Annotated in this window: 375 protein-coding genes, 3 tRNA genes and 18 pseudogenes (2 of these 396 cut by a window edge); 173 read left to right on the top strand and 223 right to left on the bottom strand. The window is 71.2% G+C overall.

Annotated features, from left to right (window positions below; genetic code table 11):
• Positions 1–61: the 5' portion of a peptide ABC transporter substrate-binding protein gene (locus K7C20_RS31270; protein WP_030078479.1), read on the bottom strand. The gene continues 1,739 nt to the left of window position 1, outside the view; the window shows 61 of its 1,800 coding nt (coding positions 1–61); the start codon lies at positions 59–61; its stop codon lies off the left edge, out of view.
• A gap of 305 nt (positions 62–366) precedes the next feature.
• Between K7C20_RS31270 and K7C20_RS31265 the strand changes: the two genes are divergently transcribed.
• Complete coding sequence (locus tag K7C20_RS31265; RefSeq protein WP_053210459.1) at positions 367–1,545, top strand: ROK family transcriptional regulator; 1,179 nt, start codon at positions 367–369, stop codon at positions 1,543–1,545.
• Positions 1,546–1,606: 61 nt separating this feature from the next.
• Complete coding sequence (locus K7C20_RS31260) at positions 1,607–3,130, top strand: M81 family metallopeptidase (protein ID WP_030078486.1); 1,524 nt, start codon at positions 1,607–1,609, stop codon at positions 3,128–3,130.
• Between the two features lie 212 nt (positions 3,131–3,342).
• Here the strand turns inward: K7C20_RS31260 and K7C20_RS31255 are convergent, their stop codons facing one another.
• A complete protein-coding gene (locus tag K7C20_RS31255) occupies positions 3,343–4,008 on the bottom strand; it encodes a nitroreductase (protein WP_030078487.1) in 666 nt (221 codons plus the stop codon).
• 115 nt (positions 4,009–4,123) lie between these two features.
• On the opposite strand from K7C20_RS31255, the pseudogene K7C20_RS38560 reads away from it, so the two are divergent.
• Positions 4,124–4,385, top strand: a pseudogene (locus tag K7C20_RS38560) (transposase); the annotation flags it as partial.
• A gap of 106 nt (positions 4,386–4,491) precedes the next feature.
• On the opposite strand, the gene K7C20_RS31245 reads toward K7C20_RS38560, so the two are convergent.
• From K7C20_RS31245 to K7C20_RS31230, 4 genes are all read right to left on the bottom strand, one after another.
• Positions 4,492–5,766 (bottom strand): MFS transporter, encoded by a 1,275-nt coding sequence (locus tag K7C20_RS31245; protein WP_245171882.1) that lies wholly within the window; start codon positions 5,764–5,766, stop codon positions 4,492–4,494.
• Positions 5,767–5,967: 201 nt separating this feature from the next.
• On the bottom strand, positions 5,968–7,131 hold the full coding sequence (locus tag K7C20_RS31240; protein WP_048829050.1) for an amidohydrolase family protein: 1,164 nt from the start codon (positions 7,129–7,131) through the stop codon (positions 5,968–5,970).
• On the bottom strand, positions 7,131–8,528 hold the full coding sequence (locus K7C20_RS31235) for a type I glutamate--ammonia ligase (protein ID WP_053209697.1): 1,398 nt from the start codon (positions 8,526–8,528) through the stop codon (positions 7,131–7,133). Before K7C20_RS31235 ends, K7C20_RS31240 begins: the two co-directional genes overlap by 1 nt.
• Before the next feature lie 81 nt (positions 8,529–8,609).
• Complete coding sequence (locus tag K7C20_RS31230; protein ID WP_053209702.1) at positions 8,610–10,673, bottom strand: SpoIIE family protein phosphatase; 2,064 nt, start codon at positions 10,671–10,673, stop codon at positions 8,610–8,612.
• Between the two features lie 206 nt (positions 10,674–10,879).
• Here K7C20_RS31230 and K7C20_RS31225 point away from each other — a divergent pair, with 206 nt between their 5' ends.
• The 6 genes from K7C20_RS31225 to K7C20_RS39525 all read left to right on the top strand — a co-directional run bounded on the left by K7C20_RS31225 (position 10,880) and on the right by K7C20_RS39525 (position 15,702).
• Positions 10,880–11,749: a TetR/AcrR family transcriptional regulator gene (locus tag K7C20_RS31225; RefSeq protein ID WP_053209696.1), complete on the top strand. Its 870-nt coding sequence runs from the start codon at positions 10,880–10,882 to the stop codon at positions 11,747–11,749.
• Positions 11,750–11,831: 82 nt separating this feature from the next.
• Entirely contained in the window at positions 11,832–12,719 is an 888-nt protein-coding gene (locus tag K7C20_RS31220) for a beta-keto acid cleavage family enzyme (protein WP_030078833.1), read from the top strand.
• A gap of 61 nt (positions 12,720–12,780) precedes the next feature.
• Positions 12,781–13,752, top strand: coding sequence for a 3-hydroxyacyl-CoA dehydrogenase NAD-binding domain-containing protein (locus tag K7C20_RS31215; protein ID WP_030078835.1), 972 nt, complete (start codon positions 12,781–12,783; stop codon positions 13,750–13,752).
• On the top strand, positions 13,749–14,219 hold the full coding sequence (locus K7C20_RS31210; RefSeq protein WP_030078837.1) for a thioesterase family protein: 471 nt from the start codon (positions 13,749–13,751) through the stop codon (positions 14,217–14,219). The genes K7C20_RS31215 and K7C20_RS31210 overlap by 4 nt, the downstream gene beginning before the upstream one ends.
• Before the next feature lie 156 nt (positions 14,220–14,375).
• Positions 14,376–14,708: a DUF427 domain-containing protein gene (locus tag K7C20_RS31205; protein WP_030078839.1), complete on the top strand. Its 333-nt coding sequence runs from the start codon at positions 14,376–14,378 to the stop codon at positions 14,706–14,708.
• A gap of 196 nt (positions 14,709–14,904) precedes the next feature.
• A complete protein-coding gene (locus K7C20_RS39525; RefSeq protein ID WP_053209695.1) occupies positions 14,905–15,702 on the top strand; it encodes a DUF309 domain-containing protein in 798 nt (265 codons plus the stop codon).
• A gap of 81 nt (positions 15,703–15,783) precedes the next feature.
• Here the strand turns inward: K7C20_RS39525 and K7C20_RS31195 are convergent, their stop codons facing one another.
• The 6 genes from K7C20_RS31195 to K7C20_RS31170 form a co-directional block, all read right to left on the bottom strand.
• Positions 15,784–16,956, bottom strand: a complete 1,173-nt coding sequence (locus tag K7C20_RS31195) for a D-alanyl-D-alanine carboxypeptidase family protein (protein WP_048829103.1) — start codon at positions 16,954–16,956, stop codon at positions 15,784–15,786.
• A gap of 210 nt (positions 16,957–17,166) precedes the next feature.
• On the bottom strand, positions 17,167–18,402 hold the full coding sequence (locus K7C20_RS31190; protein ID WP_030078843.1) for a cytochrome P450 family protein: 1,236 nt from the start codon (positions 18,400–18,402) through the stop codon (positions 17,167–17,169).
• Between the two features lie 158 nt (positions 18,403–18,560).
• Positions 18,561–19,781 (bottom strand): MAB_1171c family putative transporter, encoded by a 1,221-nt coding sequence (locus tag K7C20_RS31185; RefSeq protein WP_030078846.1) that lies wholly within the window; start codon positions 19,779–19,781, stop codon positions 18,561–18,563.
• Positions 19,774–20,460, bottom strand: a complete 687-nt coding sequence (locus tag K7C20_RS31180; RefSeq protein ID WP_030078848.1) for a hypothetical protein — start codon at positions 20,458–20,460, stop codon at positions 19,774–19,776. Before K7C20_RS31180 ends, K7C20_RS31185 begins: the two co-directional genes overlap by 8 nt.
• A 4-nt stretch (positions 20,461–20,464) precedes the next feature.
• The gene (locus tag K7C20_RS31175; protein WP_030078850.1) at positions 20,465–20,950 is read right to left on the bottom strand and encodes a helix-turn-helix domain-containing protein; all 486 of its coding nucleotides are present in this window, start codon (positions 20,948–20,950) and stop codon (positions 20,465–20,467) included.
• Positions 20,951–21,196: 246 nt separating this feature from the next.
• On the bottom strand, positions 21,197–21,943 hold the full coding sequence (locus K7C20_RS31170) for an AraC family transcriptional regulator (protein WP_030078852.1): 747 nt from the start codon (positions 21,941–21,943) through the stop codon (positions 21,197–21,199).
• 53 nt (positions 21,944–21,996) lie between these two features.
• Here K7C20_RS31170 and K7C20_RS31165 point away from each other — a divergent pair, with 53 nt between their 5' ends.
• Complete coding sequence (locus K7C20_RS31165) at positions 21,997–23,259, top strand: MFS transporter (protein WP_245171542.1); 1,263 nt, start codon at positions 21,997–21,999, stop codon at positions 23,257–23,259.
• Positions 23,260–23,368: 109 nt separating this feature from the next.
• Positions 23,369–23,494: a hypothetical protein gene (locus K7C20_RS39090; RefSeq protein WP_280922016.1), complete on the top strand. Its 126-nt coding sequence runs from the start codon at positions 23,369–23,371 to the stop codon at positions 23,492–23,494.
• Positions 23,495–23,582: 88 nt separating this feature from the next.
• Here the strand turns inward: K7C20_RS39090 and K7C20_RS38555 are convergent.
• The 6 genes and pseudogenes from K7C20_RS38555 to K7C20_RS31140 all read right to left on the bottom strand — a co-directional run.
• Positions 23,583–24,794, bottom strand: a pseudogene (locus tag K7C20_RS38555) (DUF2075 domain-containing protein); the annotation flags it as partial.
• 1,338 nt (positions 24,795–26,132) lie between these two features.
• A pseudogene (locus K7C20_RS39085) lies at positions 26,133–28,271 on the bottom strand (SAV_2336 N-terminal domain-related protein); the annotation flags it as partial.
• A gap of 49 nt (positions 28,272–28,320) precedes the next feature.
• Complete coding sequence (locus K7C20_RS31155; RefSeq protein ID WP_053209694.1) at positions 28,321–29,250, bottom strand: AAA family ATPase; 930 nt, start codon at positions 29,248–29,250, stop codon at positions 28,321–28,323.
• The gene (locus K7C20_RS31150) at positions 29,247–31,319 is read right to left on the bottom strand and encodes a vWA-MoxR associated conflict system protein (RefSeq protein WP_030078860.1); all 2,073 of its coding nucleotides are present in this window, start codon (positions 31,317–31,319) and stop codon (positions 29,247–29,249) included. Before K7C20_RS31150 ends, K7C20_RS31155 begins: the two co-directional genes overlap by 4 nt.
• The gene (locus K7C20_RS31145) at positions 31,316–32,278 is read right to left on the bottom strand and encodes a glycosyltransferase family protein (protein WP_030078862.1); all 963 of its coding nucleotides are present in this window, start codon (positions 32,276–32,278) and stop codon (positions 31,316–31,318) included. The genes K7C20_RS31150 and K7C20_RS31145 overlap by 4 nt, the downstream gene beginning before the upstream one ends.
• A 446-nt stretch (positions 32,279–32,724) precedes the next feature.
• Positions 32,725–32,798 (bottom strand) — tRNA-Pro (locus tag K7C20_RS31140).
• Positions 32,799–32,962: 164 nt separating this feature from the next.
• Between K7C20_RS31140 and K7C20_RS31135 the strand changes: the two genes are divergently transcribed.
• The 3 genes from K7C20_RS31135 (at position 32,963) to K7C20_RS31125 (ending at position 35,067) form a co-directional block, all read left to right on the top strand.
• Positions 32,963–33,256 (top strand): YiaA/YiaB family inner membrane protein, encoded by a 294-nt coding sequence (locus K7C20_RS31135; protein WP_030078864.1) that lies wholly within the window; start codon positions 32,963–32,965, stop codon positions 33,254–33,256.
• An 83-nt stretch (positions 33,257–33,339) separates the two neighbouring features.
• On the top strand, positions 33,340–34,107 hold the full coding sequence (locus tag K7C20_RS31130) for a transketolase (protein WP_078953404.1): 768 nt from the start codon (positions 33,340–33,342) through the stop codon (positions 34,105–34,107).
• Between the two features lie 51 nt (positions 34,108–34,158).
• Complete coding sequence (locus K7C20_RS31125) at positions 34,159–35,067, top strand: transketolase family protein (protein ID WP_030078869.1); 909 nt, start codon at positions 34,159–34,161, stop codon at positions 35,065–35,067.
• Positions 35,068–35,107: 40 nt separating this feature from the next.
• Here K7C20_RS31125 and K7C20_RS31120 read toward each other — a convergent pair whose 3' ends face one another.
• Complete coding sequence (locus K7C20_RS31120; protein ID WP_053209693.1) at positions 35,108–36,031, bottom strand: alpha/beta fold hydrolase; 924 nt, start codon at positions 36,029–36,031, stop codon at positions 35,108–35,110.
• A gap of 184 nt (positions 36,032–36,215) precedes the next feature.
• Here K7C20_RS31120 and K7C20_RS31115 point away from each other — a divergent pair, with 184 nt between their 5' ends.
• Together K7C20_RS31115 and K7C20_RS31110 are read left to right on the top strand one after the other, a co-directional pair.
• Positions 36,216–39,440 (top strand): amidohydrolase family protein, encoded by a 3,225-nt coding sequence (locus tag K7C20_RS31115; protein WP_078953403.1) that lies wholly within the window; start codon positions 36,216–36,218, stop codon positions 39,438–39,440.
• 300 nt (positions 39,441–39,740) lie between these two features.
• Positions 39,741–41,066, top strand: a complete 1,326-nt coding sequence (locus K7C20_RS31110) for an acyl-CoA dehydrogenase family protein (protein WP_048829104.1) — start codon at positions 39,741–39,743, stop codon at positions 41,064–41,066.
• A gap of 427 nt (positions 41,067–41,493) precedes the next feature.
• Here the strand turns inward: K7C20_RS31110 and K7C20_RS31105 are convergent, their stop codons facing one another.
• The 7 genes and pseudogenes from K7C20_RS31105 to K7C20_RS31075 form a co-directional block, all read right to left on the bottom strand.
• Positions 41,494–42,096, bottom strand: coding sequence for a GAF domain-containing protein (locus K7C20_RS31105; protein WP_245171539.1), 603 nt, complete (start codon positions 42,094–42,096; stop codon positions 41,494–41,496).
• Entirely contained in the window at positions 42,093–42,713 is a 621-nt protein-coding gene (locus K7C20_RS31100) for a GTP-binding protein (RefSeq protein WP_030078881.1), read from the bottom strand. Before K7C20_RS31100 ends, K7C20_RS31105 begins: the two co-directional genes overlap by 4 nt.
• The gene (locus tag K7C20_RS31095) at positions 42,691–43,089 is read right to left on the bottom strand and encodes a DUF742 domain-containing protein (protein ID WP_030078883.1); all 399 of its coding nucleotides are present in this window, start codon (positions 43,087–43,089) and stop codon (positions 42,691–42,693) included. The genes K7C20_RS31100 and K7C20_RS31095 overlap by 23 nt, the downstream gene beginning before the upstream one ends.
• Before the next feature lie 2 nt (positions 43,090–43,091).
• Positions 43,092–43,541: a roadblock/LC7 domain-containing protein gene (locus K7C20_RS31090; RefSeq protein ID WP_030078884.1), complete on the bottom strand. Its 450-nt coding sequence runs from the start codon at positions 43,539–43,541 to the stop codon at positions 43,092–43,094.
• The gene (locus tag K7C20_RS31085) at positions 43,531–45,627 is read right to left on the bottom strand and encodes a sensor histidine kinase (protein WP_053209692.1); all 2,097 of its coding nucleotides are present in this window, start codon (positions 45,625–45,627) and stop codon (positions 43,531–43,533) included. The genes K7C20_RS31090 and K7C20_RS31085 overlap by 11 nt, the downstream gene beginning before the upstream one ends.
• 312 nt (positions 45,628–45,939) lie before the next feature.
• Positions 45,940–46,278: a hypothetical protein gene (locus K7C20_RS31080; protein ID WP_048829105.1), complete on the bottom strand. Its 339-nt coding sequence runs from the start codon at positions 46,276–46,278 to the stop codon at positions 45,940–45,942.
• Positions 46,279–46,616: 338 nt separating this feature from the next.
• Positions 46,617–47,306 (bottom strand): annotated as a pseudogene (locus tag K7C20_RS31075) (DJ-1/PfpI family protein).
• A 211-nt stretch (positions 47,307–47,517) separates the two neighbouring features.
• On the opposite strand from K7C20_RS31075, the gene K7C20_RS31070 reads away from it, so the two are divergent.
• Positions 47,518–48,456 carry a GlxA family transcriptional regulator gene (locus K7C20_RS31070; RefSeq protein WP_030078893.1) on the top strand — a complete coding sequence of 313 codons (939 nt, stop codon included), beginning with the start codon at positions 47,518–47,520 and terminating at the stop codon, positions 48,454–48,456.
• Positions 48,457–48,526: 70 nt separating this feature from the next.
• On the opposite strand, the gene K7C20_RS31065 is transcribed toward K7C20_RS31070, so the two are convergent.
• Positions 48,527–49,702: an MBL fold metallo-hydrolase gene (locus tag K7C20_RS31065; protein ID WP_048829106.1), complete on the bottom strand. Its 1,176-nt coding sequence runs from the start codon at positions 49,700–49,702 to the stop codon at positions 48,527–48,529.
• A gap of 378 nt (positions 49,703–50,080) precedes the next feature.
• On the bottom strand, positions 50,081–51,487 hold the full coding sequence (locus K7C20_RS31060) for an NAD(P)/FAD-dependent oxidoreductase (RefSeq protein WP_053209691.1): 1,407 nt from the start codon (positions 51,485–51,487) through the stop codon (positions 50,081–50,083).
• 426 nt (positions 51,488–51,913) lie between these two features.
• Here K7C20_RS31060 and K7C20_RS31055 point away from each other — a divergent pair, with 426 nt between their 5' ends.
• Positions 51,914–52,927: a carbohydrate kinase family protein gene (locus K7C20_RS31055; RefSeq protein ID WP_053209690.1), complete on the top strand. Its 1,014-nt coding sequence runs from the start codon at positions 51,914–51,916 to the stop codon at positions 52,925–52,927.
• 30 nt (positions 52,928–52,957) lie between these two features.
• On the opposite strand, the gene K7C20_RS31050 is transcribed toward K7C20_RS31055, so the two are convergent.
• From K7C20_RS31050 to K7C20_RS31040, 3 genes are read right to left on the bottom strand one after another with little or no spacing between them, the layout of a single operon-like run.
• Positions 52,958–53,863, bottom strand: coding sequence for an SAM-dependent methyltransferase (locus K7C20_RS31050; protein ID WP_209443982.1), 906 nt, complete (start codon positions 53,861–53,863; stop codon positions 52,958–52,960).
• Entirely contained in the window at positions 53,860–54,138 is a 279-nt protein-coding gene (locus K7C20_RS31045; RefSeq protein WP_030078909.1) for a DUF397 domain-containing protein, read from the bottom strand. Before K7C20_RS31045 ends, K7C20_RS31050 begins: the two co-directional genes overlap by 4 nt.
• 3 nt (positions 54,139–54,141) lie before the next feature.
• Entirely contained in the window at positions 54,142–55,008 is an 867-nt protein-coding gene (locus tag K7C20_RS31040) for a helix-turn-helix domain-containing protein (RefSeq protein WP_030078911.1), read from the bottom strand.
• Between the two features lie 136 nt (positions 55,009–55,144).
• Here K7C20_RS31040 and K7C20_RS31035 point away from each other — a divergent pair, with 136 nt between their 5' ends.
• On the top strand, positions 55,145–55,606 hold the full coding sequence (locus tag K7C20_RS31035) for an ATP-binding protein (protein WP_245171537.1): 462 nt from the start codon (positions 55,145–55,147) through the stop codon (positions 55,604–55,606).
• A 70-nt stretch (positions 55,607–55,676) separates the two neighbouring features.
• On the opposite strand, the gene K7C20_RS31030 is transcribed toward K7C20_RS31035, so the two are convergent.
• Positions 55,677–56,477, bottom strand: coding sequence for an SGNH/GDSL hydrolase family protein (locus K7C20_RS31030; protein WP_030078915.1), 801 nt, complete (start codon positions 56,475–56,477; stop codon positions 55,677–55,679).
• A gap of 254 nt (positions 56,478–56,731) precedes the next feature.
• Between K7C20_RS31030 and K7C20_RS31025 the strand changes: the two genes are divergently transcribed.
• Both K7C20_RS31025 and K7C20_RS31020 read left to right on the top strand, forming a co-directional pair.
• Positions 56,732–57,541: a tyrosine-protein phosphatase gene (locus tag K7C20_RS31025; RefSeq protein ID WP_030078916.1), complete on the top strand. Its 810-nt coding sequence runs from the start codon at positions 56,732–56,734 to the stop codon at positions 57,539–57,541.
• Positions 57,542–57,922: 381 nt separating this feature from the next.
• Positions 57,923–58,378 carry a hypothetical protein gene (locus K7C20_RS31020; protein ID WP_150127308.1) on the top strand — a complete coding sequence of 152 codons (456 nt, stop codon included), beginning with the start codon at positions 57,923–57,925 and terminating at the stop codon, positions 58,376–58,378.
• Positions 58,379–58,499: 121 nt separating this feature from the next.
• Here the strand turns inward: K7C20_RS31020 and K7C20_RS31015 are convergent, their stop codons facing one another.
• From K7C20_RS31015 to K7C20_RS30940, 16 genes are all read right to left on the bottom strand, one after another.
• A complete protein-coding gene (locus tag K7C20_RS31015) occupies positions 58,500–59,882 on the bottom strand; it encodes an aspartate aminotransferase family protein (RefSeq protein ID WP_030078920.1) in 1,383 nt (460 codons plus the stop codon).
• Positions 59,879–61,759, bottom strand: a complete 1,881-nt coding sequence (dxs, locus tag K7C20_RS31010; protein WP_030078922.1) for a 1-deoxy-D-xylulose-5-phosphate synthase — start codon at positions 61,757–61,759, stop codon at positions 59,879–59,881. Before dxs ends, K7C20_RS31015 begins: the two co-directional genes overlap by 4 nt.
• Positions 61,760–61,894: 135 nt before the next feature.
• Positions 61,895–62,920, bottom strand: coding sequence for an adenosyl-hopene transferase HpnH (gene hpnH, locus K7C20_RS31005; RefSeq protein WP_030078924.1), 1,026 nt, complete (start codon positions 62,918–62,920; stop codon positions 61,895–61,897).
• 5 nt (positions 62,921–62,925) lie between these two features.
• A complete protein-coding gene (locus K7C20_RS31000; RefSeq protein ID WP_030078926.1) occupies positions 62,926–63,594 on the bottom strand; it encodes a phosphorylase family protein in 669 nt (222 codons plus the stop codon).
• Positions 63,594–65,612 (bottom strand): squalene--hopene cyclase, encoded by a 2,019-nt coding sequence (gene shc, locus K7C20_RS30995; RefSeq protein WP_030078927.1) that lies wholly within the window; start codon positions 65,610–65,612, stop codon positions 63,594–63,596. The genes K7C20_RS31000 and shc overlap by 1 nt, the downstream gene beginning before the upstream one ends.
• Positions 65,613–65,719: 107 nt before the next feature.
• Complete coding sequence (locus tag K7C20_RS30990; protein ID WP_030078929.1) at positions 65,720–66,784, bottom strand: polyprenyl synthetase family protein; 1,065 nt, start codon at positions 66,782–66,784, stop codon at positions 65,720–65,722.
• Between the two features lie 53 nt (positions 66,785–66,837).
• Positions 66,838–68,295 carry a hydroxysqualene dehydroxylase HpnE gene (hpnE, locus tag K7C20_RS30985; protein ID WP_078953402.1) on the bottom strand — a complete coding sequence of 486 codons (1,458 nt, stop codon included), beginning with the start codon at positions 68,293–68,295 and terminating at the stop codon, positions 66,838–66,840.
• Positions 68,296–68,395: 100 nt separating this feature from the next.
• Positions 68,396–69,349, bottom strand: coding sequence for a presqualene diphosphate synthase HpnD (gene hpnD, locus K7C20_RS30980; RefSeq protein ID WP_048829108.1), 954 nt, complete (start codon positions 69,347–69,349; stop codon positions 68,396–68,398).
• A complete protein-coding gene (gene hpnC, locus K7C20_RS30975; protein WP_053209689.1) occupies positions 69,346–70,212 on the bottom strand; it encodes a squalene synthase HpnC in 867 nt (288 codons plus the stop codon). The genes hpnD and hpnC overlap by 4 nt, the downstream gene beginning before the upstream one ends.
• Positions 70,213–70,661: 449 nt before the next feature.
• The gene (locus K7C20_RS30970) at positions 70,662–71,465 is read right to left on the bottom strand and encodes an ABC transporter ATP-binding protein (RefSeq protein WP_222892691.1); all 804 of its coding nucleotides are present in this window, start codon (positions 71,463–71,465) and stop codon (positions 70,662–70,664) included.
• Positions 71,458–72,387, bottom strand: coding sequence for an ABC transporter permease (locus K7C20_RS30965; protein ID WP_030078943.1), 930 nt, complete (start codon positions 72,385–72,387; stop codon positions 71,458–71,460). Before K7C20_RS30965 ends, K7C20_RS30970 begins: the two co-directional genes overlap by 8 nt.
• Before the next feature lie 78 nt (positions 72,388–72,465).
• The gene (locus K7C20_RS30960) at positions 72,466–73,338 is read right to left on the bottom strand and encodes a glycosyltransferase family 2 protein (protein ID WP_030078944.1); all 873 of its coding nucleotides are present in this window, start codon (positions 73,336–73,338) and stop codon (positions 72,466–72,468) included.
• A 23-nt stretch (positions 73,339–73,361) separates the two neighbouring features.
• Entirely contained in the window at positions 73,362–74,141 is a 780-nt protein-coding gene (locus tag K7C20_RS30955) for a CDP-alcohol phosphatidyltransferase family protein (protein WP_078889347.1), read from the bottom strand.
• A complete protein-coding gene (locus K7C20_RS30950; RefSeq protein ID WP_030078947.1) occupies positions 74,119–75,180 on the bottom strand; it encodes an iron-containing alcohol dehydrogenase family protein in 1,062 nt (353 codons plus the stop codon). The genes K7C20_RS30955 and K7C20_RS30950 overlap by 23 nt, the downstream gene beginning before the upstream one ends.
• Positions 75,168–75,905 carry a phosphocholine cytidylyltransferase family protein gene (locus tag K7C20_RS30945; protein WP_030078949.1) on the bottom strand — a complete coding sequence of 246 codons (738 nt, stop codon included), beginning with the start codon at positions 75,903–75,905 and terminating at the stop codon, positions 75,168–75,170. The genes K7C20_RS30950 and K7C20_RS30945 overlap by 13 nt, the downstream gene beginning before the upstream one ends.
• Entirely contained in the window at positions 75,902–77,707 is a 1,806-nt protein-coding gene (locus K7C20_RS30940) for a DUF5941 domain-containing protein (protein ID WP_030078951.1), read from the bottom strand. The genes K7C20_RS30945 and K7C20_RS30940 overlap by 4 nt, the downstream gene beginning before the upstream one ends.
• A 547-nt stretch (positions 77,708–78,254) precedes the next feature.
• Between K7C20_RS30940 and idi the strand changes: the two genes are divergently transcribed.
• The gene (gene idi / locus K7C20_RS30935; RefSeq protein WP_030078955.1) at positions 78,255–78,866 is read left to right on the top strand and encodes an isopentenyl-diphosphate Delta-isomerase; all 612 of its coding nucleotides are present in this window, start codon (positions 78,255–78,257) and stop codon (positions 78,864–78,866) included.
• Here the strand turns inward: idi and K7C20_RS30930 are convergent.
• The 3 genes from K7C20_RS30930 to K7C20_RS30920 all read right to left on the bottom strand — a co-directional run bounded on the left by K7C20_RS30930 (position 78,841) and on the right by K7C20_RS30920 (position 81,468).
• Positions 78,841–79,332, bottom strand: a complete 492-nt coding sequence (locus K7C20_RS30930; protein ID WP_030078957.1) for an ATP-binding protein — start codon at positions 79,330–79,332, stop codon at positions 78,841–78,843. The two genes, idi and K7C20_RS30930, sit on opposite strands and share 26 nt — an antisense overlap.
• A gap of 251 nt (positions 79,333–79,583) precedes the next feature.
• Positions 79,584–79,657, bottom strand: a tRNA-Met gene (locus K7C20_RS30925).
• Positions 79,658–79,809: 152 nt separating this feature from the next.
• Complete coding sequence (locus tag K7C20_RS30920) at positions 79,810–81,468, bottom strand: ABC-F family ATP-binding cassette domain-containing protein (protein ID WP_030078959.1); 1,659 nt, start codon at positions 81,466–81,468, stop codon at positions 79,810–79,812.
• A 55-nt stretch (positions 81,469–81,523) separates the two neighbouring features.
• Between K7C20_RS30920 and K7C20_RS30915 the strand changes: the two genes are divergently transcribed.
• Complete coding sequence (locus tag K7C20_RS30915) at positions 81,524–82,294, top strand: enoyl-CoA hydratase/isomerase family protein (protein WP_053210321.1); 771 nt, start codon at positions 81,524–81,526, stop codon at positions 82,292–82,294.
• Positions 82,295–82,330: 36 nt separating this feature from the next.
• On the opposite strand, the gene K7C20_RS30910 is transcribed toward K7C20_RS30915, so the two are convergent.
• On the bottom strand, positions 82,331–82,975 hold the full coding sequence (locus K7C20_RS30910) for a DJ-1/PfpI family protein (RefSeq protein ID WP_030078963.1): 645 nt from the start codon (positions 82,973–82,975) through the stop codon (positions 82,331–82,333).
• A 100-nt stretch (positions 82,976–83,075) separates the two neighbouring features.
• Entirely contained in the window at positions 83,076–84,047 is a 972-nt protein-coding gene (locus tag K7C20_RS30905) for a GlxA family transcriptional regulator (protein ID WP_053210324.1), read from the bottom strand.
• A gap of 141 nt (positions 84,048–84,188) precedes the next feature.
• On the opposite strand from K7C20_RS30905, the gene K7C20_RS30900 reads away from it, so the two are divergent.
• The 3 genes from K7C20_RS30900 (at position 84,189) to K7C20_RS30890 (ending at position 89,499) form a co-directional block, all read left to right on the top strand.
• A complete protein-coding gene (locus tag K7C20_RS30900) occupies positions 84,189–85,058 on the top strand; it encodes an SCO6745 family protein (protein WP_030078967.1) in 870 nt (289 codons plus the stop codon).
• Between the two features lie 203 nt (positions 85,059–85,261).
• Positions 85,262–87,730, top strand: a complete 2,469-nt coding sequence (locus tag K7C20_RS30895) for a Tex family protein (protein ID WP_053210320.1) — start codon at positions 85,262–85,264, stop codon at positions 87,728–87,730.
• Positions 87,731–88,284: 554 nt separating this feature from the next.
• Positions 88,285–89,499 (top strand): Cmx/CmrA family chloramphenicol efflux MFS transporter, encoded by a 1,215-nt coding sequence (locus K7C20_RS30890; protein WP_053210319.1) that lies wholly within the window; start codon positions 88,285–88,287, stop codon positions 89,497–89,499.
• Here K7C20_RS30890 and K7C20_RS30885 read toward each other — a convergent pair.
• Both K7C20_RS30885 and K7C20_RS30880 read right to left on the bottom strand, forming a co-directional pair.
• On the bottom strand, positions 89,481–91,490 hold the full coding sequence (locus tag K7C20_RS30885; protein ID WP_053210318.1) for an FUSC family protein: 2,010 nt from the start codon (positions 91,488–91,490) through the stop codon (positions 89,481–89,483). The genes K7C20_RS30890 and K7C20_RS30885 overlap by 19 nt on opposite strands.
• 232 nt (positions 91,491–91,722) lie before the next feature.
• Complete coding sequence (locus tag K7C20_RS30880; RefSeq protein ID WP_048829109.1) at positions 91,723–92,286, bottom strand: TrmH family RNA methyltransferase; 564 nt, start codon at positions 92,284–92,286, stop codon at positions 91,723–91,725.
• Positions 92,287–92,569: 283 nt separating this feature from the next.
• Here K7C20_RS30880 and K7C20_RS30875 point away from each other — a divergent pair, with 283 nt between their 5' ends.
• Positions 92,570–93,610: an NAD(P)/FAD-dependent oxidoreductase gene (locus tag K7C20_RS30875; protein ID WP_048829110.1), complete on the top strand. Its 1,041-nt coding sequence runs from the start codon at positions 92,570–92,572 to the stop codon at positions 93,608–93,610.
• A gap of 203 nt (positions 93,611–93,813) precedes the next feature.
• Complete coding sequence (locus tag K7C20_RS30870; RefSeq protein WP_245171816.1) at positions 93,814–94,716, top strand: D-alanyl-D-alanine carboxypeptidase family protein; 903 nt, start codon at positions 93,814–93,816, stop codon at positions 94,714–94,716.
• Between the two features lie 105 nt (positions 94,717–94,821).
• Here the strand turns inward: K7C20_RS30870 and K7C20_RS30865 are convergent, their stop codons facing one another.
• From K7C20_RS30865 to K7C20_RS30850, 4 genes are all read right to left on the bottom strand, one after another.
• Positions 94,822–95,583, bottom strand: coding sequence for a GNAT family N-acetyltransferase (locus tag K7C20_RS30865; RefSeq protein WP_053210317.1), 762 nt, complete (start codon positions 95,581–95,583; stop codon positions 94,822–94,824).
• A gap of 340 nt (positions 95,584–95,923) precedes the next feature.
• Positions 95,924–97,678: a BCCT family transporter gene (locus K7C20_RS30860; protein WP_400850509.1), complete on the bottom strand. Its 1,755-nt coding sequence runs from the start codon at positions 97,676–97,678 to the stop codon at positions 95,924–95,926.
• 43 nt (positions 97,679–97,721) lie between these two features.
• Positions 97,722–99,089 (bottom strand): M14 family metallopeptidase, encoded by a 1,368-nt coding sequence (locus K7C20_RS30855; protein ID WP_053210316.1) that lies wholly within the window; start codon positions 99,087–99,089, stop codon positions 97,722–97,724.
• 84 nt (positions 99,090–99,173) lie between these two features.
• Positions 99,174–101,090 (bottom strand): Xaa-Pro dipeptidyl-peptidase, encoded by a 1,917-nt coding sequence (locus K7C20_RS30850; RefSeq protein ID WP_053210323.1) that lies wholly within the window; start codon positions 101,088–101,090, stop codon positions 99,174–99,176.
• A gap of 322 nt (positions 101,091–101,412) precedes the next feature.
• On the opposite strand from K7C20_RS30850, the gene K7C20_RS30845 reads away from it, so the two are divergent.
• A complete protein-coding gene (locus tag K7C20_RS30845; RefSeq protein WP_030078988.1) occupies positions 101,413–102,900 on the top strand; it encodes a M1 family metallopeptidase in 1,488 nt (495 codons plus the stop codon).
• 87 nt (positions 102,901–102,987) lie between these two features.
• Here K7C20_RS30845 and K7C20_RS30840 read toward each other — a convergent pair whose 3' ends face one another.
• Positions 102,988–103,782, bottom strand: a complete 795-nt coding sequence (locus tag K7C20_RS30840) for an oxygenase MpaB family protein (RefSeq protein WP_409351329.1) — start codon at positions 103,780–103,782, stop codon at positions 102,988–102,990.
• Positions 103,783–104,183: 401 nt separating this feature from the next.
• On the opposite strand from K7C20_RS30840, the gene K7C20_RS30835 reads away from it, so the two are divergent.
• The 3 genes from K7C20_RS30835 (at position 104,184) to sph (ending at position 107,239) form a co-directional block, all read left to right on the top strand.
• Positions 104,184–104,396, top strand: a complete 213-nt coding sequence (locus tag K7C20_RS30835; RefSeq protein ID WP_030078991.1) for a hypothetical protein — start codon at positions 104,184–104,186, stop codon at positions 104,394–104,396.
• A 35-nt stretch (positions 104,397–104,431) separates the two neighbouring features.
• Positions 104,432–106,114, top strand: a complete 1,683-nt coding sequence (locus tag K7C20_RS30830) for a DUF6895 family protein (protein WP_245171814.1) — start codon at positions 104,432–104,434, stop codon at positions 106,112–106,114.
• 153 nt (positions 106,115–106,267) lie between these two features.
• On the top strand, positions 106,268–107,239 hold the full coding sequence (gene sph, locus K7C20_RS30825; protein WP_030078997.1) for a sphingomyelin phosphodiesterase: 972 nt from the start codon (positions 106,268–106,270) through the stop codon (positions 107,237–107,239).
• 211 nt (positions 107,240–107,450) lie between these two features.
• Here the strand turns inward: sph and K7C20_RS30820 are convergent, their stop codons facing one another.
• Positions 107,451–108,911: an amino acid permease gene (locus K7C20_RS30820; RefSeq protein WP_030086005.1), complete on the bottom strand. Its 1,461-nt coding sequence runs from the start codon at positions 108,909–108,911 to the stop codon at positions 107,451–107,453.
• A 114-nt stretch (positions 108,912–109,025) separates the two neighbouring features.
• Positions 109,026–109,247 carry a long-chain fatty acid--CoA ligase gene (locus tag K7C20_RS30815; RefSeq protein WP_150127195.1) on the bottom strand — a complete coding sequence of 74 codons (222 nt, stop codon included), beginning with the start codon at positions 109,245–109,247 and terminating at the stop codon, positions 109,026–109,028.
• Between the two features lie 224 nt (positions 109,248–109,471).
• Between K7C20_RS30815 and K7C20_RS30810 the strand changes: the two genes are divergently transcribed.
• Positions 109,472–110,230, top strand: coding sequence for a MerR family transcriptional regulator (locus K7C20_RS30810; protein ID WP_030086007.1), 759 nt, complete (start codon positions 109,472–109,474; stop codon positions 110,228–110,230).
• Positions 110,231–110,266: 36 nt separating this feature from the next.
• On the opposite strand, the gene K7C20_RS30805 is transcribed toward K7C20_RS30810, so the two are convergent.
• From K7C20_RS30805 to K7C20_RS30785, 5 genes are all read right to left on the bottom strand, one after another.
• The gene (locus tag K7C20_RS30805) at positions 110,267–112,471 is read right to left on the bottom strand and encodes a 3-hydroxyacyl-CoA dehydrogenase NAD-binding domain-containing protein (RefSeq protein ID WP_030086011.1); all 2,205 of its coding nucleotides are present in this window, start codon (positions 112,469–112,471) and stop codon (positions 110,267–110,269) included.
• A 31-nt stretch (positions 112,472–112,502) separates the two neighbouring features.
• Entirely contained in the window at positions 112,503–113,717 is a 1,215-nt protein-coding gene (locus K7C20_RS30800; RefSeq protein WP_030086013.1) for an acetyl-CoA C-acetyltransferase, read from the bottom strand.
• A gap of 65 nt (positions 113,718–113,782) precedes the next feature.
• Entirely contained in the window at positions 113,783–114,925 is a 1,143-nt protein-coding gene (locus K7C20_RS30795; RefSeq protein ID WP_030086015.1) for an acyl-CoA dehydrogenase family protein, read from the bottom strand.
• Positions 114,926–115,150: 225 nt separating this feature from the next.
• Positions 115,151–116,332 carry a CaiB/BaiF CoA transferase family protein gene (locus tag K7C20_RS30790; protein ID WP_078952858.1) on the bottom strand — a complete coding sequence of 394 codons (1,182 nt, stop codon included), beginning with the start codon at positions 116,330–116,332 and terminating at the stop codon, positions 115,151–115,153.
• A 178-nt stretch (positions 116,333–116,510) separates the two neighbouring features.
• A complete protein-coding gene (locus tag K7C20_RS30785; RefSeq protein ID WP_030086019.1) occupies positions 116,511–116,891 on the bottom strand; it encodes an MmcQ/YjbR family DNA-binding protein in 381 nt (126 codons plus the stop codon).
• A 151-nt stretch (positions 116,892–117,042) separates the two neighbouring features.
• On the opposite strand from K7C20_RS30785, the pseudogene K7C20_RS30780 reads away from it, so the two are divergent.
• A pseudogene (locus K7C20_RS30780) lies at positions 117,043–117,791 on the top strand (MgtC/SapB family protein).
• A gap of 170 nt (positions 117,792–117,961) precedes the next feature.
• Here the strand turns inward: K7C20_RS30780 and K7C20_RS30775 are convergent.
• Positions 117,962–119,407 (bottom strand): sialate:H+ symport family MFS transporter, encoded by a 1,446-nt coding sequence (locus K7C20_RS30775; RefSeq protein ID WP_245170953.1) that lies wholly within the window; start codon positions 119,405–119,407, stop codon positions 117,962–117,964.
• 361 nt (positions 119,408–119,768) lie between these two features.
• Here K7C20_RS30775 and K7C20_RS30770 point away from each other — a divergent pair, with 361 nt between their 5' ends.
• On the top strand, positions 119,769–120,956 hold the full coding sequence (locus K7C20_RS30770; RefSeq protein ID WP_053208569.1) for a saccharopine dehydrogenase family protein: 1,188 nt from the start codon (positions 119,769–119,771) through the stop codon (positions 120,954–120,956).
• Positions 120,957–121,012: 56 nt separating this feature from the next.
• Here the strand turns inward: K7C20_RS30770 and K7C20_RS30765 are convergent, their stop codons facing one another.
• A complete protein-coding gene (locus K7C20_RS30765) occupies positions 121,013–121,717 on the bottom strand; it encodes an endonuclease V (protein WP_048830001.1) in 705 nt (234 codons plus the stop codon).
• A gap of 238 nt (positions 121,718–121,955) precedes the next feature.
• Between K7C20_RS30765 and K7C20_RS30760 the strand changes: the two genes are divergently transcribed.
• A complete protein-coding gene (locus tag K7C20_RS30760) occupies positions 121,956–123,377 on the top strand; it encodes an amidase (RefSeq protein ID WP_030086025.1) in 1,422 nt (473 codons plus the stop codon).
• Between the two features lie 167 nt (positions 123,378–123,544).
• On the top strand, positions 123,545–123,844 hold the full coding sequence (locus K7C20_RS30755) for a YciI family protein (RefSeq protein ID WP_030086026.1): 300 nt from the start codon (positions 123,545–123,547) through the stop codon (positions 123,842–123,844).
• A 147-nt stretch (positions 123,845–123,991) separates the two neighbouring features.
• Here K7C20_RS30755 and K7C20_RS30750 read toward each other — a convergent pair whose 3' ends face one another.
• Positions 123,992–125,452 carry a sugar porter family MFS transporter gene (locus tag K7C20_RS30750; RefSeq protein ID WP_030086030.1) on the bottom strand — a complete coding sequence of 487 codons (1,461 nt, stop codon included), beginning with the start codon at positions 125,450–125,452 and terminating at the stop codon, positions 123,992–123,994.
• A gap of 334 nt (positions 125,453–125,786) precedes the next feature.
• Between K7C20_RS30750 and K7C20_RS30745 the strand changes: the two genes are divergently transcribed.
• From K7C20_RS30745 to K7C20_RS30730, 4 genes are all read left to right on the top strand, one after another.
• On the top strand, positions 125,787–126,692 hold the full coding sequence (locus K7C20_RS30745) for an SIS domain-containing protein (RefSeq protein ID WP_030086033.1): 906 nt from the start codon (positions 125,787–125,789) through the stop codon (positions 126,690–126,692).
• A gap of 53 nt (positions 126,693–126,745) precedes the next feature.
• Entirely contained in the window at positions 126,746–127,627 is an 882-nt protein-coding gene (locus tag K7C20_RS30740; protein ID WP_030086034.1) for a class II fructose-bisphosphate aldolase, read from the top strand.
• A gap of 127 nt (positions 127,628–127,754) precedes the next feature.
• A complete protein-coding gene (locus tag K7C20_RS30735; protein ID WP_030086036.1) occupies positions 127,755–128,558 on the top strand; it encodes a DeoR/GlpR family DNA-binding transcription regulator in 804 nt (267 codons plus the stop codon).
• A gap of 912 nt (positions 128,559–129,470) precedes the next feature.
• Positions 129,471–129,782, top strand: a complete 312-nt coding sequence (locus K7C20_RS30730) for a hypothetical protein (protein ID WP_030086037.1) — start codon at positions 129,471–129,473, stop codon at positions 129,780–129,782.
• Positions 129,783–129,849: 67 nt separating this feature from the next.
• Here the strand turns inward: K7C20_RS30730 and K7C20_RS30725 are convergent, their stop codons facing one another.
• Complete coding sequence (locus K7C20_RS30725; RefSeq protein ID WP_030086038.1) at positions 129,850–130,467, bottom strand: TetR/AcrR family transcriptional regulator; 618 nt, start codon at positions 130,465–130,467, stop codon at positions 129,850–129,852.
• A gap of 468 nt (positions 130,468–130,935) precedes the next feature.
• Between K7C20_RS30725 and K7C20_RS30720 the strand changes: the two genes are divergently transcribed.
• Together K7C20_RS30720 and K7C20_RS30715 are read left to right on the top strand one after the other, a co-directional pair.
• The gene (locus K7C20_RS30720) at positions 130,936–132,687 is read left to right on the top strand and encodes an FUSC family protein (RefSeq protein ID WP_053210205.1); all 1,752 of its coding nucleotides are present in this window, start codon (positions 130,936–130,938) and stop codon (positions 132,685–132,687) included.
• 83 nt (positions 132,688–132,770) lie between these two features.
• Entirely contained in the window at positions 132,771–133,277 is a 507-nt protein-coding gene (locus K7C20_RS30715; RefSeq protein ID WP_030086044.1) for a MarR family winged helix-turn-helix transcriptional regulator, read from the top strand.
• Positions 133,278–133,672: 395 nt separating this feature from the next.
• Here K7C20_RS30715 and K7C20_RS30710 read toward each other — a convergent pair whose 3' ends face one another.
• A complete protein-coding gene (locus K7C20_RS30710; protein ID WP_078953532.1) occupies positions 133,673–134,848 on the bottom strand; it encodes a WD40/YVTN/BNR-like repeat-containing protein in 1,176 nt (391 codons plus the stop codon).
• Positions 134,849–135,441: 593 nt separating this feature from the next.
• Between K7C20_RS30710 and ssgD (K7C20_RS30705) the strand changes: the two genes are divergently transcribed.
• Positions 135,442–135,855 carry a spore wall synthesis regulator SsgD gene (gene ssgD, locus K7C20_RS30705; protein ID WP_030084269.1) on the top strand — a complete coding sequence of 138 codons (414 nt, stop codon included), beginning with the start codon at positions 135,442–135,444 and terminating at the stop codon, positions 135,853–135,855.
• Between the two features lie 164 nt (positions 135,856–136,019).
• Here ssgD (K7C20_RS30705) and K7C20_RS30700 read toward each other — a convergent pair whose 3' ends face one another.
• Positions 136,020–136,847 carry a TetR/AcrR family transcriptional regulator gene (locus K7C20_RS30700; RefSeq protein ID WP_078953531.1) on the bottom strand — a complete coding sequence of 276 codons (828 nt, stop codon included), beginning with the start codon at positions 136,845–136,847 and terminating at the stop codon, positions 136,020–136,022.
• 137 nt (positions 136,848–136,984) lie between these two features.
• On the opposite strand from K7C20_RS30700, the gene K7C20_RS30695 reads away from it, so the two are divergent.
• From K7C20_RS30695 to ssgD (K7C20_RS30685), 3 genes are all read left to right on the top strand, one after another.
• Positions 136,985–137,503, top strand: a complete 519-nt coding sequence (locus K7C20_RS30695) for a PH domain-containing protein (RefSeq protein ID WP_030084265.1) — start codon at positions 136,985–136,987, stop codon at positions 137,501–137,503.
• A complete protein-coding gene (locus tag K7C20_RS30690; protein ID WP_078953530.1) occupies positions 137,500–139,287 on the top strand; it encodes a PH domain-containing protein in 1,788 nt (595 codons plus the stop codon). Before K7C20_RS30695 ends, K7C20_RS30690 begins: the two co-directional genes overlap by 4 nt.
• A 219-nt stretch (positions 139,288–139,506) precedes the next feature.
• On the top strand, positions 139,507–139,920 hold the full coding sequence (gene ssgD, locus K7C20_RS30685; RefSeq protein WP_030084259.1) for a spore wall synthesis regulator SsgD: 414 nt from the start codon (positions 139,507–139,509) through the stop codon (positions 139,918–139,920).
• A gap of 418 nt (positions 139,921–140,338) precedes the next feature.
• Here the strand turns inward: ssgD (K7C20_RS30685) and K7C20_RS30680 are convergent, their stop codons facing one another.
• Complete coding sequence (locus tag K7C20_RS30680; RefSeq protein WP_030084257.1) at positions 140,339–141,109, bottom strand: polysaccharide deacetylase family protein; 771 nt, start codon at positions 141,107–141,109, stop codon at positions 140,339–140,341.
• Positions 141,110–141,261: 152 nt separating this feature from the next.
• On the opposite strand from K7C20_RS30680, the gene K7C20_RS30675 reads away from it, so the two are divergent.
• The 4 genes and pseudogenes from K7C20_RS30675 to K7C20_RS30660 form a co-directional block, all read left to right on the top strand.
• Complete coding sequence (locus K7C20_RS30675) at positions 141,262–141,969, top strand: response regulator transcription factor (protein ID WP_030983885.1); 708 nt, start codon at positions 141,262–141,264, stop codon at positions 141,967–141,969.
• Positions 141,966–143,588 (top strand): ATP-binding protein, encoded by a 1,623-nt coding sequence (locus K7C20_RS30670; protein WP_078953529.1) that lies wholly within the window; start codon positions 141,966–141,968, stop codon positions 143,586–143,588. The genes K7C20_RS30675 and K7C20_RS30670 overlap by 4 nt, the downstream gene beginning before the upstream one ends.
• The gene (locus tag K7C20_RS30665; RefSeq protein WP_030084248.1) at positions 143,585–144,271 is read left to right on the top strand and encodes a lipoprotein; all 687 of its coding nucleotides are present in this window, start codon (positions 143,585–143,587) and stop codon (positions 144,269–144,271) included. Before K7C20_RS30670 ends, K7C20_RS30665 begins: the two co-directional genes overlap by 4 nt.
• A 115-nt stretch (positions 144,272–144,386) precedes the next feature.
• Positions 144,387–144,485, top strand: a pseudogene (locus K7C20_RS30660) (DUF1992 domain-containing protein); the annotation flags it as partial.
• 110 nt (positions 144,486–144,595) lie between these two features.
• Here K7C20_RS30660 and K7C20_RS30655 read toward each other — a convergent pair.
• The gene (locus K7C20_RS30655; protein WP_053210204.1) at positions 144,596–145,870 is read right to left on the bottom strand and encodes a DUF4185 domain-containing protein; all 1,275 of its coding nucleotides are present in this window, start codon (positions 145,868–145,870) and stop codon (positions 144,596–144,598) included.
• Between the two features lie 220 nt (positions 145,871–146,090).
• On the opposite strand from K7C20_RS30655, the gene K7C20_RS30650 reads away from it, so the two are divergent.
• Genes K7C20_RS30650 through meaB form a run of 3 tightly spaced genes read left to right on the top strand, consistent with a single transcriptional unit; the run spans position 146,091 to position 151,223 of the window.
• Positions 146,091–147,974: a methylmalonyl-CoA mutase family protein gene (locus K7C20_RS30650; RefSeq protein WP_053210203.1), complete on the top strand. Its 1,884-nt coding sequence runs from the start codon at positions 146,091–146,093 to the stop codon at positions 147,972–147,974.
• Positions 147,974–150,205 carry a methylmalonyl-CoA mutase gene (scpA, locus tag K7C20_RS30645; RefSeq protein WP_030084243.1) on the top strand — a complete coding sequence of 744 codons (2,232 nt, stop codon included), beginning with the start codon at positions 147,974–147,976 and terminating at the stop codon, positions 150,203–150,205. The genes K7C20_RS30650 and scpA overlap by 1 nt, the downstream gene beginning before the upstream one ends.
• A gap of 10 nt (positions 150,206–150,215) precedes the next feature.
• Positions 150,216–151,223, top strand: a complete 1,008-nt coding sequence (gene meaB, locus K7C20_RS30640) for a methylmalonyl Co-A mutase-associated GTPase MeaB (RefSeq protein ID WP_030084242.1) — start codon at positions 150,216–150,218, stop codon at positions 151,221–151,223.
• Between the two features lie 109 nt (positions 151,224–151,332).
• On the opposite strand, the gene K7C20_RS30635 is transcribed toward meaB, so the two are convergent.
• Positions 151,333–152,253 (bottom strand): LysR family transcriptional regulator, encoded by a 921-nt coding sequence (locus tag K7C20_RS30635; protein ID WP_053210202.1) that lies wholly within the window; start codon positions 152,251–152,253, stop codon positions 151,333–151,335.
• A gap of 108 nt (positions 152,254–152,361) precedes the next feature.
• Complete coding sequence (locus K7C20_RS30630) at positions 152,362–152,865, bottom strand: ATP-binding protein (RefSeq protein ID WP_030084239.1); 504 nt, start codon at positions 152,863–152,865, stop codon at positions 152,362–152,364.
• A 197-nt stretch (positions 152,866–153,062) separates the two neighbouring features.
• Between K7C20_RS30630 and K7C20_RS30625 the strand changes: the two genes are divergently transcribed.
• Together K7C20_RS30625 and K7C20_RS30620 are read left to right on the top strand one after the other, a co-directional pair.
• On the top strand, positions 153,063–153,305 hold the full coding sequence (locus K7C20_RS30625; RefSeq protein WP_030084232.1) for a DUF397 domain-containing protein: 243 nt from the start codon (positions 153,063–153,065) through the stop codon (positions 153,303–153,305).
• 112 nt (positions 153,306–153,417) lie between these two features.
• A complete protein-coding gene (locus K7C20_RS30620; RefSeq protein ID WP_222892690.1) occupies positions 153,418–154,326 on the top strand; it encodes a helix-turn-helix domain-containing protein in 909 nt (302 codons plus the stop codon).
• Between the two features lie 74 nt (positions 154,327–154,400).
• On the opposite strand, the gene K7C20_RS30615 is transcribed toward K7C20_RS30620, so the two are convergent.
• Both K7C20_RS30615 and K7C20_RS30610 read right to left on the bottom strand, forming a co-directional pair.
• Positions 154,401–155,216, bottom strand: coding sequence for an SAM-dependent methyltransferase (locus tag K7C20_RS30615; protein ID WP_030084229.1), 816 nt, complete (start codon positions 155,214–155,216; stop codon positions 154,401–154,403).
• Between the two features lie 205 nt (positions 155,217–155,421).
• Positions 155,422–156,393 (bottom strand): multicopper oxidase domain-containing protein, encoded by a 972-nt coding sequence (locus K7C20_RS30610; RefSeq protein WP_053210201.1) that lies wholly within the window; start codon positions 156,391–156,393, stop codon positions 155,422–155,424.
• A 289-nt stretch (positions 156,394–156,682) separates the two neighbouring features.
• On the opposite strand from K7C20_RS30610, the gene K7C20_RS30605 reads away from it, so the two are divergent.
• A complete protein-coding gene (locus K7C20_RS30605) occupies positions 156,683–157,402 on the top strand; it encodes a TetR/AcrR family transcriptional regulator (RefSeq protein ID WP_245171734.1) in 720 nt (239 codons plus the stop codon).
• The gene (locus tag K7C20_RS30600) at positions 157,392–158,264 is read left to right on the top strand and encodes a class I SAM-dependent methyltransferase (protein WP_030084223.1); all 873 of its coding nucleotides are present in this window, start codon (positions 157,392–157,394) and stop codon (positions 158,262–158,264) included. The genes K7C20_RS30605 and K7C20_RS30600 overlap by 11 nt, the downstream gene beginning before the upstream one ends.
• Before the next feature lie 78 nt (positions 158,265–158,342).
• Here K7C20_RS30600 and K7C20_RS30595 read toward each other — a convergent pair whose 3' ends face one another.
• Positions 158,343–159,680, bottom strand: coding sequence for a PucR family transcriptional regulator (locus tag K7C20_RS30595; protein WP_245171733.1), 1,338 nt, complete (start codon positions 159,678–159,680; stop codon positions 158,343–158,345).
• Positions 159,681–159,874: 194 nt separating this feature from the next.
• Between K7C20_RS30595 and K7C20_RS39080 the strand changes: the two genes are divergently transcribed.
• Positions 159,875–161,389 carry a hypothetical protein gene (locus K7C20_RS39080; RefSeq protein ID WP_030084219.1) on the top strand — a complete coding sequence of 505 codons (1,515 nt, stop codon included), beginning with the start codon at positions 159,875–159,877 and terminating at the stop codon, positions 161,387–161,389.
• Positions 161,390–161,496: 107 nt separating this feature from the next.
• On the opposite strand, the gene K7C20_RS30585 is transcribed toward K7C20_RS39080, so the two are convergent.
• The gene (locus tag K7C20_RS30585) at positions 161,497–162,009 is read right to left on the bottom strand and encodes a DUF6314 family protein (protein WP_030084217.1); all 513 of its coding nucleotides are present in this window, start codon (positions 162,007–162,009) and stop codon (positions 161,497–161,499) included.
• 232 nt (positions 162,010–162,241) lie between these two features.
• On the opposite strand from K7C20_RS30585, the gene K7C20_RS30580 reads away from it, so the two are divergent.
• The 3 genes from K7C20_RS30580 to K7C20_RS30570 are packed head-to-tail and all read left to right on the top strand — an operon-like array spanning position 162,242 to position 166,863.
• The gene (locus tag K7C20_RS30580; RefSeq protein ID WP_053210199.1) at positions 162,242–163,711 is read left to right on the top strand and encodes an aldehyde dehydrogenase family protein; all 1,470 of its coding nucleotides are present in this window, start codon (positions 162,242–162,244) and stop codon (positions 163,709–163,711) included.
• Entirely contained in the window at positions 163,708–165,282 is a 1,575-nt protein-coding gene (locus K7C20_RS30575) for an APC family permease (protein ID WP_030084211.1), read from the top strand. Before K7C20_RS30580 ends, K7C20_RS30575 begins: the two co-directional genes overlap by 4 nt.
• Positions 165,283–165,297: 15 nt before the next feature.
• Positions 165,298–166,863, top strand: a complete 1,566-nt coding sequence (locus K7C20_RS30570; protein WP_030084209.1) for a GMC family oxidoreductase — start codon at positions 165,298–165,300, stop codon at positions 166,861–166,863.
• Positions 166,864–167,206: 343 nt separating this feature from the next.
• Here K7C20_RS30570 and K7C20_RS30565 read toward each other — a convergent pair.
• A tRNA-Leu gene (locus tag K7C20_RS30565) sits at positions 167,207–167,294 on the bottom strand.
• A gap of 105 nt (positions 167,295–167,399) precedes the next feature.
• Here K7C20_RS30565 and K7C20_RS30560 point away from each other — a divergent pair.
• Positions 167,400–168,734 carry a DUF2254 domain-containing protein gene (locus K7C20_RS30560; protein ID WP_030084208.1) on the top strand — a complete coding sequence of 445 codons (1,335 nt, stop codon included), beginning with the start codon at positions 167,400–167,402 and terminating at the stop codon, positions 168,732–168,734.
• 22 nt (positions 168,735–168,756) lie between these two features.
• Here K7C20_RS30560 and K7C20_RS30555 read toward each other — a convergent pair whose 3' ends face one another.
• The 18 genes from K7C20_RS30555 to K7C20_RS30470 all read right to left on the bottom strand — a co-directional run bounded on the left by K7C20_RS30555 (position 168,757) and on the right by K7C20_RS30470 (position 192,535).
• Positions 168,757–170,352 carry an aldehyde dehydrogenase family protein gene (locus tag K7C20_RS30555; protein ID WP_030084207.1) on the bottom strand — a complete coding sequence of 532 codons (1,596 nt, stop codon included), beginning with the start codon at positions 170,350–170,352 and terminating at the stop codon, positions 168,757–168,759.
• Positions 170,353–170,695: 343 nt separating this feature from the next.
• Positions 170,696–171,061, bottom strand: a complete 366-nt coding sequence (locus K7C20_RS30550; RefSeq protein WP_048829765.1) for a chorismate mutase — start codon at positions 171,059–171,061, stop codon at positions 170,696–170,698.
• A 304-nt stretch (positions 171,062–171,365) separates the two neighbouring features.
• Entirely contained in the window at positions 171,366–172,415 is a 1,050-nt protein-coding gene (locus K7C20_RS30545; protein WP_053210198.1) for a sugar phosphate isomerase/epimerase family protein, read from the bottom strand.
• A 55-nt stretch (positions 172,416–172,470) separates the two neighbouring features.
• Complete coding sequence (locus K7C20_RS30540) at positions 172,471–173,880, bottom strand: alkaline phosphatase family protein (protein ID WP_222892689.1); 1,410 nt, start codon at positions 173,878–173,880, stop codon at positions 172,471–172,473.
• Positions 173,877–175,091, bottom strand: coding sequence for a metabolite traffic protein EboE (gene eboE, locus K7C20_RS30535; RefSeq protein WP_030074405.1), 1,215 nt, complete (start codon positions 175,089–175,091; stop codon positions 173,877–173,879). Before eboE ends, K7C20_RS30540 begins: the two co-directional genes overlap by 4 nt.
• Before the next feature lie 15 nt (positions 175,092–175,106).
• A complete protein-coding gene (locus tag K7C20_RS30530) occupies positions 175,107–175,958 on the bottom strand; it encodes a TatD family hydrolase (RefSeq protein WP_030074403.1) in 852 nt (283 codons plus the stop codon).
• Positions 175,959–176,123: 165 nt separating this feature from the next.
• Positions 176,124–176,849 carry an EboA domain-containing protein gene (locus K7C20_RS30525; RefSeq protein ID WP_078953073.1) on the bottom strand — a complete coding sequence of 242 codons (726 nt, stop codon included), beginning with the start codon at positions 176,847–176,849 and terminating at the stop codon, positions 176,124–176,126.
• A complete protein-coding gene (locus K7C20_RS30520; protein ID WP_078953071.1) occupies positions 176,843–177,922 on the bottom strand; it encodes a sugar phosphate isomerase/epimerase family protein in 1,080 nt (359 codons plus the stop codon). The genes K7C20_RS30525 and K7C20_RS30520 overlap by 7 nt, the downstream gene beginning before the upstream one ends.
• Positions 177,919–179,124 carry an SCO3242 family prenyltransferase gene (locus K7C20_RS30515; RefSeq protein WP_078953069.1) on the bottom strand — a complete coding sequence of 402 codons (1,206 nt, stop codon included), beginning with the start codon at positions 179,122–179,124 and terminating at the stop codon, positions 177,919–177,921. The genes K7C20_RS30520 and K7C20_RS30515 overlap by 4 nt, the downstream gene beginning before the upstream one ends.
• A gap of 239 nt (positions 179,125–179,363) precedes the next feature.
• Entirely contained in the window at positions 179,364–180,617 is a 1,254-nt protein-coding gene (locus K7C20_RS30510) for an inositol-3-phosphate synthase (RefSeq protein ID WP_222892687.1), read from the bottom strand.
• Entirely contained in the window at positions 180,614–181,981 is a 1,368-nt protein-coding gene (locus K7C20_RS30505; protein WP_053209565.1) for a ThuA domain-containing protein, read from the bottom strand. The genes K7C20_RS30510 and K7C20_RS30505 overlap by 4 nt, the downstream gene beginning before the upstream one ends.
• Before the next feature lie 86 nt (positions 181,982–182,067).
• Complete coding sequence (locus K7C20_RS30500; protein WP_030087303.1) at positions 182,068–184,545, bottom strand: PQQ-dependent sugar dehydrogenase; 2,478 nt, start codon at positions 184,543–184,545, stop codon at positions 182,068–182,070.
• Positions 184,546–184,787: 242 nt separating this feature from the next.
• Positions 184,788–185,795 (bottom strand): sugar phosphate isomerase/epimerase family protein, encoded by a 1,008-nt coding sequence (locus K7C20_RS30495; protein ID WP_030087301.1) that lies wholly within the window; start codon positions 185,793–185,795, stop codon positions 184,788–184,790.
• A 12-nt stretch (positions 185,796–185,807) separates the two neighbouring features.
• Positions 185,808–186,923: a Gfo/Idh/MocA family protein gene (locus tag K7C20_RS30490; RefSeq protein WP_078953325.1), complete on the bottom strand. Its 1,116-nt coding sequence runs from the start codon at positions 186,921–186,923 to the stop codon at positions 185,808–185,810.
• Positions 186,924–187,094: 171 nt separating this feature from the next.
• Positions 187,095–188,156, bottom strand: a complete 1,062-nt coding sequence (locus K7C20_RS30485; protein WP_030087296.1) for a substrate-binding domain-containing protein — start codon at positions 188,154–188,156, stop codon at positions 187,095–187,097.
• The gene (locus K7C20_RS30480; protein ID WP_053209582.1) at positions 188,153–189,127 is read right to left on the bottom strand and encodes an ABC transporter permease; all 975 of its coding nucleotides are present in this window, start codon (positions 189,125–189,127) and stop codon (positions 188,153–188,155) included. Before K7C20_RS30480 ends, K7C20_RS30485 begins: the two co-directional genes overlap by 4 nt.
• Before the next feature lie 167 nt (positions 189,128–189,294).
• Complete coding sequence (locus K7C20_RS30475; protein ID WP_053209583.1) at positions 189,295–190,857, bottom strand: sugar ABC transporter ATP-binding protein; 1,563 nt, start codon at positions 190,855–190,857, stop codon at positions 189,295–189,297.
• Positions 190,858–191,353: 496 nt separating this feature from the next.
• Positions 191,354–192,535 carry an ROK family transcriptional regulator gene (locus K7C20_RS30470; protein WP_053209567.1) on the bottom strand — a complete coding sequence of 394 codons (1,182 nt, stop codon included), beginning with the start codon at positions 192,533–192,535 and terminating at the stop codon, positions 191,354–191,356.
• Positions 192,536–193,035: 500 nt separating this feature from the next.
• Between K7C20_RS30470 and K7C20_RS30465 the strand changes: the two genes are divergently transcribed.
• On the top strand, positions 193,036–194,349 hold the full coding sequence (locus tag K7C20_RS30465) for an FAD-dependent monooxygenase (protein WP_209443966.1): 1,314 nt from the start codon (positions 193,036–193,038) through the stop codon (positions 194,347–194,349).
• Positions 194,350–194,575: 226 nt separating this feature from the next.
• The gene (gene fdhD, locus K7C20_RS30460) at positions 194,576–195,436 is read left to right on the top strand and encodes a formate dehydrogenase accessory sulfurtransferase FdhD (protein ID WP_053209568.1); all 861 of its coding nucleotides are present in this window, start codon (positions 194,576–194,578) and stop codon (positions 195,434–195,436) included.
• 69 nt (positions 195,437–195,505) lie between these two features.
• Here the strand turns inward: fdhD and K7C20_RS30455 are convergent, their stop codons facing one another.
• On the bottom strand, positions 195,506–195,949 hold the full coding sequence (locus tag K7C20_RS30455) for a MarR family winged helix-turn-helix transcriptional regulator (protein ID WP_030087282.1): 444 nt from the start codon (positions 195,947–195,949) through the stop codon (positions 195,506–195,508).
• A 217-nt stretch (positions 195,950–196,166) separates the two neighbouring features.
• On the opposite strand from K7C20_RS30455, the gene K7C20_RS30450 reads away from it, so the two are divergent.
• Together K7C20_RS30450 and K7C20_RS30445 are read left to right on the top strand one after the other, a co-directional pair.
• Positions 196,167–197,108, top strand: coding sequence for a quinone oxidoreductase family protein (locus K7C20_RS30450; protein WP_053209569.1), 942 nt, complete (start codon positions 196,167–196,169; stop codon positions 197,106–197,108).
• A gap of 247 nt (positions 197,109–197,355) precedes the next feature.
• Positions 197,356–199,395, top strand: a complete 2,040-nt coding sequence (locus K7C20_RS30445; RefSeq protein ID WP_053209570.1) for a sialidase family protein — start codon at positions 197,356–197,358, stop codon at positions 199,393–199,395.
• Positions 199,396–199,450: 55 nt separating this feature from the next.
• Here the strand turns inward: K7C20_RS30445 and K7C20_RS30440 are convergent, their stop codons facing one another.
• Positions 199,451–200,515, bottom strand: coding sequence for a bile acid:sodium symporter family protein (locus K7C20_RS30440; protein WP_053209571.1), 1,065 nt, complete (start codon positions 200,513–200,515; stop codon positions 199,451–199,453).
• Positions 200,516–200,765: 250 nt separating this feature from the next.
• On the opposite strand from K7C20_RS30440, the gene K7C20_RS30435 reads away from it, so the two are divergent.
• The 4 genes from K7C20_RS30435 (at position 200,766) to K7C20_RS30420 (ending at position 205,979) form a co-directional block, all read left to right on the top strand.
• The gene (locus tag K7C20_RS30435) at positions 200,766–201,629 is read left to right on the top strand and encodes a LysR family transcriptional regulator (RefSeq protein WP_053209572.1); all 864 of its coding nucleotides are present in this window, start codon (positions 200,766–200,768) and stop codon (positions 201,627–201,629) included.
• Positions 201,630–201,907: 278 nt separating this feature from the next.
• On the top strand, positions 201,908–203,734 hold the full coding sequence (locus K7C20_RS30430) for an AMP-dependent synthetase/ligase (RefSeq protein WP_078953323.1): 1,827 nt from the start codon (positions 201,908–201,910) through the stop codon (positions 203,732–203,734).
• A gap of 416 nt (positions 203,735–204,150) precedes the next feature.
• Entirely contained in the window at positions 204,151–204,984 is an 834-nt protein-coding gene (locus K7C20_RS30425; protein WP_030087268.1) for an aldo/keto reductase, read from the top strand.
• A gap of 203 nt (positions 204,985–205,187) precedes the next feature.
• Positions 205,188–205,979 (top strand): VOC family protein, encoded by a 792-nt coding sequence (locus K7C20_RS30420; protein WP_030087266.1) that lies wholly within the window; start codon positions 205,188–205,190, stop codon positions 205,977–205,979.
• Between the two features lie 93 nt (positions 205,980–206,072).
• On the opposite strand, the gene K7C20_RS30415 is transcribed toward K7C20_RS30420, so the two are convergent.
• Entirely contained in the window at positions 206,073–206,987 is a 915-nt protein-coding gene (locus K7C20_RS30415; protein ID WP_030087264.1) for a class I SAM-dependent methyltransferase, read from the bottom strand.
• Positions 206,988–207,105: 118 nt separating this feature from the next.
• Here K7C20_RS30415 and K7C20_RS30410 point away from each other — a divergent pair, with 118 nt between their 5' ends.
• The 3 genes from K7C20_RS30410 (at position 207,106) to K7C20_RS30400 (ending at position 210,708) form a co-directional block, all read left to right on the top strand.
• Complete coding sequence (locus K7C20_RS30410; protein ID WP_030087262.1) at positions 207,106–208,233, top strand: DUF1266 domain-containing protein; 1,128 nt, start codon at positions 207,106–207,108, stop codon at positions 208,231–208,233.
• Between the two features lie 57 nt (positions 208,234–208,290).
• Positions 208,291–209,670 carry a cryptochrome/photolyase family protein gene (locus K7C20_RS30405; RefSeq protein ID WP_053209574.1) on the top strand — a complete coding sequence of 460 codons (1,380 nt, stop codon included), beginning with the start codon at positions 208,291–208,293 and terminating at the stop codon, positions 209,668–209,670.
• 90 nt (positions 209,671–209,760) lie between these two features.
• Positions 209,761–210,708, top strand: a complete 948-nt coding sequence (locus tag K7C20_RS30400) for a YihY/virulence factor BrkB family protein (protein WP_030087256.1) — start codon at positions 209,761–209,763, stop codon at positions 210,706–210,708.
• Between the two features lie 181 nt (positions 210,709–210,889).
• Here K7C20_RS30400 and K7C20_RS30395 read toward each other — a convergent pair whose 3' ends face one another.
• Positions 210,890–211,201, bottom strand: coding sequence for a 4a-hydroxytetrahydrobiopterin dehydratase (locus K7C20_RS30395; RefSeq protein WP_030087254.1), 312 nt, complete (start codon positions 211,199–211,201; stop codon positions 210,890–210,892).
• A 209-nt stretch (positions 211,202–211,410) separates the two neighbouring features.
• Here K7C20_RS30395 and K7C20_RS30390 point away from each other — a divergent pair, with 209 nt between their 5' ends.
• Positions 211,411–212,232, top strand: coding sequence for a helix-turn-helix domain-containing protein (locus K7C20_RS30390; RefSeq protein ID WP_048830142.1), 822 nt, complete (start codon positions 211,411–211,413; stop codon positions 212,230–212,232).
• Between the two features lie 87 nt (positions 212,233–212,319).
• On the opposite strand, the gene K7C20_RS30385 is transcribed toward K7C20_RS30390, so the two are convergent.
• The 5 genes from K7C20_RS30385 to K7C20_RS30365 form a co-directional block, all read right to left on the bottom strand.
• Positions 212,320–212,742 carry a nuclear transport factor 2 family protein gene (locus K7C20_RS30385; protein WP_048830141.1) on the bottom strand — a complete coding sequence of 141 codons (423 nt, stop codon included), beginning with the start codon at positions 212,740–212,742 and terminating at the stop codon, positions 212,320–212,322.
• Positions 212,743–213,662: 920 nt separating this feature from the next.
• Positions 213,663–215,690 carry a multicopper oxidase family protein gene (locus K7C20_RS30380; RefSeq protein ID WP_246655319.1) on the bottom strand — a complete coding sequence of 676 codons (2,028 nt, stop codon included), beginning with the start codon at positions 215,688–215,690 and terminating at the stop codon, positions 213,663–213,665.
• A 185-nt stretch (positions 215,691–215,875) separates the two neighbouring features.
• Positions 215,876–216,994 carry a methyltransferase domain-containing protein gene (locus tag K7C20_RS30375; protein WP_048830140.1) on the bottom strand — a complete coding sequence of 373 codons (1,119 nt, stop codon included), beginning with the start codon at positions 216,992–216,994 and terminating at the stop codon, positions 215,876–215,878.
• A gap of 332 nt (positions 216,995–217,326) precedes the next feature.
• A complete protein-coding gene (locus K7C20_RS30370; protein ID WP_245171407.1) occupies positions 217,327–217,560 on the bottom strand; it encodes a hypothetical protein in 234 nt (77 codons plus the stop codon).
• A 10-nt stretch (positions 217,561–217,570) separates the two neighbouring features.
• Positions 217,571–217,957, bottom strand: coding sequence for a DUF6415 family natural product biosynthesis protein (locus K7C20_RS30365; RefSeq protein ID WP_150127279.1), 387 nt, complete (start codon positions 217,955–217,957; stop codon positions 217,571–217,573).
• 297 nt (positions 217,958–218,254) lie between these two features.
• On the opposite strand from K7C20_RS30365, the gene K7C20_RS30360 reads away from it, so the two are divergent.
• Positions 218,255–219,490 carry a helix-turn-helix domain-containing protein gene (locus K7C20_RS30360; protein ID WP_030087239.1) on the top strand — a complete coding sequence of 412 codons (1,236 nt, stop codon included), beginning with the start codon at positions 218,255–218,257 and terminating at the stop codon, positions 219,488–219,490.
• Here the strand turns inward: K7C20_RS30360 and K7C20_RS30355 are convergent.
• From K7C20_RS30355 to K7C20_RS30330, 6 genes and pseudogenes are all read right to left on the bottom strand, one after another.
• Entirely contained in the window at positions 219,471–220,133 is a 663-nt protein-coding gene (locus K7C20_RS30355) for an HAD family hydrolase (protein WP_030087237.1), read from the bottom strand. The genes K7C20_RS30360 and K7C20_RS30355 overlap by 20 nt on opposite strands.
• A 319-nt stretch (positions 220,134–220,452) precedes the next feature.
• Positions 220,453–220,803 (bottom strand): hypothetical protein, encoded by a 351-nt coding sequence (locus K7C20_RS30350; RefSeq protein ID WP_030087236.1) that lies wholly within the window; start codon positions 220,801–220,803, stop codon positions 220,453–220,455.
• Positions 220,804–221,047: 244 nt separating this feature from the next.
• A complete protein-coding gene (locus tag K7C20_RS30345) occupies positions 221,048–222,076 on the bottom strand; it encodes a phosphotransferase family protein (protein WP_053209575.1) in 1,029 nt (342 codons plus the stop codon).
• Positions 222,077–222,144: 68 nt separating this feature from the next.
• Positions 222,145–222,977 (bottom strand): annotated as a pseudogene (locus K7C20_RS30340) (M55 family metallopeptidase).
• Between the two features lie 117 nt (positions 222,978–223,094).
• Complete coding sequence (locus K7C20_RS30335; protein ID WP_053209576.1) at positions 223,095–223,412, bottom strand: hypothetical protein; 318 nt, start codon at positions 223,410–223,412, stop codon at positions 223,095–223,097.
• Positions 223,413–223,572: 160 nt separating this feature from the next.
• Positions 223,573–223,998, bottom strand: a complete 426-nt coding sequence (locus K7C20_RS30330) for an OsmC family protein (protein WP_030087229.1) — start codon at positions 223,996–223,998, stop codon at positions 223,573–223,575.
• A 427-nt stretch (positions 223,999–224,425) separates the two neighbouring features.
• Between K7C20_RS30330 and K7C20_RS30325 the strand changes: the two genes are divergently transcribed.
• The gene (locus K7C20_RS30325; protein WP_030087228.1) at positions 224,426–224,953 is read left to right on the top strand and encodes an SseB family protein; all 528 of its coding nucleotides are present in this window, start codon (positions 224,426–224,428) and stop codon (positions 224,951–224,953) included.
• A gap of 262 nt (positions 224,954–225,215) precedes the next feature.
• Positions 225,216–226,265 carry a fatty acid desaturase family protein gene (locus K7C20_RS30320; RefSeq protein WP_030087227.1) on the top strand — a complete coding sequence of 350 codons (1,050 nt, stop codon included), beginning with the start codon at positions 225,216–225,218 and terminating at the stop codon, positions 226,263–226,265.
• A gap of 6 nt (positions 226,266–226,271) precedes the next feature.
• Here the strand turns inward: K7C20_RS30320 and K7C20_RS30315 are convergent, their stop codons facing one another.
• Both K7C20_RS30315 and K7C20_RS30310 read right to left on the bottom strand, forming a co-directional pair.
• Positions 226,272–227,681 (bottom strand): amino acid permease, encoded by a 1,410-nt coding sequence (locus K7C20_RS30315; protein ID WP_048830138.1) that lies wholly within the window; start codon positions 227,679–227,681, stop codon positions 226,272–226,274.
• An 85-nt stretch (positions 227,682–227,766) separates the two neighbouring features.
• Complete coding sequence (locus K7C20_RS30310) at positions 227,767–229,974, bottom strand: phage holin family protein (protein WP_053209586.1); 2,208 nt, start codon at positions 229,972–229,974, stop codon at positions 227,767–227,769.
• Between the two features lie 316 nt (positions 229,975–230,290).
• Here K7C20_RS30310 and K7C20_RS30305 point away from each other — a divergent pair, with 316 nt between their 5' ends.
• The 3 genes from K7C20_RS30305 to K7C20_RS30295 all read left to right on the top strand — a co-directional run bounded on the left by K7C20_RS30305 (position 230,291) and on the right by K7C20_RS30295 (position 232,966).
• Positions 230,291–231,070, top strand: coding sequence for an MBL fold metallo-hydrolase (locus tag K7C20_RS30305; protein ID WP_030087222.1), 780 nt, complete (start codon positions 230,291–230,293; stop codon positions 231,068–231,070).
• On the top strand, positions 231,070–231,705 hold the full coding sequence (locus K7C20_RS30300; protein WP_030087221.1) for a DedA family protein: 636 nt from the start codon (positions 231,070–231,072) through the stop codon (positions 231,703–231,705). The genes K7C20_RS30305 and K7C20_RS30300 overlap by 1 nt, the downstream gene beginning before the upstream one ends.
• Before the next feature lie 175 nt (positions 231,706–231,880).
• Positions 231,881–232,966, top strand: coding sequence for a hypothetical protein (locus K7C20_RS30295; RefSeq protein WP_150127280.1), 1,086 nt, complete (start codon positions 231,881–231,883; stop codon positions 232,964–232,966).
• Between the two features lie 122 nt (positions 232,967–233,088).
• On the opposite strand, the gene K7C20_RS30290 is transcribed toward K7C20_RS30295, so the two are convergent.
• The 3 genes from K7C20_RS30290 to K7C20_RS30280 form a co-directional block, all read right to left on the bottom strand.
• Complete coding sequence (locus tag K7C20_RS30290) at positions 233,089–234,252, bottom strand: MBL fold metallo-hydrolase (RefSeq protein WP_053209577.1); 1,164 nt, start codon at positions 234,250–234,252, stop codon at positions 233,089–233,091.
• 83 nt (positions 234,253–234,335) lie between these two features.
• Complete coding sequence (locus tag K7C20_RS30285; RefSeq protein ID WP_053209578.1) at positions 234,336–235,550, bottom strand: aminotransferase class I/II-fold pyridoxal phosphate-dependent enzyme; 1,215 nt, start codon at positions 235,548–235,550, stop codon at positions 234,336–234,338.
• A 125-nt stretch (positions 235,551–235,675) separates the two neighbouring features.
• On the bottom strand, positions 235,676–236,125 hold the full coding sequence (locus K7C20_RS30280) for a GNAT family N-acetyltransferase (RefSeq protein WP_053209579.1): 450 nt from the start codon (positions 236,123–236,125) through the stop codon (positions 235,676–235,678).
• A 163-nt stretch (positions 236,126–236,288) separates the two neighbouring features.
• Between K7C20_RS30280 and K7C20_RS30275 the strand changes: the two genes are divergently transcribed.
• Together K7C20_RS30275 and K7C20_RS30270 are read left to right on the top strand one after the other, a co-directional pair.
• Positions 236,289–237,773, top strand: coding sequence for a bifunctional phosphatase PAP2/diacylglycerol kinase family protein (locus K7C20_RS30275; RefSeq protein WP_030087208.1), 1,485 nt, complete (start codon positions 236,289–236,291; stop codon positions 237,771–237,773).
• A 152-nt stretch (positions 237,774–237,925) separates the two neighbouring features.
• Positions 237,926–238,741: a class I SAM-dependent methyltransferase gene (locus K7C20_RS30270; protein ID WP_030087206.1), complete on the top strand. Its 816-nt coding sequence runs from the start codon at positions 237,926–237,928 to the stop codon at positions 238,739–238,741.
• Between the two features lie 95 nt (positions 238,742–238,836).
• On the opposite strand, the gene K7C20_RS30265 is transcribed toward K7C20_RS30270, so the two are convergent.
• The gene (locus K7C20_RS30265; RefSeq protein WP_030087204.1) at positions 238,837–239,991 is read right to left on the bottom strand and encodes a N(5)-(carboxyethyl)ornithine synthase; all 1,155 of its coding nucleotides are present in this window, start codon (positions 239,989–239,991) and stop codon (positions 238,837–238,839) included.
• A 214-nt stretch (positions 239,992–240,205) separates the two neighbouring features.
• Here K7C20_RS30265 and K7C20_RS30260 point away from each other — a divergent pair, with 214 nt between their 5' ends.
• On the top strand, positions 240,206–240,565 hold the full coding sequence (locus K7C20_RS30260) for a VOC family protein (RefSeq protein WP_030087202.1): 360 nt from the start codon (positions 240,206–240,208) through the stop codon (positions 240,563–240,565).
• A gap of 39 nt (positions 240,566–240,604) precedes the next feature.
• On the opposite strand, the gene K7C20_RS30255 is transcribed toward K7C20_RS30260, so the two are convergent.
• Positions 240,605–241,528, bottom strand: a complete 924-nt coding sequence (locus K7C20_RS30255; RefSeq protein WP_030087200.1) for an NADP-dependent oxidoreductase — start codon at positions 241,526–241,528, stop codon at positions 240,605–240,607.
• Positions 241,529–241,637: 109 nt separating this feature from the next.
• Positions 241,638–242,294, bottom strand: coding sequence for a TetR/AcrR family transcriptional regulator (locus tag K7C20_RS30250; RefSeq protein ID WP_030087199.1), 657 nt, complete (start codon positions 242,292–242,294; stop codon positions 241,638–241,640).
• Positions 242,295–242,356: 62 nt separating this feature from the next.
• On the opposite strand from K7C20_RS30250, the gene K7C20_RS30245 reads away from it, so the two are divergent.
• Complete coding sequence (locus K7C20_RS30245; RefSeq protein WP_053209580.1) at positions 242,357–243,685, top strand: aldehyde dehydrogenase family protein; 1,329 nt, start codon at positions 242,357–242,359, stop codon at positions 243,683–243,685.
• 55 nt (positions 243,686–243,740) lie between these two features.
• Here the strand turns inward: K7C20_RS30245 and K7C20_RS30240 are convergent, their stop codons facing one another.
• Together K7C20_RS30240 and K7C20_RS30235 are read right to left on the bottom strand one after the other, a co-directional pair.
• A complete protein-coding gene (locus tag K7C20_RS30240; RefSeq protein ID WP_222892685.1) occupies positions 243,741–245,768 on the bottom strand; it encodes a DUF5107 domain-containing protein in 2,028 nt (675 codons plus the stop codon).
• Between the two features lie 108 nt (positions 245,769–245,876).
• Positions 245,877–246,782: an arginase family protein gene (locus K7C20_RS30235; protein WP_030087187.1), complete on the bottom strand. Its 906-nt coding sequence runs from the start codon at positions 246,780–246,782 to the stop codon at positions 245,877–245,879.
• A 110-nt stretch (positions 246,783–246,892) separates the two neighbouring features.
• On the opposite strand from K7C20_RS30235, the gene K7C20_RS30230 reads away from it, so the two are divergent.
• Positions 246,893–247,273: a DUF6204 family protein gene (locus tag K7C20_RS30230; RefSeq protein ID WP_053208612.1), complete on the top strand. Its 381-nt coding sequence runs from the start codon at positions 246,893–246,895 to the stop codon at positions 247,271–247,273.
• Here the strand turns inward: K7C20_RS30230 and K7C20_RS30225 are convergent.
• From K7C20_RS30225 to K7C20_RS30210, 4 genes are all read right to left on the bottom strand, one after another.
• A complete protein-coding gene (locus tag K7C20_RS30225; RefSeq protein ID WP_030087183.1) occupies positions 247,209–247,622 on the bottom strand; it encodes a glyoxalase superfamily protein in 414 nt (137 codons plus the stop codon). The two genes, K7C20_RS30230 and K7C20_RS30225, sit on opposite strands and share 65 nt — an antisense overlap.
• Before the next feature lie 13 nt (positions 247,623–247,635).
• The gene (locus tag K7C20_RS30220; RefSeq protein WP_030087181.1) at positions 247,636–248,187 is read right to left on the bottom strand and encodes a GNAT family N-acetyltransferase; all 552 of its coding nucleotides are present in this window, start codon (positions 248,185–248,187) and stop codon (positions 247,636–247,638) included.
• A 71-nt stretch (positions 248,188–248,258) separates the two neighbouring features.
• The gene (locus tag K7C20_RS30215) at positions 248,259–249,755 is read right to left on the bottom strand and encodes a CoA transferase (protein WP_053208613.1); all 1,497 of its coding nucleotides are present in this window, start codon (positions 249,753–249,755) and stop codon (positions 248,259–248,261) included.
• Between the two features lie 26 nt (positions 249,756–249,781).
• The gene (locus K7C20_RS30210) at positions 249,782–250,738 is read right to left on the bottom strand and encodes a DUF2867 domain-containing protein (RefSeq protein ID WP_078952873.1); all 957 of its coding nucleotides are present in this window, start codon (positions 250,736–250,738) and stop codon (positions 249,782–249,784) included.
• Between the two features lie 45 nt (positions 250,739–250,783).
• Here K7C20_RS30210 and K7C20_RS30205 point away from each other — a divergent pair, with 45 nt between their 5' ends.
• The 3 genes from K7C20_RS30205 to K7C20_RS30195 all read left to right on the top strand — a co-directional run bounded on the left by K7C20_RS30205 (position 250,784) and on the right by K7C20_RS30195 (position 252,988).
• A complete protein-coding gene (locus tag K7C20_RS30205) occupies positions 250,784–251,422 on the top strand; it encodes a TetR/AcrR family transcriptional regulator (RefSeq protein WP_030087172.1) in 639 nt (212 codons plus the stop codon).
• 148 nt (positions 251,423–251,570) lie between these two features.
• A complete protein-coding gene (locus tag K7C20_RS30200) occupies positions 251,571–252,758 on the top strand; it encodes a cytochrome P450 (RefSeq protein WP_053208614.1) in 1,188 nt (395 codons plus the stop codon).
• A 35-nt stretch (positions 252,759–252,793) separates the two neighbouring features.
• Positions 252,794–252,988, top strand: coding sequence for a ferredoxin (locus tag K7C20_RS30195; RefSeq protein WP_030984014.1), 195 nt, complete (start codon positions 252,794–252,796; stop codon positions 252,986–252,988).
• A gap of 118 nt (positions 252,989–253,106) precedes the next feature.
• On the opposite strand, the gene K7C20_RS30190 is transcribed toward K7C20_RS30195, so the two are convergent.
• From K7C20_RS30190 to K7C20_RS30170, 5 genes are all read right to left on the bottom strand, one after another.
• On the bottom strand, positions 253,107–254,921 hold the full coding sequence (locus tag K7C20_RS30190) for an alpha/beta fold hydrolase (protein WP_107083329.1): 1,815 nt from the start codon (positions 254,919–254,921) through the stop codon (positions 253,107–253,109).
• 209 nt (positions 254,922–255,130) lie between these two features.
• A complete protein-coding gene (locus K7C20_RS30185) occupies positions 255,131–256,066 on the bottom strand; it encodes a S66 peptidase family protein (RefSeq protein ID WP_053208616.1) in 936 nt (311 codons plus the stop codon).
• Complete coding sequence (locus K7C20_RS30180) at positions 256,063–258,090, bottom strand: prolyl oligopeptidase family serine peptidase (RefSeq protein ID WP_053208617.1); 2,028 nt, start codon at positions 258,088–258,090, stop codon at positions 256,063–256,065. Before K7C20_RS30180 ends, K7C20_RS30185 begins: the two co-directional genes overlap by 4 nt.
• A gap of 48 nt (positions 258,091–258,138) precedes the next feature.
• Complete coding sequence (locus K7C20_RS30175; protein ID WP_030079459.1) at positions 258,139–259,503, bottom strand: M20/M25/M40 family metallo-hydrolase; 1,365 nt, start codon at positions 259,501–259,503, stop codon at positions 258,139–258,141.
• Complete coding sequence (locus K7C20_RS30170) at positions 259,496–260,329, bottom strand: M55 family metallopeptidase (protein WP_053208618.1); 834 nt, start codon at positions 260,327–260,329, stop codon at positions 259,496–259,498. Before K7C20_RS30170 ends, K7C20_RS30175 begins: the two co-directional genes overlap by 8 nt.
• A 378-nt stretch (positions 260,330–260,707) precedes the next feature.
• Between K7C20_RS30170 and K7C20_RS30165 the strand changes: the two genes are divergently transcribed.
• The 3 genes from K7C20_RS30165 to K7C20_RS30155 all read left to right on the top strand — a co-directional run bounded on the left by K7C20_RS30165 (position 260,708) and on the right by K7C20_RS30155 (position 264,006).
• Positions 260,708–261,589 carry a PucR family transcriptional regulator gene (locus tag K7C20_RS30165; RefSeq protein WP_030079453.1) on the top strand — a complete coding sequence of 294 codons (882 nt, stop codon included), beginning with the start codon at positions 260,708–260,710 and terminating at the stop codon, positions 261,587–261,589.
• Positions 261,590–261,865: 276 nt separating this feature from the next.
• Positions 261,866–262,741 carry a serine hydrolase gene (locus K7C20_RS30160; RefSeq protein WP_030079451.1) on the top strand — a complete coding sequence of 292 codons (876 nt, stop codon included), beginning with the start codon at positions 261,866–261,868 and terminating at the stop codon, positions 262,739–262,741.
• A 413-nt stretch (positions 262,742–263,154) separates the two neighbouring features.
• Positions 263,155–264,006, top strand: a complete 852-nt coding sequence (locus tag K7C20_RS30155; RefSeq protein WP_053208921.1) for a class I SAM-dependent methyltransferase — start codon at positions 263,155–263,157, stop codon at positions 264,004–264,006.
• A 131-nt stretch (positions 264,007–264,137) separates the two neighbouring features.
• Here K7C20_RS30155 and K7C20_RS39520 read toward each other — a convergent pair whose 3' ends face one another.
• From K7C20_RS39520 to K7C20_RS30140, 3 genes are all read right to left on the bottom strand, one after another.
• Positions 264,138–264,449 carry a hypothetical protein gene (locus K7C20_RS39520; RefSeq protein ID WP_030079449.1) on the bottom strand — a complete coding sequence of 104 codons (312 nt, stop codon included), beginning with the start codon at positions 264,447–264,449 and terminating at the stop codon, positions 264,138–264,140.
• Positions 264,450–265,008: 559 nt separating this feature from the next.
• Positions 265,009–267,552 carry an MFS transporter gene (locus K7C20_RS30145; RefSeq protein WP_053208922.1) on the bottom strand — a complete coding sequence of 848 codons (2,544 nt, stop codon included), beginning with the start codon at positions 267,550–267,552 and terminating at the stop codon, positions 265,009–265,011.
• A gap of 252 nt (positions 267,553–267,804) precedes the next feature.
• A complete protein-coding gene (locus tag K7C20_RS30140; RefSeq protein WP_030079444.1) occupies positions 267,805–268,248 on the bottom strand; it encodes an SRPBCC family protein in 444 nt (147 codons plus the stop codon).
• A gap of 157 nt (positions 268,249–268,405) precedes the next feature.
• On the opposite strand from K7C20_RS30140, the gene K7C20_RS30135 reads away from it, so the two are divergent.
• On the top strand, positions 268,406–269,470 hold the full coding sequence (locus K7C20_RS30135) for an Rv2578c family radical SAM protein (RefSeq protein ID WP_030079443.1): 1,065 nt from the start codon (positions 268,406–268,408) through the stop codon (positions 269,468–269,470).
• Between the two features lie 37 nt (positions 269,471–269,507).
• On the opposite strand, the gene K7C20_RS30130 is transcribed toward K7C20_RS30135, so the two are convergent.
• Entirely contained in the window at positions 269,508–269,861 is a 354-nt protein-coding gene (locus K7C20_RS30130) for a MerR family transcriptional regulator (protein ID WP_078953058.1), read from the bottom strand.
• 45 nt (positions 269,862–269,906) lie between these two features.
• A pseudogene (locus tag K7C20_RS30125) lies at positions 269,907–270,695 on the bottom strand (SDR family NAD(P)-dependent oxidoreductase); the annotation flags it as partial.
• A gap of 173 nt (positions 270,696–270,868) precedes the next feature.
• Between K7C20_RS30125 and K7C20_RS30120 the strand changes: the two are divergent.
• Positions 270,869–271,456: a GNAT family N-acetyltransferase gene (locus K7C20_RS30120; protein ID WP_030079440.1), complete on the top strand. Its 588-nt coding sequence runs from the start codon at positions 270,869–270,871 to the stop codon at positions 271,454–271,456.
• Here K7C20_RS30120 and K7C20_RS30115 read toward each other — a convergent pair.
• Positions 271,375–272,139, bottom strand: coding sequence for a HEAT repeat domain-containing protein (locus tag K7C20_RS30115; RefSeq protein WP_030079438.1), 765 nt, complete (start codon positions 272,137–272,139; stop codon positions 271,375–271,377). The two genes, K7C20_RS30120 and K7C20_RS30115, sit on opposite strands and share 82 nt — an antisense overlap.
• A gap of 381 nt (positions 272,140–272,520) precedes the next feature.
• Between K7C20_RS30115 and K7C20_RS30110 the strand changes: the two genes are divergently transcribed.
• From K7C20_RS30110 to pssA, 9 genes are all read left to right on the top strand, one after another.
• Complete coding sequence (locus K7C20_RS30110; RefSeq protein ID WP_053208923.1) at positions 272,521–274,341, top strand: 3-hydroxyacyl-CoA dehydrogenase family protein; 1,821 nt, start codon at positions 272,521–272,523, stop codon at positions 274,339–274,341.
• 136 nt (positions 274,342–274,477) lie between these two features.
• Positions 274,478–275,281 carry a TetR family transcriptional regulator gene (locus K7C20_RS30105; protein ID WP_030079432.1) on the top strand — a complete coding sequence of 268 codons (804 nt, stop codon included), beginning with the start codon at positions 274,478–274,480 and terminating at the stop codon, positions 275,279–275,281.
• A gap of 514 nt (positions 275,282–275,795) precedes the next feature.
• Entirely contained in the window at positions 275,796–277,133 is a 1,338-nt protein-coding gene (gene ccrA, locus K7C20_RS30100) for a crotonyl-CoA carboxylase/reductase (RefSeq protein WP_030079430.1), read from the top strand.
• Positions 277,134–277,173: 40 nt separating this feature from the next.
• Positions 277,174–279,186: a protein meaA gene (locus K7C20_RS30095; RefSeq protein WP_053208924.1), complete on the top strand. Its 2,013-nt coding sequence runs from the start codon at positions 277,174–277,176 to the stop codon at positions 279,184–279,186.
• A complete protein-coding gene (locus K7C20_RS30090) occupies positions 279,183–280,157 on the top strand; it encodes an HpcH/HpaI aldolase/citrate lyase family protein (RefSeq protein ID WP_030079428.1) in 975 nt (324 codons plus the stop codon). Before K7C20_RS30095 ends, K7C20_RS30090 begins: the two co-directional genes overlap by 4 nt.
• Positions 280,158–280,162: 5 nt before the next feature.
• Positions 280,163–280,687, top strand: a complete 525-nt coding sequence (locus K7C20_RS30085) for a MaoC family dehydratase (protein ID WP_030079426.1) — start codon at positions 280,163–280,165, stop codon at positions 280,685–280,687.
• A 2-nt stretch (positions 280,688–280,689) separates the two neighbouring features.
• On the top strand, positions 280,690–281,895 hold the full coding sequence (locus K7C20_RS30080; protein ID WP_030079425.1) for an acyl-CoA dehydrogenase family protein: 1,206 nt from the start codon (positions 280,690–280,692) through the stop codon (positions 281,893–281,895).
• Between the two features lie 170 nt (positions 281,896–282,065).
• Positions 282,066–282,713 (top strand): phosphatidylserine decarboxylase, encoded by a 648-nt coding sequence (locus K7C20_RS30075; RefSeq protein WP_030079423.1) that lies wholly within the window; start codon positions 282,066–282,068, stop codon positions 282,711–282,713.
• Positions 282,700–283,560 (top strand): CDP-diacylglycerol--serine O-phosphatidyltransferase, encoded by an 861-nt coding sequence (pssA, locus tag K7C20_RS30070; protein ID WP_209443871.1) that lies wholly within the window; start codon positions 282,700–282,702, stop codon positions 283,558–283,560. The genes K7C20_RS30075 and pssA overlap by 14 nt, the downstream gene beginning before the upstream one ends.
• Before the next feature lie 114 nt (positions 283,561–283,674).
• Here the strand turns inward: pssA and K7C20_RS30065 are convergent, their stop codons facing one another.
• Positions 283,675–284,799, bottom strand: coding sequence for a glycerate kinase (locus K7C20_RS30065; protein WP_053208926.1), 1,125 nt, complete (start codon positions 284,797–284,799; stop codon positions 283,675–283,677).
• Between the two features lie 350 nt (positions 284,800–285,149).
• On the opposite strand from K7C20_RS30065, the gene K7C20_RS30060 reads away from it, so the two are divergent.
• Entirely contained in the window at positions 285,150–285,662 is a 513-nt protein-coding gene (locus K7C20_RS30060) for an NUDIX domain-containing protein (RefSeq protein ID WP_030079415.1), read from the top strand.
• Between the two features lie 393 nt (positions 285,663–286,055).
• Positions 286,056–286,865 carry a nucleotidyltransferase domain-containing protein gene (locus K7C20_RS30055; RefSeq protein WP_030079414.1) on the top strand — a complete coding sequence of 270 codons (810 nt, stop codon included), beginning with the start codon at positions 286,056–286,058 and terminating at the stop codon, positions 286,863–286,865.
• A 177-nt stretch (positions 286,866–287,042) separates the two neighbouring features.
• Here K7C20_RS30055 and K7C20_RS30050 read toward each other — a convergent pair whose 3' ends face one another.
• On the bottom strand, positions 287,043–287,678 hold the full coding sequence (locus K7C20_RS30050) for an NAD(P)-dependent oxidoreductase (RefSeq protein ID WP_030079412.1): 636 nt from the start codon (positions 287,676–287,678) through the stop codon (positions 287,043–287,045).
• A 95-nt stretch (positions 287,679–287,773) separates the two neighbouring features.
• Between K7C20_RS30050 and K7C20_RS30045 the strand changes: the two genes are divergently transcribed.
• Positions 287,774–288,433 (top strand): TetR/AcrR family transcriptional regulator, encoded by a 660-nt coding sequence (locus K7C20_RS30045; protein WP_053208927.1) that lies wholly within the window; start codon positions 287,774–287,776, stop codon positions 288,431–288,433.
• Positions 288,434–288,554: 121 nt separating this feature from the next.
• Here K7C20_RS30045 and K7C20_RS30040 read toward each other — a convergent pair whose 3' ends face one another.
• The 7 genes from K7C20_RS30040 to K7C20_RS30010 form a co-directional block, all read right to left on the bottom strand.
• Complete coding sequence (locus tag K7C20_RS30040; RefSeq protein WP_053208928.1) at positions 288,555–289,100, bottom strand: methylated-DNA--[protein]-cysteine S-methyltransferase; 546 nt, start codon at positions 289,098–289,100, stop codon at positions 288,555–288,557.
• A gap of 10 nt (positions 289,101–289,110) precedes the next feature.
• On the bottom strand, positions 289,111–290,583 hold the full coding sequence (locus K7C20_RS30035) for a DNA-3-methyladenine glycosylase 2 (protein WP_053208929.1): 1,473 nt from the start codon (positions 290,581–290,583) through the stop codon (positions 289,111–289,113).
• A gap of 102 nt (positions 290,584–290,685) precedes the next feature.
• Positions 290,686–291,645 carry a prolyl aminopeptidase gene (gene pip / locus K7C20_RS30030; protein WP_030079410.1) on the bottom strand — a complete coding sequence of 320 codons (960 nt, stop codon included), beginning with the start codon at positions 291,643–291,645 and terminating at the stop codon, positions 290,686–290,688.
• A 368-nt stretch (positions 291,646–292,013) separates the two neighbouring features.
• Positions 292,014–292,526: an O-acetyl-ADP-ribose deacetylase gene (locus K7C20_RS30025; protein WP_053208930.1), complete on the bottom strand. Its 513-nt coding sequence runs from the start codon at positions 292,524–292,526 to the stop codon at positions 292,014–292,016.
• An 88-nt stretch (positions 292,527–292,614) separates the two neighbouring features.
• The gene (locus K7C20_RS30020; protein WP_053208946.1) at positions 292,615–294,036 is read right to left on the bottom strand and encodes a phytoene desaturase family protein; all 1,422 of its coding nucleotides are present in this window, start codon (positions 294,034–294,036) and stop codon (positions 292,615–292,617) included.
• 40 nt (positions 294,037–294,076) lie between these two features.
• The gene (locus tag K7C20_RS30015; RefSeq protein ID WP_053208947.1) at positions 294,077–294,877 is read right to left on the bottom strand and encodes an inositol monophosphatase family protein; all 801 of its coding nucleotides are present in this window, start codon (positions 294,875–294,877) and stop codon (positions 294,077–294,079) included.
• A gap of 301 nt (positions 294,878–295,178) precedes the next feature.
• The gene (locus K7C20_RS30010; protein WP_053208931.1) at positions 295,179–297,044 is read right to left on the bottom strand and encodes a gamma-glutamyltransferase family protein; all 1,866 of its coding nucleotides are present in this window, start codon (positions 297,042–297,044) and stop codon (positions 295,179–295,181) included.
• A gap of 264 nt (positions 297,045–297,308) precedes the next feature.
• Between K7C20_RS30010 and K7C20_RS30005 the strand changes: the two genes are divergently transcribed.
• A complete protein-coding gene (locus K7C20_RS30005) occupies positions 297,309–298,073 on the top strand; it encodes an SIR2 family NAD-dependent protein deacylase (protein WP_030079399.1) in 765 nt (254 codons plus the stop codon).
• A gap of 157 nt (positions 298,074–298,230) precedes the next feature.
• On the opposite strand, the gene K7C20_RS30000 is transcribed toward K7C20_RS30005, so the two are convergent.
• The 11 genes from K7C20_RS30000 to K7C20_RS29950 form a co-directional block, all read right to left on the bottom strand.
• Positions 298,231–301,071 carry an amino acid adenylation domain-containing protein gene (locus K7C20_RS30000; protein WP_078953060.1) on the bottom strand — a complete coding sequence of 947 codons (2,841 nt, stop codon included), beginning with the start codon at positions 301,069–301,071 and terminating at the stop codon, positions 298,231–298,233.
• A 35-nt stretch (positions 301,072–301,106) separates the two neighbouring features.
• Entirely contained in the window at positions 301,107–301,931 is an 825-nt protein-coding gene (locus K7C20_RS29995) for a glucose 1-dehydrogenase (protein WP_048829181.1), read from the bottom strand.
• Positions 301,922–302,686 (bottom strand): thioesterase II family protein, encoded by a 765-nt coding sequence (locus tag K7C20_RS29990; RefSeq protein ID WP_063753903.1) that lies wholly within the window; start codon positions 302,684–302,686, stop codon positions 301,922–301,924. Before K7C20_RS29990 ends, K7C20_RS29995 begins: the two co-directional genes overlap by 10 nt.
• A gap of 169 nt (positions 302,687–302,855) precedes the next feature.
• On the bottom strand, positions 302,856–303,914 hold the full coding sequence (locus K7C20_RS29985) for an amino acid--tRNA ligase-related protein (RefSeq protein WP_053208932.1): 1,059 nt from the start codon (positions 303,912–303,914) through the stop codon (positions 302,856–302,858).
• A 25-nt stretch (positions 303,915–303,939) separates the two neighbouring features.
• Entirely contained in the window at positions 303,940–305,355 is a 1,416-nt protein-coding gene (locus K7C20_RS29980) for an FAD-binding oxidoreductase (protein ID WP_063753902.1), read from the bottom strand.
• A complete protein-coding gene (locus tag K7C20_RS29975; RefSeq protein ID WP_053208933.1) occupies positions 305,348–309,370 on the bottom strand; it encodes a non-ribosomal peptide synthetase in 4,023 nt (1,340 codons plus the stop codon). Before K7C20_RS29975 ends, K7C20_RS29980 begins: the two co-directional genes overlap by 8 nt.
• A gap of 46 nt (positions 309,371–309,416) precedes the next feature.
• Positions 309,417–311,849 (bottom strand): non-ribosomal peptide synthetase, encoded by a 2,433-nt coding sequence (locus K7C20_RS29970; RefSeq protein ID WP_053208934.1) that lies wholly within the window; start codon positions 311,847–311,849, stop codon positions 309,417–309,419.
• Positions 311,850–312,077: 228 nt separating this feature from the next.
• A complete protein-coding gene (locus tag K7C20_RS29965; protein WP_048829177.1) occupies positions 312,078–313,367 on the bottom strand; it encodes a hypothetical protein in 1,290 nt (429 codons plus the stop codon).
• Positions 313,368–313,369: 2 nt separating this feature from the next.
• Positions 313,370–315,055, bottom strand: coding sequence for a condensation domain-containing protein (locus K7C20_RS29960; RefSeq protein ID WP_053208935.1), 1,686 nt, complete (start codon positions 315,053–315,055; stop codon positions 313,370–313,372).
• A 174-nt stretch (positions 315,056–315,229) separates the two neighbouring features.
• Positions 315,230–316,519 carry an MFS transporter gene (locus tag K7C20_RS29955; protein WP_030079378.1) on the bottom strand — a complete coding sequence of 430 codons (1,290 nt, stop codon included), beginning with the start codon at positions 316,517–316,519 and terminating at the stop codon, positions 315,230–315,232.
• Between the two features lie 365 nt (positions 316,520–316,884).
• A complete protein-coding gene (locus tag K7C20_RS29950; protein ID WP_053208936.1) occupies positions 316,885–318,246 on the bottom strand; it encodes a helix-turn-helix domain-containing protein in 1,362 nt (453 codons plus the stop codon).
• 1,374 nt (positions 318,247–319,620) lie between these two features.
• Here K7C20_RS29950 and K7C20_RS29945 point away from each other — a divergent pair.
• Positions 319,621–320,448 (top strand): sugar phosphate isomerase/epimerase family protein, encoded by an 828-nt coding sequence (locus K7C20_RS29945; RefSeq protein ID WP_048829175.1) that lies wholly within the window; start codon positions 319,621–319,623, stop codon positions 320,446–320,448.
• Between the two features lie 184 nt (positions 320,449–320,632).
• On the top strand, positions 320,633–321,697 hold the full coding sequence (locus tag K7C20_RS29940; protein WP_030079374.1) for a lipoate--protein ligase family protein: 1,065 nt from the start codon (positions 320,633–320,635) through the stop codon (positions 321,695–321,697).
• Between the two features lie 80 nt (positions 321,698–321,777).
• Here the strand turns inward: K7C20_RS29940 and K7C20_RS29935 are convergent, their stop codons facing one another.
• The 3 genes from K7C20_RS29935 to hydA form a co-directional block, all read right to left on the bottom strand.
• Complete coding sequence (locus tag K7C20_RS29935; RefSeq protein WP_053208937.1) at positions 321,778–323,331, bottom strand: NCS1 family nucleobase:cation symporter-1; 1,554 nt, start codon at positions 323,329–323,331, stop codon at positions 321,778–321,780.
• A gap of 160 nt (positions 323,332–323,491) precedes the next feature.
• A complete protein-coding gene (locus tag K7C20_RS29930) occupies positions 323,492–324,493 on the bottom strand; it encodes a TIGR03842 family LLM class F420-dependent oxidoreductase (protein WP_030079373.1) in 1,002 nt (333 codons plus the stop codon).
• Between the two features lie 11 nt (positions 324,494–324,504).
• On the bottom strand, positions 324,505–325,914 hold the full coding sequence (gene hydA, locus K7C20_RS29925; protein ID WP_030079372.1) for a dihydropyrimidinase: 1,410 nt from the start codon (positions 325,912–325,914) through the stop codon (positions 324,505–324,507).
• 368 nt (positions 325,915–326,282) lie between these two features.
• Between hydA and K7C20_RS29920 the strand changes: the two genes are divergently transcribed.
• On the top strand, positions 326,283–327,167 hold the full coding sequence (locus K7C20_RS29920; RefSeq protein WP_030079370.1) for an ABC transporter substrate-binding protein: 885 nt from the start codon (positions 326,283–326,285) through the stop codon (positions 327,165–327,167).
• 75 nt (positions 327,168–327,242) lie between these two features.
• Here K7C20_RS29920 and K7C20_RS29915 read toward each other — a convergent pair whose 3' ends face one another.
• Complete coding sequence (locus K7C20_RS29915) at positions 327,243–328,565, bottom strand: aspartate aminotransferase family protein (RefSeq protein ID WP_030079368.1); 1,323 nt, start codon at positions 328,563–328,565, stop codon at positions 327,243–327,245.
• Positions 328,562–329,404: a nitrilase-related carbon-nitrogen hydrolase gene (locus tag K7C20_RS29910; RefSeq protein ID WP_030079366.1), complete on the bottom strand. Its 843-nt coding sequence runs from the start codon at positions 329,402–329,404 to the stop codon at positions 328,562–328,564. Before K7C20_RS29910 ends, K7C20_RS29915 begins: the two co-directional genes overlap by 4 nt.
• Positions 329,405–329,586: 182 nt before the next feature.
• On the opposite strand from K7C20_RS29910, the gene K7C20_RS29905 reads away from it, so the two are divergent.
• Positions 329,587–330,018, top strand: a complete 432-nt coding sequence (locus K7C20_RS29905) for a MarR family winged helix-turn-helix transcriptional regulator (protein WP_030079364.1) — start codon at positions 329,587–329,589, stop codon at positions 330,016–330,018.
• 10 nt (positions 330,019–330,028) lie between these two features.
• Positions 330,029–330,310: pseudogene (locus K7C20_RS29900) on the top strand (isochorismatase family protein); the annotation flags it as partial.
• Between the two features lie 50 nt (positions 330,311–330,360).
• On the opposite strand, the gene K7C20_RS29895 reads toward K7C20_RS29900, so the two are convergent.
• Together K7C20_RS29895 and ggt are read right to left on the bottom strand one after the other, a co-directional pair.
• Positions 330,361–331,848 (bottom strand): amidase, encoded by a 1,488-nt coding sequence (locus K7C20_RS29895; RefSeq protein WP_053208938.1) that lies wholly within the window; start codon positions 331,846–331,848, stop codon positions 330,361–330,363.
• Between the two features lie 193 nt (positions 331,849–332,041).
• Complete coding sequence (gene ggt / locus K7C20_RS29890; RefSeq protein ID WP_053208939.1) at positions 332,042–333,877, bottom strand: gamma-glutamyltransferase; 1,836 nt, start codon at positions 333,875–333,877, stop codon at positions 332,042–332,044.
• Positions 333,878–334,103: 226 nt separating this feature from the next.
• Between ggt and K7C20_RS29885 the strand changes: the two genes are divergently transcribed.
• The 3 genes and pseudogenes from K7C20_RS29885 to K7C20_RS29875 all read left to right on the top strand — a co-directional run bounded on the left by K7C20_RS29885 (position 334,104) and on the right by K7C20_RS29875 (position 336,298).
• Entirely contained in the window at positions 334,104–334,847 is a 744-nt protein-coding gene (locus K7C20_RS29885; protein WP_030079352.1) for a hypothetical protein, read from the top strand.
• A 243-nt stretch (positions 334,848–335,090) separates the two neighbouring features.
• Positions 335,091–335,291: pseudogene (locus K7C20_RS29880) on the top strand (ionic transporter y4hA); the annotation flags it as partial.
• A gap of 140 nt (positions 335,292–335,431) precedes the next feature.
• Positions 335,432–336,298: a polysaccharide deacetylase family protein gene (locus K7C20_RS29875; protein ID WP_030079343.1), complete on the top strand. Its 867-nt coding sequence runs from the start codon at positions 335,432–335,434 to the stop codon at positions 336,296–336,298.
• Positions 336,299–336,569: 271 nt separating this feature from the next.
• On the opposite strand, the gene K7C20_RS29870 is transcribed toward K7C20_RS29875, so the two are convergent.
• Entirely contained in the window at positions 336,570–337,307 is a 738-nt protein-coding gene (locus K7C20_RS29870) for an SDR family NAD(P)-dependent oxidoreductase (protein WP_030079341.1), read from the bottom strand.
• A gap of 285 nt (positions 337,308–337,592) precedes the next feature.
• Between K7C20_RS29870 and K7C20_RS29865 the strand changes: the two genes are divergently transcribed.
• From K7C20_RS29865 to K7C20_RS29850, 4 genes are all read left to right on the top strand, one after another.
• Positions 337,593–339,869 (top strand): MMPL family transporter, encoded by a 2,277-nt coding sequence (locus K7C20_RS29865; RefSeq protein ID WP_030079339.1) that lies wholly within the window; start codon positions 337,593–337,595, stop codon positions 339,867–339,869.
• A 52-nt stretch (positions 339,870–339,921) separates the two neighbouring features.
• Positions 339,922–340,893, top strand: coding sequence for a non-homologous end-joining DNA ligase (gene ligD, locus K7C20_RS29860; RefSeq protein WP_053208940.1), 972 nt, complete (start codon positions 339,922–339,924; stop codon positions 340,891–340,893).
• 76 nt (positions 340,894–340,969) lie between these two features.
• Positions 340,970–342,082 carry a glutathione S-transferase family protein gene (locus tag K7C20_RS29855; protein ID WP_053208941.1) on the top strand — a complete coding sequence of 371 codons (1,113 nt, stop codon included), beginning with the start codon at positions 340,970–340,972 and terminating at the stop codon, positions 342,080–342,082.
• Between the two features lie 328 nt (positions 342,083–342,410).
• Positions 342,411–342,710, top strand: coding sequence for a hypothetical protein (locus K7C20_RS29850; protein ID WP_030079334.1), 300 nt, complete (start codon positions 342,411–342,413; stop codon positions 342,708–342,710).
• 21 nt (positions 342,711–342,731) lie between these two features.
• Here the strand turns inward: K7C20_RS29850 and K7C20_RS29845 are convergent, their stop codons facing one another.
• Positions 342,732–344,060 carry an aminotransferase-like domain-containing protein gene (locus K7C20_RS29845; protein ID WP_053208942.1) on the bottom strand — a complete coding sequence of 443 codons (1,329 nt, stop codon included), beginning with the start codon at positions 344,058–344,060 and terminating at the stop codon, positions 342,732–342,734.
• Positions 344,061–344,162: 102 nt separating this feature from the next.
• Here K7C20_RS29845 and K7C20_RS29840 point away from each other — a divergent pair, with 102 nt between their 5' ends.
• Positions 344,163–344,990, top strand: a complete 828-nt coding sequence (locus tag K7C20_RS29840; RefSeq protein WP_053208943.1) for an alpha/beta fold hydrolase — start codon at positions 344,163–344,165, stop codon at positions 344,988–344,990.
• Between the two features lie 47 nt (positions 344,991–345,037).
• On the opposite strand, the gene K7C20_RS29835 is transcribed toward K7C20_RS29840, so the two are convergent.
• Positions 345,038–345,892 carry a class I SAM-dependent methyltransferase gene (locus K7C20_RS29835; RefSeq protein WP_053208944.1) on the bottom strand — a complete coding sequence of 285 codons (855 nt, stop codon included), beginning with the start codon at positions 345,890–345,892 and terminating at the stop codon, positions 345,038–345,040.
• Between the two features lie 305 nt (positions 345,893–346,197).
• Here K7C20_RS29835 and K7C20_RS29830 point away from each other — a divergent pair, with 305 nt between their 5' ends.
• The 4 genes from K7C20_RS29830 to K7C20_RS29815 all read left to right on the top strand — a co-directional run bounded on the left by K7C20_RS29830 (position 346,198) and on the right by K7C20_RS29815 (position 350,862).
• Positions 346,198–347,802: a CocE/NonD family hydrolase gene (locus tag K7C20_RS29830; protein WP_030079320.1), complete on the top strand. Its 1,605-nt coding sequence runs from the start codon at positions 346,198–346,200 to the stop codon at positions 347,800–347,802.
• Between the two features lie 524 nt (positions 347,803–348,326).
• Positions 348,327–348,827, top strand: coding sequence for a BTB/POZ domain-containing protein (locus K7C20_RS29825; protein ID WP_030079318.1), 501 nt, complete (start codon positions 348,327–348,329; stop codon positions 348,825–348,827).
• A gap of 4 nt (positions 348,828–348,831) precedes the next feature.
• Positions 348,832–350,064, top strand: a complete 1,233-nt coding sequence (locus tag K7C20_RS29820) for an MAB_1171c family putative transporter (RefSeq protein WP_245171027.1) — start codon at positions 348,832–348,834, stop codon at positions 350,062–350,064.
• Positions 350,065–350,070: 6 nt separating this feature from the next.
• On the top strand, positions 350,071–350,862 hold the full coding sequence (locus K7C20_RS29815) for a class I SAM-dependent methyltransferase (RefSeq protein ID WP_030079314.1): 792 nt from the start codon (positions 350,071–350,073) through the stop codon (positions 350,860–350,862).
• 63 nt (positions 350,863–350,925) lie between these two features.
• Here K7C20_RS29815 and K7C20_RS29810 read toward each other — a convergent pair whose 3' ends face one another.
• From K7C20_RS29810 to K7C20_RS29790, 5 genes are all read right to left on the bottom strand, one after another.
• Positions 350,926–351,789 (bottom strand): amino acid ABC transporter permease, encoded by an 864-nt coding sequence (locus K7C20_RS29810; protein WP_030079312.1) that lies wholly within the window; start codon positions 351,787–351,789, stop codon positions 350,926–350,928.
• Positions 351,786–352,430, bottom strand: coding sequence for an amino acid ABC transporter permease (locus K7C20_RS29805; RefSeq protein ID WP_030079309.1), 645 nt, complete (start codon positions 352,428–352,430; stop codon positions 351,786–351,788). The genes K7C20_RS29810 and K7C20_RS29805 overlap by 4 nt, the downstream gene beginning before the upstream one ends.
• A gap of 19 nt (positions 352,431–352,449) precedes the next feature.
• Positions 352,450–353,388 (bottom strand): glutamate ABC transporter substrate-binding protein, encoded by a 939-nt coding sequence (locus K7C20_RS29800; protein ID WP_030079308.1) that lies wholly within the window; start codon positions 353,386–353,388, stop codon positions 352,450–352,452.
• Between the two features lie 14 nt (positions 353,389–353,402).
• Positions 353,403–354,131 carry an amino acid ABC transporter ATP-binding protein gene (locus tag K7C20_RS29795; protein ID WP_209443873.1) on the bottom strand — a complete coding sequence of 243 codons (729 nt, stop codon included), beginning with the start codon at positions 354,129–354,131 and terminating at the stop codon, positions 353,403–353,405.
• Positions 354,132–354,321: 190 nt separating this feature from the next.
• Positions 354,322–354,762 (bottom strand): DUF6278 family protein, encoded by a 441-nt coding sequence (locus K7C20_RS29790; protein WP_030079305.1) that lies wholly within the window; start codon positions 354,760–354,762, stop codon positions 354,322–354,324.
• A 215-nt stretch (positions 354,763–354,977) separates the two neighbouring features.
• On the opposite strand from K7C20_RS29790, the gene K7C20_RS29785 reads away from it, so the two are divergent.
• Positions 354,978–356,789 carry an SGNH/GDSL hydrolase family protein gene (locus K7C20_RS29785; RefSeq protein WP_053208945.1) on the top strand — a complete coding sequence of 604 codons (1,812 nt, stop codon included), beginning with the start codon at positions 354,978–354,980 and terminating at the stop codon, positions 356,787–356,789.
• Positions 356,790–356,873: 84 nt separating this feature from the next.
• On the opposite strand, the gene K7C20_RS29780 is transcribed toward K7C20_RS29785, so the two are convergent.
• The 5 genes and pseudogenes from K7C20_RS29780 to K7C20_RS39710 form a co-directional block, all read right to left on the bottom strand.
• On the bottom strand, positions 356,874–357,653 hold the full coding sequence (locus K7C20_RS29780) for an exodeoxyribonuclease III (protein ID WP_030079303.1): 780 nt from the start codon (positions 357,651–357,653) through the stop codon (positions 356,874–356,876).
• Positions 357,654–357,690: 37 nt separating this feature from the next.
• Entirely contained in the window at positions 357,691–358,332 is a 642-nt protein-coding gene (locus tag K7C20_RS29775; protein ID WP_030079301.1) for an MBL fold metallo-hydrolase, read from the bottom strand.
• Positions 358,333–358,751: 419 nt separating this feature from the next.
• Positions 358,752–360,035 carry a bifunctional 3-oxoadipate enol-lactonase/4-carboxymuconolactone decarboxylase PcaDC gene (gene pcaDC, locus K7C20_RS29770; RefSeq protein ID WP_030088695.1) on the bottom strand — a complete coding sequence of 428 codons (1,284 nt, stop codon included), beginning with the start codon at positions 360,033–360,035 and terminating at the stop codon, positions 358,752–358,754.
• Between the two features lie 100 nt (positions 360,036–360,135).
• The gene (locus K7C20_RS29765) at positions 360,136–360,294 is read right to left on the bottom strand and encodes a hypothetical protein (RefSeq protein WP_160328787.1); all 159 of its coding nucleotides are present in this window, start codon (positions 360,292–360,294) and stop codon (positions 360,136–360,138) included.
• 36 nt (positions 360,295–360,330) lie between these two features.
• A pseudogene (locus K7C20_RS39710) lies at positions 360,331–361,430 on the bottom strand (IS110 family RNA-guided transposase).
• A 1,938-nt stretch (positions 361,431–363,368) separates the two neighbouring features.
• On the opposite strand from K7C20_RS39710, the gene K7C20_RS29755 reads away from it, so the two are divergent.
• The 3 genes from K7C20_RS29755 to K7C20_RS29745 all read left to right on the top strand — a co-directional run bounded on the left by K7C20_RS29755 (position 363,369) and on the right by K7C20_RS29745 (position 365,929).
• On the top strand, positions 363,369–364,415 hold the full coding sequence (locus tag K7C20_RS29755; RefSeq protein ID WP_030077902.1) for a WD40 repeat domain-containing protein: 1,047 nt from the start codon (positions 363,369–363,371) through the stop codon (positions 364,413–364,415).
• 164 nt (positions 364,416–364,579) lie between these two features.
• Entirely contained in the window at positions 364,580–364,750 is a 171-nt protein-coding gene (gene rpmF, locus K7C20_RS29750; RefSeq protein WP_030077900.1) for a 50S ribosomal protein L32, read from the top strand.
• 9 nt (positions 364,751–364,759) lie between these two features.
• A complete protein-coding gene (locus K7C20_RS29745; RefSeq protein WP_030077898.1) occupies positions 364,760–365,929 on the top strand; it encodes a GTP-binding protein in 1,170 nt (389 codons plus the stop codon).
• Between the two features lie 370 nt (positions 365,930–366,299).
• Here K7C20_RS29745 and K7C20_RS29740 read toward each other — a convergent pair whose 3' ends face one another.
• The 4 genes from K7C20_RS29740 to rpmB form a co-directional block, all read right to left on the bottom strand.
• Complete coding sequence (locus tag K7C20_RS29740) at positions 366,300–367,310, bottom strand: GTP-binding protein (RefSeq protein ID WP_245171926.1); 1,011 nt, start codon at positions 367,308–367,310, stop codon at positions 366,300–366,302.
• Positions 367,311–367,502: 192 nt separating this feature from the next.
• Entirely contained in the window at positions 367,503–367,883 is a 381-nt protein-coding gene (locus tag K7C20_RS29735; protein ID WP_030077894.1) for a hypothetical protein, read from the bottom strand.
• Positions 367,884–367,978: 95 nt separating this feature from the next.
• A complete protein-coding gene (gene rpsN / locus K7C20_RS29730; RefSeq protein WP_030077892.1) occupies positions 367,979–368,284 on the bottom strand; it encodes a 30S ribosomal protein S14 in 306 nt (101 codons plus the stop codon).
• A complete protein-coding gene (rpmB, locus tag K7C20_RS29725) occupies positions 368,284–368,520 on the bottom strand; it encodes a 50S ribosomal protein L28 (protein WP_030077889.1) in 237 nt (78 codons plus the stop codon). The genes rpsN and rpmB overlap by 1 nt, the downstream gene beginning before the upstream one ends.
• Before the next feature lie 65 nt (positions 368,521–368,585).
• Between rpmB and rpmG the strand changes: the two genes are divergently transcribed.
• The 4 genes from rpmG to rpsR are packed head-to-tail and all read left to right on the top strand — an operon-like array spanning position 368,586 to position 370,488.
• On the top strand, positions 368,586–368,750 hold the full coding sequence (rpmG, locus tag K7C20_RS29720) for a 50S ribosomal protein L33 (protein WP_030077887.1): 165 nt from the start codon (positions 368,586–368,588) through the stop codon (positions 368,748–368,750).
• 34 nt (positions 368,751–368,784) lie between these two features.
• Positions 368,785–369,039 carry a type B 50S ribosomal protein L31 gene (locus K7C20_RS29715; protein ID WP_030077884.1) on the top strand — a complete coding sequence of 85 codons (255 nt, stop codon included), beginning with the start codon at positions 368,785–368,787 and terminating at the stop codon, positions 369,037–369,039.
• Positions 369,039–370,193: a CobW family GTP-binding protein gene (locus K7C20_RS29710; protein WP_053210574.1), complete on the top strand. Its 1,155-nt coding sequence runs from the start codon at positions 369,039–369,041 to the stop codon at positions 370,191–370,193. The genes K7C20_RS29715 and K7C20_RS29710 overlap by 1 nt, the downstream gene beginning before the upstream one ends.
• A gap of 58 nt (positions 370,194–370,251) precedes the next feature.
• Positions 370,252–370,488 carry a 30S ribosomal protein S18 gene (gene rpsR, locus K7C20_RS29705; protein ID WP_030077880.1) on the top strand — a complete coding sequence of 79 codons (237 nt, stop codon included), beginning with the start codon at positions 370,252–370,254 and terminating at the stop codon, positions 370,486–370,488.
• A 76-nt stretch (positions 370,489–370,564) separates the two neighbouring features.
• On the opposite strand, the gene K7C20_RS29700 is transcribed toward rpsR, so the two are convergent.
• The 5 genes from K7C20_RS29700 to K7C20_RS29680 are packed head-to-tail and all read right to left on the bottom strand — an operon-like array spanning position 370,565 to position 374,778.
• A complete protein-coding gene (locus tag K7C20_RS29700; RefSeq protein ID WP_052414269.1) occupies positions 370,565–371,005 on the bottom strand; it encodes a Fur family transcriptional regulator in 441 nt (146 codons plus the stop codon).
• Between the two features lie 23 nt (positions 371,006–371,028).
• On the bottom strand, positions 371,029–371,922 hold the full coding sequence (locus tag K7C20_RS29695; RefSeq protein ID WP_048828976.1) for a metal ABC transporter permease: 894 nt from the start codon (positions 371,920–371,922) through the stop codon (positions 371,029–371,031).
• A complete protein-coding gene (locus tag K7C20_RS29690) occupies positions 371,919–372,836 on the bottom strand; it encodes a metal ABC transporter permease (protein ID WP_053210576.1) in 918 nt (305 codons plus the stop codon). Before K7C20_RS29690 ends, K7C20_RS29695 begins: the two co-directional genes overlap by 4 nt.
• Positions 372,823–373,791: a metal ABC transporter ATP-binding protein gene (locus tag K7C20_RS29685; RefSeq protein ID WP_245171924.1), complete on the bottom strand. Its 969-nt coding sequence runs from the start codon at positions 373,789–373,791 to the stop codon at positions 372,823–372,825. The genes K7C20_RS29690 and K7C20_RS29685 overlap by 14 nt, the downstream gene beginning before the upstream one ends.
• Before the next feature lie 18 nt (positions 373,792–373,809).
• Complete coding sequence (locus K7C20_RS29680) at positions 373,810–374,778, bottom strand: metal ABC transporter solute-binding protein, Zn/Mn family (protein ID WP_030077874.1); 969 nt, start codon at positions 374,776–374,778, stop codon at positions 373,810–373,812.
• 170 nt (positions 374,779–374,948) lie between these two features.
• Here K7C20_RS29680 and K7C20_RS29675 point away from each other — a divergent pair, with 170 nt between their 5' ends.
• From K7C20_RS29675 to K7C20_RS29645, 7 genes are all read left to right on the top strand, one after another.
• A complete protein-coding gene (locus K7C20_RS29675) occupies positions 374,949–375,284 on the top strand; it encodes an ArsR/SmtB family transcription factor (RefSeq protein WP_030077872.1) in 336 nt (111 codons plus the stop codon).
• Positions 375,284–375,988 (top strand): cation transporter, encoded by a 705-nt coding sequence (locus tag K7C20_RS29670; RefSeq protein WP_030077870.1) that lies wholly within the window; start codon positions 375,284–375,286, stop codon positions 375,986–375,988. The genes K7C20_RS29675 and K7C20_RS29670 overlap by 1 nt, the downstream gene beginning before the upstream one ends.
• Positions 375,989–376,090: 102 nt before the next feature.
• Positions 376,091–377,026, top strand: a complete 936-nt coding sequence (locus tag K7C20_RS29665) for a metal ABC transporter solute-binding protein, Zn/Mn family (RefSeq protein WP_030077868.1) — start codon at positions 376,091–376,093, stop codon at positions 377,024–377,026.
• Entirely contained in the window at positions 377,026–377,910 is an 885-nt protein-coding gene (locus K7C20_RS29660) for a metal ABC transporter ATP-binding protein (protein WP_053210573.1), read from the top strand. Before K7C20_RS29665 ends, K7C20_RS29660 begins: the two co-directional genes overlap by 1 nt.
• Positions 377,911–377,933: 23 nt before the next feature.
• Positions 377,934–378,845 carry a metal ABC transporter permease gene (locus K7C20_RS29655; protein ID WP_030077866.1) on the top strand — a complete coding sequence of 304 codons (912 nt, stop codon included), beginning with the start codon at positions 377,934–377,936 and terminating at the stop codon, positions 378,843–378,845.
• Between the two features lie 30 nt (positions 378,846–378,875).
• Positions 378,876–379,187 (top strand): DUF1490 family protein, encoded by a 312-nt coding sequence (locus tag K7C20_RS29650; protein ID WP_030077864.1) that lies wholly within the window; start codon positions 378,876–378,878, stop codon positions 379,185–379,187.
• Positions 379,188–379,189: 2 nt separating this feature from the next.
• Positions 379,190–381,394: a heavy metal translocating P-type ATPase gene (locus tag K7C20_RS29645; protein ID WP_030077863.1), complete on the top strand. Its 2,205-nt coding sequence runs from the start codon at positions 379,190–379,192 to the stop codon at positions 381,392–381,394.
• Between the two features lie 30 nt (positions 381,395–381,424).
• Here K7C20_RS29645 and K7C20_RS29640 read toward each other — a convergent pair.
• Positions 381,425–381,652 (bottom strand): annotated as a pseudogene (locus K7C20_RS29640) (rhodanese-like domain-containing protein); the annotation flags it as partial.
• 322 nt (positions 381,653–381,974) lie between these two features.
• On the opposite strand from K7C20_RS29640, the gene K7C20_RS29635 reads away from it, so the two are divergent.
• From K7C20_RS29635 to K7C20_RS39075, 5 genes and pseudogenes are all read left to right on the top strand, one after another.
• Positions 381,975–383,159, top strand: coding sequence for an IS701 family transposase (locus K7C20_RS29635; protein ID WP_048828975.1), 1,185 nt, complete (start codon positions 381,975–381,977; stop codon positions 383,157–383,159).
• Between the two features lie 500 nt (positions 383,160–383,659).
• A complete protein-coding gene (locus K7C20_RS29630) occupies positions 383,660–384,040 on the top strand; it encodes a tyrosine-type recombinase/integrase (RefSeq protein ID WP_052414268.1) in 381 nt (126 codons plus the stop codon).
• Positions 384,040–384,555: a site-specific integrase gene (locus K7C20_RS29625; protein ID WP_052414267.1), complete on the top strand. Its 516-nt coding sequence runs from the start codon at positions 384,040–384,042 to the stop codon at positions 384,553–384,555. Before K7C20_RS29630 ends, K7C20_RS29625 begins: the two co-directional genes overlap by 1 nt.
• 623 nt (positions 384,556–385,178) lie before the next feature.
• Positions 385,179–385,316, top strand: a pseudogene (locus K7C20_RS29620) (IS5/IS1182 family transposase); the annotation flags it as partial.
• 629 nt (positions 385,317–385,945) lie between these two features.
• Positions 385,946–399,010 carry an Ig-like domain repeat protein gene (locus tag K7C20_RS39075; RefSeq protein WP_281429747.1) on the top strand — a complete coding sequence of 4,355 codons (13,065 nt, stop codon included), beginning with the start codon at positions 385,946–385,948 and terminating at the stop codon, positions 399,008–399,010.
• Positions 399,011–399,269: 259 nt separating this feature from the next.
• Here the strand turns inward: K7C20_RS39075 and K7C20_RS29560 are convergent, their stop codons facing one another.
• Both K7C20_RS29560 and K7C20_RS29555 read right to left on the bottom strand, forming a co-directional pair.
• On the bottom strand, positions 399,270–399,458 hold the full coding sequence (locus K7C20_RS29560; protein ID WP_209443875.1) for a hypothetical protein: 189 nt from the start codon (positions 399,456–399,458) through the stop codon (positions 399,270–399,272).
• A gap of 274 nt (positions 399,459–399,732) precedes the next feature.
• A complete protein-coding gene (locus tag K7C20_RS29555; protein ID WP_030087903.1) occupies positions 399,733–400,020 on the bottom strand; it encodes a hypothetical protein in 288 nt (95 codons plus the stop codon).
• Between the two features lie 914 nt (positions 400,021–400,934).
• Here K7C20_RS29555 and K7C20_RS29550 point away from each other — a divergent pair.
• From K7C20_RS29550 to K7C20_RS39700, 4 genes and pseudogenes are all read left to right on the top strand, one after another.
• On the top strand, positions 400,935–401,498 hold the full coding sequence (locus K7C20_RS29550; RefSeq protein WP_078953068.1) for a hypothetical protein: 564 nt from the start codon (positions 400,935–400,937) through the stop codon (positions 401,496–401,498).
• 123 nt (positions 401,499–401,621) lie between these two features.
• Positions 401,622–402,365, top strand: coding sequence for an IPT/TIG domain-containing protein (locus tag K7C20_RS29545; protein WP_030087907.1), 744 nt, complete (start codon positions 401,622–401,624; stop codon positions 402,363–402,365).
• 173 nt (positions 402,366–402,538) lie between these two features.
• Positions 402,539–403,525, top strand: a pseudogene (locus K7C20_RS39705) (IPT/TIG domain-containing protein); the annotation flags it as partial.
• Positions 403,526–403,528: 3 nt separating this feature from the next.
• A complete protein-coding gene (locus K7C20_RS39700; RefSeq protein ID WP_343236137.1) occupies positions 403,529–404,605 on the top strand; it encodes an IPT/TIG domain-containing protein in 1,077 nt (358 codons plus the stop codon).
• 321 nt (positions 404,606–404,926) lie between these two features.
• Here the strand turns inward: K7C20_RS39700 and K7C20_RS29535 are convergent, their stop codons facing one another.
• Positions 404,927–405,727 (bottom strand): ice-binding family protein, encoded by an 801-nt coding sequence (locus K7C20_RS29535; protein WP_280922041.1) that lies wholly within the window; start codon positions 405,725–405,727, stop codon positions 404,927–404,929.
• Here K7C20_RS29535 and K7C20_RS39070 point away from each other — a divergent pair.
• Both K7C20_RS39070 and K7C20_RS39065 read left to right on the top strand, forming a co-directional pair.
• Positions 405,718–405,897: pseudogene (locus K7C20_RS39070) on the top strand (IPT/TIG domain-containing protein); the annotation flags it as partial. The gene K7C20_RS29535 and the pseudogene K7C20_RS39070 sit on opposite strands and share 10 nt — an antisense overlap.
• Positions 405,898–406,194: 297 nt before the next feature.
• Positions 406,195–406,497 (top strand): hypothetical protein, encoded by a 303-nt coding sequence (locus K7C20_RS39065; protein ID WP_342452603.1) that lies wholly within the window; start codon positions 406,195–406,197, stop codon positions 406,495–406,497.
• A 740-nt stretch (positions 406,498–407,237) separates the two neighbouring features.
• Here K7C20_RS39065 and K7C20_RS39300 read toward each other — a convergent pair.
• The 8 genes and pseudogenes from K7C20_RS39300 to K7C20_RS29490 form a co-directional block, all read right to left on the bottom strand.
• Positions 407,238–407,327, bottom strand: a pseudogene (locus K7C20_RS39300) (3-oxoadipate enol-lactone hydrolase); the annotation flags it as partial.
• A 175-nt stretch (positions 407,328–407,502) separates the two neighbouring features.
• Positions 407,503–408,075, bottom strand: coding sequence for a hypothetical protein (locus tag K7C20_RS29520; RefSeq protein ID WP_030087918.1), 573 nt, complete (start codon positions 408,073–408,075; stop codon positions 407,503–407,505).
• Positions 408,072–409,193 carry an ROK family glucokinase gene (locus K7C20_RS29515; RefSeq protein WP_053210568.1) on the bottom strand — a complete coding sequence of 374 codons (1,122 nt, stop codon included), beginning with the start codon at positions 409,191–409,193 and terminating at the stop codon, positions 408,072–408,074. Before K7C20_RS29515 ends, K7C20_RS29520 begins: the two co-directional genes overlap by 4 nt.
• 230 nt (positions 409,194–409,423) lie before the next feature.
• The gene (locus K7C20_RS29510) at positions 409,424–410,233 is read right to left on the bottom strand and encodes an ATP-binding cassette domain-containing protein (RefSeq protein ID WP_030087922.1); all 810 of its coding nucleotides are present in this window, start codon (positions 410,231–410,233) and stop codon (positions 409,424–409,426) included.
• A complete protein-coding gene (locus tag K7C20_RS29505) occupies positions 410,230–411,303 on the bottom strand; it encodes an ABC transporter permease (RefSeq protein ID WP_030087925.1) in 1,074 nt (357 codons plus the stop codon). The genes K7C20_RS29510 and K7C20_RS29505 overlap by 4 nt, the downstream gene beginning before the upstream one ends.
• Entirely contained in the window at positions 411,300–412,313 is a 1,014-nt protein-coding gene (locus K7C20_RS29500) for a sugar ABC transporter substrate-binding protein (protein ID WP_457852759.1), read from the bottom strand. Before K7C20_RS29500 ends, K7C20_RS29505 begins: the two co-directional genes overlap by 4 nt.
• Positions 412,314–412,501: 188 nt before the next feature.
• Positions 412,502–413,524, bottom strand: a complete 1,023-nt coding sequence (locus K7C20_RS29495; protein WP_030087929.1) for a sugar ABC transporter substrate-binding protein — start codon at positions 413,522–413,524, stop codon at positions 412,502–412,504.
• 370 nt (positions 413,525–413,894) lie between these two features.
• Positions 413,895–414,614, bottom strand: a complete 720-nt coding sequence (locus K7C20_RS29490) for a GntR family transcriptional regulator (RefSeq protein WP_030087931.1) — start codon at positions 414,612–414,614, stop codon at positions 413,895–413,897.
• Positions 414,615–414,945: 331 nt separating this feature from the next.
• Here K7C20_RS29490 and K7C20_RS29485 point away from each other — a divergent pair.
• Positions 414,946–415,290: pseudogene (locus K7C20_RS29485) on the top strand (VOC family protein); the annotation flags it as partial.
• A gap of 138 nt (positions 415,291–415,428) precedes the next feature.
• Here the strand turns inward: K7C20_RS29485 and K7C20_RS29480 are convergent.
• The 4 genes from K7C20_RS29480 to K7C20_RS29465 all read right to left on the bottom strand — a co-directional run bounded on the left by K7C20_RS29480 (position 415,429) and on the right by K7C20_RS29465 (position 418,491).
• Positions 415,429–415,914 (bottom strand): PaaI family thioesterase, encoded by a 486-nt coding sequence (locus K7C20_RS29480; protein WP_053210567.1) that lies wholly within the window; start codon positions 415,912–415,914, stop codon positions 415,429–415,431.
• Positions 415,915–415,997: 83 nt separating this feature from the next.
• Complete coding sequence (locus tag K7C20_RS29475) at positions 415,998–416,825, bottom strand: transporter substrate-binding domain-containing protein (RefSeq protein ID WP_030087937.1); 828 nt, start codon at positions 416,823–416,825, stop codon at positions 415,998–416,000.
• A 149-nt stretch (positions 416,826–416,974) separates the two neighbouring features.
• On the bottom strand, positions 416,975–417,643 hold the full coding sequence (locus K7C20_RS29470) for a bifunctional 4-hydroxy-2-oxoglutarate aldolase/2-dehydro-3-deoxy-phosphogluconate aldolase (protein WP_030087939.1): 669 nt from the start codon (positions 417,641–417,643) through the stop codon (positions 416,975–416,977).
• A 398-nt stretch (positions 417,644–418,041) separates the two neighbouring features.
• Positions 418,042–418,491, bottom strand: a complete 450-nt coding sequence (locus K7C20_RS29465; protein WP_030087940.1) for a ribonuclease domain-containing protein — start codon at positions 418,489–418,491, stop codon at positions 418,042–418,044.
• A 339-nt stretch (positions 418,492–418,830) separates the two neighbouring features.
• Between K7C20_RS29465 and K7C20_RS29460 the strand changes: the two genes are divergently transcribed.
• The 6 genes from K7C20_RS29460 to K7C20_RS29435 all read left to right on the top strand — a co-directional run bounded on the left by K7C20_RS29460 (position 418,831) and on the right by K7C20_RS29435 (position 424,720).
• Positions 418,831–419,241 (top strand): RidA family protein, encoded by a 411-nt coding sequence (locus K7C20_RS29460; RefSeq protein ID WP_030087942.1) that lies wholly within the window; start codon positions 418,831–418,833, stop codon positions 419,239–419,241.
• A gap of 375 nt (positions 419,242–419,616) precedes the next feature.
• Positions 419,617–420,006 carry a VOC family protein gene (locus tag K7C20_RS29455; RefSeq protein ID WP_053210566.1) on the top strand — a complete coding sequence of 130 codons (390 nt, stop codon included), beginning with the start codon at positions 419,617–419,619 and terminating at the stop codon, positions 420,004–420,006.
• Between the two features lie 133 nt (positions 420,007–420,139).
• On the top strand, positions 420,140–420,766 hold the full coding sequence (locus K7C20_RS29450) for a helix-turn-helix domain-containing protein (RefSeq protein WP_030087945.1): 627 nt from the start codon (positions 420,140–420,142) through the stop codon (positions 420,764–420,766).
• 37 nt (positions 420,767–420,803) lie between these two features.
• Positions 420,804–420,995: a DUF6126 family protein gene (locus K7C20_RS29445; protein WP_053210565.1), complete on the top strand. Its 192-nt coding sequence runs from the start codon at positions 420,804–420,806 to the stop codon at positions 420,993–420,995.
• Between the two features lie 230 nt (positions 420,996–421,225).
• Positions 421,226–423,913: a beta-N-acetylglucosaminidase domain-containing protein gene (locus K7C20_RS29440; protein ID WP_030087947.1), complete on the top strand. Its 2,688-nt coding sequence runs from the start codon at positions 421,226–421,228 to the stop codon at positions 423,911–423,913.
• Between the two features lie 126 nt (positions 423,914–424,039).
• Positions 424,040–424,720, top strand: a complete 681-nt coding sequence (locus tag K7C20_RS29435; RefSeq protein WP_030087949.1) for a thiaminase II/PqqC family protein — start codon at positions 424,040–424,042, stop codon at positions 424,718–424,720.
• Between the two features lie 68 nt (positions 424,721–424,788).
• Here the strand turns inward: K7C20_RS29435 and alc are convergent, their stop codons facing one another.
• From alc to K7C20_RS29415, 4 genes are all read right to left on the bottom strand, one after another.
• Positions 424,789–425,919, bottom strand: coding sequence for an allantoicase (gene alc, locus K7C20_RS29430; protein ID WP_053210564.1), 1,131 nt, complete (start codon positions 425,917–425,919; stop codon positions 424,789–424,791).
• A complete protein-coding gene (allB, locus tag K7C20_RS29425) occupies positions 425,916–427,259 on the bottom strand; it encodes an allantoinase AllB (RefSeq protein WP_030087953.1) in 1,344 nt (447 codons plus the stop codon). The genes alc and allB overlap by 4 nt, the downstream gene beginning before the upstream one ends.
• 157 nt (positions 427,260–427,416) lie before the next feature.
• Positions 427,417–428,964 carry an NCS1 family nucleobase:cation symporter-1 gene (locus K7C20_RS29420; RefSeq protein WP_030087955.1) on the bottom strand — a complete coding sequence of 516 codons (1,548 nt, stop codon included), beginning with the start codon at positions 428,962–428,964 and terminating at the stop codon, positions 427,417–427,419.
• Between the two features lie 42 nt (positions 428,965–429,006).
• The gene (locus K7C20_RS29415) at positions 429,007–429,801 is read right to left on the bottom strand and encodes an aspartate/glutamate racemase family protein (RefSeq protein WP_030087956.1); all 795 of its coding nucleotides are present in this window, start codon (positions 429,799–429,801) and stop codon (positions 429,007–429,009) included.
• Positions 429,802–430,065: 264 nt separating this feature from the next.
• Here K7C20_RS29415 and K7C20_RS29410 point away from each other — a divergent pair, with 264 nt between their 5' ends.
• Positions 430,066–430,869 carry an IclR family transcriptional regulator gene (locus tag K7C20_RS29410; protein ID WP_030984220.1) on the top strand — a complete coding sequence of 268 codons (804 nt, stop codon included), beginning with the start codon at positions 430,066–430,068 and terminating at the stop codon, positions 430,867–430,869.
• A gap of 226 nt (positions 430,870–431,095) precedes the next feature.
• Here the strand turns inward: K7C20_RS29410 and K7C20_RS29405 are convergent, their stop codons facing one another.
• Both K7C20_RS29405 and K7C20_RS29400 read right to left on the bottom strand, forming a co-directional pair.
• Positions 431,096–431,386 carry a DUF5955 family protein gene (locus tag K7C20_RS29405; protein ID WP_030087963.1) on the bottom strand — a complete coding sequence of 97 codons (291 nt, stop codon included), beginning with the start codon at positions 431,384–431,386 and terminating at the stop codon, positions 431,096–431,098.
• A 436-nt stretch (positions 431,387–431,822) separates the two neighbouring features.
• The gene (locus tag K7C20_RS29400; RefSeq protein ID WP_030088693.1) at positions 431,823–433,751 is read right to left on the bottom strand and encodes a serine/threonine-protein kinase; all 1,929 of its coding nucleotides are present in this window, start codon (positions 433,749–433,751) and stop codon (positions 431,823–431,825) included.
• Between the two features lie 346 nt (positions 433,752–434,097).
• On the opposite strand from K7C20_RS29400, the gene K7C20_RS29395 reads away from it, so the two are divergent.
• From K7C20_RS29395 to aceB, 3 genes are all read left to right on the top strand, one after another.
• On the top strand, positions 434,098–434,322 hold the full coding sequence (locus K7C20_RS29395) for a hypothetical protein (RefSeq protein ID WP_030088691.1): 225 nt from the start codon (positions 434,098–434,100) through the stop codon (positions 434,320–434,322).
• Between the two features lie 175 nt (positions 434,323–434,497).
• Positions 434,498–435,076 carry a nucleotidyltransferase family protein gene (locus K7C20_RS29390; protein WP_053208759.1) on the top strand — a complete coding sequence of 193 codons (579 nt, stop codon included), beginning with the start codon at positions 434,498–434,500 and terminating at the stop codon, positions 435,074–435,076.
• A 310-nt stretch (positions 435,077–435,386) separates the two neighbouring features.
• A complete protein-coding gene (aceB, locus tag K7C20_RS29385; RefSeq protein ID WP_030088687.1) occupies positions 435,387–437,015 on the top strand; it encodes a malate synthase A in 1,629 nt (542 codons plus the stop codon).
• Between the two features lie 3 nt (positions 437,016–437,018).
• Here the strand turns inward: aceB and K7C20_RS29380 are convergent, their stop codons facing one another.
• The 3 genes from K7C20_RS29380 to K7C20_RS29370 form a co-directional block, all read right to left on the bottom strand.
• On the bottom strand, positions 437,019–437,495 hold the full coding sequence (locus K7C20_RS29380) for a MerR family transcriptional regulator (protein WP_222892680.1): 477 nt from the start codon (positions 437,493–437,495) through the stop codon (positions 437,019–437,021).
• Positions 437,496–437,573: 78 nt separating this feature from the next.
• Positions 437,574–438,977, bottom strand: a complete 1,404-nt coding sequence (locus K7C20_RS29375) for a M20/M25/M40 family metallo-hydrolase (RefSeq protein ID WP_030085611.1) — start codon at positions 438,975–438,977, stop codon at positions 437,574–437,576.
• Positions 438,978–439,086: 109 nt separating this feature from the next.
• Entirely contained in the window at positions 439,087–440,163 is a 1,077-nt protein-coding gene (locus tag K7C20_RS29370; protein WP_053208758.1) for an FAD-dependent monooxygenase, read from the bottom strand.
• Between the two features lie 78 nt (positions 440,164–440,241).
• On the opposite strand from K7C20_RS29370, the gene K7C20_RS29365 reads away from it, so the two are divergent.
• Entirely contained in the window at positions 440,242–440,796 is a 555-nt protein-coding gene (locus tag K7C20_RS29365) for a TetR/AcrR family transcriptional regulator (RefSeq protein ID WP_030085608.1), read from the top strand.
• Positions 440,797–440,973: 177 nt separating this feature from the next.
• The gene (locus K7C20_RS29360) at positions 440,974–441,849 is read left to right on the top strand and encodes a chitosanase (RefSeq protein ID WP_048829951.1); all 876 of its coding nucleotides are present in this window, start codon (positions 440,974–440,976) and stop codon (positions 441,847–441,849) included.
• Between the two features lie 115 nt (positions 441,850–441,964).
• Here K7C20_RS29360 and K7C20_RS29355 read toward each other — a convergent pair whose 3' ends face one another.
• The 8 genes and pseudogenes from K7C20_RS29355 to K7C20_RS29320 all read right to left on the bottom strand — a co-directional run bounded on the left by K7C20_RS29355 (position 441,965) and on the right by K7C20_RS29320 (position 449,019).
• Positions 441,965–443,425 (bottom strand): nucleobase:cation symporter-2 family protein, encoded by a 1,461-nt coding sequence (locus K7C20_RS29355; protein ID WP_053208757.1) that lies wholly within the window; start codon positions 443,423–443,425, stop codon positions 441,965–441,967.
• 312 nt (positions 443,426–443,737) lie between these two features.
• Positions 443,738–445,141 carry an 8-oxoguanine deaminase gene (locus tag K7C20_RS29350; protein WP_030085604.1) on the bottom strand — a complete coding sequence of 468 codons (1,404 nt, stop codon included), beginning with the start codon at positions 445,139–445,141 and terminating at the stop codon, positions 443,738–443,740.
• Positions 445,142–445,266: 125 nt separating this feature from the next.
• Positions 445,267–446,190, bottom strand: a pseudogene (locus tag K7C20_RS29345) (solute carrier family 23 protein); the annotation flags it as partial.
• A gap of 85 nt (positions 446,191–446,275) precedes the next feature.
• On the bottom strand, positions 446,276–447,223 hold the full coding sequence (gene pucL, locus K7C20_RS29340; protein ID WP_030085602.1) for a factor-independent urate hydroxylase: 948 nt from the start codon (positions 447,221–447,223) through the stop codon (positions 446,276–446,278).
• Positions 447,224–447,230: 7 nt separating this feature from the next.
• Positions 447,231–447,656: a hydroxyisourate hydrolase gene (uraH, locus tag K7C20_RS29335; protein WP_030085600.1), complete on the bottom strand. Its 426-nt coding sequence runs from the start codon at positions 447,654–447,656 to the stop codon at positions 447,231–447,233.
• Positions 447,653–448,201 carry a 2-oxo-4-hydroxy-4-carboxy-5-ureidoimidazoline decarboxylase gene (uraD, locus tag K7C20_RS29330; protein WP_030085599.1) on the bottom strand — a complete coding sequence of 183 codons (549 nt, stop codon included), beginning with the start codon at positions 448,199–448,201 and terminating at the stop codon, positions 447,653–447,655. The genes uraH and uraD overlap by 4 nt, the downstream gene beginning before the upstream one ends.
• Before the next feature lie 171 nt (positions 448,202–448,372).
• Complete coding sequence (locus K7C20_RS29325) at positions 448,373–448,753, bottom strand: helix-turn-helix domain-containing protein (RefSeq protein WP_030085598.1); 381 nt, start codon at positions 448,751–448,753, stop codon at positions 448,373–448,375.
• On the bottom strand, positions 448,750–449,019 hold the full coding sequence (locus K7C20_RS29320; protein WP_078952966.1) for a hypothetical protein: 270 nt from the start codon (positions 449,017–449,019) through the stop codon (positions 448,750–448,752). Before K7C20_RS29320 ends, K7C20_RS29325 begins: the two co-directional genes overlap by 4 nt.
• A 136-nt stretch (positions 449,020–449,155) precedes the next feature.
• Here K7C20_RS29320 and K7C20_RS29315 point away from each other — a divergent pair, with 136 nt between their 5' ends.
• The 10 genes from K7C20_RS29315 (at position 449,156) to K7C20_RS29270 (ending at position 458,506) form a co-directional block, all read left to right on the top strand.
• Positions 449,156–449,998, top strand: a complete 843-nt coding sequence (locus K7C20_RS29315) for a TIM barrel protein (RefSeq protein WP_053208755.1) — start codon at positions 449,156–449,158, stop codon at positions 449,996–449,998.
• Between the two features lie 31 nt (positions 449,999–450,029).
• On the top strand, positions 450,030–450,926 hold the full coding sequence (locus K7C20_RS29310) for a 2-hydroxy-3-oxopropionate reductase (RefSeq protein ID WP_222892679.1): 897 nt from the start codon (positions 450,030–450,032) through the stop codon (positions 450,924–450,926).
• A 4-nt stretch (positions 450,927–450,930) separates the two neighbouring features.
• Entirely contained in the window at positions 450,931–452,307 is a 1,377-nt protein-coding gene (locus K7C20_RS29305; RefSeq protein ID WP_245171632.1) for a thiamine pyrophosphate-binding protein, read from the top strand.
• A gap of 210 nt (positions 452,308–452,517) precedes the next feature.
• A complete protein-coding gene (locus K7C20_RS29300) occupies positions 452,518–453,975 on the top strand; it encodes a catalase (protein ID WP_053210011.1) in 1,458 nt (485 codons plus the stop codon).
• Between the two features lie 447 nt (positions 453,976–454,422).
• Positions 454,423–455,178 (top strand): hypothetical protein, encoded by a 756-nt coding sequence (locus K7C20_RS29295; protein WP_030085534.1) that lies wholly within the window; start codon positions 454,423–454,425, stop codon positions 455,176–455,178.
• Between the two features lie 209 nt (positions 455,179–455,387).
• Positions 455,388–455,933: a GNAT family N-acetyltransferase gene (locus tag K7C20_RS29290; protein WP_030085532.1), complete on the top strand. Its 546-nt coding sequence runs from the start codon at positions 455,388–455,390 to the stop codon at positions 455,931–455,933.
• A 157-nt stretch (positions 455,934–456,090) separates the two neighbouring features.
• Positions 456,091–456,471, top strand: coding sequence for an MmcQ/YjbR family DNA-binding protein (locus K7C20_RS29285; RefSeq protein ID WP_030085530.1), 381 nt, complete (start codon positions 456,091–456,093; stop codon positions 456,469–456,471).
• A 57-nt stretch (positions 456,472–456,528) separates the two neighbouring features.
• On the top strand, positions 456,529–457,116 hold the full coding sequence (locus K7C20_RS29280) for a TetR/AcrR family transcriptional regulator (RefSeq protein ID WP_030085528.1): 588 nt from the start codon (positions 456,529–456,531) through the stop codon (positions 457,114–457,116).
• A complete protein-coding gene (locus K7C20_RS29275; RefSeq protein WP_053210007.1) occupies positions 457,113–457,970 on the top strand; it encodes an MBL fold metallo-hydrolase in 858 nt (285 codons plus the stop codon). The genes K7C20_RS29280 and K7C20_RS29275 overlap by 4 nt, the downstream gene beginning before the upstream one ends.
• A 26-nt stretch (positions 457,971–457,996) precedes the next feature.
• On the top strand, positions 457,997–458,506 hold the full coding sequence (locus K7C20_RS29270; RefSeq protein WP_030085524.1) for an NUDIX hydrolase: 510 nt from the start codon (positions 457,997–457,999) through the stop codon (positions 458,504–458,506).
• An 18-nt stretch (positions 458,507–458,524) separates the two neighbouring features.
• Here K7C20_RS29270 and K7C20_RS29265 read toward each other — a convergent pair whose 3' ends face one another.
• Positions 458,525–459,575, bottom strand: the 3' portion of a protein-coding gene (locus tag K7C20_RS29265) for an AMP-binding protein (RefSeq protein WP_030085522.1). The gene runs 590 nt beyond the window's last position; only the last 1,051 of its 1,641 coding nucleotides appear in the window; its start codon lies off the right edge, out of view; the stop codon is at positions 458,525–458,527.

The following is a 459,575-nucleotide window of genomic DNA, read 5'->3' as shown; positions in this document are numbered from 1 at the left end:
GCAGGACGGCGGCCGCCAGACGCCCCAGGGGCCCGCGTAGGCGTGGACTGCGCAGACCCATGCTGCCTCCGGAGGTCGACCGGTCGAAGAGTGCGAGCAAAGTACGGAGGGCCGAGAAAAGAAGTCAAGACCTTGGCGAAACAACGCCGACTGCGGTCTACTGTCGGCGAGTTGGTTCCCGCACTTCCTTCGACCGACGAAGCAAGTTCCGCTGCGGCACACCTCCCCTCGCTGCGACGCGGCCGCCCGACGCCCCGCCCTGTCCTCCCGGTCCTCACCCGTCACCCGTCACCCGCGCCCCCTCCATCCGCCATCCGCCATCCGCCATCCGCCATCCGCCATCCGCCCCGAGCCGAAAGGCGCCCCATGACCGCCTCCGAGGAGCAGCCCGGCTCCGCCGCGCATGTCCTCGAACTCGTCGCGAACGGTTCCGCGGCCTCCCGCGCGGACCTCGTACGCGAACTCGGGCTCGCCGCCTCGACCGTCTCCCTCCGCGTCCAGGAACTCGTCGAGGCCGGGCACCTGACCGAATCCGGCGAGGGCACCTCGCGCGGCGGCCGGCGCCCGAGGCTGCTGCGGGTCGCGGACAACGGAGCCGTCGCGCTCGCCGCCGACCTGGGCAGCCACCACATCCGCACCGGCGCGGTGGGGCTGACCGGCGACGTTTTCGACCTCGACGAGCACGCCTTCGATCTGACCGCCGGGCCCGAACCCGCCCTGGACGTACTCGCCGAGCGGCTGACGGCACTGGCCGAGCGGCAGCGCGCGGCCGGCCGTACGGTCCGCGGTGCCGGCATCGGCTTCCCCGGCCCGGTCGACGCGGGCGGCGCCCGGATCATCGCCCCGTCCCGGATGCCCGGCTGGCATCTCTTCCCGCTGCGCGACCGGTTGGCGGACCGCCTCGGCCTGCCGGTACTGCTCGACAACGACGCCAACATGATGGCGCTGGGCGAACATCGCGCCGCGCACCCCACCCGACGCCATCTGGTCGTCGTCAAGACGGGCCGCGGCATCGGCTCGGGTGTCATCAGCGACGGCCGGCTGCACCGCGGGGCGCGCGGTTCGGCCGGTGACATCAGCCATGTCCGGGTCGACGAGGCCGCCGAACTCCCGTGTTCCTGCGGCAACATCGGTTGTCTGGAGACCGTGGCGAGCGGCGCCGCGATCGCCGCCGCACTGCGGGGCAAAGGCCTGGCCGCCGACTCGGCGACCGACATCCTCCGGCTGGTCGAGAACGGCGAACCGCATGCCACCACCCTGGTGCGCCAGGCCGGCCGGGACATCGGCGCGGTACTCGCCGTCGTCGTGAACTTCTTCAACCCCGAGGCGGTGATCCTCGGCGGGGCGCTCTCCGGCGCCCAGCCGCTGGTCGCGGCCGTACGCGGCATGCTCTACGAGCGCTGTCTGCCGATGGCCACCAGCGAACTCACCATCAACGCCGCCGTGTGCGGCCCGGACGCGGGCCTGCTGGGCGCCGGCCATGCCGTACTGCGCCGCCTGATCGCCGCGGACGGACCGCCCGCCCCCGCAGCCGGGCGCGGCTGACCGCCGCCCCAAAGCCGCGCCCCGAAGCCAGTCCGCCCGCCACCCACGGAAGGTGCGCCCCATGCCCTCACCGACCAGTCGCCGTCTCCGCATCGGCATCGGCGGAATGGCCATCGAATCCAGCCAGTTCTGCCCGCACCGCTCGGCCTACGACGACTTCCGCGTCACCCGGGGGCGCGCCCTGCTGGACCGCTACACCTGGACGCGGCCGGACGGCGACCTGGCCGAGCGGGTCGAGTGGGTGCCGCTGGTGCATGCCGTCGCGGTGCCCGGCGGACCGGTCGAGCGCGCCACCTACGACCGCCTCAAGGGCGAACTGACGGACCGCATCCGGGAGTCGGGGCCGCTGGACGGGCTGGTCTACGACATCCACGGCGCCATGAGCGTGGTGGGGCTGGACGACGCCGAGGCCGATCTGACCGACGCGGTACGGGCCGCGACCGGCCCCGCAACCCTGATCTCGGCCGCCATGGATCTGCACGGCAATGTCTCGCGCCGCTTCGCCACGCAGCTCGATCTGCTCACCGCCCACCGTATGGCCCCGCACGAGGACGCCTGGGAGACCCGGGAGCGGGCCGCCCGCAAGCTCGTGGAGCGACTGGTCCGCGGGACGGGCCGCCCGCACCGGGCCTGGGTGCAGATTCCGGTCCTCCTGCCCGGCGAGAAGACCAGCACCCGGCTGGACCCGGCCAGGTCGCTGTACGGGCGGCTGGCCTCGGTCGAGGCGCTCGACGGGGTCGTGGACGCGGCGATCTGGGTCGGGTACGCCTGGGCCGACGAGGAGCGCTGCCGGGCGGCGGTGGTGGTCACCGCGGACGATCCCCAACTCGCCCTGACGCAGGCCGGGTCCCTGACCCGCGCGTATTGGGAGGCCCGCCGGGACTTCGCCTTCGTCGGCCCGACCGGGGACGCGGACACCTGTATCGCCCGCGCCGTCGCCTCCCCCGCCCGCCCGTTCCTGATCAGCGACTCCGGCGACAACCCCACCGCGGGCGGGGCCGGCGACCTCGCGTACATGCTCGGCCGGCTGCTGGCCGACGAGGAGTTGGCGAGCGGCCGGGTCACCGCACTGCACCCGGGCCTCACCGACCCGGAGGCCGTCGCCCTCTGCTTCGACGCCGGGGTGGGCGGCGAGGTCACCCTCGCTGTGGGCGGCCGGTTCAGCGCGGGCACCGGCCCCCACGCGGAGCCCTACGAACTGACCGGCACGGTCACCGCCCTGGAGGACCCGGCAGGACCCGGCTCCGCCGACCCTCGGGAGAATCCGGCCTACGACAGGGGCGGCCGGTCCGCGGCCGTCACCCGCGGCGGGGTGACGGTGGTACTGACCGAGCGCCGCCGCCCGTTCCACACCCGTGCGGACTTCGGGTCCCTGGACCCGCTGTCCTACGACCTGGTGGTCGTCAAGATCGGATACCTGGAGCCCGAACTCCACGCAATGGCGGCGGACTGGCTGCTCGCCCTCACCCCGGGCGGGGTGGACCAGGATCTGCTGCGCCTCGGGCACCACAAGGTACGGCGCCCCCTCTACCCCTTCGACGACGAGGGCTTCGAGGAAGCGGACCTGACCCCGGTGCTGCTCTAGCGGGGCGGTTGTCCGGCGGCCCGTCGGGCGACGGGCGACCGGTGACCGGCGACCGGCGACCGGCGACCGGCGACTGCCGTAGAGGGCACGGCAAGCGGGCTTGAGAAGTCTGTCTTCCGCGTCCGCCACACCGATATGTACACCTCGCTGATGGAGGAGATGTGGAGGTGGACGCACTAGGCAGTGTCCTGTGGATCTTGACCGCCCATTGGTCATACTCCGAGGAAGCTCACTGTTTCCGTCATGTCCGCCCGCCCGGTACGCAGCCGTGGCGCGCCTTCCTTCTCGAATCCCACCGAGACACCGCAGAACAGTACGAGCCCGTCATCGGCTCCGACTGCCTGGCTGACGGTCTTGCGATACATCGTCCACATCACCTGGGGGCAGCTGTGCACCCCTTCCGCCCTCAGCAACAGCATGACCGTCTGCAAGTACATCCCCGCGTCCCCCCACTGTCCGGGCCCCATCGTCCGGTCGAGGTAGCAGAACAGCACGACCGGCGCCCCGAACGCCTCCGAGTTCAAGGCGGCGACCTTCCGGGGCCTGTCGGGGTCGTCGCGCTCGATTCCCAGCGCTTTGTACCGTTGGGCGGCCGCGGCGGAGAAGCGGTCCAGATACGGCGAGGTCAGTTCGGCCGGGTACATCGGATACTCCCGCTCATCGCCCGGGTCTCCCGCCAGTGCCCTGGCCGTCGCGCGCTTCTTCAGCTCGGTCAGGGGCTCACCGGTCACGACGTACACATGCCACGGCTGGAGGTTCCCACTCGACGGAGTCCGCGTCGCTGCAGCAAGCACTCGTTCGAGTATCTCTTTGGATACCGGCTCATCGCTGAACGCCCGCACAGCCCGGCGACTGTCCACGGCCTCATACACATCCACGTCTTCTCGTCCTCTCACTCGAACGCAACCATCCCTCTACCGTATTCAGCGGTCAGCGCCGGGCATCGCCAGGCGCTGGACAGCGCCCTGACGACCAGTCCCGTCGTTGATAGGGCTGGGGGACAGGGGTGACCTGACGAACGCTCAGTGGGAGCGGCTTCGGCCGCTCCTGCCGGGGAGTAACGGGCGTCGTGGCAGGTGGCGGGATCAACGGCAGGTGATCAACGGCAGGTGATCAACGGGGTGCTCTACCGGATCAGGACGGGTGTGCGGTGGCGTGATCTGCCGGAGCCTATGGGCCGTGGAAGACGGGGCACGAGCGGCATCGCCGCTGGTCCACGGAGGGCACTTGGGAACTCCTGCTCCAGCGGGTCCAGCCTTCCTCGGCACGGTCACCGCGGCAGCCCTCATGATCTGGCTTCGCTCGTGATCGCCGGGGCACTGCCCAGGGACGGCCGGTGGGTACGTTCGTAGCCGCAGCCACTAAGGCTGCGGGTCCCGCGCGTCGTAGCGGGCGAAGGCGCGGCGGCCGAGGCCCAGGCCGGTCACCACCAGGACGCAGGCCAGGCCGCCGCCGAGCACCGCGGTGGCCGGGGAGGTCAGGTCGGCGACCGAGCCGGCGAGGAAGTCGCCCAGCCGCGGTCCGCCCGCGACCACGACGATGAAGACGCCCTGGAGGCGGCCGCGCATCGCGTCCGGCGTCGCGGCCTGGAGCATGGTGCTGCGGAACACCATCGAGACGGTGTCCGCACAGCCGGCCACGGCCAGGAAGAACAGGCCGAGCCACAGCTGCCGGGAGAGTCCGAAACAGGCGATGGCGGCGCCCCAGGCGGCCACCGCGATGAGGATGGCCAGGCCGTGCCGGCGGACCCCGCCGAGCCAGCCGGAGAACAGTCCGCCCAGGACGGCGCCCACCGCGGGCGCGGCCACCAGCAGACCCACGGTCTTGGCGTCACCGCCGAACCAGAGCACCGCGACCGCGGGGAACAGTGCGCGTGGCTGGGCGAGCACCATCGCCGCCAGGTCCGAGAAGAACGTCATCCGCAGATTCGGCCGGGTGGCGAGAAAACGCAGGCCGTCCAGTACGGAGGCCCGCCGCCGCGGCCCCTCCCCCTGGTCGGGCCGCATGGACGGCAGCCGCCACATCGCGTACAGCGAGCCGCTGAAGGCCACCACATCGATCAGATACGCGGCCTGGAAGCCCCACAGGCCGACGATGACACCGCCCAGCATCGGCCCGCCCATCAGGCCGAGGTTGCTGGTCAGGGAGTTGAGGGCGTTCGCGGCCGGCAGCTGTTCGGCGGGCAGCAGCCGCGGGATCATCGACGAGCGGGCCGGTGAGTTCATCGCGAAGCAGACGGCCTGGAAGGCGACGACGGTGTAGAGCAGCCAGACCCGGTGGTATCCGGCCAGCGCGGCGGTGGCCAGGGTGAGGGACATGACGGTCGCGCCCGCGGCGCTGTAGAGGCCCAGTTTGCGGCGGTCGACGGTATCGGCGATGGCGCCGCCGTACAGCCCGAAGACGACCAGCGGGACCAGTGAGCACAGGCCCACCAGGCCGACCGCGAAGGTGGAGTGGGTGAGGGTGTAGACCTGCAGGGAGACCGCGAGTGCGGTCATCTGCTGGCCCATCCAGGAGACGGTGTTGCCGCACCATAGTCGGCGGTAGTCCGGGGAGAGGCGCAGCGGGGTCAGATCGGCGAATATCCGGGAACGCGGGGGTATTTCGCTCTTCCCGGGGGTCGTTGTAGGGGCCACGCGGCGCAGTAAAGCACGCTGCGGCGGTGCGGCGGGCGGCAGGGCGGGAAGTGGCGCTCGCGGCGGGCGCCCCTTACGTGTGAGGCCTCCGGCGCGCGGGATGTACGTGGCGCCCGTGTACCCGACCGCCCGTTACCTGCACGGACGACCGTGCCCCGGCCGCCCGTCACCCGCACGTACGGCCGGCACCCGGCCCGCCCCTTACCCGCAGGTGCGGTCGGCCCGGCTGTCCGAAAGGCCATACACCCTGCGGGCGTTGTCCGCGGCGATCATCGCGCCGACCCTCCGCGCGTCCTCGGCCGACCATGCCCCGGAGGCCGTCCAGTCGCCGAGGACGGTCGCCAGCGCGGTCCGGAACAGCGCGCTGCCGACGACGTACAGCTCCGGGAGGCCGTAGGCGTCGGTGGAGAAGAGCAGTTTGCCGAAGGGCGCGAGCTCCAGGAATTCGGCGAGCACGGCCGCCGCCCGCGGGCCGGTGTGGGTGAGCGTCAGCCCGATGTCGGCGTAGACATGCGGGAAGACGCTCGCCAGGTAGGCGGCTTGGCGGTGGTACGGGTAACAGTGCAGCAGCACCAGGTCCGTTCCGGTGTCGGCGGTGGCCCGGACCAGGTCGGTCAGCAGCGCCGGGTCGGCGTGGTCGAGCCGGAGGTCGGGGTCGCCGAAGCCGGTGTGGAGCTGGAGGGGGCGGCCGGTGGCGACGGCCAACTGGACGAGGTGACGCAGCAGGACGGGGTCGGTGAGCCGGGGCGCGCCCGCGGCCAGCCAGCAGCGGGCGGCGGTGTGCACGGCGCCGGGGGCGGGCGGGGCGGGGTCCAGGGCGAGACCGTGGCGGTAGGCCGCGACGGTTTTGAAGGCGACGGCGGTGCGTGCGGCATCCCGGACCGCGCGGGCGAGGGCGTCGGTGAACTCCTCGGCATCGCGGACGCCGGCCGCGGTGCGCTCGGCCAGCGTCTCCAGCCGTACGACCTCGAACCCGGCGCCGCCACCGTCCGCGGCGGTCTCGGCGGGGCCCGTGAGGTCGCCGGGCAGCCCGGTGTCGAGGAGGTAGGTGCCGATGCCGGTGGCGCGCAGCAGACGGCGCCGGGTCTCGTCCGGGCCCAGTTCGCGGCGGCGGGCGAGGTAGCGGTCGGGCGGGCAGTGCACGGGCAGGTCGAGCAGCGGCGGGCACCAGCGGCGTACGGCGAAGCCGGCCTGGGTGTCGAAGAAGGTGGTGCCCGCCGCGGGCGGCCGGTCCGATTCGGTGAGGTACGCGGCGAACGTCCCGGGGTCCGGTGCGTGCCGGAGCACTCCGTGGCAGTGGTGGTCGACCAGCGGCGGCAGGCCGTCGCCGGATCCGGGGCAGGTTCCCGGGACGTCCTCGGGCATCACCAGCGCCAGCGGGTGGCGGCGGCGATCGCGTCGTCCTCGCTCTCGGCGAAGTGGGCCTCCTCCGCGCGCCGGACGGCGAGCACCGCGCCGTGCAGCACCTCGCCCATCGCCTCGTACAGCGGGGCCGACTTCTCCAGCCGGTCGGCCGCCTCGGTGAGGGTGGCGGGCAGTCGGACGATGCCGCGCCGGGCGCGCTCCCGGACGCCGAGCACACCCGGGTCGCCGGTCTGCGGTTCCGGCAGCCGCGTGGCGTACTCGATGCCGTGCAGTCCGGCGGCGATGACCGCGCCTACCGCGAGGTAGGGGTTGGCGGCGGCGTCGAAGGTCTTGACCTCGGCATGGCCGCCGTCCGGGTCGTCGGGGGCGCCGGTGATCAGACGCAGCGCCGCCTCCCGGTTCTCCACGCCCCAGCACTGGTAGACGCCGGCCCAGTGGGAGGGCTGGAGCCGCAGATAGCTGGCAGGTGACGGGCAGCCGATGGCGAGCAGGGCGGGCAGGGCACCGAGGATGCCTCCGAGGAAGGCCGACGCGTCGGGCGCGAGGCCCCATGGGGCGTCGGGGGTGCGGTGCAGGCTCGTGCCGTCGCGGTACAGGCTGAGGTGGAGGTGGCAGCCGTTGCCGACCTGTCCGGCGACGACCGACGGGGCGAAGGAGGCCCGCAGGCCGTGCCGTACGGAGACGGCGCGGATGGTCTCGCGGACCAGCACCACATCGTCGGCGGCGCGGACCGGGTCGCCCGGGGCGGTGGTGACCTCGAACTGGCCCGGGGCGTATTCGGGGTGGAGCTGGAGGACGTCGATGCCCTGGACGCTCAGCGCCTCGGTGACGTCGCGGAGGTAGTCGGAGAGTTCGACGACCCGGGTCATGCCGTACGCGGGGCCCGTGCAGGGGTAGTCGAGCGGTTCGTCCGCACCGGCGGCGGCCGGGTGGCCCGCCGGGGCGCGGGTGACCACCCACTCGGTTTCGAAGCCCATCCGCAGCTCCAGGCCTGCCGCGGCGGCCCGCTCCGTCATGCGCCGGGCGAACTGCCGCTGGCAGGCGGGGTGCGGCAGGCCGAGCTGGTCGTAGCGGTCCGCCGGCGCCCAGGCCCAGCCGGGCTGGCCGGCGAGCGTGGTGACACGCTCCAGGTCAGGGAAGAGCCGCAGGTCACCGTCGGGCCCGCCGAGGTGGTCGGATGCCGTGATGGCATCGTCGGAGGTGAACACGTCGAAGACGGGAGACATCCCGACTCCGCGTTCCGCCGCGGCGGCGAGCCGTTCGGCCGGGATGGTCTTGACGCGGGCGATGCCCGCATTGTCCACCCAGGTCAGCGCCACGTTCCGGACGCCTTCCGCCGACAGGCGGGCCGCCAACTGGCGGGCCTCCTGGCGCTGTTGTGCAGCCCGCGATCCCATAGAGCCGTCCTCACTGACCGTGCCGATGCCTCGGCGCCCGTTCCGCTGATTGCCCTTGCCGGTGCGGCTCGACGCTTCCGGTCAGGAGCAGTTGAACTCGCACCATACGCACTTTCCGCTGCCGCGCGGTTCCACACCCCAGACATCGGCCAGGCGGTCCACGAGGAGCAGCCCGCGGCCGGAGACGCCGGCCTCGCCCGGTTCGCGGCGCCGCGGCAGGCTGCTGGAGTGGTCCTCGACCTCCAGCCGCAGCAGCCGTCCGACGCTGTGCGGCATACGGATGTTGACGACGGCCTCGCCGTCGGTGTGCAGCAGCGCATTGGTGATCAGCTCGTCGGCGACCAGCTCGATCTCCTCGGCCCGCTCCGCCGCGCCCCAGGCACGTACCGCGGCCCGGATCATGTGCCGGGCGGCGGAGAGGCCCTCGGGGTCGGCGGGGGCGATGTGCTGGCGGAACCGTCCGACGATGTCGTGCTCCGGGGCACCGAGGCGGCGCAGCAGCAGGAGCGCCATATCGTCCTCGCCGGTCCGCTCGTCCGCCGACTCGCAGAGCCGGTCGGCGAGTTGCTGGACGTCCTGGGGGCCCTGGCGGACCTCGCGGGCCAACTGCCGCATCCCGTCGTCGATGTCGGTGCCGGGCTGTTCGACGATGCCGTCGGTGCACAGCAGCAGGGTGTCGCCGGGGGCGAGCAGGACGGTGGTGACCGGGTAGTCGAGCCGCCGGAATTCGGAGGAGATACCGAGCGGCAGCCCGCCGGCCACCGGCAGCCTGCGGCAGATGCCCTCGGCGTGCCGTAGCAGCGGGTCGATATGGCCGGCCCGGACGATCCGGGCCGCGCCGGTGCTCAGGTCCGCGTCGACGTAGGTACAGGTCGCGAAGCGGTCGGTGTCGAGCTCGTTGAGGAAGGCGGAGGCGCGGGCCATGACGGTGGCCGGGGCGTGTCCTTCGGAGGCGTAGGCGCGCAGCACGATCCGCAGCTGGCCCATGAGCGCCGCGGCCTGGGTGTCGTGGCCCTGGACGTCGCCGATGACGGCGGCGACCCGGCCGTCGGGCAGCGGGATCACGTCGTACCAGTCGCCGCCGATGTCCCGGCCCATCCGGGCGGAGCGGTAGCGGACGGCGATCTGTGCACCGGCGACGCCGGGGATCCGGCGCGGCAGCATGGCCTGCTGGAGGCCCGCGGCGAGATCGTGTTCCTGGTCGTAGAGCATGGCGCGGGCCAGGCTCTGCGCGATGCTGCTGCCGAGCGCCACCAGGACATTGCGCTCCTGGTCGCGGAAGTCGCTCTCCCGCTCGAAGAAGAGGCCGATCACACCGATCGGACGGCCCTGCGCGATCAGCGGCAGATAGGCGGCGGAGTGGACGTTGAGCGGCTCGATGGCCGGCCACAGCCGGGGGTAGTCGCGCTTGAATTCCGCGCGGCTGCCCACATAACGCGGAGTGAGGGTGCGGACCACCTCACTCATCGGGAACTCGTCACCCACCCGCGTGTACTCGAGATCCGGTACAAAACTCCCCGCCTTGCCCTCGGAGATCAGCCGGATACGTCCCGCCTCGACGAGCCCGAGGATCACGTTCTCCGCGCCGAGGCGGCTCAGCCCCTGCTCGTCGGCGAGCACGGCGATGACTTCGCCGACCGTTCGGGCGTGTGCCAGGGCGGCGGTGGTGCGCTCGACGACGCTGGTGTGCCGGCGGCGCTCCTCATCGACGGCGAGCCGCTCCGCCGCGTGGGTGTATTCGTGGCTGGCGTCGCGGACGACACCGATGACGCGGCGGGGCCTGCCGGTGCTGTCCCGGCGGATGCTGCCCTGGCTGTGGGTCCAGCGCAGCTCGCCGTCGCGCAGCCGCACCCGGAAGTACGCGCCGTAGGAGTCGCTGCCGTCCTTGAGCGCCCGCGCGACCAGGGCGTCCAGACGGGCCGCCTCATGGGCCGGGACGCGGCACCCGAGCGTGGCCGGACGGTCGTCGTACTCGTCCGGCAGCATGTCGAACACCTCGAGGGCGGGCGGGTCCATGTGCATCAGCCCGCTGTCGAGGTCCCAGTCGAAGCCGCCCATGCCGTTGAGGGCCAGGGTCAGGTCCGGGTGGGCGGGCCAGTCGTCCGGCACCGACACGGTGGGCCGCTTCGCTCCCCGGTCAGCCATGCCGTCACTTTGCCACATTCACCCGGATTGCGGCGTGTCCAGCCCGTTCCTCCCTCTGCCCCGGGCACCCTCCGCCGCAATACTGACTCGCTCATCAGCATCCTCACCACACACCCCTGCCCATCCCACGAGGACAGGCCTCTGCATCACTTCTTCCCTGGCCGGCCCGTTGCGATGTTCTCAACGCGCTGTTACGGTCCGGGACCATGAAGGACGCCACCGGAGCCCGGATCACCGACGACGCCGGAGATGTGACGGTCCGTGTCCGCCAGGTGATCGAGCGGCTCGGCTGCAGCCACCGCGAGTTCGCCCGCCGGATCGTGATGGACCCCTCGAAACTGTCCCGGTCACTGGGGGGCACCCGGCGCTTCACCCTGGCCGAGATCGTCCGTATCGCCGATATCGGCGAGGTCGACACGGGCTGGCTGCTCGGCGCCCCCGAGCGGCCCGCCACGCCGCCCGACCGCGAGCCGGCGGCCGTCCCCGAGGGCGGCCGGCCGCTCCAGATCGTGCGGGAAACCGTCCGGCTGATCGCCGAGCACGGCTTCCACGGCGTACGGGTCGCCGATATCGCAGCCGCCTGCGGTACCAGCCCCGCGGCCGTGCACTACCACTTCCCCGGGCGCGACGAGCTGCTGGAAGCGGCCGTGCGCTGGTGCATGGACGAGGACACCGAACGCCGCGCCGCGGGCCTGGCCGCGGCGCCCGATGCCCGAGCCGAGCTGCTGCATCTGATCGCCCTACAGACCCCGCGCACCGAGCAGCAGCGCCGCCAGTGGCTGGTCTGGCTCGACCTGTGGGCCCAGGCCGCCCGCTCCACCGCCGTGGGGCGGCTGCACGAGCACTACTACCGGCAGTGGCGCACCACCGTCGCCGATGTCGTACGCCGCGGTGTCGACCAGGGCGTCTTTCGCGCCGTCGATCCGGAGTTCGCCGCGCTGCGGCTGACCGCCCTGATCGACGGCCTGGCCACACAGGTGCTCGCCACCGCGCCGGACAGCACCGGCCCGGACACGATGCACTCCGCACTGCTGGCCTTCGTGGAGAGCGAACTCACCGCCACCCCCGCCGGCTGAGGCCGCCGCTCCCCACCGCCTCCCTCGCGCCGCCTCCCTCGCACCGAGCCCCGAGGCACCACACCCCACCGAAGGGATCCCCGTGAACAACGAGGTCATCGTCACCTGTGCGCTCACCGGCGCCGGCGACACCGTCCGCCGCTCCCCGCACGTCCCCGTGACGCCCGAGCAGATCGCCGCGTCCGCCGTCGAGGCGGCGTCCGCGGGCGCCGCGGTCGTGCACATCCACGTACGCGATCCCGGGACCGGCGACCCCTCGCGCGATCCGCGGCTGTACGCCGAGGTCGTGGACCGCATCAGGCAGACCGGCACGGACGTCGTCATCAACCTCACCGCCGGTATGGGCGGCGACCTGGTGATCGACCCCGACGAGCCGCTCCGGCACCTGCCGGGCACGGACCTGGTGAGCGGCCTGGAGCGCCTCCCGCACGTCGAGGAACTGCTGCCCGACATCTGCACCCTGGACTGCGGTTCCCTCAACTTCGGCGACGGCTCCAACCTCTATGTCTCCACCCCCGACATGCTGCGGGTGGGCGCCAAGCGCATCCAGGAGCTCGGGGTACGGCCCGAGTTGGAGATCTTCGACACCGGCCAGCTGTGGTTCGCCAAGCAGCTGCTGGCCGAGGGGCTGCTGGACGATCCGACGGTCTTCCAGCTGTGCATGGGCATCCCGTGGGGCGCGCCCGCCGACCCGGGCGTCCTCCAGTCGATGGTGAACATGCTGCCCGAGGGCGCCCAGTGGGCGAGCTTCGCGCTCGGCCGTATGCAGATGCCGTGGGTCGCCCAGTCGATCCTCCTCGGCGGCAATGTGCGGGTCGGCCTGGAGGACAACCTCTACCTCAGCAAGGGCGTCAAGGCCACCAACGGCGGGCTCGTCGAACGCGCCGTGCAGATCACCGAGTTGCTCGGTGCCACGGTCGCCACCCCCGACCAGGCACGGGCCCGGCTGGGCCTGAAGCCGCGCGGCTGACCCCCGCATCCGCTCCCCCGCTCTCGCCCTTGCCTCCCCTTCCACCAGGAGCCGCTCACCCATGCCGGAAACCACCCCTGCCCCCTGTGCCCCCGAGGACGTACGCCGCATCGCCTGTATCGGCGCCGGAGTGATCGGCGGCGGCTGGGCCGCCCACTTCCTCGCCCGCGGCTACGACGTCACCGCCTGGGACCCGGCCGCCGACGCCGAGGAGAAGCTCCGCCGACTGGTGGCCGCCGCCTGGCCCGCACTGGAACAGATAGGCCTGGCCGACGGCGCCTCGCAGGACCGGCTGACGGTCGCCGCCACCCTCGCCGAGGCTGTTGCCGATGCCGACTTCGTCCAGGAAAGCGCCCCCGAGAAGCTGGAGTTGAAGCGCTCACTGCTCGCCGAGCTCGCCGTCGCGACCCGTCCGGGCGTGGTCATCGCCTCCTCCACCTCCGGCTACCCGATGACCGATATGCAGACGGCTGCCGAGGACGCCGGCCGTCTGGTCGTCGGCCATCCCTTCAACCCGCCGTACCTCATCCCGCTGGTCGAGGTCGTCGGCGGTGAGAAGACGGACCGCGAGGCCGTCACCTGGGCCTCGCGCTTCTACGACGTCGCGGGCAAGTCCGTGATCACCATGGACCGCGAGCTGCCCGGCTTCATCGCCAACCGCCTCCAGGAGGCCCTCTGGCGCGAGGCGCTGCACATGGTCGCGAACGGCGAGGCCTCGGTCGAGGACATCGACGCCTCGATCACCGAGGGGCCCGGCCTGCGCTGGGCCTTCATGGGCCCCTGCCTGACCTTCGCGCTGGCCGGCGGCGAGGGCGGTATGGCCCATATGCTCGACCACTTCGGCCCGTCCCTGAAGTCGCCGTGGACCCGGCTGGCGGCGCCCGAGCTGGACCGTGAGCTGCGCGACGCCATGGTCGACGGCTGCGCGGACGCCGCGGGCGACCGTACGTACGCGGATCTGGTCGCCGAACGCGACCAGGGCGTCATCGACGTCCTCCGCGCCACCGGCCGGCTGGGGAGCGCCCGCCGATGACCGCTCACCCGCCGGGGGGCCTTCCCCTCTTCCACCAGACCGTCCGGGACGACTGGATCGACTACAACGGGCATCTCAGCGAGGCCTACTACGTCCTGATCTTCGGCTTCGCCACCGACGCCCTGATGGACGCGGCCGGCCTCGACGCGGCCTACCGCGCCCGCACCGGCTGCTCCCTGTACACGGTCGAGGCCCACGTCCGCTATCTGCACGAGGTCGCGCGCGGCAGCGAACTCACCGTCCGTACGACCGTGTTGGGCGTCGACGGCAAGAAACTGCGCCTCCTGCACGAGATGTTCGTCGGCGCACCGTCCGGCGCACCGGTGGCCACCGAGGAGCTGTTCACCCTGCATGTCGACCAGTCGGCCGGGCGCGCGGCACCCCTGCCCGACGCGAGCCGCGCGTACTTCGCGGGCGTGCTCGCTCCGGCGCCCGAGTGGGCGGGCCAGGGGATCCGTGCGGTGTAGTCACACGTGAGGGCGGCGGAAGGCACGGCCGGGTGGCCCCGCACCGGCTCCCGGCCGTGCCTCGCGCCGGCCGGGGCGGACGCGTCGCCCCGGTGCCATCCTGGAAGGAACGAGGATCTTCACCCACTCACCGAGACTCACCGAGGGGAAGCCACCATGACCGCCACCAAGGGCCATCACATCGAGGTCGAGCAGGGCACCGAGCACATCCGCGTCACGATCGACGGCCGGCTGGTGGCCGACACCCACCGCCCGCTCCTCCTCCACGAGACCGGCTACCCCGTGCGCTACTACCTCCCGCCCGAGGACGTACGCACCGATCTGCTGACACCGTCCGAGACCCACAGCGTCTGCCCCTTCAAGGGCACGGCCTCCTACTGGTCGCTTCCCGGCGGGCCGGAGGACATCGCGTGGGCCTACCCCGAACCGCGTCCCGACTTGGCGCGGATCAAAGATCACTTCTGCTTCTACGAGGTCGACTCGGACTGACCCGGTCGACTCGGACTGCCCCGGGAGCACCGGCCACGTGGGTCACCGGCCGCGCGCGTCCCCGGGCGCAGCGGACCTGCGGAGCCGTGGCCCGCGGAGCCGTGGGCCTGGAGCCCCACGGACGGGGAAATGCCCCCATACAGAGGCATGCACCCCTCCGGCGACGCGGGACGCCCCCGCAGCGCACAATCGAAGGGTGAACGAAGCGGAGCACTCCCCCGACGAGCCCGGCACCTCCCGCGAGCCCGGTGCGCCCCCCGCACACGACGAGGGCGGCGACCCGGCCTGCTGGCTGGACCAGGTGTGCGAGGCCTGCGGCCGGATCCGCGAGCGGCCCCGCAGTGCGGTCTGCGAGCACTGCGGCGCCGGGCCGGAGGAGACCGCGGCCGGGGAAGCACCGAGCGGCACCCGCTCACCTGCCGCCGGCCGGCCCGCCCCGCGCCGGGACCGCGACGAGGAGGGCCGGGCCCGCAACGCCCGTCCGCGCGACGGTCTCGGCCGGCCGCTGCCGTACGGCTCCCCAGGGGTGGCCCGGCAGCCCGAGGGGGTGCCCCGGACGCCCGCCCAGTCGCTGGCCGAAGCACAGCGGCTGCTCGACGGCGGGATGCCGTTCCACGCCCATGAGGTGCTGGAGGACGCCTGGAAGGCGGCGCCGGAGGCGGAGCGGGAGCTGTGGCGGGGGCTCGCCCAGCTCGCCGTGGGACTCACCCATGCGGCGCGTGGCAATGCCGTGGGCGGTACGGCGCTGCTCGACCGGGGCGCGGCGGCCATCGCCCCGTATGCGGACGCCGCCCCGCACGGGATCGACATCGCGGGGCTGACGGCCTGGGCCGGGGAGCTGACCGGCCGTCTGGCCGGCTCCGGGGCCGTACCGGCGGCGGAGACCGCGCCCCGGCTGCGGGCCACGGGGGACAAAGCCGGGGACCAGACCGGGGACAAGGCAGGGGACAAGGTCAGGGACCAGGCCGGGGACGGGCCGACCGCCGACGGATGACGCCGGGCTCCGCCGGGACGGGCGGAGCCGGCCGCCTCTCCCGTACGCACCAGGGGCGGTAGGGACCACCGGCCCGGGTGCCTACGCCGCGCCTCCCCTCTGCCCGCCGCGTCCGCGTGCCTGCCGCCACCGGGCGAGCAGGGCACCCAGCCCGATTGCCGCGACGCCGGCGCCGCCCGCCCCCAGGACGAGGGTGGAGCGCCGGGGGGAGCCGCCGCGTGCTTCGGCTCCGGTGACGTGGGCGGCCACCGGGCGGAACTGGCCGCCACCGTCGTAGGCGGTGCGTACGGCGTGCAGCGTGCCCACCGGCTGGGCGTCGCCGGCGGTGCCGAAGCCCCAGTCCAGCAGCGAGGCGGCTTCCTTGTAGACGGCGTTGTACTCGGTCGACTGCGGGTTGAGGACGGTGACCAGCAGAGTGCGGCCGTTCTGGCGGGCGGCGGCGATCAGGGTGTTGCCGGCCTTGGAGGTGTAGCCGTTCTTCACACCGATCATGCCGGGGTAGCGGGACAGCCCGTGCGAGCCCACCAGCAGGCGGTTGGTGTTCTCGATCCGGGTGGCGGTGCCGCCGGCGCCGGGGAACGTGGCGCGGGTGGTGGAGCAGTAGCGGGCGAAGTCGTCGTGGGCGAGTCCGGCGCGGGCGAAGACGGTCAGGTCGTGGGCGGAGGACACCTGGCCGGGTGCGTCATAACCGTCCGGGGACTTGACGGTGGTGTCGCGTGCGCCGAGTTTGCGGGCGGTCTCCTGCATCTCCTGCGTGGTGGTCCGCCAGCCGCCGTTCATCGCGGCCAGCACATGCACCGCGTCGTTGCCGGAACGGAGGAAGACCCCGCGCCACAGGTCGGCGACGGTGTAGCGGCGGCCCTGCTGGATACCGACGAGGCTGCTGCCGGCCCCGATGCCCGCCAGATCCGCGGAGCTGACCTGGCGTACGGTGCCCGCCGAGAACTTCGGCAGGACCGTGACCGCGAACAGCGTCTTGAGGGTGCTGGCCGGGGCGAGCCTGCGGTGCGGGCTCTTCGCGGCCAGCACACTGCCGGTGTCCGCGTCGGCCACCATCCAGGACAGGGCGCTCAGACCGCTGGGCAGCCTCGGTATGCCGGGAGCGCTGGCGACCTGCACCCCGGCACCGGCCGCGGCGGACTGACGGGCCGTCGCGTCGTGGGCGGCGGCAGGTATGGACGTCAGCGACACACCGGCGACGGCGATCAGCGTCATCGCCGCTGCCTTCTTGGACACACGCGCGTCAATTGCCATGCCCGTCACGCTAAGAAGCGGCGCGGCAACCCGCAGCACAGTTGAGCCAGACGGACCACGCCGGGTGCCGCACACCCGGCGTGTCGCAACTGCAACGGGTGCAAAGAAGGACCCGCCCGGTGCGACGGGGGATGCACACCGGGCGGGTCTCAGGAACCTTTCTACCGCATGAGCGAACGGTTATGCCTCAAAAACTTGTTCGTTTGCCGCTTACCAAGCGACGGGGAGCGAAATCAGGCCACGCGATCGCAGCGTCCTGCGGTGCCGCAAATCACCACGCGGGACGTCCAGTCGCAGCCCCGGGAAGCGGCCGAGGAGCGCGTCGAGCGCGATGACGGCCTCCATACGGGCCAGCGAGGCGCCGAGGCAGTAGTGGATGCCGTGGCCCAGCGCCAGGTGCCCTGAGAGGTCCCTGGCGCGGTCGAAAGTGTCCGGATCGGAGAAGCGCGCCGGATCGCGGTTCGCGGACGCTATCGACAGCAGCACGCTCTCCCCGGCCGCGATCCGTACGCCGCCGATCTCCAGGTCCTCCTTGGGGAAGCGACGGATCGACACCGGGGACGGGCCGTCGAAGCGGAGGAACTCCTCCACGGCCGCCGGCAGTTCGGCCGGATTCTGCTGCACCTGGCGGAGCTGGTCGGGACGGTCGAGCAGGCCGAGCACGGCGTTGCCGATGAGGTGAACGGAGTTCTCGTATCCGGCGAAGAGGAGGAGGAAGGCGAGCGAGGTCAGTTCGTCCTCGGTGAGCCGCTCGCCGCCCGCCCCGTCGCCCTCGCCACCGGCCTGGTCGTCGCGTACCGCGATCAGGTCCGAGAGCAGATCGTCGCCCGGCTCCGCACGCTTGGCCGCGATCAGGCCGGTGTAGAACTCCAGCATCGCCCCGATCGCCTCCTTCATCAGCTCCGGCCGGCTCGGATCCGGGGTGATGAGCGCGTTCGACCAGGCCAGGAAGTCGCGGCGGTCGCTGTGCGGGATGCCGAGCAGATCGTAGATCACGGTCATCGGCAGCGGCCCCGCGTACGCAGTCATCAGATCCGCACGGCCCCGCCCCGCCATCGCGTCCAGCAGCTCGTCGGCGGTCTTCCTTACAGGCGCCCGCAGCGTCTCGACCCGGCCCGGGGTGAAGGCCTTGACCACCAGGCGGCGGATGCGTGTGTGGTCCGGTGGATCCATGTTCAGCAGATTGGCGTCCAGCGCGGGCGGCAGCGCGAAGCCGCGGTAGCCGCCGGGCGCGGCATGTTTCTTGTCCAGGGAGAGCCGCGGGTCGGCGAGGGCGCGACGGACGTCGTCGTAGCGGGTGACGAGCCAGGCGGGGTGCCCGTCGGCGCCGGTGATCCGGTGCACCGGACCGGCCTCGCGCAGCGCGGCGCAGGCGGCGTACGGGTCGTCGAGGAGGGGCGTCACGTCGATGGGGGCGTCGGAGCCGGTATCGGCGGTGTTCTGCATGATCCCGACTTTAGGGGGCGCCTCCCGCGGCCCCGGCCAAGTCCCGTCCGGCACCGGCCGTCTGACGACAGCGGCACCGGTCCCCCGGGACCGGTGCCGCCTTTCAGGTCGGGCGGCCCGGACCCCCGTGCCGGGCCACCCCGTCTTTGTGTGGTGCCTCAGCCGCGCGCCATCGAGCTGCGCTGGCGCAGCTCGGTGAGCACGGTCTCGATCAACGGTGAGTGGTAGACGTCCGCCACCAGCGCCAAGTGTTCGTACTCCGCGGCGAGTTCGGCCGGCGCGGTGCCGCTGGAGACCACCACGCTGTCGGCGCCGTGGACAGGGACATGACCCACCGCACGGTTTTCCAGGCCGCGGCGGAGCGCGGCGGCCTCCGCGACGGCCGCCAGCTGCCGGTCGTCGAGGGCGACCGCGCGGGCCCGCTCACGGGCGATGTCGACGGCGTCGGACTCGACATGGCGGCGGATGCCGCGCTGGACGTCCCGGATCTCGGCCATCTGCCGGTTGGCCCGCCACTCCAGATCGGCGAACGGCCACCGTACGGCCCATGCCGAGGCTTCCATCGTGACCTCCGGGGAGCGGGCGGTGACGGTCCGCCAGAGCGGGGAGAGACGGCGGAGCCGGCGCCAGGCGGCGACCCGGGGGCCGGCCGCCGGCAGCGCGAAGCCGGCGAGGACCATGAGCGCCGCGACCGAGGCGCTCATCGGCGCCACGCCGTTGGAGAGCCACAGCGCCGGGTGGCCCGTCCAGGACAGGACGAAGCCGATGACCTTGCAGGCGCAGTAGCCTAGGCCGAGCCAGCACCCCGCGGCCAGCAGCCGCAGACCGCGCGCCAGATACGTCGTGCCGAGCCGGGCGGCGAGCCGCGGGCACAGCGTCCCCAGGGCCGCCGAACTCATGCCGAAAATGGCCAAATACAGCACCAGGAAGAGCATGACTCCGGGCGAGTCGGTGTAGGCGGTACTGAAGTCGCGGGGGTGCTCGACGGCATCCGGTCTGCCGACCACGAACCCGGTGATCGCCACGGCCCACAGCGCGGCCACTCCCCCGACGGCGACGCGCGCCCTGGCCCGCGCGCGGGCCCGTGCGGCCGCGCCCTCGCCCGCCGTCCAGCGCAGCAGCAACACCAGCGCACCCGCGGCGAACACCACGACGGAGGAGTAGAGGAAGACCATGGCGAGGTTGGCCACGCCGGTCAGCCGGTCGAAGGCGCGGTAGATGCTCGGCGCGGAGAAGAGGAAGACCGTGGCCACGCCGCCGGTCATCACACAGGCCAGCCCAAGGTCCGCATTGCTGCGGTCGCGGAACCAGGCGACGGACTTGTACCCGACGATCGCCCAGGCGGCGACGCCGAACGACAGATAGATGATGTCAAACACGCGGGCTCCCGTCCTCCGCGGCGGCCGCACCGTCCCCGTCGGAACCGTGGTCGCCGGACGTCGTCTCCTGCCGGCGCCGGAGGTGCTGGAGCGCGGGCCCGAGCGTCGCCGCCAGCTCGGCCGCCTGTCCCTCCAGGGGGAGTTCACGCTCTGCCGCGGACGGCGCCACCCGCTCCATCAGCAGCGTGCCGAGCACTTCGGTCTCCCGCTCGGCGAGGTTGTCATAGCCGTGGTGCCGGGCGAAGCCCATGGTCAGGCCCATGCGCCGCATGGCCGTGGCGACATCGACCGAGGGCGTCCACAGCTTCAGGGCGTCCTCGGTGACCGCCGGGTCCTGGCCGTGCCCCAGCAGGAGATGGCTCAGTTCGTGCAGCACGATGTGGGCCTGGTGCCAGGGTGAGGTCTTGAGCTCGTAGAAGACCCAGTAGCCGTCGTCGGTGACGGCCGTCATCCCCGAGACCACTCCGCCCAGGCTCATCGGCACCAGATGGACGGGCCGCGCCACACGTGCGGCGACGATGTCGCACATCCCGCGCAGATCGGTTGCGGCGGGCAGCGCCAGCTCCTTGATGAGCCGCTTGCACCGCCTGCGTATCTGCCCCACTCGCATGCTCGTCCCGTCCTCGTGTCCGGCCCGCTGCCAGGAAGCGAAAATCTGGCCGCGCTCAGCGGTCCGCATCAGGTCACTCACTCCGGTCACCGCCCGGCTCCGGCGGGTCGGCCGGCAGATTCATCTGCTGCCGGAACTGGGAGATGATCGTCGTCAGACTGTCCTGCACCTCCGGCGGCAGCCCGACGGAGCGCAGCGCGATGGCACGCACCCGCTGGTCCCGCATGGCGGCGAGGAAGCGGACCTCTTCCTCCACCCGCTCGGCCTGCGGCTGCGAGAGGTCCCCCAGCAGATAACCACCCGGTACGGCAAAGAACTTGGCCAGCGCGCGCAGCAGTTCCGGGCTGGGATTCGTACGCCTGCCGTTGCGCAGCATCGACAGATACTGCTCGGTGACCTTGACCCCGCCGTACTCCTCGTCCCCGGCGCTGATCTCGTCGGCCACAGAGGCGTTGGTGTACGGCGCCCCGGGCGGATGCATGTTCGCGAAGAGATGGTTGAGCCGCTCCGCGAGCGTGCTGCCCGTCCCCTCGGACCGGCCGTCGCCCCCCACGCCCATGCCCACCGTCCCCCATCGATCGACCCCAACGAACAGTTAAGGCCCCTGAATCGCCGCCCTCATCCTGTCACGGAGGGAACACGGTGCACCAGTCCACTTACGGACAGTAGGGATCACCCGGCTTAACCAGGAGTTGAGTGACGAGGTCCGTCGGGCCGTGCGTGCTCTCCCCGGGCGGCTCCGGGGTGCGCGACGCGGACGTGGCCCGCCGTTCCGCGGGGAGCGGCGTCACGGCCACCCGCACCGCTACCCGCGGCGGTTGTGGGCGCCGGGGGTGTATCCGTAGGCGCGGCGGAAGACGTCGATGAAGGCGCTGGTGGAGGACCATCCGCAGCGGTGGGCGACGGTGGTGACGGGAGTGCCGTCGGCCAGCATCTTCAGGGCGTGGTAGAGGCGCAGTTGGGTGCGCCACTGGGGGAAGGTCATACCGAGTTCGGAGCGAAAGAGGCGGCTGAGGGTGCGCTCCCCGGTATGTGTGTGGGCGCCGAGCTCGGCGAGGGTGCGGGGGTCGGCGGGGTTGTCGTGCAGGAGGGCGCAGGCGGCGGCCAGGCGCGGATCGGTGGGCGCGGGCAGCTGCACGGGCTGTTGAGGCGAGGCGCGGAGCTGGTCGAGCAGGACCGCGCGCAGGCGGTGGCGTTCGGGGCTGTCGTCGGCGGGGTCGCGGGTGTAGGCGAGGATCAGCTCGCGCAGGAGGGAACTGACGGCCAGGACGGTGGGCGCGTCCAGCCGCAGGGGGTTGTCGCCGACGGGCAGCCCGAGGGTGTGCAGGTCGAGGTGGCCGTAAGCGCGGTGGGCGTGGACGGTTCCGGCGGGGACCCAGATGGCGCGGGTACCGGGGGCGAACCACGTTCCGGCATCGGTGGTGACGGCCAGAACACCGGAGCCCGCATAGACGATCTGGTGGTTGTCATGACGGTGGGCCTCGATGCGTTCGCCGGCCGCCAGGGCCAGCGTGTGGGTCGGCGCGGCAGGGGTGTGGCGGATATTCGGCATACCTTGGCACTTTATCGGAAGCGAGACATCCGGCAGGCCTTGACGATCGAGGGGTGTCAACCAACCAGCCCCCAGCTCCGTCCACCGGAAAATCCATCAGGCTGCTGTCCCTGGGACACGCCTGCGTGGACATCTACCAGGGCGCCGTGGCCGCCCTCGTGCCGTTCTTCCTCACCGAGCGGGCCTATACCTACGCCGCGGCCTCCGGCATCGTGCTCGCCGCGTCCCTGCTCTCCTCGGTGGCGCAGCCGCTGTTCGGCGCACTCACCGATAGATGGCCCATGCCCTGGCTGCTGCCGGTGAGCACCCTGGCGGGAGGCGTCGGCGTCGCGCTCAGCGGCCTCAGCGGTTCCTATGCGCTGACCCTGGCCGTCGTCGCCGTCTCCGGGATCGGAGTGGCCGCCTACCACCCCGAGGCCGCCCGGATCGCCCGGATCGCAAGCCGCGGCAGCCACAACGCCATGGGCCTGTTCTCCCTCGGCGGCAACATCGGCTTCGCGGCCGCCCCGCTGATGGTCTCCGCCGTCATCGCCACCGGCGGCCTGCGCGCCTCCCCGCTGCTGGTCGTCCCGGCCCTGGCCGGCGCCGCCCTGTGTGGGGCCGCGCTGCGGACCGTCAACGGCACCGTCACGGCCGCAGCCACCGCGTCGGCCGCGGCCCGTCGGGCGGGCAAGGACGACTGGCGGGCCTTCCTCACGATGTCCGGAGCCATCGTGTGCCGCTCGATCGTCTTCGTCGGGCTGAGCGCCTTCATCTCCCTGTACGCCCGCCAGCGCACCGGAGGCGGCGACGTCGCGGGCACCGCGGCCCTGTTCGTGCTCTACCTGGGCGGCGCGGTCGGCACCGTCGCCGGAGGACGGCTCGCCACCCGCTACGGCCGTATCGCGGTGGTGCGCTGGTCCTACGCCCTGACCCTTCCCGCCGTCGCCGGCACGGTCCTGGTCCCCGGCCCGCTCCTGTACCTGTTCACCGCCCTGACCTCGGCCGGCCTGTACGTGCCCTTCTCCCTGCACGTGACCCTCGGCCAGGACTATCTGCCCCGCCACGTCGGCACCGCCGGCGGCGTCACCCTGGGCCTGACCGTCAGCGTCGGCGGCCTCGCGAGCCCCCTCATCGGCGCCGCCGCCGACGCCACCTCCCTCCAGACCGCACTCACCCCGCTCATCGCCTTCCCCGCCCTGGGATGGCTGCTGCTGCGCACCCTGCACGAACCCGAGATGCCCGAAACCATGACGGCCCCGCCCCCGCCCCCCAACACGCCATTGCACCCACCTCAAACCCTTGAGCCGAACAGGCCCGGCCGCCACTTCCCCTAGCCGAAGTTGAGCCGACGGTGCCGGAACCCGTGAACGTCAAGCCCTCGGAGCTGCGACCGCCGCGCACGCCGCCGACCCTCTCGTGGCCAAGCCGGCGGTTCTGCGGGACATGACGAACGACCGCACGGCATACGCGGTCTCCGCGGAGACCGCGGTCGACTCCGCACAGCACATGGTGCTGCGGGTGAACCTGCCCTGCCATCTCCCGCCCGGCGCCGCACAACAGCAGTTGTGAGCGGCCGTGCCGGCACGTGGGGAGGCAAGAGGCCGGGGTGCCCGAGCATCCAAAGACGAATCAGGGGCCAGGACATCAGAGAAGGCGATCACCTGTGGTGGGCCTCTTGCGCAGGCCGCGGCGTCCCGGCCCCGCCCGCCAACTCATGCAGTTTCGCGCGCGTCTCGGCATCCGTCGAGTAGATGACTGTGCCGACCATGCCGCGCGTCAACAGCACCTTGTACCTGTTCCGAATGAACCGGTCCACTTCCGCGTCCGCCGTGGCCCTGGTGAACACCGGGTCCTTCGAAGCCCTACGGTCCGTGACCCACTTTTCGCCACGCCACACCAGATCAGGACCGATGATCACGCCGCCCCAGTCATACTCGAAACCCTGTGCCGCATACACAGTGCCCACCTGGCCGAAGCCCGCCGGGTCGGTCGCCCACAGCGCTCCCGGCGGAGCACCGGCCACCCTACGGTCCCCGGAGACATTCCAGGGGCGCGCCCACTCGCCGATCCGCACGTCGAGCGGGAGCAAATCCCCGGACTCGATCGTTGTTGTCCACCTCCAGCAGAACCCGGCGGTCATCCGGGCTGCGTATCCCTGAGCACGGCAACCCTCCAGGTACGCCTCCAGCTCCCACGGCGAATCCGCCACGGCCAGCTGCATCTTGCCGTCCGGCTCCCACTCCACGGGCCCGTCGCCCTCCAGCCCGAGCAGCCGTGCCACCCACCGCAGGTATGCCTCGCTGCTGCCGCAGCGGAACTGGCCGTCCAGCGACACCATCCGGGACTTCAGCCCCTTGGCCGCCGCAGCCGCCCTGATGTTCTCGACTGTCCCTACCTCGCCCGGCCGGACGAGTTGGTGCTCATCGAGCAGGAAGACCGGGACCCTTGCTGCGTCGATCAGCTCGTCGATCTGCCTCTTGCCGGTCCGCTGCGAAGCCGGGGTAAAGCGAGTTACGGAACTCTCGCGGATCCCATGCGCCTCGTCGCAGATGAGTACATCCAGGCCGTTGCTCTCGGCGGACGCGAAGCCGTTGAAGTACCTGAAGAGGTTTCGGACTTCCCGTTTGTGGGCGCCGGCCACCGTGCGCATCGTCGTGGTCACAGCACGGGACCCGGTCGCATGCAGCACCGGGATTCCCTGCCGATAGAGGTCACCGAGCAAGGAGAGCGCGATCACGCTCTTCCCTGACCCCGGGCCACCGGTGACCACGACCACTTCCTTGCCATCCGCGCGTCGCGCCTGACGGACCGCGTCGCGCACCGACTCGTACGCCACTCGCTGCTCGTCCAGCAGCACGAACTGTTCCCGGGGGGTACCGCCCCCCTGGCTCAATGCAGCAATGGCATGGCCAAGTACGGGCCGGCGGCGGCCTGTTGGACCGTTCGCGTCGGTCAGGTCACGACCTTCCCGGGCAGCGTCGCGTGGCTGCACGGCGCTGCTCGCAGCCCGCGTGCTCTCTGCCCTCCGCGGCAGAGTCAAGCCCTGCCGGCCCCGGCTGCCGGTAGCTTGGGACAACCGCAGGGAATTCTCGCGGCTCTCGGCTGCCCGCTGGTGGTCCCCGAGGTCGTGCCACGCCTTGCCGATCAGGTGGTGCAGGCGGGCGGCCATCGATGACGCGCCCAGTTCTTGGCACATCACGAGGGCGCGCTCGGCCGTGCCGATCGCATCGTTGACTGACCGGGCCTCCAGTTGAAGCAGCGCGAGGCTGTGGAGTGCCGAAGCCTCCGCGAAGAGGTCTGATTCTTCCCGGGCAATGGAGCGAGCCCGTGAGAAGTGCTCCATCGCGGAATCCGCTGCACCTCGTTGCTGGGCGAGGTCCCCCCGCAGCTGCTCGACGAGGCCCAGGGTCGCGTGGTCCGGCAACACGTCATACGGCGCGTCTGCCAACTCCCGCTCCGCCTCGTCCAAAAGCCCGGCGGCGAAGTGACTGTGGGCGAGAGCCACGCGGGCGCGGGCCAGGCTCAATGTCGCGTATGCCGCGGTGGCCGACTCGATGACGGCTCGGGTCGCTTCGCGGTACTGCGACGCGTGCTGAGGAGATCCGGCAAGGTCCCTGAGAAGCAGAAGCACGCCGGCCCGGGTGATGTTGTCCTGAGGATGCCCGTGCTCTGACGCCAGCTCGAACAGCAGATTCGGGGACTGCTCCAGGAGCCCTTCCATGTCCGTGCCGGGCGGTCCGACGGACTCGGATGCGCTCAGCCCCAGCCGCTGGGCGAGCCGGTCACCCGGGCGGGCAGCAGCATAGGCACTCACGGCGGCCCTGCTGTAGTGGTCGAGGAGCCGTGCCATGGCGTCCGACCGCACTTGTGCCGTGGCCTGCACACGTGCGAAGCGACGCACCGCGTCATGAAATCCAAAGTGGCTCCGACCCACATCCGGGTGCTCCAGCAGACCACGCCTGACCAGCACCTCCACCGATCCGACGGCCGCGTCGGCGCTGGTGCCCAGGAGCGCCGTGATCTCCTGGATGGTGAGGTATCCGGCATCGGGCTGGGCGAGAAGGAGCAGGTCCGAGTGGAGGCCGGGCTCCAAACGGCTGAAACAGAGTTGGAGGACGGTGTCCAACGCCGAGATCTCCGGGTCCTTGCCTCGCAATCGCAGCGCTATCCGGTTCCCCGGAGGCGTGTCTCCCAGAGCGATCCACTTGGCGATCAGGGCAATGGGGAGCGGCCATCCGTCACAGCCTCGGACCAGCTCCAGAGCCTCGTCGGGCGCGAGGAGGGTCCCCGCTCTCCCTGCCACGTACCGCAGCAGTTCCACCCCGTCGGCGTCATCCAGCGGGCCCAATTGCAGCGCATGGGTCTGGACGCGCGTCAGTGCATTCCTGCTGGTGATGAGCACTGCACAGCCATCAGAATCCGGCAACAACGGACGGACTTGGTGTGCGTCGTGGGCGTTGTCCAAAAGAATCAGCAAACGTCGGCCGGCGACGGTGGCACGGTAGAGCTCCGACCGCTCGCCCCCGCTCGCCGGAATGGATTCCGGCGGAACGCCCAGCGCCCGCAGGAAGCCTGCCAGCACGGACGATGGTGCAAGCGGCCGGGCACTGGCCCCCCGCAGATCCACGAAGAGCCGGCCGTCCGGAAAGTGCTCCGCCAGCGCGTGGGCGGTATGCACCGCCAACGTGGTTTTCCCTGCCCCTGCTTGCCCGCCACGTGCCGCCACCGACACCACGGGTGAGCCCGGCGACGTGAGGAACCGCACCAGTTCCCTGTGCGACCGCTCCCGCCCCACCAAGAGAGGGACAGCCGCGGGGAGTTGCGCGGGAACGCCCCTCCCTGCCTCAGCCGGCTGAAGCGTCGAGGCCTCGTTCGCAGCCAGCCCCAGCAATTCCAGCGTCCTGCGGGACGCCTGCCCGAACGCCTGACGCTCCGCCAGCAGCTCGGCCGTGCTCTCCGGGGCATACGCCACCGAGGGCAGCTGCCCCCCTCCGTCCCCCCGCGAGGACACATGGCGGCTGATCGCTCTGTTGATCCGCCACAGCTCGTGCTCCGCCAGTTCGTGCCGCAGCCGACCCTGTACGGCCTCGGCCAAGTCCAGCTCGACCGTGCCTCCCGCGTCGGTACCGAGCGAGAAGAGTCCGCTGGTGAGGAGTTCGGCGACATCGGCTGTCGTGGCTTCCGGCACCAGCTCCTGGCGGATGAGACGCAACAGGCGCATGCCGAGCCGGTCGAAGGCCGAGCACAGCACAGCGAGTCGCGCAGCAGCGGGCGTGGCCGTCCTGAGGAAGGCCTCGACGCGTGCGTCGGCTCCCGAGGAACGGGAAGGCCGCCGCAACCGGCCACTGGTCCGCCCGCTCGGCGGAACCAGCACAGCGCCACACCCTTCCGGCGCCGCCCGCATCACCGCGCGTGACCAGCGGTCCAGAGAGTGGGGGGACAGCGACAGCACGGGAATCGGATACCACTCGCCACCCACGCTTTCCCGATCAACCGGCAGCAACGGCGGTGTGTCGAACGTCAGATTCGAGTTCCCCGAGCCGGGCGAACGGGGAAAAACCCGTACCGTCGGCAGATCCAGGCCGGTCCTGCGCCAGAGCTTCGTCGGCAGCGGATTCAGCAGCGCGACCGGCGTCGTCACGGACCACTCCCGTAGCTGCCGCCAGACCGCAGGCCCGCGCCACCCCGGAGCGGCACAATCGGACACGACGACTACCAGACGACGACCACCCGGCGCCCGCAACTCTCCGGGCCCCGTCAGCCTGCCCTGCGGATCCCGCAGTTCCAGGCCGCGGTCCACAGTGAGATCGCGCACCTGAAGTGTACGGAACGCCCCCAGCCGATCCAGTACAGCCGTGAAGTCGGCAATGGTCTCCTGCCACACCTGCATCGCGGGGGAACGGTCCACGATGAGCACCAGATCGAACCACCGCTCCGGGGCCGCGGTGAACGCAGGGATGAGCTCTCCGCTGCGCGCATAGCCTTCCACGGTGGCTTCGATGTCCAGCGCATGTCGGCGGCCCTGACGCCACGGTCGCTTCCACGGCCGCAGTGCTCGGGTCACCTCCAGAGACAGCGGAAGACCCGCGGCCCGGGGCACAGCCACCGCATCACCCCGAATCCGCGAGGCTCCCCCCGCCAGGCGCTCGTGCAGCGCACGCGTGCCGGTCTCCGCCCTGGTCTCAGCAGGCGGCGACGCGGTCTCCGCCGCAGGCTGGGGAGCAGGCTCAGGTGTGGCCGGCGGCTCCGGTGGCACGAGCGGTGCTTCGGACGCCTCACCGGTCCGGTCGTCGCTCGCCATCCTCGAGGCGAGCCACAGCGCCTCTGCCAACGCGGTGCCATCCATCTCCGGGACCGCGGCCTTCAGGGCGGCCACCGCTCGCTCCAGCAGCTCCTCAGGCACGGGACAGCTCGCGCAGCACGAGGTCCATGACCTCCCGCTCGTCCTCTCCGGCAGGGGCTCCGCCGCCGGTCAGCAGATGAACGGCGTTGAGCAACTGGTCGATCGCCAGGCTCTCCCCTGCCGAGATCCGGTCAACGAAACCAGCAATCAACGCATCGATCTCGCCGGAGCCATCGTTGGCAGTCCGCAGATGCGAGTCGACGATCCGGCGCAGCGCGTCGATCGTCGGCTTCGGCATCGTGTAGCGGATGCAACGCCGCAGAAAGGCGGCCGGAAAGTCCCGTTCACCATTGCTGGTCATCACGATGAACGGGAACACGTCGCACTGCACCCGACCGCGGGTCACCGGACGTCGCTCGTCGCCGTTCCATTGGCGCACGTGGACGGTCTCGCTCTTGTACCGGGCGAGTTCGGGAATCTCGAACTCGCCACGTTCCAACACATCGAGCAGGTCGCTCGGCAGATCCAGATCGCTCTTGTCGATCTCGTCGATCAGCAACGCACGGGGACGCTCCGTCGGCAGCAGCGCCGTCCCCAGCGGTCCCATCTGCAGGAACGGCGCGATGTCGTCGCCCCCCGTGGGCCCGTCCAGCCGCTGCGCATGGATGCGGCCCAGGGCGTCGTACCGGTACAGCGCCTCGGTCAGCGTGCTGCGGGAGGTGATGTGCCAGCGAAGCACGTCACCCAGTTTCAACTCGGCCGCAACCTGCTCGATCACCGTGGACTTTCCAGAGCCCGCCGAGCCGGTCACCAGCAGCGGCCGACGCAGCGCCAGCGCGGCGTTGACCGCCTTGATCAGACCCGGCGGCGGCTCGAATTCCTTGTGCAGGGTCTGACGGGGGAAACTGCGCCACGGCGGTGGTTTTCCGAGATCGACATCACGAGGAACACCGTCCCCTTGGTAGTAGGGCTGCCAGGTCATGCGAAGTTCTCCCCATCCATTGCGCACTGCTCGAACCAGTCGCAGAAGTCGAGCCATTCCGGGTCGTGCCATACCGATCTCAGCTCCGCCAGATGCTCCCGGCCATCGGCCTGTGCCGGTGGCTTCGGTCCCCAGCTGCGCCGGTAGGCCTCACTGAACTCGGTGGGCAGCAAATGCCAGAACCTGTCCAGGCTGTTGCGGTACCTGTCCGGCACACCGCGGTCGCCGCCCGGCCACAGGACGATCGGGGCATGCGCCAGCAGTACCTCCATCACCTGTTCGAACCGCGGCGGCCGGTGCCCGAGAGCGACCGCCCGCTGGTACGCACCGTGCCGCAGCCGCTCACTGAGCTCCTGGGTCCGAACGGTCTCGGGCTCGCCGAGCCAGTCCACAGGCGCGCCGGTGCCGCCTTCGCTCATCGCCTCGAGCCTCTCCCGAGCACGATCGTTGATCCACCACAAGCGGTCCGGCGGGCACAGACGCTCGCTCCAGCGCAGTACGACGTCGTGTGCGACTCCCAGCCGCTCCCCAAAATCAATCTCCTCCGGCCGCCACCGCAGCAGCAATGCGGCGGAGGCCGCGATCTCGACCCGTTGCAGTGGGGCGCCCACCTCCTTGGCCCGCCGGGACGCCCACCTCAGCGCTCCGGCCAGTCGCTGTTCGACTCCGGCCTGGTCCGGGGAGCAGTCGAACGACTGGTGCGCATGAACCTCTCCGCGGTCCAGCAGCCACGTCTCCAGTGTCTCGGGCCAGTCGTCGGCGACGGCAGAGTGCAGGCTGACGACCAGGCGCAGCCTCGATCTGGTGTGCTGCTGTCGCTGTGCGTCGAAAGCGTCGCTGAGTTCGACGGCCGCGCGGACGGAGTGCGCCCAGGCGGTGAGCCGCGCATCGTCCCGGGCAAGCTGGTCCTCGGCAGCCAGCGCGGCGACAAACCTTGCCAAGGGAGTTGTGCCCGTCTCCCCGACCCGTGGGGCACGCATTCGCAGGTATTCCACGGCGTCCCGCAACAGCTCGGTGCCGGCAGTGTCGGGCAGCGGTGTGCCGGACCGGCCGCTCCCCACGGCCGTCGCGCGCCGGAGACGTTCGGATGTCAGTGGCCGGCCGGGCCAGGACATGAGCAATTCGATCGTCCGCAGGCAGTCCAGCAGACCGTCCAGGACGCGCAGGGCCCACGATTGCTCCGAGGGGCAGGCGGAAGAGGTAGCACGCAGAGTGCCGCGCAGCCGCTCCAGTACGTCCGGGCCGGTGACGGACCCGGTCAGCAGCTCCGCACCGCCCAGCGGTTGCAGCGCCCGGTCCAGCTCTTCGGTCCCCGTCGGCCCGAGCACCGACCCGCACCGGTCGTGACGCAACGCGTTGCGCGCCAGCCACAGGCGCTCGCCGAACAACGCGCCGTCATACTCCACGAGTCGGGCGTCCTGTCCCGGGGCGGCGGTCCTCACCGCATCGAGGACCGACGAGGGCCGCAGGAACTCTCCTGCCCCGCTGACACCCTGCGTGAGCACCTGCACGAGGCCGCGCGTGAACGCCAGCCCGTGCGCGTCCTGCCTGGCCCCGACAGACATCAGCAAGGACAGCCGCGTCGCGCCCTGTTGCACTCCGGCGTCCACTGCTTTGAGGTCCGGGGTGGCGCCACCGGCACGGCAGGTGTCGACGAGCGCGAGCACGCCGGGAAGACCCGGCGTCTCCAGGACCTCGGTCAACAGCCGGCCGACGTTCACCGCAGTCGCGATCACATCGGCCCGCGAGTCACCCGCCATCAGATAGAGCGTCGGGTTCTGGCCCGGTGTGATGCCATGCCCCAGCAGCGCCAGCACCAGGACCGCTCCCGCTTCCCCCGCCCGCCGCGCGGCGTCGCGGATCGCGGCCTCGATCTGCGCCTGGCAGACGGAAGATCCGCTGAGCACCGCGGACCCGGCAGCGGGGGCGCCGGCACAGGCTCCTGTCCAGTGGTCGGTGAGCAATCCGTACAAGGAGTGTGCCAGGCCCTCCAGCCCCTCGAGCAGACCGAGTTCGGCGCATTGGGGAGCGATGACCAGACAATGGCGGGGAGGAGTCGGCACGGTCATCCGCCCGTTGCTGCCTCGATCGCCTCGACCACTGGACCGGCGACAGCCGGCTGCGCGAGATATTTGGCGGCGGGGTGCACCCACACACCATCCGAGTCGACCCGTGCGCTGACTGGAAGCACGGAGCGGTCGCTGGGACGCACGAACTTCTCCAGCCTCGGCCGCCCGGCGATGAAGTCGTCCCGGTCCCAGAAGTTGAGCCAGCGGTCCACCGAGCCGGGTACCCGGAGCGGTTGCGGACGCATCTTCGGTTGCACCGCCGTACGCATGCCCATCGGCGAACCGAGCGTGACCAGCAGCGGTATACGGCCCTGGAACGTATGCAGGGTCTCCACGGAGACGACAGTGCCGAGTGAGTGGCAAACGACGATCGTGGGCCCGTCGGGGTCGAGCTCCTGCTCTACGCGCCGTCGGATCCGGGCGTCGAGCGTCAGGCCTTCTTCGTCATGCTCCGCGCGGCGTAGATAGCGGGCCACCTGGCGTAGATGGCCGACCATCAGCTCGGCGCTGGCCCAGCCACCCAAGGTCCGCACCCCGGGCAGGGACAGAAGCGTGTTGACCGCGTTGAGGACGTGGCGGCCACCGCCTCCGAGACCCTGAGACTGCCCCTCCGGGGCGAGCTGGGCACGGGCATGACGCAGCAGGCGCACCTCATCGTCCGAACCCGGCTCGTCCAACCGCTCGTCGAGCGCTTCGAGGAGCCACTCGCCCACCAGTCGCGTGTCCTCGTCCGCTCCGGGCGGCAGCGCGGGCGCCCCCTGCGCCGGAGCGCCGCCGAAGAGATCGCCGTAGTACGCGAAGCGGGTGTCGGCCGCCCAGCCCTGCACCAGATCCAGTACCCGGCCGGCATGGCCGGCGGCCCGGGCGCCCTCGGCCAGCGCACGCAGCCACGCGTCCAATTCGGCAGCGGCGTCCCGCGGACCGCCGATGCCGTGCACGAAGACCAGACGCGGCTTCATCAATTCCCCCGGAAAGACACCGCCCAGGGGTTCCGGGCGAACCTCGAGAGTATCAAGTGCCCTGCTGGAGCAGGGTGTCTCAGCGTGTGGGGCTCCATACCATGGACGTCGAGACGATCGCTTGCACGAGTGAGTGCAGGACGCTTCACCGGAACCGCTGGACGCGGCTCCAGCTCCACCCACGCCGCCCGCTGGACTGCCTCGCTCCGCAGTCGAACGGGCTGCTGCTCCAACGGCCGGCCGACGCGTCATCGAGGTTCATGCAGATCGTGCCGCGCGCCTGTCCCCACCGAACCCTCTCGGAGTTGCATGGACATGCCAAGCCCTTCCCTGTGGGCCGCCGGCCGGAAGCGCCCGAGCCTGGGGCCCGTACGAACGCCGGCCAGAACGCGAAAAACGAAAAAGGGCCTCCGCAGGCTATTCACCCACGAAGACCCTTCACACCGTCGGGACGACAGGATTTGAACCTGCGACCCCTTGACCCCCAGTCAAGTGCGCTACCAAGCTGCGCCACGTCCCGGTGCCCGTTTCGGCCGGGAATTCCCGGCTGACCGCGCACGAGAACAATACCGCATGTCAGAGGGTGGGTGCTGCCATATTCCCGCGTCGGCGCGCGTACGGCCGACGGGAGAGATGAGTACCCGTACTCATGCACCGCCGTCACCGCCCCGCCACGCTACGCGCATGACTACTCCATCGATTCAGCGGCCGACGACCACGGCCTTCTTCGTGCAGGCCGCGATCTCCTTCGGGCTGTCGCTGGCGGCGCTGGTGATCGGGATCATCAAGCTGCCGGTGGGGCCCTGGGAGCGCGGTTTTCTCGCCATCGGTCTGGTCTTCGTGGTGTCCTCGGCGTTCACGCTGGCCAAGTGCATCCGTGACCGCCAGGAGGTCGAGGAGGTGACGAACCGGGTGGACAAGGCCCGGATCGACAAGATCCTCATCGAGCAGGACGTCTTCAAGCCGGGGCAGGTCTGATCTCGGCATCCCGGGCCGCGGATCATCCGGTCCGCGGCCCGGCGCTTGACCTCAAGCGCGCTTGAGGTTGCAGGCTCTGTCGTATGACGCACATGACGACGGAACCGACGAGGGGCAAGGCGGCAGGGCCTGCGGCGGGAGGCGCCGCGAAGCGCACGCCGCACACCGGCGGCATCGGGTTCGATGAACTGCCGCATCTGATGAGCCTGATGACGGGCGATGAGAAGCACGGCCCGGCGGCCACCTCCACGCTGGATGCCCTCTGGGTGCTCTACGACCGGGTGCTGCGGGTGTCCCCCGGCACCGCCGAGGACCCCGGCCGGGACCGCTTTCTGCTCTCCAAGGGGCACGGCCCGATGGCCTACTACGCGGTGCTGGCCGCCAAGGGCTTCTTCCCCACCGCATGGCTGCCGGGCTTCGGCGCGTACGACTCCCCGCTCGGCCATCACCCCGACCGGCTGCTGGTGCCCGGCGCGGAGATCGGCAGCGGTTCGCTCGGGCACGGGCTGCCGCTGGCCGTCGGCACCGCCCTCGGGCTGCGGGCGCAGGGCCGGACGGAACCGGCCGTATGGGTGCTGATCGGCGACGCCGAACTGGACGAGGGCAGCAACCACGAGGCGCTGGCCTACGCGGGCGCCGCGGGACTGGACCGGCTGCACACCCTGATCGTCGACAACTCCTCCGCCACCCACGGCTGGCACGGCGGGATCGCCTCCCGCTTCGAGGCCGCAGGATGGTCCGCCGCCACCGTCGACGGCCGCGACCACGAGGCCCTCCACGAGGCCTTCGGTGCGCCGCACCCGGGCCGCCCGCGTGCGGTGGTCGCCCGTGTCGAGCCCAAGGGCGACTGAGCGGCCCGCCCCGTCTGCCCCACCCACCAGGACTTCGAGAGGGTTTCAGTGATGGACACCATGCGTGAGCGGTTCGCCTCGGTCACCTCACGGCTGTTGGAGGAGGACCCGCGGCTGGCGGTCGTACTCGCCGACATCGGTACGGCCGGCTTTGCCGAGGCGGCACGACGGCATCCGGACCGGGTGGTGAATGTCGGCATCCGCGAGCAGTTGCTGATCGGCGTGGGGGGCGGGCTGGCGCTCACCGGGCTCCGCCCGATCCTGCACACCTTCGCCAGCTTCCTCGTGGAGCGCCCCTTCGAGCAGGTGAAGCTGGACTTCGGCCACCAGGACGTGGGCGGGGTGCTGGTCAGTGCCGGTGGCTCCTACGACTGGCCGAGCGGCGGTTTCACCCATATGGCACCCGGCGACATCGCGCTGCTGGACACACTGGACGGCTGGACCGTACATGTCCCCGGGCACCCGGACGAGGCCGAGACGCTGCTGCGGCACGCCGCGTCGGCCGGTGACGACAAGGTGTACGTCCGGCTGTCCGCACAGGCCAACCACGCGCCACGGGCCGTGGACGGGGCCGGTTTCCGGACGCTGCGGGAAGGGCGCGGCGGGGTGGTCGTCGCCGTCGGCCCGATGCTGGATCATGTGCTCGCCGCGACCGAGGGGCTGGAGGTGACCGTCCTCTACGCGACGACCGTGCGGCCCTTCGACGCCGCCGGGCTCCGCGCCGCGGCCGGTGCTGCCGGCAGCGCGGACGTGGTGCTCGTGGAGCCGTATCTGGCGGGGACCTCGACGCGCTTCGCGAACGAGGCGCTGGCGGACCGGCCGCACCGGCTGCTGGGGCTCGGCGTCGACCGCCAGGAGCTGCGCCGGTACGGGCAGCTCGACGAGCACCTGGCGGCGCACGGGCTCGACCCGCGCGGCCTGCGCGAGCGGATCGCCGGGTTCGTGGCGGCACGGCCCTGACGGGGGAGCGTGGCGCTCCCCGCAGAGCGGCGCCGGCGGCTCAGATGTGCTTGTCGAGCCAGGCCAGCAGGTCGTCCTGGACCTCGTCACGGTTGGTCTCGTTGAGGATCTCGTGACGGGCGTCCGGGTAGGCCCGCCAGGTCAGATCGCGGGTGCCCAGGTAGCGGAAGTCCTCCAGCAGTTCGTGGACCAGCGTCATCCGCTGGTGGCAGGGGTCCTGGTCGCCGACGGCGAGGTGGACCGGCAGCCCGCGCGGGATGCGGGCGAGGTTGGCCGGGTCGTTGATCTTGCGGATGGCGCCGACCCAGTCGGCGGCGAGACCGGCGCAGAACGGGAAACCGCAGTCCTCGTCGGCGACGTAGGCGTCCACCTCCGCGGCGTCGCGGGAAAGCCATTCATAGCCGGTGCGGTGGGTGAAGGCGTCGTTGAAGGAGCTGAAGTTGCGCGGGATGAACGCGGAGAGCGCGCTGCGGCCGTGCTCGGCGATCTCCTGGTCCAGCTCGGCGACGGCACCGTCGATGTCCAGGCCGGGCAGGGTGCGGAAGACACCGGTGAGGATGAGTCCGGCGAGGTCGGCGCCGTACTCCTGGGCGTAGTCGCGGGCCAGCATCGCGCCCATGCTGTGGCCGAGCAGCACCAGCGGGACGCCGGGGTGGGCGGCGGCCGCATGGTTGCCGATGCCCTTGAGGTCGCTGACGACCGCCCGCCAGGCGTCCTCGCCGACCACGCCGCGGCCGCCGGTGGAGGCGGCGGTGGCGCCGTGGCCACGGTGGTCGGAGGCGAGGACGGCGTAGCCGTGGCCGGCCAGGAACCGTGCGAAGCGGTCGTAGCGCCGGCCGTGTTCCGCGGCGCCGTGGGCGATCTGCACGAGGGCGCGCGGGTGACCGGACTCCGGGAGCCAGGTGTAGGTGGCGATACGGGCGCCGTCCGGGGCCTGGTGGAAGTCCTGCTGCATGGCCTGCATGGCGTCGTCTCCTGACTGCCGGGGCGGTGGCTGACGAGTCCTCGGCGCCCACTCTTTCGTGTGGGGCGGCGGTGCGCCATGGGGCGCGCGTGGCGCAGATGCCCCTCTCCCCCGCGCGCGGCGTGACAGGATCGGCCGGTTCCTTGCCGACCCTGTGCCGCAACCCCCTTTCGCAGGAGGATCGTTGGACACCACGGACCGTTTCGAGGACCGTTTCGAGGACCGTTTCGAGAACGCCCCCCTTCACCCCACGCCGCTGTCCCGCCGCAGATTCCTCCAGGGCACCGCCTCGGCCGCCGCCGCGGCGGGCCTGGCCGGCGGCACCGCGCCCACCGCCTGGGCGCAGGATGCCGGAGCAAACGGCGCCACCCTGTCCTTCACGGCCGCCACCAATGGCGCGGCCTCCCTCGCCCCGGCCGGTGACCGGCTGGTCGCCGAGGTCCAGAACGTCCTGTGGTCACTGCCGCGGGCCGGCGGCGACGCGGTCGCGCTGACCCCGCCCGACCTGGAGCCCACCCGTCCGGTGTACTCCCCCGACGGCCGCCGCATCGCCGTCTGCGCCTACCGCGGCGGCTCCTTCCATCTGTGGACGCTCGCCGCCGACGGCTCCGGTCTCCGGCAGCTGACCGACGGCCGGTGGGACGACCGCGGCCCCGCCTGGTCCCCCGACGGCACCCGGATCGCCTTCGCCTCGGAACGGGGCGGGGACGCGGTGACCGGCAGCCCGTACCGGATCTGGGTGCTGGAGGTGAAGAGCGGGCGGCTGACCCGGACGACCGGGCTGCCCGGTCAGGACGGCCCGCATCAGGACGCCGCCTGGGAGGACTTCGACCCCTGCTGGTCGCCGGACGGCTCGCGGATCGTGTTCGTCCGGGGACAGGTGGCAGGCGCGGCGCTGGTCTCCCGTACGGTCGCCTCGGTGCCGGCCGACGGGCGGGGCACGGTGCGCACCGAGCACACCGAGACGGCAGCCGCACAGGTGATGGTGCCGGCGCTGTCCCCTACGGGGCGGCTCGCCTATCTGCGGACCACGGACTACCCGGGCCCCACCTGCACGCTGGTGGTGGACGGTACACGGGTCGCGGTGGACGGCGATGTGGAGCCGGTGCCGCCACGCTGGGTCTCGCGGGACGAGCTGCTGCTGACGGTCGGCGGACAGTTCCGGATCGTCCGGGCCGACGCTCCGCAGCGCGCCGAGACCATCCCGTTCACCGCGCGGCTGCCGCTGGACCGGCCCCGCTACCGCGTCAAGGACTACGGTTTCGAGCGGACGGCGGCGGGGCCGGTGCGCGGAGTGCATCTGCCCGCGCTCTCTCCCGACGGCCGCAAGGTCGCCTTCGCCGCCCTCAACTCCTTGTGGATCGCGCCCACTTCGGGCGGCGAAGCCCCGCGCAGGATCGTCCGGGCCGATGCCACCCGTTATGTTCTCGGGCCCAGCTGGACCCGCGACGGGCGGGCGCTGCTCTATGCGGACGACCGGGACGGGCTGTTCGCGGTGCGCCGCCGGGATATCGCCTCCGGGGAGGAGACGGTGCTGGCCACCGGCGGCCGGGTGCAGCCCGCGCTGTCGCCGGACGGCGGACGGCTGGCCGCCCTGGACATGTCCGGCAATCTGGTCGTACGGACGCTGGCCGACGGCGAGGAGAAGGTGCTGGCCGCACCGCTGGGCGCCGGTGGACTGCCCGGCCGTCCCAGCTGGTCGCCGGACGGGCGCTACCTGGCGTACTGCGACCGCAATCGCCTCAACCGCCGATTCCGCGAGGGCTACAACGTCATCCGGATCGTCGACACCGAGACCGGAAAGGACCGGCTGCACCCGGTCGCCGAGCACGTCTCGATCGCCGACCGCTATGACTCGGGGCCCGTGTGGTCGCCGGACGGGCGCCGGCTGGCGCTGATCGTCGAGTCCGCGCTGTGGGTGCTGCCGGTGCGGCCCGACGGCACACCGGACGGGGCGCCGCGGCAGCTGACCGACGAGAGCGCCGACCATCCCTCGTGGTCCGGGGACTCCGGCACGCTCCTGTACCTCTCGGCCGGCAAGCTGCCGCTGATCGGGGCGTCCGGCGGCGCGGCACGGACCGTCCCGCTGACCCTCGAACGGCGCCCCTCGCGCGCCCGGGACATCGTCGTCCATGCGGGCCGCTTCTGGGACGGCACCGGCGACGAGGTGCGGGAGGACGTCGATGTGGTGGTGCGGGACGGGCGGATCACCGCCGTGGAACCGCACCGCGCGGCCCGCTCGGGCGCGGCCCGGCGGGTCGACGCCTCCGGGCGGACCGTGCTGCCCGGTCTGTGGGACGCACACACTCACCCGTGGCAGACGACCTACGGCGGGCGGCAGACCGCGCTCCAGCTCGCGTACGGCATCACCACCGCGGTCTCCTGCGGCGGCTTCTCCTACGAACAGGCCCGTATCCGGGAGGCCGTGGCGGCCGGTGCGCTCGCCGGGCCGCGCCTGCTGACCTGCGGAGAGCTGCTGGACGGCGGACGGGTCGCCTACAGCATGGGGCGGGCCCACCGCACCCGCGCGGGGCTGCGCCGCTCGCTGGAGCGCGGCGCCGCCCTGGACTGGGACTTCGTCAAGACCTATGTACGGGCACCGGGCTGGGTGATGGAGGAGGCCGCCCGCTTCGCCCACCAGCGGCTCGGGGTCCGGGCCGGGAGCCATCTGCTCACCCCGGGAGTCCAGCTCGGCCAGGACCTGACGACCCATCTGCAGGCCACGCAGCGGATGGAGTTCGGCCATGCCGTTTCCAGCTCCGGTCACGCCTACCAGGACGTCGAAGAGGTCTACACGGCCACCGACTTCCATCTCCTCGCCACTCCGTTCTCGTCGACCGCACTGCTCGGTGACGATCCGGCGCTGGCCGCCGATGTCCGGGTGGCCCGGCTGATGCCGCCCTGGGACACCGCGGTCGTACGGGAGAACGCCGGCCATCGCCCCACCCCGGCACAGCTGGCCGACATCCGGACCGAAGTCGGCGTGTACCGGCGGGTGCTGGACGGCGGCGGCCTGGTCGCGCTGGGCACGGACCAGCCACTGGTGCCGGTGGGGCTGGGCCTGCACCTGGGACTGCGGGCGCTGCACCGCGGCGGCCTCAGTGTGAGCCGGACGCTGCGCACCGCGACCGCGCTGCCCGCCCGGGTGTTCGGTGCGGAACGGGACCTGGGGACGCTGGAGGTCGGCAAGCTCGGGGATATGACGCTGGTGGACGGAGATCCGTTCGAGGACTTCGACTCGCTGGTGCGGACCTCGGCGGTACTGCGCGGCGGACGCCTCTTCGAGCAGCGGGAGCTGACCGGGTCCTTCCCGGCGCCCGCCACCCGCTCGCTGCGGGCGGCCGGTACCGACTGGCTGGAGGTGGGCCGGCAGCAGCGCCGTGAGTCCTGCTGCGACCTCTCGCACTGACGCGCGGCGCCCCGCCCGGCCGGGGCGGGAGGCGTGGGGTGGCGCGGTTCCGGGGCCTTCGGAGCCGCGCCACAGGCATCGCCGAACCGGGGGTGGTGCGCATATGCTCCGCGCTTCAACTCTTCACTTAAATGCACCCAGTTGATGTTTTATGCGCCCCGGAGTAGGTATGCCAACGGAGTATTGCACGGGGTAAGCGAAAGATCACTTTCCGGAACGTTCGCTGCGGACGGCACCGCCGGTGCCGTCCCGAGGCGAGGTGCGACCAACGCGGGGAAGATCGCGAAGGAGGGGCTCGTCTTGCATCGCTACTTCACGGACCAGCGGCATGAGGCACTCCGGCACCGGGTGCGGGACTTCGCCGAAAGCGAGGTCCGCCCCCGGGTGGCGGAGATGGAGGCGAACCGTTCCGTTTGCCATGACCTGTCGCGCCTGATCGCCCGGCAGGGGTGGATAGGCGCGACCGTGCACCGCGCGTACGGCGGGATGGGCGCCGGCCATGTCGCCAAGACTCTGATCATCGAGGAGCTCTCACGGGTCAGTGCCGCGATGGGCGCCATGGTTCAGGCCTCGCAGCTGGGCGTGGCGAAAATCGTGCACTTCGGCAGCGAGGAGCAGAAGAAGACCTGGCTGCCCGCCATCGCCTCCGGCGACTGCCTGCCGACCATCGCGGTCACCGAACCGCAGTCCGGCGGCCATGTGCTGGGCATGACCTCCACCGCGGTCCGCGACGGCGACGACTATGTCCTCAACGGCCGGAAGATCTATGTCGGCAACAGCCATGTCGGCGATCTGCACGGCGTGGTGGTCCGTACCGGCGAGGGCTCCAAGGGCCTGTCGGCGTTTCTCGTCGAGTCCGGCACCCCCGGCTTCCGGGTCGGTCCGCAGCAGCCCACGATGGGGCTGCACGGCTTCAGCTTCGGCGAGCTGCTCTTCGACAACTGCCGGGTCCCGGCGGCGAATCTGCTGGGCCGGGAGGGCGACGGACTGCCGGTCGCGTACTCCTCCAGCGTGCTGTACGGACGGCCGAATCTGACCGCCGTGTCGCTGGGCATCCATCAGGCCGTCCTGGACGAGACGACGGCGTTCTGCGCCGAACGGCAGCGCTACGGCAAGCCGCTGGCGGACCTGAGCAACATCAAGCTCAAGCTCGGCCGTATCCAGTCGCGGCTGCTGCTGGCCCGGCTGTCCGCGTATCACGCGGTGCATCTGCTGGACCATGGGCTGCCGTGCGACGCGGAGCTGATGAACGCCAAACTGGTCAATGTGGAGTCGGCGCTGGAGTCGGCGCGCGACGCAATGGACATCCATGCCGCGTGCGGGCTGTTCACCGACCGGCCGGTGGAGCGCTTCCTGCGCGACGCCCACCACATCTTCGCGCCGGCCGGCACCTCCGACATCCAGCTGCTGCGCCTGGGTGAGCTGGCGCTGGGGCAGACGCGCGGCGAGTGGTCCAGCCGGCTCGCGGATCTGCTGCGGCTGGAGCCCTCGGAGTGGCCGGAGGAGGGCGACGCCGCCGCGGACACCCCGGCCACCACCGGGCGGAGCCCGGACGCCACGGCCACGGTGCCGGGTCAGCGCACCGGTCCGGTGCGCCGGCCCTCCTGGTTCGCCCGGCCGCGATGAGCGGCAGACTCCGGGCCGGTGGCCACGACTACCGGTCCGGAGCTGACAGGCCCTCGGGCTGCCGCTGCGGCTCGCCCCGGCCCGGCCCGGCGGCGGTAGCGCACCCGGGATCCGCCGCTGGTTCCACACGGCATGGGCGAGCGCCGCGAGAGCGGACGGAACGCCCCGTTCCGGATACCAGCCGAGAGCATCGAAGGGGAACCGCTCACGGATCCGGGCGGCGCGCACGAGCGATCAACCCAGGTCAGGGTCGGACACGGGTCCGGGTCGGACACGGCTCAGGGTCGGGCCCGGCTCCGGGTCAGGTCCGGGCCAGGGGCAGGTCCGGGCCAGGGTCGGGTCCCGCTCAGGGGCCGGTCCGGGGCCGGGCCAGGAGCAGTGCCGGGTCCGAGCGTCGGGCCCTGTCGGCGTTCCTGACCGGGCCGCGTCAGACGTCGCTCTGCTGCTTCTCCATGCGGTGGATCTGCTCGACGAGTTCGGCGGCCATCGACTTGATGGTCTCCAGCCCCTCCCGCCCCCACGGGCGCGGTTCGAGATCCACGACGCAGACGGTGCCCAGCGCCATCCCCGTACGGTCGATCAGCGGCGCCCCGAGGTAGGAGCGGATACCGATCTCGTCGACGACCGGGTTGCCGGCGAACCGCGGATAGTCGCAGACGTCCTCCAGCACCAGGGCCTTACGGCGGACGATGACATGCGGGCAGTAGCCGTGGTCGCGGTCCATCACCCGGCCGGGCTGGGCGCTGGCGGGCGCCGGTCCCAGCTCGACGGCCTGGTCCTGGGCGGGCGTGTAGAGACTGGCGAAGTACTGCCGTCGCTCGTCGATGAAGTTGACCATCGAGTACGGGGCCCGGGTGGTCCGGGCGAGTTTGCGCGCGAACTCGTCGAACGCGGGCAGCGGGGATTCGCCGATGCCCAGCGCGCGCAGCCGGGCGACGCGCGCCGGGGCCTCGTCGTCCTGCGGGGTGAGCAGCAGATGGCGCGTCGGGTCGTAGGAGATGTACGGGGCACGGGAGGCGGGGTGGTTCACGGCAGCTCCGGGGTCGCGGCGAGGGCGGGGGTGAGCAGATGCTGGACGAGCGCTACCAGGACATGGGTGGCCGAGCTGCACCGGCGGGCGTCGCAGAGTACGACGGGGATGTCCGGGGAGATGTCCATGGCGGTGCGGACCTCGTCCGGGTCGTAGTGGTAGGAACCGTCGAACTCGTTGACGGCGACGATGAATTGGATACCGCGCCGCTCGAAGAAGTCGACGGCGGCGAAGCACTGGTCCAGACGCCGGGTGTCGGCCAGGATCACCGCGCCGAGCGCGCCGTTGGACAGCTCGTCCCACATGAACCAGAAGCGCTGCTGCCCCGGCGTCCCGAAGAGATAGAGGATGTGCGCCGGACTGAGCGTGATCCGGCCGAAGTCCATGGCGACGGTGGTGGTGTCCTTGTCCTCGATACCCGCCAGATCGTCGGTGCCGACGCTGATCTGGGTGAGGAGCTCTTCCGTACTCAGCGGCTCGATCTCGCTCACCGCTCCGACAAAGGTCGTCTTGCCGACCCCGAATCCCCCCGCGACGAGGATCTTGAGCGCGGTGGGGAACAGGTCGGTCGAGGAATCCCCCTGGGTGTGGGGGTCACAGTCGTTTGCGAAGTCCATTCAGCACCGCCTCCAGCAGGGCTCGGTCGGTACGGGACGCGGGCCCTGCCGAAACGGCTGCGGGGGCCCGCGCGGTGAGCGCCCCGCAGTCCACGAGGTCGGCGAGGAGCACTTTGGTGACCACGGCGGGCAGCCGTATGTGGGCGGCGATCTCGGCGACGGAGACCGGCCCGCAGCACAGCCCCAGCACCTGGGCGTAGTCGGGACCCTGGCAGGAGACGGGCCGCCGGCCGGTGGCCATCACCATCGTCAGCAGATCGAAGTGCGCCGTCGGACGGGTCCGGCCGTTGCTGACGGTGTACGGGCGGACCAGCCGGCCCGCCGCGTCGTCGTACCACGGTTCCCCGCCTTGCCGCCGCCGGCGACGCACGGTCATGGTCAACGACCGCCCGCGGGCGCCTGCTGGCGCGCCGGGGTGGACAGATACGGCCGGACGCTCTTGACCAGCATCGACATCTCGTAGCCCAGCACCGCCACATCGGCCTCCCGGCCGGCGAGCACGGCCAGACACGCGCCCGATCCGGCGGTCGAGACGAACAGGAAGGTGGACTCCAGCTCGACGACGACCTGGAGGACGTCGTCGCCCTCCCCGAAGCGCACACCGGCGCTGCGGGCGAGGGAGTAGAGGCCGGAGGACAGCGCGGCCATGTGGTCGGCGCTGTCCGGGTCGAAGCCGTGGGCGGCCTTGACCAGGCCGTCCGAGGACAGCAGCAGCGCGCTGCGGGCGTGCGGCACCCGCTGTACGAGCCCGGTCAGCAGCCAGGACAGATCGGTGTGCTGGCCTCCCTGAAGCTGCGAATGTGCCTGCGCACGCACATCACTCACCATGGTTGCGGTCGTCTCCTCGGGGGCGGGCCATCGTGGCATCGTGGTCACGGTCGTAGAGCAGGTCGTTGCCGGCCGGGCTGCTGGTGTCGATGCCCTGGGCCGGAGTGGTGCCGTTGCCTCCGGCGGTGTCGCCGGCGTAGGTGTCGTCGGCGAGGCTGAAGCCACGCCGGAAGGCGGCCATCAGGCCGGGGTCGTGCTCGGGTTCCGGTCCCGTACGGCGTGCCGCGGACGGCAGGATCGGCTCGCCGCGCAGCTCGGGGACGAGATGGGTCTGCTTGCGCCGCCGGGGCAGCCGCGGGCGGGCGCCGTTGTCCACGGCCGGTGGCGCGGGCGGCAGGACGACCGGGCCGGGATCGGCCGGGCGCTCGGCGGGGACGGCATCGGGGGCGTGCGACTCGGGCAACTGCGCGTCGGCCATGTGGACTTCAGGAGTGTGGGCGCCCGAGGCGCGGACCAGCCGGCGACGAGCGGCGCCGGCGTCGGGATCGGTCTCCGCGGAAACGGGGGGCGGGGCCTGAGCCGGCACCGGGGCCGTACGGTCGCCGTAGCCGTGCGACGCCATGTCGAGCAGGTGGTCAGGGGCCGGACCGGGGCTGGGAATGGCCACGGTCCGGCGGCCGGGGGCGGGGGGCGGGCCGGGGTCATGGCGCTCACGGTGGCCGTGCCGCTCAGGGCCGCCGGCAGGGTGGTCCACGAAGCCGCCGTCGTATCCGCCGTCGTGCTCGCGCACCGGGTCGGTGTCCGGTGATCCGGCGCGCGACGCATCCGCCCCGCCCGACTCCCCGCCCGACTCCCCGCCGGCCGATTCCTCGCCGAGCAGCTCCTGGGGCACGATCAGCACGGCCTGTACGCCGCCGTAGATATTGCTCTGTAGCCGGACAACGATGCCATGCCGCCGGGCGAGCGAGGAGACCACGAACAGTCCGATCCGGCCGTCGCTCAACAGCTCGGCGACATCGACATGTTCGGGGTCGGCCAGCAGGGCGTTCATCCGCGACTGCTCGTCCGCCGACATGCCCAGACCGCGGTCCTCGACCTCGACCGCGAGACCTGCGGTGACGAGCTGGGCGCGCAGCAGGACCGGGGTCTGCGGGGCCGAGTAGATCGAGGCGTTCTCGACGAGTTCGGCGAGCAGATGGATCACGTCGGCGACGGCGTGACCGCGCAGCGTGCCTTCGATCGGCGGCACCAGCTTGATCCTCGGATACTGCTCGACCTCGGCGATCGAGGAGCGCAGCACCTCGGTCATGGACACCGGACGGCTCCACTGCCGGCGCGAGATGGCGCCGCCGAGGACCGCGAGGTTCTCGGCGTGCCGGCGGATCCGGGTGGCCAGGTGGTCGACGTGGAAGAGACCCTTGAGCAGGTCGGGGTCCTCGACCTGGTTCTCCAGCTCGTCCAGCAGCTCGATCTCACGGTGCACCAGGGACTGGAGACGACGGGCGAGGTTCACGAAGACCTCGACCTTCTGCTCGCTGCCGCTGGCGTTGCTGCGGGCGATGGCGACCGCGTCGATGACGGCGGACTCGGCGGCCCGGCCGGCGGCGGCCACCTCGTGGGCGAGCAGGTCGAGGGTGTCGCCGCTGGGCACGAGGCCCTGTTCGGGTTCGCGGCGCTGGATCCACTCACCCTGCCGTACGCGGTCGAGCAGGTCGTACAGGTCCGACTGGCTGCGGGCGCAGACCTGGCGCAGCCGGGCGTACCGGGCGACGGCGGCGCGGGCCTCGGAGTTGGCGGCGGCGCCCGCGGTGAGCACGATGACGCAGACCAGGGCGAGCCCGCCGCACAGCACCACCCACTCACGACCGGTGAGCCGGGCGCCGCCCGCCTGGACGACGAAGGCGGCGACGGCCGTGCAGATCACGGCGACGAGGAGGCAGGGGATGGCGGCGAGCCTGACCAGACGGGACCGTATCGCCGAGTCGGCGGCCGACTCGGGGAACGAGGCCCGGCCATGTCGTCCGCCCTCACGCTCCCGCCGCCGGGCGGAGGCGGGTACGGGGGCTACCCCCGGGGAACCCTGGGGCCCTGGGGATCTCTGAGCCTCCTGGGACGTCTGGGTCCCCTGGGGGAATGCGGTAGGCATCGGCGCCCTCCGGATCGGCCGTTGGCAGTTCGCGGAGCACGCACGCTAGTTGTTGCACGGGTGGGGTTCGGACCCACTTCGGGGTTTCGCCACCCCTCGCCACCTCCTTGAGTGGGCGCCGCACGTACATCAGTGCGATGCAATCCGAACTGCCGTTCACGGAAAGCGAGTTGAGGCGTCCCGAAGCACGTCTTCCGAAGCTCGCGGGCGGCGCTCGCGGGCAGGACGCGCGCCGGGGCCCGCTCGGCCACCCCTGCGCGAGCGCGGCGTCACCACGGCGCACCACCACGGCTCGCCTTCCCGTGAAGGTGCTCAGCTGCGGAAGCCGTTCGCATGGTCGGTCCCGCCAAGAGCCCGTACGGAGTCCTTGTCGCCGGTCGAGCGGGCCGTGGCGTGACGGAACATGCGCAGCGCCAGGAGACCGCCGATGCCAGGAACGACCGCGGTGGCCTTGGTGACGGTCGTGGCGTGTGCGACAGACCCCAGGCGCCAGGTGGCGAGGACGACGAACAGGTAGGCGCAGCCGTGGGTGGGGCCCAGCAGGGAGGAGAGGGGTTTGAGGTGGACGGTGGCGAGGTTGGCCAGCATGAGGATGAACGAGACGAGTTCGGTGTGTGCTGCGATACGCAAGGGGTGGAGGGACACGGTCATGCTCCTGTGGTGGAGCCGGGGCGGACGATCATCAGGACCGTGACCGTGGCCCACAGCAGGTTGAAGACGCCGGTGAGCATGGCCAGGCGGGCGCAAATCCGGGGGACGGTGCCGGAGTTGCCGGCTTGTGCGGCGGTAAGGGGCCGATGGCCAGGACGGCGGCCAGGACGTGCAGGGAGAGCAGAAGTTTCGTCACGGTCGGCGCTCCGTTGCCGCCGGGGCGGTGCGGCGCCGGCCGGTGACCTCGGAGGCGGGCAGGCCCCAAGTGCTGTCGATGGGCATGCAGTTGTTCCTTCGGTGGGGGCGTCAGGTGTGCAGGGAGAGGGTGACGGCGGCGGTCAGAGGGCAGCGGGGGCCGGCCCCTGGTGGCGCCAGACGGTGCCGCGGCGCTCGTGGGCGAACAGTTCCTCGACGGCGTGGGCGATCTGCGGGCCCACCTCGCGCTCCAGGAGATGGAGGGCCAGGTCGAGCCCGGAGGTGACGCCGGCACCGGTGACGAGGTCACCGTCGTCGACCACGCGCGCCCGCACCGCGTGGACGCCGGTGGCGTCGAGCATGTCCAGGCCCAGGTGGTGGGTGGTGGCGTGGCGGCCCTCCAGAAGGCCGGCCATGGCCAGGACGAGCGAGCCGCCGCACACCGTGCCGACGATCACCTCGGGGTCGTCCATCGCCGTCTTCAGCAGGGCGGGCAGTTCGGTGGTCAGCGTGCGGCCGAGGAGCACCGGGATGGAGGCGTCCCGCTGCCGCTGCCCGGCGCCCGCCTCCTAGTCGGGGGTCTCGCCCGGTTCGCCGAGGCTGCCTGCGGCGCCGGGGACCAGGATCAGGCCCGCTCGTGCGGGGTCGAGGGCGGCCGTGGCGCGCAGCGCCAGGGTCCCGGCGCCGCTGACCACCTCGCGTGGCCCTTCGGCGGACACGAGCTCCACGCTCACCAGGCCGCGGGACGCGGTGCCGCCGGCGTGGAGCACTTCGTAGGGCGCGATGACGTCGAGGGGATCGAAGCCGTCGAACAGGACGATCTGGGCATGCATGGGAAGGGTCCTCGGGGTCCGGGCGGCCCGGTCCGCGCCGGGTTCGCTCCCGACGCTAAGCGGCTGCCGCCCTGCCCCCCAGAGGCATAAGTGCCACCTTCCAACGGAAAACTGCCACGATCCGCATGCTGCCACCTGACCTGGGGGAATAGTGGGATTCTTAGGTACAGGAAGCCGTGACTGTCATCCGGCGGAGAGGTATCTTCCGGCCATGCACACCATCGCCGTCCTCGCCCTGGACCAGGTGATCCCGTTCGACCTCTCCACCCCGATCGAGGTCTTCACCCGCACCCGTCTTCCGGACGGCCGCCCCGGCTATCAGATCCGCGTGTGCGCCGAGCAGCCGGAGACCGACGCGGGCGCCTTCGCTCTGCGCGCGCCCTGGGGGCTGGAGGGACTCAAGGGCGCGGACACGATCATCGTGCCCGGTACAGCCGTCCCCACCGCCCCGCTCGCTCCGGCTGTCCGTGACGCGCTGCGGGCCGCCGCCGAGGACGGCACACGCATCGCCTCCATCTGCTCGGGCACTTTCCCGCTGGCCGCCACCGGACTCCTGGACGGCATGCGCGCCACCACCCACTGGATCGCGGCCGGCCTGCTCGCTACGACCTACCCGGACATCGAGGTCGACCCGGACGTCCTGTACGTCGACAACGGCCAGATCCTCACCTCGGCCGGCGCCGCCGCCGGCCTGGATCTGTGCCTGCACATGATCCGCAAGGATTACGGCTCGGCCGTCGCCGCCGACGCGGCCCGGCTGTCCGTCATGCCCCTGGAACGCGAGGGCGGACAGGCGCAGTTCATCGTCCACGACTACGCGCCCACTCCTCAGGGCAGCACCCTCGAACCCCTCCTCGTCTGGCTCCAGGACAACCTCGGCACCGACCTCACCCTTGCCGACATCGCAGCCCACGCCGGAACCAGCACCCGGACGCTGATCCGCCGCTTCCGCGAACAGACCGGCACCACGCCCCTCCAGTGGCTGCACCGCGCCCGTATCCGCCAGGCCCAGCACCTTCTGGAGTCCACCCACCACACCGTCGAACGCATCGGTGCCCAGGTCGGCTTCGGCTCGCCGACCGCCTTCCGCGACCGTTTCAAGAAGACAACCGGTGTCAGCCCGCACAGCTACCGCCGCGCCTTCAGCTGACACCCGCGCGGGGCCGCCCGTGCGCCCTGAGCCGCGCGCCGGCGCCTGTCGTCGATCGCCCCCTGCCGCCTCAGCGGTCCGCGACGAGGTCCACGTCGCTGGGGGAAACCGCCGGCGGCCAGGCGGGCCAGCCATGGGCGGGGGGCACGGCAATCGCCCTCCACCACGGGTAGACGGCCGGGGGGTCGGCGGGCTCGAACGGCTCCCCGGGACGGGGGTGGGCGCTGGTGACCCCGGCCTTCTGGGCGGCGGTCAGGGTCCACTCGGCAGGCTCCGCCCACGGGTGCGGTGCGAGGTTGAACGTGCCCCAGTGGATCGGCACCATCACGCCGCCGGGCTCTCGGCCCTGGAGGTCGAGATGGGACTGGACCCCCTGTTCGGGGTCCATGTGGATGTCCGGCCAGAAGTCGCTGTACGCGCCGATCTGGATCATCGTCGCGTCGAACGGTCCGTGTGCCGCGCCGATCTCCGCGAAACCGGAGAAGTAGCCGGTGTCGCCGCTGTGGAAGATCCGGTGCTCGGGCCCCGCGACCACCCAGGAGGCCCACAGGGTGTGCTGCGGACCGCGCAGGCCGCGGCCGCAGAAGTGCTGGGCGGGGGTGGCCGTGAGGGTCAGCCCGCCGACGCGGGTGGACTCGTGCCAGTCGAGCTCGGTGATCCGCTCCGCGGGCACGCCCCAGAATTCCAGGTTGGCGCCGACGCCGAGCGGTACGACGAAGGCCGCGCCGGTGCCGGTCAGGCCCTGGATCGTCGGCATGTCGAGGTGGTCGTAGTGGTCGTGTGAGATCACCACGGCATCGACCGGTTCCAGCTCGTCCAGCGCGATGGGCACGGGGTGCATCCGCTTGGGCCCGGCCCAGGCGAACGGCGAACAGCGCTCGCCCCAGACCGGGTCGAAGAGCACCCGCTGCCCGTCCATCTCGGCCAGCACGCTCGAATGGCCCATCCAGGTGAGCCGCAGCCCGGAAGCGGGCGGCTCCGTCCCCTCCGCGGCGGTCGGGCGGTACACCGGAATCCGGCCGACCGGCGCCCGGCGCAGCCGCCCCTCCCGACTCAGCTGAGTGCGCATCATCGGCAGCGTGGAGCCGTGGAGCAGCTGCCTGGTCTCCACGGGATTGCGGAACTGGCCGTCCACGAACTGTGGCGACCTGCGTATCCTGGCCAGCCGCTCTCCGGTGGGCTCGGCGCCGAAGGCTGCGGGGCGCAACGCGGAGAGTCGAGTGCGACGGGGTCTGGAACCGGTCACGGCACCTCCATGGTCGGGGCAGTCGCGAAGTGAACGGGCCGTATGAGCGGCGGGTTCCGGTACGCCGCGTCACACGGCGCCGCCGTACGGTTTCCGCACCACGACACCCGGACACTCCACACCATCACCCGCAGAGACAAACGGCGCGACCGGCCGTGACATTCCGGAGCGGGGTGCGACCTTGCCCGGGGCTGTCGCAGACGCCTTCCGGCCCGGCGACTCGGAAGCGTCCATTGGAGCGGCGTCGCCATGGGTGTGCTGCCCCGCCGGCGGCGAGCGCCGGCGGGGCGGCCTGCGGGCGGGCGCCAGGCCCCGCGGCCTGCGGGCGGGCGGCAGCCGCCCCCGTGCTCGGCGCAGCCGGTTTCCGGGCGGGCCCGCTCACACCCTTTCGATGACCGCGGGCGGGCTGGGCAGGCCGGGGCGGCGGGGCAGGAAGACCGTGCGCAGGAAGATCTGCGGGGCGACGAGACGGGCGGGCGGCGCGGTGAGGCAGAAGACGTCCCGGAAGGCCGCGCCGACGACGGGGTCGATGGCGGCACGGGCGAAGAGCCGGTCGATGTACCACGTGCTCAGCCGCTCCCCCAGGCCCGCCTTGGCGTCGTCGGGGCTCGCGTACGGGCGGTCCGAGCCGACCGCGGCGAGCCAGGCGGGCTCCACGGCGCGGGCCACCGCCCGCTGTGCCTCCGCGGTGGTCCCGGGGCGCAGACCGCCGCCGTCGGCGAGCGTGGTGCGGACGGCCAGTGCGCCGAGTGCGGCGACCGACATGCCCTGCCCGTACACGGGGTTGAAGGTGCAGCCGGCGTCTCCCAGGACGAGGAACCCTTCGGGGAGGGCACCGGGGCGTTCGTAGTGCCGGCGGCGGTTGCAGGTGTCGCGGAAGCCGTGCACCGGCGAGAGCGGCTCGGCCTGGGCCAGCAGTTCATGGACGTACGGGTCGCCGATGGTGGCGGTGAAGGCGGTGAACTCCGCCTCGTCCGTCGGCGGGTGGTGCCCCCGCACACCGGACACCGTCAGGAGCCACTTGCCGTCCTCGACCGGTACGTACGCGGCGCCGCGCGGGCACCCCGGCCAGCCGGGGACGTTGACGCCCGCGTCGGGCGCGGTGGCCGGGTCCTTGGGGCGGTACATCCGGGTCGCGTAGGCCAGCCCCGCGTCCACGGTCTCCTCCTGCGGCGCGGTCCGGCCCAGCGCGGCGTACCACTGCGGGGTGCGCGAACCGCGGCCCGAGGCGTCCACGACGACCGTGGCCGGCAGCTCCCGTTCGGACCGCCCGCCCGCATCACCGCCCCGCGACCGCACACGTACTCCGCTCACCCGGCCGGCGTCCCCGGTCAGCCCGATGGCCTCGGTCGCCTCCAGAACCTCGACCCGGGTGGCCGAGGCGGCGGCGGCCCGCAGCACCTGCTCCCGTACGACCGTGTCCAGCACCGGACGGGTGACGCTCAGCGTGAGGTGCCGGCGCTCGTCGAAGCGGCGCTGCCAGCCGGTGGCGCTGCGGGTGAGCAGATCGCGCGGCAGATACAGGCTGCGGGCGCCCGCCTCGCAGAGGGCCGCGACCGTGCCGGGCAGCAGCTCCTCCAGGGCGCGCTGTCCGCCGCTGAGGAGGATGTGCAGATGGCGGGCCTGCGGGACGCCCTTGCGGAAGGTCTGCCCGTCCGGATAGCGGTCGCGCTCGACGACGGTGACCACGTCGACATGTCCTGCCAGGGCGGTGACGGCCAGCATCCCGGCCAGCCCGCCGCCGATCACGATCGCGGTGCGCCCGCCCTTGGAGTCCTCTGCCATGTCCGCCTCGCTCCCCCGTCGGCCCGTCCGGCCTCCGGCGGCCCGCTCGTCCTGTCCCCCGGCCCCGGTCGCCCTGCCGGGATCCGTACGCCGTGCCCCTGCCTGCCCGCCGTCCGCGGAACCTGATCACTGACCGCCCTCAGGCTTCAGTGCCCTCGCCATCCATGTCAACGGCCCTTTCCGCCAACCGGCTCGGGGGAAATCCCAGCAGTCCCGGCCGGCCGCGCTCCCCCGCCCGTTCACCACCGGCCACTGATCACCGGAGCGGCTTCTTCCGCGTCCTTTCCTCCCTCGTGTCACCGGAGTCCCTGACGTCCCGTGAAGAGCCGGGCCTGCGTCTAGACTCCCGGCAGCGGACGCACCTCGTCCGCAAACGGTCTCACCAGCAAGGGATTCGTCTCACCAGCAAGGGATTCAGGGACGCTCGTGACATTCCAGCAGGTTTCTGAGCCGTATGACGCCTATGACGTCCTCGTCGTCGGCGGGTCGGGCGTGGACACCATCGTGCCGGTCGGCGCGCTGCCCGTACCTCTCGCCGACTCCTATGCGGTCCCGCCCATCCACGAGGGGGCGGGACACACCGGTACCGGCGTGGCGCTCGGCTGCGCGGCACTCGGGCTCACCACCGCCTTCGTGGACTTCCTCGGCGACGACCACCCGGGCAGCCTGGTCCGTGAACGGCTGGCCGGTACCGGCGTCGATTTCCGGCCGCTGATCTCGCCGCACGGCACCCGTCGTGCGGTCAACCTCGTGGCCCCCGACGGCCGTCGGATGTCGTTCTACGACGCCCGCGACCCGCTCGATCTACGGATGCCGCCCGAGCACTACCTCCCCCCGCTGCGCCGTGCCCGGCACGTCCATCTGTCGATCATGCACTTCGCCCGTTTCCTGTACGACGACATCGAAGCGCTCGGTATCCCCGTCTCCACGGATCTGCACGACTGGGACGGGCTGACGGACCATCACCGGGAGTTCGCGCTCCGCTCGGACCTGGTGTTCCTCAGTACGGCCGGGGCGGGGGAACGGATCGGGTCCGTCATGCGGGAAATTCTGCACGAGGGACGTGCCGAGGCGGTGATCGCGACGGCAGGCGCGGGCGGGGCGTACCTCCTCTCCGCCGACGACCGCACCCCACGCCTGGTCCCGGCCGCGGTCCCGCCCGGCCCCGTCGTGGACAGCAACGGCGCGGGCGACGCCTTCACCAGCGGCTTCCTCTACGGCCGGCTGGCGGGCCGGGACCTGGAGGACTGCGCGCGGCTGGGCGCCGTCGCGGGGGCCCATGCGTGTACTTCGCCGGGCACCCACACCCGCGTCGCCGGACCGGCGGACCTGGCCCCGGCCCTCACCACGACGGCACCGGTCACCGCCAGCGCGCCGACCGGTGACGGGCAGCGGCTTCCGGCTCCGCCGGACGCCCGGGTCTCTCCCGCGGGCGCGTAGACCTCCGGCCGGGCCCGCGGGCCCGGCCGGTCAGTCCTTGCGGCCCACTCCGCCGTAGAAAATGGTGTTGTTGAGGTCCTCCGCGCCGGGCACGGCCCCGTCGGGCCGCCACAGCGGCACCCGTACGACACCCGGCTCCAGCAGGGTGAACGGTCCGAAGAGCGGCTCGATCCCGGCCTTCGACCGCAGATTGAGGGTGGCGGTGGAGCTCTTGTAGACGTTCACGACGCCGTCGCGCGCCCGCTCGTCCGTGCGGCCCGCCGCATAGGCCTCGTAGGGCTCACCGGTCGCATGCGACAGGACGAGATGGCTCCCCGCGGGGAGCGCATCGGCGAGGGCGGCGACGATTCCGGCGGGGTCCTCGTCGTCCCGGATGAAGTGCAGTACGGCAACCAGCAGCAGCGCCACCGGCTGGTCGAAGTCGATCAGTTCGCGGACGGTCGGGTGGTCCAGCACCGCCTTGGGGTCACGGACATCGCCGAGCACGAAACCGGTGCGTTCGGTGTTGGTCAGCCGGGCCCCGGCGTGGGTGGCGACGATCGGGTCGTTGTCGACGTACACGACGCGGGTCTCGGGAGCGGTCTCCCGTGCCATCTCATGGGTGTTGGGCGAGGTGGGGATGCCCGTGCCGATGTCGATGATCTGGCGGATGCCGCCGGTGACCAGTTCACGCACCGCCCGCCGCAGGAAGGCGCGGTTGGCGCGGGCGCTGTGCCGTACCTGGGGGTGGACCTCGATGACACGCTCCGCGGCCACCCGGTCGACCTCGTAGTTGTCCCAGCCGCCGAGGTAGTAGTCGTACATCCGGGCCGGGTGCGGCCGGCTGGTGTCGATCTCCTCGGCCGAGAATCCCGAGTGCTCCGGCCCCTGGACGTACGGTCCGATCTCCGGGACCTCGCCGTCCGGCGCTCCCTGGGATATGTCCTGCTCGCTCATGCCGTCCTCCGTTCGGTCAGCCGGCACGGGGCCGCCGAGAGCAGGAAGTCGGCGTGGCCGGCCTTGGCGCCCTCGATGAAGCTCACCATTTCGCGATGGGTGTAGATCAGCGCCGGGCCGTCCGGGTCGGTCGACTGGCGCAGCGCGATACGGCCGTCGCCCAGCCGCATGGCCTCGACGCACTCGCCGCCGTTTCCGCCGCTCCACGGCTTGTGCCAGCCCTCGTTGCCCAGTTCCTTGGCGGGCATGCCGTTGTAGATGCGTATGCGATCCATGGTTCAGATCTCCTTGCGAAAGCCACCCAGAATGGCCTCGGTGGTGTGTGCCGGCGCGGCCTGCGCACACATCCGGTCCAGGGCCTCCAGGAACTGCGAGACGTCGTTGCGCTGGTCGAAGTACACGGCTCCGACGAGGCTTTCCGCGTAGGCGATGTCCGGGAGCTCCGGGATCGGGAAGCGGAAAATGTGGAAGGGGCCGTACATGGCGGGGTGCGGGCCCGCGGCGAAGGGCATGACCTGGAGCCGGACGTTCGGCAGCGCGGTGGCCTCCATCAGCCGGGTGACCTGGTTGCGCATCACCTGGGCCCCGCCGATCGGCCGCCGCAGGACCGTCTCGTCCATGACCACCCACAGCATCGGTGCTTTGTCGCGGGTCAGGAGGGACTGGCGCTCCATGCGCAGCGCCACGATGCGGTCGATGTCCGCCGAGGAGGCGTGCGGCATACCGGCCCGCAGGACGGCGGCGGCGTAGTCCTCGGTCTGTAGCAGCCCGGGGATGTAGTGGGGCTGGTAGGCCCGGATGAGGTTGGCTTCGCTCTCCAGGCTGACGAAGGCGCTGAACCACTCGGGGAGCACGTCCCGGAACCGGTGCCACCAGCCGGGCTTGTTGGCCTCGCGGGCCAGGGAGAGAAAGCCCTCGATCTCGTCCTCGGCAGTGACGCCATAGGTCGCCAACAGCTTCTCGACGTAGGGGAGCTTGAGGCCGACCTCGGCCTTTTCCATGCGTCGTATCGTGGCGTGCGTCACATCGAGGGCCGCGGCGGCCTGCTCGAAGGAGAGCCCCGCCTTCTCGCGCAGGTCCTGCAGTCGCTTGCCGAGCACCACCCGCAGGACGGTCGGTGCACCTGCCGACCGTGGGTCCGCCACGTCCGATCCCCTCCAACTGACTTCAGTGGTCAGCAGTGTGTCATGCCGTCAGCAGCACGAACAGACTGCACTTACGATTCTGCAAATTGCAGAGTGATCCTTGCCATCGGTGACCGACATCGCACATAGTTACGACGTGGCTTCCTCCAACAACGCTCCTTCGTTAGGGCGCTGTGGCGGCTTTGTCGCCCAGTACCCGCAGGACGCGTTCCACTTGCCGGCGCGACGCACGTCCGTTCCCGAGGCGCGCAGACGCGTCAGTGCGCTGCTGCTCGAGTGGGGCGCGGATCAACAAGTCCGCGACGACGTGGAGTTGGTGGTTTCCGAGCTGTTCACCAACGCGGTGCGGCACACCGACAGCGAGAAGGTCGGCTGCGAACTCGCCCTCTTCGGCGCGCACATCCGCATAGAGATCACGGACCAGGGCGGCCCGGAGGACTCGGCGCCGCACGTCCAGCCCGGCAGCGTGGACAAGGAGTGCGGACGAGGGCTGTTCCTCGTCGGCGCGCTGTCCGAGAGCTGGGGTTCACGGCCCGCCGACAGCGGTCGGGGCCGGGTCGTCTGGGCGGATCTGCCGTACTCTTCACTCGCGCACTGAGGCCCCGCTCCGCATCGGCGGAATCGGGGCCTCCGTCATGCCATGGGCCCGGCGACGGGCCCCGGCCGCCCTAGAGCGGCAGCAGATCGGGCCGCTTGGGCTCGACATGATCACCGGACGACTCACCGCGTAGCCGACGGCCGATCCACGGCACGAGATGCTCCCGCGCCCAGTGGATGTTGTCCCGCCGCGCCTCGGCGGCCGAGCGCTCCGCCTCCGGGGGCCACGGCTGGTCCGGATCGGCCGGCACCCGCAGCCCGAGCACCTGCGCCGCGCGCAGCGCCACCCGGGTGTGACCGTCGGCGGACAGATGCAGCCGGTCCGCGCTCCATGCCCGCCGGTCCTGCACCGACTTCAGCGACCACAGGTCGAGGACCGGGCAGTCGTGCCGGTCCGCGATGGCCCGGACATGCGCCGTATACGTGGCGATCTTGCCGCGCAGATGCTTGAGAACGGGGATGCCGCGGGTGTCGAAGCCGGTGCAGAGCAGGACCGCACCGACCTCCTTCCGCAGATCGACGACCGCCGCCTCATAGCGCTCGGCGACCGCGTCCGGATCCGAGCCCGGCCGCAGGATGTCATTGCCGCCGGCACAGAACGTCACGAGGGCGGGGGCGAGCTCTTTCGCCCGGGGCACCTGCTCCTCGACGATCTGGTCCAAGAGCCGCCCCCTGACCGCGAGGTTCGCGTAGCGGAAGTCCCCCTCGGCCTGCTGGTCCGACAGAAGGACCGCCAGGCGGTCCGCCCAACCGATGTACGCCCCGTCAGGGCCGGGATCCCCGACCCCCTCTGTGAAGCTGTCCCCGACGGCTGCGTACGACCCGATGGCGCCATGGGCGCCGTTGCTGATGTACTTCGAATCGTCTGCCACGTCAGGACATAATTCACCTCATGAAGTGACCTACGCCACCGTAACCAGGGGTTGACGAGGGGTGATTAATGCCACCAGGTCAAATTCTTGTCAAGTTGGAATAAGGATCGATCACCCCTGCGCCCCCAGCGCTTCGCTGCAGCATTTGTGGCGCGAGGGTTGCGACCTGATTGCCTATTGCATCAATGTCGTATCGTCGAAGGTGCCCCGCCTCGCCGATGAGCGGCGCCGGCGAACGAACCCGAGGAGCGCCCGTGACGCAGCAGACGCCGCAGGTCCCACAGGCCCAGCCCGAGCTCACGGAGGTCCGCAACTTCCGCGATGTGGGGGGTCTGCCGACCGTGGACGGGCGTCGCGTTCGGGAGGGCAGGCTGTTCCGCAGCGGGCACCTCGCCCACGCGACCGAGGCGGACGCCGCATTTCTGGCCGGTCTCGGGCTGCACACCATCTTCGATTTCCGCAATGCCTCGGACATCAAGCTGGAAGGCCCCGATGTCACGCTGCCCGGCGTGGCCAACGTGAATATCCCGCTCACCGATCCGGCCGACGGCGCGGAATTCTGGACGATGGTGCGCGACGGCGAGCTGGACCAGCTGCGTTCCGCGCTCGGCGACGGCAAGGCCGCGGCCCGGATGGCCAAGACCTACCGCCACATCATCACCACCCGCACCGAAGACCACAGCAGGGTGCTGCATGCACTCGCCGAGGACAGCGTCCCGGCACTGATGCACTGTGCGGCCGGCAAGGACCGCGCCGGCCTGTCCGTCGCCGTGACCCTGCTCGCGGTCGGGGTGGAGCGGGAGGCCATCGAGGCGGACTACCTCAAGTCCAACGATCCGCACCGCCGCTACAAGATCCGTCGCTCCGACAACTCCGCGGTCGGGATGTCGCAGGAGGTCATGGAGCTGCTCTCGCCGCTGTTCGGCGCGCACACCGACTACCTCGCGGCCGCCTACGACGCGATCGAGCAGACCTGGGGCTCGACGGAGAAGTACCTCACCGAAGGCCTGAAGCTGGCACCCGCCACCCGCGAAAGGCTGCGTGCCCAGCTGCTGACGGACTGAGCGTGCGGCACGGCCCGTTCACGGCTCCGTGACCCACCCCGTGACCCACCCCGCGACCCGCACCTGACCCGCGGGAAGACCAAGGCCCCTCCCCCAGAGCGCATCGGGAGAGGGGCCCGCGGTATTTCCTGGCCGGCGCCTCCACGGCCCGTACCTCTCTCGGGCAGGTGTCGCCGGGCCGTACCCCCCTGACGTGCGGCTTCGCTTACCATGTCCCGGTCAACTCAACATGGCGGGGGAACGGGGGAGAGCAGATGGATTTCTTCCCCCCGTAGCCGGGGCGCCGCCGCATCCGGTCGGCGCGCTCGGCTCAAAGCCACATCTGCAGAGGAAGTCATGCGTTTCCACCGAATACTTGCCATCGCCGGAACGGTTTTCGCCTTGGCATCGGTTTCCGCTTGCGGCAGCCTGCCCTCCGCCGGTTCGCCCCAGGAAGCCGGGGACTTCCTCAAGTCGGCGCTCAGCTGCGAGAGCGTCGACATCGCCTCGCCCCGCGAGGTGCAGCAGGTGGAGGCCATGGGGATGACCGGCATCAACGGGGGCGGTGAGTGCCAGAACCCGGCGGGCGACGACGGTGACCCCGACTTCCTCACCATCGAGGACATGGAGGCGTTCCAGACCGCCGTCAAGGGGGACGAGGACGAACAGGACGACCTCATGATCGGCGACGATTTCGCCGTCGACCCGAGCAGCGACGATCAGCGGCGCCAGCTCCTCAAGGCCGGGCTGCTGTTCCTCAACTGCACCTCGGACTTCAAGGCACCGTCGGGCCACACGGCCGAGGAGGGTGCGGTGGAGGGCTGCGCCACGACCGACTACTCGGAGGATCTCGACTGACCTACCCTTCGCGGATCCGCGCGCCTCACGTCCGCGTGGTGCCGCCTCACGGTCGCGGACGGGACGGGCCCGTCCTGTCCGCGACCGGCGGCGGGTGGCCGAGGGGCGCTCCCGCGCCCGGTCAGCGGGTCTGGAGCGCTTGCTTGACCAGCGTCCGCCCGAAGTCCCACATCAGTCCGCCGCTCCCGTGGGCGTCGTCCATGACGGCTGTGAACGCCTCCACGAAACGGTCCACTTCCCGTTCCCCGATGATCAGCGGCGGAATCAGCTTGATGACTTCGAGATGGTCGCCGGAGACCTGGGTCAGGATGCGGTGCCGCTGGAGCAGCGGCACCACGACCATCTGCGCGAACAGCCCCTTGCGGGCCGCCTGGAGCATCGTCCAGCGGCCGCGCAGGCCAAGAGACTTGGGGCGGCCGAACTCGATGCCGATCATCAGGCCCCGGCCCCGTACGTCATGCAGCAGCTCGTACTTGTCCACCAGCGCGGCGAGCCGGGAGCGCAGCAGTTCGCCGGTGTGCCGGGCGCCCGCGACGATCTGCTCGTCCTCCATCACCGAGAGCACCGCCAGACCGGCCGCCATCGCCTGGGCGTTGGCACCAAAACTGGCGGAGTGCACCAACACCCGGTCCATGGACGAGTAGACCTTCTTGAAGATCCAGTCCTTGCCCAGCGTCGCGCCGACCGGGACATAGCCGCCGGACAGTGCCTTCGCCACACACACCAGATCCGGCTCGACGCCGTCCTCGTGCTGGTAGGCGAAGAAGTCGCCGGTACGGCCGAGGCCGGTCTGCACCTCGTCGGCGATCAGCAGGGCCTTGTGCCGGTGCAGCAGCTCCTGCGCGGCGCGCAGGAAACCGGGCGGCGTCGGGTGGACGCCCTTGCCCTGGATCGGTTCGACCACGAACGCCGCCACATCGCCGCGCTTCAGCTCCCGCTCCAGCGCGTCCAGATCGCCCATCTCCAGGGCGGTGTCCGGCAGCAGCGGGGCGAAACCGTCCCGGAAGCCGTCCTCGCCGTTGACGGAGAGCGAGCCGGTGGTCAGGCCGTGGAAGGCGTGGGTGCAGTAGAGGATGCGTCCTCTGCCGGTGGCGTAGCGGGCGAACTTCAGGGCGGTCTCGACGGCCTCGGTGCCGCTGTTGCCGAAGAAGACCCGGTCGAGGTGGGGCGCGTAGCTCAGTAGTTTCTCGGCGAGCAGGCCGGGCAGCGGCTGGCAGTCGAAGCGGGTGAGATCGGGGAGTTCGGCGTCCAGGACGTCGTGCAGTGCCTTGCGGACGACGGGGTGGTGCCGGCCCAGGCCCATCACCCCGAAGCCCGCGAGCATGTCGAGGTAGTCCTGGCCGTCGGTGTCCCAGAAGTAGGCGCCCTGGGCCCGCTCGTAGACCTTGTCGAAGCCGATGGTGTGCAGCATCCGCGGGAGTTGGTGGTTGAGATGGCGGGCGTGGAGTTCGTAGCGCTCGCCGCCGCGCTCGGCGAGCAGTGCGGTCAGGTCGAATCCGGTCACGAGTGGCTCTCCTTACGGGCCAGTGCGGCGCTGATCCGGCCGGCGATCTCGGCCGGGGTGAGGCCGATATCGGCCAGCAGCTCACCGCGCTTGGCGTGCGCCAGAAACTGCTCGGGGATACCGAAGGTGCGCAGCGGCACGTCCACGCCCGCGTCCCGCAGCGCCTGGCCGACCGCCCAACCCACGCCTCCGGTACGGCAGTTGTCCTCGACGACGACCACCATGGCATGCTCCGCGGCGAGTCCGGGGATCGCGGCGTCGACCGGTTTGACCCACCGCGGGTCGATGACGGTTGCATCGACGCCGCGCGCCGTGAGGAGTTCGGCGACCCGCAGACAGACCGGCGCCATCACGCCGACCGCGACCAGCAGGACGTCGGGGTGCGGTGCCCGGTGGAGGACATCGACGCCGCCGGTCCGGTCCACGGCCGGAACCGGGTCGTCCACCGGCTCCTTGGGGAAGCGGACGACGGTCGGTGCGTCGTGCACGTCCAGTGCTTCGCGCAGCTGGGCACGGAGCTGGCCGGCGTCGCGCGGTGCGGCGATCCGCAGGCCCGGTACGACGCCGAGCACCGACAGGTCCCACATGCCGTTGTGCGAGGCACCGTCGGTGCCGGTGATGCCCGCCCGGTCCAGTACGAAGGTCACTCCGCACTTGTGCAGTGCGACGTCCATCAGCAGCTGGTCGAAGGCACGGTTGAGGAAGGTGGCATAGACCGCGACGACAGGGTGCAGACCGGCGGTGGCCAGCCCCGCCGCCGACACCGTCGCATGCTGTTCGGCGATGCCCACGTCCCACACCCGGTCGGGGTACGCCGCGGCGAACTTCCCGAGCCCGACCGGTTGCAGCATCGCCGCCGTGAGGGCGACGACGTCCTCGCGCTCGGCACCGATGCGGACCATCTCGTCGCCGAAGACGGACGTCCAGGAGGGTGCGCCGAGCGGTGTGACGGGTGCGCAGGTCAGAGGGTCCATCACGCCGACGGTGTGGAAGTGGTCCGCCTCGTCCTCCAGGGCGGGAGGGTAGCCGCGGCCCTTCTCGGTGAGGCAGTGCACCAGTACCGGCCCGTGGAAGCCCGCCGCGCGGCGCAGCGCGGATTCGACGGCCGCGATGTCATGACCGTCGACCGGTCCGAGGTACTTCAGGCCCAGGTCCTCGAACATGCCCTGGGGCGCGAAGGCGTCCTTGAAGCCCTTCTTCGCACCGTGCAGCGACTCGTAGAGCGGCTGTCCGACGACCGGGGTGCGCTGGAGCATGTCCTTGCCCCAGGCCAGGAACTTCTCGTAGCCGTCGGCGGTGCGCAGGGTGGCGAGGTGGTCGGCGAGGCCGCCGATGGTGGGGGCGTAGGAGCGCTCGTTGTCGTTGATGACGATGATCAGGGGGCGGTCCTTGGCGGCGGCGATGTTGTTGAGCGCCTCCCAGGCCATCCCGCCGGTCAGCGCGCCGTCCCCGATGACGGCCACCACATGGCCGTCCCTGCCCAGCACCTGGTGAGCCTTGGCCAGGCCGTCGGCCCAGCCCAGCACCGTCGAGGCATGGCTGTTCTCGATGACGTCGTGCGCGGACTCGGCGCGTGACGGATAGCCGGACAGACCGCCCTTGGCCCGCAGCTTGGAGAAGTCCTGCCGGCCGGTCACGATCTTGTGCACGTACGCCTGGTGTCCGGTGTCCCACAGGATGCGGTCGGCGGGTGAGTCGAAGACGCGGTGCAGGGCGAGGGTCAGCTCGACCACGCCCAGGTTGGGCCCCAGATGGCCGCCGGTGCGGGTGACGGACTGCACGAGGAAGTGCCGGATCTCGTCGGCGAGTTCGGCCAGGCGGTCCTCGGGGAGCGCCTTGAGGTCGCGTGGATCCCGGATGTTCTCCAGCATCGTCATGTTCGGTCCCCCTCTACTGCTTCAGCTGACGGAGACCGGCCCGGCCCGGCCCACGCGCGGCGTACGGCGCATGAGCACAGGCCGGACCGGGGCGTCGGTGAGCCGTAGTGCCGCGGGCTCACCACTGGTCAACGGTCACCCGCGGTTGCCGACGACGGTCTCCTTCGCCGCCCTGAGCGACTCCTTCAGCGACCCCATGGTGGCGAGGACGGCGGTCGGCTCGTAGCCGCAGTGCGCCATGCAGTTGGCGCAGCGCGGGTCCTTGCCGCGGCCGTACTTGTCCCAGTCGGTCTCCTCGATGAGCTCCCGGTACGTCGGGACGTACCCGTCGCTCATGAGGTAGCAGGGGCGCTGCCAGCCGAAGAGCGAGTAGTTGGGGATCGCCCAGGCCGTGCACGGGAAATCCGCCTTGCCCTCCAGGAAGTCCAGGAACAGCGGGCTGTGGTTGAGCCGCCAGCGGCGCCGGTTGCCGCCGGCGAAGGCCTTCTTGAACAGCTCCCGGGTCTGCTCGACGCCGAGGAAGTGCTCCTGGTCGGGGGCCTTCTCGTAGGCGTAGGCGGGCGACAGCATCATTTCGTCGACCTGAAGATCGTCATTGAGGAAGTTGAGGACCTCGATGATGGTCTGCGGGGTGTCGGTGTTGAAGAAGGTGGAGTTGGTGGTGACGCGGAAGCCGCGTCGCTTGGCCTCCTTGATCGCCGCCACCGCCTCGTCGAATACGCCTTCCTTCGCGACGGATTCATCGTGTCGCTCGCGCATTCCGTCGATGTGCACCGCGAACGCGAAATACGGCGAGGGGGTGAAATTCTCCACCTTCTTGCGCAGCAACATCGCGTTGGTGCACAGGAAGACATACTTCCGCTTCGCCACCAACTGCCGCACGATCTCGTCGATCTGCGGGTGCATCAAGGGCTCGCCACCGGCGATGGAAACCATCGGGGCACCGGACTCCAGCACCGCGCCGACCGCCTGCGCCACCGGCATACGCTGCTTGAGCACGCCCGCCGGATGCTGGATCTTCCCGCAGCCCTCGCATTTCAGGTTGCACGCGAAAAGCGGTTCCAGCTCCACGATGAGCGGGAACTTCTCACGCCGGCGGATCATCTTCTGTTCAAAAAGATAGGTCCCGACCCGGATGGACTGACGGAGCGGCATAGCCATCTGGCTCACCTCCAGGGGAGCAGCAAAGAACGGTGCCATTCGTAGAAAACGGGTAGTACGGAGCGCAGCACGCGGAAGGCCGATATTCCACCGCGCACCGTGCCGATGCGTACGAGTTCATGTTCTGGAGCGTCCACGACCACCCGGACGGCCGCAACCGGACGGCTTCCGGCGCGCCGGGCGGCACGGAGGGTCGCGGCGGATTCCATATCCACGGCGACCGCGCCGGCGCCATGCAGCTCGGCCCGCTCCGCGCCGCGTACGACGTGGTCGGAGCCGCGCAGCAGACCGCTGTGCACGGTCAGGCCGCGTTCCCGCAGGGCCCGTAGCAGCGGGCCGTTGTCGCGGCAGAGCGTCTCGGGAGCGTCCGCGTGGTGATCGCGGGTGGCTTCGGCGACGACCACGTCCCCGGGGCGCATCCCCGGGGCGAGGCCGGCGCAGAAGCCACTGGCGACGACCGGAGAACGCTCGGTCACCGATCCTGCACTCAGTGCTTTGGTGAGGGCGCGTTCGGCCGCCTGGGGGCCCATGCCGGTACGGAGCGTGACCAGCCGTGGGCCGGCTCCTCCCGCTGCTCCCCCGCGGTCACCGCCGCGCAGCGCGAACCGCTCGATGCCGAGCGCACAGGCGACCAGCAGGGGCGGGTCCGCATCCGTGGGGGGCCGTCCCGGCATCAGGACCCCACCGGCGCGCCTGCCGGTCCCCCGTTGACGTAGCGGCCCAGGGCCGTCAGGGGGAAGACTTGGCGGTAGAGGTGGTAGTTGATGGAGAAGTCCCAGGGGAAGCCCGTGCCGGTGAAGTACGGCTCGTCCCAGGACCCGTCCTCGCGCTGGGTCTCGGTCAGCCAGCGCACTCCGCGCCGTACGGCCTCGCTGTCCCGCTCACCGGCCGCGAGCAGCGCCATGAGCGCCCAGGCGGTCTGCGAGGCGGTCGAGGCGCCGCGCCCTGCCCACCGCTCCTTGTCCTGGTAGGAGCGCTGGTCCTCGCCCCAGCCCCCGTCGTCGTTCTGCACCCGCTCCAGCCAGAGCACCGCCCGGCGCACCGCGGGGTGCGAGGCGGGGATGCCGGCCGCGGCGAGTGCGGGGAGCACCGAACCCGTGCCGTAGACGTAGTTGGTGCCCCAGCGGCCGAACCAGGCACCGCTGGGCTCCTGTTCGGCCAGCAGCCAGGCGATACCGCGGCGGGTGCGCGGGTCGTGGGTACGGCCGACGTCGGCGAGCATCTCGACGACATGGGCGGTGACATCGGCCGACGGCGGGTCGATGACCTCCCCGAAGTCGCAGAACGGCAGGCGGTTGGGGAACGGGCTGGTGTTGTCGACGTCGAAGGCGCCCCAGCCCCCGTCCTTGGACTGCATACCGAAGTTCCACCGCACCGCACGGCCCACCGCGGCCTCCACCCGCTGCGGGTCGGGGTGCTTGACCCGGCGCAGCGCGAGCACGACCTCGGCGGTGTCGTCGATGTCCGGGTAGTTGTCGTTCTCGAACTCGAACCCCCAGCCACCGGACGGGAGCAGGGGCCGCTGCACGCTCCAGTCGCCGGGCCGGTCGATCTGCTCGGCGAGCATCCAGTCGACGGCCTTGACCAGCTGCGGGTGGTCGGCGGGCAGTCCGGCGTCGGCCAGCGCGATGGTGGCCAGGCAGGTGTCCCAGACCGGGGACTGGCAGGCCTCGATCATCCGGGCACCGTCCTCGCGCCACACGGCGAACCGGTCCAGGGACGCAAGGCCGGTGCGCAGCACGGGGTGGTCGAGGTCGTAGCCGAGGAGGTGCAGGGCGATGACGGAGTAGACGGCGGGGGGCTGGATCCCGCCCCAGCAGCCGTCGTTCTCCTGCCGCTCGATGATCCAGCGGGCGGCGGAGCGCATCGCGGCGCCGCGCAGCTTGCGGAAGGCGACCTTGTGGTAGAGGTGCAGCGCCTTGTCGAGGCGCTGGAAGAGACCGTCCCAGCTGGTGGCGGGGGCGAGCGGCCGCGGCGGGTTGGGCCGGCGCGGATCGGTGTGCAGCTCGTCGAGGGCGAACGGCGCCGGGCGCACCGGGCGTTTGGCCGAGACGATCGTCAGCGGCACGATGGTCTGCCGCGCCCAGCATCCGAAGTCGTAGATGTTGAGCGGGAACCACTTGGGGAAGTAGAGGAGCTCCGGGGGCAGTTCGGGCAGGTCGTCCCACTTCCACCAGCCGAAGAGGGCCAGCCAGATGCGGGTGAAGACCCGGGCCGCGGCCACTCCGCCCTGCTCACGGACCCATGCGGCGGCCGTGGCCATGTGCGGTGCCTCCGGGGCGTCCCCGGCGAGGCGCAGGGCGACATAGGCCTCGATGGTGGCGGAGAGCTCGCCGGGCCCGCCGTGGAAGGTGGCCCAGGTGCTGTCCGCGCCCTGTTTGCCGCGGATGTAGCGGGCCGCGGCCTCGGTGAGCTTCGGGTCCTGGATGCCCAGGAATTGACGAAGCATCAAATCTTCGGCGTCCATCGTGACGTTGGTCTCGAGGTCGCCCTTCCACCATCCGGCCCGGTCCTGGACGGAGAGCAGATAGTCCGTGGCGCGGGCGGTCGCGCGCCGGGCGGCCTCCGCCGTGTCGTGCCGTACGGCGGTCCTGGTGGGTGTGGCTTTTTCGGTTGTCTCAGCGGTGGCATCGCTGGCCGAGGGGGCCCGGGGCGGCAGCGCCCCGGTGCTTCCGTCGGTCGTCGCTGTCATGGCTTCCCCTTCGGCAGTGAACTGTGAAAAGCGTGCTCAGGGATTCCGTCGGCCGGCGCCCGGCTGGCACCGGCCGGCGACTGCGATCTATTCGGTGTCGATGCGGCTCATCTCTCGCGTACAACGACGAAGTCCGCGAGTGCGACGAGCTGTGCACGGACCTGCTCCGGGATGTCGATCTCCTCAAGGGCTGCGACGGCGGTGGCGTGCTGGCGGCGGGCCTCCTGCGAGGTCCACTCACGGCCGCCGGCCTCCTCGATGAGAGCCGCGCGGGAGGCGAACTCCTCCTCGGTGAAGTCGGCGATCTCGGTCTCGCTCTTCTTCGCGTCGGCCGCCAGGATCTCGGCGAGACGCTCGGAGGCCTGGCCGCCTGCGGCCAGCGCGGCGACGACCGGCAGCGACTTCTTGCGCTGGCGCAGGTCGCTCCAGGGCCGCTTGCCGGTGGCGTCCGGGTCGCCCCAGATGCCGAGCAGATCGTCGACGGCCTGGAAGGCGAGGCCGAGGTGGTAGCCGTACTTCTCCAGGGTGTCGGCGGTACGGTCGTCGGCGCCGCCGAGGACGGCACCGATGGAGACGGCGCAGGCCAGCAGCGCGCCGGTCTTGTTGCCCTCCATCTCCAGGCACTCCTCGACGGTGACCCGCTCGCGGTGCTCGTAGGAGATGTCCTGGGCCTGACCGTCGATCAGTTTGCGGGAGGCCAGGGTCAGCCGGCGGGTGGCGCGACCGGCGTCGACCGTGCCGAGCTCCAGCAGTATTTCGTTGGCGAGGGCGAAGAGCGCATCGCCGACGAGGATGGCCTGTGCGGGGCCGTGCACCTTCCAGACGGTGTCGCGGTGCCTGCGCTGCTCGTCACCGTCCATGAGGTCGTCGTGCAGCAGCGAGAAGTTGTGCACCAGCTCGACGGCGACCGCGCCGGGGATACCGACCTCGGGAGCCGCGCCGGCGGCCTCGGCCGACAGCAGGGCGAGCGCGGGCCGGACCGCCTTGCCGCTGTCGCCCGTGGTGGGACGGCCCGCGGCGTCGATCCAGCCGAAGTGGTAAGCGGCGACGGTGTCCATGGGAGGAGCGAGCCGGTCCACGGCGGCACGCAGCACGGGAGTGGCGAGTGTCCGCCCGCGCTCCAGCAGCGCGGTGACGCTCTCGGTGTCGATAGCTGGGGAAGCCGGATTCACGGTTTCTCCTCTGTTTCCGATGCTCGTGCTCGTGCGAGCGCTCGTACTCGTAGTCATGCCGCCTCCTGAGGCAACTGGCCCTGGGGGAAGCCGAGTTCGGTGAGTGCCTCGCGAGCGGCGGCAGTGCCGCTGCGAACAGCGCTTTCCATGGTCGCGGGCCACCCGGTGGCGGTCCACGCACCGGCCAGGAACAGGCCGGGAGCTTGAGTGCGGGCGGCGGGGCGGAGCCTGCCGACGCCTGGGGCGGGCGCAAAGGTCGCGGTGCGCTCGCGGGTGACGAAGAAGTCGTGGATCCTGGCGCCGCGGGCGGCGGGCAGCAGCCGCTCCAGCTCGGGCAGGTAGCGGGCACGGAGCTTGGCGACCGGCTGGTCGATCTCGTCCTGCGCGGCGGACTGCGAGACCGCCAGATACTGGCAGCGCTCACGACCCGCGAGGTGCGTCAGCCCCGAGGCGTCGGTGCGGTCGAAGACCCACTGGACCGGGGAGCCGACCGCGGCGAAGAAGGGGCGGCGCAGCACCTTGCGGTCGTAGACGACATGGAGGTTGAGGATCGGGGCCGTGCCGATGTCCAGCAGCCGGTCCTTGCCGTCCAGCGTCCCGTCGGGCAGCAGGGTGTGGGCCTCGCGCTGCGGTACGGCGAGGACAACGGTGTCCGCGGCCAGCTGCTCGCTGCCGTGCGGGCCGTTCTCCACCGTGACCTGCCAGCCGTCGTCGCTGCGCGTGAGAGCCCCGGCGCGGGTGCGCAGGGCGATGCGTACGCCGGCCTTCTCCAGGGCCGTGCGGGCGAGGGTGTCATGGACGTCGCCGAGCGGGACGCGGGACCAGCCGATGTCGGCGGCGCCGGGGGCGGACAGCAGCCCGGTCTTGAAGACCTTGGCGGCCAGGCCCATCGAGACGTCGTCGGCACGGGCGTTGAGGGTCGCGATGCCGACCAGGTCCCACAGCGCCTCGATGGCGCGGGCGGACTGGCCGTACCGGCGCAGCCAGCTGCCGAAGTCCACGCCGTCCAGCGCGGGGTCGGCCGGGTCGAGGCCCTTGAGCGCGAGGGTGGCGCGGACGACGCCGGCGCGCTCGGCGGGCGAGAGATGCGGATAGCCGGCCAGGCTCCGGGCGAGGTGCAGCGGTACGGGGAGCGCGGTACGGCGCAGCCGGCCGAGCCGCATCCGGTCGGCGTCCAGTACGGGTACGTCCATACGGTCCTGGAGGGGCACCAGTTGCGCGGCGCCGATCCGCTCCAGCAGCCGGGTGTAGGCGGTGCAGCAGCGGAGATGGACATGCTGGCCGTTGTCGACGGTCAGCTCGCCGGCGCCGGAGTCGCGGCGGAAGGAGAAGACCAGCCCGCCGAGGCGGGGCCGGCCCTCGACCAGGGTGACCCGCAGCCCCGCGTCGGCCAGTGCGAGCGCCGCGGTGGTACCCGCGAGACCGCCCCCGATGACCACCGCGGCCGCGCCCTCGGGACGGCCTGACGGCAGGACGTGCCGCGGGCCGGGCCGCCTGGCTCCCGATGTCATGTGATCTCCCCCCGTACTGCTGTGAGGGACGCAGCCACCCGGGAGAGGGTTGCCTGCCGCGCTGACGCGGGGTCACCGCTGTCGTGCGCCGCCCGGTGCATCATCCGCGCCTCCGGACGGACTCCCGGCGGCCGATCGCCCGCGCGTCGAGCCCGGACAGCCCGCGCACCGCGACGAACGCCTTCTCCCGGCCGGGCAGCGAGACCCGGCCGCGCAGCACCGCCTCGGGGTCGGCGGCGATCCGGGACAGCAGGCGGTGGTAGATGCCGGCCATCGCGGCCACACAGGCACCGCTGCGCCGGTCGAGCATCGGCAACAGCCGGAAGCCCTCGGCGAACAGCGCGCGGGCGCGCTTCACCTCGAAGTGCACCAGGCCGGTGAAGTCGGCGCCGGGCGGCGGTACGGGGCGCTCGAACCCGGCCGCGCAGCCGAACTTGGCGAGGTCCTCGGCAGGGAGGTACGTACGGCCGTTGCCGGCGTCCTCGCGAACGTCCCGGAGAATATTGGTCAGTTGCAGGGCGAGGCCGAGGGTGTCGGCGTACTCGGAAGCGCGCTCGGCGTCCTGTGCGCCCGGCACGGTGCCGAACACGCCCAGCGAGAGCCGTCCGATGGCGCCGGCGACACAGCGGCAGTAGCCCCTCAGCTCGTCCCAGGTCTCGTAGGTCTCGCCGCGCACATCCATCAGCACGCCGTCGATCAGCTCGTCGAGACCGTCCAGCGGCAGCGGGAAGCGGCGGGCGGCGTCGGACAGCGCGACGGCCACCGGGTCGGTGTCGTCCTCGGCGATCCGGCCGTCCTTGATGCGCGCCAGCAGCGCCCGGGTGTCCTCCAGGCGCCCTTGCTTGGCGGTGGGCTCCAGGGTGCCGTCACCGATGTCGTCGACCCGGCGGGAGAAGGCGTAGAGCGCCGACATGGCCTGCCGCTTGTCGGTCGGCAGCAGCCGGATGCCGTAGGCGAAGTTGCGTGCCTGCTGCCCGGTGATGGCCTCGCAGTAGCGGTACGCAGCGAGCACCGGCGCGGACGCGTGTGCAGTTGCCTCCACGGTCCGACTCACCCCTCTCTTCGCAATGTCGCCCCCACCTCGCGCAGCAGGCTGAGCTTGGTCGGCTTGGGCGGTCCAGGGAGTACGTCGTGATCGGCGGCCGCGACCGCCTGGAGTGCAGCGCGTCCGCCACCGACAAAACCGGCCAGCAGCAGCTTGAGTCTGCCGTGGACGCTACCCACCAGCGGGGTGCCTTCATTCAGCAGCTCACGGGCGCGTTCGGCTTCGTAGGCGATCAGTGCACGCACCGATGCGCCCCCGCTCGGCGCGGCCAGATCGGCCTCGTTGACCCCAAAGCGTTTCATGTCCTCGGCGGGGAGGTAGATGCGGTCCCGCCCGAGGTCCTCGGCCACGTCCTGGACGTGTTCGACGATCTGGAGGGCGGTGCAGACCGCGTCCGAGCGGCGGATGCGTTCGGGGCTCGCGGTACCGGTAATGGCGAGGACGAGCCGGCCGACGGGGTTGGCGGACAGCTCGCAGTAGGCGGCCAGGTCGTCGTAGGTGCCGTAGCGGCTCACCCGCTGGTCCTGCCGGTTGGCCTCGATGAGAGCGAGGAACGGCTCGGGGGTCAGCGCGCAGCGGCGGACCGTCGGGCCGAGCCGGCGCATGAGCGGATGCCCGGGGCCGGGTGCACGGTCGCTGAAGACGCGGTGCAGGTCCGCTTCCAGTGCGTCCAGCAGCGCCGGCCGGTTGTCGCATTGCGCGCGGTCGAGTCCGAGGAGTACGGCATCGCCGCCGCCGGGTGCGAGATCGCCGTCACCGATGTCGTCGACGAGCCGGGCGAAGCCATAGACGGCCATCAGGTCCGTGCGCCACGCGCGGGGCAGAAAGAACGGCGCGACCGGGAAGTTCTCGTGTGCGGCCTGATCGAGCACGGTGCGCGTCTGCTCCCGCCCGTCACCCGCCGCCCCCCGTCGGAGGAAGGCGCGACGCGCCTGCTCGTTGTCTCGGCTCACCGGGGGCTGCCCGGCGCATTTCGGTGCCGGAGCGAACCAGTAGCCATTGCCGTCACGTCTCCCGTTCTACACCGCCAAGCTAAAACATCCTATTTCGGACACGCCGCAGCAGGCGCCGCGCCCGATCGAGCCCACATCGCCCGCTCGGGTGAGCATTGCCCGACATATACCACTTGTGCTGTTCGGTACCCGTACAGCTTACGCCGTACATCTCGCCCGCGTCCGAGGGGGTCCCGAAGCTTGAGGAAACGATCCGGTCAACATCCATTACGCCCGAACTGTTCCCGAATCCAATGGAGTTGACCATTTCATGACGCTCGAAGGCCCCCGCGAGGCTGACTCACGGAGGCCTTCGGCTGCGGGAGGGGCTATTTGCCCGTCTCCTTTTCGTACGCCTTGATCACTTCGTCCGTCGGGCCGTCCATCAGCAGTTCGCCGCGCTCCAGCCACAGGACGCGGTCGCAGGTGTCGCGGATGGACTTGTTGTTGTGGCTGACCAGGAAGACCGTGCCGGCTTCCTTGCGCAGTTCGCGGATGCGGGCCTCGGAGCGCTTTTGGAAGCTGCGGTCGCCGGTGGCCAGGGCCTCGTCGATCATCAGCACGTCGTGGTCCTTGGCCGCGGCGATGGAGAACCGCAGCCGGGCGGCCATGCCGGAGGAGTAGGTGCGCATCGGCAGCGAGATGAAGTCGCCCTTCTCGTTGATGCCGGAGAAGTCGACGATGCCGTCGTAGCGCTCGCGGACCTGGTCGCGGGACATGCCCATGGCCAGGCCGCCGAGGAGGACGTTCTTCTCGCCGGTCAGGTCGTTCATCAGCGCGGCGTTCACGCCCAGCAGCGAGGGCTGGCCGTGGGTGTAGACCTTGCCGCGCTCGGCGGGCAGCAGGCCGGCGACCGCCTTGAGCAGCGTCGACTTGCCCGAGCCGTTGGAGCCGATCAGGCCGATGGACTCGCCGCGGTAGGCGGTGAACGAGACGCCCTTGACCGCGTGCACCTCGCGTACGCCCGCCGAGGGCTTGCGCCGGACGATGCGGTTGAGCGCCGCGGTGGCACCGCCCTTGCCCGTACCGGTGCCGTAGACCCGGTAGACGATGTGCAGATCGTCCGCGATCACCGTCGGGATGCGGGCCTCCGCGGCTTCTGTCGGCTCGATGCCGTTGCTCTGCTCAGCCACGTCCGTACCGCTCCTCAGCCTTCCAGAAGTACACAAAGCCGACGACGCCCATCAGCAGCGCCCAGCCCCCGGCGAACGCCCACACATGCGGCGGCAGCTTGTGGTGCGTGAAGCTGTCGATCAGCGCGAAGCGCATCAGGTCGATGTACACGGCGGCCGGGTTGGCGTTCAGCAGCACCTCCACGAAGGCCGGGACGTGCTTGCCCTTGAGGATCAGGTCGATGCTGAACATCACGCCCGACGCATACATCCACGTCCGCATGATGAACGGCATCAGCTGCGCCAGGTCCGGGGTCTTGCTGCCCAGCCGGGCCATGACCATCGCCAGGCCGGTGTTGAAGACGAACTGGAGCGTCAGCGCCGGGACGGCCAGCAGCCACGACCAGGTGGGGATCTGCCCGAAACCGAGCAGGATCACCACCAGCACACCCATCGAGAACAGCAGCTGCTGCAGCTGCATCAGGCAGAACGAGATGGGCAGGCAGGCGCGCGGGAAGTGCAGCGCCCGCACCAGGCCCAGGTTGCCCGAGATCGACCGCGTTCCGGCCATCACCGAGCTCTGGGTGAAGGTGAAGATGAAGACACCGGTCACCAGGAACGGGACGAAGTCCGGGACGCCCTTCCTCGTGCCGATCAGCAGACCGAAGATCAAGTAGTAGACGAGCGCGTTCAGCAGCGGCGTCGCCACCTGCCAGACCTGTCCCAGCTTGGCCTGGCTGTACTGCGCCGTCAGCTTGGCACTGGCAAAGGCGGAGATGAAGTGCCGCCGGTCCCACAGCTGCCGGACGTACTCCGGAAGGCCGGGACGGGCCCCGCTCTGCGAGAGCCCGTACTTCTGGGCCCGCTGGGCAGGGGTGAGCCCTTCGTCGGAAGCAGGCGGGGCACTCATGGCGACCGCACTGTCGTGCGTGGTCTCGCTCACAGTTGACACTTTCGTCCTCAAGGTGCGCTGCCGGGGCCACGCCCCGGCTCGCGCCTGATGCTCTCAGATCCGAGCTTGTCAGATGACGGGAGGGCGGCCCAGTCGGGTCAGTCGCCAAACGGTAGCCCACTTCATGGGACGCCTGGGACCGCTCGGGGTCACCCAGCCCTCCTTGAAGCCGCCCAGCCAAGCCCGCAGCGCCGGTCGCGACGGCCGACGGGCGAGGGTGAGCAGGAACCAGACACCGAGATAGACCGGAACCAGCGGGGCGGGAAGATTGCGCCGGGCCAGCCACACACGGTTACGGGCCACCATCCGGTGGTAGACCGCGTGCCGGGCCGGTGCCGTCGTCGGATGGAAGAGGACCATGTCCGAGCGGTAGTCGATCTGCCAGCCCGCGTCCAGCGCGCGCCAGGCCAGATCGGTCTCCTCGTGCGCGTAGAAGAAGTCGTCGGGCAGCCCGCCGACCTCCTCGAAGACATGGGTGCGGACCGCGTTCGCACCGCCGAGGAAGGTGGTGACCCGCGACGAGCGCATCGGGTCCGAGGCCCGCAGCCGCGGGACGTGGCGGCGCTGGGTCTCCCCCGTGTCCGGGTCGGCGATCCGGAAGCTGATGATGCCGAGCTCGGGGTCCGCGGCGAACGCCTCCCGGCACAGCTCGGCGGTGTCCTCCCTGGCCAGCAGCCCGTCGTCGTCGAGGAAGAGCAGCACGTCGACCTCGCTGCCGCCGGGACCGAACGCCTCGATACCGACATTGCGGCCGGCCGGGATGCCGACGTTCTCCGGCAGCTCGACGGTCCGTACGCCCTCGGGGAGCTCGGGCAGCGGCGAACCGTTGCCGACGACCGCGATCTCGATCGGGTCGCCCTCCTGCTTGGCGACCGAGTCCAGCAGCGCGCGCAGCTCCTCGGGGCGGTTGCCCATGGTCAGGACAACCGCACCGAGGCGCATGCTCTTACCCACACCGGCCCCCGTCACTTGAGCCTGCTGGAGGCGAGGATGGACACGAGGTGGAGCAGCGTCTGGACGATCGCGATGCCGGCGAGCACGGCGACGCCGAGGCGCGAGAAGAACAGGTCGCCCCTGATGGTGTCCAGGACCGCGAGGGCCAGGATCAGCAGGGACGCCTCGACCCCGAGGACGAGCCGGTGGAACTTCAGCGCCGCGGCGGCCTTGCGGGCCAGCGCCATCCCGGACGAGCGCGGCTCGGACGCCGCCTCCTTGACCGGCGGCAGCCCGCCCTGGTGGCGGGCGACACCGACGAGGTCGGTCTCGGCCTTGATCAGGATCGCGCCGAGGGCGGCGAGCGTGCCGAGGAAGGCCCACAGCCAGTCGATCCGCCCGGAGCCCCACAGGTCGGCGGCGCGCAGGCCGAAGCCGACCAGCACCGCGGCGTCGCACAGGTAGGCGCCGACCCGGTCCAGGTACACCCCGCCGAGCGAGAACTGCTTCTTCCAGCGGGCGACCTCGCCGTCGACGCAGTCGAGCAGCAGGTACAGCTGGACCATCAGCACGCCGAGGACGGCGCCCGCGATCCCCGGCACCAGCAGGGCCGGGGCGGCGAGGACGCCGAAAACGGTCATCAGGTAGGTCAGCTGGTTGGGCGTGACCTTCGTGTTCACCAGGTGCCGGTCGATGCGCAAGGAGAGCTCGCGCATGTAGAGCCGGCCGGCCCAGTGCTCGCCGCTCCGCCGGTCCTTCACACCCGGAGGGTGAACGACCGGGCGGAGCTCAGCTACCGATGGCTTGTGCATAGTCGGCGTAAGCGTCCCTGATCTGGTCGGTGGACAGGTCGAGGTGCTCCAGGATGGTGTAGCGCCCCGGGCGGGTCTTGGGTGCGTACTCGACGGCCTGGACGAATTCCTCGTCGGTGAAGCCGATCTCACCCGGCGTGACCGGCAGGCCGTGCCTGCGCAGCACCTCGACCATCAGGTCACGGGTCTCCTTGTCCCCGCGCAGATGCGTGGCGAACGCCGCGGCGAGGCCGCACTGTTCGCCGTGGCTCGCCGCACGCTTGGGGTAGAGGATGTCGAGCGCGTGGTTGATCTCGTGGCAGGCGCCGGACGCCGGACGGCTGTCGCCGGCCACCGACATCGAGATGCCGGTCAGGACCAGACCCTCGGCCAGCACCTGGAGGAAGGCGTCGTCGCCGACCCCGCCGGGGTGGCGGAGCACGGCCTCGCCGGCCTGGCGTGCCATGGCGGCGGCCAGTCCGTCGATCGCCTCGCCGGTCTCCCGGTGCGAGAGCTCCCAGTCCCGGACCGCGGAGATGTTGGAGATCGCGTCGCCGATGCCGGAGCGGACGAACCGGACCGGGGCCTCACGGATGATGTCGAGGTCGATCACCACGGCGATCGGGTTCGGCACACCGTAGGAGCCGCGGCCCGCGTCGTTGTCGAGGGTGGCGACCGGCGAGCACAGGCCGTCGTGCGACAGGTTCGTCGCCACGGCGACCAGCGGCAGACCGATCCGCGCGGCGGCGAACTTGGCGCAGTCGATGATCTTGCCGCCGCCGAGGCCCACGACCGCGTCGTAGTGCCCCTTCTTCATGGCGTCGGCCAGCTTGATCGCTTCGTCCAGGGTGCCGCCGCCGACCTCGTACCACTCGGCGCCGGGCAGCGCGGGGGACAGCCGCTCACGCAGCCGTGCCCCCGAGCCGCCGCTGATCGCGATGGCGAGCTTGCCCGACGCGGAGATGCGCTGATCGGCCAGCAGGCCCGCCAGGTCGTCCAGGGCGCCGGCGTTGATGTCGACGACGACCGGGGACGGGATGAGGCGGGTCAGTACTGGCATGCGATGTCACGGCCCTTCGCCAGGTCGTCATGGTTGTCGATCTCGACCCACTTGACGTCGCCGATCGGTGCCACGTCCACCTTGAAGCCGCGGTTGACGAGCTCCTGGTAGCCGTCCTCGTAGTAGAGGTCGGGGTCCCGCTCGAAGGTGGTCTTCAGGGCGTCGGCCAGCTCCTCGGCGGCCTCGCCCTCGATGAGGGTGACGCCGATGTACTCACCGGTCGCCTCGGCCGGGTCCATCAGCTTCGTGATCTTCTGGACGCCCTTGGCGGGGTCCACGACGACCTTCATCTCCTCGTCGGCGAGCTGCTTGACGGTGTCCAGCGCGAGGATGATCTTCTTGCCGTCGCCGCGGGCGGCGAGCAGGGTCTTCTCGACGGAGACCGGGTGCACGGTGTCGCCGTTGGCGAGGATCACGGTGTGCTTGATCGAGTCACGGCCGCACCACAGGGAGTAGGCGTTGTTCCACTCCTCGGCCTTGTCGTTGTCGATGAGGGTGAGCTTGAGGCCGTACTTCTGCTCCAGGGCCTCCTTGCGCTCGTAGACGGCTTCCTTGCGGTAGCCGACAATGATCGCGACCTCGGTCAGGCCGATCTCGGCGAAGTTGCCGAGGGTCAGGTCGAGAATGGTCGTGTCCCCGTCGACCGGCACCAGAGCCTTGGGCAGGGTGTCGGTGTAGGGGCGCAGACGCCGTCCGGCGCCGGCAGCCAGCACGAGGCCGATCATGCGGGTTCTCCTTCATCGTGTACGGCGGGTGCTTGGGAGGACACCCAGAAGCGGATGCTCTCGATGAGCACCAGCAGCGCCAGGACCACAGCAAGGGCCGTCAGCGCGATTGTGAAACCTGAGGGGGACAGCGCGGCGGCGAGGACGGTGATCAGGAGGATCCGTCCCTCATGTCCGCCGGTCGCCCGGACCAGCCACCGCGGAGGGGCTCCGGTGCCACCGCGGATGCGGTAGACCGTGTCGTAGTGATGGTAGGCGACCGCCGCGACCAGCCCGTACGCCGCGGGCAGCGCTCCGGGGACGTCCGTACGGGCGGCCAGCACCAGGATGGTGACGTACTCGCCGGCCCGGAAGAAGGGCGGCACCAGCCAGTCGAGGGCGCCCTTGAGCGGCCGGGCCACGGCCGCGCCGGCCAGCAGCGCGGAGCAGACGGCGACGCCGACGGTGAGCCAGGACGTGGGGTCGTCCTGGAAAATCACCCAGACCAGCAGCACGGCGGCTGAGAGAAATGCCATGACGGGCGCCAGGAAGGAACCGGTGCGGCCGCGGCCGCGGGCCCGGCCCGCGATCAGCTCGGCGAGCGGCCCGGAGTCCGCGAGGTCGGCCAGCGCCCGGGCGGCGCGGTCGGTGCGCCGGGCCCGGCGGGTCAGCGAACGCAGCACCCGTCCTGCCGTGGTGTAGCAGGCGGCCAGTGCGCAGCCGATGAGCAGGGCGTAGAAGACGATGCGCGGAGTGGTGCACGCGGTGAGTACCGCAATCATGGCCCAGCGTTCGCCGATCGGCAGCACGATCATGCGGCGCACCCAGACCGTCCAGCCGACGCTGTCGAGCTTGTCGGAGAGCGCGGCGGTGGGACTGGTGTTGGCGCTGGCGTCGTGGTTCGCCTCGTTGAACGAGAAGTCGACGACATGGCGGCAGGTCTGGAGCACCATCGCGCCGAGCGCCAGCGCCCAGACGTCATCGCCGCCGCGGGCCGCGCCCAGGGCCAGGCCCGCGTAGTACGCGTACTCCTTGGCCCGGTCGAAGGTGGCGTCGAGCCAGGCGCCCATCGTCGAGTACTGGAGGGAGTAGCGGGCGAGCTGCCCGTCGGTGCAGTCCAGGACGAAGGAGAACAGCAGCAGGAGGCCGGCGGCGATGAAGCCGCCGCGGGTTCCGGTGGCCGCGCAGCCGGCCGCGATCAGCGCGGTGAGCAGCGACGCGGTGGTGACCTGGTTGGGGGTGAGCCCGCGGCGCGCGCACCAGCGGGCGAGGTAGCGGGAGTACGGGCTGATGCAGTACGTCGTGAAGAACCCGTCGCGGGACTTCACGGCGGTGCGCAGCCGTACGGCCTCGTCGTCGACGGCGGCGACGGCCTCCCGGGCGTCCTCGCGCTGTGCCGGGGTGAGCGCGACGGTGGCGACCAGGCTGCCCAGCTCGACGCGGTGCAGACCGGTCTCCTCGCGGTCGAGGGACTCGGTGAGGGTGTCGGTGAGGACATCCGTGAGGTGGGCGGTGCCGGCGCCGACCGGGATCCTGCCGAACGCGCGAGCCAGCGCGGCGCGGGCCCCGGGCTGCGCGGTGAGCGCGCCCGGCACGGCCGCGGCGGGGAAGCGGGGGTCGGTCAGCGCGAGCCGCAGGGCATGCAGATGGCCGACGAAGCGGGGGTCGACGACGGCGACCCGCTCCTGCGCGGGCACCGCGGCGAGCAGCTCGGCGGCGGAGGCGGCATCGTTCGCCGTGCGGACGTCAAAGCCCAGCGTGCGCAGGTCGGCTTCGAGCGGCGACCCGGCGACCGGCGGACCGGTGAGGATGGCGGTCGACAGACGAACTCACTCCTTGGATGCTGACAAGGCAGCACGGGCCGGTTCGCAGTCGGTTCCGCATTCGATACGAACTACCCGGGCAGCGGGCGTGGCACACCTGGCGCCCGGAGGGCTGGGGTGGCACGTCGGCAGAGGCTATCGGATCGCCGGATGCGGCCGTTCACCGCGCATTCACCGCACGATCGAGTGACCGCCGGCTGCGCCTGCCGCGATCATCATGGTGGATCAGGTGGTGCATGAACAACTGGCCTGCGGACCTGGTGTTCCCTCCGGTGCCGGTTATGAGAGGGCTGGTCACAGGGCGGGCGGGTTGTGCCGGGGCAGGTGTGGTGCGTGCCATTCCGGTCCGCGGGCGAGCGCGGTCCGGCCGGTGCCGTCACCGGACACGTCCTCCGCCCCAGGAGCGCGGCAGCGGATGTGGACCATCTCACGGCCGGGCGCACTCCCCGGCCGGCGCGCGGGCATGTGGCGCCGCGCACCCACTCTGCCGGTGATGCGGACCCGGCTAGGGCAGACTTGGCGTCGAAGACCGACGACAAGGATGGGCATGCCGATCACACCTGCCAACGGACAGACCGCCGCGGACCCGGCGGTGAGCACACCGGGCGGCGCCGCCGAACCGATCATGCTGGAGCTGGTCGACGAGGACGGCACGACGATCGGCACCGCGGAGAAGCTCGCGGCCCACCAGCCTCCCGGGCAGCTGCACCGGGCGTTCTCCGTCTTCCTCTTCGACGAGAAGGGGCGGCTGTTGCTCCAGCGCCGGGCACTGGGGAAGTACCACTCCCCCGGTGTGTGGTCCAACACCTGCTGCGGTCACCCGTATCCCGGTGAGGCGCCGTTCGTGGCCGCGGCCCGGCGGACCTCCGAGGAGCTGGGCCTGGCGCCCGCCCTGCTGGCGGAGGCGGGCACCGTGCGTTACAACCATCCCGACCCGGCCTCCGGCCTTGTGGAGCAGGAGTACAACCACCTGTTCGTCGGACTGGTGCGGGCCGAGCCGGCACCCGACCCCGAGGAGATCGGCGAGATCGCGTTCGTGACGCCGCAGGAGCTGGCCGAGCGGCATGCCGAGGCGCCGTTCTCCGCGTGGTTCATGACCGTGCTGGACGCGGCACGTCCGGCGGTGCGCGAGCTCACAGGACAGGCGGCGGGCTGGTAGCGAGCGGGGTGAGCGGCAGCTCGGCCCAGATGGCCTTGCCGCCGTTCCTCGTGTTCTCGACGTCGCATTTGCCGCCCGCCTCCGCGGTGAGCGTCTTGACGAGCCACAGGCCGCGGCCGCCGACATCACCCTGCTCCGCCTCCAGTGCCTTGGGGCGGTAGGGGTGGTTGTCCTCGACCGCGACGCGTAGCCAGTTCGCCCCGATGGTGACCTGGACGGCGATCTGGGGCGAGAGCAGGGCGGCGTGCCGGACGGCGTTGGTGACGAGTTCGGAGACGATGAGCAACAGGCCGTCCATGATCTCGGCGGCCACGGGCACACGCTGTTCGTCGAGCAGATCCCGGACCGCGTGGCGTGCCTGCGGCACCGAGGCCTCCAGTGCCGGGGCGGTGAACCGCCAGACACCTTCGTACGCGAGCGGGGAGGTCAGCTCTTCGGGGGGTTCTGCAGGGGGTCCTGAAGGCATCCTCACAGGAAGAGTGTTGAGAATGCGTTGGTCCGGACCGGCCAGCTGAACACAAGTCAGCGCCTATCGACGCTTTATGACCGATTCCGAACGGTTCGACCGAACCGGCGACCGGGCCTGCTCGCTTCATCGGTTGTTTGCGGACTCACCCGCCAGGGCTGCCGCGCGATCCTCGCCATCGCAGCGGGTCTCGCGGGACCGCAGCACAAAGGCCCGGTGCCTGGGCACCGGGCCTGCTGCGCTGTCTTCAGTAGCGGGGACAGGATTTGAACCTGCGACCTCTGGGTTATGAGCCCAGCGAGCTACCGAGCTGCTCCACCCCGCGTCGGTGAACACCACACTACGGGCCGGCCGCCTCAGGACCAAATCGATAATCATCACGGGTGCCGCGGGCCCGCCGGCCCCGGTGAGCGCGGGCGGCCGGGCGGCGGTCCGTCCACGCTCCCACCGCGCCCGCGCAGCGCTCCCGCGGCGTTCTCACACCGTCCGGTCGGTGATCCGTCCGCCGTCGACCTCGATACGGCGGGTGGTGTGCACCGCTTCGAGCATCCGGCGGTCGTGCGTCACCAGCAGCAGGGTGCCCGGGTACGAGGCGAGCGCGGACTCCAGCTGTTCGATGGCCGGCAGATCGAGGTGGTTGGTCGGCTCGTCCAGGACGAGGAGGTTGACCCCGCGGCCCTGGAGGAGGGCCAGCGCGGCACGGGTCCGCTCCCCCGGCGACAGCGTGCGCGCCGGGCGCATTACATGCGCCGCCTTCAGCCCGAACTTCGCCAGCAGGGTGCGCACATCGGCGGGCGGCAGCTCGGGGACGCAGGCCCGGAAGGCGTCCATCAGCGGTTCGTCGCCCAGGCCGTGTGCGCCGAAGAGCCGGCCGCGCGCCTGGTCGACCTCGCCGACGACCACGCCGGGGCCCAGGGCTGCGTGCCCCGTCTCCAGCGGGAGCCGGCCGAGGAGGGCGGCGAGCAGGGTCGACTTGCCGGAGCCGTTGGGGCCCGTGATGGCGACCCGGTCCGCCCAGTCGATCTGGAGGTCCACCGGGCCGAAGCGGAAGTCGCCGCGCCGGACCCCGGCGCCGCGCAGGGTGGCCACGACCGCGCCGGCCCGTGGCGCGGCGGCGATCTCCATCCTCAGCTCCCACTCCTTGCGCGGTTCCTCGACGACATCGAGCCGCTCGATCAGGCGCTGGGTCTGCTTGGCCTTGGCGGCCTGCTTCTCGGTGGCCTCCACGCGGGCCTTGCGGCCGATCTTGTCGTTGTCGGGAGCCTTGCGGCGGGCGTTCTTGACGCCCTTCTCCATCCAGTTGCGCTGGGTGTGTGCCCGGGTCTCCAGGCCGGCCTTGGTGTCGGCGTACTCCTCGTACTGCTCGCGCGCATGACGCCGGGCCCGCTCGCGCTCCTCCAGGTAGGAGGTGTAGCCGCCGCCGTAGGTGTTGACCTGCTGCTGGGCGAGGTCGAGTTCGACGACGCGGGTGACCGTGCGGGTCAGGAACTCGCGGTCGTGGCTGACCAGGACGGTGCCGGCGCGCAGCCCCGTGACGAAGGACTCCAGACGGTGCAGGCCGTCCAGATCGAGGTCGTTGGTGGGCTCGTCCAGCAGGAAGATGTCGTAACGGGAGAGCAGCAGCGAGGCGAGCGAGGCACGGGCAGCCTGACCGCCGGAGAGCGTCGTCATCGGCTGGTCGAGGCCGATGGACAGGCCGAGCTGCTCGGCGGTCTCCTCGGCGCGCTCGTCCAGGTCGGCCGCGCCCAGCGCGAGCCAGCGCTCCAGCGCCGTGGCGTAGGCGTCGTCCGCGCCGGGCCGCTCGTCGACCAGCGCCTGGGTGGCGGTGTCCAGGGCGAGCTGGGCGTCGGTCACGCCCGTACGGCGGGCGAAGAAGGCCCGTACGGTCTCGTCCGGGCGGCGGTCGGGCTCCTGCGGGAGGTGGCCGACGGTGGCGGTGGGCGGGCTGAGCGAGAGCTTGCCGTCCTCCGGGGTGTCCAGGCCGGCCAGCAGGCGCAGCAGCGTGGACTTGCCCGCACCGTTGGCGCCGACGAGGCCGACCACGTCGCCGGGGGCGACGACCAGATCGAGACCGGAGAACAGGACGCGCTCGCCGTGGCCGGCGGCGAGGTCTTTGGCGACGAGAGTTGCTGACATCAGGCCGCCGATCGTATCCGGCCCGCTCCGTCGCGGTCGCTCTAATATCCGGAGCATGGAACCCGGTCTGAAGACGCATGTCAGCGACGGCACCGCCACCGTCACCATCAGCAATACCGGCAAGCGGAACGCGATGACCGTGCAGATGTGGCGGGATCTGCCGCCGCTGCTGGAGCGGCTGGCGGCCGACCGTTCCGTCCGGTCGCTGGTGCTGACCGGCGAGGGCGGGACCTTCTGCGCGGGTGCGGACATCGGATCGCTGCGGGAGGCGGCGGGTGAGTCGCAGGGCCTGGCGGTGGCGGCCGAGGAGGCGCTGGCGGCGTTCCCCGGGCCGACGCTGGCGGCGATACGCGGCTACTGCGTGGGCGGCGGCGCCCAGTTGGCGGCCGCCTGCGATCTGCGGTTCGCGGAGGAGGGCGCACTGTTCGGGGTGACGCCTGCCAAGCTGGCGGTCGTCTATCCGGCGTCCGCCACCCGGCGGCTGGTGCGGCTGGTGGGGCTTTCCGCCGCCAAGTACCTGCTGTTCTCCGGTGAGTTGATCGACTGTGCGCGGGCGCTGCGTACGGGCCTGGTGGACGAGGTGCTGGGCGAGGGCGAGCTGGACAAGCGGGTGACGGAGTTCTCGGCCGTACTGGCGAGCCGGTCGCTGCTGACGCAGACCGCGGCGAAGGAGCTGGCCAACGGGACCTGGGACGTACCGCCGGCCGAGGCCGAGGAGCGCGGCGCCCACTGGGCCGCGCAGGCACGTGCGAGCGGCGACACCGCGGAGGGTGCCGCCGCCTTCCTGGAGCGCCGGGCCCCGCGCTTCACCTGGCCGACGGGCTGACAGCAGGGGCCTGTCAGGAGCCCGTGGGCCGGCTCCTCACTCCTCCCCTTCCAGCAGGAACCGGCTGCGCTCCCGCAGCAACGCGGTGACCTCGGCCGGCGCCTTGTCCGGGGAGCCCGCGTCGTAAGGCGGCTGCGGGTCGTATTCGATGCCGAGCTGGATCGCCTGGGCCACGGTGTCCCCGGCGATCCGGCCGGCCAGGGCCAGCCCCATGTCGATGCCGGACGAGACACCCGCCGCCGTGACGTACTTGCCGTCGAAGACCACCCGCTCCCCGGTCGGCTCGGCCCCCAGCGCGGGGAGCTGGTCCAGCGCGAGCCAGTGGGAGGTCGCCCGGCGCCCCTTGAGGAGGCCCGCGGCGCCCAGGATCAGCGAGCCGGTGCACACCGAGGTGGTCCAGGTGGTGGCGGCGTCCACGGCGCGGACCCATTCCTGGACGGGACCGTCCGCCATGTGTGCGATCTGCCCGGGGCCGCCGGGCACGACGAGGATGTCCGGTGCGGTGACCTCGCCCAGGGTGGCGTCGGCGACCAGCGCGAGCGAGCCGAGCTCGTTGCGGTACGGGCCGGTGCGCTCGCCGACGAATACCGGCTCCGCCCCTGGCAGCCGGCTGAGGGTGTCGTAGGGGCCGACGGCGTCCAGCGTGGTGAAGCGGTCGTAGAGGAGGATCGCGAGCTGCATACCGGTTCCTGTCGGTCGGGTGTGGTGCCGGCACGGCGGGTGAGCGGTACCGGCGTAGTGGGGTCGTGGCGGCCTGGTGGGTCGTGGCGGCCGGCGTGGTTCAGGTTGTGGGCACAGGCGGCCGGGCCGGCTGGAAGCGGCGGCGGTATTCGGCCGGGGAGGCGCCCAGCGCGCGGAGGAAGGCGCGGCGCATCGCCTCGGGGGTGCCGTAGCCGCAGCGGCGCGCCACCTGCTCGATGCCGTCGACGGTGTCCTCCAGGTGCCGGCGGGCGGCCTCCAGGCGTACCCGGTCGACATAGCGCCCCGGTGTCATGCCCACCTCGTCACGGAACGCGCGGGCGAAGTGCCGCGGGGAGAGGCTCGCGCGCTCCGCGAGGGCGTCGACGGAGAGGTCCGCCGCCGGGTTCTCGGTGATCCACTGCTGTACGTCGCGCAGCGGCCTGCGCTGTGCGGTCTGCGCGGCGAGCTGGGCGCTGAACTGGGTCTGGTTGCCCGGACGCCGCAGAAAGACGACCAGATGCCGGGCGATGGTCAGCGCGAGGTTCCGGCCGAGGTCCTCCTCCACCAGGGCCAGCGCGAGGTCGATACCGGCCGTCACGCCCGCGGAGGTGGCCAGGTCGCCGTCCCGTACGTAGATCGGCTCGGGTTCCACGTGCACCGCGGGGAACCGCTCGGCGAGGGTGCCGCAGAGCATCCAGTGGGTCGTCGCGCGGCGGCCGTCCAGCAGCCCGGCCTCGGCCAGCAGCAGCGCTCCGCTGCACACCGAGACCTTCCGCCGGGCGCGGTGCGCGTTGCGGCGCAGCCAGTCGATCAGCCGGGGGTCGGGGGTACGGGTGCCCTGACCGCCGGGCACCAGCAGGGTGTGCGGAGCCCCGACGGCGTCGAGCGTGAGGTCGGGGACGAGCGTCAGTCCGCTGGTGGTGCGGACCGGGGCACCGTCGAGACTGGCGGTGCGGATCCGGTAGGCGCCCGGTACCCCTTGGGACGCCCCGTTGAAGACGTCGACCGGTCCGCAGACGTCGAGGGCCTGCACACCGTCGAAGAGAACGACGAGCACATCGCGCTGTTCCATACCGTCCATCCTGGTCAGCAGCACCGATGGCGGCAATGACGGAAAACCCACCTTTCCTGCCATCGCGCCGCCAGCTCCGTACGGCCGCCCGTCCGGGCCCCTGGAACCACCTCCATACCGACGGGTCGGTACCCTGCCTGTATGACCTCTTCCAGCGCACTGCCCGAGCAGGCCGGGCGTACCTGCCACAACGTCATCAACCCCTTCCACTCCACGCACTACTTCGCGCCGGAGCTGCCCGCGGAGATGGCCGGGCTCGGCATCGAGAACCGCAGCGCCGGCTACTTCGCCTGCCGGGGCGCGGCCATGGGTGCCGTGGGCCCCGGCACCATCACGGCCACCTTCTACAACTTCAAGCACGAGCTCGTCGCCCAGCACGTCCCGCAGGTCTGGACCGTCACCACGCCGCAGGACGTGCTGGACGCCCGGCTGCGCGCCGCGGACGCCACGCTGCGCCGGCTGCTCGGCGCGGAGGCCCTCGAGTCCCCGGAGATGGCGGAGGCGGCGAAGCTGGCGCTGCGTGCCGCCGAGGCCTGCACCCGCCGGGCCCGGCCGCTGTACGCCGCGCACGCCGACCTGCCGGTCCCGGACGCCCCGCACCTGGCCTACTGGCATGCCGCGACGCTGCTGCGCGAACACCGTGGCGACGGCCACCTGATAGCGCTGCTGGACGCCGAACTGGACGGCCTGGAGGCGCTGGTCACCCACACCGCCAGCGGCCGCGGGATGAGCCACAAGGGCGTCATGGCGACCCGCGGCTGGTCGGAGGAGGACTGGCAGGACGCGCAGGAGCGGCTGCGGTCCCGTGGGCTCCTGGACGCCGAGGGCGAGTTGACCGAGGCCGGAGTCCTGCTGCGCAAGGAGCTGGAGCGCAAGACCGACCGGCTGGACCGGGCCCCGTACGAGCATGTGGGCGCCGAGGGCGTGGCCCGGCTCACCGAGCTGGCGACCGGCTTCACCACCACCGCCATGGACGCCGGGGCGTTTCCCGCGGTGCTGTTCGGCAAGTAGGGGCCCGCAGGCCTCAGGGCTCCGGGGTGCGGACGCGCCGTCCCCGCACCCCGGAGCCGGGCGGCCGCGATGCCCCTTTTCGGCCTCCGGGCGGACGCGGGGACTTCGCGGACACCCCGGGCGGCTGGGCGGCGCGACAGTCCGGCCCGCCACCCGGCACAATGCAGGCTCAAGCAAGCGCTGGAAGGCGGGGCAGGATCAACGTGACGGCATCCACTGAGTCCATCGGGGCCCTCGGGACCATCGAAGCGAGGATCGCCGGGGAACTCGGCGTCAAGGAGCGGCAGGTGAAGGCCGCGGTCGAACTGATCGACGGCGGCTCGACCGTCCCGTTCATCGCGCGCTACCGCAAGGAAGCCACCGAGATGCTCGACGATGCGCAGCTGCGCTCGCTCGAGGAACGGCTGCGCTATCTGCGGGAACTGGAGGAGCGGCGGACCGCGATCCTGGAGTCCGTACGGTCCCAGGGCAAGCTGGACGCGGCCTTGGAGGCGCAGATCCGCGGCGCCGAGTCCAAGGCGCGGCTGGAGGACATCTACCTCCCGTTCAAGCCCAAGCGGCGCACCAAGGCGCAGATCGCGCGGGAGGCGGGGCTGGAGCCGCTCGCCGACGGGCTGCTGAGCGATCCGTCGGTGGATCCGTCCGCGGCCGCCGCGGCGTTCGTGGACGCCGACAAGGGCGTCGCCGATCCGGCCGCGGCCCTGGAGGGCGCGCGGGCCATCCTGACCGAGCGGTTCGGCGAGGACGCCGACCTGATCGGCGAGCTGCGCGAACGCATGTGGTCGCGCGGGCGGGTCGCGGCGAAGGTGCGCGAGGGCAAGGAGGAGGCCGGCGCGAAGTTCGCCGACTACTTCGACTTCGCCGAGCCGTTCACCGAACTGCCCTCGCACCGGGTGCTGGCGATGTTCCGCGGCGAGAAGGAGGAGGTCCTCGATCTCGCCCTGGAGCCGGAGGACCCGTCGGCCGCCACCGAGGGCCCCAGCTCGTACGAGCGGTCCATCGCGCACCGCTTCGGCATCGCCGACCGGGGCCGGCCCGGCGACAAGTGGCTCCAGGACACGGTCCGGTGGGCATGGCGCACCCGGGTGCAGGTGCACCTCGGTATCGATCTGCGGCTGCGGCTGCGGCAGGCCGCCGAGGACGAGGCGGTGCGGGTCTTCGCTTCGAACCTGCGCGATCTGCTGCTGGCGGCGCCCGCCGGTACGCGCGCCACGATGGGCCTGGACCCCGGCTTCCGTACGGGAGTGAAGGTCGCCGTGGTGGACGCGACCGGCAAGGTGGCCGCCACGGAGACCATCTACCCCCATGTACCGCAGCAGAAGTGGGACGCCTCACTGGCCACGCTGGCGAAGCTGGCCCGCGAGCACGACGTCGAGCTGGTCGCGATCGGCAACGGCACCGCCTCCCGCGAGACCGACAAGCTGGCGGCCGATCTGATCGCCGCCCAGCCGGAGCTGAAGCTCACGAAGGTGATGGTCTCCGAGGCCGGCGCCTCGGTGTACTCCGCCTCCGCGTTCGCCTCGCAGGAGCTGCCCGAGCTGGATGTCTCGCTGCGCGGCGCAGTGTCCATCGCCCGCCGGCTCCAGGACCCGCTGGCCGAGCTGGTCAAGATCGACCCGAAGTCGATCGGCGTCGGGCAGTACCAGCACGACCTGTCCGAGGTGAAGCTGTCGCGCTCGCTGGACGCGGTGGTCGAGGACTGTGTGAACGGTGTCGGTGTGGACGTCAACACCGCGTCCGCGCCGCTGCTTTCGCGGGTGTCGGGCATCGGCTCCGGCCTCGCGGAGAACATCGTGGCGCACCGGGACGGCAACGGCCCGTTCCGCTCCCGCAAGGCACTCAAGGACGTGGCGCGGCTAGGCCCGAAGGCGTACGAGCAGTGCGCGGGCTTCCTGCGGATCCGGGGCGGTGACGACCCGCTGGACGCCTCCAGCGTGCACCCGGAGGCGTACCCGGTGGTGCGCCGGATGGTGAAGTCCGCGGACACCGAGGTCGGTTCGCTGATCGGCAACACGGCGGTGCTGCGCACGCTGAAGGCCGCGGACTTCGTCGACGACTCCTTCGGTCTGCCGACGGTGAGCGACATCCTCCAGGAGCTGGAGAAGCCGGGCCGCGACCCGCGTCCGGTGTTCAAGACCGCGACCTTCAAGGAGGGCGTGGAGAAGATCGGCGATCTGGAGCCGGGGATGCTCCTGGAGGGCGTGGTGACCAATGTCGCCGCCTTCGGGGCGTTCGTGGACGTGGGTGTCCATCAGGACGGTCTGGTACACGTCTCGGCGATGTCGAAGACCTTCGTCAAGGACCCCCGGGACGTGGTGAAGCCGGGCGACATCGTGCGGGTCAAGGTGCTCGATGTCGACATTCCGCGCAAGCGGATCTCGCTGACGCTGCGACTGGACGACGAGCACGGCAAGGCCACGGCGACGGGCGGCGGCGAGCGCCGGGGCGGCACGGGTGGCGGCGAGCGCCGGAGCGGCACGGGTGGCGGCGGTGGCGGCAGCCGGGGACCGCGTGAGGGCGGCCGGGTCGGTGCGCCGCGGCAGCGGCAGGGCGGCGGCGGGCAGCGCGGCGGTGACCGCCAGGGCCGCCGCGACGCCGGACCGGCCAACGACGCGATGGCGGACGCCCTGCGGCGGGCCGGACTGCTGGGCAAGGAGCGCGGCGGCCGCTGACGGACCACGGCGACGGCGGGCGGCGGCGGGCGGGACCCCGCTGCCGCTGAAGTGATCGATGCGGCGCAGGCCGACCGGGGACACGCCCGGCTCGGCCTGCGCCGCACGTCGTCCGCAACTGCCGTCGTGACTTCCGGGTACGCAGCCGCCGTCGGGCGGCTGGTCCCACTCCGCTGGTCCGACTCCGCTCGCCCCACTCCACCGTCGCCGAATTCCTTGGACGGGGTCCGCACGGCTCGCCTACCCTGCCCGTATGTCCAGCCCCGAGGCGTCAAGACGCTAGCCACCGGTCGTCCGGTGGCTTTGCACCCCGTCGCGCGCCGGCGCCGCCTCGTTGCCGCGCCCCCGCTCGGCCGTGCCCTCCCTGCCACCGGATCGCCGTAGTACGGGCCAGTTTCCGACCTGTTGTCCGCGTCGCCCCGGCGATGCCCCAGGTCGTCTCGCGCGGTGGCCGCGCGTGCCCGGCCGGACGGTTCTTCTCTCCGCCTCGTCATGGGTACCGCTGTGCCTGCCGCCGCACCTTTACGGTTCCCCTGTGGTTGCGGAGTTGTGCTGTGCCATTCGTTCTCCCTCTGCTCGGACTCGCGGTGTTCGCCCAAGGCACCTCCGAGTTCATGCTGTCCGGTCTCCTCCCGGACATCGCCCGTGATCTGCATGTTTCGGTCTCGGCCGCCGGCTCGCTGACCTCGGCCTTCGCCGTGGGAATGGTGATCGGCGCGCCGCTGCTGGCGATGCTGAGCATGCGCTGGTCACGGCGGCGCGCGCTGTTGGCCTTCCTGGTCGCGTTCCTGCTCGTCCATGTCCTCGGAGCGGTCACCACCCACTACGGGGTGCTGCTGGCCACCCGGATCGTCGCGGCGCTCGCCAACGCCGGGTTTCTGGCGGTGGCCCTGGCGACCGCGACCGCCATGGTCGCGCCCGACGCCAAGGGACGTGCCACGTCCGTCCTGCTCGGCGGCACCACCATGGCGTGTGTCGCGGGTGTGCCCGCCGGTGCGCTGCTCGGTGAACTGTGGGGCTGGCGTTCGGCCTTCTGGGCGGTGGCGCTGATGTCGCTGCCTGCCGTTCCCGGGATCCTGCGGTCCGTACCGGCCGACCGTGCCGGGCAGTCCGCCGACGCCGGCCCCGGCCCCGACGCCGGCCCCGGCACACGCGGAGAGCTGCGCGCCCTGCGCAGCCCCCGGCTCGTGGTGACCCTGCTGCTGGGCGCCCTGGTGAACGGGGCGACATTCTGTACCTTCACCTATCTCGCGCCGCTGGTCACCGATGTCACCGGCATCGGGGCCGGTTGGGTGCCCGCCGTGCTGGCCCTGTTCGGCCTGGGTTCGTTCGTCGGGGTCGGGGTCGGCGGCCGCCTCGCCGATACTCGTCCGGTCCCCCTCCTGGTGGCCGGCGGAGCGGCCCTGCTCCTCGGCTGGACCGTCCTCGCGCTCACCGCCCAGAACCCGGTGGCCGCCCTGGTGCTGGTCTTCGTCCAGGGAGCCCTGTCGTTCGGCGTCGGATCCACCCTCGTCTCACAGGTGCTCTACGCGGCGACCGGGGCGCCGACCCTGGGCGGCGGGTTCGCCACGGCGGCGCTCAACGTGGGCGCGGCGATCGGCCCGTGGTGCGGCGGCGCGGCGCTCACAGCCGGGCTCGGCTTCCGCTCGCCGCTGTGGGTGAGCGCCCTGCTGACGGCACTCGCACTCGTCCTCGCGGGTGGGGCCCACGGAGCGCGGCGCCGGACGGTGCGGCACGGCGCACCCTCGGCTCAGGACGCCCCCGCATAGCCACGGATGCGCTCCAGCTCCGTCGCGACGTCCGTGAGCGTGGCGCAGTCCGGAACCGGCAGCAGATCGGGGCCCGGCAGGCCGGCGTCGGGCTCGCGGACCGGGTCCTCCAGGGCGTCGGCCATCGCGGACAGTGCCTGGCACAGCCGCTCGGCCTCGGACACGCTCGGCCGGTGGGCGCCGTGGTCCAGGCGTACCGCGCAGGCGGTCGCGGCATCCACGATGCGTTCGGCCGCGGTGACGACGGTCAGCCAGTCGGGGTTGCGGTCGCGGGCGGCGAGGAGTTCGGCGGCGGCGGTCTCCGCTGCCGCCCTGGCCTCCCCCAGCGCCCGGTAGGCGGCGCGGCGCAGCGCCAGCCGCCGGGTGGGGTCCGTACCGGGTTCCGGCTCCAGGACGTGCCGGAGGAAGTCCTCGGTGCTGCGCAGCGCCGAGGTGACCCGATGGCCGACCCTGCGGCGCGGGTCGGCGAGCCGTGGCAGATGCCCGACGATGAGCACGATGCCGCAGGCGATGGAGGTGTCGACGATCCGCTCGGCGGCAGCCCCCGGGTCGCCGCTGACGTGCACGAACGAGAGCACCATGAGGGTGATCGCGACGGTCTGGAGCGCGAAGTGGCGCGTGGCGAACGGCAGCAGCGCGCCGCCCGCGCCCGCCACCAGCGCGGGCCACCACGAACCCGTCAGCAGCAGGCCCGCCCCGGCGAAGACCAGCACGCCGGCGACGGTGCCCGCGAAGCGGTTGACCGTACGGGAGAAGAGCGGGCCCAGGTCCGGCTTGACGAGGAAGGTGGTGGTCGCCGGGAGCCAGTACCAGTGTTCCGGGCGCAGCAGCAGGGCCACGGCGGCGCTGGCCGCGATGCAGACGGCGACCCGCAGGCCGTAGTCCCGTCCGGCGGGCCCGAACAGGCTGCGCCCGCGCCGCGTCCGCCCGCCGAGGGCAGCGAGCACCCCACGGACCACGGACCCGGGAACGGCCGGCCAGGCCGGGCGGCCGGACGAGGCCGGTGCCAACAGCTCCTGCGCCCCGGGCAGCGGCTCCTGGCGGGCGAACGCGACCACGGCGTCCAGCAACGCCTGGTCGACGGCGCCGCGCGCGGCCGTACTCGTCTCCGGGGCGGAGAGCCGGCCCGGGGGCCGCCCGGTGCGCAGGGCTTCGGCGAACCGGCGCGGGCTCTCCGCCACGCGGGACGGCAGCGGGCGGGCCTCCCACAGCAGCGCCACGCTGGCCTCGCACAGTGCGGTGGCCGCGGCGAACCGCTCGGTGAGCAGGAGTTCTTCCGTACGGGCGGGACGGTGCAGCAGCCGGCTGGTGAGCCGGCGCAGCCGCAGGGCCTCGTCGGCGCGGTCGAGCGCGGCGGTCAGCCGGCGCCTGGCGGGCTCGGCACCGGGCCCGCCCGCCGCGCCCAGGGCGTCGGCGAGCGCGTCGAAGACCGTGGCGACCGCCGCTCGCTCACCGCTGAGCGCACCGCCCGCGGGGCGCGGCGAGCGCAGTACGAGCCGGAGCAGGAGCAGCCACAGGCAGCCGGCGAGGACATAGAGGGCCTTCTCCCACGGCGCCCCGGGCAGCGGCATCCCGGCACCCAGGATGGTGGCGGCCAGCATCTGCATCCCGGCGTTGGAGCGCACCGGCCCGGCCACGCTGCCCGCGCCGGAGACGAAGCCGACGGCGAACAGTGCCGGAACGATCCACCAGTCCGCGTCGGCCGCCTGGAGCGTGGCGCCGATCAGCATGCCGAGCGCCGTCGCGAGGGCGGGCAGACCGATATGGACGATGCCGGTACGCCGGGTGCCGGGGCGGTCGTTGACCCCCGCCAGCATCGAGCCGAGACCGGTCAGGACACCGGCCGCCGGGTGGCCGGTCGCGATGCCCGCGCCCAGCAGCGGCCCGGCGCACAGCGCACCGCGGGCCACGGCCGCCCAGGGCACGGGCAGCCGCTGCCAGCGGAACGGGTGGGCCAGCCAGGCGGGGACGGCGCGCGGCGGGCGGAGCATGGGCCTCCTCAGACAACGGCATACGGACGGCGGAAAGCGGATCCGAGGGGCGGCATCGGCCAACGGTGCTGCTACCAGCCTAAGGTCCGGGATGGTCCGCACCGCTGCCACGGGGTTACCTCAAGATCACGAACGCATGGCGGGGAGACGGCTCCGGCCCGTATGCCATGCCTACGCACCCGCCTCCCGACACCCGGCACCCGGCACCCGGCACCCGGCACCCGGCACCCGCTCACAGCAGCCCCGCGAGCCGGTACAACACCAGCGACCCCGCCACCGCCACATTGAGGCTGGCGCCGGTCCCGACCATCGGGATCTCCACCACCTCGTCCAGCAGGTCCAGCGCCTCGGGCGGAATCCCGTGCTGCTCATGCCCCAGGACGAGCACCGTCGGCTCCCGCGCCGCCGGCAGATCCGCCAGGCGTACCGCCTCGTCGGCGAGTTCCGCCCCCACCACCCGCAGCCCCCGCTCGCGCTGCCGCTCCAGCCAGCCCAGCGGATCACCGGTCCAGTGCACACAGGCGGGTCTGCGGAGCGTATTGCCACGCTCCAGCGCCTCGGGCACCCAGGGGAACCGCGGCACGGTCAGACAGGCGCCGACCGCGTCACAGGTGCGCAGCAGGGTGCCGAGGTTGGCGCCGTGCAGCGGCCACAGCGGGGCGGCGTAGAGGTGGTCCCAGCACGAGTGGGCACGCGGCCGCCGGGAGCGGCGGAGTTCGCCACGGGTGCGCGTACGGATGGCGGGCGCGGCCTGCGGAACGGGAGCGGCCCCCGTGCGTCGCGCACGGCCGCTCATCGCCCGGCGGAGGCGGCCCTCCGGAACCTCGTGGTGGCAGTGAAGGTCTGCGGCAGTCTCTGCATCGTGTGCGGCGCTTGGCGGCGCGCCCGGCCCTCGTCGTCCGGACCGTCCATCGGTCCGGCTCTTTCCTCGAAGCCGTCCCCGGTCCGGGCACGGCCGCCTCATGCTAGGCCGCCGCGCCCCCCGCGTCCTCCCCTTTTCCGCCCGCCGCTTCCCCACCCCTCTTCCCGCCACCCGTCCCGCCCTCGTCAACCCCCGTCCCACCCGTTAGCGTCCCGCCATGACGATCGACACAGGTGACGTGGACATGTGCGTGGTCGGCGGCGGCGTGATCGGGCTGACGACGGCGGTCGCGCTGGCGGAGGACGGGCACCGGGTGCGGGTGGTGAGCCGGGACGCGGCGGGCGACACGACATCGGCGGTGGCCGGTGGGCTGTGCTGGCCTTACCGCATCCAGCCTTACGACCGGGCGGTGCAGTGGTCCGTACGGTCCTTCCAGGTGCTCGCCGCACTCGCCCGGCGTCCGGAGGAGACGGGCGCCCGGATGGTGACGGGCACGATGGCGGAGGCGACGACCGGCGGCCTGGGCGCAGGGCAGGAGCCGGGCGACGGCGCAGACAGTGATCTGGCCGCCTGGTACGACGCGGTGCCGGGGTTGCGCCGGGCGGGCGCGGAGGAGCTCCCCGCGGGGTCCGCGGCGGGGTGGCGGGCCCGGACTCCCCTGGTGGACATGCCGGCCCACCTCCGTTACCTGGAGCAGCGGTTGACGGCCGCGGGCGGGACCGTGGAGCGGCGCGAGGTCACGTCGCTGTCGGAGGCCGGCCGGGCCGCGGACGTCGTCGTGAACTGCTCGGGACTGGGCGCGCGCGAGCTCGTCCCCGATCCGGACGTCCATCCGGTCCAGGGGCAGGTGGTGATCGTGGAGAACCCCGGTATCGAGGAGTGGTACGTGTCCGCCGGCGCAGGTGCGGCGGAGACCACCTATGTGCTGCCGCAGCCGTACGGCGTGGTGCTGGGCGGGACGGCGCGGGAGAACGCCTGGTCGCGGGAGCCCGATCCGGCGGTGGCGGAGGCGATCGTGGCGCGCGGTGCGCGGCGCTTCCCGGAGCTGGCGGGGGCCCGCGTCCTGGCGCACAAGGTGGGGCTGCGGCCGGCCCGCCCGGCGGTGCGGCTGGCGGTGGAGCGGCTGCCCGGCGGTGCGCCGTGCGTCCACAACTACGGGCACGGGGGCGCGGGGGTGACCGTGGCATGGGGCTGCGCGGACGAGGTGCTGCAAAGGGTGCGGACGCTCCGGGCAGGTGGCGGACCACGCGGCCGGTGACTGCGGCGCGGCCCTGTACGGGCGGGTGCCGGGCCCCCGGCCGGAGTGATGCCTTCCGGCTGCCCGGCCGGGACTTGTGGATCGACGGCGAAAGAGATGAAGTTGCCGCCTGACGGCGCACATCCATTCACCGGTCTCGTGCGTCTCATGTGCAAGCGGCATTCCCATGTGGCCGCACTTCAGGGGCATTTGGAGTATACATTTTGAAAATCGGCAAAATCCGCAAAAGGGGCATTCGTCGCGCATCCGCGGTTGTCGTCACCGCGGGAGCCGTCCTGACGGCCGGGGCGGTCACCGCTCCGGCACAGGCCGCCACGCTCAAGACCCCCTCGATCGTCGCCCAGGGCGGCTTCGTGATGAACAACGGCACGGGGAAGACCCTCTTCACCAAGGCCGCGGACACCCGTAGGTCCACCGGCTCCACCACCAAGATCATGACGGCACGGGTGGTGCTTGCGCAGGCGAACCTCAACCTGGATTCCAAGGTCACGGTCCAGAAGGCGTACAGCGACTACATCGTCGACAACAACTGGGCCTCCTCGGCCAAGCTGATCGTCGGCGACAAGGTCACCGTCCGCCAGCTGCTGTACGGGCTGATGCTCCCGTCCGGCTGCGACGCGGCGTACGCGCTCGCCGACAAGTTCGGCAGCGGCTCCACCCGGGCCGCGCGCGTGAAGTCGTTCATCGGCAAGATGAACTCCACCGCCAAGTCCCTCGGCCTGAAGAACACGCACTTCGACTCGTTCGACGGCATCGGGAAGGGCGCGAACTACTCGACCCCGCGCGACCTGACCAAGCTCGCCGGCAGCGCGATGAAGTACTCCACCTTCCGTACGGTCGTGAAGACGAAGTCGACCAAGCAGAAGGTCACGACGAAGAGCGGCGGATACCGCTACATGTCGTGGGAGAACACCAACGCCCTGCTCGGCAGCTACTCGGGCACCATCGGCGTCAAGACCGGCTCGGGTCCGGAGGCCAAGTACTGCCTGGTCTTCGCCGCCACCCGGGGCGGCAAGACGGTCATCGGCACGGTCCTGGCCTCCTCCTCGGTGGCCAACCGCACCGCGGACGCGAAGAAGCTGATGGACTACGGCTTCAAGAAGTAGCCCGTCCGGGACACCCGAGGGGCCTGCCCGCAGCCGTCCGGCTGCGGGCAGGCCCTTCGTCATCGCGTCGTCATCGCGTCGTCATCGCCGTCGTCGCACCGCCGGTCAGCGCCTGGCGAGACGCGCCGACACGCAGGGGTCCTCGTTGCGGTAGCCGAGGCGGTCGTAGAGCCGTTCGGCGGGAGTGTTGTCCGCGAGCTGCCACAGCGTGCAGAAGCCGTGCCGGCGTACGGCGTACCGCGTCAGCCACGAGGTCAGGGCCGCACCGAGCCCCTGACCGCGCTGGCGGGCGTCCGTCGCGACCGACGCCATCAGCGGAGCGCCGCTGTCCCGCAGGCTGCTCAGCGCGCCACAGGCCACCAACTGCCCGTCCGTGCCGCGGATCCCGGCCCACAGGGTGACGTCGCTGGAGCCGGGTCCGGTGGAGTGGGCCGGGCTGTGCTCGTTGAGGAAGTCGAGCAATTCCCCGTGGTGGGACGTGTCGAGGACGATCACGCGCTCCTCCACCGGGTGCAGGGGCGGTGCCTCCAGCGTCCAGCGGAAGACCCACTCCACGACGTCGGTCACCGGCAGATGCCGCCGGACCTGGCCGACGGTGCCGCGCGGCCCGGTGAACTCCCGCACCTGCTCGGGCCGGCCCTGCGCGGCGCGCAGCACGAGCCCGGCGGCGGGATCCGGTTCGCCGACGCACCACAGATGCCCGCGGGCATCGTCGAGCCAGGCGGCGGCGCCCTGGCCCGACCAGCTGATCCGGCCGGCCGGGCGCTGCCGCGCGGCACCGAAGCGCAGCAGCGCGGAGCCGGCCTGCCGCTCCAGGCCCTGGGAGAACAGGTCTGCGGTCCGGGGGAGAAGAGTCGTTGCCTGCATCGCTCTCTGAGAAGTAAAGGGGGAGGCGAACAGTCCGGGCACGCGCACGCGCGTGACCGGAATCCGTCCATCTGGGTACAGGGGGAGCCCGGCAGCGGCTGCGCATACGCGCGCCCGGCCGACCGGGACGGCCCACTGTGACATACCGCCCCCGGCCCGGGGCAAATCCGCCTCCGCACCCCGGAACGATCACCGGCCGGGTGCGGGAACCACGCCGTGGCGAGGCTCCCGCACCCCACGTCCAGGCGCAGAGAGGGCCCTCCCCGGAGTCTCCGGGGAGGGCCCTCTCTGCGCGCCTCTCAGCGCGTCATCTCCGCGGCGGCATGACGAACCGCAGAGTTCACTTTCCGGCCTTCACCCCGGCCCCGGCGCCGTCGTCCTCTCCACCGCCGTCACCGTCACCGCTGCCGCCTCCGCCCGGCCCGATCTGGAACTCGAAGTCACCGTCGTACTGTTCATGGCCCGCGATCACGGCCATCTCGACGGCTTCCTCGCCCTTCTGGCCGCGCACGATCAGCGGATCGCTGCGCAGGTCGCGCATCAGCGCCCAGCACATGACGATCATCACGACCATGAACGGCACCGCGACCAGGATCGTCAGATTCTGCAATCCGGTCAGCGCGTCGCCCGAACCGCCGCCGATCAGCAGCATGATCGCGGCGACCGCGCCGGTCACCACCCCCCAGAAGATCACCACGAGCCGGGTCGGCTCGAAGGTGCCCTTCTGCGAGAGGGTGCCCATCACGATGGACGCGGCATCGGCACCGGAAACGAAGAAGATGCCGACCAGGACCATGACCAGGAGGCTCGTGATCGTGGCGAGCGGGTACTGGTGCAGCACATCGAAGAGCTGGCCCTCGGGCGTGCCCGCCCCGCTGAGCTTCTTGGAGGCCTGGAGCTCCATGGCCGTGCCGCCGAACACCGCGAACCACACCAGGCTGACCACGCTCGGCACGAGGATGACGCCGCCGATGAACTGGCGGATCGTCCGGCCACGGCTGATCCGGGCGATGAACATGCCCACGAAGGGCGTCCAGGAGATCCACCACGCCCAGTAGAAGACCGTCCAGCTGCGCAGCCAGCCGGCCACGTCGTCACCGCTGCTGGCCTCCGTACGGCCGGCCAGCTGCGGCAGCTCGCCGATGAAGGAACCGAGGGAGGTCGGCACCAGGTTGAGGATGAGGATCGTCGGACCGACCACGAACACGAAGACCGCCAGGATCAGCGCCAGCACCATATTGATGTTGGACAGCATCTGGACGCCCTTGGCGATGCCGGAGACCGCGGACAGGATGAACGCAATGGTCAGCACGGTGATGATGCCGACCAGCAGGGTGGTGCTGACACTGTCCATCCAGCCGAGCACCTTGATGCCGCTGCCGATCTGGAGCGCGCCGAGGCCGAGCGAGGCCGCGGAGCCGAAGAGCGTGGCGAAGATGGCCAGGATGTCGATGACCCGGCCGCCCCAGCCGTTCGCCCGCCGCCGGCCGATCAGGGGTGTGAACACCGCGCTCATCGTCTGCCGCCTCCCCCGCCGGAAGCAGCTGTACGCGATGGCCAGACCCACGACCGCGTAGATGGCCCATGGATGCAGCGTCCAGTGGAACAGCGTGGTGGCCATCGCGGTGTCCATCGCCTGGGCGGCGTCCTGCGGATCGGTGCCCGGCGGCGGCGTGGAGAAGTGCCCCAGCGGTTCACTGACGCCGTAGAACATCAGGCCGATGCCCATGCCCGCGCTGAACATCATCGCGATCCACGACACGGTGCGGAATTCGGGCTCCTCGCCCTCCTTGCCGAGCGTGATCCGGCCGTACTTGCTGACCGCCAGCCAGATCGCGAAGATCACAAAGCCGGAGGCGGAGAGCACGAACGCCCAGCCGAGGTTGTCGATCACCCAATTCAGCATGGATGTCGAGGCGTTCTTGAGGGATTCGGTGGAGGACGCTCCCCAGGCGATGAAGGCAAGGGTGAGCAACGCCGTCACACCGAAGACCACACGGTCGGTCTGTGGTGGCCCGGTCCGCTGCGGGTCTTCGGGAAGATCCGCGAGGGGTGTGCCACCCCCGTCTCCCGTTTCATTCACTCTGTCCGACACGTGTCACCTTTCAATGGATCATATTTTTCTTACCCGTTACCCCCTACCACACGTGGCAGACGTTTACAGGTGTCGCGACCGTAAGGTGATATCCGGCCCGCTGGTCCAACAACAGCGGGACGAGCTTCCGCAGCGGCTGCCGCAGCGGTACGACGGCGCCGTCCCGGTCCCGCTTCCAGAGCACTCCGTGCAGCGCCAGTTCGTCCTTGACCTGCGCAAACTGTGCCGCGTCGAGGCGGTAGGCGCAGGGCGGGTCGGACAGGACCTGCCCGTCGGTGGCGGGCTCGTTGTCCGCTCCGCCGAGGTAGACCGGGCCGTGGTCGGCGTATCCGGTGAGCCGGGCGGTGGTGGTCGCCGCCTCGATGCGTGCGCGATGGCGGTCGAAGAAGGTGAAGGCGCCGTCCAGCGCGGCCAGCTGGGAGTCCACCCGGCGCCGGTTGTTGCGCGCCGGGTCGGTCTTCCCGGCGTCGGCGAGCGCGGCGGGGCGGGGGCCCTTCCGTCCGGAGGCGGGGAGGGCATCGACCCGGGTCTCGACGAGCAGCCCGACCGAGCCCTTCACTCCCGCGGTGTTGCGCAGGATCCGTTCCTGGCCGTCGCCCGCGACCTGCTTGACGGGGTCGCCGGTCTCCGGGTCGGTCCAGATGCCGTAGACACCGGTGGAGAATCCGGCCCGGTGTGCGGCGGGTTCGACGAAGTCCCGGGAGAGCGCGACGGCTTCACGGTGCACCCCGCCCGCGGTGTTGAGGTTGCGGGGCCACAGCGACAGCAGGTCCTTCATGTAGTACGGGACCGTGGGGCCGTATTCGTGCAGGTCGTAGAGGGTGTCGGGGCGGTAGTCGCGGATGACGGCGGCTATTGCGCGGGCCTCGGCGGTCTTGAGGGCGAGGTGGTCGCGGTTGATGTCCACGCCGTCGGCGTTGCCACGGGTGTCCGCGGCCCGGCCGTCGGGATTGGCGGTCGGTACGACCAGCACGCCGGTGTGTGCCAGGAAGCTCCGGGTCGCCCGGTCCTTGGCGTACGCGAGGTCGCGGACGGTGGTCAGACATGCCTCGCGCCCGGAGGGTTCGTCGCCGTGCTGGGAGCAGATCAGCAGAACGGAGTTGCCACGGCGGACGTCCGCCGGGCGCTCGGGGGCCGGGGCACCGATCCGTACGAGCTGCACCGGGCGGTCCTGTGCCGTGGTGCCGATCCGGTCGATCCTTACGCGGGCCGAGGCGCGGTCGACGGCGGTAAGGAACGTCTGCTCCTCGGCCCCGCTCGTCCAGCGGGCACCGTGGCTGATCTCGAATCCCGTACGGGGTACGCGATTTCCGGTCGCACCGGCGGGAGAGGCCGGCGGGGCCGCGCCGAGGGTGGCCGTCAGTCCGATGGCCAGGGCCCCTAGGGCGAGGCGGCAGAAGCGGGACTTCACGAGGGGGTGCCTCCCTTGGGTGTGCGGTGCGGGTGGAATGGGGGCCGGGGCGGGGCCGCCCGTGGGAGGGGCGGCCCCGGGCAGTCATCCCGCGGCCGGCATCCTGCTGATCGAACGCGGCGGAGCGATGCCGTCCAGTGGCGTGGCGGGGGCCGTATGCCGGGGTGTGCCCGTGGTGGCCCGTGCGAGGGCCGGGGCGCCGCCGGTCAGCGGCAGCCGGGCAGAGGTACGGGACAGGTCGAGGGTGAGCTTCGGGGTGGACGCGGGCGGGTCGATCAGACCGGCGTCCGTTCCGGCCACGATGAGGGCGAACCGGTGTCCGGCGGGCACCACATGATCGCTCGCGGCCAGGTCCAGGGCGATCGAGTAGGGCTTGCCCGGGGTGAGCGGGCGGCCCTTGTGGGCGTCGGCGTAGTTGCCCAGGTCGGCCCAGCCGCGGCTGAAGACGGTGTATCCGACCTTCTGGGTGTCGGCGGCGGTCTCCTGGAAGCAGCCGGTGTCGCCCGGGGTTCCGGCACCCCAGCAGGTGCGCCTGTCGAGGGTGGTGATGCCCTCGCCGTCGGCCGCGTAGTTGCGGATGGTGTCGGGCCCGAGGTCCACCAGGACGGCGGAGAGATGGGCGGTCGAGGTGCTCGGGGTGACGGTCACCGTCACCTTGCCGGAACCGGACAGCCGCAGCGGGGCGCGGAGCGGGGCGGTGCGGAACCCGGCCTTGGCGGGCGTCCGTTCATCGATCCGGGCCGCCCAGTCGGCCTCGCTCAGCTTGGGATCGTCGGTGAAGGTCGCGGTGGCGCCGTGCGGGGCCTTGCCGGTACCCAGCACGCCGACGCCGGGTACGGTGCCGGCGCGCGGCCGCAGGGTGGTGGCCCGGGTGCCGGGAGCGGGCCACTGCCGGTCGGTGGACCAAGTGCCGGGAGCGCGCTCGACATCGGCCATCGGGGCGCGGTCGATGCCGTTGTCGTAGCCCATCAGATAGTGGTCGAACCAGTGGTGCAGGGTCGTGACCCAGTCCCCGCGGCGGAAGTCGAAGGGGTCGACATGCCCGGTCTGGGAGAGCCAGATCTTGCGCTCGACGCCGTGCCGGGCGAGCGCGTCCCACCACTGCCCGGCGTGCCGGGTGCGGACGTTGAGGTCCTGCATGCCGTGCACCATGAAGACGCTGGCCCGGACCTTGTCCGCGCGCCGGACATAGTCGCGCTCGGTCCACAGACCGGTCCAGTCGCCGGTGCGCGGCGCACCGTCGGCGAGCTTCTTCTGGACCGCGGCGCAGTGCTTCTGTGCGTCGGGGCTCTCGACCCGGTCCGCAAGGGAGTCGGGGCCCGAGTCGTAGAGCGGAGCGCCCTTGGCGAAGTAGTAGTCGTACCAGGAGGAGATGCCGGCGATCGGGACGATGGTCTTCAGTCCCTTGACACCGGTGGCCGCCACGCCGTTGGCGATGGTGGCGTCCCAGCTCTTGCCGAGCATGCCGGTGCTGCCGTCGGACCAGTCGGCGGCGACGGGTGTGCCTCCCGTACGGGCGGTGTAGGCGCGGCCTCTGCCGCCGAGCCAGTCGACGACGGCCTTGGCCGACCCGATGTCGGAGCGGCCGCCGATGTCGATGCAGCCGTCCGAGCGGTTGGTGCCCGCGAGGTCGACGAGGACCGTCGCATAGCCGCGCGGCACGAAGTAGTTGTCGTAGTAGAGCGGGAACTGAACGGGCCGGCCCCGGTCGTCGTAGGTCTTCTTCTGGCTCTCGTTGCCGCGTCCGCAGCAGGAGTAGTACGGGCTGGCGTCCATGATCACGGGGACCCGGCGGCCCTGCTGTGCGGGTTCGGCGGGCCGCACGATGTCGACGGCGACGCGGTCGGTCCTCCCGTCCGCGTCGCCGTCGAGCCGTGTGTCCACCCAGACCGATTCGCGTATCGCGTGGTCGTAGGAGTAGACGGGTCTGCTCTCGCCGGGCGCCGCCTGCGCGGCGGCCGGCGAGATCAGGACGGACAGCAGAGCGGCGACGGCCGCCATCACGAGCACGGTGAAGGGGATGCGGGGGATCCGCGCAGGATTCGTCACGGGCGGACGGTAGCGCGGCTCAACTCCCGTGCGTAAGAGCCCGTCAGGGAACCCGGCGACCGCGGTCAGCCCGGCGGTGGCGGCGTCGCACTGCGGGGCACGCGGGGCCGCATACGGAAAGCCGGGACGCCGCACCGGACCGGTACGCCTATGTCCGCGGGGCCAGTTGGTGGTTCATGTCGGTCATGTGTCAGATGAGGCCATGTACATGACGCGGCCCCGCCGCAGTACATAGGGTCGGAAGAGAGCCATCCCCCTACGAGTTGGAGGACTCGTGCGTCACAGACTCCTGGTCCCGGGTGCGGCCGCACTCAGCCTGATGCTGGCGATCCCGGCCTCCGCGGCCGACTTCACACCGGGCGCTCCGGGCGTGGGCGACACCTACTACCCCGAGAGCGGAAACGGCGGATACGACGTTTCCCATTACGACCTGCGGCTCAAGTACCAGCCGAAGACGGACCTGTTGGAGGGCACGGCGACGCTGCTCGCCAAGACCACCCAGGATCTCTCCCGCTTCAACCTGGACTTCGGCCTCAAGGTCAGTGAGATCCGGATCAACGGCAAGAAGGCCTCCTTCGCCACGTCCGGCAAGCACGAGCTGGAGGTCACCCCCGCCACGCCGCTGGAGAAGGGCAAGCAGATCAGCGTCGTCGTGCGCTACGCGGGCAAGCCCTCAGAGCTGAAGATAGACGGCTACAGCGCCTGGGCCCGCACGCCCGACGGCGGTGTGGTGGCCCAGGAACCGGACGCCGCCGTGTGGTGGTTCCCGAGCAACGACCACCCCACCGACAAGGCGACGTACGACATTTCGGTGGCGGTCCCGAACGGCACCCAGGCGCTGAGCAACGGCGTGCTGGCCTCGCAGTCCTCCAAGCTGGGCTGGACACGCTACAACTGGCGCTCGGACAAGCCGCAGGCGACGTACCTGACGACGCTGGCCGTCGGCAAGTTCGACCTCACCACCGACAAGACCGCGAACGGCCTTCCGGTGATCAACGCCATCAGCAAGGACCTCGGCGCGAACGAGGGCTCGGCGAAGGCGAGCATCGAGCGCACCACCGAGATCACCGAGTGGCTGGAGAGCGTCTTCGGCGCCTACCCGTTCAATGCGGTGGGCGGCTATGTGCCGAACGTGCCGGCCGGGTACGCCCTGGAGACCCAGACCCGCCCGTTCTACGGCAAGAAGGCCTTCGACCGCGGCACCAACGTGTCCGTCGTGGTGCACGAGCTGGCGCACCAGTGGTACGGCGACAGCGTCTCGCTCAAGGACTGGAAGGACATCTGGGTCAACGAGGGCTTCGCCGCCTACAGCCAGTGGCTGTGGTCGGAGAAGGAGGGCGAGGGCACCGCTCAGGAGCTGGCGGACTACGTCTACGCCCAGCACCCCTCCGATGACCCGTTCTGGAAGGTCAAGCCGGGCAACCCGGGTGCGGAGAACCAGTTCGACGACGCCGTCTACGACCGTGGTGCGCTGGCCCTCCAGGCGCTCCGCAACAAGGTCGGTGACAAGGTCTTCTTCGGCCTCCTCAAGTCCTGGCCGACGGAGAACAGGTACGGCAACGCGTCGGTCGCCGACTTCGTGAAGTTCGCCGAGAAGAAGTCCGGCAAGCAGCTGGCCGGGTTCTTCGACACCTGGCTGTTCCAGCCGTCCAAGCCGGCAGCGGGTGCGGCGAAGCAGGCGCTCGGCGCGCACCGGACGCCGGTCGCCGAGCCCAAGTCGTGGAAGCAGATCGCGGCCACGCACGAGGTGCACGGGCACTGATCCGGCAGACGGGCACCGCTCCGGTGCCCGGGGCCGGTCCGGCCGGAGCCGGGGTGATCACCCCGGCTCCGGCCGGCTCCGTTCCGTTCATCCCCGCGCCGCGCGGCGGGCCCGGCGCGCGATCGGCATGAAGCGCAGCCGCTCCGGGAGCACCGGGACCACGGCGCGGACGACCCGCCCGAAGCGGCGCAGCCGGCGCTCCTGCGCGTCCGTCCATTCCAGGCCGATGGCCTGCCGGGCGTCCGGGGGCATCAGCCCGATCGTGAGGAAGCGCCGGAAGCGGGCGAACCGCGGGCGCAGCCACGGCCAGCTCAGCCGGAGGAGCAGCCGCAGCCACCGCGGGCCACGGTCGGGGACCGGCAGCGGCGGGTTCGTCGCCACCAACTCCCTTACCACGAGGGTCTCTTCGAGATCGTTGTCGAGAACCTTCTGGTAGTGGGGCCAGAACTCCTCGATGGTCTGCGGCATATCGCGGTCGCGGATGCCCAGGACCCGGCCGACCCGGAGCCACTCCGCGTACAACTGCCGCTCCTGTGCCTCGGTGAAGGGGCGGCCGAGATAGCGCTGGGCATACCGGAAGACGGGGTAGCCGGTGGCATGCACCCAGGCGTAGTACTCGGGGGTGAGTGCGTGGTACCTGCGGCCGTGCGCGTCGGTCCCCTGGATGGTCCGATGCAGCTGCCGCAGCCGGCGCCCCTCCTCGGCCGCGCCCTTGCCTCCGTACACCCACAGCTGGAGCGAGGTCAGCGACCGCTCCCCTCGCCCCCACGGGTCCGTGCGGAAGAGAGAGTGATCGTCCACGCCTGCGCCCACCGCCGGGTGCGCGACCTGCATGGCCAGCGCCGCCGGGAGGGTCAGCAGCATGCGGATGTCCCCGGCCATCGACCAGAGCACTCCTCCGACCGGTGGGGGGTTTGGGTCATTTTTTACCGTATTCATGTCATTAATCATGATACGGCGGGCCCTCGCGATCAGTGAGAGCGGGGGGGCTCCCGGCCAGGGACCAAAGGGCTTCGCGAGCAGGAGAGTTACCCCTCGGCCAACCGAGGAGCCGGCGGAATATACACCTCCGCCCGAAACCCGCCGCGCGCCACCCCGAAGTCGCCCCGCCATCTCACCACCATGACGATATTAGACCGTAAGGGTGATTTTGCCGGGAGATGGGCCCCCTGAGCTGGGCGAATGGGATGGCCTTTTTTCCATTGCGGTCGCATATGGTGACACGGGCGTCACGGAACGCGACACTCGCGCTATCTGTCCGAACCACCCAAAAGGAGCAACTCATGTCCTGTCCTCCCCCGCCGGTTGACGCCCGCAAAGCTCTCGACTTCCTGAGGACGAGCGGACTCGTCGACCTCAGCGTTCCGCTGGAGCGCGTCGTCGACCAGGTCAGCCAGATCGACGACGTGGCCGGCTACGTACTCGCCTGGGAACGCTACGTCCTCGTGGTCGCCAACCAGGTCGCGGAGTGCGACGACTCCACTGCGGGCAACTGACGTCACTGACCGAGCCGATCGCCGGGAGGCATCCGATGGACACGACGCAACCCGGTGGCGGATCGCCACAAAGGCGCGCGGTGGAGACCCGGGCAGTCGCCTGGCTCGCTGCGCGCCGACATCTGATCGATCCGGCCGAAGCGGCCACGGACCGCGTGCTGTTCGCCCGCAAGGCCCTCATCGAAACCGCTTTCCTCGTGGGGCTGCGGGCGCGCCTCGACCCGGAACCGCTGGACGGCGACTACGCAACGCTCCTCGACCAGGTCGAGGACATCACGGCCCGCCCCTCCTACCGTGAACTGATCGCCCGGGACGAAGCCGCCCTCCTGCTGTACGCGGGGACCTATGCGGCACTCCGGCTCTGCGGCCGCGAGGACCCCGAGTTCCGGCGAGTCATCACGCAGGCCGCGGCCGGCGGCTATGCGGCGGTCTTCGAGCGGATTCCGTACCGCCAGCTCGATCTGCTGCACACCCTGGAGCTGTGCGGCATCCCGCACACGCTGCCGGCCATGGACGATGTCCTGCCCTTCACCCTGCTCTGCAACAGCCCGAACGTCGTCAAGCTCGCCGACCGCGACATCTACGCCATCACGCACACGATCTTCTACGTCACGGACTTCGGCCTCCGCGAGCCCCGCTGGCCACGGGACTTCGATCCGGGTGCAGCGGTGGAGCTGCTCGAAGCGCTCCTCGTTCTCACCCTCGGCCAAGGGAATGCCGACCTGGTGGGGGAGCTTCTGTGCTGCCTGCTGTGCCTCGGGGTGCGGGACTCCGGGGAAGCCGGCCGGGCATGGCAGTTCCTCACCGCGGCACAGGAGGCCGACGGGCGGGTCAACGGTCCGCCCGGTGTGGTTCACCCCGGGCTCGCCGACGGCGACGACGCGTACCGGCACTGGGCCACCGGCTACCACACCACCATCGTCGCGGCCCTGGCCGCGCTCCTGGACCGCAGCCCCAGAGTGGTGCGCAGGCATCGGCCGCCCGCACCGAAGACCCGCCCGGCCGTGGAGCAGCCGCTGCGGCGGGCAGTGAACTGGCTGGCAGGCACGAGCCTGCGCCATGACCCCGCCACATGCCTGCCGGCCGCGGCGGCCGTCGCGTACGCAGCCGAGGCGCTGGAGCAACCCGAGCTTGCCCGTCCCCTGCTCCTCGACTTCTCCGCACGTCTCGCGGACGCGGACGTGGGGGTGTGGCAGGGACACGGAATGGAGGTCGTGGGGGAGTTCGCGAGCGGACTGCGGGCTCACGGGATCATCTGCTCGTCCCTCGACATGTTCCTCAAGTCCACGGCTGCCGCCGTCGAACAGCTGGAGACGGTTCCGCCGCAGGCGGCGTACAACGTCCAACGCCTCGTCGGCCTGGGGCTGCTCACCCCCCGGCGCGCGGCCGCGCTGATGGATGCGGGAGCCGGCGCGCCGCAGGCAGCGCCGGGCACGGCCGCAGCCGACTTGCCGGAGGCCTGGAAGAACTATCGCCTGGGCCACATTGCCGCCCTCGTCCGGGACTCGGCTCGCGCCGGGCGGGCGCAGCACCGCATCACCCGCGACGCGGTCGCGTTTCTCCTCGCGCAGCAGAGCTCTTGTGGTGCCTTCGGCCGCCCGGCCTGCGACGATCCGGCCGTGCGGGAGCGGACGATGCTGTCGTGGACCCAGAGCGCCGTGACCGCCCTGGCCGCCGTGCACACCGCCTGCGACACGGTCCGCACGGCCCCTGAGTGACCGTCCGCGGGAGCCGGCGAGTTCCAGCACGACCTCATCGGGCCAGAGCTTCGGTCTGTACATCTCGTAACCTCCAGGAGGTTACCTGGAAGTAACCCCAGCTGGTTGGATAAGCGGCGCCGGATCAAGTCCCGACCCCCATAGGGAGATTCAGTGCCGCACTCAGCGCTGCGCACGTCCCGGATCGCCGTCCTCGCCACGGCCCTCGCCGCTGTCACCGTGACGGCCGCCCCGTCCGCGTCGGCCGCCACCAGCCCGCGCCTCAAGGTGCTCAGCTACAACGCCTTCCTCATGAGCAAGAACCTCTACCCCAACTGGGGCCAGGACCACCGCGCCCAGGCGATCGCGGATGCGGACTTCTTCCGGGGCAACGACGTCGTCGTCCTCCAGGAAGCATTCGACAACTCCTCCTCCGAGGCGCTGAAGTCCCGGGCCGCGGCGCAGTATCCGTACCAGACTCCGGTGGTGGGCCGGAGCAGGAGCGGCTGGGACGCCACCGGCGGTGCCTACTCCGCCGCCACCCCGGAGGACGGCGGGGTGACACTGCTGAGCAAGTGGCCGGTCCTGCGCAAGGAGCAGTACGTCTACAAGGACGCCTGCGGTTCGGACTACTTCTCCGACAAGGGCTTCGTCTATGCGGTGCTGGACGTCAACGGCACCCGGGTGCATGTGGTCGGCACCCACACCCAGTCCACCGATTCGGGCTGCAAAGCGGGCGAGGCGGCCGCGGACCGCGCCAAGCAGCTCAAGGAGATGGACGCCTTCCTGGACGCCAAGAACATCCCGGCGGACGAGCAGGTGATGGTCGCCGGCGATCTGAACGTCGACTCCCACAGCGCGGAGTACGACGCGCTGCTCCGCAACGCCGACCTGGCGCCGGCCGACAGCCGCACGGGCCACCCCTACTCCTTCGACACCCAGGAGAACTCGGTCGCGAAGTACCGCTACCCGGACGCCCCCCGCGAGGACCTGGACTACGTCCTGCACCGCAACGGGCACGCCCGGCCCGCCGGCTGGCAGAACACCGTGATCAAGGAGGAGTCGGCCCCCTGGACGGTCTCCAGCTGGGGCAAGGAGTACACCTACACCAATCTCTCCGATCACTATCCGCTGGTCGGCGGCTGAGCCACGGCGGCAGTGCGGGTGACGGACGACGGGCGGCGGGCGGCGGGCGGCGGGCGGGGAGACCGCGGTCGTGGACCGTCACGGGTATGCCGCGCGGGTGAGCCACTCGGACGCCGGCGGCTCACCCGGTCACCGATGCGAAAGGGCGGTCGCGGACGCCTTCCGGCCTCCGCGACCGCCCTTGGTTCCGCAGGCGTTCGTTACTGCGCGACTACTTCGACAGCTTGCGTTCCTCGGCGATCCGGCTCACCCGGCCGCGGACCGCGAACCAGCCGACGACCAGCGCGACGGCGAGGACGGGGATCAGCATGACGGTCTGCCGGCCGACACCGTCGTCGAACCACATCAGCACGATGACGCCGAGCAGGAAGGCGATGGTGGCGATGTCGGTGACCGGCGTACCGGGAAGCCGGAAGCGCGGGCGCTGGACCACGCCTTCCTTCGACCGTCGCACGAACACCATGTGGCAGACCATGATCGTGCACCAGGTGCTGATGATGCCCAGCGCCGCGATGTTCAGCACGATCTCGAACGCCTCGCCCGGCATGACGTAGTTGAGCCCGACACCCAGCACACACACCGCGGAGGTGAGCATGATGCCGCCGTACGGCACCTGGTGCCGGTTCATCAAGCCGGCGAACTTGGGCGCGGAGCCCGCCATCGACATGGAGCGCAGAATGCGGCCGGTCGAGTAGAGCCCCGAGTTCAGGCTGGACATCGCCGCGGTCAGCACCACGAGGTTCATGACGTCGCCCGCCGCCGGCACACCGACGTTGGACAGCACCGTGACGAAGGGGCTCTGGCCGTCGACGTACTTGTTCCACGGCAGCAGCATCGCGAGCAGGATCACCGAGCCGACGTAGAAGACGCCCACCCGCCACATGATGGAGTTGACGGCCTTCGGCACGACCTTCTCCGGATCACCGGTCTCACCGGCGGTCACACCGACCAGCTCCACTGCGGAGTAGGCGAAGACCACGCCCTGGAGCACGATCACCACAGGCAGCAGACCGGTGGGGAAGAGCCCGCCGTGGTCGGTGAGCAGGTCCAGCCCTGGTGAATGTCCGCCGACCGGGTGCTGAGTGGCCAGCAGGAAGATGCCGATGAACATGAAGACGACCAGCGCCGCGACCTTGATGATCGCGAACCAGAACTCCAGCTCACCGAAGATCTTCACCGAGATCAGGTTCACCGTCAGCACGACCGCCAGTGCGATCAGCGCCATGACCCACTGCGGGATGTCGGTGAACAAACTCCAGTAGTGGGTGTAGAGGGCGATCGCGGTGATGTCGGCGATACCGGTCGTCGACCAGTTGACGACATACATCCAGCCGGCGACGTAGGCGCCCTTCTCCCCGAGGAACTCGCGGGCGTAGGACACGAACGAACCGGACGAGGGGCGGTGCAGCACCAGCTCACCGAGGGCCCGCACGACGAAGAAGGCGAAGAGACCGCAGACCGCGTAGGCGATGGCCAGCGCGGGTCCGGCGGAGTGCAGCCGGCCGCCGGCGCCCAGGAACAGGCCGGTGCCGATCGCGCCGCCGATGGCGATCATGTTGACGTGCCGGCCCTTGAGGCCCTTGCTGTAGCCCGCGTCGCCCGCATCCTGCTGCGCGCCGCTTCCCCCGTCAGGTGACCTGTGGGCTGTCTCGGAGACGGTTTCTGTGCTCACTGGTGGTGCATCTCGCTTTCGGGGAGGCGCTTGAGCGACTGCCGATTCCGCGGATCGCGCGGACGGCCGACGGCACACCTTCCCTGAAGAGCGCTCCCCCGTCTGTGGGCAAGATCACAGCGTGTACAGGCCATCCAAGATTTGTCCGTATTTGAGATGAATTTCCCGGCGACATAGTTTCCAGGAGGGCGTCAGTTCATCCGATTCCGGACCCCATTTCTCGACCGGCAGCCAAAATTTCTTGACCTGTTCGATTCGGTTGAGGCGTGTGTTGGCCACCGCGACGGCCTGCTCGGCACCCGCCCGCGCCTCCGGGTGCCCCGCAAGCTCCCGCAATGTCCCCGCGGATCCGTGTCGCGCCGACCGGAGCCGTGTCGCGTTGTCCAGACGGGGGACAGATTCGCTTCCGGGGCCGAGGGGGCAAGGGGCCGAGGGGGCAAGGGGGCGACCAGATGCGACCGGGTGTCGAGCAGCGGCTTCCCGCGCCCCTGGGCGGTCGAGAAGGGGCAGAACGGTTCAGAAGGTTTCACAGGAGTGGTGAGACAGCAATACTGTTGAACATGATGGAGCCCGCCACCGACCTGACGGTCGACGAACTGGCCGCCCGCGCCGGCGTCACCGTCCGCACGATCCGCTTCTACAGCACGCGCGGCCTGCTGCCGCCGCCGGAGATCGGTCCGCGCCGGATCGGCCGCTATGGACCGGACCACCTCTCGCGGCTCGCCCTTATCGAGGAACTCCAGCACCAGGGGCTGACGCTCTCCGCGATCGAACGCTATCTGGAGCAGCTGCCGCCGGATCTGAGCGCCCAGGATCTGGCCATCCACCGGGCGCTGGTGGCGAGTTGGATTCCGGACAAGGCGGAGGACGCCACCCGAGACCAGCTGGAGCGGCGGGTCGGCCGGGCGCTGACCGAGGAGGACCTGGACCGGCTGGCGGCCATGAGCGTGCTCGTACGAACCGATGACCCGCAGGTCTTCCGGGTCGATCCGGGGCTGCTGCACCTGGGCACCCGGCTGCTGGACGTCCCGATCGCGCTGGAGACCATCCTCGCGGCGCGCACCGTCGTCATCGAGCACACCCGCTCGGCGGCCCGGGAGCTCAGCCGGCTCTTCAAGGACGAGGTATGGGATCCCTACCGGGACGGCGGGCCGGACGAGGAGGAGATGGCGCGGATGAAGTCGCTCTCGGCCCATATGCAGCCGATGGTGGTGCAGGCACTGGTCACCGCCTTCCAACGGTCGATGAAGCAGGAGCTGCGGGAGTCGTTCGGCAAGGAGGGCGACGGGAACCAGGGGGGTCAGACGTCCCAGGGGTAACGGGGGCGGGCCGCCGGGGCCCGCCCCCATGACCGGTCAGTCGCTGAACTTCTCGCCCTTCTGGGCCTTCTCGACCAGCAGCGCGGACGGCGCGAACCGGTCTCCGTAGGCCTCCTGGAGCTCGCGGGCGCGGGCCACGAATCCGGGCAGGCCGACGAGTTCCTCCCGGCCCGGACCACCCTGGTAGCCATTGATGTACTGGATCACGCCGCCGGTCCAGCCGGGGAAGCCGATACCGAAGATGGAGCCGATGTTGGCGTCGGCGACGGAGGTGAGCACGCCCTCCTCGAAGCAGCGGACGGTGTCCAGTGCCTCGGAGAACAGCATCCGCTCCTGCATGTCGAGGAACGGAATGGCGGCGTTCTTCTTGGTGAAGTGCTCGCGCAGGCCCGGCCACAGACCGGCACGCTTGCCGTCCTCGCCGTACTCGTAGAAGCCGGCGCCGCCGCTGCGGCCCGCGCGGCCGAACTCGTCGACCATCCGGTCGATCACCGCGTCGGCCGGATGCGGCTGCCAGCTGCCGCCGGACTCCACGACCGCCCGCTTGGTCTCCTCCCGGATCTTGCGCGGCAGGGTGAGGGTCAGCTCGTCCATCAGGGACAGCACCTTGGCCGGGTAGCCGGCCTGGGCCGCGGCCTGCTCGACGGAGACCGGGTCGAGGCCCTCGCCGATCATCGCCACGCCTTCGTTGATGAAGTGGCCGATGACGCGGGAGGTGAAGAAGCCGCGCGAGTCGTTGACGACGATCGGGGTCTTCTTGATCTGGCGCACCAGGTCGAAGGCGCGGGCCAGCGCCTCGTCGCCGGTCCGCTCCCCCTTGATGATCTCCACCAGCGGCATCTTGTCGACCGGCGAGAAGAAGTGCAGTCCGATGAAGTCCTGGTCGCGCTCGACGCCTTCGGCCAGCAGCGTGATGGGCAGGGTGGAGGTGTTGGAGCACAGCAGCGCGTCGGGCGCGACGATGTGCTGGATCTCCTTGAACACCTTGTGCTTGAGGGCGACGTCCTCGAAGACCGCCTCGATGACGGCGTCACAGCCCGCGAGGTCCGCCGGCTCGGCGGTGGGCGTGATGCGCGCCAGCAGCTCGTCGCGCTGCTGCTCGGTCGTACGGCCCCGGGAGAGCGCCTTGGCGAGCAGCCCCTCCGCGTACGCCTTGCCCTTCTGCGCCGCGTCCACGGTGATGTCCTTGAGGACGACCTGCATGCCGGCCCTGGCACAGGAGTAGGCGATGCCTGCGCCCATCATGCCGGCGCCCAGGACCGCGACCTTCTCGACCTTGCGCGGCTCGATGTCCTTGGGCCGGTTGGCGCCGGAGTTGACGGCCTGAAGATCGAAGAAGAACGCCTGGATCATGTTCTTGGAGATCTGGCCGGTCACCAGCTCGACGAAGTAGCGCGCCTCGATGGTCTGCGCGGTCTCGAAGTCGACCTGGGAGCCCTCGACCGCCGCGGCGAGGATGTTGCGCGGGGCGGGGTACGGCGCGCCGTTGAGCTGCTTCTTGAGGTTGGCGGGGAACGCCGGGAGGTTGGCCGCGAACTTCGGCTGGGCGGGGGTGCCGCCGGGGATGCGGTAGCCCTTGACGTCCCAGGGCTGCTGGGACTCGGGGTGCTCCTCGACGAAGGCGCGGGCCTTGGCGAGCAGTTCCTCGGGGGTGGCGGCGACCTCGTGGATCAGCCCGGCGTCCTTGGCGCGGGTGGCGTTGTACTGGGTGCCCTGGAGCAGCACCTTCAGCAGTGCGTCGGCGATGCCGAGCAGCCGGACCGTACGGGTGACGCCGCCGGCGGCGGGCAGCAGGCCGAGGGTGACCTCGGGCAGACCGATCTTGGTGCCGGGGGTGTCGAGGGCGATGCGGTGGTGGCAGGCCAGCGCGATCTCGTAACCGCCGCCCAGCGCCGCGCCGTTGATCGCGGCGACGACGGGCTTGCCGAGGGTCTCGATACGGCGCAGGTCGCGCTTGATGCCGTTGCCCGATTCGAAGGCCTGCTGGGCGTTCTCGGGGGTGACGGCGATCAGGTCGCGCAGGTCGCCGCCGGCGAAGAAGGTCTTCTTCGCGGAGGTGAAGATGATGCCGCGGATGCTGTCCTTCTCGGCCTCCAGGCGGTCGGCGACTGCGCTGAGGGAGGCCTTGAAGGCGTTGTTCATGGTGTTGGCGGACTGGTCGGGGTCGTCGAGGACCAGGGTGACGATGCCGGTCTCGTCCTGTTCCCAGCGGATGGTCGACAAAGCAGCGGATTCACTCATGGTGCGTACTCCGTGGTGGGTGGGACGAGGGTCAGAGGCGCTCGATGACGGTGGCGATGCCCATACCGCCGCCGACACAGAGGGTGGCCAGGCCGTAGCGCTTGTCCTGCCGCTCCAGCTCGTCGATCAGGGTGCCGAGGATCATCGCGCCGGTGGCGCCGAGGGGGTGGCCCAGCGCGATGGCGCCGCCGTTGACATTGACCTTGTCCAGGCTCAGGCCCATGTCCTTGACGAAGCGCAGCACGACGGCGGCGAAGGCCTCGTTGATCTCGACCAGGTCGATGTCGTCGATGGTCAGCCCGGCCTTGGCGAGGGCCTTACGGCTGGCGGGCGCGGGCCCGGTGAGCATGATCGTCGGCTCGGAACCGGAGACCGCGGCGGAGAGGATCCGGGCGCGCGGGGTCAGGCCGTAGCGCTCGCCGACCTCCTTCGAGCCGATGGCGACCAGCGCCGCGCCGTCCACGATGCCGGAGGAGTTGCCGGCGTGGTGGACGTGGTCGATCTTCTCGACCCAGTGGTACTTCTGGAGGGCGACCGCGTCGAAGCCGCCCGCGTCGCCGATGGTGGCGAAGGACGGCTTGAGGCCGGCGAGGGAGTCGGCGGTGGTGCCGGGGCGCATGTGCTCGTCGTGGTCGAGGACGACCAGGCCGTTGCGGTCCCGCACGGGGACGACGGAACGGTCGAAGCGGCCGTCCTTCCATGCCTCGGCGGCGCGCTCCTGGGAGAGCGCGGCGAATTCGTCGACATCCCGGCGGGTGTAGCCCTCGATCGTGGCGATCAGGTCGGCCCCGATGCCCTGCGGGACGAAGCCGGTGTCGAAGTTGGTCATCGGGTCGGCGAACCAGGCGCCGCCGTCGGAGGCCATCGGCACCCGCGACATGGATTCGACGCCGCCCGCCAGGACCAGGTCCTCCCAGCCCGAACGCACCTTGGCGGCGGCCATGTTGACGGCCTCCAGGCCCGAGGCACAGAAGCGGTTCTCCTGTACGCCGGCCACGGTGTCGGGGAGCCCCGCGGCGATCGCCGCGATCCGGGCGATGTCCGAGCCCTGGTCGCCGACCGGTCCGACGACACCGAGCACGATGTCGTCGACGGCGGCCGGGTCGAGCCCGGGGAAGCGCCGGCGCACTTCGTGGATCAGGCCGACGACCAGGTCGATCGGCTTGGTGCCGTGCAGTGCGCCAGTGGCCTTGCCGCGGCCGCGCGGAGTGCGGATCGCGTCGTATACGTACGCTTCGGTACTCAAGTCAACAAGCCTTTCGCATGAGGGTGGAGGCAGGGCAGCGAGTGGGGACCGGGGCCGGTCCGGGGTCAGCCGAGCAGGGAGCGTCCGATGATCTCCTTCATGATCTCGGTGGTCCCTCCGTAGATCGTCTGGATCCGGCCGTCGGTGAAGGCCTTGGCCACGCGGTATTCCGCCATATAGCCGTAGCCGCCGTGGAGTTGCAGACAGCGGTCGGCGACGCGCTTTTGCAGTTCGGTGGCCCACCACTTGGCCATCGAGGCATGCACCGCGTCCAGTTCGCCGGCCGAGTGGTCGGCGATACAGCGGTCGAGGAACGCCCGGGTGACGGCGCACTCGGTGGCCATCTCGGCTATCTCGAAGCGGATGTGCTGGAGCTTGGCCAGCGGCCGTCCGAACGCCTCGCGCTCCTTGACGTACTCGCTGGTGATCTCCAGCAGGTGTTCGGCGCCGGCGATGGCGGCGACGGCGATGCCCATCCGCTCCTGCGCGAGGTGGGTCATCAGATGGATGAAGGCGCCATTCCGCTCGCCGAGCAGATTCTCCTTGGGGACCCGTACGTCCTGGAAGAACAGCTCGGCGGTGTCCTGCGACTTCTGGCCGATCTTGTCGAGATTGCGGCCTCGTTCGAAGCCCGGCATACCGCGCTCGACGACCAGCAGGCTCAGGCCGTGCGACCCGCCCTCCGGCGTCGTCCTGGCCACCACGATGACCAGGTCGGCGAGGATGCCGTTGGAGATGAAGGTCTTGGAGCCGTTGAGGATCCAGTGGTCGCCCGCATCCTCGGCGTGGGTGCGGATGCCCTGGAGGTCGGAGCCGGCCCCGGGCTCGGTCATCGCGATGGCGGTGATGATCTCGCCGCTACAGAAGCCGGGCAGCCAGCGGCGCTTCTGCTCCTCGGTGCCGAGGGTCGTCAGATAGGGGCCGATGATGTCGTTGTGCAGACCCACGGCCAGTCCGGCTGCGCCCACCCGGGCGAATTCCTCGGCGAGCACCGCGCTGTAGCGGAAGTCGCGCTGCCCTCCCCCGCCGTACTCCTCGGGGACCGCCGGGCCCAGCAGCCCCTGCTTGCCGGCCGCCCGCCAGGCGTCCCGGCTGACGATGCCGTCCCGCTCCCACTGCTCGTAATGCGGCGTCACTTCCTTGGCGAGGAAGGTCTTCACGACCTTGCGGAAGGCCTCGTGGTCCTCGGTGAAGATCTGGCGCTTCATCTGCGCGGTCATCTCTGGGGCCCTCCTCGGAGCCGGTTCTTGACGTTCTCGGTGAGCTCGGCGGGCTCCGGCGCTGTCGGGTGGGCGGGCGCCGGACCGTGCCGGGCGGAGCACCGGGGAGCGGGCCGCCCCACACCGCGCCGCCCCTCGCCGGGCGGAAGGCGGCGGCCTCTTCCCCGGCCTGGCGCCGGCCGGCCGCTTGCGGGAGCGTGGTGGCGACTTCCATCAGCCGGCTGCGTCCTTCTGCGCCGTGCGGTCCGGGGCCTCGCCGGAGCCGGCCGGCGGTGGGGCAAGGAGGCCGGGGACCTGCCAGTCGCGGGCGATCTCCGCGGTGTCCGCGCCGGGCTGCGCGGGGGGTCTGCGCACCGCGCCCGGGGTGCCCGAAAAGCGCGGGGCGGGCGCGGGCTGGGTGAGCCCGCTGTGCTCGACGAAGGTGCCGCGGGCGGCGAGATGCGGGTGCTGCGGGGCCTCGCGCAGGGAGAGCACGGGCGCCACACAGGCGTCGGACTCCTCGAAGACCGCCGTCCACTCCTCGCGGGTACGGGTCTTGAAGCGGGCCGCGATGGTGGTGCGCAGCTCGCCCCAGGCGGCGAGGTCGTCACGGCTGGGGGCTTCCTGCCCGATGCCCAGCAGACGGATGAATTCGCCGTAGAACCGCTGCTCCAGTGCGCCGACCGCCATATAGCCGCCATCGGCGGTCTCGTAGGCGCCGTAGAACGGTGCCCCGCCGTCGAACAGATTGGCACTGCGCCGGTCCTGCCAGCTGCCGGCCGCCAGCATGCCGTGGATCATCGCCGTCAGATGAGCCGTGCCGTCGACGATGGCGGCGTCCACGACCTGGCCCGCTCCGCCCTCGGTGCGGGCGTGCTGGAGGGCGGCGAGGACGCCGATGACCAGGTAGAGGGAGCCGCCCGCGTAGTCACCGAGGAGATTGGCGGGGATAGCGGGCGGGCCGTCGGGCGAGCCGATCATGCCGAGGGCGCCCGTGACGGCGATATAGCCGATGTCGTGTCCGGCGGTGTCGGCGAGCGGGCCCTGCTGTCCCCAGCCCGTCATCCGGCCGTAGACCAGCCGGGGGTTGCGTGCCAGGCACTCCTCGGGCCCCACGCCCAGCCGCTCGGCCACACCGGGGCGGTACCCCTCCACCAGCACATCGGCGCGCTCGACCAGCGCGAGCACCTGCGCCACCCCGTCGGGGCTCTTCAGGTCCACCAGCACCGAGCGTTTGTTGCGGTTGGTGATGTCGCAGGCCGGATCGATGCCCAGCCCCGGGCCTCCGGGCCGGTCGACCCGGACGACATCGGCGCCGAGGTCGGCCAGGAGCATGGCGGCGAACGGGCCGGGGCCGATGCCCGCGAGTTCGACCACCCGCACCCCGCTCAGCGGGCCGTTCCCTGACTCCGTCATCGCGCCCCATGCCTCTCCGCACTGTGACACTTCTGATGTAACACTCGTGATGTTAAGAACGTGTTCCATTTTCCACAAGCCCCCCGTGCCAAGTGGCAGCAGCGGAAAAAGCCCGCGCCGGCGATGCCCAACTGTCATCGCCGTCACGGGCCTTTGCGCGCCTGCTGCCGCTGCGCCGCTATCCCCCGTCGAGCTCGGCGATGAGCTTCTTGGGGGCTATGACGCGATAGGACTCCTCCGCCCAGTCGCAGAGCAGCTCGGCCGGCGGAGCACCTTGCTCCGCGAGGGGGACCCGCACCCACCCGGACTTCCCCAGGCCATAACCCGCGGGCCCGGCGCCGGGCGAGGTCAGCGCATGGGCATGCGCCTCTGGGTCCTTCAGCTTCAGCGTGACCCCGGGCGGATAGCTGCCGTCGCCGACACCGAGGAAGACGAAGACCTTCTTGTTGACCTTGATGACGCTCTCACCCCAGGGGAACTCCTCCACGGCCCCGGGAAGCCCCAGCGCGAACGCGCGCACCCGCTCCCGCACCGCCGCCGGTTCCGCCGCCTTCGCCATGCGCTCCTCCACGTCCGTCCCCCTGCGGCACCACCCGCGATGCCGCCCGGCGCCACGCTCGTCCCGCGCAGGCCGCCCTACGCATTCCACGCTAACGGCGACCACTGACAACGGCCCGCGGAGCGCCGGACGCCAGGCCGACCGAGGGACAATGGCCGGCATGTCCGCCCCGCAACTCGCCGCCGCACTGTTCGACTTCCACAGCGGTCAGGGGCTGCGCCAGTTCACCGAACTGGCGATAGCGCTGCTGCTGTCCTCACTGATCGGCCTGGAGCGCGAGGCGAGACAGAAGAGCGCCGGCCTGCGCACGCACACACTCGTCGGTGTGGGCAGCGCGCTGTTCATGGAGGTGTCGGTCCACGGCTTCAGCTCGTTGCTGGGCACGGACGGCGTGGCGCTCGACCCGTCTCGGGTCGCCGCGCAGGTCGTCTCGGGCATCGGCTTCATCGGCGGCGGCCTGATATTCGTCAGGAAGGACGCGGTCCGAGGGCTGACGACGGCCGCCACCATCTGGCTGACCTGCGCCATCGGCGTGGCCTGCGGCGGTGGACTGCCCCTGCTGGCCCTCGGCGCGACGGCGGTGCACTTCCTCGTCGTCCGCGGCTTCTCGAAGGTGTCGGACCTCCTTGCCTCGCGGCCGTCCTACGCCCGTATAGAACTGCGCATCAGCTACCACTCGCAACAGGGAGTGCTGGGGCGGATGTTGGAGATATGCACCGGCAGCGGCTTCCAGGTGACCGAGGTCCAGGTGGAGACCGGCACGGACAGGGCAGGCGATCCGGCCGAGGTGTTGCTCCGTCTGGAGGGGCCGCGGCCGCACACCCTCTGGTCGAGACGCTGTCCGAGCTGGCAGGGGTGCGCGGGGTGGCCCTCGGGCGGCAGGACGACAGTACGGAGTGAGAACGGCTGCCTCACCGTGTGAGAACGGCTGCCACGCCGTGTGCGAACGGCTGGCGCGCCGCCCGGACGGCCCGCGGCTACCCGTGCTGTCCCCAGGGGCCGGAGACGTCACGTTACGGCCCGGCCCGGGGTCCATAACCGATCGGTACCGGCCGCCCGGTGAAGCCCCGCTACGCCGAGCCCGGCGACACCTTCCCGGCAGCGGAGCCACGCGCCGCCTCCCCGGGCAGGGCCCCCGCTCCCCCGGCCTCCGGCACAAGGTGGTCGTCGGGCGCCTGGCGGTCCACAAGCCGGCCGAGCCGCCGGGGGACATTGCCGCCCACCAGGATGACGACCACGAGCGTCAGCCCGAAGGTGAGCACGGCCAGTGCCCGCCCCAGCGACATGCCCTCGGCCAGATGCGCTCCGAGGACGGGCGCGACCGCCCCGCCCAGAGCCCCGACGTTGTAGACGAAGCCCAGTGAGGCGGCGCGGGTGGCGGTCGGGAAGTGGCCGGCAAGGTACTTCGGCAGGATGCCGGAGATGCCCTGGCTGAGCGCGAGCAGCCCGAAGACCAGCACGCCGAGCGCCGGCAGGCTGTCCCGCACCGCGAAGACGGGGAAGACGAAGGCGAGCGAGGCGAGCAGGGTGCCCGCATAGGCCCGGCGGGTACCGAGCCGGTCGCCGACGAAGCCCGCCAGCCAACAGCCCGCCATGGTGCCGAAGCCCGCGTAGAACATCACGTCGGTGACCTGCCCCGGGGTATACCCGAGGTCGGTCTTCAGGTACGTGGGCAGCAGGGCCTGGATCGGCCAGCTGTAGAGGAAGGCGCAGAACACCGTCGCCATCAGGGACAGGTACAGCAGCCATCCGCGCCGGCCGCCGAGCTGCGCGGCGAACGCGATCAGACACAGCGCGGCGACGACCGACAGCCATGGCACGGACCCCGCCCCCACGGGCGTGAAGACGCAGAACAGCGCGGTCGAGGCGACCGCCGCCAGGAGCACGTTGGCCCAGGCCCGTATGCGGCCGGTGAACAACGGCCGGAAAGGGTTGGGCCGTTCCCCTTCCTCACGGGTGGCGGCGCCGACCTGCTTCTGCCAGTCGCCGGCCTCGGGCAGCGATCTGCGCACCCAGAGGGCGACCAGGACGGGCAGTACACCTATCCAGAACATCCAGCGCCAGCCCCAGTGGGGCACCACCCACTTGTAGAGCTCGGCCGCGAGGACGGTGCCGCCCGCGTAACCGGAGATCAGGAATCCGGAGGCCCGGTTGCGCCATCGGGTGGGCCAGCTCTCCAGCACATACGTCACACTGGCGCTGTACTCCCCCGCCATCCCCAGACCGATCACCAGCCGGGCGACGAACAGGCTGGTGTAGCCCCAGGCGAAACCGCAGGCGAAGGTACCGAGCGAGTAGAGCAGGATGCTGGTGATCATGGCGGTCTTGCGGCCGTAGCGGTCACCCATCGCGCCCAGGACGGCACCGCCCAGCCAGCGGGTGATGAAGGCGCCGGAGATCAGCGAAGCGGCGGTGGCGGTGCTCAGGTGGAAGTCGTCGGCGATTTCGGTCAGCACGAGCGTGATCAGGACAAAGTCGAAGCCGTCGAGGAGATAGCCGATCCAGGCGGCGAACATCGCCTTCCACTGGCCCGGGGTGACTTCCTGCCACCAGTTCCGGGTCCGGTCAGGGGTGCCCGCGGGACGCGTTGTCACGGCTACCCGGCCTCCTCCAGCAGTCGGCGGACGGTTCGTTTCACGGCGTCGTCGAGGGGCGGCCGCGGGGAGACGGCCGAGGCGTTCCAGACATGGGACGTCCTATGTCATCGGTGCCAACGGTGAATCTGGACCGGCTGCGACGCCCTGTCAAGACTGCCTGCACACTCCCTGTCCCCACGGGGGATGGCCAGCGCAGCCGCCAGGACCGGACGTTGACGGGGCGACAGCCGCTGCCTAAGGTCCTGACTCCATGCCCAGTGAGCGGTCGAGAGGACGCGCGATGCGACGGCAGGACACCTCCGAACGGTCCTATGACCTCGTCCTCTACGGTGCGACCGGTTTCGCGGGCGCACTCACCGCCGCCTATCTGGCCGCACACGTCCCTCAGGGCTGCCGCTGGGCGCTGGCCGGGCGCAACATCGCCAAACTGGAGCAGCTGCGCGACCGGCTGACGAAGGCCGATCCCGCCTGCGCCGAGCTGCCGCTGCTGCGGGCCGACAGCGGCGACCCCGACTCGCTGCGCGCCCTCGCCGCCGATACCCGGGTGCTGGTGACGACCGTCGGCCCGTACCTGATCCATGGGGAGCCGTTGGTCGCGGCCTGCGCCGCGGCCGGCACCGACTATGCCGACCTGACCGGTGAGTCGGAGTTCATCGACCGGATGTATGTGCGCCACGACGCGACGGCCCGCGCCTCCGGTGCGCGCCTCGTACACGCCGCCGGATTCGACTCCGTCCCGCACGACCTGGGAGTGCTCTTCACGGTGGGGCTCCTCCCCGAAGGCGTCCCCGTACGCATCGACGGTTTCGTACGCACCAATGCGGCGTTCTCCGGCGGCACCCTGGCCTCCGCACTGAACGTCGCCTCGCGCCCGGTCGCCATGGTGCGGGCCGCCCGCGAGCGGCAGCGGACCGAACCGCGACCGGCCGGCCGTACGGTGCGGGCACCGTTCGGCCCGCCACTCCGGAGTGGCGAGACGCGCACCTGGGGTGTGCCGTTGCCGACCCTCGACCCGCAGATCATCGCCCGCTCGGCCGCCGCGCTGGACCGCTACGGGCCCGACTTCCGCTATCGCCACTACGCGGGCGTACGGCGGCTGCCGATCGCGGTCGGCGGGGCGCTGGGAGCCGGGGCCCTGTCCGTACTCGCCCAGGTGCCGTCCGCGCGGCGCTGGTTGTCGCGGCGGCTGGAGCCGGGCGACGGGCCGAGCCCCGAGCGGCGTGCGCGCAGCTGGTTCAAGGTGCGCTTCGTCGCCTCCGGCGGCGGCAAACGCGTGATCACCGAGGTCTCGGGCGGTGACCCCGGCTACGACGAGACGGCGAAGATGCTCGCCGAGTCGGCGCTCAGCCTGGCCTTCGACGACCTGCCGGAGACCGCCGGCCAGGTGACGACCGCGGTCGCCATGGGGGACGCGCTGACGGCGCGCCTCCAGGATGCGGGCATCACGTTCCGCCTCGTCCAGGAGTAGCCCGGTTCTTCGCCCCGGTCGCGCGGGTCCGCATCCCGGTCTTGCCGTTCTTGCCGTCAGGCGCTCGCGAGTGCCCTCCGGCACAGCGAGTCCGCGGCCCGGGTCGTCTCGGGGAGCCGGTAGGCGGCCGCCAGGTGGAGCGTATGCGCACAGGCCCGGTCGAGGTCGATGCGGTGCCCGACGGAAACGAAGACCGGCTTGACGCCCTTTTGGGTCCGCAGCGCACGTCCCACCTCCTCGGCACCGTCCAGAAGAGGCGAGGTGGCGCCGCGGTCCGGCCCGGGAGGTTCGTACCGGAAGGTGAAGGGGTTCTTGGCGACGCCGATGGTGGGCAGCCCGGTCAGCACCCCCAGATGGCTGGCGAGCCCGAAGCGCCGCGGGTGCGCCAGCCCGTATCCGTCGCAGACCACGAGGCCAGGGGTGCGGGTGAGACGGGCGAGCGCGTCGAGCACGGTGGGAATCTCGCGGAAAGCGAGCAGTCCGGGGACGTACGGGAAGGAGACCTGCCCGACGGCGGTGGCCTCGTCGACGACGGCACGCGTACGGGCGTCCAGGGCGACGGCGGCAGCGGCGACGACATCACGTGCGTCGTCGTAGGCGACATCCACCCCGACCACGGTGCCCTCGAACCCCGGTTCCGGCCCGGATTCATCGAGCCGCACGCAGGGCCGCAACCGGTCCTGGACCGCGCGTGCCTGGTCTTCGTCGGCCGGCCAGTGCCGCAGTTCGTCGTCGCAGGAGATCGTTCCGGGAGTGTCCATGGTGCCCACCACGCTACCGAACCGGTGAGCGAGCCCTGGCCGGGCGGATCGGCTGATGGTGCGCTGTCAGTTCGGCCCACGGCTCGCTGTCAGTGGCGCTGGGTACCGTGGTGAGACCGGAACCGGACCCCGATGACCATGCGGGCGGTGCCACCGAGGCGGACGAGGGCAGGTGACAAGAGGGCCCCTCGTTCACCGCCACCGCCACGTCACCTCCCTGAACCCTTCCGAGGTCTTCATGCCCGACGCGCTCCATCAGCTCGACGCCACCGACCTCGCCGCCCGGTTGCGGCGCCGCGACCTCTCCGCCCGGGAGGTCGTCCAGGCGCATCTGGACCGCATCGAACAGGTCAATGTGGCCGTCAACGCCATCGTCACCCTCGATCCCCAGGGCGCACTCGCCGCCGCCGCGCGCGCCGACGAGCGCCTCGTCCGGGGCGCCCCCGTCCCGCCCTTGCACGGCCTCCCGATCGCGTTCAAGGACACTCACCTCACCCGCGGTATGCGCACCACACACGGCTCACCGCTCTTCGCCGACCACATCCCCGATGAGGACGATCTGCTCGTCGAACGGCTCCAACGGGCCGGCGCCATCCGGCTCGGCAAGACCAACGTCCCCGAATTCGCCGCCGGTTCGCACACCTTCAACCCGGTCTTCGGCACCACGCGCAACCCCTACGACACCACGCGCTCGGCCGGCGGCAGCAGTGGAGGCGCCGCCGCGGCGCTCGCTGCCGGGATGCAACCCCTCGCCGACGGCAGCGACATGGGCGGCTCACTGCGCAACCCGGCGTCCTTCTGCAACGTGGTCGGGCTGCGACCCACGCCCGGACGCGTCCCCCGGCACCCCGGCGGCAATCTGTGGGACACCCTGTCGGTCCCCGGCCCCATGGGGCGGACCGTTGCCGACACCGCGCTGTTGCTGTCGGCGATGGCAGGTCCGGATCCACGCTGCCCCATCGGCCTGGAGACGCCCGGCGAGGCCTTCCGTGTGCCGCTCGACCGCGAGTTGCGCGGGCTTCGTATCGCCTGGACACCCGACTTCGGGGGACGCGCGCCGGCCGACCCGGACGTACTAGCCGTATTGGAGCCCCAGTTGAGGGTGCTGGAGGAGCTCGGCTGCCGTGTCGACACCGCCTGCCCGGACCTCACAGGGGCCGACGAAACCTTCCGTACGCTGCGGGCGCACAGCTTCGACCTCGCGCTCGGCGGTCTGCTCGACTCCGACCGGCAGGCCCTCAAGCCCAGCATCGTCCAGAACATCGAGCAGGGCCGCCGGCTGACCGTGGCCGACCTCAACACCGCCACCGCGACCCGCAGCCGGCTGTACCTCGGCGTGCTGGACTTCTTCTCCCGGTACGACCTGCTCCTCGCCCCCGTCAGCCAAGTCACGCCGTTCGACGCGGAGCTGGAGTATCCGCGGGAGGTCGCGGGCCGGCCCACCCACTCATATCTGGACTGGATGCGGTCCGCCTACCTCGTCTCCGTCCTCGGCGTGCCCGCCCTTTCGGTTCCCGCGGGATTCACGCCGGGCGGCCTGCCCGTGGGGATGCAGTTCATCGGGGCCCCGCGCGCGGATCTCGCCGTCCTCCGGGCCGGCCATGCCTACGAGAGCGCGACACGGCACGGGCGGCGCCGCCCGGACCTGCCCGCAGCGTGACCGGTGCGTCCTGGCACCGTGCCCGCGACGCTTCCGGGACTTCAGGGCGCTCCCGGAGGCGATTGCGCCGGCAACCGGCGAGGCACCTCGCGCCTCCACCCTGGCCTGCGCATTCGTCTCCAGGAGGAGGCCACGCTCCCGTCGGACGCCTCGTCTATATTGCAGCTATGTTCGTACTGGAACTGACTTATACCGCGCCCCTCGAACGCGTCGACGCCGTCCTTCCGGAGCATGTGGAGTGGCTTCAGAAGCAGTACGCCGCCGGGCACTTCATCGCCGCGGGCCGCAAGGTCCCGCGTGACGGGGGCGTGATCCTCGCTGCCGGGACGGACCGTGCGACGATCGAGCGGATCGTGGCCGAGGACCCGTTCACCGTCGCCGGGGTGTGTGAGTACCGGATCACGGAGTTCGTGGCAACGACGACCGCGCCGGCTCTGGAGCAGTACCGGGAACAGCTGCCCTCCTGAGGCACCGTCCCTCCGGCCCGGACCGCCGGCGATCCAGCAGTCCGGGCAGCAGCTTCGATGCATGTGTCACCGCACAGGCCCCGCTCTGGACGCCCGGCGCGGGAGCACTCGGCATCCCCTCCGTCAGTGGGTCATCTGCCCCCGCGGCTACGAAGTCGTGGTCGGCGGCACCGCTGAACCACTGAGCGTGCCGGGACGTACCGGAGCCGGCGACGCGGGCCAGCGCCCCCCGTTGCGCCAGTAGCCCTGGATCTCCTCCAACTGACGCCCCTTGGTCTCGGGCGCGGTGACGGCGGCGAAGACCAGTGCGGCGAGCGCGAGGACGCCCAGGCCCGCGAAGGTCCGGGCCGCACCCGCCCAGGCCATCAGGGAGGGGAAGAACTGGGCGATCAGGAGATTGGCGACCAGGTCGGCGGTGAGCATCACCGAAGCCCCGGTCGAGCGCAGCTGGGCGGGGAACGCCTCGCTCGCATAGACCCAGATCAGCGATCCGAAGCCGAAGTTGAAGGCCGCGGTGAACAGCAGGATGGCGGCGAAGCCCACCCAGGTCGTAGCGCCGTGCAGCTCGCCCGTACTGAAGACCGCCGTCAGGACGGCGAGCATCACGACCATCGTGCCGATACCGCTGAGCAGCACCACCCGACGGCCCAGTCGGTCGATGACGAGAATGGCGAGCACCGTCGCGGCCAGCGAGGCGAGCTGGACGAAGGACGGCAGCAGGAAGTTCTGACCGCTGCCGGTGAAACCCATCTCCTCGAAGATCTGCGGACTGTAGTACGTCACGGCGTTGATGCCGGTGATCTGGCAGAAGAATCCGAGGCCGACGACGAAGAGGGCGGCCCGGGCGTACGGCTTGCGCAGCAAGGAGCGCGCCGACCCACCGCTCTCCTCGGCGAGCGCGGCCCCCACCGCCGCGACCTCGGTGCGCGGATCGACCTCCGGGTCGGTCATGGCCATGACCTCGACGGCTCGTTCCGTCTGCCCCTTGAGGACGTACCAGCGCGGGGTGTCCGGCAACCTGAGCAGCGGGATCAGGACGAGTGCGGCGGGGATCGCGGAGAGGCCGAGCATCCAGCGCCAGTGGCCGCCGCCGGACAGGCCCCAGTTGACGAAGTACGTGATGACGATGCCCGCGACCGTGGCCACTTGGTAGGCGGCGACGGAGGCTCCGCGGATGCGTGCCGGGGTCGATTCCGCGACGTAGAGCGGAGCCGCGACGATCGAGATGCCGATGGCGATGCCGAGCAGGAAGCGCACGACGTCCAGCACGACAACGTTGGGCGCGAGGGCGGAGAGTCCGACGAAGACGGCGTACGAGCCGGCGACGATCAGCATCGCGGCCTTGCGGCCCAGGGCGTCGGCGAGCTTGCCGCCGATCATCGCGCCGAGGATGGAGCCGCCTACCAGAATGCTGTTGACCAGGCCTTTTTCGGCCTCGGTGAGATGGAAGTCCTTGCTCAGGAACACCAGGGCACCGGAAATGCTGCCGGTGTCATAGCCGTAGATGACGCCGACGACGGCGCCGGTGAGCGCGAACAGCCTGCCGGTGCGGTGTGCGGTCTTGGATGACGGCGGCGGGGGCGTCGCGGAGAGCGTGGCAATGGACATGGGGAGTCCTTTGTGCGGCGGAGCGGGCCTTGCTGCATGACTGAACCTGCGTGACTGATCTTGCGAGTATTCGGCGACTTTCACGCAGCTGTCAACACTTTCTTTCTGCACCTCCGCCGTCCCGCCGCCACACCGCCCCGGCCCGCATCCAGCCTGGACAAGCAGCAAAACGAGCTCCTAGCAGGCCACCGCTCCACCTCTCCCCTCTGGCGCATCCACTCGTACGAGCGATGGAAAGGTCTCAACTTTCTGCGTACAGTCGATTGCAACGAACTCGAATATTGCAGTTTCACGCAGCACGATCGATCAGATGCACAGCACGGGAGGGCGGGCCATGAGCGAGATCTCGTACATGGAGCAGGAGCTGCACAGCCAGCCGGAGACCTGGCGGGAAGCGGCGCGGATCGGGGCGGCGACAAGTCTGCTGCCCAAGGCCGGACAGCGCGTCGCCGTCGTCGGCTGCGGCACCTCATGGTTCATGGCGCAGTCGTATGCGGCGCTTCGGGAGGCGGCAGGACAGGGGGTGACGGACCCCTTCGCCGCCTCCGAGGCGTTCCTCGGCAGCGCCCGCGGCTACGACGCGGTGGTGGCGATCACCCGGTCCGGCACCACGACCGAGGTGCTGCGCGTACTCGACGCCGTCAAGGGGCGCATTCCGACGGTGACCCTCATCGGTGACCCAGGGACGCCGGCGGTGGCGGTCTCCGACGAGACGGTCGCGCTTCCGTTCGCCGACGAGAAGTCGGTGGTGCAGACCCGCTTCGCCACCACGGCGCTGACGCTGCTGCGCGCGCATCTGGGCGAGGACATCTCCCGGGCGGTGACCGATGCGGAGGAGGCGCTGGCCGCGCCGGTGGAGAAGGAGTGGGTGGACGCCGAGCAGTTCTCCTTCCTCGGCACGGGCTGGACATTCGGCCTGGCCAATGAGGCGGCGCTCAAGATGCGTGAGGCGTCGCAGAGTTGGACGGAGTCCTACCCCGCTATGGAGTACCGCCACGGCCCGATCGCGATAGCCGCACCCGGCCGGGTGACCTGGCTGTTCGGTCAGGCACCGGAGGGGCTGGAGGCCGATGTACTGCGGACCGGTGCGCGCTTCGTGCGCCATGCGCGCGATCCGCTGGCCGATCTGGTGCTGGTCCAGCGGGTGGCGCTGGAGCGGGCCCGCGCCCGCGGCCTGGACCCTGACAACCCCCGCAGCCTGACCCGTTCGGTGATGCTCGAGGCGCCGGCCGCCTCGTAGAGCCCCGCCTACTCCACGTCAACCCGCCCTGCCCGCAAGGGAGTCAGCGTCCCATGCCCCTCGTTCCGACCTCATCGATCGTCGACGCCGCGCGTGAGGCGCGGGTCGGTGCCGCGGCCTTCAACGTCATCCATCTGGAGACCGCCGAGGCGCTCGTCACCGCCGCCGAGCGCACGGACATCCCGCTGATCCTTCAGATCAGCGAGAACTGCATCCGCTACCACGGCAGTCTGCTGCCCCTCACCCGCGCCACCCTTGCCCTCGCCGAGGGCTCGACGGCCCCGATCGCGGTGCACCTCGACCACATCACCGATGCGGAGCTGGTCCACCAGGGCATCACCGCCGGGGTGGGTTCCGTCATGGTGGATGCCTCCGCTCTTCCCTACGAGGAGAACGTGGCGACCACCGCCGAACTCACCACCTGGTGCCATGACCGTGGCGCCTACGTCGAGGCGGAACTCGGCGAGGTCGGCGGCAAGGACGGCGTCCATGCGCCAGGGGCCCGCACGGACCCGGACGAGGCCCTGGCCTTTGTCCGCGCGACAGGTGTGGACGCCCTCGCCGTGGCCGTTGGTTCCTCACATGCGATGCATGAACGCACGGCCGTACTGGACAAGGACCTCATCGCGGCGCTGCACACCGCTCTGCCGGTGCCGCTGGTACTCCACGGCTCCTCGGGGGTGCCGGACGACGAGCTGCGGCGGGCCATCGCCGCCGGAATGACGAAGATCAATATCTCCACTCATCTGGTCTCCGTCTTCACCCGCTCGATACGGCACACACTGGGCGCCGACCCGTCGCTCGTCGACTCCCGGAAGTACCTCAAACCCGCCCGGGAGGCGGTGGCCGAGGAAGCGGCGAGACTGCTGGACGTGCTGGGCACTCCGGCGACGGTGCCGGGCCAGTACGCGGCCCAGGCGCCCGCCCGGGGGTGAGACAGCGGCCCGCGACGACCCTCCCGGCGGCGCTTCGCCGCAGCGGTCGGGATGGTCCGCCACGGTGGAGTACGAGGGTGCCTACCGCGCGTCACCGTGGCCGGCTGGGACGAATTAGGCTCGCGTTATGAAGCGCCATGAACGGATGAACGCACTGCTCGAGCTGCTCGGGGACCGGGGCCGGGTGGACGTCGAGGAGGCGGCGACCGAGTTGGAGGTCTCGGCCGCCACGATGCGGCGCGACATGGACGCCCTGGCCGAGCAGCAGTTGCTGACCCGCACCCGGGGCGGGGCGGTACTCAGCTCCGTGGCGTACGACCTGCCGATCCGCTACAAGCATGCCCACCGGTCGGAGGAGAAGGAGGCCGTGGCAAAGGCCGCGGCGAAGCTGGTCGAGCGGGGTGATGTGGTCGGGCTCAGTGGCGGGACGACGACCACGGCGATCGCCCGGGTGCTTGCCACCCGCCCGGACTTCGCGGAGGCCGGCCCGCAACCGCATCTGACGATTGTCACCAACTCCCTCAACATCGCCAATGAGCTGGCCGTACGGCCGCAGATCAAGATCGTGCTCACCGGCGGGGTGGCACACTCCCGGTCGTTCGAACTGGTGGGACCGTTCAGCGAGTTGGTGCTCCAGCAGATCTCCATCGACATCGCGTTCATCGGCGCCAACGGTATGGACCCGCTGATGGGAGCCACGGTGCACGACGAAGCGGAGGCCCGGGTCAACCGCCTCATGGCCGAGCGCGCCCGGCGTGCCGTGGTCGTCGCGGACTCATCGAAGATCGGCGAGCGCTGCTTCGCCCGGGTCGGCCACGCGGATGTCTTTGACACGTTCATCACGGACAACGGAGCGAAGGAGGCAACCCGCCGTGAATTCGCGGACCGAGGACTGCGAGTGGTGACGGCACGCCCGTCTGCCGACGAGTGACACTCCACGCAAGCCGAAACATCGGCCGCCACTAGACACCGAACCACGGGCAGTCACCCATCGCCGGCCACCACCCGGCCACACCACCCGGCCGCCGGCCACCGGCAGGCGGCAGGCGGCAGGCGGCAGGCGGCAGGCGGCAGGCGGCAGGCGGCAGGCGGCAGGCGGCAGGCGGCAGGCGGCAGGCGGCAGGCGGCAGGCGGCAGGCGGCAGGCGGCAGGCGGCAGGCGGCAGGCGGCAGGCGGCAGGCGGCAGGCGGCAGGCGGCAGGCGGCAGGCGGCAGGCGGCAGGCGGCAGGCACAACGGGAGCGGCCTGGCGCGGGTAGCCCGTTACCGGGTTCGCCTTCAGGAGCCTTGGGGCGACTGCGGCTACCAGGCGCCGCGACCTCGGAGGAGGGTGGCCGCGCCACCGTCGAGGAAGACGGTCTGGCCGGTGACGTGCGCGTTCTCCGTCTCGGGGGAGACCAGCCGAGCGAGGTGGGGGGCGACCTGCTCGGGTGTGCGTGATCGTGCAGCGGCATGGGACGGTCGCGTCGACGATCTTGCGGATCTCGGCGTTGGCGAGCATGGGCTCGGTCAGGGGGTGACGACAGTGCCGGGGCGATCGCCATGGAGCACTGGGCATGGCAGGGCATACCGGAGGACCTGGCGGGGCTGACCCGTCGCGCGCTGCACTACGGGCGGGGCGATGAGCTGTAGGTCGCCGGGCCGATTCGCCCCGCCCGGACCGGCGGCCCGGCCGCGCCCTGCCCACCCGGCCCCATTCCGAAACGGCCGCGCTTGTGTCGCGCTTGTGTCCCTGTGTGGCCCCCGGGGCTGATTTCCCCTGAGCTTGTATGGACAATGGGGAATGAACGTGCGAACCCGGAGTGGGCTTCGCGGGGGATCCGAGTTTCCAACGGGGGAGATCACGTGCGGAAGATCATGGCCATAGCACTGGCAACGGTGGCGTGCAGTGCCTCTCTGACACTGGCCGGCGCCTCGTCCGCGGCGGCCGCCGAGCGGGCCCCGCACTGCGTCGTGGTGCGGAAGCACTTCAACAAGGGCCACCACCGCTACTTCCGGCTGACCAATCTGTGCTCCCGGCGGACCGCATGCTTCACCATCGTCGTCCCGCATCAGCGCGACCCCCACGGCAGACTGCCCAAGGGTGCGACAAAGGACATCCGCTACGGCACGACCTGGGCGCCGCGAGCCCTGTATGTGAAGAACACTTCCTGCTGAGCGGCCGCCGACGGTAGGGCACCGCACCTCGAGGGTGCGGAGACCGCCGCCTCCTGCCGGCGCGGGGTCAGACGCGTACGGCGATGCCGTCCAGCACCATCGAGAGGTACTGGCGGGCGATCTCCTCGGGGCTGTGCTGTCCTCCCGGCCGGTACCAGCTCGCCGCGACCCAGACGGTGTCGCGGACGAAGCGGTAGGTGAGCCGGATGTCGAGGTCGGCGCGGAAGACCCCGTCGGCCACGCCCCGTTCCAGGGTGCCCAGCCAGGCCTTCTCGAACTTCTGCTGGGAGTCGGCGAGATAGCCGAAACGAGGCTGGGTGGCGAGGTGCTTGGACTCCTTCTGGTAGATGGCGACGGCCGCGCGATGCCGGTCGATCTCCCGGAAGGACTCGGTGACCAGGGCTTCGATGGTCTCTCTGGGCCCGAGTCCGGCGGCGAGTACGGCGTCATAGCCGTCCCACAGCTCGGTCAGAAAGCTGGACAGGATCTCGTCCAGCATCGATTCCTTGGAATCGAAGTGGTAGTAGAGGCTGCCCGCGAGCATTCCGGCCTCGTCCGCGATACGGCGGACGGTGGTGGCGTTGTAGCCGTGTGCGGCGAATACCTCCGCCGCGATGTTGAGCAGTTCGCGGCGGCGCTCCGGTGACGCGTTCGCGGTCGTCGTCTTCTTCTTGGCGGCTGGCACCTGGCCATTGTCGCCCCGCCCGCCCCCTCGCTGTCGTCCCCGTCTGCGGCCCCTCTTTGCCGTCCCTCCCTGCCGTCCCTCCCTGTCGTCGCTCTCTGCTGTCCCTGCTTCGCCGCCCCTCCCCCTGTCGTCGCTTTTCTGCCGTCCCTCTCTGCTGTGCCTCTCTGCTGTCCCTCTCTGCTGTCCCTTTCCGTCGTGTGCGCTGGCCGTGGCCGCGGCCACACGCTGCCGCTCATCCCCCGCACTTCTCCCACTGCCTCGCGCTGCTCCTACTAGCCCGCACGGCCCCTCCCCATCCCCCGCGCCGCCTCGCCCCTCTTCCCCACCCCTCTTCCCCACCCCTCTGCCGCTCCCCTTTGCCGGCTCCCTTACGTGGCGCCTGGTTCCGGGTGCTCACGTGGCGCCTGGAGGCCGCACGGACGGGTGAGGTGAATATTTCACTAGTAAAACACCTGCTAACCTCCTCGTATGGGGAAGCACGCACGGCCGTCCGGGAAGAGCGCGCGCACCGCGCCGGGGAGCGCGGTGCGCGTCCGGCCGTTGCCGATCAGGAGCGCCGTGCGACTGCGCCGCCCCGTCGACATCTGGCACAAGCCGGCACTCAGCGCGGTGGCGGCACTGGCTGTGCCCGACTTCGCGTTGTTCGCCCTGGGACGGCTGGATCTGATCCTGTACACCTCGGCCGGGGCGATGTGCGCCCTCTACGCGCACGGTCTGCCGTACGCAGCTCGCGCCCGCACACTGCTGTGGGTGGTGCTCGGGATGGTCGCCGGCCTCGGCGTCGCGCTGACCGCCGCCTCGCTGACCACCTCGACCGCGCTGCTCGTCGTATTGGCCTCGCTGGTGGCCGCGGTCCACAAGATGGTCTGTGACGCCACGCGCATCGGCCCGCCGGGAAACCTCATCCTGACGTTCATCGCCGCGTCGGCCTTCTTCGTGCCGCAGCACCTCGGCCAGGTTCCGCTGCACCTGGCGCTGGCGCTCGGCGCCGGGGGACTCGCCTGGCTGGTCTGCATGGCGCCGGCGCTGATACGGCCGCGGGGGCCGGAGCGGATCGCCACCGCTCGCGCTCTGGAGGCCTCTGCGAGGCTGCTGCGTACGGAACCTGGCCCCGGCGGGGCGGAACGGGCCGGTGTGGCACAGGCCCGGCATGCCGCGGCGGCCGCCGTGAACGCCGCCTGGCACACGCTGTTCCTGGTCCCGGCGCGCACACCGGCGAAGGCCGCGGCGCGGGCCGGGCTCGAACGGCTGCTGGTGCGCGCCGAGTCGGCGCTCGGGCACGAACCCCGGTCCGCGGCAGCGGAAGCCGAGCGGCTCACCGGCTGGGCGCGTGAGCTGCGGAGCGGGCGGCCGTTGCCCGAGGTCGCGCTCTCGGCCGCGGAGACCGAGGAGCTGGTGGGCGTCGCCGACGAGGCGCGGGAGCCGCGGCGCCCCGCGCCCGGCCGCACCGGGGTGCTCGCCCGGCTCGCGCCCGGGTCACCACTGCTGCCCATCGGCGCGCGGGTCGCCGCCGGGGGTGTGCTGGCGGGGTGGGCATCGATGGCCGTCGGCGTCGGCCATCCGTATTGGGCCGTGGTCACCGCGGCCTCGATCTACCAGGCCAACACCACGCTCTCCTGGCAGCGGGCGCTGCAACGCACGCTCGGCAATCTGCTCGGTCTGCTGCTCTACACCGCGCTGCTGCCCCTGCTGCACACCGGGCAGCTCATGATGATCGTGCTGGCGCTGGTCTGCCAGCTCGGCGCGGAGGCCTGCATCACCCGTAATTACTGGCTCGGCTCGGTGTGGGTCACGCCGATGGCACTGCTGCTGACCGAATTCGGCAGTCGGCTGCCGGCGAGGACACTGATCGCGGACCGCTGGATCGACACCGTGGTGGGGGCGGCGGTGGGCCTGGCCTGCTGCGTGCTGGTCACCAACCGGCGGGCCGCCGACCGTATCGAGGTCGCCCTGGAGCGGGTCACGGCTGCGGAGTCCGCCGCGTCGCGGCTCCTCGCGACGGGGCCGGCGCCCGGGGCGGACGACGCCCGGGAGACCGGCTGGGCCCGTGACCGGCTGGCCGGTGGCCTGGTCGAGCTTCGCGAGGCCGTGGAGGTGGCGGCCGGTGAGTGGTGGCAGCGCGCCCTTCCGGAGGAGCGGATCGCCCATGCCGAGCAGCAGGGCCACCGGGCACTGGCCGGTCTCGTAGGGCGGCTCTCGGCACCGGTGCCGGCCGCCTGACCCGTGCGTCCGCCCGACGCGGGTCAGGCGGCCTGCGGCAGGCACAATTAGGGGCGTACGGCATGGCCGAGAGGAGTGTGCGGGTGACCGAGGACATCGTCGCGGGGGTGCTGCGCCAGTGGCAGCAGGTGCACCCCGGGCTGGACACCGGCCCGATGGCGGTGATCGGGCGGCTCAACCGCTGTTCCGCGCTGCTCCAGCAGGCGGCCGATGCGCCGCTGCGGAAGGCCGGGCTCACCCGTCCCGAGTTCGACATCCTCGGCACCTTGCGCCGGATGGACCGCGAGCTGACCCCCGGGCGGGTGGCCCGCGAGACCTTTGCGTCCGGTGCCGCGGTGACCAAACGCGTACGGCAGCTGGAGGAACGTGGGCTGATCTCCCGCCGCCCCGACGACCGGGACCGCCGCGTCGCGCATCTCTCGCTCACCGACGATGGACGCGAGACCATCGACCAGCTGCTGCCCGAACAGCTGCGGTACGAGGCGGCGCTGCTCGACGGCATCGGCGATCAGCGGCAGGAGGAACTCGCCGAGGCGCTGGGCGAGTTGCTGGTGGTACTGGAGGGACGGCTCGGCAGCCTGATGGAGTGAGGAAGGCGCCCGTGGGTGAGCGGTGACCCCGGTCGGTGTAGTGGGACCACGGCCCCGAACGGGGGGCGAACCCGGCGGGGGCCAACCTGGCCAGGGGGGCCTGGCCAGGGGGGCCTGGCCAGGGGGCGAAGCCGACTAGGGGCGGCGAACCTGGGTGGCGAGCGTTGCCCTGGGGGTGGGGAGGGCGGTTGCGGGGTGGGGCCGCGACGCGCAGCAGGCCGCCGGACGCCCCCGGTCCTCGCCCCTCCGCCCTCCCGGACCGGCCACCCCGGTGCGACCGGCCGGGCCCCTCGCCCGCCGCCACCCCGGACCACCCGCACCCTTCCTCCACCCGCTTCCTTCCTCCCCCCGCCGCCGCGTCGAGTCGGCTCGCCCGTTTCGCGTGAGGCTCGCCGTCACGGCTCCAGTCGTGCGATCCGGCCCCGCTCGCCGGCGGCCCAACAGCCCAGGTCAGGGGCGCAGTCGACGGTGTCGTACGAACCATTGTCGAAGGTGTGCCAGGTGCGGCCGGCGTCGAGCGTCAGATCGCTGCCGGACGGGCCGACCGCCACGGCGAGGCGCCGGGAATGCGGCAGCCAGGCGGCGCCGGAGCGATAGGCCTTCGGGGGTTCGGCGGCCGGTGTCCAGGTGGCGCCGGCGTCGTCGCTGACCGCGGCGGCATGGGGCGAGGGCTGGTCGGGACGGAAATCGCCGCCGACCGCGAGGGCGTGGGTGCGGTCGCGGAAGGCGAGCGCGAAGACGCCACGGGCCGGGTCGCCCGCCGGGACGGGGGTGTCGGTGACCGACCAGGTACGGCCGCGGTCGGCGGTGTGCAGGACGCGGGCGGTGGCGGCCCCGCCGGTCGCGATCCAGGCATCACGGCTGCCCGCCGACACCAGGCACTGGCCGCTGGCGGCGAACGCGGCTTCGCCCTTCTGGGCGGGCGGCATACCGCCCGACGGCAGTACGCGCCAGCTGCGGCCCCCGTCTGCGGTGGACAGGATCCGGTACGTGCCGTCGACGGGATCGCTGAGTGCGATGCCGTGCCGCCGGTCGAAGAACGTCAGGCAGTCGTAGAACGCACGAGGGTCGGTGTTGCGGAAGCTTTCGGTCCAGGTGGCGCCGGCATCGTCGGTGCGGAAGACGCGTGAGGCCTCGCCCTCGCCGATCGCGAGGACGACCGCGCGACGTGCATCAAGCGCTTCGATGTCGCGGAACTCCAGCTCCCCGGCGCCGGGCGGGGAGATGTCCCTCCAGTGCTTGCCGCCGTCGTGGGTGCGCAGCACGGTGCCCGCCGTGCCGGCGACCCAGGCCGTCGTGCGGCTGACGGCCGCCAGACCCCGGAAGCGGGCAGTGCTGCCGCTGTCCTTGAGTCGCCAGCCGGCGTGCGGGGTGACGAGCGATGCCGCCGAAACCGGCTCGCCGGCTGAAGCCGGTGCCGCCGCGTACGAACGCGCCGCCCCGGTTCCGTACGAACGCGCGTACGGGGTTTCCAGCGGATTCCCGTACGTGGTTCCGTGCGCACTCGCGTGCGTGGGCCCGTACGCGTCGGTGGCCGTCGGCCGGGCGGCGGCCGCCGGGCCGGATGCCATCGTGGCGAGCGCCGCCGCACCGGCGGTTACGGCAGCCCAACGTCGGGCTTTCCGCGTGCGCCGTGCCCGCCTCGTGTCCCTGTCCGAGCTCTGCCACAACAAGCGTCCCGTGCGCCGCATTCGCCCCACCCCGCTCTGGTTTTGGGCTGGAAGCTAGCCCAGCCCGCTCGCGCCGTCCAGACCGCCCCGAGCGGTCGACCGCAGCCGACCGCCCCCGCTCGCGGCAGCAGCGCGAGCCACCGGCAGCCGACGGGGCGCGATCATGGCGCACCGCCAACGCACCGCCACCCCACCGCTAACGCACCGCCAACGCACCGCCCCGCGCCGCCGATACGCCATCGACGCACAACCGACGCGCCCACGCACCGACGCGCCCAGGCCGTCAGGCGGGCCCGAAGCGCCTGACGGGCCATCACACCAGCTCCCCGAGAGCCGGTCACCCGCTCCGGGCGCACAGCAAAGAGGGCATATGCATACATCCAAAGGCCCGTGATGGAGGTCACATAGGAATCCAATGCACCTGGCGCGATGACCTACGCGTCCTAGTGGTCAAAGACCCAACGATCCGCACACCGAATGCAAGGGAGCCGGCGATGTCCAGCGTCATCGATCAAGCCGTTCAGGCCCGTCTCATCGCGACCGCTCCCCGGTCGCAGGTGATTCCGGCGAGCCTGCGTTACGACCGCGCCGATCCGTTCGCGGTGCGTTTGGTCTTTCCGCCCGCCGCGTCGCTGGACGGCGCCGAGGTGACGTGGACGTTCGGGCGGGACCTGCTGGAGGAGGGGCTGAGCGAGCCGGCCGGAGCGGGCGATGTGCAGATCTGGCCGTACGACTCCGACGCCGTGGTGGTGGAGTTCCACGCCGTCAGCGGTATGGCGGTGGTGCAGTTCGACGCACAGGAGCTGCGGGCCTTCCTGACCCGGTCCTACCAACTCGTCGCCAAGGGCGACGAGGCAAGACACCTGGACGTCGAGGCCGATCTCGTCGCCCTGTTGCGCGAGGCGTAGGACTCGCCCCCGAAGGCGAAGACGAAGACGAAGGCAGAAGCGAAAGCGAAGGCGAAGGCGAAGATGAGGGCGCCGGCGATGTAGAGGCGCTCCACCGCGGCGGTCGCACATACGAGTTCGGCACACACTCCACTCAAGCCCGCTCCGCCGCCGAAACCGGACGATCACCGGCCGGACGAGGGCGACACCTTCCCTCCCCCGAACGAGGGCGACACCTCCGCCCCTCCGCACGAAGACGACACCTCCGCCCCTCCGGACGAGGGCGACACCTCCGCTCCTCCGGACGAAGACGGGACCTTCCGCCCTCCGGACGAACGCGGCGCTCCGCGCTCTCCGGGCGCAGGTGCCGCACCCACCTCGCAGCCGGGCGGCGTCGGCCCGTCCGCCGCCCGCTCCGCCCCGAAGAGGTTCGCCAGATGCAGATCCAGCAGCCGTAGCGCGGTCTCGGGGTCGTGCACACCCAGCAGGACGTAGGTGGCGAGGCCGTCGGCCATGCTGATCAGCAGCATCGCCTCGTCCTCGGTGGCACGTTCCGGTGGCAGCTCGCCGCGGTCCGCGGCCAGCCGCAGTTGGCCGGCGAAGAAGGCACGGAGCTGAGGGATTCCGTTCTCGGCCTCGGCGCGCAGGGCCGCGTCGTGGACGGCGCGGGCGTAGTAGGCGGCGCCGACCAGCAATCCGATGCGGCTCCTGTCGTCCAGCGGCAGCATGCCCGACAGACAGGCCCGCAGTACCTCACGGGGCGTCGGCTCCTCGGTCAGCGACTCGATGCGTGCACGAATCCGGTCCGCGGCGAGCTGGTTGATGCGCCGGAGGGCGAAGAGGAGCATCTCGTCCTTGGTGCGGAAGTAGTGCTGGAGCCGGCCGAGCGAGATGCCGGCCTCCGCAGCGACATCGCGCAGGCTCGCGCCGTCCAGCCCGCGGGTACTCGCGATCCGCCACAGCGCCTCGGAGATCTCCTGGCGCCTGACTTCGTGGTCCACCTTCTTGGGCACGGATGACCTCCCTCGTACAGTGCGCGGGCCCTCGCGCGTGGTTCCGGCTCGGGAGACCCGGCCCGCTTTTACAAGTCGCTTGTACCGTTATAACGTATCGCCACTCAATACGCTTGACTTGGAAACCGGTGACCCCCATGCCCGAGCCCGCCGCCCCACTGCTGCGCCCGCCCCGCCACCGTGTCGATCCCCGGGCCCGTCGCTGGTGGACGGTCCAGGCACTGCTGACACTCAGCGGTCCGATGCTGCTCACCGCACTGACCATGGCGGTCCTGTCCCTCCTCTTCTTCCCGGGCGCACTGCCGTGGCTGGGCCCGCTCCTGCTGGTCGTGCTCGTGCTGCCGGCCGTGGGCTATCTCGTGGTCATGCCGCGGTGGCGGTACGCGGTGCACGCCTGGGAGCTGGGCGGGCGGGCGGTCTATGCGGCCGGCGGCTGGTTCTGGCAGAAGCGGCGGATCGCACCGCTGACCCGGGTGCAGACGGTGGACACGGTGCGCGGCCCGCTTCAACGGCGGTACGGGCTCGCGACGGTGACCGTCACCACCGCCTCGACGGCGGGCGACATCAAGATCGCGGGGCTGTCCGACGCGGACGCCGAGGAACTGTCCCGGCGGATCGGCGAGGCGGCGCAGGACGTACCGGGTGATGCCGCATGAGCACGCCGCTGGAGCCCGAGACCCCGGGCACGGCCCACGACGCACCCGGACTGGACCGCACCGCACGCGACCCGCATTCCGGCATACCCGGCGCAGGCGGCGACGCGTCCGGCACCCACCCCGGCATACCCGGCGCACGCCCCGACGCGTCCGGCACACCCGGCCCGCACCCCGGCCCGTCGCTCGGGTCCACCTCACCGGGGGCGACCCAGTGGCGGCGGCTGGATCCGCGCACCCTTCTGGTGCACTGCGGCTGGATGGCCGCGCCGCTCGGTTCGCTGGCGCTGACGGCGCTGGCCACCGGAGGCCGGATCACCACCGGAGCCTGGTTCACGCTCGCCGCCATCGCCGCCTCGTTCGCCGTCGTCACCACGATCGGCCTGATCCGCTGGGCCCGTACGGAGTTCCGTGTCGCCCTCCCCCGGAGTGCGGACGGCACGGCAGCGGATGCTCCCGGCGGGGGCCACGGCCGGCCGGCCCTCACCCTCGACGTGCGCAGCGGACTGCTGACCCGGCGGCTGCGCAGTGTGCCGCTGCACCGCATCCGCACCGTCGACCTGACGGCGACCCCGCTGCACCGGCTGCTGGGTGTCACCGTGCTGCGGGCAGGTACGGCGGGCTCGGGGGACGGCCGCAGCGAGCTGTCACTGGAGGCGCTCGCGGTCCCGGAGGCGGAACGGCTGCGTGCGGAACTGCTCGCGTACGCGGATGCCGAGGCGGTCGCGAACGACCCCGTGGTGGCCCATATCAGCTGGCGCTGGCTGCGGTATGCGCCGCTCACCTTCTGGGTCGTCGGCGGGGTGTTCGTGGTGGCCGGCTCGGCCTACCGGGTGCTGGACGGCATCGGCATCGAGGCCTGGAAACTCGGCTTCGTCCAGCGGGCGTTCACCGAATTCGGCGCGAGCGCGCTCTGGCTGACGGTTCCGGCCGCGCTGCTGGTCATCCTCGCCCTCGGCTCGGTCGGCGCCCTCGCCCTGTACGTCGAGAACTGGTGGAACTACTGCCTGGAGTGGACCGACGCGCGCACTCTGCGGGTGCGCCGCGGCCTGTTCACCACCCGCTCGGTCACCATCGAACGGGCCCGGCTGCGCGGAGTGTTGCTGCGCGAACCGCTGCTGCTGCGAGCCGGCGGCGGAGCCCTGGTACGTGCGGTGGCGGGCGGCCTGGGCAACCACGAGGAGAACCGCAAGCGCAGCGGGCTGCTGCCGCCGGCGCCGCGTCCGGAGGCGCTGCGGGTGGCGGGCGGCGCCCTGCGGTCACCCTTTCCGGGCAGCACCTCACCGGCAGCGCTGACACCGCACCCCCGCATCGCCCTTCGCCGGCGCCGGGTGCGCGGGCTGCTGTGGGCGGTGCTGCCCGGCACGGCCGTCCTCGCCGGTCTCGGCGCCGCGTTCACCCCCGTACTGCTGCACTGCGCCTGGATCTACGCGGTGGTCACCACGGCGGTCGTGCTGTGGCTGGCCCGGGACGCGTACCGCAATCTGGGGCACGGCGTGGACGGCCCGTATCTGGTCGCCCGCTCGGGCACCTTCAGCCGTGACACCCTCGCCCTCCAGCGCGAGGCCATCGCGGCCTGGACGTTCTCCACTTCGCCGTTCAGCCGCCGGGCCGGCCTGGTCACGCTCACCGCGGCGGTCGCGGCGGGCGAGGACGGCTATCGCATCCCGGACCTCGCGGCCGCCGAGGCCCCGGGCTTCGCCGCGGCGACGGCCCCGGGGATCCTGGAGGAGTTCCTGATGCACCCCGGGACGCCGGCACACCTGCCGGAACAGCGGCTGCCGTAGCTGCGGGGGAACTCCACGTGACGGACGCGTCCTTGCTGTTGGCCGGCTGACAACCTTTTCTGTGGGGTCGCCCCGCCCACGGCGTGCGGCGGACCGTCGGACAAGCCTGCGGCAACATGAGATACATCACACACATGTCGCGTGCACGACGAGACCGGGCACACCGTCCTACTGGACGAGCCATTGCCCATGACCCGGCAGCCGTGAGGGAGCAGCGCGATGAACCCAGTCATCGACCAAGCCGTCCAGGTCCGCCTCATCGCCACCACCTTCGGCCCGCATGCAGTGCCGGCGGTGCTGCACTATCAGCCCGCCGATCCGCTGGCGGTACGGATGTTCTTCCCACCGGAGATCTCGCTGGACGGCTCCGCCGTGGACTGGGCGTTCGCCCGCGAGCTGCTCGACGAGGGGCTGCGGGCGCCGGCCGGGCGGGGCGATGTGCGGGTGCGGCCGTCCGGGCCGGACCGCACGGTGATGGAGTTCCACGCCGAGGAAGGCATCGCCATGGTCCAGTTGAAGACCGCGGATGTCCGGCTGTTCCTCGCACGCTCGTACGAGGCCGTGCCCGCGGGCAGCGAGCCGGCGCACCTCGGCATGGAGCGCGGCCTCGCGGAGCTGTTCGGCGCGGCGTGAGGCGGAGCGTGAGGCGGAGCCTGAGGCACGGCGGGAGACACGGCGTGAAGCAGGGCGAGGTGTTCACGGCGTAGGGCCGGGGGAAGAGGCCGTCGCCCCCGGGGAGCCGGAGGCGACGGCACGCCCCGGGGGCTGTCCGCTGGGTCGGCGGCAGACAGGCCCCGGGGTGTCCGGCGGTCGGTGAGGCGCACAGCCCTGGCGCCTCCGGCGCGGGCGGACCAGAGGTCGGCCGGACAACTCCCCAGGAGGTTCCGCACAGCCCGCCGAGACCGCACGTCCGCACAGCCCGCCGAGACCGCGAGCCCGCACAGCCCGCAAGCCCGCCGAGACAGCACAGCCCCTCAGAGCCCGCGAAAGCCGGAAAGCCCCGCCACCGCCCCGGGTAAGCAGGCGGACGGCGGGACCTCCCGGTCACCCGTCAGCGCTTCGGGAACCCGAACCCGTAACCCTGCTGCTGCATCCACGGCAGCAGCCGGTCCAGGGCATCGACGGTCCGGGCGCGGTCGCCCCCGCCGTCGTGGAACAGGACCGTCGGCCCGTTGGGGAGTTCGCCGCGCACCGTTGCCTCGATCCCGTCGACGGTGCCGCCCTCGAAGTCCTTGCTGTCGACGTTCCAGCCCAGCGGCCGCATACCGTGATCCGCGGCCAGCTTCCGGCTGTAGGGCGTGAAGGCGCCGCCGGGGGCGCGGTAGTACTCGACCTGTGCGCCGCCCGCCGCGTCCTCGATCATCTTCTGTGCGTCGAGTATCTGCTGCGACTGGTAGCTCTGCGACTGGTGATCCATGCCGGTGTTGTGGCTGATGGTGTGGTCACAGAGCTTGTGCCCGGCGGCCACCACCTTCTTGACCAGGTCCGGGTGCGCCTTGGCCTGCGGGCCGATCATGCAGAAGACGGCTTTGACGTCGTACTTCTTCAGCACGTCGAGCACCTTCGGGGTCCAGACCGGGTCCGGGCCGTCATCGATGGTGATGTTCAGGCTGCGGCCGGGGCGGTCCGAGGCGTGCACGATGGTGGAATCGACCGGTGCGACAGGGGCTGCCCGCTTGGCCTTGGCCCCGACGTCATCCGCCTCGGCCTGGGAACTCGATCCGAAGTTGCCGAAGGCGAGCGTCCCCGCAACCGCGAGTGAGACCACTGCCGCCGCGGCCACCCCGATGATGCCGCTCTCCATGCCGAAGCGCCGTGCCATCCCGATCCCGTCCCTCATACCGTGCTCGTGTGCGTACCGACCGGCGGTGGGTGTGTGTGGCACGCACCGCCTTGCACCACGTGAGATGCAGCGGAGTTCGGGCAGGCTGCTCCTGTTACCGATCCATCATGAAACTTATTGATACTGGACCCATGCCACGTGTACTTCTGATCGAGGACGACGCCGCCGTACGGGACGGAGTGTCCCTGGCCCTACGGCGGCGCGGCCACGAAGTGGCGGCCGCGGCCAGCGGTGAGGAGGGGCTGGAGCTCCTGCCGGGCTTCCGCCCCGACATCGTGCTGCTGGATCTGATGCTCCCCGGCAAGGACGGCTTCGAGGTCTGCCGGCTGATCCGTACGGAACGGCAGCTGCCGATCATCATGCTCACCGCCCGTGGCGAAGACCTGGATGTGGTGCTCGGGCTGGAGGCCGGGGCCGACGACTACATCATCAAGCCGGCCCGCGGTGAGGTCCTCGAAGCACGTATGCGCGCGGTGCTGCGCCGCACGGCGCTGCCCGCCGACGGCACTCCGGCCGCCGCGGAGCCGGGCCCCGCCCCGGTCGAGAGCTACGGCGAACTGGCCATAGACCGCGCCGGTCTGGTCGTCGGCAAGGGCGGCAAGGATCTGGCGCTGGCCCCCTCGGAGATGAAGCTGCTGCTGTTCCTGTCCGCCACTCCCGGGCAGGTCTTCAGCCGCCAGCAGCTGCTGGAGCATGTGTGGGAGCACAGCTACCACGGCGATGCGCGGCTGGTCGACGCCTGTGTCATGCGGCTGCGGACGAAGATAGAGGACACCCCGCGCAGCCCCCGTTACGTCCAGACCGTGCGCGGCTTCGGCTATCGCTTCGGGCCCCTGTGAAGCGCTTCGCCGGCCGGGTGCCGGCCCTGCCCCTTCTGGGGCCGGGGAACCCCCAGCTGCTACGGGGCCTGCGGGCCCGGCTCGTCGTGGGGTTCCTGGTGGTGGCCGCCCTCAGCGCACTGACCACCGCGCTGCTGACCTATCAGGAGGCCCGTAACGCCATACTCCAGCGCTCCCAGGACATCGCCGTCAACGATCTGCGGGCGCAGGTCAATTCGCTGGCGCCGGAACTCCCGGTGCCGCCGTCCCGGGCGGATCTGGACTCCCTGCGGGTCCAGCTGGAGCGCTCCGGAAAGTCCCGGGACTGGGACATTTCGGTACGTTACAGCGGCGTACGGGACACCGACGAAGGCGACCTGCGGGGCAGCGTCGTGGTACCGGCCGGCCTCAAGGAGTCGGTGGAGAAGCGTCATGTGCCGGCCTTCCAGCGCGTGGACCGCAGCGGGGACCCCTGGCTGCTGATCGGGATGCCGGTACGGCAGTCCGACGGCCGGGCCTCCGCGCTGTCCGTCTATGCCCAGCTCCCGCTGAGCGCCGAGGAGTCCAATGTCGAGGCGCTGGTGAGCGCCGCCCAGCGGGGCGCGTTGCCGGTGCTGGTGCTGACCGTGGTCCTGGCGCTGCTCGCCGCGCGCGGTGTGCTGCGGCCCGTACGGGGCCTGCGGCAGGCCGCCGGGCGGATCGCCGAGGGCAAGCTGGACACCCGGCTGGAGGTCAAGGGCGCCGATGAGATCGCGGATCTGTCCCGGACGTTCAACGACATGGCGGCCCGGCTGGAGGAGAGCATGGCCGAGCTGCGCCGCCTGGAGTCCAACTCCCGCCGGTTCGCCGCCGATGTCTCCCACGAGCTGCGGACACCGCTGGCGGCGATGGCCGCGGTCACCGATGTGCTCGACGAGGACGCCGACTCCCTCGACCCCGACACCGCCTCCGCGGTCCGGCTGATCAGCCAGGAGACCGGGAAGCTGGCGCGGATGGTGGAGGATTTGATGGAGGTGTCACGGTTCGACGCGGGCGCCGCGGCGCTCCATCTGGACGAGGTGGACGTCGCCGAGACCATCCGCAAGACCCTTCAGGCCAGGGCCTGGCAGAAGCGGGTGTCGGCGGACCTGCCGGCGAACGTACGGGCCGGGCTCGATCCACGGCGGCTCGATGTGGTCGTCGCCAACCTGGTCGGCAACGCCCTGCACCACGGCGGCGAGCCGGTCCGGGTACGGCTGTACGCGCCGGAGCCGGGCGCGGACCGGCTGCTGATCGAGATCTCCGACAGCGGCCCCGGCATCGACCCCGAGGTCCTGCCGCATGTCTTCGACCGCTTCTACAAGGCGGACTCCGCCCGCGCCCGCTCGGAGGGCAGCGGCCTGGGCCTGGCCATCGCGCTGGAGAACGTACGGCTGCACGGCGGCTCCGTGCGCGCCGCCAACGCCCCCGAGGGCGGCGCGGTGTTCACGGTCGATCTGCCGCTGCGCCACGAGGAGGCGGGCGAGCCGGCGGACGACGGGTGCTCCGGCCCGCCGGACGACGCCTGGGCGGCCGACGACGCAGGGACGGCCGGGGAGCGGACCGCGGACGACGACCGGGGCGGCACCCGCTCCGAAGCCGGGAAAGAGACCCACGCATGAGCGCCATGAACGCCCTGAACGCCCTGCGCGCACCCCGGGCCCGGCGGCGGGTGCTGACCGGCGTGCTCACCGGTGCGCTGGCCGTGGTGCTCACCGGGACCCTGGCCGGTGCGCTGGCCGGCTGCGGTATCGCGCCGACGGATGTCATCGACGCCGGCGAGCCCGCCACCGGCGTGCGGTCACCGGGCCAGCCCGAGGCCGAAGTCCAGCTGTTCTTCTACGGACCGTCCGGTCTGCGCTCCGCGACCCGGCGGGCGAAGACACCGGTCGATCCCGAACAAGCCATCGAGATTCTGATGAAGGGACCGAATCACGCCGAGCGGATGCGCGGCCTGTCCAGCGTGCTGCCGAAGTTCCCCGGCTCGCTGACCGCCGACGCCCGTGCGGGCAGCGTCGAGATCACCCTTCCGATCAACGTCAAGCGGCTGGACTCCGCCTCGCTGAACCAGCTGGTGTGCACCGCGGCCAACGCGCGGGTGCCCGGGAACAGGCCGCCGGGGGAGGTCACCGTGACGCTCGTGGCCGACAGCGACCGTGTCGGACCCATGGTCTGCGGCGGCAACAACGCGTTCCCCATCGTCGAGCCGAGCCCGACCCGCACCAGCCCGACCGCCCCGAACCAGACCGCCACGGGCGGGACCGGCACAGGCCCGACGGGCGTGGCACCGGGCCCGACGGGCTGAACGGCCGCCCCCGCGGGCCCGCCGGCGTTATCGTGAAGACGGGCATCCGCCCACCCCGCACCACGTCTGAAGAGGAACGGCCGACCGGCCCCGGAAACCTCGGGAGACTCACGCGATGACCGAGCGCAAACCCCCCGGCGTCAGCTTCGAGACCTGGATCGACAAACAGATCCGCGAGGCGACGGAGCGCGGCGAATTCGCCCACCTCTCCGGTGGCCGGTAAGTGGCGCCGGGAGCACGGGGGTTGAAGCCCGTAAGCGGTCCGGCCCGGCCCGTCGGCGAGCAGGCCGACCGCGCCACGCCCACCGCACCGCGCCGCCGTCGTCACCGTCCGGCGGGCCCCATCCGTGCGCGCAGGAATCGCGGGCGGTAGAGGTCCACATCACCGTTGACCCGGGGATCGGCCGGGACGCCGGGCGGGCCGAGCCAATTGATGTCGTAGCTGAGTAGAAACTCCCCGTTTGCTGTGAATTCCGGGTGTATCTGGGGGTTGTAGACGACGACATGCTGCGGGTCGGGGGCAGGCGGGCGGGGCGGGGTGAGGCGGCCGTTCGGCCCGTGCCAGGGGCCGTGCGGTGAGCAGGACCAGTAGCTGGTGATCGCCCGCATCCCCGCCGCACCGTCTCCCCCGGTGTCCATGGTGATCAGCACCCAGGCCGGACCGTCGCGCACGACGGTGAAGGTGCTGCCGACGCCGCGCCGGCCGCCGGCCCGCAGCACCGGCCCGGCCCGCCCGGCCTGCCGCCGCCAGTGGGCGCCCTCCCGGAACCGCCAGCTGCCGCGGTCCGCGAGCCGCCCGGCCGGGACCCGCGCGAGAAAGGCGCTGGAGGCCGGTGACGAGGGCGGGTCATCGCTGCCGAAGACGTAGGTCCAGCCGCCGTCGCGGACCACCGCCGCTCCGTAGAGGACGCGTCGGCCCGGATCCGCGACGGAGGCCGGGCCGACGGTCTCCGTGATGCCTTCGAGGCGCAGGGCGGGGAGCGACAGCGTGGCGACCTCGGTGGCGTGCGGTACGCCGAAGATCCACGGTCCGGTTCCGGGAGCGCGGTTCCACAGCAGCACCCGGACGACCTTCTCGTGCGCGCCGGGCGTACGGGGCTCGACGCTCGCGCGGACCGGCCAGCGCCAGCCGCCGCCGGGCGGGTCGGGGAAGAACGGTCCGGGGGCTGCCGCGGTGCCGCCGGTCAGGGTGTGCGCCGGCCGGCCCGAACGGGACATCACCACGGCGGAGTTGTGCCGCAACAGCGGGACGCCACCGGTGTCGGCGGTGCGCCAACGGTGCTTCTGCCCCTGTGGGTCGGGCGGCGGCTGGATCCGGTCGAGGAAGGTGTCGGAGAAGAGCCAGAGGGTGCGGCCGTCGGGCAGGCGCACCGAGTGAGTGCCGTCACCGCCGGTCCAGTCATCCGTACGGGCGTTGTCATCGCCATAACGAGCGAATTCCGCGGTATGCCCGGAATCTACGGACCAGGAGGCGATCCGGCGCCCGGTGCAGTCCGCGACTCGGCCGGAGGGAGCCGCTAGCGGCAGCCCCCACAGGGGCGCGACGGCGAGAAGCAGGGCGGCGACGGCCGCGGCGCGGATCATCGGCCCCTTGGACATGGCGCTCCTCGGTCGGGTGCCGCGCCACCGTACTGAACGCCGCCCAACGACCCGGGGCGGCGCGTCCGGTACGGAAAAAGATGACTCCGCGCCATACGGCCGACCCGTCCCACGTGCCCCTTCCGACGCATAAATATGAAGATCCATGGGAGGTCAACGAGTGCAACGTCACAGCTGGAGCCCCTGCTCCAGCTAACGGTCGTTCGCCTAGCCTGCTGCCATGACCGCCGAGTCCCCCGAACTCCCCCTGGCCGCCGCCTTCCCCGATGCCGATCGAGAGCAGTGGCAGCGCCTCGTTGAAGGCGTGCTGCGCAAATCGGGCGTCACCGAGGCGACGGGCGCCGCCGCCGAGGACGCCCTCGCCACCGATCTGCAGGACGGCATCCGCATCCGCCCGCTCTACACCGCCGAGGACGGCACGGCCGCCCTGGGCCATCCGGGCTTCCCGCCGTTCGTACGGGCCGGCCGGCCCGAGGGCACGTCCGTCGCCGGGTGGGACGTACGCCAGCGCCATGTCCACACCGATCCGCGGCGCGCCAATGAATCGGTGCTGGCCGATCTGGAGAACGGCGTCACCTCGGTCTGGCTGACCGTCGGCGACGGCGGGGTGCCGGTGGAGGGTCTGGAGCAGACGCTCGACGGCGTCTATCTGGACCTGGCCGCGGTGGTACTGGACGCCGGCGCCGATTTCGCGCCCGCCGCCGAGGAGTTGCTGCGGCTGTACACCGCGTCCGGCGCACCGCTGAGCGAGGTGACCGGATGCCTGGGCGCCGACCCCCTCGGCCTGCTGGCCCGTACGGGTGACGACGCCAAGCTGCGCCTTCAGCTGGAGTCGGCCGCCCGGCTGGCCGCACGCTGCACCGCCGAGGCGCCCGGCATCCGGGCGCTGGCCGTCGACGCGCTGCCGTACCACGAGGCGGGCGGCTCGGCCGCCGAGGAGCTGGGCATCTCGCTGGCCACCGGCGTCGCCTATCTGCGGCAGCTGACGGAAGCCGGCCTCGGTATCGACGACGCCTGCCGGCAGCTGGAGTTCCGCTACGCCGCCTCCGCCGACCAGTTCCTGACGATCGCCAAGCTCCGCGCGGCCCGTCGGCTGTGGGCCCGGGTCGCCGAGGTCTGCGGGGCCTCGCCCGCCGCGGCGGCACAGCGCCAGCACGCGGTCACCTCCACGGTCATGATGACCCGTCGGGACCCGTGGGTGAACATGCTGCGCACCACGGTCGCCGGGCTGTCCGCGGGCGTGGGCGGCGCGGATGCGGTGACGGTGCTGCCGTTCGATGCCGCCCTGGGCACGCCCGATGCGTTCGCCCGCCGGATCGCCCGGAACACCCAGTCCGTGCTGCTGGAGGAGTCGCACCTGTCGAAGGTGATCGACCCGGCAGGCGGCTCCTGGTACGTGGAGAGCCTCACCGGCGAGCTGGCCCGTGCGGCCTGGGCCTGGTTCCAGGAGATCGAGGGCGCGGACGGCCAGGCCGCCTCGCTGCGCTCCGGGATGATCGCCGGCCGGCTGGCCCGCACCTGGGAGCGCCGCACCGAAGACCTCGCCCGCCGCCGTGAACCGATCACCGGTGTCAGCGAGTTCCCCCATCTCGCCGAGCCGCCCGTACACCGCGAGCCGGCACCCACGCCGATCGGCGGCGGGCTGCCGCGGGTACGCAGGGACGATGCGTACGAGCGGCTGCGGTCGCGCTCCGATGACCACCTGGCGGCGAACGGGGCCCGCCCGAAGGTCTTTCTGGCCGCGCTGGGCCCGGTGGCGGCCCACACCGCGCGGGTGGCGTTCGCCGCCAACCTGTTCCAGGCGGGCGGCATCGAGACGGTCGCGGAGCCCGCGCCGGTGGATGCGGAGTCGGTGGCCGAGGCGTTCGCCCGCAGTGGCGCGCGGATCGCCTGTCTGTGTTCGAGCGACGCGGTGTACGGCGAGCAGGCGGCGGCCGTGGCGGCCGCGCTGAAGTCGGCGGGGGCGCTGCGGGTGCACCTGGCCGGCAAGCCGGGTGAGCGCCGCGAGGAATTCGTAGCGGCCGGTGTGGACTCCTTTGTCTTCGCGGGCTGCGACGCGGTCGAGGTGCTGTCCTCGGCCCTGGATGTCATGGAGGTGGCGTGATGAACGACACGACACAACAAGCGGGCGCCATCCCGGACTTCAGCACGGTCGAGCTGGGCGCCCCGGTCACGGCGGACGCCGCCGTTGACACCGGGGAGTGGGCCGCGGCCGTGGCACAGTCCACCGGCAAGGGCGTGGCGGACCTGACGTGGGAGACGCCGGAGGGCATCGACGTCAAGCCGCTGTACACCGACGAGGATCTCGACGGTCTGGACTTCCTGGGGACGTATCCGGGGATCACGCCGTATCTGCGCGGCCCGTACCCGACGATGTACGTCAACCAGCCCTGGACGATCCGGCAGTACGCCGGTTTCTCCACCGCCGAGGAGTCCAACGCCTTCTACCGGCGCAATCTCGCGGCCGGCCAGAAGGGCCTGTCGGTCGCCTTCGACCTGCCCACGCACCGCGGCTACGACAGCGACCACCCACGGGTGACCGGCGATGTCGGCATGGCGGGCGTCGCGATCGACTCCATCTACGACATGCGGCAGCTCTTCGAGGGCATCCCGCTGGACAAGATGACCGTGTCGATGACGATGAACGGCGCGGTGCTTCCGGTGCTGGCGCTGTACATCGTGGCCGCCGAGGAACAGGGCGTACCGCCCGAGAAGCTGGCCGGGACCATCCAGAACGACATCCTCAAGGAGTTCATGGTCCGCAACACCTACATCTACCCCCCGCAGCCCTCGATGCGGATCATCTCCGACATCTTCGCGTACACCTCGCAGAAGATGCCGCGCTACAACTCCATCTCGATCTCCGGCTACCACATACAAGAGGCGGGCGCGACGGCCGACCTGGAGCTGGCGTACACCCTCGCGGACGGGGTGGAGTACCTGCGCGCGGGTATGGCGGCGGGCATGGACGTGGACTCCTTCGCGCCGCGGCTGTCGTTCTTCTGGGCGATCGGCATGAACTTCTTCATGGAGGTCGCCAAGCTGCGGGCGGCCCGGCTGCTGTGGGCGCGGCTGGTCCAGCGCTTCGACCCGAAGAACCCCAAGTCCCTCTCCCTGCGCACCCATTCGCAGACCTCCGGCTGGTCGCTGACCGCGCAGGACGTGTTCAACAACGTCACGCGGACCTGTGTGGAGGCGATGGCGGCGACGCAGGGCCACACCCAGTCCCTGCACACGAACGCGCTCGACGAGGCGCTCGCCCTGCCCACCGACTTCTCCGCCCGGATCGCCCGTAACACCCAGCTCTTCCTCCAGCAGGAGTCGGGCACCTGCCGGGTCATCGACCCGTGGGGAGGCAGCGCCTACGTCGAGAAGCTCACCCACGATCTGGCGCAGCGGGCCTGGCAGCACATCGAGGAGGTCGAGGCCGCCGGCGGGATGGCCAAGGCCATCGACGCGGGCATCCCCAAGCTGCGCGTCGAGGAGGCCGCGGCGCGTACCCAGGCGCGGATCGACTCGGGGCGGCAGGCGCTGATCGGCGTCAACAAGTACCGGGTGGAGACCGACGAGGAGATCGAGGTCCTCAAGGTCGACAACACGTCGGTGCGCGCCCAGCAGATCGAGAAGCTCAAGCGGCTGCGGGCCGAGCGCGACGAGGACGCCTGCCGGACGGCGCTGGAGGCGCTGACGGCGGCGGCCAAGTCCGGTCCCGGCGAGGGGCTGGAGGGCAATCTGCTGGCGCTGGCGGTCGACGCGGCCCGTGCCATGGCGACGGTCGGCGAGATCTCGGACGCCCTGGAGTCGGTCTACGGGCGGCACTCCGGCCAGATCCGTACGATCTCCGGTGTGTACCGAGACGAAGCGGGCCCCTCCTCCGGTGTCGAGCGCACCCGGGCGCTGGTGGCCGAGTTCGAGCGCGCCGAGGGCCGCCGGCCGCGCATCCTGGTGGCCAAGATGGGCCAGGACGGCCATGACCGCGGCCAGAAGGTGATCGCCACGGCCTTCGCCGACCTGGGCTTCGACGTCGATGTCGGCCCGCTGTTCCAGACCCCGGCCGAGGTGGCACGCCAGGCGGTGGAGGCGGACGTCCACATCGTCGGGGTGTCCTCGCTGGCGGCCGGGCATCTGACGTTGGTGCCCGCGCTCAAGGAGGCGCTGGCCGCGGAGGAGCGGGAGGACATCACGATCGTGGTGGGCGGGGTGATCCCGCCGCAGGATGTGCAGCCGCTGCGCGACATGGGTGCCGCCGCGGTCTTCCTGCCCGGCACGGTCATCCCCGAGGCCGCCCACGATCTGGTGCGGGACCTGGCATCGGTCCTGGGCCACGAGCTGTGAACGGGTGAGCATGCCTGCGAGGATCGATGTCGAACGGTATGCCGAAGGTGTCCGCGCGGGCTCCCGGGCCTGGATCGCCCGCGCCGTCACCCTGGTCGAGTCCACCCGGCCCGACCACCGGGCGGCGGCCCAGCGGTTGTTGATCGAGCTGCTGCCGTACTCCGGCTCGGCCCGAAGAGTGGGCATCAGCGGAGTGCCCGGCGTCGGCAAGTCGACCTTCATCGACGCGCTCGGTTCCCTGCTGACCGGCGCAGGGCACCGGGTGGCGGTGCTCGCCGTGGACCCGTCCTCCAGCCGAACCGGCGGTTCCATCCTGGGTGACAAGACCCGGATGGAGCGGCTGGCGACGGACCCGGCGGCGTTCGTCCGCCCCTCCCCCACGTCCGGCACGCTGGGCGGGGTGGCGCGGGCCACCCGGGAATCCATCGTGGTGATGGAGGCCGCGGGCTATGACGTGGTCCTGGTGGAGACGGTCGGCGTCGGCCAGTCCGAGACCACCGTCGCGGGCATGGTCGACACCTTTCTGCTGCTGACCCTGGCGCGCACCGGCGACCAGCTCCAGGGCATCAAGAAGGGCGTGCTGGAGCTGGCGGACCTGGTCTCCGTCAACAAGGCCGACGGCCCGCACGAGCGCGACGCCCGCTCCGCGGCCCGTGAACTGGCCGGTGCGCTACGGCTGTTGCAGCCCGCGGACGCGGCCTGGACACCCCCCGTGCTGACCTGTAGCGCCCGCGAGAACACCGGCCTGAAGGGGCTCTGGGAGCGGGTCGAGCAACATCGCACCCTCCTGGAGTCCACCGGGGCGCTGGCCGAACGGCGCCGTGCCCAGCAGGTCGACTGGACCTGGTCGATGGTGCGCGAGCGGCTGATCGACCGCCTCCAGGAACACCCCGAGGTGCGCCGGCTGGGTCCCGATGTCGAACGTGCCGTGCGCGACGGCGAGCTCACCGCGACCCTGGCGGCCGAGCGGCTGCTGGAGGCGTTCGGCCTGGGGGACGGGCCGGCGGGCGAGGCCTAGGCCGACGGCCGGGCGGTGTCCGACCACCCGGCCCTTGCCCCGCCCCGGCCCTTCCGCCCCGACGCGGCGGCGCTCAGGAACACCTGTCGGGCCGACCGCGACCGCCTTCCTACCCTCCTGCGCCCAACTCCCCGGCCGGAAGGGTGCGTTGCGCACGCTCGGCAAAGTGGGCCACGGCCATGTCACGGAACCGCGCGGCGGCCGTGGAGAGATAGCTGTCCTCGCGCCGGACCAGGCTCAGCGTCCGTACGCAGTCGGGGGTGTCGAGGTGCAGCCAGGCGAGCGGCGTCCGGGAGAGATCGGCACGGGCGAGCGAGGGCATCAGCCCGATCCCGAGGCCTGCCGCGATCAGGAAGTGTGTGGCACCCGGCTCGTCGCCCTCGCAGGAGATGACCGGACGGCGCCCGAGCGCGGTGAACAGCCGCTCCAGCAGCGCACGTTGCCAGTGGCCCGCCCGGGTGGTGATGAAGGGCTCCTCGGCGACCTCGGCGAGCGTCAGCCGGCCCCGGCCGGCCAGCGGATGACCGGCCGGCACAGCGAGCAGCACCTCTTCGTGCAGCAGCCGCACCGCGCCCAGACCGGGCCCGGACAGCGGCTGCGAGCCGAAGCAGAAGTCCACTTCTCGTGCCCGCAGTTGATCTTGCATCACCTCGGGCGTGGACTGGAAGCACCGGACGGTGACCCCGGGATGAGCGGCGCGGAATGCGGCCAGCAGCTCGGTGAGGGGCAGCAGGGTCTCTGCCGCGACGGCGACGGAGCCGTCGTCGAGCCCGGCGGCGTCGGCCGCCTCCCTGCGGGCGTCGTCGAGTTCGTCCAGCGCACGCTCGACCCGGGCCAGGAACGCGGCGCCGTGAGGGTTGAGCCGGATGGTGCGGCCCTGCCGGTCGAAGAGCGGCACCCCCAGCTCGGCTTCCAGCCGGGCGATCGTCCGGCTCACCGAGGGCTGGGCCACCCGTAGTTCCGCTGCGGCCCGGCTGATGTGCTCTCGGCGCGCGACCTCCCGGAAGTAGCGCAGGGACAGCAGGTCCATCGGCTTCTCGGGCCTTCCGCTCGGGTGACGGCAACCCGGGAATCGTCACACACGGCAGGTCCGTGTCTCGTTCCGCCGAGGCGGGCCCGCCCCCCGTACGGGCCCGCCTCAGCCGCGCATCGACACCGTCGCCCACACCGTCTTTCCGGTCCGGTCCGGTGGTGTCCAGCCCCAGGCGTCGCTCAGTTGGTCGACGATGTGCAGGCCGCGCCCGGATTCCGACAGGGCGTCCGGGGGCTTGACCACGGGCGCGCCGGTGCCGGCGTCCGAGACCGCGCACAGCACCGTGGCGTTCTGTCGGGTCAGGGCGAGCCAGGCGTTACAGAAGGGGGCAGTTGCTTCGCAGGCCTCGTCCTCCCCGGGCGCCGTGCCGTAACGCAGCGCATTGCTGACGAGTTCGGAGACGACCAGGGCCACGTCGTCGGCCACGTCGGCACACATCTGCCAGCCGGCGAGAGTCGCCCGGGTGAACCGGCGGGCTTCCGGCACGGTGCGCGCGGAGCCGCTGAGGGCGCAGGCGGCGAAGCCGTCGGGGGCCGGCAACCACCAGCCGTCCTCGCACGGTTCATCCCGAAGGGCATCGTGCACGGTCTCTGCCGGATGTGTGGTCATCAACATCTCCGCGAGGGGGATTTTCAGGGCTGGGCCGGACTGCCTCGGAGAGCTAATATCCTCGGCAGCCGTCCCATGATGCAAGTGCATCTGCAATTACATCAGTAAGGACGGCCGCCCAGGGGCTCGTTCACGCCAAGGTGATCGCAGGCCCGAAACCGGTCGGAGAAGCGACCTCCAGCAAGGGAGCAGCTGATATGGAGTCGGTGACCAACGGCATGCAGGCGACCAGCATCGAAGGTGCCGTCTGGCGCAAGAGCCGCCGCAGCAACCCCAGCGGCAACTGTGTGGAACTGGCCGTTCTTTCGGACGGTGGGGTGGCGGTGCGCAACTCACGGTTCGCCGCGGGTCCGGCCCTGGTCTACACCCGCGCCGAGATGGTGGCTTTCGTCCAGGGAGCCAAGGACGGCGACTTCGACGATCTCATCGACGGCCACTGACACATGCGCACCGCGATTGGCGCATATGTCGTTCGGATAGTCGCCCCGGCTGTACGGACCGCTCGGGGCGGTGGGACACTGGGCGCTCGCCCGACCACTCAGGGGAGTCAGCATGACCGCCGCGCAGCCGAGCAGCGATCCGTCCCTGCGCCGCTACCTGGAGCATCCGCGCGGCGGCCCGACCGTCCTGCGTATCGTGCTGGGCACCCAGCTTCGCCGGCTGCGTGAGGGGGCGGGCATCACCCGGGAGGCCGCCGGGGACGCCATCCGCGGTTCGCACGCGAAGATCAGCCGCCTGGAGCTCGGCCGGGTGAGCTGCAAGGAGCGGGATGTCGCCGATCTGCTGACGCTCTACAACGTCACGGACGACGCGGTCCGCTCCGACTTCCTCAAGCTGGCCCGCAAGAACAGCAGTCCGGGGTGGTGGCATCAGTACGGCGATGTGCTGCCCGGCTGGTTCGAGACGCATATCGGCCTCGAAGAAGCCGCGTCGGTGATCCGTACGTACGAAGTCCAGTTCGTGCCGGGCCTGTTGCAGACAGCGGACTACGCCCGTGCGGTGGCACAGCTCGGGCATCCGCGGTCCTCCCCGGAGGAGATCGAGCGGCGGGTGCAGCTGCGCGTACAGCGTCAGGAGCTGCTGACCGTCCCGGATGCACCGCGGGTGTGGGCCGTGATCGACGAGGCGTCACTGCGCCGTCCGCTCGGCGGCCCTGAGGTGATGGCCGGTCAGCTCAGACATCTGCTGAAGATGGCCGAGCTGCCGAATGTCACGTTGCAGATCGCGCCCTTCAGCCTCGGCGGCCTGGCGGCGGCCGGTGGTCCGATCACGATCCTGCGGTTCCTGGAGCCGGATCTGCCGGACATCGTCTATCTGGAGCAGCTGACCAGCGCGCTCTATCTGGACAAGCGCGATGATGTCGATCATTACCTGGCGGTGATGGACCGGCTCAGCGCGCAGTCCGAGTCTCCTCGCGAGTCACGGGAGATCCTGGAGCGGCTGCTCAAGCAGGAGAGCTGACGCGCCGTATCCCAGCGGAGAGGGGCGGGGCACCCACCGGGCGCCCCGCCCCTCTTCCGTGTGGTGTCTGCGCCCTACACCTTGCGGGCGACGCCGCCGAACTCGATCCACTCCTGGGTGAGTTGCTTGGGGCCGATGTCCGCATCCGGCTTCCAGGTGGAGACCTCGACCAGACCCGGCTCCTGGACCTCCAGCCCTTCCAGGAACCCCGCCAGCTCATGGGCCTGCCGCACCCGGCCCCACTGGCCGTGGGTGCTGACCCGCATGAATTCGGTGACGAAGTCGCGGGTGGCGGCGTCCTCGCTGACGAGCTGACACACCACCAGGAAGCTGCCGGGCACCAGCCGGTCGGCGACCCTCTTGATCAGCCCGGCCGGGTCATCAGCATCGGGTATGCAGTGGAGGACCGAGACGAACAGCGCGGCGACGGGCTCATCGAAATTGATCAGCCGCTCGACCTCGGGGCTGCTGAGGATGCCGTCGGTGTCGCGCATGTCCGCCTGGATGACGGCGGTGTTGGCGTTCTCCTCCAGCAGTGCGCGGCCGTGCGCCAGGACGATGGGGTCGTTGTCGACGTACACCACGCGGGATTCCGGGTCGACCTGCTGGGCGACCTGGTGGACGTTGTCCTGGGTCGGCAGGCCTGATCCGTGGTCGATGAACTGCCGGATGCCGTGTTCGCGAGCCAGCCAGCGGACCACCCGCTGGAGAAAGCGTCGGTTGTTGATCGCCAGCACCTGGGTGCTCGGTACGACCTTGCTCAACTCTTCGCAGGCCTCGCGGTCGACGGCGTAGTTGTCCTTGCCACCCAGGTAGTAGTCGTACATCCGCGCCACACTCGGGATGCTGACATCAACGCCACCGGCCTGCGGTTGTGATTCCTGGCTCATTCCACACTTTCCCGTCGCTTCGACAGTCATCAGCCATGGGGCAGGGGTGATCGCTCCGTATAGGGGTGACCACGCGCTGCAGCCCCCAACATACCCACCGATCGCGGGTTGTTGCAGACGAGCGGCAGGGTCCCGTGGAGGGAAGTGCGACTGTTGCTCCGGCAGCACGTACAAGCACCCCAACAGGCATACGAATCAAGGGTGTTCAATCAGCCAGATCGTGGCCGGCGCGTCCGTCATGACCGTCATGACCGGGAATCGTCCCATCAGGTTTGGCGATCAGGAGAAGTCCGGCCATCCCCATGTCGGAGTGGCTCTGGACATGGCAGTGATACATCCAGGCGCCCGCCCCGACACCTTCGCCGGCGACGATCTGGAAGCCGAAGGAGTCGGCGGGTCCGGTGATCTTGGTGTCGATGACCCGGCTGGGGTCGGCGGGGCCTTCGAGGAGGCCGGTGCGGTTGTCCGCCCAGCGATGACCGTGCACATGGAAGGTGTGGTAGTACTCCCCGTGCGTGATCATGATGATCTCGATCCGCTCGCCCACGGTCGCCCGGAAGTCGGGCCCGGCCGGCAGGTTGTTGATCGTCATGTCGTTGAAGACGATGGTGAACTGCCGGTCGGGCAGGGGGTCACCGGCCCGGCGCACGACGACCGGGCCGTACATACCGGCCCGGATACCACAGGTGCCGTGCTCGGTGCCGACCGCATGATCGTGGTAGTGCCAGTAGCCGGCGCTCCCGGGCCGCCAGCTGCCGCCCTTGCGTCTGCCCGGCGCATGGGTGCGCCAGGTGTAGGTGCGGGTGCCGCCGGGCTCGACGGAGCTGTGGCTCATCTTGGTTCCGTCGCTGGCCACGTCGTAGTCGAGGCCATGGACGTGCAGGCTCGCCTCGACCTCCATGGTGTTCTCGAACTCGATGTGCAGGGTGTCGCCCTCGACGAGTTCGACGAGCGGGCCGGGGACGGAGGCCTTGCCCTTCTCCAGCCCGTATCCCCGCCTGCCGTCGGCCAGCTTCCCGGCGTACAGCTTCAGATGCTTCACCTCACCCGCGGCCACCGCCCGTCCGCCGTCGGCGGCCTCGGCCGGGGTGGCGGGGCCCGCGGCCGCGGTGACCGGTCCGAGCGCCGCCGCGGCGGCGCAACTGAGACCGGGGGGTACGGGCCGCCACCACGCCACTCACAGGCGGCGGCCCGTTCCTTTTCCCCCGGCGACACCCGACGCCGGGCACGCCCCCCGCGCGGTCCGGCCCGGCCGAGGAGCGCACCCGGCCCGGTCCCGCATCCGGTTCCGCATCGGCAGACACCCGAGCAACAGCCTTTGCGGAAAGGAGCGTTGCGTGAGGACGCCTACCACCATCGGCCCGCTTTACACCCGTCATCCGAGTCGCCGAAGCCTGCCTTCCCCCCCAACTGTCTGACTTTCCAGTAAACTTACTCGTCAGTAAGGTTGCGGTAGGCTGCTACCAATGACTGACACACGCAGGCGACGCATGCCCAGGCCGGTCCGGGAACAGCAGATCATCGACGCCGCGATCCGGGTCTTCGCCAAGCGCGGCTACCACGCCGCCTCGGTCGACGAGATCGCCGAACTCGCCGGAATCTCCAAGCCGATGGTCTATCTCTACCTCGACTCCAAGGAGGGGCTCTTCCTCGCCTGTCTGCGACGTGAGGCCGAGCGTCTGGTGGCCGCATTACGCGCAGCCGCGGGCCCAGCCCACCCTCCCGAGCTGCGGCTCCGGGCCGGGCTGCTGGCGTTCTTCACCTTCGTCACCGAACACCGCGACAGCTGGGTGGTGCTGCACCGCCAGGCCTCGGAGCTGAGTCCGGCGATCGCGGCGGAGCTGCGCCGGACCCGGCAGGCGGTGATGACGGAGGTCTCCGGGCTGGTCCGGACCGGCGGCCCGGAGAGCTCCGGGCCCGCCTGCCCCGACGACGAGGCCGACTTCGTGACGTACACCCTGGTCGGGGCCGCGGACTCGCTCACCGACTGGATGACACTCCATCCGGACGAGCCCCCGGAGCGGATCACTCTGCGACTGATGAACATGGTGTGGGTGGGGATGCGCAATGTGCTCGACGGAGAGGTGTGGGAGACGCCGGCCGAGGAGCCGCAGGGGCGCCCGGCGCGCCAGGGCGTACTGGCCCGCTCGCCCGCCCGGCGGGTACAAGAGGGGGATGACCACTGAGCAGAGTGAGCTGTCGACCGTCCCCGTACCGTCGCCCACCACCGAGGAGATGGTGCGCGCCAACCAGGCGAACTGGGACGCCCGTACCCCTGTCCATGTGGCGAGCGAGTTCTACGGCCTGGACGGTTCCCGGACCGCCGAGCACTGGTTCGCGCCGTTCGAGTGGACGGATCTGGGCGAGCTGACCGGGCGGGACGTCCTGCATCTGCAATGCCATCTGGGCACCGAGACGGCCGCGTTCGCCGAGCGGGGCGCCGCGCACACGGTCGGGCTCGACTTCTCCGCGGCGGCGGTCGCGGCGGCGCGGCGGCTCGCCGCGGAGGCCGGACGGAATGTGGAGTTCGTGCAGTCGGATGTCCACCGGGCCGTGGAGGCGCTGGACGGGCGCCGGTTCGATGTGATCTACACGGGCAAGGGCGCGCTGTGCTACCTGCCGGATCTGGCCACCTGGGCCGGGATCGTCAGCTCGCTGCTGCGGCCCGGCGGGACGTTCTATCTGGTCGAGTTCCATCCGCTGCTCGATGCCCTCGGCCCGACGCCGAGTCCGGACCGGCAGGAACTCCGCCTCCACCATGACTACTTGGGCGGCCGCGGCCCGCTCAGGAGCGACACGCCGTCCACATACACCGACGGCCCGCCCGTGCAGGGTGCCACGACGAGTTACGAGTGGCGGCACGGCCTCGGGGAGGTCATCTCCGCTGTGATCGGCGCGGGGCTGACCGTTCAACTGGTCCGGGAGACCGAGCTGCTGCCGTGGAAGCGGTTCGATGCGATGGTGCCGTCCGAGAACGGCTGGTGGCGCCTTCCGCCGTCGGAGCCGATCGTTCCGCTGCTGTACGCGCTGCGGGCGGTGAAGGCCTGAGCCACCGGCAGCCGCGGGCGCGGGGGCGGGTGGCCTACGGCCTCGGGCCCCTCGGCACCGGCACCGGCAGCGCGCCTCTCAACTCGCCGGCCCGTGGATCCTGCGGTGTGTCAGCGCCCACCAGACCTCCGCGAGGTCGGCCGGGTCACGCAGGCTGGTGCCGGTGATCTCCTCGAACCGCCGGAGCCGGTTGCGCAGGGTGTTGGGGTGCACGTAGAGGGTGCGCGCGGCGGCCTCCAGTCGCAGCCCCTGCTCCAGATAGGCGGCCGCTGCTTCCTCCAACTGGGCGCCGTCCTCGCCCCGTTCGGCAAGCGGCGCCAGGCGCAGTCCCACCAGCGCCTCCCCCACGGCCGGGAGCGCCACGACCGTGGCCCGCAGCCCCAGCTCGTCACGGGTGAACGCCCCGACGAGTCCGAAACCGGCGGCGGCCCGGAGCGCCTGAGTGGCCCGGGTGAACTCCGCTGCGAGCCCGGACGCGGGGGCCGGGGCGCCCAGTCCCAGGACCAGGCCGCGGCACAACCCGCCCGGACGCCCGGCCAGCAGCCCCGCTACATCCCCGTCCACGGTCGTGACCAGAGGCTTCCCCGTCCCGTCCAGGGCGAGCCAGGGGCGCAGCAGGGCGACGATCCGGTCGAAGGCGCCGTCGCCGGGGCCGGGGTGGCCGGTGGCATACGGGGCGGGGCCGGGCTCGGGGGTGCGGACCGGGCCGCCGGGCGGCGCGACTCCGGGCAGGCGCGCGCGGAAGGGGAGGCGGAGCGCGCCGCGGTCGCACCAGCCGTCCGCCGCAGCCTCCCCGTCCTCGGGGTATCCGCCGGACGGGCGGTCGTCGGCAGACCCGGTGCCCCACGCGCCGCCTCCGGAAGGCGACGTGCCCCACCGCACCTCGCCGAGCAGCAGGGCGCGGACCTGCGCGGCACGCCGACGGTCCGTCATCGCGTCTTCCTCGAAGCCGACCCGGCAGCTGCGGACGATGCGCAGGGTGTTGGCGTCGACCCAGGCGCGGAGCGTCTCGGCGATCGGCAGCAGGTCCTCGGCGGTGCCGCGGCGGGCCGCCATCTCCTCGCCGAACCGCCGCCAGACGATGTCCGTTCCGATCCGGTAGGCGGAGATGATGTCCTCGACGGGCAGTGAGCGGGCCAGGGCCGTCACCTCGTCGAGATGGGTCTCCGGGATGGCGTACGTCCGGTCGCCATCGCGCCCGGAGCCCTGTGGTGTCCGCCGCTCCTCGGACCACCGCTGCACCAGTGACAGGCCGTTGCGCAGGGACGCCAGCACCCGTGGACGGAGCTGGTCCACCGATACCGCGGCGTAGGAGGGGAGTTGGGCCCGCAGGCCGCCGATGACCTCGTCGGTGAGGGCGTCGATTGCGGCGTGCAGCGCGGCGACGGACTCCGGCACCGTTGTGGAAGTCTCCACCCGTCCCCTCCCGACTCGGTGTCTTTCCCCATGGCGAAATCGATCATTCGTCGCCATGCTACGAGGAAGCCGCCCGAACCCCTACAGATGTTCGATCTTGGACGACTTTTCCCCGGCCGTCCTGATCCGTCCGGCGTTCGGCGCCCGGCCCCCGCTGTTCCTCCCCATCACCCCCCGCACCATCAAGGAATCCCATGGCTGTTTCCTGGCGTCGTATCGCGGTGCCCGCCGCCGCGGTCGGCGTACTCGTCCCCGCCGCCCTCGGCACCCATGCGCTGCTCTCGGGTCCCGACACACCGCGCACGTCCTCGGCCGGCATACCGGCCACCGGACCGACGGCCCCCGGTGCCGTGCCGGACGATGCCCGGGCCTCCGGACCTGAGGGCGCTGCCGCGGTCGCCAGGCCGTCCGACGCGCCGACCCGTTCCGGCAATTCGGCCTCCGTGCAGCTCTCGTCGTACGACGCGCACCGCAAGCAGGCGGAACTCAAGCCGTCCGCCGGCAAGACCGTACGGACCGGGGATGTGATCGCCGCCGCGCCCAACCGGCACGCCCCTTCGGGTGCGCTGTTCAAGGTCGGCAAGGTCACCGGCTCGCGCGACGGCAAGGTCCGGGTGACCACCGCCCCCGCCACGCTCTCGGAGCTGCTCGGCGATCAGAAGGTGGACCAGCGCACGGCGTTGCGGCCCGGCGAGATCTCGGTCAAGGCGCTCTCCTCGGGCGTCACCGTGCAGAAGCCCGCTGCCGGCACCGGTTCGGCCGGCGGCGGCACGGCCACTCCGTCCGGCGACCCGGTCACTCCGTCGGGCAGCCCTGACGCCACCGGCTCCCCGAGTCCCTCGGCATCCGACTCCTCCGGGGCCCGCACCCAACTCGTTCCCTCCGGTACCCGCCCCGCCCCCACCTCCTCCGGCAGCGCGCTGTCGCCCGACGCGCGCAAGGCGCTCACCACCCTGCGGCTGGGCCTCAATGTGCCGCTGCCCAAGGGCGTGGAGGCGACCGGCAAGTCCCCCGCCCGGCTGTCCGGCGACGTGATGTTCCGGCCCGAGCTGATCTTCCAGTACGAGAAGCGCGGCGGACTCAACCTGCTGCCGCAGCGCGCGGCGGTCGGCCTGGGCGGCTCCTACGCCTATGGCTGGCAGGTGCACGGCAAGGTGCGCGGGACCGCGGACACCGGGCAGGTCGCGGTGCCGATCGCGGCGGTCACCGGACGGCACGTCTTCTGGGTGGGCCCGGTCCCCGTCGTGGTCAGCACCGAGGTCACCTTCACCTACCGCTTCACCGCCGGCGGCCGCATCGTGCTCGACGCCGACCAGCGCACCTCCGGTTCGTTCGCCGTCGGCGCGAAGTACGACCGCGGGAACGGGTGGCAGCCGCTGCACGAGGCGGACCAGCAGACCAAGGGAGCCGCTCCCCGGGTCGAGGGTGCGGCCACCGCGACGGCCCGTATCGGGGCGCGTGCCCAGGTGTTCCTCTACGACACCGCGGGCGTCGGGGGCGAGCTGTCCGTCCACCTCACCGGACGGGCCGCGGCGGCCAGTGGCGGCGGTGCCCCGGCGTGGGCGCTGAGCGCGGGCTACGACCTGGAGACCGAGCTGATGCTGCAACTGAAGATCTTCGGTATTCAGCTCGTCGACCTCAGGACCACGCCGTTCGCCCTGCACGACGAGCGCAAGCTGTTCGGCCGGGGGAAGCTGCCCGCCGCCTGAGCCCTCGCGCTCCGCACGGAGGACGGCGCCCCCGGGGACCTCTGCCCCGGGGGCGCCGTCCGTGCGTCCGGCTGCCGGGCGCGCGTCCGCGCCCGGCCACGCCGCGCTCACCCCAGACGCCGGTACACCGAGCGCAGCAGCTGATCCTTCGCCGGCCCGCCGACCCGCCACTCCAGATGCCAGGTGTCCGCGCCGACGGCGGTGAAGGTCCCCTCGTACCGGTCCGCGGCACAGGGGTGGACGGCGGTCCAGCTGCCGGTCCTGAGGTCGAGGTCGTGGAAGGGCCGGCCGTCGGCGAAGTCGATCTCGGCGGTGCCGTCCGGCCGGGGCCGCAGCAGCAGGGTGCGGCTCGCCGGATTCGCCGTTCCGCCCCATGTCAGTTGCCCCTCCTCGATGTGCAGCAGGGCCTCCCCCGCCGCGTCGGGCCGGAACTCGGCGGTGCCGCGGAAGCTGCCCTCGGCGGCGGACCGCAGGTCGTGCACCGTGCGCTCGATGCTCCAGCGGCCGGAGAGGTACGCCGCGGCATCGGGGACGGGGTGCGGTCCGAGGGCCGGCGCCGGCTCCGGGCCCTGCCCCGGCTCCCGTCCGCGTCCGTGCCCTCGGCCCCTCTCACTGCTCATCCCCCTATTCTCCCGTCCGCCCGCCCGCCTCACTCCGTCGGCCCCACCCGGCGCCGATCCCCTCTCCCCCGGCCCCTCGTACCGTGCGGAGCCGCACCGCCCGTCTTAGTCTCAGGGCAGTGACCCGCACCGAGGTCCGCACGGCGGGCCGCCCGTCGGCCTGACGCCGTCGGCCGGGGCGCCGCGCCTGCCGCAGTCGCCCCGTACGAGCCCGGAGACCGGAGGCACCACCATGCCGGAGCTGTTCATCGGAGGTCAGTGGACCGCAGCGGCCGACGGGCAGGTACGGGAGATCCGCTGCCCGGCGGACGGCACGCTGGTCGCGACCGTTGACGAGGGCGGACCGAAGGACGTGGCGGCGGCGATCGGGGCCGCTCGTGCGGCCTTCGACGACGGGCCGTGGCCGCAGACGCCGGCGGCCGAGCGCGGCCGGCTGGTCCTGCGCGTCGCCGAGCTGCTGGAGCGCGACAAGGACGCGCTGGCCAGGGCCGAGTCGCTGGACACCGGCAAGCGGCTGGTCGAGAGCGCATACGACATGGACGACATCGCCAACTGCTTCCGCTACTTCGGCAATCTCGGCGCGGCCGGCGGCACGGACCGGGTGGTGGACGCGGGCGCGGCGGAGATCGACAGCCAGGTGCGGCACGAGCCGGTCGGCGTCTGCACGCTGATCACCCCGTGGAACTACCCGCTGTTGCAGACCGCCTGGAAGGTCGCCCCCGCCCTGGTCACGGGCAACACCTTCATCCTGAAGCCCAGTGAGCTCACCCCGCACACCGCCATCCACCTCATGCGGCTGCTGGCCGAGGCCGGGCTGCCGGACGGCGCCGCCAATCTGGTGCTGGGCACCGGCCAGACCGTGGGCGCGCCGCTGACCGAGGACCCACGGGTGGACATGGTGTCGTTCACCGGCGGTCTGCTCACCGGCCGCCGCATCATGGCCGCGGCGGCGCCCACGGTGAAGAAGATCGCGCTGGAACTGGGCGGCAAGAACCCCAACATCGTCTTCGCGGACGCCGATTTCGACACCGCCGTCGACTACGCCCTGATGGCGGTCTTCCTGCACTCCGGGCAGGTCTGCTCGGCGGGCGCCCGGCTGCTCGTCCAGGAGGAACTGCACGATGCGTTCGTCGACGAGCTGGTCACCCGCGCCCAGCGGATCCGGCTCGGCGGGCCGTTCGACGAACACGCCCGGTCCGGCCCGCTGATCTCGGCCGCGCACCGCGCGAAGATCGAGGCGTATGTGGCGGCCGGGCTGGACGAGGGTGCCGTACTGCTCTGCGGTGGCGCGCGGCCCGACGATCCGTCGCTGGCGAACGGCTTCTACTACCTGCCGACCGTGCTGGACGAGTGCACCCCGGACATGTCCGTCGTCCGCGACGAGAGCTTCGGGCCGGTGCTGACCGTCGAGCGTTTCCGTAGCGAGGAGGAGGCGGTCTCGCTCGCCAACGACACCGTGTACGGGCTGGCCGGGGCGGTGTGGACGCAGGACAGCGAACGTGCCCACCGGGTCGCCGCCCGGCTGCGCGCGGGAACGGTGTGGATCAATGACTTCCATCCGTACGTGCCGCAGGCGGAGTGGGGCGGCATGAAGCAATCGGGCATCGGGCGCGAGCTGGGGCCGGCGGGACTGGCCGAGTACCAGGAGGCCAAGCACATCTGGCGCAATACCGCGCCGCGTCCGCAGAGGTGGTTCGAGTGACCGACTCCGAGTCCGCGCGCCCCGGCACCCGGGCCGACGGTTCGCACGACGACGATTCGCTCGCCGAGCTCGGCTACAAGCCGGAGCTGAAGCGCACGTTGGGCAACTTCCACACCTTCGCCGCCGGCATCAGCTACATCTCGATCCTCACCGGCACCTTCCAGCTGTTCTACTTCGGTATCGCCCACGGCGGGCCGGCCTACTGGTGGTCCTGGCCGATGGTCTTCGTCGGCCAGTTGATGGTGGCGCTGTGCTTCTGCGAGCTGGCCGCCCGCTACCCCGTGGCCGGGTCGATCTACAACTGGGCCAAGCAGCTCGGCGGCCCGCACATCGGCTGGCTCGGCGGCTGGATGATGCTGACCGCCACCATGGTCTCGCTGTCCGCGGTGGCGCTGGCGTACCAGGTGACGCTGCCGCAGATCTCGTCGTGGTTCCAGTTCATCGGCGACGGGACCGGCCAGTCCGCGGCCGAGAACGCCGTGGTGCTCGGCACGATCCTGATCGCCTTCACCACCCTGGTCAACGCCTTCGGCGTCAAGCTGATGGCGCGGATCAACTCCGCGGGCGTGGCGATCGAGCTGATCGCCGCCATCGTTCTGGTCATTCTGCTCGCCGCGCACGTCACCCGCGGCCCCGGCGTGGTGGTCAACACCTTCGGTCTGGGCAGCGGCGAGAGCCTCGGCTACTTCGGCGCGTTCCTGACCGCGTCACTGGCCTCGGCGTATGTCATGTACGGCTTCGACACCGCCTCTTCGCTCGGTGAGGAGTCCAAGGACCCCGGCCGCAACGCGCCCCGCGCCATCCTGCGGGCACTGATCGCGTCCTTCCTCATCGGCGGTCTGATCCTCCTCTTCGCCCTGCTCTCCGTGCCCGATCTGCACTCCAAGGAACTGTCCGTGGACGGCCTGCAATTCGTGGTGCTCTCCACGCTCGGCTCGACCATCGGGCAGATCGTGCTCTGGTGTGTGGTCATTGCGATCACCGTGTGCGAGCTGGCCGTGCACACCGCCGGCATCCGGCTGGCGTTCGCGATGGCCCGGGACAACAACCTCCCGGCCGCCTCCCTGCTCGCCAAGGTCAGCCCGCGCTTCCAGACACCGGTGCTGCCGGCCGTCGTCATCGGCCTGGTGGCGATCGCCATCCTCCTCATCAACGTGAACCAGCCGCAGATCTTCTCGGTGATCACCAGCATCGCGATCATCATGATCTATCTGGCGTATCTCGCGGTCACCCTGCCGATGCTGGTCCAACGGCTGCGCGGCAACTGGACGCCGGCCAAGGGAAAGTTCTCGCTGGGCAGGTTCGGCGTCCCGGTGAACGTCCTCGCCGTGCTCTGGGGCTTCGGGATGTCCCTCAACCTCGCCTGGCCGCGTGCCGCGGTGTACAACGCGACCGGCCCCCAGCACTGGTATCTGCGCTGGGGCGCCTTCTTGTTCATCGGTGTCGTGGCGATCGGTGGCTTCGCCTACTACTGGTTCGTCCAGCGCAAGCGCACGGGCGTGCTGGCCACCCACGCCGCCGTCACCCCCGACATCGGCAGCCCGGGCGACAGCAGCACCCCCACCCCCTGATCTGGAGACGCCGCCATGTCCCGAGAGGCCCCTGTGGACGAGTTCGACTACGTCGTGGTCGGCGGCGGCACGGCCGGCGCCGTCGTGGCCGCCCGGCTCAGCGAGGACCCCGCCGTCACCGTCTGCCTCCTGGAGGCCGGCCCCTCCGACGTCGGTGACGAGAACGTGCTGCGCCTGGACCGCTGGATGGGGCTGCTGGAGTCCGGCTACGACTGGGACTACCCGGTCGAACCGCAGGAGAACGGCAACAGCTTCATGCGGCACGCCCGCGCCAAGGTGCTCGGCGGCTGCTCCTCGCACAACTCCTGTATCGCCTTCTGGACCCCCGCCGAGGACCTGGACGAATGGGCCGCGATGGGCTGTACGGGCTGGGGTGCGGCCGACTGCTTCCCGCTCTTCCAGCGGCTGGAGACCAACGACGCCCCCGGCGACCACCACGGCCGCAACGGCCCGGTGACCCTGCGCACCATCCCGCCGAACGACCCGTGCGGTGTGGCCCTCCTGGAGGCCTGCGCGGCAGCCGGCATCCCGACCACGCCGTTCAACACCGGCCGGACCGTCGTCCGGGGCGCGAACTGGTTCCAGATCAACTGCCGCCCGGACGGCACCCGTTCCTCCGCCTCGGTGTCCTACCTCCACCCCGTCATGGGCACCCGCAAGAACCTCGACGTGCGCACGGGGGTCCAGGTCAAGCACCTGAACTTCGACTCCTCCCGGCGCTGCACCGGTGTGGACCATCTCGCGCCCGACCTGATCCACAGCCGCACCGTCAACGCCCGCCGCGAGACCATCGTCTCCTGCGGCGCCATCGATTCCCCGAAACTCCTCATGCTCTCCGGCGTCGGCCCGGCCGGCCATCTGCGTGCCACCGGTATCGACCCGGTCATCGACTCCCCCGGCGTCGGCTCCTACCTCCAGGACCATCCGGAGGGCGTGATCATGTGGGACGCCAAGCAGCCCATGGTCAGCTCGTCCACCCAATGGTGGGAGATCGGCATCTTCGCCGACACCGAACCCGGCCTCGACCGCCCGGACCTGATGTTCCACTACGGTTCCGTGCCCTTCGACATGAACACCTACCGCCGCGGCTACCCCACCTCGGAGAACGCCTTCTGCCTCACCCCGAACGTCACCCGGGCCCGCTCACTGGGCACGGTGCGGCTGCGCACCCGCGACTTCCGCGACAAGCCCGAGGTCGACCCGCGCTACTTCACCCATGAGCACGACATCCGCGTCATGACCCACGGCCTGCGCCTGGCCCGCGAGATCATCTCCCAGACGCCCATGGCCGACTGGGCCGGCACCGAACTCGCCCCCGGCCCGTCCACCCGGTCCGACGCCGAGCTGTTCGAGTACATCCGCACCACGCACAACACGGTCTACCACCCCGCCTGCACCGTGCAGATGGGCGCCCCCGACGACCGGGCGACGCCGCTCGACCCCCAGCTGCGGGTCAAGGGCGTGACCGGTCTGCGGGTGGCCGACGGTTCGGTGATGCCGTTCCTGCCGGCCGTGAATCCCTGCATCACCACGATGATGATCGGGGAGAAGTGTGCGGACATGATCAGGGGCACCCGGTAGGGGCGCCCGCTGCGTCCATGCGAAAGCCCCGCCCGCGGGCGGGGCCACTCACACATCCACGGCCTACGAGGTGGGCTCCCTTCGCCGGCATTGTCCGAATCAGGTGCTAGGGGTCGCCGTCCGGTCCTGTGACCTTTCGGCCTCTCAGCCCGACTTTTCTTCTTGTCCTCGGCGAGAGCCAGAGCTCCCTTCCCCGAGGCCGGTCCAGTCGAACTCCCTCGCTCGCCCCGTAGGCCTGATCTCAGGATACTCCCGAAGAAACTGGATGAGACAGTCATTTCGGGCATTTTTTTACGCCACTGCCCGGGAACGCAAAAAACCCCTGATCAACAGGGGTTTTCGCTGGTGTCCGAGGGGGGACTTGAACCCCCACGCCCGATAAAGGGCACTAGCACCTCAAGCTAGCGCGTCTGCCATTCCGCCACCCGGACTAGGTGTGATCTTCGCGGGGCGTTCCCCGCGGCGACATGGACAACAATACCAAGGTTTCGGAGTGCCTTTCACCTGCGTATCCGTCGCCCACATAACCTCGATTTATGGGCAATGAGGGACATGTCGCGCATATCGGTGGTCCGCGCAGGCCACGGGCGCTTTCGCCACTGCGGGAGCATCTGCGGGACACCTTCTGGTTCGCGCCGACGGCGGGGCTGGCATGCGCGTTGCTGCTGTGGTGGGCGGCCGCGACGCTCGACTCCGAGATCATCGCGGCGCTCCAGCGGGCGCACGCGTACGCGGCGGTCAGGGAACTGGTCTCGATCGCCGACGACACCAAGACGATCGTGACGACGGTCAGCTCGGCGATGATGACCTTCATCGGTGTGGTCTTCAGCATCTCGCTGGTCGCGGTGCAGATGGCGAGTGGCCAGCTCACGCCGCGAGTGGTGCGGATCTTCATCCGGAGCCGGATCAGCAAGATCACGCTCACGGTGTTTCTGGCGACCTTCCTGTTCTCCCTGCTGGTGCTCACCTCGTACGAGAGCGAGACCGATGCCCGGCAGGTCACGTCGGTGCCGGTGGTGCAGAGCCTGCTGACGATGGTGTTGGTGGCACTCAGCCTGATCCTCTTCATCGCGTATGTGTCTGCCACCTTGCGGCTGATGCAGGTGGGGCCGGTGGTCTTCCGGATCACCCGGGAGACGCTGCGGATGCTGGCGCGGCAGGGCACCGGTGGGGAGGTCGGGGAGGACGGGGCCTCCCTGCCGCCCGAGGTGGCGCGCATTGCGCACGCGGGGCGGGCCGGGGTCCTCCTGGATGTGCATGTGGCACGGCTGGTGCGGGTGGCGCGGCGGCAGGGAGTGGTCCTGCGGCTGATTCCGCGGATCGGGGACTTCGTGCTGCCGGGAACGCCGGTGCTCGCGGTGCACGGCGGGGCACCGCCGCCGCGGTGGGCGCTGCGGTACACCGTGTCGGTGGGCGTGGAGCGCACCTTTCACCAGGATCTCGGGCTCGGGCTGCGCCAGCTGTCGGACATCGCGCTGCGGGCCTTGTCGCCGGCGGTGAACGATCCGACCACGGCCGTGCAGTGCCTGGACCGGATCGTGCAGATTCTGGCGGCGGTGGTGCGGCGGCCGCTCGGGACGGTGCACCACCGCGATCGGCGGGGTGTGGTGCGGCTGGTGCAGAACGTTCCGGGCTGGACGGATCTGGTGGACCTGGGGCTGACCGAGGTCCGGGCGGCCGCGGTGCACAGCCCGCAGGTGAGCCGGCGGATCCTGGCCGGGATCGACGATCTGCTGCTGCTCGCGCCGGAGCGGCGGCAGGGGCCGCTGCGGCGGCATCGCACGCTCCTGTTGCAGGCGGTGGAGCGTACGGTGCCGGCCGCGGCGGACCGGCGGTTCGCCTCGCACCCCGACCGGCAGGGGATCGGCTAGGGCCGCCGGTGCTGCGCCCTGGTTACGGCATCAGGTGATAGTCGGGGAAGTTGCCCGGCAGACGTTCGGACGGCGGGCCCTCGGTCACCGCGCGGACGAGGAGTTCGCCGCCGACGAACGCGCCGCTCCAGGAGTTGCCGAAGCCGCCGAAGAGCTCGTCGCGGTCACCGCGGGAGCGGGGCTTGCCGTGGCCGACCTTGAACGCGCGGATCTGCGGGACGAGACGGTCGTAGCTCTCCTTGTCGTCGCAGGAGAGGCTGGCGACCAGGGCGCCGTTGCTGGCGTTCATGGCGGCGAGGAGTTCGGCCTCGGTGTCGACGAGGACGAGGGTGTCGACGGGGCCGAACGGCTCGGCGTGGTGGAGCGGGGAAGAGGAGGGCGGGGCCAGGAGGGTGGTGGGCGGGAGGTACGCCGAGGTGTCCTGGGACGGCAGGAAGCGGCCTTCGGCGAGGCTGCCGCGGTGCAGCGGGACGGCGCCGCGGGAGATCGCCTCGGTGGTGAGGTCGGCGAGTTCCTTGGCCTTGGCGGCGTTGATCAGCGGGCCGAAGTCGAGTTCGGGGAGCGGCTCGGCGGGGTCGGCGACGGCCAGGGGGTGGCCGAACCGGACGCTGCGGACGGCCGGGAGGTACGCGGCGAGGAAGTCGGCGAAGGCCTCGCGCTGCACGACGAAGCGGGGGTAGGCGGTGCAGCGCTGCTTGGCGTAGTCGAAGGTCTTGCGCACCAGCGGGGTCAGGGACTGCCAGTCGCTGAAGTTCCAGATGCCCCAGGTGTTGAGGCCCTCTTGTTCGAGGATGTGGCGTTTGCCGAGGTCGGCGACGGCGGTGGCGACGCGGGCGCCGGTGTCCCGGCCGCCGACGAAGGAGACACAGCCGATCTCCGGCGAGCGCACGAGGGACGGCGAGAGCTCTTTGCCGCTGCCGCTGACGAGGGTGGCCGGGACCCCCTCACGGGCGGCGAGGGCGCAGGCGAGGGTGAGACAGACCAGCCCGCCGTCGGTGGGGGTCTTCGCGATCACCGCGTTGCCGGCCAGCGCCTGGACGAGCATCGCGTGGATCAGCACCGACATCGGGTAGTTCCAGCTGGCGATGTTGCTGACCGGGCCGGGCAGCGGCGTGCGGTCGGCGAGCATCCGGTCGATCTCGGCGACGTACCAGCGGACGCCGTCGATGGCTCGGTCGACATCGGCCTGCGCGAGCTTCCAGGGCTTGCCGATCTCCCAGACGAGCAGCAGTGCGAGCAGTTCGCGGTGCTCGGTCAGCGCGTCGAGGGTGGCGTTGATCCGGGCCTTGCGTTCGGTCAACGGGACATGGCGCCAGGCCCGGTGCTGGTCGAGGGAGGCCCGTACGGCGTGCAGCGCGGCGTCCGCGTCGAGGCGGGGCGGGCCGGCGATGGGGGTGCCGTCGACGGGGCTGGTGGCGGGCAGCGGGTCGCCGTCCGGGTGCCAGGCAGCGGCCCAGAGGTTGAGGGCCTGGTCGTCGCGGAAGGCTTCGGGGGCCGCGGCCAGGCTGCGCTGCCAGGCGTCCTGCCAGGACGTTCCGGGTTTGAGGAGGAGCGTCGGTGCGGGTGTGGTGCGCGCGTTCCACGACGGATTCGAGCTGGATTCGGTGCTGGGGGCCATCGTTTGTCTCCGCTCTCGGTGCACGGCCGGAGGGGCAGGGTGGTGGCGCTCGGGCGGCTCCCGGAGGAACCGTGTTACTGGACGGTAGTGGGGCATGGGGGCACTGCGGGACGGTCCGGCGTCAGGTATGGCGAGTGTCACTCGGTGCGGGCGACGGGGCCACCCGGGTGAGGCGACCGCGTGGCCCGCCGTAGCGGGGCGGGCCTGCCGCGGACCGTCGGCGCTCCCGGTAGGCGGCGCCAACGCGGCCTGGCTGTCACGGACTTCCCCCTGCCTGCTGCACGACGAGGGTGGGCGGCGCCGCGATGGCGCCCGCCCACCCTCGTCCGTCGTGCGTACGGGTTCAGCCGGCGGCGGGCTCCCCGGTCTCCTGCGTACGGTCGGCGATCGCCCGGTGGTGGCGGACGACCTCCCCGATGATGAAGTTGAGGAACTTCTCGGCGAAGGCCGGATCCAGCTTGGCGTCCTCGGCCAGCCGGCGCAGCCGCTCGATCTGCGCGGCCTCACGGGCCGGGTCGGCGGGCGGCAGGCTGTGCCGGGCCTTGAGCTCGCCGACCTGCTGGGTGCACTTGAAGCGCTCGGCGAGCAGATGCACCAGGGCGGCGTCCAGATTGTCGATGCTGCCGCGCAGATAGCTCAGCCGTTCACGGGCCGCCTGGTCGGCGATGGCGGCCGCTTCGCCGGCCGCCGGTGCTGTCCCCTCGCTCATGTGCGTCTCGCCATTCGTGATCGGTCGGTGCCTGGTGCGGTGTCGTGCTGGTGCTGGTGCTGGTGCTGCTTCATTCTTGATCGGGAGCACATTACCCGGCCGGTGCCGGGGCGCAGGGCCGGTCTCGCGGATCGGACCGGAGGGGCCCCGATCCGGCCGGAGGGGGAAAGCCGACCGGCCGGAGCGCGGAAGCCCGACCGGCCGGAGCGGTCCGCGGGGCGTCCGCGCGGGGGTGCCGGTCCCACGTGCCGCCCCGTCGGCATCGGCGCGCTGCGCACGGCTCTCCGCGCGGTGGTACGTCCGGCTACCCCCGCAGGTGACGGAGGTGGCGGGCGGAGCGGGCGGCGGTGGACAGCGAACCGGCCGGGTTGGCGGCCGGATCGACGGCGTCATCGCGCTCGACGATCCAGTGGTGGTCGCGGTGGCCGTGGCCGTTGCGGCGGTACACGGTGGCCAGAAATCGCCCGTAGTCGATATCGCCGTCGCCGACATCGGTCATGTGGTAGCCGTCCTGGGCGGCGGTGTCGTGCTCCCCGTCCTTGACGTGGAAGAGCGGATAGCGGTGCGGGGCCTTCAGCACGTAGTCGAGCGGTTCGAAGGGGGCGGGGGTGCCGTCGGGCCGTCGTGAGAAGCGGTACTGCGCGACATACGCCCAGTAGATGTCCATCTCCAGGAAGACCAGTTCGGGGTCGGTCTCGGCGAGCAGCACGTCATAGAGGCGCACGCGCGGGTTGTCGGTGGCGAAGGAGAATTCTTCGGCGTGGTTGTGGTGGTAGAAGCGCATCCCACGGGCCTTCGCGGCGGCACCGTAGGTGTTGAATTCCTCGGCGGCGCGCTTCCAGGCGTCGACCGTGTTGCCGTAGCGGTCCGGGCTGGAGGGGGTGCCGATGTGCGGCAGGCCGAGCGCCTCGGCGTCGTCGAGGACCTGGGTCAGCTGGGTGGCGAAGGTGTACGCCTTGGGGTCGGTGGAGGAGTAGCCGACGTGGCTGCCGACGCCGCGCAGGCCGTTGTCCCGCATCAGGCGCTTGAGCTGGGCGAGGCTGATGGCGCCCGCGCTGCCCTGGGTGTAGCCGGCGAACTCGACCTCGTCGTAGTGGTAGCGGGCGAGTTCCTCGAAGACCCGGGCGAAGCCCAGCGATCCGGTCTGGTCGCGCAGGGTGTAGAGCTGGATGCCGAGCCTGCCGGGTGGCAGCAGCCGGCGCCGGCCGTGTGCCGCGGGGGCGGCCGCAGGCTCGGCGGCGGCGGTCCGCGCGCCGAGCAGGGCCGCGGCGGTGGTGCCGGCGGCGACGCCGAGGAATCTGCGGCGGGCGAGCTTCCGGGCGAGGTCGCGGGTGCGCTCGGGGTCGTACGTCATGGTGGGCTCCTCGGGAAGGTCTGGGGGGTGGCGGGACTTGGGGGTCCGGAGCGGCTCAGGTGAGGCCGGCGAGGCGCAGCAACAGCGGCTTCACGTCGGTGGCGGCGGGAGCCGCGGGCAGGACGTCCGGCTGTGAGCAGATGAGGACGGGGCCGTCGGCGGGGCCGGCGGGCAGCAGTCCGTGGCTGCCGCGGACCGGCTCGGGGTCGAGCGGGACGACCGCCATCCGGTAGCGCATCCCGGTCTTCTTGCGGGCGAGCGCGGCCGCGGCGCGGAGGCGCACGTACGGGTCGCGCGGGTCCATGAAGAGTTCGGCCGGGTCGTAGCCGGGTTTGCGGTGGATCTCGACGAGCCGGGCGAAGTCGGGCGCGCGGGCGTCGTCGAGCCAGTAGTAGTACGTGAACCAGGCGTCGGGCTCGGCCAGCGCGACGAGGTCACCGGCCCGCGGATGGTCGAGGCCGCATTCCTTCTTGCCCTCGTCGTCGAGGAGTTGCCCGAGCCCGGGGAGGCCGGAGAGCGCCTCGCGGGTCGCGGTGAGGTCCGCGGGGCGCCGGACGTAGACGTGCGCGATCTGGTGGTCGGCGACCGCGAACGCACGGGAGGCGGCCGGGTCGAGATACTCCATCCCGTCCTGGGTGTGCACCTCCAGCAGTCCGGCCCGGCGCAGCGCGCGGTTGATGTCGACGGGGCGGCGCACCCGGGTGATGCCGTACTCGGACAGCGCGACGACGGTGGTGCCGGCGGCGCGGGCATCGTCCAGCAGCGGGGCGAGGACGGTGTCGAGTGCGGTGGCGGCGGCGTGCGAGCGGGGGTCGTCGGGGCCGTAGCGCTGGAGGTCGTAGTCGAGGTGCGGGAGGTAGCAGAGGGTGAGATCGGGCCGGCGGGTGCGGTGCAGGTGGCGGGTGGCCTCGGTGATCCACTGGGAGGAGGCGAGCGAGGCGGTCGGCCCCCAGTAGGTGAAGAGGGGGAACGGGCCGAGCAGTTCGGTGAGTTCGTCGTGCAGGTCGGGCGGCCGGGTGTAGCAGTCGGGTTCCTTGCGGCCGTCGGCGTAGTAGATGGGGCGGGGCGTCACGGTCCAGTCGGTGTCCGCGCCCATCGCGTACCACCAGCAGACATTGGCGACGGTGTAACCGGGGCGCGCACGGCGCGCGGCGTCCCAGATCTTGTCCCCGCCGACCAGCGCGTTGTGCTGCCGCCAGAGGTGGACCTCGCCGAGGTCGCGGAAGTACCAGCCGTTGCCCACGATGCCGTGGCCTGCGGGTGTCGTCCCCGTCAGAAAGGTCGACTGGACGGTGCAGGTGACGGCGGGCAGCACCGTGCCGAGCGGGCGGTACGCCCCGGCTTCGGCGAGCGCGGAGAGCCGCGGCATATGAGTCAGCAGGCGCGGGGTGAGGCCGACGACGTCGAGGACCAGCAGGCGCCGGCCGGGGGCGGGGTCCGGGGTGGGGTGCGTCGGTCCTGTCACGGCAGCTCCTTGAGGCCGAGATCGGTCAGCAGGTCGCGGGCCAGGGCGAGTTCGGCGGCGATGCCGTCGATGAGCCGGCCGCGGGTGCGCGGCCGCAGCTCGGGGGGCAGGGCCTGCCACGTGTAGGTCTCCACCTCCAGGTGGTGGGTGCGCGGGGCCGGTCCGCCGACCAGGAGCGCGAGGGCGTCCTGGAGGACCACCATGGTGGAGGTGAGCGGCGGCTGGGGCGGGGCGTGCAGCGGCACATGGAAATGGGCGCGCCAGGGGTGGTTCGTGGGCAGCCCGGTGTCCTCGGCGAGTGCCTCGTCGAGGTCGTCGGTGGCCAAAAGCGCGCCCTGGGGGCCGCGGGTGCGGGTCTGGTGGAGGAAGCGGGGCTCGGCGAAGGCGCTGAGGGCAGTGCGTACGGCGGTGTGCCCGGGGTGTTCGGCGTGCAGGGCGGCGGAGAGCTGGGACTTGACGATCGGCACGGCGGCGCGGTGCAGCGCGGCGAGCGCTTCGTGGGGGTCCTCGAAGGAGGTGGCGAGGTGGCAGGTGTCGAGGCAGAGGCCGATACGGGGGTGGCGTCCCGCTGCTGAGGGGTCCCGGCGCAGGGCGGTGACGGGGCCGATGGCATCGGCGGTGGTCTCGATGAGGCAGCCGGGCTCCGGCTCCAGGCCGATGCGGACCGAGCGGCCGGTGAGTTCTTCGAGGGCGTCCAGCCGGCCGGCGAGGGTGCGCAGCGCCTCCAGGACGGTGCCGCGGCGGTCGGCGGCCCCGCGGGCCGGGTCGAAGTCGGTGCGCCAGGCGAGCGGGAGGGTGGAGATGGTGCCCTCGGCCGCGTCGTCGGGGAGCAGGGCGGTCAGCAGCCGCGCCAGGTCGGTGGTGTGGTCGAGTCGGGCGGGTTCCGTCCAATCGGGCCGGTACACGCGGTACTTGACCCGCTGGTCGCCGAACCCTTCGTAGGGGAAGCCGTTGAGCGTGACGACCTCCAGGCCGAGGGTGTCGAGCTCCCGGCGGAGGCGGCGCAGTGCGGCGGGGTCGGCGGTGAGGGCACGGGCGGCGTCCCTGGCGAGCCAGAGTCCGATGCCCAGGCGGTCCCGGCCCAGGCGCTTGCGGACCGGGGCGCAGTGGTCGCGCAGCTGGGCGAGGACGCCGTCGAGGGTCTCGGCGGGGTGGACATTGGTGCAGTAGGCGAGATGGACGGTGGACCCGTCGGGGTGGCGGAAGCGCATGGTGGCCGGACCTCCTCATTCCCCGCCGCGGAGGAGGGAGTTGCCCTCGTGCAGCGCCCCGGGCGGCCGGGGGCTGTTCAGGTTCAGCCGGCCGCTCTGTCCGTAGAAGGCGGCGGGGTTGCGCCACAGCACCTGGTCGACCTCGTCCTCGCTGAAGCCGGCCGCGAGCATCGCGTCGCCGGCCTCTCGGGTCTTGAGCGGGTCGCTGCGGCCCCAGTCCGCCGCGGAGTTGACCAGGACCCGTTCGGTGCCGTGCAGCCGCAGGATCCGCACCATGCGGTCGGGGGTCATCTTGGTGTCGGGGTAGAGGGAAAAGCCCAGCCAGCAGCCACTCTCAGTGGCCGCGCCTACGGTTGTCTCATTGAGGTGGTCGAGGACGACGCGCTCGGGGGCGAGGGCGGATTCGCGCAGCACGTCCAGGGTGCGGCGGAGCCCGGCGGCCTTGTCGCGATGGGGGGTGTGGACGAGTGCCGGCAGGCCGTGGTCGGCCGCGAGCTGGAGCTGGGCGGCGAGGGCGGTGTCCTCGGCGGGGGTCATGGAGTCGTAGCCGATCTCACCGACGGCGACGACCGCATCCTTGACGAGGTAGCGGGGCAGGGCGTCGAGGACGGGGGTGCAGCGGGGGTCGTTGGCTTCCTTGGGGTTGAGGGCCAGCGTGCAGTGGTGAGCGATGCCGTACTGGGCGGCGCGGAAGGGTTCCCAGCCGAGGAGGGAGTCGAAGTAGTCGAAGAAGGCGGCGGGCGAGGTGCGGGGCTGCCCCAGCCAGAAGGAGGGCTCGACGACGGCCCGGACGCCGGCGGCGTACATCGCCTCGTAGTCGTCGGTGGTGCGGGAGGTCATGTGGATGTGCGGGTCGAAGATGCGCATCGGGACTCCTCGCGGGGGTGGGGGGCCAGGGCTTCTTGGTGGGGGGAGGGGGCTTGGGGGTGAGGGGGTGGGTGGGGGAGGGGGCATGGGGTGAGGGCCCTCGGGGGGCTAAGGCTCTGTGGGAGGGCTACGGCTCTGTGGAAGGGATAGGGCTCTGTGGAAGGGCTAAGGCTGTGTAGGGGCCTGGGGCTCGGTGGGGTTGTGGTGAGCGGGGGATCGTCCGACGGGGGTGCGGGGAGCTGGGGTGGGTTCGGTGAGGGCCAGGGCGCGGCGGAGATCGTCGGGGAGGGCACGGCCGGCGGCGGTGCGCTCGCGGGCGTAGTCGCGGAGCATCCGGGCTAGTTCGGCATCGCCCCGCGCGCGTGGGGCGAGCCCGGCCACGGCTGACAGGGGGACGCCCGTGAAAAGGCACTTCAAGACGGCGTGCCGCCAGGCGTGGGCGTCGAGGTAGCGGGCGGCGTACGGCCCGACGGCGGCCGCTACCAGCCAGGTGTCGTTCGTCCGCAGCGCATCCTCGACGAGCGGCGTGGCGGCCGGGCCGAGCTCCAGGTACGGCAGGGCCAGCAGCACGGCACGGCGTTCGGCGGCCGTGCCGTGCGCAGCGACCCGGGTGACGGTCGGGGCGTCGGCGCGGGCCGTGCACAGCATGAGCACACGAGCCGCCTCGGCGGCTTCCGGGTCCGGCTCGTGCGGCGGCTCACGCCGGGTGCAGCACCGCCCGGCCGAGGCGAACCGCATCTCCCAGGCGGGTGGTACACCAGCTGCCGGGGTGGGTTCGGCGCCCTGCGCTGCCTCGGTGAGCGCTGTGCTGAGCCAGGTGCGGGCGGGGGCGTCGAGGCGGGCGCGCAGAGAGGTGTGGAGGTGGTCGAGGCGCTGTTCGGGGGTCAGCACGGGGTGGCTCCCCGGGGGGCGGCGGGGCCGGTGGGGTGCTTCGGCGGGGTCGCTCGGTGCTGTTCGGCAGGGAGTTGAGGCGAGTTGTGCTGTTCGGCAGGGAGTTGAGGCGCGTTGTGCTGCTCGGCGGGGCCTTGTGGCGCGGTGTGCTGTTCGGCGGAGCTCCGTACGGCGGCGCGCTGTGGGGCGGTGGGCTGCCCTGCAGTGAGTTGGTGTTGCGCGGTTCGGAGGAAGTCCAGGGAGGATGCGGCGAGTTGGGGGCCGACGTGGGAATGGCGGGGCAGTTCGACGCTGACCAGGCCCTGGTAGCCGACGTCCTTCAGGGCGTCCAGGACCGGTGGGAAGTCGATCTCCCCGGCACCGAACGGCAGATGTTCGTGGACGCCCCGCCGCATGTCCTCGATCTGCACATGCCGCAGCCATGGCGCCGCGGCCCGTACACAGGTGGCGGGCGGATCGGGCTCCAGGCACTGGCAGTGGCCGATGTCCAGGGTGAGACCGAGCAGCGACGCCTGCGGCCCGCCGAGTACGGCACGGAGGTAGTGGAAGTTCGCGAGATCGGAGACGAGGTGGCCGGGCTCGGGCTCCAGGACGAGCGGCAGCCGGGCGTCGGCGGCGGCTTCGAGGACCGGACCGAGGGAGCCGGCGAGGCGATGCCAGGCGGTGTCCTCGGAGGTGACGTCCGGGCGGACGCCGCTGAAACAGTGGACGGCCCGCGCCCCCAGGTCGGCGGCGACACGGACGGCGGTGCACAGCAGACCGGTACGGGCCGCACGGGCCTCCGGGTCCGGGTCGAGAAGCGTGGGGTGGTGTTTGCGGTAAGGGTCCAGGACGTACCGCGCGCCCGTCTCGACGGCCACGGAGAGCCCCAACTCGCCGAGCCGGCGGGCGACATCGGCGGTGCGGGCCGCCAGCCCAGGGGCGAGCGGGTCGAGGTGCATATGGTCCAGGGTCAGGGACACCCCGTCGTAGCCGAGGTCGGCGAGGAGGGCGAGGGCATCGTTGAGGCGGAGGTCGGTGAGACCGTTGGTGCCGTAGGCCAGCCGCAACGGGGTGGTCGTCGTCGAGGTCATGTCGGGCTGACCTTTCGGGACAGGCGCCGGGCGGCGGGGATCAGCGCGAGCAGGGCGGCCGCGGTACGGGGTGCGCCGGCGCGGGCGGTGAGCGCCGCCTGGAGCGGGATCATGGCGCGGATACCGCCGCCGACGGCGCGCTGGAGGAAGTACGGCGAGGGATTGAGGACCGCGTGGAGGAGCGGGCGGGCGGCGGTGGCTCCGTACCCGGCGAGCAGGGCGGCGGTGACGGGGGAAGGGGCCGGGGCGGCCGGACGGTCCGCAGACGGGCGGCCCCCGGCAGGGCGGTCCGCTGCCGGACTGCCCGCAGACGGGCGGCCCGCGGCCGGCCGATGCGCAGCCGGGCGATACGCGGCAGGACGGACACGGCTCCCGCTCTCACTCCGCATCTCGCTCCGGCTCCGGATCCGGCCGCCCCTGTCCGCGCCCGCCGCCGCACCCGCCACCGCGGCGACCGCCGCCAGCCCGGCCAGCGGCAGGGCTGATGAACTGCCCTGGGCCTCGCGGCGCGAGACGGTGGTGACGGCGAGGGTGTGGGCGCCGAGCAGCAGCGCGGAGGGCAGCGCCGCGCGGGCGGACCGGGCGGCTCCGGAGGGATACGGGGGGCCGGTACGGTCGGCGACGAGCGGTGGCCGCGGTCGCGTGGTGCCCGGTGGAGCGGTGGCGACGGCTCCCTGGAGCAGGTCCAGGGAGCGGGCGCAGGCCATGGCGGCCGGGCCCACGGGGGTGTTCTTGAGGTGCAGGTCGTAGGCCCAGACCGTGGCCGCGAGGGCGGTCGCGGTGAGCAGGGCGGGGCGGCTCGCCGCCGCGGCGAGGGCGAGTCCGGCGACGGTCAGGCCACCGGCCGCGGTGAGGGCGGCGGCCGGTGCGATCCGGCCGGACGGGATCGGGCGGCCGGGGCGTTCGACGGCGTCGATATCGCGGTCGGCCCAGTCGTTGAGCGCCATACCGGCCTCGTAGAGGCACAGGGAGGCGCATGTGGCGAGCGCGGTGCGGTGGTTCGGGCGGTGGCCGGCGGCGGTGGCGCCCGCGAGCAGATCGCCGGGGACGCTGAAGAGGGCTGAGACACGAAGGAGTTCGGCCCAGGCCCGGCCCGTGCCGTTGGCGTTGCCGTTGGCGTTGGCGTTGGCGGCGGCACCTGCGCCGGCGTCGCCCGTATCTCCCGTGGCCCCGCCGGAACCCGCGGCTCCCCCGGCGCCCATACGCCCGTCGGCGCCCGTACGCCCGCCGACACCCGTGGGACCGGCGTCCCCCGTACGAACACGCCCGGTGGCAGGATCCCCCACAGAACCCGCCACCGGGCCGTTCTTCATGGGGCGCGGCGCTCGGCCGGCCCTGGGGCCGAGGCGCTGCCCCGGTCCCAGCTCAGGAACATACCCAGGCTTCCGCCCGGCCATCCCTCCCTTTCCCTCCGGTGATCGGCCCGGCCCGTTCACCGGGCTCATGACGGCGTCCCGTTCCGCAGCAGTTCGGCGTACTCGACGAGCGCGGCGTATTGCTCGGCGAGCGCGGCCGGGCCGCCGTCCGGGTCCTTGAAGTAGAAGCCGAGGGCGGGTTGCGGACCGGACAGCCCGACGGTGTGGGCGGCGGCCAGGAGGCGGGCCAGATCGAGGACGAGGGGGGCGGCGAGTGCGGAGTCGCAGCCCTGCCAGGTGGTCTGAAGGGTCATACGGCTGCCGAGGAAACCGTCGAAGGCGATGTGGTCCCAGGCGGTCTTCCAGTCGCCGAGCGCCGGCACGTTGTCGATGTGCAGGTCGCCCGCGGGCAGTTCGCCGAGGGTGTCGGCCAGGACCCGGGCCTTGCCGGCGTTCTTGGCGGCCGCGGCACCCGGATCGGCGAGGGCCGCGCCGTCGCCGCCGCCGAGGAGGTTGATGCCGGACCAGGCCCGTACGGCGAGTGCCCGCTGGGCGAACATCGGGGCGAGGACGGAGCGCAGCAGGGTCTGCCCCGTCTTGCCGTCGCGGCCCGCGTACGGCAGTCCGCTGACCGTGGCCATCTCCTGGAGGAGGGGGTGGTGCAGGCCGGTGGAGGGCGTGAAATTGAGGTACGGGCAGCCCGCGCGCAGGGCGGCGTAGGCGTAGAGGGAGCTGGCCGGGAGCCGGTCGCCGTGCGGGTCGGCGGGGGCCGGTTCCGTGCTGGCGACGTTGATGACGACGGTCCGGTCGAGGTGGTGGTCGCGGCGGAAGGCCCGGAGGTCGGCGGCGAAGGCGCTGATGAGTTCGGCGTCGGTGCGGGTGTCGCCCGCCTGAGGGCCGCCGGGCCGGATCGCGGCGTCGGCGGCGGTGAGTTCGGCGTGTACGGCCTGCGGCAGGCCGTACGGCAGGACGCCGCCGGCGGCGAGTTCCTCGGCCCGTTTGGTCAGCGGGCAGGAGAGGGTGTCGTGGCCGCCGAAGACCAGGGCGGAGAGGGCGGGGAGGGCGGGGACAGGGGGGTCGGTGAAGGGGGCGGATTCGGTGACCATGCCGGTGGGACGGTGCAGACCGGCGGTGAGGGCGGCGCAGCCGGCGATCACGGTGGTGGCGACGGAGCCGCGGGCGCCGATGAGCCAGACGCCGGTATGGCGGGTGGGCCCGGTAAGGCGGGTGGGCTCGATGAGGCGAGTGGGCTCGGTGCGGCGAGTGGGCTCGGTGCGGCGGGTGGGTTCGGTGCGGCCGCTTCCGTCGGCCGTGTCCGTGGTCGGGCCGGCGGCCGTCATTTCGTCCCCCTGTTCCGCTCGGCCGCGCCGCCCGCCGGGGCGGCCGGCTCCTTGAGCCGGATGTTGCGGAACGCCACGTGGTCATCGGCGCCGTGGTTCTGGAGACCGAGGTAGCCGTCGGTCAGGCTGCGGTCGGGGTCCTTGTTGGTGAAGTCGTTGATCTCGACTCCGTTGAGATACACCCGCAGGCGCTCGCCCTGGACCTTGATCTCGTACGAGTTCCACTGACCGGGCGGCCGCAGGGCCCGGTCGCGGGCCTCGAGGTCGGCGGACTGGAAGGAGTAGACGGCGCCCGTGGTGCGGTCCGGCGCGTCCGTGGCGTCGATCTGGATCTCGTAGCCCTTGTCGACGGCCGACCAGGGGTCGTCGGAGGCCGGGAAGCCCACGAAGACCCCGGAGTTGTCGTCGCCCTGCATCTTCCAGTCGAGCTTGAGGGAGTACGACCCCAGCTCCTTGGCCTGGTACCAGAGCAGGCCCATGCCGCCCTCGGAGACCAGCGTGCCGTTCTCGACGGTGAACCCTCCGGGCCCGGCCTGCTTCCATCCGTCCAGGGTCCGGCCGTTGAAGATCGGCCGGTGGCCGGTGCGCGGCCGGCAGTCGGCGATGGCCTTCCCCGCGGCGTACTTCAGGCCGCCGAGCAGATGGGCACGGAACGCCGGGTCCGCGTAGGACTCCTTGGTGTGGCCGCCCCCGGTGTAGAAGGCGCGCCCGCCGCCGTAGCTCTGGCACCAGGCGATCGGATGGTCGCCCTTCATGGTGCCGCCCGTGTAGGTCGTCTCGTCGAGGGAGGCGAGGACATGGGCCTGCGCACGGGGGTTGGTGCGGTAGTTGTACCACTCGTCGGTGCGCTCCCAGGCGTCCGGAAGGTGCGCGGTCGCCGGGTTGCGGCGGTCCTCGACCCGGACCGTGGCGGGCTGGACGGCCGGATGCGACTGGAAGTAGGCGCCGACGAGCCCGCCGTAGAAGGGCCAGTCGTACTCGGTGTCGGCGGCGGCGTGGATACCGAGGTATCCGCCCCCGTCGGCGACATAGTCCTCGAACGCCTTCTGCTGGGTGTCGTCGAGGACGTCGCCGGTGGTCGACAGGAAGACGACGGCGTCGTAGCGGGCGAGGTTGCCGGGCGTGAACGCGTCCGCGGACTCGGTGGCGTCGACCGGGAGAGAGCCGGCGTTGCCCAGTTCCCGCAGGGCGGCGATGCCGTCGGGGATGGAGTCGTGCCGGAAGCCCGCGGTCTTGGAGAAGACCAGGACGCGGCCGGTGTCGTGGTGCCGGGCGGGTGCGGCGGCGCCGGGCAGGGCCATGGTGGCGAGCAGGGCGGCGGCCGTGGCGGCGGTGATGCCCAGGCGGCGTGCGGAGGGGTGCATGGGGTGTCCTTCCTCCGGCGGGGCGTACGGGCCGCTGTGCTGCGCGGCCCGTACGCCCCGGTCGGCGAGGGTGTCAGCCGGGTGGCTCAGCCGGTGGTGAAGGTGAAGTCGTCCACGTCGTAGAGGGCGGCGCTGCCGCTGCCCTTGAAGACGAGGTAGAGGGTGGTGCTCGTGGCGGGCGGGCGGGTGAGGGCCGTGGTCACGTCCCGGTAGGTCTCCCAGGACCCGGTCGGCTCGACCTTCGCGCTGCCGAGCAGCCGGCCGGTGGGCGAGCCGCTGCGGATCTCCAGGGTGCCGCCGCTGCCCGCCGAGGCGACGCGGGCGGTGAGGGACGTGGCGTCGGAGATCAGGTACGGCGTGAAGGAGATCCAGTCGCCGTTGTTGATGTCGCCGACCGTCTTGCCGCCGTGGGCGGGCGTGTGGCCCACGACCGAGACGCCCTCGGAGCCGCCGAAGTGCTCGGCCTGGCGGTGCTTGGGCTGGGCGACGTGCTGGTCGTGTGTGGTGAGCGCGGGCTGGCCGCCTGCGCCCTTGTCGGTGTACTCGGCGTCGAAGACTCCGAAGACGTTGGCGTTCGGGTCGTGCTCGCTGTCGGCGCTCGTCTTGATGACGCCCGAGCAGCCGGTGGCGGACGTCACCGGGTGGCCGTGGCTGTCGTGGCCGAGGATGTGGGTGACCTTGACCTTGGTGCAGTCGATGGTCCCGTCCTCCGGGTCGGTCACCTTCACCTTGAAGGGCACCTCGTCGCCGAAGGTGAACAACTGCCCGTCACCGGGGAGTTGCAGGGTGACCTTGGGCGCGGTGTTGCCGACGACGAGGTGTACGTCGGCGCTGCCGGTGCGGCCGGCCGGGTCCTTGGCGGTCACGGTCGCCGTGTAGGTGCCGTTCTTCCGGTACGTGTGGCCGGGGGCGGCACCCGTGCCGGTGGTGCCGTCGCCGAAGTTCCACGCGTAGGTGAGGGTGCCGCCGTCGGCGTCGCTCGCGGTGGAGGAGAACTTCACCTGCATCGGCGCCTGGCCGGAGGTCTTGTCGGCCTTGGCGTCGACCACGGGCGAGTGGCCTTCGGTGGCGTTCTCGATGCGGTAGAGGCCGGAGTTCTCGTCGCCGCCGAACCAGGCGGTGCCGTAGTCCAGGACGTACAGGGCGCCGTCCGGGCCGAAGGCCATGTCCATGATCTGGGTGCCGGTCCACGGGAAGGGGTTGATGGACGTCACCTTGCCGTCGCCGTCCTGCTCGATCCGCTTGATCCAGCGGCGGCCGAACTCGCCGGCGAAGAAGTCCCCGTCGTACGCCTCGGGGAACTTCACCGGGGACGTGGACGCGGCGTCATAGCGGTAGACGGGGCCGCCCATCGGGGACTCGGAGCCGGTGCCGAACTCGGGCACGGAGCCGCCGTCGTACGGGATCCACGCGGCCTGCGCGGGCGGCAGGTCGACGAGGCCGGTGTTGTGCGGCGAGTTGTTCTTCGGCGCGCCGCAGTCGAAGGCCGCACCGGACGCCTTCGTCGCGAAGTCGTAGTCCACATAGGCGTCGTTGTCGCCCGTGCAGTACGGCCAGCCGAAGTTGCCGGGCTTGGTGACGCGGGCGAACTCGACCTGGCCGGCCGGACCGCGCTTGGGGTCGGCCGCACCCGCGTCGGGGCCGTAGTCGCCGACGTAGACGATGCCGGTCGGCTTGTCGACGCTCATCCGGAACGGGTTGCGGAAGCCCATCGCGTAGATCTCGGGACGGGTCCGGTCCGTACCGGGAGCGAAGAGGTTGCCGGACGGGACGGTGTACGAGCCGTCGTCGGCGACCTTGATGCGCAGGATCTTGCCGCGCAGGTCATTGGTGTTGCCCGCCGAACGCTGGGCGTCGTAGGCGGGGTTGCGGGTGTCGCGCTCGTCGATGGGGGTGAAGCCGTCGGACGCGAACGGGTTGGAGTCGTCACCGGTCGACAGGTAGAGGTTGCCCTCCTTGTCGAAGTCGATGTCGCCGCCCACGTGGCAGCAGATGCCGCGGGACGCGGGGACGTCGAGGATCTTCTTCTCGGAGGCGTTGTCCAGGGTGCCGTCGGTGTTGAGGGTGAAGCGGGAGAGGCGGTTCACGCCGTCGAAGGGCGTGAAGTCGGCGGCGGTGCCGTCGTTCGGGGCGTCGCCCGCGGGGGTGTCCAGCGGGGGTGCGTAATAGAGGTAGACGGCGCGGTTCTGCGCGAAGTCCGGGTCCACGCCGACGCCCTGGAGGCCCTCTTCGTCGTGGTTGTGGACCGCGAGCCTGCCCGCCTGCTTCGTGGTGCCGTTCTCGTCCGTGAGGCGCAGGATGCCGTCGCGGGAGGTGTGCAGGACCTTGCGGTCCGGGAGGACGGCCAGCGACATCGGCTCGCCGACCTCTTCGGCGCCCTTGGCGAGGGTGACCTGCTGGAAGTCCTCGGCCGAGGCCCGGTCCTCGGCGGCCGGTGACCCGTTGGCGGGCGGCGGGGCGGCGGAGACGGCGGGGGTCGTGCCGAGGGCCAGTGAGGCGGCGGCGAGTGCGGTGCTCGCGAGGAGTGCCAGTGCCGACCGTATGGGGGGTCTTCTTCGAGGCATTGCGGTGCCTTCCGTGCGGGTGGGTGGTGGGGTCCTTGTCGCTCGGCCTCCGGCCCTTGCTCGTCCTCGATCGCCGGACGGGCTGGATGGGGTGCCGGAGGGGCTTGACGGGTGCCGGAGCACTTGAGGGGGTGCCGGACAGGCTGGAGGTTGGGGTGCCCCCGGACGGGCTGGAGGTTGGGGTGCCGGACGAGCTGGGGGACGCCGGACAGGCTGAGGGTGGGGTGCCGGGCGGGCTGGATTCACCCGGCCTTGTTGCTGAATGCCGCGTCGAACGTCGCCGTCGGTGGTTCGAAGTCGTAGGTGCGCAGCCGGGCCAGGGCCTCCGGGGCTCCCTGGAGACGGTCCATCCCCGCGTCCTCCCACTCGACCGAGACGGGCCCCTCGTACGCGATGGAGCGCAGCATCCGGAAGACGTCCTCCCAGGGGACGTCGCCGTGCCCGGCGGAGACGAAGTCCCAGCCGCGGCGCGGATCGCCCCAGGGCAGATGGGAGCCGAGCCGGCCGTTGCGGCCGTCGAGGCGCTTACGGGCCTCCTTGCAGTCGACGTGGTAGATGCGGTCGCGGAAGTCGTAGAGGAAGCCGAGCGGATCGAGGTCCTGCCAGACGAAGTGGCTGGGGTCGAAGTTGAGCCCGAAGGCCGGGCGGTGGCCGATGGCTTCGAGGGTGCGGTGGGTGGTCCAGTAGTCGTAGGCGATCTCGGACGGGTGCACCTCGTGGGCGAACCGCACGCCCTGCGCGTCGAAGACGTCGAGGATCGGGTTCCAGCGTGCGGCGAAGTCCTCGTAGCCGCGCTCGATCATCGACTCGGGGGCGGGCGGGAACATCGCGACCAGATGCCAGATCGACGAGCCGGTGAAGCCGATGACGGTGTCGACGCCGAACGCGGCCGCCGCGCGGGCGGTGTCCTTGATCTCGGCCGCGGCCCGCTGCCGAATGCCCTCGGGCTCGCCGTCGCCCCAGATTCGGGCCGGCAGGATCGCCTGGTGACGCTCGTCGATGATCGCGTCGCAGACGGCCTGTCCGACGAGGTGGTTGGAGATCGCCCAGCAGCTGAGTCCGTACTTGTCGAGCAGGGCGTGGCGGGAGTCGAGGTACCCGGGGTCGGCGAGCGCTCTGTCGACTTCGAAGTGGTCGCCCCAGCAGGCGAGTTCGAGGCCGTCGTAGCCGAAGTCGCGGGCGAGCCGGCAGACCTCTTCCAGGGGCAGGTCGGCCCACTGGCCGGTGAAGAGGGTGAAGGAGCGGGGCATGACCGGGCCTCCCTAGGCCGGGACGGGTGTGTGGACGGAGTTCTTGGCCGCGCTCTCCTCGACGGCCGCCAGGACGCGCTGCACCTGGAGACCGTCGGGGAAGGAGGGCTCCGGCGGCGCTCCGGTGGCGATCGCCTGCACCAGGTCGCGGGCCTGGTGCACGAAGGTGTGCTCGTAGCCGAGTCCGTGGCCGGGCGGCCACCAGGCCTTCAGGTACGGGTGGTCGGGCTCGGTGACGAGGATGCGGCGGAAGCCGGCGGCGTCGGCCGGTTCGGTCTGGTCGTGGAACGACAGCTCGTTGAGGCGCTCCAGGTCGAAGGCCAGCGAGCCGCGCTCACCGTTGAGTTCGATCCGCAGGGCGTTCTTGCGGCCGGCCGCGGCCCGGCTGGTCTCGAAGGAGGCCAGGGCGCCGGAGGCGAACCGGCCGGTGAACAGTGCGGCGTCGTCCACGGTGACCCGGCCGCGGCCGCCGTCCGACAGCGGCCGCTCGGCGACAAAGGTCGTGGTGACGGCGGAGACTCCGGTCAGCCGCTCCCCCGCGAGGTGTTGGGCGAGATCGACGATATGCGCGCCCAGGTCGCCCAGGGCCCCGGAACCGGCGTGTTCGCGGCGCAGCCGCCAGCCCATCGGCGCCGTCGGATCGACCAGCCAGTCCTGGAGGTAGGTCGCGCGGACATGGCGCAGCGTCCCGATCCTGCCCGCCGCCACCATCCGCCGGGCGAGCGCCAGCGCGGGCGTACGGCGGTAGTTGAAGCCGACCATGGCGATCTGGCCACGGGTCCGGGCGGCCTCGGCGGCCCGGACCATCGCCTGCGCCTCGGCGACGGAGTTGGCGAGCGGCTTCTCGCACAGCACGTGCTTACCGGCTTCCAGCGCGGCGACGGCGATCTCGGCGTGGCTGTCGCCCGGGGTGCAGATGTCGACCAGCTGGACATCGTCGCGGGCGATCAGCTGCCGCCAGTCGGTCTCGGCGGCGGCCCAGCCGAGTTTGCGGGCGGCGGCCCCTACGGCGGTGGCGTCGCGCCCGCACACCGCGTTCATCGCCGGGCGCAGCGGCAGGTCGAAGACGCGTCCCGCGGTGCGCCAGCCCTGGGAGTGGGCGGCGCCCATGAAGGCGTAACCGACCATGCCGATGCCCAGGGCGGGGGCACCGTCGGGGTGGCTGTGGTCCTGCGCGTGGTCGTCCATGAATCACCTCGTCTGTCGACGGTGGGGAGGCCTCTCCGGCGGGGCGCGGACCGGCCCGTGGACCCGGCGGGGCACACGATCCGGCCGGTCGGCCCGGTGCCGTACGGCGGATCAGTGGAAGCCGGTGGGGAGGTGGTCGTCGACGTTGTCCTTGGTGACGACGGCGGAGTAGAGGGTGAGCGAGGCCGGGATCTCCAGCTCCGCCATTCCGCCGATGCCCTTGCCCTGGGCGAGCGCACGGGCGAGGTCGATGGCGGAGGCGGACATCGTCGGCGGGTAGAGGACGGTGGCCTTCAGTACGGAGTTGCCGGCCTTGATGGTGTCCATGGCCTTGCGGGATCCCGCACCGCCGACCATGAGGAAGCCGTCCCGGCCGGCCTGCTTGATGGCACGTTCGGCGCCCACGCCCTGGTCGTCGTCGTGGTTCCACAGCGCGTCGAAGGAGGGGTGCGCCTGGAGCAGTCCCGCCATCTTCGACTGGCCGGATTCCACGGTGAATTCGGCGGCCTGTCTGCCGACCTTCTCGATATGGGGGTAGTTCTTCAACGCGTCGTCGAAGCCCTTGGTGCGCTGCCGGGTCAGCTCCAGGTTGTCGATGCCGGCCAGCTCGACGACGGTGGCGTGCTTCTTGTCCTTGAGCTGTTCGCCGATGTAGTGCCCGGCGTTCAGTCCCATGCCGTAGTTGTCACCGCCGATCCAGCAGCGGTAGGCCTGTGGGGAGGCGAAGACCCGGTCGAGGTTGACGACGGGGATGCCGGCCCGCATGGCCTTGAGGCCGACCTGGGTGAGGGCCTTGCCGTCGGCCGGCAGGATCACCAGCACGTCGACCTTCTTGTTGATCAGGGTTTCGATCTGGCCGATCTGCTGGGCGGTGTCGTTGGAGCCCTCGGTGACTTCGAGGGTGACGTCCTTGTAGCGCCGGGCCCGGGACTTGGCGTTCACATTGATGGCGTTGAGCCAGCCGTGGTCGGCCTGCGGTCCGGCGAAGCCGATGGTCACGTGCTTGCCGGGCTTGTCGTCGAGGCCGCCCGTCTGCTGGTCGTCGCTCGTCGCCGCCCGGTCGTTGCTCTCGTTGCTGGTGCAGGCGGTGAGGAGGGCGCCGGCGGAGACGGCGGCGGCGCCGAACAGGATGCCTCGGCGGGTGGTGGGGGTGTGGTGCGCATGCTCCGTCATGACGTACGGCCCTTCCTCTGGATCAGTACGGCGGCGACGATGATCGCGCCCTTGGCGATCTGCTGGACTGCGGTCTCCAGGTTGTTCAGCGCGAACAGGTTGGTGATGGTGGTGAAGACGAGGACGCCGAGGACGGAGCCGGTGATGGTGCCGCGGCCGCCACTGAGGAGGGTGCCGCCGATGATGGCGGCGGCGATGGCGTCGAGTTCGTAGAGATTGCCGTTGGTGTTCTGGCCGGAGCCGGTGAGGACGATGAGCAGGAACGCGGCGATACCGCAGCACAGGCCGGACAGCAGATACAGCAGCAGGCGCTGACGGCGCACATCGATACCGGCCAGCCGGGCGGCCTCCGGGTTGCCGCCGACGGCGACGGTGCGGCGGCCGAAGGTGGTGCGGTGCAGCACCAGCCAGCCGATGACGGTGACGGCCGCGAAGACCAGCACGATCGGCGGAACGCCCAGGACATAGGCATCGCGCTGGCCGAGCTCCAGGACCGGCTGGACGTCGACGATCTGGGTGCGGCCCGCGCTGATCTGGAGGGCCAGGCCGCGGGCCGAGGCGAGCATGGCGAGGGTGGCGATGAACGGCACCATGCCGCCGAAGGAGACCAGCAGGCCGTTGACCAGACCGCAGCCCAGACCCACGAGCAGGGCGGAGAGCAGGATGCCGCCGAGGCCGTACTGCTGGGTGGCCACCGTCGTCGCCCAGACGGTGGCCAGGGCGACCATCGCGCCTACGGAGAGGTCGATACCGCCGCCGATGATGACGAACGTGACGCCGACGGTGACGACCCCGATGACGGACGCCTGGGTGAGCACGAGTTGGAGGTTCTGGAGGCTGAGGAACTGCTCGGGTGTGGTGAGGGCGCCGACGAGGACGAGGGCGGCGAGGACGATGAGGAGGGAGAGGTTGCGGAGGTCGGGGCGAGTACCCCGCCGTCGGGTGGCGGCATGCGCGCGGGGCGGCCCCACCGCCGGTGCCGGGGCCCCGGCCGGGGCGGGGGCTTGCCCTTCTGAGGTGTTCACGGGACTGCTCCTTGCGGGTGTCGGCGGGGCGACGGCAGTGGGGGCGGATACGTGGTGAGGCCCTCGGACGCCGGGCGGGCCGTCTCTGGCCGGGCTCGTCCGCGAGCGCCCGGCTAGCGCTTGCGGAAGGCCGCGGGCGGGCCGGAATCCCGCCGGCCGGTGGCGGGCGGCCCGTCCGTCATCACCAGGTCGAGCACCCGGCGTTCGTCCAGCGAACCGGACTCCGCCTCGTGCACAACCCGGCCCTCGCGGAGGACGAGGACACGGTCGGCGAGACCGAGGACCTCGGGAAGTTCGCTGGAGACCAGCAGGACGGCCAGCCCGTCGTCTGCCAGTTGGCGGATCACCGCGTACAGCTCTGCGCGGGCGCCCACATCCACTCCCCGGGTCGGCTCGTCCAGGAACAGCACCCGGCAGCCGCGCAGCAGCCAGCGGGCCAGTACGGCCTTTTGCTGATTGCCGCCGGAGAGGGTGCGCACCGGCCGGTCCGGGTCGTCGGGGCGCAGGCTGAGGCCCCGGGTGGCGGCCCGGGTCGCGGTCCGCTCCGCCGTACGGTCCAGCCAGCCCGCGCGGGCGAAGCGCGCCAGGGAGGAGACGGAGACATTGCGGCTGACGGACTCCAGGAGCAGCAGCGCCTGGGACTTGCGCTCCTCCGGGGCGAGGCCGAGGCCGGCGCGTACGGCGGCGGGTACGCTGCCGGGCCGCAGCGGCCGCCCGTCGACGAAGACCCGCCCGGCGGTGGGCCTGCGGGCGCCGAAGACGGTTTCCAGGATTTCCGAGCGCCCGGATCCGACGAGCCCGGCCAGGCCGAGGATCTCGCCGGGGTACAGGGCGAAGTCGAGCGGGGCGAACTCACCGTCCCTGGCGAGGCCTTCGACGGCCAGTACAGGGGCGGTGGCGGACGCGGCGGCTACCGGAGGGCGCGGGGGAAACGGGTGCTCGACGGTGCGGCCGGTCATCAGGGCGACGATGTCGCGGGTGGGGGTCGCCCGTGCGTCCAGGCCGCGGGCGGCGGCGCGGCCGTCCTTGAGGACGGTGACCCGGTCGCCGATGCGGCGGATCTCCTCCAGACGGTGCGAGATGTGGATGACGGCGACGCCCTCGGCGGTGAGGCCGGCGACGATGCGGAAGAGGTTGTCGACCTCGTCCGGGTCGAGGGCGGCGGACGGTTCGTCCATCACGATCAGCCGGACGTCATGGGAGAGGGCCCGGACCATCGACACGACCTGCGCTCCGGCGGCGGACAGGCTCCCGACGAGCGCGCCGGGGGCGATCTCCGGGTGCCCCAGCCGGGCGAGCAGCTCGGCGGTACGGGCCGCGGTCTCGCCGGAGCGGACGAAGCCACCGGTGGCGACCTCATGACCGAGGAAGACGTTCTCGGCGACGGAGAGATGTTCCACCAGGTCGAGTTCCTGGTAGATGGTGGCGACGCCCAGGCGCATCGCGGCGATCGGCGAGGGGAGTGTCACGGGGGCGCCCTGCCAGCGGATCTCGCCGGCATCGGGCTGGTGGACGCCGGCCAGCACCTTGATCAGAGTGGACTTCCCGGCACCGTTCTGCCCGAGCAGACAGTGCACTTCACCGGCGGTGACGTCGAGATCGACGCCGTCCAGCGCACGGACACCGGGGAAGGATTTGGTGATGCCCCGCATGGTGAGCAGGGGCGCGGGCGCCACCTCGGGTCCGGTGGGCGGCTGGGGACGGTGCTGTGGTGCCATGACGTGGCCTCCTCGGCGCGACGCCGGTGAGCGGGCAGGGCAAACGGGCAGGGCAAACAGGCTGGGCACGCGGGCAGGTTGAACGGGCAAGGGGGGACGGGGAGTTCACGCCTCTGCGGGCGGCGGTGCGACAGCGCCGGGCCACGGCGGTGCCGGGGCGGTACGGCTGGTGCGAAGCCCGGTTGGTACGGCTGGTGCGAAGCGCGGTGGTGCGGCCGGCGCGAAAGCCCGGTGGTGCGGCTCGTGCGACAGCCCGGTGGTGCGGCTCGTGCGTGCGTGCAGTGGAGCAGGCGTACGGTTCGAGCGGGCAGATCAAGCGCGCAGTTCACTCGGCGGATCGGACGGACGGATCAGACGGGCGGATCGGACGGGCGGATCGGACGGGCGGATCGGACGGGCGGATCAAGCAGGCCGATCGAGCGGGCGGATCGAGCGGGCGGATCGAATGAGCGGATCAGGCAGGCGAGAACAGATGGTCGCTGATCAGGCGGGCCGCGCCGGTCACCCCGGCCGCCTGCCCCAACTCCCCCAGCACAATGGGGAGATTGCCGGTCGCCAGCGGAAGCGACTGGCGGTAGACCTGGGTGCGGATCGCGGCGAGCAGGGTGTGGCCGAGTCCGGTCACCCCGCCGCCGATCACCACCAGCCCCGGGTTGAAGAAGCTGACCAGGCCGGCGATGACCTGGCCGGTACGGGTACCGCCGGCCCGGATCAGATCCAGTGCGGCGGCGTCACCGGAGGCGGCGGCGACGGCCACATCGGCGGCGGTCAGCGGGCCGCCCGCCGCCATCCGGGCGGCGAGTTCGGGTGAGGTGCCGTCCTGGGCCGCGTCCGTCGCGTCCCGGGCCAGCGCCGCGCCGCCGAAGTACGCCTCCAGACAACCGTGGTTGCCGCAGGCGCACGCCCGGCCGTCCGGCTCGACCTGGATATGGCCGATGTCGCCGGCGCTGCCCGTCGTACCGCGGTAGACCTCGCCGCCGACGACGATGCCGCAGCCGATGCCGGTACCGATCTTGACGAAGAGGAAGTCCTGCGAGGTGCGGGCGACGCCCGCGTGCTGCTCCCCCATGGCCATCAGATTCACATCGTTGTCGACCATGACCGGGCAGCCCAGTTCCTGGCTGAGCGCCTCGCGCACGGGAAAGCCGTCCCAGCCGGGCATGATCGGCGGCGCGACCGGCACGCCCTCGGGAAAACGGACCGGCCCGGGGACGCCGATACCGGCACCGTCGAACCCCTCCGCCACCCCACTCGCCTTCAACTTCGCCGCCAGCGCCAGGACTTGCTCGAAGACCGCGACCGGCCCCTCGCGTACGTCCATGGGCTGGGTCAGATGGCCCAGCACCTCCAGCTCGGCGTTGGTGACCGCCACATCGACGGAGGTGGCACCGATGTCCACGCCGAGGAAACGCAGCGCGGGGGCGAGCCGGATGTTGTGGGAGCGGCGGCCGCCGCGCGAGGCGGCCAGTCCGTCGGCGACCACGAGTCCGGTCTCCAGCAGCCGGTCGACCTCCACCGCGAGCTTGGAGCGGGAGAGTTCGACCCGGTCGCCCAGCTGAGCACGGGAGTTGGGCCCGTCATCGCGCAACAGGCGCAGGAGCCGCGCCTGATGCGCGTTCGCGGGCCTGGCCGTCATGCGCCTCACGCCGCCCCTCCAGCCGTACTCGGCATCGACCGACCGGTGTTGCGGTGTCGCCGTACGGCGTCACCACCGGGCTTTCGAGGGGAACGTAGCAGCGCTTGTCCGCACGGGGAAGAACTACGGACAGAATCCATGCCGACTTTCTCCTGCGTGAGGACAAAGCGTCGCGCGGACGGGTCCGGACCCGAGGCGGCCCAGGGGCGGGGCCGGACCCGAGACGGCCCGGGGGCGAGCCGGGGCCGTCGCGCACCCACAGCCGGAGCCGGTCGCCCTCCTGCCGGCGGCCCTCAGGACCCGTCTCCCAGACCTCCGTGAGCCCGCCCGCCCCTGCCGCCTGCGCCTGCCCCTACCCGTGTCCCTGAGCTGCCGTACAGACCCCGGGCGACCCGCCTCGCGGAGCGGGCCGCAGAAGGGCGGCTCCTGCGAGAATGCGCCGACCGAACCAGGCAGCCGACCGACCATCGGCGCCGGACAGCGCAGGGGGTAGCCGACGTATGAGCAAGGACCGCATCCAGATCGCAGGGGCCGAGGTCGCCGTCGTGGGCGGCAGTATCGCCGGGTGCGCCACGGCACTGGCCGCACACCGGGCCGGCGCGGGCCGCGTCACCATCTATGAACGCACCACCGGCCGCCTCGCGGACCGCGGCGTCGGCCTCGCAGTACACAACGCCCGGTACGCCGAACTCGCGGCCGCCGGATACATGGACGCCGCCATGCCATGGGTGCAGCTGACCACCCGCCGCTGGTACGTCCGCGACGGTTCCGCTCCGCTCGGCCGCCAGGTCGGCGTCCTGCCCTTCCCGTTCCGCTCGTACTGCTGGGGACCGCTCTGGCAGGAGTTACGGCGGCGGCTGCCGGAGGACACCGCATTCCGGCCGGGGGTACGGGTCGCCGCGGTCAGCGAGGCGGAGGACGGCGCCGCACTGCATCTCGACGGCGTCGACGGCGTCGAGGGCGGCGCGAGCGGCGAGGGCAGCGGCGAGCAGCAGCACGTCGGCGCCGGTCCCCGTACGGAGCGCTTCGACCTGGTCATCGGCGCGGACGGCTATCGCTCGGTGGTCCGCGACACCGCGTTTCCGGGCGTGCGGCCCGGCTACGCCGGCTACCTCGCCTGGCGCGGCGCCGTCCCTGCCGACCGGCTGACGGAGCTCGGCCTCCCCGGCCTGCCGGCCGACCCCTGGGCGGAGGAGGACTGCATCTACGGCGTCTTCCCCGGCGGCCACGTCATCATCTACCGCATCCCGGACGGCCGCGGGGGCCGGCGCGCGAACTGGGTCCTGTACACCGCCCCGCCCGCCGGCCCCGACCTGGGCCTCGACACCCCCACCAGCCTGCCGCCCGGCACCCTCACCGACTCCCTGTACGCCCATCTCGCCCACGTCACGGCCGAGTTGCTGCCGCCCTACTGGGGCGGGCTGATGCGGCTGACGCCCCGTCACGAGGTGTTCATCCAGCCGATGTACGACTTCACCGCGCCGCGCTACACCGCCGGCCGACTGCTGCTCGCGGGCGATGCGGCGACCGTCGCCCGCCCGCACACCGGCGCCGGCGCGGTGAAGGCGCTCCAGGACGCCGCCGCCCTGGAGGCCGCGCTGCATGCCGTACAGGAGCGGCCGGACGCACTGGCGGCCTACGGCGCCGAGCGCGGTGAGACCGGCCGGACGATGGTCGAGCTGGGGCGCCGGCTGGGCCGGTTCCTCGTCCAGGACACACCCGACTGGCACACGCTGGACCAGGCCGGAGTGGCGGCGGCCTGGGCCGCGGCCGACGGTTCGGGCGCGTTCGGCGGCCGTGAACTGAAGAGCTGACGCCTCCGGACGCGACGCACCGACGGCCGACGGAGCATGTCGCGCGCGGTGGGACGCCGACCGCCGCCTCCTCTCCCCCCGTGCAGGAGAATGAGACCGTCGAGGTCACCCCGCGCACAACCGCCCGGTGACCACGGCGGCAACCGCTGCACCAAGGGCCGCCAGGGCTCTCCGCACAGACAGCACCGGGACCGAGCCGGCCCGGTCAGGACGGGACTGATCAGACATGGGACGGGTCACCGAGCGACGCCGCGTCATCCGCATCCGCGACGGTGCCGTGAGCACCCGCCCGGACACTCTCGTCGCCGAGGAGCCGCTGGAGATACGGCTCGGCGGCAAGCCGCTGGCGATCACGATGCGCACGCCGGGTGACGACTTCGCGCTCGCCGCCGGCTTCCTCGTCAGCGAGGGCGTCCTGGCGAGCGCCGACGAGCTGGCGAACATCGTCTACTGCGCGGGGGCGACGGCCGACGGGGAGAACACCTACAACGTGGTCGACGTCCGGCTCGCGGACGGGGTCCCGGTCCCGGACATCACCCTGGAGCGCAACGTCTACACGACGTCGTCGTGCGGACTGTGCGGCAAGGCCAGCCTGGACGCGGTGCGCACCACCACCCGCTTCCCCCTGGAAACCTCCGCTGCCGGCCCGGTCCGCATCGAACCGGCGACCCTCGCCGCCCTGCCCGACCGGCTGCGGGCCGCCCAGCGCGTGTTCGAGCGGACCGGGGGCCTGCATGCGGCGGCGCTGTTCACGCCGGACGGTGATCTGCTCGACATCAGAGAGGACGTGGGGCGGCACAACGCCGTCGACAAGATCGTCGGGCGGGCGCTCCAGCAGGGGCGGCTGCCGCTGTCGTCGAGTGTGCTGATGGTCTCCGGCCGGGCGTCGTTCGAGCTGGTGCAGAAGGCCGTGATGGCGGGCATTCCCCTGCTGGCCGCGGTCTCCGCGCCGTCCTCGCTCGCCGTCGACCTGGCCGCCGAGACGGGGCTGACCCTGGTCGGCTTTCTGCGCGGCTCCTCCATGAACGTCTACGCGGGCGAGCACCGCATCGCCCTGCCCGCGGGGGCCGCCGCGGAGACGGACTGAGGCCGCGCGCCCACCGCACGGACCGGCGGGCCGCTCGGCGGGGCGGCCCTGCGTCGGGCGGCCCGTGGCTCACTCCCCCGGCAACGCGATCCGGGTCAGCAGCGCGATCAACTGCTCGCGTTCGGCCGGGGTCAGGGCCGCGGTCAGCTCCGCGTTGGCCGCGTCGCCGAGCTCCTGGGTGCGGCGCAGCCGCCGCCGGCCGTCGGCGGAGATCTCGATGGCGTTCTTGCGCCGGTCCTTGGGGTCGGGGGTGCGGGTCACCAGCCCGTCCTGCTGCAGATCGTTGACGATCGCGACCATGTCCTTGGGGTCGATGCCCAGCGTCCGGCCGAGTTCCGCCTGGGAGACCGGGCCGAGTTCGTCGACCGCCGACAGCACGGCGTGATGCATCATCCGCATGCCTTCGCCGGCGAGCGCGTCGGCGACGAGCCGGTGCCCGCGCGCGGCGGCGCGGCCCAGCAGCCAGCTGGGGAGCGCGCGGATACGGCTGGGGGCGTAGGGGGTGTCGGCCATGGGACCACCGTACCGAGAAACCCATTGGAGAGCCCAACGAAAAACCATTGGTGAATCCAATGGTTTCTGGTTATCGTTGGGGCACCCAATGAAACCTGGTCGGTGGGCGCCACCGACGACCGCACAGCCGGTCGCCGGCCGGTGCACCGCGCACCGCGCACCGCGCACCGCGCACCGCGCACCGCGCACCGACCGACGATCCCGGAGGTGTCGGCCCATGCGCCGCGTTCGATTCCATACCTATGGCGGCCCCGAGGTCCTGCGCATCGAGGAGGCCGAGGCGCCGGTGCCCGGCCCCGGTGAACTGCTGGTGCGTACGGAGGCGATCGGCGTCACGCTGCCGTGCGTCCGACGGGTGCGCGGCGACGGCAAGGGCGGCGGCGATCCGCTGCCCGCGATGCCCGGCGGCGAGATCGCCGGTACGGTCGTCGGGCTCGGCCCGGACGTCACCGGCTTCGCCCTCGGCGACCGCATCACCTCGCTCACGCTCACCGGCTCCTACACCGAACTCGCCCTCGCGCCCGCCTTCCTGGCGAGCCGGATACCGGACGGTGCTAGCGCGGTGGAGGCGGTGGCGCTGGTGCGCAGCGGGCAGGTGGCACTCGCCGCGCTCAGCACCGCGGCACCGCAGGGCGCCGAGTCCGTACTGATCACCGGCGCGGCAAGCGGCACCGGCCACCTCGCCGTCCAACTCGCCAAGCTCCAGGGGGTGCCACGGGTGGTGGCCGCCGTCGGCTCGGCCGCCAAGGCGGACTTCCTGTACGGGCTGGGGGCCGACGAGGTGGTGGTCTACGACCAGGAGTCCTGGGGCGAGCCGGCCGACATCGTCCTGGACGGCGTCGGCGGTGCGCTGCTGCCGCGCGCGCTGGCCGCGCTGGCTCCCGGTGGCCGGCTGATCTTCTTCAACTCCGGTGGCGGGACGGTCCCGGCGTACGAGCTGCTGGCGGGCGCCAAGACCATCACGGGGCTGACGATGCGCCGCTTCTCCACCGTCCACCGGGAGCTGTACGAACAGCACCGGGCACAGCTGTGGGAACTGGCCGGATCCGGCCGGCTGCGGGCCGCGGTCCATGCCGAACTGCCCCTGGACGAGGCCGCGAAGGCGCACGAGATCATCGAGGCCAGGACCAACCTCGGCAAGGTGGTCCTGCGGCCGTGAGGCACGGCGGTCGCAGTCGGCACATGCGGAGCACCCGGCACAACGGTCGCCCCCGGCCCTCGTGCCGCACCGGGCGCACCCGGCGCAGTGCCTGCGGGCCGGGCGAGTGAATTACGGCCTCGGAACGGAGAACCGGCGCACGCTCCTTGTCGCGGTCGGCACACGGCAGTAGCTTCCGTCGCGATGCACATAGGACGTGGGATGTCCTGATGACCCGACGCCGATGCCTCGAAGGGCAGGCCGGACCATGACGTCAGTTCTCCGCGCACACCCCAGCCACCGCAGCAGACCCCGGCGGCCGCGCGCCGCCGCCCTGCTCGCCGCGCTGACCGCCACAGCCCTCGCCCTCCTGCCGACCGCCCCCGCACATGCCGCGCCTGACGGAGCGCCGGGTACCCGTACCCCTGCCGCGGCCCCGTCCCCGGCTCAGGCCCCGCCCCCGGCCGGCGGATTCGACGAGCAGATCCTCTTCAAGGCGTCCCAGGAACACGGCTACTTCTGCTTCCGTATACCGGCCGTGGTGAAGTCCGCGCAGAACACCCTCCTCGCGTTCGCCGAGGGCCGGCGGCACGACTGCGGTGACGCGGGCGACATCGACCTCGTCCTCAAGCGTTCCACCGACGGCGGCCGGACCTGGGGCCCGCTCCAGGTCATCAACCGCGGCAACGGCGACACCCACGGCAACCCGGCGCCCATCGTGGACCGCCGCACCGGCCGGATCGTGCTCGCCGAGACCTACAACAAGGGCCGCACCGACGGCCTCAGCTGCGATGTCCCCTGCGACCGCACCCCGCACCTCCAGTACAGCGACGACGACGGCGCCACCTGGTCCGCACCCCGGGACCTGACCGCAAGCATCCGTCCCCCGCAGTGGAACTCCTGGTACGCCACCGGCCCCGTACACGGCATCCAGCTCACCCGCGGACGGCACGCCGGGCGCCTGGTGTTCGGCATCAACTCCGAGAGCTACGCGGCCCACCGGGTCACCGCCAACCACGCCGCCCTGGTCCACAGCGACGACGGCGGCGCCACCTGGCGGGTCGGCGCGCTGGACACCTGGCCCGTCACCGCCGGCTCCGCTTCCGAAGGGCCGTCGAAGAGCGGAGGCGGAACGGAGTGGAGCGGCACGTTCCGTCAAAAGCCCTCGGAGATGGCGCTCCTGGAACGCTCCGACGGCTCCGTCTACGTCAACGGACGGGAACAGGACGGCACCGACCTGGGCCATCGCACCGCGGCGGTCAGCCGGGACGGGGGCGAATCCTTCGCCGCGCCGTTCCGCGCCCTTCCCGACCTCTACGCCCCGATGGTGCAGGGCTCGGCGCTGCGCCTGACGCATCCGCACGGCGGCCGCAGCCGCACCCTGTTCGCAGCGCCCGCCGACCCCGACCGGCGCCGGACCATGACCATCCGCTCCTCCTGGGACGAGGGCCGTACCTGGGAGGGCGTCGACCGCGGCGCCCGGGTCACCACCGACTGGTCCGGTTACTCGGACCTGGTCGCGATCTCCGGCGACGTCACCGGCCTGATGTACGAGGGCGGTGCGGTCGACGCCCGGGACGAGATCCGCTTCGCCCGCTTCACCGAGGAGTGGCTCGGCCCGCGCCGCGGCCCGGACCCCACGACCCGCGACGCCGCACCGGGCGCCCGGCCGGCCCTCGTCCTGGGCGGCGCCCGGACCACCGAAGGGCGCTTCGGCCGGGCACTGTCCTTCGACGGCACGGACGATGCGGTACGCCTCCCCTACCGGGGCTCCCTCCCCCTGGGCACCCACGACTTCACATGCAGCCTGTGGTTCCGCTATGCCGCCACCACGGGCGAACAGCCACTGCTGTGGATGGGCGGGGTGGGCAGCAGGTCCCCGCAGGTGGCGGTGGAGGGCGACCCCGGCCACGGCCGGATCACCGCCCGTCTCACCGCCGTCAACGGCCCCACCCCGGCCGCCTCCGCCCAGGCCGTGACCCACGACGCGTACAACGACGGCAGCTGGCACCATCTGGCGCTGCGCCGCACCGGCGGCCGGCTGCTGCTCACCGTGGACGGCGGGGAGACCACCGTCGTCCCCGATGTCCCGGGGTCGGTCAGCCGGGGCTCGGTCTTCGGCGTGCACCTGGGCCAGAAACCTGACAGCCGCGCCCAGTTCACCGGCGCGCTGGACGAGGTACGCGTCCACCGGCGGGCCCTGAGCGACACCGAGCTGTCCGGCGTACGCCGTGCCAACGCCCCGGCGAACGGCCCGCTGGTGCTGGGGCTGTCGCTGGACCGGGTGCATGGCGGCACGAAGAACTGAGCAAGCCGGTCCGCGGAACCATGGCCTGCCCGGACGCCACCGCGCCGGGCAGGCCTCACCCCCGCGCTCCGCTCACCACCACACCGGCCGCGGCCTCCGCCTCGCCCGCGCTTCCCGCCCCGCTTCCCGTCGCCACCGGCTTCGCTGCCGCGGCTGCCGCGAACCGCTTCGCCAGGACCGCGCACACCATCAACTGCATCTGGTGGAACAGCATCAGCGGCAGCACCATCAGCCCGGCCTGCGCGCCGAAGAGCACGCTGGCCATCGGCAGACCGGACGCCAGGCTCTTCTTGGAGCCGGCGAAGGTGATCGCGATCCGGTCCGCACGGGGGAAGCCGAGCCGCTTCGAGCCGTACGAGGTGACCGTCAGCATCACCGCGAGCAGCACGGCCTCCACCCCCAGCAGGCACAGCAGCCGCAGAGGGGAGACCTGGTGCCAGATGCCCTGGACCATGCCGACGCTGAAGGCGGTGTAGACGACGAGCAGTATCGAGCCGCGGTCCACATAGCCGAGGACCTTCTTGTGGCGGAGGAGAAGGCCGCTGACCCACCGCCGCAGCAACTGCCCGGCCACGAACGGCAGCAGCAGCTGGCCGACGATCGACAGCAGCGAGTCGGCCGAGAATCCACCGCCGTCCCCGTGCAGGACGAGTCCCGCCAGCAGCGGAGTGACGACGATGCCGACGAGGCTGGAGAACGAACCCGCGCAGATCGCCGCCGCGACATTGCCACGGGCGAGGGAGGTGAAGGCGATCGAGGACTGGACCGTCGACGGCACCAGGCACAGGAACAGCAGCCCCGTGTAGAGCGCCGGTGTCAGGACGGAGGGGACCAGTCCGCGCGCGGCCAGGCCGAGCACCGGGAAAAGGACGAAGGTGCAGGCAAGGACGGTGAGATGGAGACGCCAGTGGCGCAGTCCGGCCATCGCCTCGCCGGTGGAGAGCCGGGCGCCATAGAGGAAGAAGAGCAGCGCGACGGCGCCGGTCGAGGCCCCCTCGGCGACGGTGGCGGACGGTCCGCGGGCGGGCAGCAGTGCGGCCAGGGCGACCGTGCCCACCAGCGCCAGGATGTACCCGTCCACGGGCAGCCAGGCAGGGAGTTTCGGCACAGGGCGGCGCATGGTCTCTCTTCGGTCGTTCGGGGTATCGCGGGCGGCGGCGGCACGGCCGGGGCCCACTCCAGGGTGCCGTGGACTGCGGAAATCAGGAACCCCTCTTACCGTGGTCACTGTTATTACGCTTTGCGATGGACCACGCGCCACGATGGGCGTCCCGCTGCGCGATGCCACGGAGGCGGACGGCAGACGCGGACGCAGCCACGGATGCAGACGCGGACGCAGACTCGGACCGGACGGCAGACATGGAGGGCCCGTGTTCGAACCCGCGCAGTTGCGCACCTTTCTCGCCGTGGCGCAGACGCTGAGCTTCACCCAGGCCGCGCACCGGCTCGGGCTGCGGCAGTCGACCGTGAGCCAGCACGTACGGAAGCTGGAAGAGGCCGCCGGACGCAGACTGTTCGCCCGGGACACCCATGCCGTGGAGCTGACCGAGGACGGCGAGGCGATGCTCGGCTTCGCCCGCACGATCCTGGAGGCGAACGAGCGGGCCGCGAGCTTCTTCGCGGGAACCCGGCTGCGCGGCAGGCTCCGCTTCGGCGCCTCCGAGGACTTCGTGCTGACCCGGATGCCGGAGGTCCTCGAAGGTTTCCGGCGCGACCACCCCGAGGTCGACCTGGAGCTGACCGTCGAGCTGTCGGGGACCCTGCACGAGCTGCTGGCGGCCGGGCGGCTCGATCTCGTCCTCGCCAAGCGGCGCCCCGAGGAGTCACGCGGACGGCTGGTGTGGCGCGACCGGCTGGTGTGGGTGGGCGCCGAGCGGCTGCGCCTCGATCCGCAGCGCCCGGTCCCGCTGGTCGTCTACCCGCCGCCCGCGCTGACCCGCGCCCGGGCGCTGGAGGCACTGGAGCGCGCGGGCCGGGAATGGCGGATCGCCTGCACCAGCGGAAGCCTCAACGGACTGATCGCCGCAACTCGGGCAGGGCTGGGCGTTATGGCACATACGAGGGGCATGATCCCGCCAGGTCTGGTCCGGATTCCGCCACGCGCCGGGCTGCCGGAACTCGGCGGAGTGGACTTCGTTCTTCTGTACGGGCAGCGCGACCGCGCGGCGCGGGGCCCGGCGGAGGCGCTCGCGGACGCGATCCTGGCGGGCGGCGACCGCCTCCAGCTCCCCTAGCCCTGGTCTGCGGACAAGCCCTGGTCACGGGGCTCCGCGCCGGGGTGGGCGGCCGATCTGTGCCAGGTGCAGAGATTTGGTGCAGATATGGTCCCGGCGTCGTGATCGTCCGGCGTTGAACTTGCCGGTTCATGTCCAGGCTTCTCCGAAGTAACCCGATTTCGACGGTTGGCCAGATCCCGTGCGGCTGCTTTCGCGACGTGGTACGGCTCTGCCGGATACCGCCACGTTGGGGTACGGTCGCGGCCGTGTGAGCAACACCACGAGGAGCTGGGTCATTGCGCGAGTTCACCGTCCCGCCTTTGGCGACCGCGCCCCGGGTCGGCGGGCTGGCGGATGCCGTCTACGAGTACGCCGAAGCCGATCCCGAGCGCGTCGCCTTCGCCCGTAAGGACTACGCGGGCAACTGGCAGAACGTCACCGCCGGAGAATTCCGGGACGAGGTCATCGCACTGGCCAAGGGCCTGCTCGCGCAAGGCGTCCGGTTCGGCGACCGCGTCGGCATCATGTCCCGTACGCGCTATGAGTGGACCCTGTTCGACTTCGCGCTGTGGTCGATCGGCGTCCAGTCCGTACCGCTGTATCCGACGTCCTCGGCGGAGCAGGTCTTCTGGATGCTGCACAACGCGGGCGTCTCGGCCTGCCTGGTCGAGCACGAGGACCATGCGATGACGATCGGCTCGGTCATCGACCGGCTCCCGCATCTGCGCAAGCTGTGGCAGCTGGACGCCGACCCGGTGGCCGAACTGACCGCGGCGGGTGCGCATATCGACGACGACGTCGTGCACCGTCACCGGATGGCCGTCACCCCGGACGCCACCGCCACGATCATCTACACCTCCGGCACCACCGGCCGCCCCAAGGGCTGTGTGATCACACACGCCAACTTCATGGCCGAGGCCGACAACATCGTGCTGCGCCACGAGACGGTCTTCACATCCAAGGGCGACGACGAAGCCGCCACCCTGCTGTTCCTGCCGCTGGCGCATGTCTTCGGGCGGATGGTCCAGGTAGCCGCGGTCCGCGGCCGGGTCAAACTGGGCCACCAGCCCGAACTGGCGGCCCGTGCGCTCCTGCCCGACCTCCAGACCTTCCAGCCGACCTTCATCCTCGCCGTGCCGTACATCTTCGAGAAGGTGTTCGCCGCGGCCCGGCGCAAGGCGGAGGCGGACGGCAAGGCCGGGCCGTTCGACAAGGCCGTCGAGATCGCGGTCCGCTATGCCGAGGCGCAGGAGCACAAGGCCTTCGGCACCGGGTCCGGTCCGAGCGCCGCGCTGCGGATGCAGCATCAGTTCTTCGAGAAGATGGTCTACAGCAAGGTCCGGGCCGCGATGGGCGGCCGGGTGCGGCATGCGATGTCGGGCGGCTCCGCGATGGAGCGCCGGCTCGGGCTGTTCTTCGACGGCGCCGGCGTACGGATCTTCGAGGGCTACGGCCTGACGGAGAGCACCGCGGCCGCCACCGCCAACCCGCCCGAGCGGACCCGCTTCGGCACCGTCGGCACCCCTGTCCCCGGCACCACCGTGCACATCGCGGAGGACGGCGAGATCTGGCTGTACGGCGGGCAGATCTTCCACGGCTACCACAACGACCCCAAGGCGACCGACGCCGTGCTGCACGACGGCTGGTTCTCCACGGGCGACCTGGGCGCGCTGGACGAGGACGGCTATCTGACGATCACCGGCCGCAAGAAGGAAGTCCTGGTCACCTCCGGTGGCAAGACGGTCTCGCCGGTGGGCCTGGAGGAGCGGGTGCGGGCGCATCCGCTGGTCGCCCAGTGCATCGTCGTCGGCAACGACCGGCCGTTCATCGCGGCGCTGGTGACCCTGGACCCGGAGGCGGTCGCGCACTGGCTGGCCATGCGGGAGAAGCCGGAGATGCCGCCGACCGACCTGGTGCGCGACCCGGATCTGGAGACCGAGATCCGGCGCGCCGTGGTCGCCGCCAACACGCTGGTCTCGCAGGCCGAGTCGATCCGTACGTTCCGGATACTGGCCAACCAGTTCAGCGAGGAGCACGGGCTGCTGACACCGTCGCTGAAGCTCAAGCGCAAGGCGATCGAGACGGCGTACCAGGTCGAGGTGGACGCGCTGTACCAGGCGTGACGGACCCGGGCGGCCTCCGGTCCGGCCGCCCCGCCCGGCGGCACCCCGCCCCGCACTCCCCCGGCCCGCGGACCGGTATCGCCCATCGGTCACCGTCGCCGCCGTTGCGGCCCACGCCCTCACCCGGCCGGCCGCAGCGCCCCCGCCCGGCTTGCCGGCCCTCCCGCTGTGGACGGCCGGCAGACTGCTCCTCCCGCTGCGGACGGGTCTCGCCGGCGGCAGTCCCACCGGCCTGGTCACGGGTGCCCGCAGCCCGCTGACCCGCGGCGGAGCACGGCCGCCCGGGGCCCCGCCCCTGCGGCGCCCGCAAGAACACTCCGCTTTCTCCGCATCGCATCGGCACACGCGGGAATGCGCGACTCCGGATGATCGTTGACATCCGTGAACGAGAAAGCCGACGTAAGGATCGATTCCCCGTGAGCAAGGTTCCGTCCATCACGCTCAACAACGGCGTGGCGATGCCGCAGCTCGGCTTCGGCGTCTGGCAGGTCGAGGACGACCAGGCATCCACCGCCGTCGGACATGCCCTGGACGCCGGGTACCGCAGCATCGACACCGCGGCGATCTACGGCAACGAAGAGGGCACGGGCAAGGCGCTCGCCGCTTCCGGAATCCCCCGTGACGAACTGTTCGTCACGACCAAGCTCTGGAATTCCGAGCAGGGCCATGACGCCACGCTGCGCGCCTTCGACACTTCCCTCGCCAAGCTCGGCCTGGAGTACGTGGATCTCTACCTGATCCACTGGCCGCTCCCGTCGAAGGACCTGTACGTCGAGACGTACAAGGCCTTCGAGAAGATCCACGCGGAGGGCCGCGCCAAGGCCATCGGCGTCTCGAACTTCCTCCCGGAGCACCTGGAGCGGCTGCTGGGCGAGACGTCCGTCGTCCCGGCCGTCAACCAGATCGAGCTGCACCCGCAGCTCCAGCAGGCCGAGTCCCGCGCCTTCCATGCCCGGCACAACATCGTGACCGAGGCCTGGTCGCCGCTCGGCCAGGGCAAGGGCCTCCTGGAGGACCCGACGATCGCCGCGCTCGCCGCCAAGCACGGCAAGACCCCGGCCCAGGTGGTCCTGCGCTGGCACCTCCAGCTCGGCAATGTCGTCATCCCGAAGTCCGTCACCCCCTCGCGCATCGCCGCGAACATCGACGTCTTCGACTTCGAGCTGGACGACGACGACCTCGCCACCCTCGCCGGCCTGGACACCGGCAACCGCCTCGGCCCGGACCCGGCCACCTTCGACGTGGCCTGACCGACGCTCCGTGACGGCGCCGCCCGGCTCGTCCGGGCGGCGCCGCTGCGTACCCGAGTGGCGGGCCGGGCGGACGCCAGGAAGTGTGGAGGGTGAGTGTGGGGTGGCTCCGGCGGCATGCCGACAGGGCCGGTACCCCTCCGCTCCGCCCTGCTCCTCCCCCGTGCCCACGCCCGGGAGGTGCCCCCAGCGAGGAGGCCACGATGCCTGAAGTCACCTCTCCCTACCAGCCCGGAACGCCCTGCTGGATCGATCTCGCGGCCCCTGACCAGCAGGCCGCCATCGACTTCTACTCCGACGTCTTCGGGTGGACCGGAGAGATCGGGCCCCCGGAGAACGGCGGCTACGCCGTCTGCATGCTGAACGGCAAACCGGTGGCCGGCATCATGGCCGCCGTCCCGATGGGCGGCCAGCCCGCGCCGCCGACCGTGTGGACCACCTATCTGGCGGCCGCCGACGCGGACACCACCTCCGAAGCGGTGACCAAGGGCGGCGGCACGCTCCTGATGCCCGTCATGGACGTGATGACGCTCGGCCGGATGAGTATCGCGGCCGACCCCACCGGAGCGGTGTTCGGCATCTGGCAGGCCATCGACTTCCCCGGCGCCGGCACCGTCAACGAGTCCGGCGCACTCGTCTGGAACGAGCTCAACACCACCGACCCGTCCGCCGCCGCCACGTTCTACAAGGCGGCCTTCGGTATCGAGAGCGCCCCCATGGAAGGCGCCGAGAATTACTACGCCCTCACGGTGAACGACCGGCCGGTGGGCGGCATGCAGCCGATGTCCGAACAGATGCCGACCGACACGCCCTCGCACTGGCTGGTGTACTTCGCCGTGGCGGACACCGATGCCACCGTCGCCAAGGTGACCGCGGCCGGCGGCGCGGCGCTCCAGCAGCCCTTCGACATGGTCGCCGGCCGGATGGCCGTGGTGACCGACCCGCAGGGCGCGACCTTCGCCGTGATCAACCCGAAGCCGATGGACCAGGGCTGATCCGGGAAGCTTCGGGACCTGATGTGACGTCATGGGCGGCGGAGCGGCCCGCCGCCCGGCGCCCTGCCCGGCCGGTGGCCGCCGGGCCGTGGACTACTGGGCGCGGGCCGTGTGCACGGTCTGCGCGGACAGCACAAAGGTGTCGGGGCGGCGGGTGATACCGGCGGCGTCATCGGGGTCGGTGAGGCGGGCCAGGGTGGTGAAGTCGTCCTCGTCGAGGCGGTCGCCGTACAGGTCGAGACCGCGGGCCAGGGTTTCCTGGACGTAGGCCCGCGCCTCGGCGGACAGCGGGGCCGGCAGGTCCAGCAGGAAGCTGCGGGAGCACGGGGTGCACAGGCCCGCGTCGGCGAGAAAGGCGGGCCAGTCCTCGATGTCGTCGGTCGCGCCGGGCAGCGCCGTACGCATCTCGGTGAACCACTCCTCACCGGCCGCGTCGAGCCGGGACTGGAGCCCCGGGCGGCCGATGCCGATGTCGCGCGGCAGGTAGCGGGCGGCGAGGCCGCCCTCGGCGACGGCGAGCAGTCCGCCGGGCCGCAGATGACCGGCGAGGGCGGCGACCGCGGCACGCTGGTCCCCGACATGGTGCAGGGCCTTGCTCGACCAGATGAGGTCGGCGCCGCCCAGGGCGTCGAGCCCGTCAGGGAGTTCGGCGAGGTGGGTGCGGACCCGGTCCCCGAACCCGAGGCGGCCGGCCCGGCCCCGGGCCCGCGCCAGGAGCACCTCGTTCGCATCCACCGCGACCACTTCGGCGGCCGGGAAGGCACGGGCCAGCAGACAGCTGACGACGCCCGGCCCGCTGCCGATGTCGAGCACCCGGCGCACCCCGTCGAAACCGGCGCCGGCGTGCGCCATGAGCAGTTCGCCCAGCCAGACCGCGGCCTGCTCGTAGACCGGGGTGTGCAGCTCCGCGCCCTGTTCGAGGACCGGGCCGAACACCTCCCAGTCGATGTGCGCACTGTCGTGGGGGCCGTGGCCGTGTCCGGGCGCGGGCCGTTCGTCGTTGCTCATGACACCGAGCCTGGGTGACGGGTCGCGCCGGTGCAATCCTCCTTGCCGTTGCGGTAACCCCAGGTTCCGGCGGAACAGGGCGTGACCGTAGGGTCTGGCTGTGGCTACTCCGGGATGGATGCCGCCGACGGACACCGAGCGGCGGCTGTACGAAGCGACGGCGCGTGGTGACTGGGACGGTCAGATCGCGGCGATCGCCGGTGAAGACCTGTATCTGGCGGCACCGCAACCGGGGCAGGACCCCCTGCCGGTCTACGACGATGCGACGGCGGGCGGCAAGTGCATCCCCGTCCTGACCCGCGGCATGCTGCCGCCCTGGCAGCCCCAGCAGTTCTTCGACCGGGTGTCGCTGGAGGAGCTGGCGCAGGACTGGCCGAACGACAAGTGGCGGCTCGCGGTCAACCCCGGGACGCCGTGCGCCGCGTATCTGGCCGCGTCGCCCGCACACCGCGCCGCCTGGATGCAGCGGCGTGCCCAGGTCGGCGTGCGGCCCGGCGGGCTGCTCGTCACCCACTTCGGCGGCCCGCTGCACGGGCCCGTCGCCCAGGGGCTGGCATGCGGTGCGCCGATAGCGGTGCACCACAGCGTGCCGTGGAACGAACTCGGTACGGCCTTCCTCGACCACGCCGCGGACGCGCAGACGCTGCGCGAACAGTGGTCGGTGACCGACCCCGCCGGCTGGCAGCAGCGTCTGGACCAGCTGCTCGGCGGGCAGTTCGTACCGGCGGAGACGGAGCAGGCGCTGCGTGCCCGGGCCCGCGGCCGGAAGGCCGACTCCCCTGAGGACACAGCGGACACGGCGGACACGGCGGGCACGGCGGGCACGACCGGCCACAAGGAAACCGAGGAAGCGGCGGGCTCTGCGGACCCCGCGGACGCGCCCGCCGTCCCCGAGCTCGTGACCAGGTACGAGGAGCGGTTCCGCACGGACGGGCTGCTGCCGGCGGACGGCCAGGTCGTGTCCCTCGTCGCGCTGGACCACGCGCATGCCGTCAACCTCGTCCGCTGGGGCCTGGGCGCCCGGCTGTGCGCGCCGCAGCAGGCCGAGCAGGCTGTGGCGCGGGCCGGTGCACTGGCCAGGGAGGTGTACGGCTCGTGGGAGGAGTTCGCCGCGGGCTATGCGCTGGGCCGGATGCTGGCGTTCGACAACGGCTGGTTCGGCCCGCAGTACGCGGAGGCCGCACATATCCACCGTGTCCTCACCCAGGACCCCTCCTCGCCGTGGCGCGGTCTGCCCTTCGCCTGAGGGTGCGCGCCCCGCGCGGGCGGCTCGCGAGGCGCGGGTTCGGTGTAGACGTAGGGCATGGACGTAGCGATCTGCCTGTTCAGCTCCGACCTCCGGCTGCACGACCAGCCGGTGCTGCATGCCGCGCTGCGCTCCGCGACGCAGGTGGTACCGCTGTTCGTCGTCGATACGGGGGTCGCCGACGCCGGGTTCATGGTGCCCAATCGGGCGGCGTTCCTGGCCGATGCGCTGGCCGATCTCGATGCGGGGCTGCGCGATCGCGGCGGTCGGCTGGTCATCCGTACGGGGGACGTGGTCGCCGAGACCTGCCGGGTGGCGGCGGAGACCGGAGCCGGCGAGGTGCATCTCGCGGCCGGGGTGAGCGGCTATGCGCTGCGCAGGGAGCGGAGGTTGGGTGCCGGGCTGGCTGCGGCGGGGCGTGCGCTGGTGGTGCATGACGCGGTGATCACGGCGGTGCCGCCCGGCGCGGTGCTGCCCTCCGGGCCGGGCAAGGACCACTTCGCGGTCTTCACCCCGTACTTCCGGCGCTGGCAGGCCGAGGGGCTGCGGTCGGTGCTGCCCGCGCCGCGGTCCGTACGGGTCCCGGCCGGGGGGCGGTCCGAGGACGTGCCGTCGGCCCAGGCCCTGTGCCCGGACGGGACCCCCTCGCCCGCGCTGCCGGCGGGCGGCGAACAGGCGGGCCGCCGCCGGTTCACGGCCTGGCAGCGCTCGGGCATGGGCGACTACCAGGACCGGCAGGACGATCTGCCGGGCGACGCCACCTCACGGCTCTCGTCCTATCTGCACTTCGGCTGCCTCTCGCCGGTGGAGCTGGTGCAGAAGGCGTCGGCCCGCCCGGACCCCGGCGCCGAGGCGTTCGTACGGCAGCTGGCCTGGCGGGACTTCCATCATCAGGTGCTGGCGGCCCGGCCGGACGCGGCGAGTGCCGACTACCGCGGCAAGGGCGACCGCTGGCGGTACGACGAGGCCGAGGTGACGGCGTGGAAGGAAGGCCGCACCGGCTATCCGGTGGTCGACGCGGGGATGCGGCAGCTGCTGCACGAGGGGTGGCTGCACAACCGGGCCCGGATGCTGGTGGCGAGCTTTCTGACCAAGACGCTGTATGTGGACTGGCGGGTGGGGGCGCGGCACTTCCTGGATCTGCTGGTGGACGGCGATATGGCGAACAACCAGCTCAACTGGCAGTGGGTGGCCGGGACCGGCACCGACACCCGGCCCAACCGGGTGCTCAATCCGCTCGTCCAGGCCAAACGGTTCGACCCGCAGGGCGAGTACGTCCGGCGCTGGGTGCCGGAGCTGTCCTCTCTCGACGGCGCCGCGGTCCACCAGCCGTGGAAGCTGTCCGGGCCGGAGCGCGCGGCGTACGGCTATCCGGATCCCGTGGTGGACCTGGCGGACGGGCTGCTGCGCTTCAAGCGGGCGCGCGGGCTGGAGTAGGCGGGGTCCCCGGACGGTCGCCGTGTCGTGGGCGGTCCCCGTGCCGGGAGATGATGCAGGACGGATCCATACGGAGAGGACGGATACGACATGGGCGGGAGCGGTATGCGCCGCGGGCTGGACCGGACGCTGCTGGACCGTGCACTCGGGGCGGCGGGACCGAGGCAGCCGGCCGCGCTGCCGACGTGGGCCCAGTGCCGCACCGCACTGCGCCGTACACCGATGTCGGTGTGGCACGACGATGTGACGGACTGGGCCGCGAGCCTGACCTACTACTCGGTGCTGGCGCTGCTGCCGTCGCTGATCGTCACGGTGTCGCTGATCGGTCTCGCCGATCCGGCGGCCACCGAGCAGCTCATCAACCAGATCAGTTCGATCGCCCCGGCCCAGTCGGGCCCGGCCGTCCACCGGGCGCTGGTCGGCATGGCACATCAGCGCACCGCGGCATGGGTGGTGCTGGGCGGCGCCCTGGTCAGTGCGCTGTGGTCGTCGTGCAGCTATCTGGCCGTGTTCCGCCGCGCCCTGCACGCCATGAACCGCACCAAGGACGACCGGCCGCCGTGGCGCAAGGCCCCGCGCATTCTCATGACGGCCCTCCTGCTGATGGCGCTGCTGATCAGCAGTGCGGTGGCGCTGCTGGTGAGCGGGCCGATCGCCACCGCGCTGGGCCGCGCCATCGGGCTCGGCGAGGCGGGCGAGGCGACCTGGAACCTGCTGAAGTGGCCCCTGCTGCTGCTCCTGGCCACGATCCTGGCGATGGTCCTCTTCCGCTCCGGACCGCCCAGTTCCCGCGGTGTGCGCAGGGCGGCTCCCGGCGGGGTGGTTGCCGTCCTCCTCTGGCTGGTCTCGTCCGCCGCCTTCGCGGTCTACACCTCGTACGTCGGCACCTTCAACCGGCTCTACGGGTCGCTCGCCGGGCCGGTGGTGTTCCTGATCTGGCTGTGGTTCTCCCATCTGTCGCTGCTGTCCGGCGCCCAGTTCAACGTGGAACTGGCACGCGCCGGGCGGGTGGTGGTACGGCCACGCACGGGGAGCTGAGGGCGCCGCCGGCGTACGGCCATTCACAAACTGCGGCCTTCCACTGACTGCGGCCACAGCCCCCGGTCTTCACGTCCTCAGGCCCTCGGGTCCTCACGTCCTCAGGCCCTCGGGTCCTCACGTCCTCAGGCCCTCGGGTCCTCACGTCCTCGGGTCCTCGGGTCCTCGGGTCCCCACCGGGTCAACGCGCGCCGTGCCCCGGTGCGATCGCCTCGATCCGGTGGGCGAGCCCGAAGTCGAGATGGGTGATCCGGCCACCGATGCTGTGGGTGTTCACCGAGACCGCGAGCCGGTTGTACCCCAGCGTCAGATCGGCATGATGGCCCAACTCCTCCTGGATCTGCGCAATATGGATGACCATGACGGCGGCAGGGAAATGCCCGTGGAAGGCGTAGCCACGGCACAGCATCCCGCCCTCGACGGACCAGCCGGGCAGCTCCGCGAGCCGGTCCTCGATCTCCTTGAAGCTGAGCGGTTCCAGCTGAGCATTCATGGCGCTCGCCTCTCCCCGTGTCCCGGCTACCGACGAGCCGGTCCCCGATACACACGGACCTGCATGGACGTCCCTGTCCGTGACCGCCACCCACTGCCGCGACGGCCACACCCCTTCCAGCGTGGCACGCCGACGACACTTTCGCGCCCGCACGGCACGGCCCCTCCCGTACGCCCCACCGGCACCGCCCCTCGGCTACCGTCCCTCCCATGACAACTGCTGCGGCTTCCTCGCCGGAGACGGCCACGGGCGTGGGCGTGGGCGCGCTGCTGCGCGAATGGCGCGACCGGCGCCGGATCAGCCAGCTGGAACTGGCACTGCGCGCCGACTCCTCCGCCCGCCACATCAGCTTCATCGAGACCGGCCGCTCCCGCCCCAGCCAGGAGATGGTGCTCCGCCTGGCCGAACACCTCGACGTCCCCGTACGGGAGCGCAATGCCCTGCTGATCGCGGCGGGCTATGCCCCGACGTTCCCGGAGACCCCGCTCGACGACCCGTCGATGGCCGCCCTGCGCTCCGGCATGGAACGCCTCCTGACCGGCTACGAACCCTTCCCCGCCCTGGTGGTCGACGGGACCTACCACGTAGTGGCGGCGAACCGCGGCATCACCATGCTGCTGGAGGGCGTCGCCCCCGCCCTCCTCCAGCCCCCGCTGAACGCCATGCGCCTCACCATGCACCCGGACGGTCTGGCCCCCCGCATCCGCAACTACCTCGAATGGCGCGGCCACCTCCTCGCCCAGATGGAACGCCAGTTGGCCCTGATGCGCTCCTCCCCCCTGCGCGCGCTCTACGACGAGGTGAACGCCTACCCCCTGCCGCCGGACGGCCGCGAGAAGGCCGCCTTCGGCGAACACGCCCCCTTCGCCCTGCCCATGATGCTCGAACACGACGACACCGTGCTGTCCTTCATCTCGACCATCGCCACGTTCAACACCCCGATGGATGTGACCGTCTCCGAACTGGCCGTGGAGACCTTGCTGCCGGCCGATCCGGAGACGGTGGCGTATCTGCGGGAGGTGAACCTGTAGCGGGCGGCGCGTACAGGCTGCGGGCGGCCGCCGGCTCGCTGCGCGTTCCGACTGGGGCCAGCGCGTTCGGACTGCGGGCCAGTGGGTTCAGGCTGCGGGCACCCGGTCCAGGAACCCGAAGACGGACCGGATCCGCCCGTCCGCCCCCAGCCGCACCACATCGAACCCGGCCACCGGCGCCGCACCATCCGCCACACTGACCAGCTCCCACCCGAACCGCGCAAGGTCGTGGTGCCCGTCCACGCCCCCCAACGGCCGGAACACAAACCCGGGGAACTGTGCCTGCGCCCCCGCGATGGCAGCCACCAGTCCCTCATGCCCCGCGACATCGGCCAACGGATCGGTATACGTGGCGTCATCCCCGAAGGCCGCCGCAACGGCCTTGGCCCGCGCCCCCTCCTCGGTCGCATTCCAGGCCTCGAAGTACCGCGCAACGGCCACCGCGTACCGCTCCCCCGCGTCCGCGGACTGCCGCGAAACCTGCCGCTCGTGCTGCTCCTGCTGTGTCATGACCTACTCCTGCTCCTCGTGAGCCCCGAACGACTCTTGACAGCCACATCCCGAAACGGCGCTGTGCCGGAACCGGCCCACGGGCCGGAGTGCGCCGGCCCGTGAACCGATGGCTTCACCTTGCCGGGTGACGGGGGTGGGGGTCGATTACGCGGGAGGTAATGGAGGCGCGCCGCGCGCATCGAGGTGGGCGCAGAGCCCGGCCCGACACCGGTGTTGGCTCCGGGGCGGCGCTTCTTTCGCAGAATTGGACAGAGCAACCCAAGCGGCGTATCAAGGAGAGAGAAGGTGTAATTTGCGGGCTGCAATCCTCCTCGCGAGTCGAAGCCCCCATCGGAGACGACGACGCCCTTGAGTCTCGTCGTTCCAGTGACCACTTGCACGACGCATGGAACTCCTGTGAGCGACCTCAAGCGCCCCTCACTTCGGCGTCGCGACGTTCAATTGCAGCCTGTTCCAGCTGACCGAAGGAAACAGTCATGTCCGTCAAGAGGATTCTCACAGCCCTCACGATTCCGGCAGTTGCCGCGACAGCGCTTCTGTTCTCGGCTTCGGCCGCACCCGCTGCGACTGACACCGTGACGGCTGCACAGACCTCAACACAGACAACGATCCCAGGTCGCCCTCAGCCAAGAACAAGTTACGCCGAGGGGTACCGCGATGGGTTCAGGACAGGATTTTCCGATGGCCGCTCCAACTGCCACTACAGGAGCGAAGATTACGGCTCGTCACGCGGCTTCGCTGCATACAATCGGGGCTTTGTGGACGGCTACGAGTCCGGGTTCAAGGCCGGCCTCAGGAGCTGCTGAGACCCCGCCAGGCACGTGCCTGTGATGCAGGTCAGCGGGAGCACGGCGTCAGTGCCGGCCCAGGTCCCTTTGGGGCGCGGACCGGCACACGCACGCGGGTAAATCGATCCGTCAGTGGCCGTGCCCGTGGCCGCCGCCATGGTCGCCGCCGCCGTGGTCGCCGTCGCCGACGATCGTCCACGGGCGCATCAGGTCGTCGTCTTCGTGTTCGAGGATGTGGCAGTGGTGGACGTACGTCGCCGGCAGTTCGGCGCCACTGCCCGGAATCGACGCGATCGTACCCGGCAGGCCGAATTCCTGAATGATGATTCTGGTCACCGTCTCCGGATAAGACTTGAACGTGTCCTTGTCGGACAGTGCTTCGTCCGGGTCCGGCGGAATCGGCGGACCGGTGAGGTAGTTCGCCAACACCGGTCGGTCCTCCGGTTTGCGGCCACCATCAAGCCACTTTTCGTAATCCGCCTGGTAGGCGGCCGCATCGATCGGCTGCCTGTTCAACACTTGGAAGTTGACGAGGTGGACATGCATCGGGTGGGCGTCGTGGTTGGGATTGATGTACTCCCAGATCTCGGTCGAGCCCGCCTTGATGAAGTCCTGGGACGGCTCCATGAAGGGCACCGCGTTGAACGTCATGGTGCCGAAGAGCTTGTGCTGGTACGTGACCCATTCCCGCCGACGGGTGTGTGGTTTGGGCACGAGGGGTGCGGCCGTGGGCAGCTGGAGTTTCTTGGGCGGCGTCGTCCTGTCCGCGCCTCCGGACAAGGGTTTGGTGACCCGGAACTGCATGATTTCCGAGATTACCGGCCCCATGCCGGGCATACCCGGGTAGTGGACCGGCGCGTGGTAGTTCGTCAACGTGATGTTCGTACCCATGGGCATCTGACTGAAGTCCACGATCAGGTCGTACCGCTCGGCCGGCGAGATCAGGAAGTTCAGCATCTGCAACGGAGCACGGAAGCCGCCGTCGGTGCCGATCAGCCAGAACGGCAGTGTGGGCTGCGGCAGTACATCCCGGGGAACGTCGAACCTCAGCCGCCAGAAACGCTCGTTCGAAGCGTTGAGAATGCGCAGCCGGTAGCGTCGCGGCTCGACGGCCAGGAAAGGGTACGCCTTCCCGTTGACGACCGGGGTGTCCTCGCCTTCCCTGTCGGCCATGGTGTAGGCGAGCGAGCCGTCACGGTGGAAGGTCCGGTCCTGAAGGATGAGCGGGACCTCGAATTCGCCTCGCGGCAGCCCGAGCCGCTCGTCGGCGGGGTCACGGACGAGGTAGAGACCGGCAAGGCCCGCATAGACGTTGACGCTGGTCATTCCCATGCCGTGGTCGTGATACCAGAGCATGCAGGAGCGCTCGTGGTTGGTGTAGCCGGAAATCGCTTCGTTGGGTTTGACCCGGCTCGGGTCCAAGGTGGTGTAGGACTCGGCATGGAAGCCGTCCGGGCTGAACGACTGGAGCGGCATACCGTCGGACTGTGGTGCGGTGAAACCGCCGTGCTGGTGTACGACGTTCCACACATTGATATGCGAGGGAAAGGGCGGTTTGCTTTTGTAGGGCGCCGGAGCGGTCGGGGCGAGCTGGGCGTCCCCGTTGCGAATGCGGTCGATCACGAACTGGAACAGATGGGTGGTCGGCAGCTCGTTGCGGTACTTGACGACCGTCGGGCGGTCCTTGGTCACATTGAGGGTCGGCCCCAGATAGCCCATGCCGATCGCCTTGCGGGGATCGTGCGGGTTCGCGGCCCAGTAACCCCACACCGTTGCCGGCCCGAGGTCCCGGTGGAAGCGCCACGAGCCCTGCCGCATCGTGATGTCGTAGTAGTCGGCGCCCGGATAGACGGAAGGATCCGGGATGGCTGTCATCGGCGTGGGCAGCGGGTCGACGTACCTCTCCAGCGGAGGGGTCTGCGGCACCGGGGAGTCCGCAGATCCTGTCCCGTGCGCCTGCGACGCATCCTGAGCTTCCAGAACACCCCGGGAAAGCATGGCCGCACCCCCCATGGCACCGACCGTGGCGCCGGCCATGAGGAATTTCCTTCGCCCGAACATCGTCTCCAGCCTTCCATCGCCCCACGTAACGTCCAAGGGATACAGGGCTGCTTCGGAACGTTGGTGCAGCATGCCGGTCCGCTCCGGTAAAGCCACTCATTGAGCCGATCTCCGCAGAAATTCGGCAGGCATCGGAATTCGTCCACGCGGAAGGAATTGACGGAGTGGCCCCGGCAAACGATCTCGCATATCGGGAACGGAATGTCCCCGCCCCCGACCACCGATTGCTCATCGCCCTCGCTCGGCTTCCCCTGCCGAAATTGCTGCGGAACCAGGCCCGCTCAGCAAGGCCAGGAGTCGGCAGGGTCATCCAGCCACGCCCGCTCACCGGTGACGGTGACCGTCAGCCCGAACCGGGTGTGGTCCGGCGTGTCCTGGTGGAGCCACCAGTGGAAAGCGTTCTCCACGCTGTCCCAGAGACGCCGGGGACCGGATTGCCAGACCCGTGCCGTGTCTCCGTCGCGGAACTGCACACACGCCCAGGACAGGTCGCTCAAGCTGTAGAACCAGACGGCGCGTGCGCCGTCGCGCTTCTGCGCTACGACGTGCCGGCACTGCGGTACACGGAGCCCGATGGCGAACCGTTCGGGGCTGAACCGCTCCCCGACGAACACCGCTTCGGGGAGCGTCGTGGATGACTCGTCGCCCTCCGCCACGCTCCCCGTGACGTACTCGGAGTGCGCCAGGGGGACGAGTCGCTGCGCCCGAAGTTTCATGAACTCCACAGGGCCGGTGAACGTGCCGGACGCGCTCTTGCCGTCGGGCGCAACCACCAAGCGGGCGACGGCATCGCCATGGGAGTAGTGCGTCCCCCACGGGGCCACGATGATGCCCCCTGGCCGGCACTGCTCCACCCACGCGAAGGGGATGGACCGCAGGCCGCACGTAGCCATGATCCGGTCGTACGGCGCCCCCTCCGGGTAACCCCGGAAGCCGTCGCCGTGCACCACCCGCACGGAGTTGCCGAACCGCCCGGCCGTCGCACGGGCCGCTTCGGCCAGGCCCTTGTCCACCTCCATCGTGGTGACGTGCCCCGGCCCGGCGCGGTGAGCCATGAGCAGGGAATTCCAGAGCGTGGCGGTGCCGATCTCCAACGCCGTATGCCCTCGATGGAGGTCCAGGTCCTGGAGCATCCGGAACACCACGGAGGGCATGGACGCGGAACTGGTCGGGACCTCACCCGGTTCGCGGCCGGTGTGCGTGCCGTCGTTCCATTGCGTGACGATCGGAACGTCAGTATCCGCGAACTCCTGCCACCTGTCCGGGTCCTCCGCCCTGGACACCGGCACGCTTCGGCCGGTCACCATGTCGAACGGCCAGATCACGTCCGGCAGAACGGCGCTTCGGGGCACGGCGGCGTACGCGGGGGCCCAGTCGGAAGAGAGCGCACCCACAGACATGAGGACACGCCCCAGCCCGTCAAGGCAGGGGCGCCCCTTACTCGGATCGCTGATCACTGTCCGGCAGCCTCGGGCGGGTTGGGGACGCCAGGTCCACCATCGGGCGTCGGCGCCGGGTGCGGTCCGGGGTACGGCTCGCCGGGCAGCCTGTCACCGCCGTCGTTCCGGGCAGTCGCGTGCATGGTTCCTCCAGGTGCTTTGTTGATGAGCGTTGCCCGGCTGGCCCGCCTTTACGGCCGGTCCGTCCGGGGTGGTGAGGCGGCCGGCGCCGGTGCTGGCGTCCCTCAACTCTCTCCTCCTCATGTGTGGTTCGTACGTCGGACCGCGACCCGTCAGAGCTCCCCCGCCGCAGCCCGCTCGGCACGCGTCCGCGTCACCGTCAACTCGTCAGGGTCCCGCACCGGCCATTCCCGGCTTCCGAACGACCGGAGGTAGTAGTCACCTCTGCGGATGTCTGTCACCACGGCTCGGCGTCCGGGGACGTACTCGACTTCATCGCCGACCTCCGGCCGACGGGCGCTCACCACGTAGCCCGTGGGGCCGTAGCCGTCCGGCGGACGGAGCACCGTTCCATGGTCATCGCCAGCTCTCCCGGTAACCGTCCAGAAGCCATTGGCAATCGCGGGCCATCAGCTGCACCTCGATCAGGGCACCGAACGGCATCGGGCTCCGTTCCTGCGCCGCCTGCCGTTCGATGTTGTCCAGCCGCGTGATGAGCCGATGCCACTTGACGCCGCCGTGCCACATCTGGTCGGCCGCCTTCCGGGCAGGCTCCTGGAGTAACGCGATGTGGCCGCGCAGCTGTGCTTCAAGGTCGACGAGCGTGCTCACTTGCAGTTGTCTCCGGCTCGCGCCCAACGCCATTTTGATGGTCTCTTCGATGGTGAGCACGTCGATCGCTTCCGGCTTACCTGCCGCAGTGCCTCTGACGCTGGTCTGCGGTTCCGCTTGATCCGTCGTCATGGCTGCCTCGCCGTCACTACACGAACAGCAGCACGGTTGTAGTTGTTGACGCCGACCTCTCTGGGCACGCAGTCAAGGGCTTCGGAGGGATCTCGGGTGGTGGGGATAGCGGGCCTTCTTTCACACGTTGCTCGGTCAACGTGCGTCAAGACTGGCCCTACTACTCACCCAGTACGAGGGCTTCTGAAGGTCTTTTGAGCGCCGTTAAAGGGACTTTGGCGACGCCTCGCGGGTGATGAGTAGCCGAGGAGAGGACTCCGGGGTGACACTGTCCACACCCCAGGACAGAGGTGCACCGTGACGCGACCCGCAAGAAACGCGAAGCTCAAGTCCGCACGTATGGCAGCGGGTTACCACACCCAGCAAGCCTTCGCCGAGGCGCTCGGCGTAGGCGTACGGCAAGTACGACGCTGGGAATCCGACAATCCGCCATGGCCTCACCCGGACCTGCAACAGCGCCTCACGCACCTGACCGGTCAGGATATGGAAGCCCTCGGCTTCACCATTCCGCCCGGCCGCGACCACCCCGCCGCGCCGCGGCATTACGCCGCCGTTGCCTCAAGAAGCGCAGGCAGCCACCTGCCCGCCGTCCCTTCACAGTCCACTGCTCCCCTGCAGCCCGCTTCGGTGGCGGCCGACTATGCAAACGTCACCCGGTCCCATCGCGGCCTGTACTGGTCCGTGGCACCCGCCGCGCTCCACCCAGCCGTTGTCGCCCACGCCGACCTCGGTTGTGCGCTGCTTCCCGAGACCGCCGGCCAGACGCGCCGCGACGTGGCGGCGGCCCTCGCTGAAACGTGGCTCCTTGCTGGACGTATCGAGTTCTTCGACCTTCGAGAGCCTGATGACGCCGGCGCCACCCTGCTCCGTGCGCTACAGGCCGCAGGCGAGGCGGACGATTCCCTGATCGGATCCGCGATCCTCGCGCACACCGCCTTCATCCCCGGGTGGGCAGGAGAGCGTGAAACCGCTGCGGAGCGCATGGTCGCTGCCCGTACATATGCACGTCGGGGCCCTGCCTCAGCCGAATTCTGGGCGTGGCTCGACGCGGTCGAGGCCGAGTGCGAAACGCGATGCGGGAACACGCGCACCGCGCTACACCTGATCAGGCACGCTGAGGACACCCTCGCAGCCGGGTCCGAACACCTCACGCCCGTATGGATGGACTGGTTCACCCCTGTACGTCTGGCCGCGTTCAGAGGCCACACCCAATTGAAGGCAGGTCACCTTCCGCAAGCCCGCGCAACCCTGCTCAACGCCCTGGACCGGATGTCAGCCACGGAGGACAAGCAGCGCACCGTGATCTACGGCGACCTGGCTGCGGTCGAGGCCGCCGCCGGTCAGCCAGAGGAAGCGTGCCGGTACGCCTGCCTTGCCCTCGACCAGTTGCACATCACCTGGTACGCGACTGGCCTGGACCGGATCCGGGAAGTACGGCGGGCACTCGCGCCGCACCACCACGACCAGTGTGTACGAGACCTCGACGACCGGCTGTACGGATGGGCGACGACGGTCAGCGCTCTCGCTCGTTGAACTTCGCGATAGCCTCCGGCAGCTCCATCAACGACTCGATTCGGAACGTGGGCAGCTCGCGCGCCTCCACGGTGTTCCACTGAATCGTGGCCCACGGGCCTCGGTGCACGAGCGCCGTATGCATGCCCGCGGCCACCGCCGGGCGGAGGTCGTTGTCCACGCGGTCCCCGACGTACAGAATCTGATCGTTCACGAAGGGAACAACGTCGGCCACGCGCTCGAAGAAGAGCAGATCAGGCTTGCTGGCTCCCCAGTCATCCGACGTGCCGATCAGGTCGACTTCGTTGATGAACAGGCTGCGGAGGATCCCGCCCGCCCGCACAGTCTGGTTCCCGGCGATGCCGAGCCACAGGCCATCGCCGCGCAACTGCGCCAGGGCGGGCCGAACATCGGAGTACAGGTCTGACTCGTCAAAGTGCTCCGGCTTGCCCACAGCGGCACGCGCCTCCCGCTGCTCGTACAGGTCAAATCCGGGCCGGAACTCCTGGAACACCTCGCGGTAGTCCCGACCCTGTGCGATGACCGCTCCGAACATCGCCGCGAACGTATGCCGCGGCACCCCGAGCCAGTCAGCCCACGTCCCGTACTCCCGCGTCTCGTCGACCAGGCACTCACCGACATCGAAGACCACAGCGCGAATCATGTCGACACCCTACTGAGCGGCTCGCAGGCAGTGCTGCCGAGGCAGGCGGGTTGACGAATGGCACTCTGCAAGATCGCTCCGGCGGCGGCTTGCTGCCCCGTGGCGCGGTGCCCTACGAGAGAATCGGACAGGCTCACTACGGCCACGAACCACATTGGTCTCCCATTCCTTGCAGCCGCTCGGGACGGTACCCACGTGAAGCGCCCGCCGGTCCACCTCAAGCAACTCAGCTCACCGTGCCCGCGCGACGTCCACCAGGTCATGTCTGATGATCGATCTCGCGGTGGGTCGTGGTGAGGGTGAGCTGAGTCGAGTTGCTTCAGTCTCCCTGTGACCACGCGGCTGACGGGAGTGACAAGTAGACGCCGAAGTCGCGGAGTCCGGTCGCAGTCCTGATGTCCTGGTGAAGTCTGTCCACGCGTTCTTGGCGGTTGGCGGCCCTGCTCTCGAACCACTTGGACCTCACCTCGATCACCACATCCAAACCGCTCCGGTCCAACGGCCCCAGCCTCCGGAAGCGAATCTCCACGTCGCCCGGCTGCAAGTCCCCGTCGTACGGTTCCTCGGGACATTCCACGGCCTTGGATATCAAGTGCGGCAGCACCGACCCCAGTTCTCGGAGCTTCGATTCATCGACACCCGGCGCATAGGTAACTTCCACAAGCGGCATCGGACCACCTTAGGCTCGATCACGTTCGGTGCTCGCGGAGCGAGAGCAAGAGTGAGGCGATGTGCAGTACAGCGGTGCTCTTCGCTCCCGCGCCGCGTCCGTCAACTCACCACGGTCCACCTGGCGTTCGTCATGGTCAGACCGTGCATGACGCACGGTGTGCGTGAGTACGCATGCGTACATGCATACATGCACACATGCGTACACCTGTGCCTCATATGACCTGCCTCGTGTCGGCCGGCGTCTACGGTCGCGTCGCCGGGAGAGGCTTGAGCCTGGGCCAGCGGACGAGCATCTCACGGCGCAGGTGGCTGCTGAGGGCGCTCAGGCCGTGCAGGGAGGCGTGGTGGGCGGTCATGTGGCTGACGGCGCCGAGCCGGTGGACGAGGCGCTGGCGGGCTGTCGCGGTTCCCCACTTCCAGTCCCGGCTGGGGATCCGGGCCAGATGGTCGGTGCCTTCGCGGTCTGCCCTCGGGACCAGCGCGTCGCCCCGGAGCAGCCAGCCTGCGCACGCGTCGGCGAGATCACCTTGCGGTGCGGATCCGGTCGCGGTGCGCCACTCCGCGCGGTATGCGTTCTCGGCCCGTTCCAGCAGTGGTGCGGCCGGCGACGTGACACACCAGCAGGTCGGGAAGCCGATACGCAGATAGGCGAGCTCCATCAGGCCGTTGCCGAGTGCTGCCTGCTCGAAATCGATGAATCTGATTCCCGCGGCGGTATGGAGGTCATTGCCGGGGCAGGGGTCGCCGTGGAGCAGGGCATGCCCGGGTGCCTCGCCCAGTCGGCTCACGAGGTCCTTGAGTTCGCCGGGCACGCCAGGCGGGAGGGGAACCTCAAGGGCCGCGGCCAGCCCGAGGAAGGAGTCGATGTCGGCCTGGTCCGGGCCTCGCCAAGGGGGAAGTGTTCCGACGTCCTCCGGGCGGGCGGTGGCGTGCAGCCGGGCCAGTGCCGTTGCGTAGTCGACGATCCAGTCGCTGGAGGGGCGTCGGTGGTCCAGACGCTCCAGCACCAGCACCCGCTCGCCGGGGTCGGTGGCCAGCAATGCGGGCACCACAGGTGTGGCAGCTCGTCCGGCGAGCCTCAGGGCGGTCACCTCGCGGGCGTATCGCTCGTCGGCGTCGGGGCCGGCGACGAGCTGCTTCACCACCACCTGTGCTTCGGGCAGCTGAACGCGCCACACACGCGAGCGAGGGCTGCTGCTCAGCCTGCGAGAGCTCCTGGGTGATCCCAGCCCGGCCCGCAACTCGTCACCGAACGGCAGTCGCGACCACATGAGCACCATCCTTCCGAACCTGGGGTCGAGCGAGCGCGCGAATCCGGCCTGCCGGGGGGAGCGGGCGGTCAGCAGTACGGCGGTTGGTTGGTGAGGGATGCCGCTACCCGCATCCATATGCCGAAGAGACGGTACAGGGTGGTGAGTTGGTTTTGTGTCTCGATGGTCCGACTGTCCACGGAGGTGACTCCGGGGATTCCCAGGAGGGTGGAGGCCACGGTGGCGGACTGCCAACGGACGGTGAGGGTGGACGAGTTCGATGCCGGGTGGGTGCCTTACGCGTGTGGGCGGAGAGGCCGGCGATGACCGCTTCCTCGATTGCCTGGTGTGCTTCAGCAGCCGGCCGCAGCTCTGCGGCGAAGCGATTATGTGCGCGCTTCACGGCAACGGTGGTGACGGAGCCGTCCCACGCCGTGGTCTCCGCGCAGGCGCTGTCGTCACCGGTGAGTGCCACCAGGGGTACGCCGAGCGTCGCCGCGGTGGCGTGGGCAAGCCCGATCTCGCCCACGGGCCGGCCGTCCAGCCAGATGTCCTCGATCTCGTGCCCCATGAAGCTGTGGCTGAGCACGCCGAGGGTGCCGGCTCGGGAGTGGTAGCCGACGCAGATCATGGCGTCGTGTTCGGGGGTGAGGCCTTCGAGCATGCCCATGTGCTTGGGCCTGCCGCGGATGAGGCGGGCCTGGGGGTGCAGCGCCTCGGGCACCAGATTGCGCATGGGGCCGTGTGCGTCGTTGACGACGATGTCGGTGGCGCCGGCCGCGACGGCACCGCGGACAGCGGCATTGACGTCCTCCGCCATCATCCGACGCCCGCGCTCGTAGTCCCGCCCGCCGGGCTGGACGTCGTCGGCGTCGACGAGCCCCGTGATGCCTTCCATGTCCGCGCTGATGTAGATCCGCACTGTGCGTACTCCTCACGCTCGACCGCTTGGGAGACGCTGATCAATCATCACCTGGTTGCTCGGCCCACAGGCCGCCCTTCCCGCCGGAACTCGGGCCTCGTGGCCGCGGCCGTCCGGTCAGGGGGCAGAGGCGAGGTCGATGATGAAGGGCGGCCCCGGCTCGCCGGGCTCCCATCCCTGCCGGAGCGCGGAGCGGATGCCGCGGGCCACTCCGGCAGGGCGGACCGCGGTGGCGGGGGCACCCATCCAGTTGCCCGGGTGGGCGTGTGGCATGCGGAGGACGGCGACGGAACCAGGTTCGTGACCGTGTACCACCGCGACACTCAGCGGGGCATGGCAGACACCCTGGCTGTAGGTGGGCTTGCGGCGGACGGACCATCGGTAGTCGATGCCGTCAACCGTGATGGGCCTGGCGCCCTTCTTCGGGATAGCCACCTGTCACCTCCTGCCGCTCATCAAAGCGGACCTCACCAGGTGACCTCAACGTCGCCGTGTGGCAAGGAATGGAACTCTCCCCCTCGCAGACCAATGCCCCCTCATGCCGCAGTGGAGAGGGGGCGTGGGGTCGTGTTCGTTGTGTGTCGTACTCGTGGGGTCAGGACAGGGCGGCGGTCAGGGAGATGGTGGTGCCTGCGAGGGCCTGGCTCACGGGGCAGTTGACCTTGGCATCCTCGGCTGCGGACTTGAAGGCGGACTCGTCGATGCCCGGGACCTGGCCCTCCACGGTGAGGTGGATTCCGGTGATGCCGGTGCCCGGCTGGAAGGTGACCGCGGCCTTCGTCGTGAGCCGGGTCGGGGGGTTTCCGGCCTCAGTGAGCCCGTTTGCCAGGGCCATCGAGAAGCAGCTGGAGTGGGCGGCGGCGATCAGCTCCTCGGGGCTGGTCTTCCCGTTGGGATCCTCGGCGCGGGACGCCCACGTCACGGGGAAGTGGCCGACTCCCGAGGAGTCGAGGGTGACCTCCCCCATGCCCTTGAGCAGTTCGCCTTCCCACTCGGTGTGCGCGTTACGTGTAGTGGCCACGGTGATCCCTCCTGTATACGGAGGACGTCTTTCCGGTACGGGCCCGTACGGCATTCCTGTACGGGCCCGCACGGGTCCGTACGGGCCTGAACGGACGACGTCTCCCCTGTGCGTATGACGATTCCCTGATCGTCCGCCCTGGGGTGTGCTGCCCGGGTTTTCGACGCGCCGTACATACCTCATGACTCGCCGGTCCCCGGCCACCTGCCGCCCCTGATCTCCTGTCCGCCTGTCCGGCCGTCCCCCTCTCTCCGGTCCGCTGATCGGGAACGTTGCGGAGATCGTGGGGCGGCCTAGGGTGGGAGGTATTGCCACGCTTGCCCCGGCCCCGTGCCGCTGGGCGGCACCCGGCGGCGACCGCGGCAAACCCCGTGCCCACGCGTATCGAGCGGGTGCCCGGTGAGCGACGCCGACGAGAGGACGAGCCATGAGCACCTCGACCCCCGACGAAAACCCGCCCCCGGACGAAGCGGCTTCCGCCGAGGGGGGCCAGTCCGCGGAGGAAGCGGCGGCCACCCAGACCGCCCTGGTGGAGCTCGCGACCAGCGTGGGCCTGCTGCCGCAGGCGCCACCGGCCGAGGGCGAGGAGCAGCGTCCCGAGGGCGCTATCGCCCTGCCGGTCATCGAACAGGACGGCAATCGGTACGTCCCCCTCTTCACGACCGAGGAAGCGCTGCTGGCGGCCGGTGGAGACCCTGCCACCGCGCTCCGGATGCCCGTCGTCGAGCTGGCCGCGAACTGGCCTGCGGACGACCTGTGGCTGGCGGTCGACCCGTCCACCGAGGAGGGGCTCGCCCTGCCCCCCGACCTGGTGCGGGCGCTGCCGGTCCTCAGCCGGCAGAGCGGCGCGCCCGGCTGGCCGGGCGAGGCAGCCGGGGAGGTACCTGGGCAGGGGCCTGGGCAGGGGCCTGGCGGAGGTGGCGCCGGAGGGGACGGCCGGACTCCGGGAGGATGACCCGCACGAGTCCGTCTGTATCGCGATCCGTGTGTATCGCGGTCTGTCTGTACCACGGCCTGTCAGTACCGCGGTACGCGTGTACCGCGGCCCGTCTGTACCGCGGCCCGCGTGTACCGCGGTCCGTCTGTGACCGGGCGTAGGGAGGGCCCGCCGAAGACGGGCGGGGGCCGGCCGGACCGCTCAGGTGGCGCCAGCCCCCCGCCCGGCCCGGGGGCGGACCGGCTGTCGGCGCGGGCGCCGGGTCACAAGACTCGGTGGTATGACGACGAGCCTCGAGTTCTCTCCCCCGCCCACCGGTCCGGCAGCGCCCTCCGGCAGCGATTTTGCGCGGCTGTCGCGGCGCATCGTGGCGGCCGGGCTGTTGAAGCGCCGGCCGGGGTACTACGCGGTGCGGCTGTCGGCCGTGAGTGCGGCGTTCGCCGGGGGGTGGGTGGCGTTCTTTGCGCTGGGCGACAGTTGGTGGCAGCTGGCCGTGGCGGTGTTCATGGCGTTCGTGTTCGGGCAGGTGGCGCTGGTCACCCATGATGTGGCGCATATGCAGGTGTTCCGCAGGCGTCGGCCGAGTGGGGTCGGGGGGCGGCTGTTCGGCAATCTCGGTGTGGGGATGTCGTACGGCTGGTGGATGGACAAGCACACCCGGCACCACGCCAACCCCAACCATGAAGAGCTGGACCCGGATGTCGCGCCGGACATCCTGGTGTGGTCGCAGGCCCAGGCGCGGGCCGCCACGGGGCTGCCGCGTTTCCTCGGCCGCTATCAGGCGCAGTTGTTCTTCCCGCTGCTCACGCTGGAGGGGTTCAACCTCCGGGTGTCGAGTATCCGGGCACTGCGGTCGCCCACCATGAAGCACTGGGGAAGCGAGGCGGCGCTGCTGCTGACGCATACCGCCCTGTATCTCGCCGCGCTGTTCCTGGTGCTGTCACCCGGTAAGGCGCTGGCCTTCCTCCTCCTCCACCAGGCCGTCTTCGGCGTCTACTTGGGGTCCACCTTTGCGCCCAATCACAAGGGGATGCCGACGCTGACGGGCGAGGAACGGCCGGACTTTCTGCGGCGTCAGGTGCTGACCTCGCGGAATGTCCGGGGCGGGGTGATGACCGACTTCCTGCTCGGCGGGCTCAACTACCAGATCGAGCACCACCTCTTCCCGAGCATGCCGACACCGCATCTGCGTCGTGCGCAGGTGATCGTGCGGGGGTACTGCGCCGAGATCGGTGTCCCGTACCACGAGACGGGGCTGCTCAGGTCGTATGCGGAGGCGCTGCGGCACTTGCGGCGGGTCGGGGAACCGCTTCGTGGTCAGCGGGCGTAGGCGTGGTCAGCGGGCGTAGGCGGAGCCTGCCGTGGCCTCCGGCTCCGCGTCCGCGTCCGGCTCCGCGTCCGTCTCCGTCTTCGCGTCCGTCTCCGTCTCCGCCCGCCGTGCCGTGCGCCGGGCCGCCATGAAGGCGTAGACGAGGATGCCGGCGAAGAGGAAGAGCACGCCCTGGTAGATCGCGGCGTAGCCGGCGCCCGCGACGAGCCAGAAGGTGAAGCCGAAGGCGGTCAGGGCGAGGGTCAGATCGCGGGCGAAGCGGGCGGGGCGGACCTTGTCGCGGCGGCCGGTGAGCAGGAAGTAGACCTGGGCGCCGGCGGCGAGGAGGTAGGGGACGGTCGCCGAGAAGGTGGTGATCAGTACCAGGATCTCGAAGACGCCGCCGGCGCCGGTGACGTAGTTGATCACCGTCAGGGCGCTGGCCAGCACGCCGGCGGCGAGGACGCCGAAGGTCGGGACGCCGCGGCGCTTGGTCAGGAAGGCCGCGGGGAACAGCCCGTCCTTGGCGGCGGCGTACGGGGACTGGGCGCTCATCAGGGTCCAGCCGTTGAGCGCGCCGATGATCGAGACGACGGCGGCGAGGGCGACGACCGTGCCGCCCCAGTGTCCGCCGAACATCACGTTCACCGCGTCCGAGAACGGCGCCTGGGACTTCACCAGCTTGTCGTGGGCGACGGTGCCGAAGACGGCGACGGTGCCCAGGAGGTAGACCACGGCGGAGCCGATGGTGCCGAGGACGGTGGCCCGGCCGACGTTCCGCTCCGGGTCGCGGACCTCGCCCGCGCTCATCGCGGCGGACTCCACACCGACGTAGGAGTACAGCAGGATCGCGGCGGCCGCGGACATCCCGCCGACCGCGCTGCCGCTGCCTTCGTGGAACGAGCCGAGGTTGGCCGGGTCGAAGAAGAAGAGGCCGACGACGGCGATGAAGAGCAGCGGGATGAACTTGAGGACGGTGGAGACCGTCTGGACCAGGCCGACGTAACGGGTGCCGGCGAAGTTGGCGAGGGCCGGCAGCCAGAGCGCGCCGAGGGCGATCGCGAGGTCGGTGGCGTCGGTGGGGCGGCCGGGGAGCAGGACATGGACGTAGCCGACGATGGCGACCGCGAGCGCCGCGTTGCTGACCCAGGTCATGGTCCAGTACGACCAGGCGGAGAGGAAGCCGGCGAAGTCGCCGAACGCCTCGCGCGCGTAGACGTAGGGACCTCCGGTGTCCGGGTGGCGCTCGGCGAGCCGTCCGAAGACGAGGGCGAGGGCGACGGCGCCGATGGTCAGGACGCCGAAGGCGACCAGACTGATCGTGCCGAACGGGGCCACCGAAGCCGGCAGCAGAAAGATGCCGCCGCCGATGATGTTGCCCATCACCAGGCAGGTGGCGGTTCCCAGTCCGAAGCGGCGGCTGTGCCGGTCGTTCATGGCGTGGTGGGCCTCTCGTCGTGCGCTGTGCACCCGGGGTTACCGAGCACTGCACATCGTCGGCGATCGGTGGCGTCCGCCAAAATCAGCGGGGTTTGTCCTGCGGAGCAGGGCCCGGTGAGGGAAAACCTTCGGCCGGGGGCACCTCACGCCGGAGTTCGTCCGCGCCGGGCCCGAGGGGCAGTTGCGGGCCCTCCGCCTCGCCCAGCCAGCGGCGCAGCACCTGGTGCACCTGTTCGGCGCCGGTCAGCGGCCCGTCTTCCGGGGCCGGCGGGGTCAGCTCGACGGGCCAGAGGAGGAAGGGGTGGCTCTGGGCGCCGCCCAGGCCGCCGTGCGAGCCGATCTGCTCCTCGAAGGCGTGTACCGCGCCGGTCGTCGGGTCGTAGGCGGAGTTGACCATGAGGTCGGCGGTGTGCGGGAAGCGGTCGGTGCGGCGTACGGCTTCGACCGCGCCGGTGCCGAAGGGCGCCAGGGGGTCGGTGCCGATGATGTGGCCGGTGTCGAGGTGGTGCTCGGCGCCGGACGGGCCCAGCACAACGGGACCGTGCGCGGCGGAGCGGACCAGGACGAAGCCGATGCCGGGGTGGTTGGCGAGGGTGCCGAGCAGTGCGGGGTGTCTGCGGTCCAGTTCCTCGCGGGTGATCCGGCCGGGCACGTCCGGGAAGGACACCAGGCCGAGGTTCCCGGAGGCCAGCACGAGGGGGTGGGAGGAGGCCGGGTCCTCCGTCTTCTCCGGATGCTGCCCGGCCGTCTTCTCCGGGTGCTGCCCGGCCGTCATCTCCGGATGCTGCCCGGCCGTCATCTCCGGATGCTGTCCGTCCGCCTCCTCCGGGCGGTGCAGTGCGGCGCGCGCCGCCTCCCTGGCCTCGGCTCCGCTCGATGTCCGTCCGGCGCGGCGGGGCACCGGCAGCCCGCATCCGGCGCGTACGAGGTCGCCCAGGCTCAGCCCGTAACGGTCCAGGAACGTCGGGCCGTGGCTCTGGCCGTGGTCCGAGAGCAGCACGATGCGGTACGGGCGCGGGGCGTGCCGGGCGGCCCTGGCGATCAGCGCGATGGCCCGGTCGAGGCTGCGCAGCACCTGGAGCGCGTCGCGGTGTGCGGGCCCGGAGTGGTGTGCCACCTCGTCGTAGCCGACGAGGTCGGCGTAGACGGCGGTACGGCCGGCGATCATGTCGCCGATGACGGCCGCGACCACCACATCGCGCTCCACGACGGTGGCGAAGGCCCGGATGACGGGGTAGAGGCCGCCTCGTGCGACCCGCGGCAGCTCGCGGCGGAAGCGGGTACGCAGCGACTGGACGATCTCGCGGACGACCTCGGCGACGAAGGAGACGGCGGTCCGGGTCGCGTTGGCCGGGTCTGAGAAGTAGGCGAAGTAACCGGCGCGGGAGCGGTTGTGCTTGCCGCGCCGGGCCGCCACCGACATCACCAGGGCGACCTGGTCGGCGCCGCCGCTGAAGAGATTGCCGCGGCTGGCGCCGTCGTAGGCGAGCAGCCCGCCGTCGCCGGTGCGCTCGATGGCGCGGCGCTGGAGTTCGGCGGCGCCGGTGGGCCGGTTGCTGACGACGAGCGTGCGGGTCTCCTTCTCGTACCAGCGGAAGGCCGGCAGGTCCTCGTTGCTGCCGTGCAGCAGGGCGAGCTGGCTGGCGCCGGTCTGGCTGGACCAGTCGGTGCGCCAGGGGGTGAGGCGGTGGCTGTCGCCGGTCCAGCGGGCAACGGTCTTCATCAGCGGCCGGTCGCCCCGGACGGCCTCGCACAGCAGGTCGTGGCCCAGGCCGTCGAGCTGGAGGAAGACCGTGCCGGGGGTGGCTTGGCCCCGGGCAGCGCCGGACCGGCGGCCGCGGCGGCGTCCGGCGAGCCGGACCAGCCTGCGGTGGTAGGCCTCGTCGTGGCGCACGGCGAGGAAGCCGGAGGCGGCCGACGAGGTCGCGGACATCACCGCCGCGACGATCACCGCGGTCTCCGGTGCGGCCTGTCCACGTCCCTCGGGGATCAGGCCGAGGGCGAGCAGCAGCAGGGAGCCGTTGAGGAAGAAGACCAGCAGACCGATGACGAGGGCCGGCACCAGGAGCAGGGCACGGACGAGGAGCGGCCAGACCAGCGCGCTGAGCAGGCCGAACGCTCCGGCGCCCAGGCCAGCGGTGAAGGCGGTGCGGGTGAGGCTGTCGCCGCCCGCCGACTGGAGCCGGAAGTCGGGCAGGAGTGCGGCGAGGACGAGCAGGGTGAGGCTGGACACGAGCCAGATCGCGAGCACCCGGAACAGGGTGCCGCTGAGGGATTTCCATCGCGGCATCCGCACGCGTGCCACCTCGTGCTCCGGTCCGCGCCGGCCGCGCGGGCTTGCCGTCCAGCGTGTCATACGGCGCCGGGCGGACGAGTGCGGTCCGGTGCGGTGGCATGCGGCCGGGTCCGTGGAGCGCATCCGCGGTCCGCACCGGTTTCCACGTGCTTCCGCGGCCTTCCGGCGGCTTCCGGCGGCCTTCCGGCGACCTTCCGGCGACCTTCCGGGCCGGATGGTGGACGATCGACAGGAGCGCAACGGAGAGTGGGGGCGGTACGCGCCATGTGGGACGGGTGCGCGGGACGTGCGTCGGGACAGGAGGTGTGCGGTGTCGGTGGAGGTGACGTGGTGGGGGCATGCCACCGTGACGGTCGAGGATTCCGGCGTGCGGGTGCTGACGGATCCGGTCTTCGTGCGCCGGCTGGCACATCTGCGGCGCCGCCGGGGCATGCTGCCGCCGGCCGAGGCCGCGCGGGCCGATCTCGTCCTGGTCTCGCATCTGCACGCCGACCATCTGCACCCCGCCTCGCTGGCCCGGCTCGCGCCGGGGACCCGGCTGGTGGTGCCGCGCGGGGCGACGGCCGCGGTGCCGGGGCTGCGCCGGGTGGCCGCAGCCCGTGCGCTGCGGGTCACCGAACTGCGGGCGGGCGAGGAGTGCACGGCCGGCGCGGTGACCGTCCGTGCGGTGCACGCGGCACACGACGGGCGACGGCTGCCCTACGGACCGCGCCGGGTGCCGGCGCTCGGCTATGTCGTGCGCGGCGCGGCCCGGACGTACTTCGCGGGCGACACCGGTCTGTTCGAGGAGATGGCGCAGGAGGTCGGGCCGTGCGAGGTGGCGCTGCTGCCGGTCGGCGGCTGGGGGCCGTTCCTCGGGCACGGTCATCTCGACGCGCGGCGGGCGGCGCAGGCGGCGGCGCGGCTGGCACCGTGCAGCGCGGTCCCGGTGCACTACGGGACGTACTGGCCGATCGGGATGGATGCCGTACGGCCGCATGAATTCCACGCCCCGGGCCAGGAGTTCGAACGGCAGGTGGCGCTGATGGCACCGGAGGTGACGGTGCACCGGCTCGGGCACGGCGAGTCGGTGCGGCCGAAGGTCGTGTGATGACGGTGTTCGGTGAGCTGGTGCGGAGCGTGCCGCCGGAGTCGACGCAGCAGGCGGTGGGCTATCCGTCACTGTTTCTGCTGGTGGTCCTCGGGTCACTGGTGCCCGTGGTGCCGACGGGGGCACTGGTCAGCTCGGCGGCGGTGGTCGCCTTCCACCACACCTCGCCGTTCGCGCTGCTGATCGTCTTCGCGGTGGCGTCCTGCGCCGCTTTCCTCGGCGATGTGGGGCTGTACTGGCTCGGGCGGCGCGGCAGTCACTCCCGTAACGGCTCGCGCTGGCTGGCGCGGCTGCGCGCCCGTGCCGCACCGGAGCGGCTGGCCCAGGCACAGCACAAACTGCGGGAGCACGGGGTGCTGGTACTGGTGCTGTCCCGGCTCGTGCCGGCCGGGCGGATCCCGGTCATGCTGGCGTGTCTGCTCGCCGCGATGCCGTTGCCGCGGTTCGTCCGCGGCGATATTCCGGCGTGTCTGGCCTGGGCGGCGACGTACCAGCTCATCGGGCTGCTGAGCGGCTCGCTCTTCAGCAAGCCGTGGCAGGGCGTGGTCATGGCGATCGGCCTGACGGTGGTGATCAGCGTGGCGCCGGCCGCCTGGCGGCGCGTCAGGGCGGCCGGGGGCGAGGGCGGGGCCTGAACGCGTCCGGCAGGCCGTGTGACGGCCTTTCTGCCCGGGGCCGCCGCCCCACCGGCTTCGACCGCACACGTACGCCCGCAGGAACTCGACCGGGAGAACCGTCGGCGCACTCCAGGGCGTCCGCGCCATAGCGACCAGGGAAAACCCCCTGGAGGCGGACAACGAGAGGGATGCTGTGGCGATCACTCCTCGCTTGGTGGCGAAGTACCGGATCCCGGGGGTTCGGCATGCCTTGGAGGAAGGAGGGCGGTTCGACCCGAGCGGGCCGCTGCCGCGGATGCTGCTCAAGTATCCGGACTCGTTGCGGGTGTACGAGCTGGGCGAGGACCTGGAATTGCTCGCCGAGTTCCCCCGGCCCGCTCCGCACGAGAGCTCTGTCAAGGACTGGGTTGCACCGGACCTGTCTGTCGTGGTTTTCCAGGGCGAGTCCTCGTACACAGCCGTCCACCGGGACGGCAGCCGGATGTGGCACCAGCCGTTCGGCGCCGGGTCCACCAGCCGGTGGAATCACGTCGGCTTCGCCATGGCGGGACCGTACCGGGAAACCCAGATCCTGCTGCGACTGCCGTCGGACACCGCCGGCAAGAGCCTGTTCGTCGTGCTGGACACCGCGGGAAATGTGCTGGCCCGCACTGTCCTCCCGTGTGGTGGATACGAGCGGCATGTGGAACTGACCTGGGGTTCCGAGGGCTATCTGACCGGTGTTCACGTATCCCGCGGTGGAGCGCAACCGGTGCACTATCAGGCGTCCCTGGTCTGCGGCCATATCGTCCTCGGGAAGCGGATGGCGGCGCTTGCCGGACAGCCGGAGCCGCCCGGCCGGGTCGTGCTGTCCACGAACCCGTCGGGCACCGTGGAGATGAGTGTCGACGAGGGCGGCCGGGATGTGCGCTGGCACCGGCTTCCGTCCTCCGAAGTGACGGCGGTGCTGCGGTTGAGTGACTTCCCCGCAGCGGGCACGGGAGACTGCTCGGTCCATGACCGGCCGTGGATCTCCTGCCGGGGTGGCTATGTCGACGCGGACACCGCCCTGGTGGCCTTGTACAACTCCTACGACGAGGCCCGGGTGTTCATGTTCGGCGAGGACATCTGGGAGGAGCACAGCCACTGGCTGGCCGACCCGACGACCGGCGAACTCCACGGCCGGATCGACTACCCGATGCATGACGTCGACTCCGTGTGGCTCCCCGGCGACGGAACCTGGGTGACCACGGAGTCGAACACCCTTTACCGCTGGTCGGTCCAGGACGGCGCACGCTGAATCCGGACCACCGCTACCGATGACGAACCCGGGGGCCGAGGCCCGGGGCCCGGGTTCCGGGGCGGAGCATCCTTTGCGGGAAGAAGCGGGTCACGGGTCAGGGACGAAGTCCTCCGCCGGGTTCAGTGTTCGGCCAGCACCCGGGAAGCACCGACGGGCAGATCCCAGAGGTCCTCGCGGGGGCGGCCGGTGGCGGCCCAGGCGGTGCGGACCCGGTGCAGGGGTTCCAGGGGCGGCTCGCCGGAGAGCAGGAAGGTGGACCAGTGCATCGGGGCCAGGGCGCGGGCACCGAGGTCCTGGCAGGCCTTGACCGCCTCCTCCGGGTCGGTGTGCACCGGTCGCAGCATCCAGCGCGGGTCGTAGGCGCCGATGGGCAGCAGGGCCAGGTCGATGCCGGGGTAGCGGCGGCCGATCTCCTCGAACCAGTGGCCGTAGCCGGTGTCCCCCGCGAAGTGGATCCGCCGGCCGTCGGGCGCGGTGAGCAGCCAGCCGCCCCACAGGGAGCGGCAGGTGTCGGTCAGGGTCCGCTTGCTCCAGTGGTGGGCGGGGACGAAGTCGAAGCGTACGGGGCCGCCCGGGGCGGGCAGTTCGACCGCCTCCCACCAGTCGAGGTCAGTGACCTGGGTGAAGCCGCGCCTACGGGCCCAGGGCGCCAGCCCGGCGGGGAGCAGCAGCGGGGTGTGGCGCGGCAGCCGTTTGAGGGTGGGTGCGTCGAGGTGGTCGTAGTGGTTGTGGCTGATGACGACGGCGTCGACCGGAGGCAGGTCCTCCCAGCGGACCCCTACGGGGGTGACCCGTGCGGGGGTGCCGAGGATCTTGCGGGACCAGACCGGGTCGGTCAGTACGGTCAGCCCGCCGATGCGGATGACCCAACTGGCGTGTCCGGCCCAGGTGAGGGCGAGGGTGGTGGTGCCGGCGACCGGCATCGGGCCGGGTTCGAAGGGGAGTTGCTGGATCTCCGGGAGCTTCTCGGGGGCCGGGCGCAGCTTGCCCTCACGGGCGATCCGGGCCAGGGCGCGGACCCCGGGCAGCGGAGCGGTCAGCCGGTGGGTGAAGTCCCGCGGCCAGGTGCGGGTTTCCCCCAGGGGGCGGGGCTCGGCGAGCGGGGGCGGAGCGGTGTGCGGGCGGGCCGGCGCGCCCGCGGTGGTGGTGGCCTGCGCGGTGGCCGGGCCGTCGCCGCGGCCCGCTCCCCCGGCCGGTGCGGCGCCATCGCCGGGCGCGGCGTTCGGCAGTCGCCCGGTGTCGGGGGGCTGCTCGGCGAGGGAGCGCTCGGTCTGTTCGGTCATCGAGGGGCTCCTTACGGTGGACACAACCGGGACGGGTGCGGGCGGGGGCGAAGCGGCGGGTGCGGGCGGGTCCGGCGGGGTGTTCAGCCGCCCGCGGACGTCGTGAGCCCGGCCAGCGCGCGCGACAGCGCGGTCAACGCCTCGGTGATGTGCGGGAGTTCCAGCGGATCCGGCGCGGCCAGGACGCGCTGTCGCAGCTCGCGGTCGGCGCCCAGCAGCGCCTCGGCGCCGAGGCGTACCCGCAGGGCGCCCGGCGCGTCGCCGAAGCGGTGTCCGCCCCGTGCCCTCCAGGGCGCCAACTTCCGTTCCAGCGCGTGGGATTCCACGATCCCGCGGGCCGCCAGCGGCCGGCGCAGCGGTTCGAAGTCGGCGTAGAGGTGGCTGCCGGAGTGCGGTGGGCGGCAGACGGCGCCGACCTCGGTGACGGTGTGGTGGAGCGCCGCGGCGAGCGTGCCGTACACCCGGGCGGCGGTGGCCGTCCTGGCGCGCACCTCGTCGGGTTCGCCGAGCGCATGGGTGACGGCGCAGCCGACCGGGCCGGGAAGCGGCGCGGAGACCGCGGTGAGCGCGTCGAGCGCGGCGGTCCGCAGGAAGGCTCCCCGGTCGGTGGCGGGAAAGCGGGCCAGGGCGGCCGGCCAGGAGGCGGGCACCAGCGTGGCCCGCAGGTCGGTGAGCACCACGACCTCGCCGGGCAGCATCTCGGCGGGGCTGAGCAGCACGGTGTCGTGCGGATCGTGCAGCAGATCGCGGCGCGTCTCGTCGCTGATGATCCACAGCCCTTCCTGCGCCGCCGCCTCACAGACCTCGTGCAGCTGTTCGGGCGCGGGGCAGGTGCCGGTCGGATCGTCGGCGACGGACAGCACGAGGACGCGCGGACCGTCACCGTGCATCCGGGCCCGGCGGACGGTCTCCAGCAGTGCGAACGGGTCGGGCACCCCGCCCGATTCCGCCGGTACGGGCGCGAGATGCACCGGCCGCCCGAGCAGCCGGGCGGGCGGTGCGTACCACTCGGAGCAGGGCCGCGGCAGCACCACCGCCCCGTCGGCCGCGGCGTACAGCGCGAGGAGCAGGGCCGGTGCCCCGGGGGCGGCGAGGACCCGGTCGGGGGTGGTGGCCAGGCCGCGGCGTCTCCAGTAGCCGCAGGCGGCGGTGCGCAGCGGTACGGAGCCGCCGGGCGGCTCGGCTTCGGTGCGGTCGGCGGCCGCGGAGAGGTGCGCGGCAAGTTCCGGGAGGACCGGCAGGCCCACCGGCGGATCCGGCTCCGGCTCCCGCTGCGGATCCGGGGCGGTCCGCTGCATCCGTACCTCCACTCCGCGACGGCGGGTCGATCGTGGGCCCGTCACATGAGGGGCGGCCCCGTCCACCTTGGCAGATGGCGGGGTGGCAACGGGGGCGACACGTCAGCGGGGAGGGGTACGGGCGTTCAATGCGCCGGGCGGGCCGCGGGGGCCTCGTAGCGGTGCACCGTCACCACCTCGCCGGCGCCCCACTCCTGCCGCGCGGTGGCGCGGCGGGTCCAGCCCAGCCGCTCGTAGAGGGCGAGGGCCGCGGTGTCGGTGTCCTTCACCTCCAGTACGGGACGCAGTCCGCGGGCCGCCGCCTCCGTCTCGACGGCGCGCAGCAGACGTCCGCCGAGGCCCGCGCCGCGTGCGGTGGGTGCGACGCACAGCCGGCCGACCTCGCGTCCGCACAGCGCCACATGGCCGACGACCGAGCCGTCCGCCTCGGCGACCCAGGCGGCGGTCAGCCCGTCGGGGGTCAGCCAGCCCGCCGGATCGTCCGGCCAGTGGTGCGGATAGCCGCTGTGGGTGTGTACCTCCGCCAGGACCGCCACACAGGCGTCGAGGTCGGTGTCGCGCCGTCTCCTGATCATCCCGGAAGCGAAGCACGGACGGCCGGGGCAGGGACGGCCGGGGCACGGCAGCCGGGGCACGGCAGCCGGGCCTTGAAGGCCCACGGAGGTCGGGGAGACACCCCTGGGGCCCGTCGCGGCGCCTTCCTGCCTGTTCCGGGCCGTGTGGGGTACAAGGTGGCGCATGCGATCGCTATTGACCCATCTCGACCGGCGGACCTTCCACCTCATCGCCTCGCGCGAATGGCCGGGCGCGCAGCGGGTGCTGCCCCGGCTGACCCGTAGCGCCAACCACGGGCTGCTGTGGTTCGGTCTCGCGGCCGGCGCGGCGGCGCTGGGCGGCCGGCCGATGCGCCGGGCCGCGCTGCGCGGGGTGGCTTCGCTGGCCGTGGCGTCGGCGACGGTGAACACGCTCGGCAAGCGCTCGGTGCGGCGCGAGCGGCCGCTGCTGGACACGGTCCCGGTCATACGGCAGCTGCATCGTCAGCCCATCACCTCCTCTTTCCCGTCCGGGCATGCGGCCTCGGCGGTGGCCTTCGCGACCGGTGTGGCCTTCGAGAACAAGTGGTGGGGTCTGGCGCTGGCGCCGGTGGCCGCTTCGGTGGCGTTCTCCCGCGTCTATACGGGGGTGCACTATCCGGGTGATGTGCTGGCTGGTGCCGCGCTGGGGGCCGGCGCGGCGTTCGCGGTCCGGGGTTTCGCACCGACCCGCGCCCAGCTGGCGCCGCCCGCCAGACCGCGCGCCGACGCGCCCGCGCTGCCGGGCGGCCGGGGTCTGGTCGTGGTGGCGAACCAGGCCTCTGGGCAGCGCACGGGCGGCCCCCGCCCGGACCGGGCCGAGGAGGTGCACGGGGTGCTGCCGCAGGCCGAGGTGGTGGTGTGCGGCGAGCAGGACGGCGAGCCGCTGGACAAGGTCCTCGAAGACGCCGCCGAGCGGGCCAGGACGCTGGGCGGGGCCCTGGGCGTGCTCGGCGGCGACGGCACCGTCAATGCCGCGGCGGAGGTCGCACTGCGGCACGGGCTGCCGCTCGCGGTACTGCCCGGCGGCACCCTGAACCACTTCGCGTACGACCTGGGGATCGAGACCTACGCGGAGGCGGCACGCGCCGTGGAGACCGGTGAGGCCGTGGCGGTGGACGTGGCACGCTTCCGGGCCGAGCCGCATCCGGAGGCGCGGCACTTCCTCAACACCTTCTCGATCGGGGCGTATCCGGAGCTGGTGCGGATCCGCGAGCGGTGGGCGGGGAAGATCGGCGCCTGGCCGGCCGGGGTGCTCGCGGCGTGGGAGGTGCTGCGCACCGCCGAGCCGCTGACCTTGAAGATCAATGGCGAGCGGCGCGCCGTGTGGCTGCTGTTCGTCGGCAACTGCCAGTACCGGGGGCTGGGGTTCGCGCCGGTGCGCCGGCACGACCTGGCCGACGGGGTGCTCGATGTGCGGGTGGTGCACGGCGGCAGGCTGGCCCGCACCCGGCTGCTCGCGGCGGCCCTGACGGGCACCCCGCGCAGCTCTCCGGTGCTCGGCGAGGCGCGCCTTTCCCGGCTGCGGATCAGCGGGCTCCCGGAGGGTACGACGCTGGCGTTCGACGGTGAAGTGACCCCCGCCCCGGCCGAGTTGACGCTGGACAAGCACAAGGAGGCGCTGACGGTCTACCGTCTGCTGCCCGAATGATGAGACCCCCCTCTCATCATGCGAGATTCCGACGTACGGTGTGATCACCACGCCGCAGGGCGGCCGGGCCTGGTTCCGCGCGGCCGCCCGTGCGGTGACCCGGGCGCCGCGCGTCCCGGGTCACCGCTCCGGAGCATGCGAAGGAGTCGACCATGCCGCAGGAATCCGCCGTCTACACCCACGGCCACCATGAGTCCGTACTGCGCTCCCACACCTGGCGCACCGCCGCCAACTCGGCCGGATATCTCCTGGATTCCCTGCGGCCGCACATGCAGGTCCTGGACGTCGGCTGCGGCCCCGGCACCATCACCGCCGACCTGGCCGCGCTGGTACCGGACGGGCAGGTCACCGGCCTGGAGCAGGCGCCGGACGTGCTCCGGCAGGCGCGCGCCACGGCCGACGAACGGGGCCTGACGAACGTCCACTTCGCGGTCGGCGACGTCCACGCCCTGGACTACCCCGATGACACCTTCTGTGTGGTGCACGCCCACCAGGTGCTCCAGCACGTGGGCGACCCCGTCCAGGCGCTGCGCGAGATGCGCCGGGTCACCAAGCCCGGCGGGATCGTCGCCGTCCGCGATTCGGACTATTCGGCCATGACCTGGTACCCGGAGGTCGACGGAATGGCCGACTGGCTGCGGCTGTATCTGCGGGTGGCCCGCGCCAACGGAGGTGAGCCGGACGCCGGACGCCGGCTGCACGCCTGGGCCCGGCAGGCCGGTTTCGCCCCCGACGCGATCACCGCCACCGCCGGCACCTGGTGCTACCGCACCCCGCAGGAGCGCTCCTGGTGGAGCGAGCTGTGGGCGGACCGCACGGTCAGCTCCTCCTACGCACAAAACGCGGTGGACGGCGGACACGCCACGGCGGCGGAGCTGGACCGGATCGCACAGGCCTGGCGGACGTGGGGCGCCGAGGAGGACGGCTGGTTCGGCATCCTGCACGGCGAGATCCTCTGCCGCGTGTGACGTCCGGGGCGCAGGGGCGACCGCCCGATGCCCGGCGCAGCAGCGCCCGGTCGACGGCGCACCCGGTGCGGGTACGCCGTCGACCGGGCGGCGGCTCAGAGCAGCGCGTGCGGGTACTGCTCGGCGCGGCGCTGGAAGGCCAGGACCGCGGGGTTCTGGACGGTACCGCCGCGGATCTCGATCGCCCGGCGGATCGTGCCGTCACCGTCCCAGCCGGCCGGCCCTTCGAGGACCGGCCGCAGGAACGGGATCAGCGCCTCGCTGTTCTCCCAGGTGGCCGCGTCCCACAGGTAGGAGGGGCTGTGGTCCACGCCGTAGTAGTGGACGTGGTCGCCGACGGTGAACATCGGGGCGTTGAAGGTGGTCGGCCGGGCCCAGGCGAAGCCCATGCCCTCGTCGCAGGAGACATCGATGACAAGGGTGCCGGGCGCGAGCTTCGGCAGGTCCTCCTTTATCAGGAACATCAGCGGCGCCGCGGTGTCCTGGAGCACGCAGTTGACGATGATGTCGTGCCGGGCGAGGAACTCGGCCAGCGGCTCCGGGCCGTCCTCGGTGAGCACGATGCTGCGCCGCGGGTCGAGGGTGCCGTCGGCCACGTCGTGGTCGAAGTGCACGATCCGCGCCGAGTGGATCGGTGAGCTGACGGCGGTGACGCCGCGGGCAGTCAGCACGTCCACGTCGTGAACGCCCAGCGCGCTGAGCGCGGTGACCGCTCCCCGGGCGGTGGCGCCGAAGCCGATCACCACCGCTCGCCGCCGGCGCCCGTAGTCACCGGTCGCACCGGTCAGCTGCATGGCGTGCAGCACCGACGAGTAGCCGGCCAGCTCGTTGTTCTTGTGGAAGACGTGCAGGTTGAACGACCCCTCCGGGGTCCAGTGGTTCATCGCCTCGAAGGCGATCACGGTGAGCCTGCGGTCGATGGCGGCCTGCGTGACCTTCTCGTCCTGCACGCAGTGCGGCCACCCCCACAGCACCTGCCCGTCCCGCAGCTCCGCCAGATCCTCGTGCAGCGGTTTGGCCAGCAGGATGACGTCACACTCCGCGATCAGCTCCTCGCGTGGGAGGAAACCGGCGACCAGCGGCGCGAGCTGACTGTCCGGGACGCCGAAGTGCTCTCCGTAACCGGTCTGTAGATAGATGCTGGGCTGGAGATCGGCGTCGATACGTCCGAAGTGCGCTGGGTGGATCGGCAGACGGTGCTCGTTCTCTTTACGGGTCTGCGACATGATGCCGAGCTTGAGCTGCTGCAAAGTACCCCTTTGATTACGCCCTGTTTAGCACATCCCGGAGTACGGGGCCCCGGGCCGACAGCGCTCCTCCGGGCCGGGCGCCGCCTGTCCCGCAGGCGTACGAGGGCCCGGGACAGCAGCCGGGACATCGCGCTGTCACGCCGCGCGGCGGAGGGCGGACCGATCATGGCCAACTGATCGCGAACCGGCAGGGCGTCCAACTAGGCTTGTCCATATGGACATTCTGGGGACCTCATTGCGGGTGTGCGTCGGTGATCTCAGTGCCGCGATCGGCGTCTACGAACGGCTGACGGGCGCGGAGGCGATCCGTTTCCAGCGCGGCGGGGTCTCGGTCGCGGCCGTCGGGCCCTTCTTCCTGATGAGCGGCCCCGAGGCGGAGTTGTCGGTGCTGCGGAAGATCACGGCGACCATCGCCGTCAAGGATGTGGACGACGCGGTGGCCGATCTGACGGCGGTCGGCGCGGACATCATCGCCGGCCCCCTGCCGACGCCGATCGGCCGCAATCTGGTGGCCCGCCACCCGGACGGTTCGGTCTTCGAGTACGTCGACCGGAAGCAGGACGGGGAGGCTTAGACCTTCCCGTCCTGCTTCCGGTGAGTGCGGACCGCGCCGTCAGGACACTTCAAGGACGATCTTGCCGCGGGCCCGCCCGGCCATGCTCCGCCGGAACGCCTCGGCGGCCTCGCGCAGCGGGAGGATCACCTCGACCGGCACGGTCAGCTTCCCGGCGTCCGCGAGGGCGCCGAGCGCGGTCAGATCGTCGGTGTCCGGGCGCACCCACACCATGTGGCCGCCCTTGCTCTTGACCTCGCCGTCGGCGATGGACGCCACCCGGCCGCGGTCCTTGAGCAGCTCCTGCGAGACGTCCACGACGCCACCGCCGACGAAGTCCACGGCCGCGTCGATGCCTTCGGGCGCCAGTGCCCGCACCCGGTCGGCCAGACCGTCGCCGTAGGTGACCGGCTCCGCGCCGAGGGACCGCAGGAATTCGTGGTTGCGCTCGCTGGCCGTACCGATGACGCGGGCCCCCTGCGCCACCGCGATCTGGACGGCGAGCGAGCCGACACCACCCGCGGCGGCGTGCACCAGGACCGTCTCGCCGGCCTTCGTGCCGACCCGCGCGAGCGCCTGATAGGCGGTCAGCCCGGCGAGCGGGAGCCCGGCGGCCTGCTGCCAGCTGAGCGAGGCGGGCTTGCGCGCCAGGGTCCTGACCGGCGCGGCGACCAGTTCGGCGTAGGTGCCGTGCTGCACCTCGTCCTTGCGGACATAGCCGATGACCTCGTCGCCGACCTCGTACTCGGTGGCGTCCGCGCCCACCGCCTCGACCACGCCCGCCACGTCCCACCCGGGAACGAACGGGAAGTGCGCGTCCATCATCGGGTCCAGATAGCCCGCGACGATCTTCCAGTCCACGGGGTTGACCCCGGCCGCCTTGACCCGGATCAGGAACGAGTCCGGGCCCACCTTGGGGTCGGGACGGTCGGTGTATGCGAGGACCTCGGGGCCGCCGTAGCTGTTTGCGATGATTGCCTTCATGATCCGCTACAACGTGTGACGGCCCGGGTTCATTCCACGGTCGCGCGCACGGTCACCGCAATGGCGTACGAGGCGCACGGCGGCCGGGCCGAGCGGCGATGACGGACGCTCAGCCGGGCAGTGCCCCCAGTGCGCGCAGCAGGAACGGGAGGAGTTCGCGGATCGCCGCCTCACCGGACGAGGGGCCGCCCGTGCTGCCGGAGTGTGCCGCGTCCGGCGTCAGGAAAATGCGGCTGACCATCGAGCCGACGACCAGGTCGGCCAGCACATGCGCGTCCTGGAGCGGCGGGATGTCGCCGCGGGCGACCGCGCGGCGCACCACGGCTGCCGCCCGGTCGCGGACCGGCTGGATGATCGCGGTGTCCAGGACGCGGGCCAGCGCCTCGTTGTGCGCGGCCTCGCCGATGAGGACGTGCAGCAGCCGGCCGCCGGGGCCCTCCATGGTGTCGGCCTTGTCCCGGAGCAGGACGGCGAGGTCGCCTTCGAGGCTGCCGGTGTCCGGCTGGGGGCCGAGGTCGCTCGCCCAGCGGACGGCGGTGCCCACGACCAGATCCTCCTTGGAGCGCCAGCGGCGGTAGAGGGTCGCGGTGGAGACCCCGGCGCGCTTGGCGACGGCCGCGGTGGTGAGCCCGCCGTAGCCGCTGTCCTGGAGGACCGCCACGGTGGCCTCCAGGAGTGCCCGGTCGCGTCCGGCGTCCCGCGGGCGGCCGCGGACGGGCTGCCGTTCGGCGGATGCGGGCTGGTTGCTCTCGGTGCGTTCGGCCACAGTCGGAGTCTACCGGCAGCATTACGAAACGAAATGTTTTCGTTTCGTGTAGCGTCGCTGCCATGGCATCGCACACCCCCGCCTCCGACCTGGACGCCGCCACTGTCGTCGGCCGGCTCCGCCGCACCTTCGCCACCCGCCGTACCGCCGCCCCCGACTGGCGGCGCGGCCAGCTCACCGCGCTGCGCAGCCTGCTCACCGACCACGGCGACGAGCTGCTCACCGCGCTCGCCACCGACCTCGGCAAGGGCCCCGAGGAGGCCTATCGCACCGAGATCGGCTTCACCCTCCACGAGATCGACCACACCCTCGCCCGTCTCGACGACTGGCTGGCACCCCGGCCCGCCGAGCTGCCCGACCGGCTGCTCCCGGCCACCGCGCAGGTCGTCCGCGAACCGCTCGGCGTCGTCCTGGTGATCGCCCCCTGGAACTACCCGCTGCAACTGGCGCTCGCCCCGCTCGTCGGCGCGCTGGCCGCGGGCAACTGCGCCGTCGTCAAGCCCAGCGAACTCGCCCCCGCGACCTCGGCCGCCATGGCCCGGCTGCTGCCGCGCCATCTGGACGCCGATGCGGTGGCCGTCGTCGAGGGCGCCGTCCCGGAGACCACCGCCCTGCTGGCCCAGCGCTTCGACCACATCTTCTACACCGGCAACGGCACCGTCGGCCGGATCGTGATGACGGCCGCCGCGCGGCATCTGACGCCGGTCACCCTGGAGCTGGGCGGCAAGAGCCCCGTCGTCCTCGACCCGGGTACGGATCTGGCCGCGGCCGCCCGGCGGATCGTGACCGGCAAGTTCCTCAACGCCGGGCAGACCTGTGTGGCGCCCGACTACGTCCTGGCCATCGGCGACACCGCGCACGCCATCGAGCCGCATCTCGCCGAGGCCGTGCGCGAGACCTACGGAGCCGATCCGGCCGGCGCGAGCGAGTACGGACGGATCGTCAACGAGCGGCACTTCGACCGGCTGACCGCCCTCCTCGACAGCGGCCGCACGGTCATCGGCGGCGCCCACGACCGCGCCACCCGCTATCTCGCCCCCACCGTCCTCGCCGACGTCACCCCCGACGCACCGGTGATGCAGGAGGAGATCTTCGGCCCGGTCCTGCCGATCGTGCCGGTGCCCGACCTGGATGCGGCGATCGCCTTCATCAACGGGCGCGACAAGCCGCTGGCGCTCTACGCGTTCACCACGTCCGACGCCACCAAGCACCGGCTGCTGACCGAGACCTCCTCGGGCGCGCTCACCTTCGGGCTGCCGGTCGCCCATCTCACCGCGCCCGGCCTGCCGTTCGGCGGTGTCGGCGAGAGCGGCACGGGGCGCTACCACGGCGAGTACTCCCTCGACACCTTCAGCCACACCAAGGCGGTGCTCGACAAGCCGCTGAGGTGACGGCGGGCGGCCGAGCCGCTGGGATGACGGCGGGTGCCGCCCGCGGGCCCGCCTGCTACACCGGACGCATCCGGTAGTCGTACCGCTCCGGGAGCGGATGCCCCGACCGGGCCTCGGCACGGACCTGTTCGGTGACCGGCCCGCCGCCCGCGACCAGCCGCTCGGCGATGGCGTACCAGGTATCGCCGATCACCTCGTCGCCCTCCCGCAGACCGGCGACCTCGAAGCCTGCGTCGAAGACCTCGCGGGCCGCGGCCGGCTGCCCCTGGGCGAGCAGCACCTGTGCGGTCAGCAACCGGAAGCAGCCGTCGTCCTGATCGCTCTGCCGCAGGCCCGCCAGCAGCTGCGCCGCCTCGTCGGTACGGCCGGCCGCGAGCAGCGCGGGCACCGCCTCCCGGGCGAGCGCGGCCAGCACCGCCCGCCAGTCCCGGGCCGCCGGGTCCGGGTCCGCTGCCGCCCGTGCCGCTTCGGCGCAGGCCTGCGCATAGCGGTCGGCGGCGCGTCCCCTCTCCCCGGCCACCGATTCGGCAACGGCCAGGCAGTACAGCGGCAGACAGCCGCCGTCCTGCCCGAGCGCACGCTCCCAGCTGCGGACCGCCTGGGCCCGGTCGCCGGCATGCCACTGGGCGAGCCCCAGGTGGTAGTCGGTGGCCGGGCCCGGCCGCGCGGACTCCAGCAGATCGCGCCAGGCCGGCGCGACCAGCGCCGGTCCGGGGACGGGGCGGGCAGCCGGCAGGTCCCCGGTTCCGAGCAGCGTCAGCCAGGGCTCCTGCTCCGCGCCCAGCGTGGCCGCGTCGAACGGCGTACCGGGCAGGTCCAGTCCCGCGCGGGCGGCCTCCAGCGCGCCCCATCCGGAGCCGGCGGCCAGCGACTCCTTCGGTTCGTGGTCGGCGTACGGCAGCCAGGCGGCGTAGGCGGCATCGACGTCCGCGCGCGGCAGCGCGGCCGCCAGCCGGGCCGCGGCCTCTTCCCGGGCCGCTCCCCAGTCCGCGCCGTGCACCGCCGCGGGGTCGGTCTCCAGCGGCCCGTACGCCTCCAGCCAGCTGAACTCGCCGCCGGCTTCCAGCGGGACGTGCTCCAACTGCGTACGGGCCAGGCCTGCCTGGATCTCGGCATAGCCGCCGGTGCCGGGCTCGGTGAGCCACTGCTGCCAGCGCCGCCCGGCCCGCCCCGCCCCCCACAGGAAGAGCTTGCGGCCGCGCAGGGTGTCGGTGGAGGTCTGCACCAGGCCGCGGCCGTCCACGTCGAGGGAGGCGATCCAGCGGCGGGCGCCGTCGGGCACCGCGTAGAAGTAGTCGGCGGGGAACTCGCTGCGCAGCGGATAGGTCCGGTCGGCGCCGTCGGAGTGCGGTACCGGGACGCGGCGCAGGGTCCGTTCGTAGCCGAAGTGCCAGGCCTCCTCGGCGGGGGCCAGGACACGGGTGTGCTCGTCCTCGGGCACGGCGGTGTTGGACCACCAGTAGACCGGCACGGTGTGATGGTGCGGATTGCGGATCCGGACGCCCACGTGGAGGAAGTCGGAGCCGTCGGGCAGCCACAGGTCCACCTGGAAGGGCAGATCGCGCAGCCGCTCCCACTCCCACAGCCGCAGCATCTCCCCGCCGTCCGGCGCCGGGACACGGGCGGCGTGCAGCGGGGCGCAGGAGAGGGTGGTGTGGCCGGTGGCACCGATGTTCCATTCGATGCCGCCGGAGAACCAGGCGCCGTTGAGCGCGAAGGCCGCGGGCTGCAACACCGGGTTGCGGTAGAGCAGTTCACGGTCGGTGGGCTTGTGGTGCAGGGAGTACACCCGGCCGCCGAGACCGGGCAGGACGGTGGCGCGCAGCCGGTCGTTCTCGATGACCAGCGCGTCGAGGTCCGTCGTGCGGCGGGCGCGCCCGTAGCCGTCGCGCATCCCGGTCGGCAGGATCGACCGCAGCGGCGCATACCCGATCTGCCGGGCCATGTCGGCGGGCAGGCCGGCGTCCTGGGGGATCTCGACACGGTGCAGGTCGTGGCCGCCGCGCAGGGCGGGGAGGGGGTTGTCGGGTCCGAGGGGGGCGGCGGGGAGGGTCAGGGTGGAGCGTCGCACTCTCGTGGCCACGGCTGCCTCGCAATGCTGGACCGGGCCACCTCGGCTGCGGCAGCCTCCTGTTGACCATGGAACCGCGTGGCCGCCGGTCTGAACAGGGCTTCTTACGGCCCGGTGAGGTCAGGGTTGCGCAAAAAGGTCCTCAAGGAGGCCGGCGAGCAGCACCGCGCCGGTGCCTTCGGGGTCGCGGTCCGGGTCGTAGATGGTGACGTCGACACCGACACAGCGCGGCGAGGCGGCCAACGGGCCCAGCAGTGCGAGGAGTTCGTCGGTCAGCAGACCGCCCGGGTCGGGACTGTCGACGGCCGGCATGACGGACGGGTCGAGGACATCCGCGTCGAGATGGATCCAGAAGCCGTCGAGCGGCAGGCTCGCGAAGTGGGTGAGCACGTCGCGGGCCACCGCCTCCGGGCCGCGCCGCCGGATCTCCCCGACCGGGACATGGCCGATGCCGAGGGCGGTCAGCTCCTCCTGGTCCTCGTCCGCGTCACGCAGGCCCAGCGCGCGCAGATCCTCGTCGCGGACGTACGGCGCCAGCCCCTCGATGTCGGTGAGATCCGCCTGCCCCCGCCCGGTGATCTGCGCCAGGCCCTCCCCGGCCGCGGCTCCGACCGGGCCGGACACCGCCACATTGCCCGGGTGGCGGAAGTCGCCGTGGCCGTCGAGGTAGGCCACGCCGTACCGCCCCAGCCGCCGCAGCGCGAGCACCACCCCGAGCAGAATGCTGCAGTCCCCTCCCAGCACCACCGGGAAGTCGCCACTGCGGACGTGCCCCTCGACGCGCGTCGCGAGCTTGCCCGTATAGGCGGCGAGGGCTGCGGCGTTGAAGACTCCGTCGCCCTCCCGCCACTCCCCGCGGTCGTAGCGGGGCGGTACCACCACACCGCCCTCCAGCGCACCCAGGCGCCGCAGCAGCCCCTGCTCGCGCAGCGCGCCCGCGAGTTTGTAGCAGCCGGGGACTGTGCCGGGCGCGGGCGGCCGCAGTCCCAGGTTGGAGGGGGCATCGATCAGCACGGTCCGGCGCATACGGAGATCGTCACACAGACGCACGGGAAAAGGGGAGGCCTTGAAACATCTGCCGAAATAGCCTGTCACTTCGGCTCACCGGCACACGGCAGAACGGAAGACCACACCCCATGACGGCCCAGCACACCTACCGAGTCATCGTCCGCGGCAAATGGGACGGCCTCACGGCACCGTCACGGGACAAGCTGCTCGCCGAGGCGGACGACCACGGCCTGGCGCAGATGCAGTTCACGCCCGAGGGCGCGCTGTCGTACGAGCGCACGCTGCACTCCTTCAGCTTCCGCTACGTCATCGTCTCGGACGCGGCGGACGGCGAGGAGATGGCCGCCGCACTCGCCGAGGACAAGGCGGAGAACGCGCTGAAGGCCGCCGGCCTCGGCTACCGGGAGCTGCGGTCCACGGTCACCGACATGGACACCATGAAGATCAACCGCAAGTCCCGCTGGCCCGGCCCCCGTCGGACGGCTGCGCGGAGGTGCCCGGCTCGTTGAAGCGCAGGCGGTTGCCGAAGGGGTCGGTCAGGGTCAGCGAGGTCCCGGTCTCGTCCTGCTCCAGACCGGGCCGCAGATACGGATAGTCCTTGCCGGCCAGTTCGGCGTGCAGGGCGCGCACCCCGCTCAGCTCCGTGTAGAACGTGGAGCCGGGCGTCGCGTCACCATGGTGTTCCGACAGATGCAGCACGAGGTCACCGCGCGAGACCTGGGTGTAGAGCGGCATACCGGGCTCGAAGCGGTGCTCCCAGTCGACCGTGCAGCCGAGGTAGCCGACATAGAACTCATGGGCCTTGGCCACATCGAAGATCCGGAAGACCGGTACGGTGCGGTGGAAGACGATGTCCATGACCGACAGGGAATCACACCGTTTTCCCGGCGACCATCTCGGCAGTGATCGCCCAGCGCTCGTGGTCGCGCCAGGCGCCGTCGATGAAGAGGAAGTCCGGGGAGAACCCCTCCAGCCGGAACCCCGCCCGCTTGACCAGGGCGATCGACAGCTCGTTGGCCGGCTGGATATTGACCTCCAGCCGGTGCAGCCCCATCTCCTCGAAGGCGTGGTGCAGAACGAGCCGCAGCCCCTCACTCATCAGTCCGCGGCCGGCGGCGTGCGCAAAAGCGCCGTAGCCGATCGCTCCGCAGCGGAACGCGCCGTGCACGATGTTGTTGATCGAGAGATAGCCGGCGATCCGGTCGTCGGCGAGCTCGCAGATCAAGAACCCTTCGCGCAGCGGCTCCTGGAGCCTGCGCAGATAGGTGTCGTAGGCGGCGTCGTCGGCCGGCGGGAAGAGCCACGGGCGGTGCAGCTCGGCGCTCTCCCGTGCCAGGCCGGTGAACTCTTCCCGGTCGGCGGCGGTGAAGTGCCGGATGCCCGCCCGCGGGCCGCGTGCGAGGTAGCGGTCGTTGATCGTCACCGGAGGATCGTACGGAGGGGGAGGGCGGCGGACCAGCGTTTTGGCCGCTCCCCACTCCCCGGCCCCTGCCCCTACCGCCAGACCGGCGCATCCGTGCCGCAGCGGCCGGGCGGGGTCGCCCAGGTGGCCGGTGCGCCGTCGAAGGAGACGGGCGGGAGGGCGTGGCGGAGCCGGCCGAGGGGGCTGTCGGTCTCCCGGAGGTGCGCTGCGGGGTCGTAGGAGTCGGTGCCGGGCGCCTGCGCTGCGTGGCCGTGCCCCTCGGGTCCGGCGTCCGGCTCGCCGTCGGCTACCAGGTCGTGCATCAGCCATCGCGCGGTGCGGGCGAGGGCGAGGGTGGCGAGGAACGAGCCGCCCGTGCGGGACTGTTCGGTCAGGGCGCGGAACACCGCCGCGGCCAGCAGATAGCCGGTGCCGTGGTCGAGTGCCTGGGCGGGCAGCGCGCCGGGGGTGCCGCTGCGCTGCGCTCCGCCTCTGCTCTGTTCCGAGTCCCCGGACGCCGAGCCCGCGTCCGCTTCGACGGCGGCGATCCCGGTGGCCACCTGCACCAGGCTGTCGAAGCCGCGCCGGCCGCCCCACGGGCCGTCGTCGCCCCAGGCGGAGAGCCGGGCCACCACCAGCCCCGGGCGGCGTGCGGCCAGCGCCTCGGGGGTGAGGCCGAAACGGTCGAGTGCGCCCGGACGGTAGCCGGTCACCACGACGTCCGCGCGCGACAGCAGCTCCTCGAAGGACGCGCGGCCGGCGGGCGAGCCGAGGTCGATCGCGGCGGAGCGCTTGCCGAAGCCGGTGTCGCTGTGGGCATCCTGACTCTCCGGCAGCTGGGGGGCGTCGACGCGCAGGACATCCGCGCCGAGCAGCGCCAGCGTGCGGGTGGCGACCGGCCCGGCGATCACCCGGGTCAGGTCGAGCACCCGCAGCCCGGCGGCCGGCAGCGTCGGCGGGCCGGCGAACGGCGGCAGCCGGCGGGGCGGGACGCCGGCGTCCAGGGTGTCGAGGGTCAGCAGCGGGTGGGCGGCCACGGCGGCGCCCTGCGGGTGGGCGGTCCACTCCCCCGGCGTGCGGGCGACGACGGCCAGCCCGCCCGCGGCACAGACCGTCTCCTCGATCTCGGCGGCCCGGCGGCCGGCCATCACCGTCTCGACGTCGGGTGCTTCGGCGGTCTCGGCGAGGTCCAGTGCGTGCAGCAACCGGGCGCGGTGGTGCGGGTAGTTGGCGTGGGTCCGCACCCAGCCGTCGGCGGTGCGCCAGAAACGGGACAGCGGCGCGAAGGACGCGCAGGCGCGGCCGTCGATGCGCAGATGGCGTTCGCTGAGGAAGGCGGTGGCCACCGCGCCGTCGTCGACGCGTACGGCAGGCACCGGACGGCCGTTGCGCCGGGCGGCCAGTTCGGCCGCGGCGAGCGCACAGACCGCGACCGTGGACCGGGCCAGCGACATCGCCGGGAGCCGGGCCGGCAGCAGACCGGGGGGACCGCCGAAAGCGATCCGTTCCGTCAGGGCCGGGTCACCGCCGAGGGCCGCCCAGGCCAGCTCCGTACCGCCGTTGCGTCCGCCGAGGTGTCGTTGCCCCATGGCGGCAGTGTGACACGGGGCCCGGGTCACCCCCGCGCCACCTCCCGCTCCCCCGCGCTCGGTGCGGCGAGCGCCAGACGGCGGTGGAAGCGACGCAGCATCATGCGGGCCATGAAGGGGTGGACACGGCGTACGACGGCGAAGTAGAGGCGGCCGGCCGTGCGGTGGATGCGGACGACCGTGCCGAGCGTGACCCGGCCGTCCGCGACATGGACCGAGGCCCGGAAGTCCAGGTGCCGGGCGTCCACGCCGAGCAGGATCTCCTGGTCCGTGCACCCGACGACGGGGAAGGCCGCCCCGCGCAGCACGCCCTGCCAGGCCTCCGGTTCCTGCGGCATGCCGGGCCGCAGCTCCAGCTGCCAGGCGTCCTGGAAGTCGGTGTGCGGGAAGGCGCCGTGTGCCAGCCGGGCCGCGGCGGGGAGGGGGACGGCGCGGGGCCGGTCCCAGAGCAGACGGTTGAGCAGGCGTACCCGCGCCGGCCGGCGGACCGGGGCCGGCGCCCGGCCGGTGGCGGCCCGTTCGATGTTGTCGAAGATCTCCTCCACGACCGTGCCGTGCACGGCCCGGATGCCCAGTGACCACATCAGCCTCTGGAGGAGCGGGAGTTGGCTCTCCAGCACGTGTTCCACCCGGCAGCTGCCGGGGCCCAGCGGACGGACGGTGACCTCGTGCCATCCGCTCTCCCCGCCGGTGAAGCAGAAGCGGATGCGGCGGCCCGGCTCGTATGCGGCGACGCGGTAGCGGATGAAGCCGTGCCCGCCGTCGGCACCGACACCCAGCGGACGGTCGAAGCGCATCGGCGGCCAGACGGGCGTGGGGAAGAGCGGATCGCCCTCGTCGCCGAGCCGGTCGAGCAGGGCCCCGACGGCCGCGGCCGGGGCGGGGACGGTGCGGACATGGACATCCCGGACTGCACTGACTGCACTGACTGCACTGACTGCACTGACGGCACTACCTGCACTGACGGCACGAACGGCACGCACGGGGCACCTCCATACGGTGGCGTATGTTTGACCGTACGGTACCGTATGGATATGGCCCCACAGCGAGCGAAGGCACTCCGCGACAGCGGCACACGACAGCGGCTGACCGCCCAGGACTGGGCCGAAGCCGCGCTGGCGGCCATGGGTGAGGGCGGGCTCGCCGCGGTGGCCGTGGAACCGCTGGCCGCCCGGCTGGGCACCACCAAGGGCAGCTTCTACTGGCACTTCGCCAACCGGGACGCGCTGATCGAGGCCGCGCTGAAGCACTGGGAAGAGATCGGCACGGAAGCCGTGATCACCGAGGTGGAGACCGAGCCCGACCCCGGCGAGCGGCTCCGAGGACTGCTCGTGCGGGCCACGAACCGGTCGGCCGCCGACCCGCTGGAGGTCTCCCTGCTGGCGACCGCGGCACATCCACGGGTGGCCGCCGCGCTCGCCCGGGTGACCGCCCGGCGCATCGGCTATGTCGCCGCGCTCTTCGCGGAGCTGGGCTTCCCCGAGGAGGAGGCCCGGCGCCGCGGCCTGCTCGCGTACACCGCCTACCTCGGGCACACCCAGCTCGGGCACGCCGTCCCGGAGAGCCTGCCGGCCGCCGCGGCACGCGACCGCTATCTGGACGGGGTGATCGAGACCCTCGTACGGCCGCCGAACGGAGGTGAAGCTTCCGATAATGAGCGAATCTGAGCGAAGTTGGCCGAACTGCGCGTAGACGTGCCCGGCATCCGAGGCATGAGGTGAGATCAGCGCGCCGAACACGGCGCGCATCAGCATTGACATCTCACACCCGAGCAGCCCGACCCCCACGTTGAGCTTCTCGTACGGGAGGAATGCCGTGACCGAAGCCATCTCCTACTTTCAGGACCGCACCTGCCCCTACCACCCGCCCGCCGGCTATCAGCCGCTGCGGGAGACCGGGCCGCTGACCCATGTCGCGCTCTACGACGGCCGTAAGGTGTGGGCCGTAACCGGCCACAGCGAGGCACGGGCGCTGCTGAGCGACCAGCGGCTCTCCTCCGACCGGCAGAACCCGGCCTTCCCGCTGCCGTTCGAGCGCTTCGCGTCGATCACTCAGGTCAGGACACCACTGATCGGGGTCGACGACCCGGAGCACAACACCCAGCGCCGGATGCTGATCCCCAGCTTCAGCGTGAAGCGGGTCGCCGCGCTGCGGCCCGACATCCACCGGATCGTCGACGAGCTGCTCGACCGGATGCTGGCCGAGGGCCCGCCCGCCGAACTCGTCTCCGCGTTCGCGCTGCCGGTCCCCTCGATGGTGATCTGCTCGCTGCTCGGCGTCCCGTACTCCGACCACGAGTTCTTCGAGGGGGAGTCCCGCCGCCTGCTGCGCAGCCGTACGGCCGAGGAGGCGGAGCACGCCCGGATCAAGCTGGAGGAGTACTTCACCGACCTGATCGCCCACAAGGAGAAGAACCCGGGCGACGGGCTGCTGGACGAGCTGATCGAGGAACGGCTGCGGGCCGGTTCCCTCGCCCACGAGGACCTGGTCCGGCTCGTCATGATCCTGTTGGTGGCCGGCCACGAGACCACCGCCAACATGATCTCGCTCGGCACCTTCACGCTGCTCGAACACCCCGAGCAGCTGGCACAGCTGAAGGCCGAGGAGCGCCTGATGCCGACCGCCGTGGAGGAGCTGCTGCGGTTCCTGTCCATCGCGGACGGCATGCTGCGGGTGGCGAAGGAGGACATCGAGATCGGCGGGCAGCTCATCCGCGCCGACGACGGTGTCCTGTTCCCCACGTCGCTGATCAACCGGGACGAGGCCACCTATCCGTCGCCGGACGAACTGGACCTCGACCGTTCCGCGCGCCACCACGTGGCGTTCGGCTTCGGGATCCACCAGTGCCTGGGGCAGAACCTCGCCCGGGCGGAAATGGAGATCGCACTGCGCTCGCTGTTCACCCGGATCCCGGACCTGCGGCTCGCCGTGCCGGCCGCCGAGATCCCCTTCAAGCCGGGCGACACCCTGCAAGGAATGATCGAACTGCCGCTGGCCTGGTAGCAGCCATGACGGCAGACGAAGGAAAGGGGTCCGGGATGCGGATCACGATCGACACCGACATCTGTATCGGCGCCGGCCAGTGCGCCCTGACCGCGCCGGGAGTGTTCACCCAGGACGACGACGGCTTCAGCGCCCTGCTGCCCGGCCGTGAGGACGGCGCGGGCGACCCGCTGGTGCGGGAGGCCGCCCGCGCCTGCCCCGTACAGGCCATCACGGTCACGGACGACTGAGCCACCACCCTCGCGGACGGCCCGGCTGACGCGCGCGGTCCCCGGCTGACACCCGGCACCGCGGTGCGCCCGACACGTTCCGCCCACCTACTTGTCCCTACGGCATCCACCCCATCCGCTACCGCAACACCCCTTGTGTGACGGGAAGTTCGAGTACCCCGGTCTCCCCGGGCGTACTGGAGACCGTCACCGGCTTCACCCCTCGATTGCCCGCATAGGCATCGTCGCTCGCGGCGATGACGAAGCGCAGTCGGTGCCCCGGCTCGTAACGGTGCACGATGCCCGGCAGTTCCACGGTGAACCTCCGGGTCACATCGGGCACCCGGGCCGGGGCCACCAACCGGTGCACCAGCGTCTTCCTGCCGTCCGGCGCGACGTCGTAGAGCTTGGCGAAGAGCACCAGCTTGTCGGCCGCGTCCGAGGAGTTCTGCACCTGCTCGGCCCGCGGCGAGGAAACCTTCAGCGTCACCCTGGGCGCACCGACCACGTCCACCGGCCCGCCCGCCACCGGCTTCGATGTCCAGTCCAGGTAGGTGCCCCTGGCGTCGTACGGCGCCGCGTCCGGCAGGCCGAGCAGCCCGGCCAGCGAACTCTCCGAGTGGCTGGTGGCCGTCCGCAGATTGCGGTACTCCCGGCTGCCGCGCGCCACCTCGCCGCGACGGGCGACGAGTTTGCCGTCGCCGGAGAGGTACAGCCGCCGGCTGCCGCCCGCCGGGAAGACGCGGGAGGTGGCATAGGCGGACCCGTCGGTCACCCAGTCCCGGTAGTACGCGAAGGCCGGGCCGGTGCCGGTCGCCGTCCGGTGGTGCAGATACCGGTCGAACCACGCAAGGATCCGCCGCCCGACATAGCTGGTCTCCAGATTGCCCTGTGCCAGGTCGAGTTCGCCCTTCGCAGGCTTCTTCATCCCGCCGCTGTGGCCCCAGGCCTGCCAGATCATCCTGGCCGGGGTGCCCTGTGCGGCCAGGGCCCGGTAGGTGGCGGCGGCCTCGTTGAGGTTGAACAGGCTGTCGTCCTCGCCCTGGACGAGCAGGGTCGGCGCCTTGACCGACGCCAGGTACGAGACCGGGGAGACGCTGCGCGCGTAGCGGAGCACGGCGTCGGTCCGGCCGGCCGGGTACTTGCCGGAATCCAGCAGCCGCTTGGTGTCGCAGGCCTGCGCGACGAAGTGCAGACAGCCGGCGCCGCCGGTCCGCGACGGGTCGAGGTTCGGATGCAGCAGCCCCTGCGCCTCACCGATCAGAAAGAACCCGTTCGTCCACTGCCACTTGTACGCACCGGGCAGCGGCCCGGTGACGCCCCGCGTACGCCCCGCGTTGTTGGGGTCGAGGGAGTAGGAGAGGTCGTTCCAGGTGATGAGCGGCACCAGCGCGTCGAGACGGTGGTCGCGGGAGGCGGTGGCCAGCTGGACCGCACCGCCGTAGGACCCGCCGATCATGCCGACCCGCGGATCGCCGGTCCCGTCCTTGGTCACGTAGTCGATACGCGTCCCGTTGTCGGCCGTACGGGTACCCGCCAGCAGGTCGACCAGCCCGCTCGCCGCCCGGCCGTCGGTCCCGGGGTCGTCGAGGGAGATCGGGCAGCCGGTCTTGCCGAACCCGAGTCCGGAGTAGGCCAGTGCCACATAGCCGCGGGCGGCGAGAGCCTTGGCGAGGGCGTCGGTCGGGCCGTCCGCCTTGTTGCCGCCGAAGCCGTTGGTGGTCAGCACGGCGGGCGCGGGGTGGGCGGCGTCGGCGCCGGCCGGGCGGTAGACGTCCGTGTCGAGGGTGCACTGGCGTTCACCGGCCCGGACCGTGACCTTCAACGCGGTGACGGTGTAGGGGTCGGCGGCGGCGGTCGCGGGGGCGGTCAGGACGAGGGGGGCGGCGAGGGCGGAGCCGGCCAGCACGGCGAGGGACCTGCGGAGTACGGGGCGGGACACGCCTCGGGACACGCTGGGCACGAAGACCTCCACACACGTCGTACCAACCAGTCGGTAGCGGCGCGCTCATGCTGTGACACGAGTAACGACAAGTCAACGCTCCTGACGCGGGTCGCTGTTAGGACGTCAGTTCAGCGCTGTCCCCTGGGCGACACAGCGGCATGGACACCCCACCAGGCCCTGAGAGCAGTCGGATTGCTGGCCCATCAGGTCAGCCCGCCTCACAGCGTCGTCGCCGGCCCCTCGAAGGTCAGCGTGCCGGCCGTCGCGTCCAGCTCCGCGGGGATGCCCAGCGGCACGGTCAGCGCGGAGTCGCCGTGTCCGAACCCGAACTCCTCGGCCACCGGCACCCCGAGCCCGCCCAGCCGGTCCACCAGCACCTCCCGCACCCGCTCATAGGGCCCGCAGCGGGCCCACGAGCCGAGAACGATCCCGGCGACGCCGTCCAGCCGGCCGGCGCGCAGGAGTTGGGTGAGCGCCCGGTCGATGCGGTACGGCGGCTCCCCGGTGTCCTCCAGGAGCAGCAGGCCGCCCGCCGCGCCGCGCCTGGCCTGCGGGGTGCCCAACTCGGTGGCGAGCATGGCCAGACAGCCGCCGAGGGTGACCCCGCGGGCCCGCCCCGGCACCAGCGGCCGGGCGGACGGCGAGACCAGGGTGCGGACGGCCTCCGGTGTGAAGAGGGTGCGCCGCAGATGCTCACGGGTGGCGTCGTCCTTGAGGAAGACCTCCCCCGCGACGGCCGGTCCGTGCAGGGTGGACACCCCGGTGCGCACCGCGAACGCCTCGTGCAGCACCGTCACATCGCTGAAGCCGACCAGCGGTTTGGGGGCCGCGGCCCGGAGGGCGTCCCAGTCCAGCAGATCGACCATCCGCTGGGCGCCGTAGCCGCCGCGGGCCGCGAACACCGCCTTGACGGAGGGATCGCACCACGCCTCCTGGAGGTCGCGGGCCCGCTCCTCGTCGGTGGCCGCCAGGTAGCCCAGCGTGGCGTGGGTGCCCCTGGCATGGGGCGCGGCGACGGGGTCGAGATCCCAGCCGCGCAGTACGTCCAGTCCGCGGTCCAGCCGCTCCGGCACGAGGGGGCCGCTGGGTGCCACCACCGCCACCCGGTCTCCGGGCCGCAGTCGCGGCGGCCGCACCGGCTCCCCGGACGTCATCCGCGCAGCTCCAGCGCCGGGACATCGCTGCGGGTGAGGCCGAAGGTCTGGACGTAGAGGGAGAGTTCCGCCTCCACGGCGCGCACGATGGTCTCTTCCCTGCGGAATCCGTGCCCCTCCCCGGCGAAGGCCAGATAGGCGTGCGGCATGCCGCGCCCGGCGACCTCGGCGAGGAACCGCTCGCACTGCGCCGGCGGGCAGATCACATCGTCCAGGCCCTGGAGCAGCAGGAACGGCGCGGCGATACGGTCCGCGCGATGCAGCGGCGAGCGCTCGCGGTAGCGGTCGGGCACCTCCGCGAGCGGACCGACCAGCGAATCCAGATACCGCGACTCGAAGTCATGGGTCTCGCCGGTGGCCCAGCCGGTCAGGTCCAGGATCGGATAGCTGATGGTGCCGCAGGCGTAGAGGTCGGTGGCGGTCAGCGAGGCGGCGGCGGTCCAGCCGCCGGCGCTGCCGCCGCGGATGGCCAGCCGCGCGCGGTCGGCGGTGCCCCCGTCGGCCAGCGCCCGGGCGACGGCCGCGCAGTCCTCGACGTCGACCACGCCCCACTGGCCGCGCAGCCGCTCGCGGTACTCACGGCCGTAGCCCGTCGAGCCCCCGTAGTTGACCTCGGCGACACCGATGCCCCGGGACGTGAAGTAGGCGATCTCCAGGTCGAGCACCAGCGGGGCGTGGCTGGTGGGGCCGCCGTGCGCCCACACGACGTAGGGCGGCAGCTCGCCGTCGGGGGCCCGGTGGTCGGGGCTGTGCGGCGGATAGATGTGGGCGTGGATGTCCCGCCCGTCGGGGCCGGTGAAGGTACGGCTCTGCGGCCGGGGGTAGTAGGCCGGGTCCAGGACGTCGGCAGGCCGGCCGGCGATCCCCCGGGCGCGTCCGGTGCAGGTGTCCAGCTCGACGATCTCGTACGAGCTGTGCGGGCCGGCCGCGATGCCGAGGACGCGGCTGCCGTGCACGGCGAGGGTGGGTGCCCATTCCGTCCAGGGGCCCGCGGAGTCGACGAGTTCACCGCTCACCGGGTCGAGGATGCCCAGGGTGGTGGAGCCGCGGCCGTGGATCACCGCGAGGGTGCCGTTCTCCAGCGGCAGGAACCAGCGCTGCCCGACGTTCCACAGCGGCCCGCCGAACTCCTCCTGCCGGGCCGGGCACAGGCAGCGGCTCGCCACCACGCCGTCACCCACCGCGTCAGGGTCGACGCGCTGCACCTCCCACCAGCCGCTGACGTCGGAGACGAAGAGCAGCGAGCCGTCGGCCGCCCACTCGATCTGCGCGACGGACTCGCCGGCCGCACCGCCTTGCGGCGCGGGGGTGCCGAGGTCGCCGACGAGCGGCCGGATGTCCTCGAACTCGCCCTTGCCGGTGATCCGGGCCACCATCGCCAGCGTGCCCTCCCAGGGCATCCGCGGGTGGTCCCAGGCGATCCACGCGGCCCGCCGTCCGTCGGCCGAGATCCGCGGACCGGTCACGAAACGGTGCCGGTCATCGGTCAACTCCCTTACACAAGCGCGGTGTTCGGCCGCCGAACCGTCGAGCGGCACGGCGGCGATCACCCGGCGCACCTCGGTCGGCCGGTCGCCCGTGAACTCCTCCAGGACGCACCAGACCTCACCGCGCTCCGGGCACAGCACCGGATCGGCCCAGCGCAGTCCGGCGCCGACGGCGGAGTGCGGAGTGAGCGGGCGGGGGGCCTCGTCGCTGTCCGGTGCGTAGGCGTACAGCCGCTGGTCGGCGAAGTTGCTGAAGACGACCAGCGGTCCGTGCTCGGTGACCGTGCCGGCCCAGGGCTGGCCGCCGTACTCCAGCACCCGGCTGCGGACGTTCCAGGGTGCGGGCAGCACCGACTCCTCGGCGCCGTCCGGCCGCAGCCGGACCAGCGCCCGCCGGCCGCCCTCGGAGGGCCGCGGCTGCGTCCACCACACCTCGTCGCCGACCACCCCGACAAAGGCGGGCCGGCCGTCGTGCGCGGCGACCGTGCGGGCATCTATCGGGGACGCCCAGCTGCCGTACGGAGCCGTGGTCACCATGGGCAGTTCCTCTCCTCCACCGGTCGGCGCGCGGCGCCGGCCGGTCGGTCAGACCGTGCGCAGGAAGTGATCGAGCACCCGGACGCCGAAGTGCAGTCCTTCGACCGGCACCCGCTCGTCCACACCGTGGAAGAGCGCCTGGTAGTCGAACCCCTCGGGCAGTTTGAGCGGCGAGAAACCATAGCCGGTGATGCCCAGCCGGGAAAACTGCTTGGCGTCCGTGCCGCCGGACATGCAGTACGGCACGACATGGCCGTCCGGGTCGAAGCGCTCGATCGCCGCCCGCATCGCGGCAAAGGCCGGGGAGTCGACCGGGGCCTGGAGCGCGACCTCGCGATGCTGGTAGTCCCAGCTCACGTCGGGCCCGGTGAGCTCGTCCATGGTCGTACGGAACTCCGCCTCGCCGCCGGGAACCACCCGGCCGTCCACCTGGGCGACGGCGGATCCCGGGATCACGTTGACCTTGTAACCGGCCGACAGCATCGTCGGGTTGGCGCTGTTGCGGACGGTCGGCTCGACCAGCTTGGCGGCCGGTCCGAGCTTGCCCAGCAGCGCGTCGACATCAAAACGCGGCGCGTCGACATCCACCTCGACGCCGTGCAGCGCGGCGAGTTCGCGCAGCGCGGCCCGCACGGTCGGGGTGAGCCGGACCGGCCACTCGTGCTCGCCGATCCGGGCCACGGCCGCGGCCAGCCGGCTGACGGCGTTGTCGCGGTTGACCTTCGATCCGTGCCCGGCCCGGCCCCGGGCGGTCAGCTTCAGCCAGGCCGTTCCGCGCTCCCCCGCGGCGACCGGGTACAGCCGCATCCCGCTGCCCGCGTGGAAGGTGAAGGCTCCGGACTCGCTGATGCCCTCGGTGCAGCCCTCGAAGAGCCCGGCGTGCCGGTCGGCGAGGAAGCCCGAGCCGTCCTCGGCGCTGGCCTCCTCGTCGGCGGTGAACGCCAGCACGATGTCCCGCCGCGGCCGCACTCCGCTACGGGCCCACTGCCGTACGGCGGCGAGCACCATCGCGTCCATGTTCTTCATGTCGATGGCGCCCCGGCCCCAGACCACGCCGTCGCGGACCTCCCCGGAGAAGGGGTGCACGCTCCAGTCGGCGGGTTCGGCGGGGACCACGTCCAGATGGCCGTGCACCAGCAGGGCGTCGGCCCCGGGGTCGGTGCCGTCGATACGGGCGACCACATTCGTGCGGCCCTTGCTGCGTTCCAGCAGCGTCGGCGTCAGCCCGGCCCCGGCCAGCCGCTCGGCGACGTACTCGGCGGCCGGGCGCTCCCGGCAGGCGCCGTCGCCGGCGTTGCTGGTGTCGATCCGGATCAGCTCGGAGGTGAACCGCACCACCTCGTCGAGCGCCTGCCGGTCCACGCCGGCGGCCTGCCCGGCTGCCGGTTCCCCGGCCCTGTCACGCTCAGCCATATTGTTCCTCCACGGCGGACGACACGACGGTGGTGACCGCCTTGAAGCACCGGATGGCTTCGTACATGTCCTGACCGGTATACGCGACGCGGCGCTCCCCGGAGCGCTCCACGCCGGGCACACAGGTCGCCGCGCCCACCAGATGCTCGGCGTCGAACTCCAACTCGAACCGGAACGGCCCGCTCCGGGACGGTTCATGACGCACCGCCAGCGCCGCCCCCTTGCGGGCCGCGGCCCGGATCTCGGCTGCCGTGCGGGCGGGCGGGCGGCATACCGCCGCATAGCGCGACACATAGTCCTTGACCGCCACACCGGGCGCCTGCGGGGCGTAGCCCAGCGCGTCCTGGCAGGTGCGGTCGTCGCCGGTGACCAGCACCACCGGTACGCCGTACTCGGCGACCACCAGGGAGTTGAGATAGCCCTCGCTCGCCCGGGTGCCGTCGACCCAGACACCGGTGAGGGTGTTGGCGAGGTAGGTGTGGGCCAGGACGCCTTCGGTGCCCGCCCCGGTGTGGTAGCCGACGAAGGCGATGCCGTCGACGTCGCCGTGCTGCACGCCCTCGACCATGCTGAGCGATTTGTGCCGCCCGGTGAGCATCTGCGCCCGCTCATCGAGCTGTTCCAGCAGCAGATTGCGCATCGTCCAGTGCGCCTCGTTGACCAGCACGTCGTCGGCCCCGCCGTCGAAGAATCCGGCAATCGCCGCATTGACGTCGGACGTGAACATATGGCGGCAGCGCTCCCATTGAGGGGTGCCGGGCAGCACATCCGCGGGCCAGGTCACGCCGGTGGCACCCTCCATGTCCGCGGAGATGAGGATCTTCACATTCACCAGTCCTATCGCAGCCAGGAGGCGGTGTGCACGGGTCCGGACACCACTCGTTCACCTCGCGTTCATCGGGGCCGAACGGCCCACCAGCGTAACCAGGACCTCCGGCCTGACGCCCCGTCCAGGACCTTCCGGGTCAGTCACCTTGGCCCCAGCATCACCATTTCTTCGTCTGAGCACCACGATTCCCCCCAACCGGAACCTGGGGGTACGCTCTTGTGGCGCCGCATCTCACACAGTTTCTGTCGCAAAGCGGAAGTACTTCCGACGGAATCCGTAAGGACTTCTGAACGAGTTCTGTCAGCTGCCGACGGCACGTGCCAGGTGCGGTAGAACAGGCCGGACCAGCTTCCCGCGCGATGAAACAGAGGCAGAATGGTGAGCGAAGCCCTCAAAGACGCCTTACCGCAACGCGGCATCCAGGCCAACAGCGAAGACGACCAACTCGCGATCCTGACCGAACTGATCGCGCAAACACTTTGCGATCGCAACCCAGGCTTCCGGGAAGTCATCGAGCACGGCGGTCATGAGCAGGTCACACGTGTGATCGAGGAGGTGCTACGGGGCGGCCGGCCACTGCCCGAGAAGGTGCGCGCGGTCATGCTGCGCACCGACACCGACATCCACCTCGTGGCGTCCGCGCTGGGCGACTGTCTGGTCAGCGCACCGGGCGAAGCACCGGGCCTGCTGATCCCCGCCCAGCTCGCCGACGGCAAGAACGGACGGGCCCGGCTGAAGGGGGTGCTGCGCCATCGCGCCGCCGTGGTCGGCCATGCGGTCCCGCCGCACGAGGCGGCCGCCTCCGTGCGCTCCGCGTCCCGGCTGCTGGACCTGGCGTCCCCGCACGACGGCCCGGAAGCCGGCGTGGTGTTCGTCGACGACCACCTCTCGTCCCTCCTGCTCCTCCAGGACGAGTCGCTCTCCCGCACGCTGATCGCCCGGCATCTGAGCCCGCTCGCGGGGCTGACGCCGGAGCGGTGCGAGCGCCTGGAAGCCACCCTGCTGGCCTGGCTCGGCGGCATGGGGGCTCCGGAGGTGGCCAAGGCGCTCAGCATCCATCCGCAGACGGTGCGCTACCGGATGCGTCAGCTCGAGAAGCTGTTCGGGGCCCGCCTCCGCGACCCTCGGACCCGCTTCGAGATCGAGATGGCCCTCCGCAGCCGCCAGCTGATGGCCGGCGCGCGACGTCGCCGCGCGGCCGTCACCCGTCGCCCGCGCGCCGCCGCAAAACCCCGCAAAGCCCTGCCCCGCCCCTAGCTCCCGCCCCATCCCTCCCCCGCAATCACTCCCCGCACCCCTCTCCCGCCCACCCTCCGATTTGTCGAAAGTCACACCCAGGCGCAACACCCAAATACGGACATTTCACCCCAGGAATCCGGGGTGTCCGCACCCCCGCCCCGTATCGTCGCTGTGACCCCTTGACCGGGACCCCGGCCGCAGCGCGGCCGCAGCGGCCCGGCGTACCGCCGGTCGCACGAGGCCGGCCGCCCGACAGCGGGCCTCCGATACACAGCGGGACAGGACACCACCTTCATGCACGGATCACGCATATCGACCGGCACGCGCCGCGGGCTGGCCGCGGCCGTGGCTGCCGGAACGCTGCTGACGGCGCTCACGACGGCGACCTCTGCCTCGGCCAGCACCGCCAGCACGCCGGTGGACGGCTCCAAGGTCGTGTGCACCTCGAAGAAGCCGGGCCTGGCGCCCGCCCTGTCCCAGGACATCGCCCACGCCCTGCACGGACGCAAGGGCGCCTCGGCACTGTCGATCTACGACCGGCACACCGGGACCCGCTGCGATTTCAAGGCGGGCACCCACTTCGACTCGGCGAGTGTGGTGAAGGTCACGGTGCTCGGGGCCCTGCTGCGACAGACGCAGGAGGCGCACCGCAAGCTGACCCCGCGCGAGGTGAAGCTGACCACCGCCATGATCACCAAGTCGGACAACAAGTCGACCTCCGCCCTCTGGCGCCAGATCCGCCCCGCCGGCATCAAGCACTTCCTGTCCCTGGCGGACATGCGGGACACCGTCCCCGGTGCGGGCAAGGCCTGGGGCCTCACCCAGATCACCGCCGGCGACCAGCTCAAGCTGATGCAGCTGCTCGCCAAGGACAACACGGTCCTCAGCGCGGCCTCCCGCGGCTACGCGCTCGACCTGATGCACCGGGTCGCCCCCGACCAGCGCTGGGGCGTGCCCGCCGGCGCTCCCGCCACGACGGACGTCCACGTCAAGAACGGCTGGCTGCCGCGCGACACCGGCGGCTGGCGGGTGAACAGCGTCGGCACCTTCACCAACAGCGGCCACGACTACAGCATGGCCGTCCTCTCCACCGGGAGCCGCACCATGAAGTACGGCGTGGACACGGTCGAGGGCGCCGCCCGGGTCATCCACCGCGATCTGACCCACTGAGCCACGGAGGCCGGGCCCGATTCCCTTGCCGGGCCCGCCCCGAAGTCCTCCGCAGAACGGCCCCTCAACCGAGCTTCCCCGAGGGGCCGTTGGCAGCAGCATCCCGCAACTCCGCCGCCGTGATGTGGTGGCAGCACGTGGCAGCTCCCCCGCTCCCCCGCTCCCCCGCTCGGTCCGGCAGGGGACGCACTCCGTATCCGCCGCGCAGGCCCCCGTAGTTGCCCGGCGCCGACGGGACGCCGCGGCCGACTTCTGCGGTACGACTATGCACTCCCCAGGGTGACCGGCACCCCGAACGGCCCCCCGGAGTGCGGGAGCGGCGATATCAACGCCGCATCGAGGCTGTGCATCCGGTGGGCCGAGAGGTGTTCCGCCGCCGGCCCACCGCCACACCGCACACTGGGAGGAACTCGGTGCCAGGCCGCGTCAAGGCAGACCTCAAGGGAGTTCCCGAAACGGCGTTGTGGACGCTCTACCACCGCGCCGCCGAGGCCGCCCGCCCGGACACGGTGCTGGCCGATCCACGCGCCGTACAGCTCATCGGGGAGGTCGACTTCCCCTTCCGGGACCGGCTGGGCGGCGCCCGGCCATGGCTGGCGCAGGCCATCGCCCTTCGGGCCCTCGGGTTCGACGGAGTGGTGCGCGCCTTCCTCACCGCCCATCCGCACGGCACCGTGATCGCTCTCGGCGAGGGCCTGGAGACACAATTCTGGCGGGTGGACAACGGACGGGCCGACTGGGTCACCGTCGACCTCACCGACCCGTTGGCGCTGCGCCGGCGTCTGCTGCCGCACGGAGCACGCCAGCGGCTCGTCGCCTGCGACGTCCGCGACAGCCAATGGATGGCGGGCATCGACCCCTCGCGCGGTGTCCTGGTGACCGCGCAGGGCCTGATGATGTATCTACAGCCCGCGCAGGCGACTGAGCTGATCGCCGCCTGCGCCGGTGCGTTTCCCGGTGGCTCGATGGTGTTCGACACCGTGTCGCGGCGCTTCAGCGCCCGCACCCGCACCGGCGCCAAGGGCCCCGGCGGCCATCGCCTGCCCCCGATGCCCTGGGGCATGGACGCGGCCGACCGGGACCACCTGCGCACCGCCCATCCGGCCATCAGCGAAGTGGCCGACGTTCCGCTCCCCGCGGGCCGCGGCTTCCTCGGCTACCTTGCCCCCCGCGCCGCGGCCCTGCCCCTGCTCCGTGGGGACCGCCCGCTCATCACCCGGCTGCGTTTCGGCACGGCGCCCGCCCGGCTGACCGGATGCCCCTGAGGAGCCGCTCGGGTGCCACGGGCCGTGCGGGTGCAGCGGGCCGTACGGCTCCGAACGACTGCGATGCGTCGGAGCGGGGGCCCTCTCATTGACGAACGTCAGCCAACACAGGGCTGTGCGGCGTGCCCGCCTCAGTCGAGGGTCACCGGGAACCGCTCCTGGAGGCTGACCTCCAGCACCGGGTAGCCCAGTTCCAGGACCTGGGAGACGATCCGGGCGCTCTCCTGGGGGCTTATGCTCGGCAGGATTTCCGGCAGTCGGCGGGCCAGGTCGCTGGCGCCGGGGAGGTCCGTGTGCGGCCCGAAGGCGGGCGTGAAGCGTTCGTGGCCCGCGCCGCTCTCCCTGCCCTCCCCGCCGGGCAACCGCTCGGCGTCCGCCGCGAGGACGAGGATCCGTCCGGCGCCGGGTCCGGCCAGGGGGTAAGCCCACCACAGCAGGTCCACCGGCCGGCCCCTGCGGTGGCCATCCGGGCCCGTCCGGCAGTGGGGTAGGACGCGCCACCGGCGACGAGGCCTCCAGGACAGAGGGGTTGCCCTCCTCCGCGCCGTTGCTCATCTCCACGCCGCTGCTTCTCTCCGAGCCGTGGCGCTCCTCCACGTGACGGCGCTCCTCCGAGCCGTTGGTGCGCCGGGCGCCCCACTCCTCGTCGCCGAGCGCACCGGTGACCGGCATCAGATCGACGGCGGGGGCGCCCACCGCCTCCTCACGGGTGGGACCGAAGAGCCGGTGTGCACCGCCGCTCCAGTGGGAGGTCCGGCCGTCCGCACCCACCACCACGACCGCAAGCGGAATCCGCCCGGGCGCCGCGTCCCGGGGCGCCGCGAGGGTCAGGTCGTCGCCGTGCAACGGGCCATGCTCCATGGGTGGTTGCTCCCTCGTGCACCGACCGTGCACCACCCCCACCACGGTACGACCGCGGCACGGTGCGGCGGGCGGCATTCCCCGAAGAGGGAGCGCGTCCGCGCACCGTGCGCACCGTCCGCCGCATCCGTCGCGGAGCCCTCAGTCCTCGTGCCCGAGCTGGAGGTCGCGCTCGGTGCGTCCGCCGCCCGCCATCCGCAGGACGGTGGCGACCGGCGGGTATCCGGCGGCGATGACGGTGTACTCACCGGCCGACAGATCCACGAAGCGGAACAACCCGTCGGCTCCGGTGGTCGCGGTGTCGACGACATTGCCGGCGGCGTCCAGGAGGGTGACCCTGGCGTCCTCGACGGGCCGTCCGCCGCCGGCCCGTACGGTCCCGCGCAGCACCGCGCCGCCGGCGAGCTCGATGTCCTGGCGGGTCTCCCGTGAGGCCTGGACGGTCACCGGCAGCGCGGCGGGGCGGAACGCGGGGGCGCTGGAGGCGAGGGTGTACTCGCCGGCCACCAACTCCCCGATGACATAGCCGCCTTCGCGCCCGCTGCGGGTCGTGGCGACGACCTCGCCGCGGACATCGGTGAGGGTGACCATGGCATCGCGTACGGGGGTGCCGTCGGCGGTGGTGACGGTGCCCGCGAGGCGCCCGGCGCCGCCGAGCACGACGTCCAGCTCGACCGGCCGTTCGCCGACGGTGACGCTGACGGCCTGCGGCTGGTGCCCGCCCGCCGCGGCGATCAGCACATACGAGCCGGCGCCCGGGGTGCTCAGCGCATACCGCCCGTCGTCGCCCGTGGCGCCGCGGCCGACCTGCCGGCCGGCGACGTCGATGAGGGTGAGCGCGGCGCGCGGCACGATGCTGCCGTCGTGGTGCTGGACGGTGCCGCACACCGGGACGCCGGCCATGACGGTGGGCTGTCCGGTGCCGGCGTAGTTGTGCGTGCGGAGGTAAGCAGCGCGCGATTCACCGGAGTCGGGGGCGGTGGGGTCCGGGACCGACCGGGCCGGGGGCACGGCGGCGGGGTCGGCCGGATCGCCGTACGGCGCCTGCGGGGTCGGGGAGGCCTGCGGAGCGTGAGAGGCGTGGGACACCAGGGGTTTCTCTTTCAGGAAGAAGGCGAGCACGAGGCCCAGGACGAGCACCGGCACGAGATAGAAGAAGATCCCCGGCATGGCGTGCGCATACGCGGCGACATAGCTGTCGCGCAGCGAGGCGGGCAAGGCGTGCACCAGTTGCGGGGTGATCGACTCGGGGTCGGGCAGCCGCGCCGCCTTCGGCAGCCGGTCGCCGAGCTGGCGGGCCAGCCGGTCGGCGAAGAGGGTGCCGAAGATGGCCGCACCGACGCTGCCGCCGATCTGCCGGAAGTAGTTGGAGGCGCTGGTCGCGGTGCCGAGGTCGGTGGTGCGTACGGAGTTCTGCACGGCGAGCACCAGCACCGGCATCACGAAGCCGATGCCGAGGCCGAGGATGCCCATCCAGAGGCTGTAGACCTCGCGCGCGGTGTCCTGCTGCATCCCGGACAGCAGCCACATCCCCACCGCCGCCAGCGCGCAGCCCACGACGGGGAACACCTTGTAGTGCCCGGTGCGGCTGATGAGCTGTCCGGAGACGATGGAGGCGAGGACGATGCCGCCCATCATCGGCAGCATCAGCAGCCCGGACTCGGTGGCCGTGGCGCCGTCGACCATCTGCAGGAAGGTCGGCAGATAGCTGGCGGCGCCGAAGAGCGCGATGCCGACGACGGCGCCGATCAGGCCGGTGACATTGAAGACCGAGTCGCGGAACAGCCGCAGCGGGATCAGCGGTTCGGCGGCGAAGTGCTCGACGGCGAGGAACAGCAGGGCACAGCCGAGCGCACCGGCGCCGAGGCCGAGGACGACCCGCGAGTTCCAGGCGTACTCGGTGCCGCCCCAACTGGTCAGCAGGACCAGGCAGGTGGAGAACGCGGCGAGCAGCAGCGCGCCCGCGACGTCCAGCCGGGCACGGCGCGCCGGCCGGGGCAGCTTCAGTACGAAGGCGATGACCAGGAGCGTGAGCGCGCCGAACGGGACGTTGAGGTAGAAGCACCAGCGCCAGGAGGCGCGATCGGTGCAGAAGCCGCCGATCAGCGGGCCGGCCACGGAGGCGAGGCCGAAGGCGGCACCGATCAGGCCCATGTAGCGGCCGCGGGCCCGTGGCGGTACGACATCGGCGATGATCGCCTGGACCCCGATGATGAGCCCGCCGCCGCCGACGCCCTGGACGGCCCGGAAGACGATCAGTTCGTCCATCGTCCGCGACCAGCCGGCCAGCGCCGAGCCGACGGTGAAGACGAGGATGGCGAAGAGGAAGACGGGCTTACGGCCGAAGAGGTCGCCGAGCTTGCCGTAGAGGGGCAGCCCGATGGTGGAGGCGAGGAGGTAGGACGTCACCGCCCAGGACATCCGGCCCAGGCCGTGCAGCTCGCCGACGATCTTCGGGAGTGCGGTGGCGACGATGGTCTGGTCGAGGGCCGCGAGCAGCAGCGTCAGCATCAGACCGAGGAAGACCATGCGGACGCGGCGGGGGCTGAGCGGCACCGCCGTACCGGGGACGGGAGCCCGGGGGCCGTCGTCCGCTGCCGGAGCCGGTGTCGCGCTGGACGCGGGCGGACCGGATACGGGCGGACCGGTCCGCTCGACCCGCTCGCTCAGGGTGGTCCCGCCCACGTGCTGCTCCCCTCGTCACGCCTGTTGCCGCCCAATTTCTCGCATTGGGCGACAACACCGATCAACCGCGGCGAAAGGGTGCGTGCGGGGTGAGAAGGGACGTCAAGTACGTTGCCCCGGGCGCCCATTGGGCTCCCATCAGGGCTTTCCGTACGGAAGCGTTCCGGCGGGCCGGACACTTCGGCTCACCGGAAACCACCCGAACCGGTGAGTGTGACGTCATGCGCTCAGGGTGACGGCTGTGACCGCCGATCACTTCGCCACGTGGGCGGCGAGGTTGTCGAGCAGCGCATCGTAGATCCGGCCGAGCCCCTTGGGGGCGAAGGTCCGCTCGAAGAAGCCGCCGATACCGCCGGCGCCCTCCCATGTGGTGGTGACGACGACCTTGGCGCGCTTCTCGCCGGCCGGGGTGATGACCCAGGTGGTCACCATCGAGGAGTTGCGGTCCTTCTCGACGAGCTGGCCGTCGGTCGGCTCGTCGACCTCCAGCAGGCAGTCGCGCACCCGCTTGCTCGTGGCCTGGAGCTTCCAGTGGACGAGGGTGCCCTTGCCGTCGCCGCCCTCACGGACCTCGTACTCGCTGAAGTGCTCGGGCAGCAGCTGCCGGCGCGTGCCGGAGTAGTCGGCGAGCGCGTCGAACACGTCCTCCGGGTCCGCCGCGATCTCGCGCTGCGTGATGGCCTCGACCTGCCCCATATGTGTCTTCCTCCAGTACTCGGCTGCCGGTCCTGCGATCCGCCGCCAAGCCAACCACCCCACGACGGCGCGCCCAAATTCAGGGCCTCCGAACCGGAGGGGAACACTTGTTCTATTATGGATCCGGGGGGCCCTGCTGGATCCAGAAGGAGGCCCGATGCGCTGGGACAACCTCGGCGAAAGCCCGGCCGCGCTGTTCGGTACGGACGTCGTCAGCCGGACGTTCGACACCCCCGAATTCCGCGGGATCACCTTCCACGAAGTACGTGCCCGCTCGATCGTCAACCGGGTCCCCGGTGCCTCCCGGATGCCGTTCGAATGGACCGTGAACCCTTACCGCGGTTGTAGCCACGCCTGTGTGTACTGCTTCGCGCGCAAGACGCACAGCTATCTCGACCTGGACACCGGACAGGGCTTCGACTCGCAGATCGTGGTGAAGGTCAACGCCCCCGAGCTGCTGCGCCGCGAGCTGGCCGGGCGGCGCTGGCGCGGTGACCACATAGCGATGGGCACCAACGTCGACTGCTACCAGCGCGCGGAAGGCCGCTACGGCCTGATGCCCGGCATCATCACGGCGCTGCGCGACTACGCCAACCCCTTCTCGATCCTCACCAAGGGCACGCTCATCCTGCGGGACCTGGCGCTGCTCCAGCAGGCCTCCGAGGTCACCGACGTCGGCATCTCCGTCTCCGTCGGCTTCCTGGACCGCGAGCTGTGGCGCACGGTCGAGCCCGGCACCCCCGCCCCGGAGCGCCGGCTCGACGTGGTGCGCACGCTCACCGCACACGGCATTCCGTGCGGGGTGCTGATGGCGCCGGTGATCCCGTTCCTGGGGGACGCGCCGGACCAGTTGCGGGCCACGGTGCGTGCCCTTGCGGAGGCCGGCGCCGGTTCCGTCACCCCACTCGTGCTGCATCTGCGGCCCGGCGCCCGGGAGTGGTTCATGGCCTGGCTGGGGCAGCACCATCCGCATCTGGTGCGGCGTTACGAGACGATGTACGGGGACGGCGCCTACGCCCCGAAGTGGTACCAGCGCCGGATCACCCGCCAGGTCCACGAATTCGCCGCGGAGTACGGCATCGGCCCCGCCCGGCCCGGCCGGTCCCGCCGGATTCCGCCGACGGACGCCGTCCCGGAAGCCACCGGCCCCGGTGCGCCGGGTGCACCCCATGGCGAGGATCCCGACTCCCCTGCGGAGCCGACCCAGTTGACCTTGATATGACCCGGCCGGAGCGGTCAGGCCCAGGGGGCGACGCTTCCTAGGATGCCGGGGCCGCCTCCAGGGCCCGCGCCAGACGGTTGCGCGCCTCCGTCTGGGCCCTGATCCGCTCGTCGATGACGGCGAGCCGCTCACGGGCGACGCGCAGGCCCTCGGCGGACGGCGGAGCGGTGGACATGTCGCCGTCCAGGCAGGGGGTGAAGCAGTGGACGTCGGCGAGGGTGAGGCCCGCCGCGAGGAGATGGCGGATGTTGCGGACCCTGACGACCGCGCGCTCGCCGTAGACGCGGTACCCGTTCGCCGCCCGCTCCGAGGCGATCAGCCCCTCGCGTTCGTAGTGGCGCAGCGCGCGCGGCGACGCCCCGGTGAGCTGCGCCAGCTCCCCGATCCGCACCGGATCACCTCCCCGTCCGGCACCGTTTCTACCAGGGCGGGGGCGGGCGGCCCCGGCCCGCCCCCGCACGTGCCGAACCACCCCGGTCACGAACGACGCGGACGGCGCCGCGAGCCGGGTGACGGCCCAGGCCACCTCCTCGGGGCGGCCCACCCTCCCCATGGGGGTGTGCTCGATCTGCCACTTCCGTATGGCCGCCCGCTGCTCCGGGGACCAGCCTTGGTGCCGCGCGATCGGGGTCTCGATCGCACCGGGGGCGACGGCGACGACCCGTACGCCGCGCGGTGCCAGCTCCACCGCCCAGCTGCGGGTGAGGAGTTCGAGCCCGGTCTTCGTCGCGGCGTAGACCGAGTTGCCCGGCCGGCCCCGCTGGCCGACGGAGGTGCTGATGTTGACCACCACACCGCCGGTCCGCTCCAGGTGGGGCACGGCCGCCTGGGTGAGCAGTACCGGCGCGACGAGGTTCGTCGCCAACAGCGGGTCCATCCCCTCCTTGGTGAAGCTGCCCAGCGCCCCGCTGCCCACCACCGCGGCATTGTTGACCAGCACATCCAGTCGGCCGTACGTCCCGACCACATGGCGTACGAGGCCCTCGGGCCCGCCGTCCGCGGTGATGTCGGCGGCGCACGGGACGACCTCACCGGGCCCGCCGGCGGCCCCCGTCGCCGTCTCCGCCAGCGGTGCGGGCCGGCGGCCCACCGCGAGGACGCGCGCCCCCTCCGCCGCGAAGGCATGGGCGGTGGCGCGCCCGATCCCGGTGCCGGCCCCGGTGACGATCACAACTCTGCGGTCCGTTCCGGGCGTGTCCGGCCCGGCGTGCGTGGTGCGTTCCATGCCGGGAGTCTCGAACCCTGACACCAGGGGCAAGGTCAAGCGGCCCGCCCCCGACCGTGCGGACGGGAAACTTTTTGACGGGCCCTAGGGGGACACCCCCTAGCCTCTCCGGCATGGATGGGTCTCTTGAACGGAGCCGGGCGCGGCCGCCGCACCCAGTCCGCATACGGGAAATGACCGAGGCCGATATCGACGCGGTCTCGGCGGTGCGGGTCCGCGGCTGGCAGGCGGCGTATCGCGGACTGATGCCGCAGGCGTACCTGGACGCGATGAGCGTGGCGGCGGATGCCGAGCAGCGGCGGTCGTGGTTCGGGCGGCGGTCGCCGGAGGTGTCGGACCTGGTGGCGGAACGGGACGGTGACGTCGTGGGCTGGGCGTGCGTGGGACCGGCCCGGGACCCCGATATCGCCCCGGGGGCCGAGGAGTTGCCCGCGCCCCCGCCGACCGCGGGTGAGCTGCTCGCCCTCTACGTGGCGCCCGGTCTGATCGGCACCGGCGTCGGTCGCGCCCTGATGGCCGCCACCACCGCCCGCGCACGGGAGAACGGCTACCGCGCGCTGTATCTGTGGGTGGTACGCGGCAACACCCGGGCCCAGCGGTTCTACGAGCGGGCCCGTTTTGTGCCGGACGGGGCCGAGGAGGCGTACGAGGTCGGCGGCCGGAGCGTCCCCGAGCTGCGTTACCGGCGCCCGCTGACGCCGGAACCGGAGTCGGAACCGGAGCCGCCACCGCCGGGGCCCTCGCCCCGCTCCGGCCCCTGACCCCGCCCGCCGTCTCCGCGGCCGTCTCCCGCGCCGTCCGGGCCGTCCTCCTTCACCCGGGGCCCGGCGTCCGCCGTCACCTCCTCGTGCACCCCCAGCCGCGCCAGTGACGCCGCCGCGGCGGCCGCCAGCCGGGGATGCCCGACGGCCGCGGTGAGCGTGGGGACCGCGCGCCGGTCGCCCAGCGCGCCCAGGCCCTCGACGCAGGCGAGCGCCACCCGCCAGTAGGGGCTGTGCGGGGTGAGCAGCCGCTCCAGGGTCGCGATCAGCGCCGGTACGGACTGCGGTGCGCGGAGTTCGGCCAGCAGCCGGACCGGGTGCAGGGCGTAGGCGGTGCGCAGCGGGTTGGTGGCGAGCGCGGCGGCGGCGCGGGCGGTGCGGGGGTCGCCGAGGCGGCCCAGGGCGTGCGCGGCGGTGGCGCAGCGCACCGGGTCGCGGTAGTTCAGCAACAGCACGAGCGTCTCGAAGGCCCGTTTGTCGCCGGCGCAGCCGAGGATGAAGGCGGCGATCTCCCTGGCCCACAGCGGACGTTCGACGGCGACCAGCATCCGGGCCAGTTCCTCCCGCCCGGCCGGGGTGTTCTTGCGGGCCAGACCCAGCAACCGTTCGTAAGCGACCAGATCCTGTGGGGAGCGGAGTTCGGCCCGCACCCGGTCCGTCAACTCGTGGAATTCCTCTTCCATTTGTCGCTCCCCTCCCGCCGGCCGCCCCGGTTCCCGCGACGTGGCCCGCACCACAGCCTAATGACCCCGCCTACCCCTGGCGCTCTGGTTACTCACGGGTTAACCTGCTGGAACGAGCAGCACCACTGCTCGGGCGGCCTGGTGACGCAGCCGCCACAGTGTGAAGTCGGTTCGGCACAGCACGACAGCAGTACGGAGCACACGGCACGGCCCCGGGACAGGGCTCGCCGCGTCTCCCGCACCGCCGGCGCTCCCGCAGCGCTGCGGCTCCCGCGGCTCACCGCCGCCCTCCGGCCGCTGCGCAGGGAACTGGCGCCGCGCGGTACCCCTCAGTCGTCACTTCTCCCCTGCCTTCAGGGGAACACCCTCAGGAGTCTCGCGATGGGCCCTCAGTCCACCCCTGATCTCTCAACTGCCCCCTCCCCCCTGTCCCTTTCCACCGTCGCCGTCGTCGGCCTGGGCACCATGGGCACCGGCATCGCCGAGGTGCTGGCCCGGGCCGGCCGCGAGGTCATCGGTATCGACACCGACGAAGCCGCGGCCCGGCACGCCGTCACCACCCTCGAAGCCGCCACCGCCCGTGCGGTGCAGCGCGAGCGGATCACGGAGCGGGAGCGGCAGGACATCCTGGCCCGGTTCCGTACCTTCACCGATCTCCAGGCCGCCGCGGACGCCGATCTCGTCATCGAGGTGGTGCCCGAGGACTACGAGCTCAAGCGGCAGGTCTTCGCCGGGCTGGACGCCGTGGTGCGCCCGGACACCATCCTGGCCACCGGCACCAACGCGCTGTCCGTGACCCGGCTGGCCGCCGACTCGCAGCGCCCCGAGCGGGTGCTCGGCGTGCACTTCTTCAACCCGGCACCGGCCATGAAGCTGGTCGAGGTGGTGTCCTCGGTGCTCACCGCCCCCGCCGCGGTCGCGGCCGTCACGGACCTGGCCCACGCCCTGGGCAAGGACCCGATCGCGGTGGGTGACCGCCCCGGCTTCGTCGCCGACGGCCTGCTGTTCGGCTACCTGAACCAGGCCGCGGCGATGTACGAGTCCAAGTACGCCACCCGCGAGGACATCGATGCCGCGATGCGGCTCGGCTGCGGGCTGCCGATGGGCCCGCTGGCACTGCTCGACCTGATCGGCGTGGACACCGCGCGTACGGTCCTGGAGGCCATGTACGCCGAGTCCCAGGACCGGCTGCACGCCCCCGCGCCGATCCTCGGCCAGCTCGCCGAGGCGGGGCTGACCGGCCGCAAGGCGGGCCGCGGCTTCTACACGTACGACGCCCCGGGCAGCGGCACGGCCGTGCCGGACGCGGAGAGCCCGGCGGCCGCCGATGAGCTCGCCGGCGGGCGTACGGTCACCGGCGTCGGCGTGGCCGGTTCCGGGACGATGGCCAGCGGTATCGCCGAGGTCTTCGCCAAGGCCGGCTTCAAGGTCGTGCTGGCCGCCCGCAGCCTGGAGAAGGCGGAGAAGGCCAAGGCCAGGATCGCCAAGTCGCTGGGCCGTTCCGTGGACAAGGGCCGGATGAGCGCCGAGGCCCGGGACACCGCGCTGGCGGCGATCACCCCGGCCGGGTCGCTGGACGCGTTTGCGGACGTGGATCTCGCGGTCGAGGCGGTGGCCGAGGACCTGGCGGTCAAGCAAGAGCTGTTCACGACCCTGGACAAGGTCTGCAAGCCGGGCGCCGTCCTGGCCACCACCACCTCGTCGCTGCCGGTCGTGGCCTGCGCCCGCGCCACCTCGCGCCCCGAGGACGTCATCGGGATGCACTTCTTCAACCCGGCGCCGGCCATGAAGCTGGTGGAGGTGGTCCGTACGGTCCTGACGGCCGACGACGTCCACGCCACCGTGCGGGCGGTCTGCGCCAAGGTCCGCAAGCACCCGGTGGACTGCGGGGACCGGGCCGGATTCATCGTGAACGCGCTGCTGTTCCCGTACTTGAACAACGCGATCAAGATGGTCGAGGAGCACTACGCGACCCTGGACGACATCGACGCCGCCATGAAGCTCGGCGGCGGGTACCCGATGGGCCCGTTCGAACTCCTCGACGTGGTCGGCCTGGACGTGTCCCTGGCCATCGAGAAGGTGCTGCACGCCGAGTTCCGCGACCCCGGGCTGGCCCCGGCGCCGCTGCTGGAGCACCTCGTCGCCGCGGGCTGCCTCGGCCGCAAGACCGGCCGCGGCTTTCGTGAGTACGCCCGGCGCTGACGCGTGGCGGCACCCCGGCCCGGCCGGGGGAGGGTGGGGTGGACTGCTGGAACCCGACGGCGGTCCACCCCCGCTCACAGGGGAAAAGGCTGCACCTCATGCCGCAGGTCGCGTAAATATGCAGTACCGTCCCCACATGTCCCAGCCCGCTCGTACACAGCCCTCCGACACCGCCGACACCACCACTCCCGGCACCCGCCGGGCGGCTGCGCAACGGCTCAAAATGCGCCGTGAATTGTCGGCGGCGGCGATGGAACTGTTTGCGACCAAGGGCTACGAGGCGACGACGGTCGATGAGATCGCGGCCGCCGCGGGCGTCGCCCGGCGTACCTTTTTCCGCCACTTCCGCTCCAAGGAAGAGGCGATCTTCCCCGACCACGACGACACCCTCGTCCGCGCGGAAGCCGTCCTGGACGCCGCCCCGCCGCACGAGAATCCGCTGGACACGGTCTGCCGCGGCATCAAGGAGGTCATGCGGATGTACGCGGCCTCCCCGGCCGTCTCCGTGGCCCGCTACCGCCTGACCCGCGAGGTCCCCACCCTGCGTGAGGCCGAGATCGCCTCGGTGGCCCGCTACGAGCGGCTGTTCACCCGCTATCTCCTGGGCCACTTCGACGAGGGCGCACACCGCGAGGGCGACGACGATCCGCTGCTCGCCGAGGTCGCGGCGTCCGCCGTGGTCACCGCGCACAACCACGTACTGCGGCGCTGGCTGCGGGCCGACGCCCAGGGCGATGTCGAGGCACAGCTCGACCATGCCTTCGCGATCGTCCGGGAGACCTTCGGCGCCGGCATCGGCGCGGGCCGCACCGGCAGCGGGGAGACCCCTCCGGCGGCCGTCTCGCGGGAGGGCGAGGTACTGGTCGCGGTGGCCCGCACCGACGCCCCGCTGGACGAGGTCATGCGCACCATCCGCAAGGCGATCACAGAACGCAAGTAACGGCCTTCCGGCCGGAACCGGACATGAGCGCGGCCCGGCGCCCTTGAGCTGACCGGGCCGCGACCCGGATGGCGTAACGCCCTCCCTGTGCACGCTGCGCACACATCCCCTTTCTTTGCGTCATCCGCACGCCTCCCATCGGCCCTCTTTCGCTCATGCGTGCCGCCCGGATGACATCTGAGAGAAATTCTTGGCACTCAGTGTCTTGTCGCCTGGCACGCGGTGTCATACGTTGAAGGTGTCCGGGCGGCCGGCGTGCTGAGATCCCACGCACGCCGGCTGTCCCACCAGCCCTATGCGGCTGTCCGCCCGGATGCCTGCGTCACAGGCACCTCCCAGCTGCCGCTGGGCACCGCGCTCACCAGCGCTGCCAGGCACCGCGGCCGACGGCTCTGCGACCCCCGCAGAGGCGACGGCAACGGGGCCACCCCGGCCGAACCGACGGCACCACCTCTGCACCACCCCCGACGTTCCCTCAAAGCCGTTCCCCAACGAGCTTCGCCGGAGGCACCCCGTGAACGAAATCCTGGACGCAATCCTCGCGCCTGACACCACCAGCGCCGACTTCGCCGGCCTGACCATCCCCGAGTCCTACCGCGCGGTGACCGTGCACAAGGACGAGGCCGACATGTTCGCCGGCCTGGAGACCAAGGAGAAGGACCCCCGCAAGTCGCTGCACGTCGACGACGTGCCGGTGCCCGAGCTCGGCCCCGGTGAGGCGCTGGTGGCCGTCATGGCCTCCTCCGTGAACTACAACTCCGTGTGGACCTCGATCTTCGAGCCGATGTCGACCTTCGGGTTCCTGGAGCGCTACGGCAAGCTCTCCCCGCTCACCAAGCGGCACGACCTGCCGTACCACGTCATCGGCTCCGACCTGGCCGGCGTGGTCCTGCGCACCGGCCCCGGTGTCAACGCCTGGGGCCCCGGCGACGAGGTCGTCGCGCACTGTCTGTCCGTCGAGCTGGAGTCCTCCGACGGCCACAACGACACCATGCTCGACCCCGAGCAGCGGATCTGGGGCTTCGAGACCAACTTCGGCGGCCTGGCCGAGATCGCACTGGTCAAGTCCAACCAGCTGATGCCCAAGCCGAAGCACCTGAGCTGGGAGGAGGCGGCGTCGCCCGGCCTGGTCAACTCGACCGCCTACCGCCAGCTCGTCTCGCAGAACGGCGCCGGGATGAAGCAGGGCGACAACGTCCTGATCTGGGGCGCGAGCGGCGGGCTCGGCAGCTACGCCACCCAGTTCGCGCTGGCCGGCGGCGCCAACCCGATCTGTGTGGTCTCCTCCGACCAGAAGGCGGAGATCTGCCGGAAGATGGGCGCCGAGGCGATCATCGACCGCAACGCCGAGGGCTACAAGTTCTGGAAGGACGAGCACAACCAGGACCCCAAGGAGTGGAAGCGCTTCGGCAAGCGCATCCGCGAGCTGACCGGCGGCGAGGACGTGGACATCGTCTTCGAGCACCCCGGCCGGGAGACCTTCGGCGCGTCCGTGTACGTCACGCGCAAGGGCGGCACCATCGTCACCTGCGCCTCGACGTCGGGCTACAACCACGAGTACGACAACCGCTACCTGTGGATGTCGCTGAAGCGGATCGTCGGCTCGCACTTCGCCAACTACCGCGAGGCGTGGGAAGCCAACCGCCTGATCGCCAAGGGCAAGATCCACCCGACCCTGTCGCGGACCTACACCCTCGAAGAGACCGGCCAGGCGGCGTACGACGTGCACCGCAACCTCCACCAGGGCAAGGTCGGCGTGCTGGCGCTGGCTCCCGAGGAGGGCATGGGCGTGCGCGACGAAGAAATGCGCGCCAAGCACCTCGACGCCATCAACCGGTTCCGGAACGTCTGAGGCGACTCGGACTTCCGGACCACGAAGATACGGGCCTGATATGACTGAGCGTCAGAAGGATCGTCCGTGGCTGATGCGGACCTACGCCGGCCACTCCACCGCCGAGGCGTCCAACGAGCTGTACCGGCGTAACCTCGCCAAGGGCCAGACCGGCCTGTCGGTCGCGTTCGACCTCCCGACGCAGACCGGCTACGACCCCGACCACATCCTCGCCCGCGGCGAGGTCGGCCGGGTCGGGGTCCCGGTGTCCCACCTCGGCGACATGCGACGGCTGTTCCAGGACATCCCCCTGGACCAGATGAACACCTCGATGACCATCAACGCGACGGCCATGTGGCTGCTGGCGCTGTACGAGGTGGTCGCCGAGGAGCAGGGCGCCGACATCTCCAAGCTGTCGGGCACGACGCAGAACGACATCGTCAAGGAGTACCTGTCGCGCGGGACGCACGTCTTCCCGCCGGGCCCCTCGCTCCGGCTGACCACCGACATGATCACGTACACGGTGGCGCACATCCCCAAGTGGAACCCGATCAACATCTGTAGCTACCACCTACAGGAGGCGGGCGCCACGCCGGTCCAGGAGATCGCGTATGCGATGTCCACCGCGATCGCGGTACTGGACGCGGTGCGGGACTCGGGGCAGGTGCCGCCGGAGAAGTTCGGTGATGTCGTGGCCCGTATCTCGTTCTTCGTGAACGCCGGTGTCCGGTTCGTCGAGGAGATGTGCAAGATGCGCGCCTTCGGCCGCATCTGGGACAAGATCACCCGCGAGCGCTACGGCATCGAGAACGAGAAGCAGCGCCGGTTCCGCTACGGCGTCCAGGTCAACTCGCTGGGTCTGACCGAGGCGCAGCCGGAGAACAACGTCCAGCGGATCGTCCTGGAGATGCTGGCCGTCACGCTCTCCAAGGACGCCCGCGCCCGCGCCGTGCAACTCCCCGCCTGGAACGAGGCGTTGGGGCTGCCCCGCCCCTGGGACCAGCAGTGGTCCCTGCGTATCCAGCAGGTCCTCGCCCACGAGAGCGATCTGCTGGAGTACGAGGACATCTTCGCCGGCTCGCATGTCATCGAGGCCAAGGTGGACGCCCTGGTCACCGAATGCCTCACCGAGATCGAGCGGATCCAGGAGATGGGCGGCGCGATGGCCGCCGTGGAGTCCGGCTATCTCAAGTCGCAGCTGGTCTCCGCGCACGCCGAGCGGCGGGCCCGGATCGAGGCCGGCGAGGAGAAGATCGTCGGCGTCAACTGCTTCGAGGGCACCGAGCCCAACCCGCTCACCGCGGATCTCGACACGGCCATCATGACCGTCGACCCGGCCAACGAGGCACGGGTGGTCCAGGCGCTGCACGACTGGCGGGACAACCGCGACGAGACGCGCGCCCAGGAGGCGCTGTCGGTCCTGAAGAAGACCGCGGCGGGCGACGGCAACCTCTTCGCGGCCACCGTGGAGTGCGCACGTGCCGGTGTGACGACCGGCGAGTGGGCCTGGGCGCTGCGGGACGTGTTCGGCGAGTTCCGGGCCCCCACGGGCGTCTCCAGCGCTCCCCTGGCGGTCGCCGCCGAGGAGGGCAGCCCGCTCGCCGCGGTCCGCGAGAAGGTCGCCAAGACGGCGGCCGAGCTCGGCAGCGGCAAGCTGCGCCTGCTGGTCGGCAAGCCCGGCCTGGACGGGCACAGCAACGGCGCCGAGCAGATCGCCGTACGGGCCAGGGACGCCGGCTTCGAGGTGATCTACCAGGGCATCCGGCTGACCCCGGAGCAGATCGTCTCGGCCGCGGTCGCCGAGGACGTGCACTGTGTGGGCCTGTCGATCCTGTCCGGCTCGCACGCCGAGCTGGTACCGGACGTGCTGGCCCGGCTGCGCCGCACCGGCGTCGACGACATGCCGGTCATCGTCGGCGGCATCATCCCCTCCGCCGACGCCGCCGCGCTCCGGGAAGCCGGAGTGGCGGCCGTGTTCACCCCCAAGGATTTCGGTATTACGGAGATCATCGGCCGTATCGTCGACGAAATCCGGAAAGCGAACCAGCTCGACCCCCTGGAGGTCCCCGCATGACCCAGGCCCACCCCCGGGTTAATCGCCTGCGCCCGCGCCGCTCCTGTCTCGCGGTCCCCGGCAGTAATCCCCGCTTCCTGGAGAAGGCCCAGGGCCTCCCGGCCGACCAGGTCTTCCTGGACCTGGAGGACGCCTGCGCGCCGCTCGCCAAGGAGGGCGCCCGGCACCACATCGTCGAGGCGCTGAACGAGGGCGACTGGACGGGCAAGACCCGGGTCGTGCGGGTCAACGACTGGACGACGCACTGGACGTACCGGGACGTCATCACGGTCGTCGAGGGCGCCGGCCCCAACCTGGACTGCATCATGCTGCCGAAGGTCCAGGACGCCCAGCAGATCGTGGCGCTGGACCTGCTGCTGACGCAGATCGAGAAGACCATGGGCTTCGAGGCCGGCAGGATCGGCATCGAGGCGCAGATCGAGAACGCCAAGGGCCTGGTGAACGTCGACGAGATCGCCGGGGCCTCGCCGCGCCTGGAGACCATCATCTTCGGCCCGGCCGACTTCATGGCGTCCATCAACATGAAGTCCCTGGTGGTCGGCGAGCAGCCGCCCGGCTATGGGGCGGACGCCTATCACTACATTCTGATGCGCATTCTGATGGCGGCTCGGACCTACGATCTACAGGCTATCGACGGCCCGTACCTTCAGATCAAGAATGTTGACGGCTATCGCGAGGTCGCCGGCCGCGCCGCCGCCCTCGGCTTCGACGGCAAGTGGGTGCTGCACCCGGGCCAGGTCGAGGCCGCCAATGAGGTGTTCTCCCCCTCCCAGGAGGACTACGACCACGCCGAGCTGATCCTGGACGCCTACGAGTGGCACACCTCGGAGGCGGGCGGAGCCAAGGGTTCCGCGATGCTCGGCGACGAGATGATCGACGAGGCGAGCCGGAAGATGGCGCTGGTCGTCGCCGGCAAGGGCCGGGCCGCCGGCATGACCCGCACGTCCAAGTTCGAGGCCCCGGAGGCATAAGCACCATGCAGTTCGGCCGTACCTATGAAGAGTTCACCGTCGGCGATGTCTACAAGCACTGGCCCGGCAAAACCGTCACGGAATACGACGACCACCTCTTCTGTCTGCTCACGATGAACCATCACCCGCTGCACATGGACAGCAACTACGCGGAGCAGACCACCGACTTCGGCAAGAACGTCGTCGTCGGCAACTACATCTACTCGCTGCTGCTGGGCATGTCGGTGCCCGACGTCTCCGGAAAGGCCATCGCCAATCTGGAGATCGAGTCGCTGAAGCACGTGGCGCCCACCTTCCACGGCGACACGCTCTACGGCGAGACGACCGTGCTGGACAAGACGCCCTCCCGCTCCAAGACGGACCGCGGCATCGTGCACGTCGAGACCAAGGGCTACAAGCAGGACGGCACCCTGGTCTGCGTCTTCCGGCGCAAGGTCATGGTCCCCACGGCCACCTACATCAAGGAGCGCGGCGGCGAGCAGCCCGGCCGCCCGGAGCTTCAGGCCCCTCCGGCCAAGAAGGAGAAGTAGCCATGACCCGTCTCGCGCAGACCGAGGGCCTGACCGACATCCAGCGGGAAATCCTCTCCACCGTCCGCGACTTCGTGGACAAGGAGATCCTGCCGGTCGCCACCGAACTGGAACACCGCGACGAATACCCGTCGCAGATCGTCGAGGGCCTGAAGGAACTCGGCGTGTTCGGCCTGATGATTCCGGAGGAGTACGGCGGTCTGGGTGAGTCCCTTCTCACCTACGCACTGACCGTCGAGGAGATCGCCCGCGGCTGGATGAGCGTCTCGGGCATCATCAACACCCACTTCATCGTGGCCTACATGCTCAAGCAGCACGGCACCCAGGAGCAGAAGGACTATTTCCTGCCGAAGATGGCGGCCGGTGAAATCCGGGGCGCCTTCTCGATGTCGGAGCCGGCGCTGGGCTCGGACGTGTCGGCCATCTCCTCCAAGGGCGTGCGGGACGGCAACGATTACGTCCTGAACGGCCAGAAGATGTGGCTCACCAACGGCGGCACGTCGACGCTGGTCGCCGTGCTGTGCCGGACCGACGAGGGCCACCCGGAGGGCACCGCCCCGCACAAGTCGATGACGACCTTCCTCGTGGAGAAGGAGGCCGGCTTCGGTGAGGTGCGGCCCGGCCTGACCATTCCGGGCAAGATCGACAAGATGGGCTACAAGGGTGTCGACACCACCGAACTGATCATGGACGGGCTGCGGATCCCGGCCGACCGGGTGCTCGGCGGCGAGACCGGACGTGGCTTCTATCACATGATGGACGGCGTCGAGGTCGGCCGGGTCAATGTGGCCGCGCGCGGCTGCGGTGTCGCCCAGCGCGCCTTCGAGCTGGGTGTTTCGTACGCGCAGCAGCGGCACACCTTCGGCAAGCCGATCGCGCAGCACCAGGCCATCCAGTTCAAATTGGCAGAAATGGCGACAAAGGTCGAAGCCGCGCATGCGATGATGGTTAATGCCGCTCGCAAAAAGGACTCGGGTCAGCGAAACGACCTCGAGGCGGGCATGGCGAAGTACCTGGCCTCCGAGTACTGCAAGGAGGTAGTGGAAGACGCTTTCCGGATCCACGGCGGCTACGGCTTCTCCAAGGAGTACGAGATCGAGCGCCTCTACCGCGAGGCCCCGATGCTCCTGATCGGCGAAGGGACCGCAGAGATCCAGAAAATGATCATTGGTCGGCGGCTACTCGAGGAGTACCGGATCCAGGGGTGAACATCCCGTTTGGGCTGCTTTGATCTAGACGAAGATCACACCCCGTCATCGTTCTTCGGCCACGGATTGGCTCTGGCTCTTGGCCAGTTGCCGCTCGCAACCGATACCATCCCCGGAAAGCCGCCGTCCCCCGTATCCATACGCGGCATCCTCCGCTACGAAGGTCATCCATGCCCCACAGCCAATCCTCTGCACAACGCGGTCGTGTCCGCCTCGCGCGCGGAGCGTCGCCGTGGCTCCTGCCGACCGTTGCCACGGCAGCGGTCAGCCTCGCCCGGTCCCGCCGGTCGGGTCGCTGGGCCGCCGTTGCCGTGCCCACCACCGCACTGGCGGCGGGCATGCTGTGGTTTTTCCGCGACCCCGAGCGGGAGATCGCTCAGGGACGTGTCATCTCCCCGGCCGACGGTGTGGTGCAGAGCATCATGCCGTGGAAGGACGGACGCACCCGCGTCGCGATCTTCATGAGTCCGCTGAACGTCCACGTCAACCGTGCGCCGCTGGCCGGCACGGTGACGTCCGTGGAGCACATCCCCGGCGGGTTCGTCCCGGCGTTCAACAAGGAGAGCGAGAACAACGAGCGGGTGGTCTGGCACTTCGACACCGAGCTCGGTGACATCGAGATGGTGCAGATCGCCGGCGCGGTGGCCCGCCGTATCGTCCCGTACGTGCCCGAGGGCACCAAGGTCGAGCAGGGCGAGCGGATCGGACTGATCCGCTTCGGCTCGCGCGTCGACGTCTACCTCCCGGAGGGCGTCGAGGTGGCGGTCGAGGTCGGCCAGGCGACCACCGCGGGGGTGACTCGTCTTGACCGTGATTGATCCCGAGACACAGGCGGGCTGGGCGCCCGAGACCGACGAGGACGAGGACGACATGCCGCTGTCCACGCGGCTGTCAATAGCGGACACCCTCACCCTCGGCAACGCGATCTGCGGCTTCATGGCCGTGTACTTCACGACCACCGGGGTCCTCATCCCGCATCTGACGGGCAACGAGGACGGCGGGATGGCCCGGCACAGCGCGGCGATGGCCGTGATCCTGATGCTGCTGGCGTCGGTCTTCGACCTCTTCGACGGGCTGGTGGCGCGCAAGCTGCGGGCCTCGGCGATGGGGGCCGAGCTCGACAACCTCTCCGACCTGATCAGCTTCGGCCTGGCGCCCGCGTACTTCGTGGTGACCTGGGGGATGGTCGCCCAGGACGCGCACCAGCGGGTGTCGGTGGTCGCCGCTGTCGTGGTGCTGCTGGCGGTGGTGCTCCGGCTTGCGCGGTTCTCCTGCGTCACACTCCGTGACGGCATCTTCCAGGGCATGCCGAGTCCCTTCGGCGCCCTGACCGTCGTCGCCATCGTGCTGCTGGAGCTGCCGTTCCTGCCGACGCTGCTGGCGATCATCGGGGTGGCCTGGCTGATGGTGAGCCGGGTCGAGTACCCCAAGCCGCGGGGCAGGCTCGCGGTGGCGATGCTCAGCTGGATCGTCCTCAGCATGGGCATGCTCGCGGCCTGGGCGCTGGACGCCCCCGGCGGCCAGCTGCTGCTCCAGACCGGCTGCGCCCTCCAGGTGGTCCTGGGCGCGATGATCCCGCTGTTCGCGACGGCCCGGAGGGTCAACACCTTCCGCGACAACCGCCGCGAGTCGCGGGCGGAGTCCCGCGCCGCACAGCTCCCCTAACGGAACGCAGAACAACGCCGCGGGCCCCGAGCGAGTTTCTCGCCCGGGGCCCGCGGCGTTGTGGTGTGTGCGGCCGGCTCGGTGTGTGCGGCCCGCGGCGGGCCGCACACCGCCTCAGACCAGGAAGTCCCACGCCAGCTGCTCCGCCGCCCGCTCCAGCAGCGGGCCCGCCTCGGCCATACAGCGGGCCGGATCGGGCTCCAGATCCGTCAGGGCGTAGGCCCGCCGGATACCCGCGGCGCCGAGCGCTTCCTGCGTCAGCTGGAGGCGGCCGCAGACCGCGACCACGTCCAGACCGGCCGCACGGGCCGCGGCGGCGACCCCCGCCGGCGCCTTGCCGTGCAGCGTCTGCGTGTCGAGCGAGCCCTCGCCGGTGATGACGAAAGTGGCCTTCGCCAGCGCCGGGGCGAAGCCCAGGACGTCGAGCATCACGTCGATGCCCGGCCGGAACACCGCGTCCAGGCCGACCAGCGCGCCGTAACCGATCCCGCCCGCGGCGCCCGCGCCGGGTGCCAGGGCGTGTTCCGCCGCCTTCGGGCCCACCGCGCGCTCCAGCACCTCGGCGTAGTGCGCCAGCGCGGCGTCCAGCGTGGCCACGTCCGCCTCGCTGGCGCCTTTCTGCGGGCCGTAGACCGCCGGGGCGCCCTTCGGCCCCGTGAGCGGGTTGTCCACATCGCTGGCGAGCACGAGCGCGGTCCTGGCCAGCCGGGGGTCCAGCCCCGTCAGATCGGCGGTGGCCAGGTCGCGCAGCGGGCCGCCGCCAGGGGCGACCGGCTCGCCGTCCGTGTCCAGGAACCGCGCGCCCAGCGCCGCGAGCATGCCCGCGCCGCCGTCGGTCGTGGCGCTGCCGCCGACACCGAAGACGATCGAGGTCGCACCCGCGTCGAGGGCCGCGAGCAACAGCTCGCCGGTGCCGTACGTGGTCGCGGTCAGGGGCGCGAAGACGCCCGCCGGGAGGTGCTGGAGCCCGGAGGCCTCCGCCATCTCCACCACCGCGGTGCCGTCGTCGCGCAGCGCGAAGGTGGCCGTCACCGGCGTGCCGGTGGGGCCGGTGACCCGTGCCTCGTGCCGGGTGAAGCCGGCCGCGAGTGCCGCCGCGACCGTGCCGTCGCCACCGTCCGCGACCGGGACGGCCGCCACGTCGAGACCGGGGACCGCACGCCGGAGACCGGCCGTGACATGCTCGGCGACCTCGACGGCCGTGAGCGAACCCTTGAATTTGTCCGCGGCGATCAGCACATGTGCTGTGGATGTCCTTGCTGCGTCCGCCACCGTGTTTCCCCTTGCTTTCGAACTGGCAGTCGCGCCGCTGTGACCTTATCCGGCGCATGGCCCGGCGAACAGGGCACTTGGGACGTGCCTTACGGATCACGGCGGGCCCGCGGGCCCGGCACCCACTCCCCCAAGGGCTTCGGGCCCCGCTCCTGATCCGCTCCTGGTCCGCCCTGATCCGTCCTGGCCCGCCCTGGCCCGCCCTGGCCGGAAAGACACGCCCGGGGTCGGGCGGTGCTGCCGAGCGCCCCCGGGGTGCGCCGGCAAGATCCCCGGGACCGGCGTGGCCCCGGACCCGTACCGTCTAGGCTCGCGCCGTGACCACCTTGGACTACGCCACGTACATCGCCGGCCTGCCCCGCGTGCTCGCGGGCGCGGGCGTCATCTTCCGTGACGCGGAAGGCCGCCTTCTGCTCGTGGAGCCCAACTACCGCGACACCTGGATCCTGCCGGGCGGCACGGTCGAGTCGGACCAGGGCGAATCGCCCCGTCAGGCCGCCCGCCGCGAGACCGCCGAGGAGATCGGCCTGGACGTGGAGCCGGGCGCGCTGCTCGCCGTCGACTGGGTACGCGGAAAGGAGCGGCCGCCGCTGGTGTCGTACCTCTACGACGGCGGGGTGCTGGACGCCGCGCAGCTGGCCTCGATCCGTGTGCAGGAGGACGAGCTGCTCTCCTGGCGCATGGTGCACTGGGACGAGGCCCAGACGTTGGTGAACCGGGAGATGGCCCTGCGCCTCGGCGCCGCCCTGAAGGCCCTCGCGGACGGCCGCGGACCGGCGGAACTGGAGGACGGCGTGCCGCCGGCCGGGGCTGACGGTACGCCGGAATAACCGGAACAAGGCGAGCGGCGGTCATCCCGCCGGTACCAGGGCCTGTCTTGTCTTCCACGTCCCGTCTGCCTCGCGCCGCTCCCCCAGCTACCGCTGGGAGGTGCCCCCAGGCACGCACGCTCTCCCCCACGCCTGAATGGCGCGGGGAACCCCCTCCGCGTTGTCGGGCTCATCCCGGTGCCCCCAGTACACCCAGTACACCCAGTACCGGGACGACCCTCCGCCTTGCGATCGCTCGGCATCCACCGGCTGATCAAGAGCCGGGACGGAGCGAGCGGTGGGAGCCCCTCCCGCACTCTTAAGGTGTGAGGGAGAGCGCAGCGCACCGGACACCGCGAGGCCCGTCCTAGGGGCGAACGACGGGACCTTGGAGACAGGCCCTAGCGTGGCGGGATGGATGAGATTGCCGCAAAGGTCGCGCAGGTGCCGGGAGTTGTCGGGGTGATGCTCGGCGGAAGCCGGGCACGGGGTACCCATCGGCCGGACTCCGACTGGGATCTGGGCGTCTACTACCGGGGCGAGCCGGATCTTGCGGCGCTGGAGGCGCTGGCCGTGGAGGTGACCGGCGGCCCCGTCGAGGTGTACGGGCCGGGCGCCTGGGGCGCGTGGGTCAACGGCGGTGCCTGGCTCGTCCTGCCGGACGGCAGCCATGTGGACTGGATCCTGCGGGACGTCGACCGGGTGCGGCGGGTGTGGGAGGAGTGTCGCGAGGGCCGCTTCGAGATCGGCGTACAGGCCGGTCACCCCCTGGGCTTCTGGTCCCCCGCCTACCCGGGCGAGGCGGCGCTGGGTCGGGTGCTCGCGGACACCGACGGGGAACTGGCCCGCCTGCGGAACGAGACCCGCACCTATCCCGAGGCCCTGCGCGAGGCGCTGACCGAGGGTGCGGTCTGGGACGCGGGGTTCTCGGTGGCGATGGCGGGCAAGTCGTACACGGCCCTGGACGTGCTGCATGCGGCCCTGTGTCTGTCCCGGGCCGTCGGCGACCTCGTCCAGGCGCTGCACGCCCATCACCGCATCTGGTGTCTCAACGAGAAGGGCGCGCTCGCGGCGGCCACGGCGATGCCGGAGACGCCGCCCGGCTTCGGTGCCCGTGCCACCGCCCTGCTCGGCGGCCTCGGTCGCGGGGAAACGGAGTTGCAGCGCTCGGTGGCGACGGCGGCGGAGCTGGTGGACGAGGTGCGCGGGGTCGTCGCGGGCTGAGGCCGGCGACGCCGGCAGGGTGGCGGGTCGTGGAGTGGCGGGTGGTGGACGGGCGTCCGGGCCCGCATCCTGGTCGGGCTCCGGGGCGGCCTCCGGCCGGAGGCCGGACGGGCATTCCGACCGGGCGTCCTGGCCGCGTCCGGACCGGCATCCGTGCGGATGCCCGCGCAGGCGTCCTCAGCGGCTGATGCCGACCGCATGGCCGTAGGTCTGCGGGTCGTCGACGAAGTCGAGCATGGCGCGGGCCACGTCGGTGCGGCTGATGACATCGCCGGCCGGGCCGGCCTCGACGGCGTGGCGGTAGCGGCCCTCGCCCGGCTTGTCGGTCAGGCGGGGCGGGCGGACCGCCGTCCAGTCGAGAGCGCTGGCGCGCAGTACGGCCTCCATCCGCTCCAGATCGGTGTAGAGCTCCTTGAGGGCCGCCCACAGCAGGGGCCCGAACAGTCGTCGGGTGAGGAACGACTGCCCCGTACCGGCGCGGTTGAGAGGGGCCGCGCTGACCACGAGGAGCCGCCGTACGCCCGTTGCGGTCATCGCTTCGACGAGCGCGCGGGCCGAGGTGGACGCGGGTCGCAGCGGGTCGCGCCGGCCGGCCTGGCCGATGCCGGAGAGCACCGCGTCGGCGCCGCCGACCACCGTCTTGACGGACGCGGTGTCGAGCGCGTCCGCGCGGACGACCGTCAGACGCTCATGCCGCTCGGTCAGCTTCTCCGGGCTGCGCAGGGCTGCGGTCACCTCGTGACCGTCGGCCAGGGCGTGGGTGACGAGCTGTCGGCCGACACCGCCCGACGCGCCGAGAACGGTGAGTTTCATGGTCTGTCTCTCCTGGGAACAGCAGGAAGGTGAGTGAGCACTCACCCACGAGTGTGGGTGAGTGCTCACTCACCTGTCAACGTAGACTCGGCGCCATGACCCGAGACGCCGCCGCTCCGCTGACCGGAGGCGCCCTGACGCGCTCCCGCATCCTCGACGCCGCCGCCGCGCTGATGACGACCGTGGGCCTGACCCGTACGACGACGAAGCAGATCGCCCGGGAGGCGGGCTGTTCCGAGGCGGCGCTGTACAAGCACTTCCGCAACAAGGAAGAGATCTTCGTCCGGGTGCTGCACGAGCGGGTACCGCAGTTCTCGGACGTGCTGGAGCAACTGCCGGGTCACGCGGGCGACGCGCGGGGGCCCGCCGAGCGCCTCACGGCGGTGGCGCTGGCCGCCGTCAGGTTCTACCGCCGGTCCTTCCCGATGGCCGCCTCGCTGTTCGCCAGCCCCGAGCTGCTGGCGACACACCGCCGCAAGCTGCACGAGCTCGGCACCGCCGGGCCGCAGAACGCCACCCAGCACCTGGCCGGATATCTGGCGGCCGAGCAGGCGCTGGGCCGGGTCTCGTCCGGCATCGACCCGCACGCGGCGGCCACGCTGCTCATCGGGGCCTGTTTCCACCGCGCCTTCCTCGACCTGTTCTTCGACGCCGAGGCACCACCCGGTGGGCTCCTCCCGGAAGGCGACGAGGAGTTCGCGGCGGAGACCGTACGGGCGCTGCTCGACGGACTCAGTCCCTCGGGCCGGGCCTGAGGGCACAGGACGCAGGACGCAGGACGCAGGACGCAGGACGCAGGACGCAGAAGTCAACCGGAGGCCGTGGTCCCGCCGCTTCGAGCGCAGCACTCGACCGGCAGTGGCCACCGGTGACCCGTCACCCGCACGCCTCCGCCGGGAACAGGCCGTCCTCCGTCCGCTCGAAGGCGAGCAGCCGGCGCTTGCGGTCGAGGCCGCCGCCGTAGCCGGTGAGGCTGCCGTTGGCGCCGACGACGCGATGGCAGGGGACGACGATGCCGACCGGGTTGCGCCCGTTGGCCAGACCGACCGCGCGGGCCGCCGTCGGGACGCCGAGCCGTTCGGCGAGCTGTCCGTACGAAAGGGTCTCGCCGTACGGGATGGTGCACAGCGCCGCCCAGACGCGGCGCTGGAAGGGCGAGCCGTGCAGGACGAGCGGCAGGTCGAAGGTGGTCAACTCACCGCGGAAGTAGGCCCGGAGCTGGGCGATGGCCAGGGCGAACGGCGGCTCGTCGGGGTCCGCCGGGCCGCCGAAGGCCTCCTGGGGCGGGCGGTGGCGCTGGTCGGTCATGTATAGGCCGGTGAGTGCCTCGCCGGCGGCGACGAGGGTGAGCGGCCCCACGGGGGTGTCGTCGAGGACGGTGTGGGTGCGGGGCCCTTCGGGCGCGGGCGGGTGAACGGTCATGGCTGCGGGCTCAGTTCGTCGGGAGGTGGTTGATGGGGTGGTCGTCGGTCGCCCAGAGGTACTGGACGGCGTAGGCGCGCCAGGGGCGCCAGTGCGCGGAGTGGCGGATGAGGGCCGCCGGGGTGTGCGGCAGCCCGAGCCCGGCGGCCGCGCGACGCAGACCGAGGTCGGTCGGTGTGAACGCGTCCGGGTCGCCGAGCGCGCGCATGGCGATGCATTCGACGGTCCAGGGGCCGATGCCCGGCAGCACCGTGAGCTGTGCGCGGGCCTCGTCCCGGTCGCTGCCGACGCCCAGTTGGAGCGCGCCGGAACCGAGCGCGGCGATGACGCCGGTGAGGGTGGCCCGGCGGGTACGGGGCATCGCCAGCGACTCCGGGTCCAGCCCGGCGAGCGCGGTGGCGGGCGGGAAGAGATGGCTGAGGCCGCCGCCCGGGTCGTCGACCCGTTCGCCGTGCGCGCGGACCAGCCGTCCGGCGTGGGTGCGGGCCGCCGCGGTGGAGACCTGCTGGCCGAGGACGGCGCGGACGGCGAATTCCTCGGCGTCGACCGTGCGCGGGACCCGGCGGCCCGGCGCCTTGTCGACGAGGGGTGTCAGCAGCGGGTCCTCGCGGAGCAGCCCGTCGACGGCCTCCGGGTCCGCGTCGAGGTCGAGCATCCGGCGGCAGCGGGCGATGGCGCCGGCCAGATCGCGCAGATCGGTGAGGGAGAGGCGGCAGTCGATGTGGTCGGGGCGGGGTGAGAGCGCGACGATGCCGTGCCCGTAGGGGAGGCTCAGGGTCCGGCGGTAGGCGCCGTCCCGCCATTCCTCGACCCCGGGGACCGCGGTGGCGGCGAGGTGTCCGAAGAGGTTGTCGGGGTTCAGCGGCCGGCGGAAGGGCAGCCGCAGCGCGAGCGAGCCGGGCACCGCCGCACGGGGGCCGGGCCTGGCGCGCTGTCGCAGCTCCGTCGGGGAGAGCGCGAAGACCTCCCGTACCGTCTCGTTGAAGGTACGGATGCTGGCGAATCCGGCGGCGAACGCGACATCGGCCATCGGCAGCGCGGTGGTCTCCACAAGCAGCCGGGCGGTCTGCGCGCGCTGGGCGCGGGCCAGGGCGAGTGGCCCCGCACCCAGTTCCGCCAGCAGCTGGCGCTCTATCTGGCGGGTGCTGTAGCCGAGCCGGGCGGCGAGCCCGGGAACGCCCTCACGGTCGACGATGCCATCGACGATCAGCCGCATGGCGCGGGCGACGAGATCGGCCCGCTCGTTCCACTCGGGGGACCCCGGGCTGGCGTCCGGACGGCACCGCTTGCAGGCCCGGAACCCCGCCTGCTGAGCGGCGGCCGCGCTCGGGTAGAAGCGCATGTTCTCCGGCTTGGGCGGCACCACGGGGCAGCTGGGACGGCAGTAGATACGGGTCGTGAGCACGGCGGTGTAGAACCAGCCGTCGAAGCGGGCATCCTTGGACCGCACGGCGCGCAGACAACGCTCGGTGTCGGTGTGCATGACCTCAGGATTGCTCAGTCGGGGGCATCCGGCTGGCGAGAATCCGACATCAACGTCGGGCCACCAGGGGCGGCGCGGGTCGCCTGGGGTACCCCTCGGCTCTCACTCCCCGGCGAACCGGTCGAGCGCGCCGATCACCTCCGCACGCATCGCCTCGCTCCCCTTGTGCCCCGCGTCAGGGAGGACGGTCAGGTGGGCGTCGGGCCAGGCGCGGGCGAGCTCCCACGCCGTGTGGGGCGGCCCTCCCATGTCCTGACGGCCGTGGAGGAGCACGCCCGGAATGCCTGCCAGCCGTCCGGCGTCCCGCAGCAGCACACCCTCCTCCAGCCATGCGCCGTGCGAGAAGTAGTGCGAGCAGATCCGGACCAGGGCCACCCGGGCCTTCGAGGGCCGGTCGCCGTAGGGGTGGGGGGCACCGTACGGCTCCAGGGAGAGCACCGTGTCCTCCCAGGCGCACCAGTCGGCGGTGGCCCGCTCGCGCACCGCGGGGTCGGGGTCCGCCATCAGGCGGGCATAGGCCCCGACGATGTCGCCGTCCCGTCCCAGCCCCGGAGCACCGGCGAGGAAGCGCTCCCACGCCTCCGGGAAGAACCGGCCGACGCCCCGGTAGAGCCAGTCGGTCTCCGAACGCCGGGTCGTGGTGACGTTGGGGATGACGATCTCCGACACCCGCTCCGGGTGCCGCTCCGCGTACGCCAGGATCAGCGTCGAGCCCCACGATCCGCCGAACAGCAGCCAGCGGTCGATGCCCAGGTGTACGCGCAGCCGCTCCATGTCGGCGAGCAGATGGCCGGTGGTGTTGTGCCGCATGTCGGTGGCCGGATCACTGGCGTGCGGAGTGCTGCGTCCGCAGCCGCGCTGGTCGAAGAGGACGACGCGGTAGCGGTCCGGGTCGAAGTTCCGGCGCGCGCCTGTGCTGCACCCCGACCCCGGCCCGCCGTGGACGACCAGCGCGGGCTTCCCTGCCGGGTTTCCGCAGACTTCCCAGTACACGAGGTGGCCGTCGCCGACGTCGAGCATGCCGGTGTCGTAGGGCTCGATCGGAGGGTAGGGCTGCGTCATCTTCCGCTCTCCTCCTGGTACTTCGTCGATCCGACGTGGCGCCTCCGGACGGGCGGACCGGCGGACCGGCCCTGCCGAACGGATCGAACCATGCCCCGCCCCCTTCTCCGATACGAACAGGCCACGGGTCGAGGGGGGTTCGATGACCCCCAGTTGCGGCATTTCGTCAGTATCCGGGCTGCACGGCACCCGGCCCCTCGACCGGGTCGCGTGGCTGCCGGACCGCTCCGGGCCGCTCCGGGCCGGGCCGGGCCGGGCAGGGCCGGGCCGGGCAGGGCCGGGCCGGGCCGGGCCGGGCAGGGCCGGGCCGGGCCGGGCAGGGCCGGGCCGGGCCGGGCCGGGCAGGGCAGGGCCGGGCCGGGCCGCGGTCAGCGCACGTGCGCAGCGAAGGTCGCGTGCGCCTGCTCGTCGAAGAGGACGAACCGCACCTCTTCCACCGCCGTCTCGGCGTCCCGCACCGTCTCCACCGCGATGCGGGCGGCGTCCTCCATCGGCCACCTGTAGACGCCGGTGGAGATGGCCGGGAAGGCGACCGTCCGTGCGCCCAGTTCGTCGGCGATCCGCAGTGCTTCGCGGTAGCAGGAGGCCAGCAGGCCGCTGCGGTCCTCACTGTCGGAGTGGACGGGGCCGACGGTGTGGATGACCCAGCGGGCCGGCAGGCGGCCGGCGGTCGTGGCGACGGCCTGGCCGGTGGGCAGACCGCGGCCGTAGTGCCCGGCGCGCAGGGCACGGCACTCGGCGAGGATCTCCGGGCCGCCGCGCCGGTGGATCGCGCCGTCCACTCCCCCGCCGCCGAGCAGCGAGGAGTTGGCGGCGTTGACCACGGCGTCCACGGCCTGTTCGGTGATATCGCCCTGGACGAGGGTGAGAGTGGGGCTCATGGTGTCCGAGCCTACGGATCGCCCCACGGCGCGGCCACCCGGTTCAGCGGCTGAGCGGCCACTCGGTTCAGCGGTGAGCGGCCCCTGGTCAGCGCCGGTTCGCGCGCAGCCGGCGCCAGACCGCTTTGGCGGCGTAATGGCCGGACATGCCGTGGACGCCGGGGCCGGGCGGGGTGGCCTGGGAGCAGAGGAAGACGGCGGGGTGGGCGGTTTCGTACGGGACGCGGGCGAGCTTGGGGCGGATGAGCAGGCGCAGGCCGGCCGCGGAGCCGGTGGCGGTGTCGCCGCCGACGTAGTTGGCGTTGCGCGCGGCGATTTGCGGCGGACCGGCGACCGCGCGGGCCAGGACCAGGTCCCGGAAGCCGGGGGCGAAGCGCTCGATCTGCCGCTCGACGACGTCCGTGGCGTCGCCTTCCCAGGCGTGGGGGACATGGCCGTACGCCCAGAAGGTGTGCTTGCCGTCGGGGGCGCGGGTGGGGTCGATCAGGCTGGGCTGAGCGGTGATCAGGAAGGGCACGGAAGGGTCCTGGCCGTGTGTGGCGGCGTTCAGCGCGGCGGAGATCTCGCCGCTGGTGGGGCCGATGTGGACGGTGCCGGCGCGGTGGGCCTCCTTGGCCGTCCACGGCACCGGGGCCGACAGGGCGTAATCGACCTTGAAGACGCTGGGGCCGTACTTCACGTCGCGGTAGGCGTTGCCCAGGCCCGCGATCCGGGCGAGCGCGGTCGGTGAGGTGTCGAAGACATAGGCGCGGGCGGGCGGCAGGTCGTCCAGGCGTTTGACCTCGAAGTCGGTGTGCACCGCGCCGCCGTGGGCGCGCAGCAGACCGGCGAGCGCGTCGGAGATGGCCTGGGAGCCGCCGCGCGGCACCGGCCAGCCCTTGGCGTGCGCGGCGAGCGCGAACATCAGGGCCATGCCGGAGGTCCCGAAGCCGCTGAGCGGGGCGTTGGCATGCGCCGCGAGCCCGGCCATCAAGGCGCGCGCCTTCTCGTCCTGGAAGCGGCGGTTGAGGAGGGTGACCGGCTGCGCCGCCACCAGGCCGAAGCGGGCGTAGGTCAGCGGGTCCTGCGGCAGGCCGAGCCACTGGGTACGCAGGAAGTCATGGGCCATCGCCTTCCACTTGCCGGTGAAGGGCTCGACGAGCCTGCGGTAGGTGCCGGCGTCGCGCGGTCCGAAGGACATGGCGGTCTCGCCGACGGAGTGGCCGAGCACGGCGGCCGTGCCGTCGGGGAAAGGGTGCGCCATGGGGAGGTCGGGGTGCAGCCATTCGAGGCCGTAGCGGTCCAGCGGCATGGCCGAGAAGGCGGGTGAGCCGATGCCGGTGGGGTGCACCGCCGAGCAGGGGTCGTGGCGGAAGCCGGGGAGGGTCAGCTCCTCGGTGCGGGCGCCGCCGCCGATGGTGTCGCGGGCTTCGAAGACCTCCACGGACATGCCACGGCGGGCGAGTTCGACCGCCGCCGTCAGGCCGTTGGGCCCCGCCCCGATCACCACGGCATCGAGCATCCTCGGCACCTGCGCCACTCCCCTCAAGTCCGACCCTCGTCGGTGAGGGTCAGTTGGCGGCTGCCAGCAGTCCGAGGATACGCCGCGCGGTTGCGGTGTCCCGCGCCGCGGTGAAGGGCAGCGCATTGCCGCCTTCGATCCGGAACGGCTGCCCGGCGACCGTGCCGCTCGCGCCGCCCGCCTCATGGACCAGCAGCAGCCCGGCCGCGTGGTCCCAGGAGTTTTCCCAGCTGAAGGCCGTGGCATCGAGGTCGCCGCGGGCTACGTGCAGATACTCCAGGCCCGCCGAGCCACAGGGGCGCGGGGCGATACCGCCGGTCTCCAGGGCGGCGAGCACCCGCTTCTGGTCGTCGGTGGTGAAGTCGTAGTGGGAGGTGGCGACATCGAGGACCGCAGCGGACGAGGGGCTGCCCGCCCGGAGCGGTACGCCGTTCAGCCAGGCGCCGGCGCCGCGGCGGGCGACGGCCATCAGGCCGAGGGCGGGGGCGTACGTCCAGGAGGCGAGCACCTCGCCGTGGTGGGCCAGCGCGACGAGCGTGGCGAAGCCGGGGTCGCCGTGGACGAACTGGCGGGTGCCGTCGACCGGGTCGACGATCCAGACGGGGGCGTCGCCGTGCAGCGCGTCGAGCACGCTCGGGTCGGCGTGCACCGCCTCTTCGCCGACCACCCGGGAGCCGGGCAGCAGGTCCGTGAGCGCGGCGGTGAGGTGCTCCTCGGCGAGCCGGTCGGCGACCGTGACGAGGTCGTGCGGCCCGTTCTTCTCGACGATGTCCTCGGCGGCGAGCTGCCGGAAGCGAGGCATGATCTCGTCGGCCGCGGCGCGGCGGACGGCGACGTCGACGGCGGCCATGTCCAGCGTCGACACGTCGAACGGCGGAGCCTCGGCAGCGCCTGGCGCGGTCGCGGGGGCGGGTGTGGGGGCAATCGGGGTAATCGCGGTATCTCCCGAATCTTGGGTACGAAGTGCTTCGAGCATGTGTCCATCGAACCATGAGCCACTGACACGAGGGCTGGACTGCAGGTGAACTCCGGATGCCGCGGAATGCACGGGGCGGGGGGCGCCGCGGAAGGCACGGGGCGGGGGGCTGGGCGGAGCCCCCACCCGGCAGCGCCCGGCAAGCCCATGGCAGCGCCCTCAGCGCCTCAGCGCCTCAGCGCCCCACCGCGTACCCCTGCATCCCCCGCGGATTCGCCGCGGCCGACAGCACCCCGGTCTCCGGGTCCCGCGCCACCGCACACAGGCGCCCCTCGGACCAGGCGTCACCCACCGTGACGTGGTGCCCACGCCGGCGCAGCTCGTCGATGACGCCGTCGCCGAGGCGGGATTCCACGGTCACGCTCCCCGGCCGCATCCCGCGCGGGAAGAAGGAACCGGGGAAGGAGTCGTTGTGCCAGTTCGGGGCGTCGACGGCGCCCTGTAGGTCGAGGCCGCCGCGGACCGCCCCGCGCAGCGCCACGGCCAGGAAGAAGTGGACCTGCCACTGGTCCTGCTGGTCGCCGCCCGGCGTACCGAAGGCCATCACGGGGACCCCGTCGCGCAGGGCGAGGGACGGGGTGAGGGTGGTGCGGGGGCGGCGTCCCGGGGTGAGGGAGTTGGGCAGGCCCTCCTCCAGCCAGGCCATCTGGAGCCGGGTCCCGAGCGGGAAGCCGAGCGCCGGGACGACGGGGTTGGACTGGAGCCAGCCGCCCGAGGGGGTGGCGGAGACCAGGTTGCCCCAGCGGTCGACGACATCGATATGGCAGGTGTCGCCCCGGGTGGCGCCGTTCCGGTCGATCTCCGGTGCGACATCCGCCGGGACACCGCCGGGCCCGGACGGCGCCGGCGTACCGCGCGCGACGGTCGGCTCGCCGGCTCCGCTGCCGGAGACGCTCCTCGTGTCGAAGCCGTCCTCCCCCGCCGCAGCCGCCGCCGCATGCTTGCTCAGCCGCGGGGTGCGGCCGTCCGGGCTGCCGGGCCGCAGCTCGTACGAGGCCCGCTCGCCGATGAGGGCCCGGCGGGCGGCGTTGTACCCGTCGCCGAGCAGGGTGCCGAGCGGCACCTCGTCGGCGTCGCCGTACCAGGCCTCCCGGTCGGCCATGGCCAGCTTGCCGCCCTCGATGAGCAGGTGGACGTAGGCGGCGCTGCCGTAGGCGGGCAACTCCTCGGGAAGCAGGGCGAGTTGCTGGAGGAAGGCGGGGCCCTGGGACCAGCCGCCGGCCTTGGCGACGGTCCAGCCGTTCCAGTCGTGGGTGACGGGCGCCTCGTAGGTGGCGGAGAAGGCGGCCAGGTCGTCGCCGGTGAGGGTGCCCGCGTGGCGTTCGCCGGAGGTGTCCATGGCCGGACGGGCCGCGAAGTCGGCGAGCGCCGCGCCGATGAAGCCTTCGCGCCAGATGCGGCGGGCGGCGTCGATCTGCGCCTCACGGCTCGCCGACGCGGCCTCCGCCTCCGCGAGCAGCCGCCGCCAGGTGGCCGCCAGCGGCCGGTTCCTGAGCAGCCCGCCGGGAACGACGGATGTGCCGTCCGGGAGGTAGATCTCCGCGGAAGAGATCCACTCCGTCTCGAAGAGTTCGCGGACCGTCTCGACGGTCTCACCGATCCGTTCGACGGCGGGATGGCCGTGCTCGGCGTAGCCGATGGCGTACCGCAGCACCTCGGCGAGGGACTTGCTGCCGTGGTCGCGCAGCAGCAGCATCCAGGCGTCGAAGGCACCGGGGACCGCGGCGGCGAGCGGCCCGGTGCCGGGCACCAGGTCGAGGCCGAGCGAGGTGTAGTGCGCCACGCTCGCACCGGCCGGCGCCGGACCCTGCCCGCACAGCACCTGCACGGGCCCGTCGGCGGGTGCCAGGATGATCGGCACCTCGCCCGCCGGACCGTTCAGATGCGGCTCCACCACATGCAGCACGAACCCGGCGGCCACGGCCGCGTCATAGGCGTTGCCGTCGTCCTCCAGGACGGCCATCGCGGACTGGGACGCGAGCCAGTGCGTGGTGGAGGCCATCCCGAAGGTGCCTTGGAGGGTCGGGCGGGTGGTGAACACGGAGGCTCCTGTGTCTGTGCGGAGGTGTCTGTGGGGGTGTGTCTGTGGGGGTGTGTCTGTGGGGGTGTGTCTGTGGGGGTGTGTCTGCGGGGAGGTCTCTGGGCGGAGGTGGCTGTGCGGAGGTACGGCCGTGGGGGCGGCCGGGGCCTCTCCCCGGGATCCGCCACCCCCGAGGTTGCTGCCCCGGAAGCCGCCGCCGCATCCGTATGCCGCCCGGCCCGAATCCCTTCGCTCCCGTCGGCCCCCTCTGCGTACCCTCGCGTCATGACCGGCACCGATGTGTCCCCCGACCAGCCGACCCGCCGCCCGCTCGTCGCGATCCTCACCGGCGCGGGCATTTCCACCGACTCCGGCATCCCCGACTACCGCGGGCCGAACGGGCTGTGGCGGCGGGATCCGGAGGCGGAGAAGCTCGTCACGTACGACACGTACATGGGCGATCCGGAGATCCGGCGGCGGTCGTGGCGGATGCGGCAGGAGAGCCCGGCGTTCCGGGCCGAGCCGAATGCCGCGCACGAGGCGGTGGCCCGGCTGGAGCGGTCCGGGACGCCGGTACGGGTGATCACTCAGAACGTGGACGGGCTGCATCAGCGTGCCGGGGTGCCCGAGCGCAAGGTGCTCGAACTGCACGGCACCGTACGGGCCGTGGCCTGCACCCGCTGTCATGCACGGTCGTCGATGCAGGAAGCGCTGGCGCGGGTGGCCGCGGGCGAGCCCGATCCCCCGTGTCTGGTGTGCGGGGGGATCCTGAAGTCGGCGACGGTGATGTTCGGGGAGCGGCTGGACCCGCAGGTGCTCGGTTCCGCGCTGGGGGTGGCGAAGGCGGCGGAGGTCTTCTTCGCGGTCGGGAGCACGTTGCAGGTGCAGCCGGCGGCCTCGCTCGCCGGGGTGGCCGCGGAGCACGGCGCGCGGCTGGTCATCGTGAACGCCGAGCCGACGCCGTACGACGAGCTCGCCGCCGAGGTGGTCCGCGAACCGATCGGCAGTGCGTTGCCGAGACTGCTGGCGGGGCTGGCCGAGCGCGCATAGACACGGGCGGTATGGGCTCGCGCGCCCCGGCCCCGGCCGGACACGGGCGGCAAGGCTCGTCCTCCCCCGGCCCCGGCTCGGTAAGCCGCCGGGGCCGGTCCCTCCGGTCCCGGCGGCGGGCGGGCGTGCGGCCCGGCGCGGCCCGGCGCGGCGGGCGTCAGGCCCCGGGCGGTGCGAGCGGGCCCCGGGCCACTGCGGCCAGGGCCCTCGGGGTGGGGTGGCCGTAGAGCTCGCGCAGGCTCACGGAGCCGAAGCCGGCCTTGCGCAGGGCCGCGAGCAGCCGCACGGCCAGCAGCGAGTTGCCGCCGATCGCGAAGAAGTGGTCGTCGGGGCCCACGTCGGCGGCAATCACCGCACGCCATACGGCGAGCATCGCCGTGGCCGGGTCCGTGCCGTCCACGGGCTGCACCTGCGCCGGGCCGGCCGGTGCGGACAGCGGGCGCCGCGCGGCCGGCAGGGCGGCCCGGTCCAGCTTTCCGTTGAGGGTCAGCGGCAGTGCGGGAAGGCCGACAAGCTCCGCCGGAAGCATGTAGTCCGGCAGGATCGTGGCCGTCCTGCGGCGTACGTCCGCCGTGGTCGCGCCCTCCGCGAGCACCGTGTAGCCCACCAGGCGGGCGTGCTCGGGGCCGTCCTCCTGCCCCTCGACGAGCACCGCGGCGTCCACCACGCCGGGGTCGTCGACCAGCACCGAGCGCACTTCGCCCAGTTCGATGCGGAAGCCGCGGATCTTGACCTGTTCGTCGAGCCGGCCCACGTGGTCCAGTGTCCCGTCCAGCCGGAGCCGTCCCAGGTCGCCGCTGCGGTAGAGCCGCTCGCCGCTGGACGGGTCGTCGACGAAGCGCTCCGCGGTGAGCTCGGGCCGGTTGAGATAGCGCAGCGCGAGGCCCGCGCCGCCCACCCAGATCTCGCCCACGGCGCCGGGCGGCAGCGGCCGTCCCCGGTCGTCGCGGACCGACGCCGACCAGCCGGGGATCGGCCGGCCGACGGAGCGGGGCCGCACGTGCGCGTCCCACGAGCGCACGTGCCGGGCGGTGACATGGACGGTGGTCTCGGTGATCCCGTACATGTTGACCAGGCAGCACGCACCGTCGGGGTGCCTGCTGAACCAGGCACCGACCATGCGGGGGTCGAACGCCTCACCGCCGAACACGATCAGCCGGGGCGCGGGGGCGGCGACCGTCCGGGCATCCATTTCCAGGAGCCCGGCGAAGGCCGACGGGGTCTGGCTGAGCACCGTGACGCCCTCGCGGAGCACCAGGGCATGGAAGTCCTCGGGGGAACGGGTCACCAGGTAGGGCACGACGACGAGGCGTCCGCCGGTCAGCAGGCAGCCCCAGATCTCCCAGACCGAGAAGTCGAAGGCGGCGGAGTGGAAGAGCGTCCATACGTCGTCGGGGCCCAGGGCCATGTCGTCGGCGGTGGCGTCGAGGAGCGCCAGGACGTTGCGGTGGGCGACGACAACTCCCTTGGGGCGGCCGGTCGTCCCCGAGGTGTAGATGACGTACGCCGGGTCGCCGGGCCCGGCCGTCGGCAGCTCGGTGCCGGCGGACTCCGGGGCGGCCGCGGTGAGGGCGGCGGGCCGCAGGACCGGGGTCCCCTCGGCGGCCGGGAAGCCCGACAGCGTGGTGATGACGAGGGCGAGCCCGGCGTCCTCGGCGATGTAGCGCAGCCGTTCATCGGGGGCCTGCGGGTCGAGCGGGACGTAGGCGGCGCCCGTCTTGAGGACCGCGAGCAGCGCGACGACCAGGTCGACGGTTCGCTTGAGGCAGACGCCCACGAACAGTCCGGGCCCGGCGCCGCCGTCCACGAGCACCCTCGCCCAGGCGCCGGCCTGCTCGTCGAGCTCCTGGTAGGTCAGCCTCCGGGTGGCGTCGCAGACCGCGACCGCGTCGGGCTGTTCCCGGGCGAGGCGGGCCACCACGTCCTGGAGGGTGGCGGCGCGGGGCGCGCCTCTCGGGGCGGTGCGGCCGAGATCGATGACGGCGGACGCCTCGGTGTCGTCCAGCAGGGCGAGGTCGCCCACGGTGCGGCCGGGGGCGCCGTCGGCGAGCTGGGCGGCGACGTGCAGGGTGTGCCGGGCGAAGTCCTGGGCGACGGCGGGGTGGACCGCGCTCGGGTCGTGGGGGTGCCCGGCGAGGGAGACCGCGCTCTCGTCGCCGTGCCAGACCAGCGCGAGGGGAGCGGTGCCGGGTGCGAACGGGACGTACTGCTCGTGCGGGGTGTGGCCGGTGAGGACGACGGACAGCGGCGGGAGGGCGTCGTCGGCGGTCTGCCCGGCCGGGGCCCGCAGGGCCGCCCCGACCTGTTCCACGAGGTCGCTCAGGGGCAGTTCGTCCCCGGCCTCGACCTGGATCACCTTCGCGCCGGGCGCCGGGCCGGCCGGTTCGGTGACGACCGCCGCGAGGCGCACGGTGGCGCTGCGCTCGTACCGGGACAGGGCCACGGCCGCGGCGGCCGTGACGACCTCGGGAGTGAACTCGCCCTTCCACTCGAGGCGTTCGGGCTCCGGGAGGTCGTCCTCGGCCAGCCCCCAGTGCGGTGCCGGTGCGGCGGACCATCCGGCTGTGCCGCGGGCGGACCGCTCGCGCAGGGTACGGACGAGCGCGGACGCGTCGCGGTCCGGCGTCGCCAGCCCGTGGGCGAGTTCCCGCAGCCCGGCGTGGTCGAGGACCCCGCGGCGGGCCACCACGACGAGATCGGCGGCGCCGTCGGGGTAGCACGTCAGCACGGTGCGCAGGCCCGGGTCACTGTGGTGGAGCGGGCGCCGCACCTCTCGCTGCCACGTCCGGGCCGCCTGCTGTGTCCCGGAGCCCTTCTCGGCGTGCTGCACCCAGAAGCTGCCCGCTTCCCGGGCCGCGGCCGAGGCGGCCGCCCGCTCGGTGTTCGTCCGGGCGGCGCGGAGGTGTGCCTCGTCGGTGAGCCGCAGCACGATGCCGTGTACGGCGCTGTCACCGAGGGCGGTGGGGCCCCCGGTACGGGGGTGGGGCTGATCAGTCATGCTCTCCATCCGCATCGGACGTGTCCCGGGGTGGCTCATCGCGCGGTGAATCCGCCGTCGACGGTGACCGTGCTGCCCGTCACTTGACGGGAGTCGTCGCCGGCCAGCCACAGGGCGGCGCCCGCCACGTCCTCCGGCTCCACGAGCGCGTTCATGGGTTGCGCGGTGACAAAGGCCTGTTCGTACTCGTCGGCGCCGACATCGAGGCAGCGGGCGATCTCGGACAGCATCCGGCCCTCGACGTGCGAGGCGTCGCGCACCGAACCGGGGCAGATGGCGTTCACCCGGACCCGCAGCGGGGCGAAGTCCAGTGCGGCGGCCTTGGTGAGGCCGACCAGGGCGTGCTTCGCCGCGACGTACGCGGCGAAGTGCCGGTAGCCGACCAGCCCCGCGGTGGAGGCCACATTGATGATGCTGCCGCCGCGCTGCCCCAGCATGGCCGGGGCGACCGCGCGGATCATCCGCCAGGCGCCGGACAGGTCGACGTCCAGCATCAACTGCCATTCGTCATCCGTGATCTCGTGGACGGGCTTGCCCGACGGCGCGGCGATGCCCGCGTTGTTGACGAGGACATCGATGCGGCCGAAGCGCCGCAGGGCGGCGTCGACCGCCGCGGTGACGGCGTCGGTGTCCCTGACATCGGCCCGCAGCGTCAGGGTGTCGGCGCCGGACTGCCGGCACAGCTGAGCGGTGCGTTCCAGCTGGGACCCGTCGGCGAGCGGATAGGGCACGCCGGGGATGTCCCCGCCGGTGTCCAGCAGGACGAGGTCCGCGCCCTCCTCCGCGAAGCGCACCGCGCACATCCGGCCCAGGCCGCGCCCGGCGCCGGTGACCACCACCGTCTTGCCCGCTAGTCGCATGCCGCCCCCGGGCCCGTGAACCGGCCCGAGGCCGTGGGCTGCCGGACGGTTCCCTCCAGCGTCGCCGCGACCAGACCGAGGACCTGGGGGGCGGCGTCGGCGAGGTACATGTGGCCGCCGGGCATCTCGGCGTAGGTGAACGGGCCGGAGGTGGTGGTGTGCCACTCGCGGGCGTCCTGCTCCGTCACGAGTACGTCGCCGGCGCCGCGCAGACAGGTGACCGGGGCCTCGACCGGTTCGTCCGACGGCGGACGGTAGGACTCGTGCATGGCCACGTCCGCCCGCAGCGTGGGCAGCAGCAGTTCTCTGAACTCGGCCGATTCCAGGGCGGGGTGGCGGTAGCCGGCCAGCTCCTCGACCCGGGCGAGGAACTCGGCGTCGTCCAGGGCGGCCGCCTGCGGTGCGCGCCCCCGCTCCGGGGCCGGGGATCCGCTCACGAACACGTGCGCCACGGGCAGTTCCGTACGTTCCTCCAGGGCACGGGCGAGCTCGTAGGCGAGGATGGCGCCGAGGCTGTGGCCGAAGACAGCGACCCGGGAGTGTCCGCGCACCGCGTCGAGGGCCTCGGGCAGCAGGGCGTGCACCGCACGGGCCACGTCGCGGTGCGGCTCCTCGTCGGTGCGCTCCTCGCGGCCGGGCAGTTGCAGGGGCTCCAGGAGCAGACCGGCCGGGGCCGACTGCCGCCACTTACGGAAGAAGCCGGCGCCCGCACCGGCATAGGGCAGGCACAGAACAGGCACGGGATCTGAGGTCATGGCACTCATTTCGTTGCGTGCCGGGGCCTTCTCGGCGGGGTACGGCACGGGGCGGAACGGGTGGCGGCGCGGGGGGGGAACGGGTGGCGGCCCCGCGGGGGAGGTCCCGCGGACCGCGGCCGCCCCTCCGTCGGGGGTCCGGGGCGGGTGCGGCGGCGGGAGGGCCGGGCTACGGGCGGACGATCGCCTCGGGCCAGGAGCCGGGCTCGTTGACCCGGGAGACCAGCGGGATGTCACGGATGTCGTCGTGGTTGAGCACCCACATGAGGAACCGCTCGACGCCCATGCCGAAGCCGGAGGTCAGCATCGGGGCGTCCTCGCGCATCCGGACGTACCAGTCGTAGTCCTCCTCGTGGACGTCGTGCAGGGCGATGGACTTGCGCAGCAGGTCCGGGTCGGTGTGCCGCTCGCCGGAGCCGACGACCTCGCCCATGCCGAAGAGCAGGTCGGCCGCGCGGGCCGTGCGCGCCTCGTCGTCACCGAACGCCTGGTAGAAGGGCACCGCCAGGGTGTCCTGGTGGTGCATCCAGACGAACTCGCTGACCCGCTCCATCAGCAGGCGCTCGCCCTTGCGGGTCAGGCTGCGCCACTCGCCCGCGTCCTGGACGCAGCCGTCGACGTCACCGACGATGCCGACGGCCTCCTCGAAGGTGACCCGGGCGAACGGCGCGCTGTGGCCCGCCATGCGCTCCAGGTGGGAGATGTCGCCCCGGCCCGCGGCCAGCCGGTCGCCGTGCTGGTCGAGGAGGGCGGAGGCGAGCGCCTTCACATAGCCGTCGACGTACCGTATGAGGTCGTCGAGGCCTCCGGGGATCTCGGCCTCGCTGTGGGTGAACTGGGTGAGGTGGGTCGCGTCGGGCGTCTCGACGCGGAACGACGGCATGATGTTGTAGCAGCCGCCCGGGGCGAGCCGGCAGCCGTACTCCAGCAGGTACTGCATCGAGTCCTGGAGATAGGTGTCGACGCCGTTGACGTGGACCTTGACCGCTTCGGTGTCACTGCCGAAGCCGTTCGGGCAGGTGACGGTCCGGGTGGTCAGGGGCAGCCACAGGTTCTTCAGCCCCTGCGACCGTGCGTACTCCATGGTGGTCCACTGCACCGTGTCCTGGAGATCGGCGACGAGGGTGTACCACGGGGAGCGCAGGGCGGTCAGGAAAGCACCGGGGTCGTTGCTGTCGAAGGTGGCCGGCGGGGCGACGGTCGGCTGCGGAGTAACAAGCTGCGACATGGGGTCTTCTCTCCAGACGTGCGGGCTAGACGTGCGGGTGCGCTGCGGGAGGGATGTTCTGGTTGCCGGCCAGGACGTTGTCCGGGTCATAGCGGTGCTTGAGCGCGGCGAGACGCTCGTAGCGGGCGGCGCCGTAGACCTCGGCGACCCTGCCGGGCTGCTCGTCCTGGAGGTAGTTGACGTAGGCGCCGCCGTACTGCCAGGGGGCGAGCCGCTCGGTGCCCTGCCGGCTCCAGGCCGCGTTCTCGTCGTCGGCGGACTCGTCGGTCCACTGCGCCGACACCGTGCAGATGTAGGGCGCGTCCCGGCGGGGGAAGGCGGACTCCTCGTCCGGCACGTCGCCGATGGCGCCGCGCAGGTACTCGAAGTCGATGCAGGACAGCGGCGAACGGATCTCCCGGGCGGACTCCATCAGTTGGGCGACCGCGCCGTCGGTCAGGTCGGTGAGGTAGCACGACTTCGTGAAGTAGCGGTTGCCGTGCGGCTCGCCGTGGTCGCCGAGAGCCTGCAGCTGCGCGTACGACATCACCCGGGAGACGGTGGCGTCGGGCGCGGCCGTGGCGAACAGTGGTGCGGTGTGCCGCGGGCCGTCGGCCTCGTCGCCGAACCAGGCGGCGGTCAGGAACAGCGCAGGCAGGCCGCGCAGCCGCTCCGGGATCCAGGGCTGGTGGCCGGCCTGCTTGAGCGCGGCGGTGGCGTGCAGGTCGGGGCCCTGTGCCTCGGCGAACTCCCGGTAGCGGGCGAGCGCCGCCGGTACGTCCGCCAGCGGGTAGACGGCCGTTTGGTGGTGCACGGGGCCGACCGGCCGCAGACGCAGCGTGAAGCGGGTGACGATGCCGAGGTTGCCGCCTCCGCCGCGTAGGCCCCACAGCAGTTCGGCGTGCTCGTCCTCGGTGGCTTCGACGATCGTGCCGTCGGCGAGCACGACCTCGGCCGCCAGGAGGTGATCACAGGTCAGGCCCCATTTGCGGGCGAGCCATCCGTAGCCGCCGCCGAGGGTCAGGCCCCCCAGCCCGGTGTGCGAGACCACTCCCGAGGGGCACACCAGGTCGTGGGCGAGGGTGGCGGCGTCGACGTCGCGCAGCAGACAGCCGCCCTGTGCGCGGGCGGTCTGTGCCCCGGGGTCGACGTCGACCTCGTTCAGCAGCGACAGGTCGATCATGACCGCACCGTCGGCGACGGCGGTGCCGGCGACGTTGTGGCCCCCGCCGCGCACGGTCACGGCGAGGCCGGCCGCGGTGGCGTACCGCAGTGCAGTACTGACGTCCGCGGCACTGGTGCAGCGGGCGATCAGCCGGGGCCGGCGGTCGTGCATGGCGTTCCACACCGCGCGCACCTCGTCGTACGCCGCATCGCCGGGGCCCACCAGCGGGCCCTGGAAGTGGTGGCGCAGATACCGCTCGGCGGAATCCCGGGACACCGGGTCCAACAGGTCAGTCATGGGGGTTCGTTGCCTTCCGGTCTGGCAGTGGCCTGCTTCGTGCGTGGCCGAGCAGTTCGGCCGTGACGATCTCGGCGATGTGCTTGCGGGGTTCGGGGTCCATCGCCTCTTCGTGGCGGCACAGGAGGTCGTGCTGGTCGAGGTCGTCCACGTAGGGGGCCCAGGCGGCCGGGTCGGGGCGCGCCGCGCTCCGTCCCTCGGCCGCGGTGAAGTAGACGGTCCGGCCGCGGACCCGGCGGGGCCGGTGGCCGGCCACCAGCCGGCTGCTGTTCACGCCCACGGCGACGAGCCGCTCGAACGCGGCGCTCTCCAGGCCGAGTTGCTCCTGTCCGGCGCGGCGCAGCACGGCCAGCGCGGCCCCTGGGTCGGCGGCCATCGCCTCGTCGTCGGCCACGGCCGGCACGAGGGTGGCGAGCAGGCTGAACTCGTCCCACTGCTCGGGCGTCGCGAACGAGGGGCAGGGCCAGACCTCGCCCGGGTAGGCATCGACGAGGGCGAGGAGTTCGATGGCGGCGCCGTCCTGTTGCAGCCGGCCGGCCAGGGCGTGGGCGAGGTTGCCGCCGAGCGACCAGCCGAGCAGCCGGTAGGGCCCCTCGGGCTGTACGCGGCGGATCTCCGCCAGCATCCGGCCGAGCATCTCCTCCATGTCCCGCGGGATCGCGCTGTGCTCGACGAGGCCGGGCGCCTGGAGGCCGTAGAGGGCGAGGTCGCCGGGCAGGTGCGCGGCGAGGCCCGCGTAGCTCCAGGCGAGTCCGGTCGCGGGGTGGACGCAGAACAGCGGGCGCGGGTCGGTGCCGGGGCGCAGCGCCAACAGCACCTCGTGGTCGTCCTGCTCCCCGGTCCGCCCGAGGGCGTCCAGGATGCCCGCAACGGTGGGGGTGTCGAACAGGGTGCGCAGGGTGACCCGTACGTCCAGCACGGAGCGGATCCGGCTCAGCAGCCGCATCGCGAGGAGGGAGTGCCCCCCGAGGTCGAAGAAGCTGTCCTCGACTCCGACCGCGGGCACCCCGAGCACCTCGGCGAACAGGCCGCACAGCGCGGTCTCCTGAGGGGCGCGGGGCAGTGCGCCGGTGGCCTCCGTCCGGATGACCGGGGCCGGCAGGGCGCGCCGGTCCAGTTTGCCGTTGGGGGTGAGCGGCAGTTCGGCCAGCTCGACGAAGAAGGAGGGGACCATGTACTCGGGCAGCGCCTGTGCGGTCCGCCGGCGTACCGCACCGACGTCCAGTGCCGCGCCGTCCACCGGCACCGCGTAGGCCACGAGCCGCTTGTCACCGGGGCGGTCCTCCCGGGCCAGCACCACCGCCTGGCGCACCTGTGGGTCGCGCTCGATGACCGCCTGGACCTCACCCGGCTCGATACGGAAGCCCCGGATCTTCACCTGGTGGTCGACGCGGCCCATGAACTCCAGCTCGCCGTCGGTGTTCCAGCGCACCAGGTCTCCGGTGCGGTACATCCGCTCGCCGGGCGCGCCGAACGGGTTCGCCATGAACCGCTGCGCGGTCACCCCGGCCCGGCCCGCGTAGCCGCGTGCCAGGCCCGCTCCCCCGACGTACAGCTCACCGACCGTGCCGGACGGCACGAGTTGGAGACAGGCGTCGAGCACGTAGGCCTGCATGTTGCGCAGGAGCCGGCCGATCGGGGCCCGGCTGCGGCGGAATCCGTCGGCCGCGTCGATGACGGAGATCGACACGTCGTCCGAGCACTCGGCGGGGCCGTAGACGTTGGCGAGCGGGATGCGGGGGTGCCGGGCGAACCAGCGGTCGACGAGGTCGGGCGGCAGCTCCTCGCCGTGGACGAGGAGGTACCGCAGCCCCTTGAACAGGCCGACGGTGGTGTCGTCGAGGTCCCACATGTCCAGGACCGCGCGCAGCACCTGCGGCACGATCTGGAGGAGGGTGATGCCCTGGTCGGCGATGCAGCGGACGAGCAGCAGCGGATCGCGGGTGGTGTCCTCGTCGAGGACGTGCACCCGCCCGCCGACCAGCGGCATCGTCAGCGCCTGCCACACGGCGACGTCGAAGGTGAGCGGCGCGTTGAAGGCCATCGTGTCGTGCTCGTCGAGACCGTAGAGCTCGGCCACGGCGAGCAGGTGGTTGGACAGGCCGCGGTGGGGGACCAGGACGCCCTTGGGCCGCCCGGTCGAGCCCGACGTGAACACCGCGTACGCGAGCAGGCCCGGACGGGCCGAGAGGTCCGGCCGCCGCCACGGGCTCGTCCCGTCCGGTACGTCGTCGACCGTGACCACGGTGACACCGTCGAGGCCGCCCGCGGTGACCGTCTCCGCGCGCCCGCGCAGTTCCGGGGCGGCCACCAGGCGGCTCGCGGCGCTGTCCGCGAGCATCTGCCGGGCCCGGTCGACGGGCAGGGTGCCGTCCAGGGCCAGATATCCGCTGCCGGCGCCGAGCGTGCCGAGCGCGGTGGTGACGAACCAGGCGCTACGGTCGGAGAGGATCGCGGTGAGATCGTCGGGGCCGGCACCCGCCGCCGTCAGGGTGCGGGAGATGCGGTCGGCGGTGTCTGCGAGCTCACGGTAGGTGTGGCGGGCGCTCCCGTCGGACACGGCGATCGCGTCCGGCCGCTCGTTCGCCCAGTGGCGGATGCGCCGGGCGAGGTCGACCGGGGTCTCGGGCCTGTCCGGGCCGTTCCACTCGACGAGCTGGCGGTGCTGTTCGGCGGCGGACAGCACGGGCACCTCGCGGATGCGCAGCGCCGGGTCGGCGGCGACCGCCTCGAGGAGTCGTACGAGCCGGTCGGCCATGGCCCGGACGGTCGCCTCGTCGAACACGTCCGTGGCGTATTCGAGGGCGGTGTGCAGCCCGGCGGGCCGGCCGTCGTGGTCGCGCCGGTCGTCGAAGTCGACGGAGAGGCTGAACTTCGCGGTGTCGGTCGTCTCGCGCAGCACGGCGGTCTCGACACCGGGCAGCCGCAGTGCCTCGCCGGGCCGTCCCTCGTTGAGCGCGAGCATCACCTGGAACAGGGGGTGCCGGTGGGGCGAGCGTCGGGGGTTGAGCACCTCGACGAGCCGGTCGAACGGGACGTCCTGGTGGGCGTAGGCGTCGAAGTCCGTCTCGCGGACCCGGCGCAGCAGCTCCCCGAACGTGGGGTTGCCGGAGGTGTCGGTGCGCAGCACGACGGTGTTGACGAAGAATCCGACGAGGTCGTCCAGGGCCGCGTCGGCGCGTCCGGCCACCGGGGTGCCGAAGGGGATGTCGGTGCCGGCCCCGGAACGGGTGAGCAGCACGGCGACGGCCGCCTGGAGCACCATGAACAGCGTGCACCCGTGCTGCTGGGCGACCTCCAGGAGGCGTCCGTGCAGCTCCGGCCCGAGGGTGCGGTCGACGGTGGCGCCGCCGAAGGTGTCGGCGCCGGGCAGCCGCACCCGGTCGAACGGCAGCGGCAGTTCTTCCGGCAGTCCCGCCAACGCCTTTTGCCAGTAGGCGAGCTGACTGTTGATCAGGCTGTCGGGATCGTCGTCGGAGCCGAGCAGGTCACGCTGCCACAGGGTGTAGTCGGAGTACTGGACCGGCAGCGGCTCCCAGGCCGGGGCGAGCCCGTCGTGCCGTGCGCCGTAGGCGGTGCTGAGGTCGCGCAGCAGCGGGGTGAGGGACCAGCCGTCGCACACCACGTGGTGCATGACCAGAGCGAGCACGTGGTCGTCGGCCGCCACCCGCAGCAGCCAGGCCCGGACCGGCAGGTCGGCAGCGAGGTCGAAGGGGCGCCGCACCACCTCGTGCAGATCCGCGTCGAGCCGTTGCGGCCCGCTGTCGAGGACGGTCAGGACCAGACCGGTCTCCGCCGACGGCAGCACCCGCTGATAGGGCGCTCCCCCGGTCTCGCCGAACACGGTCCGCAGGCTCTCGTGCCGGTCGACGACATCGGCGACGGCAGCCTCCAGAGCGGGCACGTCCAGCGCGCCGCGCAGCCGCACCACCACCGGCACGTTGTACGTCGACCCCGGCCCTTCCAGCCGGTTCAGGAACCACAGCCCCTGCTGTGCGAACGACAAGGGGAACACGCTCACTCCTCACCCTGCAGGGCCACCGGGCGCTCCACGACCGCCGTCATGAGCGGCGCGTCAGCTTCGGGCGGGCGGCCGCTGCCGCCCGGCTTCGCTCCAGGGCGGCCACGACACCGGCCACGGTGGGGGCATCGAGGATCTGCCGCAGCTCGATCGCCCTGCCGGTGACCGCCCTGACCTGGTTCCACAACCGCATCATCCGCAGCGAGTGGCCCCCGAGCTCGAAGAAGCTGTCGTCGAGCGAGACCGACGGCACGCCCAGCGCCTCCGCGAAGAGGCCCGCCACCGTGATCTCCAGTGGTGTGCCGGGGGCCCGCCCCGCCCCGGCGGTCGCCCCGGCCGTCGCCCCGGTGTCCGCCGGTTCCAGAGCGGCCAGCGCCACCCGGTCGGCCTTGTGGTTGCGGTTCAGCGGCAGCTCCGGGAGCTGCATGAAGGCGGACGGGACCATGTAGTCGGGGAGTTCCGCGAGCAGGGCCGAGCGCAGCCGCGCCGCGTCGAGCTCCGCCGCGGCGGTGAAGTAGGCACTCAGCACGGCCGTTCCGTCCTCGCGCCGGCGCAGCAACACCACGCAGTCGCGTACGGACGGCAGTCGGGACAGAGCGCTCTCCACCTCCGCGAGCTCCACCCGGTAGCCGCGGACCTTGACCTGGTGGTCCGCCCGGCCGAGGCAGTCGAGGAGCCCGTCGTCGTTCCAGCACGCGAGGTCGCCCGTGCGGTACAGCCGCTCCTTGCGGGCGCCGATGCCGCCGAGCACGAACGCTGTGCCGTTCAGATCCGGCCGGTTGAGATAGCCGTCGCTGAGCCCGTCACCGCCCACGTACAGCTCGCCGGGGACGCCGAGCGGCTGCGGGTTGCCGTCGCGGTCCAGCACCCAGGCGGTGGAGTTGGCGATGGGCCGGCCGATGGGCACCCGGCCGGTGTACCGCTGCGCCACGCGGTGCGTGACGGAGAAGGTGGTGTTCTCGGTGGGGCCGTACGCGTTGATGAAGACGCTGTCCGGGCAGGCGTCCATGGCCTGGGCGAGGTGCTGCGCGGAGACCGCCTCGCCGCCGACCAGCACCTGGCAGCCCCGCAGCACCGCGGGGTCCTGCTCGACGAGCTGGTTGAAGAGCGTGGCGGTGAGCCACAGCGTGTTGACCCGGTGCCGCGCGATCGCGGCGCCGAGGTCGACCGAGTTCAGGACGGTGGCGGCCGGTACGAGGACGAGGGTGCCGCCGTTGAGCAGCGCGCCCCAGAATTCCAGCGTGGTGGCGTCGAAGGCGATCGCGCCGGTCTGGAGGATCGTGGTACCGGCCGAGAGATCCGCGTAGTCGGTGCCGCGGACCAGCCGGACGACGGCCCGCTGGTTGACCGGTACGCCCTTCGGCCGGCCCGTGGTGCCGGAGGTGTACATCACGTACGCGGTGTCCTCGGGCGCTGCGGCGAGGGCCGGCAGGGCGCCGGGGTCGCCGTCGTGGGGCCGGGTGATGTCGAGCACCGGGACGTCCGCTGTGGCCTGCGCGTCGTCGACGAGCAGCAGCGCGGCGCCGCTGTCGGCCAGCAGGAGGGCCCGGCGGGCCGCGGGCAGGTTCTTGTCCAGGGGAACGTAGGCGGCGCCGAGCCGCAGGATGGCCAGCACGGCGGCCAGCAGCCGGGGCGTGCGCTCCAGGGCGAACGCGACCCGGGTGTGCCGTCCGACACCGTGGGTGTGGAGCAGCGCGGCCAACCGCAGGGACTGCTCCTCCAGTTCGCGGTAGGTGAGGGAGCCGTCCTGATGGCTGACCGCGAGGTGCTCGGGCCGTTCGGCGGCCTGGGCGGCGAAGAGTGCGTAGACCGAGGTGTCGCGGGGGTAGGGGCGGGCGGTGTCGTTGAAGCCGAGCAGCCGCTCGAGTTCGGGTCCGGTCGGCAGCCCCAGCCGGCCGATCGGCGTGCCAGGGGACTCGGTGATCTGGCACAGGAGATGGACCAGGTGGCCGAGGAGCCGTTCGGTGAACGCCGCGTCGTACACGTGCTCGTGGCGGTCCGCGTGCAGTACCAGACCGTCGGCCGTGGCCTCGCTGGAGAGGACCAGATCGGCGCCGGGCCTGCCGCCGGCGGGCCCGTCGACGACGCACACCACCTTCGACGGCGCGGCGGCCGCTGCGTCCGGGGCGTCGGTGAGGGCGGCGAGGCCGGTCGTCACCGTGCTCAGGTGCTCCGCCGCGGTCGTGGTGGACGGCATGGCGACGACGAGCGAGGCGTCGGCGTCCTGCGCTGCCCATGTCGTCCGTCGCACGCCGATGCGGAAGGCGGTGCCGTCGCTGTACTTCCGGGCGAGGAGCAGGGCCGCCGCGAGGACGAACTCCGCGCTGCGCCCGGTGAGTTCCGTGGCCAGAGCGGCGGGCAGCCGCCTCGTCAGCCGGACCGGCGCGCAGGGCCCGTCAAGAGCGCAGCGACCGCCGAACGGGAACCTGGACGGGACATCGTCCTCTTCCGCAAGCACATCCCCGACGACCATTTCCCCCACCATTCCTGATCGCTCGGCAAGGCGTTATTCGCCGTTGCACCGCCCGACGTCTCCCTAATGCGGGACGGCACTGAAAAGCTGAGATCAACAATAGATTTCGGTGCGGATCCACGGCGGCAGATGCCCAGGCACAACACCGGCAGTTGACGCCCGAAAACATAAAGACGAGGGGGCCGGCAGAGGCATGTCGCGCCTCTGCCGGCCCCCTTGTCTCAGCTCTCAGTACTGCGGGAGTTCCAGACCATTAATGCAGCGTACGCCGTCCTCGAAGCGGAGCTCGAAAGTGAGCGCCGCACGGGCCGCGTCAATCGTCCGCATCACCGCCTCGTGGCCCTCACACACGCCTGAGAGGGTGTCCAGGGTCAGGGTGGTGGTGCCGCCGGGGAGTTCGTCGCCGGGCCGGACGAAATTCCGGTAAGCGGTGACCCCGGGCAGCTCGCGCACGGCGTCGGCACCGTGGACCGCCACCAGTCCGGCCGGCCGGAGCGGCGCAAGATTGTTGTACTGGAAATGGACCTTTCCGCCGAAGTCGAAAGTCGGCAGATAAGGCTCTTCACCGAGGGCCATGAGAGCGCCGACACGCACCAGATCCAGCCCGCAGGACTCTCTGGCCATCATGTTCACATGCCCCGAGAGCCGTCCGTTGAGCTCGATGATGCGGGGCCCGCCGGGCGTCAGCTTCAGTTCGGTGTGGGCGAATCCGCTGTCGGCTCCCACCGCTTCGAGGGCGCGGGTCACGAGGTCGAAGATCTCCTGCTCCTCGTCGCGCGGCAGATGGCTGGGCCAGATCCGGCCGGTTCCGCGGAACGGCGGCACGACCGGGGACTTTCCGGTCAGCACCAGATGGGTGATGCCCGAGGGGGTGCAGGCACTCTCGACCGACACATAGTCGCCGAACGGCTCGCTCGCCCTGCCCTCCAGGAACTCCTCCAGGATGAAGGGCTCCCAGGCCCCTCCGGCGGCGATCTCGTCGAGCCGTTCCCGCACGACACGCGCGTCCTCGGGTGTCCGCAGGGCGTAGGCGTCCCGGCTCCTCGATGCGGTCACCGGCTTGACGAGGGAGGGCAGGCCGATCGTCCGCAGGGCCTCGTCCCAGGCACCGGGCGACTCCACGACATGGGCGCCCGTCCGGTCGACACCCGCCTCGCGCAGCACCCGGCGCTGTGCGCCCTTGTCCGTGTAGAGGCGTGCGGTCTCCACGGACTGGCCGGGCAGACCGAGCGCGGCGGCGAGTTCGGCGGCCGGACGGATCATGTCCTCGCAGAAGGTGAGGATCGCGTCCGGGGCGAGCGCGCGGACCAGTTCGGTGTCCTCGTCCCTGCGCCCGGTGAGGGTCCGCACCTCGCCCAACAGCTCCATCACCGGCCTGAGCTGCTCCACATGGGCGGAGGAGGGCGGGACCAGGAAGACGATGTCCCCGAGGTCGGCGAGGCCCGCGCCCACCTCGCCTGCGGGCACCGCGCCCGCGTCGTACAGAACGGCGAAGAGCGGCCGCTGCTGCTGTGCCATGGTCAGTTCCCCCGGTTCTGCGGCGAGGGCGGTGCGGCCGGGCTGACCGGATTGGCCACCAGCGAGGCGAGCGCCCGCCGCAGTGTGGCGGCGTAGGCCTCGACGGAGGTCCGCGCCAGGAAGGCCGGGTCGTAGCCGATGCGTACCTGGCCCTCGGTGCCGCTGATTTCGACATTGACGTGGAACGGGAAGCTCGGCTTGCCCCGGCGCCACCAGCCGCGCGTGGGCACGGACGTCAGCCGGTCGAGCTCCCGGTAGGCGTGGAAGTTCATGAAGTTGAAGGTGACGTCGAAGGGCGGCCGGCCCAGCCGCTCCACGATCTGCGCCTGCGGATAGGACTGGTACGGGGCGCCTTCGTTCTCGGCGTCGGCCGCGGCTCTGATGAGGCCCGCCCAGGTGTCGTCGACGGTCGCGAAGCGCAGCGGCAGCGTATTGAGGAAGAGACCGGTCGCCAGGTCGGAACCGGCGCTCTCGGGGCGGGTGTTGAACACGACGCCGGTCACGATGTCGTGGCCGCGCCGGGTCCAGGTGCCCAGGGCCCGTACGTGCGCGGCGAGGGCGACGGACTTCACCGAGACGCCGAGCATGCGGGCCACGCCGGACAGGGAGCGCACCAGCCCGGTATCGAGGGTGAACTCGACGCGCCCGTCCGCGTCGGGGGTCTTCTGGTGCTTCGCCTCGTCGAAGAGCAGGGCGGGGGCGTCCGCCTGGTGGAACCAGTGCTCGGCGGCCGCCGACGACGTTGCGGCCGCGCGTTCGGCGGCGATGAAGTCGTGCTGCACGTCCTCGGACAGCGCGGGCAGCCCGGCGTCCGCCCCGTCGCGCTCCGCGGCGTAGAGCGCCATCAGTTCCACGGCCAGCCTGCTCAGGCTCCAGCCGTCGAGGACGGCGTGGTGGACCGCCAGCACGACGTGGAAGGACTCCGGCAGGGCCACCACATGGCAGCGGGCCAGGGGCGGGACCCGCCAGTCGATCGGCTCGGCGAGCTGCTGGTCGCACCACTCGCGCAGCAGGGTCTCGGCCTCTTCGGGGCCGGTGGCCCGGTCGATGCCCAGCTCCGGCAGGCCCTCGGCCCAGATGAGCTGGGCCGGCACCGAGAGGCCGCCGAAGTCGAAGGCGGTGCGCAGGGCGGGGTGGCGGCGGGCGAGTTCCGCGAGGGCGGCGCGGAAGCTGCTCTCGTCGAAGCGGGCACACACCTCCCAGCCGTCCATGCTGTGGTAGAGCAGCGGGTCCTGGCTGGTCTCGCAGAGGTAGAGCATGCCGATCTGGAGCGCCGAGGCGGGCAGGGCGTCCTGCACTCCCTCGGGGATGCGGGGCCGGTCCTGCGGGTCGAGGAGGGAGAAGGGCTCGGCGCTCCGCGCCTGGCCGCCGTCGTCCTGGGAGCCGCCGCCTGCCGACGCCTCGATCACCGAGGGGGCGCCCAGCATGCCTCGCACGCTCTGGTGGACCATCAGGTCCCGCAGCGAGAGGGGGATCCCCCGCGCACGGGCATCGTTGATCACGCGGAGGGCGATCAACGAGTCCCCGCCGAGCGCGTAGAACTTGCTGTCCAGGTCGATCTCCTGGACCGACAGGTGCTCCCGGAGGACGGCCAGGAGGGTTTCGGCCGGGCCGTTCCGCCCGTCCCCGGCGGACTCGCTCGGTACGGCCGACGGTAGGCGGCCGCTCTCTTTCCGCAGTTCCTCCATGCCCAGGATTTCCCTTCGGTAGTGAGACGAACAGGCGACATGAGGGCGCAGTGCGGCCGGAGCGCTTCATCGGAAGGGGGCGAAGGCCCACCCCCACGGAATGTCGCGCCGGCGCGCCTGCCGCGGACGGAACGGCCTTGCCGGTTCCGCCCCTTGAGCACTGCCGACCCGCCGCTAGGCGAGCGCCGCTTCCGGAATCGACACATCACGCATCTTCCGGAGCGGCGAGAACACCACGAACAGCGAGGCACTCCACATTCCCAGCGCACACACCCACAGCGTCGGCCGCAGTCCCACCCCGGTGGCGAGCGCGCCACCGAACAGGGAGCCGAGCGGGATGACGCCGTAGGTGATCCAGAGGTAGACCGCGCTCACCCTGCTGAGCAGCTCCCGCGGGCAGACGCGCTGGCGGTAGGAGATGGCCCCCGTGTTGAACAGGGTGCTGTTGGCGGACAGGGCTGCCAGGCCGACGGCGTACAGGACGACGCCCCAGCCCGGCTGCGAGAGCGGCATCAGGAAGTACAGCGGGCCGGGCAGCAGCATCGAGACCCAGATGATGCGCGCGCTGCCGACCCGGGCGGCGATCCGGCGGGCGAAGGCACCGGTGAGCAGACCGCCGACGGAGCCCAGGGTGAACACCAGGCCGACGGCGGTCGCGGACGCGTGCAGATCGCGCAGCATGAAGGTGACCGCGATCGAAGAGGCCGCCGTCACGAAGAAGTTGGACACGCTGGTACAGATCAGCAGCTTGCGCAGGATGACCTGCCTGCGGACGAAGGTGAGCCCTTCGCCCATCGCGGCCTTGAAGGACACCCGGCTCGCGCCTGCCGGTGGGCTCTGCGCGGACTTCGGCACGCGGATCATACCCAGCGTCAGAGCGCTGAGCGCATACGTGAGCACATTGGCGTACAGCGTCCGGGAGGAGCCGACCAGGCCGACGAGCGCGCCGCCGAGACCGGGCCCGGCCACCTCGGCGAGCGACTCGCACATGCCGAGTTTGCCGTTGCCGTCGACGAGTTGGGCGCTGCTCACCAGCTTCGGCAGCTGACTGCGGTAGGCGACCGTGAACAGCACGGTCAGTACGCCGGAGACGCCCACGACGGCGTACAGATACCACAGGCTCAGTCGGCCCGTGAGGGCGATCAGGGGGACGGAGAGGATCAGCAGCAGCCGGGCGACATCGCAGAAGATCATGATTTTCCGCTGGTCGAGCCGATCGGCCAGCACGCCCGCCGGCAGCGAGAACAGCAGATAGGGCAGCCAGCCCAGGGAGGTCAGCAAGGACACCTGGAACGTGTCGGCATGGAGGGTGTCGAGGGCGAGCACCGGCAGGACGATCAATGCGACCCGCGGACCGAGCGTGCCCGCTCCCTGCCCGCACCACAGCAGCATGAAGTTCCTGTTGCGCCAGAGCGACGTGTGCGCTTCTGCCGTGTCGCCCTGCGGCTCCGCCGTCTGCGTCATCGATGCGTCCTGCCTTGATCGGGTGGGCACTTCCCTCGCCCGTGCGTCCTACAGTGCCCAGCCGCCCCGGACGCTCCTAGAGCGAAGGCGGGAACTACCGATGAACTGCCGATTCGATTGCCCTTCCGGCCGCCGCGCCGCAGGCTATGGTCGGCGCACCCCACGAGCCGAACCCCCGTGCCCCACAACGGATTTCGGGAAGGCCGGCCATTGCCGGGGCCGGGTACCCCGGCAACGGACACCGGGTACCGACGGCCGCATCCGTACCGACCGGTTACGGCGGCCGTATCCGCACCGACCGCTCCGCGGTTGCCGCATCCGCCCACCGGCCGGTTTTACGGCGCCCGTTTCCGCACCGACCGGTATTACGTCCCGCACTGGGGGACGTTGGCCCCCCGAGGCCCCTGGAGGTAGGTGCGAATGACATTGAGAATGGTGAATCTGACAAGGTTGTCACCGCCCGAGGCGACTTTCATGATCAGGCCGCACTGAAGGAAGGTATGAATCGCGCGGGCGACCTGGGCCCGTGGGATGCCGATGCTGGCGACCACCTTTTCCACGGTCCACGACCCCTGCCAGTCGCTGAGCCTGACCAACAGGTCGCGGTAGGGCCGCGGCTGCGCCGCCACCGCGTCCCGCACCGTGCTCGCCACGTCCGTGCGGTCCCCCGGGTGCGTGGCCAGCAGATGCGGTTCGTCGCGCGCCATGCCCACGATCTCCTCGGCCGAGATGATCGTGAACCAGGAGGCGGCCGCCTCCAGCGCTCTCGGCAGGCCGTCCAGCCGCCGGCTGACCTCCGCGCAGATCGCCAACGTGGCCTCGTCGAGCCGGAATTCGGGCTGGAGGTCCCTGATCAGTTCGACCAGCAGGGCCACGGCGGGCGAGGCCGCGGTCTCCTCCCGGCCGGCGGCCGCCGCGGCAACGGAGAGGGGCCGCAGGGCGAGCCGGTAGTCCTCGGGCGCCCCCTGAGGGGTCCGGGCCGTTTCGAGTATGCGCAGGTGGGGGCACTCCCGGATCAGCGCCCACAGGGTGCGGCGGGTCACCTGTCCCGCGTCGTTGCCGTCGAGAACCAGCAGCACGGGGCGGTCACCGATGAGCCGGACGAGCTGGTCGACGCTGCCGTCGTCGCGGGTCAGCAGGGCTTCGAGGTTGCCGGACCGGCCCCCCTGGCGGGTACCGGACATGCCCAACGCCCCGGCACCCGCGGCAGGTTCGGTGGCGTGCTGCCGGAATAACGCCGCCGGTGCGGAGGCCTCGTGCCGCAGCGAGACCCACAGGGTGGGCACACCGTTCAGCGAACGGAGCGCCTGTGCCACCGCGCGGGCCAGATGCGTCTTGCCGACGCCCCCGAACCCGGTGATGGCGCTGATGCGTTCGTACTCGCTCACCACGCGCCGGAGGACTGTGTCCACTTCCCACTCCCGCCCGTGCAACGGACGGGCCACCGCCGTGGGGGACATGGTGAGCGAGTCGAACATCGCATCGCCCGCCTCGCACCCGGCGGCCCGTTCGAACGAGACGCGCTCCTGCGCGGTCAGCCGCAGGGCGTCCGCAAGAAGCCGGACCGTGTCCCGGCGCGGTACCGCCACTTGCCCCTGCTCCAGGTTTCGGACAGCCCGCACGCTGACCATGGACAGTCCGGAGAGTTCGGTCTGGGTAAGCCGAGTGCGCTCCCGGAACTTTCGAAGCTGCTGTCCGAATTCCTCACCGTTGACTGCGACAACCATCGAGATCGCTCCATGAAGGGTATTTCATAGCCGACAGGCCGCCATCGTGGATGAATGACGGCTCATGACATCTCTCGTCGACGCCGGGCCGCACCAGGCGTCGACGGCTGCTTACGTACGATCCGGCAAATGGTGTGCAGGACGACACAAAACGGACCGGCCCGTCCGCAGAAACTCTTCTTGCCGCACGATTCCCCCTCCCCCGTCTACCCACATTCTGGACAAGTTTTGGTAATACGCAACCCCTTCCAAGTCCAGGGAGACGGGTGGACCCGATGACTGGACGACTATAAGCACGACCACCTGCATTTTTCTGCTGAGGTGAGGCACAACATAACCGCGGCCTGGACCAGGACGACCCCGGCGCTCGCCACACCTCCAGAGGATCGCGCCACACCACTCCGACCTGGGGATTCCTTCAACTGTCATGAATTGCGACCAATAAGCAAAATGAAGCAATCATCACCAATTGCCCCGTAGTTACTTCACTGCCGACGGACGTCCAATCGCCTGTTCAGAAATCCCTTGCCCAGCCGATGCGGGATCTGTAGGGTCCTTTCGGCTGGACCCGGGGAAGGTTCGGGGGCGGGGCGCCGACCACTTTCTCCGCACTGCCCGCATATCCGGGATACCTGACACCAGAATTGACCGACCTGACCCATCTCGGGCCACCGGAACGGAAGCGGCCGCCCTTCTCTTGTTTCCCGTCGTCGCGATAACCGGGCGGAAATACGGGCCGAGCGTACGAGCCAAGAATACGGGCGGCAATCAGGTCCTACCGGAATTCAACATCCAAACGATTCCGGGACCGCGCCTTCGGGCACCGACAGGTGCTCGACCCGCTGCCGAACTCTGCGGGGCTTTCTCCGGAAAGGCCGATGCGCCGCTGCCGCCGGGGCCTGCCCGTACCGGCAGACGCCCCTCGCGGAGGCCGGCCCGGCGTCACCGCCCCGGGCCCACGCCGCACGACGGATCCGAGACGTACGAGCCGGCGTCGATCCGGACGCCAATCCGGGCGCCGATCCGGACGCCCACTTCATCCACGACCCCGCGGCGTCCCTGCTCGCACCTCCTCGACGCCGCGTAACGGACGCCCGGCCGAGGTGCGTTCCGGACCGTACACGGCGGATCGCGGTGCACAGCACAAGTGCCGCAGGGTCCACGGGTGTCCGGCGTCTCCGCGCCGAACTACCCCCCATCTACCGCCCGTTCTGCCGTCTGTCCGGATTCCGGCACTCCTAGACTGGCCGCAGAACTTCCCCTTCTGTTCGCACCGTACCGAGTGCGCACAACATTCAGGTATTCGGCTTGGCGAACAATGGCCGGCCTCTCCGAAGTGGGTGCAATTTGAACAGTTCGCCTTACACACAGTCCTTGCCCTTTGCCACCGGTGTCGCCGTCCAGCGCTACCTGAGCGCGGAGGAAGGGCTGGCCGCGGCCCAAGAGGAGGGGTGCAGCCACTGGTACATCGATGCCAGCCTGATGACGGACATGCCGCACAACTGGTCCGAGGACCGCAGCCGCACACTGGTGGCGGCCGCGGCCGACCGCGGTCTCTCGCCCGTCCTGCACGGCAACTTCCGGGCGCCGCTGGCATCGGAGATCCCGGAGGTCCGGGAGGCGTCCCTGCGCTATGTGCGGAGCGAGGTCGACCTGGCGGCGCGGCTCGAAGCGACCTCCCTGGTCATACACGGCGGCGCGTTCGTCGAGCCCCGGCCGACCAAGGCGCACCGCGATGCCGCGCTCGAACGGTTCCTCACGCTGCTTTCGGAGGTCGTGGCCGAGGCGACCGAGAAGGGCGTCGAGGTCTGGCTGGAGAACCTCTCCTACTACCCGAAGTTCCGCCCGTTCTCCTACGTCTTCACACGGGAGACGGACTTCTCGGCGGCGCTGAACGCGATGCCCGACCTCAAGTTCATCCTGGACGTCGGCCACGCGAATGTGAACCAGGCGGCCGCGGTGCCCCTGTTCGAGAAGTTCTCGTCGTCGATCGCCGCCCTGTCGCTGAGCAACAACGGCGGTGACCAGGACGCACACCTCGCACTCGACGAGGGCACGCTGTCCCTCCGCGAGATCACGGATGCCATCCGGCTGCGGAACTGGGAAGGCGTGATCGCGTTCGAGACCCGCAACGAGAGCGTCGAGAGCGGCATCGCCTACCTCACCAAGATCTGGGAGTCCGCTCCCGGTGCCACGGCCTGACCCCCTCGCCTGACCCCCTCGCCGGACCGCCGCGCCGGTCCGGGCGCGGGGGCACCTCACCGGTGCACCGTCCCGCCGGCCTCGGCTCGAACCTCGCGGCCGGCGTTCCGCACGGCCCGGTTAATGTGGGGCGAAACAGGACGCTTGGAACGGCCGGTGCGGCCGATGACGTGGAGGCAGCGCGGTGCACGGCGAGTACAAAGTCCCCGACGGCAAGCTCGTCGTGGTCGACCTGGACGTCGAGGGCGGCGTACTGCGGAACGTGCGCGTGGCCGGGGACTTCTTCCTCGAACCCGACGAGGCCCTCCCGGCGATCGACGCGGCCCTGGAAGGCGCCCCGGCCCACACCGACGCGGCCGGCCTCGCCGCCCGCATCGAAAGGGCTCTTCCCGACGGCACGGTGATGTTCGGGATCACGTCGGCAGGGGTCGCCGTCGCCGTACGCCGGGCCCTCGCGCAGGCCACCGAGTGGGGCGACTACGACTGGCAGCTCATCCACGAAAGTCCCCAGCCGCCCGCCCTCCACATGGCCCTCGACGAGGTCATCACCGCCGAGGTCGCCGCGGGCCGGCGCCCGCCGACGCTCCGGGTCTGGGAGTGGGACTCCCCCGCCGTCATCATCGGCAGCTTCCAGTCACTGCGCAACGAGGTCGATCCCGAGGGGGTCGCCCGCCACGGCGTCACCGTGGTGCGCCGGATCTCCGGTGGCGGCGCCATGTTCGCCGAACCCCGGAGCACCATCACCTACTCGCTCGCCGTCCCCGAGGCGCTCGTCTCGGGCCTGTCCTTCGCCGACAGCTACGCCTATCTCGACGACTGGGTCCTCGCCGCTCTCGGCGACATGGGCATCAAGGCGTGGTACCAGCCGCTCAACGACATCGCCACCGAGGTCGGAAAGGTCGCCGGCGCCGCGCAGAAGCGCATGGTCGGACCGGACGGCGGGCCCGGTGCGGTCCTGCACCACGTGACCATGTCCTACGACATCGACGCCGACAAGATGCTCGATGTGCTGCGCATCGGCAAGGAGAAGCTCTCCGACAAGGGCACCGGGAGCGCCAAGAAGCGCGTCGACCCGCTGCGCCGCCAGACCGGACTGCCGCGCGAGGCCGTCATCGAGAGGATGATCGACTCCTTCCGCTCCCGCTACGGCCTCACCCGCGGCGAGGTCACCGCCGAGGAACTGGCCCGCGCCCAGGACCTCGTGCGGACCAAATTCGCCCACGCCGAGTGGACCACACGCGTCCCCTGACCAGTTCTTCCGCTACGGCGGGCGGGCGCGTGGCCGCGGAGGCGGACCCGGCGCGGCCCGGGAGCCGCGGCGGGCACGGTTCAGTGCGACCGGGCGGCCGGCCCGCGTGCCGTGGCCATCAGCAGCGTGTAGAGCGTCAGCGCGGTGCCCAGGCCCACCGCCCAGCCGTAGTCGGCCAGCGGTTTGAAGAACGGGATCAGGCCGTCGGCGGGGAACGGGCCCTTGCCGGGTTGTGAGTACGAGCCGCCCACCGCCAGCAGGCCGCCGACGACGAAGACGAGGACGGCCCGCCAGTTCCAGCCGGCCGCGTACCAGTAGCGGCCGCCGGGACGGTAGAGGTCGGCGAGGTCGAGGACGGTACGGCGGATGATCCAGTAGTCGGCGATGAGGATGCCGGCGACCGTACCGAGCAGCCCGCCGACCACCCCGAGCCAGGTGAAGATGTAGAGCTCGGGGGTGGCGGTGAGCTTCCACGGCAGGATGATCACGCCGATCACGCCCGTGATCAGCGCGCCCGTGCGGAAGTTGATGAACTTCGGGGCCAGATGGGCCAGGTCGTAGGCGGGCGAGACGACATTGGCGGCGATGTTCACGGAGATCGTCGCGACCAGGACCGTGACCAGGGCGAAGAGCAGGCCGAAGACGCTGTCGGACTTCCCGGCAAGCGCGACCGGGTCCCAGACCGGCGCCCCGTACACCGCCTGTGATCCGGAGGTGACCAGTACCGAGAGCAGGGCGAACGCCGTCATCGTCGTCGGCAGCCCCAGGGACTGCCCCCAGACCTGGGCCCGCTGCCCGGCGCCGAAGCGGGTGAAGTCGGGGATGTTCAGGGACAGGGTCGCCCAGAAACCGATCATCCCCATCAGGGACGGGAAGAAGACCGGCCAGAAGTGTTCGCCCCAGCCCAGTGCGCTCGGCTGGCCCAGCAGCGGACCAAACCCGCCCGCCTTGGCCGCCATCCACCCGAGCAGCACCAGCGCGCCGACGAGGACGAAGGGCGCGGCCCAGTTCTCGAAGCGGCGCAGGGTCTCCATGCCCCGGTGGATGATGGCGAGTTCGACGACCCAGAAGACCAGGAAGCAGAGCCAGAGGGTCCAGGGGTAGCCGCCGATGGACGCCGCCCCGGCCCAGTCACCGCCGAAGATCTTGCCCAGCAGGATGTAGATGCCCTGGCCGCCGATCCAGGTCTGGATGCCGAACCAGCAGCAGGCCACGGCGGCCCGCACCAGCGCGGGCAGATTGGCGCCGCGCAGCCCGAAGGACGCCCGTGCCAGGACCGGGAAGGGGATGCCGTACTTGGGGCCCGCATGCCCGGTGAGCAGCATCGGGACGAGGACGATGAGGTTCGCCAGCGCGATGGTCAGGACCGCCTGCTTCCAGTCCATGCCGAGCGCGACCAGGCCGGAGGCGAGCGTCCAGGAGGGGATGTTGTGGGCCATTCCGATCCACAGGGCGGTGAAGTTGTAGGTGGTCCAGCGGCGTTCGGCGAGCGGTACCGGGCGCAGGTCGTCGTTGACGTACCGGCCGAGCGCCGCGATGGCGCCCGGCGCCGGTTCGACGCGGCCGTCCGGGGCGGTGATCTGGCCCGCGGGCGCTATGGGGAGTTCCGGCGGCACGGAGGAGGGCGCGGACATGTGCGGGGCCTTTCGTCCGGGTGCGGGCCGCCCGGTGGCCGGGGCGGCGCAGCGGGGCATCGGTCGTGGCGCCCGGCACGCCGGCCGGCCGCCACGACCGCTGGGGCCGTCTCGGGCCGCAAGCCGGAGGCGGTGTGCACCGCCCCGTCCGAGCGCCCGTTCAGTCGGCGAACGCGGGAAGGATCTCTGCTCCGTAGGCGTCGAGGGTGGATTCCTTGGCGTCGTGCATGGCGTAGAGGGCGAACTGGTCCACGCCCAGCGCCTTGAGCTGTTGCAGCTTGTCGAGGTGCGCGGCGACCGGGCCGAGCAGGCAGAAGCGCTCGACGACGGTGTCCGACACAAAACCCGCGTCCGGGTTGCCCGACCGGCCGTGGTGGGCGTAGTCGTAGCTCTCCCGGGCCTTGATGTAGTCGGTCAGCTCGTCCGGCACCATGCCGGAGTGCTCGCCGTAGCGTGCGACGAGGTCGGCGACGTGGTTGCCGACCATGCCGCCGAACCAGCGGCACTGGTCGCGGGCGTGCTCGATGTCGTCGCCCACGTAGGCGGGTGCGGCGACACAGATGGTGATCTCGTCCGGATCGCGTCCGGCGTCCACGGCGGCCTTCCGTACGGCCTTGATCATCCACTCGGTGAGGAACGGGTCGGCGAGCTGGAGGATGAAGCCGTCGGCCAGCTCGCCGGCCATGGCAAGGGCCTTGGGCCCGTAGGCGGCCATCCAGACCGGCAGCTTGCCGTCCTTGATCCAGGGGATCTTGATCCGGTGGTCGCCGACATACGCCTCCCGCCCCTCGGCGAGATCGCGGATGACACCGATCGCCTCGCCCAGCCGGGCCAGGGTGTTCGGCGGCCGCCCGGCCACCCGCATCGCGGAGTCGCCGCGGCCGATGCCGCAGACGGTGCGGTTGCCGTACATCTCGTTGAGGGTGGCGAAGGTGGAGGCGGTGACTTCGGGGGCGCGGGTGGAGGGGTTGGTGACCATCGGCCCGACGATCAGCCGCTCGGTGTGTTCCAGGATGCGGCTGTAGAGGACGAACGGTTCCTGCCACAGCACGGTCGAGTCGAAGGTCCAGCCGTAGCGGAAGCCGTTGCGCTCGGCCCGGCGCATCAGGGACACGACGGCGGCGGAGGGCGGGTCGGCCTGCAGGACAACTCCGAAGTCCACAGCGGCGCTCCTTAAGTGAGGTACTGGCATGTGCCACGCGGGATGTACTGACCGTGTCCCGCACGTCCGGTGAACTCCCGGCGGTCGATGACGAGTTCACCCCGTGAGAGGACCGTCTCGACCTGGCCGGTGAGCCGTTTGCCCTCGTACGCCGAGTAGTCGACGTTCATGTGGTGGGTCTCGGCGGAGACGGTCTGTTCCGCGGTGGGGTCGTAGAGGACGAGGTCGGCATCGGCGCCGGGAGCGATGGTGCCCTTCTTCGGGTAGAGGCCGAACATCCGGGCCGGGGCCGCGCAGGCGATCTCGATCCAGCGCCGACGGCTGATCCGGCCCTCCACGACGGCCTGGTGGAGGAGGTCCATCCGGTTCTCCACACCGGGCATCCCGTTGGGGATCTTGGAGAAGTCGCCGCGGCCGAGCTCCTTCTGCCCCTGGAAGCAGAAGGGGCAGTGGTCGGTGGAGACCACCTGGAGGTCGTTGGTGCGCAGCCCGCGCCACAGCGCCGCCTGATGCTCCCGGGGCCGCAACGGGGTGGAGCACACGTATTTGGCGCCCGCGAAGTCCGGCTCGGCGAGGTTGTCGGTGGACAGGAACAGGTACTGCGGGCAGGTCTCACCGAAGACGTTCAGCCCCTTGTCCCGGGCCTGGGCGATCTCGGCCAGGGCTTCCTCGGCGGAGACATGGACGATATAGAGCGGTGCGCCGGCCACCCGCGCCAGCTGGATGGTGCGGTGGGTGGCCTCGGCCTCCAGGAGGACGTGGCGGACCTCGCCGTGGTAGCGCGGGTCGGTGCGGCCCGCGGCCAGCGCCTGTTCGACGAGGACGTCGATGGCGATGCCGTTCTCGGCGTGCATCATGATCAGACCGCCGTTGTCGGCGGACTGCTGCATGGCGCGCAGGATCTGTCCGTCGTCGCTGTAGAAGACGCCGGGGTAGGCGGTGAACAGCTTGAAGGAGGTGACACCCTCCGCCACCAGGAGGTCCATCTCCTTGAGGGTGTGCTCGTTCACATCCGAGAGGATCATGTGGAACGCATAGTCGATGGCGCACTGGGCGTCGGACTTGGCGTGCCAGGTGTCCAGGCCGGCGCGGAGCGACTTGCCGCGGGACTGGACGGCGAAGTCGACGATGGTGGTGGTGCCGCCCCAGGCGGCGGCGCGGGTCCCGGTCTCGAAGTTGTCGGAGGAGAACGTTCCGCCGAACGGGAAGTCCAGGTGGGTGTGTGCGTCGACGCCTCCCGGGATGACATACCTGCCGGTGGCGTCGAGGATGCGGTCCGCCGACTCCCCCCAGCTGTCCGCGGTGGCGCTGCCGTGCGCGGCGAGGGCGGCGATCCGGCCGCCCTCCACCAGGACATCGGCGTGGATCTCATCGGCGGCTGTGATGACCAGTCCGCCCCGGACGACCGTACGGCTCACCATCCTTGCTCCTTCCACACCAGCGACAACGGCGGCACGGGAAGGCGGAGCTCGACGCGCACCATCCCCTCGGCAGGTCTGCTCCGCTGACGCCACGCCACAACCGGTCTACACCCGTAGATCACGGTCGAGAAGGAGACCGTAGAAGCATGTCACCCACGGTGGCAATACCGTGACCGTTAATCAGCGGAGACGTTCGTGTTGCCCCGACGATCAGCTGGACGGTTCAACGCGGCGCCCGGACGCCTTGGGCCCGGTACGCGGCGGAGGGGTGCGGGAGTGACGCGATGGGCAGATATCCGCCGACGCCGGCGGGCCATCCGGGCGAAGGCCACAGCATCCTGACGGACGACGCAGAGGGGCGAGGGGTCATGGAGCACAGCACACCGTGGGAGTTCTCCGACGACCGGGGGCGCCTTGCGGTGGCCGGGGACCGGCCGTTGCGGATCGTGGCGTACATACAGGCGGGGGCGACGCTGTGGGACCACGGTATACGTCCCGTGGGCCTCTTCGGGTCCCAGCACGACGGCGCCGCCCCCGACCCCGCCAAGGCCGGTGAGCTGCCGCTCGCGGAGATCCCCTACCTGGGTTCGGGCGGTGCGCTGCACCCGGACACCCTGCTGGAGGCGGAACCGGACCTCGTCGTGGCCGTGACCTATGACGGCGAGCAGGTCTACGGGCTGGAGCAGAAGACCGCGCTGGAGCTGGAGACACATGTCCCTCTCGCCACGGTCGCGGTGGGCCCCGGCCGGAGCCTGGCCGAGGTGCGCGAACGCTTCGCTGCGCTCGCCGGTTCGCTCGGCCGGGGCGAATCCCCGGCCGCCGCCCGCGAGTTGGACGCCGCGGAGGATGCCCTGCGGCAGGCGACCGGCGGCCCCGTGCGGCCGCGGGTGCTGGCGCTGTCGCCCGCGGGCCCGGAGCGGGTGCATCTGGCCCGGCCCAGCTCCTGGCCCGATCTGCGGGCGCTGACCGAACACGGCGTCGGGCTGCTGGAACCGGCCGCGGGCGCCGGGGTGAACTGGTCCACGGTCGGCTGGGCGGAGGCCGCGGCGATGGGCCCGGACATCGTGCTCATGGACGTACGGGTCAATGCCGCCCGGCCCCAGGAGCTCCGGGCCGACGAGCACTGGCGCGCGATCGAGGCGCGGGCCCGGCTGCTGCCGTGGAACCCGGAGGCCCCGTGCAGCCGGCGCGCGCACACCTGTTTCTTCACCCTGCTGGCCGAGACGGTGCGCGCGTCCGCCGGGACGGAGTGAGCCGTGCCGGGGCCCGCCGCGGGTGAGCGGGGGCCTCGCGCCTCGTGAAGCCCCCGCCGGCCGCGGTGGTGTCCGCTAGGAAGCGGCCGCCATGCTGTGCGCCGCCCGCAGCGCGTCCGCGAGCAGATCCGCGCCCTCCTCGGCCTCGGCGACGGTCAGCGTCATCGGCGGGGCGATCCGCAGCGAGGCGCCGCCCTGGCCGCCCTTGCCGACCAGCAGACCGCGTTCCCTGGCGGCCTCCACGACCAGCGAAGCGGCCTCGGGCGAGCGCTCGTCGGTGCCGGGGCGGACCAGTTCGATACCGATCATCAGGCCGCGGCCGCGCACTTCCCGGACGAATTCCAGGCCGGCCGCGACCGCCCGCAGCCGCTCGATGAGCAGACCGCCGACCCGCCGGGCGTTGCCCTGGAGGTCGTGTTCGAGGAGGTAGTTGAGGTTGGCCAGGCCCGCGGCCATGGTGACCGGGCTGCCGCCGAAGGTGGAGATGGAGTTCGCGGAGAGCGAGTTCATCACCTCGGCGCGGGCCACCACGCCGCCGATGGACATGCCGTTGCCGATGCCCTTGGCGAAGGTGAGCATGTCGGGCGGGCCCTGGCCGGCGTGCGCCTGCCAGCCCCAGAAGTGGTCGCCGGTGCGGCCCCAGCCGGTCTGCACCTCATCGCTGATCCAGAGGATGCCGTGCCGCGCGAGCACCTCGCGGAACGCGGCGTAGAGGCCGTCGGGCGGCATGGTGAACCCGCCGACGCCCTGGACCGGTTCGGCGATCAGCGCGGCGACACCGCCCGCGGTCTGCTGGAGCATGTCCTCCAGGTCGGCGACGCAGGCGGCGGTGTACTCGGCATCGCTCAGCTCCGCGTACGGGCCGCGGCTGCGTACCCCGCCGTGCACATAGAGCGTCTGAAGCGGCGAGAGGCTGGTCGGCGACCAGCTCTGGTTGCCGGTGATGCCGACGGTGGAGAACGAGCGGCCGTGGTAGCTGTTGCGCATCGCCAGGATCTGGTTGGAGCGGCGGTGCGTGGTGGCCAGCAGCAGGGCCGCGTCATTGGCCTCCGTACCGGAGGTGGTGAAGAAGACCCGGGCGTCGGGGATGCCGGAGAGCGCCACGATCCGCTCCGCCAGCTCGACCATGGGGCGGGAGAGGTAGAGCGTGGAGGTGTGGATGATGCGGCCGGCCTGCTCGCTGACGGCCTTGGTCACCTCGGGCAGCGCATGCGCCGTCATGGTGGTGAGGATGCCGCCGAAGAAGTCGAGGTAGCGGTTGCCCTCGGCGTCCCAGACGTGGCGGCCCTCGCCGTGGGTGAGTTCGAGGGGCCGCTCGTAGTAGAGGCTGAGCCAGGAGGGCAGGACGGCCTGGTGGCGGGCGTGCAGGGCGGCCGTGTCCTGGGGGGTCTGGGTCATGGCTGCACCAGCCCGTCGTACGCGTCGGGGCGGCGGTCGCGGTAGAACGCCCACTGCTGCCGGACCTCGTCGATCAGGGCGAAGTCGAGGTCGCGGATGACCAGTTCCTCCTTGGAGTCGCTGGCGACGTCGCCGACGAACTGGCCTCGGGGGTCGACGAAGTAGCTGGTGCCGTAGAAGTCGTTGTCGCCGTACTCCTCGACGCCGACCCGGTTGATCGCCGCGATGAAGTACTCGTTGGCGACGGCGGCCGCGGGCTGCTCCAGCTGCCAGAGGTAGGCGGACAGGCCGCGGGAGGTGGCGGAGGGGTTGTAGACGAGCTGGGCGCCGTTGAGGCCCAGCTGCCGCCAGCCCTCGGGGAAGTGGCGGTCGTAGCAGATGTAGACGCCGACCTTGCCGACGGCGGTGTCGAAGACCGGCCAACCGATGTTCCCCGGCTTGAAGTAGTACTTCTCCCAGAAGCCCTTGACCTGCGGGATGTGGTGCTTGCGGTAGGTGCCCAGCACCGTGCCGTCGGCGTCGATGACGGCCGCGGTGTTGTAGTAGAAGCCGGACTGTTCGACCTCGAAGACGGGGACGACGATGACCATGCCGGTCTCGCGGGCCAGGTCCTGCATCCGCCGGACGGTCGGGCCGTCGGGCACCGGCTCGGCCCAGCGGTAGTGCTCGGGCTCCTGGACCTGGCAGAAGTACGGGGCGTTGAAGACCTCTTGGAAGCCGATCACTTTCGCGCCCTGCGCGGCCGCCGCCCGGGCGTACTCCTCATGCTTCGCGATCATCGATTCGGTGTCGCCGGTCCAGGTCGCCTGGACCAGTGCGGCACGCACAACATCGGCCATGAGCTGCTCCTTTGTCGATGCGTCAGCCTGCAGCCCGCGCGGGATCTACGCGTGTGGAGGTGACCGTAGGCCCCCGTCACACACGGTGGCAAGACCATCTCTCCCGTGGCGCGTCCAGTCATATGCGGCAGACATGACAGGCAAACTTGCAAGTTTGCCTGTCGGAATCCTACGCTGGACGTATGCCGGAAAACGACCAGGAACGCCTGGCGACAGATCTGGGCGCCGCGGTGTCGCAGCTCATGCGTCATCTGCGTGCCGCCTCGCCCCAGGGCGAGCTCACCCCGACCCAGCGGGCGGTGATCTCCCGGATCGACACCGACGGGCCGGCCACCATCGCGGCGCTGGCCCGCGCCGAGCTGGTCCGGCCGCAGTCCATGCGGCTGACCGTCGGCGCGCTGGAGGAGCGCGGTGTGCTCGCCCGCAGCCCGCATCCGACGGACGGGCGCCAGGTCGTCTTCTCCCTCACCGAGGAGGGCCGCCGGATGCTCGGCGCCGTACGGCAGGCCAAACAGAACTGGCTGGCGGTGGCCATCGCCGACCGGCTGACCACGCAGGAGCAGCAGACCCTGGCGACGGCCACCGAGCTGATGCGGCGGCTGATGCCGGAATGACCGGAGGAAGATCGGCGTCACCAAGCAGCAGTGGGGCGCCTTCCACGGCACGAACCTGGATCTGGAGCTGCGCCGCCGTGGCGTGACCCAGGTCGTCCTCGGCGGTATCGCCACCAGCATCGGGGTGGAGTCCACCGCCCGTGCCGCGCACGAGCACGGCTACCACGTCACCCTCGCCACCGACGCGATGACCGACCTGGACGCCGGGGCGCACCGCAACAGCCTGGAGAAGATCTTCCCGCGGCTGGGCGAGACCGATACGACCGAGGCGATCCTCGCGCTCCTCGGCTGAGGCCCGGCGGCTCGGCTGAGCGGCTCGGCCGAGGCCCGGCGGCGTACGCCTCACAGACGCACGCCGCCGAGCGACGCCGGATGTGCGGCCGGCCGCCGCTCGTGCCAGCGCAGATCGTCCTGGAGCTGGGCGGCCAGCGAAATCAGCCGCGGTTCGCCATGGGCCGGGCCGAGCAGCTGGGCGCCCAGCGGCAGGCCGTCGCTGCTGAACCCGGCGGGGACGCTCACGCCCGGCCAGCCGAGGACATTCCACGGCCAGGCGTACGGGCAGGCGGCGATCATGGCCTGATCCGTACGCCAGCCGCTGAGCTTGGCGAGGGTGCCGATGCGCGGCGGCGGGGTGGCGGTGGTCGGTGTCAGCAGCACGTCATAGGGGCCGAACAGCGCGCCGATCCGGCGCTGTTGACGCTTCTCGACGGCGCGCGCCCGGCGCAGTAAGGGGCCGCCGAGCAGCCGGCCCATCCGTGCCGCTTCCCGCGTGCGGCGGTCCAGGAGGGAGCGGTCGGGGACCCGGTCCGCCCACTCCCCCACCCCGGCCGTGGCACGCGGGACGAAGGCCAGCCCGACCAGCCCGTAGTCCGGCTCCGCCTCCTCGACGAAGTGCCCCAGGCGGGCGAGGGTGCGGGCCACACCGGTCACCGCGGCCCGGACATCGGGGTGCAGCGGCTTGGGGGTGAAGGTGAAGGCGGCCTTCCACGACAGGGCGATGCGCAGCCGGCCCGGGTCGCGGCCGGCGGCCTCGCGCGCCGCGATGGCGGGCGGCCGGTGCAGATCGCCGTCGTGGTTGCCGCTGGCCACGTCCAGCAGCAGCGCCGCGTCCTCGACCGTACGGGCCAGCGGGCCGATGCCGGTGATCCCCTGGAAGGCCTCCGGGTCGGGCCAGGTGGAGATCCGGCCGCGCTGGGGTTTGATGCCGACGAGATGGGACCAGGCGGCGGGGATCCGGACCGAACCGGCGCCGTCGGTGCCGAGGGCGGCGGGGACCAGCCCGGCCGCGACCGCGGCGGCCGAGCCGCCGGAGGAGCCGCCCGGGGTGTGCGCGAGGTTCCAGGGGTTGCAGGTGTTGCCGAAGGCCGGGCCCTCGGTGAACGGCCACTGGCCCAGTTCGCAGGCGTTGGTCTTGCCGACGATGACCGCGCCGGCCGCGCGCAGCCGCCGGACGACCTCGGCATCGCGCTCCTTGGGCAGGAACTCGCCGGCACAGCCGAACGCGGTGGGCTCACCCGCCACATCGGTGTCGTCCTTGACCGCGACCGGCACTCCGAGCAGCGGCAGCCGCTCCCCGGCCGCCAGCCTGCGGTCGGCCTCCGCCGCCTCCGCCATGGCCGCCTCGGCCCGTACCCGCCGGAAGGCGTTGACGCTGCTCTGGGTGGCCTCGATGCGCTCCAGCGACCGCCGGACCAGCGCGGTCGAGGTCACCCGTCCCTCGGCGAGCGCCCGTGCCTGCTCGGCGAGGCCCTCCAACTCCCCCGCCGTGGCACCGATGTGCCCGGCCGGGGCCGACCCGGTCCCGCTGTCCTGGCTCTCGTCAACGCTCACGCTGCGTGCCCTCCCTGGAACCGCTCATTCGAACGAACGGTCCCAGGAGGCTAATCGTCCCGGCAAGGGCCATCAATGACGCCGCGCGGTGCGCCACATCGACGACACACGGACGGCACACAGCGGCCCGTCGCGTTCCGGCGGTGTCACGCGCGGCGCACGAACCGGCGGCATGCGGGCCGGTGGACGGCCGTTACGACCGGTGGACGACCATCGCCGAGCCGCCGCCGCGCCGTACCTTCTCGGCCGCCGCCAGCCAGCGGCCGTCCGGCAGCCGCTGGACGCCGGTGGCCGCGCCGATCTCCGGGTTCTGCTTGAAGGCATGTCCGATCGCTTCGAGTTGCCCCCGGACCGGGCTGTTCCACAGGCCGGGTTCGAGTTCGGTCGCCGCCGCGTTGCGCTGACTGGCACGCGGCGCGGCGATGGCGTCGACCAGCGGCATCCCGCGGTCGAGGTGGTTGACCAGGGTCTGGAGCACGGTGGTGATGATGGTCGCGCCGCCGGGCGAGCCGAGCGCCACCACCGGCCGGCCGTGCCGCAGCACGATCGTCGGCGAGATCGACGAGCGCGGCCGCTTGCCGGGCCCGGGCAGATTCGGGTCGTGGACGGCGGGGTCCGCGGGCGCGAAGGAGAAGTCGGTCAGCTCGTTGTTGAGCAGGAAGCCACGGTGCGGGACGACGATGCCGCTGCCGCCGGTCTGCTCGATGGTCAGGGTGTAGGCGACGACATTGCCCCACTTGTCGGCGACCGTCAGATGGGTGGTGTTCTCCCCCTCGTACGTCGTCGGCGCGGCCTTGCCGCCACTGGCGCAGCGCTTCGGATGGCGCGGGTCACCGGGGGCGAGCGGGCTGGTCAGCGCCTTGCCGTCGTGGATGAGGCAGGCGCGGGCATCGGCGAACCGCTGCGAGGTGAGGCCCTTGACCGGTACGTCCTCCTGCGCCGGGTCGCCGACCCAGCGGCCACGGTCGGCGAAGGCGATCCGGCTGGCCTCCAGGTAGCGGTGGAGGTACTGCCGCCGGCTCAGCCGGGAGACGTCGCTCTTCTCCAGGATGTTGAGCGCCTCGGCGACGCTGGTGCCGCCGGAGGAGGACGGCCCGATGCCGTAGACGTCGAGGCCGCGGTAGCGGGTGTGGGTCGGCGCCTGGCCGAGGGCCCGGTAGGCGCGCAGATCGCCCGCGGTCAGCTCGCCGGGCCGTACCTTACGGGTCGATCCGGTGCGCACCGGTGGCTTCTGGACGGTGCGGACGATGTCCCGGCCCACTGCGCCGTCGTAGAGCGCCCGGACGCCCTTCTCCGCCAACTCCCCGTACGTACGGGCCAGATCGGGGTTCTTCATCGTCGAGCCGACGACCGGCAGCTTGCCGCCGGGCAGGAAGAGCCCGGCGCTCGCCGGGAAGTCCCGGAAGCGTGCCTCGTTGTCCGCGGTCTGCTGACGGAAGGTCGGGTCGACCGTGAAGCCGTCCCGGGCCAGCTTCCGGGCGGGCTGCAGCACCTGGCCCAGGGACCGGCTGCCCCACTTGCGCAGGGCGGTGTCCCAGGTGGCGGGGGTGCCCGGGGTGCCGACGCTCAGCCCGCTGGTGACCGCGTCGGCGAACGGGATCGGGGTGCCGTTCTCCAGGAAGAGGTCCTTGCCGGCGGAGCGCGGGGCGGTCTCCCGGCCGTCGAGGGTGCGCAGGGTCTTGGACTTGGCGTCGTACGAGACGAAGTAGCCGCCGCCACCGATGCCCGCGGAGTAGGGCTCGGTGACGCCGAGGGCGGCGGCGGTGGCGACCGCCGCGTCCACGGCGTTGCCGCCCTTCTCGAGCACCGCGATACCGGCGGCCGAGGCATCCGGGTCGACGCTGGAGACGGCCCCGCCGTGGCCGACGGCGACCGGGGTCTTCTCCGGTGTGGCGGTGGGGGCGCTGTCCTGGGCCGCGGGGGCCGGCCGCGCGGGCGCGGCGGAGCCGGCGGCGGCCGGGACCGTCACCAGGGAGCCGGCCAGCGCGGCGGCCGCTCCCAGGACGGTGAGACGTCGGGCTGTGGTCATACCGGGGTTTCCTCCAAGGGCGGACGGGGGCGGCAGGGGCCGGAGCCTACTCGGCGCAACAGCGCGCCGACAGAGGGCATTTCGCCTGCGACCGCCCCGCGGACGGCAGGGACCAGCTGCCTTTTTCCGTACGGATCAGGTATGCCCGCACGGACCGGGACAAGCCGACCCGGCGCCCCGCCCCGCCCTCGAACACACACCCGGTGAGCCGCTACGCTCCCCGGCCATGGACGACACCCTGCTGCTCCCGACCGTGGCGGCCGTGGCCCTGATCGTGGGGCTGGTGGCCGGCTGGGCCGTGCACTCGGCGACGGTCCGCCGGCGGCTGACCCGCGAACAGGGCTTCTTCGGGCTGCCGGCCGGTTCGGAGTGCGTGCTGGTCACCCACCGGGACAGCACCTCGGCCCACTGGAGCATCCCCCGTCATGACGCGCTGGCGCTGCTGGGGCTGGCCGCGGTGATCGAGAACTGCGGTGCGCACCCCGAGGTCGCCCCGCACGACACCGGCCTCCAGGGCTTCGGTGCGCGTACCGAGTTCTGTGTCGGCGACCCGACCGCGCACCGCCGGCTGGCGGCCCATCTGGCCAATCTGCTACCGGGGGTCGCGGTGCATCCGGGGGACGAGTCCGGCGCGGGCCGCGGCACCTTCACGATCGGCGGCTCGGCGTACCGGATGGAGCCCGGCGCGGTCGAATACGTCCTGCTGGCCCGGCTGACCGCCGGGGAGGGCGGCCGCCCGGTGTTCCTCGCGGCCGGCCAGCGACCGGTCACCCACCGGGCCGCGGTCCGTCATCTGGTGCGCAACCGGGCCCGGCTGGCCCGTAAGCACGGCGTCGACGGCCAGTTCTGTCTGCTGCTGAAGGTGGTCAACTCGCAGGCGTACGGGCCCGATGTCGTCGAGCTGGTCGCCGATGTCACCAAGAGCGCGCTCACGGCCGCGGAGCCGAAAGGGCCCCGGGCGGCGGCCTGATACCGGCGCCGGGGGCCGGTCTCCGGCCGGCGCACCGACAGGCAGCCGTCCCGCCGGTCAGCCAAGCTCAAAGGCATGATCGTCGGGCTCCGCTCACCCCTCCTGCACTGGACCGGTGCGCTGCCGGTGCTGGCGGTGGTGCTGCTGGCCCTGACGTGGGGGCCCTCGCTGCCGGTCCCGCTGATCGTGCTGGTGTCGTGCTTTCCGGCCGGGCGGTGCCGGCCGCGGTGCATCACGTGGAGGACCATCCCGGCGGTCGCACTGGCCACCGTCTGGCTGCCGGTCCCGCTGGTCCTGGGCCTCGGGGCCGGCCATGTGGTGCTGCTCGCGCTGACCGTGATCGTCGGCACCCTGACGGTGCTCCCCGGCCGCGCCACCCCGCTCCAGGGCGGCGTCCATCTGGCCCTGCTGGCCGCGTACATCGTGCTGGCGGCCAGCCCGTGAGGCGAACGGGGATGCCGGGCCGGTCCCCCCTCGGCGGCCCCTCCCGGACGGCCCGCCGGTGCGAGCCGATCGGGTGCCGGACTCTCCCGCTCCGGTGTCGTTCCCGCTTCCGCGGCGGACCGCGTGAGAGCACGTGGAGGATGGCATCCGACAAGCCCACAAACACCCGGCGGAGGTTCCTGAAGGCCGCCGTCGTGGTCGGCATGCTCTCCGCAGGCCGTGTCCTGTTCCTGCCCGACAGCGGTCCTCCGGAGAGCGGCACGCCGCCCCGGCCCCGGCCGCGGCCGCCGCAACCGCCCGCCGCTGCGGCCGGGCCGCTGACTGCCGGCGGCCCGGCGGACGCCCCGCAGTCCTACCGCCTCCGCCCGATGGCCGGCGAAACCTCCCGCTCCGGCCCGGGCGCCTCACCACCGCACCCGGATGTCGCCTTCCACCTCGCCACGACCCGCCGCGAAATCTTCCTCACCTTCGACGACGGCCCCCACCCCGTGCACACCCCCGCCATCCTGCGGATCCTGCGCCGTCACGATGCCCGGGCCACGTTCTTCGTCATCGGCGAGAACGCCGCCGAATTCCCCGGTCTGCTGCACGACATCGCCGACGAGGGCCATGCCGTCGCCAACCACACCTGGTCCCATCCGCAGCTCACCACGCTGCCGCCGGGCGCCGTCCGCAACGAGCTCGGCCGCACCAGCGGCCTGATCGAGGACGTCCTCGGCACCGCACCCGACATGGCCCGCGCGCCGTACGGCGACTGGGACGATCCCTCGCTGGACATCTGCAACGACCTGGGCATGTCCCCCGTCGGCTGGGCGATCGACTCGCAGGACTGGACCCTCCCGGGAGCCGGGATCATCGCGTACACCGTCCTGGACGAGATGCGCCCCGGCGCGATCGTCCTGTCCCACGACGGGGGCGGTGAGCGAGCGCAGACCGTCGAGGCGCTGGAGTGGTATCTGCCGCGTCTGCTGGACGACGGCTACCGTCCGATCCGCATCGAGCCCTGACGGGGCCCTGCCGATGACCGACGCGGTCGGGGGCATCGGGTGAGAGCGGTCACCCGATGCCCCGGAATCCGACTCAATGGTTTATCGTTCAATTGGAAGCGGGTGCCGGTACGACGGCGTCCGAGGGCCCTCCCCCAGGGGAAGCCGGCCCGCCGCCGCACGGCAGCAGGCCTCCGGGGCCACCGCCGTCACCGCCCGCGCCACCCGAGCCGCCCCGGCCGAATTCCCCCGTTCGGCCGGGGCTTCCCCCTTTCCGCACAGATGCGCCGGCTCAGCGCAGATGCGACGCCCCATTGACGTCGAGCACCGTCCCGGAGGACCAGACCGCCTCGGGCGAGGCCAGATAGCGGACGGCGGACGCCACCTCCTCCGGCGAAGCGACCCGGCCGAACGGGCTCTGCTCCCGTACCTCCTCCGTGAGACGGTCCGCGACCCGCTCGGTCGCCACGAATCCGGGAGCCACCGACGCCACGCCGATGCCGTACGGCGCGAGGTGGACGGCCAGCGACTGCCCCATCGCGTGCAACGCCGCCTTGGACGCGCCATAGGCCGGGTGATCCGGCTCACCACGGAACGCCCCGCGCGACCCGATATGGACGATCCGCCCCTCCACCTCGCGCTCGATCATGTTCCGCGCCGCGTGGTAGGAGACATGGGCCGCCCCCAGCAGATTCACGTCCACGACCTGCTGCCAGGCGCGCTGCCAGTCCTCGAACGACGTACGGTCCAGCGGATGCGCCACATTCGCGGCCGCATTGTTGACCAGCACATCGACGCCGCCCAGCCCGTCCACCGCCGCCCCGACGAGCGCCGCCGCCCCCTCCGGTGTGCTCACATCCCCCTGCACCAGCACATGCCCGCGCCCCGCCAGCCCCTCGAAGGCCTCCTGAGCCGCCGCCCGCCGCGACGCGTAATGCAGCGCGACACGGTCCCCGTGCGCGGCAAAGATCTCGGCGACCGCCCGGCCGATACCCCGCGAGGCCCCGGTCACCAGCACTGCCCGGCTCATCGGCCCCCCTCCGCCCCGGCGCACGGACGGCTCGCACAGCCGGGACCGCTACCGGACAACAACCGCTCTGCAAACGACCAGGGATGGTTCATCAACAGATCAATCCTTACCTCGTGCCGTGCCACGAACGTGCGTAAGGAATCGTAGGCAGCCGGACGGGATGCCGGGTCCGCACCCGTTCGGACGGCACCCGTCTCCCCTGTGGGCATGCCGCGGCGGCCGAACCACCGTTGAATGCTGCATGTCCGCATGTGCCAGGAGCGCCGGCCCGCATCGGGAGCCCGCATGCCGTTCCCGAAGACCCCCAGTCCCCCGGCCGCGCCCGGCGCCCACCGCCCCCAGGGCGCGCTGCGCCGCATCGGGGAGTGGTGCGCCCGTCGCTGTGTCCTCGTCATCGTGCTGTGGCTGGTCGCGCTGGCCGGGCTCCAGATTCTCCAGCGCACCTACGGCGGTGACTACTCCGACGACTTCGCGCTGCCCGGCGTCCAGTCGACACAGGGCCGCGAGGTGCTCAAGGAGCACGAGCCGAAGGCCGGTGGCTACAGCAGCCAGGTCGTGCTGCACGACACGACCGGGCCGCTGACCCCATTCCGCAGCCAGATCGACGAGGCCGTCACCGCCCTGGGCAAGCTGCCGGAGGTGCTCTCCGCACAGAACCCGCTGCCCCCGCCCGGCGCCCCGCCCGCCAAGCCGCCGTCCGGGACGCCGAACGTCGGCCCGCTGTCCACCGACGGCCGCACCGCGTACATCACGGTGCGGTTCGGCGTGCAGCCCTCCACGCTCGACCCGGACTATCTGAACGGTGTCGACGCGGCGGTACGGCCGCTGCGGTCCGCGGGTGTGGAGGTGGAGTACGGCGGACCGCTGGGCGAGCTGGCCCGGCCCGAGCCCAATGACGTGGTCAGCGAAGTGATCGGCTTCGCGGTGGCGATCCTGGTGCTGCTGGTCGGCTTCGGGAGCGTGCTGGCGGCCGGGGTGCCGCTGCTGACCGCGCTGATCAGCGCCTTCTGCGGACTGGCCTGCCTGGGGCTGCTCGCCGCCGCGTTCGTCTTCGCCACCGTCTCCCCCACCCTGGCCACGATGATCGGCCTCGGCGTCGGCATCGATTACGCGCTGTTCCTGATCACCCGGCACCGGCAGAACATGATGGACGGGGCGGACCCGGTCACCGGAGCGGGCAGGGCCGTGGCGACCAGCGGGCGGGCGGTGCTGGTGTCCGGCTGCACGGTCATCATCGCGCTGATGGGGCTGTGGGTCTCGGGCCTCTCCTTCATCGGCAAACTGGGGGTGGCGGCCGCCATCACCGTGGTCTCCGCGGTGCTCGGCGCACTCACCCTCGTACCGGCGCTGCTCGGGCTGATCGGCCGCCGCATCGACCGGCTCCGCGTCCGCAAGCCGATCGCCGAGACGGATGCCGCACCGGGCGAGGAGGCACGCGGCACCTGGCACCGGTATGCGCAGCGGGTGGAGCGCCGCCCGTGGTGGTACCTGGCGGGCGGGGTGCTCGTCATCGTGGTGCTGGCGCTCCCGGTCTTCTCGATCCAGCTGGGCCACATCGGCGACGGCGCCGACCCGAAGTCCTTCACCGACCGGCGCGCCTTCGACCTGATGTCCTCGGCGTTCGGTCCGGGCTCCAACGGCCCGCTGACCCTCGTGATCGACGAGTCCGCCGTCCCGCAGGCGGACCGGCCGATGCTGGCGGCGCAGGCGCAGAAGGCGCTCACGGAGGTGCCGGGCGCGGCCTATCTCACCCCGCTGAAGGCCACTCCGGACGGCGAGGTGCTGACCGGCACCGCATACTCCGCCCGGGCCCCGCAGAGCGCGGACACCACCGACCTGGTCAACCGCCTCAAGCACGACCTGCTGCCGCAGGCGGTGAAGGGAACCGACGCACACGGCTATGTGACCGGCACGACCGCCGGCCAGGTGGACTTCCTGGACATCGTCGCCGGCCGGCTCCCGCTGATCATCGCCGTGGTCGTCGCCCTCGCCTTCGTCATCATCCTGATCGTCTTCCGCGGCGTGCTGGTCGCCGTGAAGGCGGCGGTGCTCAACGTGCTGTCCATCGCCGCCTCGTACGGGGTGGTGGTGGCGGTCTTCCAGTGGGGCTGGGGCGGTCCGGCGCTCGGGGTCTCGGGCACGGTGCCGATCGAGAGCTATGTGCCGATGATGATGTTCGCGATCGTCTTCGGGCTGAGCATGGACTACGAGATCTTCCTGCTGTCACGGGTGCACGAGGCATGGCTGCGCACCGCCGATGCCAAGGCGAGCGTGGCGCATGCGCTGGAGATCACCGCGCGGGTGATCACCTGCGCCGCACTGATCATGGTGAGCGTCTTCGCCGCGTTCATCATCAGCGACAACATCGTGGTGAAGATGCTGGGCCTCGGCCTGGCCGTGAGCGTACTGATCGACGCCACCGTGGTCCGGCTGCTGCTGGTCCCCGCGGTGATGACGCTGCTGGGCCCGAAGGCCTGGTGGACGCCCCGGTGGCTGGACCGGATCCTGCCGCATGTGCGTACGGAGGGCGACGAGCAGCTCTCCACGGCCGGTCCGGCCTGACCTCCCCCGCGTCCGATCTGCGGGCGCCCCCGGATCCGACGACCATCGAATCATGGCCCCGTCCGCCGAGGTTGGCTCGACCTCGTACCCCGTGATCCGGCCGATGCTGGCCACGGTCGGCCCGCTGCCGGCCGAGCACGAGGAGGCGGCCTGGGCCTTCGAGGCCAAATGGGACGGCGCGCGCTGCATCGTCAACACTCCCGGCGACGGCACGGTCCGGCTGGTCACCCGGGCCGGCAATGACGCGACCACGACCTACCCGGAACTGGGGCCGCTGGGCGAACAGCTGCGGGGCCGGCCCGCGGTGCTCGACGGCGAGGTGGTGGTGCTGGATGCACGCGGACGGCCCGACTTCGGGCTGTTGCAGCGCCGGATGGGCGTGGTGAACCCGCGCCGCACTGCCCGGCTGGCCATGGAGCACCCCGTCCACCTCGTCCTGTTCGACCTCATGTACCTGGGCGGCTCGCTGCTCGGGTCGCCGTATTACGAGCGCCGCGGCCTCCTGGCCGGGCTGCGGCTGCGCGGCCCGAACTGGTCGGCGCCCGGGTTTGTCGAGGGCCATGCGCAGCAGGCGTGGGAGGCCTCGTTGCAGGGCGGTCTCGAAGGCGTGGTGGCCAAGCGGCTGACCTCCGCGTATCTGCCGGGCGTCCGCTCACCCGAGTGGCGCAAGACGAAGCATCTGATGACCCTCGACGTGATCATCGGGGGCTGGACCGAAGGCCATGGCGGACTGGCCGGGCTGCCCGGTTCCGTGCTGGCAGGCATCGCCGAACCCGGGGGACTGCGCTACGTCGGCTCCGTCGGCTCGGGGCTGTCCGACCGGGAACGCCAGGAGCTGGCGCACTACCTGGGAGTGATCCCGCTCGACCACTCCCCCTTCCTCAACCCCGTGGACGCTCCGGGGGTCCACTGGGCCGAGCCCCGGCTCGTCGCCGAGATCACGCTCAGCGGCTGGACCTCGGCCGGCCGCCTGCGGCACCCGATCTGGCACCGGCTGCGCCCCGATCTGACCCACCTCGGCTGAGACGGGGGATACCCGCGCCGCACCGGGAAGGCTCGCCATGAGGACTCCGGGCAACCGCAGACGGAAGGAGCCGGTGATGCCGCACCCCACCGACAGCAACACCGACGGCCACACCGACGGCACCACGGGCGGCGCGTCGGACGGCACGCCGCACGCCACCCCCGACGGCAACGAGGCGTACGGAAAGAAGCCCTTCAAGCGCTCCAAGAGCCACTTCGCGGACCGCGTCACGGCGGACGGCCGCGACGGCTGGCCGGTCGAGGCCGGCCGCTACCGCCTGGTCGTCAGCCGCGCCTGCCCCTGGGCGAGCCGCGCCGTCATCTCCCGGCGGCTGCTCGGCCTGGAGGACGCGATCTCGCTCGCCCTCACCGATCCGCTCCAGGACGACCGCAGCTGGCGCTTCACCCTGGACCCGGACGGCCGCGACCCCGTCCTCGGCATCCGCTTCCTCAGCGAGGCCTACGACGCCCGCGAGAAGGACTACCCGGGCGGCGTCAGCGTCCCCGCCCTCGTCGACGTACCCAGCGGGCAGCTCGTCACCAACGACTACCAGCAGCTCACCCTGGACTTCGCGACGGAGTGGACGGCGCTGCACCGGCCCGGCGCACCCGACCTGTACCCCGAGCCGCTGCGCGAGGAGATCGATGTCGTCATGGCGGGCGTCTACCGGGACGTCAACAACGGCGTGTACCGGGCCGGTTTCGCCACCGGGCAGAGCGACTACGAGGCCGCCTTCCACGATCTCTTCCGGCGCCTGGACCTGCTGTCCGAGCGGCTGTCCGACCAGCGCTACCTCGTGGGCGACACCCTCACGGAGGCCGACATCCGGCTGTTCACCACGCTGGTCCGCTTCGACTCCGTCTACCACGGACACTTCAAATGCAACCAGTTCAAGCTGGCCGAGGACCCGGTGCTGTGGGCCTACGCCAAGGACCTCTTCCAGACGCCCGGCTTCGGCGACACCGTCGACTTCCACCACATCAAGCAGCACTACTACCAGGTCCACACAGGCATCAACCCGACCGGCATCGTGCCGATCGGGCCGGACCTCTCGGGCTGGCTGACCCCGCACTACCGCGAGGAGTTGGGCGGCCGGCCGTTCGGCGACGGCACCCCGCCCGGCCCGGTACCCCGGGCCGAGGAGGTCCCGCCCAGCGGACGCCCCGACGCTCTGCTGACCGGCTACTGACCCGGCCGCTGACCGGCCGCTGACCGGCTGGTGACCGATCACCGGCCCACCGCTGTCCGGCCCCGGCCGTCCCCGGTCCCGGACCTGGCCGCCGGGATCCGACCGCCCCTCCCGGACCGTGAGATCCTGAGAACAGACAGGGACAGAATGGTACAGGCGAGGACGAGCCCGGCGGCCGGGCCGCGCGCGTATCTGCCGAGCGCGCGGACGCCCGGGTCGCCACGGCACCCCACCCGCCCGACGGATCCGCCCACCCCACACGATCCAGCCGCCCCACACACCCCACCCACTCCACACGACCCACGCACTCCAGCGAGGAGTCAGCCCGATGAGGATGGTCCTGAAGGCCCGGATACCTACCGAGCCAGGCAATGAACTGATCCAGAACGGCGAGCTGCCGAAGATCATGGAGACGGCCATCGCCGCCCTCCAGCCGGAGGCGGCCTACTTCACTCTCGACGACGGTGAGCGCACCGCCTTCTTCTACTTCGACATGACGGAGTCGTCGCAGATGCCGACCCTCCTCGAAGCGTTCTTCATGGACCTGCACGCAAAGGTCTCGCTCCAGCCGGTGATGAACGTGCAGGACCTGCGCACCGGACTCTCGGAGCTGATGAGCGGCACCTGAACCGGCGCCCCGGCACGGTGCTCACTCCGGCGCCGTGTCCTCCGGTGCGCCCTGCGCCAGCCCGGCCAGGACATCGAGCGCGTCGGCCAGGGCATCGAGGGGCGGCGAGGCGAGGGCCAGACGTACGGCGTTGGGCGCATGGCCCGGGCCGACGGCGAACGCCCCGGACGGTGTGACGGCGATGCCGCGCCGGGCAGCGGCGGCGACAAAGGTGTCGGCCCGCCACGGCTCCGGCAGTTCCCACCAGCAGTGATATGCCTGCGGATCGGCGCGGACCTGGAAGCCGGCGAGCCTGTCGGTGACGATCCGCCGGCGCGCCGCGGCGTCGCTCCGCTTCGCCTCCTCGATGGCCGCCGCGGTGCCGTCGGCCATCCAGCGGGTCGCCGCATCGAGCGCGAAGCGGGAGGCCGTCCAGGTCCCCGAGCGAAGGGCCGTCGCAAAATCCTGGGTGGTACCGGCCGGCACCGTCAGAAACCCCAGCGACAGTCCGGGCGCGAGCCGCTTGGACAGGCTGTCGACGACCACCGTGCGCTCCGGAGCGAGGGCCGCGAGGGGCGCCAGGTCGTTGCGGAGGAATCCGTAGATGGCGTCCTCGATGGCCTGGAGGTCCAACTCCCTTAGTGCCGCCGCGATTTCAGCGCGACGGCGGGCGGGCATGGTGAGGCTCAGCGGGTTGTGCAGGGCCGGCTGGAGATAGACGGCGCGCAGCGGGGCGGCGGCCCGCAGCGCCTCGGGAGTCAGGCCGTGCTCGTCCATGGCGAGGGGGACGAGCGTGACACCGAGGCGGGCCGCGATGCCCTTCACGACGGGGTAGGTGAGCGCTTCGACGCCGAGGCGCTCACCGGCCGGGACCAGCGCGGCGATCGCCGCGGCGATCGCCTGCCGGCCGTTGCCCGCGAAGAGCAGCTGCCCGGGGTCCGGTGCCCAGCCGGCGCGGGCGAGGTGGGCGGCCGCGGCGCGGCGGGCAGCGGCCGTGCCGACGGCACCCACCGGGCGGAGCGCGACGGCCAGGGCGTCGGGGCGCAGCAGATGTCCGAGGCTCTTGGCGAGGAGCGCGGGGTGGTCCGGCAGAACGGGGAAGTTCATCTCCAGGTCGACCCGGGCCTCGCCCGGCTCGGCGAGGGCCGGCTCGTCCGACGGGGCGGCGGAGCGGACGAATGTACCGCGGCCGACCTCGCCCACCGTCAGACCACGTCGGCTCAATTCCCGGTATACCCGGGCCGCCGTCGAACTGGCGATACGCCGGTTACGAGCGAACCGGCGCAGCGGCAGCAGCCGGTCACCGGGGCGGAGCCGGCCGGCAGCGATGTCGGCCGCGAGTTCATCGGCGATCGCGCGATAGTCGTCCATCCGTCACTTCCCACATTGCACCGAGTTCATTTTTAACATTGTGCCGAGAGATTGCCCTCTATAGCATCGAGGCGTCAAGCCGCAGCGGAGGGGATGTCTGCCATGAAATCGGTCTTTTGCCGAGAGATCACCGTGGGGTACGACGACGAGGGCAGCGGCGAGCCGCTGGTGCTCGTCCATGGGCACCCCTTCAACCGGTCGATGTGGCACCCGCAGACCGAGCACTTCAGCCGGGCCGGATGGCGGGTGATCGCCCCGGACCTGCGGGGTTACGGGGACAGCACGGTGGTCCCCGGAAAGACCCCGCTGGCGACGTTCGCCCGGGACCTCATCGGCCTGCTCGACCATCTCGGGGTCGAACGCTGTGTCCTCGGAGGCCTGTCCATGGGGGGCCAGATCGTCATGGAGTGCTACCGGCTCTTCCCGGAGCGGGTGCGGGGCCTCGTCTTCGCCGACACGTTCGCCGCGGCGGAGACCGAGGACGGCAGGGCCGCGCGCTACGACATGGCAGAGCGGCTGCTGCGCGAGGGCATGGACGGCTATGCGCACGAGGTGCTGGCCAAAATGGTCTCCCCGCACACGATCGTCTCCCAGCCGGAGGTCGCCGCACACGTCCTGGGGATGATGACCTCCACGGCACCCGAAGGCGCGGCTGCCGCACTGCGCGGCCGCGCCGAACGCCCCGACTACACCGAGCTGCTGACACGGGTTTCGGTGCCGGCCCTGGTGGTGGTCGGTACGGAGGACGCCTACACCCCCGTGAGCGACGCCCGCGACATCCACGAGCGCATCCCGGACTCCCGGCTGTCGGTCATCGAGCAGGCGGCTCATATGCCGAATCTGGAACGGCCGAACACATTCAATGCGGCTCTGGAGGCCTTTCTGGCCTCACTGCCGCAGACCGCGGCAACGCCCGCACCACAAGGCTGAGCGCCGCCGCCCCTCGCCGGTCGGCCTGTCGGTGGTCATGGCCGAGCTCAGGGAACCCACGGGTCACCGCCGGACGCCAGACCAGGCCCGGCCACCCGCCCGGACGCCAGCAGCGCCGTGTGCGGCAGCACCAGCCGGCCGTCTTCGTCGGTGAACTCCTCGGCCAGCACGGTGAATTGCTGCCGGATGCGCTCGACCACGGCCGCCCCCTGACTGCGTACGATCCGGCCGACGGTCGCCACCCCTGCCGCCGGTCCGCTCCACCACTCCTGCGGGGTGGTGCGGTGGTCCCAGGACAGCGGCCGGCAGACCGCATCCGTCAGGCCCGCGCCCCGCAGCAGGCCGACGAGGCCGTCTTCGCTGCGCGGGAAGTCGTCCTCGGGGGCGAGCGCGGGCAGAGACGGCGGACGGCTCACACCGGCCGCCTGTACGGCGCGGCCGAGCAGCGCCTGCCCCGGCGCCGCGGGGGCCGCCCAGAGCGTCAGCGCGATCCGGCCGCCCGGCCGGGTCACCCGGCGCAGTTCGTCGAGGGCCGCCCGCGGCCGCCCCACGTGATTGAGCACGAAGTTGCCGACCACGGCGTCGAATTGCCCGTCGGCATAGGGGAGTTGCGGGAGCGCGGCGATATGGACGGACGCGTCGGGTACGGCGCGGGCGGCACGTCGGGCCATATCGGGCTCGGCGTCCACGGCGACCACCCGCGCACCGCGCGCACCGGCCGCCGCGGCGGCCGAGCCCGTACCCGTGCCGACATCCAGCACCCGCAGGCCCGCGGCCACCCCCGCGGCATCCAGCAACTGCGGCACCGGGTAGGCACAGAGCCTGCCGAAGCCGGCTTCGTACACGGCCGCACTCCCCGCCCAGGCCCGGCGCTCGCTCTCATCGAACGGCGTCTGGGGCACCGCTCCCCCCTCCCCCGGCCGACAACACGACCAGCAACTCGGCAACTCGGCAACTTGGCAACTCGGCAACTCGGCAACTTGGCAACTTGGCAACTTGGCACCATCCTCACCCATAGCCCCGCCCGCCCCACCCGCTCCCCGACCTCCGACTCCCCCTGGACCCAACGGCGTTACTCAGCCGTAACCTACCGATGGGTTACCTCAGGTAAGGCGCGGACTTTACTCTCCAGTCAACTCGGGTCACGTACGCCCCTCCTGTCCTCGGACAGCGTGCGGTCGGCCCGCATCGAGATCTGGAGCAGAAGATGAGGCCCTCCCGTAGGACACTGCGCGCCGCGACCAGTACCGTCTCCGCGGCAGTACTCGCCACCACGGTTCTGGCCGGCGCGCCCGCCACCGCCGAGGCGGCGACGCCGGAATCCGCCCCCACGGCGGCAGTATCGGGCGCCTCCCCCTCCGTGCGGTTCGTCGACATCAAGGGCGACGGAGGCATCACCCTCAAGGCGAATGTCTTCACCCCGGCCGGCGCCGACGGCACCCGGCGCTACCCGGTCATCGTGCTGCCCACCAGCTGGTCGATGCCGCAGATCGAGTACATGGCGCAGGCCAAGAAGCTGGCCGAAGCGGGATATGTCGTCGTCGGATACAACTCCCGCGGCTTCTGGCAGTCCGGCGGGGAGATCGAAACGGCCGGCCCGAAGGACGTCGCCGACGCGTCGAAGGTCATCGACTGGGCGCTGGCCCACACCCCGGCCGATCCGCAGAAGGTCGGCATGGGCGGGGTCTCCTACGGTGCCGGAATCTGCCTGCTGGCGTCCGCATTCGACAAACGGATCAAGGCAGTTGCGGCGCTCAGCGGCTGGGCCGACCTCATCGACTCGATCTACAGCGGCCGTACCCAGCATCTACAGGCGGTGGGGTTCCTCAACGGTACGGGCGAGCTGACGGGGCGCCCCAGCCCCGAGCTCCGGACGATCCTCAAGAACTTCCTCACCTCCGATCTCGCCACCGAAAAGGACATGATCGAGTGGGGGAGGAAGCGCTCCCCCGCCACCTATCTCGACAAGATCAACGCCAATGGCGCCGCGATCATGCTGGGCAACGCATGGGGCGATTCCGTGTTCCCGCCCAACCAATACGCCCACTTCTACGAGAAGCTGAAGGGCCCCAAGCGGCTGGAATTCCGCCCGGGTGACCATGCGACGGCCGAAGGGCTCGGGCTGTTCGGACTGCCCAACGACACCTGGGCCAACACCCAGCGGTGGTTCGACCACTACCTCAAGGGCGCGGACAACGGCATCGACCGCGAGTCGCCGGTGCTGCTCAAGTCCCGCTCCACCGGCGCGTACGAGGGCTACAAGAGCTGGCAGGACGTGGCGTCCACGCAGCGGAAGATCGAGCTGGGCGACAGCCGGCAGATCCACACCAACTGGGACTCCGGCGCCAACGGCGGGCTGATCTTCCTCTCCAGCATGCTGGACCAGTTCCTCCGGCTGCCGCCGATGGCCTCGATCCCGCTGCTGCCGCGCTCCCTGGCCGCCGTCTGGCAGTCCGAGCGCTATGAGACCGGGCAGCGGATCAGGGGGACCACGCGGCTGCACACCACCATGACCAGCACGGCGGAGAGCGGCACCGCCATCGCCTACCTCTACGACGTGGGCCCGCTCGGCATCGGCAAGCTGGTCACCCACGCGCCGTACACCTTCCACGACAAGACGCCGAACCAGCCCTTCGGCGTGGATCTGGACCTGTTCTCCACGGCCTACGACGTCCCGGCCGGCCACCGTCTCGCGGTGGTCGTGGACACCGTCGACCCGCTGTACAGCGAGTACAACCCGAGCGGCGCCCGGCTGACGTTCTCCTCCCCGGCGAGCGATCCGTCGTATGTGTCGGTGCCGGTGCGCGACTGAGGGGCGTCTCCCTTCAGAAGACCATCTGCCCACGGGGCGGGAGCGCGTCCCCCGGCGCTCCCGCCCCCTCCCCCGGTACTCCCGCCCCTCCCCAGTACTCCCGCTCCCCTCCCCGTCGTCCGCGCTCTCTGGCCTCACGTCGGCGGACGGCACGCACGGCCTCGCGCCGCACTCCTTCTTCACGATCGTCGCATCCGAGCCGAGCCTTCGGGTGAAGCCGCTGCGGGTGGCGGACTCGCCGGTGGCGCTGGAGTGCGCGGTCCACTCCACCCTCCGGACCGGGGATTCCACCGTGGTGTTCGGCCGGGTGGTTCCTCCGTCGTGTCGGGGCAGGCCGGGGAGAGAGCGGACGACGAGCCAACAGCCTGCACCTCGGTCCCCCTTGAGATCGCCTCGCGTAACGGCGACGATGGCTGCCGTCACCGTCCGTTGCAGCGTGCGGCCTCGGTGGACGCATCGCGCTGCGCCAAAATGGTGGAGAGCGATGTACAGCCGACCCGAGGCGCCGGAAACAAGGTGACACCATGACCACTCGGCAGGTCCGCAAGCGGTGCCAGGCGCTCGTCAGCGCGCTCGACTTGCCCAGTCCCTTCTCCGTCGAGGCCCTCGTCCGCGAGCTGTCGGCCCGGCGGGGCCGGCCCATCCGGATCCACACCCTGGCGATCGGCTCCGCCGTGAACGCCTGCGGCCTGTGGATCGCCACCGAGTTCTGCGACCACATCTTCGTCGAAGAGAAGACCACCAGGTTCCACCAGGAGCACATCGTTCTCCACGAGATCGGTCACATCCTGTGGGATCACGGCACCAGCGAGGACGAGAACCACAGCGCGCTGGCCACGCTGCTTCCCGACCTCCGCCCCGACGTGGTCCGCCGGCTGCTGGGCCGCACCAGTTACACCTCCGAGCAGGAACAGGAGGCCGAACTCGTCGCCAGCCTCATCCACTCGGCCGCGGGCATGCTGCCCCCTTCGTCATCCCCAGGGGTACGCGGCACGCTCGAAGTCGCCCTAGGAATCCGCAGGTAAGCGCGTGGACATACACTCCCTCTACGAACTGGGCACCCGCGTCGAGCTCACCGGCGCACTGGCCCTGTGGCTGGTGATCGTCCTCCGGCTGCCCAGCGCCCGCCGCTCCCGGCAGCAGAAGATGCTGCTGATGTCCGCGATCGGTCTCGCCGGGTCGATCACCGTCTATCTCGACCCCGTCACCGCGGCACTGAACCATGCCTTCCGGTTCGCCGAGAGCTGCGGCCTGTTCATGAACGGCTGGGGCGTCCTCAGTTCGGCGCTCATCCTCGACTTCGTTCTCGCCGCCATGTCCCGGCGCCGCCCCTGGCTCGTCTACGGCCCGATGGTCCTCACCATCGCCGCGCTGATCGCGCTCAACTACACGGTCTCGCCGGATGCCGGCTGCGTCACCAGCCAGGCCGTCCCCTGGTACAGCCCGTTCTGGTGGCTGCTCATCGCGGCCCACCTCATCGGCACCATTCCGTGCGCCGTGCTGTGCGTGCGCTACGGGCGCCGGGCCGGCGACGACCGGCCGGTGCGCACCGGGCTCCTGCTGCTCGCCGCCGGGTTCACCTCGTCGGCCACGTTCTGGTGTGTCGTCCTGGCCTTCCTCCTCGCCCGGCCGGCCTGGCTGGGGGCGTTGTTCCCGCTCAACATCGGGGTCACGGCCTGGCTGATGACCGCCGGGGTCGGTCTGCCCCTGGTCCTCACCGTCCACCGGGCCGCTCGCGACATGAGCGCCCTCTGGCGCCTGTACCCCCTGTGGCGCGAGGTCACCGAAGCCGTCCCGTACGTCACCCTGGACAAGCCCGTCCCCCGCGTCCGCGCGGTGCTCGGCGGACCCCGCACGATCCGCCTCCGGCTCTACCGCCAGGTCATCGAGATCCGCGACGCCCTGCTCGTGCTGCACGACTATGTGACGTCCGAGGCGATGGAGGCCGCTCGGCACCACATCGGGACACAGCACCTGCCCGGGGAACAGATCGAGCCGGCGGTCACCGCCTGCTGGCTGTGCACCGCCCTCGACGCCCAGCAGGCCGCGGCCACCCCCCGGCCGAACCAAGTCGCCCCCGGAGGGCCCGCCCACGACGGCCTCCGCAGTGAGGCCGACTTCCTGCTTGCCGTCCTTCGGGCCCGCGCGCTGCCCGCCGTACGCTCGTTCGCCGTTCCGCCCGCACCGGCCGGTCCCGCACGGGCCCGTCCCGCGGTGCCGGACCCGCGTGCCCCCCAGTCGTCACCTTCTCGCACGAGTTAGGAATCCATGACACAGCAGTCCGCCCGCACCCCCTACACCAGCGGCATGTTGAGCAATGACGCCGGCCGTGAGCGGGACCGCCTGACGTCCATCCAAGGCAGCGTCGACACGTTCACCACCGGAGTCCTGGACCGCCTCCCCGTCGAAGCCTCCTGGAACTGTCTGGAGCTGGGCGCCGGCGCCGGCTCCATCGCCTACTGGCTCGCAGGACGGTGCCCGGACGGACGCGTGGTCGGCGTCGATCTCGACACACGCCACCTCGACGCCGGCCGTGCCGCGAACCTGGAGGTCCAGGAAGCCGACATCACGGACGAGGACTACGCTCCCGGCAGCTTCGACCTCATCCACGCGCGCTACCTCTTCTGCCATCTCGCCGCACGCGACGACATGGTCGCGCGGGTCAGCCGCTGGCTCTCCCCCGGTGGCTGGCTCGTCATCGAAGAGCCCTACCACCTGCCCGGCGCCACCTCCCCCTTCCCCGTGATGCGGCGCATCCTCGACGCCTACCAGCGCATGTACCACGAGCACGGCGCCGACCTCACCTGGGCCCGGGGCCTGCCCGCCCTCCTGGCCGGCAGCGGTCTGTCCGACGTCGCCTTCGCCGCGAACCCCGGTTGCATGGGCGGACTCGACAAGGACCGCTGGCTCCCGCTCATCAACCAGGCCGCACCCACCCTCCTCGCCGACGGCCTGGTCACGGAAGCCGACCTGGCGGAGTTCCACACCCTCCTCAAGGACCCGGCCTTCATCGACATCCCCCAGATGACCCTCTCCGCCTGGGCCCGTCGCCCGGCGTAGGCGCCGTCCGCGGGCGGGCCGGGCCGAAGCCTCCTGTGCGGCGCCCGGCTCCCGCCCGGGCCCTCACGCCGGCGGCTTGTGGCCCCCCGGCAGCAAGGTGCCCGGCTCCGGGGCGGCCACCTCGACGGCCTTGACCTTGGGGTTGCGCCGCTGGCGCTTGGAGACCCAGTTGGCCAGCCAGGAGAGCAGCATGCACATCCCGATGTAGATCGGCGAGATGATCATGACGACGGGGATGAACGGCAGGTCGTAGTCGAGGTTGGAGGCGATCAGCTTGCCGGCGTGCAGGAACTCCTCGTAGGTGATGAGGAAGCCGAGCGAGGTGTCCTTCAGGGCGACCACCAGCTGGCTGATGATCGCCGGGAGCATCGCCCGGACCGCCTGCGGCACCAGGACATGTGTCATCACCTGGGTCTTGCCCATGCCCAGGGCGTAGGCGGCCTCCCGCTGGCCCCGGTCCACGGAGTGGACGCCGGTACGGAAGACCTCGGCGAGCACCGAGCCGTTGTAGAGGGTCAGCCCGGCGACCAGGGCGACCAGTGGTTCCGCCTTCAGCGCCACATAGATGAAGAAGATCATGACCAGTACGGGCATGGCCCGGAAGAACTCCACGAGCAGGGTGCACACCCAGCGCACGACCCGGTGCTCGGAGAGCCGGCCGGTCGCCAGCACCCCGCCCAGCGCCAGTGACAGCACCGCGGCGAGACCGAAGGCCTTCAGGGTGTTGCCGAGGCCCCGCAGCAGGAGCTCCTGAATTCCCTTGTAGGTGAAGGGATTCCACTTCGCCGCGGTGAACTGGCCGCTGACGAGGAGGAGGTAGATGATCCAGCCGATCAGGGCGAGGATCACCACCGTCGAGCCCACACCGTAGAGCCGGTGCCGCTGCCTGGTCCGCGGGCCCGGGACGTCGTAGAGGGCGGTGGTCATCGGGCGACTCCGAAGCGCTTCTCCAGCACGTTGAAGATCGCGCTGATGGTCAGGGTCACGAGCAGATAGCCGACGGCGATCCAGACGAAGGTCCAGACGATGCTGTAGCCCATCTCATTGAGCGGCTTGTAGACCCCGAGGAGTTCGACGACGCTGAAGGCGCCGGCGATCGCGGAGTTCTTGGCGAGCGCGATCAGCGTGGAGCCGATGGGCGGGATGACGGACCGGAAGGCCTGCGGGAGCACGATGTCACCGAGGGTCTGCGGGAAGGTCATGCCCAGGCTGCGGGCCGCCTCGCCCTGCCCGACCGGCACGGTGTTGATGCCGGAGCGCACCGCCTCGCAGATGAAGGCGGAGGTGTAGCAGCCGAGCGCGAGGATGGCGAACAGCTTGAAGGGCAGGACCAGGCCGAAGCGCGGCAGACCCAGCACCACCGCGAAGAACAGCAGCGTCAGCGGCGTGTTGCGCAGCACCGTCACCCAGGCCGTGCCGAAGGCCCGCAGGGAGCCGACCGGCGCCACCCGGAACGCGGCCATCAGGAACCCGAGGACGAGCGCGAGCAGCGAGGCGTAGACGGTGAGTTCGACGGTGCCCAGCAGGCCCTCCCCGTAGAGGGAGAGGTTGTCGAGGAGAACGTTCATCGGTCCGTTCCTTGGCGGCTCAGGTCGCCGGGTAGCGGTCGATCGGGGGCGGCTTGGGGGCGGGCACTCCGGACAGGCCGAGCGTCGCGTCGTACGCCTTCTGCCAGTTGCCGTTCTTCTCGTTCGCGGCAAGGGCGTCGTCGAGCGCGAGCCGCAGCGCGTTGTCGCCCCGGGGAACTCCGATGCCGTACGGCTCCTCGGAGAAGGGCTTGCCGACCACCTTCAGCTCGTCGGGCACCTTGGCGGCGTAGCCCAGCAGGATCGCGTCGTCGGTGGTGACCGCGTCGACCTGGTAGGTGAGCAGGTTGTCGACACATACCGAGTAGGTGTCGTAGGCGACCAGCACGGCCTTGGGGTACTCGGCCTGGATGCGCTGGTAGGGCGTCGAACCGGCCGCCGAGCAGACCCGTTTGCCGGCCAGGTCCTGCGGTCCCTTGATGTTGTTCTCGTCGGTGCGCACCAGCAGCGACTGCCCGGCCATGTAGTAGGGGCCGGCGAAGCCCACCAGCTTCTTGCGCTTGTCGTTGATGGTGTAGGTGCCGACGTAGAGGTCGATCTGGCCGTTTTGAAGGGCCGTCTCGCGGTTGGCGGAGGCGATCGTCTTGAACTCGATCGTGTGGGGCGGGAAGCCGAGGGCGGCGGACATCATCTTGGCGATCTCGATGTCGAAGCCGGTGTACAGGCCGCCGGCCGGGTCCTTCTCACCGAGGTAGGGCTGGTCCTCCTTGACGCCGACGACAAGATGGCCGCGGCGCTTGGCCTTCACCCAGGTCGGGGAGTCGGGCAGCTTGAAGTTCTTGGCGACCGGGTAGTGGGGCAGTTCGCTCCCCTCGGGCCCCTTGACGGGCGGGCTCCCTTCCCGGCCGCAGCCGGCGAGGGCCGGCGCGAGCACGACGAGCACCAGGGCCACGAGGACCACCAAGGCGCGGCGCAGGGGCGAGGAGTGGCTGTGCGGCATCACGGCGCCCCCGTTCAGTGCTTGAGGATCTTGGAGAGGAAGTCCTTCGCCCGTTCGCTGCGCGGCGCGGTGAAGAACTCCTCGGGGGTGCGGTCCTCGACGATGCGGCCGTCGTCCATGAAAACCACACGGTTGGCGGCGGAGCGGGCGAAGCCCATCTCGTGGGTGACCACGACCATCGTCATACCGTCCCGGGCGAGCTGCCGCATGACTTCCAGCACCTCGTTGATCATCTCCGGGTCGAGGGCGGAGGTCGGTTCGTCGAAGAGCAGCGCCTTGGGGTCCATGGCGAGTGCGCGGGCGATGGCCACGCGCTGCTGCTGGCCGCCGGAGAGCTGCGCCGGATACTTGTCCGCCTGGTCGGCGAGCCCCACCCGCTCCAGGAGTTCGCGGGCGCGCCGCGCGGCCTCGTCCCTCTTTTTCTTCCGGACCTTTATCGGCGCCAGCATCAGATTGTCCAGCACGGTCTTGTGGGCGAAGAGGTTGAAGGACTGGAAGACCATGCCGACATCGGCCCGCAACTGGGCCAGCGCACGGCCCTCTTCGGGCAGCGGCCTGCCGTCCAGCTCGATGGTGCCCGACTCGACGGTTTCCAGGCGGTTGATGGCCCGGCACAGGGTGGACTTCCCGGACCCGGAGGGCCCGATGACCACCACCACCTCCCCGCGGCCCACGGTGAGCTCGATGTCCTGGAGGACATGCAGCTTTCCGTAGTGCTTGTTGACCCCGCGCAGTTCAATCAGCGCCTCACCGGCCATATGCAGACCTGCCCACTCTCATCCGTACAGCGCAGAGCCCGCAACCTACCGGGGCAAATAGGGTACTTCTTCGCTGACACGCACGTATGCACAGAGATGGGCGGATAAATCAGAGTTACGGACCAACCTGCCGCGAGGCCGCCGCGGACCGTCACCCCGCGCTCCCGCGGCGGAGTCAGGTCTCGGAGACCTCGGCATAGACCTGCGACAACTCGGGCGCTCCGGTATCGGCCCACTCATGCCCCATGGCGACCACGTCGATCTCCCGTCCGGACTCCAGCCGGACCACCGGCTGCCCGTCCGGCCAGACGTGCCAGACGGCGCCGCGCACCGTGCGGACCAGCACCGTGCCGAGGTAGAGACCGGCGTCGTTGCCGAGCCAGGGCAGCACCTCCGGGTCGTCCCGCCATACGGGCTGAAGCTGGTCCAGCGCCTCCAACGACCGTTCGGAGTCGTCCAGTTCCACGCCCGCAGTGGCCGCTTGGGCCCGCAGCAGCTCACACTCGGACAGCAGCTCGACGACGCTCTCGGGGTCGGCGCGCACCGACTCCGCGAGCGGCACGGACCGGTGTGCATGCTGACGCTTGCGCCACTTGTCCAGAAAAGACATGTTCATGGTGTGCAGGGTCCCACCCGACCTGTGGTCGCGGCCACAGGCGCGCGGCTCAAGCGTGCCCCGTTCGTCACCTTGACGCCTCCTCATCCTCTCCCTACCTTCATGGCGCTCGGATCGGATCTGCTGGATCCCCAGGAACCTCCTGCCCCTCGCGGGACCGGCCTGGAACGCAGCTCACACCTGCCCGTTGGCGCCACCCGGAGGGATACGGACCGATGCGTGTACGACGATGGGGCACCGCCCTGACACTGCTGCTCTCCGCGACCGCACTGCCGGCCGCCGGAGCCGGGACCGCGACGGCCGTCGCGGCACGCGCGCCGCACCGCCCGCTGCCCTTGGCGCGGCTCTTCGACAACCGGGCGGTCAGTGACAACTCCCGTCCCGGGGCGGCCGACTTCGACGGTGCGGGCCATTCGCTGTCCGCTCAGGACCTGGCGGCGGCCGGCTGGTCGCCCGGGAGCGTACTGACCCTCGAAGGGACCCGGCTCGGCCTGCCGCGCACGGCACCCGGGGCCCCGGACAATGTGGTGGCGGACGGCCAGCCGGTGGCGGTGCGCGGCCGGGGCGAGGCCCTCACCTTTCTGGTCGCCGGGACGGGCGGCGCGGCCTCCGGCACCGGGACGGTCCACTACCGGGACGGCTCGCACAGCGCCTACGAACTCACCGCGCCCGACTGGCGGTCGGGGCCGCTGAGCACCAAAGCCGTGGCGCTGCCCCATATCAACGCTCCGGACGGGCAGTTGTCCGGGGCGGCGCGGCTGTATGCGGTGACCGTGGCGCTGCGGGCGGGACGGGAGGTGAGCTCGGTGGTGCTGCCCAAGGCATCCGCCGCGTCCGGCGTGCTGCATGTGTTCGCGGTGTCCGTACGGGACACCGGGCGCGTCAGGACCGGGAGTTGGGCGGCGAGCACGGCGGGCTACCGGGCCGTCGGGCCCTGGAGAGACCGTACGCTGCGGCTGGTCGTGCACAGCGGCGCGGGCGGTCCCCGGGCGCGGATCCGGATCGCCAACACCTTCGCCGCCACACCGGTGGACGTGGGGGCGGCCAGCATCGCGGTGCGGGCCGCGGGGGCGGCGGCTGACCGCGCTCCGGTTCCCCTGACCTTCGGTAAGGGGCGCCCCGGGACCCGTATAGCGGCCGGGGCCGAGGTGTTCAGCGAACCCGTCGGCTTCACCGTCCCCGCCGACGCCGATCTGCTGGTGAGCATCCATCTGCCGAGGACGGTGACGGCGGCGCCGGTGCACCAGGAGGCGGCCCAGCTGTCGTATCTGAGCGCCGCGGGCAGCGGGGACCGCACCGCGGACACCGGGGGCGCGGCCTACCCGGAGACGATGACCGGCTGGCCGTTCCTGACGGGTGTCGATGTCGAGGGCGGTCCCGGCTCGGTCGTGGCCCTGGGCGACTCGATCACCGACGGGGTGAAGTCCACGAGCGGCACCAACCGGCGCTGGCCCGATGTGCTGGCCCGCCGCTTCCAGGCGCAGCACGCGCTGCCGCGCTACGGCGTCCTCAACCAGGGCATCTCGGCCAACCGCATCGTCACCGACCGCTATCAGGGCGACGGGGTCAGCACCGACACCGGCGGGGTGAGCGCCCAGCACCGGCTGGAGCGGGATGTGCTGGCCCAGCCCTCGGCACGGACGGTGGTGGTGTTCGAGGGCATCAACGATGTGCGCTGGGGGACCTCGGCCGAGGAGGTCATCGCCGGTCTGCGGGCCCTCGCGCGGCGGGCGCACGAGCGCGGGCTGCGGGTCGTGGTGGCCACCGTCGCGCCCTGCGAGGGCTACCCCGACTGCACCACGACAGTGGAGGCCCGCCGACAGGCCGTCAACGCCTTCGTACGCGACAACGCCCGCACCGTCTTCGACGCGACCCTGGACTTCGACGCCGTACTCCGTGATCCGCAGCGGCCCCAACGGCTGCTGCCCGCCTACGACAGCGGCGACCACCTCCACCCCGGCGACACGGGCCTGAAGGCGCTCGGCGACGCGGTGGACCTCCGGGCGCTGGTACCGGGGCGGGGCTGAGGCCCGCCCCGGCGCCGGTCCCCGCGGGCCGGCCGCCGGCAGACCCACGGGTTCCTCGGCAGGGCACGCCGTAGGGGGGAGCCCCTAGACGTCGAGGTCCACCACGACCGGGGCGTGGTCCGAGGCGCCCTTGCCCTTGCGCTCCTCGCGGTCCACGTAGGCGTCCGAGACGGCCTTGGCGAACGGCTGGTTGCCGTAGACCAGGTCGATGCGCATACCGCGGTTCTTGGGGAAGGCGAGCTGGCGGTAGTCCCAGTAGGTGTACGGACGGTCGTACTTGAGGGGGCGCGGAACGACGTCCGACAGGCCCGCCTCGCGCAGGGCGGTCAGGGCGGCGCGCTCGGCGGGCGTGACGTGGGTGGCGCCCTCGAAGACGGACGGGTCCCAGACGTCCTCGTCGGTCGGTGCGACGTTGTAGTCGCCGAGGACCGCGAACGGGCGGGAGCCCGCCGCGTCCTCGGCGACCGCGGTCTTCAGCGCCTCGAACCAGCCGAGCTTGTAGGTGTAGTGCGCATGGCCGATCTCGCGGCCGTTGGGGACGTACACCGACCACACCCGGGCCGGACCGCAGGTGGCCGACACGGCGCGCGGCTCCTGCACCCCGTCGTAGTCCGGGCCGCCGGGCAGGCCCATGACGACATCGTCGAGTCCCACCTTGGACAGCAGCGCCACGCCGTTCCATCGGCCGTCGGCGTTGACCGCGGCTTCGTAGCCGAGCTCGCGCAGCTCGTCGTACGGGAACTGCTCGGCGGTGCACTTGGTCTCCTGGATGCACAGCACGTCCGTGCCGGTGCTCTCCAGCCAGGCCAGCAGCCTCGGGAGGCGGGCGGTGATCGAATTGACGTTCCAGGTCGCGATGCGCATGTCTGTAAACCTACAGCCCGGCACTGACAGTCAGGCCTCAGCCGAGTGCGGTGCCGTGGCCCGGGGCGAGTCGGCCGTGATCGGTACCGCCCAGCTTGTCGATCATGGAGTCGTAGATCGGGCGGGCGTGGTCCTGGAGCAGACTGTCGTGGATGTCGATGGCACGTTGCGGCGCGACCTCGCGCACATAGTCGATGATCTCGGCGACCTTGTTCCACGGCGCGTGGACGGGCAGCAGCAGGGTGTCGACCGTACGGCCCTCCGGGACGGTGAGGGCGTCGCCCGGGTGGAAGACCGTGCCGCCGTCGATGAGATAGCCGACATTGGTGATGCGCGGGATGTCCGGGTGGATGACGGCATGCAGCTGGCCGTGCACCTCCACGTCGAAGCCGGCCGCGGTGAAGGCGTCCCCCTCGCCGACGGTGTGCACCCGGCCGGGGAACGCGCCCGAGAGCTGCTCGGCGACGCTGGCCAGCGTCCAGATCTCGGCCCCGGGGTTGGCTTCCATGCCCGCCCGCAGCCGGTCCACGTCGAAGTGGTCCATGTGCTCATGGGTGACCAGAATCGCGTCCGCGCCGACGGCCGCGTCCTCCTCGCTGAAGACTCCGGGGTCGATGACGAGCATCTGCCCGTCCTTCTCCAGCCGGACACAGGCGTGGGTCTTCTTGGTGAGTTCCATGGACCCATCTTGCCGTGGCGGCGGGGGCGATGAGGCGGGATGGGGAGGAGGGCGGGGTGGGGCGATGGGGCGAGATGGGGACGAGGGCTGGGGCGGGGGGGGCGGGGGAGGCGCTGCCGCCGTCTCCCCCTGGGCCGCTGCCGCCGTCTCCCCCGGCCTGCTGCCGCCGTCTCCCCCTGGGCCGCTGCCGCCGTCTCCCCCGCCCCGTCAGGGGTGGGCACCCGCGTCACTACACCCGCCCACCCCCCGAAGGGGGGTGGGCGGCGGGGAAAAAACCAAAGGGGTACGCGTTCAAAGCCCCAGGAGGACACGTCACAAGCCCACAACGGCGACGGCAACGTCAACGTCAACGTCAACGTCAACGGCACGAGAAACCCGGGGCGGGCCGCCCGCAAAAGCCGCCCGCAGCCGCCCGGCCCTCACGCCTCCGGCGTCGTCTCCTCCCGGATCACCCGTTGGGCGACCGCGAAGGCGGAGTTCGCTGCCGGGACGCCGCAGTAGACGGCGGTGTGCAGCAGTACTTCCTTGATCTCCGTGGGGGTGAGCCCGTTGCGCAGGGCCGCGCGGGTGTGCAGCGCCAGCTCGTCCTGGTGGCCGCGGGCGACCAGCGCGGTGAGCGTGATGATGCTGCGGGTGCGGCGGTCGAGGCCCGGGCGGGTCCAGGTCTCGCCCCAGGCGTAGCGGGTGAGGAAGTCGTGGAAGTCGCCGGTGAAGTCGTCGGCGGCGGCCTCGACGCGGTCGACATGGGCGTCGCCGAGGACCTCACGGCGGACCTTGATGCCCGCTTCGTAGGTGGCTCCGCGGTCCGGCTCCGGCTGGGCGAGGCCGGACTCTATGGCGGCCGGGGGTGCCACCGGCGGGGGCGCAGGCGCGATCTGCGGCTTGGGGGCGGCCGCGCCGATGGCGGTCTGGCCGCCGGGGCCGGGCTTGTCGTGCCAGGCCGAGGAGAAGTGCCGGATGAGGAGTTCGGTGACGGCCGAGGGCTGCTCGACGGGTGCGAGGTGAGAGGTTCCGGGCACCAGCGCCAGGCTCGCGTCGGGTATCCCGGCGACGAGGGTGCGCGCGTCGGTGGTCGGGGTGACCTGGTCGTCGGAGCCGACGACGACGAGCGTGGGCACGCCGACCCGGCCGAGCGAGGACCGTACGTCGAAGGCCGCCAGCGCCTCGCAGGCGGCGATGTAGCAGCCGGGGTCGGTGGTCCGCACCATCTGCACGGCCCATTCGACGATCGCGGGCTGGGCGCCGGCGAAGCCCTGGGTGAACCAGTGCTCGGGCGCGGTGCGGGCGATCGGGTCGAGTCCGTTCGTGCGGATGACCACGCCGCGCTGGCGCCAGGCGTCGGCGGTGCCGTAGCGCGCCGAGGTGGACACCAGGGCCAGCGAGGTGACCTGGTGCGGACGGGTGAGTGCCAGCTGGATGCCGATCGCTCCGCCGATGTTGCAGCCGGCGTAGCCGAAGCGGTCCACACCCAGGGCGTCGAGGGTGGCGACCAGCCGGTCGGCCAGCTCGGCGATGGAGGCCGCCGCGTGGGCGGGCGAACCGCCGTGTCCGGGCAGGTCGAAACGGATGACGCGCCAGTGGCGGGTCAGCTCGGGGATCTGCCGGTCCCACATATGCCATGTGGTACCCAGAGCGGCACCGAGGACGAGTACGGGGGCGTCGTCGGGGCCGTCAATCCGGTGCTGCAGGGTCTTCTCACTCACCCGGCCACGCTACCGACTCTTTGACGCGATCCTTACACCCGGGTCAGGAAGAGCCGTCGGATCGTGACGCCGACGGCGCCCGAAGCGGGGTACGCGCAGGTCAGAGCCTCAGCGTGGAGACGACGTGGACGATCGCGTGCCCCGGCTTGTCGTAGCTCACCGTGATCTGCTGGTACGGATGCGGTGCCTTGCTCGTGATCAGGGCCGGGGTCTTCTGGCCCGGAGAAGCGGCGTTGCGGGGTAGGCGCGGACAGCTCACTCACGCCTTGCACGCTCTCAAATCTCACAACTGCCCCTATGACGGGGAGCGTGTCCGTACGGGCCTGACCAGGTGGAACACCTCGCGGGCGGCGTAGCGTTTGAGGCATCGGACGATTTCGCGTCGGGTCTTGCCCTCCTTGGTGGGGCGTTCGTAGTAGTTCTGGGTACGTGGGTCGAAGCGCAGGCGGGTCTGCACGATCCGGTGGAGGGCGGCGTTGGCCTGCCGGTCCCCGCCGCGGTTGAGGCGACGGTACTGCCGAGTGCCCGAGGAGCGTTCTACGGGGCTGACCCCGCACGGCGCGGCGAAGGACGCCTCACTGTGCAGACGTTCCGGGTTGTCCCCCATCGTGATCAGCAAAGTGACGGCAGTGTCCGGCCCGATGCCCACCACAGTGAGCAACTGCGGCGCGTGGCGTTCCGCAAACAGAGCCAGGCGGCGTTCCAGATCCTGGATCTGCTCGGTAAGCTGCTCGATTCGGTGAGCCAGCAGGCACAGGGTGATGCGGGTGGCCTGCAGCACGCCTCTTCACCGCCCTCGTCGTTCTTGCAGTCGTCGGCGAACCGTGCGCAGGTACGGAAGAGTTCCGGGTTGCCCAGCCCGGCCAGCTCTTCCCGCAGATTCGGGTCGGCGGCAACGAGGACGGCCTTGAGCTGGTTGATCGCCTGGGTGCGGGCCTTGACTGCCGACCCTTTGGTGAGTTTGTACATCCGGGCGATCTGCACGGGTCCGTCGCCGGACTTGGCCCGGGCGCGTGCCCGCCCGCTCAGTACCGCCCGGGCCGCGTTCTGGGCATCGAGCGGAACCGATTTGCCGCGCTGACGGCGGTCTGTCCGGTCGGGCCGGTTCACATCGAACACTTCAACGCCCTGGGTCAGCAGGTAGCGGGAGAGGGCTGCCCCGAAGGAGCCGGTGCCCTCCAACCCGGCTCGCCGTACCGTGCCCAAGCCGCTGGCCCACTGAAGCAGTTCGCGGTACCCGGCCGCGGTGGCCGGGAACTCTTCGGTACCGATCACCGCCCCCACCAGGGAGAGCACGGCAGCCACCTGAGTGTCCCGGTGCGTGTCGACTCCAAGGACCACCTCCCCCGTCGGCCGGCGTCGGCGAGTACGCGGGGTCAAGGACGTAGCGGTCATGTTCGTTCACCTTCCGACCCGATGGCGCATCCCGTAGCCGGCACCGAACCGCCCGGACGGTCAGAACTGTGACAACGCCTGGCAGGTCGGCAGGCCCCTATCGGGACACACCCGGCCGGCCCGGTGCCAGCAACACCAGCCCCGGTCAGCGGTCGACACAGCGTGAGTAAGACACCGCGGTCAGAGTTCTCATGAGTCAGACCCCGGCCCGGGACAGCACCCACCAATCCTCCCGGAATTCACGGCCCCTCGCCCAAGCCCGCAGAGCATTCTCAATCCCAGCTCAAGGAACACCCTGAATCTGACTCTGACCGACCACAACGGATCACAAAGGTCGACATCACGATCGGCCCTCGGGAACTCCAGCGGCCCCGGCGAACGACAGCGCCTCGGCCCCGACCACCGGACGCGGACCAGCACGCTCCCACAGTCAGCGACCTACTGGGGGCGGCCGACGGAACCGGCGTACCCGCGCCAAGCGTGGAAGGCCGCTCGCGCCGAATGCTCCGGCACATGGTCATTGACCACCTCCAGGCACACCCCGACGAGTCATTCATCGCCACCCGGATCAACCGCATCATTGATAGGTCCTCAGGCACCATCGCCAACACCCCAGCAGGCTCGTCAGTCTGAGAGTCGCCGAGCAGGTCAGCGACCGGCCACGCAGGTTCTGGCTCGCCGATTCGGCCATGAATAACACCCCAAAGCCGCCCACCGGCACCGGCGCGGCCGCGCCCCTCACACCATGCGGAGCGCACCCGGCCCCCTCGCTCCACCAACGCCGCGACGCCCCCCCCGTCTTCGCTCCCGAGGAGAAGCGGGTACCAGCGCGATACCGGGGACCCACATCCACAAGGCCAGCAGGAGGCAAGCCGCCAGGCAGCCTGCTCCAGCCACGCCAGGTGCCCGTTGTCTCCAGTGGCCGCAGTGCCGCCGGGATCGGCCGCGGGGCTGCAAAGACACTGGCCAATCCACTACACCCGCAACATCGCTCCAAACCGGTACCAGTGGAAGCCGAAGAGGCACGGCAAGGCATCGGTGCAGGTCAGAGGGCGTTTCCAGGTCAGCAAGTCAGCACAAAGTCAGCATCGACGGCGCTACGCCGGGAAACAGGCCGACTCCCGGGGGTCATGCGTCACGCCATGGTCCAGACCTCCGCAGCATCCAGAGTCGAGTACCGATGCCAGTTGTGGCACCAGAGTACAGCTGCCTCTGGGAGCCCAAACATCCGCGGGCCCAGCCGGAGTTGTGTGAGAGGGGGGTACGTGAGTTGATGTTCGGTCTGTTATCGCCTGAACGTGTGACCGTGCGGACTCCGGGCCGGTCAACGGGCTTGGCCGTGCTGGAGTGACCGTTCCGGGGCAGGGACATGTTCCCGGCCGCCGGCTTCAGCCCTGCTCGGCTACGGCAAAAGGCCGGCCATGCCGAGCCGGACGCCGCCGGTCAGCCGCCGCCGGGACCATCACCCTGTCGAAAATGGGGCTCCGGCATCCGGTTGTCGTGATTCAACCCCTGCCAAGCCAGGGTAGGCCCACACTCACCCAGCCGGGAGGGGCGAACTCGCCCACCTCACCGACCGGTTCACCGTTGCCGGCGGACACGGGAACGTCAGCGGGGCCGGCGCAGGGCTGACGTCTCGTGGGCGTGCCGGGAGTGAGCCCACTGCTGTTATCGCTGTGAATTGTCGCTGGGCGTGGGCTCGTTGGCCCAGGCCACGGCGGTCGCGAGGCCGGGGCCGTGCCGACGGCCGCACACACCCGCCAAGCCGTTCGACCATCGGGACCCGGGGCACGCAGAGAAGCCACGACCGTGTTTAATGGAAATGATTCTCATATTCGCCAATGAAAGATCACCCATGCACGTCAATGAATCCTCACGGGGGATATCCGCCAACTCCCGCCATGCTGCCGCACCGCATGTCCAGACAGGAACGTGGTCATGGTGACAGCGTTGACCGCACCAGCAACCGGCGAACGTCTGCAAGACGTTTCGCCGTGGTCGAAGCGGCTCCCCTGGGAACCGGCCTTCCTGTCGGTGGGCGTCGGCCTGATCGCCGCCGCCGGGCGCCGTGGCAGGGTTCGCGTGATGGACCTCGAAGGCGGCGAGGAACACGACCTCCTCACATTGCCCGGCGGCATCACGGGTCTCGCCTTTTCCCCTGATGGGCGCCACCTGACCCTGGTGGGTCCTCGCGGATTCGCCCTGTGGCGGGCCACGGACGGCAGGCTGATCACGCGGAGCACTCCGACGCCCTGCGTCCGCGCGCGCTGGATGGGACTGGGCGTCGTGGCGATTGCGGAAGGGGGCAAGGTCACCACGTACGACACCGACGGCGTGGCGCAGTGGTCCACAGCACCTCTCCCGACAGCAGCCACCGACGTGGCCTGCGCGCAGGGCGGACGCCTTCTGGCCGTGTCCCTGGCGAGCCAAGTCCGCTGCTTCATGCCGATGCGTCGTGAACCTGTCGCCGTCCATCTCTACGGTGGCGCACCGGATGATCTCGCTCTGTCCGTCGACGGCCGCTGGGCCGTGTGCTCGACGTATCAGCGCGCGACCTTGCTGTGGGAGACGCATCGCCGCCCCGCGGCGCAGCCGGTCCAGTGCGAGGAAGCCTCGGGCCGGCATGCTCCAGTCTTCAGTGAATGCGGGCACCGGCTGGCCGTACCGGCCGAGCGCCACCTGTCGCTCTGGTCCATCGGCCCCAGAAGACCGACACGATCGGCCGTCCTCCCCGTTTGCGTGTCGGCGCTGGCCTGGCGCCCCGGCGCAGGGGACGCGCTCGCGACGGCCGGGTCCGACCACGCCGTCCGACTGTGGCATGCCGGTGCCCAAGGCCGGAGGAACGGTTACGCCCCCCTCACCGCATGGCAGTTGACCACCCCCGCCACATCCCTTGCGTGGGCAGGACAGCGAATGCTTGCCGTAGCGGAAAGGGGAGGCCGCGTAACGCTCCTGGACATCGCCCCCTCACAGGTTCAGTGCTGACGAGCGACGCGTTGTGAGGTGTGGCGTGCTCCAGGGATCGCTTCCGATGGGCCCGCCCGTCGGGACCGCATCGCCCTCGGAGCTGCCTCGATAGACGGTATTTGGAAATGGAATCCATTTTCAGATAGTGTTTGCCGTCACCTAGTCACGCGCAGGAGCTCGCCATGGCCGTACCCAAGCGGAAGATGTCCCGCAGCAACACCCGCCACCGCCGCGCCCAGTGGAAGGCCACCACCCCCCAGCTCGTCCCGATCACCGTCGACGGCACCCCCTACCTCGTACCGCAGCGACTGGCCAAGGCGTACGAGCGCGGGCTGCTGCGTCCGGAGAGCTGAGACGACGCCATGACGCACAACCGACTACCCGTCACCGTTCTGTCAGGCTTCCTCGGCGCGGGCAAGACCACCCTGCTCAATCACGTCCTGGGCAACCGGGAGGGCCTGCGCGTCGCGGTCATCGTCAACGACATGAGCGAGATCAACATCGACGCGACCCTGGTGCGCGGCGGCGAGGCCGCCCTCTCCCGCACCGAGGAACGCCTCGTAGAGATGACCAACGGCTGCATCTGCTGCACCCTGCGCGACGACCTGCTCGAAGAGGTCGACCGGCTGGCCCGCGAGGGACGCTTCGACTACCTCCTCATCGAATCCAGCGGCATCTCGGAACCGATGCCCGTCGCGGCCACCTTCGCCTTCCCGCGCGACGACGGAGCGACCCTGGGCGACCTCGCCAGACTCGACACCATGGTCACCGTCGTCGACGCCGCCAACTTCCTGCCGGAGCTGGCCGGCGGCGACGGGCTGGCCGAGCGGGGACTGGACCAGTACGAGGACGACGAACGCACCGTCAGCGACCTGCTGATGGACCAGATCGAGTTCGCCGACGTCATCGTCCTCAACAAGACCGACCTCGTCGACGCGGCCGGCGCCGAACGCCTTCAGGCCGCGCTCACCCGCCTCAACCCGGCTGCCCGCATCGTGCCCGCCCGGCACGGCCGGGTGAACCCCGGCGACATCCTCGGCACCGGACTCTTCGACCTGGAGCGGGCCCAGCAGGCCCCTGGCTGGGTGCAGGAACTCAACGGCGACCACATCCCGGAAACCGAGGAATACGGCATCTCCAGCACGGTCTTCCGCGCCGATACGCCATTCCACCCGGGCCGACTGTGGACCTTCGTCACCGAGGGCCTGGACAGCGGCACCTATGGTCAGATCCTGCGTTCCAAGGGCTTCTTCTGGCTGGCCGGCCGCCCGAAGGTCACGGGCTTGTGGTCGCAGGCCGGAGCAGTCGCCCGTTTCGAGCCTTCCGGTGCCCGCGGCGTCGGAGACAGCCAGGGCCAGGAACTGGTCTTCATCGGCACCGGGTTGCACGCCGAGCCACTTCAAGCGGCCCTGGCCAACTGCCTCCTGGCCGACGGGGAAGAGCTCTCCGACGACCCGTTCCCCGCCTGGGACACGTACGGAATCGACGACGCCTGCGAACACGAGCACCCGGATCTGGTGCCGCAAGCCTGACAGGCTCCGGGTTGGGCGGTGGTCGCAGCCACGGCACCGCCCAACCCGGCAACTCACGAGGTGCGCACACCGGTGCCCCTGTGCTCATGCGGAGCACAGGGGCACGGGTGCGTCTGAGCTGCTGCGCCCCGCGGCGGGCACCAGGTACCCGCCGGCCGGGATGAACGCGGCAGCCGCCGTGGACGGGGTTCAGGCATGCCTCCCCCACCTGCGCCGCTCCTGGGCTCGCAGCGTCCGCCCGACCGATCCGCCGTACGCCTGTACCGCTGAGAGGTGCCTCAAAGCCCGGGACACCGGGCCGCGATGAGGCCATCAGGCAAGGTCGCCGCGCACGCTGTGTTCGTGCCCGGGCCCGAGGCCCAGGCACGGCTCAGAGCGGGACGTCGCCCAGCAGGGGATCGGGGAAGGCCGCCCAGCCGTCCCATCCCAATGACAACTCCCTGTCGTCCAGCAGAGCCGCGTTGAGGGCGGTGCACAGCCGGTCCCGGTCGAGGTCGGTGCCGGTGAACGTAAGGGCGTTGCGGCGTTCGCCGTAGTAGTTGTGCCAGAACCACGAGGCCAGGGTGCGCCGTTGCGGGGATGCGCGGCGCCAGGCACTCTCGTCTCCGGGCTCCAGCCAGCGATCCGCGTCTCGCAGTTCCATGTGCGGTCCGGCCGACCGCCAGGTCACCACCGCCGCGGGTCGACTGGACAGCCACAGGTGGCCTCGGCCGCGGACCACGCCGGCCATGACCGTGGGCAGTGCATCCGCGAGCCGCTCCGGGTGCAGCGGTCGCCGGGCCCGCCACACCACCGACGTCACACCCAGGTCGGTACCAGGGCGCGAGGACGCCACGCTCACTGGTTCCAGCCGGGCCCGCCATTCCTCAAGGGTGTCCGGTACGGGTCGCAGGAACGACGGCGGCAACGCCCCTGTTGTTTGCGGCTGTTGTGCGACATGGACGAGTGTGGCGGAGGGGTTGAGGTGACGCGCCAGGGCGGCTACCCCGTCCGTTCGACGGTCTTTGGGGCTCGGCGGGGCCGTCACGAGCACGCCGTGGGCGGCTTCCACCCTGCGGGCGGCCGTCTCGGCCGGCGTCAGGGGGCTGGTGCGATCGGTACCGTCCCACCGACGGACGGCCCGGTGGACGCATCCGAGCTCAGCCAGGAAGGCCGCTGGGTCAAGCCCGGCCACGACCGGGGCCGGGAGGTAGTGATCGCCCAGCGCGCTGGCCCCGGTCCGCGGTCGCCACAACTCCACCAGGCATGGGAGGAGATCCAGCTCGTCGGAGAGGGCGAGGACCAGGTGAGGGGGCCGCATGGCGCGTCGTATGGCCAGCAGGTCCTGCCGGAGAATCACCACCGGGTCGCCGGTGGCCACCCGCGACATGGACTGCGACACGGACGGCGGTACTCCGGGACCGGCGACGAAGCGTTGCACAACGGGGTACCCGCCATCCCGGCAGTGGATGGATGCGGCCAGCACCACGGCGTCTGGCGAAGCGCACACCAGCGTGTCCACGGCGAGCCCCCGGGCAGCCGGGGTGTTCCCGACCACGATGCTCAACAGGCCCTTGGGCACTGGTACTTCCCATCAGTTGAGGTGGGCGGCATGACGGGGCGCGGGTGCCGCGCGCAGCCGGTGTGGAAGAGAGCTGTCGTCCGGCATGCCGGCCAGGAGCCATGCACCGACGAGGTCCGCGTCGGCTTCGGTGGCGATAGGGCCCAGGCGGGCGACGGGGCAGGTGGGGGTGCGGTCCTTCGCGCACGGCTGTACTGCGGCGTGCAGGCCCGCGGCCGGGGTGCAGCGCAGCAGGCCGCCCAGGCAGCCGGTGGCGACGAGGATGCCGTGCGGGCAGGCACGGACGGCGTCGCGCAGCCGGTCCATCACCAGTTCGCCCGTATCGCTCGGGCAGTTGGTGCAGGCGACCAGCGTGAAGGGGCGACTCGGGCCGCCCGGTGTTGCGCGGTTCATCTGTACGCACTTCCGGATGGGTTGGCCGGGATGGCGCCGCAGCCTGGGCAATGGCCCCGGGCCGCAGCGCCGTCCACCGTGGCGATCGCCGGACATCACCAGGACGACTTGGTGACTCCGGGGAGGAATCCGGCGTGCGCCTGCTCGCGCATCCGTACCCGGGACATGCCGAACTTGCGCAGGTGGCCTCGGGGGCGGCCGTCCACGCTGTCCCGGTTCCGTACCCGGGTCGCACTGGCGTCGCGCGGCTGGCGCCGCAACTCGGCCTGGGCGGAGGCGCGTTCGTCGTCGGTGGACGAAGGCCGCCGGATGATCTCCTTCAGCTCGGCGCGCCGGGCCGCGTACCGCTCGACGACCACCTTTCGCTGCTCGTTCTTCGCGATCTTGCTCTGCTTGGCCATCAGACCTTCACCCCTCGTGCGCGGATTCGCGCCACCGCGGACTCGACGCCGATGGAATCGACCGTCTTGATCGCCTTCGTACTGAGGGTGAGCCGGACGTACCGGCCCTCGCTCGCCAGCCAGTAGCGCTTGCGCTGGATGTTCGGGTCGAACCGGCGGGATGTACGCCGGTGCGAGTGGGAGATGGTCTTGCCGAAGCCCGGCTTGGCGCCGGTCAGCTGGCAGTGGGCGGACATGGAGTGGGTCACCTCTCGCCGGAGACGTTATCGGTAATGGAAACCATTCCCATATAGTAGCGCCCATGGCACGCAACGAACTCCGCCCGGTCATCAAGCTCCGCTCCACCGCGGGCACCGGCTACACCTACGTCACCCGCAAGAACCGGCGGAACGACCCTGACCGCCTGGTCCTGCGCAAGTACGACCCGGTGGTCGGCCGGCACGTCGACTTCCGCGAAGAACGCTGACTCACAAGCCGACCTAGCAGACAGGAACACCGTCATGAAGCCTGGGATCCACCCCGCCTACCGGCCCGTCGTCTTCCGTGACAAGGCAGCCGATTTCGCCTTCCTCACCCGGTCCACCGCGACCAGCGACAAGAACATCGAGTGGGAGGACGGCAAGACCTACCCCGTCATCGACGTGGAGATCTCGTCGCAGAGCCACCCCTTCTACACCGGCACGGCCCGTGTCCTCGACACGGCCGGCCGGGTCGAGCGCTTCGAGCGGCGGTACGCCCGGCGCGGGGCACGGTGATGGCGGAGAACAGCAAACTCCCCGTCGTCCTCGTCGGCGGGCTGCATTCCGACGCACGCGAACAGGTCGTGCTGCGGCTGCTGCACACCGTGCGCGGCAGTGTCGCGCTCCACCACGACCTCTCCACGGCAGCGGACGGAACGGTACGCCGCACGGTGCGGGACGCCTCGGGCGAGCTGTCCTCCGGCGAGGCACCCCTCGTCAACGACTGTGCGTGCTGCGCCCTGCGCGAGGACCTGGTGCCCGAACTCCGGCGGCTGGCCGAGAGCGGTCTGCACCGGCTGGCGGTGGTCGAACTCTGGGACTCCGTCGAACCCAGGGCGATGGCCGAGGTCATCGCTGCACACGGCGGCGAGACGCTGACACTCTCCAACGTGATGACCGCGGTCGACCCCGCGCTCGTCCTGCCATATCTCGCCAATGGGGACGACCTGGCGGAGGCCGGGTTCGCGGCGGCCGCAACCGATCAGCGGACCATCGGGGACACCTGGGCGCGCCAGCTGGAGTACGCCCCCGTGCTCGCGCTCGTCGACGGAGGAGAGGCGGACGACGAGGACCGTGCGGTCCTCGCGCAGTTGCACCCGACGGCACGCCATGTGCCGGTGGACTCCCGTCAGCTCGCGGAGGCCGCGTTCGCCGGATTCGACGTCGAGGCGGCTGCCGCCGCTCAGCACCCGGCCTGCGCGCTGCTCCCGCAGGAAGCGGAGGAGTCGGGAGTCGCCACCCTCGTGTGGCACCGGCGGCGCCCCTTCCATCCGGAACGGCTCTACCAGGCGCTGGAAGACCTGGCCTGTGCGGCCGTTCGCAGCCGTGGCCGTTTCTGGCTCGCCGACCGTCCCGACACCCTGCTGTCCTGGGACGCCGCGGGCGGCGCGCTGTGTGTGGAGAACGCCGGCCCATGGCTTGCGTCGCTGCCGGACGCCGCCTGGGACATGATTTCCCCGATGCGCCGAGCAGCCGCCGCCCTCGACTGGCATCCCGAACACGGCGACTGCTGCCAGCACCTGGTCTTCACCGCACCCGGCCTGGACCGCGAGGGCCTGGAGCGGCTGCTCGACTCCTGTCTGCTGACCGAGGACGAGTTCGCCGACGGACGTGAGGCATGGAGGCGCCTCCCGGCGTCCTTCGACACGCTCCTCGACCCCGTCTCCTGAGCACCCGACCGCCGCCAGCTCTTCTCCCGCACCGACCCGACCGAGAAAAGGAAGTGCCATGGCCCGCCGCCCCGATCCCCGCAAGCCCGTCAAGTCGCGCCCCAACCCGTTGGACCAGGCCGGTATCACCTACATCGACTACAAGGACACCGATCTGCTGCGGAAGTTCATCTCGGACCGCGGCAAGATCCGCAGTCGACGCGTCACCCGGGTCACCGCGCAGCAGCAGCGGCAGCTGGCCCGCGCGATCAAGAACGCGCGGGAGATGGCGCTGCTCCCGTACGCCTCCAAGTAGTTCAGTCCCCCGCTGCCTTACGGATCTACCCCGGAGAGCTGCCGTCGCGTGCAGCGGTGGCGCTCCCGGGCTCCCGTCATTCCCGGGCAGAACCCTCCGCCAAGGGGCCGCAGTCGGGGCAGATGCCCGTGAGTTCGACAGTGTGTCGGACTGCGGTGAAGCCACTCGTCCGGGCCACTCCGGCGGCCCAGTCCTCCACCGTCACGGAGTCCAGCGTCACGCTCACACCGCATTCGGTGCAGATCAGGTAGTGCCGGTGGTCGGAGCCGGGGCGGTAGCGGAAGAGCCGCTCCCCGTGCACGTCCCGTACGACGTCGGCGCGCCCCGCTTCAGCCAGGGCGCTGAGCGTGCGGTAGACCGTGGACAGGCCGACCGATGACCCGGCGGCCAGCAGCCGGGTGTACAGGGACTGGGCACTGACGAACCCCTCCGACTTTTCCGCTTCAATCAATGCCTCGAGCACGGTGGCGCGTTGCTGGGTGATGCGTCCCAGGAGGGAGACCTCCTGCGTCGCCATGGCATGGGGGTTGGTGCCTGCCGTCATCGTGCCGTAAGACCCCATATCCCAGGAGGGCCGGTGCGCGGACGAAGACGCTTACGGGCCCCCGGCCTCCGAACGACGAAGGTGGCTGCGTAGACGGCGGTGGCCGCGGCCAAGATGGCGAAGCTGGGTGGCACCTCCGGTAGCACGCAGGAGGCAGCGAGGCCGGCCCACATCTCGAGCACCGCCAAGAGCGCGGAGAGCGCAAGTGCCGCGTACGGGCGGTCGGTCAGTCGCGCGGCGGCTCCGGCGGGGGCCGCAAGCAAACCGAGCAGCAGCAGTGAGCCGACCGCCTGGGTGGCCTCGGCCGCGCAAATGCCGGTCAGTGCGAGGAAGCCGAAGCCCAGCGTCCGTACGGGCACTCCGCGGGCCGCGGCCACGGCCTCGTCCAGCGTCGCGAACAGGAGCGGGCGGGCGATGAGCAGCATCAGCAGGCAGATTCCGGCGGCGATCAGGGCCGCGAGGGACGCGCTCCCGGCCGAGAGACCGAAGATCGAGCCGAAGAGGACGCTGACGCCGGCATGGCCGTTGGTCGTGCTCCGGGAGGTGGTGTACAGGGTGATGAAGAAGGCGCCCAGGCCCAGGATCCAGGAGAAGACGCTCCCGATGACCACGTCGTCGGGCCGGGCCTTGCGCCCCAGTGTGCCGAAGAGCAGGGCGATGCCGACGGTGGACACGAACAGGCCGATGCGCAGGTCGTAGCCGAAAGCGAGGGCGGCCATCGCTCCGGTGAGCGTGACATGACTGAGGGCGTCGGCGGTGAAGATCTGGGCGCGCAGGACCAGGAAGTGACCGACGAGTCCCGAGGCCGCCGCGATGGCGGTGCCGGCCAGGACGGCGTGTTGGAGGAAGGGCTGAACGAGCGGCGCCGAGGCGGTCAGCAGTGCGGTCATGCCGTGGCCCCCTTGCTCTGGCGGGGTATACCGGTCCGGCTGAGACGGGTGTGCAGTGCGCGTCCGGACCGGGCCAGCAGATAGCCGGCGAAGGCGTACGAGGTCACGAAGAAGCCCAAAGGGTAAGGCCGGTAGTAGGCGGTGGTCAGGCCGAGCAAGGTGGCGGCGAGGGCCAAGAGTACGGAGAGGGCGAGGCCGGTACTGGGGCGGCCGGTCACGGTCTGGGCGGTCGCGGCGGGGATGACCATGAGCGCGAACACCACCAGGGTTCCGGTGATCTGGCTCGCCTCGGCGGTCGCCGCACCGAGCAGGACGAGGAAGGTGACGGACAGCGCGCGGACCGGCACTCCGCGCCCGGCGGCGGCCTGCGGATCGACGGAGGCGAACAGCAGCGGCCGTCCGATCACCGCCAGCACCGCCAGCACCACCGCCCCCACACCTAGCAGTACGTTCACCTGGGAGGTGGTGATGCCCAGGAAGGTGCCGAACAGGATGGTCTGCGGACCGCCCAACAGCCCTTTGTACAGGGTGATGAAGAGGAACCCGGCGGCGAGCAGGAATGCCTGCACCGTCCCGGTGAGCGCGGACTCGTCCGCTCCCCCTCCCCCACCGCGCCATCCGATGGCCGCGATGACCATGGCGGCGGCGACACAGACGGCGAAGTAGCCGTAGACCGCGCTGAAGCCGAACAGCACAGCTCCGGCCGCACCCGGGAACGCAACGGTGGAGAGGGTGTGAGCGGCGAAGGTCTGACGCCGCAGCACCACGAAATAGCCCATGACCGCGGACACGACGGCGACGACCGCGCCGGCGCGAAAGGCGGTGACCATGAAGGGGAACGACCACATCTCCTGAACGTCCGTGATCAGATTCCACGACCAGACGGGTGCGGCGCCCAGCTCAGCCGGCAGCACGTTCACCTCCGGCACAAAGTCCAGAGGCGCGCCGGTCGCCATGCCGGTCCGTGTGCACGGCCGGCGCCTCCGGCTGGCCGACGGCAACGAGTCGGCCGTCGGACGTCCGCAGTACCTCGACCGGAGTGCCGTGGAGCTTCGTCAGCGTCGGTGAGGTGATGACGTCCTCCGGCGTGCCGCTCGCCGCACCGCCTTCGGCGAGATACACCACCTGGTCGAGGTGAGGCAGGATCGGGTTGACGTCATGCGCGACCATGACGACCGCCACGTTCTCCTCGTGGCGGATCCGGCTGATCAGTGCCGTGATCGCGCTCTGGTTGGGCAGGTCCAGGCTGTCCAACGGCTCGTCCAGCAAGAGTAGTTGGGGCCTGCGGACCAGGGCCTGGGCGATCAGCAGCCGCTGCTGCTCGCCCCCGGAGCAGTGGCCGATGGGCCGGTGTGCGTACGCCGACGCCCCGACCAGTTCGATGACCTCGTCGACGCGTTGACGGGCCGCCCGTCGCCGGGCGCCGAACGACGGCATCGGCAGGCCCCAGCGGTCGCCGTCCAGCCCGAGCCGTACGACGTCGATACCGCGGATCCGCAGCGATGCGTCGAAGCTGCGGCGCTGCGGCAGGTAGCCGATGCGGTGGTTCGTCTGTCCCGGCCGGGCGCCGAGGACTCGTATCTCTCCGCCGGCCGCGGGCAGCATGCCGAGCAGCACCTTGATCAGGGTGGACTTGCCGGCCCCGTTCGGCCCGAGGACGGCGACGAACTCCCCTGCCCCGACGCGAAGGTCCACCCCGGACCACAGGGTGCGGCCCGCCACGCGGACGGCCGCGCCGCACAGGTCGAGTACGGGGGCATCCGCAGACGCCGGAGTTGGGGATGCCTCGGAAGCCGCCGTCCGGGGTGGCGGGACGGTGTGACCAGCGTGTCCCGCCATCTCATGGGCCTTCGCAATCGGATGCAGCATGGCCGCGCGCTCCCCCGCTTACTTCCCGGTCGCCTTGGCCAGGGCCCGCTCGAGGTCACGGAGTTGGCCGGTCTGCCACTCCTGGAAGGAGGCACCTGCGGGGGCGAGGGTCTCGGTGACGGTAACCACCGGGATGCCCTGCGCCTTGGCCTCCTTGACCTGCGCCTGCACATCCGGGGTGGAGTTCTGGCTGTTGTAGACGTAGACCTTGATCTGCTTCTTCTTGATCTGCTGGTCGATGGTGGCCTTGTCCTTGGCCGACGGGTCGGCACCCTCGTTGATCGCGTTCAGGAACGTGTCGGGGGCGAGCATCTTCAGGCCCAGATCCTTGGAGAGCGGGGTGACGATGGACTCCGAGGCGCCGATCGGAATGCCGGCGTACTTCGACTTGATGCCGGATACAAGGTGGGTGTACGGCGCGAGGGTCTTGCTCTCGAACGCCTTCTTCCGCTGGTCGAAGTAGGAGGCGCCGGCCGGGTCGATCTTCTTGTAGTCCGCGGTGATCTTCTCGATGACCCGGTGAACGTCATGCGGCGAGTACCAGCGGTGCGGGTTTCCGCCCGGCTTGAGGCCGACCAGGTCGCCGACCTTCAACTCGGTCCGGTCGCTGCCGGGGTTGGTGGAGAGCAGCTTGTCCGCCCAGGCGTCATAGCCGATGCCGTTGACGATCGCATAGCGCGCGCCCGAGACGGTGCGGGCGTTTCCGGCGGTCGGCTCGTAGTCGTGCGGATCTGTGTCGGGGCTGGTGATGATGCTGATCACGTTGACGTGGCTGCCGCCGAGTTGGGAAGCGATGCTGCCCCAGAAGTTCTCCGCGGCCACGACCTGGATCTTCTTGCCGGAGCCACCGGATTCGCCGAGCCCGCTCCCCGCAGGCGATGTCGCGCACCCGGCGGCGGTGAGGGCTGCCACGGTGGCCGCGGCGGCCGTGAGGGCGAATCGAGCGGATCGCTGCTGGGGAGCGCTGGGGATGGGGGCGAGGGACATGGAGAGGGCTCCTTGGGGTGCGCCGGGCGCGTAGCGGTCGCGCCCCCGGCGGAGTGGCGACGCCCCGAACAATAGATGGAAATGATTGTCATTCCAACAGGAGCGAAGCTTCGCCGAATCCTCACGAGTTCAGGACTTCTTGAATTCAGGGAACTGTGTACTGTGAGGGGGTGCTGACCATCGCTGCCGACATCGAGGTCTTGGCGCGGTTCGGCCGCGCCCTGGCCGATCCCCTCCGCTGCCGCCTGCTGCTCGCCCTGCGCGAAGCCCCGGCCCACCCGTCAGACCTGGCGGACGCCCTCGGCATCTCGCGCACCCGGCTGTCCAACCACCTGGCCTGCTTGCGCGACTGCGGTCTCGTCGTGGCGGTCCCGGTCGGCCGCCGCACCAGATACGAACTCGCCGATCCCCGCCTGGGCCACGCGCTCGATGACCTTCGGGCCGCGGTGGTCGCCGTCGAGGCGGACCGTACCTGCGCCGACGCCACCGAGGACGGCTGCTGCTGATGGCGCCGACATCCCCGGGTCGCAGCTCCGCCCGCCGTGACACCCTCGCGCGGCGCATACGTCTACTGGTCGCCGCGACCCTCACCTACAACGTCATCGAGGCGGCGGTCGCCCTCACCGCCGGCACGCTCGCCTCGTCGGCCGCCCTGATCGGCTTCGGCCTGGACTCCGTCATCGAGGTGTCCTCTGCCGCCGCCGTGGCCTGGCAGTTCTCCGCCACCGGCCACGAGGCACGGGAGGCGCGCGAGAAGGTCACCCTGCGGATCATCGCCTTCTCGTTCTTCGCTCTCGCCGTGTACCTCACCGTCGAGGCCCTCCGCACGCTCACGGGCTCCGGCGAGGCGCAGCACTCCGTACCGGGGATCGTGCTGGCCGCCGCCTCGCTGATGGTCATGCCGTTCCTCTCCTTCGCCCAGCGCCGGGCCGGACGGGAGTTGGGCTCGGCATCGGCAGTCGCGGACTCCCGGCAGACGCTGCTGTGTACGTATCTGTCGGGTGTCGTGCTCGTGGGGCTCCTCGCCAACAGCCTGCTCGGCTGGAGCTGGGCCGACCCGATCGCCGCGCTGGCCATCGCCGCCGTGGCCGCCAAGGAAGGTCGCGACGCGTGGCGCGGTGGTACGTGCTGCCCGCTTCGGGCCGCTGCGACGGCAGCCACCACAGAGGACACCGACGACGGCCACCACGCCGACGGCTGCTGCCCCTGACCCCGGCCCCGCCGACCACCGCTCCCTCAGGTGGATGGCGGGAGGCAGCCGACCGATAATGAACCGATAACCGGTTTCGTTCCCACTGGTGGGGAGGCCGCGATGAAGGCGTCCTCGGTCCGCGGCACAGCGGTGCTCACGGGGCTGGCGCTCGCCTTGGCCAGCGGCTGCGCAGGCTCCTCGGACGCCGGTTCCCGCGTCGGCTCCCAGACCGGTGCTCCGTCGCCCTCGATTCCGGTCGTCGCCTCTACGAATGTGTACGGGGACATCGTCCGGCAGATCGGCGGCGGCAAGGTCAAAGTCGTCTCGATCATCAGCGACCCGGCGCAGGACCCCCATTCGTACGAGGCCAGCACGCAGAATCGGCTCGAGCTGTCCAAGGCGAAGGTCGTGGTCGAGAACGGCGGCGGCTACGACGACTTCGTCGACAGGATGCTGCACAGTGCGAAGAACTCCTCACCCGCCGTCATCGACGCCGTGCAGGTGTCCGGGAAGGCACCGAATGCGGGCGGGGAGTTCAACGAACACATCTGGTACGACCTCCCCGCGATGGGAAAGCTGGCCGACCGGGTCGCCGCCGCCCTGGCCAGGACCGCCCCCGCCGACGCTGCCACGTTCCGCCACAACGCCACGACGTTCAAAGACAAGCTGTCGGCGCTGGAGAGTAAGGAACGGCAGGTCAAGGCAGCCCACGCGGGTACTGCCGTGGCGGTCAGCGAGCCCGTACCGCTGTATATGACCGGGGCCATGGGGTTGCGGAACAAGACGCCGGCGGACTTCAGTCAGGCCGTCGAGGAGGGCGGGGACGTCTCCGCACAGAGCCTGCAGCGGACGCTCGCGCTGTTCACCGGAAAACAGGTCAAGGCGTTGATCTATAACAAGCAGACCTCCGGGCCCCCGACGGAGAAGGTCAAGGCGGCGGCCGAGGACAACGGAGTCCCGGTGGTCCCGGTGACCGAGACCCTTCCCCAAAGCGAGGACTACATCGGCTGGATGGCAGCCAATGTCGGAGCGATCAGGAGCGCATTGGACCGGTGATGAAACGCACGGAGGCCGTGTCTCCGCTCTCCCCGGCAGACCGAGCTGCCGGGCGGAGCGCCGGTCCCGGTGCGCCGGTGCTCAGTCTGCGGAATGCAACGCTGGCGTATGGCGACCGCGTGCTTTGGCGCTACCTGCACCTCGATGTACGACCCGGCGAATTCATCGCTGTGCTGGGCCCGAACGGATCGGGCAAGACCAGTCTGCTGCGGGTGCTCCTGGGCCGACAGCAGCTCACCGGTGGGTCGCTCGCTGTCCTCGGCCGCCCTCCACAAAGCGGCAGCCGGCACATCGGCTACGTCCCCCAGCAGACGCTCCAGCCCACGCACACCCTGCTGCGCGCCCGCGACCTGGTGCGTCTCGGCCTGGACGGGCACCGCTGGGGGCCGCCTCTCGCACGCCGGGCGATTCGCCGCCGGGTGGACGAGCTCCTGGATGCGGTCGGCGCCGCGCCGTATGCGGACGTTCCCCTCGGTCGGCTCTCCGGCGGCGAGCAGCAGCGCGTCCGCGTCGCGCAGGCGCTGGCCACCGACCCGCGGATCCTGCTCTGCGACGAACCCCTGCTCTCCCTCGACCTGCAGCATCAGCGCACCATTACCGGCCTGGTGGAGGAGCGGCGACGCACCGCAGGTACCGCCGTTGTCTTCGTGACGCATGAGATCAACCCCGTTCTGGGCCTGGTGGACCGCGTCCTGTATCTGGCCCGCGGCGGGCACCGGATCGGGCCGCCGGACGAGGTGATGACCTCCTCGACACTGACCGAGCTGTACGGGACGCAGGTGGACGTCGTCCGTGTCCGGGGCCGGATCGTGGTGGTCGGGGCACCTGATGACGGCGCCGGCCACACCCACGACGACAGGACGGAGGGCGGCGAGAGCCAGTGAGCGGACTCTGCTGCGGGTACGGGCTGTTCGCCGACGGCGGGCAGGACAACGGCATCTGGCATCAGATCTTCAACTTCGACAACTACGGCGAACTGCTCGCACTCGTGCAGAATTCGCTGCTCGCCGGGGTGCTGCTCGGTCTGGTCGGCGGGCTGGCCGGAGTGTTCGTGATCATGCGCGATCTGCCGTTCGCCGTGCACGGTATCAGTGAGCTGTCGTTTGCCGGCGCCTCGGCGGCGCTGCTGCTCGGGGTGAACATCGTGGCCGGGTCCATCGCCGGATCCCTGATCGCGGCCGCGGCGATCGGCATCCTGGGGGTCCACGGCCGCGACCGTAATTCGATCATCGGCATCATCATGCCGTTCGGACTCGGCCTCGGAGTGCTCTTCCTGTCCCTCTACAAGGGCCGGGCGGCGAACAAGTTCGGCATCCTGACCGGCCAGATCATCGCCGTCGGCACCCCGCAGATGGCCTGGCTCCTCGGCACGTCAGCGGTGGTACTGCTCGCCCTAACCATCGTCTGGAAGCCGCTGACCTTCGCCAGCGTCGACCCGGAGGTGGCCGCAGCGCGAGGCGTCCCGGTGCGCGCGCTCTCGCTGGCGTTCATGCTGGTGCTCGGCCTTGCGGTGGCCCTGTGCGTACAGATCGTCGGAGCGCTGCTGGTGCTCGCGCTCCTGGTCACCCCGGCGGCCGCCGCCGCACGCCTCACGGCGTCCCCGGTGCTGCTGCCCGTGCTGAGCGTCGCATTCGCCCTCTGCGCGATGGAGGGCGGCATCCTGCTCGCGCTCGGCAGCACCATCCCCATCAGCCCGTATGTCACGACCATCGCCTTCATCATCTACCTCGGGTGCCGGCTGGCAGCAGCACGGCGGGCCTCCCCTGCGCCGGGGTCGGCACTCGGCTCGCCCCGGGACTCCGTCCGGACGCACACTTGAAGGAGCCGGTACGGACGGAAGGAGTCTCCTATGCACCCCGTCGCGCTCGCCGGCGCCGCAGCCGGACGGCTCGCCCACTACGCGGTCTCCGGAGTGGTGGGCGCCCTGATCATCAAGACCGCTGCCAAGCGCCTTCCCGAGGCGAAGCCCGCCGCCCGCAAGGCAGTTGTCGGCGGCCTGGCTGGCGGTATCGTCGCCGGCCGGTGGCTGGCCTCGGCTGCGGAGGAGGCCCGGCTCAAGGCAGGTGATGTCCTCGCCGAGGCCCGTACGTCACTGGGCGAAGAGGTTCCGCCACCGTCCGCGGTCGCCACCGAGGGCCACGCGCACGACCACGAGCACTGACCATGTCCGGCGTGGTTGTCCGCTCCGTGGCCGCGGGCCGGGCCCGGCTGACCGTGCCCTGGGTATGGGCGCGCCCCGGCAGCGCCGGGCTGGTCGATGAGCGACTGACCGGTATCCGCGGCTTCCGGGCGCTGCGGATCTTCCCGCGCACCGGCAGTGTCGTGATCTGGATGGTGCCGGACCTGCTGGATGTCGACCGCTTGGTCGGCGCCCTCGAAGAGGCACCACCCGCCTCCACGCCCGCCAAGCCGACCCGCTCCACACCCGACTCCTCCACCGGCGAACTCGCCCGCCTGGTCGTTGGCGGCGCAGTACTCGCCTTCGTGGCGCTGCGCCGACTGCTACGCCGGCCGCGCATCACCGCGGGCTCCTCCGGCCTCCTCGGGGCGATCACCCTCTTCACCGGCCTGCCGTTCTTCCGCGGCGCCCTGCGCTCCCTGCGCGGCCGCAGCCACCCCGGAACCGACACCCTCGTCACGGCCGCGACCGTGATTTCGCTGGTGCTACGCGAAAACGTCGTAGCCCTCACCGTCCTCTGGCTCCTCAACATCGGCGAATTTCTCCAGACCCTGACGCTCCGTCGGACCCGGCGTGCCATCGAGGAGTTGCTCACCATCGGCGAGGAGCGGGTATGGCTCGTACGGGAAGGTGGCGCGGAGGACGGAGCAGGGGTCGAGGTGGAAGTGGCGCTCGAAGAGGTCGTCCCGGGCGATGTGGTCGCCGTCTATAAGCACCACCGCATCCCGGTCGACGGGACGGTCGTCGGTGGAGAAGCGCTGGTCGATCAGGCGGCGATCACCGGTGAGGCGCTGCCGGTCTACGCCCGCGCCGGCGCCGAGGTCTACGCCGGGACCATCGTCACCTCCGGCTCGCTGACCATCCGGGCCGCGTCCGTCGGCGCGGACACCACGGTCGGCCGGATCATCAGCCGGGTCGAGGAGGCCCAGTCGGACCGGGCGCCGATCCAGACCGTCGCCACCCGCTTCACCCAGCGCTTCGTCCCTGTCTCGTTCGCCCTGGCCGCACTGACCTACGCCATCACCCGTGACGCCCGCCGCGCCATGACGATGCTGCTGATCGCCTGCCCCTGCGCGGCCGGACTCGCCACGCCCACCGCCATCAGCGCCGCCATCGGCAACGGCGCACGGCGCGGCACCCTCATCAAGGGCGGCACCCACCTGGAGGGCATCGGCCGGGTCACCGCCGTCGTCTTCGACAAGACCGGCACCCTCACCTTCGGACGGCCCCTGGTCACCAGCGTGGTCACGCTCACCGACCGCTTCACCGCCAACGAGGTCCTCAGCCTCGCCGCTTCCGGAGAGCTGCACGCCCGCCACCCCCTCGCCCAGGCCATCGTCGCGCACACCGAGGAACAGCACCTGCGCGCGCCCATCCACCAAGCCTGCGAAGTCGTCCTCGGCATGGGCATGCGGGCCGAACTCGACGGCACCCGGCTGCTGGTGGGCAGCCCCGCCCTGTTGCGCCAGCACGGTGTCCAGCTGATGGAGGAGGCTCAGGGCTGGACCGAACAGCTGCGTTCCGGCGGCGAGACCGTCATCTGCATCGCCCACGATGACGATCTGATCGGTCTGCTCGGCGTCTCCGATGCCGTACGGTCCGGAGCCGACACCGTCGTGCGGCAACTGCGAGACCTGGGGGTGTCCCGTGTGGTGCTGCTCACCGGCGACGCGCCCGAGACCGCGCATGCCGTCGCCGACACCCTCGGCATCACCGAGGTCCATGCGCACGCGCTCCCGGAAGGCAAACTCCAGCTGATCCGCGACCTCCAGACCGAGGGCCACACAGTCGCCATGGTCGGCGACGGCACCAACGACGCCCCCGCTTTGGCCCTTTCCGACGTCGGCATCTCCATGGGCGCCCACTCCTCCCATGTCGCCCTGGAGACGGCCGATATCGCGCTGCCGGGCGACGATCTGCGGCAGGTCCCCGCCGTCGTCGAACTCAGCCGGCATACCCTGCGCGTGGTCCGCCAGAATTACGGCCTCGCCATCGGCGTCAATCTGCTGGGCCTGATCGCCGGCGCCGGCGGTTCCATGAATCCGGTTCTCGCCGCCCTCCTCCACAACACCAGCAGCATCGCCGTCGTCGGCAATTCGGCGCGGCTGGTCAACCACACCCCACACTTGCCCCCAATAGCCGACGACATACTGATGGCAGCGCCGCTGGAGGACCACAGGGTGCGTTGACACCCGTCCGGAGCGCGGCCTGAGCGCCCCTCAGTCACGCACCAGCGGGGCGCCGACGTCGCGCCAGGCGATAATGCCGCCCACCAGGCTGCGGACGTCGGGATGTCCCATGCGGGTCAGCAGCGCCGCGTACTGAGCGGACTTCTCGCCGACCGGACACGCCAGCAGGACCGGCTGCCGTTTGCTGAACGGCAGCCCGCCACGGAGGAGTTCGTCGAAGAGCTCATCGACGATGTTGATCGAGCCGTCGATGTGCAGCGGCATCAACCGCCTCAAGAGGCACCGGGCGGTGGCCACCCGCTACGAGAAACTCGCGCCCTGACGTTCCGCCCCGTGCAAAACCCCGCCCATACGGGAGACCTCGGCCCCGAGACCCGAACCGGGGACCGGGTCGTCATCGGCGACGCGCGAGCCCGCGCCGCCGAGCAGGGCAGCGGTGGTCACTAGTCCCTACCGCGAGATGAGTACACGCAGTGTCTAAGGGAACCGAGGGCGCACCGCCTGAGGGCTTCTCCCGCCCGCCTAGTACTGCAACGGTGTTTGCCCGTGACGGTTGGACAGGCCGGTCGTTGGTCTGGCCATGGGTGGGGACCTTGCTGATGTCAGGGTGTGGGCCAGTGAACTGGACGCTGTGCACGAGCGGTTCGTGCATCGGTTTTCCAGGACGGAGCCGCGGGAGTCGGCGCTTGCCTATATGCGGGGGTTGATCGCTCCGCTGGAGCGGAAGAACGGCTGGACACTGGCCGAACAGGCCGGTCACGCCGCTCCGGACCGGATCCATCGGCTGCTGAACCGGATCGAGTGGGAAGCCGACGAGGTCCTCGACGATGTGCGCGACTACGTCGTCGAGAACCTCGGCGACCCCGAGGCCGTGCTCATCGTGGACGACACCGGCTTCCTGAAGAAAGGCGTGCGCTCGGCAGGTGTCCAGCGTCAGTACTCCGGAACCGCGGGACGGACGGAGAACTGCCAGGTCGGCGTCTTCCTCGCCTATGCAGCCGGCGGCGGGCGGACACTGATCGACCGCAGGTTATATCTGCCCACTTCCTGGACAGACGACCGTGAACGCTGCCGCAGGGCCGGCATCGACGACGCGGTCGGCTTCGAGACCAAGGTCGTCATGGCCAAAAAAATGGTCCGCCGCGCGATCGCAGACAAGATCCCGTTTTGTTGGGTGACCGCTGATGCCGCCTACGGCTTCAGCAAGGGCTGGCGCTGCGAACTGGAGCAGGCCGATGTCTTCCACGTCATGGCCACCACCCGCCACGACACCGTCGTCACCCGCTGGGCCCTCGACCACCCCGTCCACGACCTGTTCACCGGCCTGCCGCGGCAGAAGTGGAAACGCCGCTCGTGCGGGAGTGGTGCTCATGGACTGCGGGTGTTCGACTGGGCCCGCGTCGAAGTCCGTCCCTGGCACCGTGAGGACCGTCGGCACTGGGTTCTCGCCCGTCGCAGTGTCAGGCGGCCCGAGCAGCTCTCTTACTACATCGCCTACTGTCCCGCCGGCACCACCCTGGACGAGCTGATTCACATCGCCGGCAGCCCGTGGGCCGTCGAAGAATGCTTCCAGACGGCGAAGCAGGAGTGCGGCCTGGATGACTACCAAGTCCGCCGCTACCCGGGCTGGCACCGCCACATCACCCTGGCCATGGCAGCCCACGCCTGCCTGACCGTCCTGCGGGCCCGTGAACTCGATACCGGGAAAGCAGAAACGGATCCTCCCAGCTCATCGGCCTCAGCCTCGCCGAGATCAGACGCCTGATCACCCGACTCACCGACCGCCGACCCACACCCGTCGACCACATCCTGCACTGGTCATACTGGCGCCGCAGACGCCAACACCAGGCCCGCATCAGCCACTACACACGACGCGGACACAGCCCATAGAACTGCCCACCCATCAGCACAAACACCGTTGCAGTACTAGGGCCTGTCTTCAAAGTCCCGCCTGCCTCGCGGCGCCTGGCATGCACTCCCCCACGCCTGAACGGCGCGGGGGGACCCCCATCCGCGTTGTCGGGGTCATCCCGGTACGCCCAGTACCGGGACGACCCTCCGTCTTGCGATCGCACGCACCAGACGCCGCGAGGCCCGCCCTACGGGCGAACGACGGGACTTTGAAGACAAGCCCTAGCGGGCCGACAACGCGAGGAGAGCGGGTATGCCACCCAGCAAACCGCCCGGGACCGTCTCGTCCACCTCTACACCACCAAATGCAACGCTCCCGCCGCCCTGCTCGAAGAGCGCCGCCGACTGGCGCGGATGACCTTCGCCGAATACGCGGAGTACTGGCGCACGCGGCAACGCCACCTCGTGGACTACTCCACGGGCCGAAAACACCGCTCCCACCTCACCGCACACCTCTATCCGGAACTCGGCGAACACCGGATGGAATCCATCAGCCCGATGATCATCGAGCATTTCATCACCGGCATGGAACGCCGGAACATCCAGCCTGGAACACAGCGCAACGTCTATGGCCTCCTCCGGGCCGTCCTCCTGGACGCGGTCCGCAAAGGAGCCATGGCCACCCACCCCACCCTCGGCATCAAAACCCGCGACTACTTCCCCCGCGATCCATCATCCCGACCGTCGAATACGCCACAGCCGCGGCCCGCACGGCGGATTTCCAACTGGGCCTGATGATCACCATGATGCGCGGCTGCGGACTGCGCAACGGCGAGGCCCGCGCCGTCAACGTCAACAACGTGGTATCCGACGACGTATACCGGGTGACCTGCCAGATCCACCACAACACCTACAAGACCGCACCCCTGAAACACCGCCGGCCAGGAGAATTCCGCGACGTCCCCCTGCCGCGATCCGTAAAGGAAGCCATCGAACGCTTTGAACAGCGACACGGCACGACGGACGAGGGCTACCTGCTGCACGGACCGAACGGCTATTTCACCTACCGGATAGAGAGCACGCGGGCAGCCAAACTGCACACCGTGCTTCCTCCCCCGGACGGCATGACCCTCTCCGGCTACCGCGACCTGTTCGCCTCCGTCTGCCTGGAACACGGCATCCCCATCACCGACGTCTCCGAATGGCTGGGTCACCGCAAGATCGAGACGACCTACCGCGCCTACCGACACGTGATGCCCGGATCGCTCGCACGGGCCGGGCAAGCCCTGGACCGCACCCTCGCAACCTGATACCCACCCGCCCCACCGCATTCCGAACCCGTCCCCCCGCAGGCCAGGGCACCGCCTCATCGACGGAATACCGGTGGCCTGCCATCACCTCGACACCGAAATACCCGCCGCTTCCCCGCAACAGGGCAACCAGCGCCGACCAGAGCCCCTCCGGCAACGGCACCGCCACTATAAACAAGCTCTACTGACGCGCCGTCAGGAAAGTCAGCAAGAGGTCAGCATGAAGACTGCCGAAGCCTCCCACACATGGGCACCACCTGCACATTGGCGAATCCGAACACCCCCCTTCGCCACCTGCAAAAACGCCGGTCAGTGCGCCGTCTGCAAACTGACTGCAAATCGCGGCGCCAATGCAAAGCCTGACGAGGCATCGCCACACGCTATGACAAGACCCCGCACAGCTACCTCGCCGGCCTCCACCTGCGCGCCTCGATGATCTGGCTCAAGGACCTCACGAGAACCGCACCTTGATCACAACTCAATACGCGCTCTAGCACTGACTTCAGCCATCCCCTCCATACCAGGACAACGACAATGACCAGCTCAGGACACAAACCGCTGCTGGAGTAACCCCGGACCGGACCGAGACCTTCTACTCCCCACTTGGTAGGTTTGGTCTTGGTGTGGCTGGTGTGATCACGGCCTTCGAGCCGTCCTGGATAACCCCGTTCACCGGGCTGAGCCTGCGCTGCTTCAGTGAGTTGGTGACCGCCCTGCGCCGCGAGGGTGCGGACCCAGTGCGCCGGGGCCGGCCGTGGGCGCGGGCAGCCGGAGTCCAGACTGCTCCTGGGCCCGCCGACGGGTGACGGAGCCATTGGTAAGTGTCCCGGCCGGGCTCAGTTCGAGCAGATGCCGACCTCGGAGTCGACCGTTGTTGTCTTCTTGGAGGTACTTCCACTCCGGATCGAGTAGATCGTTCTTCAACTGCTGCGCAGCGGCCGGGCTCCGACGATGTGGCCGAAGCCCTGCGGTCCGGTCAGGACGGGTGAAGATCTTGGAACCGATGTAGAACGCGGAGTCGTCCACTGAGACCACTGTGTGATGAGCAGCCGCTACGCGTAGGAACAACTTGCTGCCCTCGGCCGCGCCACCACCTCACGCAACGGGCCGCACAACCATGGCGATTGCGCGTACGTAGTGCGTCGATGTGCTTCGGGTGCGCCGTGTACACAACTTAGGCGCTCCGCTGTTCGAGGGTTTATCGCTTGTGGCTGTGGCGTGGTGCCACCGAGGGCCGTTCCATTGGAGATATCAGCCGGTGGGTCGCCGCCCCGTCCCTCTTGTGCAACAGGAACCGTTCATCGTCGGCGAGTTGGCCCTTCGGACCGAATCTACGGTGCCACGCGGCGATGCGGCTCAAGCAGCAACAACGCTCTCGGAGGGCCGCGCCATGGCTGCCACCATTACCCTGATCACGTCCTTGCCGGGCTTCTCGGTCTTCGGCCAGGCGGTCGCTTTCAGAGCCACCGTCGTCCCACTGGGAGTCGGCACTCCAACCGGGACCGTGACGTTCGACATTGGGGGCGGGCCCACCCTGACGGCGCCTGTGGTCGGCGGCCAGGCCACCGTTTCCACCAACGCCCTGGGCGCGGGAGTCCATACCGTTAGGGCTTACTACAGCGGTGACACCCAATTCACTCCTTCAAGCGGTACCACCTTGCACGTTGTCGTCTCCGCGCCGACGGTCACCACGGTGACCTCCTCGCCCGACCCCTCGACGGTGGGCGAGCTGGTGACCCTCACGGCCACAGTCAGGCCGGTTGCACCGGGAGCGGGCACCCCCACCGGCACTGTCACCTTCATTTTTGGTTGGGGCTCGACGCTTAAGGCACCTCTGATCGGCGGCAGAGCCACCGTTGCCACGAGCGCCCTGAGCCTGGGATCCAACTCGGTCACAGCCATCTACGAGGGCAGTCCCGACTTTCTTCCCTCCACCGGTTCGGACACGCACACTGTGCAACCGGCCCGGGCTGCGACTACTACGGCCGTGTCCTCTTCTCCTGGCCCTTCGGTGGTCGGACAGTCGGTGACGTTCACTGCCAGGGTCGCGCCCATGACACCTGGGATGGGCACTCCTACCGGTACTGTGACCTTTGCCTTCGGTGATGGTGCGTCGCCTGTTACAGCGGCACTCTCCGGTGGCGTCGCGACTGTCACTCATACCTACGTCACCGCAGCTGGCAGTCCCTACAGCGTCACTGCCGTATATAGCGGCGATATCAACTTCACCAGGTCCAGCGGCTCCACCAGCCAAACCGTCGACCGGGCCTCCACCGTCACCACGGTCGCCTCCTCGCCCGACCCCTCGACGTTCGGTCAGCCGGTCACCCTCACCGCGACGGTCGCACCAGTGGCGCCGGGCGCTGGTGTTCCCACCGGTTCGGTCATTTTCACCGTCGACGGCACCGGGCCCGTCGACGTGCGGCTGGACCGTTTCGGGCACGCGTCCCTCACCACGGGCGCGCTCGCCCCTGGCAGCCATGACATCACCGCCGTCTACAGCGGCGACCCGAACTTCACCGCCTCCACCGGCACCGACGTCCATACCGTCGAGCGGGCCGCGACCACCACTACGGTCGTGTCCTCGCCCGACCCCTCGACGTTCGGCGAGCCGGTCACCGTGACGGCGACGGTCACCCCGGTCGCTCCGGGCGCCGGGAGTCCCCTTGGCACGGTCACGTTCACCATCGACGGCCCCGGCGGCGGCACCCATACCGTGCCCCTCGACAGCGATGCCACCGCGACTTTCATCACCAGCACCCTGGAGGCCGGCAGCCACGCCATCACCGCGGTCTACAGCGGCGACACCGACTTCAGTGGCTCCGGCGGCTCCACCACCCACTCCGTCAGCCGCACCACGACGAGCACCACCGTCACCTCGTCTCCGAACCCCACCGCCCCCGGTCAGACCGTCACCCTCACCGCCACCGTCAGGGGGCTCTCGCCGGGCCCCGGCGCCCCCACAGGGACTGTCACGTTCACCGTCATGGGCTCCGGCGGTGGCACGCTGACCGGCACCTTGGACGCCAACGGGGTCGCCACCGTCACCACCGACACCCTGGGCACCGGTACGCACACTGTCACCGCGGTCTACGGCGGCGACGCCAACTTCGGCGGTTCCAGCGGCTCCACCAGCCACGAAGTGGGTGCGTCGTCGAGCGCCGTCACCCTCACCATCTCGCCGGAACCGTCCACCTTCGGCGAGCCCGCCACCGTCACCGCCACGGTGACCGCGATCCCGCCCGGTGCGGGCATCCCCACCGGTACGGTCACGTTCACCGTCGCCGGCCCCGGAGGCGGCAGCTTCACAGAGACGCTGGACGCCGGCGGCATGGCCACCATCACCCTCGACACCCTCGGCACCGGCATCCACAGTGTGACCGTCTCCTACAGCGGCGACGGCATGTTCGGCCCGTCCAGCGGCTCCACCACCCACCGCGTGACCCAGGCCCCGACCACCACCACGGTCACCACCTCACCTGACCCATCCACCTACGGCGAACCCGTCACCGTCACTGCCACGGTCACCCGGTCCATGCCGGGCGCGGGAACTCCTACGGGCACGGTCACCTTCACCATCACCGGCGTCGGCGGTGAGACGGTGACCGTCCCCTTGGACGGGGCAGGATCCGCGGGCTTCACCACCAGTACGCCCCTGGGGGCCGGTAGTCACACCGTCACGGCGGTCTATGGCGGTGATGCGAACTTCGCGACGTCCACCGGTTCCGACACTCAGACCGTGGGCCTGGCGTCGACCACGACGACGGTCACGTCCTCGCCGAACCCTTCGACCTTCAGTGAGCAGGTCACCATCAGTGCCAGGGTGACTCCGATCGCGCCGGGTGCCGGTGTCCCGACGGGAACGGTGACGTTCACGGTCAGCGGCCCTGGTGGGGGCACACTCACCGCTCCCCTCGACGCGAGCGGTACCGCCTTCGCCACCACGAGCACGTTGGCGGCGGGCAGCCACTCGGTGACGGCGGTCTATGGCGGCGATGCGAACTTCACGTCCTCGACCGGCACCGACACCCAGACGGTCAACCGGGCGGCCACCTCGACGACGGTCACCTCGGCGCCGGATCCGTCGGTCTTCGGGCAGGGGTTCACGGTCACCGCGCGCGTCGCGGCCGTGCCGCCGGGGGCGGGTACCCCGACCGGCACGGTCACGTTCACGATCGACGGTGTGGGCCCGTTCGATGTGGCGCTGGACGCCTCCGGGCAGGCCCACTTCACCAACAGCACGCTGGCCGCCGGGGGGCACACCGTCACCGCCGTCTACAACGGCGATGCCGACTTCTCCGGTTCGACGGGCAGCCATACGCAATCGGTGCATCAGGCGGCGACGACCACGACGGTCACTGCGTTGCCGGATCCGTCGGTGTCGGGGCAGAGGTTCACCGTGACCGCCGTGGTCGCTCCCCTGGCGCCGGGTGCCGGCGTCCCCACCGGCACCGTCACCTTCGCACTGAGCGGCGGGGGCAGCATCGAGGTGCCGTTGGACGCCACGGGCAAAGCAACCGTCAGGGGCAGCCTGACCGCCGGCCAGTACACCGGCACCGCCACCTACAACGGCGATGTCAACTTCACCAGGTCCAGCGACAGCACCACCCACACCGTCACTCAGGCGTCGACCACGACGACAGTGACCTCTGCACCGGATCCCTCCGCCTTCGGCCAGGCGGTGACCGTCACCGCGACGGTGTCGCCCGTCGCGCCCGGCGCGGGGACGCCCACCGGTTCGGTCGCCTTCACCATCGATGGTGGCCAGCCCATCGACGTACCGCTGGGCGGGTCCGGGCAGGCGACTCTCGTCACCAGCGCGCTCGCCCCTGGCAGCCATGACATCACCGCGCTCTACAGCGGGGACACTGACTTTGTCGGCTCGAGCGGCAGCGACACCCAGACCGTCCACCAGGCCGCGACGACGACCATGGTCGTGTCGTCGCCCGACCCGTCGGCCTTCGGCCAGCCGGTCACCTTCACTGCCAGCGTCGTTCCGGTTCTGCCGGGAGCGGGCGCGCCGACCGGCACGGTAACTTTCACCCTCACCGGTCCCGGCGGCGGCACCCTGACGGCGACTGTCGACACGGGCGGCACCGCCGAGGTGACCACCAGCGCCCTGAAGGCGGGCAGCCACACCGTCACCGCGACCTACAGCGGCGACGCCGCTTTCACCGGGTCGACCGGCGCCGATACGCACACGATCACCCAGGCTGCTACGTCCACGGTCGTCTCGTCTTCGCCCGATCCGACAGCATTCGGCGAGACGGTGACTCTGACTGCCATCGTGACACCGGTCCCGCCGGGGGCCGGGACGCCGACCGGGACGGTCACGTTCACCGTCACCGGTCCCGGTGGCGACACCCTCACCGGCACGGTGGATGCCAACGGCGTGGCCACCGCCTCCGTCGACACCGTGGACTTCGGCAGCCACACCATCACGGCCGTCTACGGCGGCGACACCAACTTCGGTACCTCCACCGGCACCGACACCCACACCGTGGTCACGCAGCCCTCGACCGCCACCACCATCACTTCCTCCCCCAACCCGTCCACGTACGGCCAGTCGGTCACCTTCACCGCCACAGTGAGCGCGCTGCCGCCTGCGACCGGTACACCGACGGGCACGGTCACCTTCACCATCAGCGGTGCCGGTGGCGGCACTCTCACCGGCACCCTGAACGCGAGTGGCGAGGCTACGGTCACCATCAGCACGCTGGGTGTCGGGACCCACAGCGTGACGGCTGCCTACAGCGTGACGGCTGCCTACAGCGGCGATTCGACGTTCGGCCAGTCCAGCAGCAGCAGCACACAGATCGTCGCCCAGTCCGCGACGAACACGGTGGTCGCCACCTCGCCGGACCCGTCCACATTCGGCGAGCCGGTCACCATCAGCGCGACGGTGACCCCGGTTCCGGCGGGCGCAATTGTCCCCACCGGGACAGTCACGTTCAGTGTCGACGGCGTCGGCGGTGAGACGGTGACCGTCCCCTTGGACGGGGCAGGATCCGCGGGCTTCACCACCAGTACGCCCCTGGGGGCCGGTAGTCACACCGTCACGGCGGTCTATGGCGGTGATGCGAACTTCGCGACGTCCACCGGTTCCGACACGCAGACCGTGGGCCTGGCGTCGACCACGACGACGGTCACGTCCTCGCCGAACCCTTCGGCCTTCGGTGAGCAGGTCACCATCAGTGCCAGGGTGGCTCCGGTCGCGCCGGGTGCCGGTGTCCCGACGGGGACGGTGACGTTCACCTCCAGCAGCGGCCGGGCCCGTACGGTGGCGCTGGACGCGGGCGGGAGGGCGACATTCACCACCAGCGTGCCGTTCGAGGCGGGCACGGAGACCATCACCGCCACCTACAACGGCGGCGACGGCTTCCTGCCCTCCACGGGCAGTACCACCCAGACGATCAACCAGGTGATGACCACCACCACGGTCACCACCTCGCCAGACCCCTCCGTGTTCGGCGAGCCGGTCACGCTCAGAGCGACCGTCACTCCCGTCGCACCGGGCGCGGGCACCCCCACCGGGACGGTCACCTTCACCATCACGGGCGGGGACACTGTGACCGTGTCCCTGGACGCCGGTGGCACCGCCGTCTTCACCAACAGGGCACCCCTGGCGGCGGGCAGCCACTCGGTGACGGCGGTCTACAGCGGCGATGCGAACTTCACCACCTCGACCGACACCGACACCCAGACGGTCAACCGGGCGGCCACCTCGACGACGGTCACCTCGGCGCCGGATCCGTCGCTGTTCGGGCAGGAGTTCACGGTCACTGCGCGCGTCGCCGCCGTGCCGCCGGGTGCGGGTACCCCGACCGGTACGGTCACGTTCACGATCGAGGGTGTGGGCTCGTTCGATGTGGCGGTGGACGCCTCCGGGCAGGCCCGCTTCACCAACAGCTCGCCGGCGCCCGGGAGTTACACCGTCACCGCGGTCTATAACGGCGATGCCAACTTCGCCACCTCGACCGGCAGCCATACGCAAACGGTCCATCAGACGGCGACGACCACGACAGTCACCTCCTCGTCCGACCCTTCGGTGTTCGGTGAGCCGGTCACCCTCAGTGCGACCGTCGCGCACGTCCCGCCGGGAGCCGGTGTCCCGGCCGGCACGGTCACCTTCACGGTAAGCGGCCCCGGTGGAGGTACCTTCACCGGCGCCTTGGACGGCGGTGGCGTGGCCAGGGTCGTCCTCAGCACGCTCGGCACAGGTGAGCACAACATCACGGCCAGGTACGGCGGTGATGCGAACTTCACCGCCTCGACCGGCACCAGCACACAATCGGTCCATCAGGCGGCGACGACCACGACGGTCACTGCGCTGCCGAACCCTTCGGTATCGGGGCAGACCTTCACCGTGACCGCCGTGGTCACTCCCCTGGCGCCGGGCGCCGGCGTCCCCACCGGCACCGTCACCTTCGCACTGAGCGGCGGGGGCAGCATCGAGGTGCCGTTGGATGCCACGGGCAAGGCGACCGTCAGGGGCAGCCTGACCGCCGGTCAGTACACCGGCACCGCCACCTACAACGGCGATGTCAACTTCACCAGGTCCAGCGACAGCACCACCCACACCGTCACTCAGGCGTCGACCACGACGACAGTGACCACCTCACCCGACCCCTCCGCCTTCGGCCAGGCGGTGACCGTCACCGCGACGGTGTCGCCCGTCGCGCCCGGCGCGGGGACGCCCACCGGTTCGGTCGCCTTCACCATCGATGGTGACCAGCCCATCGACGTACCGCTGGGCGGGTCCGGGCAGGCGACTCTCGTCACCAGCGCGCTCGCCCCTGGCAGCCATGACATCACCGCGCTCTACAGCGGGGACACGGACTTTGTCGGCTCGAGCGGCAGCGACACCCAGACCGTCCACCAGGCCGCGACGACGACCACGGTCGTATCCTCGCCCGACCCGTCGGCCTTCGGCCAGCCGGTCACCTTCACTGCCAGCGTCCTTCCGGTTCCGCCAGGAGCGGGCGCGCCGACCGGCACGGTAACTTTCACCCTCACCGGTCCCGGCGGCGGCACCCTGACGGCGGCTGTCGACACGGGCGGCACCGCCGAGGTGACCACCAGCGCCCTGAAGGCGGGCAGCCACACCGTCACCGCGACCTACAGCGGCGACGCCGCTTTCACCGGGTCGACCGGCGCCGATACGCACATGGTCGCCCCAGCGGCGACGAGTACCACGGTCTCGTCCTCGCCCGATCCCACGGCTTTCGGCGAGACGGTGACTCTGACCGCCATCGTGGCGCCGGTCCCGCCGGGGGCCGGGACACCGACCGGGACGGTCACGTTCACCGTCAGCGGGACCGGTGGCGACACCCTCACCGGCACAGTGGACACCAGCGGCGTGGCCACCGTCACCACGAACACCCTGGGCTTCGGCACCCATGCCATCACCGCGGTCTACAGCGGGGATGCGAACTTCACATCCTCGACCGGCACCGCCACCCACAGCGTGGTCACGCAGCCCTCGACCGCCACCACCGTTACCTCCTCCCCCAACCCCTCCACCTACGGCCAGTCGCTCACCTTCACCGCCACCGTCAGCGCGCTGCCGCCCGCGACGGGTACACCGACGGGCACAGTCACCTTCACCATCAGCGGTGCCGGCGGTGACACCCTCACCGCCACCCTGAACAGCAGCGGCGTGGCCACCGTCACCACAGCCACTTTGGGTGCCGGCACACACAGCGTCACCGCCGTCTACCACGGCGACGCCACCTTCGACCCCTCCCGCAGTAGCGCCACGCACACCGTCAACCATGCGGCGACCACCACCACCGTCACCACCACCCCCGACCCCTCCACGTACGGCGAACCGGTCACCGTCAGCGCGAGGGTCGCCCCGATCGCGCCAGGTGCCGGCGTCCCCACCGGCACGGTCAGCTTCACCTCCAGCAGCGGCAGCAACCGCACCGTACCCCTGGACGCCGGCGGCATCGCAACCTTCACCACCAGCACCCCCTTCCAAGCAGGCACCGAAACCATCACCGCCACCTACAACGGCGACGCAAACTTCACCACCTCCACCGGCACCGACACACAGACCGTCAACCAAGGAGCCACCTCCACCACGGTCTCGTCCTCGCCCGATCCCTCGGTCTTCGGCGAAGCCGTCGTCCTCAGCGCGACCGTCACCCCGGTCGCGCCGGACGCGGGCGTCCCGACCGGTACGGTGACCTTCACGATCAGCGGACCCGGCGGCGGCACTCTGACGGCGGCCGTCGACACGGGCGGCACCGCCGCCGTGACCACCAGCACCTTGGCGGCAGGCAGCCACACGGTGACCGCGGTCTACAGCGGCGATGCGAACTTCACCACCTCGACCGACACCGACACCCAGACGGTCAGCCAGGCCGCGACGACCACGACGGTTACGTCCTCGCCCGATCCCTCGGTCTTCGGCGAAGCCGTCTTCCTCGGCGCGACCGTCACCCCGGTCGCGCCGGGCGCGGGCGTCGCCTCGGTCTTCGGCGAAGCCGTCGTCCTCAGCGCGACCGTCACCCCGGTCGCGCCGGACGCGGGCGTCCCGACCGGTACGGTGACCTTCACGATCAGCGGACCCGGCGGCGGCACTCTGACGGCGGCCGTCGACACGGGCGGCACCGCCGCCGTGACCACCAGCACCTTGGCGGCGGGCAGTCACTCGGTGACGGCGGTCTACAGCGGCGATGCGAACTTCACCACCTCGACCGACACCGACACCCAGGCGGTCAACCGGGCGGCCACCTCGACGACGGTCACCTCGGCGCCGGATCCGTCGGTGTTCGGGCAGGAGTTCACGGTCACTGCGCGCGTCGCCGCCGTGCCGCCGGGTGCGGGTACCCCGACCGGTACGGTCACGTTCACGATCGAGGGTGTGGGCTCGTTCGATGTGGCGGTGGACGCCTCCGGGCAGGCCCGCTTCACCAACAGCTCGCCGGCGCCCGGGAGTTACACCGTCACCGCCGTCTACAACGGCGATGCCAACTTCGCCACCTCGACGGGCAGCCATACGCAAACGGTCCATCAGACGGCGACGACCACGACAGTCACCTCCTCGTCCGACCCTTCGGTGTTCGGTGAGCCGGTCACCCTCAGTGCGACCGTCGCGCACGTCCCGCCGGGAGCCGGTGTCCCGGCCGGCACGGTCACCTTCACGGTAAGCGGCCCCGGTGGAGGTACCTTCACCGGCGCCTTGGACGGCGGTGGCGTGGCCAGGGTCGTCCTCAGCACGCTCGGCACAGGTGAGCACAACATCACGGCCAGGTACGGCGGTGATGCGAACTTCACCGCCTCGACCGGCACCAGCACACAATCGGTCCATCAGGCGGCGACGACCACGACGGTCACTGCGCTGCCGAACCCTTCGGTATCGGGGCAGACCTTCACCGTGACCGCCGTGGTCACTCCCCTGGCGCCGGGCGCCGGCGTCCCCACCGGCACCGTCACCTTCGCGTTGAGTGGCGGGGGCAGCATCGAGGTGCCGTTGGATGCCACGGGCAAAGCAACCGTCAGGGGCAGCCTGACCGCCGGTCAGTACACCGGCACCGCCACCTACAACGGCGATGTCAACTTCACCAGGTCCAGCGACAGCACCACCCACACCGTCACTCAGGCGTCGACCACGACGACAGTGACCACCTCACCCGACCCCTCCGCCTTCGGCCAGGCGCTGACCGTCACCGCGACGGTGTCGCCCGTCGCGCCCGGCGCCGGAGCCCCCACGGGCACGGTGAGCCTCACGATCAGCGGCACCGGCGGTGGCACCTTCACCGTGCCCGTCGCCGCGAGCGGTATCGCCAGCATCACCACCAGCGCGTTGGAAGTCGGCAGTCACCCCATCACGGCGGTCTACAGCGGCGACACCAACTTCACCGGGTCCAGCGACAGCACCACCCACACCGTAGATCGGTCGTCGACCACGACGACGGTGACCTCTGCACCGGACCCCTCCGCCTTCGGGCAGGCAGTGACCGTCACCGCCACGGTGTCGCCCGTCGCGCCCGGCGCCGGAACCCCCACAGGCACGGTGAGCCTCACGATCAGCGGCACCGGCGGTGGCACGTTCACCGCGCCCGTCGACGCCACGGGACTGGCCACCGTAACGATCCCCACCTTGGACGCGGGCAGCCACACCGTCACCGCGGTCTACAGCGGGGACTCCGGCTTCACCACATCGACGGGTACCGACACCCACACCGTGGACCAGGCCGCGACAGTCACGACGGTCTCGTCCTCGCCCGATCCCACGGCTTTCGGCGAGACGGTGACTCTGACCGCCATCGTGGCGCCGGTCCCGCCGGGGGCAGGGACGCCGACCGGGACGGTCACGTTCACCGTCAGCGGGACCGGTGGCGACACCCTCACCGGCACAGTGGACACCAGCGGCGTGGCCACCGTCACCACGAACGCCCTGGGCTTCGGCACCCATGCCATCACCGCGGTCTACAGCGGGGATGCGAACTTCACCAGTTCGACCGGCACCGCCACCCACAGCGTGGTCACGCAGCCCTCGACCGCCACCACCGTTACCTCCTCCCCCAACCCCTCCACCTACGGCCAGTTGCTCACCTTCACCGCCACCGTCAGCGCGCTGCCGCCCGCGACGGGTACACCGACGGGCACGGTCACCTTCACCATCAGCGGTGCCGGCGGTGACACCCTCACCGCCACCCTGAACAGCAGCGGCGTGGCCACCGTCACCACAGCCACTTTGGGTGCCGGCACACACAGCGTCACCGCCGTCTACCACGGCGACGCCACCTTCGACCCCTCCCGCAGTAGCGCCACGCACACCGTCAACCATGCGGCGACCACCACCACCGTCACCACCACCCCCGACCCCTCCACGTACGGCGAACCGGTCACCGTCAGCGCGAGGGTCGCCCCGATCGCGCCAGGTGCCGGCGTCCCCACCGGCACGGTCAGCTTCACCTCCAGCAGCGGCAGCAACCGCACCGTACCCCTGGACGCCGGCGGCATCGCGACATTCACCACCAGCGACCCCTTCCAAGCAGGCACCGAGACCATCACCGCCACCTACAACGGCGACGCAAACTTCACCACCTCCACCGGCACCGGCACACAGACCGTCAACCACGCCGCGACGACCACGACGGTTACGTCGTCTCCTGATCCGTCCACCTTCGGTCAGCCGGTGACCTTCACAGCGACCGTCGCAGCGGTGCCGCCGGGTGTGGGGACACCTACGGGCTCGGTCACGTTCACCGTGAGCGGTGGAGGGACGGCCGTCGTACCGCTTGACTCGGGTGGGGTGGCGAAGTTCATTCCCGGTTCGCTCAGTGCCGGAAGCCACCCCGTCACCGCCACCTACAGCGGTGACGCGAACTTCACCACCTCGACGGGCGGCGACACCCAGACGGTCAACAAGGCCGCGACCTCCACGACACTGACGTCGTCTCCTGATCCGTCCACCTTCGGTCAGCCGGTGACCTTCACAGCGACCGTCGCAGCGGTGCCGCCGGGTGTGGGGACACCTACGGGCTCGGTCACGTTCACCGTGAGCGGTGGAGGGACGGCCGTCGTACCGCTTGACTCGGGTGGGGTGGCGAAGTTCATTCCCGGTTCGCTCAGTGCCGGAAGCCACCCCGTCACCGCCACCTACAGCGGTGACGCGAACTTCACCACCTCGACGGGCAGCGACACCCAGACGGTCAACAAGGCCGCGACCTCCACGACGGTCACCTCAACGCCCGACCCCTCTGCTGCCGGGCAATCGGTCACGATCAGCGCGACGGTCGCGGCGGTTCCGACCGGCGCGGGCGCCCCCACCGGGTCGGTGACCTTCACCATCGACGGAGCAAGCACGGTCAGCGCGCCACTGAGCGGTTCCGGAGAGGCCACCATCACCACCAGCACGCTCGGTGTCGGCAGCCACACCATCACGGCGCTCTACGGCGGTGACGCGAACTTCACGTCTTCGACGGGCAGCGACACGCAAACGGTCAACAAGGCGGCGACCTCCACGACGGTCACCTCAACACCTGACCCCTCGGCTGCCGGGCAGTCGGTCACGATCAGCGCCACTGTCGCACCGGTTGCGTCCGGCGCGGGCGTCCCCACCGGGTCGGTGACCTTCGCCGTCAGCGGATCCGGCGGCGGCACCCTGACCGGCACCCTCAACGCCAGCGGCGTGGCCACCGTCACGACCAGCACCCTCGCCGCCGGCAGCCACACCATCACAGCGGCCTACAACGGAGACACCAACTTCACGACATCCACCGGAACCGACACCCAGACCGTCAACAAAGCAGCCACCACCACGACCGTCACCTCAACACCTGACCCCTCGGCTGCCGGGCAGTCGGTCACAATCAGCGCCACCGTCGCACCGGTTGCGCCCGGCGCGGGCGTCCCCACCGGGTCGGTGACCTTCGCCGTCAGCGGCACCGGCGGCGGCACCCTGACCGGCACCCTCAACGCCAGCGGCGTAGCCACCGTCACGACCAGCACCCTCGCCGCCGGCAGCCACACCATCACAGCGGCCTACAACGGAGACACCAACTTCACGACATCCACCGGAACCGACACCCAGACCGTCAACAAAGCAGCCACCACCACGACCGTCACCTCAACACCTGACCCCTCGGCTGCCGGGCAGTCGGTCACAATCAGCGCCACCGTCGCACCGATTCCACCCACCGCAGGCACGCCGACTGGGACGGTGACCTTCACCCTCAGCGGCACCGGCGGCGGCACCCTGACCGGCACCCTCAACGCCAGCGGCGTAGCCACCGTCACGACCAGCACCCTCGCCGCCGGCAGCCACACCATCACAGCGACCTACAACGGAGACACCAACTTCACGACATCCACCGGAACCGACACCCAGACCGTCAACAAAGCAGCCACCACCACGACCGTCACCTCAACACCTGACCCCTCGGCTGCCGGGCAGTCGGTCACAATCAGCGCCACCGTCGCACCGATTCCACCCGGCGCGGGCCTCCCCACCGGGTCGGTGACCTTCACCCTCAGCGGCACCGGCGGCGGCACCCTGACCGGCACCCTCAACGCCAGCGGCGTAGCCACCGTCACGACCAGCACCCTCGCCGCCGGCAGCCACACCATCACAGCGACCTACAACGGAGACACCAACTTCACGACATCCACCGGAACCGACACCCAGACCGTCATGGTGGCCGCGACCACAACCACCGTCACGTCCGCGCCCAATCCCTCCGACGAGCAACAGCAGGTCACCATCACGGCCACCATCACCCCGGTGCCGCCCGCAACGGGTACGCCCACCGGGACGGTCAGCTTCTCCATCAACGGTCCGGGAGGCGGCGATTTCGTCGTCCCGGTGAACTCCAGCGGCCAAGCCGTCCTGCTGATCAGCACCCTGGACAACAGCACCCACAACATCCACGCCACCTACAGCGGTGACGCCAGCTACACCAGCTCGACGGGCACGGCGTCCCAGACCACGCGGAAGTGACGACCGTGCCGCACGACCCCGCTGCACCAGCAGAGCCGCGGTCGCGACAGGACCTCGAGGAGGTGCCTGCTCGCGCCCGGCACCCCCTTCGTGGCTGCTTAGCTCTCGCCGACCAGTCCGGCTGGGAGAGATCTGCCTCCGTCGGGCACTCCAAGGGCGGAAAGGCCATACAACGCACGGCCGACGCCCAGCTCGTCGCGGTCACGCAACACCGCGACGATCACCTGGGTCGTAACGGCGAGAACGGTGACGAGTCCGATCAGCCAGGGGCCGCCGAACGCAATGGTGATCGCGGGGGCAGCGACAGCAACGGACCGAGGTGGATGTCCGGCGGTGCCAGGACGTCGATGACGACGACCGCCGCAATCCACGCGAGCGGGACGGCCACCATCGCGTCACGCGCACGCAGTGACCGGCGAAGATCAACAAGGCGCCGCCCGAGATACATACCTCCTCTTTACACCTGCCACAGCCGCACAGCACGGCGGCGGCCGGCTGACCTCGCCCGGCCAGATTGATTGTCCTGGCCATGGCCTGGGTCGGCGATCACAAGGTGGTGAGAGCGAACCGTTCCATGGATCGGACCCCGGTGCGGCGGCACGCGGGCGATCTTGTGTTTGACGCAGCGGATCGCGTCCTTTTGGGTCTTGCCCAGGGACAACCGGGGCGCGGAGGAAACAGCGCCCAGGTGGCCATAACAGACGGGTGTCTTACGGCCGACTTTATCGGGCTCCGAATAGAAAACCGAGGGTCTCCATGCCTCGTCGCGCCGCCCGCCGGTACACCACTGCGATCGCGATGAGGCCAGCAGTGCTCGTCAGTCCGGTAGTGGCCGAGGAACTGAGATGCAGAAGCGACACGCCCACCGTGATGGCCGCGATGACCAGGGCGACGGTAACGGCTCGCACCCCTTCGTAGTCCCGGATAGGTTCGTGCCCTTGGAGTTGATCGCCGTCGAGCAGGGCCCCGACGCGGCCCTCGGCGCAGCGCTTAGCGATGGTGAGAAGCATCTCTCCAAGCGCACGTAGCCCATCATCGGAAGAGGCATCGAGACGGTGGCCTCGGCCGCCGGTCGGACGGCAGGCCCCAAGGCAACCTGGCGTCGTCGCTTTGCGAAGGTGCCACGCACACGTCGACAGACCCGGCGTGGGCGGAGTTGGTCGGCGGTCTCGACGAGGTAGCCGTGACGCGACCGATGCGACTGCGAGCGGCCGGGACATGGACTTGAGGTTCGTTACCCGAGCCCTCTGCGACGAGTGGCTGATCGATACCGGTAGTCCGTCGGCACCCGGATGTTCAGTCGCCGGGCAGGCCGACTCGGCCAGGAAGCACGTCGGCCGACGACGTGTTCGCACTCGCCTGGTGCCGACCCTCGTTGCCATCCGGCAAGGTCTGTCCGCCAGCGACAAACTCGGGTCTTCTGTCATGGGCTGCTCGGCGTGTCGCTCTCGGCGGCGGACGGGGAACGGCGGCCGGGCCACGTATCACCGCCGACGTTGCGTCTCTCGAACGGTGCGAGCTCTGCCATCTGAGTGATGGGTCGTCAATGGCATTGCAAGTGTGCTCACCCAGGTGGGTTACTGATGACCATCCAATCCGGTGGGCCGCCCATCCTCTCGGGGGAGGGCAGCTTGGCCTACCTTTGCTGATCCCACTTGAGAGCGTAGGCGGCGGTACAGACCTGGTGCCGCGGCGGGTGTCCTCCCGCGTAGAGGAAGTGAATGCATCATTCGGTGTCGTTCATCGACATCGGCTGGTGCGGCGGCTCACGTCACCTCTCCCTGGGGACGCCATGCGAACTGTCCGTACTTTACGCTCCATCCTCGGTGTCTGCGCCCTGACCGTGGCGCTGACCGCGGGGCTGGCCGCAGTCCCGAACACGGCACACGCTCAGACGCCTGTGCTGTGCAGTGAAACCTCGCTGGTGAACGCGATCACTGCGGCCAACGCGGCCGGCGGGGACACCCTGGCGCTCGTTCCGTTCTGCACCTACCAACTCACCAGCGCGCACGGCAGCACCCCCACCGGTCCGGTGGGACTACCGCCCATCACCACCCCGATCACCCTGCTGGGGATGGGCGTCACCATCACCCGCGACCCGAGCGCGCCGGCCTTCCGGGTCCTGCAGATCCAAGGTGCCGCGAACGTGCCAGGCACCAAAGGCCAGTTGAGCCTGGTCGGGGTCACCGTCCGAGGCGGCAGTGCCGTGCCCCCCTTCCCCGGGGGCGGCATCTCGAACCTGGGTGGCACGCTCTCCCTGCTCACCAGCTCCGTTACCGGCAACACCGCTGTCGCCGGAGGCGGGATCTACAACGACAACGGCGCCGTATCGCTGGCAGCCAGCTCCGTCACCGGTAACACCGCCACCTCCGGCGGGGGCGGCGGCATCTACGTCAACTCCGGGGGCGTGAACTTGCTGGCCACCACGGTGAGCGGCAACACCCCGGACAACTGTGCTCCGTCAGGCAGCGTCATCGACTGCACCTGACGGCCCGGCCGGCCTATCGGCCGAATGCTCCACCAGACAACCCACATCACCGCGGCGGAGAACACAGCCGTCCGGTCACGGTTCGTCATTCCCACTCGCACACCACAACAGAGGAGCAACACCATGCCTATCTCCCCCAACCAGGGATCGACCGGAGGCGGAACCACCGTCACCATCACCGGTACCAACCTCGGCGGCGCCACCTCGGTGCACTTCGGCACCAAGACAGCCACCATCACGGCCAACACCCCCACATCGGTCACCGTCACCAGCCCGTCCGGCACCGGCACGGTTCCGGTGACCGTGACCACCCCCGGCGGCACCAGCAACCCGCTGTCGTTCTTCTACGTCGGCGCACCGTTCAAGTCCAGCATCGCCCCCGTATCCGGCATCACCGGCGGCGGGAATACCGTCACCATCAACGGCACCGGCCTGACCACCGCCACCGCGGTGAACTTCGGTGCCGCCACGGCGACCCCGACCGTGGTCAACGACGGCCAGCTGACCGTCACCGTACCGGCGGGCGCGGCGGCCGGGCCGGTGAGCGTCAGTGTCACCACCGCGGGCGGTACCAACAACGGTCTGTCCTACACCTACGTCGACGGCCCCACCCTGGGCACGCTCAACCCCGCCTCCGGCCCGGCGTCCGGCGGAACTGCGGTGACCATCCCCGGCAGCAACTTCACCACCACCCAGTCGGTCACCTTCGGAGCCACGCCCGCACCGTTCTCCGTCATCAACGACAGCACCATTTCCGCCGTCACTCCGCCCGGGGCTGCCGGTGCCACCGACGTCACCGTGACCACCAGCGGTGGTAGCACCACCGCCACCGGTGGCTACACCTACTTGGCCGGACCTGGCATCTGACCCACCATCTGAGTCGCTGACGGCCTGGTCATGGCCACCAGGCGTGCGGACATCAGGCCCGGACAGGGTGCGTCCTTCCCCTGCCCGGGCCTACCTCACTTCCCTCACGAGCCTCGGGCCGGCGCATCTCTTCTGCGGCCGGCGGGGGCTCACGCTCTCGAAGGATCACGGCCGTGAATAGCTCAGCGCATACGCCAACCGCTTCCGCCACGCAGCCCCTTGCCGCAGCCACGCCCGCCGTCATTTCCGTCTCACCCACCTCGGGTTCCACCGCGGGTGGTACCACCGTGGTGGTCACCGGCACAGGCTTCACCGGCGCCACAGCAGTTCGCTTCGGCGCCACACAGGCGCCCTCGTTCACCGTCATCTCCGACACACAGATCACCGCCACCACCCCACTCGGGACCGGCACAGTGCAGGTCACCGTCACCACCCCGATCGGCACCAGCAACCAATTCGTCACCTACACCTACGTCACCACGCCCGCGCCGGTTCTCTCATCGGTGAGTCCTGTTTCGGGTCCGTCGGCCGGTGGCACGACGGTCACACTGACCGGCACGGGGTTCACAGGCGCGACCGCGGTACGGTTCGGCGCTACGCCCGCGTCGTTTGTGGTCAACTCCGCGACACAGATCACGGCGACGGCTCCTGCAGGATCCGGCACAGTGCAGGTCACTGTGACGGGACCCGGAGGAACGAGCAACGGTGTGCCATTCACGTACACGACGGCTCCGGTGCCCACCCTGACCTCGGTAACCCCCACATCGGGCCCGACAGCCGGCGGCACAACAGTCACACTCACCGGCACGGGGCTCACAGGCGCAACCGCGGTACGGTTCGGCGCTACGCCCGCGTCGTTCGTGGTCAACTCCGCCACACAGATCACGGCGACGGCTCCTGCAGGATCCGGCACAGTGCAGGTCACTGTGACGGGACCCGGAGGAACGAGCAACGGTGTGCCATTCACGTACACGACGGCTCCGGTGCCCACCCTGACCTCGGTAACCCCCACATCGGGCCCGACAGCCGGCGGCACAACAGTCACACTCACCGGCACGGGGTTCACAGGCGCGACCGCGGTACGGTTCGGCGCTACGCCCGCGTCGTTTGTGGTCAACTCCGCCACACAGATCACGGCGACGGCTCCTGCAGGATCCGGCACAGTGCAGGTCACTGTGACGGGACCCGGAGGAACGAGCAACGGTGTGCCATTCACGTACACGACGGCTCCGGTGCCCACCCTGACCTCGGTAACCCCCACATCGGGCCCGACAGCCGGCGGCACAACAGTCACACTCACCGGCACGGGGCTGGCCACTGCCAGCGCGGTGCGGTTCGGCGCTACGCCCGCAGCCTCCTTCACCGTGGTCTCCGACACCCACATCACTGCCGTCACCCCTGCCGGGACCGGCACCGTACCGGTCACCGTCACGACCCCGGGCGGCACCAGCAACGGGATCTCCTACACCTACTCCGCGGCCCCCATCCTGAGCGGCATCAGCCCCAACCAGGGCCCCACCTCGGGCGGGAACACCGTCACCCTCACCGGCGCCAACCTCACGGGAGCCACCGCGGTCACCTTCGGCACCACCCCGGCAACTTCCTTCACGGTCGTCTCCCCGACCCAGATCACCGCCGTGGTCCCTGCGGCCACCGCAGGGCCGATCGGTGTCACCGTCACCACCCCGGGCGGCACCAGCACCCTCCCGAGCGCCTACTTCTACGTCAGCACCCCGGTCCTCACCGGCGTCGCCCCGCCCTCGGGCCCGCTCTCGGGCGGGAACACCGTTACCCTCACCGGTGTCCATCTCATCGAGGCCACCGCGGTGCGCTTCGGTACCACCGCAGCGTCAGCGTTCACGGTGGTCTCGGACACCCAGATCACGGCTGTGGTTCCTGCGGGAGCCGCGGGTCTGACCGATGTCACCGTCAGTACCGCCGGCGGGACGAGCAACGCGGCCTCCTACACCTACCTGGCGGCACCCGTTGTCACGACTCTGATCCCAAGTCAGGGGCCCGCCTCCGGTGGCATCACCTTCACCCTCACCGGCACCAACCTCGCCCAGGCGACCACGGTGCTCGTTGGCGGCGCCCCTGCCGGGTTCACGGTCGTCTCCGACAGCCACATCGTCGTCGACGCCCTGCCCGGAGCCGCCGGGCCGGTCACTGTCACCGTCACCACGCCCGGCGGCACCAGCGCCCCGAAGACCTACACGCGAGTCGGCTCACCAGGGATCTGATGCGCCGCGTCAGCTTATGGTCCCGTCGCCCAGAGTCTTCGGTCGATGACTGTCAGGCTTGAACGGGCGATGTGCGCGAAGTGCTGTGGGAGCCACTTGTGTTCGGGGTCATCGATCGAGGCGAGACGCTCGACTGGCCACTTCGAAGAGCACCGGTGTGCGGTCGATGCGTGGGATGTTGCCGGTGTCCATCAGGAGGTAGCGCAGGTAGGCCGCGGCTCGCAGTTCCGGAGGTCCTGGATGGCCTCGAGGGTGAGCGGGACACGTCCGGATGTGGGCACGAAACGGGTGCACGCCCCGGTCCCACGACGTGTGGCTCCTTCACCACGGGCGCGTGATTCTGTCGGTGTCGAGAGTTACAGAGCCGTTGATGGCCAGGACCTGGCCGTTGACCGTCACGCCGGCGTTCACGGTGATCGAAATCTGGGCCAGGACCCTTCCTGCAAAGTCGGTGTCAGTGCCGAGAGTGGCTGAACTACCGATCAGCCAGATGACGTTCCTGGCCGTGGCGCCATTGATGAGGAGCACGTGGCTCGCGGTTGCCGTCGTCAGGGTCGATCCGATTTGGAAGATCCATTCGGCGTTGCGATCGCCCTGGGCATCCAGCGTGAGCGTGCCGGTGAGCCCGATGGAAGAGGCGGCGTTGTAGACGCCGGGGGGCAGTGTCTGGCCGCCGAGGTCTCCGGTGATGCCGGCGTCCGGGATCTGGCCGACGGCGTCGTTGTACGTCGTGATCAGGTCGGCATGAGCTGCGACGGCGGCGGCGTCCGAGTTGTGGATACTTCCGTCGACCTGGCCGGGCGGGAATCCGGTGATGGACACTCCCGGGCTTACCCCGAGATCTCCGGTGACGATCGAGAGACCGCCGCCGTCCACCGGTCCCGAGTCGAGGGTGACGGCCGTGAGGGAAGGCGGGTTGAGATAGGTATAGGTGACTCCGCTGGCGATTCCGCCCCTGGTGGTCACGGTGACCCCTACCGGCCCCGCGGAGGCCGCCGCTGGGACGGTCACGGTGAGCTGGCCGTCCGAGTCGACGGTGAACGCGACGGCCTGTGTACCGAATCTGACCTCGCTCGTGGTGTAGAGGCCGAGACCGGAGAAGAGTCTCGCCGAACCAAGGATCCACCGGTGGGGGCGACGCAGTGACCCTCACCGGCAGCCACTTCACCGGCACCACCGCCGTGCGCTACGGCTCCCGCCAGGCTACGAGCTTCACGGTCGTCAGCGACACCACGACTGACACCATCACCCCCTCCGGTCACGGCGCCGTTCCGGTCTCCGTAACAACCGTCGGCGGAACCAGGCCCAGCAGCGTCGTCGGCTCGCGAGGTAAGGCCCGGCAGGCGCAGCCAACGATCACGGGTGCGTCCACTGGTTCCCTGGCCTGCCGTTCGCCGAGCCGGCAGCCCGCCGCTCCTGGTCCAAGCGGCGCACCAGGCCGTCTCTGCGCCGGACACGTTGCCGGGCCTGGGTGCTTCCGTGCGAACCCTGGTGAGCGAATCCGCGAGGTCGCCCGCACGGCAGCAGCCGATGCCGGGCCGGCGGCCGCCCGCGGCATCGACTTGCACAACCCGTTCCTCGACCCCACGGTGTTGGACACCGTGCTGAGGACGCCACTCGACCAGCGCCCGCCGCTCTTCGCCTACAAGCCCCTGCTGAGCCAGACCATGACGAGTCTGCTCCCGCCCGCCGTGGCAGCCCGCACCACCAACAGCAGCTTCGACGCCGATCACTACGTCGGCCTGCGCGCCAACCTGCCCGGCCTTCAAACGCTGGCCGACGGCCACCTCGCTGGCCTCGGGATGGTCAACCCGACCTCGCTGGGCCGCACACTGCGCGGGGCCGCTGCCGACCTGGACGAGCGAGCCCGAGGGCCTCTTCCGGCTGGGTGAGGTGGCCGGTCAAGGCCCGGTGGTTAGAGGGTGTGAGTGCGGTGTTGCGGCGGGCCAGGGGCCGGCAGTCGGCCATGACCGGCTGGTCGGCATGGTAGGCCGAATTCCGGCACAGGGCGCGGTCGGGGTGTAGACGCAGGTGAGGAAGGCCCCCGGGTACAGGTGCGGCTCGTGGCGAGCGCGACGATGCGGCGCAGCCGGGCTCCGTCGGTGACGACCTGGGCCGTCGCAGGCGCCGTGGCGGGCGAACCCGGCACGGCGGGCTTCCGCCTCCGCTCCGGCCGGTCCGGTGAAGGCCGGGCGGTTGCCACCTACTTCGGCGCCTGGAAGCCGCCGATCTTCTGCTCGAGCAGTCGACCTCAGCGCGCGATGAGAACGCAGTTCGGGCGTTTCCCACCGTCTCGACTGGCACAAGCAGCACTGTCTTGGCCCTGGAGGACACACGAACAGACCAACAAGGTGCAGGGCGTCCGGCATTGGGGCTCTCGGGGAGCGAAGGAGTACGACCTGATTCGCCGCGGGGAACCGGAGTAGAGCGGTACCCACGCCGGACACCGCACGCCGTCATGACCCGCCACGCATGAACCCCAGCCGGAACAAGCCCGCGGGGGTTCGTCGCCTCACGCGCTCTCACACAGGTCTCACAGACTGCACAGACTCCCCCGGGCGGTGGGGCCCTGGCCCGGCAATAAGCACCCGTCATGGATCAGTTGGACGCCCCTGGACGGTCGTTACAACCTGTGCCAGGTGGTCCCGAGCGCGGCGCCCAGTACGAGTACGGGGGCGTCATCGGGACCATCGATCCGGTGCTGCAGGGTCTTCTCACTCACCCGGCCGCGCTACCGACTCCGTGGGGCGGTTCTGACACCCGGGTCAGGAAGGGGCAGGGCATTCCGGACGGAAGCGGAGACGGCGCCGGAACCGGTATCGAACCGCAACCGGAAGCCCGTCCGGGGCCCTCGCCACCACCGGACGAACCGGGAGCAATCCGGCACCGGCCCCCGGTCAGAACTTCACGGTCGAGACGGTGTGGACGACGGGGTGCCCCGGCTCGTCGTAGTTGACCATGATCCGCTGGTACGGGTGCGGTGACCGGCCCGTGGTCGTCGTACCGGCCCACGGCACATCGATGCCGAAGTCCCAGCCGACCTTCGACGCCTGTTCGGGCGGGATCGTCTGCTGGTTCTTCTTGAGGGCGGCGGTGCTGGTGCCGACGGCGTTGAGGTAGTGCTCGAGGCCCCACTCATTGGTCCTGAACTGCACGAACAGTGAGCTGGTCTGCCAGGAGTTGGTCTCGTAGTAGTAGACCGGGGTGGAGCCGATCGGCACCGGGACGTTGTAGATCCGCTGCTGGACCTTGGACGGGAAGGCGTTGGTCAGGCCGGTGGCGGCGGCCTCGGCCTCCTTGCCCTCGCCGCTGTCCCGGCTCTGCTCGGCGGAGATGACGATATAGCCGGCCGGGATCGCGATCAGCAGGAAGACGATCAGCGCCATCAGCACGGGGCGGCGGCGCTTGACGCGGGGCGGCGTGGCGGGGTGCGGATCGTCGTGCACGGTGTGCAGGTCGGTGTCGGTCATCGTCGGCCCGCCCGTTCGTAGCGTTCATAGCGCTCCACGCGGCGCCGGTTGGCGCGCCGGAAGCGGCGGGCCACCAGGCGGGCCAGGTCGGCGGCGCCGACCATACCGGCCTCGGGGCCCAGCTGGGCCTTGGTGATGGTGGCTTCGGGGCGGTAGCCGCGGCCGGTGAGATGGCGGCGGAAGGCGTCCCTGGCCGGGCCGATCAGCAGGTCGTCGGCGGCGCTGACGCCGCCGCCGATGACGAAGCAGGACGGGTCGAGGGCGGCGGCGAGGTTGGCGATGCCGACGCCGAGCCACTGGCCGATGTCCTGGAGGAGCTCGACGCACATCGCGTCGCCCTCCCGGGCCAGCTCGGTGATCAGCGGCCCGGTGATGTCACCGATGCGCCCGCCGACCCGGTCGATGATGTTGTACGCGACCGGGGAGTCGGCCACGGCCAGCTCGCGGGCCTCGCGCACCAGGGCGTTGCCGGAGCTGTACTGCTCCCAGCAGCCACGGTTGCCGCACGGGCAGCGGTGGCCGCCGGGGACGACCTGCATATGGCCGAATTCACCGGCCACGCCGTACTTGCCGCGCTTGACCGCGCCGTCCTCCAGGATCGCGCCGCCGATGCCGGTGCCGAGGGTGATCATGACGAGGTGGTCCTCGCCGCGGCCGGCGCCGAAGCGCCATTCCGCCCAGGCGGCGGTGTTGGCGTCGTTGTCGACCATGACCGGGACCGCGAGACGGCCGGCGAGGCGGTCGCGCAGCGGTTCGTTGCGCCAGTTCAGATGCGGCGCGAACAGCACCTTGCTGCGGTCCGCGTCGACCCAGCCGGCCGCGCCGATGCCGACCGCATGGACGTCGTGCCGGTCGGAGAGGTCGAGCACCAGCTCGGTGATGGTGTCCTCGACGACCCTGGGGCTCTTGGACTTGTCCGGCGTCTCGGTGCGGACCTTCTCCAGGATGGTGCCGTCGGCGTCGACGACGCCCGCCATGACCTTGGTGCCGCCGATGTCGATGCCGACGGTGGGCACCCGGGGGGCGGTCAGATGCGAGCGCCGCTCACGGGTGCCGACCGTGCGCAGCACGGTGGCTCTGGCGGATCCTCGGTGCACCCGGTCCCGGTACATGCTCATCGACCCACCTCTTCGCCGTTGCTCCCCCATTGCCTGAGGGGCGCGGGTGGCACCCCCATGCGGCGGCTGCGTGCTCGCAAGAGTCGTCTCGTCCCTGCGGGGTCTCGGGAGGCCGGGGCCTCGATGTGCGGGTTCGGTGCGATTGTGCATCACCGGCGGCGTCCGGCGCACCGCGACGGGGAGTAATGCACCCCGCGCGGCCCGTGGGCCTGCGCGGGGTACGGGGGTGATCACTCGGGCCGGTGACCGCCGGGGAATTCCGGGGTCGCGGTCCGGGCCAGCTCGTGGCTGAGCTGTTCCAGCTCGCTGCCGCCCGCCATTTGACGGGTCAGCTCCTCCAGGGCGATCTCCGATTTGGCGTGGCTGCCGGCCATCGTGCCGCGTTTGAGGAGTACGAAGCGGTCGCCGACGAGATAGGCGTGGTGCGGGTTGTGGGTGATCAACACCACGCCGAGCCCGGCGTCCCGCGCGGCCGCGACGTACTTGAGGACGACGCCGGACTGCTTGACGCCCAGTGCCGCCGTCGGCTCGTCCAGGACGAGGACCTTGGCCCCGAAGTAGACGGCGCGGGCGATGGCGACGCACTGCCGTTCGCCGCCCGAGAGGGTGCCGATGGGCTGGTCGACATCGCGCAGGTCGATGCCCATCCGCAGCAGCTCGCTGCGGGTGGTCTCGCGCATCGTCTTGACGTCGAGCCGCTTGAAGGGCCCCACGCCGGTGGTGGGCTCGGAGCCCAGGAAGAAATTCCGCCACACCGGCATGAGGGGGACGACGGCCAGGTCCTGGTAGACGGTGGCGATCCCCCGGTCCAGGGCCTCGCGCGGGGAGGAGAGGGAGGTCTCCTCGCCGTCGATGGTGAAGGATCCTGCGTCGTGCCGGTGCAGTCCCGCGATGATCTTGATGAGGGTGGATTTGCCGGCGCCGTTGTCGCCGAGCACACAGGAGATCTCCCCCGCGTGCACCTCCAGGGACACGCCTTCCAGTGCCCGGACATTGCCGTAGTACTTGCTGACGTCTCTCAGCTCGACCAGCGCTGTCATGCCTTTTCCTCCGCCCGCTTGCGGACCCATGCGTTCAGTAGCGTGGCGAGCAGCAGCATCGCGCCGAGGAAGAACTTGTACCAGTCCGGATTCCACTGCGCGTAGACGATGCCCTTGCTGGCCATGCCGAAGATGAAGGCGCCGACGGCGGCACCGATCGCCGAGCCGAAGCCGCCGGTCATCAGACAGCCGCCGACCGCCGCGGCGATGATGTAGAGGAATTCATTGCCCACACCGTCGCCGGACTGGATCGCGTCGTACGAGAACAGCAGGTGCTGGCCGGAGACCCAGGCGGCGAAGGCGACGCCCATGTAGAGGCCGATCTTGGTCTTGGCGACCGGGACGCCGACCGCCCGCGCGGCGTCGGCGTTGCCGCCGACCGCGAAGATCCAGTTGCCGACGCGGGTGCGCAGCAGGATCCAGGTGGCGACGGCGACCAGCACGATCCACCACAGGATGGTGACCTGGATGTCGACGCTGCCGAGGGTCAGATGCGAGGCGAAGAGCGTACGGGCCGATTCGAAGCCCTCCATGTCGGCGATGGTTTTCGTCGAGACGGTGCCGCTGATCAGTTTGGTGAAGCCGAGGTTGAGGCCGGTCAGCATGAAGAAGGTGCCCAGCGTGATGATGAAGCTGGGCAGTTTGGTACGGGTCAGCAGCAGCCCGTTGAAGGCCCCGATGGCCAGGGTGACCAGCAGGGACACCCCGACGCCCACCCAGGTGTTGGCCGTCATCTGGTAGCTGAACATCGAGGAGATCAGCGCCGAGCTGACGACCATGACGCCGGCCGAGAGATCGAATTCCCCGCCGATCATCAGCAGCGCCACCGGCACGGCCATGATCCCGATCGTCGAGGACGCGTAGAGCACGGTGGAGAGGCTGGAGGCCCGAAGGAACGGTTCGGCGACGATCGAGAAGAACACGAAGACCGCGGCGGCGCCGACGACCGAGCCCAGTTCGGGGCGGCCCATCAGCCGGCGCCCCAGGGAGCGGTGCAGCAGCCGTTCGTCGCCGTTGCTCTTGACCGGCGGTCCCGCGGGCCCCAGCGGCGCCGCGTCGGTGTGGCTCATCGGGTCCCCCGCTTCGTGTAGTCCTCCAGCGCGGCGGCGTCCTTCTTGGTGATCACCTGGGGTCCGGTGAGCACCGGCTTTCCGCCGCCGAGGACATCGGAGTTGTACTTGTAGAGCCACAGCAGGTCGACCGCCTCGTAGCCCTGGAGGTAGGGCTGCTGGTCGACGGCGAAGCCGAGGGTGCCGTCCTTGAGGCCGGTCGCGACCTGGGCGTTGAGGTCGAAGGTGTCGATCTCGGCCTTGCTGCCGGCCTGCTCCTTGGCCTTGACGGCGGTGGGGGCGAACGGGGCGCCGAGCGTGACGACGGCGTCGATGGAGCTGTCCGACTGGAGCTTGGACTCGATGGAGGACTGCACGTCGGGCATGTTGGTGCCCTCGACATACAGCTTCTGCAGATCGCCCTTGAAGGTCTTCTCGGCGCCGTCGCAGCGCTGCTCATGGCCGACGTTGCCCTGCTCGTGCAGGATGCACAGGGCCTTCTTGCGGCCGCGCTTGTTCAGCTCCTCACCGACCGCCTCGCCGGCCACCGTCTCGTCCTGGCCGATGTGGCTGAGCGCCCCGAACGCCTTGGACTCCTCGGCGCCGGAGTTCACCGTGATCACCGGGATCCCGGCCTTCTCGGCCTTGGCGACCACATCCTTCATGGCGTTGGGCTTGGCCAGCGAGACGATCAGCCCGTCGACCTTCTGGTCGATATAGGACTGCACCAGCTGGCTCTGCCGCTGGGCCTCCTTGTCGTGCCCGTAGACGAACTTGATGTTGTCCTTGACGGCCGCCTGCTGGGCGCCGTTCTGGACGATGTCCCAGAAGGTGTCGCCGTCTCCCGAGTGGGTGACCATCGCGAACGTCCACCTGGGGGTGTTCACCGCGGCCTTGCCGCCGGCTGCCTTGGCGGCGCGCTCCTGCTCGGCGCGCAGGCCTCCGGTGCTGCTGCACCCCGCCAGGGAGGCGCCGAGCGCCGCCGCCAGCACGGCGCTGACGACGCGTCCCCTTCTTCGAACCCGTGCCACGAGGACTCGCCCTTCCCGCTGATGTTGCCGTGTCGGCTGCGTTGGTTGTATTCGCTGTCCGGACCGGCCGGTCCGTGCGCGTGCGGTGTCCTGCACCGCCTCCGGCGCCGGTCGGCCGGGCCCAACCGGCCAAGTATCCGTTACCGGTGATCTGTCCCGGTTCATCGGGTCCCGTCTTCCCTGTGGCTTCACCGGGTGCCTCGCCCGGTGTATTCGGTCAGCTTCGGTACATCCTTCTCGGTGACCAGCGCGGGCCCCGTGAGCACCGGCTTTCCGCCACCGAGCACATCGGCGTTGGCCTTGTGGAGCCAGAGCAGATCCACCGCCTCGTAACCCTGGAGGTAGGGCTGCTGGTCGACGGCGAAGGTGACGTCCTTGGCCTTGAGCAGCTTGACGACGGCGGAGTTCAGGTCGAAGGTCGCGATCCGGGCCGCGCTGCCCGCCTCCTCCTTGGCCTTGACGGAGATCGCCGCCATCGGCGCGCCGAGCGTGACGATCGCGTCGAGGGACTTGTCCGACTGGAGCTTGGCCTCGACCGAGGACTGCGAGGACGGTGCGTTGGTGCCGTCGACATCGAGGTTCTCGACGGTCCCGTGGAAGGCCTTGCGCACGCCCGCGCAACGGTCCTCCAGCGACACATTGCCCTGCTCGTGGATGACGCAGAGGACCTTCTTCGCGTGCCGGTGGTCGAGCTCCTCGCCGACCGCGCGCCCGGCCACCGACTCGTCCTGCCCGATATGCGTCAGGGCCCCGTACGCCTTGGAGAACTCGCCGCCGGAGTTCACGGTGATGACCGGGATGCCCTGCGCCACGGCCTTGCGGACGGCCGCCTTGACGGCCTGCGGCTTGGCGAGGGTGACGATCAGCCCGTCCACCTTCTGGTCGATGTACGACTGGATCAGCGCGGCCTGCTGGGCGCCCTCCTTGTCATGGGCGTAGAGGAACTTCACGTTGTCCTTGGCGGCGGCCTGCTCGGCACCGTTCTGCACGATGTCCCAGAAGGTGTCGCCGTCGCCGGAGTGGCTGACCATTCCGATGGTCATGCGCGGGGTGCCCGCGCCCTTGCCGGATCCGCCACCCGCACCCTCGGCGTGCTCGCCGCCGGCGGCGCTGCACCCGCTTGCCAGCGCGACGGTCGCCAGTAAAGCGATGGCGCCGCGCACCGCGACGCTGCGGACAGTGAGGGGACCAGCCGTACGCACGCCGATCATCGTGGAACCGCCTTTTCTCCCGGCCGCCGGAATGCGGCTGGAGGAGTTTGTAACGGCGCGCGCAGAGCCACGTCAATGGTTTGTCAGAACATTCTGACGAGGAGGCCCCGCACCGGCGCACCATAACCGGGCATTGCGGTAGATACCGCCCCACCGACTCGGGTCCGGGGCGGCGAATCGACCGGTCCGGGGCGGCGTCAGGGACATGCAGGGGCAGGCACGGCCATGCACCGGCACGCATGGGCACGCACGGACACGCAGGCGCAGGAGGGCCGGCCCGGCGTTGCGCACTCGGGGCGCTACGGGGCCCACGCCGCGCTCAGGGCAAGGAGGGGCGGGTAGTGGGCCGGTCCCCTCCCCACTCAGGGGCTCAGGGCCGTACCAGCAGCTGGAACTCGAAGGCGTAACGGGAAGCGCGATAGACATGCGAGCCGAACTCGACCGCGCGCCCGGTGTCGTCGAACGTCGTCCGCTGCATCGTGAGCAGCGGAGCGCCCTCGGGCTCGTCGAGCCGCTGCCCCTCCTCGGCGGTGGCGGCGCGCGCACCGACGGCCTGACGAGCGCTGTGCAGGGTGATGCCGGCCGACCGCATCAGGCGGTACAGACCGGTCTCCTCCAGCGCGGCGGTCTCCAGCTTCAGCAGCCCCACGGGGAGGTGATTGCGCAGATGCGCGACGGGCTCGCCATGCGTCAGCCGCAGCCGCTCGACCAGCGCGACCTCGTCCCCCTCGGCGATCCCCAGCGCGGCGGCGACCTCGGCGTCGGCCGTGGTGGTGGTGTTGAGCAGCACGCGGGTGGCCGGCTTCTGCCCGGCCGCCTCCAGGTCGTCGTAGAGGCTGCTCAGCTCCAGCGGGCGCTTGACCTGGCTGTGGACGACCTGGGTGCCGATGCCGCGACGGCGCACCAGCAGCCCCTTGTCGACCAGCGACTGGATCGCCTGCCGCACCGTCGGCCGGGACAGGCCGAGCCGGCCGGCGAGCTCGATCTCGTTGCCGAGCAGACTTCCGGGGGCCAGCCTGCCGTGCTCGATCGCGGCCTCCAGCTGCTGGGACAGCTGGAAATACAGCGGGACCGGACTGCTCCGGTCCACGCTGAACTGGACGGGACTCTCGGCGCCCAGGGCTTCTTCTGATTCGCGTTTCCCCACGCTCGCGAGCGTATCCGTCCGGGCAGATGACGGGAAGTCCGGAGGTCACATTGTCCGGACAAGGGCAGGTGGAGAGGCCGCCTTCCCGGTTCGGGGATCCGGGGTGGCCCGGGGACGGCCACTTGCGGCGCCGCGGCCGGCACACTGCCCTCGTCGGTCACATCCACCGGAGCGGGTGCACCTCCGCCGGTTCGCCCCGGCAGTGGGAGGAACGGATGCGGGGGAAGCCGTTCCACCGCGAAACCACCGCCCCCTCCCCGAGGAGTCACCCGTCATGCGCGTACGTCGTGTCGTCCCCGACATCCAGTCCGACGACCTGGAGGAAACCCGCACGTTCTACGGCCTGCTGGGACTCGAGGAAGTCATGAACCTGGGGTGGGTCATGACTCTCGCGTCCCCCAGCAACCCCACCGCGCAGCTCATCTTCATGACGCATGACAAAACCGCCCCGGTCACCCCCGACATGAGCATCGAGGTCGATGACGTGGACGCGGCCTACGCAGCCGTGCTGGCCACCGGCGCACAGATCGTCCGGACGCTCCAGGACGAGGAGTGGGGCGTCCGCCGCTTCTTCGTCAAGGACCCGAACGGCCGGGTCGTCAATGTCCTCGGGCATCAGGCGTCACAGGGGGAGGCCGGCGCCGGGGCCGACGCGAGCGCCGACGCCGACACGGACCTCAGCACCGACGCCGACACCGACACGCGTAGCGGTGGCGGCTCGCGCCCTCCCGCCGACGGCTGAAGCGCCGGGCCCCGACTACCCCTCACCGTTGCCGCCCGCCGGCCCGTTGAGGGGCAGTACCGTCCCCTGCGCCACCGCGCACACGCTCTCCTCCCCCTCCGCACCGATCACCGTCAGATCGCAGCGGCACACGGCCTGCCGGCGCCCGGCCTGGACGACCTCGGCACGGGCGCGCAGCGTACGGCCGACGGCCGGGCGCAGATACTGGATGGAGAAGCCGCCGGTGACGATGGCCGTGCCCAGGGCCGTGGCCGCGGCGAAGGTAAGGGTGTTGTCGGCGGCGTACGACAACACTCCGCCGTGCACGAATCCGTGCTGTTGCAGGAGTTCCTCGCGGATATCGATCTCCAGCGTCGCCACACCGTGCCCGAACTCGGTGATCCGCGCCTGCACCAGCCTGCTGAACGGCTGCGCGTCCAGCGCCTTTTGCGCCGCGGCAAGGTCGAGCACCGCACTCACCGCACCTTCCCGCACCGGGCTCTCCCGCACCACACCGGCCATCTCGCCATCCGCCTCTCGCCCGTACCTCCGAAGACCTGGTCGATATTAGAGCCAGCTCTCCAAAACGACACGCATCCACGGTGCTACTTCATCCAGGCGTCCTCGTACTTGCGGTACGTCCCGTCATGGGTGGCCAGGTGCACCCACTGGTCCACATACGCCTTGAACTCGTCGTCGCCGCGGGGCAGGGCGTAGGCCTTCTCGGAGAAGGAGAACGGCTTGTCCGGGTGCAGTGAGCAGAGTTCAGGGTGGACCTTGGCCTGGTAGCGGGTCTCACCGGCATCGGTCATCATCACGTCCGCCCGGCCCGCGATGATCTCGTCGAAGATCGTCGTGTTGTCCGGGTGGACCGTGATGGTGGCCTGCTTGAGGTGGGCGCGGGCGAATTCCTCGTTGGTGCCGCCGGGATTGACGATGACCTTCGTTCCGGGCCGGTCGATCTGCCGCAGGGTCTGGTACGTGTCCTTGTCCGCGCAGCGCACGATGGGCGTCTTGCCGTCGGTGCGGGTGGGCTCGCTGAAGTAGACGGAGCGGGCGCGCGGGAGGGTGACCGAGACACCGCCCATGGCGATGTCGCAGCGGCCGGCCGAGAGGTCGCCGACGAGCTCGGCCCAGGTCGTGGCCACGTAACGGGGTGTGGCATCGAGGCTCTTGGCGAGATCCTCGGCCATCTTGATGTCCACACCGCTGTAGGTGCCGGTCTTGGGGTCGCGGTGACTGAAGGGGCGGTAGTCGCCGGTGGTGCAGACCCGCAGCACCCCGCGCCGGGGGACGGTGTCGAGGGCCGACGCCTTCCCGCGGGCTACGGGTGTGGCGTCCCCTCCCGCGGCGGGTGCGTTGGACACCGCCGGGGCGGCGGCGGTGACGGCGAGCAGGCAGGCAAGGGCGGAGAGGGTGGCGACGCGCTTCATGACGGCTCCTGTGACTCCGGTACGCGGCAGCGTGATCACATGATCGAAGCGCTCAGGGTGGCAGAGCCCGTGGTTCAGGTGAACCCCTTGACCGGCCAGTGGGACGGTGGATGGCCGGAGGGCCCAGGCCGCGGCGCGCCGGCGAGCCGTCAGTCCTCGTACAGGTCCGCGGTGCCCCTGGTCGTCGGGCGGTGGGGAGCGGCCTCGTCGATCCGGCTGAGGAGGTCGGCGACGCGCTTGGCAACGGTGTCACGGTCGCCCTCGGAGAGCGCCGTCCCCATGCCCACGGCAACGGCCCCCGCCGCGATCCACTCCGGCGCGCTGTCGACCGTCACCCCGCCCGTCGGCAACAGCGGCACCTGCGGAAGTGAGGCACGGACCTCCGTCAGCCAGGACGGGTCGTGCGCCGAGGCGGGGAACAGCTTGAGCGCGTCCGCGCCGAGTTCGAGCGCACGGACCATCTCGGTGGGCGTCGACACCCCGGGGAAGACCGGGATGCCGTAGCGGTGGCCGGTACGGATGACCTCGGCGTCAAGGCTCGGCGAGACGAGGTAGCGGGCACCCGCGTCGACCGCCATGCGCGCCGATACCGCGTCAAGGACCGTGCCCGCGCCGATGATGGCGTCGTCACCCAGCTCACGGGTGAGCGTCGTGACCGCCTCCAGGGCGAAGGGGGTGGTGAGGGATATCTCCAGGCTGGTGATGCCGGCTGACAGCAGAGTGTCGGCCGTGGCGCTCGCCTCGTCATAGGTTCTGCTACGGACGATGGCGAAAACCCGCTGCGCCAGTGCGGCCCGGGTGATCTCCCAGCGATACACGGCAGTTCGCCGTCCTTCCTTGTCTCCAACGCTCCATGCCGGCTCGCCGTGCCCCACGGCGTATACGGCACTTTCCGGGGCGTGCCGCAGCAGCTGACCGCACATGGTCTTTTTCCGCTGATGCCCGCCCGCTCCTCGTTTCTGTCGAAACGCTACCGGCAGCCACTGACAATCCTCTCGCGGGGGTGCGCCCTCTGCGCCCCTTCTGCCAAGAATGGGGAGAAGAGGGAGGTGGGAGGGGGCGCACGGCAGGGGAGCGCAGCTCCGGCGCACAGCACGGCGGCGGCCGGGGTGCATGTGCACCCCGGCCGCCGCGGGTTGGGACAACAGGCCCTGACCGGCCCGCCGCCCCCGTTGTTCGGTTGTGGTGCTGCTCTCCGGCCGCTCAGCCGTCGGTCTCAGCAGCTGCGGTCGACGAGATCGAACGTCTTGTAGTGGTCGGCGGTGTAGTAGTCCTCGTCCTTCTTCTCGCCGGCCACGATGCGTCGCGCACCGCGGTCGGGGGAGCCCGGCGTGATGACGGTGAACTCGTGGTAGTAGTCGGAGCTCTGGGACGGGAGGATGCCCTCCCGGTTGTCGAAGACCGTCCCGTCCTTCGGGTACGGGTAGGGCCCGCCCTTCGCGATCAGGTCGAGGGTGTCGTGGGCCTGCGAAGGCAACTTGGAGTAGCAGACGTTGCCGACGCCCTTGACGTGCACGGACGTGACGTGCGCCGCCGCGGCGTACGAGGTGGCCGTGTGGGTCGTGGCGACGGCAGGCGAGGCGGTGACCGCGGTCCCGCCGATGAGAAGGGCCGAAGCGAGGGCGCCGGCGGCGCCGATCCTGGTGATCCGTGGGGGGATTCTCATGCTCACCAGAATGACGCGCGTAGACATGATCCTGTCAATCCCAACGGGCCGAAGTTTGCAGGGAGTTCACCACATCACGCCCACCAACCGCCCCAATCATCCCCATATTGCACCTGCGTCCCACCAGCATTGCGCCCGCGCCCCCACCGGCCTCATTACCGCCGGACGGCGAGAGGCGCGCCGGCCGCCGACGGCCTGCGGACGCACCGGGCCGAACTCACGTCGCCGCACGCCCATGTCACCGGAGGCACGACCCCGAGGGCACCAAAACAGGATCCATCGTCTCGACCCGTGAGAAATCAGCTTGCATGGCCGTCGCAGGCACATGACACTCCGGGCATGAACGCGAAGATCACCCGCATGAATCCCGAGCAGCTGCACCCCACGCCCGGCTACCACCACATCACCGTCGTCGAGGCCGGCCGGACGGCCTACTTGGCGGGCCAGTGCCCGCTGGACAACGCGGGTTCCCTCGTGGGCGACGGAGACCTCGGCCTCCAGATCGACCAGGTCGCGGCGAACGCACTGACCGCCCTGGGGGCCGTGGGGGCCAAGCCGGAGGACGTGCTGCGCACGGTGATCTATGTATGCAGCGAGGAGACCGAGGTCCTGTGGACGGCCTGGCGACGGCTCACCGACTCCCCCCTCGCTCCGGCCCTCAGCGCTGCCAGCACCCTCCTGGGCATCTCACAGCTGGCCTTCCCCGGACAGCTCGTCGAGGTCGATCTCACCGTGGCTCTGCCCGACTGAACCGGCCTGAGGCACCGGCCCGATGCACCGGGCTGGTGCACCGGTCCGATGAATCCGGCCGGATGAACCATCCCGCCCCAAGGTTGACCGCGGCCGGAGGGATGCGGGCCGGGGCCGGGCCGGAGGGGCGGCTCCAGGACAGGTTCAGGACAGGTCCGGGACGGGAACGGGAGGACGGGTCCGGGCAGACCCGGAATGAGTCCGGGCGAGGTTCGGGTTGAATTCACCGTGGATCGGATCGGTCCGGTGGAGCGATGCGGACAGGGCTGCACCGGGAGCGGTCCGAACCGGCGGCCCGGACCTGGTGGCACCGGAGCGGGCCGCACCGGACCGGACCGGCCTCTGGGTCGGATCACCTCACTGGAGGGATGCCCCATGCGCGTCAAGGACTTCGATCATCTGGTGCTCAACGTGCAGGACGTCGAGCGTGCGCTGGACTTCTACTGCGGGACGCTCGGGCTGGAGCCGGTCCGGGTGGACGAGTGGCGGGCCGGCACCGACCCGTTCCCGTCCGCGCGGATCAGCCCGACCGCGATCATCGACCTGGTCGCCCGCCCCCGCGGCGAAGCGAACGTGGATCACATCTGCCTGGTCGTCGAGCCGTTGGACTGGCAGGAGGTCATCGACTCGGGCCGGTTCACCGTACTGGAGGGGCCGGGCAGCCGTTCCGGGGCACGGGGCGAGGCCCAGTCGATCTACGTACAGGACCCGGACGGGAACACCGTGGAGCTGCGGTGGTACCCGGAGGACGCCGCCGGGAAATGAGACCCCGAGCGGGCGGGAGCAGCCACTGGGGTTGGGGGCGGAGCGCCGGACGGTGAGCCCGCCCCGCACCGCATGCGTTTGCCTCTGAGGCAAATCTTTTGCCTGAGAGGTGAAGTGTCGTTATACCGGGGATATGACCGAGCTCCCCGACGAGCCCTCCGGCACTCCGCCGGAGGATCTGTCCACCGTCGCGCCGCGCCTTCGTGACCTGCGCAAGCGCAGTGGTCTCACGCTGGAGACCGCGGCCCGGCTGGTGGGACTCTCGCCCGCGCATCTGTCGCGGCTGGAGACCAATCAGCGGCAGCCCTCACTGCCCATGCTGCTGGCGCTGGCCCGTACCTATGGCACCACGGTATCCGACCTGCTCGGCGAGACCGTGCCGGAGCGGGACCCGATCATCCGCGCGGGCCGTACGGAGCCGTCGGAGGCCGGCGGCTGGACGTACTGGCCGGTGGGCGGCGCCGGGCGCGCCCTGCAGTCGCTGCGGGTCCATGTGCCCCAGCGGGCCCAGGGCGATCTGGTGCGGGTGCACCCGGGCGAGGAGTGGCTGTACGTCCTCGACGGACGGCTGCGGCTGACGCTCGGCGCGGCGGTGCATCTGCTGGACCCGGGCGACGCCGCGCACTTCGACTCGCTCACCCCGCACCGTATCGCCGCCGCGTCACACGGTGGGGTCGAGCTGCTGTTCGTCCATACGTTGCTGCAGAGCGGGACCGCCGAGCTGTGCCTCGGCGACGACGCGAGGCGCCGCGGGCTGTGAGCCCTCGGCGCCGTTCTTGAAGGAAGGACCCTACGTCGTGTCCGATCAGACCACTCCTGCCGCTCCCCCGTCAGCGGAGCCGCTCCCCGAGGCGGCACCCGCCGCCTCGGCCTACAAGGAGGACACGCCACCGCGCGGGCTGTATGTGCGCGTGTTCATCTATGTCGTGGCGACGCATGTGCTGTTGGCGTTCCTGAGCTTCCTGGTGATCGTCGCCAAAACGCGGTGACGCGTGACGCTGCGCTTGGGTTTCGGCCCACGTTTTCGGCTTTCCCGCCGTGGTGGTTGTTCGCCGTTGCGCCTGGCGGCGGGCGGGGCCGCTGCCTCGGCTTCGGCAACGTCCATCTCTTCGGTTCGAAAGTCCATTGCCCTGGTGCGGTGGGCAGGTGAAGGGTGCTGGCGCGAAGGGCTCGCACGCCTCTCGTCCCTGCACCTCGCTGCACCGAGGAGGACCGAAGGATGCACCGTACGCGCACCGCGGCGGCCACCGCGTGGGCCATGGCTTTGGCTGTGATCCCCCTGACGGGCATGGCGGGGCCGCCGGGCGCCGGGGGGAATGCGGGGCATGACGGCCCCGGGGACAGACCCGCAGGGGCCGCTACCCGTTCCCTCTCCCCCACGCCCCGTTCCGTTCAGAGCCGGTCCGACCTGGTCACCATCACCCCGTCCGTGACCGTCGTCGCCGGGCCGGACGCCGACGCCCCGGCGCTGGCCGTCGTCGAGAAGTCGCTCAAGGACGCCGGTGCCGACCGGGTCGTACGGGCGGAGCGGGCGCCGGGGCATGGGCAGTTGACGGTGTATGTGGACGGCGCGGGCGCGGCGCAGGCGCTGAAGGGGCTGGGGGCGCGGGGCAGCGAGGGGCTGCCCGCCGAGGGCTACGCGCTGGCCGTCGGCGAGGGGCGGATCGCCTTGTCCGGCAAGGACGCCACCGGGACGTACTACGCCGCGCAGTCGCTGCGGCAGTTGCTGCCCCACCGGGAGCGGCCGGGTGCCCAGGTGCGGGGCACCGCCGTACGGGACTGGCCTGCCACTCCGCTGCGCGGTGTCATCGAGGGCTTCTACGGAACTCCCTGGTCGCATGACGCCCGGCTCGACCAACTCGACTTCTACGGCGAGCACAAGATGAACATCTATGTGTACTCGCCGAAGGACGACGCCTATTTGCGGGAGAAGTGGCGTGACCCGTACCCCGCGCAGCAGCTGGCGCAGATCAAGGAGCTGGTGGACCGGGCGCACGAGCGGCATGTGGAGTTCACCTATGCGCTCTCCCCGGGGCTGTCCGTCTGCTACAGCTCCGACGCGGATCTCAAGGCGCTGACCGCCAAGTTCCAGACCCTGTGGGACATCGGTGTGCGGACCTTCGCGGTGCCGTTGGACGACATCAGTTACACGGACTGGAACTGCGCGGCGGACAAGGACGCCTTCGGGACCGGCGGCGGGGCGGCAGGGGCGGCGCAGGCGCATCTGCTCAATCGCGTCAATCAGGAGTTCATCGCCACGCATCCGGGCGCCGAGCCGCTCCAGATGGTGCCGACGGAGTACTACGACGTGAAGCCGTCGCCGTACAAGAAGGCGCTGGCCGCCAAGCTGGACGGGAACGTGCTGGTCGAGTGGACGGGCGTGGGGGTGATCGCGCCGACGATGACCGTCGCCCAGGCGCGGCAGGCCCGGGAGGTGTTCGGGCACCGGATCCTGACGTGGGACAACTATCCGGTCAATGACTATGTGACCAACCGGCTGTTGCTCGGGCCGTTCAACGGACGGGAGAAGGGGCTGCCGGAGCAGCTGGCGGGGATCACCGCGAACCCGATGATCCAGCCTGCCGCGTCCAAGCTCGCGCTGTTCACGGTGGCCGACTACGCGTGGAACGACGCGGCGTACGACGCCCGCGCCTCCTGGGGTGCGGCGATCGAGGAATCGGCCGGTGGCGACGCCCGTACGGCACGGGCGCTGCGGGCCTTCGCCGACGCCCATTACGCCTCGTCGCTCAACCCGAAGCAGGCACCCGAACTGGCCGCCGCCATCGCGGAGTTCGGCAAGGACGGGCAGGCGCGACGACTGGACGGGGTGCTGCGGACCCTGCAGGACGCGCCGGGGGTGCTGCGGGACCGGCTCGCCGACCGGGGGTTCGTCGAGGACAGTGAGCCATGGCTGGATGCGACCCATGCCTGGGGCGTCGCGGCCCGTACCGCCCTGCGGCTGATCGAGGCGACCAGGGCGGGTGACGGCGCGAAGGCCTGGCAACTGCGGCAGCAGATACCGGAGTTGGTGAAGACCGCCAAGTCCTTCGTGTATGTCGACATGTCGGGGAAGAAGGTCCCGGTGCTGGTGGCGGACGGGGTGCTGGACACCTTTGTCGAGGATGCGGTGGCCGCGCACGACGAGGCGCTGGGCGTCGTGGGCCGGCCGAAAGGGGCGACGGATCTGTCGGTCTACCAGGACAACGCGGTCTCCCGGATGACCGACGGTGATGACACCACGTACTTCTGGAGCGGCGCGGGACCCAAGACCGGTTCCTTCGTGGGGCTGGATCTGCATGCCGAGCGTCCGCTGGGCACCGTCCGGCTGGCGATGGGCAAGAGCGGCAGCCCGGACGACTATCTGCGGCACGGTGTCCTGGAGTACTCGTCGGACAACAAGAACTGGCAGCAACTGGCCGCGTTCGACAGGAAGGCCGAGGTCAGTGTCGAGCCGCCGGCCGGTACCAAGGCCCGGTACGTCCGCGCTCGGGCCACGCAGGCGCAGGACAGCTGGCTGGTGGTGCGGGAGTTCGCGGTGGCCGGGGCCGATGCGGTGACGGTGGCCGGCGGCCCGCCCGCGAAGGCCGGCAGTGCATTGCGGTCGGCGGCGGACGGTGACCCGGCGACCGTCTATCGCGCGGCACGGGCGGCGCAGTCCGGTGAGGCGCTGGAGTACACGCCCGACGCGCCCCGCGCGGCACGGTCCGTGGTCGTCCTGCGGCCGCAGGGCGCACCGGCCGGGGCGGCGAAGGTCGAGGTCCGTGCGGGCGGAGCCTGGCGCACGCTCGGCACGCTGTCCGGGGCCTATACGCGGCTCCCGGCGGGCGACGGGGCGATCGAGGCCGTACGCCTGGTCTGGCGGGACGGAGCGGCGTCCCCCGAGGTCAATGAGGTGATTCTGCACTGAGGGGATCCGAGGGGCTGAAGGGAGAGGCCTTTTCTCCCGGCGGCCGCGTCATCGCGCCCCCGGTCTCCGCCGTGCGCCCTACTCTGAGGCCCTGGCCGCCGCCCTCGCCCCGGAGGAGACCGACCCATGGCCCGACTTGCGCCCGATGCCCCTCGTCCGACCGCGGCCGCCGTGCTGGACGACGCGGTCCGTGCACTCGTCCCGGACCCCGGCGCCAACCGGCTGGTCGCTCGGATCGAGGCCGGTGAGGCGCCGCGCTCCGTGTTCGCCACCTTCGCCCTCGAAGAGCACCAGGTGATCGCGGCCGACCGGCTCAGCTTCCAGCATCTGGCGCGGCGGGCGGACGGCGACCCGCCCGTGGCCGACTTCTTCGATCTGCTCGCCCAGGGCGAGACGCTGGCCATGAAGCGGCTGGCCGGGCTGGCGGACGCCTGCGGGCTGACCGGACGGGACATCGCGGAGTATCAGCCGCGCCCCGGCTGCCAGGCGTACCCGTCCTATGCGGCGCGGCTCGCCCTGGGCGGTGAGCCGGCCGATGTGGCGATCGCCCTGACCGCCAACTTCGCGGCCTGGGGCGGCTATTGCGCCGTCGTCGAGGCGGCGATGCGAGGCCACTACGCCTTCCCCGAGGAGGCCCGTGGGTTCTTCGGCCTCTTCGCCGAGCCGTCACCGGCCCTCGCGGAGAAGGCGCGCGAGGCGGTGCAGCACGGCCTCGACACCCGCCAGGCGGAGCCGGCCACGGCGCACCGCTACGGCCGCCTTCTCCAGGCGTATGAACTCATGTTCTGGAACTCCGTCGCCGACTGATCCGGTCCGGCCTGCGGCTCCTACCGGCAAGGCCGGAGCCGCCGGCCGTAGGAGCCGCCGCGCCGCGGTCAGCCGCTCAGCTCGTCGTGGCGGGCGCCGAGCCGGCGGGCGCCCTCCTCGGTGAGTGAGCCGTGCAGGCGCAGCCGGGCTATGCCGCCGTCCGGGAAGATGTCGATCCGGACGTGGGTGGCGGGCGGTGCGCCGGCGAGCAGGAAGCGGTGGACGGTGTCGGGTTGCAGGCGGGTGCGGGGCAGGAGTTCGGTCCATTCGCCGTGCTCACCGTCGCGTCCGGACAGCGCTGCCCAGCCAGCCGCATTGCCCTTGAGGCAGCCGGTGTCGATCTCCACCGCGCGGATCACGGACTGTTCGGTGAGGCGGTAGCGGACCCAGTCGTTGCCGGTGCCGCGGCGGCGCCGGGTCTCCCAGCCGTCGTCCATCTTGCGGGAGCGGCCCGGCTGGATGGTGTGCGTGGGCGAGGAGTAGAAGCGGTCCGAGGCGTCCTCGACCTGACCGCCGTTCTCCAGGGCGGCGACGTCGAACGTGCCCAGCGCGGCCAGCCAGCCGGGCGCGGGGACGACCTCGCCGTGGGCCCGGAGTCGGGCGATGCCGCCGTCGGGATGCTGGTTGAGACGCAGATGGGTGAAGCGGCGGGCGGTGTCGACGACGAAGCCGTTGGCGGCGTGCCCGCCGACTTCGGTGCGCGGGACGAGGGTCGTCCAGGGCACGTCGTCGGCGAGGAGTTCGGCCGGCGACGGGGAGCCCTCGCGGCAGGTGCCTTCGACGCTGACGGACTGGGGGTAATTGCCGCGGAAGTGGGCGGTGTCGACGACGATGCCGTGGATCACTCCGGGCGCCCCGAGCCGGATCAGCGCCCAGTCGTGGTCCTCGTCCGCCGGGAACGGGTGCGCACCGTCGGGGCCGCGGCGTCTGCGGGTCTCCCAGCCGTCCATGATCTTGCCCTTGTGGCCGAAGGCCCCGGGGTCGAAGTGGGCGGGCTCGGGCCGCAGGAGGTTCTCCCGCTCGGCGAAGAACTCGTCATTGGCAGCGAGCACACCCGCGCCCAGCCGCCGGTCGGCGAGGTCGGGGAGGTGGGTGAAGGGGAAGCCGTCGGGGCCGGGGGTGCGGTAGTCGGCGTAGGGGTCGCCGCCCGCGTAGGGGCCGGCGTCGCCGGTGTAGTGGGGGAGGCCGGCGGTGGTCATGCGCGGTGCGGCCGTTCGAGCAGTTCGCCGGTGGGTTCGGTGAGGGTGGCGCCGTCGGTGATCTGCCGGCCGCGCAGCCAGGTGGACCGTACGACGCCGTGCAGGGTCTTGCCGGCGTACGCGGTGATCTTGTTGCGGTGCTGGAGGGCCTGCGGGTCGACGGTGAAGGTCTCGTCGGGTGCGAAGACCGCGAAGTCCGCGTCCCGGCCGGGCTCGATGGCGCCCTTCTGGCCGAGGCCGACCAGGGCCGCGGGTGCGGTGGCCATCCAGCGCACGACGTCGTCGAGGGTGTGGCCGCGCTTGCGGGCCTCGGTCCAGATGGCCGGCAGGCCGAGCTGGAGGGAGGAGATGCCGCCCCAGGCCGCACCGAAGTCGGCGGTCTTGAGGTCGGCGGTGGAGGGCGAGTGGTCGGAGACGATGCAGTCGATGGTGCCGTCGGCCAGTCCCTCCCACAGCGCGTCCTGGTTGGCGGCCTCACGGATCGGCGGGCAGCACTTGAACTCCGTTGCCCCGTCCGGGATCTCCTCGGCGGTCAGGGTCAGGAAGTGCGGGCAGGACTCGACGGTGATCTTGACACCCTCGCGCTTGGCGGCGGCGATCAGCGGCAGCGCGTCGCTGGAGGACAGATGCAGGACGTGCACCCGTGCGTCGAGCCGCTTGGCGAGCGCGATCAGCCCGGCGATGGCGTCGTTCTCGCAGGCGCGGGGGCGGGAGGCGAGGAAGTCGGCGTACTTGGCGCCGTGCGGCTCGGGGGCCGCGTCCAGATGGCCGGGGTCCTCGGCGTGCACGATCAGCAGGCCGTCGAAACCGGCGATCTCGCCGAGGGCGGCGGCCAGTTGCTCCTGGTCGACCTCGGGGAACTCGTCCACACCGGAAGGCGACAGAAAGCATTTGAAGCCGAAGACGCCGGCGTCGTGCAGCGGACGCAGATCCTTGACGTTGCCGGGGATGGCGCCGCCCCAGAAGCCGACGTCGATATGGGCCTTGCTGCGGGCGACCTCGCGCTTGGTGTCGAGGTGGGCGGCGGTGGTGGTGGGCGGGAGGCTGTTGAGCGGCATGTCGACGAGGGTGGTGATACCGCCCGCCGCGGCCGCGCGGGTGGCCGTCCAGAAGCCCTCCCACTCGGTGCGGCCCGGGTCGTTGACGTGGACGTGGGTGTCGACGAGGCCGGGCAGCAGGACGTCGTCACCGAAGTCCCGGACCCGCGCCCCGGCCGGAGCCTCGGCGTCGTGCGGCAGCACCGCGGCGATCCTGCCGTCCTTGACGACGACGGACGCCGCGCGCGTCCCCTGTGGGGTGACGACGCGTGTGGAGCGCAGCACCAGCTCTGTTTCGGACACCCGGTCCCCTCCTCGTATCTGTCTTCATCGTGGCGTGATGGCGTGCGCGGTGCACGGCCGCCGAGGAGGCCGTGGTGCCCGGGGCACGGAAGGCACGCAGGACGACTGCGAAATTCAACAGTCTGTTGAATGAGTCTTCACTCCGGACCGCGGCCCGTCAAGACCCCTTCACCGGCACCGGCGCACCGGCCGGACCGACTCCCCCTGACACCACCGGCTCCTCCTCCACAGCCGCCCTGACCTGCGACGGGATGATCTCGTCCGGGACCGGGGCGGCGCCCGTCGCGGACCGGTCGCGGCCGGCGACCAGGAGGTAGAGCCCGCCGGAAAGCCCCATTCCGAAGATCCAGGAGAACGGCGCCACCGCATCGAAGGCCGGGACCAGGGCGAGCGCGGCGGAGACCGCGGCGGCCGGCAGGAAAGCGGTGACGGCCTTCGGGTTGAAGCCCCTGCGGTAGAAGTACGCGCCGCGGGCATCGGTCGAGAACAGCGCATCGACATCGATCCGGCCGCGGCGCACCAGGTAGTAGTCGACGAGCAGAATCGCCACCAGAGGGCCGAGGAAGGCCCCCAGCGCCCCCAGGAAGTACTGGATCACCAGCGCCGAGGAGTACAGCTTCCAGGGCATGACGACGATGGCCAGCACCGCGGTGATCATGCCGCCGCGCTTGAAGTTCAGGTACTTCGGCGCGAGGTTGGCGAAGTCGTAGGCGGGCGAGACGAAGTTGGCGACGACATTGATGCCGATGGTGGCGACGATGAAGGCCAGCGCGCCGATGACGGTGACCACCGGGTTGTCGATCTTCTGGATCACCTTCACCGGGTCGTAGATCGCCTCGCCGAAGACCGAGATCGTGCCCGCGGTGACGAGGACGGCGACGACCGCGAAGGCGGTGAAGTTCACCGGCAGCCCGATCAGGTTGCCGCGCCGGTAGGAGCGGTGGTCGGGCGTGAAGCGGGCGAAGTCGGCGTAGTTGAGGACCAGCGTCAGGAACGTGGCGACGGTCAGGCTGACCGCGATCAGGCTCTGCTCGACCTGCGCCGTGCCGCTGAGACCGGTGAGGCTGCGGGTCAGCGAGATGTCACCGCCGGCCTTGACGACCAGATAGACCGCGAGCGCGAGGACGACGAGCCAGACCACCGGGCCGGTCGCGAAGTCCTGGACCTTGCGGATGAACTCCATCCCGCGGGTCAGCAGCACGGCCTGGAGCCCCCACATCACCAGGAACGCGGTCCATCCCAGGGTGGACAGTCCCAGCACCGAGTTGTGGTGATAGGCCTCCAGTCCGGGCGCGAGCTGAAGCGTCAGCAGGACCACGGCGGTCGAGGCCAGCCAGGTCTGAATGCCGTACCAGGCCACGGCCATGATCGCGCGCAGCAGGGCGGGGATGTTGGCGCCGTAGACGCCCCAGCTGGCGCGGGCGAGTACCGGGTAGGGAACGCCGGTCCGGTGCCCCGCATGCCCCATGCGGTTCATCAGCCAGTAGACGATCGAGATACCGGCCAGCAGCGCCACGAACACCTCCCATGCGGGCAGGCCCAGCACGAACAGACTGGCGGCGAAGGCGTAGTTGCTGATGGCGTGGGTGTCGGACATCCACAGCGCGAAGATGCTGTACGTGCCCCATTTGCGCTCTGGGGCCGGCGCGAGGTCCTCGTTGAAGAGGCGCGGGTCCGGCTGCGGGGGCTTCGGGGGTGTTGTCACGTGTCCTCCCAGGCAGGTTGGGTGGAGCTTAGGGGCCAGTTGTCAGATGCCTGATGTCTGTGCGGAAAATTCGGTGTGACATGGGGAGGCCTGAGCGCGTACCGCGGACGGGCGCAGATGCGTGCTCAGCGGCCAGGAGCCGATGACCTTGGGGCGGGGCGGCGCGAAGCTCCGCCCCGTGCTGGTGGTCAGCCCGAGGCCGACGACCGCCTCCGCGAACTTCACCGCCGCGGCGACGCCGTCCACCACGGGCACCCCGAGCGCCGCGCCGACCTTCTCCTGGAGCCCGGCCATCCCGCCGCAGCCCAGGCAGATCACCTCGGCACCGGCCCGGACGGCCTCGCGGGCGGTCTCGATGATCACCTCGACGGTCCGCTCCCCGTCCTGCTCCAGCTCCAGCACACCGAGCCCGGTGCCGCGGACCGCGGCGCAGCGCTGGAGCAGCCCGGCGGTCAGCAGCCGGTCCTGGATCTGCGGGACGGCCCGGTCGAGGGTCGTGACGATGCCGTAGGCGTGGCCGAGCATCATCGCCATCTGGGCGGCACTCTCGGTGATGTCCAGGACGGGCACGTCCAGCAGCTCCTGGGCACCCTCCCGGCCCGGCTCCCCGAAACCGGCCATGACCAGCGCATCGAAGTTCATCTCTAGGGTGGCGAGCCGGTCCAGGACCGCCGCGGCGCTGAGATAGCCCTCGAAGTGACCCTCGATCGACTCCGGGCCCCACAGGGGTTCGGTGGCGATGATCTCGGTGCCCGGGGCGGCGGCCGCGGTGGCGGTGGCGCGGATCGAGGCGGTCATGGAAGCCGTGGTGTTCGGGTTCATGACGAGAATGCGCATGACTCTCCAGCGATTTGGAGGATTCCACAGAATGGACAGTAGGTTTCGCGCAGCAGAACGTAGCTATGGCCACTGGCACCGTCAAGGGATCGGGGCTAGCGGCTTGCCGAACGGCCCACACCGTGGGACAAAGAGGGCCTGACCGGCGCGAACGAGTGTGCGAGAGGCCGTGTGTCAACGTAAGGGGACCGGTAGGCTTCTCCGGTCGGGCCCGGCGCCCGCTAGCCCAGCCGAGACCGATCCCCGCCCCGAAAGGAACGCGACGTGCCGCCGTCCAGCGCCAGCACCTCCGCCGCCGAAGCCAAGCCCGCAGGCGCCAGCGGCGGCGTCCAGTCCCTCGAGCGCGCCTTCGACCTGCTGGAGCGGATGGCCGACGCCGGTGGCGAGGTCGGCCTGAGCGAGCTCTCCGGCAGCAGCGGACTGCCGCTGCCCACCATCCACCGCCTGATGCGCACGCTCGTCGCCTGCGGCTACGTCCGGCAGCAGCCCAACCGCCGCTACGCACTCGGGCCCCGGCTGATCCGGCTCGGCGAGAGCTCCTCGCGGCTGCTCGGTACGTGGGCGCGGCCGTTCCTGGCCCGCCTGGTCGAGGAGACCGGCGAGACCGCCAACATGGCGCTGCTCGACGGCGACGAGATCGTCTATGTCGCCCAGGTGCCGTCGCGGCACGCGGTACGGATGTTCACCGAGGTCGGCCGGCGGGTGCTCCCGCACTCCACGGGCGTCGGCAAGGCCCTGCTGGCCCATCACGCCCCGGAGGAGGTCCGCGCGCTGCTCGGCCGTACGGGCATGCCCGCCGCGACCGAGAAGACGATCACCGACCCGGACCGCTTCCTCGAAGCGCTCGCCGACGTCCGCCGCCTGGGCTATGCGGTCGACGACAACGAGCAGGAGATCGGCGTCCGCTGCCTCGCGGTGCCGGTGCCCAACTCCCCCACCTCGGCGGCAATCTCCATTTCCGGCCCGACCGGCCGCGTGACCGAGGCCTCGACGGACAAGATCGTGCCGGTGCTCCAGGACGTCGCGGCGCAGCTGTCGGTGGCGCTGGCGAACCAGACGCCGGCGTAAGGCGCGACGGGCCCTCAGCGGGCCTCTCGCGGGCCGGGAGGCGGCGTACGACGCCGCTTCCCCGCGCGGTCCTCTCGGCGGGCTCGCCGTTGGTTCGCGGGCGGATTCAGCGCACCAGCAGGGCGGGTCCTGGTCCCTTCACGCGGGTCCTGGTCCCTTCACCGGCCCACCCGGCCCGCTTCCGGCGCCGGCGTACCGGGAGTCGCTCCCGGCTCCGCGCTCGCGGTCACCGTGCGCGCGGGAGCTCACCGAAGCGGTCGATGCCCGCACGGACCTCCGCCAGCGCAGGGGACAGCGCACTCACCGACCCGACCGCCCCGGCGATCAGCAGGAGCGAACGGCGCAGCCGGGGCACTTCCGGCAGCCCATGACTCACCATCGCGTCCAGTGCGGCCAGCTCGTCATCGGCGGCGGCCCGGTCCGGTAATTCCCCTGGAAGTACGGCCAGCTGACGGCGCAAGCGGGCCACTGCCCCGCGCAGGTCCTGGACACGTGGGTCACCCTCGACCCCGGTCACTCGTCTGTCTCTCTGTAGCTGCTCCACAACGACGGCGTCCTCCAAGGCCGTTGCCCGGTTCGGCAATGCGGGACAGTTAACGCCACTCTGCGCTGATCGCGCCACACGGAGAGCGAAAATACCGGATCAACGAGCGGATCCGGTGGCCGTGGCCAAAGCTTGACGGCCCATTGGTTTTGCCCGCTGCCCACTGCCCGTTGGTGGCTGCTGGCTGCCTCCTGACGCCTCGCCCCTTTTTTCTTTTCCCCGCCGCCCACCCCCCTTCGGGGGGTGGGCGGGTGTAGTGACGCGGGTGCCCACCCCTAACGGGGCGGGGGAGGCGGTGGGGAGGTGGATGGGAGGAGGCCGGGGAGAGGGCCAGGGAGAAAGGCAGGAAGGACGAGGACGCCGGTGAGGACGCCCGTAAGGACGCCCGTGAGGACGCCCGTGAGGCAGATCAAGAATCCTGCTTCGGCTCCACCGCGTTGCGCCACACCCGCACGTCGACGGTCATGTAGCTGCTGGGGTCCGACTTCGGTGCGTAGCCCTTGAAGGTGATCAGGGCGACATGGCCGTAGTCGGTGGTCAGGCACATCTGGGCGCCCTTGGTGAGCCGCTTGGTCATGATGGAGTCGGTGAACCGGGTCTCGCTGCGGCAGGTGGCGAGCGAGCCGTCCTGACCGGGGTTGAGCAGCACCAGCTTGCCGGTCTCGGTCTCGACCTCGTCGTCCGAGTAGGTGCTGTCCTGGTACGAGAAATCGATGTCCGTGTCGTTGTCGGAGTTGGTCGGGTTGACCGGCTCGTCGGACAGCGACAGGTGGTACTCGTCGGGCAGGTTGATGCCCTTGTAGTCGACCGGTGTCGGGTCCTGCACCGGGGCGGCAGGGGACTTCGTACCGTCGCCACCGGGGGTCGCCGTCGGATCCCCCGCGGGCGTCGGCGAAGCGCCGCTGTTCTTCGCCTTGTTGTCGTCGGTGGCCTGGTCCTGCTTCGACTGGCCGTCGTCCTTCATCACGGCATAGACGAGGCCGCCGCCGGCACCCGCGAAGGCCAGCAGACCGACCAGCACGAGGGCCGCGATCAGCCCCTTGCGCTTCTTCTTCGGCGGCTGGGGGGCCGTACCCATGGCGGTCGGCCCGATGGCCGTCGGCCCGGTGCCGCCCGCACCGGCGCCCATCGGCGCAGACGGCGCGGCGGACGGACCGGCGACGGACGGACCAGCGACGGTCGGACCGGCAGCGGACGGACCGGCCGCGGACGGACCGGCAGCGGTCGGCTCATGGGCCGCCGGGCCGAACCCCGGCGGCGGGGTCTGCGGGTGGTCCAGCGTGGTCGGCACCGGCGCGGCCGGTGCCGCGGGCCGGGTGGGCGGCTGCGCGGGCTGAACCGGCGGCTGGGCGGGCCGGGTCGGCGGCTGGGCCGGAGCACCCGCGGTGGGCGCCTCCAGCGGGGGCGGCGGAGTCTGCGCGGGCGCGGGCGCGGCCGCACGCGTGGTGATATCGGCCGCGACGGCGGTGGGCAGCCACTCCTCCGGGCGGCGCAGCTGGGTCTGGCCGGAGGCCGCGCCGCACAGCTCGATCACTTCGGCGACGGACGGCCGCTCCCCGGCGTCCTTCGCCAGACACCTGGTCACCAACTCCCGCAGCTCCTCGGGGAGGCCGCTCAGATCCGGCTCCTCGTGGACGATGCGGTAGAGCACCCCGTGCGAGGTGCCCTCGCCGAACGCCGGGGTGCCGATGGCCGCGTACGCCGCGACCTGGCCGAGCGCGAAGACATCGGTGGCGGAGCTGATGGTGCTGCCCGCGGCCTGCTCGGGCGCCATGAAGGTGGGGGTGCCTACGGTGACGCCGCTGCTGGTCAGCGAGGTGGCGTCGGCGGCGCGTGCGATACCGAAGTCGATGACGCGCGGGCCGTCGGCGGCCAGCAGCACATTGGACGGCTTCAGGTCGCGGTGCACGATGCCCGCGCCATGGATGACCTGGAGCGCCTCGGCGATCCCTGCCACCAGCAGCAGCACGGCGGGGGCCGGGAGCCGCCCGTGCTCGGCGACCGCCGCGGCGAGCGAGGGGCCGGGAACATACGCGGTGGCGAGCCAGGGGCTCGCGCCTTCGGCGTCGCTGTCGATGACCGGCGCGGTGTACAGGCCCTGGACGCGCTGCGCGGACTGCACCTCCTGCTTGAAGCGGCGGCGGAACTCCGCGTCCTCACTGAACTCGGGGCGGATCACCTTGATGGCGACGGGGCGCCCGCCGGGTGTGTAGGAGAGGTAGACCTTGCCCATGCCGCCGGAGCCGAGCTTCGCCGTGAGGCGGTAGCCCGCGATCACCCGTGGATCGTCACCTTCCAGCGGCTGGAAGATCCCGGACCCGCCCACACTGTTCACCACTATGTCCCCCGACTCAGAAAAGAAGCCCGCTGTTTCCGCACGGCAGGCGCTTGGCCCGCAACGGTGCAGAACCATATCCGGCCATGCGCCGCACCGTGACATCGCAGGTGGGCGAACGTCACGCATGTCCGAAGAGCCGGTTTCGCGACGGGTTTTGGCCACCGCGACAACCTGGAAGCGACCGTGCCGCGCACTTCCCGAAATTGGCCTGATACTGCATCAGCACATGCGTTCGCCATGCCACCCGATGGTGTGGGCACACACGATCCGAAGCGTATGGCGCGGCACGATGGAGCATTCTCCCCTTCAAGGAAATATCCGGCATATCACTGGATCGGAGAACGCCATGGAGTCCAACTCCGGCCCCGAGACCGGCTCGAACCGCCGTCGCGTCAGCGTCGTGCAACTCATCTGCCGCGCGTACGGCCTTTCCGATGCGTCGGAGATCACGATGGAGCACATACACCGCTACGTCGCCGAGCGCCGGCGCGCGGAGGAACGCATGCATCACCTGCGCGACCGGTACCGGCCGGGGATCCCCCGTCCGCGCGCCTCGGGGGACGCCGCCTGACCGCCGGGCCGCACCCCAACCGGCCACGAGGCGAGGCGCCATGAGGTAAGCAGTCCCCATGGCACCGACGACACCCCGACAGCCGGGGGAACCGGAAGAACCGGAAGAACAGCCACCAGGCACCCGGTCCGACACCCCCAGGGGGGCGCGGAACACCGGGCGGCCCGAGGGGAGGGTGGCCGGCCTGCTGCTCGCCGCGGGCGGCGGACGGCGCCTGGGGGGACGGCCCAAGGCACTGCTCGACCACCGGGGACGGCCACTGGTCGAGCACGCCGCACGGGCACTGCGGGACGGCGGCTGCCACCCCGTGCACATCGTGCTGGGGGCGGCCGCCGATTCCGTACGGGAGCGGGCCGACCTCTCGGCGTACGGCATCTCGGAAAACCCGGACTGGGCCCAGGGTATGGGCTCCTCGCTCCGGGTGGGCCTCGCCGCGCTGGCGGATTCGGGGGCGGATGCGGTCGTGGTCTCGCTGGTGGACCAGCCGGGCATCGGCGCCGCGGCGGTGGCGCGGGTGGTGGCGGCGTACGAGGGCAGCACCTCGCTCGTCTCCGCTGCGTACGACGGCCGCCGTGGCCACCCGGTCCTCTTCGGCGCCGGCCGATGGGCGGACATCGCCGCCACCGCGGAGGGCGACCGCGGCGCGCGCGCCTACCTCCGCCGGCATGCGGACGACCTCGCCCTTGTCGAGTGCTCCGACATCGCCGAGCCGTACGACATCGACACGCCGGACGATCTCCGCCGCCTGGAGTGACCCCCGCACCCCAGGAGATCGCGCACCCCTCGCAACTGCCGGTCGCGGTACGGGAGTACATACCGGCCGGGAGTAATGGAGAGTGACCGGCATGGCACCGAGAGCCATTCGGTCACGGCTTCTGTCGACCCTGAGAATCTCGACATCAACAAACCATTGAAGTTCCGCGATAAGGAAACTAGTCTCCACTGGTCAGAAGCGCCCTGAACCCAGACGGCGCCCGCGACCGTATCCCGGAGCCCGCGGCACCCCGTGCCGCCCCGGTGTCCCGGAGGCCGCAAGGCACCGCCGCTGAATGGAGTGACAGCTCATGTCCGCACCAGCGCCGTCCCCGCTGGCCATCGCCGAAGTCGACCCCGCTCATACCCCCGAACGGCAGGACGAGGTCCTCACCGACGCCGCCCTCACCTTCGTCGCCGAGCTTCACCGCCGGTTCACCCCGCGCCGTGACGAGCTGCTCGCCCGCCGCGCCGAGCGTCGCGCCGAGATCGCCCGGACCAGCACGCTGGACTTCCTCCCGGAGACCGCGCAGATCCGCGCCGACGACAGCTGGAAGGTGGCCGAGGCGCCCGCCGCGCTCAACGACCGCCGGGTGGAGATCACCGGTCCCACCGACCGCAAGATGACCATCAACGCGCTCAACTCCGGCGCCAAGGTCTGGCTCGCCGACTTCGAGGACGCCTCCGCCCCGACCTGGGAGAACGTCGTCTCCGGTCAGCTCAACCTGATCGACGCCTATGAGCGCCGCATCGACTTCACCGACGCCGCGTCCGGCAAGTCGTACGCCCTCAAGGACGCCGAGGAGCTCGCCACCGTCGTGATGCGCCCGCGCGGCTGGCACCTGGACGAGCGCCACCTCCAGTTCGAGGGCCGGCCGGTCCCCGGTGCGCTGGTCGACTTCGGCCTCTACTTCTTCCACAACGCCCAGCGCCTGCTGGACCTCGGCAAGGGCCCGTACTTCTACCTGCCGAAGACGGAGTCGCACCTGGAGGCCCGCCTCTGGAACGAGATCTTCGTCTTCGCCCAGGACTACGTCGGCATCCCCCAGGGCACCGTGCGCGCCACCGTCCTCATCGAGACGATCACGGCCGCGTACGAGATGGAGGAGATCCTCTACGAGCTGCGCGACCACGCCTCGGGCCTGAACGCCGGCCGCTGGGACTACCTCTTCTCCATCGTCAAGAACTTCCGCGACGGCGGCGCCAAGTTCGTCCTCCCGGACCGCAACGCGGTCACGATGACGGCCCCGTTCATGCGCGCCTACACCGAACTCCTCGTCCGCACCTGCCACAAGCGCGGCGCGCACGCGATCGGCGGCATGGCGGCCTTCATCCCCAACCGCCGCGATCCCGACGCCAACGAGAAGGCCCTCGCCAAGGTCAAGAACGACAAGGACCGCGAGGCCGGCGACGGCTTCGACGGCTCCTGGGTCGCCCACCCCGACCTGGTCCCGGTCGCCCGCGCCTCCTTCGACGCGGTCCTCGGCGACAAGCCGCACCAGAAGGACCGCCTCCGCGAGGACGTCTCGGTGTCGGCCGCCGACCTCATCGCCATCGACACCCTCGACGCCAAGCCCACCTACCAGGGCCTGATCGACGCGGTCCAGGTCGGCACCCGCTACATCGAGGCCTGGCTGCGCGGCCTGGGCGCCGTCGCCATCTTCGGCCTCATGGAGGACGCCGCCACCGCCGAGATCTCCCGCTCCCAGATCTGGCAGTGGGTCGACGCCGGTGTCGTCTTCGAAAACGGCGAGAAGGCCACCGCGGAGCTGGTGCGCACGGTCGCCTCAGAGCAACTGGCCGCCATCCGCGCCGAGGTCGGCGAGGACGCCTTCACCTCCGGCAAGTGGCAGCAGGCCCACGACCTGCTGCTCCGGGTCGCACTGGACGAGAACTACGCGGAGTTCCTGACCCTGCCCGCGTACGAGCTGCTGGGCTGACGCCTACTCCAGCCCCATGCGCCCGAAGGGCCGGTACGTACCGCCGCACTGCGGTACGTACCGGCCCTTCGCCGTTGATGGCGACCACGCCGGGGGGCAGGACCAGCCTTTCGCCGCCGGCGAGTTCGGTGATCCTGCGGTGTATTCGATGAGCTCGTCGATCTTGCGCTGCAATGCGGCGTCGATGCCGGTGACGGCCGCGGCGAATTCGGCCGGCTGTGCATGCAGCAGCGCGTCGATACGGGCCAGTGGCACCCCGCCATCGGCCAGGGTCCTGATCCGGATGAGATCCACCGCCGCTTGCGCGCTGTAGCGGCGGTGGCCGGAGGCATCGCGGTCCACCGCGCTTGCGCCCGGCAGGAACACCACGGCCGGTCCGCCGCTGCCCGACCGGTGCACGAAAACGCGACGGCCCTCGATCTCCTGGCACCCTCCGACCGGCGGCGCGAGCCGAGCCGAGGAAGTGCTGTCGTTCGTCATGCGACGAGGCTCCAACCCTGGCTCAGGGGCAAGGTCAAGCCTGTCCGCCGCGGAGCGGGACCGGCAGCCGTGGAGCCGTCACGGGGTGTCGTCGGTGCGGTAGGTGGTGGCGTATTCGGTGAGGAAGGTGGTCTCGGCGAGCAGGGCGCCGCGGAGTTCGGACAGCAGCACACGTTCGTTGGGGCCGTGCAGACCGCAGAGGTTGTCCTCGGCGCCGAAGAGCAGGATCTCCGCGTCCGGTACGGCCTTCGCCAGGCCGTTGACCAGGGGGATGGAGCCGCCGGTTGCGCAGTGGACGGGGTCGGTGCCCCAGGCGCGGCGCAGTGCGGTGCGGGCGGCGCGGTAGGCGGGCCCGTCGGTGGCGGCTTCGTAGCCGGGGCCCGCGTCGCCGGGGGTGACGGTGAGCGGGATGCCGAAGGGCCGCAGCCGTTGCAGATGGCGGACGAGGGCGGCCTGCGCCTCCCGGGGGTCCTGCCGGGGGTGGACGCGGAGGTTGAGCTTGGCGCGGGCGAAGGGGACGACGGCGGAGGCGGTGCGGTCGACGGGCGGGGCGTCCAGGCCGATGACGGTGAGGGCGGGGCCGCTCCACAGCCGTTCGCCGAGGCCGCCGGTGCCGAGCAGCGGGGTGCCGTGCGGGATGCCGGCCAGCTCGCGGAACTCGTCGTCGGTGAGGGCGGTGCCGCGCCACGGTTCGCGGCGCAGTCCCTCGACGGCGACATCACCGTGCAGGTCGTGCAGGGTCGACAGGGCCTTGAGGAGGACGAGCAGTGCGTCGGGGGCGGCGCCGCCGTACTCCCCGCTGTGTACGGCGGCGTCGAGGGTGCGCACCTCGACGAAGACCTCGGCGGAGCCGCGCAGGGCGGTGGTGAGGGTGGGGGTGCCGGGGCGGATGTTGCCGGTGTCGGCGATGATCATCGCGTCGCAGGCGAACAGGTCGGGGTCGGTGGGCGGGTAGTCGTCGAAGGCGCTGCCGTACTCCTCCTGGCCCTCGAAGACGATTTTGATGCCGACCGGCGGGCGGCCTCCGTAGGCCCGCAGGGCGCCGATGTGGACCATGAGGTTGGCCTTGTCGTCGGCGATACCGCGGGCACGGATGCCGCCCTCGATGTCGGTGGGTTCGAAGGGCGGGGAGTCCCAGAGCCGCTCGTCGCCGGGCGGCTGGACGTCGTAGTGGCCGTAGAGGAGGACGGTGGGTGCGTCGGGGGTGGGCGGCGGGAGGCTGGCGGTGATGACGGGGGCGGTGTCGGGGAGGTTGAGCTCCCCGATGTCGGCCACGCCGACGTCCCTGAGCAGGGCGACGAGCAGATCGCGGGCCTGGAGGACCGGCTCGGGCGAGAAGCCGGGGAAGGCGATCGAGGGGACGGCGGCGAGCCGCTTGAGATCGGCGCACACCCCGTCCATCAGCGCGTCGACGGTGGTCTCCAGGGCGGCGGCAGCCGTCCGTGCGCGGTGGGCGTGCGGGTTGTCGGCTTCCTGGTTCACCGCGAAACCCCTCTCCGTGGCGCCGTCGGTGCGCACACATTGACTCACTTTCAGGGCCGATGCAGCATATCGGGCGTTATGCGCCTGAAGGTGGCATGTGTTACGGCGCTCAGCCCAGCGGGCCGCCCAGCGCCAGTGCGGTCCGCATCGCGGCGTTCCGCAGCCCGGTCAGCCGCCGGGCGTGCGCCATACGGTTCATCAGCCGCGCGGCACGCACCAGCCGCTGGGTCGCCGGGCGCCGCACCCGGTCGTACGCACGCAGCGCGGTCGGCACATCCGGCGCGGCCGTCAGCGCCCGCGTCAACTCCACCGCGTCGATGAGCGCTTCGCAGGCTCCGCGGCCGAGATCGGGAGTCATGGCGTGCGCCGCGTCGCCGATGAGGACCGTACGGCCCGCGACGTAGGCGGGCAGTGGCGGATCGAGGTAGTAGAGGTCCAGGCGCAGCACCTCGGACTCCGTCAGCCGGTCGAGGACCTCGCGCACTCCGGCGTGCCAGTGGCCGAACCACCCGCGCAGCGTGGCGGCTTCATGGCCCGGATGGCGCTGCCCCTCGGGGGTGACGGCGCAGGCGAACCAGTTGGTGCGGCCGTCCGGGAGGGGCGTGATGCCGAAGCGGCGGCCCTCGCCCCAGGTCTCGGTGCTGCTCCCGGTCTTCCCGTCGACGGTGCCGCGCCAGGAGGAGGCGCCGACGTACCGGGCCCGGTGGCGCGGGCCGAACAGCGCCGTGCGGGCCGCGCTGTTGAGCCCGTCGGCCGCGACCACCACGTCGTACGAGCCGTCCAGCGTGCGGATGTCCTCGATGCGCGCGTCGAAGGTGACCGCCCCCTCCCCTGCCGCGCCGTACAGGAGGGCGAGCAGGTCGGGGCGGGAGACGAGCCGGGTCACGTCGCCCGTACGCCGCTCCATCCCCGCGACGTCGAGGGTGGCGATCCGGCCGCCGTCGGGCCGCAGGAAGGCGCCCGCGGCCTGCGGGCGGCTCAGGGAGCGCGCCTGTGCGCCGACGCCGAGGGCATCCAGGGCGCCGAGGGCGGCCGGCCACAGGCCGAGTGCGGTACCGGCCGCGGGGAGCCGGCGGGCGCGTTCGAAGACATCGACCGACCAGCCGTTGTTGCGCAGGGAGAGGGCGGTGGCGAGCCCGCCGATGCCGCCGCCCACGACGGCCGCCGTGCGTGGTTTCCGGGTCATGGCCGCACGCTACTATGTTTATAGTGGATCGGCACTACAAACATAGTAAGAACCGGGTCGGCACGAAGGGCGCACAGGGTGACACGACGGCGGGAGCAGGTGCTGGACGCGGGGATCCAGGTGCTGGGCAGCGAGGGAGCGCGGCGGCTGACCTACCAGGCCGTGGACACCGCGGCAGGAGTCCCGTCGGGCACCACCTCCAACTACTTCCGCAACCGGGCGGCCCTGATCGACGGCATCGTCGACCACCTTCAGGCCCTGGAGCGCCGCGACTGGGAGACCTTCGCCGCGGCGGCCGCCCCGGCCGATGCCGGTGAACTCGCCGATGCGGTGACCCAGTTCCTCCGGTACGCGACCGGCCCCGAGCGGGCCAGGACCGCCGCCCGCTTCGCGCTCTACCTGGAGTCCTCGGCCCGGCCCGAGCTGCGCCCGGCACTCACCCGCGGCCGCGAGACCGTCGTCGGCTGGGGAGCGGAGTGGCTTCAGCGCTTCGGCTCACCGACGCCGCGGCGGCACTGCGAGATCCTCTTCGACTACATGGACGGCGTCGCCTTCCACCAACTCGCTTTCCCCGTAGAGGACTTCGACCCGGGGCCGGGCATCCACGAGCTGCTGAGCGGGTTGCTGGACTGAGCCTTGCAGGTCGGCGGGGGCGCAGGGTCCCGCCCCTGCGCCCCCGCCCTCCGACGGCCCCACAGGAAGGCCCCGGCCGGGGCGGCCTGACGGGGTATACGGCCTCTCGCCAGTCTGGTAGGAAAGCTTCCTAACGATTGAGGAACCCCCCACGGCTCTCTCCGACTGGAGGACTCCATGCGCACCCGATCGATGGGCAAAGCCCTGCCCCGGACCACCACCCGCGTCGCCCTGGGCCTCGCCCTGCTCGCCGTGCCGGCCACCGCCGTCGCCACCACGGCGGGCCCGGCCGCCCCGTCCCGTCCTGCCGCGGCTCAGCACGCTCCGCACCCGGCACGCGCCGCGACCGGTCTCGACGACCCGGCGAAGAAGGAGATCGCCATGCAGCTGGTCTCCAGCGCGGAGAACTCCTCGCTGGACTGGAAGGCCCAGTACAAGTACATCGAGGACATCGGTGACGGCCGCGGCTACACCGGCGGCATCATCGGCTTCTGCTCCGGCACGCACGACATGCTCGAACTCGTCGAGCTGTACACCCATCGCAAGCCCGGCAATGTCCTGGCCACGTACCTCCCCGCCCTGCGCGCGGTGGACGGCAGCGACTCGCACGACGGCCTGGACCCGGACTACACCAAGGACTGGAAGAAGGCCGCCCAGGACCCGGCGTTCCAGAAGGCCCAGAACGACGAACGGGACCGGGTCTACTTCGACCCCGCGGTCGAGCGGGGCAAGGCCGACGGGATCGGGGTGCTCGGCCAGTTCGCCTACTACGACGCGCTCGTGATGCACGGGGACGGCGACGACAGCACCAGCTTCTCCGGCATCCGCAAGCGCGCCCTGGCCAAGGCCAAGCCGCCGGCCCAGGGCGGCGACGAGAAGACCTACCTGAACGCCTTCCTCGACGCCCGGGTCTGGGCGATGAAGCAGGAGGAGGCCCACAGCGACACCAGCCGGATCGACACCGCGCAGCGGGTGTTCCTGAAGAACGGCAACCTCGATCTGCACACTCCGCTGGACTGGAAGGTGTACGGGGACAGCTACCACATCGGCTGACCCCGCCCGCCCGGCCGCACACGGCCGCAGCCGCCCGTAGCCGCCCGCACACAGCCCGACGGCCCGTAGGAGAGCCGCAGTTGCCGCTCCCTACGGGCCGTTGCCTGCGCCGACGTCAGTGGGCGGGCGCCGCCGCGGGCTCGCCGGCGTCGTCCGCGCTGCCGGGGGCGGGCTGTTGCGGTATCCCCGGATCGACCGGGCCCGCGGCGGTCGTGTCCCCCGCCGCTTCCCCGTCCGCCGTCTTCCGGCCGAAGTGGTTGAAGGCGAGGTTGAGGACGATGGCGACCAGACAGCCGGTGCTGATACCGGAGTCCAGGACGACCAGCAGGTCCTTGGGGAGGTGGTGGTAGAAGTCCGGCGCGGCGATCGGGATCAGACCGATGCCGACGGCCGCCGCGACGATCAGGGCGTTGTCGCCCTTCTCCATCGCGGCGGAGGCCAGCGTCTGGATGCCGCTGGCGGCCACCGAGCCGAAGAGCACGATGCCGGCGCCGCCGAGGACCGGCAGCGGGACCAGCGAGATGACCGAGGCGGCCACCGGGCACAGTCCCAGCACGATCAGGATCAGACCGCTGGTCGCCACGACGTAGCGGCTGCGCACCTTGGTCATCGCGACCAGGCCGATGTTCTGCGCGAAGGCACTGTTGGCGAAGCCGTTGAACAGCGGGCTGAGGGCCGTGCCGAGGGTGTCGGCGCGCAGTCCGCCCTCGATGGTGCGCTCGTCCGCCGGGCGGTCGACGATCCGGCCCAGGGCGAGCATGTCGGCCGTCGACTCGGTCATACAGACCAGCATCACGATGCACATGGAGACGATCGCGGCGATGTCGAACTGCGGGGCGCCGAAGTGGAAGGGCGTCGGGAAGCCGACCAGGGAGGCCTCGGTGATCGCGGAGAAGTGGCTGATGCCGACGGGTATCGCGATCAGGGTGCCGGCGATCAGACCGAGCAGGATCGCGATCTGCTGGAGGAAGCCGCGCAGCACCCGGCGCAGCACCAGCACGATCACGAAGGTCAGCGCCGCCATCCCGATGTTCGTCAGCGAACCGTAGTCCGGGGCCCGGTCGTTGCCGCCCTGGGACCAGTTGAAGGCCACCGGCAGCAGCGAGACGCCGATCAGGGTGATGACGGTGCCGGTGACCACCGGCGGGAAGAACCGTACGAGCTTGGAGAAGTAAGGGGCGAGAAGGAAGCCCAGCACACCGGCGACGATCACCGCGCCGAAGATGATCGGCAGCGCGTTGTCGGGGCTCTGTGCCTTGCCGATGGCGACCATCGGGGTGACACCGGCGAACGAGACGCCGTTGACGAAGGGCAGCTTGGCGCCGACCTTCCAGAACCCGAGGGTCTGGAGGAGAGTCGCGATGCCCGCCGTGAAGAGGCTGGCGCCCATCAGGAAAGCGGTCTCGGTGGCGCTCAGCCCGCAGGCCGGCCCCACGATCATCGGAGGGGCCACCACGCCCGCGTACATCGCGGCCACATGCTGGAGGCCGCTGGTGAACATCTTGAAGGGCGGGAGGGTCCGGTCGACCGGATGCTTCCGGTCCCCCTCCGGCTTCTGCCCGGTAATTGCGGCCACTGCGGGCCTCCTGTCGATTTCTGCGTCGCCGGGGCGGGCGAGGCGAGGCTGTCACGGAGGGCTTGCCATGTGGTGCGTTGGTGCAAGAAGTTGCCTGGTGAGCGATGTGGCGACACTCCGCGCTCGTGGCGCGCGGACGGCGGTGGGCCGGCCGGCCCAGGGGTGGGAGCCGACCGGCCCGGGGGTACGAGAAGATCCCGCACCCCCGGGTCCGGCGCTTGTGGATCCCGCTCGGATCCACAAGCCCGGCCGGGAGCCGTCCCTCCCGGCCGAGTTCAGGGGTGTGCGTCGGCCTGTGACCGCGCCGTGGGGTCAGCCCTCGGCGGCGATACGGGCCAGACGCTGTGCCTCGGCCCGCGCGGTGCGGGCGATGGCGTCCTCGTCGACGTTGCTGAGGTGGTTGTCCTCGACGACCGGCCTGCCGCCGACGAGGGAGAGGGTGACCGGCGCCGCCGCGCCGAAGACCAGCGCGGTGACCGGGTCGGCGATGGAGGAGTGGCCGAGGCCGTCCAGCTTCCACAGCACCAGGTCGGCGAGCTTGCCGGCCTCCAGCGAGCCGATCTCGGACGTCCGGCCGAGGACCTGCGCGCCGCCGTAGGTGCCGAGCCGCAGCGTCTTACGGGCGTTGAGCGCGGCCTCCTTGTGGGCGCCGAGGCGGTTGATGAGCAGCGCGTTGCGCAGCTCGGTGTGGAGTTCGCCGGACTCGTTGGAGGCGGTGCCGTCGACGCCGAGGCCGACCGGGACGCCGGCCGCGAGCATGTCGGGGACACGGGCGATACCGGCCGCGAGGCGGGCGTTGGACGAGGGGCAGTGCGCGACGCCGGTGCCGGTGCGGGCGAAGGCGGCGATGTCGGAGTCGTTCATGTGGACGCAGTGCGCCATCCACACATCGTCACCGAGCCAGCCGGTCGACTCGAAGTAGTCGGTCGGGCCCATGCCGAACAGCTCGTGGCAGAACTTCTCCTCCTCCACGGTCTCCGAGCCGTGGGTGTGCAGGCGTACACCCTTACGGCGGGCCAACTCGGCTCCCTGCCGCATGAGTTCGGTCGACACGGAGAACGGCGAGCAGGGCGCGGCGGCGATGTGCACCATCGAGCCGAAGGAGGCGTCGTGGTGGGCGTCGATGGCCTCTTCGGTCGCCAGCAGGGCGCCCTCGGTGGTCTCGACGGCGAAGTCCGGGGGCAGCCCGCCGTCCTTCTCGCTGCGGTCCATGGAACCGCGGGCCAGGGTGATCCGGGCCCCGATCTCGGCGGCGGCCGCGAGCTCCGCGCCGACGAGGTCGCCGGAGCCCCGGGGGAAGACGTAGTGGTGGTCGGAGGCGGTGGTGACGCCGCCCTTGACCATCATGCCGAGCGAGCCCTGGGTGGCCGCGGCGAGCATCGGGGCGTCGATACGGGCCCAGGTCGGGTAGAGCGCGACCAGCCAGTTGAACAGGTTGTGGTCGGTGGCCAGCCCACGGGTGATCCACTGGTAGAAGTGGTGGTGGGTGTTGACCAGTCCGGGGGTGACGAGGTGTCCGGTGCCGTCCACCCGGCGGACGACGTTCTCCAGGCCCTCGGGGGCCCGGCCGGCGCCCACCGACTCGATGATGTTGCCGGCGACCACCACATGACCGGTGGCGTATTCGGTGTCGTGGGCGTCGACTGTCGCGATGGCGCAGTTCTCGATGACGATGCGCTGCTTCACCGCGCTGTCAGGGGATGCCGATGCAGCCATGAGGCTTCCTACTTTCGGTTCGGGGCTTTGGGCACGGCATGGCCCTGGGGGATTTGAGTGCCGGAGCCGGGCGAGGCGGCTGACAGTACCGCTGCCCGTGGGGTGCTCCGGGTGCCGAGATGGTGGAAGAACAGGTTGAGCAGGGTGGCGAGGCCGTCGGTGCGCAGGCCCCTGGTGAGGGTGGCGCCGGTGGTCGGGCGGTCGCAGATCTCGCCGAGCGCCAGCATCCCGGCCGACGACTCCGTCATCAGCACCAGCATCACGAGGCACAGCGAGAGGATCGCGGCGGGCTGGAACTCGGGGGCGCCGAAGGCAAACGGGGTGGGCAGTGCGGCGATCGGGGCCGTGCGCAGCCCGTCGAAGCTCGCCATCCCGAAGGGGATCGCGGCGAGGGTGCCGACGACCAGGCCGATCAGCAGCGCGGTCTGCTTGAGGAAGCCCCGGGTGAAGCGCTGGACGAGCAGGATCACCACGAGGGTGAAGGCGGCCAGCGCCAGGTATTTCATGGCGCCGAAGTCGGCGGCGTGTTCGTCGCCGCCCTGCGCCCAGCCGACCGGGACGGGCATCAGGGTGACCCCGATGAGGGTGATGACGACACCGGTCACCAGTGGCGGGAAGAAGCGGAGCAGCCTGCCGAAGAACGGGCCGACCGCGAGGCAGAAGACCCCGGCGACCATCACCGCCCCGTAGATCGCGGGGAGTTGATGCCCTTTGGCCGTGGTCTCGGCGATGGCGAGCATGGGGGTGATGCCGGCGGAGCTGGCCGCGTTGACGAACGGGAGGCGGTTGCCGGCGAGTTCACGGATGCCGAGCGTCTGGAGGAGCGTGGCGAGCCCGGCGATGAGCAGACCGGCGGCGATCAGCCGGGTCCGGCCCGCGGGGTCCAGGCCGACCGCCTGGCCGATGATGAGCGGAGGGGTGACGACACCGGCGTACATGGCGGCGATGTGCTGGAGTGCGGCCGGTACGAGCCGCTTGGCAGCCGGCTTCTCGTCCACCGGATGGACCGGTGGCGCGGGGTGGTGCGGGGCTTGCGATTGCTGTGCCATGGGTCGTTCCCCTCGGGTTTCACGTTCCCCTCCCCGCCGCGGGACGGGGAGGGGAACGCGAGGCACGGCGTGACGTCGGAGCCACTCAGAGGTTCGTCAGATCCACCGGGATCCTGGGCTCGACACCGTCGCGCAGAACAGTGGCTTCGATCAGGCCGTACGGGCGGTCGGCCGCGTAGTAGACCTCGTTGTCGTTCTTGAGCCCGAACGGCTCAAGATCGACGAGGAAGTGGTGCTTGTTCGGGAGGGAGAAGCGGATCTCGTCGATCTCGGAGCGGTTGTTGATCACGCGCGACCCCATTTGGTACAGGGTCTGCTGGAGCGAGAGGCTGTAGGTCTCCGCGAACGCCTGGAGCATGTGCTTCTTGACCTGCTCGTACGAACGCTCCCAGTTCGGCATCCGCTGCTCGTCGTCGGTCCAGTTGAACCGCCAGCGGCTGGACACCTCGGTGGCCAGGATGCGGTCGTAGGCCTCCTTCAAGGTCGTGTACTTGTCCTTGATGTAGCCCCAGAACTCCGAGTTGGTGGAGTTCATCACCACGAGGTCCTTCAGACCGGAGACGACCTGCCACTGCTCACCGTCGTAGGTGATCTCGGTCAGCCGGGTCTCCTGGCCCTTGCGGACGAAGGAGTGCTGGACCTCGTCGGCGCCGATGAAGCGGGAGTTGGCGTCGGAGGTGGCGATCCGCTCCCAGGAGTACTCCTCGATCCGGATGCGGGCCCGGTGGATCGGCTCCTGGCTGGTGACGAAGTGCCGGGCCAGATGGATGCCGAACTGCTCGGCCGACTCGATCCCGTGCTCCTTGGCGAAGGCGTACACGGTGTTCTTCGTGGTGTCCGTCGGCAGGCAGTGGGCGTTGGAGCCGGAGAGGTGGACCTCTTCCAGGTCGCCGGAGAGCGCGACCGAGACGTTCAGGTCCTTGATGTGGTGCGTGTCGCCGTCGCGGGTGATCTTGACGACACGGTTCTCCGCTTTGCCGTACTGGTTCTGGCCGAGAATCACCGGGCGGGCCGGGCGGGAATGGGCAGTCATGTCGGTGCTAGCTCCCTCGGTATACGGAGTAGCCGAACGGGTTGAGCAGCAGCGGTACGTGATAGTGCTCGCCCGGCATGACGGCAAAGGTGATTGCCACCTCCGGGAAGAAAGCTCCGCTGTCCCTTACGCGGGGGGCGTCCTGCTGTTCCTCGGCTTGCTGAGTTGCCTTGTGGTCTACGCGGTGCTGGTGCGATACGAAGTACGCCTCGACGGCGAAGTCGAGGCGCACATGGGTGGTGCCTTCGGGCAGCGCCGGAAGGTCCTTGCAGCGTCCGTCCGCGTCGGTCGTGGAGGCGCCGTGGGCGGCCCAGGCGCCGTCGCTGCCGGAGCGCACCGAGAGCGTGAGGGCGACGCCCTCCGCGGGGCGGCCCACGCTGGTGTCCAGGATGTGCGTGGACACCGACGTCCGTGCAGCCGTCTCGCTGCTCATGCTGCGTCTCCTTCTGCGTGCGCGATACGGGTCAGGCGGATGCGGTTGATCTTGCCCAGTTCGCCACGAACGCTCTCTCGTTCCTGTTCCGGCGTGTTGTCGATCCGGTGACGGACCGCGTCACGCATCTGCTCTCCGGTACGGCCGGAGGCGCAGATCAGGAAGACGTGCCCGAACTTCTCCTGGTAAGCGAGGTTGAGTTCGAGCATCTCCGCCTTGAGCGCTTCGGAGGCGCCGGACATACCGCTCTGTTCGCGGTGCGAGGTGGGATCGCCCGGCTTCGGCCGGCCGATCGGCGGGTGCCCGGCCATCGCCTCGGCCAGGTCCTCCGCGGTCAGCTCGGCCATGGCGGCGTCGCTCGCGGCGAACAGGGCGTCGGTGGTGGCGTAGGGGCGCTGCGCGAGGACCTTGCTCGCCCAGGCCCGGCTGGCACACACCTCGTGCAGCGCGGCCCGTGCCGTGGTGTCGTCGGCGGTGTTGAACCGGGTGAGCCCCGGCGCGGGCTCGGGGGTGTCCCCCGTCGAGCGTGGTGAACTCGAAGACACGGGAAGCCTCCGTGGCCTGGTGCTGGACAGCTCTGCTTGGCTGGAAACAGCTAAGACCCCTGGCAACAACACGTCAACACTTTGTTGAAAACTCGGCGACACAAAAGCCGCCGTCCGGGGCTGCGGGACGGCGGCTCGGGGGTCCGGGCCGCACCCCGGCGGGGGCCCGCCTCAGCCGGCGTCCTTCGCGGCGTTTTCCCTGTTCAGGTAGTTGTACACGGTGAAGCGGCTGACGCCGAGGGCCCCCGCGACCGTCTCCACGCCGTGCCGTACCGAGAAGGCGCCACGGGACTCCAGGATCCGCACCACCGACTGCTTGGTCTTGCGGTCCAGCTCCGCCAGCGGCATGCCGTGCCGGCGCTGGAGCTCGGCCAGGATGTGGTCGAGCGAGTCCGACAGATGCGGGAGCCGTACGGCCACCCGCTCCTGCCCCTCCCAGGTCAGCACGACGTCGTCGCCCTGAGCCTGGTCCGGCGCGACCATCTGTCCCCCCATCGCGTCGATCAGCGGCTTGACCGCCTGGACGAACGGGTGGTCGGCGGGCTCCGTCACGTCGCACCCCCCTCGCCCTGCCCGGCATCCCGGATCACGTTCACCTGAAGGGAGACCCGGGTGGCACCCGCCTGGAGGGACTCGCGCAGCAGGGCGGCCACCGCGCCGAGCACCTGGTCGGCGTCGCCCTCGGCCGTATTGCCGAACGGACCGACGTCGACGGCGTCCAGCCGGGCGCCCGTGACGACGTCCCGCGCCACCACCGCATGCGCCGGCGCCTCGTCCAGGTCGAACGGCTCCGTCGTGAACTCCACTCTCAATCGCACGCCGCTCAACCTACGCGCGGTTCGGCCCGGCCACCAGAAATTGCCCCGGAGCCCTCTTGACAGCCTTCGAGCCCGCCAGGCAGTGTTCCAGTAAGCAGAAAAACAGTTCCACTATCCGGAAGGAGCGCCCGCCCCGATGGGTTTCACGGACACGCGCTTCAACGTCAATCTGTCGATCCTGTTCACCGAGCTTCCGTTGCTGGAGCGGCCGGCGGCCGCACGGGCGGCGGGCTTCACGGCGGTGGAGCTGTGGTGGCCGTGGGTGGATTCCCCGGTGCCGGAGCAGGCGGAGCTGGCGGAGCTGCGCGCCGCGCTGAACGATGCCGGGACGCGGCTGGTGGGCCTGAACTTCTACGCCGGGCAGCTGCCGGGCCCCGACCGCGGCGCCCTGTCGGTGCCGGGCGAGGAGTCGGAGAAGTTCCGGGCGAATGTGCCGGTGGCGGTGGAGTTCGCCCGCTCGCTGGGCTGCACGGCCTTCAACGCCCTCTACGGCAACCGCATCGAGGGCGTGCCGGAGGCGGAGCAGGACGAGCTCGCGCTGGAGAACCTGGCCTTCGCCGCCCGTGCGGTCGCCGAGGTCGGCGGGACGCTGCTGATCGAGGCGCTCAACGCGCCGGAGTCGCCCCACTGCCCGATCGTGAGCGCGCCGAAGGCGATCGAGGTCGTGGACGCGGTGAACGCGGCGACCGGGCTGGACAACGCCCGGTTCCTGATGGATCTGTACCACCTGTCGATGAACGGCGAGGACCTCGACGAGGTCATCGACCGCTACACCGCCAAGACCGCCCACGTACAGATCGCCGACAACCCCGGCCGCGGCGCCCCCGGCACCGGTGACCTGGACTTCACGGCATTGCTGGGGCGGCTGAAGAAGGCCGGTTACGACGGCTGGACCGGCCTGGAGTACAAGCCCGGCGACGGGCCGAGCGCGAGCGCCTTCGAGTGGCTCCCGGCCCCTCTGCGTGCTGCCCGCTCCTGACGTCCCACAGCTTTTCGAAAGAGGCACCCTCATGAGCAATCTGCCCAAGATCGCGTGGATCGGTCTCGGCATCATGGGCTCCCCCATGGCCGAGAACCTGATCAAGGCCGGCTACACGGTGACCGGCTACACCCTCGAAGCCGGCAAACTCGAGCGCCTGGCCGCAGCCGGCGGCACCACGGCCGCCTCGGCCGCCGAAGCCGTCACCGACGCCGACATCATCATCACCATGGTCCCCGCCTCCCCCCACGTCGAGGCCATCGCCTACGGACCCGACGGCATCCTGGCCCACGCCCGGCGCGGCGCCCTGCTGATCGACATGTCCTCGATCACCCCCCAGACCTCCATCGACCTGGCCAAGGCCGCCGCCGACAAGGGCATCCGCGTCCTGGACGCCCCCGTCTCCGGCGGCGAAGCCGGCGCCGTCGAAGCCGTCCTGTCCATCATGGTTGGCGGCGACCAAGCCGACTTCGACGCCGCCCGCCCGATCCTCGAAGCGCTCGGCAAGACCATCGTCCTGTGCGGACCCCACGGCGCGGGCCAGACCGTCAAGGCCGCCAACCAGCTCATCGTCGCCGTCAACATCCAAGCCTGCGCCGAAGCCGTCGTCTTCCTCGAAAAGTCCGGCGTCGACCTCACCGCCGCCCTCGACGTCCTCAACGGCGGGCTCGCCGGCTCCACCGTCCTCACCCGCAAAAAGGACAACTTCAAAAACCGCGACTTCCAGCCCGGCTTCCGCATCGACCTCCACCACAAGGACATGGGCATCGTCACCGACGCCGCCCGCACCGTCGGCGCCGCCCTCCCCGTCGGCACCCTCGTCGCCAACCTCGTCGCCTCCCTGCGCGCACAAGGCGACGGCGGCCTCGACCACTCCGCCCTCCTGCGCGGCGTCGAACGACTCTCCGGACACACCACCGAAAGCTGAGGCCATGGCGGCGCAGCGGATTCCCGCCGTACTGGCGGCCGTTCAGATCATGAAGGAGGAGGGCGTCGACATCGTCTTCGGCTGCCCCGGAGCCGCCCTTCTCCCGCTGTACGCGGCGATGGAAGAGGCCGGCGGCATCGAGCGGCTGTCGGGACGCCAGGAAGAAGGCGCCGCGTTCATGGCTGCCGGCTGGGCCCGTACGGCGGGGAGGACCGGCGTCGTCGCGGTCACCGCGGGCCCGGGGTCGGCACGTCTGATCACCGGGCTGTACGCGGCGCAGCAGGATGCGGTCCCGCTGGTGTGCGTCACGGGCCGGGAGACGGCCGGGCCGGGCCGGCGGGCCGGCCCGCCGCGCCACGAACCCGGCCGGCCGCCGGATCTCGTCCGGCTGGCCGGTCCGGTCACCAAACGCGCCGAGCGGCTCGAGGATCCGGCGCGCATTCCGGGGGCCTTTCGCGAGGCGTTCCGGATCGCGCGGGAGGGCCGCCCCGGCCCGGTCCTGATCGATCTTCCGGCCGATCTGGCCGCGGTGGAGATCGTCCACGACGCCGGGCGCCGCCCCGGGTGCGACGCCGGGCCTCCGCCGACCAAGACGGTGCAGGGCGGGACGGAGCAGGCCGGGACGGTGCAGGTCGGGGCCGTGCAGACCGGGTCCGTACGCGCCGAGCCGGTACGGCTGCCGGGCGCCTCGGGCCCGGCCGGCCACGCGGACCCCGACGGCTCCCGGGCTTCGGTCTCCTGGGTCCTGGCCGAGGTCGCCGCGCTCTTCGGTGCGCAGGACCGTCCGGACGCCGGGCCGGACGCCGCGCCGGGCAGCTATCTCGTCAGCGGCTCGGCGGGTGCCGGTGACGCCGCCCTTGCGGACACCCCGTACGGGCAGCGCCACCGGCTCCACCGCCGGAGCGGGCCGCCCGGCTGGGAGGTGCCGGCCGCGATCGGTGTCCGCAAGGCGCTGGACTCCCGGGGCGAGCGGGATGCGGAGGTCGTCGTGGTCGTCGACGGCCACGGTTTCCCGTTCCCGGCCGAGGAGTTGGCGTCCGCGGTCCGCCACGAGGTGCCCTTCGTGCTGGTCCTGTTCAACCCCGGCCACGAGGACCACGGCCGGTGCGGGCATCACGGCCCGTACGAGCACCACGCCCGCTACGACCAGGGCCGTACGGACCACGTGAAGCTCGTGGAGGCGTACGGCTGCGCGGGCCGGGACGTCCTCGATCCGGCGGAGCTCCGCTCGGCGGTCGAGTGGGCCCGCAAGGAAGCCGTCTCCACGCGGCGGCCGGCCCTCGTGGAGATCCGGACCGAGTGTGCAGAACGCGCTGCCGGCGGCCTGTCCGCCGGCCCCGTGCACGAGTTCGCCCACGGGACGTTCGCCCACGGGACGTAAGACACGCCCCGGGACCGGTCCCCCTCAGCTTCCGGGCGGTGGCTGCGCCGACACCTGTCCTGTCGCGCCCAGGCGCGGCCGCCGCCCGGAATACCCCCCAGCTTTGTTTCAACAAACTGTTGACGTTTGGTCGGAGCCCTTCTTACGCTCCGACATGCGGAAGCCAACTTCCGCGCTCTCGTACGGAAGGTCACCATGTCGAAGCCCACGCTGACGGCGCGCTTTCTCACGACGGAGGCTGGCGCCCCCGTCGCCGACAACCAGAACTCCGCCACCGCCGGCGTCGGCGGCCCGATCATCCTCCAGGACCAGCACCTGCTGGAGAAGCTCGCCCGCTTCAACCGCGAGCGCATCCCGGAGCGTGTGGTGCACGCCCGTGGCTCCGGCGCGTACGGCTACTTCGAGGTGACCGATGACGTCACCGGCTTCACCCGTGCCGACTTCCTCAACACCGTCGGCAAGCGGACCGAGACCTTCATCCGCTTCTCGACCGTCGCCGACAACCTCGGCGGTCCGGACGCGGCCCGTGACCCGCGCGGCTTCGCGCTGAAGTTCTACACCGAAGAGGGCAACTACGACCTCGTCGGCAACAACACCCCGGTGTTCTTCATCAAGGACCCGATCAAGTTCCCCGACTTCATCCACTCCCAGAAGCGCGACCCCTTCACGGGCAAGCAGGAGCCGGACAACGTCTGGGACTTCTGGGCGCACGCCCCCGAGGCGACCCACCAGATCACCTGGCTCATGGGCGACCGCGGTATCCCGGCCTCCTACCGCCACATGAACGGCTACGGCTCGCACACCTACCAGTGGACGAACGCCGAGGGCGAGGCCTTCTTCGTCAAGTACCACTTCAAGACGAACCAGGGCATCCGCTGCCTGGACGCCGAGCAGGGCGCCGAGCTGTCCGGCAAGGACCCCAACAGCCACCAGACCGATCTGCTCCAGTCCATCGAGCGGGGCGTCTACCCCTCCTGGACGCTGTACGTGCAGATCATGCCGGCGGCCGAGGCGGCGGACTACCGCTTCAACCCGTTCGACCTGACGAAGGTGTGGCCGCACGCGGACTACCCGCTCCAGCGCGTCGGCCGTCTGGTCCTGGACCGCAACCCCGACAACGTCTTCGCCGAGGTCGAGCAGTCGGCCTTCTCCCCCAACAACTTCGTGCCCGGCATCGGCCCGTCCCCGGACAAGATGCTCCAGGGCCGGCTGTTCGCCTACGCCGACGCACACCGCTACCGCCTGGGCGTCAACCACACCCAGCTGCCGGTGAACGCCCCCAAGGCGACCGAGGCACACAACTACGGCCGGGACGGCCTGATGGCCACCAACCGCTACGACCGGCACGCCAAGAACTACGAGCCGAACTCCTACGGCGGCCCGGCGCAGACGGACGAGGCGCTCTCCGCCCCGCTCGCCGTCTCCGGCCACACCGGCACCCACGAGGCCCCGGCGCACACCAAGGACGACGACTTCTTCCAGGCCGGTGAGCTCTACCGCCTGATGTCGCAGGACGAGAAGAACCGTCTGGTGAACAACATCGCCGGCGGGCTCTCCCAGGTCAGCCGCGACGATGTGATCGAGAAGAACCTGGCCCACTTCCACGCCGCCGACCGGGACTACGGCGCGCGCGTCGAGGCCAGGGTCCGTGAGCTGCGCGAGGACTGACGAGAGGTCAGGTTCCTTGCGCATCCGTACCGGCCGGCCCGTTGAGGGGTGGCCGGCCGGTACGGAGAGGTAGCGCGAGCTCCGCGGTACACGGGGAGAACCAGTGCGGTGGCAGCGCCCGCCCGACAGAAAGGGCGGGCCCTCTCCCCCGCCGCGGAGCCCGCCTGCTCCACCTCCACCTCGATCTGCCTCTCGCCACCACAGACTCCGTCCGGCGGCGCGATGTCCTGTCGCGCCCGATTCTCGCGCTGCCGGACGGGCACCACAGCGGGCCCGGAATCCGTACGGTCACGGATTCCGGGCCCTCCCTGCGCCGCACCTGCCGTGACGGCCCTCGTGCGCCGCGGTGCGCTCCCCCCGTGCGCCGTGGCTCCCCTGCTGTCTCTTCCCCACCTGCGGCTCTCCTCGCAAATCGCCCCCCTCCGCCCGACCTGCCAGGAGCCGACCATGGCCGACAGCGTGCCGGTGCGGTGCCCCACGTGCCGCCGGGAGAACGCCTTCACCCCGCCCACCTTCCCGTGCGCGTGCGGTGCCCCGCTGACCATGCCCGTACTGCGCGGCGGGGTGCCCGTCGAGATACAGCACCGCACCTGGCAGGCCTCCTGGGTGGAGGTGCGGTGTGAGGTCTGCGGACGGCAGGACGAGTGGCCGGCGCCGGAGTCCGGCTGTGTCTGCGGCACGGTCGTCCGGGTCCCCGTAGCTCCCGCGCCAGCCCAACCACCGCCGAACTTCCCCTCGTTCGGACCACCGGCGCCGAAGCCCGCGCCGAAGCCCGCACCGGCGCCCGCCCCCGAGGCCCCACGCGCCGTCCTGCGGCCCGCGTTCCGCCCGGTCACGATCCGTACGGCCCGCGACTGCGTCACCGCCGCCGAGCAGTACCTGAAGTGGCTGGGCTACGCCGATGCCGCACGGACCCAGGAGCGCACCGCCTCCGGTGTGGACCTGCGCGGTACGGGCGTGGTCGCCCAGGTCGACCCGACCACCCGCGCCACTCAGCTGCGCGAGATCGAATGCGTCTGGCTCAACGGCCTCAACGACTCCGCCATCGCGGTCTTCTTCTCGCTCGCCGGCTACGCCCGTGACGCCCGCTCCCGCGCCGACGAACTGCACATCCCGCTCTTCGTCATGGACCTCACGGGCACCCCGCAGCCGGTCAACGACCCGGCCGACGAGCTGATCAAGTACGGGGCTGCGGGCCGGTGACCGTGCTGCCATGGGCTGCCGCCGCCAGCCGCCCCGGCGCGGCAGCCGAGGAAGAACCCGGCTCGGCGTGGTAAATCATCACCCGCTCGCCCGGGTCATCGGCCGGCGTCAGCAGTTCCCGGTCCGCGTGAGCGCACACGTACCGTGACCTCCGGACGCCCCCTACGAAAACCGGTCGCCACCCCATCCGGACCCGAGACACTGGCCCGGTGATCATCCATGTCCCCTCCCTGGCCGAACTGTCCGCCCTGCGCGCCATCGAACGGGCCGCCGGCGAGGCGTTCCGCGGGCTCGGCATGGCGGCGATCGCGGACGACGAGCCGCCCTCGCCAACCCAGCTGACGGCATTTCAGCGTGCCGGGCGGGCGCTGGCGGCTTACGAGGAGCCGGGCCGGGCGGCCGCGGACGAGCCCGCCCGGCCCCTCGGCTATCTGCTCTGGGAGCCGGTCGACGGATGCACCCACATCGAGCAGGTGTCGGTCCATCCGCAGCACGCCCACCGCGCCATCGGCCGGGCACTCATCGACCGGGCGGAGCGGGACGGCGGCCCGGCCCCGCTCACCCTGACCACCTTCGCCGAGGTGCCGTGGAACGCGCCGTACTACACCCGGCTCGGCTTCCGGGTCCTCACCGACACCGAACTCACACCGGGCCTGCGGGCGATCCGCGCCCATGAGACGGCGCTGGGACTCGACCGCTGGCCGCGGGTGTGCATGAGGCGGGACCCGGGCCGAACGGGCAGCGGGGAGACGTGAACCGGCCGGGCAGCGAGGGGAGGTGGACCGGCCGTGCAGTGGGGGGCGGAGGTGAACCGCCGGTCCAGGCACGGCCACCCGGTACATCCGAATCGCAGCGCCAACACGCGACATGACGCCTGATCAGGCACAGCAGCCCGCCGGACATAATGACGGAATGATCGACGCGAAGGCCCTGCGGGCCGTCTGCCTGGACTTCAATGGTGCGGTCGAGGAATTCCCCTTTCCGCGGCACCCCGATGTCTCGACCTTCAAGGTCGGCGGCAAGATCTTCGCGCTGACGACGCTGACGGATGCACCGCTCACCGTGAGCCTCAAGTGTGATCCCGAGCTGGCGGAACGGCTGCGCGCGGCCCACCCCGAGGTGGTGCCGGGCTATCACCTCAACAAGCGGCACTGGAACACCGTTTCGCTGGAGGGTGACCTGTCCGACCGGCTCGTCCTCGACATGATCGAGGACTCGTACGACCTCGTGGTCGCCTCGCTGCCGAAGGCTCAGCGCCTGTTGCTCGACTGGCCGGGAGAACGACGGCCCTGAACTGCCGCCGGGACGCCGCACCTTGTTATCTATAGACCGGTCGGTCTAGAGTTCCGTATGGCGCACTCACGCGGGGACACCCGCGCCCGGATCCTGCACACCGCCGCCGAGCTCTTCCAGCGGCAGGGCTACGGCGCGACGGGCCTCAACCAGGTACTGACGGCCAGCGGAGCCCCCAAGGGCTCGCTGTACTTCCATTTCCCCGACGGCAAGGAGCAGTTGGCCGCGGAGGCCATGGCCCTGGCCGGGGCCGAGATGGCGGAGCGGATGGCCGAGGCGGCAGCTGCCGCCACCGGACCGGCCGAGGCCATCGCCGCCCTCGGTGCGCTGCTGGCCCAGGGGCTCGAGGACTCCGACTACCGCGACGGCTGTCCGATCGCGACCGTCGCACTGGAGGAGGCCGGCGATACCGGCCCGATCCACGACGCGTGCCAACGGACCTATGAGCTCTGGCTGTTGGGGATCGGCGCACGGTTCCGGGGCTGGGGCCTGGCCGAGCAGGAGGCCCAGGAGCTTGCCGACCTGGCGATGTCCTCGCTGCAAGGGGCGCTGCTGCTGGCACGGGTGCGCCGCGACAGCGCCGTCATCCATGCGGTCGCCCGCCGAGTCGGAGCGATCGCCGCACAGGGCGCGAGTGACCGATGAACACCATGAACCCGGGCGAGAAGGAACGTCCCACCCGAGTGCACCACCTCAACTGTGGGTCCATGATGAGCATCGAGGCCACGTACGAGGGGCCGCCGCCGCTGCATGCCGTCTGCCACTGTCTGCTGGTGGAGACGGACCGGGACGGTCTGGTGCTGATCGAGACCGGTCTCGGACTGGACGATGTGCGCCGGCCGCAGGACTCGCTCGACCCGGAGTGGGTGGAGCTGGCCCAGCCGGAGCTGCGCCCCGCCGAGACTGCCCGGCAGCAGATCGAGCGACTGGGGTACGCGGCCTCGGACGTCCGGCATATCGCGCTGACGCACCTGGACGTGGACCACTGCGGCGGGCTGCCGGACTTCCCCGAGGCACAGGTGCATCTCATGGCCTCCGAACTGCGGGCCGCCGTGGCCGAGGCGCCCAGCTTCCGCTACCGCCCGGCGCACTGGGCGCACGGCCCGCGCTGGGTGACGTACGAGCCGGACAGCGCCGGGGGCGAGGAGTGGGCCGGCTTCGCCGGGGTCCGTCCTCTGACGGGGGTGACGAGCGATGTGCTCATGATGCCGCTCGGGGGGCACAGCGCGGGCCATGCCGGTTTCGCGGTCCGCGACGGCGACGGCTGGCTGCTGCACGCGGGGGACGCGTACTTCTACCACCGGGAGATCGCCGCGGACGACCCGCACTCGCATCCTCTGCTGGACCTGATCCAACTGCACGCCCAGGTGGACGAGGAGCTGCGGATCGCCAACCAGGGGCGGCTGCGGGAAGCCGCTGCGGGCGGCGCAGGCGAGGAGCGGATCCGGGTCGTCAACGCCCATGACCCGTGGGACTTCCGCAGCCTCGGCGGCGCCTGACGGCAGGAGCGGCGTACGCTCCTACGATGCGAACTCCCCGCCGGGCAGCCCGTGTTGCCGTGCTCGACGCCGACGGCGCGCTCTTCCTCTTCCGCTACGACAACGAAGAGGTGGGGGTCCACTGGGCGATGCCCGGTGGCGGGCTGGATCCCGGGGAGACGCCGCGGGCGGGGGCGCGGCGCGAGCTGCGGAAAAAGGAGACCGGCTGGGCCGAGCCGGAGCCGGGCCCGCTGCTGGGCACCTGGGAGCACGACTTCACCCGGGCAGGCATCCCCGTACGGCAGCACGAGCACCTCTATCTCGCCCATGGACCGCGCAGGGAACCGGCCGAGGGCGTGGCGGCCGCGCATGCGGACGACAAGATCCTGGACTGGCGCTGGTGGAGTCCGGCCGGGCCGGCCGGCTGTGCCGACCCGCTCTGGCCGCCCCGGCTGCCGGACCTGCTCGCACCGTGGCGCGGCACGGCAGGCGACGCCACCGTGCCGGACCCGGTCCATCTGGGATACCTCCCCAACGGGGCGTCACCGCCCCGCTGACCGCAGGCCGGCCCGGGGTCAGTGCGGCACTCGCCCCAGCTCCTCCGCCAGCCGCTCCCGGAGCTCGACCTTGCGGACCTTGCCGCTGACGGTCATCGGGAAGGCGTCGAGGAGGTGGAGGTAGCGCGGCACCTTGTAGTGGGCGAGGCGGGAGCGGCAGTAGCGGGCCAGCTCGTCGCGGGTGAGGGGGTCTTGGGGGTCGCGGAGGATGACGCAGGCGGCGACCTCCTCGCCGTACTTCTCGTCGGGGACACCGACGACCTGGACGTCCGCGATCTTGGGGTGGGAGTAGAGGAACTCCTCGATCTCACGCGGGTAGACGTTCTCACCGCCCCTGATGATCATGTCCTTGATCCGGCCGACGATCCGGACATAGCCGTCGTCGTTCATCACCGCGAGATCGCCGGTGTGCATCCACCGGGCGGCGTCGATGACCTCGGCGGTGCGCTCGGGCTCCTCCCAGTAGCCGAGCATCACGCTGTAGCCGCGGGTGCACAGCTCGCCCGGCTCGCCGCGCGGCATCGTCACCCCGCTCGCCGGGTCGACGACCTTCACCTCGATGTGCGGCAGCACCCGGCCGACGGTCGCGGTGCGGTGTTCGAGGTCGTCGTCGCGGCGGGTCTGGGTGGAGACCGGGGAGGTCTCGGTCATGCCGTAGCAGATGGAGACCTCGGCCATGTTCATCTCGGCGACCACCCGCTTCATCACCTCCTCGGGGCACGGCGAGCCCGCCATGATGCCGGTGCGGAGGGAGGAGAGGTCGTAGGAGGCGAAGTCGGGGTGGTTGAGCTCGGCGATGAACATGGTGGGGACGCCGTAGAGGGAGGTGCAGCGCTCGTCCTGGACGGCCCGGAGGGTGGTGACGGCGTCGAAGGCGGGGCCCGGGAGGACGATGCAGGCACCGTGCGAGGTGGCGCCGAGGTTGCCCATGACCATGCCGAAGCAGTGGTAGAAGGGCACCGGCAGACACACCCGGTCCTGCTCGGTGTAGGCGACGGTCTCGCCGACCCAGTAGCCGTTGTTGAGGATGTTGTGGTGGGAGAGGGTGGCGCCCTTGGGGAAGCCGGTG

It is taken from the genome of Streptomyces decoyicus, assembly GCF_019880305.1.
Classification (GTDB): Bacteria; Actinomycetota; Actinomycetes; order Streptomycetales; family Streptomycetaceae; genus Streptomyces; species Streptomyces decoyicus.
Note: the sequence above shows the minus strand (reverse complement) of the source record. Positions and strands in the feature narration are given on the sequence as shown.

Excerpts from the sequence above, each read along its gene's own strand:
- K7C20_RS31265 (WP_053210459.1), top strand. The coding sequence starts at position 367 with ATGACCGCCTCCGAGGAGCAGCCCGGCTCCGCCGCGCATGTCCTCGAA.
- K7C20_RS31260 (WP_030078486.1), top strand. The coding sequence starts at position 1,607 with ATGCCCTCACCGACCAGTCGCCGTCTCCGCATCGGCATCGGCGGAATG.
- K7C20_RS31240 (WP_048829050.1), bottom strand. The coding sequence starts at position 7,131 with ATGCCCGAGGACGTCCCGGGAACCTGCCCCGGATCCGGCGACGGCCTG.
- K7C20_RS31235 (WP_053209697.1), bottom strand. The coding sequence starts at position 8,528 with ATGGGATCGCGGGCTGCACAACAGCGCCAGGAGGCCCGCCAGTTGGCG.
- K7C20_RS31230 (WP_053209702.1), bottom strand. The coding sequence starts at position 10,673 with ATGGCTGACCGGGGAGCGAAGCGGCCCACCGTGTCGGTGCCGGACGAC.
- K7C20_RS31225 (WP_053209696.1), top strand. The coding sequence starts at position 10,880 with ATGAAGGACGCCACCGGAGCCCGGATCACCGACGACGCCGGAGATGTG.
- K7C20_RS31215 (WP_030078835.1), top strand. The coding sequence starts at position 12,781 with ATGCCGGAAACCACCCCTGCCCCCTGTGCCCCCGAGGACGTACGCCGC.
- K7C20_RS31210 (WP_030078837.1), top strand. The coding sequence starts at position 13,749 with ATGACCGCTCACCCGCCGGGGGGCCTTCCCCTCTTCCACCAGACCGTC.
- K7C20_RS31205 (WP_030078839.1), top strand. The coding sequence starts at position 14,376 with ATGACCGCCACCAAGGGCCATCACATCGAGGTCGAGCAGGGCACCGAG.
- K7C20_RS31195 (WP_048829103.1), bottom strand. The coding sequence starts at position 16,956 with ATGGCAATTGACGCGCGTGTGTCCAAGAAGGCAGCGGCGATGACGCTG.
- K7C20_RS31190 (WP_030078843.1), bottom strand. The coding sequence starts at position 18,402 with ATGCAGAACACCGCCGATACCGGCTCCGACGCCCCCATCGACGTGACG.
- K7C20_RS31180 (WP_030078848.1), bottom strand. The coding sequence starts at position 20,460 with ATGCGGACCGCTGAGCGCGGCCAGATTTTCGCTTCCTGGCAGCGGGCC.
- K7C20_RS31175 (WP_030078850.1), bottom strand. The coding sequence starts at position 20,950 with ATGGGCGTGGGGGGCGACGGCCGGTCCGAGGGGACGGGCAGCACGCTC.
- K7C20_RS31170 (WP_030078852.1), bottom strand. The coding sequence starts at position 21,943 with ATGCCGAATATCCGCCACACCCCTGCCGCGCCGACCCACACGCTGGCC.
- K7C20_RS39090 (WP_280922016.1), top strand. The coding sequence starts at position 23,369 with ATGACGAACGACCGCACGGCATACGCGGTCTCCGCGGAGACCGCGGTC.
- K7C20_RS31155 (WP_053209694.1), bottom strand. The coding sequence starts at position 29,250 with ATGACCTGGCAGCCCTACTACCAAGGGGACGGTGTTCCTCGTGATGTC.
- K7C20_RS31150 (WP_030078860.1), bottom strand. The coding sequence starts at position 31,319 with ATGACCGTGCCGACTCCTCCCCGCCATTGTCTGGTCATCGCTCCCCAA.
- K7C20_RS31145 (WP_030078862.1), bottom strand. The coding sequence starts at position 32,278 with ATGAAGCCGCGTCTGGTCTTCGTGCACGGCATCGGCGGTCCGCGGGAC.
- K7C20_RS31135 (WP_030078864.1), top strand. The coding sequence starts at position 32,963 with ATGACTACTCCATCGATTCAGCGGCCGACGACCACGGCCTTCTTCGTG.
- K7C20_RS31130 (WP_078953404.1), top strand. The coding sequence starts at position 33,340 with ATGACGCACATGACGACGGAACCGACGAGGGGCAAGGCGGCAGGGCCT.
- K7C20_RS31125 (WP_030078869.1), top strand. The coding sequence starts at position 34,159 with ATGGACACCATGCGTGAGCGGTTCGCCTCGGTCACCTCACGGCTGTTG.
- K7C20_RS31120 (WP_053209693.1), bottom strand. The coding sequence starts at position 36,031 with ATGCAGGCCATGCAGCAGGACTTCCACCAGGCCCCGGACGGCGCCCGT.
- K7C20_RS31100 (WP_030078881.1), bottom strand. The coding sequence starts at position 42,713 with ATGGACTTCGCAAACGACTGTGACCCCCACACCCAGGGGGATTCCTCG.
- K7C20_RS31095 (WP_030078883.1), bottom strand. The coding sequence starts at position 43,089 with ATGACCGTGCGTCGCCGGCGGCGGCAAGGCGGGGAACCGTGGTACGAC.
- K7C20_RS31090 (WP_030078884.1), bottom strand. The coding sequence starts at position 43,541 with ATGGTGAGTGATGTGCGTGCGCAGGCACATTCGCAGCTTCAGGGAGGC.
- K7C20_RS31085 (WP_053209692.1), bottom strand. The coding sequence starts at position 45,627 with ATGCCTACCGCATTCCCCCAGGGGACCCAGACGTCCCAGGAGGCTCAG.
- K7C20_RS31080 (WP_048829105.1), bottom strand. The coding sequence starts at position 46,278 with ATGACCGTGTCCCTCCACCCCTTGCGTATCGCAGCACACACCGAACTC.
- K7C20_RS31070 (WP_030078893.1), top strand. The coding sequence starts at position 47,518 with ATGCACACCATCGCCGTCCTCGCCCTGGACCAGGTGATCCCGTTCGAC.
- K7C20_RS31060 (WP_053209691.1), bottom strand. The coding sequence starts at position 51,487 with ATGGCAGAGGACTCCAAGGGCGGGCGCACCGCGATCGTGATCGGCGGC.
- K7C20_RS31050 (WP_209443982.1), bottom strand. The coding sequence starts at position 53,863 with ATGAGCGAGCAGGACATATCCCAGGGAGCGCCGGACGGCGAGGTCCCG.
- K7C20_RS31045 (WP_030078909.1), bottom strand. The coding sequence starts at position 54,138 with ATGGATCGCATACGCATCTACAACGGCATGCCCGCCAAGGAACTGGGC.
- dxs (WP_030078922.1), bottom strand. The coding sequence starts at position 61,759 with ATGACGATGCTGGAGAACATCCGGGATCCACGCGACCTCAAGGCGCTC.
- hpnH (WP_030078924.1), bottom strand. The coding sequence starts at position 62,920 with ATGGCTATGCCGCTCCGTCAGTCCATCCGGGTCGGGACCTATCTTTTT.
- K7C20_RS31000 (WP_030078926.1), bottom strand. The coding sequence starts at position 63,594 with ATGCCGGGACGGCCCCCCACGGATGCGGACCCGCCCCTGCTGGTCGCC.
- shc (WP_030078927.1), bottom strand. The coding sequence starts at position 65,612 with ATGACAGCGACGACCGACGGAAGCACCGGGGCGCTGCCGCCCCGGGCC.
- hpnE (WP_078953402.1), bottom strand. The coding sequence starts at position 68,295 with ATGACATCGGGAGCCAGGCGGCCCGGCCCGCGGCACGTCCTGCCGTCA.
- K7C20_RS30960 (WP_030078944.1), bottom strand. The coding sequence starts at position 73,338 with ATGCGCCTCGGTGCGGTTGTCCTGACCATGGGCAACCGCCCCGAGGAG.
- K7C20_RS30955 (WP_078889347.1), bottom strand. The coding sequence starts at position 74,141 with ATGCACAAGCCATCGGTAGCTGAGCTCCGCCCGGTCGTTCACCCTCCG.
- K7C20_RS30950 (WP_030078947.1), bottom strand. The coding sequence starts at position 75,180 with ATGCCAGTACTGACCCGCCTCATCCCGTCCCCGGTCGTCGTCGACATC.
- K7C20_RS30945 (WP_030078949.1), bottom strand. The coding sequence starts at position 75,905 with ATGATCGGCCTCGTGCTGGCTGCCGGCGCCGGACGGCGTCTGCGCCCC.
- idi (WP_030078955.1), top strand. The coding sequence starts at position 78,255 with ATGCCGATCACACCTGCCAACGGACAGACCGCCGCGGACCCGGCGGTG.
- K7C20_RS30930 (WP_030078957.1), bottom strand. The coding sequence starts at position 79,332 with ATGCCTTCAGGACCCCCTGCAGAACCCCCCGAAGAGCTGACCTCCCCG.
- K7C20_RS30920 (WP_030078959.1), bottom strand. The coding sequence starts at position 81,468 with ATGTCAGCAACTCTCGTCGCCAAAGACCTCGCCGCCGGCCACGGCGAG.
- K7C20_RS30915 (WP_053210321.1), top strand. The coding sequence starts at position 81,524 with ATGGAACCCGGTCTGAAGACGCATGTCAGCGACGGCACCGCCACCGTC.
- K7C20_RS30910 (WP_030078963.1), bottom strand. The coding sequence starts at position 82,975 with ATGCAGCTCGCGATCCTCCTCTACGACCGCTTCACCACGCTGGACGCC.
- K7C20_RS30905 (WP_053210324.1), bottom strand. The coding sequence starts at position 84,047 with ATGGAACAGCGCGATGTGCTCGTCGTTCTCTTCGACGGTGTGCAGGCC.
- K7C20_RS30900 (WP_030078967.1), top strand. The coding sequence starts at position 84,189 with ATGACCTCTTCCAGCGCACTGCCCGAGCAGGCCGGGCGTACCTGCCAC.
- K7C20_RS30885 (WP_053210318.1), bottom strand. The coding sequence starts at position 91,490 with ATGCTCCGCCCGCCGCGCGCCGTCCCCGCCTGGCTGGCCCACCCGTTC.
- K7C20_RS30880 (WP_048829109.1), bottom strand. The coding sequence starts at position 92,286 with ATGAGCGGCCGTGCGCGACGCACGGGGGCCGCTCCCGTTCCGCAGGCC.
- K7C20_RS30875 (WP_048829110.1), top strand. The coding sequence starts at position 92,570 with ATGACGATCGACACAGGTGACGTGGACATGTGCGTGGTCGGCGGCGGC.
- K7C20_RS30865 (WP_053210317.1), bottom strand. The coding sequence starts at position 95,583 with ATGCAGGCAACGACTCTTCTCCCCCGGACCGCAGACCTGTTCTCCCAG.
- K7C20_RS30850 (WP_053210323.1), bottom strand. The coding sequence starts at position 101,090 with ATGGCGGCCGTCGCCGCTCTGCTGTCCGTCCTGATCTCGCCGGCCGCC.
- K7C20_RS30840 (WP_409351329.1), bottom strand. The coding sequence starts at position 103,782 with ATGGCCGGGGACATCCGCATGCTGCTGACCCTCCCGGCGGCGCTGGCC.
- K7C20_RS30835 (WP_030078991.1), top strand. The coding sequence starts at position 104,184 with ATGTCCTGTCCTCCCCCGCCGGTTGACGCCCGCAAAGCTCTCGACTTC.
- K7C20_RS30830 (WP_245171814.1), top strand. The coding sequence starts at position 104,432 with ATGGACACGACGCAACCCGGTGGCGGATCGCCACAAAGGCGCGCGGTG.
- K7C20_RS30810 (WP_030086007.1), top strand. The coding sequence starts at position 109,472 with ATGATGGAGCCCGCCACCGACCTGACGGTCGACGAACTGGCCGCCCGC.
- K7C20_RS30805 (WP_030086011.1), bottom strand. The coding sequence starts at position 112,471 with ATGAGTGAATCCGCTGCTTTGTCGACCATCCGCTGGGAACAGGACGAG.
- K7C20_RS30795 (WP_030086015.1), bottom strand. The coding sequence starts at position 114,925 with ATGAAGCGCCAGATCTTCACCGAGGACCACGAGGCCTTCCGCAAGGTC.
- K7C20_RS30790 (WP_078952858.1), bottom strand. The coding sequence starts at position 116,332 with ATGACGGAGTCAGGGAACGGCCCGCTGAGCGGGGTGCGGGTGGTCGAA.
- K7C20_RS30785 (WP_030086019.1), bottom strand. The coding sequence starts at position 116,891 with ATGGCGAAGGCGGCGGAACCGGCGGCGGTGCGGGAGCGGGTGCGCGCG.
- K7C20_RS30775 (WP_245170953.1), bottom strand. The coding sequence starts at position 119,407 with ATGTTCGCCGCCTGGATCGGCTATCTCCTCGACGGCTTCGACTTTGTC.
- K7C20_RS30770 (WP_053208569.1), top strand. The coding sequence starts at position 119,769 with ATGCGACGGCAGGACACCTCCGAACGGTCCTATGACCTCGTCCTCTAC.
- K7C20_RS30765 (WP_048830001.1), bottom strand. The coding sequence starts at position 121,717 with ATGGACACTCCCGGAACGATCTCCTGCGACGACGAACTGCGGCACTGG.
- K7C20_RS30760 (WP_030086025.1), top strand. The coding sequence starts at position 121,956 with ATGCCCGACGCGCTCCATCAGCTCGACGCCACCGACCTCGCCGCCCGG.
- K7C20_RS30755 (WP_030086026.1), top strand. The coding sequence starts at position 123,545 with ATGTTCGTACTGGAACTGACTTATACCGCGCCCCTCGAACGCGTCGAC.
- K7C20_RS30750 (WP_030086030.1), bottom strand. The coding sequence starts at position 125,452 with ATGTCCATTGCCACGCTCTCCGCGACGCCCCCGCCGCCGTCATCCAAG.
- K7C20_RS30745 (WP_030086033.1), top strand. The coding sequence starts at position 125,787 with ATGAGCGAGATCTCGTACATGGAGCAGGAGCTGCACAGCCAGCCGGAG.
- K7C20_RS30740 (WP_030086034.1), top strand. The coding sequence starts at position 126,746 with ATGCCCCTCGTTCCGACCTCATCGATCGTCGACGCCGCGCGTGAGGCG.
- K7C20_RS30735 (WP_030086036.1), top strand. The coding sequence starts at position 127,755 with ATGAAGCGCCATGAACGGATGAACGCACTGCTCGAGCTGCTCGGGGAC.
- K7C20_RS30720 (WP_053210205.1), top strand. The coding sequence starts at position 130,936 with ATGGGGAAGCACGCACGGCCGTCCGGGAAGAGCGCGCGCACCGCGCCG.
- K7C20_RS30710 (WP_078953532.1), bottom strand. The coding sequence starts at position 134,848 with ATGGCATCCGGCCCGGCGGCCGCCGCCCGGCCGACGGCCACCGACGCG.
- ssgD (WP_030084269.1), top strand. The coding sequence starts at position 135,442 with ATGTCCAGCGTCATCGATCAAGCCGTTCAGGCCCGTCTCATCGCGACC.
- K7C20_RS30695 (WP_030084265.1), top strand. The coding sequence starts at position 136,985 with ATGCCCGAGCCCGCCGCCCCACTGCTGCGCCCGCCCCGCCACCGTGTC.
- K7C20_RS30690 (WP_078953530.1), top strand. The coding sequence starts at position 137,500 with ATGAGCACGCCGCTGGAGCCCGAGACCCCGGGCACGGCCCACGACGCA.
- ssgD (WP_030084259.1), top strand. The coding sequence starts at position 139,507 with ATGAACCCAGTCATCGACCAAGCCGTCCAGGTCCGCCTCATCGCCACC.
- K7C20_RS30680 (WP_030084257.1), bottom strand. The coding sequence starts at position 141,109 with ATGGCACGGCGCTTCGGCATGGAGAGCGGCATCATCGGGGTGGCCGCG.
- K7C20_RS30675 (WP_030983885.1), top strand. The coding sequence starts at position 141,262 with ATGCCACGTGTACTTCTGATCGAGGACGACGCCGCCGTACGGGACGGA.
- K7C20_RS30665 (WP_030084248.1), top strand. The coding sequence starts at position 143,585 with ATGAGCGCCATGAACGCCCTGAACGCCCTGCGCGCACCCCGGGCCCGG.
- K7C20_RS30655 (WP_053210204.1), bottom strand. The coding sequence starts at position 145,870 with ATGTCCAAGGGGCCGATGATCCGCGCCGCGGCCGTCGCCGCCCTGCTT.
- K7C20_RS30650 (WP_053210203.1), top strand. The coding sequence starts at position 146,091 with ATGACCGCCGAGTCCCCCGAACTCCCCCTGGCCGCCGCCTTCCCCGAT.
- scpA (WP_030084243.1), top strand. The coding sequence starts at position 147,974 with ATGAACGACACGACACAACAAGCGGGCGCCATCCCGGACTTCAGCACG.
- meaB (WP_030084242.1), top strand. The coding sequence starts at position 150,216 with ATGCCTGCGAGGATCGATGTCGAACGGTATGCCGAAGGTGTCCGCGCG.
- K7C20_RS30635 (WP_053210202.1), bottom strand. The coding sequence starts at position 152,253 with ATGGACCTGCTGTCCCTGCGCTACTTCCGGGAGGTCGCGCGCCGAGAG.
- K7C20_RS30630 (WP_030084239.1), bottom strand. The coding sequence starts at position 152,865 with ATGACCACACATCCGGCAGAGACCGTGCACGATGCCCTTCGGGATGAA.
- K7C20_RS30625 (WP_030084232.1), top strand. The coding sequence starts at position 153,063 with ATGGAGTCGGTGACCAACGGCATGCAGGCGACCAGCATCGAAGGTGCC.
- K7C20_RS30620 (WP_222892690.1), top strand. The coding sequence starts at position 153,418 with ATGACCGCCGCGCAGCCGAGCAGCGATCCGTCCCTGCGCCGCTACCTG.
- K7C20_RS30615 (WP_030084229.1), bottom strand. The coding sequence starts at position 155,216 with ATGAGCCAGGAATCACAACCGCAGGCCGGTGGCGTTGATGTCAGCATC.
- K7C20_RS30605 (WP_245171734.1), top strand. The coding sequence starts at position 156,683 with ATGACTGACACACGCAGGCGACGCATGCCCAGGCCGGTCCGGGAACAG.
- K7C20_RS30600 (WP_030084223.1), top strand. The coding sequence starts at position 157,392 with ATGACCACTGAGCAGAGTGAGCTGTCGACCGTCCCCGTACCGTCGCCC.
- K7C20_RS39080 (WP_030084219.1), top strand. The coding sequence starts at position 159,875 with ATGGCTGTTTCCTGGCGTCGTATCGCGGTGCCCGCCGCCGCGGTCGGC.
- K7C20_RS30585 (WP_030084217.1), bottom strand. The coding sequence starts at position 162,009 with ATGAGCAGTGAGAGGGGCCGAGGGCACGGACGCGGACGGGAGCCGGGG.
- K7C20_RS30580 (WP_053210199.1), top strand. The coding sequence starts at position 162,242 with ATGCCGGAGCTGTTCATCGGAGGTCAGTGGACCGCAGCGGCCGACGGG.
- K7C20_RS30570 (WP_030084209.1), top strand. The coding sequence starts at position 165,298 with ATGTCCCGAGAGGCCCCTGTGGACGAGTTCGACTACGTCGTGGTCGGC.
- K7C20_RS30560 (WP_030084208.1), top strand. The coding sequence starts at position 167,400 with ATGGGCAATGAGGGACATGTCGCGCATATCGGTGGTCCGCGCAGGCCA.
- K7C20_RS30555 (WP_030084207.1), bottom strand. The coding sequence starts at position 170,352 with ATGGCCCCCAGCACCGAATCCAGCTCGAATCCGTCGTGGAACGCGCGC.
- K7C20_RS30550 (WP_048829765.1), bottom strand. The coding sequence starts at position 171,061 with ATGAGCGAGGGGACAGCACCGGCGGCCGGCGAAGCGGCCGCCATCGCC.
- K7C20_RS30545 (WP_053210198.1), bottom strand. The coding sequence starts at position 172,415 with ATGACGTACGACCCCGAGCGCACCCGCGACCTCGCCCGGAAGCTCGCC.
- eboE (WP_030074405.1), bottom strand. The coding sequence starts at position 175,091 with ATGCGCTTCCGCCACCCCGACGGGTCCACCGTCCATCTCGCCTACTGC.
- K7C20_RS30530 (WP_030074403.1), bottom strand. The coding sequence starts at position 175,958 with ATGCGCATCTTCGACCCGCACATCCACATGACCTCCCGCACCACCGAC.
- K7C20_RS30520 (WP_078953071.1), bottom strand. The coding sequence starts at position 177,922 with ATGACCTCGACGACGACCACCCCGTTGCGGCTGGCCTACGGCACCAAC.
- K7C20_RS30515 (WP_078953069.1), bottom strand. The coding sequence starts at position 179,124 with ATGGGCGCCGGGGGAGCCGCGGGTTCCGGCGGGGCCACGGGAGATACG.
- K7C20_RS30510 (WP_222892687.1), bottom strand. The coding sequence starts at position 180,617 with ATGACGGCCGCCGGCCCGACCACGGACACGGCCGACGGAAGCGGCCGC.
- K7C20_RS30505 (WP_053209565.1), bottom strand. The coding sequence starts at position 181,981 with ATGCACCCCTCCGCACGCCGCCTGGGCATCACCGCCGCCACGGCCGCC.
- K7C20_RS30500 (WP_030087303.1), bottom strand. The coding sequence starts at position 184,545 with ATGCCTCGAAGAAGACCCCCCATACGGTCGGCACTGGCACTCCTCGCG.
- K7C20_RS30495 (WP_030087301.1), bottom strand. The coding sequence starts at position 185,795 with ATGCCCCGCTCCTTCACCCTCTTCACCGGCCAGTGGGCCGACCTGCCC.
- K7C20_RS30490 (WP_078953325.1), bottom strand. The coding sequence starts at position 186,923 with ATGGTCGGTTACGCCTTCATGGGCGCCGCCCACTCCCAGGGCTGGCGC.
- K7C20_RS30485 (WP_030087296.1), bottom strand. The coding sequence starts at position 188,156 with ATGACGGAGCATGCGCACCACACCCCCACCACCCGCCGAGGCATCCTG.
- K7C20_RS30470 (WP_053209567.1), bottom strand. The coding sequence starts at position 192,535 with ATGACGGCCAGGCCCGCGAACGCGCATCAGGCGCGGCTCCTGCGCCTG.
- K7C20_RS30465 (WP_209443966.1), top strand. The coding sequence starts at position 193,036 with ATGAGCAAGGACCGCATCCAGATCGCAGGGGCCGAGGTCGCCGTCGTG.
- fdhD (WP_053209568.1), top strand. The coding sequence starts at position 194,576 with ATGGGACGGGTCACCGAGCGACGCCGCGTCATCCGCATCCGCGACGGT.
- K7C20_RS30455 (WP_030087282.1), bottom strand. The coding sequence starts at position 195,949 with ATGGCCGACACCCCCTACGCCCCCAGCCGTATCCGCGCGCTCCCCAGC.
- K7C20_RS30450 (WP_053209569.1), top strand. The coding sequence starts at position 196,167 with ATGCGCCGCGTTCGATTCCATACCTATGGCGGCCCCGAGGTCCTGCGC.
- K7C20_RS30445 (WP_053209570.1), top strand. The coding sequence starts at position 197,356 with ATGACGTCAGTTCTCCGCGCACACCCCAGCCACCGCAGCAGACCCCGG.
- K7C20_RS30440 (WP_053209571.1), bottom strand. The coding sequence starts at position 200,515 with ATGCGCCGCCCTGTGCCGAAACTCCCTGCCTGGCTGCCCGTGGACGGG.
- K7C20_RS30420 (WP_030087266.1), top strand. The coding sequence starts at position 205,188 with ATGCCTGAAGTCACCTCTCCCTACCAGCCCGGAACGCCCTGCTGGATC.
- K7C20_RS30415 (WP_030087264.1), bottom strand. The coding sequence starts at position 206,987 with ATGAGCAACGACGAACGGCCCGCGCCCGGACACGGCCACGGCCCCCAC.
- K7C20_RS30410 (WP_030087262.1), top strand. The coding sequence starts at position 207,106 with ATGCCGCCGACGGACACCGAGCGGCGGCTGTACGAAGCGACGGCGCGT.
- K7C20_RS30405 (WP_053209574.1), top strand. The coding sequence starts at position 208,291 with ATGGACGTAGCGATCTGCCTGTTCAGCTCCGACCTCCGGCTGCACGAC.
- K7C20_RS30400 (WP_030087256.1), top strand. The coding sequence starts at position 209,761 with ATGGGCGGGAGCGGTATGCGCCGCGGGCTGGACCGGACGCTGCTGGAC.
- K7C20_RS30395 (WP_030087254.1), bottom strand. The coding sequence starts at position 211,201 with ATGAATGCTCAGCTGGAACCGCTCAGCTTCAAGGAGATCGAGGACCGG.
- K7C20_RS30390 (WP_048830142.1), top strand. The coding sequence starts at position 211,411 with ATGACAACTGCTGCGGCTTCCTCGCCGGAGACGGCCACGGGCGTGGGC.
- K7C20_RS30385 (WP_048830141.1), bottom strand. The coding sequence starts at position 212,742 with ATGACACAGCAGGAGCAGCACGAGCGGCAGGTTTCGCGGCAGTCCGCG.
- K7C20_RS30375 (WP_048830140.1), bottom strand. The coding sequence starts at position 216,994 with ATGTCTGTGGGTGCGCTCTCTTCCGACTGGGCCCCCGCGTACGCCGCC.
- K7C20_RS30365 (WP_150127279.1), bottom strand. The coding sequence starts at position 217,957 with ATGACGACGGATCAAGCGGAACCGCAGACCAGCGTCAGAGGCACTGCG.
- K7C20_RS30355 (WP_030087237.1), bottom strand. The coding sequence starts at position 220,133 with ATGATTCGCGCTGTGGTCTTCGATGTCGGTGAGTGCCTGGTCGACGAG.
- K7C20_RS30350 (WP_030087236.1), bottom strand. The coding sequence starts at position 220,803 with ATGCCGCTTGTGGAAGTTACCTATGCGCCGGGTGTCGATGAATCGAAG.
- K7C20_RS30345 (WP_053209575.1), bottom strand. The coding sequence starts at position 222,076 with ATGTGGTCGCGACTGCCGTTCGGTGACGAGTTGCGGGCCGGGCTGGGA.
- K7C20_RS30325 (WP_030087228.1), top strand. The coding sequence starts at position 224,426 with ATGAGCACCTCGACCCCCGACGAAAACCCGCCCCCGGACGAAGCGGCT.
- K7C20_RS30320 (WP_030087227.1), top strand. The coding sequence starts at position 225,216 with ATGACGACGAGCCTCGAGTTCTCTCCCCCGCCCACCGGTCCGGCAGCG.
- K7C20_RS30315 (WP_048830138.1), bottom strand. The coding sequence starts at position 227,681 with ATGAACGACCGGCACAGCCGCCGCTTCGGACTGGGAACCGCCACCTGC.
- K7C20_RS30310 (WP_053209586.1), bottom strand. The coding sequence starts at position 229,974 with ATGCCGCGATGGAAATCCCTCAGCGGCACCCTGTTCCGGGTGCTCGCG.
- K7C20_RS30300 (WP_030087221.1), top strand. The coding sequence starts at position 231,070 with ATGACGGTGTTCGGTGAGCTGGTGCGGAGCGTGCCGCCGGAGTCGACG.
- K7C20_RS30290 (WP_053209577.1), bottom strand. The coding sequence starts at position 234,252 with ATGACCGAACAGACCGAGCGCTCCCTCGCCGAGCAGCCCCCCGACACC.
- K7C20_RS30285 (WP_053209578.1), bottom strand. The coding sequence starts at position 235,550 with ATGCAGCGGACCGCCCCGGATCCGCAGCGGGAGCCGGAGCCGGATCCG.
- K7C20_RS30280 (WP_053209579.1), bottom strand. The coding sequence starts at position 236,125 with ATGATCAGGAGACGGCGCGACACCGACCTCGACGCCTGTGTGGCGGTC.
- K7C20_RS30275 (WP_030087208.1), top strand. The coding sequence starts at position 236,289 with ATGCGATCGCTATTGACCCATCTCGACCGGCGGACCTTCCACCTCATC.
- K7C20_RS30270 (WP_030087206.1), top strand. The coding sequence starts at position 237,926 with ATGCCGCAGGAATCCGCCGTCTACACCCACGGCCACCATGAGTCCGTA.
- K7C20_RS30260 (WP_030087202.1), top strand. The coding sequence starts at position 240,206 with ATGGACATTCTGGGGACCTCATTGCGGGTGTGCGTCGGTGATCTCAGT.
- K7C20_RS30255 (WP_030087200.1), bottom strand. The coding sequence starts at position 241,528 with ATGAAGGCAATCATCGCAAACAGCTACGGCGGCCCCGAGGTCCTCGCA.
- K7C20_RS30245 (WP_053209580.1), top strand. The coding sequence starts at position 242,357 with ATGGCATCGCACACCCCCGCCTCCGACCTGGACGCCGCCACTGTCGTC.
- K7C20_RS30235 (WP_030087187.1), bottom strand. The coding sequence starts at position 246,782 with ATGCGCCGGACCGTGCTGATCGATGCCCCCTCCAACCTGGGACTGCGG.
- K7C20_RS30230 (WP_053208612.1), top strand. The coding sequence starts at position 246,893 with ATGACGGCCCAGCACACCTACCGAGTCATCGTCCGCGGCAAATGGGAC.
- K7C20_RS30225 (WP_030087183.1), bottom strand. The coding sequence starts at position 247,622 with ATGGACATCGTCTTCCACCGCACCGTACCGGTCTTCCGGATCTTCGAT.
- K7C20_RS30215 (WP_053208613.1), bottom strand. The coding sequence starts at position 249,755 with ATGGGGCAACGACACCTCGGCGGACGCAACGGCGGTACGGAGCTGGCC.
- K7C20_RS30205 (WP_030087172.1), top strand. The coding sequence starts at position 250,784 with ATGGATATGGCCCCACAGCGAGCGAAGGCACTCCGCGACAGCGGCACA.
- K7C20_RS30195 (WP_030984014.1), top strand. The coding sequence starts at position 252,794 with ATGCGGATCACGATCGACACCGACATCTGTATCGGCGCCGGCCAGTGC.
- K7C20_RS30185 (WP_053208616.1), bottom strand. The coding sequence starts at position 256,066 with ATGACGTCCGGGGAGCCGGTGCGGCCGCCGCGACTGCGGCCCGGAGAC.
- K7C20_RS30180 (WP_053208617.1), bottom strand. The coding sequence starts at position 258,090 with ATGGTGACCACGGCTCCGTACGGCAGCTGGGCGTCCCCGATAGATGCC.
- K7C20_RS30175 (WP_030079459.1), bottom strand. The coding sequence starts at position 259,503 with ATGGCTGAGCGTGACAGGGCCGGGGAACCGGCAGCCGGGCAGGCCGCC.
- K7C20_RS30165 (WP_030079453.1), top strand. The coding sequence starts at position 260,708 with ATGGTGAGCGAAGCCCTCAAAGACGCCTTACCGCAACGCGGCATCCAG.
- K7C20_RS30160 (WP_030079451.1), top strand. The coding sequence starts at position 261,866 with ATGCACGGATCACGCATATCGACCGGCACGCGCCGCGGGCTGGCCGCG.
- K7C20_RS30140 (WP_030079444.1), bottom strand. The coding sequence starts at position 268,248 with ATGGGGCAGGTCGAGGCCATCACGCAGCGCGAGATCGCGGCGGACCCG.
- K7C20_RS30135 (WP_030079443.1), top strand. The coding sequence starts at position 268,406 with ATGCGCTGGGACAACCTCGGCGAAAGCCCGGCCGCGCTGTTCGGTACG.
- K7C20_RS30120 (WP_030079440.1), top strand. The coding sequence starts at position 270,869 with ATGACCGAGGCCGATATCGACGCGGTCTCGGCGGTGCGGGTCCGCGGC.
- K7C20_RS30115 (WP_030079438.1), bottom strand. The coding sequence starts at position 272,139 with ATGGAAGAGGAATTCCACGAGTTGACGGACCGGGTGCGGGCCGAACTC.
- K7C20_RS30110 (WP_053208923.1), top strand. The coding sequence starts at position 272,521 with ATGGGCCCTCAGTCCACCCCTGATCTCTCAACTGCCCCCTCCCCCCTG.
- K7C20_RS30105 (WP_030079432.1), top strand. The coding sequence starts at position 274,478 with ATGTCCCAGCCCGCTCGTACACAGCCCTCCGACACCGCCGACACCACC.
- K7C20_RS30095 (WP_053208924.1), top strand. The coding sequence starts at position 277,174 with ATGACTGAGCGTCAGAAGGATCGTCCGTGGCTGATGCGGACCTACGCC.
- K7C20_RS30090 (WP_030079428.1), top strand. The coding sequence starts at position 279,183 with ATGACCCAGGCCCACCCCCGGGTTAATCGCCTGCGCCCGCGCCGCTCC.
- K7C20_RS30085 (WP_030079426.1), top strand. The coding sequence starts at position 280,163 with ATGCAGTTCGGCCGTACCTATGAAGAGTTCACCGTCGGCGATGTCTAC.
- K7C20_RS30080 (WP_030079425.1), top strand. The coding sequence starts at position 280,690 with ATGACCCGTCTCGCGCAGACCGAGGGCCTGACCGACATCCAGCGGGAA.
- K7C20_RS30075 (WP_030079423.1), top strand. The coding sequence starts at position 282,066 with ATGCCCCACAGCCAATCCTCTGCACAACGCGGTCGTGTCCGCCTCGCG.
- K7C20_RS30055 (WP_030079414.1), top strand. The coding sequence starts at position 286,056 with ATGGATGAGATTGCCGCAAAGGTCGCGCAGGTGCCGGGAGTTGTCGGG.
- K7C20_RS30050 (WP_030079412.1), bottom strand. The coding sequence starts at position 287,678 with ATGAAACTCACCGTTCTCGGCGCGTCGGGCGGTGTCGGCCGACAGCTC.
- K7C20_RS30045 (WP_053208927.1), top strand. The coding sequence starts at position 287,774 with ATGACCCGAGACGCCGCCGCTCCGCTGACCGGAGGCGCCCTGACGCGC.
- K7C20_RS30040 (WP_053208928.1), bottom strand. The coding sequence starts at position 289,100 with ATGACCGTTCACCCGCCCGCGCCCGAAGGGCCCCGCACCCACACCGTC.
- K7C20_RS30035 (WP_053208929.1), bottom strand. The coding sequence starts at position 290,583 with ATGCACACCGACACCGAGCGTTGTCTGCGCGCCGTGCGGTCCAAGGAT.
- pip (WP_030079410.1), bottom strand. The coding sequence starts at position 291,645 with ATGACGCAGCCCTACCCTCCGATCGAGCCCTACGACACCGGCATGCTC.
- K7C20_RS30025 (WP_053208930.1), bottom strand. The coding sequence starts at position 292,526 with ATGAGCCCCACTCTCACCCTCGTCCAGGGCGATATCACCGAACAGGCC.
- K7C20_RS30015 (WP_053208947.1), bottom strand. The coding sequence starts at position 294,877 with ATGGCCGCCGTCGACGTCGCCGTCCGCCGCGCCGCGGCCGACGAGATC.
- K7C20_RS30005 (WP_030079399.1), top strand. The coding sequence starts at position 297,309 with ATGACCGGCACCGATGTGTCCCCCGACCAGCCGACCCGCCGCCCGCTC.
- K7C20_RS30000 (WP_078953060.1), bottom strand. The coding sequence starts at position 301,071 with ATGACTGATCAGCCCCACCCCCGTACCGGGGGCCCCACCGCCCTCGGT.
- K7C20_RS29995 (WP_048829181.1), bottom strand. The coding sequence starts at position 301,931 with ATGCGACTAGCGGGCAAGACGGTGGTGGTCACCGGCGCCGGGCGCGGC.
- K7C20_RS29990 (WP_063753903.1), bottom strand. The coding sequence starts at position 302,686 with ATGACCTCAGATCCCGTGCCTGTTCTGTGCCTGCCCTATGCCGGTGCG.
- K7C20_RS29985 (WP_053208932.1), bottom strand. The coding sequence starts at position 303,914 with ATGTCGCAGCTTGTTACTCCGCAGCCGACCGTCGCCCCGCCGGCCACC.
- K7C20_RS29980 (WP_063753902.1), bottom strand. The coding sequence starts at position 305,355 with ATGACTGACCTGTTGGACCCGGTGTCCCGGGATTCCGCCGAGCGGTAT.
- K7C20_RS29970 (WP_053208934.1), bottom strand. The coding sequence starts at position 311,849 with ATGGTCGTCGGGGATGTGCTTGCGGAAGAGGACGATGTCCCGTCCAGG.
- K7C20_RS29965 (WP_048829177.1), bottom strand. The coding sequence starts at position 313,367 with ATGGCACAGCAGCAGCGGCCGCTCTTCGCCGTTCTGTACGACGCGGGC.
- K7C20_RS29960 (WP_053208935.1), bottom strand. The coding sequence starts at position 315,055 with ATGGAGGAACTGCGGAAAGAGAGCGGCCGCCTACCGTCGGCCGTACCG.
- K7C20_RS29955 (WP_030079378.1), bottom strand. The coding sequence starts at position 316,519 with ATGACGCAGACGGCGGAGCCGCAGGGCGACACGGCAGAAGCGCACACG.
- K7C20_RS29950 (WP_053208936.1), bottom strand. The coding sequence starts at position 318,246 with ATGGTTGTCGCAGTCAACGGTGAGGAATTCGGACAGCAGCTTCGAAAG.
- K7C20_RS29935 (WP_053208937.1), bottom strand. The coding sequence starts at position 323,331 with ATGTCCGCGCCCTCCTCCGTGCCGCCGGAACTCCCCATAGCGCCCGCG.
- hydA (WP_030079372.1), bottom strand. The coding sequence starts at position 325,914 with ATGGTGAGCCGTACGGTCGTCCGGGGCGGACTGGTCATCACAGCCGCC.
- K7C20_RS29920 (WP_030079370.1), top strand. The coding sequence starts at position 326,283 with ATGGAGCACAGCACACCGTGGGAGTTCTCCGACGACCGGGGGCGCCTT.
- K7C20_RS29915 (WP_030079368.1), bottom strand. The coding sequence starts at position 328,565 with ATGACCCAGACCCCCCAGGACACGGCCGCCCTGCACGCCCGCCACCAG.
- K7C20_RS29910 (WP_030079366.1), bottom strand. The coding sequence starts at position 329,404 with ATGGCCGATGTTGTGCGTGCCGCACTGGTCCAGGCGACCTGGACCGGC.
- K7C20_RS29905 (WP_030079364.1), top strand. The coding sequence starts at position 329,587 with ATGCCGGAAAACGACCAGGAACGCCTGGCGACAGATCTGGGCGCCGCG.
- ggt (WP_053208939.1), bottom strand. The coding sequence starts at position 333,877 with ATGACCACAGCCCGACGTCTCACCGTCCTGGGAGCGGCCGCCGCGCTG.
- K7C20_RS29885 (WP_030079352.1), top strand. The coding sequence starts at position 334,104 with ATGGACGACACCCTGCTGCTCCCGACCGTGGCGGCCGTGGCCCTGATC.
- K7C20_RS29875 (WP_030079343.1), top strand. The coding sequence starts at position 335,432 with ATGGCATCCGACAAGCCCACAAACACCCGGCGGAGGTTCCTGAAGGCC.
- K7C20_RS29870 (WP_030079341.1), bottom strand. The coding sequence starts at position 337,307 with ATGAGCCGGGCAGTGCTGGTGACCGGGGCCTCGCGGGGTATCGGCCGG.
- K7C20_RS29865 (WP_030079339.1), top strand. The coding sequence starts at position 337,593 with ATGCCGTTCCCGAAGACCCCCAGTCCCCCGGCCGCGCCCGGCGCCCAC.
- ligD (WP_053208940.1), top strand. The coding sequence starts at position 339,922 with ATGGCCCCGTCCGCCGAGGTTGGCTCGACCTCGTACCCCGTGATCCGG.
- K7C20_RS29855 (WP_053208941.1), top strand. The coding sequence starts at position 340,970 with ATGCCGCACCCCACCGACAGCAACACCGACGGCCACACCGACGGCACC.
- K7C20_RS29850 (WP_030079334.1), top strand. The coding sequence starts at position 342,411 with ATGAGGATGGTCCTGAAGGCCCGGATACCTACCGAGCCAGGCAATGAA.
- K7C20_RS29845 (WP_053208942.1), bottom strand. The coding sequence starts at position 344,060 with ATGGACGACTATCGCGCGATCGCCGATGAACTCGCGGCCGACATCGCT.
- K7C20_RS29840 (WP_053208943.1), top strand. The coding sequence starts at position 344,163 with ATGAAATCGGTCTTTTGCCGAGAGATCACCGTGGGGTACGACGACGAG.
- K7C20_RS29830 (WP_030079320.1), top strand. The coding sequence starts at position 346,198 with ATGAGGCCCTCCCGTAGGACACTGCGCGCCGCGACCAGTACCGTCTCC.
- K7C20_RS29825 (WP_030079318.1), top strand. The coding sequence starts at position 348,327 with ATGACCACTCGGCAGGTCCGCAAGCGGTGCCAGGCGCTCGTCAGCGCG.
- K7C20_RS29815 (WP_030079314.1), top strand. The coding sequence starts at position 350,071 with ATGACACAGCAGTCCGCCCGCACCCCCTACACCAGCGGCATGTTGAGC.
- K7C20_RS29810 (WP_030079312.1), bottom strand. The coding sequence starts at position 351,789 with ATGACCACCGCCCTCTACGACGTCCCGGGCCCGCGGACCAGGCAGCGG.
- K7C20_RS29805 (WP_030079309.1), bottom strand. The coding sequence starts at position 352,430 with ATGAACGTTCTCCTCGACAACCTCTCCCTCTACGGGGAGGGCCTGCTG.
- K7C20_RS29800 (WP_030079308.1), bottom strand. The coding sequence starts at position 353,388 with ATGCCGCACAGCCACTCCTCGCCCCTGCGCCGCGCCTTGGTGGTCCTC.
- K7C20_RS29790 (WP_030079305.1), bottom strand. The coding sequence starts at position 354,762 with ATGAACATGTCTTTTCTGGACAAGTGGCGCAAGCGTCAGCATGCACAC.
- K7C20_RS29785 (WP_053208945.1), top strand. The coding sequence starts at position 354,978 with ATGCGTGTACGACGATGGGGCACCGCCCTGACACTGCTGCTCTCCGCG.
- K7C20_RS29780 (WP_030079303.1), bottom strand. The coding sequence starts at position 357,653 with ATGCGCATCGCGACCTGGAACGTCAATTCGATCACCGCCCGCCTCCCG.
- K7C20_RS29775 (WP_030079301.1), bottom strand. The coding sequence starts at position 358,332 with ATGGAACTCACCAAGAAGACCCACGCCTGTGTCCGGCTGGAGAAGGAC.
- K7C20_RS29755 (WP_030077902.1), top strand. The coding sequence starts at position 363,369 with ATGGTGACAGCGTTGACCGCACCAGCAACCGGCGAACGTCTGCAAGAC.
- rpmF (WP_030077900.1), top strand. The coding sequence starts at position 364,580 with ATGGCCGTACCCAAGCGGAAGATGTCCCGCAGCAACACCCGCCACCGC.
- K7C20_RS29745 (WP_030077898.1), top strand. The coding sequence starts at position 364,760 with ATGACGCACAACCGACTACCCGTCACCGTTCTGTCAGGCTTCCTCGGC.
- K7C20_RS29735 (WP_030077894.1), bottom strand. The coding sequence starts at position 367,883 with ATGAACCGCGCAACACCGGGCGGCCCGAGTCGCCCCTTCACGCTGGTC.
- rpsN (WP_030077892.1), bottom strand. The coding sequence starts at position 368,284 with ATGGCCAAGCAGAGCAAGATCGCGAAGAACGAGCAGCGAAAGGTGGTC.
- rpmB (WP_030077889.1), bottom strand. The coding sequence starts at position 368,520 with ATGTCCGCCCACTGCCAGCTGACCGGCGCCAAGCCGGGCTTCGGCAAG.
- rpmG (WP_030077887.1), top strand. The coding sequence starts at position 368,586 with ATGGCACGCAACGAACTCCGCCCGGTCATCAAGCTCCGCTCCACCGCG.
- K7C20_RS29715 (WP_030077884.1), top strand. The coding sequence starts at position 368,785 with ATGAAGCCTGGGATCCACCCCGCCTACCGGCCCGTCGTCTTCCGTGAC.
- K7C20_RS29710 (WP_053210574.1), top strand. The coding sequence starts at position 369,039 with ATGGCGGAGAACAGCAAACTCCCCGTCGTCCTCGTCGGCGGGCTGCAT.
- rpsR (WP_030077880.1), top strand. The coding sequence starts at position 370,252 with ATGGCCCGCCGCCCCGATCCCCGCAAGCCCGTCAAGTCGCGCCCCAAC.
- K7C20_RS29700 (WP_052414269.1), bottom strand. The coding sequence starts at position 371,005 with ATGGCGACGCAGGAGGTCTCCCTCCTGGGACGCATCACCCAGCAACGC.
- K7C20_RS29695 (WP_048828976.1), bottom strand. The coding sequence starts at position 371,922 with ATGACCGCACTGCTGACCGCCTCGGCGCCGCTCGTTCAGCCCTTCCTC.
- K7C20_RS29685 (WP_245171924.1), bottom strand. The coding sequence starts at position 373,791 with ATGCTGCATCCGATTGCGAAGGCCCATGAGATGGCGGGACACGCTGGT.
- K7C20_RS29680 (WP_030077874.1), bottom strand. The coding sequence starts at position 374,778 with ATGTCCCTCGCCCCCATCCCCAGCGCTCCCCAGCAGCGATCCGCTCGA.
- K7C20_RS29670 (WP_030077870.1), top strand. The coding sequence starts at position 375,284 with ATGGCGCCGACATCCCCGGGTCGCAGCTCCGCCCGCCGTGACACCCTC.
- K7C20_RS29665 (WP_030077868.1), top strand. The coding sequence starts at position 376,091 with ATGAAGGCGTCCTCGGTCCGCGGCACAGCGGTGCTCACGGGGCTGGCG.
- K7C20_RS29660 (WP_053210573.1), top strand. The coding sequence starts at position 377,026 with ATGAAACGCACGGAGGCCGTGTCTCCGCTCTCCCCGGCAGACCGAGCT.
- K7C20_RS29650 (WP_030077864.1), top strand. The coding sequence starts at position 378,876 with ATGCACCCCGTCGCGCTCGCCGGCGCCGCAGCCGGACGGCTCGCCCAC.
- K7C20_RS29645 (WP_030077863.1), top strand. The coding sequence starts at position 379,190 with ATGTCCGGCGTGGTTGTCCGCTCCGTGGCCGCGGGCCGGGCCCGGCTG.
- K7C20_RS29635 (WP_048828975.1), top strand. The coding sequence starts at position 381,975 with ATGGGTGGGGACCTTGCTGATGTCAGGGTGTGGGCCAGTGAACTGGAC.
- K7C20_RS29630 (WP_052414268.1), top strand. The coding sequence starts at position 383,660 with ATGACCTTCGCCGAATACGCGGAGTACTGGCGCACGCGGCAACGCCAC.
- K7C20_RS29625 (WP_052414267.1), top strand. The coding sequence starts at position 384,040 with ATGATCACCATGATGCGCGGCTGCGGACTGCGCAACGGCGAGGCCCGC.
- K7C20_RS39075 (WP_281429747.1), top strand. The coding sequence starts at position 385,946 with ATGGCTGCCACCATTACCCTGATCACGTCCTTGCCGGGCTTCTCGGTC.
- K7C20_RS29560 (WP_209443875.1), bottom strand. The coding sequence starts at position 399,458 with ATGTATCTCGGGCGGCGCCTTGTTGATCTTCGCCGGTCACTGCGTGCG.
- K7C20_RS29555 (WP_030087903.1), bottom strand. The coding sequence starts at position 400,020 with ATGCTTCTCACCATCGCTAAGCGCTGCGCCGAGGGCCGCGTCGGGGCC.
- K7C20_RS29545 (WP_030087907.1), top strand. The coding sequence starts at position 401,622 with ATGCCTATCTCCCCCAACCAGGGATCGACCGGAGGCGGAACCACCGTC.
- K7C20_RS29520 (WP_030087918.1), bottom strand. The coding sequence starts at position 408,075 with ATGACCGACACCGACCTGCACACCGTGCACGACGATCCGCACCCCGCC.
- K7C20_RS29515 (WP_053210568.1), bottom strand. The coding sequence starts at position 409,193 with ATGAGCATGTACCGGGACCGGGTGCACCGAGGATCCGCCAGAGCCACC.
- K7C20_RS29510 (WP_030087922.1), bottom strand. The coding sequence starts at position 410,233 with ATGACAGCGCTGGTCGAGCTGAGAGACGTCAGCAAGTACTACGGCAAT.
- K7C20_RS29505 (WP_030087925.1), bottom strand. The coding sequence starts at position 411,303 with ATGAGCCACACCGACGCGGCGCCGCTGGGGCCCGCGGGACCGCCGGTC.
- K7C20_RS29495 (WP_030087929.1), bottom strand. The coding sequence starts at position 413,524 with ATGATCGGCGTGCGTACGGCTGGTCCCCTCACTGTCCGCAGCGTCGCG.
- K7C20_RS29480 (WP_053210567.1), bottom strand. The coding sequence starts at position 415,914 with ATGGCCGGTGTGGTGCGGGAGAGCCCGGTGCGGGAAGGTGCGGTGAGT.
- K7C20_RS29475 (WP_030087937.1), bottom strand. The coding sequence starts at position 416,825 with ATGAAGCGCGTCGCCACCCTCTCCGCCCTTGCCTGCCTGCTCGCCGTC.
- K7C20_RS29465 (WP_030087940.1), bottom strand. The coding sequence starts at position 418,491 with ATGAGAATCCCCCCACGGATCACCAGGATCGGCGCCGCCGGCGCCCTC.
- K7C20_RS29460 (WP_030087942.1), top strand. The coding sequence starts at position 418,831 with ATGAACGCGAAGATCACCCGCATGAATCCCGAGCAGCTGCACCCCACG.
- K7C20_RS29455 (WP_053210566.1), top strand. The coding sequence starts at position 419,617 with ATGCGCGTCAAGGACTTCGATCATCTGGTGCTCAACGTGCAGGACGTC.
- K7C20_RS29450 (WP_030087945.1), top strand. The coding sequence starts at position 420,140 with ATGACCGAGCTCCCCGACGAGCCCTCCGGCACTCCGCCGGAGGATCTG.
- K7C20_RS29440 (WP_030087947.1), top strand. The coding sequence starts at position 421,226 with ATGCACCGTACGCGCACCGCGGCGGCCACCGCGTGGGCCATGGCTTTG.
- K7C20_RS29435 (WP_030087949.1), top strand. The coding sequence starts at position 424,040 with ATGGCCCGACTTGCGCCCGATGCCCCTCGTCCGACCGCGGCCGCCGTG.
- alc (WP_053210564.1), bottom strand. The coding sequence starts at position 425,919 with ATGACCACCGCCGGCCTCCCCCACTACACCGGCGACGCCGGCCCCTAC.
- K7C20_RS29415 (WP_030087956.1), bottom strand. The coding sequence starts at position 429,801 with ATGCGCATTCTCGTCATGAACCCGAACACCACGGCTTCCATGACCGCC.
- K7C20_RS29395 (WP_030088691.1), top strand. The coding sequence starts at position 434,098 with ATGGAGTCCAACTCCGGCCCCGAGACCGGCTCGAACCGCCGTCGCGTC.
- aceB (WP_030088687.1), top strand. The coding sequence starts at position 435,387 with ATGTCCGCACCAGCGCCGTCCCCGCTGGCCATCGCCGAAGTCGACCCC.
- K7C20_RS29380 (WP_222892680.1), bottom strand. The coding sequence starts at position 437,495 with ATGACGAACGACAGCACTTCCTCGGCTCGGCTCGCGCCGCCGGTCGGA.
- K7C20_RS29370 (WP_053208758.1), bottom strand. The coding sequence starts at position 440,163 with ATGACCCGGAAACCACGCACGGCGGCCGTCGTGGGCGGCGGCATCGGC.
- K7C20_RS29360 (WP_048829951.1), top strand. The coding sequence starts at position 440,974 with ATGCGCACCCGATCGATGGGCAAAGCCCTGCCCCGGACCACCACCCGC.
- K7C20_RS29350 (WP_030085604.1), bottom strand. The coding sequence starts at position 445,141 with ATGGCTGCATCGGCATCCCCTGACAGCGCGGTGAAGCAGCGCATCGTC.
- pucL (WP_030085602.1), bottom strand. The coding sequence starts at position 447,223 with ATGACTGCCCATTCCCGCCCGGCCCGCCCGGTGATTCTCGGCCAGAAC.
- uraH (WP_030085600.1), bottom strand. The coding sequence starts at position 447,656 with ATGAGCAGCGAGACGGCTGCACGGACGTCGGTGTCCACGCACATCCTG.
- K7C20_RS29315 (WP_053208755.1), top strand. The coding sequence starts at position 449,156 with ATGGGTTTCACGGACACGCGCTTCAACGTCAATCTGTCGATCCTGTTC.
- K7C20_RS29310 (WP_222892679.1), top strand. The coding sequence starts at position 450,030 with ATGAGCAATCTGCCCAAGATCGCGTGGATCGGTCTCGGCATCATGGGC.
- K7C20_RS29305 (WP_245171632.1), top strand. The coding sequence starts at position 450,931 with ATGGCGGCGCAGCGGATTCCCGCCGTACTGGCGGCCGTTCAGATCATG.
- K7C20_RS29295 (WP_030085534.1), top strand. The coding sequence starts at position 454,423 with ATGGCCGACAGCGTGCCGGTGCGGTGCCCCACGTGCCGCCGGGAGAAC.
- K7C20_RS29285 (WP_030085530.1), top strand. The coding sequence starts at position 456,091 with ATGATCGACGCGAAGGCCCTGCGGGCCGTCTGCCTGGACTTCAATGGT.
- K7C20_RS29280 (WP_030085528.1), top strand. The coding sequence starts at position 456,529 with ATGGCGCACTCACGCGGGGACACCCGCGCCCGGATCCTGCACACCGCC.
- K7C20_RS29275 (WP_053210007.1), top strand. The coding sequence starts at position 457,113 with ATGAACACCATGAACCCGGGCGAGAAGGAACGTCCCACCCGAGTGCAC.
- K7C20_RS29270 (WP_030085524.1), top strand. The coding sequence starts at position 457,997 with ATGCGAACTCCCCGCCGGGCAGCCCGTGTTGCCGTGCTCGACGCCGAC.